We start from the raw sequence: 460,399 nt of genomic DNA, 5'->3' as shown, positions 1-460,399 counted from the left end.
CCATTGCCTGTAAGTTCTTTTACAGTGGCATCCAGTTCTTTTTGAAGTACATCCAGAATCACAACTGTTGCACCTTCTGAGGCCAATCTTTTGGCTACTCCTTTACCAATCCCTCTGGCTCCGCCAGCGACAATGGCTACCTGATTTTCAAATCTTTCCATGTAATATTAAACTTAAGATTTTCCTCGCTATATGCATAGCCACTTTGCACAGATAGCTTGAAAAGCATAAAAAAAACCCGAAACATTGTGCCTCGGGTTCTGAATACTTCGGGTTGCGAAGCTTTTTACTTTAAATCACTGAAATCAAAATCTTCCAGGAATTTCGTGGTGAACTTGCCTGACTTGAATTTAGGGTCGTCCATCAGTTTAATATGGAATGGAATGGTGGTTTTAATTCCCTCAATCACAAACTCCGACAAAGCCCTTTTCATTCTCGTAATCGCTTCTTCACGGCTTTGGGCTGACACAATGAGCTTGGCAATCATGGAGTCGTAGTTAGGTGGAATGGTATAGCCGGCATATACGTGGCTGTCCACTCTCACACCATGCCCGCCTGGGAGGTGAAGGTTTGTTATTTTACCCGGGCTCGGACGGAATCCGTTTCCTGGGTCTTCAGCGTTGATTCTACACTCCATTGAGTGAAGTTTCGGGAAGTAGTTTTTGCCGGAAATAGGTACGCCCGCAGCAACTTGAATCTGCTCTTTGATCAGGTCAAAATCTGTCACCTCTTCAGTAATTGGGTGCTCCACCTGAATCCTGGTATTCATTTCCATGAAGTAGAAATCTCCATGCTTGTCTACAAGAAACTCAATGGTGCCGGCTCCTTCGTAACCTATGGCCTCGGCACCAGCAATGGCCGCTGCACCCATTTTTTCTCTCAGCTCCTGAGATACAATAGGAGAAGGGGTTTCTTCTACCAGCTTTTGGTGGCGGCGCTGAATAGAGCAATCTCTCTCCGAAAGGTGGCAGGCTCTGCCTCTGCTGTCTCCAACGATTTGAATTTCTATGTGGCGTGGTTCTTCAACAAACTTTTCGAGGTAGAGGCCATCGTTCCCAAAGGCCGCTGCAGATTCCATTCTGGCATCATCCCAGGCTTTTTGAAATTCTGACTCTTGCTTCACCAGACGCATACCCCGGCCACCACCGCCGGCAGTAGCCTTCAAAAGCACCGGATAGCCTACTTCGGCGGCCAATTTTTTGCCCTGCGCCACCGAGTCTAATAGACCCTCAGATCCGGGGATAATGGGCACGCCAGCCTTTTTCATGGTGTCTTTGGCAGTGGCTTTGTCTCCCATTGAGTTGATCATCTCGGGACTGGCCCCAATGAATTTGATGCCATATTCCTGACAAATGCGTGAGAATTCAGCGTTTTCAGAAAGGAAACCATAGCCGGGGTGAATGGCATCGGCATTGGTGATTTCAGCCGCTGAAATCAGATTGGGCATTTTCAGGTACGACTTGGCACTTGGGGGAGGGCCTATGCAAACGGCCTCGTCAGCAAATCTAACGTGAAGGCTGTCTTTGTCGGCTGTGGAATAAACGGCCACCGTTTTAATACCCATCTCCCTGCAGGTTCTTATGATCCTCAGGGCGATTTCTCCTCTATTGGCTATTAATATCTTTTTGAACACAATAATTTGGGTTTATCCTGACAAATAAATATGACTTCAATATTCCTCAAATGCTGGCCTTAGGAGGGGTCAACAAGGAATAATGGCTGATCATATTCTACCGGACTGGCATTGTCCACCAATACCTTCACGATGGTTCCGGAAACTTCAGATTCGATTTCATTGAAGAGCTTCATGGCTTCAATGATACAAACAGGTTGCCCTGATTTTACTTTGTCACCAACCTTTACAAACACGTCTGTTTCAGGGTTAGGAGAGCGGTAGAAAGTACCGATCATCGGAGATTTGATTGTAATGTATTTGCTCTCATCGCTGCCAGATTTTGGTGCAGGTGCTGCCGGAGCCGCTGCTGCAGGTGCCGGAGCTGCCGCTACCGGAGCTGGAGCTGCTGCTACGTGTTCGACGATGCGTGGTGCGTCGCTATTGCGCTTTACTTTGATCTTGAACTCTTCTGTTTCGATATTAACTTCCTCAAGTCCGCTTTTGGAGATAAAATCGATCAGATCCTGAATTTCTTTCGCTTTCATAGGTTCGTTTTTATTGGGCCTCGACTGCTTTTCTGCCATGGCTAATAGATTTTGTTGGGTTAACCGATAACTAAATTAGTGGAATATTTTCGAAATACCTGCCGTACATGGAATAGCTACTATTTCACTCGTTCATAGTATTCGCCTGTTCTTGTATCGATTCTTATTCGTTCATCCTGATTGATAAACAAGGGTACTTTTATGGTGGCACCGGTTTCTATAGTTGCCGGTTTCAATGTGTTAGTGGCAGTGTCTCCTTTGAGCCCGGGCTCTGTATAAACAACAGTTACTTCTACGTGTGCAGGCAATTCGCAAGACAGCGGTGTTTCGGTTTCAGCATGTACCAGAATGTCGACACCTTGCCCATCCATCAGGAATTGTGGAGCACTGATCATCTCTTCCTGAAGAATTACCTGCTCAAAAGTAGAGCTGTCCATGAAGTTGTAGCCCAGGTCATCTTTATAAAGAAACTGATGAGGTCGGTTCTCCACTCTTGCAGTTGTAATTTTCACGCCCGAGTTGAAGGTGTTGTCAATCACTCTGCCGGTTTTGATGTTTTTGAGCTTGGTGCGGACAAAGGCAGGGCCCTTACCTGGTTTCACATGTTGAAACTCGGTAATGACATGAAGTTCGCCGTTATACTCAATACACAGACCGTTTTTAAAGTCAGCTGTAGTTGCCATAAAATATTGTCAATATTGATGTTGAAGCTATTATTTAGAATCGTAGGACCATTTAACATAAACTGATCCCCAGGTAAACCCACCACCAAAAGCGGCTAGCACCAGATTGTCCCCTTTTTTCAATTGTTTTTCGTAATCCCACAGGCACAGTGGAATGGTGCCGCTCGTAGTGTTGCCGTATTTTTGAATATTGAGCATCACCTTCTCTTCGCCAACGCCCATTCGCTTGGCGGTGGCATCTATTATACGTTTATTGGCCTGGTGAGGCACCAGCCAGTCGACGTTGTCTGACGTAAGGCTGTTTCTTTCCATAATTTCGGCAGCCACCTCGGCCATATTGGTCACTGCAAATTTATAGACGGTAGCACCTTCCTGGTACACGTAATGTTCGCCTGCAAGCACTGTTTCTGCCGTAGCAGGCTTCCGACTGCCACCGGCCTTCATGTGCAAAAACGGCTCTCCCGACCCGTCGGAGTGAAGAACAGCGTCAATGATGCCTGTGCCATCAGTTGTTGGCTCAAGCATCACTGCACCACCACCATCGCCAAAAATAATGCAGGTGGTTCTGTCGGAGTAGTCAATGATAGAGGACATTTTGTCGGCTCCTATCACGATCACCTTTTTGTATTTTCCCGTTTCGATAAACTGTGACCCTGTCGTGAGGGCAAAGAGAAACCCAGAGCAAGCGGCCTGAATATCGTAGCTGAAAGCATTTTTTATTCCCACCGCATTGCAAATGATGTTGGCCGTGGCGGGAAACAACATATCAGGAGTGGTAGTGGCACAGATCACCAAATCTACTTCTGAAGGGTCGGTGTTGGTCTTTTTCAGCAACCCCTTCACAGCCTCAATGCCTATTACGGAGGTTCCCTGATCTTCGCCTTTCAGGATATGCCTTTCTTTGATGCCGGTTCTGGAGGTGATCCACTCGTCTGTAGTTTCTACTATGGTTTCCAGCTCTTTATTGGTCAATATATAATCTGGAACGTATCCTTGAATCCCCGTTATTCCTGCCCGGACTTTGGTCATATTATTAGTTGTTTAATCTCCGAAGGCGACCTTTATTTTTTGGTAAAAATTGGTTTCCGCCATTCGGTATGCAAGTAAAATCATGTTTTTAATTGCCTCAGGGCTGGAGGCATCGTGGCCAACGACCACATTCCCATTAACTCCCAATATAGGACTTCCTCCAACGGCTTCGTAATTAAATCTTGTGAAAAAGTCATCGAGGAAATTACGTTTCTTCAGAAGATCGTAAAAAGCCTCAATCATTTTTGACACCACATTGCCAGTAAAGCCATCACAGACGATCACGTCAGCCTTGTTGTTGAAGAGGTCACTTCCTTCGATATTTCCAATAAAGTTCACTTTGGAACTACCACTGTATAGCTGGTAGGCCGCCTGGGTAAACAGCGTCCCCCTTCCTTCTTCTTTGCCAAGGTTCAATAGTGCTACTCTGGGGTTTTCAATGCCCATCATGTTCGCCGCATAAATTGAGCCCAGCTCGCCGAATTGGAGGAGAACGTCTTGCCGAACGTCGGTATTGGCTCCGGTGTCAAGCAGTAGTGCATAGCCACCGTCTTCCTTTGGTACAAGTCCAGCCAGGCTTGGCCGAATCACCCCTTCAATAGGCTTGACTGAAAAAAGGGCACCCATTTGCATGGCTCCGCTGTTGCCGGCCCCACAAAACGCCCTTACTTCTTTATTTTTCAGTAAATGAAACCCCTCTGCAATGCTTGAATGCTGTTTTTGAGCCAGGGCCTTGGTAGGATGCTCATCGATGCCAATAACTTCAGGAGCGTGGTGAAGCTCAAATAGTTGATGGGAGATTTGAAGTTTTTCGCATGACGCCTGAATAACGCTTTTATCGCCCAGAAGAACCAACGAATCGGCTTCAGTAAAGGACTTCAGGGCTTGGGCTGCTCCAATGACAACATGATCAGGGGCAAGATTGCCTCCCATTGCGTCAACAGCTATTTTCATGCACGATGTGTTGGTTTGGAACCAAAAGAGGAGTTAGCTTATGCCAACACCTCTTTTTCCATGATCACTTTGCCTTTGTAGTAAAGCTTACCTTCAAGCCAGAAGGCTCTGTGTGGCAGGTGAAATTCCCCTGTTGTAGGACATACCACGTAGCTTTTGGCTTCAGCTTTATAGTGAGTCCTTCTCTTATCACGTCTGGTGGTCGAATGTCTTCGTTTTGGATGTGCCATTTTTACTTCGTATTAACAATTAATTGTTTCTAAATTTTTTCAGCGCCTCCCAGCGTGGATCGACGTTCTCTTCTGTGTCGTCGTCTTGCTCCTGCTCGGCAGAGGTTTGATAAATCAACGATCCTTCAACCTCGTAGTCTTCGTCTTCTTCAGTCACCAATTCCGGATGAAGCTTTTTCATCGGAACGTCCACCGAAATGAACTCATATATATATTGGGCGACATTCAAATGCTGTGTTTCTCTCGGAATCACTACAATATCGTCGTCCAATTCAGCAAACTCATCTCCAAACTTAATGATCAACTCCTGCCTGATGTCCAACTCATAGTCGAACGGGCGAAGGCTTCTGTCACATATAAGCTCGACCGAACCTTCAACCTCGAATGACAAAGCCATCATTGTTTCAGATTTCAAAAGCTCAACATGAGCACTTCCCTTGCCTTTTTCAATCAATGACCCTTCGAATGCCTCAAACAATTGATTGTCAAAGCTGAAGTCAAATGAATGCTGGTCAAGAGAAAGCCCCTGAATCTCTATTTCAAACGGTTTTAAGGGACTTTTTGCCATCTCAAACTCACTCTGTATTCAATAAAGACCGCAAAGATATGAATAAAGCCGTAATTAATAAAACGACGTTCATGAATTAAATAGAAAATATCTCGCACCCACTTAGAACGGTTTCTGGCACCGATTTAGTTTTTACCAGCAACTATTTAAAAGCTGCCAGGCGTTCAGGTCATCAAAAATCAATCTTCTGTTTCTTCACCAGCGTTCACTCTCCGCTGCTTTACAATGTCTGCGGCCATGAAGATAGCTTCCCGCATCGATGATTCAGAGGCTTCATTTTTTCCCACGAGATTGTAGGCAGTGCCGTGGTCAGGAGAAGTGCGAACGGCAGGCAAACCTGCCGTGTAGTTAACGCCGGTTTCGAAGCACAGGGTCTTAAACGGGATCAACGCCTGGTCGTGGTACATGGCCAGCACGCCGTCATACTTTGCATGCATCAGAGTACCGAAAAATCCATCTGAAGGGAATGGGCCAAAAACAAGATTGCCCTTGTCTTTCCATTCTTTAAGCACCGGCGAGATCACGTCTCTTTCTTCGTTGCCGAGTAAGCCATTTTCTCCCGCATGAGGGTTGAGCCCTAGCACGGCTATCCTTGGCTTCTTGATGCCAAAGTCTTTTCTTAGGGTACTGTCAAGCACTGAAAGCTTCTTAAGGATGAGCTCCTTGCCCAGTGCTGAAACCACCGCTTTCAAAGGAATGTGCCCCGTAACCAGCCCAATTTTCATTTTGTCGCCAGCCATCAGCATCAGGTGATCCTTTACGCCAAAAGTTTCAGCCAGGTATTCGGTGTGCCCGGGAAATTTAAATTCTTCGCTTTGAATATTATTTTTAGAAATGGGCGCTGTCACTACAGCGTCGATCTTTCCGTCCTTCAAATCGGCCACTGCCGCCTTCAGGGAAAGAAACGCATACTTGCCTCCTGTCTCATTTTCTTCCCCCATTTTGATCTCTACGGTTTCCTCCCACAGGTTGTAAACATTTACTTTTCTATGAAAGAGCTGGCCCAGATCCTTAATTTGGTGGTAGTTGAAGTCGCTCAGGTCGAGCGCCTTTCTGTAATAGGACACAACTTTGGAAGAACCATAAATGACGGGCGTCATGAACTTCAAAATCCTGCTGTCTTCAAGGGCCTTTATGATGACTTCAGGACCAATCCCATTAATATCTCCAAGGGTGATGCCAACAACAGGTTTATTTTTCTTTGACTTATCCATCCGATTTATCCTACAAAATTTCAGTTATTTGGCCTGCGTTTGGGTTTTTCATTCAGGGATTGAGTAATGTGTAACCTTTCCACACAGGAGGCGCAAATTAAGGGATTTTACCTTCTTTAAAAAAATGGACAGAGTTAGACCCAAAAAGCATCTAGGGCAGCATTTTTTGAAAGATCAGAACATTGCCAGCAAAATTGCGGAGTCGTTAACTCTTCACGGCGACTACAAAACGGTACTGGAGGTGGGGCCCGGCACGGGCGTGCTCACACAGTTTCTGATTGATAAGAAGGAATTCCAATTATATGTGTCCGAAATAGACAAAGAGTCGGTGGCCTACCTTCAAAAGCACTTTGTTTCGCTGGAGGGTAGAATTATCGACGGCGACTTCCTGAAAATGGACTTGGAGGCTATTGCACCTGGCCCGTTAGCCGTCATCGGAAACTTCCCTTATAACATAAGCTCGCAAATCTTTTTTAAGGTGCTTGATAATCGCCAAAAGGTGCCCGAAGTGGTGGGCATGATTCAGAAAGAGGTGGCGGTGCGCATAGCCGAGAAGGAAGGTAGCCGGGACTATGGCATTCTCAGCGTGCTTCTGCAGGCATACTACGATATAGACCTTCTTTTTACTGTGCCTCCGGGTGTTTTTCATCCGCCGCCAAAAGTAAATTCGGCCGTTATCAGGCTGAAGAGAAACAAACGGGAGCGCTTGCCATGTGACGAAGATCTTTTTCGGAAAGTGGTGAAAACCGCCTTTCAAAAGCGACGCAAAACGTTGCGGAATGCACTTAAAGAACTAACTTTGCCGACTGAATTTGAAGTAAACCCCATCCTTCAGAAGCGGGCGGAACAATTGTCAGTTGAAGATTTCTTCGAACTTACTTTATCTCTGGAAAAAGCATGGAAGCAGTCATCCAATTCGAGCTAAGCAAAGAGTACCTCGAGAGGTTCCAGGGAGCGCTTGACGAGAAAGATGAGCAGTTCATCAGAACGTCGCTCGATGGCGTCAATCCAGCTGATATAACCCAACTCCTCTACGAATTCGACACCGAGGAGTCGAAATACGTTATCGACCTTCTGGAGAAGCAGATCAGCGCCCAGATCATCAACGACCTGGACGAGGACACCCGAACTGAGTTCCTTGGTGCATTCACGGTAACAGAAATCTCCTCCTTCCTCGATTTCCTCGACTCGGATGATTGTGTGGATATTTTGATGGAGCTATCGCTCCAGACCAGGGAAGAGGTCGTTGCGCTCATTCGTGACGAGCAAAAGGCAAGGCATATTCAGGAACTGCTCCACTACGACGAAGATGTAGCGGGCGGTTTGATGGCCAAAGAGCTTATCAAGTGCAATCTCAACTGGACCATTCGTCAGTGTATAGACGAGATCAGAAAGCAGGCCGAAACAGTTCAGAAAATTTATTCGGTGTACGTGGTAAACAACACCGGGAAACTGATAGGCAAGGTATCGCTTAAGAAAATCATTATAGCCGAAGACAGCGCCAAAATTGCGGACATCTACGACGACGATATAGTGTCTGTTGCCACCCACATGGATGAAGATGAGGTGGCGTCCATCATGCGGAAGTATGACCTGGAAGCTGTACCCGTTATCAATGCCAAAGGCAGGCTGGTAGGCCGAATCACCATTGACGACATTGTGGATGTGATGCAGGAGCAGGCCGAAGAGGAACGGCAGTTGATGGCTGGTATCTCCGACGACGTTGAGGAAGATGATAGTGTTTGGAAGCTTTCGAAGGCCCGGTTGCCATGGTTGATCATAGGAATGGTTGGTGGGTTGATGGGAGCCAGGTTTATAGGGCTTTTTGAAGGCGACATAGCACTGATTCCCGCCGTTGCTTTTTTCATTCCACTGATAACTGCCACCGGAGGCAATGTAGGCATACAGTCGTCATCCATTGTCGTTCAAAGTTTGGCAAACCCCAATGTTTTTGCAGAATCTATGGCCAGAAGGTTGGTGAAAGTACTCACGGTGGCCGTGCTCAATGGGCTTATTCTCGCATTGCTGGTTTTTGGGTCTGTCATTCTTCTCTACAAAGAAGAATTTTTAGCCATCACGGTGAGTATTGCCCTTTTCAGTGTGGTGCTGCTGGCTTCATTTATGGGCACAATCACGCCAATTATATTAGATAAGTTTGGCATTAACCCTGCACTCGCTTCTGGCCCCTTCATCACAACAGCAAACGATTTGCTTGGTTTAGGGGTTTACTTTACAGTGGCCAACTTGCTTTACGGAATATTTTAAGAAATATGTTGAAGTCTGTATTGATCGTAGATGAAATGCACCCTAGCATAGTTCCGCTTCTGGAAAACGAAGGGTACAAGGTGGACTATGAACCGCAAATATCTGCTGGTGAGGTGCTGGACAGGGTCGCTGATTATTCTGGCCTTGTTGTGCGTTCAAAGCTTGTGATCAATAAGCTTTTCCTCGAAAAGTGTGTGAAATTGGAGTTCATAGCCAGGGCAGGCGCCGGCATGGATCAGATCGATGTAAAAGCAGCAGAAAGTAAGGGGATTTACTTGCTTAATGCTCCGGAAGGCAATCAGGATGCGCTGGCAGAACACAGTATAGCCATGCTGCTGACACTGTTCAATAACTTGTTGGTGGGCGACGCTCAGATAAGAGGCAAAGTGTGGGACCGTGAGGGGAACCGGGGCTATGAGTTGAAAGGGAAGACAGTTGCCATTATTGGCTTTGGTCATATGGGCGACGCATTTGCGAGGAGATTGACCAGCTTTGGGTGCAAGGTCATTGCCTATGACAAATTCAAAAGGGGTTTTAGCAATATGCGTGTTGAAGAAGCATCCATGATGGAGGTGTATGTTGAAGCCGATATTGTTAGTTTGAATGTGCCTCTCACCGCTGAAACCAGGCAAATGGTCAACGCTGAATTTATTGAGAGGTTTCAGAAACCGATTTGGCTGTTGAACACTTCACGAGGCGAGGTGGTGGTTCTCAAAGATCTGTTGGGTGGTCTTAAGTCTGGTAAAATAAGAGGCGCAGCACTTGACGTGCTCGAGAATGAAAAGCTTCACTCTTTCACACCAGAGCAGGAAAACACATTCGGTGAGTTGACGCAGATGAAAAATGTACTTTTCTCACCTCATGTGGCAGGTTGGTCGTTCGAATCCTACGAGAGAATCAATCAGGTACTGGTTGAGAAGATCCGTAAATTGAAGCTCAAAGAAACCAAAACCCCAAGCACTTCGTTGTAAAGCATGATCTCTGGTTTGCAGGTTTAGGGGATAAATCTTTATATTTGCATGCTAGATCAATATATGTTTTAAGCTCCGACGGGGTTTGAATTAAAATCTTAATATATTTGATATCACAGACTTCAGCTATTGTGAATAAAGTTTACAATAGTTGTTAGTGACGTTTTAATCGATCATCAGTAAAAAATCATTAATTGTAACGGTCTCCAATAGGATTTACCTGGCGGGCCGTTCTTTTTTATTTAATAGCACACTGTATGTCTAATTTATCTTATTACACAGAGGAAGGACTCAAAAGACTCAAGGACGAGCTAAATGAGTTGAAAACGAAAGGAAGAGCTGATATGGCCCGCCAAATAGCTGAGGCCAGAGACAAAGGTGACCTGAGCGAAAATGCTGAGTATGATGCTGCAAAGGATGCTCAGGGCTTGTTGGAGTTGAAAATTTCGAAGCTTGAAGCGATTGTTGGCAATGGCCGGGTAATAGACGAAACCAAGCTGGATACTTCAAAAGTGGCTATTCTGTCTAAAGTGAAAATCAAGAACAAGAAAAATGGGGCGGTGATGACCTACATGCTTGTGGCGGAGGAAGAAGCGGATCTGAAAGCCAGCAAGATTTCGGTTAAGTCGCCGATCGGCAAAGGATTGCTGGGAAAGAAGCTTGGCGAAACAGCCATGGTAGAAGCGCCAGGCGGGAATATTGAATTCGAAATTGTTGATATTGCTATCTAACAATTCGCACGATGGCTTCTATTTTCACCAAAATCATCAATAGAGAAATTCCAGGTCATTTAGTGCTCGAAGACGAGCACTTTATTGCTTTTTTGGATATCAGCCCACTGGTAATGGGCCATACTTTGGTGGTACCTAAAAAAGAAGTGGACTACATTTTTGACAATGACGATGATACTTTGTCAAAGATGATGGTGTTTGCCAAGAAAGTAGCCAGGGCTATCGATAAGAGCATTCGCTGCAAAAGAGTAGGAGTGGCTGTTATTGGCCTTGAAGTACCCCACACCCATGTGCATCTGGTGCCGCTCAACAGCATGAGGGACATCAATTTTCTTGAGCCCAAATTGCACCCAACACAGGAAGAGTTGGCAGCTACAGCAACAAAAATCAAAGCTGCATTATAGGCTGATTCGCAGCTATGCTCCCTTTACCCTTCCAGGATTATCAGAGATAAAGGATTTCCAGCTTTTGTTTTTTGGCCCGGTGTCCCCACCCTGGAAATGGTGGCAAACTGCTACCGCCAGTGCGTCCGTAGCATCAAGCAGTTTAGGTGCTTCTTTGAAATTGAGAAGCGTCTGAAGCATCTTAGCTACTTGCTCCTTTGAGGCGTTTCCGTTTCCTGTAACCGACTGCTTTACCTTTTTGGGCGCATATTCAAAAATCGGAATTTCACGTGCCAGTGCTGCAGCCATGGCTACCCCCTGCGCTCTTCCCAGCTTAAGCATCGATTGGATGTTTTTGCCAAAAAATGGAGCCTCCAGTGCTACTTCATCGGGATGAAACTCCTCTAAAACTGAGGTGATCCTTTCAAAAATTTTCTTGAGCTTCAACTCATGGCCCGAATACTTGCTCAGGTGAATCACACCAAACTGTAACAACGTTAGTTTATTTCCCTGCACCATAATGACCCCATAGCCCATGATGCTGGTGCCTGGGTCAACCCCCAAAATGATTTTCTCTTTTACTGTCTTGTTCAAACCTGCTGTAGCTTTTGCAATAAGCTTATTTAAAATTTGGGTGATGCTACATAAATCCTCCCTAAATTCAAACCCGGATGTTGGCTATTGATATTTTAGGGATCATTGCTGCTGTGGGTGTTGTCATGTACAGCCTGTTCATAGCCTATTGCTGGAGCAAGTGGAAACATGTTCCTGCTGCCCCGGGTACAGTAGAGGGGCGTGGCTCTCTATCAGTATCAATTGTTATTGTGGCCAGAAACGAAGCAGCATCCATCTTGTCACTTCTGTGCGACATCAAAGCTCAAACTTATCCCGGCCATCTGATGGACGTGATTTTACTCAACGACCAGTCTGACGACGACACAGTAGAAAAGGCGGAGAGCTTTGCTGCGGACAATGGCATGGCACTTAGAATCATTCACCTCGAAGCCTCAGTTGGCGAAGGAAGTCGAAAAAAGCAGGCAATCAAGGCAGCAGCAGCGCTATCTGAGGCAGACGTGCTTGTGCTGACCGATGCCGATTGCAACGTGCAGCCAAATTGGGTAGCCTCTCATATTAACTACTACACACATTTTGAGGAAGCGAAGTTGGTCTTTGGTGCATTTTGCTTTAAAGGAAGAAACTGGACGTCAGCGCTCTTGAACCTGGAGGCAATGTCGCTTACGGGCGTTGCGGCCATCACTAACCTAATCCATAAACCAACTATGTGTAGTGGTGCCAACCTATCCTATAGGCGTGAGCTGATACAGGAACTCAATCCTTTTGACGACAACCAACAGATTGCTTCTGGCGATGACGAGTTTATGCTGCATGCCGTGAAGGGGAAATATCCGAATGGCGCTTTTTACAATAAAGATCAAGAATCGCTTGTTTCAACCGACAGGCCGGAATCGCTGGGAGCCCTCTACTACCAACGGAGGCGTTGGGCAGGCAAGTGGAAGGCCTACACTGTTCCGTGGCCTCGCCAACTGGCCGCTGCTGTGGTGGCGGGCAACCTGGGTTTCATCTGCCTTTTCAGCTTTTTCTTTATTTCAATGAATCCAGTCTGGCTGATGCCTATCGCTCTAAAATGGCTTGCGGAGTTTGCCTTCAGCCGAAAAATCAGCGAAAACTTCAACCAGGGTGGACTGGGGCAGTACTTTGTTCTCATGGAAATTATTTACCCATTTTATGCCGTATTTTTTGCTATAGCTTCTAATTTTGGAGAATATCACTGGAAGGGAAGGGTGTATCCATGAGTGACCTGGAGTTTGATGTATTGGACGAGTTGTATTTCGTAACGCACTTCAAAGAATTGAAGGACGCAACCAACTTGTCAGTGGAAAACCTTAAGTCTACCCTCACCGATTTGTACCGTAAGGGATGGTTGAAAGTTTATGAAAGTGTGGCTGCCGAAATATCGGATCAGCAAATCAACTTAGATCATAACTTTCAAAACTACTTTTACCTGGCCAGCAAGGAAGGCCTGCTCGCTCACAATGGGCGCTAATAGGAGTGAAAATGGAGTCCGTAGTTACGCAACAAGATCTCAAAGAGCTGGAGTTAAATTCTTTGCTCGAAATCACTCAGGCTATCAACAATAACCTGGCGGAAGCCTCTTTGTATAAAATCTACCATTTTACCCTTCTCGGAAACCTCAAAGTAAAGAAGCTTGCGTTGTATGTAATGGAGGACGAGTGGGACTGCAAGCTCAGTTTTGGTGTAGGCAATAAAAAGATTCCAAAGCTCCCGGCATGTTATCAGAACCTGCCCGAGGAAGTTGAGCTCGACTCGAGTGAACCATTTTGGTCGGAGTTTCACATGGCATTCCCTGTTCAGCACAAGGAAAAGCTGCTGGCGGTGGTTTTCCTCGGTAAGCAAGACGACGCCCAAACGGAGCAGGGGGTGTCTCACAACCTTACATTCATTAAGGCATTGACCAATATCATATTGGTGGCTATTGAAAATAAGAAACTGGCACGAAGACAACTGGAACAAGAGGCCTACAGAAAGGAACTCGAGATTGCCAGACAGGTTCAAACGTTTCTGTTCCCAAAAAACCTACCTCAGTTAGAGAAACTGCAAATTGAAGCCACTTATATTCCGCACAAAAATGTTGGCGGCGACTACTACGACTATGTGGAGCTGAGCAACGGGAAGTTTCTGTTATGTATCGCCGATGTGTCGGGAAAGGGCGTCCCAGCGGCATTGCTCATGTCAAACTTTCAGGCAGCGTTGAGAGTGATAGTCAGGAAGACCTACGATGTGCGGGAAATAGTGTATGAGCTGAACCGGCAGATCATGTTCAATAGCAATGGCGAAAATTTCATCACCTTTTTCATGACCATTTACGATCATGAGGCAGGGCAGATGAAATATGTAAATTGTGGGCACAACCCACCGATTCTTTTTACAGAAAGCGGCTTTCAGGCACTGGAAGAGGGCACTACGATATTAGGGATTTTTGAAGACCTGCCCTTTTTGAATGTGGGCACCGTTACCGGACTCAAGGACTTCAACTTTTTCTGCTATACCGACGGACTTACCGAGACTTTCAATGCGGAAGGCGAGGAATATGGCTCCGAAAGACTTATGGAGGCGCTTAGCGACATGACCAATAAGTCCCTGGCGGGTATCCACGAAACAGTGATCAAATCACTCGAAGATTTCAAAGGTGCAGAAAGCTACAGGGACGATATTACCATGCTTTCTTGTAAAGTCATAAGCTAGGCTTGGTTTGCTCTACTTCAGAAAAACTCCCGGTTGGCTAAAGAAGTTGTTCCCTCAGGCGACCTGGAATTTTCACGATACCGAAAAAAAGATATTCCTGACTTTTGACGATGGCCCAATTCCCGAGCTCACTCCCTGGGTGCTCGACACGTTGAAGGAATTTGGCGCCAGGGCTACTTTTTTTTATGTCGGCAATAATATCAAAAAACACCCGGAGCTGTTTAAGCGGGCTAGCGATGAAGGACACAGTATCGGTAATCACACCTTCAACCATCTGAAAGGATGGCGAACCTCTCATGAAGACTATATGGCCAATATAGCACTTTGTGAGTCAGCTATCCTTGAATGTGGAGGAGGAGGCCCCGCCGGGCTGTTCAGGCCGCCTTATGGGCAGCTGACCTTTTCGCTTGCAAAAAAGATATCGGCCAATTACCGCATTATCATGTGGGACTACTTAACTGGTGACTTCGATCAATCATTAAGCCCCGAAAAATGCCATATAGAAACAATAAAAGGAGCTAAATCTGGCTCTATTGTCATTTATCACGAAAACGTGAAAGCAGAAGCCCGAATCAAGTACTCGTTGCCGAAATTTCTTGATCATTTTTCTTCACTAGGTTATCAGTTCTGTGCCATTGAGTGAGATTGTCGGTTTGATTTTGATCTTTTTCGTTGGCAGTGTGCTGCTTACCGACATATTGCTGCTTTTCTTTCTAAAGGGTGATTCAAGCAAGGATATCGCCACTAGTTTGTTCGATGAAACGAATCTTCCCAGGGTATCCGTGCTGGTGGCGGCGAGAAACGAGGAGGCAACCTTATCAAGGTGCATCGAGAGCCTTTTGAATCAGCAGTATCCTGCTGATAAAATAGAAATACTCATCGGAAACGATGCCTCCACAGATAAAACCGAGGTGATTGCCCGCTCATTTGAAAAGGAGCGCTCTCAGCTAAAGGTCTTTAATATTGACCATGATATGGGCTCAGCCAGGGGCAAAGCAAATGTGCTGGCACAGCTGGCCAGAGCGGCGTCTGGTGAAATCTACCTAATTACAGATGCCGATATGTCGCTTCCACCTACATGGTGCAAGGCCATGGTAGCAGCTTTTGAAAAAGACACGGGCATGGTAACAGGCTACACGGCGATAAACGAAAACAGCCTTTTTGCCTCCTTTCAGGCCATCGATTGGGCTTATGCCATCGGTATGATGAAGGTCGTATCCGATTTGGGTATGCCCGTGACCGGGATGGGCAATAACATGGCTGTTCTAGCCAAGGCTTATCATCAAACAGGCGGCTATGAAAATATGCCTTTTTCAGTTACTGAAGACTTTCAGCTCACCAGGGCTATTTTATCCAGGGGCTATGGTTTCAAGCAGTTGATCAGCCCCGCCGTGACCGGCATTACTTTGCCTGCAGCTGGTATCAAGGGGCTTTTGCATCAACGAAAGAGGTGGATGAGCGGAGCTCTCCAACTCCCTGTGGCCATCGTGGCTGTTTTGGGTCTTCAGGCCATCTACTATCCACTGGCTGTTGTGTTGATCGTATTTTATCCATGGTCAATACTTTTGGTTGCCGCAAAGGGTGTTGTTCAATCATGGTTTGTTTGCAGAACCGTGCGCATGTCGGCACTGCCTGTAAAAATTGGTGCGATTGTTCTCTTCGAATTTTACTCGGCTATTATATCTTTGTCCACACTTTTGTTTTCCATTTTGCCTTCAGGAATAAAGTGGAAGGATAGACATTATTAGCCCCGACATTTGATGCAGTTTGTTGATACCCACGCCCATATATATTCAAGAAAATTTTCAGAAGACGTTCACGAGATGGTGGCCCGCTCATTTGAAGGCGGAGTGGAGAGAATCTACATGCCTAATATAGATAGTGAGTCCATCGATAGTATGCTGGCACTGGAAGATACTTATCCGGGTCGCTGCTTTTCAATGATGGGTGTGCACCCTTGCTCCATAAAGGAGGGGTTTGAAAATGAGTTGAAGATCGCCGAAGAGTGGCTGGGAAAGCGGAAGTTTGCCGCTATTGGCGAAATAGGTACCGATCTTTATTGGGATAAAACCCTCATCGACTACCAGAAGGAAGCTTTTACCATACAGTGTCAGTGGGCAAAAGAGTATGGCTTGCCAATAGTTATTCATTGTCGTGAATCGATTGATCTGACAATAGACCTGGTGGAGTCTCTTAAAGACGAGCGACTTAATGGAGTATTTCATTGCTTTACCGGAGGTGCAGATCAGGCCAAAAGGATATTGGAATTAGGATTTTTTTTAGGAATAGGAGGAGTAAGTACTTTTAAAAACGGCGGGCTTGATGCTGTTTTACCTGGGCTGGGTGCTGATGGGCTGGTTTTGGAGACAGACTCTCCTTATCTTGCACCCGTGCCGCATAGGGGCAAAAGAAACGAGCCTTCCTACATTCCAATTATTGCGCAGCGGGTTTCTGAACTTACCGGACTCTCCCTGGCTGAAGTGGCTGAAACAACCACAAGGAATGCAGATCAACTTTTCAGCTATCACCAATGAATTATAAGATTGTAAACATTGCCACTGCAAGTGGCCTTAACCCAAAAAGCAGTATCCTTATTATATATACCGGAGGCACGTTCGGTATGTCATATGATGAAACTGGATCTCTTGTTCCCTTTAACTTCGGCCTGGTAATTGATAAAATACCAGAGCTGAAGGCCCTTGACCTGAAAATTACGGTCATCTCATTTCCAGAGCCCACCGATTCCTCGAATATTAATATTTCACACTGGCAGGACATTGGCTATATCATCTACGAAAACTATTCTCAGTACGATGGCTTCGTAATACTTCATGGAACTGACACCATGGCTTATACAGCGTCTGCACTTAGTTATATGCTCGACGGGCTTAACAAGCCAGTTATCTTCACTGGTGCACAAATTCCCATCGGATCGACCAGGTCAGATGCCCGGGAGAACCTGATCACAGCGCTCGAGATAGCCTCTACGCTCGAAGAAGACAAGCCAATTATCTCTGAAGTTGCCATCTACTTTAATTTTTACCTGATGAGAGGTAACCGATCACAAAAATTAAGGAGTAGTCATTTTGCGGCATTCGAATCGGAAAACTACCCATATTTGGCTGAGTCGGGCGTTACTATCGAATACAACAAGTCCTCAATCATGGCTTTTCGGCCTGGCCTTAAACTCAAACTTCATAAGGGATTCGATAACAATGTCACCATCTTAAAGCTTTTTCCTGGCATCAGTGAGAGTGTGGTCAATAGTATATTGGGCACTCCCGGACTTCGGGGAGTTGTGCTGGAAACCTATGGGTCGGGTAATACAATGAACTACGACTGGTTCATAAAAAGCCTTCATTCCGCTGTTACAAGAGGGATTGTCATCTTTAATGTAAGCCAATGCATTGGAGGTAAAGTAATTCAGGGGCGATACGAATCAAGCAGAATTCTCGAGGAAATAGGGGTGCTCAGCGGTCAGGACATCACAACTGAAGCTGCCATCACCAAACTAATGTTTCTGCTGGCAAAAGAGAAGAATACCAAGGAAGTTAAAAAGAAGCTAATAGTGCCAATTGCAGGGGAAATGAGCTAGTTTTACGCTTATGTAAATTTAATATCAAAATTTGCATAAAGAGTTTTTTCTTGATTTATTTGTTGCTGCTAGACGCCAAAAATTGTACTTTGGAGAGGTGTCCGAGTGGTTGAAGGAGCACGCCTGGAAAGTGTGTATACCTCTAAAGGGTATCGAGGGTTCGAATCCCTCTCTCTCCGCAGAATTTATAAACGAGAATTCAAAACGAAAACAAACTATCTTTTACTAACTGTAACCAATTTACGATTTACTAAAATTTAAACTATGAAAAAGTTATTCGCTTCGCTGTTGCTAACAGGCGTTTTTGCATTCAGCCAATTCAATGCAGTTGCTCAGGATGAAGTTTCCTCAGACAGTACTGCCGTGGTTGACTCTGCTGCTGTGGAAGAGGTGGTTGCTGAGCCTGAGCCTGTCGCTCCAATGATGGAAGAAGTTGTCGATGAGCCCGAGCAATCATTTCACCAAATTGTTAAAGAGCAGTTCATCGCAGGTGGTTGGGAATTTATGGGTATCGTTCTTTTGTGTTTGATCTTCGGTTTGGCGGTTGCCATCGAGCGTATCATCACTTTGAACCTCGCTACCACCAACACCAAAAAGCTTCTTGCTAACGTTGAGAATGCGCTAGCTTCAGGAGGCGTTGAGGCAGCAAAAGAAGTTTGTAAAAATACTAAAGGCCCCGTTGCATCTATCTTTACTCAGGGACTAATGAGAATGTCAGAAGGCGTTGAAATGGTTGAGAAGTCAATCATTGCTTACGGTTCTGTTGAAATGGGTAAACTGGAAAGAGGAATGGTTTGGATATCTCTATTCATCTCTCTTGCTCCTATGCTTGGTTTCATGGGTACGGTAATTGGTATGATTGGTGCATTTGATGCAATTGCTGCAGCTGGTGACGTTTCTCCTGCTCTTGTGGCCGATGGTATCAAAATCGCCCTTTTGACAACGGTAGGTGGTCTTATCGTAGCTGTTATTCTTCAGTTGTTCTATAACTACCTTATTTCAAAGATCGATTCTCTTGTGAACTCAATGGAAGATGCCTCTATTACATTGGTAGACATCCTTGTAAAGCACAATCTTTCTAAGTAGTATTAACATCTAAAGACAGCAAAAATGGATTTTATTGATATAGCATTGATCGGCTCCTACATTCTGGTAGGAATAGCGCTACTAGCAGCGATCATATTGCCTTTGATCAACGCCTTGGACGATCTGTCTTCATTGGCCATGTCGGCCGTCGGTATTCTTATCTTGCTGGTTATTTTCGGTTTGGGATATGCAATTTCCGGCGATGAGGTAACAGCAGTGTATACAAAGTATAACGTCGACGCAGGATTGTCTAAATTGGTTGGAGGTTCTTTGATTATGATGTACCTGTTGACAGGTGTAGCTTTAGTTGGAATCGTGTATACGGAAATTTCAAAAATAGTTAAGTAGTATGGCAAGCAAGAAAAACAGACCTAGTACGGAGGTAAATGCCGGTTCTATGGCTGACATTGCTTTCCTTTTGCTCATTTTCTTTCTGGTAACTACCACGATGGCAAATGACAAAGGTATTGCGATGCTTTTGCCTCCGAAGCCGGATCCGAACCAGCCACCACCAGAGGTGAAGGAGAACGACAGGAATATCTTCAAGATACAAGCCAACTCGAAAGATTTGCTGCTTGTTGAAGATGAGCCACTCACTGATATTGAAGAGCTGAAGCCAATGATCAAGGAGTTTATCCTGAATTTTGGACGACCCTCGGAAGATGCCATGATGGTTTACAACGACCTTCCGGCGCCAATGAAAAGCTTTGTCAGCGCTTATGGACGGAGAAAGGATTCTTCTGACGGCCCTGATAAGGCTATAGTATCCTTCAAGGCCGATAGAGGTACGAGCTACGAACTTTACATCACTGTATTGGACGAAGTAAATGCCGCTTACAATGAGGTGTACGGTGAGAGAATAGGTAAAACTGCACAGGAGTTTCTTCAACTGGATCAGAAAGATCCGGAACAAAAGAAGCTGTATGATCAGGCTCGTTCAGGAATGCCCAGAGCGATTTCTATTGCGGAGCCTACTAAAATTGGAGGTTAATTATGGGAAAGTTTAAAAAGAGTTCCGGTACTTCTCAGGAGATACCTACAGCTGCTCTTCCTGATATCATCTTTATGCTGCTGTTCTTCTTCATGGTAACCACCGTGATGAGGGAAACAGAGCTATTGGTGAAACAGGAGTTGCCCAGGGCGACTCAGCTTTCAAAGATTGAACGTAAGTCTTTGGTGAGCTATATATACATCGGCCCCCCTAAGAACACTGCAACTTTTGGTACTGAGCCTAAAATTCAGGTGAATGATGTATTCATCACGCCAAAAGATGTTGTCCAGTTTGTGAATACAGAAAAGGATAAGCTTAGCGAAGTGGAAAGAGATCAGATTACAATGTCAATGAAGGTGGATATTGAAGCCAAAATGGGTATTGTAGCTGATGTGCAGCAGGAATTGAGAGAAGCAAATGCCAGAAAGGTGCTTTACAGCTCCCGTCAAGGCATGGATAATCTATAATCATAGTTGATAATCATATAAAAGTCTTTCCTTTGGGGAAGACTTTTTTTTTGCCATGAACCTAAACCTCAGGAATAATAAGGTCGTTAATGCCTGGTGCATGTACGACTGGTCTAATTCGGTCTACAACCTGGTAATCACCAGTACAATTTTCCCAGTTTACTATAGCAGCGTCACAAGAAACTTCTTTGGTGGTGAGCAGGTGCAGTTTTTGGAGCTGACAATCACCAACACTGTCCTTTATTCGTACTCGATTTCCTTCTCATTTTTGGCTATTGCGCTCTTTTCCCCTTTGCTGTCCGGCATCGCAGATTATGGTGGCATGAAGAAACTCTTTCTTCGCATCTTCACCTACATCGGAGCAGCGGCATGTATAACGCTTTATTTCTTTGATGGGAGCAACATAGAACTTGGTATTTTTGCTTCGATTGTCGCCAGTATTGGCTACTCGGGCAGCCTGGTTTTTTACAACGCCTTTTTGCCTGAAATCACCACTTCCGACAGGTATGATATCGTAAGCGCCAAGGGGTACGCTATGGGGTATGCCGGTAGCCTGTTGCTGCTTCTGTTTAACCTTATCTCCATTACTTTTCCTGATTGGTTTGGGTTTGCTAATGGGGGAGCAGCGTCACGATTTGCCTTTCTGCTGGTAGGCGTCTGGTGGTTGGGGTTTTCGCTTATTCCCTTTCACTATCTGCCAACAAATCCCTACAATCGGAAACCTGCCGGAAAGCTGCTGGCACATGGGTACAAGGAAGTGAGGAAGGTGTTTAGATCTCTAAAAGACTTACCTTCTATGCGACGTTACCTGAAGGCTTTCTTTTTCTATAACATGGGTGTGCAAACCGTCATGTTTTTGGCCGCAACTTTTGGTGACAAGGAGTTGAAACTACCGGGTGAAAAACTAATCCTTACAGTGCTGATCATACAAGTGGTAGCCGTGGCTGGGTCATATTTGTTCGCCTATGTATCAAAGGTAAAGGGGAACAAAATATCGTTGTCGATAATGGTTGTGATCTGGATTTTGGTTTGCCTTGGGGCATACTTTGTTACTTCCGCTATGCAATTCTATGTAGTAGCCACTGTGGTCGGGTTAGTGATGGGGGGTATACAGTCCCAATCCCGGTCGGCCTTTTCTAAGCTGATACCGGAAAACACCATTGACCACGCTTCGTACTTTAGCTTCTATGACGTAACGGAAAAGCTGTCAATTGTGATCGGTACATTTGCTTATGGGTTGATAGAGCAACTCACAGGAAGCATGCGAAACAGTACGCTGGCCCTTGCAACGTTTTTTATTTTGGGTCTCGTTTTCTTGAGACAAACTAATTTCAACGTTATCAGGCTTCCGAAAGCGGAAGAAGCTAGATGAGCAAGGAAACCAGGCCGCTTGTAATTGAAAAGGACGGACAGACGCTCATTTATGACCTTCTTAGACGGAAGTACCTCGTTTGGACGCCCGAAGAAGCGGTCAGGCAGCAGATGGTAAATTACCTGATAGCTGAACTCCACTACCCAAAAGGTTTGATGTCGATAGAAGCGGGGTTGCATTACAACAAAAGACAGAAGCGAACAGATCTTGTGGTGTATGACAACAACGGCAAGCCTCATATCCTGGTGGAGTGTAAAGCACCTGAAGTGAAGCTAAGTCGTGAAGCAATATTTCAAGTGTCGACTTATAACAAAGAGTTGGACGCCAACATTTTGGTGATCACCAATGGAAAAGAAATGATTTGTCTTCAAGTAGAAAGGGAAAAGAATAACCTTAAGACGCTTGATGATATTCCCCCTTATAAATAAAGAAGAGGTTGTCCGCCGGTGGAACAACCTCTTCTTCAATAACCTCTTCAGATCGATTTAATTCAGGAATGTGTTTACGTCAGTATAGTCCAAATTAAAGGCTTCTGACACTGCCTGGTATACCACTTTTCCGTTGATCACATTCAAGCCAAGCTTCAGTTCATTGTTTTCCTTACAGGCTGTTTTCCATCCTTTGCCGGCGAGTTGAATAGCATAGGGCAGTGTGGCATTGGTCAGCGCCAGTGTGGAAGTATAAGGAACGGCACCAGGCATATTGGCGACGCAATAGTGAATGACATCATCGATGATGAAAACCGGATCCTGGTGAGTAGTTGGCTTGGTGGTCTCGAAGCATCCACCCTGATCTACCGCCACATCCACCATCACAGTGCCTGGACGCATTTCCTTCAGCATATCTTTGGTGATGAGCTTTGGAGCCTTTGCGCCTGGAATAAGTACTGCACCTATGATAAGATCATGATCCTTGATGAGTTCACGGATGTTGTATTCATTGCTCATCAGGGTTTTTACATTGGCAGGCATTACATCGTCGAGGTAGCGAAGCCTTGGGAGGCTCAGATCAAGTATGATTACATCAGCACCGAGGCCAGCGGCCATTTTCGCTGCTTCAGTGCCCACGACGCCACCGCCGAGGATCATCACTTTTGCCGGGCGCACGCCAGGCACACCTCCCAGCAGAATGCCACGGCCCTTCATTGGTTTCTCCAGAAACTTGGCACCCTGTTGTATCGACATTCTGCCTGCTACTTCCGACATAGGGATCAGAAGAGGTAGTGTGCCATTGGCTTTTTCAACGGTCTCATAAGCAAGACAAACAGCTCCGCTCTTTATCATGGCGTGTGTAAGGGGCTCATATGAGGCAAAATGGAAATAGGTAAATAGTAATTGATCCTTCTTGATAAGCGAATACTCTGCTTCAATAGGCTCCTTTACTTTCATGATCATTTCAGCTTTCTGGTAGGTAGCTTCAATGGTCGGAAGTATGTTGGCGCCGGCCTCTTTGTAAGAATCATCGGTGAAACCGCTGCCTTCTCCTGCTGTAGATTGCACATGAACCTCATGCCCTCTCTTTAATAATTCAGCTACGCCAGCAGGGGTCAATGCAACCCTGTTTTCATTGTTTTTAATCTCCTTAGGAACCCCAATAATCATGATCGTATTGTTAGTTAATGTCGCTTTTTGGAAAGGCAACAAATATATGAACATGAATGCAATAATTGTTTTGAAACTCTTCGATTTTCGAAGTTGATAAAATCGTCCCCCTTTCATTGAATAATGCTAAAATTTCCCACCGATTGACCCCGGCAAACTATTCTTTGCCGGAAGGGCTGTTTCCAAAAATTTTATTCCTTAAAAACCATATTTTCCGTTGATTATCAGGTAGTTGTATTTTTTTCATGCGATTGGCAAAATTGAAAACGTGTAATTTTATGCTTATATTTGAAATACCTCTTTTGAGAGTCCGTTCATTGCAATCGACAACATTATCCTTTAAATCAGCATAATAGTGAGTGTAGTAAAGACTAAGAAAGAAATTAGCGTGCCTGTTGCCGAAATTCTCGACGACTACCTTTTGGTTTGCGAAAGCCGTGAAGCTAGTTTGATGGGAAGGAAGGAAGTTTTCATGGGCAAGGCGAAATTTGGCATTTTTGGGGATGGCAAAGAACTCGCTCAGGTAGCGATGGCCAAAGTATTCAAAAATGGCGATTTCAGGTCTGGTTACTATAGGGATCAAACATTTATGATGGCCATTGGTCAGCTCACGATCCAGCAATTTTTTGCTCAGCTTTATGCTCACACCGATCTTTCTGCCGACCCCTCTTCTGGCGGACGTCTGATGAACAGTCATTTTTCTACCCGGTACCTTAACGAAAAGGGAGAGTGGAAAACGCAGACCGACATGAAAAACTCCAGTTCGGATATTTCATGCACAGCGGGTCAAATGCCACGTCTGCTTGGCCTCGCTTACGCCTCTAAACTCTACAGAAACAACCCCGCACTTAAACATTTTGAGGACTTTTCTATTGACGGTAACGAAGTAGCCTGGGGCACTATCGGCAACGCATCTACATCGGAAGGACACTTCTTCGAAACAATCAACGCTGGTGGGGTGCTGCAGGTGCCTATGGTCATTTCTATTTGGGATGATGAATATGGAATTTCCGTGCCTGCGGAATATCATACTACCAAATCAGATATTTCTAAAGTTCTGGCTGGCTTCCAGCGCAATAACTCCGAGAAAGGGTATGAAATCATCGTGGTGAATGGCTGGGACTACGAGAAGCTGGTTCAGGCATACCGCCACGCAGGCAGGGTTGCCAGGGATGAACATGTTCCGGTGCTCGTTCACGTGAAAGAGATGACGCAGCCTCAGGGGCATTCGACTTCGGGATCGCAGGAAAGATACAAGTCGAAAGAAAGACTAGCATGGGAAGAGGAGTTCGACTGCATAAAAAAGTTTAGAGAGTGGATATTGGAAAATGAAATGGCCACTTTGGAGCACCTCGAAAGGCTGGAGGAAAATGCCAGGGAGAAGGCTAAGACCGATAAGAATGAGGCATGGAAGGCTTACGTAGCCAGTATCAAGGAAGACCTGAAGGGGGCATCTAATCTCCTGGCCAATGCCGCAGGCGTTAGTAAAAATGGAGCGAAAATCAGCGCTATCAACAAGGCACTGGAGAAAACGCTGAATCCATTGAAGATGGACGTGGTGAAGGCTGTTAAGCGCTCTTTGTACCTTATGCGAGGTGAGAAATACGAAGAGAGACAGCATCTTATTAACTGGCTGAAAATTAAGAATGCAGAACACCTTGAGCAGTACAGCAGCCATTTGTATAGCGAGTCGGAGCAAAGGGCGGTAAATGTGAAGGAGGTGGCCCCTGTTTACAACGACGACAGTGTTGTTGTTGACGGTAGAGAAGTACTTCAGGCTTTCTTTGATCATGCATTTAGCAGGGATCCGAGAATATTTGCGATAGGAGAAGATGTGGGGCAAATTGGTGACGTGAATCAGGGCTTTGCGGGGCTACAAGCGAAGCATGGCGAGATTCGTGTAACCGACACGGGAATACGGGAAAGCACCATCATAGGCCAAGGCATTGGCGCTGCCATGAGAGGGTTGAAGCCTATTGCTGAAGTGCAATATTTGGACTACCTGATATTCACATTGCAAACCCTGTCAGATGACCTGGCAACGCTTCAGTACAGAACAAAGGGAGGCCAGAAGGCTCCTGTGATTATTAGAACTCGAGGTCATCGACTGGAGGGTGTTTGGCATTCAGGTTCACCTATGAGTATGATCATGGGATCCCTCAGAGGCATCTATCTGCTTGTGCCGAGGAACATGACCAAAGCAGCTGGCTTCTATAACACTTTGCTGGCCTCCGATGACACAGCGATAGTGATCGAGTGCTTGAATGGGTACAGACTGAAGGAAAGACTTCCGGAAAACATAGATGATATAAAAACGCCGCTTGGGGTTCCTGAGGTGATAAGGGAAGGATCTGATGTGACCATCGTAACCTACGGCTCCATGTGCAGGATTGTGATGGAAGCAGCTGAGCTCCTTGAAGAATATGGCGTTTCCTGCGAGGTAGTTGATGTGCAGTCGTTAATGCCTTTTGACCTGCACCATTCGATTGTTGAGTCGTTGAAAAAGACTAATCGCATCATTTTTGCTGATGAAGATGTGCCGGGAGGGGCCTCTGCTTATATGATGCAAAAAGTGCTCGAGGAGCAGGGTGGGTACAAATACCTTGATTCCCAACCAGGTACGATTACCTCTGCCGAGCACAGGCCGGCCTATAGCTCAGACGGCGATTATTTCTCCAAACCCAATGTGGAGAATGTCTTTGACAAGGTGTATGAATTGATGGCGGAAGCCGACCCGGAAAAATACCCTGAGATATTTAATTGAGTGTAATATTGTCAAGCGTCAAATCTGGGCTTTCTATCACATTGCTGTCGTGAAGTGCACGATCCTTGATGTAGACTTTTAGTTTGAAGGTATCTTTCTTCAATACGATGCCGAATCCAGCAGATAGCATAGAATAGCGAAGCGTGCCAGATAGCGATTTTCCCAGGTTATCTGTGTCGAAGATTGGAAACCTGGCGTTGAAATTTGTGCCGCAACCGGTAGTTGAAAACACACTTGCCCAGTCGAGAAACTCATAGTTACCATTTACCTTTCTGTAGAAGTCCACATAAATATTGTTATTGTTGGGATTCTTCTGAATAAAGAAAGTGTCTATTTCTGTATTGGTGCCAGTATTATCAAGGTTGAATTTTATGACTTCATATTGTTCACAATTAAACGGTCGTCTCGTGTCTGTTTCTGAAAATAATTTCTCTTTCTCAAGAGGTCTAAATTGCCCCCCGGAAACCACCAAAGGAACACTATAGAAGGGGAGCTTATAGTCTGTTTCTCCGAAATAGACAAGTCTCCTATCGGCGTCGATAATGTAATTAAATGGATGGTATGGGTAGCTGTCTTCAGTGCTTCTCAGCCCAATGTCGCCGTCTCCATCTTCAAAATTGATATATAGAACAAGCGAATCTGAGCCAGCGGCCTGGTCAAAAAACTCAACCCTGTTGTAGGATATTTTTGGAATGATGGGGAGCTCGTCTGGTGGCTGGCATGCCCACGCCAAGCCCATCACTACCACACCCAGGATAAGACTTTTTAATAATCTATTCTTCATTTCCATCGCTTACTTACCTCATAAAATTATTAAAATTGGATCATCTTTCGCAATTTAAACACATGTCCGAGCTTCATAGTTTTAGAGACCGCCTTTTTAACCTGAATAATGATCATTTTACTGTCCTCGCTCTGGACATTTTTAAGTGGCAGGCCCAACACAATCCTGTCTACAAAAAGTATATTTCATACTTAGCTAAAGACCCAAAAAAAATCAGCCGGTTGGAAGACATTCCCTTTCTTCCGATCGAATTTTTCAAGAATCATGCTATAAAGACAGGTGAATGGGGTTCTTCCCTTATGTTTTCCAGTAGCGGCACCACTGGTTCTGTGCAAAGCTCCCATTACCTCGATGACCCTCTATTCTATAAGAAATTAACGAAGGAAATATTTGAGTCAATGTATGGAGCACTCTCAAATTTTCATATTGTTGCCTTGCTGCCGTCTTACCTTGAAAGAAGTGGATCCTCACTCATCTACATGATTGAGCACTTCATAAAGCTCACCGGCTCGAAGTTCTCAGGCTTCTTTTTGAGGGATGACAGTACCCTCTTGAGTGTGATAGAAAAGCTCAAACGGCAGGAGGGTAAAAAGCTGCTAATTGGAGTTACTTTCGCCCTAATTGATCTCTCCGAAAGGCATCAGCTTGACCTGAGTGACTTTATTGTAATGGAAACCGGAGGCATGAAGGGGAGGGGGAGGGAGCTGACAAGGGCTGAGTTACACACCTTGTTGAGAGAGCGATTAAATGTGGAGTGGATACATTCGGAGTATGGGATGACAGAGTTAATGTCGCAGGCCTATTCGGATGGAGGGGCTGGCTTCGTTTGCCCACGATCGATGAAGGTGATGGTTCGTGATATTAATGATCCGTTTTCGTATTTAAAGGAAAAAAGAGCAGGAGGTTTAAATATTATTGACCTTGGAAATATTCACTCTTGCTGCTTTATAGAAACAAAGGATTTGGGCCGAATAACTAACACGAAAGGGGATTTTGAAGTGCTTGGCAGGTTTGATAATTCGGATGTGAGGGGATGCAATTTGCTGATACAATAGCCATTACCTCCAGCTTCGGAACTCAAAGTGTTTTGATATATGTGTAGATATATATATCTTAGAGCTTCTAAGAACCTAAGTAAAGCCGTTTTGTTATGAAAATTAAATTACTGTTGTTTGCTGTAGCTGTTTTCATGCTTGGTGCTTGTACTCAGAAGACGTGTCCTACTTACGCTAAGTCGGACGTGCAGAAAGAAAAGCCTGCTCAAAGGCTTTAATTGGAAAGTACTCGACCTGGTTGGAAATTATTGAAAGAATATATGCGGTTCTTACTAAGTAAGTACCGCATATTTTTTTACATCCATTTCTGATATGGTGCTTGATGACATGATCATCAGCCGCTCCGTCACATTTCTTAGCTCCCTGATATTTCCCGTCCACTCAAATTGCTGAAGTTGCTTAATGGCGGCATCGTCTATTGGTTTTGGTGCCCAGCCGTATTCGGCCGAAATGTCTGCAATAAACCTATCAACGAGTAGTGGAATATCGTCTTTGCGGTCTTTTAGCGCAGGCACCTGAATGATGATTACGCTCAGCCGGTGATAGAGGTCTTCTCTAAACTGATTTTCAGCAATAGCCTTTTTTAAGTCCTTATTGGTAGCAGCCACTACTCTTACGTCTACCTTTACCTCCTTTTCGCCACCTACCCGGGTAATTCTATTTTCCTGTAAGGCACGTAGAACTTTGGCCTGGGCCGAAAGGCTCATGTCGCCAATTTCGTCAAGGAATAGTGTGCCTCCGATAGCCTGCTCAAACTTCCCAATCCGTTGCTTTACAGCGGAGGTGAAGGAGCCCTTCTCGTGGCCGAAAAGCTCACTCTCAATTAGTTCGGATGGAATGGCTGCGCAGTTTACCTCCACCATCGGGCCTGACGAGCGATTGCTTTTTTCGTGGATCCATTTGGCAACCAGCTCCTTGCCCGTACCATTCGGGCCTGTAATCAGCACTCTTGCATCAGTGGGGGCCACCTTTTCAATCATTGCTTTGACCTCCTCAATTTTCGGCGACTCGCCCACGATATCGTAAGTCTTGCTTATTTTCTTCTTCAGCACCCTGGTCTCATTCACCAGTTCCTTCCGATCCAGCGCATTTCTCAAAGTGACCAGCAGCCTGTTTAGATCCAGCGGTTTTTGAAGGAAGTCGAAAGCTCCTTTTTTGGTCGCTTCCACAGCGCTATCTATCGTGCCATGAGCTGAAATCATAATGAATGGTGCGTCAATTCCCTCCTCCATTGCCTTGTGAAGCAATTCAAGCCCATCCATTTTGGGCATCTTTATGTCGCAAAGCACGAGGTCGTACGATCCCTGTTTGAGCATTTCAAGGCCCTCTTCCCCATCTTTTGCTTCCTCAATTTTGAATTTTTCGTACTCAAGAATTTCCCGGAGGGTAGAGCGAATAGATTTCTCGTCGTCTACTATTAGAATTTTTGCCATAGGTTAATGAAAATAGGAAAATATGATCCTGTAAGCCGGGTTCTGTGTCTCCCGACAAGTCGGGAGACCCTTATCATTTATCTGGACCAGGCGTCACCGCCTGGTTCTATCAATCTACCCACCACAACGAGGCTGCCGAAGCAACCTGCAGGGACGAGCAGCCCCTGAATCATGGCATATTTGATCTTTCAATCCGTAAGGTTTACCGTGCCCCCAATGTCGCCATTGAAGCGGTGGGCTCTTACCCCACCTTTTCACCTTTTCCCCCAATGCAGAAGCATTACGGGTAGTTTATTTTCTGTTGCACTGTCTGTAGCACTGTCGTCGCCAACAATGCCCCTTCCTGTTAGGAAGTACGGCGCTCTGCATTGCCCGGACTTTCCTCCCCGCTCAGAATACTTTCTGAACAAGGCGATAAGGCGGATCACATTTTCCTAAATAGTTAAACTTATTTGATAACTAAAAGATGCTTCTTAGTTGACGTCTTTGCCAGTAATGGCAAGTTCCCACTCATCGGCTAGCTTAGCTGTTTCGAGTATCATTTCCTTCAATTTCTGCGGAGGTACTGTGTCGTCAAACAATGTGGTTTCCACCATTAGGAAATCGCCAAGTACCACAAACTTAGAATTGATAAGGTCAACGTTGTGCGCAAGCACTTTGGTATAATCAATTTTTTCGGCGGTACGACATACTCTGGACAGTATCTGAATGACACTCTTACCATACTTTTTGTTGTCAATTTTGCCACCACGCACCGATTGGAACCTACCGTGGGGAAGAGGAACGATCACAACTGATCGATTATCGTCATATTCTGAATATTGGCCGTTAATTTCAGAGGCAAGTTCCTCCATCAACTTTCTTACGTCCATAGTATTATGTTTTATTTTAGGCTTAAAAAATGCTAGTTAGTCTTTTAATTTGATAAGTGTAGCGCCATAGCCAAACCTTTGTTTCTGGGCATCCTGAAAGTACAAGATATTTTTCATTTTACTTAGCCTTTTGTGGATTTCTTCACGCAGAACACCGTTTCCTACACCATGAATAAACGTTATCTCGTCTCTGCCAGCTGCAATGGCCGAGTCCAGTTCTTTCTCAAAAATAGCCAGTTGGTAGGAGAGAGCCTGCGAGGTAGGCACCTCTTCTTTTTGCCCTGTTAATTTCTCCATGTGTAAATCTACCTCGTGCGAGCCTGGTTTTTGCTCTGTTTTCGGCGCTGGCGCTGCTTTGGCAGAAAGCATGCTGTTTTTTATCTCATCAGCATTAATTTTTGCAGGATTATCATCCAGTTGATAAACATATCCTTCCTTCGAGGTCATGGGAATCATACCCTTCTTATGCATGAAAGCTGCTGCTTTGAATGAGACAACCCTGCTCAGCATAGGCTTACTTTTGTAGATTCCTTTTTGGAAATACATGCAGGTAAATTGCATGTCCGACCAATTGTCAAAGTTTTGAGAAGACTTGGATGCTATTGCCTGGCTCGACTTTGCCTCCAGGTGACCGGCGTGTAATCCTAGTGTGGTGCCCTTCACCAGCTCATCTATCTTAAAAACCAGCTCGTAATCTGTGTTGTTGATCAGCCAGACTGTAAAAATATCTCCCTTTGGCTCGAAGCCAAGGTAAATTCCTTTTTCAGCAACCGCCTGAGTCTCCTTGACGAATGATTTTTGGCCGGAGGCGCTTTGCTGTGCGGCGTTGCCCCTTTTGAAGTGCTCTGCTTCCGTTTTACTTACCAAAACGACCTCACTCTTAAGTACGGGGAAGGAAAAGCCGTCTTCTATTTCTATTTCATAGGTGTTTTCGTTAATCACCCTGATAATAACTCCCTCTTCAGTTCCTCTCAGAAGCCTTACTTTGTCCCCTATGTTCATACAGTTACTTTAACGCCGCTTTGTAAGTTTCTATGGCTCTTTGTCTGGCAAATTTATGTTCAACAATCGGTTTTATGTAATTTTTGCTGTCATATTCCGGCACCCATTGGCGGATATATGATTTGTCCTTGTCAAACTTGTCTGTTTGCGACTCGGGGTTGAACACCCTGAAATACGGTTGAGCGTCGGTGCCTGTGCCCGCCGCCCATTGCCAGCCGCCATTGTTGGAGGCTAGTTCAAAGTCAAGTAGTTTCCTGGCAAACCAGGCCTCGCCCCACCGCCAGTCGATAAGCAAGTGCTTGGTAAGGAAGCTGGCGACTACCATGCGCACTCTGTTGTGCATGTAGCCGGTGGTGTTTAATTCCCTCATGCCCGCATCTACCATCGGGTAGCCGGTCATTCCCTCACACCATTTCTGAAATTGTTCCTCATCGTTTCTCCAGGGAATGAGGTCGTATTGAGGTTTGAAGGCGTTGGTAACAACATGAGGAAAATTGTACAAGATCATTTGATAGAATTCCCTCCATATAAGCTCATTTAGCCAGGTTTGATTAAGGGCGGCCGCTTTTTTCACAGCTGTCCGTACGCTGATAGTGCCATGCCGCAGATGAATGCCGAGGCGGGTCGTACCTTCAATGGCAGGGAAGTCCCTCTTTTTGTCATAGTTGGCAATAACAGACTCATCGAACGTCGACGGCGGAATGACAATAGAGCTCTTTGCAAAGCCCATGTCTTGCAACGCAGGTACAGGATATGGCTTGGTTTTGTGGAAATTTGATGACGAGGGTGTAACAGAAAACTCTTCCAACTGTAAGTTTTGCCACTTAGCCAGCCATTTGTTTTTGTAGGGGGTGAACACCTTATATACGCCGCTGGTGTCAGTTAGTATTTCTTCCTTTTCAAAAATCACCTGGTCTTTGAAAGAGTAGAAACCTATCCCTTTTTCCTTGAGTAGTGAGCGGACTGTGGCGTCCCTTTCGTTGGCATAAGGTTCGTAGTCCCGGTTGGTGTAGACCGCTTTGATGTCGAATTCTGCCGCCAGCTGCGAAAATGCTGCTTCGGGTGAAGCATACAGAATGCGTATCGAGCTTCCGTGGTCTTCTAGCTGCTTCTTCAGTCGCAACAAGGTGCTGTGAATGAACGAAACCCGGGCATCGGCCTTTTCTTCAAGTTTCGATAATATGTGCGGGTCAAAAATGAAGATCGGAAGAACTGGAGTCTCATCTTTCAGTGCGTAGAAAAGCCCTGCATTATCCGCAAAGCGAAGGTCTCGCCGGAACCAGAAAATATTGACAGCCGGATGCGTTGGCATAGGTTTTTCTTAACTAACTACGCAGTGGTCATTTAGTTATTAAAGCTCAGAAAAATTGAAGAAGGGGTGACCACTTGCATCGTCTTCCTCTTGCTTTATCTTATCCGAATTGAAGTTGAATGAGGTCTTTTTGTCTTCTTCCTGCTGGTCAGGTTCTTCTCTGTTTTTAACACGGACGTCCTGCATCAAGTCTTTGAAGTTGTTGAAGCTTCGGATGTACTGGAGGCTAAAGCCCGCTTTGGTATTGGTCTGGTTACTTATGTTTTGCGTGAGGCTGTTGACGCTGGTTCTGGAGTACATTTTGGCTCTCAATTTGCCGTCAGGTGTAAGCAGGTACTCAAGGGTCCAGTCGCCCATAATGGCTCCCAGTTCGTTGCGGGTGGTGGTGCTTGTAACGCCTCCATCTCTCGAAACCCGCAGTCGGCCATCCAAAAATGTGTAAGCGAGCCGAAGCTGGAACGTGTTGTAAGCATCGTTGTCAAGGCTGGCCAGATCGATGTCGATTTCAAGGTTCTCGTCCACCTGAGAAATCCAATAGCTGAGCTGGTTGGAGACAAATTCACTCACACTACTGCCGATGGAGTTGGTGCCGACGTTGAAGCTGTTGATGGGTGAGAAACGTCGCAGGATGATCAAACTGAACACCTGGCGTTTCATTTCCTGCTCATCTGTTTTTACTGTGTTTTTGAACCCCTGGATGGTAGTGCCCAAAGGATAACTATTGGCGCCGGCGGTCTCAGGGTAGCCTGTTATCTGAATGTCGAAGGCGATGTCTGGTGACATCAAATCCCCATTGAGCTTCATTTGTACGTTTGTGGGATACCGTCTCTTCAGCTCAGGTGTATTCAGGGTAGCGCTGTCGATATTGGTCAGAATTGGGGATAGCAATGCATTTTGCCGATAGCCCGCAGTAATGTCCATCTGGGCTTTGTAGGGATCACCCGACCAGGAGATACTACTTCCGCTCACGATCTCAAATTCCTTATTGATGATATTGTAAAGGGTGAAATTATATCCCCCTTCCTCGATTTCAAGATCACCAAACATATAGAAATCCCCGTTGGTGTCAATTTGCATGTTGAGCTTTCCATTGCCTCTGCCCCGTATGATGTCGCCGGATTTTATGTCGAAGATCAGCTCGCAATATGCGTCAGGCGTGATGTCAAGGTCGAAATCGAGTCGAATATTAGAAAACTTCTCTTCGTCAATATCCGATTCCTTATCGGCTACTTTGGTTGTGTCGCTAAAGTTCACGAATGAGATGAAGTCCTCAACCTGTACGTCGGAGCTTTCGTCAAGCGGAATGAAAATCCGTGTATTTCTATTTGTGGTAGCTTTGGCGCTAATATTGAGGTTGGATATGGCACCCAAAAAGTTGATTGAGCCAGTGGCATAGGCGGTGCCGTAGTACAGGGAATTGTCGGCAGCAGCCGTGTTAAGTACTTGAAAGTTATTCAACTGCCCTTCTAAGTCCAACACAAAGTCCCTAAATCCATCGTGGAAAATACCTCCATTCAATGAAGCACGATGATCCTGCTCGTCTCGGACGTCGAGGTTTCGGACACCTATTTCGTTATCATCAAAGAAGATATCTCCGTTGAAACTGTAGAAAGTGTTGAGGTACCTGACTCTTCCTGCTCCATTGCGCAGCGTCCCGGTGCCCCGGAGAATAGGGTAAGTTGGGCTGCCGGAAATTCTGAATTTTCCGCTGGCAGTGCCTTTAATGTCATTAAAGTTTTCGTCGATGAAGGGCTCAAGGATATTAATGTTGGCATTGTCGAAGTCGGCAGTGAAGTTGAGCGGGCTTATGCTGTCGAGTGGGGCATAGTAGCCATTGAGCCCAATGATATTTTTGCCTTCCCTTATTACGGTAAGCCTCGACAGTATTTGTTTGGAGGCATCGTTCCATGATGATTTACCGGTTAGGTTTCCGACTAAAAATCTATCGACAAAGAAGTTGTCAATTTTGAGGTCGCTTTCAACAATGGATCCCTCACCATAGTTAATCAGCGTGGCATGCCCGTTTACCACTCCGTCCAGAGGAACAGTTGTGAGCGGGTTGAGGTTAGACAGAGCAAAATTCGAGACCCGGCCTCGTAGCGGAATATTTGTGGAGTCGCTGATATAGCCAGTTAGTTCCACTTCCTGACTGCCCGCCGAAAGCTTCAAGTTTTCAAAGGCAATCGCTTCATCTGTGATAACAATCTGGTTGTTGTCTGAAAACTGCCACTTTCCCTCAAGCACTTGAAGGTCAGAAGGGTATACGGTGATAATTGTCCTGTCTGCAAGAAATTGAAGGTCCCCGTATACCCGGGCGTAGTTGGTGGTGTTGAGCTGCTCTACGTTGGTTTGAAAATCGATTTTGTTATTACTCCAAATCGCCTCCAGGTAGTTGTTTTGTGTAATATCTCTGTTATTAAGCAGCTGTCGCATCGACGATATGTAGAACATCGATAGCACGTCTGTGCTGTCTGCCGCTTTGCTGGTGTTGATATCTATTTCGTTTCCAATGAAGGAGAACTCCCTGAAGGTGAGTGTATCAATGGCAGTGTAAAATGAAGCAACTGAAGAGATGTTTTTGTTGAATCCGGCTTCAATTTGCGTCCCTTTAGCTATGTAAAAGTCTTTGACGAAAAGATCAGTCAGTGGGTTGATATCCCTGAGCGTTGCATTTACACGTATTTTGTACGGCGATACTTCTTTTGCGGGTTTGCTGGCATAGTAGCTTTCAATGTCGTCGCTATTATTCCTGAATGCCAACTCATATTCGTTAAATGTTTCCGATAAATCCGCAAATAGGGTTGTGTAATCAAAGTTACCCTCAGCGCTTAAACTCAAATGCTCTGACAGAATATTGAACGAACGCTGTGGTCCGCTCCTTTGTGATGTAGCGAGAATACTATCCGCCTTGAACTGTTTTCCGTCAACTTCAAGCATTAGGTTATGTATTGCCGCACTGCCCGTAATACTATCTATTTCAAGTCCCTGAAAATCAAGGTCGACTTGCCCCCTGAGAAATACATCGTTGGAAGTAAGCTGGAGAGGATATAGGAAGAGTGTGTCAAGTGATGCGTTCGCTTTGAATTTGTTGAGCTGGTTTCTGAAATCAAACGAACCCTCGACCTGAAGTTTTACGTTGGGGTCATCAATACTGAGCTTTCCCTCAAAAAAACTTGCGGCTAGTCGTGCATCTGTTTTGATATTCACGTAGTCGTAGCCCTTGAGTCCGAGCTTTTGTATGTTGCCTTTCAGGTAAAAATCAGCAGATGATGGTGTGAGGCCTTTGCCGGAGACACTTCCGGAAAAGCTTACTTTTTGGAGAAGTTCGGAGTCGCCTGCTAAAGTGCCCAGGTTTAGGTTTTTGACTGTAAGGGAGCCACTGTAAACTGCCTTTTCCGGTGTGCTAGGGAGCTTCAGGTTGACATCGGATTTAGCACTTCCCAGCCTTGAATCAAAACTCCCGTTGGCCACAAAGTCGGTAGGAAAACCAATGAACCTGCCATCGAACCTAATGAAACCGAGGCGATTCAGTATGTAATAGTCTTGCTGATTCATATACATGCCAAGGTCGTTGGCGAGTAGCGTCGATTTATCAAGTCGGAGGTCAATAAAGGTTTCCATAAAGTTGGGCAAGCCGTTGAAGCTTGCATTGCCAAAGAGCTGACTGTTTTCACCAAAATACAGGCTAAAGTTCTTCAAGCTAAAATTGGTAACTCCTCCGCTGAAGTCGCCTGATATGGAATAGGTATCATCGTACTTTTCGAGATAGGGCGAAAAGTGTCGCAGGTCCCGGTTACTTATTGTCGTGCTGTCAAAATGAGCTACTATGTTGACGCTGTCAACAAAATAGGTAAGGTTAGAGGGGTTGGAAAACTCAAACTTGACATAGTCCTGCAAGTGGCTGTGTTGCGTATGCAGGTCTAAGTCAGAGAGTTCCATAGTTTGGTAGGTAAGCAGAAAGTTTGTTTGGAGGCTGTTGACCTTCAGCTTTTTACTTCTCTCACCGGCAGCCAGCTTGTCTACCCTGAACTTGACAGTGTCCAGCCGTTGGTAGAAGTTGCTAAGGTCGCTGAATATGCTATCGATGGTAAACTGGTAGTAGTTGAAGCCTACCTCAATGCTGTCCTTTCGCATGTCGTTGAGGGAGAACCTGCTTTTCTCCAGTTTGATCCGGCTCACACTTATCGGACGTGGCAGCGAAGTTCGGGCAGTAGTGTCTTTGGGCCGTAATTGGCTGATGAGAAAGGAGATGTTGTCGAGTTGGTCGTCGGCGAACTTCACCAGCCGCACATCGGCTCCCGTTATTCGGGCGGCGTCAAAATGTAGCTGACTAGGACGTAATAAATCGAGAAGGCTAAAATCGACCAACAATCTATTTATGGTAATCATGCTGGTATCCTGGAGATCCTTTACTTCCAGGCTATCAAGGGTAATTTCATCAAACCAGTTGACATCCACTTTTGCAATGGTAACTTTGTGCCCTGTTTGTTCATAGAAGGATTTGGAGGCGTAGGAAACCAGCCATGTTTGAACAGCCGATGATTGCAGCGTGATAAACAAGCCAATCAGCAAAAGTAAAATGGTAAGTGAAAACCAGTAGAAGGCTTTCCCAATACCATAGAAAACGACAGATGTTTTAGTTTTATAGTTCAAATCAACTGTATGTCCCCGACCATCTTAGCGATCGAATCTTCGTGCGATGAGACTTCTGCCGCTGTGATCAGGAACGGTAAAATTCTTAATAATATTATTGCTACGCAATCTGTTCACCAACGATATGGTGGTGTAGTGCCAGAACTGGCCTCCAGAGCACACCAGAAGCATATTGTGCCCGTAGTAGATCAGGCTTTAAAAGAAGCAGGTATTGATAAACACCAACTTGACGCCGTTGCGTTCACGCAAGGACCTGGATTATTGGGTGCTTTGCTTGTGGGTAGCTCCTTTGCTAAAGCAATGGCCTGGGGGATGGGGGTGCCTCTGATAGCCGTTAATCATATGCAGGCTCATATCCTGGCGCATTTTATTGAAGACCCAAAACCGGTATTTCCGTTTCTGTGCCTTACAGTAAGCGGCGGGCACACGCAGATAGTGCTGGTGGAGTCACCCATGCGCATGCAGGTGATAGGCGAAACGCAGGACGATGCAGTAGGGGAGGCGTTTGACAAAGCGGCCAAAATGCTGGAGCTGCCCTATCCCGGTGGCCCGTTTATCGATAAGTTGGCGCAAAAAGGCAATCCGGAGGCCTTTCAATTTCCGCTCTCAGAAATGCAAGGCTTGAACTACTCCTTCAGTGGGATAAAAACGGCTATTCTCTACTTTCTGAGAGACCAAACAAAGACCGACCCGACATTCGTTGAAAACAATATCAACGACATTTGCGCCAGTATACAGCACACTTTGATCCACATGCTTTTGCAGAAACTCAAGAAGGCAGCAAAGCAAACAGGGATAAGGCAAATTGCCATTGCCGGAGGTGTGGCGGCCAACTCAGGACTTCGGCAAGCACTTGAAAATCAGCGTGCTGAGCTGGGCTGGGAAGTGTATATTCCCAAGTTTGAGTATTGTACCGACAACGCAGCCATGATTGCCATGACGGCCCATTTCAAATACCTTGAAAAGGACTTTTCATCCATGGATGTTGCCCCAATGCCTAGGATGAAATTTTAATTTTATGCTATTTTAGTTTTTAAAGAAATGCTCAGCTAAATATTGAATGGCAAAGGACGATAAGCGATTTTCAAACTCAGTAAACATCAAAAACAAGAAGGCTCGTTTTGAGTTTGAGTTTATTGATACGCTCGTAGCAGGCATTGTACTCAAGGGGACTGAGATCAAGTCCATTCGGGAAGGGAAAGCCAGCTTGCAGGAAGCGTATTGTTATTTCAATAGAGGCGAGATTTTTATCAAGGCGATGAATATTACCCCCTACGCCGAGGCCACCCATTTCAACCATGATCCTGTCAGGGAGCGAAAGCTCCTGATAAAAAAGAGGGACATCGAGAAGTGGCAATCAAAAATGGAAGAAAAGGGCCTTACCATAGTGCCGGTGAGGCTTTTTATGACGGACAAAGGACTAGCTAAAATGGAAATAGCCCTTGCAAAGGGTAAAAAAATTCATGACAAAAGAGAAAGTATCAAAGAGAGGGATAGCAAACGAGAGCTAGACCGACTTAGACTGTAAACCTTATGACTGAGACCGAAAAGGGAATTTGTAGATTATGCCTTGTGCCGGTTATGTGCGAACCTTCCTTTCACTCGCTTCAACTAAGCGAGCTTCTTTTTGGGGAGCACTATGAGGTTTTGGAAGCAAGTGATGACAAAAAGTGGATAAAGGTAAAAATCCATTTTGATGGAGTGGTCGGGTGGATTTTGAAGGTGCATTTCTACGGAATCACACAAGAGTATTTTGAGCAGATCAATCACTCTGACTACAAAGTTTGCACGGATTTGACAGCGAATATCTTTTTCAAGAAACACTACCTGAATATCCTTATAGGAAGTGTGCTGCCGATTTCCACTAATGAACTATTCAAAATAGAGGAGCAGTTGGCTTTCAACGGAAACTCGAAAAGTCTCGGTCAGCGTCGTGATTATGGTTTTCTCCGTGAAATCCTGCAGAAGTATATGTACTCCCCTTACAGAGCTGGTGCAAGGTCTCCTTATGGCATCGATGATATCGGACTTGTGCAGCAGGTATATCGCATGGTGGGCTATCCGGTACCAAGGAGTCTAAAGCAGCTTGCCGCCACGGGCGATCAGGTCGATTTGTGGAGCGAGTCTAAGCCTGGGGATTTGCTTGTTTGGAATGTTAAAGATGAAATAAAGGCAGGCATCAACATAGGAGAAGAACAGGCGGTGATAGTGACTGATTCGGTGAAGATTGTTAATATTGATGACAAGGGTCTAACCAGTGAAATGAGAGATGGGCAGCTAGTGGCTGTGAGGAGGATCCTCAAAATGTAGAAGAGGCATGAGCTTAAAAAGGAATGTACTAGTTCTTAATCAGGACTATTCTCCCTTGACTGTTTGTTCGGTGGAGAGAGCATTTCTTCTTGTCTTTTTGAATAAGGCTGAAATGATTTCGCCCGTGCCCAATGTTTATTTGCACACTGTGGACACTTCATATCAGGCCCCATCGGTCATCAAAGTATCCAGGTATATCAGTGTCCCCTACAAAGGGGTTATCCTGTCCCGCCAAAACGTTTTCCGGCGTGACAACCACGAATGCCAGTATTGCGGTACCAACCGGGACCTCACCCTTGATCACCTTGTTCCTCGCTCAAAAGGCGGAACCTCCAGCTGGAAAAACCTTGTTACTGCCTGCAAACATTGCAACGCCAAGAAAGGCGATTATTCTCCCGGTGAAGTCGGGATGAAACTTAGAAAAGAGCCTTTCAAGCCGTCTTACATCATGTTTTTAAAGACCTCCAATGGCAGTGTGTTCGACGAGTGGCGACCTTTTTTGCAACTCAAGTCGGAGGCGCTATAATCCTCCCCATTCCCCTCTTTACACCTTCCCAACGATCCAGCCGTCTTTTGTGGCTTGTCCTTTGTCACCTCCATTTTTGGGGCCCTGCTGCAGAAGACAAAGGCTTTTGCTGACCCGACAACTATGTCTCAAAGGCTGGCCAACGTGACCGGAAAAATAAATTCATGATTTTTTTTAAGTGAGCTGACCCGATTTCACTCCTTTTCCTGTAGTAGGGGGTGAAGGGAATTTGATCACATAAAAAGACCATGTAATATGAAAGTAAAACAGTTAGTCGGAATGCTCACCTGTTTGGTGATGTTAGTGTTTGCAATAAGTTGTGGGGACGATGAACCAGCACCCTCGAAGTTCAAGCTGGAAGCAGATATCGATTTTAGTCCGGAAAACCCGGCTGTGAATGAAGAAATTACCCTGGATGCAAGTGGTTCTGTGGATGCGGATGCGATTGGCTTCACTGCCGAGTGGACGCTGCTGTCGCAACCAGCCGGTAGCACAACCGAAATAACCAACGCCGATGCCATTATTGCTTCTTTGATCCCCGACGTGGAGGGAGACTACGAAGTGCAGTTGAAAATTTCGAATGCTGATGAAGGCGTAAGCGATACCAAGACGGTGACTATAAATGCTCTGGCACCTGGTTATGTGGAGCTTAGCGGGTTTATAGACAGCGACATGACCCTTGAAAACATCAATCTTGACCCTAATTTGATCGACTATCTTGTTACTGGCAATGTGTCTGTGCTTGCCGTGCTCACTGTGGAACCTGGGGTCGTTATTCATTTCCAGGAAGATAAAATGATGAAGATCGAGCAAGGTGGCACTTTGCTGGCAGCTGGCACTGAAACCGACTCCATCATTTTTACCACAGCTAACAAAGAGGCTGATCTGTTTTGGAAGGGGCTTTATATACAGTCAGCCAGTGCGCAGAACATACTTAAGTATGCCGAAGTTTCATACGCCGGCAACACAGCGATGGATTTTAACGGAGCTGACTATAAGGCTGGCGTAGGTGTAAATGGAGGAGGAAATATCAAGATTGAAAATAGCCTGTTTGCCAGCAATAAAGGATATGCAGTTTATCTCGACGACGATGGAGGGAAACTGAATACCTTTAAAGACAACCTCTTTGCTGACAATGAAAACGGCATGGCCGTGTGGGCTGAAACGGCAGCAAGTGTTGACAATACCACCACGTTTACTAACTCAACAAATGCTGATGTTGAAATTTTTTCCTCTTCAATTGCCGAAGCGACAGAAATAACATGGAAGGCATTGAGCAACGACGCCCGTTACACAGTTTCGGGAGATATCGATGTGAATGGAGTGCTTACTGTTGCTCCCGGGGCCAAATTTGGTTTGGATGAGGATGTGATGATCAGAGTAGACGGGGCGTTCATAGCTGCCGGCACAGCAGAGAGTCCGATTGAGTTCACAACCTCCGATGCAGCCTCCGCACTTCGCTGGAAAGGTATTTATGTGAACTCAGCCGATGGTAGAAACATACTCAACCACGTGACGCTATCCTATGCTGGAAATTCGGTCATGAATTTCTCAGGAGAAGACTTCTCCGCCGGTGTTGGTATTGAGCTCGGCGCAAAAATGGCTTTCAAAAACAGCACCTTCTCCAACAACAAAGGCTATGGCGTGTATGCCGACGATGCCGGTGGGCAGATTGGTGCTTTTGAAAACAACACACTTGCTTTAAATGACAGGGCGGTTGGCTTGCCAGCTGACCAGGCTGAAATGATAGACGGTGCTTCTGTTTTCACCGACAATACCAATGCTGATGTTGAAATTTTTGAGTCGGATTTTTCGGAATCCAAAACGTCAACATGGAAAAAACTCAGCGGAGGTGCTGCCTACAGACTGTCGGGCGACATGGATGTAAAGGGGAAGCTCACCATTGCCGCCGGAGCTATCGTGAACTTTGATGAAAATGTTTTGGTAAGGGTTTTTGGGTCGCTCACAGCCGTGGGAACTGCCACCGACCGCATTGTATTTACGACATCAAACCCTGGAGGCGAGCTCTACTGGAAGGGCATTTACATCAGCTCTGCCAGTAGCCTCAACAACTTTGATTTCACCGACTTTTCGTTCGCCGGTAATTCTCCTATCGATTTCTCAGGAGCCGATTTTGCAGCTGCCATTGGCGTGGATATCACCGGCAAGGTATCGGTTACCAACTCTACGTTTACCAACAATAAAGACTATGGAATCTACGCCGATGAGTCGGGCGGGCAGATAGGTAGTTTTGGAACCAACAGCTTTTCCGACAACAAAAGGGGGGTAGGTATACCAGCCGATGAAGTTGATGCCATGGATGGAGCAAGCACCTTCACCAACAACTCATTTGCCGACGTGGAAGTGTTTGGAAGCGACCTGGCCCAGGCCAAAGTGGTCACGTGGAAGTCGTTGATCACCGGCGCTTCTTACCGAATTACCGGAAATATCAGGGTGTACGGAAAAGTTACTGTGGAAGCAGGCGCTTCTTTCAAAATGGACGAAGACGTCCAGATTCTGGTTGACGGCGCATTTACGGCAAAAGGAACTTCCACTAACACGATCACTTTCACTTCGTCAAATATCGATGGTGGATTGCACTGGAAAGGATTTTATTTTTCGTCAACAGATGCCAGCAATGAGTTTGATTTTTGCAACATCGCTTACGGTGGAAACTCACCGCATGACTTTAATGGAGCCGATTTCCCTGCCAATATTGCCGTGAACTCAGACGGAAAGGTGACGGTAACGAACTCTACTATTTCCAACAGCAGTGGCTACGGCATCTATTCCAAAGGTGTAACCAATGACTTTGCCGGAGCCGCAGCCGGCAACACTTTTACTGGTAATGCCAGTGGAAATAATCAGGAATAGGTAAAAACCAATCGATAAACACAGGCAGTGAATTTCTTGTAAAGGCCCGATCCGATCCAAAAGGATCGGGTTTTTTATGCTTCCGCCCGTAGATTAAATACGGAATATTCTATTTATTCTTTATAGCTTTATACTTTGATAGCATTTATAGGCATCTAATTTATTATACCAAACGATGGGTGAAGCGGAGCTGGTGAAACTGATAGACAGGATCAATAAAGGTGACCAAAAAGCCCTTGATGAACTCTTTCCCGTTGTTTACGACGAGCTTCGGAAAAATGCCCACCATTTGAGGTTCAAGTTTCGGCAACAAGAAACCCTGAACACCACGGCACTTGTGCACGAAGCATATTTGAAACTCTCGAAAGCTGACCTTAGCAAGCTTCAAAGCAAAGAGCACTTTCACAATCTGGCGGCCAAAGCCATCCGGCAAATTTTGGTGAACGCTTGCCTGAAAAAGCAAACTGACAAGCGAGGAAATCAGCCCAATCATTTGAAAATTGATGACCTTGAAGAGCATATAAATTTTACTGAAGAGACAGGAACGGCCATCTTGAAAATACATGAAGCTTTGGAGGTGCTTGAGAAAAGAGAGCCTACCTACGGGAAAATTGTCGAGTGCCGTTTTTTTGCTGGCCTTTCTATTGACGAAACAGCAAAGATATTAGGCACAAGCCCGTCCACGGTTAAGCGATCATGGAATATGGCCAAAACGTGGCTGCATATGCAGCTTTCACCTTCAGCTGCCTAAATTGTAGTCTACGCTATGGAGCAATATTCCGAAGAGGAATGGATCGATTTTTTAACGAAGATGAACCTTTCTGTAGAGGTTTTGCCCGATTTACTTGGGCGTAGGAATGATGCTGAGGTATTTTTTGATGGGTTGCAAGATAATCTCACCAAACAGCTTTCCGATAGCCTCGAAATAAGGCTCCCAGTGGGTTATACCATTGGTAAGTACCAGGTGGTGGAAGAGGTGGGTGTGGGTGGCATGGCAGTGGTTTACAAAGCAAAAAGAGCTGACAACTTGTTTGATCAGCAAGTGGCTATAAAGGTGCTTTCGCCACTGCTCAACACTGACAAATACGAACAATACTTTAAAGCGGAACGGCAACTATTGGCTTCGCTGAATCACCCCAACATAGCAAGCATTTTTGACGGGGGGCTTACCGATGATCAGACTCCTTACCTGGTCATGGAGTATGTGGATGGCTTGCCTATTAATCAATACTGTAAACAGCATCGGTTAAGCATTTCCGATACGCTTAACCGCATTATGATTCCAGTGTGTCGTGCGGTGATTCATGCCCACAACGCCTTCATCCTTCATAGAGATATTAAACCTTCGAATGTTCTCATTACCGATGATGGACAGGTCAAACTGCTCGATTTTGGCATAGGCAAGCTCTTTGATGACCAGTTGGAGGATGATACTTCTTTTGGAGGCACCCTGAAATACGCATCTCCTGAGCAACTCTCGCACAAAGGGTTGTCCGTTCAGTCCGATGTCTATCAGTTGGGAGTGCTTTTGTATGAGTTGCTCACAGGACGCATGCCGTTTGACGGCGACGAGAGAGACAAGGTAATAGCAATGATACGTAGTGGGCAGTTTCAGGCCCCAATGACCTTGAACCCGGCCATTAAGACAGACCTGAACGCAATTATTATAAAGTGCATGGCTGTTGATGCAGGGCAGAGGTACCAGACAGTGACTGACTTGGTCGCTGATCTTCAAAATTACCTTGGCCAGTTCCCAGTGGCCGCCAGAGAGACGAGCTGGGGCTATTCCTCCCGCCTGTTTTTAAGGCGCAACACACTTGCCTCGGCACTTGTAGCAGTCATTGTGGTGGTGTCAATGGGCGCTGCTATCATTACTCAAATTCAGAAGCGAGCACTGGAAAGGGAGCAGCAAAAGGTGATGGCTTCCAACGAGTTTCTGACTAAGATATTCGAGGCAAATGACCCTGGGCTGGTGCAGGGAGAAGAGGTGACAGCCGTTGCCTTGCTCCGAAATAGCGAGAAGGAAATCAGTAACATCAGCGACCCTGAGATCAAAGCCTCAGCTCAGGTGCAGCTGGGTAGTTTATACAAAAGGCTGGGCTTGTGGAAGGAGTCAGGGCCTCTTTTCTTCGATGCACTCCAATATTATCAGGAACGAAATGGTAGTGCGCTTGAGCTTGGCAGGCTATACAATGAGATTTCTGGCTACTATCGGGATATGTCGGAGTACGACAAAGCTGATTCAACCATTCAGTTGGCGATCGGCCATCTTGAGCAGGAAAGAGATGGCTATCCACTGGCATTGGCAATATCTTACAAAGACCATGGGTATGTTCTATACCTGAAAGCCAAATATGAGCAAGGGGAGGGTGAAGTGAGAAAGGCAATTGCCCTCATTGAAGACGCCATAGCTTCAGGACACACCGAAGGAGGGGGGAGCCTGAAAAAGGAAATTCAACTGGGGTTTGCCTACAACTATCTCAGCAGCAACCTTCGGGAGCAGTCAAAGTATGAAGAAGCACTTGAGGCGAGTTTGGCGGCAGTTGAACTAGGTGAGAAATTCGAGGGTGAAGATGTTACCTTGAAGCTTATTGCTTTAAACAACCTCTCATTAGTATATAGCCGACTTCATGACTTTGAAAAACAGGTGCAGATACTCCGGGACTTGCTGGACGAGAACTTTCGAATTTATGGGCCTGATCATCCTAGTACGCTTAGTTCCTATGCGAATTTGGGCTCTGCCTACTACAAGCTGAAAGACTATGCGAAGTCAGACTCTTTGCAGCTTTTGGCGTATGAGGCCTACCTGGCTAAATTTGGCCCCTTTCACAATTATACAGTAAGCGTGTTGTACAACCTCGGAAATTCAAAATTTGGACAGCGGGACTTTGGGAATGCGCTGAGCTACTATGAAAAGGTGCTTGCGGCGGATGTCAATAATTTTGGCGACGAGCATCCTTACGTAGCAGGTGACTATGTGAGCATGGGAATGACTTGGCAGGCAATGCAGAAATTTGATGAGGCTGAGCGAAGTTACCAGAAGGCATTCAACATTTATCTCGACAAGCTGGGGGAGAAGAGCAGAAAAGTAATCGATGTTTATTCGAACTTTGGGGACTTGTATGGCGAGTTGAACGACATGGCAAAGGCCGAACTCAATTATGCAAAGGCCATTGAACTAAGTAAGGAAGTATTAGGGGAAGATCATCCGTACCATCAGAAGTTGAAAGATGAATGGGCTGCTATCCAGTCTAAGTAGTAGCAGCCAGATGTTTGCCGCCTTATAACTCTATTTTGAAAACTGTCTTTTTTCCAACCACCGATTCCACTCCCAGTGTGCCTCCGTGCATGTGAATGATTTGCCTCGACAGACTGAGGCCTATGCCAGACCCTGTAGGCTTAGTGGTGTAAAACGGAATGAAGATATTGTCGATGGCTTCCGGAATAATGCCAGGCCCATTGTCTTCCACTTCTATAACGGGGCGCAGCTGATTGTTCACATAACCCCTGACAGTGATCTTTGCATCAGTTTGGTCTTGTAATACCTCAATGGCATTTTTCACAAGGTTGATGAGTACCATTTCCAGCAGCTCGTCGTCCACAATGATGGTCATTTCATCGTCCTCAAGTTCTGTGGCGAGGGTCACTTCGCTTGCCTTTGTTTCTGCCAAATACAGGTTTTCGATCCTGGCCAGCAGTGTCGCTGCTTTTACAGGCTTCAGTGCCGGTTTTGGAATCTGGGTGAAGTCCCGGTAGGCATGGACAAACTTTTTCAGTGCGTGACTCCTGTTCTCTATTGCCTGAAGAGCCTCGTTAATGTCGCTAATTGTTTCCTTCGACATTTGCTCTTCATTGTCGGCATGGGTTTCCTCTTCAAACATCTCTTTTAGCGTGGACACCAAAGAAGAAATTGGCGTCACCGAATTCATGATTTCATGCCGGAGCACTTTGGTTAGGTTTTGCCAGGCCTCCAGCTCATTTTGTTGCAGCTCCGACCGGATATTTTGCAGGGAAACCAGTGTGAGCTCTCGTCCTCTTATTCTCAGCCGGGAGGTATGGATGGCAAGGTGAACAAGTTCATTTTTTCGGTAGAGGGTATTGCCTCCCGTCGGAATTGATCTTAACAGGGTGTAAAGCTCCGGGTCTGTGGCCGAAAGCTCATTTAGCTCTGCCAGGTTCTCAAGTGCAAGCAGCTTTTTTGCCATTTGATTGATAAGCCCCACTTCGCCGGTATCGTCGTAACTTAATATGCCCACCTGCACGTTCTTTACCAGAGTGTCCAGAAATTGAAGGTTTTCCTCATTTTCTTTTCTGGTGAGCCGGAAGGCATCGAGCACCTCTTTCATTGACTGATTCAGCTGTTTGAAAGATTTCCCGACCCTGTTGTCAGCATCAAAGCCAATGATGAAGTCGTCGTATTTGATGGCTTCAATAAAACGAGTCAGCTTGCGGTTGGTGCTTTCTACGTAGTGAAACAGGCTGAAGAGCGAGAAAACGCCAACAGAGAAGATAATGGTGGCACTCACGTATTTGCTGCTTTCCACCAGCCAAATAAAAGCCATTGTCAATAGGCCGATAAAAGCCACTCGCAGAAATATTTGAAACCGGAAGCTGTTAAAAATCATACTTCTCCATTCGTCGGTAAAGGGAGGAACGAGTAAGCCCCAGCTCCTGAGCAGCCTGAGTAATATTGCCATTGTGGCGTTTGAGCGCCTTGCGGATGAGAATCCGCTCCATCTCCTCTATGTTGTAGGCATCCAGGTTTACCGCTGCTTCGTCAGGCTCTTTGCCACCCTGGTTCAAAAAGAAGTCGTCGGCTTCGAGCACCATGCTGCGGCTCATGATCACGGCCCGCTCCACGGCATGCTCCAGCTCCCTCACGTTTCCCGGCCAGCTGTATTTTTGCATTCTCTTCAACACCGAGGGGCTTAGCGACCGGATGGGCTTGTTGTATTTTTTGGTAAACTGCCCCAGGTAATGCTCTGCCAGCAACGGAATGTCGTCTAGCCGCTCTCTCAGTGGAGGTATGTTAATTTCGATGGTGTTGATGCGGTACAGTAGGTCCTGGCGGAATTCGCTCTTTTTCACCATGTCGTACAGGTGCATGTTGGTGGCGCAAATGAGGCGAATGTCAATAGGCTTGGCTTTGTTGGAGCCAACTCTTGTTACCTGCCTCGACTGTAGCACGGACAACAGCTTGGCCTGAAGTGGCGTGGAAAGGTTGCCAATCTCATCCAGAAACAAAGTACCACCAGAGGCTGTTTCGAAGCGGCCTGCTCGGTCTTCTTTAGCATCAGTAAACGAACCTTTTGTATGCCCAAACAGCTCACTTTCAAAAAGTGTTTCGCTTACCGCCCCCAGGTCAACACTAAGAAATACTTCGGAAGCCCGTTTTGAATGGCGGTGAATGGCCCGAGCCACCAGCTCCTTGCCTGTGCCATTTTCGCCAAGGATCAGCACATTGGCATCTGTTCCCGCTACCATTTCTATGGTGTCGAACACCTTCATAATGGCATCGCTTCTGCCAATAATCTCCTGGTACTTAGTATCCAGGTCCTCGTTAATTTGTTTTTGTCTGTCTTTGAGTTTGTTCGTCTCCAGCCTCGACTCACGCAGCCTCATGCAGGACGAAACCGTGGCCAGCAACTTTTCGTTTTCCCAGGGCTTGAGTACAAAGTCGGTGGCGCCTTCCTTGATGGCTTTTACTGCTACTTCCACGTCGCCGTAGGCCGTAATCAATATCACAACGGCCGATGGGTCTATTTCGAGGATTTTGTCGAGCCAGAAAAAGCCCTCGTGTCCCGAGCTAACGTCTTTCGTGAAATTCATGTCCAGGAGAATGACATCGAAAGTTTCATTCATCAGAATATTGGGAAGCGACTCGGGGTTTTTCTCGGTCACCACCTCCAGGAAATGTCGCTTCAGAAATATTTTGGCGGCGCTCAACACGTCGGGGTTGTCGTCAACAATCAGAATTCTTCCTGCCTGGTTACTCTTTTTCATTTATACACAGCTTTTGCCCGCTCCATTTTAAACAATAATAATACCTTTTGTCAAGAGAAGTAAAACCAATCTCAATTGCTTGAATATCAATGCTTAAAGAAAGTGATGAAATACTGAAGTGAAAAACAGCTGTGCGTTGGCGGACGGTGGAGGTCGCTGATGCACGCCGACCATTCAAAGTGTTGCCAAAAGCCTTTCGATATATTTTTTTTCCGGCAGACTGGTTGTCAGCTCAATGGCCTGACGAAAGCAACTGGCTGCCAGAGTGGTATCGTCCATGGCCATATACATTTTTCCAAGGAGTGAAAAGTAGTATTGATTTTGCACAAGGCACCCTTTTGCATCAAGCTCCTGGAGCTTTTCGTAGGCAACGAGCGGCCCCTGGCTATAAAAAAGTGCAATAAGCCAATTCAGATAAACGGCAGCACCTGGGTCGCTTTGGCGAAGGTATTCGTACAGTTCGCAGATGCTTGCCCAATCTGTCTCCTCGAAAGAGGGAGCCTGCGCATGTTCGTAAGCGATGGCAGCTTCCACCTGGTATTTGCTGTAATTCTTTTCCTGAATAGATTCCCTGAAATACTGCTGCCCGAGGGCTATCATGTCCTGGTCCCAAAGGCGCCGATCCTGACTTTCTAAATCAATCAGCTTTTTTTCAACATCCTCCCTGGCTGGAAACCTCGCAGCATGGAGAAGAAATAATGAGAACAAGGCCAATGAGTCTGCCGTTTTCAGCTTTTCATTGTCTGTCACCAGTTTGATCAGCCTGATGGCTTCAAAGCACAGCTCTTCTCTGATAATAGAGTCGCTATCGGTCGAGGAGTAGCCTTCGTTGAAAAGCAGGTAGATGATTAGATGCACCTCATGCAGATTCTCTTTCACCTTCAAATAGTCAGGATCGGGAAATGACAGGTTCTTTTCACGGATAAGTTGCTTAGAACGTACTATCGACTTGGCAACCGCTTCTTCGGTCATCAACAGGCCACGGGCAATTTGTCTGACGGTTAAGCCGGCCACATGTCGCAGGACAAAAATGAGCTGATTTTTAGCAGAGAATGCGGGATGGCAGCAAACCACGATCATCCGCAGCTGACTGTCTTCAATTTCATTGTCGAGGAAAAGCGCCTCAAGCTTGATCTCTTCCCGTGTATTAAGAAAAGACTCCGCTGGCAGCGGCTCGAAACGCTTTTTTCGCAGAGCGTTGATCGCTTTGTTTTTACATACTTTGAAGAGCCAGTTCACTGGCTGATCAGGCACGCCTTTTTGTTCCCATTGCTTGATAGCCGACTCGAAAGCCTCCTGCACGATGTCTTCGGCCAGTTCAAGCTGCTGAAGCCCAAAGTAGCGTGCCAGGGAGGTCACCATCTTACCGTACCACTGGCGGTAAAGATGGCTGACCAGCTTTTGTGTTTCAAAATGATAGGGGGGCTGTTCCTGTTGCATCAAAAGTCCATGATGGGCCTTAGCTCCACGAGTCCTTCGTATTTGAAAATAGGGCAGGTTTTGGCAATGCTGATTGCCTCTTCCATGTCCTTTGCCAGGAACACAAAGAAGCCAGTGATAACCTCCTTCGATTCAATGAATGGCCCGTCTGTTTCTACTTTATTTTTGTAGATCATCGCACCAGAGCCTTCTAAAGGGTCGCTCATCACATGGCGGTTTTCTTTCTGAAGGCCGTCCTTCCACTTAACATATTCGGCAATGTCGGCCTCCATTTGCTCGGGGGTCATTTTGTTAACTGCAGAAAGGTCTTCTCTGATTAGAATCAAAAACTTTTTCATAGGGATAATTTAGAGGTTTTTGATATGTAGACAAGGTCGCTCTGCTGTTTTGGACAAAACAGAAAGAAAACTTGTTTCAACCAATGCGCTAGCCAGCCGACATAATGCCTGCAAGTTCTTTCAGGAATTTGGCAGCTACAAATGCAGTCATTTCGTTCACATCTCTTACAGGGTTGTATTCTACAATGTCGGCCGCTACGATATTCAGGTGCTTGAGGCGCTGGATGAAATCAACCACCTGCCTGGTAGTGGCACCGCCCGGTTCGTAGTGTGAGATGCCAGGAGCAAAGGCCGGGTCAAGCACGTCGATATCCAGGCTTAGGTACACAGGGCCACCAATATCGATGGTCATGTCTTCTGTCCATTTATTCATTGGAATGATGCTGACATTGAACCTTTCTGCTTGCTCTTTTTGGTGCTTGTTGAGCGTGCGGATGCCAACCTGTGTGAGGCTTTGCGCCAAGCCATTCTCCATGATTCTTGCGAATGGACAGGCGTGAGAAAATCGGTTGCCATCCAGCTCGTCGTACAAGTCAGAGTGGGCGTCGAGATGCAGTATGGAGAGCTTGGGGTAATGCGGCGCAACAGCTTGCAGGATGGGGTAGGTGACTGAGTGATCGCCTCCAAGGAAAATCCATTTTTCCGAAACAGTATAGATTTTCGAAATTTCCTTTTGCAAGGCATTGTAAGGAATGATCGGCAGGATGTCTCCGGCATCGTTCAACAAGTCCTTCACATTTTGACCAGCTTCATTGAAGTAGTTGGTTGAATCTGAATGCAGCGCTTTCCGAATGAGGGGAGGGGCTTGTGCCGGGCCTCGCATGAAGGATGAGTTGGCGTCGAAGGAGATGCCTAGTAGGTTGATAGGTTTCATTTGCATGGTTGCTAATCTCGCTGTTTTGTGGCCAATCTGGCATTTTTTACATTAGAGCTGCTTAGTATATTTACAAACTACCGGGAACAAATGATAGCAGTAGCCGAAAAATTCACTTACAGCAAATACCTCCAGTTGGATGATGACAGGCGTTATGAAATCATTGATGGAGAACTTTTTGATATATCGCCAGCGCCCACTCTAAAGCATCAGGCCATTTCAAGGAATTTGCAAAGGCTTATTATCGACTATGTCTATAGTAAGAAACTTGGGCATGTTTTTAACGCCCCATCTGATGTGAGGTTTGATGAGTACAACGTGGTACAGCCCGATTTGATCTTTGTCAGCCATGCCAACGAAGGGATTTTGACAGAAAGAAATATCAATGGGTCGCCCGATCTTCTCGTCGAAATACTATCACCTTCTACTTTTCACCACGACCAGGAAAGAAAAAAAGCACTTTATGAGAAGTTTGGGGTGAAAGAATTTTGGGTAGTAGATCCAGCCAATGAAGTGATTGATATTTTTGCATTGAATAATGGAAAGTACGAGTTACTGGCATTTGCTTCGCAAAAGGGAACGGTTGATTCATCGGTACTTAAGGGGTTTTCAGTAACGATAGAGCAAATCAGAGCGAAAGAATTTGATAAAAAATAGCAGGCCGCAGAGGCTACTGCGGCCTGATTCATGAAGTTATTCTTGCACTTTCATCCCATTTTCACAAAATACATACATCGCCTTTTGCATGAACCCGGCCAACCCGGTCGCAAACTTCTCGTAGGTTGCCTTAAATCGTTCGTCGGTTACGTACATGTCGGCCAGCCCTCTGTACCTTTCTTCAGTCACCTCATAGAATTGCCCGACGAATTGGTAGTGCTGATAAATGACCTGCTGCACCCTGCGGTCGTTAGGAGGCAAGTCCATCAGCGTTGCCATCAACCGGGATTGCTCCTCTGATTGCTGTTTCATATTGTTCCATTCGTCTTTTGATTTCTTACGAATAGCATTTTCCGATTGGTCGAGGGCTTCTTTGCCCCAACGATCCACTACTTCCTGGCGGTAGGTCGTCACCTGCTCTTCGGTGAAGCCCTCGTACATTTCTTTATCTGTTACCATTTTTTTTCTGTTTTTTATTTCATCAATTGTTTTCTCCAAAGTGCCTAATAACACCTTGTTTCTGGCAATCTGCTTATGAATTTCCGACTTTTGGAACTCCAGCGATTCCAGCAAGTCAAAATCCTTTTCGTCCATGATCTTTTTGATTTCCTTCAGGGCAAAGCCCAACTCACGGTAGAACAGGATCTGCTGCAGGCGTAACATTTCATGCCTTCCATAGTACCTGTACCCTGAATCAAGCCCTCGTTCTTCGGGAGTCAAAAGACCAATCTGGTCGTAATGGTGAAGTGTGCGCACACTTACCCCAGCCAGTTTTGCCAGCTTTTTTACTGTATAGCCTGCCATACATTTTCATTAATGATGATGCAAAGAAATGCTATGACGCAACGTTAGAGTCAAGTGTTTTTTAAATTTTTTTCAGCACGGATCAGGGATAAAAAAAGGAAATAGCACCGCCATTTCCTTTTTTCAATAAACTTGTTTGTTTATTTCACTGCTTGTAATCTCTCAGGAGTTTGGCCGTATTCTCAATAGCCCCCGGCTCCAGTCCGCCATGGCCCGGAATGACCATCTTTGGTTTGGGGAAACGTTTCTTCATTTTTTCGAGACTCACAGGCCAGGCGGTAACGTCTGCATCTCCCAGGTTGCCAAGGGAAGTGGTTGAGGCATCCTTCAAAAAACAGCCACCATACAGGAGTTTTTCTGAAGGGAAGTAAACTACCACGTTGTCGGGGCTGTGACCGGCTCCCGGATAGAAAACCTCAATTTTACCTCCTGCCAGAGTGATGGTGGTGTCGTTTTTAAAGAGGACGTCTGGTTTAGCAATACCATTTTCTACGGCCAGTTTGGCCGTTAGCGCCGAACTCACGGCTGGAATGCCTCTCTCTTTTAGGACATCAATACCGCCAATGCGGTCATCGTGGAAGTGCGTAATCACAAAGCTGGCTACTGGTTTTTTGATTTCACTGTCAATCCAGTCAAGTAGCTGCACGGTTTGGTCATTTCCCCAGGGAGTGTCAATGACCACCACGCTGTCTTTGCCCACAAAGATGACAGCGTTGGCACCCACTTTTCCTCCCTGATAAGCACCGTACGACTCGTAAATGTATATCGAGTTGCTGTGCTTTTTAACCTCAATCTGGAACTGTGCATGGGCAGTTCCGATACAAAACAATATTACAATGAAAGGAAGAAGTTTCCTGATCCCGGCAGCCAACCAATCTGTCATCATAAGTCTCAAATTAGCAATCCCTTAAAGCCCGTACTTGTCAATCAAATAGGTTAAAGCCGCCATGGTGGCAGCGCCTAACTCCAGCTCTCTCCGACTCACTTTGTCGAACGTATCAATCGCCGTATGGTGGTAGTCGAAGTAGCGTTGCGGGTCGGGGTAGAAGCCGATCATGGGCACACCTTGTGTTGCAAGTGGGCTGATGTCGGCTCCACCGCCTCCGGTGTCAAACTTGTAAATCTGATATGGCACGAACAATGGCGCCCAGCCTTTGATGCGCTCTACCTGCTTGTCTTCGGCAGTAAAAGTAAACCCAAGCGGTTTGAAACCACCACGATCCGATTCCATGGCAGCGATGTGTTTCTCTTTATTTTCGGCAGCCAATTCAGCGTATTTCCGTCCTCCCCTAAGGCCATTTTCCTCGTTCATGAACATAACCGCTCTCAGGGTTCTTTTTGGCTTGTAACCAATGGCCTTGAGAATCCGAAGCACCTCAATAGACTGCACACAGCCTGTTCCATCGTCGTGGGCTCCCTGCGCCAGGTCCCATGAGTCGAGGTGGCCACCAACAACAATGTATTCGTCTGCTTTGCTGCTGCCCTTAAGTTCGCCCACTACGTTGTGTGATAGCTTGTCGGGTAGCATCTGTGAATGCGTCTCAAAGTAGAACTCAAGCTCAGAGTCGTCCTTCAGCATCCTGCTCAGCCTGTCTGCATCGTTGGTGCTGATGGCAACCGCTGGCAGCTTGTAAAGATTTGGCGTGTAGTTGGTGCTGCCAGTGTGCGGGTGGTCGTCCAGTGCATTGGTGAGCGAGCGGACTACAACCCCAATGGCACCATACTTGGCAGCTTCAGATGGCCCGGCACCTCTTTGGTTGCCAGCGCCGCCATAGGCTTCAAAAGTTTCGATCAATGTCGGATCCATCCGGCGGTTGAAAAAGACGATTTTGCCTTTTACACCGGCTTCGCCAAGAGCGGCAAGCTCGTCAAAGTTTTGCACCTCAACTATTTTTCCGGCCACCCCATTAGGCCCGGAGCCCACCGAGTTGCCCAGCGCCACCACGTTTACCTCAACGGAACCCATTTTAGAGTTAACAATCTTGCCAATTTCTTTTTGGCCTCTTACCCAATGAGGAACCATCACCTCTTGCAGAAACACGTTATCAAACTCAAAGCTCTCCATGGTTTCTTTGCTCCAGTCTACTGCGGCGGCGGCTCCTGGTGAGCCTGCCAGCCTCGCTCCGATTTGCCCGGTAAGAAAGTCCAGCATCTGGTACGATTCGCCTCTTGCCAAAGCTTCATCATAGATTTTGCGGATCATTTCAACATCCTGGTCATCAGTTTTTACTTTTTGAGCAGATAAACTGCTGCATATCAGGTAGGGGAAAAGGAGGAGAGCAATGTGTTTCATGTTAAGTATTTCGGTTTCAGTATTTTTTGGATTAGTTCGATCAAGGAGGTGGCAAATTGGCAAGTGGTCGCAATATAGTGGTGAGCTTGAAAAAAATACAGACCAATACTGTAATTCATTGGCATGAAAGTAAACAAATAGGGTAGTCTTCGTCGTTAAGGTTAAAAACGATAGTGAAACCTTTGGGCAATTAAAAAGTACCCACTAAAGAATTAGTTGTGGATTTTCCAATCGTTAGAGGTATTATTGTATATTAAAATTTTCTAAAACCCCTTTTGTTCATGAGTGCAGTCATTCAAACCAGAGATGTTTCCAAAAAATATGTGATGGGTAGCGAAACTATCCACGCTCTTAAGTCCATCACCATCGACATCAACAGGGGTGAATATGTGGCTTTTATGGGGCCGTCAGGGTCGGGGAAATCTACTTTGATGAACATTGTAGGCTGTCTTGATACGCCTTCCGGAGGTCAATACATCCTCAATAACCATGACGTAAGCGACCTTACCGAAAATGAGCTGGCGGAAATCAGGAACAAGGAGATCGGGTTCGTTTTCCAGACTTTCAACCTGCTGCCAAGGCAGTCGTCTCTTGAGAACGTTGCACTTCCGCTTATTTATGCGGGAATGAATAGGGAGGACAGGGAAGAGCAAGCCATGGCAGCCCTTGCTGGTGTTGGACTTGCTGAAAGGGCTCGTCATAAGCCCAATGAGTTATCGGGTGGGCAGCGCCAGAGAGTTGCCATTGCGAGAGCGCTCGTTAACAACCCTTCGATTATCCTGGCGGATGAGCCGACTGGTAACCTCGACACGAAGACCTCTTACAGCATAATGGAGCTTTTTCAGGAGCTGCACGACAAAGGCAACACCATCATTATGGTGACACATGAAGAAGATATTGCAACGTATGCGCACCGGGTCATCAGGCTAAGGGACGGTTTGATTGAATCTGACACTGAAAATAAAAACATCACCCGCCATGTGTCAGAGCCGGTCTGATATTGGATGAAAATTTACACTAAAACAGGCGACAAGGGAACCACCTCTCTTCTTGGTGGCACGAGGGTGTCGAAGGCACATCTTCGCATAGAAACCTATGGCACTGTCGACGAACTCAATTCCTATATCGGATTACTGAGGGATCAAGAGGTAAACAAAGCCAGAATACCATTTTTTATAGAAATACAGGAGCAGCTTTTTACCATTGGCTCTCACCTGGCTATGGAGCCTGGAAGTACCAAATTCCCCATTCCGCAGGTTGATGAAACATTGACAAGCAGGCTGGAGGCCGCCATGGATGAAATGGATACCTTGCTGCCTCCGATGAAAAACTTCATTCTCCCAGGCGGCCATCCTTCGGTTTCGCATGGTCACATCGCTCGCTGTGTTTGCCGCAGGGCTGAACGCCTGGTGATTGGTCTGCAGGAGCAGGAGCCCGTCGAAGAAAGTATTGTCCAGTTTCTTAACCGCCTTTCCGACTATCTTTTTGTGCTGTGCCGCATGATGGCGCAGGAGCTAGGCGTGGAGGAAACCCCGTGGAAGCCCAGAAGTCCAAAATAGGCTTTTTTTGCACCTCTCCCAAAGGAAAAAGTTTGTACCGGGACAAACCTGGTGAAAATTTAGTATCTTCATTGGTCTCAACCCCCGATATTAAATTTTAGATGACGCTTAAGAAGCCTCTTCTGTTGTTTACTGCTTTATTTGGCCTTTTTTCGTCCACTCAGGCGCAGAAAGTAAGCATACAAGAAACGACCACAGGCATTGACTTTCTGATGGGCGGAAAGGAGGTGCTTACCTACCAAACTGCGATGCTCACCGTGCCGGAAGGTGTGAAGAAGGAGTTTCGCAAATCTGGCTTTATCCACCCGCTCAAGTCACCTTCTGGCGAGGTGCTTACCCGTATTCAACCACCAGACCATTACCATCATTTAGGTATTTGGGGTCCATGGACAAAGACAAAAGTCGAGGGCAGGGAAGTGGACTTCTGGAACCTGGGAGATGGAAAAGGCAGGGTCGATTTTGATCATGTGATATCTCAGGTGGCCAAAGGTAGCTATGCTGAGGTGGTTGTCCGTCAGAACCATACTGACCTGCTGGCACCGAACGGCCAACAGGTGGCCATTGAGGAGGATTTAGGCATCCGGGTGCAAAGCGCAGACAAAGGAAGGTACCTTGTCGACTACACAACAACCATTTCCACACCACTTTCAACGCCTATTATGTTGGAGGCCTACCGCTATGGAGGGGGTATAGGCTACCGTGCCACGGCGGCCTGGAATCAGGGTAACAGTACGATTCTTACGTCAGAAGGGTACGATAGAACCAACGCCGATGGAACAGGGGGGAAGTGGGTAATGGTGCACGGAGTTTCTGGAGCAAAGGAAGGAAAAAGCGGAATACTATTTCTTAGCTACCCTGAAAACAGGGCCCACCCCGAACCAATGCGGGTGTGGCCAGTGGATGCTAACGGAGGAAAGGAAAATGTTTACATAGAGTTTTGCCCCATCAGGTATGAGCCCTGGGAAATTGAGCCTGGAAAGAGATACACTTTGAAATATAGAATGGTGGTGTTTGACGGAACGCTTACAGCCCAAGAAGCGGAAGCTTACTGGAAAGCATTCACCAAATAATAATTAACTACTTACCCTTAGACTACTTATATACCTATGAAAAGAAGAGAATTTGTCCGAAACACAGCCATTGCTACCAGTGTGCTGGGTTTCCCCACCATAGTGCCCTCTTCCGTTTTTGGAAAAGATGCGCCGAGCAACAAAATCAATATTGGCCAGATTGGGTGTGGTCGCATTGCCCGTGGCCACGACATGCCAGGTACCTGGCAGCACGACGTGGCCCGGTTCGTGGCCGTCTCCGATTTGGACAGCAAGCGGATGAAGGAAGGAAAAGAGCATGTTGAAAAGTACTATACTGAGAAAATGGGCAAACCGTATGTCGATGTGAAACAGTACGGTGATTACAAGGAAATGCTGTTGAACAAAGACATTGATGCGGTCATCATCAGCACGCCCGACCATTGGCATTCTCAGCCTGCCATGGAGGCTGTGCTGGCCAAAAAGCACGTCTACCTGCAAAAGCCGACCTCCCTCACTATCAAAGAGGGACGGCAGCTGGCTGATCTTGTAAAGAAGTCGAATGTCACTTTCCAAATGGGAACGCAGCAGCGCTCTATGAAGCAGTTCAGGGTTGCGGCTGAGCTGGTGCGCAATGGCAGGATCGGAAAGATTCACACGGTACGGATTGGCCTTCCGGGCGATCCTGCAGGCCCTGAAGCGCCAGCGATGCCTGTGCCCAAGCAGCTGAACTACGATGCTTGGCTGGGCTCAACACCCGAGGTACCTTATACTGAGATTGGCGTGCACCCTGTTGAGGGCTACGACCGTCCGGGCTGGTTGCGTTGTGAGCAGTTCGGTGCAGGTATGATCACTGGCTGGGGGCAACATCACTACGATTCGGCTGCCTGGGGTATCGACACCGAATACACAGGACCAAGGTTCATTGAGGCCGTGGCCGAGTTTCCAAGATCCGGGCTTTGGAATGTGCATGGCGACTTCATGGTGAAGCAGGAATACGACAACGGCATCAACGTATTTACATCAGGTGGGTACCCGAATGGTATTCGCTACGAAGGAACTGATGGTTGGATTTGGGTATCGAGGGGCGACTATGTGGCTTCGGCCTCCGACCCGGTAGCTGCTGAGAACAGCGCTAAGGCATTAGATGCTTCTGACCCTAAGATTCTGCAATCTGTGATTGAGCCAGGGGAGATTCATTTGTATGAAAGCGAAGAGCACCATGGCAACTGGCTGGAGTGCATCAAGTCTGGCAAGGAGCCGATATCTCCTGTAGAAATGGGTCACAAGGCCTGTTCTGTGTGCTTGACAAGCCATATTGCCATGAAAATTGGCAGAAGGCTGGAGTGGGATTCCAAAACAGAGCGCTTTATCAACGACGACGAAGCAAATTCTTACTTAAGCAGGCCGCAAAGAGCGCCTTATGGAACCGATAACGTTAAAATGAAAGGATAAAAATTAAATGAAACTCAACCAACTATTTTCAGGGGCTCTCGCAGCCCTTTTTCTTGCAGGCTGCCAATCAGGAACGATGAAAGAGAGCACGGAAGAACCTACCGACGATGGTAAAATCAGGATTATGACGCTGGAACCTGGGCATTTTCATGCCGGGCTCATCCACAAGTCGATGTATCCGGTGGTGGACTCCACCATTTATGTGTTTGCGCCAGACGGCCCGGAGCTGACGGATTACCTTGCCCGAATCAACGGCTACAATACCCGGGCGGAAAACCCTACCGGGTGGAAAACAGAGGTGACCAAAGGCCCTGATTTCCTGCAAAAAATGATCGATCAGAAGCCGGGTAATGTGATGGTTGTGGCAGGTAAAAATGATCACAAAGTGGACTATGTGCTGAAGGCCATTGAAAACGACATAAACGTGTATGCCGACAAACCCCTGGTGGTGGACAAAGCTGGTTATGCTAAGCTTCTCAGGGCTTTTCAGGTGGCAGAACAAAAAGATCTGCTGCTGTATGATATCATGACCGAGAGATTTGAGATCACCACTATTTTGCAACGCCAGCTTTCTATGATGCCTGAGGTATTTGGTGAGCTGGAGGACGGCACGCCTGACAATCCGGCGATTACCAAAGAGAGTGTGCATCACTTCTTCAAATATGTGTCTGGCAAGCCTTTAGTGCGGCCCGACTGGTTTTTTGATGTGAAAGTAGAAGGCACAGGTATCGTGGACGTAACCACTCACCTGGTAGACCTGGTGCAATGGGAAACCTTCCCCGAACAAATGCTCGACACCACCGATGTCAACATGATGTCCGCAAAGCTTTGGCCTACCGTGCTGACCCTTGACGATTTTAAAGGCGTGACGGGCACTGAAGAGTTTCCTGCATTCCTTAGCGAGTATATCAAAGACGGCAAGCTGGAAGTGCTTAGCAACGGGGAGATGAATTACACCCTGAGAGGCAAACATGCGAAGGTGAGCGTGATCTGGAATTACAAGGCACCTGAGGGAGCAGCCGATACACATTATAGCATGATGCGGGGTACCAAAGCCAACCTGATGATTCGTCAGGGAGCGGAAGAGAACTACAGGGCGACTCTGTATGTGAAACTATTGGGTACCCAGGACGAGGCATTGGCCAAGGCGATCAACGAAACGCTACAGGCGAAATACCCAGGCATTGGGTTGACGAAGCAGGAGGGAGGAGAGTACATTGTCGACATCCCTGATTCTTACCACAACGGCCATGAAGCACACTTTGGTCAGGTAACCGAAAAGTTTTTGGAGTACTACCAGGCCGGATCCATGCCTGAGTGGGAAAAGGCCTTTATGAAGGTGAAGTACTTCACTAATATTAAGGCATTGGAAATGGCCACAGCTAAGTAATGTTGTAGCCTTGTGTAAAAATTTAGAGCCCGAAGGTGGTGCACACAGCGATAGCTGGTGGCACCACAGTCAGGCTTTTTGGTGATTAGCGCACTCCCTCATAGTCTTCCTCAGAGGACTCCGAAGCTTGAAATGATTGGGCGTGAGGCATGCTTTTAATCAAAAAAAGCCTATCTTAATCGGATGGAATGGACAGTACCCATAATAGTTGTCGTGCTCTTTGTGCTGAGCATCCCTGCCTATTGGAAAAAAGGGCAGTTGAAATAACGAATACTTTTTATAATAGTACCTAAGCTCCTCCAGATTTGCGACCTGATCGCCCTATCGCAGGAATTGTAATTCTGCCTTCGATATCCACTGATTGCGTCACAGTTACGATTCTCCCTCAGAGTCTTCCGGATAGGACTCTAAGAAGCTTGGATCAACAGACTTGCTTTAGAAGACTGGATTCAACGACCATTTAGTAGGCCTTTCACCTACCCATCCAGCCGCCATCTAATACCACAACAGTCCCGTTCATATAAGACGAGGCTTCGCTGGCCAAAAAGACCACCGGTCCTTTGAAGTCAGCCGGATTTCCCCACCTGTTTTGCGGAATACGTGCCAGTATAGATTTGCTGCGGTCGGCATCGTCCTGTAGTGCCTGGGTATTGTCGGTAGCGATGTATCCGGGGGCAATGGCATTCACGTTGATCCCCCTGGATGCCCACTCGTTGGACAACGCCATGGTCAGCTGACCAATCGCCCCCTTGCTTGCAGCGTAGCCGGGCACGGTGATACCTCCCTGAAAAGTGAGCAGAGAGGCCGTGAAGATGATTTTGCCGCTACCCCGACTGAGCATCGTTTTACCTATCTCCCTCGACATGATGAATTGCGCATTCAAATTGACCTCCATCACCTCATCCCAATACTCATCAGGATGTTCGGCAGCCGGCTTCCTTAGTATGGTGCCTGCATTGTTCACCAATATGTCGATGACAGCATGCTTCGCTTTCGCTTTCTCCAAAAAGGCGTACAACGATGGCCGATCAGAAAAATCACATTGGTAAGCCGTAAACGACCTGCCCAGTGCCTGAACCGATTTTTCTACCTCACTTCCAGTTAATTCGAGTGATGCCGATACACCGATAATATCTGCTCCAGCTTCTGCTAGTCCTTCTGCCATTGCCCTACCTATTCCTCTTTTGCAACCTGTGACCAGGGCAGTCTTGCCCTTCAGGCTAAATAGATCGAGTACCATAGGCTAGCGGATGGATCTTAGTGGATGGCCATCCATGTCTGTAAACGCTTTGTTTTCGCCAGCCATTGACCAGGTGAATGTATAATTTGAAGTGCCGGCACCCGCATGAATAGACCACTCGGGAGAGATCACTGCCTGCTTATTGCTCATGGCCAGGTGTCTTGTTTCCTGAGGTTCCCCCATAAAGTGCATCACAATCTGATCTTCAGGCAAGTCAAAATAGAAGTATACCTCCATTCTTCGGTTGTGCGTATGCGGAGGAAAGGTATTCCAAATGCTTCCTGGAGCCAAAATGGTGAGCCCCATCACCAGCTGACAGCTCAGTATACCTCCGTCGTGGATGTACTGATAAATCGTGCGTTCGTTGCAGTTCTCTTTCGAACCAAGCTTCACCTCATTGGCATCAGCGAAGGTCGCTTTTGTGGTTGGATACTCCCGGTGTGCGGGACATGAGTTCACATAGAACTCGGCAGGAGTGTCAACGGTATCGCTAGCAAACAACACTTCTTTTTTTCCTTTACCTACGTAAAGGCATTCTTTGTTGTTGAGTTCGAATGACTCACCATCTACGGTTACAGATCCCTTTGCTCCCACATTGATGATCCCGAGCTCCCGGCGTTCGAGGAAGAAATCTGCTTTCGTATGCTCTTTGTAGGCGGGGAGAGCAATTGCCTTGATTGTTGGCACTATGCCGATGATCATCATGCGGTCGTGAAGCGAATATACGCTCGTGGCCTGTCCTGTTTTCATTACCTCGGGTATCAGAAAACGCTCTCTAAGCGCCGAAGTAGTTAGCTGTTTAATGTCTTCAGGGTGTGAGCCAAATCGTAAGTCTGTCATTTTGTTAATTGAGCGTGAAAAAATTGTTCTGGTTAACTGTGAAAGATATAAAATTCAGGCATTCTTCGAAAGTGCTCTCCATCAGGACTTACCCTTCCCAACCAAACATAGTCAAATACCCATAGGTCTGAGGGTCGACATCTCCTAATTGCACCCTGCCCCAAATTTTTTGAAAAAACCAAAGATTCTTCCCGCTCGTTATACTATCCTTTAGAGATTAAATTTCTAATTTTACTTTTTCAATAATAGGTTGAGGCCATGATAGATACCCTTCAATTTCCGATCACGCAGGTGGCGAAGTCCAGAATCAAGGAGCTGGACATGGATAATGTTCAATTTGGTAAGAGCTACTCTGACCACATGTTTATGGCAGATTATGTCGATGGACAGTGGAAGGATCTGAGGATTGTGCCTTATGGCAACCTGTCAATGAGCCCCGCTAACACCACATTGCACTACGGCCAGTCTATTTTTGAGGGCATGAAGGCGTACAAAGCCGAGAACGGCGACGTACTTGTTTTCCGTCCGGAAAAAAACGCTGCCCGTCTGAACAAGAGCGCCGAGAGAATGTGCATTCCCGAAATTCCTGAGGAGATGTTTATGAGTGCGCTTACTGAGCTGCTGAAGCTGGACAGAGACTGGGTGCCTAACAAGGCTGGTACTTCGTTGTACATCCGTCCGTTTGTTTTCGGCAACGATCCATTTGTGGGCATCAGGTCGTCACTGACATATCAATTCATCATTTTCACCAGCCCGGCAGGCGCTTACTATTCCAGGCCCGTTAAGGTGAAGGTGGAGACAAAATATACCAGAGCTGCTCCCGGAGGCACCGGCAGCGCCAAAACTGCTGGCAACTATGCAGCGGCATTGTACCCAATGGTGCAGGGGCAAAAAGCTGGTTACGATCAGCTACTTTGGACCAATGCAGGCTCTCACGAATACTTTGAAGAGTCTGGCACCATGAATGTGTTCTTCCTGATTGACGGTGTGCTTTGCACAGCTCCGGCGGGAGAAACCATCCTTGATGGGGTGACCAGGGACAGTGTGATTACCCTGGCCAAAGAGTGGGGCTATCCTGTTGAAGAACGCAAAGTATATGTAAAAGAGCTCAAGCAGGCATTGCTCGATGGTAAGGTGAACGAAGCGTTTGGTGTAGGCACAGCTGCGACTATTGCCAAGATCAGCCACATCGGTTTTGAAGACGGCGACCTGGAATTGCCAGGTGAGGAGTCGAGAACGCTGTCGAACAGGCTTTTGAAAACACTTGATGATATCAAGTACGGCAGAATAGAAGACACACACGGCTGGATTTACAGAATCTGACGATCATAACATATCACAAAATCCATCCGCTTTTCGAAGGGATGGATTTTTTGTTGGTTAAGGTTGAAAGGTTGGCGAAAGTTGTTTAGGGGGCGCTAATCAAATCTAGAAAATCGTTTTAGGCTATTTGACTAAGGCAATTCGACGGTCAACCCCCTTAAATACCCTAACCCTAAAGGGCACAAGAAGGCTGTTAGAACCCCTTTAGGGAATTAAAGGGTACAAACCCTTAGCCAAATAGCCGTGAAGTTATTGGTTAAAAAAAATTATTTCGCCCTTTGAGTTGGAATGCGGAGTGAAGAACGGACTAGTAATTCCCGTACAAAGTAAACTTAATTGAAAAACAAATAACACCATGACAATAGAACAGTTGAAAGACGTGAAAGCCAGGGTAGCGGCTTTGAGGGGGTATCTTTGACTACGATAACCGCAAACGTGAAGTAGAAGACAATGAGGCGCTGACAGTGCTGCCGGGCTTTTGGGACAAACCCAGTGAAGCAGAAAAGCTGTTAAAAGAAATAAGGCTGCAGAAGGTGTGGACAAATGCCTATGAAGAAGTAAGCACTTCGCTGGAGGATCTTGAAACCATCTATGAATTCTACAATACCGACGAGGCTGAGATGGAGGACGTTGATGCGGAGTACAAAAAGGTATCTGCGCAGTTGGAAGAGGTGGAGCTGAAGAAAATGCTTAGCGGGGAAGAAGACCAGCTGAGTGCCATGCTGGAAATCAACCCGGGTGCTGGCGGAACAGAAAGTAACGACTGGGCGGAAATCCTCATGCGGATGTACATCATGTGGGGAGAGAAGCATGGTTACAAAGTGCGGCAGGTGGACTACACACCAGGCGATACGGCTGGTCTTAAGTCAGCCACGCTGGAGTTTGAAGGGCAGTTTGCTTATGGTTACCTGAAAGCCGAAACGGGTGTGCATCGCCTGGTGCGAATTTCGCCCTTCGATTCAGGTGGAAGGAGGCATACCTCTTTTGCCTCGATCTACGTGTATCCGGTAGCCGACGACAGCATAGAGATTGAAATCAACCCGGCCGATGTGGAACTGCATACGTCTAGATCAGGTGGTGCCGGAGGTCAGAATGTAAACAAGGTGGAAACCAAGGTGCAGCTGACCCACAAGCCAACGGGCATTGTGGTGGTGTGTCAGGTCGAGCGTTCGCAGTTGGCCAACCGAGAACTGGCCATGCAAATGCTGAAGTCGAGGCTGTATCAGATGGAGGTGGAGAAACGCAATGCCGTGCGTGACAAGGTGGAAGCCGGCAAGATGCGGGTCGACTTTGGCTCGCAAATCCGCAACTATGTGCTGCACCCTTACAAACTGATCAAGGATGCCCGCACCGGCGTGGAGCGCACCGATGTGCAGAATGTACTCGACGGCGATCTCGACGACTACATCAAAGCGTTTTTGATGGGGCAGGAGGCGTAGGTCGGGGGAGGGTAGTAGCCACCCTTACCGGTCATTGCGAGGCTGTGGACAATTTTTTCTTTAAGTGCGTTACTATCAGCCGTGGCAATCTACTTGTTTTGGATACGAATTCTAACAGACAGATTGCCACGCTCGTAAGGCTTCCCGTTCAATGAATTTGATTTATTTACTCGCTCGCAATTACCGTCCCAGAGGCAAGGTGGTTTCTGAAGTAGATTCGTTGTCCAGGCACCCGTGTTGAGACAACGTCGTCAAAACCCATGCAATTTTTTGAATAACCTTCCCGAAGGTTCTACCTTTACCCGTCGATTTTTTCTATGACCCAGCAAAAGATATACACATGGCAGTTTATGCTATTGTGTTTCAGTAGTCTCCTTTTCTTCAGCAGCTTCAACATGATCATCCCGGAGCTGCCAGCTTTCCTGACCTCCATTGGTGGTGGCGACTACAAGGGTCTCATTATTTCGGTTTTTACCCTCACAGCCGGCCTCAGCGGCCATTCAGTGGCAAGCTGGCCGATAAGGTCGGACGAGTACCTGTGATGGTATTTGGCGCTACGGTCAGCGGATTGGCGGCGCTGGTATATCCCCATGTCACTGTGGTGTGGGCCTTCCTATTGCTGCGTTTCTTTCATGGGTTTTCTACGGGTTTTAAACCTACTGGCACGGCAGCCTATGTAGGAGACATTGCGCCGCTGCTGAAGAGGGGAGAAGCCATGGGCATTTTTGGCCTCTTTGGAAGCATGGGGATGGCCATCGGGCCTGCCATAGGTTCCTACATCGCCTCAGCTGCTTCGCTGAACACCATGTTCTACACCTCTTCATTGATGGCGCTGTTGTCAGTGGTTATACTGGCTGGCATGAGAGAGACGCTGGTCAATAGAGAGAAATTTCGCCCCGATCATCTGAAAATCAACTGGGCTGATGTGTATGAACCAAGGGTGCTTTACCCCTCGGTTACCTTGCTGCTGACGATGCTGCCTTTCGGGGCTGTGCTTACCCTCGCACCCGACTTTAGCGACTATTTGGGAATGGGAAACCGAGGTCTATACTTCACGACTTTCACAATAGCTTCTCTGGGTATCAGGTTCATTGCGGGTAAGGCGTCGGACAAGTTCGGAAGGGTGGCTGTGCTGCGTTTCTCCATCTTCTTTCTTGTGGCGGCCATGATCACCACCGGATTTTCCACCAGTGTATGGCAGTTTTTGACAGGTGCTGTGCTGTTTGGCATCGGTACGGGCATGAACTCACCAACCATTTACGCCTGGACCATTGACCTCAGTGATGAACGCCACAGAGGCAGGGGCATTGCCACCATGTATATTGCCCTGGAAGTGGGCATAGGTTTGGGGGCACTGCTGGCAGGGTGGCTGTATGGCAACCATTTTTCGCATATGCCCTTTGTGTTCTCGTTTGTGGGCTTTGTTGCCTTTCTGGGTTGGGTTTTTGTGGAGCTCATCGGTAAGAAAAAAGACGTGATTCCCTCTCAACTGCGCCAGTAGATTTATTTACTTTGTTCCAAAACACAGACAATGAACACCCGAAACCTGATATCTGTCCTTTTCCTTCTTTCGATAGGTGTGCACCTGTGGGCGGTGGGCGTTGAAAACTCCGACCTGATCCATTGGTCCAAGCCTTTGTTGATGCCCTTGCTGGCCTTTTATTTTTGGTTGAGTAGCAAGGCGGTTGACAAGTCGGTGAGGGTAGGCATTCTGGCGGCGCTGGTTTTTAGCTGGCTGGGTGATTCATTGCTTATGTATCAGGAAAAGGCAGAAATGTATTTCCTGCTTGGTCTGGGCGCATTTCTAATAGCACAGATCATGTATGGATTCAATTTTGCTCAGCTTAAAAATCCTTCAAAGAAAAAGATGGAATGGCGGACAAAATTCAGTGTGGGCCTGCTTGTCATCTTTTACTTTTTCATGCTCTACACCCTCTGGAATTTCCTCGGCAACTTCAAGGTTCCCGTCATCCTTTACGGCGCTTGTTTGGTGGGCATGCTGCTGATGGCAGTGATCAGGAAAAACAGAACCAACGAAACAAGTTTCTCGCTTTTATTTTTTGGCGCCATCGCCTTTCTCGTGTCCGATTCTATGCTGGCGGTAAGTAAGTTTGTCGGGCCATTTCCCATGGCTGGGTTTTGGGTAATGGTAACGTATATTGCGGCACAAGCGCTGATTGTTCAGGGAGTATTGGCACACTATCACGGTGAGCCTAGTCCAGAGAAGAAACCTGCGCCGAAGGGGCGTCGATGAGGTACTCGTGCACGGCGTTCTCCACGGTTTTGAGCTCTTTTACCTTTTTCTTGTAGCCGGGAAGCTCAACATACAACCAATAAGGGCTATCACATATTTCGTTGGTCAGTGTCAGAGCGAGATCATCGTCAGGGCACTTGTTTTGATACGTGATGATTTTGCTGAAGTAGTTCCATTTGATCTGCCGCTGTTTCGACCAGTCCCGGTTCAGGTCTTGCACCCTTTTGGTATCTGTAGTCAGCGAGTCGACCAGGTAGGAAGCCACGTCTTCCGACAACTTGTACCTGATTTTCACTGCATAGCGGTCGATAAAGTAAGCCGTGATTTCATCTACGTTGGCTGGGCCAATTTTGATCCCCGGATTCTTTCTGGTATAGAAATGCAGCCTGCGAAAATGAAAACTGCCCAAATCTTTGTAGCCCGTAAGATCGATGACATCCCGATAGGCATTTAGGGCAAGGGCCGTCTTGCGATTGGCGACAGGAAGTGATGAGGCCGTACCATTTGCTGATGAACCAGTTTTATCAGTTGGGTCGATGGTAGATCGTTTTTGTCCGCAACTCAGCATGGCAGCTAAAATAAGGAAGGGGAGAAGTGGCCTCATCAGAACTAAGTTAGCTATTTATTGTCTCGGAATGCTCGTTTCTGTCAAAATAGTAGCCGCCAGTTGTAAGATTTATTGAAAATGAAATTGAATTAAGTCATTTTCAAAAGTTATTATTGCAGCCACGTTAACATGCCCCAAGGAATGGATAAAAAACCGGAGATTACTTATTCGCTAGGACGATTCGAACCCCAGGTATTCGTTAAGGTTTTTAGTCTGTTAATAGTTATTCTGGCAGGATTGTCGCTTCTGGCGAGTTACTTAATGGATCAGTCACTTGAAGGAATCATTGTCGGCCAGGGGCTCTATCGGTTTATTCTTCTTCCCTTTTTTCTTGCCGGTGGGATTGCTTACATCACCAGACATTCAACGCTGAAAGTTACGCATGTCACCAAGAGAAAGCTTGGCAAGCTGGTCACTGAAGCGATGCGAAAAGAAGGCTATGAGTTGAGAAAAGACAAAGACCAGGTGATGGTTTTCGATCCTGAGATCAGTGGGATTGTCTCACTGAATCAATGGATGGAGAATGTTACAGTTACCGTGAAGTTCAAAAACCACAACATGACCATTGTGGGCCCCAGGAGAATTATGAGGAATATGCACGACAGGGTGAAATTTGGACTTGATTTCAAGGAAGCCATGCGCCTGGAACCTGCTCAATAAAACTTAGCCACTTCCTCCAGCGGCTTTCTTGCCAGCTTAGGCACGTAAACCTCGTCGGCCGCATAACCCACAGGTAGTAACAAATAGGGCCTTTCATTGTCGGGCCTTTCGAGTATTTTCGACAAAAAATTCATTGGACTTGGTGTATGTGTCAGTGTCACCAATCCAGCCATGTGCACCGCTGAAATGAACATCCCGCAGGCAATCCCCACCGATTCATTTACGTAGTAGTTGTTGATCTTTTCGCCTTCTTCATCCTTGTCATACACTTTTTTGAAGACCACAACGATCCATGGAGCTGTTTCAAGAAAGGGTTTGTCCCAATTGGTGCCTATAGGTGCGAGATCCTTCAGCCAGCGTTCGCTCATGCGGCCATGGTAGCTCTCGTATTCTTCCTGTTCGGCTGCCTTTCTTATTTCCTTTTTGATCGCTGGGTTTGAAATGGCACAGAATGTCCAGGGTTGCTTATGTGCTCCGGAAGGTGCTGTAGAGGCGGTTTTTATGATATTTTCGATCACTGCCCGATCAACCGGCTTGTCGGAGAAATCTCTGACGGTTCGCCGCAAGTCCATGTCCTGATAGAAGTGCAGGCTCTTTTGCAAGGTGATTTCCGGGGTAAACGCCCTCGGATGATGGCGCACATGCTCGTATCCGTCTATAACTTTTATTGTCTCCTCAGTCATTGTTTTGGCCTTTATTAAAAAATGCAGCCTCTTGTCGGGCTTAAATTTTATACCTTCTCAAATCTAGACAACCAATTGTAAACCTCAGAATTGATGTTAAAAAAAATAGCAGCACCGTCCTTCCTATTGCTTTTCAGCTTCTTTACATCGCATGCTCAACAACTAACAGTTTCGGGGCTGCAGGATAAAGTAGAGGTATACCGTGACCCCTGGGGTATCAACCATATTTATGCTGAGAATGAGCACGACCTCTTTTTTACGCAGGGCTACATGGCTGCCAAAGATCGCCTTTTTCAGTTTGAGATTTGGCGAAGGCAGGCCACAGGTACGGTAGCTGAACTGCTGGGAGAGCGGGAAATCAAAAGAGACATAGGTACGAGGCTCTTCAAGTTTCGGGGAAACATGAAAGAGGAAATGAACCACTACCATGAAAGAGGGGAGGAAATAATTATCGCTTTTGTAGATGGTGTAAATACCTATATCGCCGAAGCTAATTCAGCTCCGGAGAAGCTGCCAGTTGAGTTTCAACTGTTGAAGACAAAACCGCAGCCATGGACGCCAGAAGTAGTTATTTCAAGACATCAGGGGCTGTTGGGTAATATTGGCAACGAGCTAAAAGCTGCCCGGGCCGTGGCGGCGATTGGAGCCGAAAAGTTTAAGGAAATAGAGTACTATCATCCGTTCGATTCCGATTTGAATATGGATCCGGTTATTGACCAGTCGCTGCTGACCGAAGATATCCTTGAGCTCTACAATGCTTATCGGAAATCTGTCAAATTTCAACCCTCAGATGTGCAAGCCAGCGCCAGGGAAGGCATGGGGAAGTACAGCGAGCTGGCAGCCAAATGGGAAGAGGACTTTACACTTGACAGGCAGGAACTCAGAAACGCCATTGGTAGTAACAATTGGGTGGTAAGTGGTGAGCGTACTCAGAGCGGATACCCCATGCTGGCCAACGACCCGCATCGTGGACTGGCTGCACCCTCACTCCGGTATTGGTCGCACCTGGTAGCGCCGGGCTGGAATGTGATAGGGGCTGGTGAGCCTGAGATTCCCGGCATTTCCATTGGCCACAATGAGTACGGCGCCTGGGGGCTCACAGTGTTTACCAACGACAGCGAAGATTTGTATGTGTATGATACAAATCCGGAAAACCCTAACCAGTACAAATACAACGATGTCTGGGAAGATATGAAAATCATTACCGAGACGATCAAAGTGAAAGACCGGCCCGACGTCACTGTTGAATTGAAATACACCCGCCATGGCCCTGTAGTGTTTGAAAAAGCAGAGAAGCATGTTGCTTATGCCGTCCGCTGTGGGTGGCAGGAGGTGGGCGGTGCGCCCTACCTGGCTAGTTTAAGGATGGATCAGGCCGAGACCTGGGAGGAGTTTCGGGAGGCTTGCAACTACAGCCATATCCCGGGAGAAAACATGATCTGGGCCGACCGGAAAGGAAACATCGGCTGGCAGGCTGTGGGCATAGCTCCCATTCGTAAAAACTTCAGCGGCATGGTGCCAGTGCCTGGCGACGGCCGCTACGAGTGGGGAGGCTACTTGCCGATCAAAGCCAAGCCTCACAGCTACAATCCGGTGGAAGGCTATGTGATTACCGCCAATGAGAACCTTACCAAAACCGATTATGAGTTTCCTGAGGTAATTACTTTTGACTGGGGTGATGGGTACAGGGGCGACAGGCTGAAGGAGATCATTGCTTCGGGTAGGGTGCTGAGCCTGGGGGACATGGCAGCCATGCAAACGGACTATCTGGCGCTTCCGGCAAGGGAAATTGTGCCTATGTTGAAAAATATGGCTATTGCTGATACAAAAATAAGTGCAGCGAGAGACAAACTGCTGGCCTGGGATTTTGTGCTCGACAAGAATTCCACTACGGCCACCATTTATGCAGCCTGGGAAAAAGAGATCAATGCGAGAATGAAGGATCTGATGATTCCTGCCGAGGCCAGGCCGCACATTTCAGGGCTTTCCATGTTTAAAGTCATCGGCTGGTTACAGGCACCGCCGCCGGTTTTTGGTAGCGATCCAATCAAAGGAAGAGATGACCTGCTGACTTCGTCGCTTGCTGCGGCCATTGCTCAACTTGAGCAAAAACTGGGAAGAGATCAACGTAAGTGGCAATATGGCCAGGAAAAGAACCATCATGTGATAATCAAACACCCCATGAGTGAGGCGGTGTCTGCTGACATGCGGAAAAAATTGGATGTTGGTCCCGCACCACGGGGAGGCTACCACCTAACGCCAGGTGTGACAGGGTCAGGCGACAATCAAACCCATGGTGCCACGTTTCGGATCATCATGGACACGCAAAATTGGGATCGCTCAATGGGTATCAACTCCCCCGGGCAGTCGGGAGATCCGGATAGCAAATATTATAAAAACCTCTTCGACCTTTGGGCGAATGACAAATACTTCCCCGTTTACTACTCAAAAGAGATGATCATGAAAGTGGCTGAAGAAAGCTACAAGATGAGCCCCAGGTAGAGCTATCTGCCCAGCTTGTACTCCAGCCCACTTTTTACGGTGGGCCATTCGGTATCAAGTATACTATAAACGGCGGTATCCCTCATGGTGCCGTTGGGCATGATATAATGGTTTCGGAAGATGCCATCGAGTTGAGCACCAAGCCGCTCGATGGCTGCCCTTGATGCTGTATTCATTCTGTGTGTTCGAAACTCTACCGCAATGCATTTCAGGTTTTCAAAAGCGTGTGTAAGGAGCAAATGCTTGCATTCCGTGTTAATCGCAGTGCGCTGAACAGACTTTGCATACCAGGTGGAACCTATTTCCAATCGATGTACGGCTTTCTCAATCCTCAGGAAGCGGGTAGCTCCAACTATCTTTTGATGTGCCTTGCTATAAATCACAAAAGGCAGGCAGGTTTGGCTGGCCTGCTCCTTAAAAGCTTTTTGCATCCAGGCTTCCATTGTTTCTGGTGAGGGTACCAGCGTGTACCAAAGCTTCCACAGTTCACCGTCTTCGGCAACGTCGCAAAGGCTGGCAAGGTGCTCTGGAAGCATGGGCTGAACGATTACATGTTCACCCTCTAAAGTTACCGGGAGCGGTGGGTATTCATAAGGGACTGAGTTCATCAATTCGTTAGCCTATATTAAAAAATAAAGCGAGCCAAATGTAAGCCTTTTGCCAATTTTCATAAAAGCTATTCATGCGAAAGATTGCTATGATATTTTTCCAGTCAACCGTTTCGGAGTTAATTGAAAGCGTTTCTGATCGTATGTGGTGTCTGAAAAATGTCGAAAAGCTATAAAATATTACAGCACTACCGGTGCCCCACTATAAATACATAAATTGCAGCGTATTTTCGAGCGATGCGGAGCCTGGTTATATTCTTTTGTTTGGTTGTTGTACTTTCTTTTGGGGCACAGGCCCGGGAAGCGGAGAGGGGTATTATTGACCTTAGGGCATTCGATTTTTCGCAGGGGAAAGCACAACTTGAGGGTGAGTGGGAGTTTTATTGGGAAAGATTGATAACGCCAGAGCAGTTCAAATACGCTGCTCCAGCGCCTGATTACTTCATGTTCCCCAAGCTCTGGAACGATTCAAAAACTGCTGGTGGCGTAGAACTGTCGAGTCAGGGCTTTGCCACCTACCGGGTCAAGTTGCTTCTGCCACAACAAACTCCGCCGTTGTCTATTGCCATAAGCCACTTCTACAGTGACTACGATCTGTATGTCGACGGTCAACTGCTGGGGGAAAATGGCGTGGTGGGCAACACCAAAGAAACTTCTGAGCCTCATTGGATTCCCAAAACACTGAGAATCCTGCCCAGCTCTGATACCCTGGAGTTAGTGCTCCATATCTCCAATTTTCATCATTCGAAAGGTGGAGCCCGGGAGTCTATTCTGTTGGGAGCCCGGGATAGAATTATGCACGACAGCCTGTTCAATATCAGCTACGACCTCTTGCTGTCGGGCTGCCTGATCATGGCTGGTCTTTTCTTCCTGGGACTTTATTTATTTGGGCAAAAGGAAAACTACATCATCGCTTTTGGCCTTTTTTGCCTGGTATTCAGCTACAGGTTTTTCGGCGCCGATAACTATGCGCTGCACATTCTGTATCCTGACATTCCCTGGACGGTAACCTTGCATTTTGAGTACCTGGCCCTGTTTTTAGCGCCCTCGCTTTTTGCCATCTACTCTTACACTCTTTTTCCAAAAGACGGCAGCCTTATTATTTTGGGTGGATTTGCAGGTCTCTCTGGCTTGCTGAGCCTGCTCACCCTTGTTTTGCCCAGCACCATTTTCACACTTTTTGTTGAGCCCTATCTATTCGTGATGGTCGCTGTAATTGCCTACGTTTCCTACGTGTATGCTGCTGCGGCCAGGTTTAATCGGGACGGAGCCAATTATGCTTTGGCTAGCACCATGGTGGTGCTGTTGGTGTTTATCTACAAAATATATGTTTACCTGGCACTGGAGCCAGAAAACAGACTCCTGACGTTCATTGGGTTTATTTCATTCTTTTTCTTCCAGTCATTGAACATGTTCTTCAGAGTGACCAGGTCTTTGAGGGTGGCCAAGGAAGAAGCGGAGGAGGCATCGAGAACCAAGTCTGATTTCCTCTCCATGATGTCGCATGAAATCAGAACGCCAATGAACGCAGTAATAGGCCTGACCAATTATATGATTGGCGACAAGCCAAAAAAAGAACACAAAGAGGCACTTAACACACTGAAATTTTCTGCTGAGAACCTGCTGGTGATCCTCAACGACATCCTCGATCTTAATAAAATTGAAGCCAACAGGATTGAGTTTGAGAAAATGCCTGTCAACATCAGGCAGCTGACATCCCGCTTGAAGCAGGTTTTTGAAAGGATAGCCGATGAGCGGGGGCTCTATATTAAGGTATCGGTTGACGAAACGATAACTCAGTCTATTGTCTGTGATTCGACACGAACAAGTCAAGTGTTGAGCAATTTGATCAGCAATGCCCTGAAATTCACCAAAGAAGGTGGTATTGAATTGATAGTGAATGAATTGGACAGAGATGAAGGCCATATAACGCTGCGGTTTGCAATAAAGGACACGGGCATAGGAATTTCTATGGCCGACCAGCAGAAAATATTTGACAGCTTCACTCAGGCAAGCACCTCAGTGACCAGAGAATATGGGGGCACCGGGCTCGGGCTAACAATTACCAGAAGGTTGCTTAACCTTCAGGGCGTGCAACTCGGTCTCAACAGCGAGAAAGGCAAGGGCTCTGAGTTTTACTTTATTCAGAGGTTCGAGACCGTGGATCATGCTGTAGAAGAGGATGAAGCGTTGGCGGATGGAGTTGAATCAGGGAATAAAGGAGCGAATATTCTTCTTGTTGAAGACAACAAAGTCAATGTGCTGGTAGCGCAGAAGTTTTTGAAAAAATGGGAATTTGGCATCGAAATAGCGGCCAATGGGGCTGAGGCTGTCGACAAAGTCAAGAACAAAAAGTATGATCTGATTTTGATGGACTTGCAAATGCCTGTCATGGATGGCTATGAAGCCTCCAGGCAAATAAGGGCGCTCGGGATTAATACGCCTATTATTGCCCTCACCGCTTCCACCATGATGGAAGACCGGGATAAGGTAAAGCGGTTCGGTATGAACGACCATATTATAAAACCGTTTGACCCGGAGGATTTGAAAAAGAAGGTGAACAAATACATCACGAACAGCGTCATAGACCAATAATTTTTTTTCACTCCATAGCTAACCATTTTGGTGAAAAACTGGTTATGGTGCTATGGAAAAAGAAGCTAAGGCTCCCAAAGCAAAAGCTGGAGCCAAAAAACCTCAAAGCGCCGACATCAGGGCCAAATACAAAGAGCACGTATTGGAAAATGGTGCAGCACCATCTTCCTTTTTTTTGTTTGCCAAGTCGCTTAAGCTGAAAGAAGAAGACTTGTATGAGTTTTACAATTCATTTGAGTCTATTGAAAAGGGTATCTGGCACGACTTTGTCAGCGCCACAATCCAGGCTATTGAATCAGAAAAAGTTTACGAAGAGTATTCTGTCAGGGAGAAACTTTTAGCGTTCTACTACACCCTGATTGAGGAGCTGAAGCGAAACAGGAGCTATATTCTGTGGCAGATGCAAGCTGTGAAGCACCCCACCACAACGCCTTATTTTCTCAAGGCTTTTAAATCCGAATTTCTTTCCTGGGCCAATAATCTTGTGATTGAAGGCAAGGATACTGACGAAATAGCGAACCGGCCTTTTATCAGCGACAGGTATGGCGAGGCCATGTGGGTACAGACCTTGTTTATTCTCAATTTTTGGCACAAAGATGAGAGCAAAGGCTTTGAAAAAACGGATGCTGCGATAGAAAAAGCCGTTAACCTGGCTTTTGACCTCATGGGGCGGGGAGCTGTGGATTCATTGCTAGACCTGGCCAAGTTTATTTATCAATCGAAGAAGGAAGCCTGATCAAAATGAAAGAACAATCCAGCATCCCCACATCAAAAGTAGAAAGAGCCTCGAAGTTTGTGCGAACGGGTGCCAAAGTGGGAGGCAACTATGTCAAGCATTACGCCAAGCGCTTCATTACGGGCGATGCTTCCCGTGAGGATCTTGATCAGGCCAACGCCGAAGATATTTATGGTTCGCTGAGCGAACTCAAAGGAAGTGCACTGAAAGTGGCTCAGATGCTGGCCATGGATAAGAATATCCTCCCGACGGCTTATCAAAACCAATTCTCCATGGCGCAGTACAGCGCTCCTCCGCTGTCTTATCCGCTGGTGGTGAAGACATTCAAAGAACAACTTGGGAAGTCGCCAACGGAGGCTTTTGAGTCGTTTACCAAAAGTGCTGTGAATGCAGCCTCTATAGGGCAGGTGCATAAGGGCACTATCGGCGACAAAGAATTTGCCGTAAAGGTGCAGTACCCTGGAGTGGCCGGCAGCGTAAGATCGGACTTGAAGCTCGTGAAGCCCTTTGCCCTCAGGCTCGTGAAGCTCAACGAGCAGGAGCTAGATCACTATATGGAAGAAGTAGAGGAGCGACTACTTGAAGAAACCGACTACAAGCTGGAATTGCTTCGCTCAAAGCAAATTTCGGAAGCCTGCGCCCACATACCCAACCTGACTTTCCCCAGGTATTACTCCGAGCTTTCATCGGAAAGGATTTTGACCATGGATTGGCTGCAGGGTTTGCACCTAAAGGAATTTTTGCAAGATAACCCTTCACAGGAGCTGCGAAACCAGATAGGTCAGGCGATGTGGGACTTCTACAACCATCAGGTGCATAACCTCCTGCAGGTGCATGCAGATCCTCATCCGGGTAATTTCCTTATGATGGAGAATGGTATGCTGGGGGTAATTGACTTTGGCTGTGTGAAAGTGATTCCAGAGGATTTTTATAAGACCTACTTTCAACTGATGAGGGAAGACTTGCTCTGGAAAGAAGAGGAGCTGGTGGCGGCATTTCACGACCTGTGTTTTTTGTATGAAGACGACCCGGCCGACTATAAAGTTCTTTACATCGATGTGTTCAAGCAAATGATGCAGCTATTGGGCGCTCCTTTTCATAAAGAGTCATTTGATTTTGCCAACGAAGAGTATTTTAAGAAGATCTTTGACCTGGGGGAAGGTATCTCTAAGCGCAAAGAGTTCAAGAACTCTAAGCATCCGAGGGGTTCCAGGCATGGGTTGTACATCAACCGCACTTATTTTGGACTCTACAACCTGCTCCATGACCTTGGAGCGGAGGTGAGAACGACGAAACCGGAGTGGTTGGAGGCGGCAGTTGCGTAGAAACGAACCCTATTTTGTCACATTCTGCGGGTGTTCGAGCTACGGCCTCACGCCATTTCTCACTTGGAGGAGATAATTTCTCTCATCTATTTTGCGGGTTGAAGGCACTTATTTTTGTCGGAATAATTATATAATATTCGATAGCCGACGTAACAGGTAAAGTATTACTTAATACTCCTATTTCTAACATTATTTCGCTAGTTCACCAAATAATGATATGTGTATATCGTTATTTTTTGCAATTCGAAATTTTATTTTGGAACTCATTACATTTTAGACTCTAAGGGAGGAGAAGTGTTTTATAGGGCCTCAGAATAATTTTTATTATAGTCACGGAATACTCCAAATTGAGTATTGACATGGCACGGCTCAGCCGTTACTTTTATAGAGTGATTTTTTTATAACCAACATACCACTTTATGAAAGCCCTTCTAACAACATTATTAATCGTCCTGACCTCATTTGCGGTCTTCTCGCAGAAGCTTCCTTTTCAGGGGCAGCTTATTGAAAACGGAACACCTGTGACAGGCTCCCGGGATTTCACATTTAATATTCCGGATGGACTTGGGGGATTCGTTTGGACAGAGACACAAACCGGCATCAATGTGCAAGACGGACTCTACTCTCTGGTATTGGGAGAAGTGACCCCCTTGCCCGCCGGGCTTTTTAGTGGTGTTGAGTCGAGAACGCTCGAGATCAATGTTAGCGGCACCGACCTGAGTCCTATTGAGATTTATCCAAGCCTTACCAAAATTGATGCTTTGAACTATTCAGCAAAGAATGGGGGTGACCTGATAGGTTTGGATATAAAGCAGGCGGCTGATGCCGACGTAACCGGCACTACGGTTGGGATGCAGGTGGAAGCTTCCGGCGCCGGTTCTGGAAGTGGCGATCAAATAGGTTTTTATTCTGAGGCCAATGGAGACAACAGGCTGTATAACACAGGTGTGTGGGCAAAGGCCCTGGGAACCGGCAATGGCCAGGCTGGAACTGAAAATTATGGGGTTTATGGTGAGGCCAGGAACAACACAAAGTCTAACGTAGGAACATCCGGTGTTGCTTATGGTGCCGCCGAGAAGAATGTTGGTATATATGGCACTGCATCTGGTGGTACAGAGAATTACGCCGGGTTGTTTGAAGGCGATGTGAAGATAAGCGGCAACTTGGTTATGGAAGGGAATTCGGCTGGTACCTCTACATTCACCAAGACTCAGGACAGCTCAGCTGGTGAAGAAATTACGGCACTGAAAGGAGAAGTAAGCGGAACAGGAGTTTGGGATGGGCAGGGTGCCGGAATTACAGAATACAGCGGAATATTAGGTATTGGTAGTGCTGCTGAGGGTGGAAACGCAGGTGTGAGAGGTATTGCCAATGTTTCAGCCAATTCCGCCAGCTTCCATTATGGCGTGTATGGTATCTCCAGGTCTACTGAGGCGAATAGTACTGCGGTAATCTATGGGTTAAGAGGTGAGGCACTTGGTCAATCAAGCTTTAGCGTTGGTGTTAGGGGAATTTCTAATAATTCAGCAGCTGGAGGCGCCAATTTTGGAGGTGATTTTTCCGCAAATGATAACCCGGGACAAAATGTCGGCTTACGAGGAAGAGCCCAGGGCGACGGAGCACAAACAAGCGAAAATATAGGTGTATCAGGTGTTTCTACGTCCAACAACTCTGCGAAAAATATTGGCGTGTATGGCACTGCTTCTAGCGCCTCGGGGGAAAACTGGGCAGGATTTTTTGAAGGAGATGTGAAGGTGACCGGCACACTTTCTGTTGATGGACAGGGGGGAAGCATTTCTGCCACAGGTATCAATCAGGACTACGGGAATTTTGGAGAAAAGGATTGGGAGACAGGTCTTCAGGGCTACCTTGACCTTCGTGGCGATGCCGAAGCAGGAAAAGACAATATCAGAATCGCTTTAGGAGTGGAAAAAGCAGGATCAGAAACAGTTGGCAGCTTTTCCCTATTTGGCCCCGTGTACAATGATGTGAATTGTCCTACTTGTCCAAGGAGCTTAGTTTCTGCTTATCTCTCAAACGACCCGGGCGGAAATACACCCACTGAATGGTCGGGCAATTTTCAGCTAAGCGGACAAGAGTCTCCTAACGTTATCATTGGTGGTCAAAACTACCAGGACAGCGATTTGGGACATATATCACTGTTCGGCAACAAGCCGGACGGAAACGGCTGGTTTTACAGCCATGCAGGCTTACAGGTCAATCAGGATGGGAGCCAGGAATGGGGCTCTTTGCGACTGGAGGCTAACGATGGAGTGAGCAACGTGGAAATAGGGGCCAAATCCTGGGAGGATCCCACGAATGGGGCGGGCAGACCTTACTTCCGCATGCGGGGTAATACGCCGGATCAGGACTTGGTATGGATGGAAGTAGCCGACGATGGGTTGGGCAATGAATTGGGTGCGGTCAGTTTTAACGGTACCGATGGAGCTAACCTTAGAATTGATGCCAATGGGCTGAGCGGCGACATTAAGAATATCTATATGAAAAGAGCCACCCTGCAAAGCCAATGGGGGAATGATGGTCAGGGTGCGTTGGAGCTAAGAGATGCGAATGATCAAACCCGTATCCAGGCTTCGGTAAATGATGATGGAGCGTCTACCTATTCAGGGCACATAAATTTAACCAATAGTGCCGACGGTGGCTTTGTTACCCTCGATGGGCAATGGGGAGTTCGATCTTCCTCGATGGTGGCCGTGTCCCAGGGCAGCAATCCAGGAAACAATTCAATTGAGATGGGTGACAATTCGGATGCTGGCTTCCTGAACATTAATAATACCAACAACGAAAATGAAATAACCCTTAATGGACTTGACGGAAGTATCAATGTTAGGGCTGGCATTGTTGGCATCTCAGTTGAGGACGACGGATTGGGTAATGACATCGGCGTATTGCACCTCAGAAGCTCCGATGGAAAAGACTTTAGAATGGATGCCAATGGCCTGGATGTAAGCATCCCCGGTATCAACGAATTATCTGTTGATAAAGACTACCTAAATGCTGGCATACATGTGCAGGTTGGGAATTATTTTGGATCTACAAATGAAGGTGCTAACCCCGCTACTGATGGAGCCTATATTGCCCAGGACGGCGGAATTCAGGCGAGATTATTAAATGTAAGGGAAGAGGTAAGTGGCTCTACGACAAGTGTTAATGGCACCTCACAGTTCAAATTAGGCTTTGCCGGCACTGAAAGTGACGAAGGTTACCTGGCAATCGATTATTTAGGTAATGAAAAGGTTAGGCTTGCGACAAGTACGAATTCCGGATACTTATTTTTGAAGGATAATACCAACACCAATACCATTTCGATGGACGGTTTAATGGGCACTATTCACGTTTCAAGTTCTGTCTACGCCGGTGGCGTTCAGCTTACTTCAGACCGAAGACTCAAGGAGAATATTTCTCCTTTACAAAACTCCCTCGCAAAAACCCTTAAACTCCGTGGAGTTTCCTATAACTGGCTAGACAAATCCAAATCGCAACGCCAACAAATCGGCGTGATCGCTCAGGAGGTAGAGGAAGTTTATCCGGAGTTTGTACACACCAACGAAGAGGGCATGAAGTCGGTGAATTACTCACAAATGGTGGCCGTGCTTATCGAAGCCATCAAAGAGCTGAATACTCAGATCGAAACACTGAAGACCGAGAATGTATCGCTAAAAACGGAGTTGGCGACAGCAAAGAATAACGAAAAAAGAATAACCGAGCTGGAAGCCAGCGTTAAATCGCTGGTGAACCTGCTACAGGCACCTTCTAAACCTTCGGATGAAAACAGCATCTCACTAGGGAAACAAGAGTAGTCATTCAACTACCTAATCCACTCAATCAAGTTGGACTTAAAAACTGAATGACTATGAAACGAAACTTAAGATATTATTTACTGCTGGCGTGCACTGTTCTCCTTTACGAGGGAGTACAGGCGCAGCTGGTGCAGACGAGCCAAACAACGTCGAATGGCGGTGGCAGTTCAACTGGCACAAATATCCAGCATTTTGGGGTAGCAGGCCAGTCTGTAGCGGGGGGTGCTTCGGGTGGTAACTATCAAATGAATATTGGCTTTATTCATACCATTGCCAATGACGCTTTTCCTCAGGCACCATCCGATTTCCTGGTATTGCCTTTGAGTGAAACTTCACTTCACATTAGCTGGATTGACAATGCTAACAATGAAACTCACTATGCACTGGAAAGATCAACTTCGGATGATTTCACGACTGATTTAGTAGGCATTCCTGTCGGTGCCAATGGCACTGAATACACTAATGCCGGCCTCACTCCAGACACCTACTACTTTTACAGGCTGAAAGCTGTGGGAGCCAGTGAGGAATCGGATTATGTGTATGATGGTGCTGCCACTTTCTCCGGCACGCTTGATGACCGGTGGGCCTGGGCAAGTAGCCTGAATTCACCTTCTTATGGACGCACCGTTGCCAACGACAACAATGGTAATACCTATGTTGGAGGGCGTGTTGATGCCGACTTGTTTGTCGGTGCTGAAAGCTGGGTTGTATCTGGAGGCAGCGACGGCTTTGTGATCAAATATGATGCGGACGGAAATATCGTGTGGGGCCGACAACTATTATCCAATAGTGGCGCATCAGTGGAAGAAGTAAAAGTTGATGCCAATGGCGTGTTGTACGTCAGTGGGTATTTTAGTGGACAGCTGACCATTCCCAACGGCCCGACTTTCAATTCACAAGGGAGCACTGACGGATTCCTACTGAAAATGGACACCAATGGGCAGTTGATATGGGCCAAGTCTTTAGGGGGCTCACTCAACGACCTCATCACCTCCCATGCCTTTGATGGAAGTGGTAATATCCATCTGCTCTACAGCTCTTCAAGCGTAAATGGCACGTTTGGAGGCAGTGCGCTCAACGCTGGTTTACACATAGTGACCATCTCACCGAACGGAAACTTTGTGAGGACCAGGCCTGTGTCTGCCGAATCAGGCGTTTCAGGCAACGACCTGGCTGTTGATGCGCAGGGCAATATATACGTTGTAGGTGGTTTTAGCGGCGCTCCCAGCATAGCCGGTGTTGGCTTGTCAGTCAGCGGCACAATCGACATTTACTACGCTAAGTTCAATAATTCTGGCGATCCTCTGTGGGTGAAGCAAGCATCAACACCTGAAAACGATATCGCCTATGCAGTCGCAGTAAATGGCAGCAATGTGTACGTTGGCGGCTTTTTCGATGGCAGTTCTCTGGTGGTTCCTACAATTAGCCCTGCCAGCAGTGCCGGTGGACGGGAAGGATTCCTGCTGGCTGCAAGCAGTGCCAACGGCGACACGCAGTGGATTCGCACAATGGGCGGAGCTGGAAGCGATGGCATTCTGGCGATGGCAACGGGCAGCTCAGGACAAATTGTCGTAAGCGGTTTTATGGGGATTGATCAAATGTTATTCCCGCCGTCGGCTGAGACATTGAGCAACGGTTTTGGATTCTTTGCTCACTACGATGCCTCTGGAGCAGTCCTTCGGGTAGACAAGGTAGAAGGTAAGTCTAATTATTTGGTGTCGAATCGTGCTGTTTCAGTTTTTGAGAACAATCTCTACGCCACCGGCCGCTTTTTGGGAGCTGCTGAATTTGGTCAGTTGACTACGTTGAATTCTGGTGGCTCGGCGGCTATGTTTGTGGGCAAGTACAAGTATCAGGAAATATGCGATACGCCTGTGTCGTTCACTGTTTCGAATGTTACGTCCACCACAGCTGACTTAAGCTGGAATATAGCTCAGTACCCTGCCGGAGATGCGCTCACTTATAAAATCCGTTACAAACCATTGGGTACGCTCACATGGGAAGAGGTAATTCAAGGGGAAACCACCCTTCAACTTACTGCACTTGAGCCTGGTGTGCAGTACCTTGTTCAGGTGAACATGACCTGTACTGGGTCTGAGGTGCTGACCTCGGCTTATACGGATGTGGAATCGTTCACCACATTGGGTGCACCTGCTTGTGAAGTGCCTGTCGTAGCGAGCGATGTGAGCATCAGTGATACGGAGCAGGACATTACATGGAATAATACGGGGGCTGTGACCTACGATGTTCGTTACAGGCTAAAAGGAACTACTATCTGGACAACCACTACAGGGCTTGTTTCTGCGAGTGCGAGTCTCACCGGCCTGCAGGCTGGTATGGTGTATCAGATACAGGTAAGAGGAGTTTGTGCGGCTGTTCAGACCCTGTATTCATCCGTATATGAGTTTACTACTTCGGGAGCTGTAAGTTGTCCGGTGCCAGCAGGTATGTCGGTTTCGGGTATCACTGCTTCGTCTGCTACAGTTTCCTGGACAGACCAATCGGCTGAGTCATACGAAATCAGGTACAAGCCCAACGGCACTGCTATCTGGACGACCACCGGCACAGCTGCAGCCAGCATAGATTTGACTGACCTGGAACCAGGTACTGACTATGTGTACATGCTCAAGGCTGTCTGCAATTCGAGTTCGGGGCTGAGTTCAGTCTACTCAACTGTCAATCAGTTTACTACCACGGGTGCACCAAGTTGTGTGACTCCGGTTGGGTTGAGCGCTACAGTGACTACCAATTCCGCTGATATAAGCTGGACCGCCAGCACAGGTGCCGTCGCCTACGACATTCGTTACCGTGTGCAGGGCACTACTGTTTGGAATTATGTACAGAGCCCAACAAACAGTAAGCAATTGACAGGGCTTAGCGGAGGCACTTCCTACCAGGTGCAGGCCAGATCGGTTTGTACCCTTGATGGTACGTTTGTGTCTGTTTATTCAACCACCTACATCTTCACCACCCAGGGAGCGGCTGCATGTACCACTCCTGCGGGTTTGGTAGCTACTCCAGGCACAACCGATGCGAGTTTGACGTGGGCGGCTCAGGGCGGCGCTTTCAGCTATCAGGTACGCTACAGGTTGGAGGGAACTACCACATGGAGCTATCAAACCACCGCAACCAATTCATTGAACGTCAGTTCACTGGTGAGCGGAATGCCCTATATGTGGACCGTAAGAACCATTTGCAATGCGGAGGGTACCCTTGCTTCGCCTTTTGCTTCCATGGCGTTCTTTGAAACTACGGGTGTAGTTTCGTGTGAAGTGCCAACAAACCTATTGGTGTCGGCAATCACTGACCAGTCGGCTAACCTTAGCTGGAGCGATGTCGGTGCGACATCCTACCAAATTCGCTACCGAATCGCAGGAACACCCATATGGACGATGGTTCCGGTGGTCAGTCCTTCCTACGTCCTCACCGGCCTTGAGTCAGGCATGCCTTATCAGGTGCAGGTCAAGGCAATTTGTGCCGTAGATGGAAGTGTTCAGAGCCTGTTTAGCTCATTGGTTTCATTCGAAACCTCTGGGACCGTCAGCTGTGAAATTCCTGTTAACCTTGCTGCTTCCAATATTACGTCCAGCTCGGCCACGGTTTCATGGACCACTGTGGCAGAAGCAGCAAGTGGCTACGGGTTGAGGTATCGGGTGAAAGGAACCAGTTTGTGGACGCTCGTTACAACCGGAACAAATATTTACAATCTTACAGGGCTCGAGCCAGGCATGCCTTATCAGTTCTCTGTGAAATCAAACTGTAGCACCAATCCTGTGTTGTCGTCGGTATACTCTGTCCCGGCAGAGTTCACCACCGATGGCTTACCAAGTTGCGATGTACCGTCCGGTTTTAACGTTAGTGCTGCTGATACAGACGCAGAGATAACCTGGGCTAACCTTGGCTCCTTGAGTTATGACGTCCGGTTCAGGGTGAGTGGCTCCACCATCTGGACAAACTTGAATGTTGGCACGAATGCGATCAGCCTCGGCTCGCTCCAAACGGGCACCAATTATCAATTCCAGGTGCGTTCTGTTTGTGCGGCCAATGGCTCACTGAAATCGTTGTACTCCGGTGTGGAATTTTTCACCACCACCGGCACAGTGTCATGTGAATCGCCAACTGGCCTCGCAGCGTCGGCCATCACCGACACGGGCGCTCAGGTTACCTGGACTGTTGCTGCGGGTGTAGATCAATATGACGTTCGTTATCGAGTAAAAGGTACTACCATTTGGACACAGGTGCTTGCAGGTACCGCTTCGGTAAGCCTGTCTGGCTTGTCGTCGGGTATGCCATACCAGGTAAGGGTGAGAACACTTTGTGCTCCGGATAACAGCCTGGTGTCCCCGTATTCCTCCATAATGGAGTTTAGTACTACTGGTGCCACGGCATGTGCGGTTCCAACCGGTTTAACGGTTGGCGTCACCGAGCAGACCACCGCCGATTTGTCGTGGGGGGCTGCCAGCGGGGCTCTGAGCTATGAAGTTTTGTACCGCAAGCAGGGCGACATTATCTGGACGGCGGCAACTTCAGCCACTGCATCGATAAGCCTCTCAGGACTGACTTCGCTGACCACCTACCAGTGGAAAGTGCGTACAATTTGCTCAGGTGATAATTCGTTGCGCAGCCAGTTCTCGTCAGTGTCTACTTTCCAAACCATTGCCGAGCCAGGAGCCAGGGTAGCTGAAGAAGATGATACTGAGATAGCCATGGGACTTGAAGAAGTTCTGGCAGCTTTTGAATTGGTGATTTATCCAAACCCATCACCTGATCAGGTGTTTTTCCGGCTTATACCACCGCAAAGTGACTACTTCTCTTTGTCGGTGTTTAACCTTGCCGGGCAGGAGGTACAACACTTGTTTGACGGGTGGCTCGAGGGAGAAGAGCAGGCTGAGTTTATCTGGCAGGGGAGGGATCGACCTTCTGGCATCTATGTCTTTAAGCTTTCGAATGGCAAAGGACTGGAAATTAGCAGGAGAATCATTCTGACCCACTAATCTAACCCAAACTACTACTACGATGAGTTCGATATACAAACCAACGATATGGAGTACTCTTGCCTTTTTGCTGCTGCTGGCTCCCTTTTTGGCTACTTCCGCAGGCAATGAGATTACCCTGGAAAGTTATGTAACCACCGACACGGATGGGGATGGGCTGACAGATGATGATGAGATCAATATATACAACACCGATCCTGAGCTTGCCGACACCGATGACGATGGGTTGAATGATGGGGATGAAGTAAATCTTTACGGCTCTGACCCAACTTTGAAGGACACAGATGATGATGGGCTGGAAGATGGCGAGGAAATAAATACTTACGGTTCTGATCCTACTCTATCAGATTCCGACGGCGATGGCCTGAATGATTTTGAGGAGGTGAACACTTATGGTACCGACCCGACACTTTCAGATTCTGACGATGATGGCCTCAGTGATTACGACGAAATCAATTCCTATGGCAGTGACCCTACCCTCAAAGACTCCGATGATGACGGCCTTGAAGATGGCGATGAAGTGAACGTGTATGGTTCCGACCCGACGCTGAAGGATTCTGACGATGACGGTCTGGAGGATGGCGATGAAGTAAATACATATGGCAGTGACCCGACGCTTACCGATTCAGATGGAGACGAAATTAGTGACTATGACGAAGTCATTACATACGGTACTGATCCCACGCTTTCGGATAGCGATAATGATGGGTTAAATGATTATGAGGAACTAATCACTTATAGCACCGACCCTTTGCTATCCGATACCGATGGTGACGGCCTCAGCGACGGTGATGAAGTGAATGTTTATGGTACTGACCCACTGGTAAAGGACACTGATGAGGACAGCCTTGAAGATGGAGAAGAAGTGAACGATTATGAGTCCGATCCGAACCTGGCCGACACCGACGACGATGGCTGCGACGACGGACAGGAAGTGGCGCAGAACAGCAATATTCTGGTTGCTGACTCAGATGTGGATGGTGATGGCTACAAGAAGTGCGACGGAGATTGTGACGACAGCGACGGCACTATCAATCCAGCTACAGTTTGGTATGCCGATACCGATGGTGACGGCTATGGCACAGATACAGACACAAAAACGCAGTGTACGCAGCCCACCGGTTATGTGCGGGTAAGTGGCGACTGTAACGATACTGATGCTAACATCAAACCAACCACCGTTTGGTACCAGGACAGCGATGGCGATGGCTACGGCAATTCAGCCGTTAGCCTTACACAATGTGCTGCCCCTGCCGGGTATGTGGCGAATGCTGACGACTGTGACGATACCAAAGAAACTATCAAACCAACAACTGTTTGGTATGCCGACGCCGACGGGGATGGTTATGGAGACGAAGGTGTGACGAAGACCCAATGTACTCAGCCAGCTGGATACATCTTAACAGTAGGTGATTGCGACGACAGTCAGGAAGCTATCAATCCGACGACTGTGTGGTATGCTGATGCCGATGGTGATGGGTTTGGATTGGAAACGGATAAAAAGACACAGTGCACAAAACCTGAGGGATATGTGCTCGTGACAGGCGATTGCGATGATGCCAAGGCGGATGTTAATCCCAATACAGTGTGGTACAAAGATGCCGATGGAGACGGATTTGGTGATGCGGCCACCACCTCAAAATCATGTAGTAAGCCGGAGGGGTTTGTGGCCGACGCCACAGACTGCAACGACACTGACAAGGACGTTTACCCAAGCGCTCCCGCTTTGCCTGATGGCAAGGACAACAACTGCGACGGATCAATTGATAAGTTATCCCAAACGATTACAATTGCTGCGATAGATAATAAGACATTTGGCGATGCTGCTTTCGAAGTAACCGCCACGTCCAGCGCCGGACTGGCCGTAGCGCTTTCGGTCACCGGACCCGCTACTATTTCGGAAAATGTGGTGACCATAACCGGGGCTGGCGAAATTATTATAGATGCAGTGCAGGCAGGGAATGATGGCTACACTGCGGCGGATGCGTCGGTCACTATACAAGTGGCAAAGGCCAGCCAAACGATTAGCTTTACAGCGCTGCAAGATGTGAACCTGGAGGGGGGCACCCTTACCCTTGAGGCTTCGTCGTCCAGTGGGCTGCCAATCACTTTTTCTGTCGAAGGTGCCGCAAGCCTTGAAGGGAATACCGTAACCCTGCTGGGTGCCGGTCCACTAACAATTTCCGCCAGTCAGCCTGGCAATGGCAATTACAACGCCGCCACCGCTGCTACCCAGTCGATCTGTGTTAACCCTGCCTTGCCAGTGATTACTGTCACTTCTAAAGGAAAAAACTTATCAACCACTTTGGTAACCGGCGCTACTTACACCTGGTTCAGAGATGGACAGGAATTGCCTACCGAAGGAAATAACCTTCCCAATGAGGACAGTGGCGTATTTAAGGTGATGGTGGATGTGGATGGATGTACCAGTACCTCGGCGGAAGTGAATGTGACGATAACAGGTATTAACGATTCTTATCTCAGCAATATCACCGTTTATCCAAATCCAGCAACGGAAAGAATTTCGCTGAAATCGCTAAATGAAGTGTTTCATGCCGACAAGTTGGTGCAAATATCGAATGTCTCGGGAAGCCTGGTGAAGGAATTACAGCTACGAGCTAATGAGAATTCAATTGAATTGGCCGAATTACCTGCCGGGGTCTACTATTTGCGGGTATTCGACAACAAAGTTCGAAAAGACTTTAGGTTTATTAAACAATAGATTTCTGCAACAACGCAAAGGCCCGGATTCGGGCCTTTTTTTTGGCTCTGGGATACGCCAAAATGCCCCCAATCAAACCAGCATCCCAAACAGCTCGGGCTTGTTGTTGAGCAGCTGGTAGTTGATGTTATAGGCCTTCATTCTATCGAGCAGGCTTTGGAAGTCGTTCCGATCCTTTAGCTCTATGCCGATCATGGCCGGGCCGTTTTCACGGGCCGTCTTTTTGGTGTACTCGAAAAGGATGATGTCATCATGCGGCCCCAACACATTCACAAGAAACTCCTTGAGGGCACCAGCCCGTTGTGGAAATTTGACGATAAAATAGTGCCTCAACCCTTCGTATAGCATTGACCGTTCTTTGATCTCTGCCATCCGGATGATATCGTTGTTGCCGCCACTGACTATGGCAACCACGGTTTTTCCTTTGATTTGATCAGCTACCAAGTCGAGTGCTGCCGTGGTTAATGCACCTGCTGGTTCCACAATGATGCCTTCGTTGTTGTAAAGCTCCAGCAAGGTAGTGCATACCTTACCTTCTGCTACCAGCACCACTTCGCTGAGCACTTCTTTGCAGATTTCCAGGTTAAGCTTACCCACGCTTTGCACAGCGGCGCCGTCCACAAACTTGTCGATCTGCTCCAATGTAACCACATGACCTGCTTCCAGCGACTTTTTCATGGCCGGGGCACCCAGGGGCTCCACTCCAATGATTTTTGTCTTGGGGCTCAATGATTTGAAATAGCTCCCAACACCTGCGGAGAGCCCGCCGCCGCCAATGGGAACGAGCAGGTAGTCGATGGGTTCGGAAATTTCGTCCAGTATTTCCACCGCCACTGTGCCCTGGCCTTCTATTACTTTCTCGTCATCAAAGGGAGGAACAAACGTGCCGCCAGCGGCTTCACAGTCTTTAACGGCCTGGGAATTGGCGTCGTCAAACGTGTCGCCGATCAAAATTACTTCAACGAACTCTTTTCCGAACATCCGTACCCTGTCGATCTTCTGACTGGTCGTGGGAGTGGGCATGTAAATCTTGCCATGAATCTTCTGGTGGAAGCACGCATAAGCAACGCCTTGTGCATGATTACCAGCGCTGGCACAGAAGATACCGTTGGCTCTTTGCTGATCCGACAGTGAAGCAATTTTGTTGAAGGCTCCTCTAATCTTATAAGAACGAACGATGTTAAGGTCTTCCCGCTTCAGGTAAATCCTGGCACCATATTTTTCAGAAAGCTGCTGATTGAATTGCAGCGGGGTGGGAGGGACAACGTCTTTGAGCGTGATTTTGGCCTGCAGGATTTTGTCTGCGGCAACGAGGGGAGATTGTGTGGAGGACATTGGGGGAGGTAAATGCATCAAGTAATCGGTAATCAGTAATCGGGGTCACCTGATTACTGATTACCATTTACTATTTACTGTTTCGGGCGGAGCTTGCGCACCTGAGCGCCTGCCTGCCACATTTCTGAATCGTGAAGTTCAGCTAGTTCTACTTCCAGTTTCGCACGGTAGTCTGGCTGACGGTTGGCCTCAATAGTAATGCGGGCTTCGTTGCCTGTTGCTACGCTTTCGTACAAATCGTCGAATACGGGAGCTACGGCGTCACGGAACCTGTTTTTCCAGTCAAGTGCACCACGTTGAGCAGTCGTTGAGCAGTTGGCGTACATCCAGTCCATACCGTTTTCGGCTACCAGCTTAATAAGTGACTCGGTCAGTTCTTCCACTGTCTCATTGAAAGATTCTGATGGTGAGTGTCCTTTTTTGCGAAGCAGCGTGTATTGTGCCTCCAAAATTCCAGCCAAAGCGCCCATAAGCGTGCCTCTTTCGCCGGTAAGGTCGGAGAATACTTCTTTTCTGAAATCAGTCTCGAACAGGTAGCCTGATCCTACGCCAATACCAAGGGCAATAGCGTTTTCTCTTGCTTTGCCAGATGCGTTCTGATGAACAGCAAAGCTGGAGTTCAAGCCTTTTCCTTCAAGGAAAAGACGGCGAAGGCTGGTGCCAGATCCTTTAGGTGCTACAAGGATCACGTCAATGTCGGCGTCAGGAACGATGCCAGTCTGCTCTTTGTAAGTGATGCCGAAGCCGTGAGAAAAATATAAAGTCTTGCCTTTTTTCAGATGCTTTTTCACTGTTGGCCAAAGCGCAATTTGTCCGGCATCAGATAGTAAGAACTGAAGGATGGTGCCTTTTTCGCAGGCCTCTTCCAATTCAAATAGTGTCTTGCCAGGTACCCAGCCGTCTTTCACCGCTTTGTCCCATGTTTTCGAATCTTTACGCTGGCCAACGATAACGTTGAAACCATTGTCTCTCAGGTTGAGTGCCTGTCCAGGACCTTGTACTCCATATCCCAGTACGGCTATGGTTTCGTTTTTAAGGACTTCTCTGGCTTTTTCTAAAGGAAATTCTTCTCTGGTTACTACTTCCTCTTCTACGCCTCCAAAGTTGATCTTTGCCATTTTCTTGTGTTTTCTTATTAAAATTAGGATTTACATTATGACCGCTATTGTAACAATAGGTTGGTTTTTATTTCTTCCAATTCCTTGATAAAGGTTTCGGTTTTTCTTTTGCTCATCGAGATAGCCACACGGCCCGACCTCACAAACTCCAGAACACCATAGGGTTCCAGCTTTTTGAACAGGTCAGACGTTTCGTCTTTGTGGCCCGTTTTTTCGAGCACAATATAGTCTTCTTCTATGACAAGTATTCGTGCTCCGTTGTCTCTGACCAGTTTTTCAATTTTGTTACCTCCCATGAAAATCTTGGTAGGTACTTTGTACAGGGCGATTTCCTGATAATGCACCTGATCTTCTTCGTACAGGAATGCGCCAAGCACATCTACCAGCTTTCTGATCTGCTTTACTACCTTCTCTGCCTGCTCCCTGGTGCTATGCACCACTATGGTGAAGCGGCTCACACCAGCTACCTCTGTCGTTGAGACGTTCAGGCTGCTGATATTGATTTTCCTGCGTGAAAATATGATGGTAATATGGTTCAGGAGTCCCGATTTGTCTTCTGTCAGGACTGACATGGTGAAGAGTCTTTCAGGATCCTGCCCTTTTTGTTCGTTATATAATGACTGTGACATAATACTGCTCTTTTACTCTAAACGAATGTTTGAAACTGAATCACCAGAAGGAACCATAGGGAACACGTTTTCTTCCTGCTCCACTACTACCTCCAGAAAGTACGGGCCGTCAGTGCTCAGCATTTTGTCGATAGCAGCTGAAAGGTCGCCTCTGTCTACTACCTTCTGACATGGAATGCCATAGCCTTCAGCAATCAGCTGAAAATTAGGGTTCACCATTTCAGTAGATGAGTACCGCTTGCCGTGAAACAACTGCTGCCACTGGCGTACCATGCCAAGGAAGTTGTTGTTGAGTACCACGATCTTCACGCCAATATTGTACTGGAAGATGGTGCCCAGTTCCTGGATGGTCATCTGGAAGCCCCCGTCACCAATCACGGCAATCACCGGCCTGTCTGGTTTGCCAAGCTTGGCGCCGATAGCGGCCGGAAGACAAAAGCCCATGGTGCCCAGTCCGCCAGACGTTACGTTGCTGTCGGTTTCATTGAAACCATAGTACCTGGTGGCGACCATTTGGTGCTGCCCAACGTCAGTAACCAAAATCGCCTTCCCCTGTGTCTTTTCGTTGAAAAGCCTGATTACTTCACCCATTTTCACTTCGCCGCTTGTTGGGTAAAGATCTTTTTGGATGACTTTTTCATGCTCCAACTTGTCGCATTCTTTGAATTCCGCAATCCAGCTTTTGTGCTCTGCCTTCTTGATCTTCGGAATCAATGATTTGATGGCCGCTTTTGCATCAGCATTGATGGCCACGGTGGTCTTCACATTTTTATCAATCTCTGAAGGATCGATTTCAATATGAATCACTTTGGCTTGCCGTGCATATTTTTTCAAGTCGCCTGTTACCCGGTCGTCGAACCGCATACCGACCGCAATCAGCACATCACACTCATTGGTTTTTATGTTGGGGCCATAATTGCCATGCATGCCCAGGTACCCGACGTACTGCGGATGATCCGTAGAAAGCGCCGAAAGTCCCAAAAGAGTTGATGCTGCCGGGATATCGCCTTTGATCAGGAATTCGCTAAGCGCTTCCTGTGCGTGTGAAATCAAAACGCCGTGGCCAACAAGGCAGAATGGCTTCTTCGCATTGTTGATGATTTCAGCGGCTTCTTCCACCTTGCTTTCATCCAATACAGGATACGGATGATAGCTGCGGATTTTGGTGCACTTTTCGTAAGAGAAGTCCACCATCGCAAACTGTGCATCTTTGGTGATATCGATCAACACAGGGCCGGGTCTGCCAGTGTTGGCAATATAAAATGCCCGGGCAATAGCCCCCGGTATTTCCTCGGCTTTGGTTACCTGATAATTCCATTTTGTTACAGGCATAGAAATGCCAATCACATCGGTTTCCTGAAAAGCATCAGTTCCCAGCAAATGAGAAGGAACCTGACCGGTGATACAGACCATAGGGGTTGAGTCAATCTGAGCATCGGCAATGCCGGTAATCAGATTGGTAGCTCCGGGCCCGGAAGTAGCGAAACAGACGCCCGTTCTGCCAGTGACCCTGGCATAACCCTGGGCGGCATGGGCAGCTCCCTGCTCATGGCGGGTCAGGTAATGGGTGAGCTTGTCTTGGTAGCCATACAAAGCATCGTAGATCGGCATAATGGCTCCTCCGGGATATCCGAAAATGGAGTCAACGCCCTCTTCGAGCAGGCACATAAGCAATGCTTCTGAACCTGATACTCTGATGGTCTTTTTGGGTTGCTTTTTTTCAACCGCTAATGTCGAGGTGTTCATACTACGTTCATTAAAGGTCTGTAACACAGCCTTGTGAGGCTGAGCTTACTGAGTTAATATATTTCTTCAATATTCCTTTCGTGGCTTTGTAAGCAGGTTTGACCCATGCTTTTCTTCTTGCTGCCAGTTCTTCGTCTGAAAGTTTCACTTCCAGTAGATTTTTCGTAGCGTCAATGCGGATAATGTCTCCGTTTTTGATCAGCGCCAAAGGCCCGCCTTCCTGCGATTCAGGGGTGATATGCCCCACCACGAATCCGTGTGACCCGCCTGAGAACCTCCCGTCGGTGATCAGCGCCACGTCTTTTCCCAGCCCGGCACCCATGACGGCACCTGTCGGCTTCAGCATCTCAGGCATGCCTGGTGCGCCTTTCGGTCCCGACTGACGAATAACGATTACCTCACCTTTTTTAACTTCTTTGCCAATACCGTCGATGGCAGCAAACTCATCTTCATAGATCCTTGCAGGCCCTTCGAACACTTCTCCCTCTTTGCCGGTGATTTTCGCCACAGCGCCTTCGGGTGCGAGGTTGCCATACAAAATCTGTAGGTGCCCGGTCTTTTTAATGGGTTTGTCAAAAGAATAGATTAAATCCTGTCCTGATTCAAGATCAGCAATCTCTTCCAGGTTCTCGGCTAGCGTCTTTCCAGTCACTGTCATACAGTCGCCGTGGAGGTAACCTTCTCTCAAAAGTATCTTCAACACACCTGGCACGCCGCCTATTTTGTGGAGGTCTTCCATCAGGTATTTTCCGCTTGGTTTCAGGTCGGCCAGGAAAGGTGTTTTATCGCTAATCCTCTGGAAGTCGTCAAGAGAAAGCTCCACATCTGCTGCTTTGGCCATGGCCAGGAGGTGAAGCACTGCATTCGTAGACCCGCCCAACACCATAACGGTGGTAATAGCATTTTCGAACGCCTTCTTTGTCATGATATCTGACGGAAGAATGTTCTTTTCCATCAGGTTACGAATAGCCGCACCCACTTTTTGAATCTCGTTTACCTTTGGATTGCCTTCGGCAGGGTTGGATGAACTATAAGGTAGGCTCATACCCATTGCCTCGATAGCAGATGCCATCGTGTTGGCTGTGTACATACCGCCACAGGCACCAGGGCCGGGAATAGAGTTTTGAATAATGCCTTTGTAGTCCACGTCCGACATGTTGCCGCCGAGGCGCTGACCATAAGCCTCAAATGCTGAGACGATGTTCAAGTCTTCGCCCTTCCATTTGCCGGGGCGAACCGAGCCTCCGTAGACCATGATGCTAGGTCTGTTCAATCGGGACATGCCCATAATGGCACCCGGCATATTTTTGTCGCAGCCTACCACCGCCACCAGGGCATCGTAAAACTGTGCCTGGCTAACTACCTCTATAGAATCTGCAATAACGTCCCGGGAGATCAGCGAGTACTTCATGCCAGTTGTTCCATTGGACATGCCGTCACTCACACCTATTGTATTGAAGATGAGCCCTACAAGGTCGGCTTCTTTTACGCTTTTCTTTACCTGGTGGGCCAGAATATTGAGGTGCATATTGCAGGGGTTGCCCTCAAAGCCAGTGCTCACGATACCCACCTGCGCTTTTTTCAAATCTTCCTCCGTAAGTCCAAGGGCGTAAAGCTGCGCCTGAGAGCCCGGCTGACTCGGATCCTGGGTGATTGTCTTGCTGTGTTTGTTTAATTCTTTTGACATGAGCTGAAACAATTAAAAAAGGGCCATTCTCTGTAATGAGAATGGCCCTTTTTGTGCTTAGTTTTAACGCTCCATTCTCACGACCGACATCCAACGATGACGATAATGACACGGACGTTAATGATAAGCGAGGATAACATAAATCTTTTCTTTCTGTTACTTGTGCCACAAACCTATGGCAGAAAATTTTATCTGGCAACAAAAAAGAAGAATTTTGTTTTTCGGCAACGGGCTTAGCCCATTGTTAGTTTGGTTTTTTTCACAATATATTTCAAAAAAAGAGATACTTAAAAGAATGAACATTATAAAATTTACATTTTCAGGAAGTTTTTTTGATAAATTATTAAAATTTAGCATTCTCATTGCCGTCATCGCTTTTATCACGTCGTGTGGTGCGGAAAGGAAGAAAAACGACAGAGACAGGTTCTTTCTGTTGGGCAATGAGGCACTGAAGGGGAACGATAATAAGGAGGCCATCCGGCTTTACACTGAAGCGCTGGCACTGGACAACGACTATGCCGATGCGTTCAATAACAGAGGCATTGCGCACATGAAAAGGGGAGACGCCGCTTCTGCCTTGCTCGACTTCAATCAGGCCATTCTCATTGATGCCGAAAACCTCTCCTATGTATGGAACAGGGCTGAGGCGTATGCCGGTGCCAACCGGTACGACAAGGCCATCAACGACATCACTGTAGTAAGAAAGGCCTTCCCCGATTCGGCCAGGGTTTATTTCTCGGAAGGCGTCATTCATTTTCAGTTCAAAGAGTACCAGCAGGCCGAAGCCGCCTTCACGGAATCGCTGATGAGGGACAACAGCAATGGTGAGGCCTACATAAATCGGGGCACAGTCAGGTATTATTTAAACAAGCTCGATTCGGCGCAATCGGATTTGGAACAAGGGCTCCTGTCTCATTCGGAGGAGGGCAATGCGTGGAACACCCTGGCGATGGTAGCGTCGGCGAAGGGCAACAACACCAAAGGCCTTGACCTGATTAATAAAGCTATTGACATATCTCCCAACGAGGCCTACTTTTTGAACAACAGGGGGTATGTCTATTTGCAGCTCGATAGTTTGGAAAAGGCGGTGGAGGATATTGATGCCAGCTTGCTGCGGGATCCACAGAACGCCTGGGCTTACCGGAACAAGGGGATATACTACTACAAGGCAGGCAACTTTGAGGAGGCCCTTCGGTTGCTGACACGGGCTGAGTCCATGGACAGCCAAATGGCTGAAGTTCACTTGTGGCTGGGAAAAGCTTATTTAGCTATGGGAGAAAAAGAAAAAGCTTGTAAGGCGCTAGGGGCAGCTGAGCAAACGGCCGAAGTACTAAAACTGGTAAATGAGAACTGTTAACTGAGGGAACTTTGACACACTCGAAGGATCTGCCTGTTTTTCTCCTGACTCCCTTTAGGGCCGGGGTGAATCAGGAGAAAAATCACACGTTACTTAACATATCATAGTAGAACTTATTACTCACAACCAATAACTATTTCTTCAACTTCCTCACCAGTTTATTCATGGCAATGAGGTGGCTGAATAATACCGCAGGCACAATGAAAACAGGCAGCCAGATGAACGGAAATTGAAGCAATCCAATATTGGGCTGGTCGAAGGAGAAGACCTGCGTAATGTACGGCGCCGACAGCACGCCCCTGATCACCACATTGAACAGGAGTCCTAAGGCTGCGAGGTTCCAAATAAAGATAACGAACCGGTGCCTGCCGACGGATGGGTTGAGGAAGTGAGCCACAAAAGGAGCGGTGATGCCTGACAGAATATCCCAGTTGCCACCTTCGAAGGTCATCATTTCAGGCACCAGCCCCTGCTTGTACAGCCACCAAAGCACGATCTCAACCGGAATTCGGATAATGTGCAGGTAGGTGAGGGTGAACAGCGGGATTCGAAAAAGAAAACGCCTGGAAACGCCAAAAGCCACCAGCCCAATGACGGTGACCAAAGGAGGCAGAACGCCAAAAATCATTCTGGGAGGCACTTCCTCGTAAGCCTGGAAAAAACCGGAGTAGGCGAGGTAGCCTGTGATCCCCAGCCAAACAGTTATGGTGAAGCCGGTCAGCCACTGCAGCCGTATTCTTTTGGAGTGGCGGCTAAACCCAATAGCAAAAAGGAGGAACAGAAAAAGGGAAAAAGTAGTTAGAAAAAATACGATATAAATCCTTAGCGGGAGGTCGGGGTCCATTTCATCGTTTGACGTTGACAAACGAATTTAGCAAATTCCTCGTAAAGCAAAATTCTATGATAGATTATCTTTGGGTATGTGGGAGTTGAATGAAGAGTTTCAGGCGAGGCTGTCGGACAGGCTGAAGGCCCCTTTGCCGGGTGTCGACGCACAAATTCGGATGTCGCCCACGCCTATCAATCAGGAGCGGTTTGCATTCAAAGAAAGGCCGGATGCGAAGGCGGGAGCCGTGCTGATCCTGTTTCATCCGGGAACGGGTGGTATTCACTTTCCCCTGATTCAGCGGCCTGAGTACCCCGGTGCCCATAGCGGTCAGGTGAGCTTTCCGGGCGGCAAGTACGAGAAAAGCGACAGAGACCTGCTGCATACCGCTTTGAGAGAAGCCGAAGAAGAAGTGGGAGCCAACCCGAGAGAAATTACAGTGCTGGGCACCATGTCCGAACTTTATATCCCCGCCAGCAACTTCAAAGTGCTGCCTGTCATTGGGATCAGTTTTTCAACGCCCCGGTTTGTGCCAGAGGAAAAAGAAGTAGCTCAAATATTATCAGCAGATGTAGGCAACTTGATGAAGCAGGAAATAGCAGTGAAGGACATGATAGTGGGCCCTAACATAAAAATAAGGTCGCCGTTCTTTACCGTTGAAGACAGGGTAGTGTGGGGAGCTACCGCCATGATGCTGGGTGAGTTGCTTCAAATTTTGGAGGATATAAGGTAATTGGGCATATTGGGAGTTGATTAAAAGGCTCCCATGGAAGAAACTACAGCACCTCTTATCACCAACGACGCAGTCGTATTCGGTATACTCATTGTGATACTGGCAGCCGTATTTGGTACGGCCTCCAGCAAGCACACCGGCTGGCAGAAGTTCTATTCCATTGTGCCTACCGTTCTCCTTTGTTATTTCATTCCATCCATACTCAATTCCATGGGCATCATATCGGGTGCTCACAGCAAGCTGTACTTCGTGGCTTCCCGTTACCTGCTTCCCGCTAGTTTAGTCTTGCTCACTGTGTCGGTAGACCTTAAAGAGATCATGAAGCTGGGGCCAAAGGCGTTGATAATGTTTTTTGCAGGTACAGTCGGTATTATGCTGGGCGGCCCACTGGCTATTTTGCTATTCTCGGTTGTTGCACCCGATGTGGTGACGGGCACACCCGGGCAGGAGGTGTGGAGGGGCATGACGGCCATAGCCGGTAGCTGGATTGGCGGTGGGGCTAACCAAACGGCCATGAGAGAAGTGTTTGGCGTGGGAGGGGAGATGTTTTCTACCATGGTGACTGTTGATATCCTGATCGGAAATTTGTGGCTGGCTTTCCTGCTGTACGGCACTGGAAGAGCTGAAAAGATCGACAAGTTTCTCAAGTCGGACACCTCAGCCATTGAAGAGGTGAAAAAGAAAATAGAGACTTACCGCCTCAGTATCATGCGGGTGCCCAACATGTCGGACACACTGATGATACTGGCGGTAGGTTTTGGGGTGACAGGCCTGTCTCACTTCGGCGCCGACATCATTGCGCCGTGGATAGGAGAGAACTTTCCTGGGCTGGAGGAATACAGCCTTACCTCGGGTTTTTTCTGGATAGTGGTGATTGCTACCACACTGGGCCTGCTGCTGTCCTTCACCAAGGCACGAAATCTTGAAGGAGCTGGTGCTTCCAGGCTTGGCAGCGTCTTTCTTTACATTCTGGTAGCCACTATTGGCATGGAAATGAACCTGCTGGCCATTTTCGAAAACCCGGGACTATTTCTTGTAGGTTTTGTCTGGATATTGTTCCACATCACCATCATGCTGGTGGTGGCCAAGTTGATCAAAGCGCCATTCTTCTTTGTGGCGGTAGGCAGCCAGGCCAATGTGGGTGGAGCGGCTTCAGCGCCTATTGTGGCTTCGGCTTTTAATCCCTCGCTGGCTCCAGTCGGTGTGCTACTGGCAGTGCTTGGCTATGCAGCAGGCACATATGGAGCTTACTTGTGTGGGCTGATGATGCAGGCGGTGGCGCCTTAGGTTTCACGCCGGTTTTTTTCACGCAAAGCAGCTAAGGGGCAAAAAACGGTTAGAGAGAAGTTACCCTGGAATCACGAATATCTTTTATGATTTGATCTGCGTCCCTGTTGTCTTCCCAGGCTCCAAATAGTGACCTTAAATCAATTTTTTCCACAGGCTTAGCCTCAATTGATTCTGTCAATTTAATGATGAGCCTCTTTTTGGATTCGTTGTCAAGACCTTTCAGACTATCGAAAATTTTATCGGTGGCAGACTTATCAGTTGTGAGCATATGACTGAGTTTACGTAAAGATAGGAAATAAGTGGTTTTTGTTTTTTAAAAAAGTATCGACAGCGACAATGCCAGGAGGAAGTAGGTTTTATTCTCACCCAAAGGCGCTAAGACGCAAAGGGAAGACACAATGTATTAGAGAGTAAGTCTTTGCGCCTCTGCGTCTTTGCGTGATATTTGTATGGAAATTATTTTTTGGAGGAGCTGTACCCTTTCTTATATCCTTCGTCAAAAGCTTTCTTGTGGTCGTCCCAGTCGTAGACTACTTCCAAAACAAACATGACCACAACGCCTATGCAGAAAAATAGAATATCTCTTTTGGTGATCTTCATAGATGAAAAATATAATGAGGAGACCTTATTTCATAGATTGAGTCGCCCGTTCTGGTTCACCAGCAAAGCCTCTTCGAAAACTTTCCCAGTCATAAGCAAGCACGATCAAAAACATAAAAAGCATTCCTAAAAGAAAAATTTTAATATCCCTGCCTGTTACTTTCATATATAGATAGATGGTTGAGTGTAATCAATTTTTTTTCCAAAAGTTGGTAAATTCAATAGGATAAGTGTGGTTCGGAGAGTCTATGGCCAGGTGGTTCTTGTTTGGGTACACATAATGGCTGGCCAAGCTTTGAGCAGGAGGAGTTTACAAAAACTTAGCTCTTTTATGAATATTTTTGCGTATTTAGACCGCCTTGCATCTTAGCAATTTTTTCAAACATCTCAATGAAGAAAAGGATAGAAGAGATACACAGAATAAATAGGGTTTATCGAGCTATATTGTGGAGGCAAACCTAGCAAGTTGGGTGCCCGATTGTTGAGCGTTATTATAAAAACTAAGAACCCATCACGACATCTTTATGGATAATGAAATTATAAAATACCTTTCAAGGTATATGATAGTTTCCAAAGAATTAGAGGATGCTATTAATGCAAGTGAATTTGTTAAAAGTTATAAGAAAGGGACGATTCTACTTGAGGAAGGTGAAATTGCAAATGAATGCTATTTTATTATCAAAGGGTGTATTAGGAGCTATTACGTAAATGACGGCAATGAAATAACGACAGATATTTTTACGGAAGATCAATCGGTTACGCCATCAGCTTATGGGAAAAAGATGCCTTCGGATTATTATGTAGAATGTGTTGAAGATACTGTTGCAGGTGTTGGTACACCTGAACTTGAAATTGATTTTTTTCAAAAGTTCCCTCAATTAGAGTCGTTGTCACGATCATTCGCTGATGTAATAATATCCAAACAACAAGACACTTTAGCAGAATTTAAAATGGCATCTCCAGAAGAACGATATTTGAAGATGCTTAAAAATAGACCAGATTTGTTGCAGAGGGTTCCACTGCATCAAATTGCCAGTTTTTTAGGCATTAAGCCGGAATCTCTAAGTAGAATCCGCAAACGAATAATTAATCAGTAATAATCCAACCCTTGCGTTACTTAACTTAAGTCAATGTGTAAGCTCCCCTGAAGTTCGACCATTTAAAAGTTGAGAAAAAATAATCAACTTTAAATGGTAGATATGAAAAAGTCACGATTCACAGAAACACAGATTGTAAGTGCGATTAGAGCGCACGAAGCAGGGCGTAAGGCCGAGGACATTTGCCGGGAAATGGGCGTCACCACAGCGAGCTTTTATAAATGGCGTCAACGTTATGGAGGCATGGAACCCAGTGATGTAAAGAAGATGAAGGATCTTCAGGAAGAGAATGCACGCTTGAAGCGCATGTTTGCTGACCTTAGCCTGGTGCATGAGGCTTTGAAAGATGCTGTTTCAAAAAAGCTCTGACGCTTGATGAAAAAGGCGTACTGGTTCAGTTCATGGTCGAAGCGCATGGAGTGAGTCGGCGTCAAGCGTGTAAAGCAGTGAGTATGCCGAGAAGCACATACAGCTATGTACCCAAATTTAGGGATGACGGTGCGGTGATAAGAGAGCTGGAAGAACTGGTGAACAAGCACCCTTCGATAGGTTTTTGGCAATCCTATTACAGGATCAGGAAGAAAGGCTATGTATGGAATCACAAGCGTGTTTACCGAGTCTATACCGGGCTGCATCTTAATATTCGCCGCAGGTATAAAAAGCGGATTCCAGCCAGGGTAAAACAAGCTTTGTATAGGCCAGAAGGTATCAATCAGGTTTGGTCTGTAGACTTCATGAATGATAGTTTATGGGATGGTCGAAGGTTCAGGCTTTTGAATGTGATGGATGACTATAACCGGGAAGTACTAGCACTGGAAGCCGACACATCACTTCCAGCATCCAGGGTAATCAGAGTGCTAGAATACCTGAAAGAGTTCCGGGGCCTACCTAAAATGATCAGAGTGGATAATGGCCCCGAGTTTATCTCCAATCAGTTGGATCAATGGTGTCGGGGTCATCAGATCAACCTTACCTTCATCCAGCCTGGTAAGCCTATGCAAAATGGCTATGTCGAGCGATGTAACGGCAGCATTAGGAAAGAGTTACTAAATGCCAACGTCTTCCATAACCTCACAGAGGTGAGATATAAGATTGAAGAATGGCTCGATGATTACAACCGATACCGCCCCCATGAGTCACTTGGGTATCGATCTCCTGTCGAGCTATTACAAACAATATGAATACTATTTTTCCTTTTCAGCCGATGATCATTACCAAGGTGAATGCGCACAGCCTGTCAAGACCGGTTGATGCCATTGAAAATAAACAAAAATCAACCGCCTGCTTGGTCTTGACTGGCTGCCAGCAGGCACCTATTTTTGATCAGCCGGTGAAACGGAAAAGTCAACTTTTGAGTGGTCCAATTTTAGGGGGAGCTTACAAATGAATTGAATTGTCTTAGCTCTTTATTTTTGCAAATAGAAATTTCGCATATAAAAATTTGAGCTATGATAATCAAAAGAATTTCAACGTCATTCTTAATTGCAATGATAGTTGTACCAGCATTTTGTCAAAACTCAGAACAATCATTAAGAGTTTCGCATAGAGATTCCGTTTCTGACTATAAATTCCGGGTAAGCACACCATGGTTAAGTTTTGTAAACTTTGGAGGAGAAAAAACCAATACTCATCACTATGAGCTTCATTTTAAAAATAACTTAGATTCTAAAAATATAATAGGTGTAAAGTTTGCCACTTGGCGATTATTTCAACCAATGGGTATTCTTTGGTGGGACGGGCTTTTGGAAAAAATAGAATCTCAAAGTGAGTTTTATCCTGGCTATTTACGAGAAACAGGCATCGGGGTTTCTTATCAGCGTATGTTGTGGAAGGGGCTATTTGCAACGGCTGAGATTTTACCACAATTAAAAACCTATTTGGATGAAAATAATAACAAAATTGGTAATGGATTCAAATTATATATGTCCTATCACCTCGGATATCATGTTACTTTGTTCAATGGAAGAATGTTTTTAGAACCGCAAATCCATTCTCAGTATTGGCCAATAGATACCAATACTCCCCAATCTTTTAAAGAGATTGATGATACATGGAATAATTACTTCCTGTTAGAGCCAAATTTGTATATCGGGGTAAAATTTTAAAAATCAAATCAAGTTTTTTTCTTGAAAGGAAAGAATGTCGAGTAGGTCGTTACTACTACTCTTAAGCGACTCACTTCATCAGCCCCGAAACAGGATGTCAGCTACTTTCAGGCCTTTCCACCGAAATCGGGCTGCTTCGAAATGCCAAATGTTTAATATACGCCAGTGTTAAGCTCCATTACGGATGCGCACTCACCCATTCCTCACCCCCCTCAAAAATCTCCTTTTTCCAGATGGGAACAGTTTGCTTCAGGGTGTCAATAATGAATTCGCAGGCCTGGAAGGAAGCCTTGCGGTGGGGGGTTGAAACGGCAATCACTACGGCTGCTTCGCCAATTTCCAAATGCCCTTTGCGATGCACCACCACTGCTTTGATCACGGGCCACTTGGCTTTGGCCTGGTCCACAATCTTCTGGATTTCCTTTTCAGCCATGGGGTCGTAGGCTTCGAAGTCGAGGGACAGCACCTGCTTTTCCTGGGTTTTGTTGCGCACCGTGCCAATGAATACGTTCACCGCACCGGCGCCTTCAGCCTGGGCTGCCTCAATGGCTTCGTTGATATTGATGGGTTGGTCTGTAAGTTTGATCATAGTTGAAGAAGTTGGGAGACGGGAGATAGAAGACGGGAGATAGAAGAAAGGAGGAGGAAGTTGGAAGACCGGAGACGGAAGTCAGAAGACGGAAGACCGAAGTAGCCGTTGCTTTCAAAATCTTCAAATCAACAAGTCCCCCAATCATCAGTTGCTCACCCTCCGCTTACCGGTGGCACGAGCACTATCGTATCAGCCGGGCTAAGTACTGCTTCCTTTTCTGCATACTCTTCATTCAGCGCTACCGCAAGGCTCGTTAGCTTTTGGAACGCCGGGTACTCTTTGTTGAGCAGGGCCAGCAAATCAGCTACCGTAGCTCCATCATTCATGTTCAGCATGGTCTTCCTGTCGCCAAGTATATCCTTCGCTATGCCAAATGCCTGAATCGTTAACTCCATACAGTAAAGTAAATCAATTTGCGCCCTCTTCTCAATACAACAACCAATTATGGGGAATAATCCCCTCTTTCCACCAAACAATTTCTAAATCAGCTTAAACTTTACCAACTTGAATTCGTGTTGTAACACTAACTATGCAGGGAAAACAGTTTTTTGATAATCACGGAAGGCCCATAGAGTATGTGCGGCTGGCTGTTACCGACAGGTGCAACCTGCGCTGCTTTTACTGTATGCCGGAAGAAGGCATCAGGTACCTGCCCAAAAAGGAGCTGCTCACCTACGAGGAAATGCTGCGTCTTGTAGGGATCATGGCTGGGTTTGGGGTGAAAAAGGTGAGGCTTACTGGTGGAGAACCTTTTGTGCGAAAAGACTTGATGTACTTTATTAAAAAGCTCAATGAAATTCCGGGCATAGAAGGCATTCATATCACTACAAACGGCGTTCTGACACTGCCTCATATAGAAGAGTTCAAGGCGGCGGGTATCAAGTCGGTTAATTTGAGCCTGGATACACTGGATCGTGAGCGCTTTCACTCCATTACCCGCCGGGACGAGCTACCAGCAGTGATGGAAACTTTTCATGCGCTGCTCGACCAGGGAATTGAAACTAAGATCAATTCCGTGGTGATGGACGGACAGAACACGGACGACATTGTGCCGCTGGCCATGCTGGCAAAGGCCCACAAAGTGGACGTGAGGTTTATAGAGGAAATGCCTTTCAATGGTGAGGGCTCACATTACCCGGTGCTGGTATGGACGCATGCGAAGATTCACCAGGAGCTGGTCAGGGCTTTCCCATCGCTCAGCCGAAGAGTAGACGAAGCCGCCTCAACGTCGGCAACGTATGGCATAGATGGGTTCAAAGGCTCTGTAGGGATCATTGCAGCTTTTACGAGGAGCTTTTGCGGCACCTGCAACCGAATCAGGATGACCGCTCAGGGCACGCTGAAAACCTGCCTTTACGATGACGGTGTGCTTGATTTGAGAGCTTTGCTAAGAAATGGCGCTAATGATGCCGAAATTAGCGCCGCATTGACGAAAGCATTTGGGGAAAGAGCCAAAGACGGGTTTGAGGCGGAGGCAAGAAGAGAGAAAGGACATGCCGTGTCGGAAAGCATGTCAACCATAGGTGGTTAAGCCGCCATTTTGGTGTTATTGCCTATTGTTCGTTGGGTAAGTTTTACCAAAGCTAGTTGGAAATAAAGGTTGGTTGTAGATTTTTTCAGGAAGAATTGAGTTGGGTGATGGTAAATAGATATATAGCTACAAGAATACATATTACTATTTTTTTGATGCTGCTGTGCTGCTCAATGATGGCACAGTCGATAAAGGTGGCGGTGGCCTCCAACCTTTTGCTACCAATGCAGGCCATTGAAAAGAAATTTGAAAGTAAATACCCCTACGAAGTGGAACTCATCCCCGGAGCTTCCGGCACTCTCACCTCGCAGATCATCAACGGCGCTCCTTACGAGATTTTTGTTTCGGCCGACGACAAATACATTGATGAGGTAATTGACAAAGACAAGGCGCATGGTGGGCCACAAATTATTTGCTTTGGTACTGTGTATCTGTGGGTGAAAAGCGGCATTGCCGGAGACGATCCGGAGGCTATTCTCAAACAGGAAAAGGTGAGGTCCATTGGCCTGGCACACCCAGACCTGGCGCCATACGGCAAGCTGTCCAGAGATTGGCTGGAAGTGAAGCAGCTGGGGGTGTTGGTGCATGATAAGATCGTGTATGGCACCAGTATCGGGCAGGTCAACCAGTACATTGCGGCCGGTTCTGTCGATGCGGCGTTTACGTCTAACTCTCTCAAGTTCAGTCAGAAGAAAGGCGAGGGCAAGTTTATTAAAATTGAGGAGATTTGGATGGATCCCATACCACAAACAATGCTCATTTTAAAGACTGACGGCCCGGGGCTTTTCGTTGCTACGCTTTTCAAGGATTTTCTTCTGGGCAAAGAATCCCGCCGGGTATTTCAAGATTTTGGTTACGAACTCCCTGTGGCAGAGTAACCATGGAGCAGTTCATGGCCCCCTTGTGGTTGAGCCTGAAATTGGCCGTGTTTACGACGCTAATCCTTGCGTTGGTCGGGGTCGTTTCCGGCTACGTGCTCCACATGTTTTCTTTCAGGGGAAAAAGCCTTATCAGGGCCATTGTTGCCCTTCCTTTGGTGTTGCCCCCAACGGTTTTGGGCTACTACCTGCTGGTGGCCATGCAGCCCGATAGCGTCGCTGGCGGCGTCTTTGAAAAACTGTTTGGCATTCGGATGGTGTTTTCGTTCTACGGCATTTTGCTTGGCAGCATTGTTTTTAGCCTTCCGTTCATGGTAAGCCCCATATTATCGGGGTTAGATGCACTGCCAAAGTCGTTAATGGAGGCGTCGTTTACCCTCGGGAAAACAAGGCTTCAGACCTTTTTTAAAGTGCTTGTCCCCAATATCAAATCGTCGTTGTTCGCAGCGTTCATCATGACCTTTGCCCATACTATTGGCGAATTTGGTGTGGTGCTGATGATTGGCGGGAACATACCCGGCCAAACGAGAGTAGCATCAATTGCTATCTTTCATGAAATGGAAGCAATGAACTACGATGTCGCCAACCAGTACGCCCTGGTGCTGCTGGTTTTTTCACTTGTCATCATTTTCCTTGTTCAGTGGCTTCAAAAGTGGATAGCACTATGGTAGAAGCAGCTTATTCACTGGATTGTACAAAGAAGTACGCCGACAGGGGCCGATCCTTTTCGCTGGAAGCGGAGCTGACACTCAGCAAGGGTTCTTTCACGGCACTGATGGGCCCGAGTGGTGCCGGCAAAACCACCCTGCTGCGGCTGCTGGCCGGTTTAGAAAAGCCAGATAGTGGGGTCATAAGAGCGTCGGAATCAGTCTGGTCATCGCCCTCAGCTTTTGTTGCTCCCCAACGCAGGCATATAGGTTACGTTTTTCAGGACTATGCGCTATTCCCTCACCTGAATGTGAAAGCGAACATCCAATACGGATTCAGGGAAGAAGCGGATAATGCCTGGTTGGAGCAACTGCTGACTGTTTTCAAAATACAAGACCTGGTCAACGACCGGCCCGCCTCACTCTCCGGTGGGCAACAACAGCGGGTGGCTTTGGCGAGGGCTTTGGCGGCAAAGCCAGCACTGCTGCTGCTCGATGAACCCATGGCGGCGCTCGACTTCAGCCTTCGGAACGAGATAAGGGGTGAGCTCAAGCAAATGCTTGGCCTGCTCAACACCACAGCGGTGATGGCCACGCACGACCTGTTGGAGGCGACCATTTTGGCCGATCATGTGGTGTGGTTGGAAGATGGGAAGGTACTGAGAGAAGGAGCGCCCAGAGAGGTGCTGAAAGCTGAGCTGCTCAGGTTAAAAGAACAAACCAGGGATATCTGATACTTTATCCGCCAATCGACACCGGTTTCGTTTTATTTCTGATTTCGTAAGGTTAACTTTCTGGTGTCATCTTACAAAAATCCGATCATGAACACCCGCCGCAGTTTCCTCAAAAAATCATTTCTAGGCAGTCAGGCACTGGTTTGGGGCGTGCCGGTTGTCTACGGCAGCGTGGTGCCGGAAAAGTACCCGTTTGTCGGCAAATGGCTGGCCGATCCGGAGATGCTTCCGGGTAAAAATCCCGGTTTGAAGGTGCTTGGCGAAAGACCCTGGAACATTGAAACGCCGCCACACCTGCTCGACGACAAGGTGACACCTGCCGATAAAATGTTTGTGCGTAACAATGGCCTGATGCCAGAGACTATCGACGTGGCTAACTGGTCGCTAACAATCAACGGAGAGTCTGCCAAAACGACGAAATCCTATTCTATTGCAGAGCTTAAAAGCAAATTTAAAACTTACACCTACCAGCTCACCATTGAGTGCGGCGGCAATGGCAGGGCGGAGTTCAACCCACCGGCCAAAGGCAATCAGTGGGAAGTTGGTGCGGTTTCGTGCGCCAAATGGACTGGCGTGAAGCTGAAAGACATTCTGATGGATGTGGGCATAAAAGACGATGCGGTGTATGTCGGCTACTACGGCAAGGATGTGCACCTGAGCAAAGACCCTGAAAAAGTAGTGATATCAAGAGGAGTGCCTATTAGCAAAGCGCTCGAAGACGAAACCCTGGTGGCCTGGGCGATGAATGGCGAGGATATTCCTTTGGCCAACGGACATCCTTTAAGACTTGTGGTGGGCGGATGGCCAGGCTCTACCTCCGGAAAGTGGTTGAGTACCATTTCCGTGAGAAACGTGGTGCATGATGGCGAGAAAATGGGCGGTGACAGCTATCGTGTTCCCTGCGAAGCCGTAGCACCCGGCGAGGTGGTGCCCGATGAAAACATGTGTATCATAGAGGGCATGCCTGTGAAGTCGATCATTACCTACCCGAAAACAGGCGCCTTGATCAAAGCGGGTCAAACGCTTCCTGTCCGTGGGCATGCCTGGGTGGGGGATAAGGATGTGAAAGAGGTACACGTATCGTCCGATTTTGGCGCTACCTGGCAGCCTGCCAGTCTGGAGCGACCTGCCAACCGACAGGCCTGGCAGCATTTTAGGGCTGAATTAAAGCTACCTGGCACGGGCTACTACGAAATATGGGCCAAGGCAACAGATAGTGACGGCAAGAGCCAGCCCATGGTGGTGCCCGGGTGGAACCCCAAAGGCTATCTGAATAATGCGTGCCATAGAATCGCCGTGAAAGTAAGATGATGGAGAAGAAAAACGATTTACTGGAGCTGCTTCAAAAAGCCACAGGTGCCTTAATAGGGATTTTAAGCCTGGCCTTAATACTTTCTCTGGGGGCTGCTTACTTGTTCTTTTTCTACAAGCCTTCGCCGAAGCCTGTACTTACCAAGCAGGAAACAGCAACACCTGTAGCTAAAGTTGAGGCCGTTGCTCCAAAGGCCGAAAACGGCACCATAGACGAAGAAACAGGCTTTATCATCGATGCGGGGTGGGAGCTGGCCAAAACCAACTGTACCAACTGCCACGCAGCCACCCTTGTGACGCAAAACAGGGCCACAAGAGAGGGATGGGAAGGGATGATACGCTGGATGCAGCGGACACAGAAATTATGGGACTTGGGCGAAAACGAGGCCGCCATTCTTGACTACCTGGCTAAAAACTATGCGCCTGAGAACAAAGGCAGAAGACCCAACCTGACAGACGTGGAATGGTATGAGCTCGAAGGGACTAAATAGCAGACTACAAAAGTTTCGGAGCGGAGGTTGCTATGCGACGTCAGAGGTGGTTGGAATGTGCACACATCCTTCTTCCCGCCGCTAAACTTTCGTAGTCTGGTCTATCAACTATGCATTCAGTGAGTGTTCAACGGAAATAGCAGCCGTCAATGACTTAGAGATGGGGCAGTTTTTTTCCGCATCCTTCACGCACTCCGCAAATTTTGAGTCGCTTATTCCTTTTACTTTTGCTTTGAGCTTCAGATGGGATTTGGTGATGGCTCCATCTTCCAGTGTTACCTGACAGGTGACGTCCAGCGTGTCTGGCACAAAACCTGCCTCGGTCAAACTGAAGCTCAGTTTCATAGCGAAGCAACCCGAATGAGCGGCAGCTATCAGCTCTTCCGGATTGGTGCCCACTCCCTCTTCAAACCTCGACGAAAAGGAGTACTGAGTTTTATTAAGTACCGTACTTTGTGTGGTCAGGTGTCCTTTGCCTTCTTTTCCACTTCCTTGCCAAACGGCTGTTGCTGATCTTTTCATATGAATGGGATTTTTTTGATTGAACAATGCTATTTGTGAGCTAAATCGATGATGAAATGCTCGCATCCAAGTTAGTATTTATTAACTTGACTAGTAACTAAGCCTCGTATTAAGTTAATGAGAAAGCATTTTTTATCGTCAGCGGGTGTGCTGCTTACTTTCTGGATGCTCTTTGCTGCGTGTACCAAAGAGCAGGAAACGATTTATAGCGTTCCCGACGAGTTGCAGTCTTTTGTTGACACGCTTGTGTCGGAAGCCGCCCAGCGTGGTGTTAAGCTTGACCTTTCGAACAACCTGATCATTGAATATGGCCTGAACACTGAGGGCATTTTGTGCGGCTCCTGTGTGTTTGTTGGCAAACAGCTGAAAATTGAGATCAATCAGGAGAACAAATGCTGGAGCGACAAGATTACACAGGAAGCATTGATGTTACACATGCTGGGCCACTGCGCTTTGCGAAGAATTGATCACGATAATGCCGTGCTACCCAACGGAGATGCAAAAAGTCTTATGAATGGTGAATTCATTGATCAATATGCATGCATTTTTGACCTCAGCGGCGAAAACAATTGCAACAATCTGTACAAGAGAGACTACTATTTGGATGAGCTATTTGACCCTGATACTCCAGCGCCAGATTGGGGGAAATAGTTGGGAATGAAAGGGGATCAATCTGAATTCCTGGGAGCTGAGTGTTTGGGGTGTGGTTAAATAAAAAAGCAAAACTGGTTCAATGCGTCTCGCCCGGCCGGGCTTCTCCAGTCGGACAGGCTTGGACCTTTTGCTTTTTTATGGATCCTCGGGGTATTACCATTAAAGGTTAGTCCCCCAGGTTTTGAGCCTGATCCCAATACGCCAGCCGCTACTTACGGATCATCACTTACTCGAACTGATAAACCCGCACATAGTCCACCTCCATCGTCGATGGAAAAATGTTGTCATCCACTCCTTGTAAACCTCCCCAATTGCCACCAACGGCGATGTTCAGCAAAAAGAAGAACGGCTTGTCAAACGGCCAGTTGTCCTGCGAGGGCACGGTGGGTTTGTTGAATGTCAGTTTTACGTTGTCGATATCGTCCAGATAGAATTTGACGTACCGCTCCGTCCAAAGAATGCCATAGTTGTGGAACTCTTCTTCTATGGTTTCCAGCTTCATGGGCCCGGTGGTAATTTGGGTTCCCTGCACATGGTTATTGGCCTTGCTGTGGATACTGAAATGAACCTCGTTGGGTGCATAGCTCACATATTCCATGATGTCAATTTCGCCGCAGTCGGGCCAGCCAACCTGGCTGATATTGTCGCCCAGCATCCAGATCGCAGGCCAAACGCCCTTGCCTTTCCATTCAGGTATTTTGGCCCTCACCTCCATGCGTCCGTAGGTGAACGTCTCCTTGCTCAGCATGCGTGACGATGTATAGTCGCCCACTTTCTGACCGGCTCCCACCTTTTTGGCGGTAATCTTCAGTAACCCGTCTGAGACAGAAGAGTTTGGGCCGCTGGTATAGTTTTGCCATTCATTGTTGCCCCAGCCATTGGCCCCGGTTTCGAACTTCCATTTCTCCGTGTCTACCGCTTCCCCGTCAAATTCGTCAGACCAGGCCAGTGTGGCTTCGTCCCAGTCGACTTCTGCTACTGGTTCACCCGGCTCAGGGGCCTCTGGTTTTTGCTGTTCATCTTTGCCTTGTTCCTTGCAGGAGAGCAGTAGGAAGAGCGCAAAAAATATGGATAGAGATATCTTCATGGCTTTGTATGGTTAGCTGAAAAGAATGGCTTTCGTCTGATATAAAATTAGGCAACTTTGCGGCAAAACTGACGTCAAATACAGCCTTTGTAAAACACCGTGGCCGGTTGCACCTCCAGCTTGTAGGTTTTCTCGTCCACCGACACATCGGGTGCGAACAATTTTTTTGCTTCCTCGAGGCTTTTGGCCTTGAACAAAATGATGCTTTTGTCGGCGATCTTTATACCGGCCGTAATCACTCCTGATTGTTTCAACCGGAACAGGAAAGCAGAATGATCCATAAAGTAGGGCTGCTCCGCCGGAGTTTTGCCAGCCTCCCATTTTTCACCGTTGGAATAAACAGCTGCAAATTCCAAAAGTGGCTCCGGGTCTGAGTTATTTTGTGCTAACAGACTTTGCGACAGCGCCAGGAATAGCATGGCAATGAGGAAGCTTGATGTTTTTGTCATACAGAGGGTTTTACAAACGGCGTTTTTTTTCGAATAGTTTTCAGTGGATCATTTTGTCAAATGTAGGAAATTTACCTTTTCAATCGTGCGTTGTTATTCACGTAAAGCTGCCCAAGTATAATTTGCCCGGTACTTTTACAGCATGCACTTTCACTTTACCTTCACGTTTCAAAAAAAATCAGGTTTTGCAGCGACACGTCTCCTTTTCTTTTTCAGCTCCTTATTACACACTCAACAATGTAACGCCTGCCACCAAATACATCTGGGTGGTGTGCCATGGTTATGCGCAACTGGCAGAGTTTTTTGTTCAAAAGTTCGATTTTTTGGATCCGGGCAAGCATTTTGTCATTGCACCGCAAGGGCTTAGTCGCCTGTATCTCGATCAAACCTATGGAAGGGTGGGGGCAAGCTGGATGACTAAGGAGGATAGGGAAACTGAGCTGGCCAATCAAAGGGCCTATTTCGATGCGGTCTTTGATCCAATTTTTGAAGACATCGACTTTGACCACTACAAGCTGATTTTGTTCGGCTTTTCGCAAGGCGTATCAGCTGTGGCCAGGCTGGCAGCTCACAAAAAATGGCCCTTTCACAAAATGGTGCTGTGGGCAGGTGGGTTCCCAAAAGAACTGACGCCGGCAGATTTCGAATTTGCGTCACCAAAGGCAGAGGTGATTGGCTGCATTGGTCGGCAAGATATTTATTATAGCGAGCAGCTGCTGGCTCAGGAAAAGGTAAGACTCAAAGAGCTATTCGGGAAGAACACCAGAAGCCTGGTGTTTGAGGGGAAACATGAAGTGAACAGAGAGGAACTGATGCGACTGGCATCGAAATTTTGAAGGGTGGATGCGTGAGGCACCCACCCCTGTATGCTTTATTGAAAGGCAAATCGCAGGGAGAGAGCAAATTCATCACCCCAAAATCCACTGTAACCGACAATATTGAAGCCTGGTTTCCAGTCCAAACTCAGGTTGACTGGTGAGCCGGGAATGGTATATTCCATTCCAAGAATAAGGTCTACACCAATTACGCTGTGATTGTCATTATCGTCAAACCACGGATTCTTATTGCCATCCCAAAAGCCGACATGGCCACCTGCGCCATAGTACCAGCGAAGGCCTGGCTCGTCAAAAGCAATGTCGTGTACTTCGTATAAACCTGTGATGTTTACACCACCCCAGCGGGATGAAACGAGACCTTCCAGGGCACCTTTTTGACTAAGGAAATGCTTGACTGTAAGACCGGCTGATAAACCAGCCCTGAGTCCCACGGCTGTTTTATAATCTGTGTTCTGTGCGTTGGCTGCCGAAGCAATAATTAAACTGGTTGTTACTAATAAAAACAGTTTTTTCATAAAATGACTTGTTGTTTTAGTTTGTTGTAACGTTAAAATATTCAATTAGTTATTCGATTAATTATATTTTACGTATCCATTTAGCTTTTGATGCTTCATTTGCCCAAATATCAGAGAAGCATCAATCTGAGTGCAAAAATGAAAACAGTTGTGCACAAAATCACTATTGTATTGCTAATTATCTTCGTTGCCTGCGGACGGTGCTACATACAGAAGTTAGGTTCCGGTAAAAGTGTTGCCAGCCAGCGAAAATTGGTTCTGTTGCATCAGGCTGTCAATGGCATTGCAAACCTCTTTCGAGGCTTCTTCCTGAACGAAATGTCCGGCGTCAAAAGTTCGGACTGTAGCCTGTGGCAGCGCCTCCTTCCATTTTTCCAGAAATGCAGGTTTTATAAATTGATCTTTTGTGCCCCAAAGGATCAAAGCGGGTTTACGCTCCCATTTATGTAGTTGGTTAAACTGCTCTTCGTACCAATCGGAAGACCCCAGAAGGGATTGTGCCAGCCGTAAAAGCCCCCACCGGGACGCCTTGTTGGGAAACGGTCTGGTATAGTGAAGATGTATAGCCTTTGTTAATTTCGATTTGTCGTGGAACGCTTTTTTCATCAGAATGGATGGGGAAAAATTGGTGTGCAGATAAATGAACTTACCCAGCCTGCTGTTCACCACCTTGTCTACCTTTTGCACATCGGGGTTATCGCTGGTTTTCCAGAGCCAGGTGTTTAGTATCACCAGGTTCCTCACCTTTTCGGGATGCGCCAGGGCAAAAGAAATACCGATAGGCCCGCCGAAGTCATGCACGACAAGGGTGATATTGGTGAGGCCAAGCTTTTCTACGAACAGGGCAAGGTTAGCTGAGTGGGCTTGAGGAGTGCCGTCAAATTTTTCTGGCTTGTCTGACAGCCCGAAACCAATATGATCTATGGCAATGCACCGGTACTTTGTACGCAGTGTTTTTATTTGCTCTCTATAAAGGAATGACCATGCAGGCGTGCCATGCACAAACAAAAGTACGTCGCCCTGACCTTCATCCACATAGTGCATTGTGCCAGAGGGAAGGTCGATGTAACGGTGTGAAAAGGGGTAGAGGCTTTCGTCAAGCCAAAGAGGAATTTGCTGCTTCATTGCTGTTTTGTTTTTTAGCAAAGGAATCGAGCAGCAAAGGAATGACTCTTGGTATATACCAAGATTTCAGATTTTCACCCGGGCCAGCAGCTTACTGAAGTTGGTGGCATTAATGCCGAGGTAGGAGGCCAGGTCTTTGTGGGGGATGAGGTTGAGTAATTTTGGACTTCGCTTTACGAAAGCTGTAAACCTTTCTTCAATATCAAAGGCCAGCAGCTCATGGTGGCGCTGGATCAGCCCTGCCAGCACAACTTCGGTTGCTTTTTGCATCATCCGCTCCAAATGGCGGTCTTCGCTTAGTAACACCTGAAGCTGATCGTAGGAAAGCCGGAGCAGTTTGCTGGGTGTGATGGTGTCCAGAAAATATTTTGAGGGAGTTTGTGTCAGAAACGACTCAGGGATACCCGAAAAAGAGGGGGCATAGGTGAATGCGATGACGTGCTCATTTCCATCCTTGATATAGTAAGATTTCTGGATGCCCTCCTGAACAAAATAGAGGTACTTCTCAACATGTCCTTCCCAGGTAATTACCTCTTTTCTTTTGAACTCCACGGGCTTCAGACAATCCTCCAGCTTTTGCATGCTCGATGCCGGCAGGTCATAGATGGATTTGAGGAATTTCTGCACCTCACTCATATTCAAAGCAAATTAGTCTTAAGAAAGAGGCTTTATGTCCTAACTTCGTTTTCGAAAAAGGATGACAGGTGTAAAAAGATTGAGTAAATGAAGATAACCGTAATCAGAGGCCTTTACAAATCGCTTCAGTTATTTGTTTTAATCGGGGCAATCAGCTGGTTAGCGGGTAGTGAGTTGCTGGCGCAAGGCATTTCTTTCTCCTATCTGGTGCCAAAAAACGGCTATGTGTCGGCTCCGGTGAGTCCGTTTTCCGTCAGAGGGCTGGGCTACTATTTTGGGCCTGTGGGCATTGAGACAGGCGGCTCCATTTATTCTATGTCAGGCTTAGCGATGGACAACCTACCGTTTGAGGCAGACAAGCCGCTGACAGGCCCGCACTTTTCTATGCTGGTGCCTGTGGAGCTCGCTTTCAAGATAGATACAAAAATTGTGACCTGGCGGATCAGAGGAGGAGCTGCTGGCATCTGGCACATCAACCCAAGGCTGAACGAAGGCAACTTCGACAGGGCGCTAAGAGATTATGAAGGCTGGGACGTTGCCAATACTGATGCTACAATTAAAACCAAGATTGGCCTGGGCTGGATAGCCGGCACGTCTTTTGAATGGCACATAGCCAAAGAATTTTCGGTGTCAACCGAGGTCAGCTATTTGTCCGTTGCGTCGGCTGCCACGCTCAACGGCGACTATATTGGCGGCGTGCAGGGGGGAAGCCTGGAAACCAAAGCCATCGATTTTCCTGATGCGAGAGTGAATCTTGAAGGGTTTGAAATTTCCCTCGGGGTTACTTTGAGAAGGTAGTTCAAATCGGCTTCCTATTTCTCTCCTGCCTAAAAAGCACCTTCCAGTCAAACTTCCATGCTTTTTCATGCTCATTTGTCTAATATTGTTGACGAAGGAGTACGATATACGATGAAGCGAATAAAATGGGTGATTTGGGCTGGTGCCATCATTTCTGTGGCCTGCCTGCTTGATGGATGTGTTGGAAATATTGATAAACCTGCGGCTACTTACAAAACTTATTGCGGTGGCTGCCACAACCTGCCGGACCCGGCACAACTAACCAAAGGTGTGTGGGAAAGGCTTGTACTTCCTGAGATGGGCGCAAGGTTGGGTGTAAAGATAGAGGGATATGACCCTTACCGAAGGGTAGACATGAATGAGAAAATGCTCCTACAGTCCAACAATGTCTACCCTGAAAAACCGATGATTTCTGACAGCGACTGGGAGGCGGTAACGAAGTACATTTTGGAAAATGCGCCGGATTCTATGCCGACTGACCTTGCCAGGGTTGAGCGAAGTAGCGTGCTGACCCAGTTTTCTCCCACTTTTGTCAAGACTGAGGACTTCAAGGGGTCTTTGGTAACGCATTTCAGACACTTTAACGACGAAAAGGGAGTGTATGGCGCTAATGCCAACGGGCAAATATGGAAGTGGGAGCCCGGCGACTCCGCAAGAATCGAAGAGACATTCAAAACCTCTGTTGTTTCGTTTAACAGGAGCATGGGACGGGAGTTCGTTGTTGAAATGGGACAGATGCACCCAACGGAGCAGTCGTTGGGAACGTTGTGGGAGGTAACGCCGGATCAGCCCCAAAGAAAGGTAGCTGAGTTTTTACAGCGGCCGGTGTTTAGCCTGGTCGAGGATTTTGATGGTGATGGCACCGACGAGATACTTGTCTGTGAGTTTGGCAACCTGATTGGCCAGCTGACTTTGATTTCCGACATAGACGGTCGGAGAGAAAAAACACAGTTGTTACCCTACGCCGGTTGCATTAAGGTAGAGGTGCACGACATGGACAACGATGGACTGAAGGACCTTGTGGTGCTTGTTTCGCAGGGCAATGAAGGCGCTTATATATTGTACCAGGGCAAAGGACTGACCTTCGCTGCTAGACAGATTCTGCGCCTCAATCCGCTTTACGGCTCCAGCGACCTTGAGCTTTTTGACTACGATGGCGATGGCGACATGGACATCGCCGTGGCTCATGGCGACAACGCCGACTACTCGCCCATTTTGAAGCCTTACCATGGCATGAGGCTCTTTCTCAATGATGGTAAGAATAACTTTGATGAGGCGTTCTTCTTCCCGGCCTACGGCGCCACTCAGGTCGAAGCTGTCGACTTTGATCAGGATGGCGACGTGGATTTTGCCATTTCCTGCTTCTTTCCCGATTTCGAGAACAACCCCAAAGAATCATTTATCTACCTTGAGAACACTTCTTCGGCCGACTTCAGCTTCCAACCACATACCCTGGCGAATGCTGACGACGGACGATGGATCGTGATGGAGTCCGGTGATATTGACCTCGATGGCGACACGGATCTTATTTTAGGCTCATTTACCTACTCCCCGGCGTTTACGCCTAAGTCGTTTATCGATAAATGGAATGCATCAACAACTGATGTGCTCTATCTTGAGAATAAATTAAAGTAAGCATACTAGCATTGAGGAATTCTTAACGGACGGAGAATAATTTGTGCATTTTTTAGCATATTGATCAGGCTAACCAATACCTGATCAATTGAAAATAAGTGGTAAGAGAATTGGCCTCATTATAGGTCTGCTCATTTTCTCTGCGTTAATCTTTTTACCAACGCCGGAGGGCCTTTCTCACCAGGCCATGAGGGCAGCGGCAGTAGCGCTGCTCATGACGTCACTCTGGGTTTCTGAAGCCATACCCATTGCAGCCACGGCGCTGCTTCCATTAGCCTTGTTTCCCCTGCTGGGCATTCTCGATGCTGAAACTACGGCCGCCAACTACGGTCACAACTATGTGCTGATGCTGCTGGCTGGCTTCATCATTTCCAAGGCCATTGAGGTCCATCATTTGCACCGACGCATTGCGCTTTCCATTATGAACCTGATAGGAAGTAGTCGCCGGATGCTGCTGCTTAGCTTTATGATGGCTTCAGCCCTGCTGTCGATGTGGATTGCGAACGTAGCTGTAGCGCTGCTTATGCTGCCCATTGCGATGGCCATTATCAGCAGGGAGAATGAAGCCTCGGGGCACAACAAAGACTTCGGAATTGCCCTGATGCTGGCCATCGCCTACGCCTGTAGTATTGGCGGAACGGGTACCCTTATTGGCACCCCGCCCAACATGGTCTTTGCGGGCATGGTTCAGAAGCTTTACCCGGATGCTCCTGAGATTCCATTCTTCCAGTGGATGCTACTGGGCGTGCCACTCATTGTCATCTTCCTTCCGCTGATTTGGTTTTACCTGGTCAGGTATTTTAAGATCGAAGGGAAGTTTGAAGGGGGTAAGGAGATTGTGGAAAAAGAGCTCAAAGGACTCGGCACGATGAAACCGGCTGAGAAGATGGTACTTGGGATATTCATTTTCACGGCACTCGCCTGGGTTTTCCGCAGGGATATTGTAGTTGATGACTTTGTGCTCCCAGGCTGGGCCAGCCTGCTGGGCGTGTCCGACTGGGTGCATGATTCTACGGTGGCGGTTTTTTCTTGCCTGCTCCTGTTCTTTTTGCCCGACAAAAGCGAGTCCGGGAAGAGACTGATTACCTGGAAGCAAGCCGAGGCCATTCCCTGGGGCACGGTGATGATAGTTGGTGGAGGCTATGCCATCGCTGAGAGCTTCGGAACCACTGGCCTGGCGGCGTGGCTGGGCACAGAGCTTCAGTTTATAGCCAACTGGTCGCCCCTACTGGTGCTGCTGAGTGTGATCACGCTGATGACTTTTCTGACGGAGATCAACTCCAATACGGCTACGGCCAATATCTTCCTGCCAGTGCTGGCTACCATGGCGGTGAGCAGCGGCACACATCCTTACATGCTGATGATCCCAGCCACCATTGCCTGCTCATTTGCCTTTATGCTGCCGTCGGGTACGGGCACCAACACGGTCATTTTTGGTAGTGAGCTGGTGACCATTCCGCAAATGGCCCGGGCCGGGTTTTGGCTGAACCTGATCAGTATTCTGTTGTTGACGATTGTTCTTTACCTGGTGGCTGTTCCAGTGTTTGATATGGGAGGGGCAGTGCCGGCTTGGGCGAAATAGAGTTGTTCGTGAGACACGGAACAACAAACCTCGTGAGATGCAAGGCCACAGCAAATGTCACGAGTGAAGAAGTGGCATGTGGAGACACAAGGCCACAACGACATTGAGTTATGAAGACAGAAAACCACACACGATTCGTAGCTTTTGTTATGGTTTCGTGTCTTCACAAACCATCGCAAAAGCGGTTTGTGGGAACGCTAAGTCTGAAGGCAGTGATTTTTGGTAGATAAAGATCCACGAGCGAAGAAGTGGCTTGTGGAGACACAAGGTCACAACAAATGTCACGAGTGAAGAAGTGGCATGTGGAGACACAAGGGCACGACAACAACAACAACAACAAGCGAAGCAATGCATGGTTGGGCGAATTTGAGAATATTATCCATTCTTTCTCGAGAGCAGGCTTACTCCAAACAGCACGATAGCAGTGCCTGCCCATTGCCAGAAGCCGATGATTTCGTGGAGGAATATCATGGACAGGATAATGGTGGAGATGGGGCCAATGTTTCCGGTAATGGCTACCTCGGACGAGCCTATGCGCTTGATGGCCTCCGATATCAGGAAGGAGGGAATCACCGTTGAGATGAGGGCAATCATCAATGCCAGGGTATAGATTTGCCAGGGGAAGTCAAGCAAGGCCAATTGCCCATTGGCGATGAGGTTGTGGAAGATGACAGCGATGCAAGCCACTATCATTGACAATGAGGTGAAGCGAACCGTACCAAACTTGGGGATCAACCTTCCGCTGCCAATCAGGTAAATGGCATAGGTAAGCGCACTCACAAAGATGAGACTGCCTCCAATCAGCGTTTCATGTACCCCACCTATTTTGATTTTGTCGAAAAAGGCAAGGAGCATGCCGGAGTAGGTAATGCCAATGGCCAGCACTTCCCACTTCGTTACTTTCTTTTTGGTGAAAATAGCAGACAATATCACCACCAGCGTTGGATAAATGAACAGGATAAGCCGCTCCATGCTGGCACTCACATATTCCAGCCCCCAGAAGTCGAAATAGCTGGCGATGTAGTAACCCATGATACCATACAGGACAATGCGCCATACGTCCTTACGGGTAATGACCATCGGTGCTTTCTTTCTATTGGTCCACCACAAAATGCCTGCGTAGAAAGGCAGGGCCATGAGCATTCGCAATGACATAAGGTCGATGGATGAAATATCGAACTGATAGGCCAGCTTAATGAACACAGCTTTGGCACTGAACATAGTAGAACCAAGAGCAGCAAGGCCTAGTGCTGCCCATTTTTCTTTTCCGGTTAAAGTAATGGCTTGCATAGGGGGATGAAGGTAGATGAAAAGTGGTTCTCAATAGCCTTTTTTGGCAACGGATGTTCATTTAATGAGATATATCTGTCCTGGCGCAGGTAATCAAATTTATCTGTTCTAAAGCAGATAAAGTGTATTATCTGTCTATAAGCAGATAATAACTAACCATTGGATGCGGAACTGCAATAACACCTCAATAGCTACTTTTGAGCAATCAGGTAGCTCATTCTGTTGTGGACACCCTCGCTTATCAAATTCAATCCGCTTTTCTCAATCATTGCGCTGACCATGTCGGAGGTTAGGCGGAGCTTGGTGTACGAACTCACTTGCTGCTGCCAAATATCGCCTTGTTTTTCGTGTAGCAGGTCAGTCACTCTCACTGTATTGTCGAAGTACTCAAGCAGGCACGTGTGTATTCTGTTACTATCACTTTTAACAGGGATGAACCGCTGCGTGTCTTCCAGTGCCTGGCTATAGTCACGAAAGGAATAGATAAGCTTTCCTTCTCTGGTCAGTAGATTCGATAGTGTGAGGGTAAGGGCTTCGAGCTGCTCGAAGCTTTCCAAATGACTGATGGTGTCGCCCATGCAAACGACAAGCTCTGGTTTGAGGGATCCGTGCCAGTATGTGTCAGTTATATCGGCTTCGATGGTCGAAATGTCCAGGTGGCCTTTGCGCTCCTCAAGCTCTTTGAGGAGCACAGCGCTGAAGTCGATAGCAGTGACGCTGAAGCCCAGTCTCGCCAGCGGTATTGCCTGAAGCCCGTGGCCGGCACCAAGGTCAATGGCCAGGCCGAACGATTCGGGAATGATGCCGTTTTTCTCAAAGAATGTTTGCTGCTCTGCCGCCTTCTGCTCGAAGTCGCCAACCATCCAGCTGTAAAAATGTGACAGGTGTTGGTCGTAGTGATTTTTCGTGTTCACAAGCAAGCAACACGTAGAAACCTGAGAGAATGTTCCGGCTTTTATTTCTTTGCAACGAAATTATAGTTTCCACTTCCCACCTCAAAAACAGCGTAGCCTTCTTCCATGCCTTTAAAATTGACGCTGGCAGAATTTTCGGCTTTTTCACCACCTTCGGTCACCACCTCTTTTTCACTCGCAGGAACATAGACGGTTGCAGTGCTTCCTACAGGAACGGTAATGTCCATATGAAAGTCATTTGGTAGGTTTTTCCAGGTAATTCCAGCTTGCCCATATATGGTGTTGTTGGAATAAGTGACAAAGTCAAGCTCATCAACCGGCTGTGGTCTGAAGATGATATGCTTATAGCCAGGGTTGGCAATATCGGTTTGCATACCAGCAAGGTTCTTGTAGAGCCAAACCAGCCCACCGCCAAACATCGGGTGGTTGAACGAACCATCTTCGCTCCAGTGCTCCCGGGTGGTGGTGGAGCCCAGCTCCAGCCAATGCCCAAAGCTGGGTTCGTCAGTTTTGTTCAATGCCTCATAGGCCAGGGCATTGAGACCATTGCTGGCCAACACCTCAAAGAAGAATCTTGTGCCGAAAATGCCTGTGTCGAGATGTCCGTCATCCGCTTTTATGTCTGCTATCAAGGCGGCTTTCACCTGCTCGTATTGCCCGGGTGGCACGCCCATTCTCAGTGCCAGGATATTGCCTCCACCCTTGCCGTAGCTTCCAGTTTCAGGGCTGTAGAATTTTTTCATAAAAGCCTGACGGGTCGTTTCTGCCAACGATTCATAGGCTTCGGCTTCTCCCTTTTTACCCAATTTTCGGGCGGTTTTCGACGCAATTTCAACACAGTGCCAGAAGTAGAAAGTGTGTACCATGTCATCAGGGATCAACTCACCGGGCGATACCCACTCACCGAGGTTGAACCACTTGAGGATTTCGCCAGAGCCATTTCTGCGCTGGGAGAACATGATGCCGTCCTGATCTACCCACGTTTGCATGTAGCGGATATAGCCTTGCATGCCATCGTAGTTGTCTTCCAGCATATCCAGCGCTCCATATTGCGTGTAAAACTCCCATGGCATGATGCAGATGGCTGCCCCCCAGGCCACACCACCGCCGCAACCTGGCTGCCAGGGCGCACCGTTAGGCACGTAACCCGTTTCGACGTTTTGAGCTTCATACATGTCCTGTATCCACTTGTAGTAGAAGTTCTTTGTGTCGAAGTTGTGCATGACCATGGAGCAGGCTACCTGGCCATCGCCGGTATATCCCGAGCGCTCCCGGTGCGGGCAGTCGCTGGCAATGCCACCGTGCATATTGTCAGTTTGGCTGCGACGCCAGATCTTGTTGATGTCATTGAATAGCTGATTGGAGGTTTCAAAAACCGCTGATTCTTCCACGTAGGTATTGACTGCTTCTGCTGTGAGGTGTTCTTTTTTTAACTCTCCCGGCCAGTTTTTGATTTCGATGCCACTGAACACAAACCAGTTGAACCTGGGTGCATAGGAGGTGGGGCCTTTTCCGTTAAAAATGTAGGTATTGTCGCCAGAGTAGAGGTTGCCATTGAATGAGATGTCGATCTGATGGCCTTCCGGCCCTTCTACATTATTGAATCGCACCCAGCCTGATATTTCGACCCCAAAGTCGACTTTGTAGTTGCCGTTTTCCAGCTTCTCTATGGAAACGGGCTCCAGTCTTTCGGTAACTTTATCGGGGTAAGCAGTGTGTGCCACCAGCTCACCCTCAGGCGCTTTTCTCTTTGCCACAGGCTCCCAGGAAGACTGGTCAAAGTCGGGAGTACTCCAGCCTGGTTGTTCTTTCCTGGCATCATATACTTCTCCGTAATACACCATATCCATGAGAATAGGGCTTTGTGAGGCTTTCCAGCTATCGTCGCTTACAATCACATCCTCGGTTCCGTCTTTGTACGTGATATGCACCTGGCCCAGGAAACGAGGTGAACCGTAGCCCTCCGTCCAGAACTTGGCAGGGTTGTAAAAGCCATTGCCCAACATGCTGCCGATGGCGTTCTTGCCTTGCGTCAAGTAATCTTTGACATCGTACGCCAGATACATCACTTTGTATCTTCTGAAATCGTCCTGCACGTTGATATAGGAGGTGTTCAGTCCGGGGCGCTTGCCGTAGTTAGTCTGGTTAGGCACCAGCACATCGTCGCCTACTTTTTTACCATTGGCATACAACTCAAAGTAGCCCAGGCCAGTCACATAGGCCACGGCCTTGTCAATCTCTTTTGTGATTTCAAACTCTTTGCGAAGCATGGGGGCGGGGCCAGCAAATTGCTTTGGTCTTCCATCAGGTCCCCCGCCAGGTTTTGGCAGCGCTTCTTCGCCCTGCCAGGGTGCGCCAATCCATTGCGCTTTCCAGTCGGACGCTTCCAGCAAACCCATTCTCCATTTACCTGGCTCGCTCCAGTCCGAAGGGTTTCCGTTTTTGTCCCACACCCGCACTTGCCACCAGCATTCTGTCCTGCTGGTGAGCTCCTTGCCCTGATACTCGACCCTATCCGATTGCTCAGAATCCACTTTCTTGCTATCCCAAAGGTCGGGCTTTTCAAGGCCTTCCTGGCTGCTTGCCACCCGCACTTGCCAGGCGGTTTGCTTTTGCCCTCTTTCGTTGTCAATGGCAGTGTTGATCCAGGCCAGGCGGGGGTGGGCCACGTCAACTACTGAGGGGTTTTCGAGGTACTCGCAGGTGAGGTCGACTGGAGATATTTTACCAGGTTCGTTGCCAGTCGTGGTGCAGCTCGCCAGAATAGCCAGCGAAAGTAGGAGTTGTAGTCTCATAGGTATTGGTTAAGCATTGATACTAAGGTAAATATGTGAACAGGCAAAGTCATTTCCATACTGTGGTGTCCTGTTAGTCGATCGTTTTGCTTCCCCACCAGTCGGCATTTGGCGACCAGCCGGGAGTAAGCATGTCTTTTCTCTGCTGTTCCAGCCTTGGCCAGAGGTTGTTTACAATGTCTTCGTGTCGCTGTAACGCCTTAGCAGGGTCGTATTCCGGGTCGGGCACAGGAAGCTTGGCATTGACCTCTTTCAGCCAGCCCAGCAATTGTTGGCTTAGCTGTTTTGTGATCTCATTTTCTTGTGAAGCCAGGTTGTTCCTTTCAGCCTCATCACTCTTTAGGTTGTAGAGTTCCTCTCTGCCATCCTCCCAGTAGTGGATGAGCTTCCAATCGCCAAGCCTGATCACAGAGGACGGTTCGCCTCCCTGATTGCCGTAGTGAGGGTAGTGCCAATAAAGAGGTCGCTCAGCGATTGATTTTCCTTCCAGCAGCGGCACGAGGCTCACACCGTCGATATGCTCGCTGGGTTTCAGTGGTATTTTGGCCAGCTCCAGCAGGGTAGGGTAGAAGTCGGTATTAATAACGGGTGTATTGCTTTTTGCTCCGTTGCTGTTCAGCCAGGGCACTTTGATGAAAAAGGGTTCTCTCGTTCCGCCTTCCCACTGGCAGCCTTTGCCACCCCGCAGCGGAAGATTGGAGGTAGAGAAATTGTCGCCCGATGAAACACCGCCGTTGTCGGAAGTGAATACGACTATAGTGTTTTCATCCAGTCCAAGTGATTTGAGTTTGTCGAGCACAATGCCAACGGCCTCATCCATGGTTTCGACGAGTCCGGCGTACACCGGATTGTCCTGCGTTACCCGAATAGGAAGCACGCTTTCCATTTCGAAGCCATTTTCGGCAAGCCCCATTTGTTCAGCTTTGGTGCGGTATTTTGCCCACTTTTCTTCGTTCGTCTGAATGGGGCCGTGAACGGCGTAGAAGGAAAGAAAAGCAAAGAACGTTGAGTCTTTGTGGCTTTCGATGAAACGGGCCGTTTCCTGTGCCAGGCGGATGGACAGGTTCTCGCCTTTAGGGCCATCCGAAATCTTCGGGTTTTCGTATGGCGAGAAGTAGCCACCCATCGGACTTCCTTTGTCCCAACCCGCCAAATTGATGTCGAAGCCATGATTTTCGGGATACGATCCCCTGTCGCCCAGGTGCCATTTGCCTGCAAAGAAGGTTTTGTACCCGTTTTCCTTTAAGGTTTCCGGCAGTGTCACGTATTCGTGGGGAAGGTAGTGTGTGTAGTCGGCAGGCAGTAGTTTGTCGAACCTGTTCAGCGACCTCCAGTCTTCGCCATATTTGGCTCCAATCCAGTCGGTGATGCCATGGCGTGCGGTAAACCGCCCCGAAATGATGCTGGCTCTCGACGGACTACAAACCCGGCTGGCAGCGTAGCCCTGTGTGAACACCATGCCACCATCTGCTATCTTGTCGATATTGGGTGTTTCGTAGAAGTTGCTTCCTGTGGCGCTGAGGTCTTTGTGGCCCAGGTCGTCGACCAGAATGAACAGGATATTGGGTTTCTTTACAGCTTTTTGTTCACAGCCAGCACACAGGATACAAAGCAAAAAGAAGGCGGTCAAATATTGTTTCATGTGTATAAATTTTGATTTTCAGCGGCCACATGGAATAGCCAGTAGCATTTCGGAAGTGATAGTCGACTGTTCTCCGACTTTATTCATTTCCGCTAGGTATGGCTCTCCTTATGGCTATTTCATCTTATTTTGATATGGGATTGCCCTGCTCGTCAAAATTATTCTTTAGATGCGCCTCAACAGCCGGAATGGTGGCCAGCAGAAGGACAACCAAAACGCCGCTGGACCAACCGACGTAGGCGGCGAACCCCATGCCTGTGGCGTAGAAAATGCCCTGAGCCAGGCAAGTGGCAAGACCAACTCCCACCATCAGGCTGGCGCTTAGTTTGTTAGCTGCGTGCCAAGCGGCGTCTGATTTCATCGACAGTGTGGTGCGGTAGCCGTACAGGTAATTGATGCTCTTAGGAGGGAATGCTTTGAAAAGAAAAGCGATAACAAGAAAGAAGGGGCCAAGAATAAAATGCATCCAAAACAGGTTCTCCATAGGTAGTGTTTTGCCAGTCAGTTTACAAAATTCCCTATAGACAAACCAACATTTCCAAAGGTTTAGAAGTAGGTTGGCCGCTGAATTTTATCAGCGATCATTTCCATGTGGTAGAGGTCGAAACCTTTGGCCCAAAAATCTTTTTCCACCCGATGAACATTGAAACCAAACTTGGCATAGAACTGATAGGACTGTTGCGACGTCCACACTTCCAGTCGCTTTACATGTTTTTTGCTTCTGATTTCGTCGAGTGAATGGTTGATCAGTTTGCGGCCCCAGCCTTTACCTTGTACTTCGGGGCGGAAAAAGTCCCAGGAAAGTCGGCCTACGCCAGGCAACGGATAATGATGGCCACCGGCGCCAATTATTTCTCCTTTTACTTCAATCACGTAATAACTCTCACCATGCTCTTTCAGGTAGTCAGTTAAATCGGCCTCTTCTTCGCTGGCAAAAAACTGAGGTACATTCAGCCTGAATACTTCCATTACTTTGGTGTAGTCGTCGGGTAGGTAGTTTCTTATCATCTAAAAAAATGTCTGCTGCTTTTGTTTAAACAATCGACTCCCTTTGTCCCATTAATTTACTGCAAAATGTGAGATAAAAAACATCATTGAATGTGTTTTCTTGACACACAACGGCTTTGCCTAAATCAGCTTGTTTCTTCTGAGGAAGTCCATAGCGGCCTTCAGGTCATTGAAGAGTTTATCGGCATGCTGCAGCCGGGGGTGTTCCCGCACATCGTGTTGCACGGCAAAGCAGGTGAGGCCGGCGTTTTTGGCTGAGAGAGCACCGTTTGGCGTGTCTTCAAACACGAGGTAGTCTGCCTTGGGAAAACCGAGGAAGTCGACACACTTCTGGTAGCTTTCCGGGTCGGGTTTGCTGATTTTTACATCGTCCCTGGTGATGGTGATTTTGAAATACTTAGCCAAATCCATTCGTTCCATCAGCAGATCGACGTCGGACCGGGGGCTGCCTGTGGCGAGGGCCATTGGGTAGCCTTTGTCGAAAAAGAAGTCTAGTGTTTCCCTGGCGTAAGGCATCATTTTGAAGGTGCCGGTTTTCATCCGCTCCAGAGCCAGGTTTTCTCTCTTCTCCAGTAAGGCCTGCTGGGAGATCGGAAGGGTATGTTTTTCGACCAGCATTTGTGCATTGACGGGAGTGGGTACACCGGCAAATACGTCGAGGTATTCTTCATAGCTGACGATGATATTGTACTCAGACAGGATTTCGTTCCAGATGTGAAAGTGAAAGGTTTCGGTGTCGAGAAGTGTACCGTCGAAATCGAAAATAATGGCTTTATATAGGGGCATGAAAGTTTTGTTGGTTGAATAGTGGCAAGGTAAAAAGAAATGTCAGTCTGGGCTTGTAGAAACATGGTCATGAAAACCGTCTTCGACAGGCTCAAACTGACATTTGATCCGAATTTATGTTATTCTTTAAAAGGAGAAAAGTTAATGGTGCTGGCTTTTTCTTTGTAGGCCTTCCATTCGGTGTTAAAGAAAGCATCAGCGTTGGCTACGCCTTCGTCGGTAGCCTTCTCTGCATGGGCAATTGCCCATTCCTGATTGGTGTTTAGACTATTGTAGGGATTGCCCACCTGGTACATGGCCATGAACAGACGACTGGAAGCTACGGTGGGGTCATCGTAAATACCCTGCACATCCTCTTTTGACTTCAGCCGCTCTTTTAGTTCAGTAATCTTCTTCTCCAGTTCGGCTCCTTGTTTCTTGAGTGCTTCCTTGCCTTCTATGGGGCTGTCTTCCATCGCTGCATTCACTTTGGCGATGGTGGCTTTGGCATCGTTGAGTTTATCCACCGCAGCTGTTGCCTTTTCCATGATGGCATTGACACGATCAAAGCGCTGACTCATTTGTGCCGCAGCCGACTGGTTGAATGTAAACCGTGGGTCGGCTTTTACCTCAACTTTCGTTGTAGCTTCTTTACCCGCATAAGTATACTTTACTGTGTAGGTGCCTGGCAATACGCTAAAGCCACTTGGCTCGGCGGCGCCTGCCTTTTGTTTGGCACTCTCTGGGCTGCGAACGCCTTTTTTGTCAAGTCCCCACACGATGCGTTGCAGACCGGGCTTTTCCACCACCTGAAACAGGTTGCGGATGACGGTGCCGCTGGCGTCTGATATTTGCAGTCTCACAGTGTCCGACTTGATGGTGGTGTCCTGCTTCGAGGTAGCTTTTACTGAGTAGGAGAGCAGTGCTCCGGGCTCCCTGTCATCACCTTTGAAAATAGCATCGCCATGGAAACGGGTGCCTGCCGCTTCTTTGTAGGCAAAAAGGTAGGCGTCAGGCGCAGGGTAAGCATACAGAGGCTGTGCAATCATCTGAGCGCCCTTGCTGGCCATTTCTCTCAATGGTCGGATGTCGTCCATTACCCAAAGTGCCCGCCCGAAAGTACCTATCACAAGATCATGCTCCCTTGGGTGAATCTTCAGGTCGTAAGTAGATACTGTTGGGTAATCGTTCGTCCATTTGGTGAAGTTTTGACCGGCGTCGATAGAAACGTAAAGGCCGAATTCTGTGCCCACGAATATGAGCTTTGGTTCGACGGGATCCTGCACCATGGAAAGCACATAGCCGTAAACCTTCTGCTCGTTGACCAGGTTGACCCATGTTTTACCGAAGTCTTTGGTTTGGTAGAGCATCGGTGCCCAGTTACCCCGGCGGTAGTCGTTCACTTCCACAAAGGCTTCCCCTGCATTGTAGGTGGAAGCATTGATTTGCGGTATCCAGGCACCTTTTGGCATGCCTTTGATGTTGGCTGAGAGATTTGTCCATGTTTTGCCGCCGTCTCTGGTTAGCTGCACATTGCCATCGTCGGTGCCAGCCCAGATGATGTTTTTGTCCAGCGGGCTTGGAGCAATGGCGAGAATGGTGCAGTGATTTTCAGCACCGGTAGCGTCAAAAGTAAGTCCGCCAGTTTCCAGCTTGGTCTTTTCCGGGTCGTTTGTGGTGAGGTCGCCGGAGATCAGGCTCCAGTTTTGTCCCCTGTCGGAGCTTTTGTGAATAAACTGGCTACCGTAGTAAATGGTATTGGCATCAAATGGATCCTGAGCAATGCCCGCATTCCAGTTGAAGCGAAGAAACACGTTGTCGGGGTGGTTGGGTTTGATGAACTGGCTGAAGCCGGTTTCAAAGTCGAGGTAAGAAAGGAAACCGCCCTGCGACATGCCATAGCCATAGCGCAGATCGCCTGGAACAGGCACCACGTCAAAACCATCACCAAAAGCGATTTCGTCCCAGTAACCATTGCGGATGCCACCGTTGTGCAGCGACTGGCTTGGGCCTCTCCAGCTACCGTTGTCCTGCATGCCACCCATCACGTTGTAGGGCGTAGCCATGTCCACATTCACATGGTAGAACTGGCCAACAGGCAGGTTTTCTACAAAGCGCCAGGTTTTGCCTCTGTCACGGGAGATGTAGGCACCGCCGTCGTTGCCGTCCAGCATTAGAGAGGCGTCGGTAGGCAGCACATAAAACATGTGGTGATCCACATGCACCTTGTCGCCACCAGCCAGTGTCTCGAAGGTTTTCCCGCCGTCGATACTCACTTTTACTATGCCGTAGACGTTGTACAATGTGTTCTCGTTCCTAGGGTCTACACGAAGGTCCCAGTAATAAAATGGCCTGTCGCCCACATCCTGGTCTTGCACTTTGCTCCATTTTTTGCCGCCATCTACCGACTTGTAAAGGGCGTTTTTCTTGGTTTCAACAAGTGCGTAAACCACGTCAGGGTTGGACGGAGCAATAGCGATAGCGGTTTTTCCTATTTCACCTTCAGGTAAGCCATCGTCGGAGGTTCTCTTTGCCCAGTTTTCACCGCCATCGACCGATACATAAATACCTGATCCTTCGCCGCCCGACTTGAAGAACCAAGGCCAGCGGCGGTATTCCCACATACCAGCGATCAACTTGTTGGGGTTGGTTGGATCAATTGTCAGATCGGCGATGCCTGTGCGGTTGTTCACAAACAATACTTTTTTCCATGTTTTGCCGCCGTCGGTGGTTTTGAACACACCTCTGTCGGGGCTATCGGCCCAGGCGTTGCCCTGTGCACCTACCCACACCGTGTTGGGGTCATCAGGATGCAGGAAAATGCGGTGGATCGTACGGGTATTTTCCAGCCCCATGTGCTGCCAGGTTTGGCCGGCATCGAGACTACGGTACACGCCATTGCCCATGCTTTGGCTGTTGCGGGGGTTGCCCTCGCCGGTTCCCACCCAAATGATGTCGGGCGATTTCTGATAGATGGCAATGGAGCCAATGGAAGCAGCTTTTTCTTTCTCGAAAATGGGTTTCCAGCTGGTGCCGCCGCCAGTTGACTTCCAAAGGCCACCCGATGCAGTGCCCAGGTAGATGATGTCGGGGTTGCTTTGCACCACGTCGGCGGCTGTAACCCGGCCGCTCATGCCTGCCGGGCCAATATTGCGTGGTTTGATGCCTTTGAGCAGCTCCATATCGAGCACCTGGCCCATGGAAAGGAAGCTCGTGAAAAGGAGCAAAAAAGCCATGCTCCACAGTCTGTTGGGTAAATGTTGCATTGTCCTGATTAGTTTTTTTGGGAAGCTACACAGCCGGTTAATTATATCAAACACATATGTAACCAGTGAGTTGAATTATCCTGCAAACAGGGGGATAGAAATGACATATGCTTTTTTGAAATTGAAGTTGGACGTTTTGAGGTATGCTACTACACCATTGAAGATAGCCCTGATCGTGGTATGATCCGGCATTGAGACCGTGTGTCTCGCCGCTTTGTGGGTTGCCCGGATCCGCCGTCAGGCTTAACCATTTCTACTATTAAACTAGAGACACTGTGGATGCCACTCCAAGACCTGCCTGTCCTGCGTTTTTTGTCGCACTTTTTTTGACCTTGCATGCCTGTACACCAAAGTTGGAAGCCGATCAGCCACCGATGCCGGATGACTATAAGGCTGTTTCTCTGCGATCAGAAGCTTATATGACAGCCATGCCAGAGCTTGTTGGCCAGGTAGTTGATGCTGCGGTGAAGTGGGCCGTTGACGGGCCTGAACCGGATGAGCCATGGCTACAGGGCGCTATGGTAGCCCACGACAAAGAACATCAAATTATCAGTGTTGATTTTGGAAATGGAGGTGCCTGGGCGGGGGATGTGTGGCGGAGTGGGTTACTGCTGATTACCTACACTGACCTGCGACTGGTTGATGAAGCGACGTACCGTATTTCTTTTGTTAATTTCAAAATAGATCATGTATTAGTAGAAGGCGATTTCTCACTCACCTACCGATCAAAGGGAGCGCTAACGGAAAGAAAATATGAAGTGAGGTGGGAGCAGGGAAGGTTTACCTGGCCTGATGGCACCTACGCCACCCGTCAATTGAACCAAATAAGAACCATTCGCCTTGCACACCTCCCAATGCACAACGAATACAGCTGGGAAGGCGTAGCCTCCGGCGTCAACCGACATGGCTATGAATATTCCAGTATAATAACAGAGCAGCTCAGCTTCAGGCTAACCTGCCTGGTGGTAGGCAAAGTTTTTCCTTCGTACGGAAAGGTCGAGAGTACCATGAAAGGAGTCAGCTTTATTGTTGACTACGGTGAAGGAGAATGTGATAACGATGTGAGGGTGACAATAAATGGGGAAATTTCGACAATGCAGCTCAGTAGTAATTTTTAACCTATTTCAATATTTTTTAGAATTTTTTCAATTCCACATTAAACCTTTTCCGCCCGGCCTCATCAAAGCAGCAAACAAACTTCTATTAGATATGAATTTGCTAAAGAGATTGATGATGATGACAATGGTGGGAGGAACCATGGTATGGTTGGCTTCCTGCAACAACGAAGAGGATGGTTTGAATGATGATGCTACTGCGTCGGCTTTCGAAGATGTCGCAGTAGACACTGAAGCATCAATGGATGTGGCTTTTGAGGATGTGGACAATGTGGTGGAAGCGGGTATTAGTTATGATGATGCTTCCGGCGGAAAAATTATGCGTGACGCTTTGATCGAATGTGCCGTGGTTACCCACGATCATGAGAATAATACCGTGACGATTGACTACGGAGATGGCTGCGAGGGAGATGGCCGAACCAGGCGAGGAAAAATTATTGTCACCTACAGCGATGAAAGATGGTTTAAACCAGGGGCTTCACGCAGTGTGACATTCGAAGATTTTTATATCGACAGCGTAAAAGTGGAAGGAGTTCGTACCATTACGAATATCACAGCAGATGAGTCAAGCGCTCCTCAATTCAGAACTGAGGTGGTAGGTGGAAAGCTTTCATGGAACGACGGCACCTTTGCAACTCGTGATTCTGAGCACACCCGCACCTGGTCGAGGGCAGAGAACCCGGCTCAGGACGAATCGTTTGTGGAGGGGTCTGCTGAAGGGGTCAACAGAGACGGTGAGAATTATAGCAGCACCATCACCGAACGGCTTGTCTTCAAAAGACGCTGCGGAGCCCAGGGCTATTTCTTCCCAGTATCCGGTGTGATCGAAACCGTTGCGCCAGGTGCAACTATTGTCATCGACTATGGCGATGGTGAGTGCGATAACCTGGCAGAAGTGACTATCAACGGAGAAACTCAGATAATAGAGCTGGATGTAAAGGCTAGAAAACATGTTGTAAGAAGAAGGTTGAGGGGATAGACGGGCTAGGTTGGAGTAAACCGGAAGGGACTGGTGCATAGCCAGTCCTTTTTTCGTATCATAGCATATAAACTACAATCAAGGTAAAAATTATCTGGCTCTTGTTTGAAGTATAAATTATAATAACTACGTTTAAGGTAAATATTAGAAACTATGGGAAAATATCAACTGGGCGAGTTTGAAGAAGTAGTCCTTTTGACGGTCGCTGTGCTGTACGGAGAAGCTTACGGGATAGCCATCATAGAAGAGATGGAAAAAAGGCTCGACAGAAAGGTGAGTATAGGTTCATTGCAAACCGTGCTTAGACGGTTAGAGAAGAAAGGTTTTCTGTCTTCAGAGTTTGGAGAGGCCACACAGGTAAGAGGAGGGAAACGAAAAAGGTATTTCACAGTGACCCAATATGGTCAAAAGGCCATGGAAGAGCTGAAGGAACAGCGGCTTGGGTTGTGGAATGCGATACCTGAGGTGGCGTTTAAATGATGAATAATAGGGATTTAAAAGAACGCATTTTTACCCCAGCCCTAAAGGGAGAATGCGTTCTTTTAAGTCCAAAATCATCTATGAATTTTCAACCTCCGCTCCCTTCAGGGTAGGGGCCAACGGAGGTTGAAAATTTGAAACAGAAAATATTTAAGAGAGTGCTTTATACAAATACCAAGGATAGGGTTCTGTAAAAAAAGTGCCATTTCACCCCAACCCTAAAGGGAGCTGGCACTTTTTACAGAAACGATAAACAGTCGAAGAATTACATAAATGGGAGAAACCAGAAACATGTTTTATAGTGCGTCTTCTGCGATTTTCAAAAATGCAAAGAAGCTTCGTGCTAATCAGACTTTAGCGGAAAAGTTGCTATGGGAAGAGCTTCGTGCCAACAAGCTGCTAGGACTTCGGTTTAAAAGGCAACACCCTATCGGCACTTTCGTTGCCGACTTTTATTCCCACCCTGTCAGGCTAGTAATTGAAATTGACGGAGGGTATCATGATTTGGATGAACACATGGAATACGACGCTGGACGGACAGAAGAAATAGAGCAATTTGGAGTCAAGGTTATCCGATTTACTAATGCAGAAGTTGAAGGTAATATTAAATCAGTGATCGAACAGATAAAGACTATTTGCACTGAAAGACAATTGAGATGAATAACCACCCACCTCGCCTCCCCCTCCGCTTCTTCCGGTGGTTCTGCCACCCGGACTACCTGGAGGATATTGAGGGAGATTTGGTGGAGAGGTTTGAGAAGAGAGCGAGAGAACAGGGAGTTTTCAAGGCTAAATGGATATTTGGCTGGGAGGTAGCCAGGCTTTTCCGTCCAGGCATAATTAAGCCGATAGAAGGGAGTAACCGTATGAATCAGATTGGGATACTAAAAAATTATTTCAAGGTAAGCTGGAGGAATATGCTTCGGCAAAAATTGTATGCAGGCATCAACATTGGCGGGCTCACCATTGGGTTACTCTGCTTCCTGATGATCTTCATCTTTGTAGAGCACGAGCTTTCTTACGATAAATTTTTTCCTAACGCCGACAATATCTACAGGATTTACCAGCGCCAGCCAACCAACAGTTCGTTAGGCACAGACCTTTATGGTGTAACTCCTGCTGCTTTACCCTTCACGATGATGCAGGAGTATCCCGAGGTTGAATATGCCACCTCAATGACCGATTATTCGGTGTTGTTGGAATTAGGTGGCGATAACAATTACCTGGAAAACTGTCTTTTGGTTGATGAACATTACTTCAACGTTTTTCAGCATGAGTTCATAAGTGGAAACCCTCAATCGGCTCTGAACAACGCTGAGAGTATCGTTCTGACAGAGTCGCTGGCAAATAAGCTCTTCGATGGTGAAGATGCCATGGGCAGGCCTATAACCTACTGGGGTCACAATGCCATTGTAACTGGTGTAGTAAAGGATTTACCGGCTAATGCCTCTATCAGGTTTTCGGTTTTGATCAGTTTGCATGCCAGTAGCTATTACCAGCAAGAGGTGAAAAAGGAAAAATGGAACGGCAATTCTTACCATACTTTTTTCTCGCTTGCACCTCATGCGAACCCAGAATTACTTCAGGAGAAGCTGACAAAGCTAGTAGAGGAACGGTGGCTACATAAAGCTACAATACCAGTAGAATACATTGTTCAACCACTTTCCAATCTTCATCTCGGGCCAAATATCAATGAAGAGTTGGCTGTAAAGGGCAATTCGACGCAACTGATGCTCTTCTCCGTAGTTTCGTTTCTGGTGCTCACACTCGCTTGCTTTAATTACGTGAACCTCGCCATAGCAAGGTCGGTCAACCGGGCAAAAGAGGTAGGATTAAGAAAGGTAATTGGTGCCAGGAAAGGCCAGCTTATATTTCAGTTTATATCAGAGTCCGTTATGATGGCTTTCTTGGCGCTGATATTCGCAGTGGTGCTGGCCGTATTTCTGACTCCCCTTTTTGGAAACATGGTAGAAAGGCCATTGGAACTTGTAGCCGTCGAAAATTGGTCGGTAATACCACTCATGATTAGTGCTGTTATATTTGTGGGCATTTTTTCCGGGAGCTACCCGGCATTGTTTGTGGCATCAATGAGGCCTGTGAAAGCCCTCAAAGGAAAAGCCGGTACGCCTAAAGGTGGAAAGCGCTTTCAAACAGCGATGATAGTAGGGCAATATGCAGTTTCTATTGCAATGATTATTTGCAGTGTGGTCATCTATAACCAGTTTCGGTTCATCGGCCAGAAAGATATGGGGTTTGAAAGAGAACACATTATAACATTTCGTGCGCCGGGCAACGACTTCAACAAAGTAATGCCCCTACTCAAGAGTGAGTTACTCCAAAGTACAGATTTTTTGGCTATCACTGGTTCTAACCACCTTCCTGACGACATTGGCTCAAGTACTTTTTTGTTTGATGACAGAACAGGGGGGCAGATTTATCGGTTGCGCACAGACTACGACTTTCTTGAGCTGTACGGGATAGAACTAGTGGCGGGGCGCAACTTTTCTCCAGACTATGCCATGGATACTGAGACCAACTATATTATTAATGAGACAGCAGCCAGTGCATTGGGATGGAGCCCGACCGAAGCCATTGGCAAGCAGTTCACCAACGAAGACGGAGGTACGAAAACGGTCATTGGCGTGGTGAGGGATTTTCATACACAATCGCTGCATTTACCGATTGCTCCGCTGATGATCAAGGTGAGCGATCAGGTTAACTACGTTTCTGTGAAAGTGAGGCCTGATAATCTCCAGGAGACTATTTCGGAGTTGGAAAAAGCGGTGAGCCAGCACACAGACTTCCCTTTTAGTTATCAGTTCTTTGACGACCATTTTGATCAACTGTACAAAGATGACAAGCGCCAGGGCAAGCTTTTTGGCCTTTTCACCATTCTGGCAATTTTAATATCCAGCCTCGGCCTTTTTGGACTGGCTGCTTTTAGCGCTGGTCAGCGGATGAAGGAAATTGGCATCAGGAAAGTGCTCGGCGCTTCCATAACGGACATTATGTCGAATTTCAGCCTCGGTTTTTTGGGTCTTGTGCTGACAGGCTTCCTGCTGGCAATCCCCATAGCCTGGTTTCTGGCCGACCAATGGTTGCAAAACTTCGCTTACAGAACAGGCCTCAGCTGGTGGGTGTTTGCTGCAACTGGCTTTGTAGCCATGTTGCTTGCATTTGCTACTGTCAGCACCCAGGTATTTAAGGCTGCTATGACCAACCCTGTCAATTGCCTTCGAGATGAATAACCACCCACCTCGCCTCCCCCTCCGCTTCTTCCGGTGGTTCTGCCATCCGGATTGTCAGGAAGATATTGAAGGTGACCTAACAGAGCGATTTGAGAAAAGGGTGGAGGAAAAAGGAGCATTTGCTGCTAAAGTCTTTTTTGCGCTGGAGGTTTTGAAACTATTAAGGCCTGACATTGTAAGGCCAATGGAAGGGGCACAACGACTAAACCATTATGGAATGCTGAAGAACCACATCAAGATTACGCTTAGGTACCTGAAAAGCCATAAGGCATTTACATTTATCAACCTTATAGGGCTGACCACCGGTATTTTGGTTTGCTTTTTTGCACTGCTGTTTGTGGAGTTTGAACTAAGTTATGATAAGTACCATGAAAATAGTGAGCAGATATACAGGCTGGTGACGGATGTGCAGACGCCGAACGGCCCCAGGCTTGAAAGTTCATCGCTCCCCATGGCGCCAGCAGTAGCGGCCAACTTTCCCGAGGTGGCAATTTACGCCAGGGTGTTTCTGGACTACATGATCGTGCAATCCGACCCGGAAACTTTCATGCGGGAAGACCTGGCTTATGCCGATGCATCTGTTTTTTCAGTATTCACACTGCCACTGGTAGCCAGTAATTCAGCAACGGTACTCGACGCACCTTACGACGCTGTGCTTTCGGAAACTGCCGCTACCAAGTACTTCGGCACCACCGACTGCCTTGGCAAACAGCTTACCCTTGATGGGAGTACGAATGTGTATGTGGTAGGTGTGATGAAAGATATGCCCTACAACTCCCATTTTCGGACTGAAATATTCCTTTCAATGAAGCTGCTAACAGAGGTTTGGAATCCGGGAATAAAAGACAACTGGAATGCTTTCGGTACCTACACCTATTTGCTCCTTCAAAGCAAGCCGGCCATTGCCAGCTTTAACGAGGAGCTTACCGATTTTGTGGCAGGTAAGGTTGATAGCGGACAGGCCACTTATCTCATGTCTGTTGAGCCTCTGACTGACCTGTATTTGCGTGCTGAGGCTCGGGGGTTCAGAACAGGATCATCTGTCACCGGCAGCATCAACAATGTTTATATTTTGGCGATAGTGGCGCTGCTGGTATTGTCTATCGCAGGCTTCAATTTTGTGAACCTGTCGACGGCACTTTCGCTCAACCGTGCCAAAGAAATCAGCGTGAGAAAAGTGTTGGGTGCTGCCAAACGCCAACTACTGTTTCAGTTTCTTGCAGATGCTGTTTTTCTTTCGCTAGTGGCATTTGCTTTTGCACTTGTGTTGTTTGTATTGCTTTCTCCCTTTTTCAACCAACTGGTGGGCAAGCCCATTAGTACTAATATCTTCAATCATATAGAGTTTGTCGGTAGCCTTTTGGCACTTGCCGTTGGTGTTGGATTACTTTCAGGCATTTACCCGGCATTTTTCCTATCTGGCTTCGACCCGGTCAGCGGGCTGAAAGGAAAGGTGAAGGTAGGTAGCCACGGACACTCAATCAGGAAGTCGCTGGTCGTTTCACAGTTCTTCTTTTCGGTGATGCTGATTGCGTCAACGCTGGGTGTTTACAGGCAGCTTCAGTTCATGCAAAATAAGGACCTTGGCTATTCAAGGGAACAGAAGCTGGTGCTTGATTTTTACATGGACAAAAACATTAAGGAAAATGAGAAGATGGTCAAGCAGGAAATACTGGCTATACCTGGTGTTACCGCCGTCAGTATGTCGTCGTGCGTGCCTGGAAGCACCTGTCGCAGATACAACTTTTTAGTGCCTGGGGCAGATGGTGCTATAACCAGTTTTGTTTCCGATCTGTACCGGATAGACTATGATTTTATCGACCAGTATGAGATGCAAATTGTGGCTGGCAGGGCTTTTCAGCAAGAGCTACAGTCAGATATTAGGAAAGCCATTGTTCTCAATGAGACTGCTGTGAGAACCCTTGGTTATGCCGATCCTGCGGAGGTGATCGGTAAGCCTTTTGACCAAAAAAACTGGTGGAAAGGGACGGTCATTGGGGTGGTAAAAGATTTCCATTTCAAATCACTGAAAGAGAAAATAGAACCTCTTGCGCTTCAGATAGATCCTTCAAGGTTCATGTTCCTTACCTTGGATGTTTCGGGCAGCAATATGCACGACATCGTCGATAAGCTGGAAGACAAGTGGGCCGACTTTGGTCCTAAGAGGCCCTTTAGCTATTCATTTGCTGACCAGGCTTATCAGCCTCAGTATCAGTCGGAGGATCGGTTTGGGAAACTTATCCTGATTTTTGCGTCCATCGCTTTACTGCTATCAGTACTTGGGTTGCTCGGTTTATCAGCATTGGACACCCAACAACGAGCCAAAGAAATTGGTATCAGGAAGATTCTGGGAGCTTCGCCAGCCAATTTACTGGGGCTGTTGTCAAAGGACTTTCTCCTTCTGGTGCTGATCGCTTCGGCCCTGGCTGTGCCGGTCACTTTCTTTGGGTTGAGCAGCTGGCTGGAAGGGTTCGCCTACCGGATCGATGTGGCCTGGTGGCTTTTTGCTATTGCTATCTCTGTAGTGGTGGTTTTGTCTATTGTGATAATCGCTAGTCAGGTGCTGAAAGCGGCACTTGCTAACCCTATCCATGCTTTGAGAGATGAATAAGCACCAACCACCCAAACTCCCCCTTCGTTTCTTTCGCTGGTTCTGCCATCCGTACTACCAGGAAGATATTGAGGGTGATTTGCTGGAGCGGTTTGAGAAGAGGGTGGAGGAGAAAGGGATAAAGAAAGCCAGGTGGCTTTTTGTATGGGAGGTTTTTCAATTACTAAAACCGGCACTTATGAAGCCAATAGGAGGGATGCAACAGATTTACAACGGAATGTTTTCTAACCATCTGAAACTAGCCTTTAGAGGCATGAAAAAGAACAAGGCTTTCTCCACCCTGAGCGTATTGGGGCTTGGACTGGGGCTTGCCTGCACTGTCGGTATTTTTTTGTGGGTTTCCAATGAGTTGAGCTTTGACAGGTTTCACGCTAAAGCTAATAGGATATTCCAGGTGGAGCTTATTCTTCGGCAGTATGAGAAAAGCGTGGTGACGCCTGGGCCGCTAGCTGAAGCGCTGAAGCAGGAATACCCAGAAGTGGCCAACGCCTCCCGATATACTTTCCGCAGTGAGCCGGAAGCTATTAAAACAGGAGAGAAACAACTCAATGGGAGAGGAGCAAAAACAGATGCTGCTTTTTTTAGCATGTTTGATTTCCCATTTGCATATGGTAATAGCTCAGGGTTTTCTGGCAATTCTGTGATTTTGACTCAAGCTCTGGCTGACAAATTATTCGACGGTGCTGAGGCCATCGGAGAGTTGGTGACGGTTGGAAACTCCGATACCTACCAGGTATCAGCGGTCTTAGCCGATCTGCCACAAAATTCGTCCTTTCAATTCGATTTTATCCTTCCGTTTGAGCAAGTCGCCAGTCAGGATGAGAGCAGGGCCTGGGGTGCCTGGTTTTGTGCCACTTTTATTGAGCTGGATGGCCAAGCCACTGCATCGTCCCTGCTTTCGAAATCAAACGGGCTCAAAACGCTCTACGACAAGATCGAAAAGCCGCATTGGTCAAGTGAGCTTATCGCACTACCCGATATCTACTTTAACGACAAGATGACTCCCTTTTTTCCCAGAAGCGGCGACATTCGGTATGTGTGGATATTTTCTGTTGCAGGCTTGCTGATTTTAATTCTTACCTGCGTCAACTATGTAAGCCTTACCACTTCCCGGTTTATCTCGCAATTTCGGCAAGCCGGGCTGGAAAGAATACTTGGTGCCGATAGGTGGCACATCATCCACCGGTATTTTGTGGAAGGCCTTTTGAATTTGATTCTCGGCAGCATTGCTGCAATCATGCTGTTGGTTTTGTTAGGCAACTATTTTGGTATACCAATGGCAATCGTTGGTTCCGTTGTCAGCCGGCAGGAAGTGATTGGTCTTATAATGGCTTTCATTCTAATCATACTCCTTATTATTTCAATTGTTCCGGCGCTAATGATCAGCTCGTCAAAGCCGCTGGTAATGATCAGGAAAAACATAAGTGAAGGCCGAGGTGGGTTTTCGGTGAGGAAGCCGCTTGTGGTGTTTCAATTCTGCGTTAGCATTGCCATGGTCACCGGCACACTGATCTTCCAAAATCAGATGACTTTTATTCGTGACAGGAATCCCGGCTACTCAAAGGAAAACCTGGTGACTGTAAAGATAGATGATCAAGCCAGAGACAACGTGGAAGCCTTTAAAAATGTATTGGATCAGTCTCTCGACATAACCGCTATGTCTCGTTCGACATTTGAATATATCTATTTTGATATGCAAATAGGCGACTGGGAGGGAAAAGAGGTGGAAGGCACCCTAACCGTCAGACCAATGAATGCTGACAGTGAGTTTGTTGAAGCATTTGAGATAGCAATGGCCGAAGGCAGATTTTATGAAAAGGGCCATGCTGATGAGCAGTCGATAGTAATCAACCAGGAGGCTGCCGACCAAATGGGGCTGATTTCGCCAACAGGTAAAACTGTGAGATTGCCAAGAGGGCAGGAGCTGACGATCATCGGCGTGGTCAAGAACTTCAATTACTGGGGCCTTACCAAAGCCATTGAACCTCTCTTCATTTTTAACGGAAACTCAGGCGACCTGTATATCAGGCTTACGGGTAATGACAACGGAAGGGCTTTGGCTTTTATTCACGAATCTTTTGAGCAACTGAACCCAAATAGCGTATTCAGCTATGAGTCTTTGACAGACAGGTACCAGGCGCAGCATGCCAGCCATGAGCGAACGGGCGAAATCTTCTCCGGCTTTGGCGCCATTGCGCTTATCATGTCATGTTTTGCGTTGCTGGCCATTATCACATTCACGATAGAGCAAAAGACAAAAGAAATTGGTATACGAAAGGTTCATGGAGCGTCGCCGGGGCATATTGTCAGGCTGCTGATGAAAGACTTTCTGCTCTACGTGTCTATAGCGTTTTTGGTGGCAGCCCCAATCACCTGGATTGGGATGGATAGTTGGCTTCAAATCTTTTCCTATCGTATCCAACTTTCATTCTGGCAGCTGCTTCCCGGTGGGTTTTTGGTGCTCATTATTGCCACCTTGACAATCATTTTTCAGACCATAAAAGCTGCGCTGGCCAATCCAATACATGCTTTGAGAGATGAGTAGGCACAACCCACCGAAACTACCCCTCCGTTTCTTCCGCTGGTTCTGCCATCCGGATTACCGGGAAGATATTGAAGGGGACTTACTGGAGCGATTTGACGCCAGGATTATTGACAATGGTTTGAGAAAAGCCAGGCGGCTTTTTGCTCTTGATGTGATCAAGCTTTTCAGACCAGCAATTATTAAACCCATAGGAGGGAGTTATCGCATGAATCAATTTGGGATGTTCAAAAACTATGTGAAGGTTGGCTGGCGCAGTATGCAGCGACAAAAGCTCTACACCGCCATTAATGTGGGCGGATTGGCACTTAGCCTCACCGCCTTTATTCTAATTTTTTTGTATGTCAGGCACGAACTGTCGTTTGACAGGTTTTATCCTGACTCAAAAAGAATATACCGGACTTATCAACAACAAACATTCAACCCTTTTATGGGTAGCGATTACTTTGCCGTAATGCCAGCTGGATTTGCTGAAACACTCATGAGTGATTTTCCGGAGGTGGAAGCGGCTACTTCGCTACAGGCACCAACCCGAATTATAACAATGGGAGAGGTTAGCTATCTGGAAAAGGGAATCTCTGCGGATCCTCAATTTTTTAAGGTGTTTGGCTTCAATTTTTTAAGAGGTGATGCGGAGAGCGCACTCTTGATTCCAGAAAGCATAGTGCTGACCGAGTCGCTGGCCCAAAAGCTTTTTGGAAGCGATGACGTTATGGGAACGTCGTTAACTTTGGATGGCCGAAAGGTTCAGGTGACCGCCATTATTCAGGATCCGCCTCTCAACTCCACGCTACAGTTTACGCATGTTTGGAGCCTTGAGGCAGATCAGTACTATCTGGACGATAAAGCAAAGGAAAAGTGGGAGGGAAATGCATTTTACTCTTTTCTGAAGGTGAAAGAAGGTGCCGATGCTGTTGGGTTACAGGCCAAGATGCCAGAGCTTCTGAAACAGCGATGGGCCTACGACGACTACCCGACTTATTTGATCCAGCCAATCACGGAATGGCATTTGCAAACGGCGGTCAATTTCGATCTTGGCCCCAGAGGAAATCCTGCGCAGCTGGCACTTTTTTCAATGATAGCTGCATTGATCCTGATACTTGCGTGCGTCAACTATATGAACCTGGCCATTACCCGATCTATTGGCAGAGCAAAGGAAGTGGGGTTGCGGAAGGTAATTGGCGCTCACAAATGGCAGCTGGTGATGCAATTCCTTGGTGAGTCGGTATTTGTTACTCTCGCTGCGTTGGCAGTGGCTGCACTATTGCTACCGGCCTCTTTGCCATACTTCGGGCAGATGGTCGACAGGACGCTGGTGTTCAACATGGGAGACTTTATTATGCTAGCCCCTGGTTTGTTGCTGTTGGTTATCATTGTAGGCATACTATCCGGCAGTTACCCGGCCTTGTTTATGTCGTCGCTTGCACCAGTAAAGGTGCTGAAAGGGAAAATGAATGCGTCTGCTTCTGGAATTCGCCTGCAAAAAGGTTTGATCATCGGGCAGTATGCTATTTCTGTTGCCATGATTATCTGTAGCCTTGTGGCTTATGCTCAGTTCAAGTTCATTAGCGAAAAGGAACTTGGATTTGAAAAAGAGCATGTTTTTACAATCCGGTCTTATGATGGTAATGTAAGAGACAGCTTTGAGGCCATAAAAGCAGAATGGCTGGCAAACCCGAAAGTGGTGGCCGTAACTATTTCTCAAAACCTTCCTACTAATGTAGAGCAGAGTAACGTGGTTAGCCTGAAGGAGGAAGGGAAAGAGACTGATTATGACCATACCATTTATCAGCTGAGAACCGACGAAAACTACCTCGAAGTATTCGGCATGGAGCTGATTGCAGGAAGGACGTTGTCACCTGAGTATGCTCTTGATCAATCCTCCAAAAATATTGTTGTGAACGAAGCGGCCTGCCGGGAGTTTGGGTGGTCTGTTGACGAAGCGGTGGGAAAGACCTTTACGTCTGGCTGGGAGGGTGACAAGATCATTGTGGGCGTGATCAAAGATTTTCACATGCATTCCATGCATATGACGATTGCGCCGCTACTGGTAGAACTGAAGGAGAATTTCCGCTACATTTCTGTAAAGGTTAAGCCAGGAGACCTTCCTGCAACCGTGGTTTCTCTGGAGGAAACATTTCGTAAATACTCTTCCCTCCCCTTCGACTACGAATTCCTGGACGATAATTTTGATAAACTTTATAAGGCAGATATTCGACAGGGCGAAATATTTGGCTTTTTTACCATTATAGCGCTTTTGGTAGCCTGCCTCGGTCTGTTTGGCCTTGCAGCTTTTAGTACTCAACAACGTGCCAAAGAGGTGGGCATACGTAAAGTTCTGGGAGCCAGTACGGCTCATATTGTTTCGCTGTTTGCTTTCAGGTTCATCAAGATGGTGGCAATCGGCTACCTGATAGCCTTACCGGTCGGTTGGTGGCTGGTGGATCAATGGCTGAACGAATTTGCTTATCGGGTGACCGTGCAATTGTGGATGCTCGCACTTCCCGGTCTGGCAGCGCTGGCAGTGGCCTTTATGACCATCAGCTCTCAGTCGGTAAAAGCAGCTTGGGCCAACCCGGTAGATGCTTTGAGAACCGAGTAAACTTACACCACCCGCCTTTATTAGGGTGGCTAGATCACTTTTTTTAGCGCATAGTCATCAAGTTTTCAGGCTTTACTCCCTTTAGGGCGGGGGTAAAAAAAGCCTGAAAATAGAGTGATACTGTTAAAAATAGCAGGCTATTAGAAACAAGCCGTTGGACGCATTGTGATCGGAGTGATCAACCCCGATTGATAAGCATCCTGTCCAAATAGGCAGGTTCCTGCATTTGAGGATTCTTGAAAAATGTGAGGAGGATGTGGCGGAGCAGGTCGGTGCCGAAGCTGACGACGTCAATTTTCTTTTTGGGATAAAAGCTGATCTTTCGCTCCTTGCCGTTGAGGTGACTGCTGCCTTTTAATATGCTGAGCTTGTATTTGTACAGGGCTTCCACCACCTTAAAAATATCGTTGGCCTCTTTTCGGGAGAACGGGGCTATTTGCAGCAAAGAGCCCAGCCGCATGGATAGTTTGTACACAGGATCACCATGCACTTCATCCAGCAGCAGTGCTTCCAGCGCTGTCAGTATGTCGATCATGCTCTCTGGCGACTGGTCGTTCAGGTAGATGCTGTTCAGCTTCTGCACACCCACTTCCAGGCTTTTTCGGCCACCTTTCGAGAGCGACTTGTAAATATCGGCTATGTCCTGAATGTCTTTTTCTTTGATTTTTGGTGGCGTCTGCTTCCACTTTTGGTTGAGGAAAGAGGCCGGAAAATCGTGCTGTTCGATAGGGAAGCAGGGCAGCAAATCGGCGGCCCATTGATCGGACCAACCCGCTGGACATACCAAAAGTTGGCCATAGCCGGTTTCTTCTCCAGTAACCACCCTGAGCGAACCCATGAGGTAGGCGAGGTGCTCGATAATGTCAGAGAAAGCGTTGGGGTCGTTGAGGAAGTCGTTTCTGGCCTCAAGCGAAGTATTGTCTACCACCCAGTCTTCAAAAACCAGCGCATGGGTGGCTGAGGCAAATACCTGCTGCAGCTTGGAGTTGAGATGCCTGCCAAAATAAGCCTTGCTCAGCTGACGTGCATCGTCGATTTGTCGCAGTGCAAGCCCCGGGCCCAGCTCCACCTCCCCAACCGGAAAGTGAAGAAACAAGATGGGTACCCACACATCTACTTTCAGTTCATTTTTCGACCAGGCACCATACCATGCTTGGAATACCGGCTCAAACGCTTTTTCATGGTACTCCAGCTTTCCATACACATGCGCATAATGATCGATGAGGTCAGCGATGAAAAAGTAGGTGTGGTAGTTTCTGGCCACTTCCTCTTCGGCGGTCAGGCCATAGAAGGTCACATAGTCCTTGTTGTTGAGCAGTCCTTGCTGCAAAGTCTTCCACGACTGTATATCGTTGTACCGGTTGCCTTTCAGAAAAAGGTTGCTGTACCTGATTTTGGCAACGGAAGAGTAGCTAAAGTCCGGCAGTCCGTTTTTTGACCACTGCAAAAATGGAAACTGCTCGTAGAAAGAGAACGGGTCAGCAATCTCCTCCTGTTCTACCCGCTCCTCCTGATAGCGGAGGATGGACAGCCCATCGTCGAGGGCCTTTTTTACCAGCTCTTTGATCTCTTTCTCACTCATGATCCCACACTCATTTCTTTTCGCATCGGCTCGTATTTTCTAATGCGTTCGAGCCAAATTTCTGCACATGATAAATTTAGGCTTGCCTGAAGACAAAACCAACGCAGACAGCGCTGATATTGAAATTTAATGAATTATTGATCGTCCGAAGATGTTTATTGAATACGGAATATCTAACTTTTCGCACTAATTTTTAGCCCATGATAAGAGAGCTGCTTTTGCCATTCGATTTTTCAGACAACTCTAAAACAGCGTTGCATTTCGCCATGTCACTTCAGCAGAAACTGAAGGCGCATATGAGCCTCATTCACACGCTGGAGGTACCCTATGATTTTGCTTCCCGACAGGAAGAAAACAAAAAGGCGATGGAAAAGCAGGCCAGAGCCCAGTTAAAAGCCCTCGTTGAAGAGCTTTATCAGACTACTACCTCTGCCGATGAGTTGAATCTCGACATGCATATTCTCGAGGGTGAGGTATCGGAAGGCATATTGAGAGCAACCAGGCAGTATGCTGCCGACCTGGTGCTCATGCCTACCATGGGTGCCAGTGGTCTTAAACGATTTTTCCTGGGTAGCCGTACAGCTGATGTGATACACAAGTCGGTCAAACCTGTACTGGTGATTCCGCCCAAAGCCGACTTTGGAAAGGTGAAGAACCTGGTTTTTGCCACCAGCCTGAAAGACAAGGATATCGCCTTGTTGGAAAGTGTGGACGACCTGGCAGGCAAGCTGGGGCTTGGTATTGTGATCGCACATATCAAGGAAGAAGAAACCAAAGACTTTGAGCTGAAATGGAGGGGCATGAAGGACTTTGCTGAGGAAAAGATCTTTCAGGCCGACGTAAGCTACTATTCAAGTAACTACGACGACTATTTTGAAGGCATTGAGCACTACCTGGGCAAAAACCCCGGCAGCCTGCTGGTGATGCGCAGAAGTGCCAGATCAACCATAAAGGACTTGTTCAGAAAGAGTCATACGGAAGATATGGCGTATCACGCCAATGTGCCGATGTTGGTGTTTTGAGTATGATTTTTTTCTCGCCACTTGTTCAGTTTTGGCCATTTATGAATACAGACGCTGGTTGAAGTAAAACTTCTGATGAGGTTTCCATGTGGGTTTTTCATTTTCCCCTCTGCGACTAATGACACTTGCCACAGATTTTTTAGTACACACGTAACGAGACATTTTAAAAATTGATTGAGACTTTTTAATCGTCTATTTTTGTTAACGATAGTGCTATCAGCTGCTAACAGATATGACAGTGGTGAAAGACCTATCACACATATTTCGGTTTGAGTGCCATAAAGTGCAACTTTACCTAAAAGAGAAAAGATCTGTTTTGATTCGTTACCGGATAATGATACACAAAGAGCTTATAGCTCGTAATGCTTATTGAATATGAAAGTATTGCTGGAAATAAAAGATGATAAATCTGCTTTCTTCATGGAGGTGCTCAAAAACTTCTCTTTCGTAAAGGCTACAACTCTTACTGAGTCTAAAGCTGAGTTTCTGCAGGAGTTTAAAGAAGCGATTGACGAGGTAAAACTGGCCAAGGAAGGTAAATTAAAGCTGCAATCTGCGAAAGATTTCCTCAATGAACTTGAAGATTGAGCTTACCTCTAAATTCAAACGCAAGGCCAAAGCTTTACTAAGAAAATACCCTTCCTTAAAGCAAGAGCTTCAAGATCTGATTTTTGCTTTGGAAGCTGATCCCACTCATGGGACTCCCATCAAGCATAACTGCTACAAAATACGGCTCTCTATAAAATCTAAAGGAAAAGGTAAATCTGGGGGTGCCAGAGTGATTACCCACCTTCATGTTACTGATACTACCGTCTATCTGATTTACATTTATGATAAATCTGAGCAGAACAATATCTCAGAAAAAGAGCTATTAGAGCTCATCAAAGCCCTGGATTGAGATAGCGACTTTGAGGAACCCATAATAGTGATGCGCACAAGCGCAAGGTCAACCATTAAGGATATGTTCAGAAAGAGTCATACGGAAGATATGGCGTATCACGCCGATGTGCCGATGCTGGTTTTCTAGCCGAACTGCTCAAAGAACAAGCGGGTGTAGTCAATAGTTGGAAGGAATTTGTAAATTCAGGGCTTACAGGACTACTATGCGCACCCTTGCAATTATTTTGATTTGTTTGAGCCTTGATGCATTCGGTCAGACTAAACAACTCCCTCTAAAAGTATCCGACAACCAGCGCTTTCTCGTCTATTCCGATGGCAGCCCTTTCTTCTACCTGGGCGATACCGCCTGGGAGCTTTTTCACAGGCTCAATCATGAAGATACCGAGTACTATCTGCAAAAAAGGAAAGAACAGGGGTACACGGTTATTCAGGCTGTGGCGCTGGCTGAAATAGATGGACTAAATACTCCGAATGCGCAGGGCAACAAGCCCCTGATTGACAACGACCCCACCAAACCCAATGAGGCTTACTTTAAAGATGTGGATTGGGTCATTCAAAAAGCGGCCGAAAAAGGGTTGTTCATTGGGCTGCTGCCTACCTGGGGCGACAAGCTATTCAAGAACAGCTGGGGCACGGGGCCAGAGATTTTTAACGAGAAGAATGCAGCGATTTATGGCGAGCATATTGGCAAGCGGTACAAAGACCAGTGGAATATCATTTGGATTCTGGGCGGTGACAGAAATCCGAGAAATGAAGCCGACGTGGCCGTTTGGAATGCCATGGCTGAAGGAGTGGCAAAAGGCCTGGGTGGAAACGACAAAGGCCTGATGACCTATCATCCACAGCCACACCAAAACGGCGGCTCATCTACCTGGTTTCACCGGGAGCAATGGCTCGATTTCAACATGCACCAAACAGGCCACTGCTACGAAAACAACCGCCACGAGAAAATCACCTGGGATTACAACCTGACGCCAACCAAACCAACGCTGGATGGCGAGCCCTTGTATGAAGAGCACCCCATCTGCTTCAACATCAAAGAGCACGGCGTGTCCAATGCCGACAACGTGCGCAAGCTGGCCTACTGGCAGGTGTTTGCCGGGGCGGCAGGGCACACCTATGGGTGCCATGCAGTGTGGCAGATGTACGAGGAAGGCCGGGAGCCAGTGAACGCTCCGCAACACACCTGGAAGGAGTCGCTGGAGCTAACGGGTGGCAGACAGATGGGGTATGTGCGAAAGCTGATGGAGTCGAGGCCCATGCTGGAGCGAATCCCTGACCAGTCGATGGTGCTGGGAGAGAACGACCCAATGGAAGGCTACTACATCAGCGCCAACCGGTCGTCGAAAGGCACCTTTGCTTTTGTTTACACGCCCTTTGGCAGAGTACTTAACCTAAATACCACCAGCCTCAAAGGGAATTTCCTTAATGTGAGCTGGTTCAATCCCCGCACCGGTGAAATGACCACCGCCGTAAGCATGGAAAAGCAACCCGAGATGGCTTTTATGCCACCCTCCAAAGGTGAAGGCATGGACTGGGTGCTGGTGCTGGATGCGATGGAGTAAGGTGAAATGTTGACTATCTTCTTTTCCATTGCGTAGACAACATCAGGAAGGCAAGTTTGCGGGGTCGGCAAAGAACGATGAGTGTCTACGTTAACGCAAAGAACTTTATTTCAAAGCAACGAAGCTGCAAAATGAGAATATTGGTAGCGGGTGCAAATGGCGCCACAGGAAAACAGCTGGTGAAGCAGCTGCTAAGCACCGGACAGGAAGTAATTGTGATCGTGCGTTCGGCTGACGGCTTAACGGGATTATGGGAGAGCGATCGCAATCTTACGGTTGTACAGGCTAGTCTACTTCACATGGATCAGGAGCGTTTGGCAGAATATGTACGAGGGTGCCAGGGTATTGTTTCGTGTCTAGGGCATCATCCGACCTTGAAGGGCATTTTTGGCGAACCCCGCAAACTTGTGACCGACGCCGTTACCATCCTCTGTTGTGCCATCAGGGCGAATGCACCTGACAGGCCCGTCAGATTTGTGTTGATGAATACAAGTGGCAACCGAAACAGAGACCTTAATGAGCCTGCATCATTTGGCCAAAGATTGGTCGTAGGGGCATTGAGGCTGCTGCTGCCCCCGCATTTGGATAACGAGGAAGCAGCAGACTACCTGCGGACACACGTTGGGCAGCACGACCAGTATATTGAATGGGTGGCTGTTCGCCCCGACAGTTTAATTGACCTTGACGAGGTTACCGAGTACGAAGTGTTTCCGTCACCCATAAGAAGCCCTGTTTTTGATGCAGGATCAACCAGTCGAGTGAATGTCGGGCATTTCATGGCCAGCCTTTTGACAGAAGATGAAGCCTGGCAAAGATGGAAGGGAAAGATGCCTGTTATATACAATAAGGAGCCCGCACGAAGAGAAAAATAATGGATTGGCAGACTAGTTACGGCAACTAAGCGGATAGATCGTCTTTGCTGCCTGGGTACACCTCCTGCATTGGTGGAGCGGTGGGGCAGTATTACCACTGCTCAATTAAATTTTTAGCCGCCGATGGTGGAAACTTTGAACTGCTTCCGTTGCACGCTTTAGCCTTTTTTCACATTGCATCATTTAGGTTTACTTACGTTGTAATTCGCCTGATAGTTGGCGTTGAACATTACTTTTGGTATATAGGTAATACTAAGTGACTGCGAGCCATTTTAGAGCATCTGGTAGAGAAAGTGCCACCGGCATGGGATTCCCATTTACTGTTCTCCTGAAAATGCTATATTAATATCAACCAATTAGTATTATGTCAATACCAAAAGAGTTTGAGAAATATGAGCAAATGGAAGTAGAGCAGCTGCCTGTTCCAAAACATAAGCTTCACACATGGACGCATTTTGCCGGTTTATATGCTGCTGAACACGTAGCCGCCACCGAATTTGTCATAGGTGCCACGTTCGTGGCCTTAGGAGCCAAAACCACCGATATTTTGTTAGGGCTACTCATTGGCAATGTGCTGGCGGTGTTAAGCTGGACCTTCATTACCTCTCCAATTGCTGTTGAAACCAGGCTCAGCTTGTATACCTATTTGAATAAAGTTGCGGGCGACTCGATGAGCAAGCTCTACAACTGGGCAAACGTTTTCATTTTTACGGTCATCTCGGCGGCAATGATTACAGTCTCCGCAACAGCAGTGAGGTTTGCATTTAACATTCCGGCGCAGCTCAACTGGTATCCGTCGAATTTTTGGTTTGTACTGATCGTTGTGCTGGTTGGAGCATTCGTTGTTTTCATCACTATTTATGGGTTCAATGCCGTGTCCGATTTCTCCGGAATTTGTGCCCCGTGGTTGTTCGTGATGTTCACATGCGGCGCAATGGTGTTATTGCCGGCCTTGTCGCTCTCCGTGCTTGGCACCACACTTCCGGCCAGTTGGCAGGAGTTTATCGACATAGGCGACCAATCCATCTGGACAGGCGTAAACAGCAACGGTGAACCTGGTATTGGTCTTTTGGAGGTCATTGGGTTTGCCTGGGCAGCCAATACGATCACCCATTTTGGTCTGATCGATATGGCACTCTTGCGATTTGCCAAAAAGAAAATTTATGGCCTGGCCACCAGCACAGGAATGATGTTTGGTCACTATGTGGCGTGGATAGCCGCTGGCATCATGGGTGCCGGAGCAGCCGTGATATTGGGGAAGTCACTTGTGGAGCTCGATCCGGGTGACGTTGCCTACTATGCACTGGGCTGGTCGGGGTTTGTCATTGTGATTGTGGCCGGCTGGACCACCGCCATTACCAACCTCTACAGAGCCGGGCTGGCAGCTCAGGCAATTTTTACAAAAATTTCGAGAAGAAGAACAACGCTGATCGTGGGAATGGTGACGGTGGCTGTTGCGTGTTTTCCATTTGTCTTTTCTCAAATTTTACCATTGCTGACTTACGCCGGACTGCTGGTGGTGCCTGTAGGCGCTATTGTATTTGCTGAGCACCAGATCTTTCCCCGTATCGGTTATACCCGTTACTGGTTGTCGTACCGCCAACTGGTTTTCAGCAAGCCTGCCGTTGCCTCGTGGCTCCTTGGTTTGATACTTGGCTTTGGCCTGAATATCGTGGATGTGATGCCATTTTATTACTTGTTTATACCAACCTGGATTTTCACCATTCTGTTATACACCTTGCTGGCGGGGCGTTCCGGAGCCAGGGAGCAGTATCCTGCAGAGGAGAAAAAAGAGTCCGAAGAGAATGACCAGATTGAACGGTATCAGGAGTGGAAGAAAAATCAGGAAGCAGTGCTCAATCCTGATCAGTCCTTTTTTACCAGGGTGTTAGACGGCGTGTCGATCTTCGCACTGGTTGTCACCATGGTTTTAGGGCTCACTGTATTGCTGGCCAGCCCGGATGAAAGCAGGTATATTGCCAACAGAGAAACGTTTTACAGTTTCGGATTCATTTGTACCATCATTTATTTTGTAATGGCCTACTGGGCCATGCAACGGAGAAAGAATATTGCTCAGATCGTTTAGTATGCAACTCAATCAAAAGAATTTACCAGCAGTAGGCAGATCCATTAAAGTACCCGCTTACGACCGGAATGAAATAAAGGCAGGCATCGTTCATGTGGGTGTAGGCGGATTTCACAGGGCCCATCAGGCGGTTGTCGTTCAGCAACTATTGGCAGCAGGCGGGCATAAGGAATGGGGGATATGTGGCATTGGTTTGCGGGAGGGAGACCGCAGAATCGCTGACATATTTGCCAGACAAGATTGCTTGTATACCCTGATCACCCGTTACCCAACGGGCGAAGTGGATAGTGAAGTGATGCAGCAGATGACAGACTTCCTGCTGGCACCTGATGATAAACAAGCTGTTGTAGATCGTATGGCCAACCCTGAAACAAAGATCGTTTCTCTTACCATCACCGAGGGGGGGTATAACCTGACAGCAGACGGTGAATTTGATTTGGGGCACCCCGATATTCAGCATGAGCTAAAGCATCCCAACGACCCCAAAACGATCTACGGGTACCTATCGGCTGCTCTCAGGAAACGAAAAGACAAACAGCAGACACCGTTTACTGTGATGAGTTGCGATAACATACAGCACAATGGGGATGTGACCAGAAAAATGCTGTTATCATTTCTGTCGGCGCAGGATGAGGGGTTGGCAGCCTGGGTAGGCGAAGAGGTGGCCTTTCCCAATAGCATGGTGGACAGGATTACGCCTGTGACTACAGGCGCCGAAATGGAATACCTGAAAGACCAGTTTGATCTGGAAGATGAATGGCCGGTGACTTGCGAGCCGTTCCTTCAGTGGATCATCGAAGACAATTTTTCTAATGGCCGACCTGATTTTGATAAAGTAGATGGTGTGCAATTTGTGCAAGATGTGACTCCCTACGAAAAAATGAAAATCCGTTTGCTGAATGCGGGACACTCAGTCCTTGGCATATGCGGTGCTTTGATGGGCATTCAAACTATCAATGCCTGCATGGAAAATGAGCAGCTGAGAACGGTGCTGAGAAAGTTCTGGGACGAGGAAGCTACGCCCATTCTAGATAAGGTGGAAGGCATTGATCTCGAGGCATACAAGGACAGTCTGCAGGTGAGATTTTCCAACCCCAATATCAGGGACAAGGTCAGTCGGATTTGCTCTGCGAGCTCTGCCAAGCTTCCTAAATTTCTCCTGCCCACTATTGAAGAAAACCTCAGCAAAGGTGGGTCTATTGATATGGCCACATGGCTGATAGCTGCGTGGTGTTACTACTCCGACAAACAAATTGACCAAAACGGACAATCACTGGAAATCATAGATGCCATGCAGGATCAGCTCAATCGGGCAGCCCAAAATACAACCGCCGATGCATTGAGCTTCTTAAGAGTCAGGGAAGTGTTTGGCAGCCTGATCGACAATGAAAACTTCACCAGTTTATATGCTACGACCGTTCGTCGTTTTTATGAGGAACCGGTGATATCTGTTCAACTGCAAAGATGGTGAGTGGAATTAACTGATGAACTATGCCGTTACAACTGCAGGAGAACGCATTTTTCTGGCTGGCCGTGGTGGGTCGTACGAAAAAGGCTTCGGCCTTGTTTGCAGATGTTATTGGAAATAAATAGTTGTTGAATTCGCTCCGATTGTACACAGCCTGTGTGCCTTTGTTTTCGTATTATTAGGTATGTCAGCCTATTCGGCAACTAAATTTATCCATTTTTCAACAACGCAGTCCCTGGCCCATTTACTACCTGGCAAACGACTGAAACGTAGCTATCTTTCAAGTCAAACATGGCCATTTAAATGTAGCTATGTTGAGCAGCAACTGTAAGCACGTTTTTGAATTGACCTTTTTATTGCGTCCAAGAAGCGGTTATGAACTACCCATAAAGGGCATGGTAACCAGGGAATTTCTATCTTTTCAGTAGGTGTATCGTTTGTGAATTGTGTTTTAAAAAATGGATAATTATGTATTGATAGTTTTATTTATCTATTTTAATAGATGGGTAAAATAAATGTTATAGTATATAACATTAGTAAATTCTTGCTTATATTCGGTCGTTGATGTTAAACTACTGAAGCAAGAAATAGGCTAGTTATTCATTTGGATCGACTCTTACGAAAAAGAAAATATCAATGATGCTTCTCGCAAACCATCCAACCATGAAACACACTGTAACAAAACTTCTGAGCTTAGTTATCTTTTTATGGATGATGGCCGGGTGCGGAGGCGACGATTCTGGTCGGCCGAACGGTTCGGGGGAAATTAGTTTTAGGCCTCAGTTTGCCAACGAGATGGGGAACGGAAGGACGTTAGATTTGAGTGATGCAGTCTCAATTTTGATCACCGTTAATCATAATGATGGCTCGCCAACTGAATATTCGACATCTGAAATAGCGCTGTATCAACTTAATGGAGAGTTTATAAGTCAAAAAATTTCACTTCCAGTTGGTGCGTACAGATTGACGGAGTTTTTGGTGCTTGATGAAGATAATAATATAATATATGTTGCGCCTGAGGAAGGCTCTCTTCAAGCGCAGAATGTAAGCGATCCGCTGCCGATTGAGTTTGTTATAAGTGTTGATGATATTTTGGATTTAGAAGTTGAGGTGTTGTCAACTGACAATTTAGGACTTGAAGACTTTGGGCTGGTTGGGTTTGACCTGTCAAAGGTGGATTTGTTCAGGTTCTACGTAAATGTTTCAGAAAAGGGTAAACTTGAGGAGCTTTTAAGCGCCGAACTAGTTGTAAATGCCGAATCTTACTCATTTCACCAAAACCTAGCGCCCATCGCAAATAATTCCGTGGTCATTAAGGAGGGGTTCTTGTCCTATACTATTTTAGTTACCAAGGATGGGTACCATGATTATTCCATCACCCTATCGAGAGAGGAGTTGAATCACTATGAATCAACTCCATTGACGGTTGAGTTGGAATTAGATTTGTGGCTACCCGGTGAGGATTATGTGGATCCACGTGATGGCGAAGTTTATAAAACAGTTCAAATTGGTGACCAGGTTTGGATGGCGGAAAACCTTAGGGCAATTACCTTCAATGATGGTGTAGCAATTAACAATGTAACAGATGATACTAGCTGGGAAAGCCTCACAACTGCCGCATATTCATGGTATGACAACTATGAGGAGTCAAATAAAACTCCTCATGGAGCATTGTACAACTGGTATACTGTCGAATCAGGCAAATTATGCCCGGTAGGGTGGCGTGTTCCAGCAGACGATGATTGGTTGGCCTTACGATCATATGTGGGTAGTGAGCTTGCGGGTAGAAAATTGAAGGATGATGGGACGGACTATTGGGGTGCCGATAATAATGGGACCAATGAAACCGGATTCGCAGCGGTTCCATCAGGGTCAAGAGAAAATGGAGTCTTTGGGGATTTCGGGCAATATGCCTATTTCTGGAGCACCTGGAGTGATCATCCAACGACAAGACATAGATGGGAGCTCAGAAAATCACAATCTATTTTCCCAGGCCCATTCAATATTAGCAGAGATGATGGTTACAGTGTAAGATGTATGCTTGATTAGTTGCAGGGTTTGTCGCAACTAACGGGATCATGACAAACCCCGTACTCCATATGTGAGCTTTTGTGAAAAAAGGCTTCAATCAGCAAATTTCGTGTTTTCGCCAAGTTGTTTGTGTACGACCCTGCCGTTCCTCTTATTTTATTGCAATAGGCAAATCATACACCCTTTTCCCACTTGCCTGATACACCGCATTGGCAATGGCTGCACCTGATGGAGGCATCGATACCTCACCGCCGCCTTCGGCCGGTTCGTCGGGTCTGTCGATGATGGCGACTTCTACTTCCGGAATGTCGGGAAACTTAAAAATAGGGTAGGTGTTCCAGTCGGTGCTGGTAATCTCTTTGTCGCTGAAGATCACTTCTTCCATGATCGTCCAGCTGGCGGCCTGGATCATGCCGCCTTCTATCTGGTTGGTGATGCCATCCAGGTTGATGACTTCACCCACATCTACAGCTGCCCACATTTTCTTTACCTGCACTTTTCCTGTGGTTGTATCCACTTTAACTTTTGCGGCCACAGCAGCATAGGCTGCGGTGTTTTTGTAGCGGCTAAAGGCATAGCCAATTCCTTGTCTATCCTCCACTGTTACCTGAGCGGTCATTTCCTTTAGTTTTTGAATCACTGCTATGGCTCGTTCGTCTTCCAAATGCGCTGTCCGAAAATCGAGGGGATCTTTGCCGACTTTTTCAGCCAGCTCGTCCATCAGGCACTCAATGGCAAAAATGTTGGTATAAGCCCCCAAGCTCCTCAGGGAAGATACCCGCAACGGCCCATCAAAGAAGTGCGCATTCACCTGCATATTGGGAATGGCGTAGTACGGATCGGCGTTGCGGTGGCCTCCACCCAGATATCCCCTTGACTTCATTTGAACGGGGTTGGTGATGTACCTGGCATCCAGCAAAGTGCCGGCATCACCATTCGGACGGCAACTATGGCTGTCTGTCCACACATCCGACTTCCAGCCGGTGATTTTGCCTTCCGCATTCAGGCTGGCTTCCACTTCCATGATCATGGCCGAGCCAAAGGGATCCCAGGAGTGCTCATCCGTTCTCGACCACTGCACCCTCACATGCTTTCCCGGTAGCTCCATGGCCAGCAGGGCTGCATCGGCAGCTGCATCATCGGCGGTGCTGTGTCCATAACATCCTGCGCCCGGTATGGCCACGATATGGATTTTATCTACTTCCAGGCCTAACATGGCTGCTATACCATTTCGCATGGGGTAAATGCCCTGGCTGTGCGACCAAATATGAAGTATCTGCCCGTCATACATAGCCACCCCACAGGCAGGGCCCATAGAGCCATGTTTGATATAGGGCTTGCGGTAGGTGGCTTTGATTGTTTGGGCGCTTTTGAGTGCTGAATCAATGTCCCCATCGTTCCGGATGTTTTTGGGCGCCTCCGCAATGGATCGGATATAGTTGTACAAGTCTTTTTGTGCTGGAAAGGAGGTAGTGTTGTTCCATTCCGTATGCTCCCTCAGGTATCGTTCCGCTTTTACGGCCTGATATTCCCGTTCGGTGATCACGCCAACAAAGCTGCCATTCACTACGGTCTTTATCACTCCCGGTACTGCTGCGGCAAGTCCTCTATCGTCTACTTTGACTAGTGCAGATTTATAGCCCGCCGGACGCAACACCCGGGCGTGCACCATGCCCGGAAAGCGCAAGTCTTGCACATAGACCTCTTCGCCCCGCACCATTTTTTCAATATCGGTGCGGGGGATGGCCTTGCCCACATACCGATGGTCAGTTTTGTTTTTGATTTTTACCGGGGTGGTGACCTCCATATCGATCTGAGCACCGTCCAATACTTCGGCAAAAGTCAGTGAGTCACCACTTTTTTTGGCTTTGATGGATCCGTTGAAAAGGATCAGGTCGTCAAATGAGGTCTTTAGTTTTTCTCCTGCCAGCTCCAGTAGTCTCTGTCTGGCTGTGGCTGCAGCGTAGCGCACCGACATGGCGCTGTTGGGCACCGAGCCGCTGCCGGCGGTATATCCTTCGTCGGGTGTCAGTCCTGTTTCTGCCAGGTGTACCTCTACCATGTCCAGTTCCATGTCCAGCTCCTCGGCGGCTACCTGCCGGATGGCGGTGCGGATGCCCTGGCCCAATTCCACTTTCCCCGATAGCACCCTGATGCGCCCATCTTCCAGCACTTGCAACCAGGCGTTCACGGTTTTTGCTCCCCGCATACTTCCCGGCAGGCCACCTTCGTAGTCCACCCGGGCAGCAATCACGGGGTCTGGCTCACCGATGCACGATGTGAGCAGGGGAAACCCCACGCTGATGTAGCCGATTTGCTGGAGGAATTTTCGTCTGGAGGCGCTGGTGGTTTCGATCATGGTCGCTGTGTTATAAAGTGTTTGCGGCACGTTTTACGGCTTTGATGATACGGGTATGTGTGCCGCAGCGACACAGGTTAAACTGCAATGCCTTTCTGATGACAGTATCATCGGGCTGAGGGTTTTTGTTCAGTAAATCCACCGCCGACATCACCATCCCATTCAGACAGTAGCCACACTGTGCGGCTTGTTCTTTCACAAAAGCCTCCTGCACCACGTGAAGCTTTCCATTATTATCTGCCAGTCCCTCCAATGTGGTGATTTCAGCATTGCCAATGGAGGAGACAGGCATCAGGCAGCTGGTGGTTGCTTTGCCATCCAGCAGCACCATACAGGCGCCACATTGCGAGAGACCACAGCCAAATTTAGGCCCGTTCAGCCCGAGGTCATCCCGAAGTACGTAGAGTAGGGGAGTGTCTGGTTCGGTATCGATGGTTTTCTGGGAACCATTAATATGGAGGGTGAATTGCGGCATTCTACATCTGGTTTGGATTCTAAGATAGGGAAATGAGGCCTTAATCCTGAAGGTGGCCGGAAAACATTCTGATTATCCATGTTAGCGCTACATTTGTCCCCGACAGAAATGCTCTAAAAGAGATTGTCAGAATGGGATACCCGGTAGGTAAAACCTACTGCGCTCATTTATCACTTGATGACTTGGAATCTATGGCACAAAGTATACTTTTATTCATCGACCTGCCTTCGCTTAGGCTACTTTAGCCGGGGGCTGGTAGCGAGGGACTGCATTAAACGGCCAAAAGCTAGCACAAACAATAATTGAACACCATTCCCAACATAGCATTTCAAAGCACAAAGGATGCAACGGATATAGAGTTTCTCAATTTATCCGAATTGTTTTCAAGAATTGATGATGCTCCAAATCACAACCCAAGGTTGCCGCACCGGCTCAATTTTTTTGCTTTGCTCATAGTAACCGGGGGAACAGGAAGTCATCAAGTCGATTTGAAGAAGTACCCATTGATGCAGGGGTCGGTCATCAAAATTGCCAAAGGCCAGGTACATGCTTTTCTGGAGGAATTGACCTATGATGGTGTTCTTGTGGCCTTTACCGAAGAGTTTGTGCTTAAGTATTTCTCAAGGTCTTCTGTCGATTTTATTACGCATTTGTACAACTACCACATTTCTGAGCCGCTGGTAGACAATTGCACATTTAATGATAGTTTCCTCAAGCAAATTCATCAGGAAACTACAAGCAACAACACCTACGCCCAAAAGGAAATCATTGCTAAAATAGTGGAGTTGTATCTGTTAAGATTGGAACGGTTGTCTCACGGCAGCCAGCCCCCAAGGCATAGCAAGAGCCATTATGCACTGTTTATCCAGTTCAAAAACTTGGTGGAAAGCAGAGAACTCAACTCCCGCAATGTTAAAGACTATGCGGAAAGCATGTCCATGTCAGCCAAGCATCTTAATAGTATCGTTCGTCAATTCACCTTAAACACAGCCAAGTCCTTTATTGACCAATATGTGATTTTGGAAATCAAGCGAACAATTATGAGCCGCCGGATTAGCCTAAAAGAGGTTGCTTATCAAATGGGCTTTGACGAAGTGACCAATTTCACCAAGTTCTTTAAGAAGCACACAGGTGTTTCACCTCGACAGTACAAGGCTTCACTTTAGTCAATAGGTTTCATATTTACCATTTTTAGTGATGGATATACCTTTTATCTAAGTAGAGGCAGGCTGACCTTTGCGTAAAAATGAACGATGAGTCAAATAGCCCATTGCCCCACCTGCGGCAGCCAGTCAAAAATCAAAGAAATAGATGGAGCCTTTTCCTATCAGGCAGTGCAGGATGCGCAAGCCTTCAAAAAAATAAGTCAGCTAAAACGGGCTATGGAGAAATTTAAAACAAAAGCAGAAAGACTGGAAAAGGAACTGGAAACATTAAAAATACAATGATGAAGATAGCAGTAACATCGGCCAGTGGCCAATTGGGGTCAGCCATCGTAAAGCAGCTGATAAAAGAAATTGGGAAAGAAAACGTAGTAGGTATTGCACGAACACCTGATAAGGCCAAGCACCTTGGCGTTGAAGTCCGAAAAGGAGATTACAACAATCGTCAGCAATTTGATGAGGCTTTGAAAGGCATCGATGTGGTTCTTCTGCTTTCTGGCATGGACGATCCTAAAAAAAGAATTCAACAGCATCAGAATGTCATTGAAGCAGCGAAAGTTAATGGTGTGAAAAAGATTGTTTATACCAGCATTGTGGGAGATGAGGCTAAAACGGCTTTTAGCCCGGTTGTTCAAAGCAATCGCCAAACCGAGGCTGATGTTCGGGAATCCGGGCTTCAATGGGTGATTGGTCGAAACGGTATATACATTGAGCCGGATCTGGAGTATTTAGACCGATACGTCGAAGCAGGAGAGATCAGGAATTGTGCGGGCGATGGAAAATGTGCCTATACGAGCAGAGAAGAGTTGGCTTATGCTTACGCTCAAATGATAATGAGCGATCAGCATAACGGCAAGACGTATAATTTGGTAGGCGAAGCCATTACCCAAACAGAGTTGGCAAATTTGATCAATCAGGTATACGGAACCCACCTCAAATACAATGCTGTATCAGTTGAAGACTATGCCAGGGAAAGAAAAGCAGAGTTGGGAGAATTTATTGGAACAATTATCACCGGGATCTACGAAGGGATTAAAAATGGTGCAAATGAGGTCACTTCTGATTTTGAAAAGGCTGCTGGAAGGCTTCATAAGTCGCCAAAGGAAATGACTGAGTCTTTTAAAAAAGCTAGCGAAGAAAAGAAATAGAGAGGACTGGCTTTTTTACTCAGTGAGACGTGTCAGAGACAGGCGGTGAGAGCCTGTAGCCAACGTGTTTTGTTCGTTACATCTGCTACCCGCCTTAGTTTTTTACGTTTTTATAATGCGTACAAAGCTGTAGTATTTCGGGTTGTAACAGGTATCAAGCGCCCGATGTTGCCGCTAAGCAAGCACAAAGAGAGACATTTTGAAAGGGTAGCTGCGCAGTTGCCTGGCACCATTTTGCTTCATTCTTAGGCCTTAAACTCGTAATTCCCCTGTAAGGCAGAAATGCTTATATTGTGAGTCAGGTAATAGCACTTATTGTTTTTTATTTTCACCTCCGTATTTCAGTCGACCGTTATGCAAAGGAAGTTTTGGACTGGTGACAAGCTACTAAGTGTCGCCGCTGTGTTGGTTAGTTTGCTGACTTTGGGCGTATTCGGCTACCAAACCAACCTCATTCGTCAGCAGCAGTACATGTCGGTGTATCCTCACCTTAGCTTTTCGAACAAGTTCAGCGGCTCGCTTCAGTACCAATATGTGCTTAAAAATGACGGAATCGGCCCTGCGATGATTGACTCTGTTCTAGTTGTCGGGCCTAATGGCAAAGATTATCTGGATCTGGTATACTACGTTGACGACGTTATCCCGCCAGAAGACTCTATTTGGTATCTACATTCAAATATATCTTCTGGAAAGCTAATCCCTCCCAATGTAGAGATTCCATTGATTCAATTGGTGAATCACGAATTGCTGGCAAAGTTAGGCATTAATGATGTTGCTACCTTGCCACAAAACGACGTGCAGGACGCCAAGCAGCTCTTCAGTATCCTCAATCACGATAGCCTCACTATACAAATAACCTACAAGTCGATTTATGGGGAAAAATGGCTAATAAAAAGCGGATCTGGTAGCCCGGTGAAGCTTGACTAACTCAGGTTGCCTGACGTCACCTGAAATTTCCAGTAGTCAACAATTGTTGGTCATTTATTTGAGTTTTTTATAGCTTTTCTCTTCACATTAAAACGATACCTGCTACACCCATGGACAGACGATATTTTATTAAAACAACCACTGCTGGCATCGCTGCCAGCGCCGCATTTTCAGCTATGCCGCTCATGGGCATTGCCAGGCAACAAGCTACTTACAAAGTCGCACTCATCGGCTCTGGCTGGTGGGGTATGAACATCCTGGGGGAGGCCATGGCTTCTGGCAGAAGCAAAGTGGTGGGCATGGCCGATGTAGACAAAAACCAGCTGATGCCTGCTATTGAAAAAGTGGAAAAGCTGACAGGCAATAAGCCGAAGCCTTATACAAACTATCGGGAAATGCTGCAGAAGGAAAAGCCGGAGATTGTGATTGTGGCCACGCCTGATCACTGGCATGCCCTGGCTGCGATTGACGCTTTGAAAAGCGGCGCCCATGTTTACTGCGAAAAACCTATTTGTCACACCATCAATGAAGGAAAAGCCATGGTGAAGGCTGCTGCCGCTTCAGGAAAAGTGGTGCAAATCGGGTTGCATCGCAGAGCATCACCACACAATATCTCAGCCAATGAGTTTTTGCGCTCGGGGAAGCTGGGGAAAATCGGCAGTGTGAAATGCTTTATCAACTATGGCGGCGGTCCGGGCAAGATTACACCCAATTCGGAAGCCCCGGAGGGTATGGACTGGGAGATGTATTGTGGGCCCGCTCAGTTGGTTCCGTTCAATAAGACAATCCACCCCAGAGGATTCCGTCAGCACCTTAACTTTGCCAATGGCACCATCAGCGACTGGGGTGTGCACTGGTTCGACCAGGTGCTGTGGTGGACAGAAGAAAAAGCACCAAAAAGGATTTATTCCAGTACTGCACGCCGCATCAGGGAAGACAGCACCGACGCTGCAGATACGCAGATAGCTGTGTACGACTTTGAGTCATTTACCTTGCACTGGGAAAACCGAAACTACGCCGGCAACCGCCAGGAGGGGCCAGATGTTGGCTGCTACTTCTATGGCACCGAAGGTGTGCTACACCTGGGATGGATTGATGGCTGGACGTTTTACCCTGTCAACAAGAACAAGGAGACGATCCATGTTGATCCGGTGCTGCATGAGCCTGACCAGCAAAACATCAAAGAGCTATGGACTGACTTCCTGAAAGTGATTGAGAGCAAAGGGCAGACGATCAACCCGATGATCAACGGGCAACTGGCGACCAATATCAGCTTGCTGGCAATGGTCTCTGCCAAGGCAGGCCGCAGTATCGAATGGGATGGCGACAAGCAGGAGGTGATCAACGATCCTGAAGCGAATAAGCTGCTGTCAAGGGAGTATCGGAAGGGCTATGAGTATCCTGTTTGAAAGTGAAAAATCAGTCGTTTTGCCCCAACCCTAAGCCGGGCGCCCCAAAAGGGAGCCAACTGATTTCCCGTCTTCGCACCCTTTAGGGCCGGGGTAAATGAAGACGGGAAATCAGGAAAGGCGCTACCTACTTCTTGATCACATCATAAATATCAGTCCTTCTGTCCTTCAGGTTACGTACTGAGCCAAAGTTGTGCAGCTCTTTCAGCAGGTCGAGGTCAACGTCGGCTACCAGAATCATCTCTGTGTTGGGTGTTGCTTCCGCCTTGATACCGTTGGTGGGGAAGGAGAAATCGCTGGGAGTGAACACAGCCGACTGTGCGAATTGGATGTCCATGTTCGACACCTTAGGGAGGTTGCCTACGCTGCCGGCAATAGCCACATAACATTCGTTTTCAATCGCCCTGGCCCGACAACAATAACGCACCCTGCCGTAGCCATTCTGGGTGTCGGTAAGGAAAGGAACGAACAGGATTTTCATCCCCTGAGCGGCCAGTATCCTCGAAAGCTCAGGAAACTCAGAATCGTAACAGATAAGGACACCAATAGGGCCGCAGTCGGTTTCAAAGACTTCTACTTTCTTACCACCGGTGAGGCCCCAGAACTTGGCCTCATCAGGTGTCACGTGTATTTTTTCGTAGCTATCGTATGTGCCATTTCTCCGACAAACAAAACCTTCATTAAAAAGCTTGTCGCCCCGCATGGAGGGCATGCTGCCTGTGATAATATTCACATTGTAGCTTATCGCTAACTGAATAAACCGGTCTCTGATTTCATCGGTATGCTCGGCAAGCTTTCTTATTGCAGCCGCTTCGCTGAGGTTGTTGTGTGCTGCCATCAGCGGGGCATTAAAGAACTCCGGGAAGAGGGCAAAATCACTTTTATACGCTGATGTGGCGTCCACAAAAAACTCTACTTGCTCAAAAAGGTCGTCGATATCTTTATAGAGCCTCATTTGCCACTGCACCAGGCCAAGTCTTACGATTGATTTGTCCAGGAGCTTCCTGGCACCTTTTTCGTAGTAAATATTGTCCCATTGCAGCAGAACTGCATAGTCTTTCGACTCTTTGTCGCCAGGCAAATAGTTGACCAGCACCTTTTTTACGTGGAAGTCGTTTGAGAGCTGGAAGGTCAGCGTCGGGTCGTAGATTTCCTTGAATTTGACCTTTTGGATGTATTCCTTGGGGCTCAAATCCTTTGCATACTCATGGTATTTGGGTATTCTTCCCCCAAAGATGATCGCTTTCAGGTTGAGGTCTTCGCAAAGCGACTTGCGGGCATCATAGAGCCTTCTCCCCAGCCGCAGCCCCCTGTATTCCGGCTTTATAAACAGATCAATACCATAAAGAACGTCACCCTTAGGGGTGTGGGTATTGAAAGTGTAATTGCCCGTTATTTCCTGATAGGTGTGCGAATCGCCGAAATGTTCATATGTCACAATAAGTGACAGTGCACATCCTGCCAGTTCATCATCAACAAAAATAGCGATCTGACCTTTTGGGAATATCCTTAGCAAGGTTTCAATATGCTGTTCACCCCAAAACGCACCCGGCCAGTTTGGGTAGGCGGCAATCATGGAGTCTTTCAGCCCCTGATAGTCAGATGATTTTAAAGCACGAAGTTCTACTTTTCCTATGTCTTCCATAAATAGACGAGCCTTAGTGGCCGGTAATATTAATTAATGTTTTGATGATAGCAACACCAGGGCTATGCGTCTTTGATGGCGCCCAATATTATTTCACAGGCTTCCTCAATCTGTGTGGTGTCTATGGTAAGAGGAGGGGCAATTCGCATGGCACTGTTGTTGAAAAGAAACCAGTCGGAAAGCACACCTCGTTCAAGGCAAAGATCGAGAATTGGTTTTAGTATATCAAAACTTTCAAACTGGACTGCCATCATTAGTCCCTTGTTTCTTATTTCAAGAATGGATGGGTGCTGCAGGAGTTTCTTAAAAAGGGCTGCTTTGTTTTCCGCTTCGCTGTAAAGCTTTTCTTCCAGAATTATTTCAAGGGTTGCCAACGAAGCTGCCGCTGAAACAGGGTGGCCCCCAAAAGTGGTGATATGTCCAAGCACGGGGTTGTCGGTAAGCACGTGCATGATCTTTTTGGAAGAAATGAAAGCGCCTATGGGCATGCCGCCGCCCATGCCTTTTGCCGCCACCACAATATCGGGCACAATGTCGTACTGCTCAAATGCCCAGAAGCTGCCGGTTCTGCCAAAGCCGCACTGAATTTCGTCTAGTATGAGAAGGGTGCCGGTTTCGGTGCATCGCTGCCTTAAGGCCTTGAAATACTCCCGGGTAGCGGATTTTACGCCAGCTTCGCCTTGCACGGTTTCTATAATGACGGCAGCTGTCTGACCGTCGATTGTGTCCAGGTCTGGGGTATGCCCAAAAGTGATGTGCTTAATGCCGGGAAGCAGTGGCCTGAACTTTTGTTTGAAGCCTTCGTCGCCGGTTACTGACAATGCGCCGTGGCTACTGCCATGGTAAGATGAGAAGCAGGAAACCAGATTGGGCTTGCCTGTGAAGCGCTTGGCGAGTTTGAGGGCGCCTTCCACTGCCTCGCTGCCGGAGTTAACCAAAAAGACATTGTCGAGCGGGGCGGGAAGGGTGTCAGCCAGGGCCTTGGCCAATTTTACCTGTGGGCTTTCAACAAACTCTCCGTAAACCATTACATGGAGGTATTTATCTACTTGCTCATTGATGGCGGCCACCACTTTTGGGTGGCGGTGCCCGATGTTGCTGACGCCAATGCCCGAGATCAGGTCAATGATTCTTTTTCCCTCCGGGGTGAAGAGATAGATGCCTTCGGCTTTTTCCACTTCGGTCATCAAAGGAAACTCTGAAGTTTGGGCGAGATGCTGCTGGAAGAGTTGTCTGTTGGAAAGCATGCGGCAAAGGTAGGGAGAAATGAGGCAATTCAACAGGGCTCCTCTCCGGCCAGGCAAAAAAGCGTCGGAGCCATCAACCGCCGGATTACTTGACCAAACCATTAGAAAAAACGTTTTCAGAGGTTTAATCCAACTGTGCCTGAGCGCTAAAGGCGGTGCCTACGCTGCTGATGATCGAGCCGCTGTTGTGGCAAGGCGTCGGTACGTCCAGATGGCTATTGCTCTGGAGCCGTCAGTTGCTGGATTACTGAGCCGAGTCATTGAAAAAAACGTTTTCAGAGGTTTACTCCAACCGTGGCTGACCGCTTGGGGCGGTGCCGACACTGTTGCACTGCATACAAAAAAAGAACCCCGACACTGCCGGGGTCCTTTCTAGTAAACTACTCTCTTTCCATCACTGGATCTTTAATTCTTTAATACTTTAACTTCCACTCGTCGGTTAAGCTGTCTCGAGTCTTCGGTGGCGTTGCTGGCTACTGGCTGGCTGCCTCCGTAGCCTTTTGCTTGCAATCTTCTTGCGTCAATGCCTCTCATGGTCAGGTAGTTTTTCACTACCTCCACACGTTCTTGCGATAGTTTGAAATTCTTACTCACATCACCCCAACTGTCTGTGTGGCCTGCCAATTCAATCACCATATTGGGATTCTCTCTCAGCAGTGTTTCCAGCATGGCCAGGTCAGTGCCCGACTCAGGTAACAATTCCGGGGTGGATTTGTTGAATAAAATATTGTTGAATGTGATCAGGTCGCCAAGCGCTATCGGATCCAGGTAAATATCCTTGTGGAGTTCAGAATAAGTGTCGAACGACTGCACGTCAATACCAATGTCTAGCGGCATATAGCCCTCTGCATAAGCCAGAATTCTGTATTTATTACCACGGCTTAGAATGGCTTTGTATTCCATCGTCTTACTATCCGGACTAGCCATGCCTTCTTTTACACCTTCAAAGTAGGTTTCAAAGACGATGTCCGCCATAATAGGTTCGTTGGTTTTGCTGTTGAAAACCTTTCCTCTTACCAACATTACCGGCTCCGGCTTCAATTCATTTTCCAGAGAAATAGAGTAGATGTCTCTTGCACCAACACTGCTCTCATCACTGGAAGTAAAGAATGCTTTGCTGCCATCAGCTGAGATGGAGTAGTAAGCGTCCCATTCCGGCGTGTTGATGTTAGAACCCATGTTTACTGGGGTGCTCCATTTGGTCCAGCTATCGTCCAGTCTTTTTGTGTAAAAGATGTCGCTGCCACCCATACCGCCATGCCCGTTGCTGGCGAAGTATAAAGTCTTGTTGTCAGGTGCAAGGAAGGGGCTGAACTCGGCTTTGTTGGTGTTGAGGATTTTTCCAAGATTTCTTGGCTTAGCATAGGTGTTGTTACCCTGCTTGATGCTCACATAAAGATCCTGATCGCCATACCCTCCATCTTTTGCCTGATAAGCCATGATCAATGCCTCTTCACTGGCGCTCATAAAGAAGTCAAGGTATTTTCCTTTAGGCTCAAAGTTGTTGATAACTACCGGCTCTGGTGCTTCCCAGCCAAAAGATGTTTTTCTAGAGATAGACACTCCCCGCTGGGTAGCACCCGCCTCGCTGTATGAATTCATCAGCAGGAGGGTGTTACCATCTGGGCTAACACTACATACACCATTCGCAAACCTGTCGTTTAAAGGTTCACCAATATTTTCAGCTTCTGTCCAGGCTCCGTTTTCAAAGTACGACACATAAATATCCTGATCGTCCGATTGGCCGCCAACATTTCCGTCGCTGTTTTGTCTGGCGAAGTAAAGGGTCTTTCCGTCAGCGGAGATGATTGGCTTAGCTTCAGGGAAAAGCGAGTTGACAGTTCCTCCAAGGTTTTCTTTGGCAGCCGTGAAAAAGATCTCGTCTTTGAAATTAAGTCTGCCGTATTTTTCCTGTAATGATTTTTTGATGTCTGAAACCGACGCTGTGTTAGATATACCTACAGCGTCTATTTGTGCCCATCCTTCTATTGACTCCGTGTCCACCACTATCTCAACTCTCTTCACAGCGTAGTAAGTCACAGGGATACTGATAAGCAGGGTGCGGAATCTTTCATCAACGTTGGCTGCCTCTTTATTATAAATTGGGTACTTGTTTCCAACTTCGTCCAAAAGAGCAATCTTGGTTACTCTACCTGGCATGTGGCTTTCTATTATTAACAGTTGCTGAACCGCCTGTGGCTTGTCGAACTCAAGCATTAATGAGCCAAATGCCTTCTCGTTTTTTAATCTGAATGCCTTTGGACTTAAAAAGCCAAGAGGAAAAGCATCAGGCTCTCCGGTGGCCGAGTGACCAGCATATTCTGCTTCGGCAAACTGGTTGTATTGATAGTCTACTGCCGATGCCCATTGTATTTGTTGGGCGACCGTTGTGGTGGCTGTGAAAAGAAGTAGAGCAAGCGTTGTAACTAAACGATTCATATAACTGAGAGATTTGATGTCTCAAAGGTATGTCACTCTTTAGCCCTAAAAGTTGACTTTAGGAAACCCTCCTTACTTGTGTCGGATGATCTTTGTCTTTGTCTTCACATGGCAGGTTCCTTACGTAAGAATTTGGAGATACTTGGAAGAAAAGAGACTATATGGAAGGCAAAGCCCCCATTAAATCGGGTTTGCATCTATGCGGAGGATGTAAGGTTAAGCTGGTCATGAAACGAAAAGGGCTCCAATTGGAGCCCTCTTTTGTTTCAAATAGTGAACGGAAAATTCAAAAAAGTTGATTTTATCCTTTATTTCTTACGCTTTCTGTCAATTGCCTTCAGCGCTGCTTTCACAATATGAGCAGCATTTAATCCATATTTTTCCATCAACTGCTCAGGTACACCACTTTCTCCAAAGCTATCCTTCACAGCAACAAATTCCTGAGGTAGCGGGTTGTGTGTTGCAAGGGTTTGGGCGATGCTGTCACCAAGGCCGCCGTTCATCTGATGCTCTTCAGCAGACACTGCGCAACCGGTTTTGGCCACCGAGTCAAGGATTGCTTTCTCATCGAGTGGTTTAATGGTGTGAATGTTAATGATTTCGGCACTAATACCCTTCTCTCTTAGTATTTCTTCTGCCAGAACAGCCTCCCAAACCAGGTGACCAGTAGCGAAAATGCTGACGTCGCTTCCTTCAACCAGCTTCAGCGCCTTCCCAATCACGAAAGGTAAGTCCTCTTTTATAAAGATTGGGACTTTCGGTCTTCCAAAGCGGAGGTACACAGGCCCTTCATATTTGGCAATAGCCACGGTAGCCTGTCTGGTTTGGTTGTAGTCGCAAGGATTGATAACTGTCATGCCTGGCAGCATCTTCATCATACCAATGTCTTCGAGGATCTGGTGCGTAGCACCGTCTTCTCCGAGGGTTACGCCTGCATGCGAGGCGCATATCTTCACGTTTTTTCCTGAATAGGCAATTGACTGACGAATCTGATCATAGACTCTTCCTGTAGAAAAGTTGGCGAAAGTACCGGTGAAAGGAATCTTGCCTCCTATAGTAAGGCCAGCAGCAATGCCCATCATATTGGCTTCGGCAATACCTACCTGAAAAAATCGTTCTGGAAACTCCTTAATAAAGGCATCCATTTTTAATGAGCCAATGAGGTCGGCGCAAAGAGCAACCACATTGGGATTTTGCTGGCCAGCCTCTAGCAAGCCTACTCCGAAGCCGGAGCGGGTGTCGTTTTTTCCGAGTATTTCAAATTTCGTCATCTACCGTATAGTTTGATGGTTTCTGTGGAACCAGTTCTTATGCTGAATTTCTTTATTTCTGTAAACTTACTGCCGTTTGCGCTTTGTGCACGAAACACAAATTTATACTCTCCGGGCTGAATAGCGCTAACAAATGAAGTGATATTTCCGGGAAAGTTACAAACCCACTCCTGCGACCCATCGGGGTTGATTTTGTAGAGACTCCCGATGCCCCGCACGCCCATAGTCAGGTTGAGAACCCCTGGCCCGGGAAGGGTAATGGAATTGTCCTGAGAAGGCTTTATAGTATAGCCCCTTATAAAGGTGCGGGGGAAGGTTTGCACTTCGATGTCGTAGGTGCCAGCCAGGTAAAGAAAGGGCTCGGTCAGTTTTTGGATGTTGAGGCTCTGCGTTTGACCAGGCAGGCGTACTGATGCCTGCACCGGATTGCCGTACTCTGAGGCGCCGGGCATTTGAAAGACTAAATTGCCCTGGGGAGTAGGGATGTCGATTATATTGTGGATGCCACCTACAAGCGCCACATTTCTTTTTACTACAGGGGGTACTGTATTGGCCACCACGTCATAAGTGAGCACCGCATCGAGGATTACAGAGTCGGGACGGCCCAGTTTGTCCCTGTAGTGCACGAAGTCGTAAACGGACTGCCGTGTCACTGTATTGATAAAGCTGACGTTCACATCTGTTACAATGGGCGCATTGTTTTCGTTGAGTAGCTCTACGCTCGCTGTGGTTTCCATCAGGGTTTGCCTCAGCACTTCGTTGAGCGACTTTTTGAACTTGGGCACGTCGGTAGCGTCGAAGTACTTACCCAGGCATTCAAAGTTTTTCTCATATTCCAATCCCAACCCCAGGCCGATAACGAAGGGCTTCAGAAAGATGTTCTTCGACTGCAGTGCTTTGGAGACGGCACACGGATCACCTTCGCAGCTTTCTATGCCGTCGGTAATGATAATGACTACATTTCTATAACCGTCAACTTTGGGGAAGTCATTGGCAGTTTGTTCCAGCGAATACGCAATGGGCGTGTTGCCCTGCGGTGTGAGCTGATAGAGCTTGGCCCGGATGTCCCGGTGGTTCTTTGCTGAAAAGCCCACTTCCAGCTTGGTATCTGTGCAGTTGTTGTAAGCCCGGGCATATTGGTGACCGTAGACTCTCAGCGCCAGCTCCACATTGGGGTTGACACTCAAGGAGTCGACAAGGTCTGATAGGAGCTTTGTAGCCACATCAATTCGCCGCACACTTCCCAGCTTGGCCAGCATACTTCCGGATGCGTCAAGTAAAAACAGGATGCGTGTTTTTTCCGGCGGCTTTTGCTTGTACACCTGAGCAAACACAGGAAAGCTGAAAAGACCGAGCAGTCCCGCAATAACGGTAGCTTTCCTGAGTAAGTTTTTCAAAATGATTTGGGTTTAGTAATCCCCTAAGGTCTCTTCGAGTTGCCCCAAAGCCTCTGCCAGTTGCTCGTCGTTGGGAGCAACACCATGCCATTTGTGGCTGCCCATCATAAAGTCAACACCAGCACCCATTTCAGTTTTCATCAGGTTCATGATGGGCTTTCCTTTGCCAGCCAGGCTTTTTGCTTTCTGAAGAGCAGCTAAAATGCCTGCCATGTCGTTGCCGTTCGACTCTATTACCTCCCATCCAAACGCCTCATACTTCGCACGAAGGTCACGGAGGTCGTTGATTTTGGCAGTGGGGCCGTCGATCTGCTGACCGTTCCAGTCGATGGTGGCGATCAGGTGATCCAGCTTGTGGTTGGGGGCATACATGGCTGCTTCCCATACCTGGCCTTCCTGCTGCTCGCCATCACCCATTAGCACATACACAAAGCTATCGTCTTTATTGAGCCTCTTTGCTTCAGCCGCACCAATAGCTACAGAAAGGCCCTGACCCAGTGAGCCCGAAGCAATTCTGATACCTGGCAGGTGCTCGTGTGTGGCAGGGTGCCCTTGAAGACGAGAGTTGATCTTACGGAAGGTGGCCAGCTCCTTCACAGGAAAATAACCGCTGTGGGCAAGCACGCTATAGAAAACAGGAGATATATGCCCGTTGGAAAGGAAAAACAAGTCTTCGCCTTTCGCATCCATGTTGAATTTTGGATCGTGGTTCATCTCATGGAAGTAGAGTGCTACGAAGAAATCGGTGCAGCCAAGAGAACCACCCGGGTGGCCTGACTGACATGAGTGTACCATACGAACAATGTCACGACGCACTTGCGACGCTATAGCTTTCAATTCTGCAACTGATTTCTTCTCTGCCATGGATGTTTGGTCTTAAAAATGATTACGGATTCAAAGGTAATGAATGTCAGAAAATATGGAGGGATAAAGTGGGGGAAAGTTCTTTAGCTCAAAAGCAAACTATGAACAGCCATTGGTATCGAGCTTTTGCTCTATTGCCCACTCGTAAGTTTATAGAAAACAAACCGACGGAAATTGGTCGGGCTTATAATCGTGTAGTTTAAATTGACGCCTTGCCTTATATTGATGGACGATATAATTTTTTAAGGATAGAAGGTCGTAATGGAGTACGTAGCAGCCCTCATATTTGCTCTTGCAATAGTATTCATAGTCGTGCAGGTTTTTAAAAACGTCTACGAAATTTTTGCTGCTACTTTCGATTTTTTTCTGGGAGATAAGGTCCATTGGTTTTTTATCAGGAAGCCTCTGGATGAAAAATACCTAAAAATTATTAAAGAAAAGTTTCCTTACCACCAGGCCCTGCCGAATGAGAAAAAAGTGTTGTTTGAGAAAAAAGTTCAATATTTTATCAAGTCGAAAGAGTTTATGCCCGGCCACGATATCGACCAGGTTACCGATGAGATGATAGCTTTGATAAGTGCCACAGCTGTCCAAATTACGTTCGGCTACCCCAGGGTTTATCTGGTACATTTTGACAGAATATATGTTTTTGGGGATGTTTATCAATCTAACGCTACAGGGCATTTACATCAAGGAGAGGTTCATACTAGCGGCTATATCGCCCTTTCCTGGAAAAGCTTCGTTTTCGGGCTCATGGATGAAAAGGATGGCAGAAACCTGGGACTGCACGAAATGGCTCATGCGCTAAGAGTGGAGGATTCAATAAGAAACAAGGAGTATAATTTCCTGGACTACGATTCTTTAGTGCAGTTTACTAAGGAGGGGAGGAGAGAAATTGAAGGAATGAAAACCGGAGATTTAACTTTTTTCAGGAAATACGGTGCCTCAAGTGACCAGGAGTTTTTTGCGGTTGCTGTTGAAAATTTCTTTGAACGTCCCGCCGAGCTTCATGAGCACAATCCAACTTTATACCGTCTGTTGTCCAGCATGCTGAGGCAGGATCCAATGGCCTGGAGTCGGCGCTATTGATGAAGTTCTGACCGATAGAAACACAATTATAACTCCAACCTGCTAGTTTTTATTTAATGAGGAACCACTCAAAACCATTCGCCGGCACTTCCACTTCCAACCTGATGCCATACTCCCTGTCGAGATCATAAGTCTTGGCCACTCCCTCCTTATCGCTCACAACTGCTTTTTGAGACAATCCCGTATAGTACAACGGCAAATAAATCTGTTTTGTCACGGGCGTATCAAGGGGGTTGTAAACCGACAGCAGCCCTTTCTCCTCACCGCCCGGGTTCACATTCAGCCAGTAATCGATATCACGCCCATCGGGCCGCCGCAGGTGAATAATGTCTCCCTCCAGTACACTGCGATGCGCTTTGTACCAGTCCACCCATCCTGTTACCATGGCTTTGGTTTCCTCCGTGTCATAGAGCCTGGGCCCACGGTAGCAGGCTTGTACGCCACCGCCAAGGTTGCTGGTGATCATGCCCTCGTAGTGATCGAGGTGCTCATTCAGCGGCTCGATGGTGGCAGCAGCTCCGCCACCATGGTATTCCGTCAGCGGCACAAACATCCAGCCCATCGACGACTGCTTGACCCACGAGCCGTCGTAAATGTTTTGCCGGGTATGGACGAGCTGTTGTGCACGGGGGAGGCTCCAGTTCACCTCCCGGTAGCCCATCCCCGATTTGTTAGACCCAGCCAGATAGTAGTAATCTGGCACATTCAAGTAAATGCCCTGGCTGCGGCACCATTGATAGAAGTCAGAAATCACCTGGTACTGGTTCCATTGCGAATCTTCGTGGCCACGATGGCCTGGGTGATCGTGAGAAGTGCAAACATCGCCAGGGTAGGAGCCGTCGTGCTCCAGTAATGTGAATCCGGTTTGCTGGTAGAAGTTGTAGAGTTTTTGGAAGTAGGCTTCTCCCCATTCGCTGCCAATGCAGGGGGAGTTGCCAAAGGTGGGTGTCATGCCTTCAGGCATGACCACATCCTGCCCGTTGCCGATTTTTCTGGAGGCGAGCAGAGAATAGCCGCCAATTTCGACTCCTTTACTTTTGGCATAGTCGGCATACTTTTTCATTTCGGCCAGGTATTCCGGGCTGTTGTTTTCAATGTCGAAACCGCTGCCGAAGGTCAGGATGACTATTTCAAACCCCACCTCGGCCGCCTGGTCAATAGCTACTTTTACCCGTTCCCAGTCAGCAAAGCGGGCGTGCATCATCAGTGGGTTTTCGGTCGTCCATGGCGCCAATGTTCGGTACATTTTACGCTGCGCCAGGCCTTTTCGCTCCCTGTCGTAACTGTCGAACGGCATAACGAAGGTGCGGAAAGAAGAGAAGCTCTTGCCTGGTGCAATTAGCTGACCTGGCCCTACTTCCGGAGTCACGGTCAACAGGCAAGGCGTCAGCTTGAGGTAGTTGACCTGAGTGTTGTACTCCGGATCTGGCCCCCAATGCACTACATGGTGATTGGCATCGTCAGCATCGAAGCTGGCAAAGGCCATGTCTGTTTCTACGTGAATATTAGGTGTGTGTGGCAGGTATTTCCGTGCCTCAACTGCAGAACCATCCTCCACGGCAGCAATGATTTCGCTGGTGAACCGATCCAGTGTAACGGCAGATTTGGATTGGTTGTCAATGGTGATCCATTTCGCCATCACGGGAATGCCGTCGTACAATTCGTAGTGCACCGATACTTTGATAGCCCGGTTGGCTTCTTTTGCGGCAGTGTTAGTGGCCGCCTGGTTGTAGTCGCCGTAAGCAGCAAAGTGGGTGACATGCAGTCTCACCAGCTCTCCTAAGTCATCTTTATTGTCTGTTGCCTGCCCTTTGGCATCCATCTTTCCAATTCGAACGCTTGTTGGTTTTCCCTTTTGCGGTGCCAGCTTCTCTACCAATCGCCACGTTTCGTTGGGCAGTTTGGCTTCACAATAGATACCCGACATATCCCATCTGATGCGCAAGCTGACTGCACCGCTGAACTCAGGGTTGACTCTTTCGCCAGCGGTCTTGGTTGCTTTCTCTCCATCCCAAACAGAGAATAGTGACCTTCCCTGGTCGTTGACGTGGCCGCCATGCGTCAGGGAAAATTTGATAGTGCGGTCAGGGTAAATCAGGGCCAGGCCTGGTGCCCAGTCGCCGCTTCGATCTGTTCCGGGGTCAATAGTTGCTTCCACCAGATGCACATCTCCTGTTAGGCCACGTTCTACAAAGACGCTGGTGTTCTGTGGTGTGTAAATCTCACCGACTTTTCCTTCGTTGATAAATGAGCTTCTGGGGTGAGCCTTCGAAACAGTTGTCTTCCATGCTGCATCCAGCGCTTTGAAATCAGTTGCCATCAATTGCTTTCTGCCATAGTCGCTGGGCAACGACTTTCCAGATTGTACCAGCTCATCAGGTAAAGGCATGCGGAAATCCATTCGGAGATGCACGCCTTTCGGAGGCCAGTCGAGGTTTGCCGCATGATGCCTGACCTGCTTCCACTCAAAAGGGGCTTTGGGTTCGCTTACCTCATAGCCTGTAAACTGCAAGGAAGACTGGTCGTTGGTCAGCTGGTCGATCCATTCTTTGCGCAGGTAGGCATAGTTGGGTTGCCCCTTAAGGCCACCTACAGCATAGGTAATGCCGTCGATGGTGATTTCAGCTTCGGGTTTTACGCCTCGCAGAAGGCTTTCGCCTGTCATCAGGTTGTCAAGACCCACTGTGGCTGCGTTGGGAGCCAGGCGAAAGGTTCGCCGGATGAGGCCGTTGGAAAGAGCAATTTCTTTCGGCGATTGCCCTTGATATACGTCTGCTTTAAAAGTTGAATCGTCCAGCAGCCAGTCGGTGAGTGGCTTGGGTGGTCTGGTTGGTTCGGCTCTCATCGGCGTTTGAGCTTCTGCCAAAAAGGAGTGTAGCGCTAATATGAAAGTTAGGACAATGCCTTTATCGAAATAGGTGCTTTTAAACATGCCAAGTGTAGTTTTCCCGTCGGGAATCTACACTTTTTTCTTTTTACAAAAGATCTTCCAGGTTGGATATGAAAACGATTCGCTCTTGTCCACCCATTCCCCCACCCAATTATATCCTTCGTTGCTGATGTCAGAAAAAGTCAGCCTATAGAAGCCTGGATTGCCCTGGGGCGATGGTTGCTCACTATACAAAATGATTTTATCTCCTTTTCTATTACCGTACCAGGCACGCAATGAGGGAGTGGCGACGGTGGAGTAGTAATGAACGTTCCATCTGGCACTGTCGGTGCTATACTGCCTGATGCTACCGGAATGAAGTCCGTCTGCTTTAGTAGTTTCGTCCTGCACAGCCATCCCATTCATGATATATTTAAACACCCAGGTCATCTGAACTGTGTCGGCCCAGGTATTTGGATCGATCCGGCTGACAGATTTGCAATCGCAGGAGCCAATCAATTCCTGGTAGTCCCCGATTTCCTTTGGAGCGTTGGGGTTCGGTAGCCCGAACGGATGATTGGAACTTGGCAGGTAGTGGTATTCCTGAGCATGCAGCTGGAATCCGGCAGCGAAACAGACAGTGAACAGCAATTTTAGTTTCATCTTTTTTCCCCAAGTCAAGCCAGAATTGCCCAGAGCTCCAAGGTGAATGCAGCCAACCCCCTTTTTTTTGCCGGGAACTTCGTGCCATTTAAAATGAACCAGGTTGATTATAAGAAACTTCCTCGCTACCCCACTCAATTGCAAAATTGATTTCTTATCCGGACTGAAAAAAAAATAGGACAATGACCATACACTTTGGGTGTTACGCTACAATCTGATCTTCCGCAAACGTTTTAGGTGCGATCAAAGTGATGTAAGATATCTACGGAATGAATAACTATTTCCAGATAAAGTAGAAGACAGGAGCATTTGATAGGAGCACTTTTAGCTGGGCAGAAATGCACATCAGCGATACCAATTCAATACATACATGAATTGCAGACATATTCTAAAGTGAAAATTAAGCTAAAGTCATCCGTGTACTATTGTTGCCCAGACAACTCGGCAGCACCTGAGTGATGCCGTTAGGTTTGCTGTATTATTATAAACACACACGAACTGGAAATTAAGGACTTGTAAATGAGTGTGTTAGGTTGTTACTCTCAGACTGTCTTTTTATGAAAAATTTTAAGCTATCGATTTTCTTTTTTCTCGTCATTTTGTTCTCGTCTTCGCTGTTTAGCCTGGCGCAGACTACTTCTTGGAAGGGCACAAGCAATGACAACTGGCGAACTGATGCTAACTGGACAAATGGGCAGCCCGATGCCAATACTCACGTTGTTATCGGAGATGCCAATTTTACGGGGTCATTTCAACCTACCCTTGAAAGGGGAAGAGGCAAGGGAGAGTGCAAATCTCTGACTGTCGGCAATGGCACTAAAGCCAGTACGTTTACAATTCTGGACGGACTTGACATATACGGCACGTTGTTAATTGGGGCCAACGGAACCGTTGATGACAGCGGAGGGAGGTTGACTCTTGAGGGGGATTGGCTTAACTCAGGTGCTTACAATGCAAGCGGATCAAATCGTAGAGTTTATTTTACTGGTACGAACCAGACGATTGGCGGTGCTACGGTAACCGATTTCGAAAGACTCTATATTAACGACGGAAGCTCAGTAACTCTCGCTCAAAATCTTAATATTTCTAATTTCATGGACCTCAGTGGGACTTTTGATCCTACTCCAGCCTTCAAAGTTACCGGAACCGGGAAAATTGACATAAAATCCGGTGGTGAACTGAAGGTAATGGCCGCCGTCATCACCACCAATTACGCCGCCACTATTGACATTGACGCTGGCACAAGTACGTCCGTTATTAACTATGCTTCAACCACCGTTAACCAATCGATAAGCAATAACATAAGCTACAGAATACTTCGGATCAGCGGAGGCATGACGAAGTCGCTTGTGGCCAACACTACAGTGATTTCGGATTTGCTGATTGCGGGTGGAACCCTCGATTTGGGAGATTTCACTGCGAATAGAAGCAACTCAGGCGGTAGCATTGTAATATCTGCAGGTTCGGCGCTCAAAATTGGAGGGACGAAGACTTTTCCAGCCAATTATTCTTCACACAGCATTGCCACCACAAGCACGGTCGAATACTATGGAGGCAATCAAAGTGTAGCCGCCGAAGCATATGGTAACCTTATTTTCAGCAGTGTGTCTGGCACCGTTACAAAGACAATGCCGGCAAATGCACTGACGATCGCAGGCAATTTGACTACGTCGGTGTCAGCGGGGACGCTAGCATTTACAGCTTTAAACATCATCACAGTGCGAGGCGATATTTCTTTGGGTTCTAATAGCACCTTCAATGGGTCAACATTTGCTCATACGTCAAGCGGCGACTGGACTAATAATGGGGTTTATAGTGGCTGCGGCGGTACATTTACCTTCACCAAGGCCGGAGCTGTTTTAAGTGGGTCAGGCACGAATAACTTTGGAAACCTGGTCATTGGCGGAAGTGGTACCACCTTGAATCAAAACACCAGCTTTTCTGCTTGCGGCAACTTTTCGACCAGTGTAGGCGGGTCTTTCAGGCATGTTGCCGGCGGAACCGGAAGTTTCACTATGACGGGTGCTTCTAAAACGATCTCAGGATCCAGCATTGTTTTCAATAATCTGAACATTAACGCCGGGGCAAGTATTTCCACCACGAGTTCTTTGACTATTGCGGGCGATTTAGTAGCCAATGGCACTTACACGGCCACTTCTGGAACCACTACATTTTCCGGTACTGGCAAATCCATCTCTGGAGCTGGAGCTATTCAGTTGGCGGCAACAGGTATAACTGGCTCGCTTACTACGGCGAGGGATCTTTCGTTGTCGTCGAACATAAATGTATCAGGCTCATTTACTGCCACCGCAGGCCTGGTAACACTCAATGGGACTTCCACATTGTCTGGCGTGGCCAATCTTTTCAATGTCCGGTTAACCAGTGCGGCTACACTGACTATGGGCTCTGGCTCAACGCTCGGGATAGCCGGGGCTGTCACACTGGATGCCGGGGGAACCTTTAACCCAACTGCAAATACGCCCAATACAGTGAGTTATAATGGAGCTGGCGCTCAGTCGATTGTTTTTACGACATACAACAACCTCACTTTTTCCGGAACTGGTACAAAGACTCCGCCAAGCGCATTAACCATTAATGGGAACTTAACTATAGGCGCTTCCACGATATTTTCTGCCGGTTCTTACACTCATTCTCTGGCTGGAAACTGGGTAAATAGTGGCACATTTACGATGGGCACCTCCACGATTCAATTGACGGGGTCTAACGACGTCAGCATCTCCGGGGCAACCATGTTTAATAACCTTACCATCAATAAGGGCTCAGCTAATAAAGTGACGCTTGCAAGCAGCGTAAGCGTAGCAACACTGGCTATGACCTCTGGGGGAATGCTCACAGGTGCTAACACAATAACAATTACGACAACACGGACCGGCAACGGCCTCATCACCGGACGCATCACAAGAACGCATGCTTATGCTACGTCTGTTAATTATGAATTTGAAGGGCCAAATACTTTCATCAACTTTTCATCCATTACAATTGTGCCTATCACTTCTATTACAATGGTGGTGGCTGCGAGCCCCAACCTCACATTTCCCGGAGCAGCTAGCATAAACAGAACATACGACATTTCTATGACAGGAGGCACGGTATATTCAGCTACAGTACGGTTCCACTATGAACAGGCTGAAATAAACGGGAATGTTGAAAGTGCTATGACCATATGGGAAGATGGAGGTACAGGGTCATGGACGGATCGGAGCAAAACAGGCAATGATGTTTCAGATAATTGGGTGGAGAAATCAGGTGTAACGGTATTGCCCTACAAGTGGACAATATCCGAAGGGCTGATCAAGTATAGCTGGGATGGTTCAGCTAGCACTTTGTGGTCAGATATCAATAACTGGACTCCAGCTATTGGCATACCTGGAATTGCAGATGTTGTATATTTTGGTGACCTGGCTTTTACAAATCAGCCTACCATTGCTACACTGGAGCAGGTGAAAAAAGTTTACTTCAATTCTACAACACCTACCACCCTCACGCTTTCTGGTGGTGGCTCACTGACCGTTCAGGGAAATATAGATGGTTTTTGGTCGTCCGACGCTGTACATACAATAAGTGTGGGCTCAAGGACCTTAACCACGTTTAGCGATATTGTGCTCAGTAATGGAACAACTAATAGGAGAATAGACTTAACAGCGAGCACAGGTACTATCAATGTCAATGGCTCGCTCACACAGGCTGGAGGTGCTAATATCACGTTTACTGATGCTGGCAGCCTTAACATAAGTGGAGATTTCAATTATGTAAATGGAGCTTTTACACCTAACGCTTCTACTATATTTTACAATGGTGTCGGGACTCAGTCGGTGGGAGGGGTTACGTATTATGATCTCAACATTGATAAAGCAGCCGGCACCACCATTATGAATTCCCCGGTCACGGTAAGTAATAACCTTACCCTCTCGAACGGTGGACAACTTGATGTTCAGACCACTTTGTCGGTGGCGGGAAACATCAATATTGGCAGTGGGACAATATTGAGTATTCCGACTACGAACACCATCAATGTGAGCGGCAATTGGGTTCAGGATGGGGTTTTCCAGCAAGGTGGCGGCACTATCGTATTCAATGGAACAGGTGCTCAAACGACGGATCCAACCACTTTTAACAATCTTACAGTTAATAAACCAGCAGGAACGCTTAGCGTATTAGGAGACCTTGTTATCAATGGCAACATCGATATACAGGCAGGCACAGTAGAAGTATCAACTTACGACGTCAGTCGAAGCACATTAGGCGGAAGTGCCAGTCTTGGTGCCGGAGCTGTAGCTCGTTTTGGTGGCAGTGGAATTCAGATCAACAACTTTGGGACGCTAACTGCTGACCCAACCAGCACAATAGAGTTCTACACGGCTTCATCTCGAATTATACCACCGATTGCCTATGGAAATCTGATTTTGTCCAATGGGGGTTCCAATCCAAAAATTATGGTCGGACCAACCACGGTCAGAGGAAAGCTTACAGTAAATTCAGGAAGCACCCTGGCTGCACCCGGAACCACCCTTACATTGGAAGGCGACTATGAGATGAATGGGACTTTCAATGCCAATGGTGGTGCTTTGATACTGGATGGAACGGGGAATATTGATGGAGATATCATCTACAATGACATGGTAGTAAATGGCGCCTATACGCTGACGAGTGGAAGCGCCACATTTACTGGTGATCTATCGGTTACGTCATCGGGAGATTTTGACGCAGGAGCAATAACTGTTATTTCTGAAGGTGATTTTACCAATTCGGGTGCCGTGAGCTCAAGCGGAACCGTTACTTTTGCTGGTAATCAGATACAAAATATCCGTCTGCTAAATGCGATTTCGTCGGCATCAACGGGGGTGGTCAACTTTAACGGAACCGTTTCACCGACTTTGAATTCTACATCAGCGCCGCAGTTTGCTACAGTAAATATTAATAATACGGCGCCAATTGTGGCGTCGCAACCCTGGTCGGTCTTTGTGGCCATGAATATTGCCTCTGGAGCTACGTGGGACGGCGGGCCACTGACACATACCTTCTACAGAAATTTCATCAATGCTGGTACGGTCATTAGCAGCGGCAGACTTGCATTCAAACCTTCCACAACCGGAACGGTTACCCTTGGGACAGGGTTTACCTCGGACAAAGAAGTGGAATTTGGAGGAGCAGGCGTCCTTACTCTTTCGGAGAGCAATCCGGCATTCACGTCTGTCATTATATCAAATACCAACGCTGCTGGAGTCACTCCTGCCACTGCATGGAGCATTTCTCAGGATTTGCTGATTGGTGTTGGTTCTCAGCTGAATGGTGGCGCATTTAGCCACACGCTGGCTGGTCGCTGGACCAACAATGGAACATTCAATGGTGAAACATCCACCATTACATTCAATAGTTCAGATGGTACTGACGGGATAAATGGGAATGGGATCAATAATTTTCACCATCTGGTTTTTAGCAGCGGCACAGTAATGGACATTGTTTCTGATTTTTCGGTGGGCGGTGACTTCACGAACAATGCTGCAACTTTGAGCCTTATAGATCAGGCTGTAGTATTTAGTGGAACCGGCTTGTCGGCGTTAGGGGGAACAACTGTGACAGCTTTTGATGATCTGGAAGTGAATAAAACAGGAAATAAGGTTCTATTGAACCTGGGAGGAACTGTGAGCGGCACGTTGATATTGACAGGCGGAGTACTTGACCTAAACGGGAATACCTTGTCAGTTACGAATTCCTCGCCAACTGCTATCGCCAGATCAAGCGGATATATTTTAAGCGAAAGCACTTCGTTTGGCAGTGTCCTTTCCTGGGCAATCGGCGCAGAACTTTCTCAGTTTACATTTCCATTTGGAACCTCAAATGGAAATTACATCCCCTTTGTTTTCGACCTTAACAGCGGAGATGCCGGAACAGTATCCATTGCCACTTATACAACAACTACAGGCAATTTGCCTTTGCCTCCGGGAGTAGCTCACGTCAGAGACAATGCTGGCTTTGATAATAGCGTGAGCACGGTTGATAGGTTTTTTCTGATTGACCTTTTGGGTGAATCAAGCCCCAATGTTGACGTCACGTTTAACGCCAGCGCTGCCGAAGTTGGGTCTATTGGCTCGTTGAGGGCGCAGCGCTGGAACGGCGCCAACTGGGATCAACCGTTGCCTGGGCAGACCGCAGGAGCAACGTCTGTGACTGTGCCAGGCGTAACTCAGTTTTCTCCGTGGGCGATATCGGGCGACAGCAGCCCGCTTCCAATTGAGCTAATAAGTTTTACCGCAGGCCAGGTTGGTGCCGGGGTGTCGATAAAGTGGGAAACGGCCTCCGAGACTAATAATGATTATTTTGAAATATTAAAGTCGAGGAACGGTGAAGAGTTTTTCGCCATACACAAGGTGAGCGGAGCAGGTAATTCTACTTCACGAAGGAATTATTCAGCTACAGACCGCTCGCCAACTACGGGAAAGAGCTACTATCAATTAAAGCAGGTTGATTTTGATGGAAAATCGACGCTAAGTGAAATTGTTATGGTAAACTCTGTAAGTAAAGAGCTTGCTTTCACTCTGTATCCTAATCCAGCCACTGAGTATTTGAATATTGTTCCAAGCACAGACTTTGATGAGCTGGTAAATGTTATTCTATATGATCAACTTGGAAACACAGTGTTGAACAAAAATGACCAGCAAATTCATGCTTTGAATGGACTGAGTCTTGACATTAGTGCGGCAATCCCAGGAGTCTACATATTGAAAGTTTTCTCGCAAAGCTTGTCGAAGTCCTTCAGGGTTTTGATTGAGTAGTATTTGATGGTGGGGCAGTGAGGATAGGATAATCGAGCAGGCAGTTTATCTGGCTCACCATTATTTGCCAATTCGCAAGACGCTAGGGGCTTACTAGTTGAATCAAGTCACTCTTGGTGAGGGACATAAGGAAGCTATTGCCTTCCTTCACCAGATCACCTGCCAGCTTTGCCTTGTTTTGCTGCAACTGTTGAATTTTCTCCTCTACCGTGTTCCGACAGATGAGGCGAATCGCAATCACCTTTTTGTCCTGCCCAATGCGGTAGCTGCGGTCGATGGCCTGGTTTTCGACTGCCGGGTTCCACCATGGATCACCAGGAACACATAGTCGGCTTCGGTGAGATTGAGGCCGGTGCCACCTGCTTTCAGGCTGATCAAAAACACCCTTGTATGTACGTCGTTCTGAAACTGGCTGACCACTTCCTCCCGGTTGGTCGTGCTGCCGGTAAGCATACTGTAGCCAATATGCTCTTTGGTAAGTTCTTTCCGGATCAGGTTTAGCATCGAAACGAACTGCGAGAACACCAGCACCTTATGATCGCCGGTGATGTTGCGGAGCTGTTCCATCAGGGTGTCAATTTTTGCCGAGCTGTCTCCATATTCTTTTTCCTCACCAAGCAGGAGTGGCGAGTTGCAAATCTGACGAAGCTGGGTAATGCCTCTGAGGGCGTACATGGGTGTCTTCAGCAACTGTTCATTGTTGGTCGATTCAATCAGGTCCCGGAGTTCTTTCTCACGGGCATCATAAATTTTTCGTTGCTCGGCTTCCATGTCGCAGTAGAGCACCATTTCTGTTTTTTCAGGTAGCTCTGTTGCCACTTCTTTCTTAGTCCGCCGGAGTATGAAAGGACTGATGCGTTGCTGCAAGTCCTGTGTGCTGTGCTTGTGCTGGAACTTGTCGATGGCCATGGCATAGGTGTTGCGAAAGTAGGTACGGGTGCCTAGCAAGCCCGGGCAGGCAAACGATAATTGGGCGTACAAATCGAAGCTGTGATTTTCCAGTGGGGTGCCCGTAAGAATGACCCTGTTTTTGGATTTCAGCATGCGGGCGGCCTTATTGCGCTGCGAAGCCAGGTTCTTGATGTTGTGCGACTCGTCGAGAAAGGCGTAGTGAAACTGGTACTTTCTCAGGTAGGTAATGTCATTGACGAGCGTATGGTAAGTGGTGATGACGAGGTCATAGTCTTTGAATTTGGGAATTGTCCGCAGCCGGTGAGGGCCATGGAACGAGACGGCTTTCAGGGTGGGGGCAAAGCGCTCGATTTCATTGTACCAGTTGTGGATCACAGAAGTGGGCGCCACCAAAATATGGGTAGAGGAGCCATGCTTTTCTTTCAAAGCCAGTATGAAAGCAATGATCTGGATGGTTTTTCCCAGCCCCATGTCGTCGGCCAGGCAACCGCCGAAGTTGAATTCATCGAGGACATTGAGCCACATCAAACCTTGAAGCTGATAGGGTCTTAATGTAGCTTTGAGAGCAGTTGAAGGCTTTGCCGGCGTAATCTTGCCAATGCTTGAGAGCTTCTGCCGGTAGCCGCTTACTTCCTGCTGGGTTTCTTCGTCCAGCATAAATCGTTCAAAAAGCTGATTAACAGATTCGAAGTTGATTTTTGGCACCTGCACCACGTCGTCGACAATGGTGCCTGCAGCAAAGTAGCTTTCGAACTTTTGCAGCCACTCTTCAGGCATCACCCCCAGTGTCCCGTCGTCCAGCGTTACGTATCGGTTTTGGTTCTTTACGGCCTTGTGGATTTGCTTGAGCGATGCTTTCTTTCTGCCAAACTTTGCTTCTATCCGGGCATTGAACCAATTGAGTCCGCTGCTCACCTGTATTGAGATGTTGACTGGTTCGGGGTTGACGTCGATCCCTTTTAGCTGGCTGAAGCCAAGCACTTCCAGCCCTTCCGCCTTCCATTCTTCGTAGGCCTTCAGAAACCAGCCGTCCTGTACAAACCTGGTTTTGTGCAGGTAAAAGTAGAGCAGCGGGTTGTCGACCTGCTCTTTGAAAAGCGGATGCTGCCGGATAAGGCGGGCAACAAAGGCTTCCTCCATGGCGGTGTCCCTCTCCAGAATCACCGGGTTTCCCTCCACGTCCTCAACGTAGATTTGCTTAGTGGTCAGCACTGGGATCTCGGTTTTTCCGTACCTCACTACCGGATCAATCACGATATAGTCGCCGAAGTCGGACAGGTAAATCAGACGACTCGCTTGACTTTTTTCATCTACCATCGCCCTGGCCGTTTCCATGTACTCATGTATTACTTCTACATGGTTTTCCATTTGCGACAGCACGTCTTTTTGAAACCGAACAAACGCTGCATGAGGCAGGCGCAGACCGTCTTCGTATTTCCTGAAGTACGACAGCACTTTTAAGGCATCGGCATTTTCCGCCATCAACCATTGCTGATCAATTGTGACGAACCTATCGAACCTGACGGCCAGCCTGCTTGTGGGAGTGAAAGCTCCTTCGACAAACACCTCGGGTCTTACATGATAGACATCGTTTTCCATGGAAATCCTGACCAGCACCCGGACATCGGCTTCTCTCAAAGTGATTTTGGACACCGACCGGGCACTTACCTTTTCAGAAACAGAAGCATCGTGCTGGTAAAAGGAGTAGTGGAGCGGATTGTTGACGATAGCCCTGATGGCCTCCAGGTCCGTGAGGGTGGGCTCATAAAATGCCTGAAAACGGGCAATCGCCGCATAAAATCTGAGCACCTCCGGATTTTGCGATTGCCACATGCTGTCAAGTGGATTGAGCACAGTGAGCGGATTTTTCAGCTCTCTGCTTTGAGTAAGGCCGCCACGCACCAGCTGGGCACTGAACAGGTTGTAGTACCTGTGAGAACCCAGCACAACGATGGTTTTGGAGCCGCTAGTTTCCCCGGTGCCCGACTGCTCCGCCGACAGGTACTTGTCGAGAGCAACCCCGCCGGGCCTGCTTTCCCCTTTGAAGTCTTCAAAGGGTTTGCTGCTCGTTGCAACCTTATTTTCGTCTGGCTTTTTTTCCATGTGCTCTTGGGCACACAATATGCCACATCAAGTTGAAAGATGATTAACCCTTTGGAAAAAGTTTTACCTGACCTCATTCACCTCCAGCACCACGCTTGTCCGGTTCAGGTTCACCAGCGGATTGAAGCCCAAATTGATCAGCATGTTTCATTTGTATTTCTTTTCCGGGCGATAGCGTCAGTTCATTTTTTTTGCAACGAAGGTGTGCGAGGCGTGCGATAATATCCCAGCATGAACCCAAAGGACTGGAATGTCTTATAAATGGCGGGCTGGCGATGTGTTTTTCTGATTTCTCCAACTTTCCGGAAATAAGATAGGGCTAGGAAATTTATGGAGGTAAGTCAAAGTACACCAGAATAAAGTCCCGATAGAAGAGGAGCTTGTTTATTTCTGTAGAACTGACTAATCAAAATTTGTAACAGGTCACACTGGCTGTTAGTTACTGCTTTCTCCAGGATGGCCCTACCTCCCTGCCCGGGGTGTCCGTTAGCTGCCGGCGTTCTCTACTTTCTACGTTTATTATCCAAATATTGTAATTGTTCTCCGATCCTGCAGTGTAAACCAGCCAGTCTCCGCTCGCCGACCAGTCGGGGGAATAGCATTCGATGCTGTCCTGCGTAATATTGGTCAGGTTGCTGCCATCAGCATTCATTGTGTAGAGGTCCCAAAGGCCGTCCGACAGACCATAGAATGCAATACTTGCTCCATCCGGGGAGAATTTTGCGCCTGAATCATACCCCTCTTTGTTGGTCAGCCTACGCACATTACTTCCATCTCTGTTCATAATGAAAATTTCTCCATTGGCTGCGTGGGTTGTATCCTTTTCATCTCTTAGCTGGCGGGTAAACAAAATCTGTTTTCCGTCAGTCGACCAACCTGGACTTTCTTCGTAGGTGTCGTTGTGCGTCAACCGACGCACGTTGGATCCGTCAATGTCCATCAGGTAGACATCACGACTTAGCGAGTCCCGGTCGCTCATAAATACGATTGTTTGCCCGTCGGGAGAAAGTGAGGGGAGAACATCGCTGGCGGGATGGGTGGTGAGCCTTTGAATATTTGTGCCATCCATATTCATCATATAGATCTCATTGTCACCCTCACGGTCGGAGTAGAAAAGAATTGATTTGCCATCGGGCGACCATCCTGCCGCATAGTCGGTAGCCTGGTTATTGGTTAGGTTGAGGAGGCTAGTGCCGTCGGATGCCATTGTATAGATTTCCGTATTGCCATCCCGGTTGCTTATAAAAGCAATTGGTTCCGGATCGGGAAGTGAAGAAATTTCAACTTTGTCTCTGCTCGACCTACCGCAAGCCAGGAGAAACAAGAGGAGGAGGATCCAATTCAACTTTTCCATAAGCGTCATTTTCAAAAACTTCGTGATACAAATATCAATTTAGGCCTCCGTTAGGCTTACTTGATACACTGTTCAAATTAGTTAAAATCGCCCAATGTATGGCCGGTGAGTTTCTTCAAAGGAGGCGATTACTTTCCGAAACCTGATATTTTAAGTCCAAACATTGGTTTTGACTAAACCACAAACCTCGCTTGCTTCACTCTCCTCCCTATCGCAGACAAAGAGTTAGTGGAGCATGGTAAAGTCCGGGTAGATTCGTGCCTTTTTAAATATTCCTTCTTACATTGCAACCAATTAGTTGCATAATTACACTCATATGAACGACAGAATCATAAAAACCCACCAATTCACTCACCCGATTGATGAAATATGGAAAGCCATTTCCCTGGCGGATGAAATTTCTGCCTGGTTTATCAAAGCAGAATTTCAGCCGGAGGTGGGGTATCAATATACCTTCACCCATGAGCAAACGATCATTACCGGCGAAGTACTCAAGGCTAATCCTGTGTATGAACTGGTATACACATGGATAGTTAGCGGCACTGATGTGGAAACGACCGTCAGCTGGAAGCTGGAAGAGAATCCTCAGGGTACACTACTTACTTTGGAGCACTACGGGATTAGCAAGTATCCGGGCGAAACAGCTATTTTTATGTTCGAAAACTTCAAAGGTGGCTGGAATACCTGTGTCACTAACCTGGATAAATACCTCTCAGAAAAGTAAATGTCACAAGACAGGATAAACAAAGTATTTAAAGCGGTAGCTGACCCCACCAGGAGGGAGATATTTCATGTGCTCATGGTTGCGAGTACCGCCATGTCGCTCACTCAAATCTCCGAACAGTTTGACATCAGCAGGCAGGGCGTAACCAAACACATTAAATTGCTGGAAGAAGCGGGGCTTATTAAAACTTCGGAGAGTGGGAGAGAGCGATTTTGTGAGGCCAACCCCACACCTTTGAAGGAAATCAAAAACTGGATGGCAGTCTACGACAAGTTCTGGGACGACAAGATAACAGCATTGGACAAGTATCTGAAGACAAAAAAGTGATTGTTAAAAAGTCAGCCCGGCCAGGTTTCATTACCGCCCGGGAGGAGATGCAACCCGACAGCCGGCAGACTTTTTAAACAATCAAATACCCAATTAGAAGGGCCTAAACTGTGCTGGTTCTATGCCTTTCAGCCGCAGGTACACTATCAGTTGTGACCTGTGATGGGTGAAATGATCCCTGATAAGCGTGCTGGTAGTAAAGTAGTCCTTTACAATGGGTTTGTCCACCGGGCCAAATGTGAAAGTCTGCTCATACAATGATGCATCTGCACGCTCGAAGAAAGCAATAGTTTGGTCAAATTGTTCTGCAAGTAAGGCTGAAAGCGCTGCTTTACCCGATTTTTCAGCGTATTTAGCTGCCTTTGCTCCGGCTTCCTGCCTCGATCCTTTTTGCTTGTCGATGAGGTAGTGATTGAGCAAAAAGTGGTTGGTGCTTATCATGTGTTGCACTTGTTCGCTGAAAGATCGAACCGAGTCGGCCGGTTTGTAGTCGAAGCCGTCTTCCGGCATCAACTCCACCATTTCCAATGTATAGGCCTTCATGCTCTTCATCACACTTGCCATGCTGGCATTAAAGTGCTGGGCCTGGCACCAGGCGGCGGCCGAGACCATCGTTGCAATTAGAATTCCTTTTTTCATTTCTCTTTTTTTAAATGTTAATTCCACTGACTGTCGCAAGCGGCGATAATGGTTGCCGGATTCTCCAGAAACGCTTGTTTTACCGCTGCATCGGAGAAGATATAAAGCTGGTCATTGTGTAAGGTGTAGACGGTAGGATCAGCAGGGGCTGCAAACCCGGTGCTGACTGCCTTTGTGCAATAACCACCAAACTGGGGAAGGTACTTCTCAGGATTGCCCTTGAACTCATTCATATTGGCTTGCGAAGAAAAATACCAGGTTACCTCATACGCTTCGGTGCTGTAGGCAGGCTCGCCTTTTTCAAGCGCACCTTTGAAATAGGTAGTTACATCGTAGCCTCCAAGGGCCACATTGTTCACCTGAAAAACAGGTTTATGCATGCCCAGCGAAATAGGCATGATGCGGTTATAGGCCATGAAGGTGAGCACAAGCACTACCAGGGTGCCGATGGTTATAAGAGCGATTGTCATGATCTTTTTCATGTGTATATAATTTGTTTCTCAGCGGCCACATGGAATAGCTTTTACCAATGAGAATGAATATTTAGCTTTTCGATCCACTTATTCATTTCCGTTGGGTATGGTATTCCTTATAGCTATTTCATATGTCTATTAGCTTGATTGAAGGGGATCCAAACCGATTATTTTGCGGGCATAGCCAATCTGGCCAAGGTGGTAAGCTTCATGGTACACAAAGAAGGATACAATGTCAGACACTGAAGGCTTGTCACTGGCAGGCCTGGCATCTAATTCCTCGTCTGAGAGGGAGGCGAGCTTTTTCGTGAGGGTGGCCGTGATGGCAGGAAGCAAGCCTGTTACCTTCTCTAAAGCGGGGTATTCCTGCTCATCGATCGCACTCCAGTAACGATTTCCAAAGGGATTCTCCGCCTTCACACCCAGCATATTAGTCAGCATAAAGCGGCAGTGAAGAATATGGCCCATGAGCCAGTTAATGTGGTTCGATTTGTCGGAAGGCCTGCACAGGGCTTGCTCTTCGGTCATGCCAAGGAGGGCGTTTTGATAAATTCCTTCCTGAAAGCGAAACATGCTGTTGTAGAGCTCCGCTTTTGTCGCCGTTTGTGTTTTGTGTTCAGTCATTTTACTAAGAGTTAGATTAAAAATGCAACTATATGGTTGCAAATATAAATGCAACTAATTAGTTGCGCAATAGTTTATCAAAGAATTTTTAATAACTTTATGTTACTAAAAAGTAACATAATGAGATAATTCATTTCAAATGACCTCAACACTCCTCGAAAAAGAAACCGAAATCTGGAAAGCCCTGGCCGACCCAGCCCGCAGGCGCCTGATGGATTTGGTGAGGGAGTCACCAAAGACAACGGGCGAACTAGTGGAAGAGTTTGAATCCATTGGCAGGTGTGCTGTGATGAAGCACCTTTCGGTTTTGGAAGACGCAAGACTTATCTTACCGAAGAAGCAGGGGAAGTTTCGCTGGAACTTTATCAACGCCATTCCCCTGCAGGAGATTTATGAACGCTGGGTGAAAAAGTACGAAGCACAGTGGGCTGCTAATTTGCTTCAGTTGCGTGAGCTGGCTGAATACAAAGAGCATATTGATGATTTAACTAACGACTTACTTATGAAGGAGCCAACCAAACCTGTCAATATCAGACTAGAAGTGCCGATTGATGCCAGCATTAACAACGTGTGGGAATGCCTGATCAAAGACATCGGACTCTGGTGGAGAAAGGACTTCTACACCAGCCCAAAAACAAAGGCGTTTATCCTTGAACCCAAAGTGGGAGGGAGGATGTACGAAGACTATGGCAATGATGAGGGGCTGCTTTGGTATACGGTGATTGTGCTCAACGCCCCCCATCACCTGGAACTACAGGGGCACCTCACTCCAGATTATGGAGGGCCAGCCATTACGTTTCTCAAGATTACCCTGAAGGAAGATGGCAGCAAGACCATGCTGACTTTGTCGGACACGCTGATGGGTGATGTATCAGCGAAAGCTAAGGGACAAATTACGGAAGGCTGGAAACTGCTTTTCGAGGAGGGATTCAAAACATATGTAGACAACAAGTCATGAAAAGTATTCTATTAAGCATCGCCTTATTTGCATGGGTGTCGGCTGCAAATGCACAAAATGAAGAACTATTGAGGGTTTTCAAAGACCATGTGGCGGCTTTCAACGAGGGTGACGTTGATCGGCTGACCGCAAATGTCACCGACGATTTTAAGTGGTTTTCACTCACCGCTGATACCCTTTTGCTCGAAGTGGAGGGAAAAGAGAATTTCAGGCAAAGTATGAAGTATTACTTTTCTGCAGGGAGAAAATCAGTCTCGACCATTGAACAATATGCGGTCGACGGCGAGCGGATCAGTTTCAGGGAAGTGGTCAGCCATCAAAACAAAGCAGGCGAAACAGTGTCCTCTTCTGCCATGGGCATCTATCAGATTCAGAATGGTAAGATTAGCCGGGCCTGGTATTTTATTGACTGAGGCGCACAGGGGTGTCGTCCAGGGGTTAGGTTGGGTTCAATTGTTTTGTCATCACTACCGTTTTATGATTCTTGTAATCCGCCACATCTATTCCCTTCCAACCGAGCCTTTTGTACAGAGACTCAGCCGTGAATGTGTGCAGGTATAATTGTTCGTACCCCAATTTGAGACTTTCGGCCTCGATGCGCTCCAGGAGCTGCCTGCCAAGCCCCTGATTTCTATAATCTACTGTGGTGTAAAGCAACGACACCCACGGCTTATAAATTTGCAGGCTGGGGTGTGCCTCAAGTAGCCCCACATGGTTGCTAAGGCCTCCCGTGGTTACGGGCTTGCCGTCAGCCAAAATGAGAAACTGAAACAGCATGTCGTTATTGCCGGGGTGCGTTGCAAGACGTTGCGTCGTTCTCGCAATCGGAATATCCCACTCGGCCAGGTACCAATTGGCGATTTGCTGTATCAACCCCTCGTCAGAGGCATGCACTTGAAGTATTTTTTCCTGACGCATTTTACTGTTCAATGAGCTTTTTTGCCCATCGCCGGTTAATTTGCGTCTTGCATCCTTACCCATTCAATGACTATGTTTTCAAGGTCTTGCTTGCGATTCATTATTTCATCGATAGTCGTAAACTTGGCCACCCGGCCTTCCTTGCCGTCACCTTCCAGCAGACCGGACTTGTCCTTGATAAATGCTCCTTTGTGAAACATAAGGCTTACATGCTTCTTAGCATTCATAAAGTAGGAGGCCATATTTCCTTTGTATAAGAATGTCGGGCTGTTCCACTTGATAGTTTCCTCTATACCAGGATGTGCGGAGAGAATGATTTCCCTTACTTTTTCGATTTCAGCCGTCATTGGATGGGCCAGTTTGGCCAGGTATTCGTCCACTTGTGAGTTTTTGTTCATAGCCTTCAAAGACTTGGTGCTATCCTAAATTTAGCGAAATAACCTTGTGGGCGAAAACGCCGCTCTAAAATGCGATACCAACGCTAAGATAGCCACCTTCGGGAGTTCCAATACCAGCTCTGAAAAGAAAATTGCCATCCGGTTTCTGGTACCGATAGCCAACATTGAGTGCACCCCAAAGCTTGGGATCATGACCGGGAGAAGCAACCGTAAAACCAATACCAGCTTCGGCGTGGTGATTCCCGGATCCAAATACCAGTGTTGGCATCGCTGCAATATAGTTCTGCCTTTCACTGTCAAATAAGCTTTGATATCTCCCGCCAATGAATCGAATGTAGGGCTTAATGTTTTCTTTTTTGTGCTTTAGCATTCGCTCGTAGGCGATGCTGAAAGAGGGAATGCCGGGAGATAAGTATACACCATTTCGCCGCTCGTCCGGGCCACCCTCTCTGTTGGCCATTGAAGGTAGCAGGGTAAAAAGTAGTGGAATTACTAACCACCTTTGCATGATTTTAGGTAGAGTTTTCATAGTCCAAAAAGTTGAAGAATTAAATACTGATATCATATGAACAAACCACAAGCCATATTTTACAGAATCCTTTACACTACGTTCCCTGGTCTTTGTTTGAATGATGCTCAAAGAGCAGGAAGGAATTTATTGACCCGCTAAAATGCAAGGCCGAAGCTTATGTAGGCACCTTCCGGAATACCGCCCCCAGCTCTGAATATCAACGCTTCGCCTGGCTTCTTGTAACGGTAACCCAAGTTGAGGGCAGCCCAAACTTCTGGCGAATTGGAAGGAGAAACCAATGTAAGTCCTACCCCTGTTTCGAGGTGATTGTTTCCCGTGCCAAATACCCAGGCTGGCATCACAGCCAGGTAACCGGTCCATTCCTGATTGATAAGGTCACCGAATTGTCCCGCAATTCCTCTCAAATAGAACCGTCGGTTCTCTTTTTTGTGCCCTAGCTGATGTTCGTAGCTAATGCTGAGTGAAGGAATACCGGCTGTTAGCAAAAGTCCATTGCGCACTTCATCGGGCTGATCCTGCCCAAAAGTCGACAAAGGGAGCACAGCTAAAGATGAAAGTAGTACCAACCACTTCCACTCAGGGTGAGACGATGTTTTCATAGTTTAAAAAAGTAGACATGAGAGTTTAAAAACTTCACATCTACAAAACTCAGGCCAAAAAATACTGATAGTCAGTTGGTTGTGGTTGTTATTCCAGCCCCCACATTTTGTTGGGGCTTTTGCCAAGTGTCAATTTTAACTCTCCCCCCTGTGAAAACACTTCGTGAGGGAAACTGAATTTTGTCCAGTCTTTGTCGTTCAGAGTAGCTTTTTGAATGTAGATGTTGTCCGGCGAGTTGTTTTCTGTACTGATCGTGAAAGTTTTGCCGGCATAGTATTTCGGATCAAGCTGGATTTCAACTTTATCGAATATTGGTGTGGTGATGTCGTAGGAAGAATTGACCGAAGCGCCGCCATCCATTTGGAACAACCCGATAGCCATGAGTACACCCAGGGCACCCATTTGTCCCTGGTCTTCGTCACCGTTGTATCCGCCATAAGGGCTGATATCTGAGAAGGTAATTTCCTTTACTTCACGCACCCACTTTTGAGAAAGCCAGGGCGCTCCGGCATGATTGAACAGGTGAGCCATTTGGCAGGAAGGCTGGTTTTCATAATCCACCCAGCTTTCGGCGTGCTTGCCATGGTCGGTGATGAATTTGTTGGGCTTTGCTTTAATAAAACAGCTGTCCACATATTGAGCATACTTGTCGGCCCCGCCGAACAACGCCGCCAGTCCTTTCAGGTCGTGGGGCACGTAGTTGGTGTAAATGGCAGAGTTGCTTTCTACAAAACCTAACGTGTTGAATCCTTCGCCGATGGGCGTAAAGTTGTCAATCCACGTTCCGTCAATGTTTTTGGGATGGATGAAGTGCGTCTCAGGATTCCAAAGGTTTTTGTAATTCTGAGAACGCTCATTGAAGAACTGGTAGTCTTTTGTTTTCCCCAAAGCGGTGGCCAGCTGGGCCAGGCACCAGTCCTGATAAGCATATTCCAGTGTCATGGAGGCACCGTCTTTGTGCCCGCCAGGGCCGGGGATGCCCTCGGGCACATAGCCTCGCTCTACGTAATAGTTCATGCCGCCGCCCTGCGGATTGTCACGATGCTCATAGCCAGCCCGGTCTCTGATGCCGCCTGGAAAAGCATTTTTGTAGAGGCCTTCGTAGGCTTTGGCTACGTCATAGTTTCGGATGCCTTTGTTGTAGGCAGTAGCGAAAAAAGAAACAGCCGGGTCGCCAATCATTACGTAGGTGTAGTTGCCTCCCGAGGGTCCTCGGGGGATCAGCCCACCGTGGCGGTACATCTCCACCATGCTGGCGCAAAACTCATTCATGATTTCTGGGTAGGCCATCGACCAGAGCACATTCAGTGTCCAGTGGCTGCCCCACCACGCATCGAAATTGTACTGGTTGTGTTTTGGCTTTCTGTTTTCATCCAGTGCTACCTGCCGAACGACTGGCTTCGGCCCAGTCATGTCGCAGTACTTGCCGTCTACGTCGCTCACAATGCGGCGACCGAGCAATGAGTGCCAAAGGTCGGTGTAGAATTTGATTTTATGCTTTTCGGTGCCGCCTTCTATATTGATTTTGCTGAGGTAGCCATTCCATTCACTTTTGGATGCTGACACCACTTGCTCAAAATTCCAGTGAGGGAGCTCGGTATCCATATTGAGCCGGGCCTGTGCCGTGCTGGTGTAGGAGATGGCGACTTTCATTTGTACCGTTTTCGACTGCTTCTTATCAAACCTGACATAGGCCCCCACTTCGTTGCCATGGATTTGCTCTACTTTTCCGGTCTTGAGTTTTCCTTTTTCCCACGCCCCAAAAGAAGAGATGGGCTGATCGAAACGAGCAACAAAGTAGACGTAGGTAGGCTTTGGGCGGCGGTGGGTGGGCGCCATGATGCTATAGCCCTCAATCTCCTTATCGCTTATTTTCACCACTTTGGCCGAGTCCATCGCACCGTGACCCAGGAAGGCTCCCACGTCGAAAATGATGTCCTTATTGACATTGGCCGGATAGGTGTATTTGTGAAAGCCCACCCGGGTAGTGGAGGTGAGCTCTGCTTTGATGCCGTAATCCTTCAAAAAGACGCTGTGATAGCCGGGTATAGCTTTTTCATCATCATGGCTAAAGGCCGACTTGTAAGCTTCCATGCCCAAATGTCCTTTGAATTCGCCGACGGTGGGCATTACCGGTATGCCCGACATTTGCCAGGCGTGGATGTGGGAGAAGCACCGCACATACAGACTGTCGTACAGGTAGCCGGAGTTCCAGCTTCCTTTTACCCAGGTGTCGGGGCTCAGGTTCACCATGCCAAAGGGCCGGGAGGCAGAAGAGAAGAAGAACCAGCGTGACTTGTGTGTGTCCACAAACGGATTGACATAGTCGATAGGCTCTTTTATGGACTGAGAAAAGGCTGGTGCAGCACAGGTGAAGAGCAGAGCGACCAGGGAGATTCTGAAAACGAGTTTAAGCACGCTGGGTAGGTTTTGATTTTAAAGAATCCCAATATCGGAAGTTCTGGTGAATAGAAGCAATCAATATTCTATGTTGATCACCGTATTAGACTACAAAAGTCTAGGAAACAGTAGAAAGAAGGTAGGCCCTTCGGACGTCCGTAGAAGGTAATAGACTGGCTATGCGGCGAAACTTTTGTAGTCTTTGCTCTATGGCGTCAAGTCTGATCTGTTTTGTTCCACCACCAATGCGTAGCGAAATAGCCAAAAATGGCGACGAAGCCAACTATTCCAAAACTCGTAGAAGTCAAGGTAGCCTTCATTTCGGCGCTTATGCCGCTGTACAATCCGGGAACAGACCAGGGAAAATATTGCCCCAGGCCCACGGCGCCGACAATCTGTGAAACGATGAGCATCAGCACCACCAACCCGATAGGAGCGAGGTAGCCTTTTCCCCAGATGCCCATGAAGGAGACCGGCGTGCCCAGCAACATCACCAGTATGGTCGTGGCAAAATAGGTGTTCAGGCCGGAGGTGATCACACGGATGTCGAAGTTGTCGAGGCCCAGCAAGGCGCCAACCACCAGCCCCAGCAAAAGGTTAGCCACCACAAGTGCCAGGCACCACATGGCATATACGACAAATTTTGCATTGATAATGCTGCTGCGGGAAGCAGGCAAGGCCAGCAGGTCTTTCGCTGTTTTGTCGGAATACTCCCTGCCAAATAGCCAGCTGGCAACGAACCCGAAAACTACCACACCGCCCACGCCCACCACCTGCGTGAGCAAACCAACGTAAGAGGGCCAGTCGGCAGAGAAGTTCATCAGCTTTGCTTTTTCACTCAAGGGAGAATCCCCCATATCACCTGCATGGCCAAGCAGGTAAAGCGACAGTCCACCCATGACCGGGCCGAGGGCAAAAGCTACAAAGGTGACCCATACGATGGTGGAGTGCCTGAGTTTTAAAAATTCTGGAGCAATAGCTCTCAATGAAGTCGTCATTTTACTTACTGTTGAATAATTCTTAAAAAATAGCTTTCGAGGTCTTCTTCGAAGGTGAATAGTTTGGTGAGGCCCACGTGTTCGGCTATCACCATTTCGGCAATGCGCTCAGGCTCGCTCATCCACTGGCGATCCATGATCTCTATCTCGCTGGCAGCGTTTGTCCTGAACGGAATTCCGTTTTTCTGGAGCAGGTCAGCTACCCGAACATTGTTGTGCGAATTCAGCACGAGCTTCCTGTCTATTTCCTGATGCAGCTGATTGGCTTCCAGTTCTTTAATCAGCGCACCCTGATGGATAATGCCGATGGTGTCGGCCACTTTGGCAATTTCGCTTAACAGGTGGCTCGAGATCAGCACGGTGGTGCCTTGTGCGCTCAGCTCCCGAAGCAGGTGACGGATTTCCACAATACCAGCCGGGTCGAGCCCATTCACAGGCTCGTCGAGGATGAGCAGCTCGGGGCTGTGCATAAGTGCCCGGGCCAGGCCGAGCCGCTGCAGGTTGCCCAGCGAAAGGTGGCTGGCCTGAACGTCTCTGTACTGGCCGAGCTTCAGTCGGGCAATGACTTTGTCCATTACTTCTTTGTCCTTCAGGCCATGGTACCTGTAAAAAATACTGAGGTTTTCCACCACCGACAAGTCCGGGTAGGCGCAGGTCGACTCAATCATGTAGCCCACTTTGTCCCACACCGATGCGTTGCCAGGTACTTTCTGACCAAAGAGGGCCACGCTGCCCTCCGTTGGATTGATCATGCCCAGGAGCATGCGCATGGTGGTGGTTTTTCCGGCTCCATTAAGGCCAAGGAATCCGTAGATCTTTCCCTGCGGAATCTGCAGAAACACCTGGTCGACCACAGTGGCACGTCCGTACCGCTTGGTCAGGTTGTTTGTTTCAACGATCATCATTTGTTCTTAAAACCGTTCTTTTGGATCTCTACAAACTGCTGAGCAACCGCAACCAGCTCCTCTTCGGGCAGGTTGTAGAGTTGTTTGTTGTTTTGGATGTTTTGACGGAAGTCCTGCTGATAGTGCAACTCCATGAACTCAAAAATGGAAAGCTGCGTCTGAAGCACGTGCCAAGCCAGTATTTTGCGATCAATGTCGTTTCGCAATTGCCCGTTTTCTACATACTGATCCACCAGCTGATACATAATATCCAGGGCTTTCTGCTTCCTGATCGCCTGAATATTGCCCAGCTCCTCAGTGTTTTTCTCCCGCAGCACATTGTACAAGAAGGCGCTGACCACCCCCTGCGTTTTGTCGAAGTGCACCTTGGCCCGGAAGTGCAGAATAATCAAGTCGAAAAAGTCCTTGGGCGGTTGTTTAATAAATCCCTTGTCGTTTGCCAGCCGTTGCTGTACGGCGTAGTCAAGCAGGTAGAAATATAGAGACTGCTTGCTTTCAAAGTAGCGATAGAAGCTGCCTTTGGCCAGGTCCAGCTTTTTGATGATGGTGGAAAGCGAGGCAGACTGGTAATCGTTGAAGGCAAATTCTTCGAGACAAACCCCGATGATTTCCTGCTGCCTTTGCTGTGTTAGGTTATTGAATGTTTTTAAAGCGACCATATAGTAGCGACTGTATGGTCGCTAACGGGATAGAGCTTTTTAGGTTTCGGAAACAATTAAAAAATAGAGGAGGAGGGAAAGGAGAGGGGTTTAGAAAATGCTCACGGCAATTTGCAGCACCAATCCAATAAAAAGCAGAATTGCCCAGGCGAGCAACTCACCTTTCAGAATCATAAGATAGCCTCTGAAGAATCGTTTGATCATTACTAAAAATAGATGAAATCGAGCAAAGTTCAAAAGATCAGGCTTGAAAGGGAGGCTCTGACTACAACTGTACTGCCCATTTTCAGACGTTGATGGCTGCGCCGTGATTGGCAGTTTGGTGACTCGATTATGGAGCTTTTTCACTCATTAAATCTTCAAAAAAGTCTGTTGTTAGCTTAGAATCCATCGGTATCGAATTGTTGATCCTTAAGTACTGCTTTTCATCAAGATTATCGTACATGCTAACCCAAAATTTCTTCCGCCTATTTGTCATGCCGATAAGAGAGTTCTCAGTGTTAGAATCAACATAGTTGAAAAACCTTGCTGTCCCGTTTCTAGCGTATCCATATACCTCCTGGCCTTTAAAATGTTCGGCTAGCCACATAACCAAAAAGTTAAAGCCATAAAAACTTGAGCTGGGCAAATGAATAATTGAAAATGAAGTACGACTATCGATGGTGTAGTTTTCGATGTTTACTTCTGGGTATGTCTCCCTGGCTTCAACAAGTTGCTCTCTTATTGAATTAATATCGAGTGAGTTGACCAGAATAAACTTTTCGAACCCGACAAAGTTTATAGGTTGCCGAGATATGGTTTTGTAGTCTTTCGTTGAAATTTTGGAGCCTACTTTCGGAAGAACCTTTAAGCCTAATATGTCATCAAGAATTAACAGCAGTAGCCAGAATGGAGTCAGTATTAATATGAGCAGATCCCATGCTCGTTCAAATGGAAATATTATGAACCCCCAAACCAGTTTGACAAAATCCTTTGGATATTTTATGAGAGCAGCAACAAATGCAATTACTCCTAATAAGAATAGTGTTGAAAATATTAGTTCTAAGTTCTCCAAATCTGATTTGTGCTATATCTCGCCTCGTCTGAGTGGGCGAGTTTATTCAGCACCGCTTCCACTACATCTGAGCCATGCTTTGCCCGCCGTAGCTTTAGCAAAGGTAGGCCGATGATAAATTTAACTTTAGTGGCGGAGATTCCAAGCCAGCTACCGTCTGTTTACCACTGGGGGTCCCAGTCGTTATCGGCTCTTGTTAGCTTTCTTTTCATTCAACCAGGGCATCGATTTTTTCCCTCATTTCGAATACCTTGTTCCTTGTCCGAATTAGGCCGGTCAAGAACGAAAAAAGCCCGAATAGTATAAAATAAATGGCAGTATGTCCGTCGGGCATGTAGCTGGGGTCATACCACCAACTGACGTAAATAAATATGAACACCGCTAACCAAATAATTGGGAAGACGAAGAACCAGTCTCCGAATCCGATCTGACCTTTTACCCAAATTTTTCCGTTGTTGTCGGCTAAATTTCCGATAAACCTTGGGTAATTAAGTTGAAATGAATGTCCGAACTTCCTCCTCAGTTCTTTGCTAAAGTATATTGTCAGTTTGCCATTGGTCAGCTGGTAAGTCAGGTCAGAACCTAGGCTTTGATATTCATCGTATCCCTTGTAGAACGGTTTGAGACGAATTCGGTCGAACTTTGATGCAAGTAGGTCTCTTATTTCTACCAATGATCTACCCGTTTCGACATCCACCTGGGAGTCTGAACCTAGAAAGTATCGATTTAATCGCATTGCCGATTAGTAATGAAAGCTATTGCTTGCCTATAGCGAGTGGAGTTGATTTATGTGCTTCGCTTCCCGCTCGCACTTAGCCACGGCCATGTTAAAATTATACTTTGTGGCGGAGATTCCAAACCAACCTAGCCATATGAATTGCTAAAGCCCACATTCATTCTTAGCCGTGTTAGGAACATTTAAACATTGTTAAATTGCGTAATTTTTGAGTCTAGAGCGTCGAATTGTTCGACATAAGTCGCCAAGTCCATGTCAATCCATTTGAGCATTTCAAAGACTTCGTCTCGGATATGTTTAGCACCGTCAAAATCGACTATGTTGCCGGTGAAGCAGATAGGTTCGTTGTGATAAACTCGATTTCTAAATTCTCTAATACGATTCAATTTCTGAGAAATGTGGCTCCGATTGATGCTGTTTGGCTTGTTTGAGAAACAGTGGATAACGGCCCCACCAATAAGTCGATAATGGTGGGGCTCAAATAGGGAAGTCCAAAACCCGAAAGACTGTTCGGCTATTACTTTTCCTGATGATATTGTTCCTCCTTTTCTTCTTATGGTCCGTTCGGCTTTGGTAATTGAGTTTTTAAGGTAGAATTGTGATGGAGTAAGAGAATTATCACTCATAAATCCATGTTTTTCAGAAATTACCCAGTTTGGGTTGGCGAAATGAGAAGAGATTTGATTATTTATAGAATTGCGAAGAAAAATCTCAAAAAGATTTAGGATTGGGTAGAAAGCCTGGCTTACTCTGAGATTGATTTTATAAAGCCGTTGCGCTTTGGTTTTGGAATTGCCTACAGCAGCCAAGAACCGCTGCATGCGTGGCTGTGATGTGAAATACTCAAGTTTGCTGTAATCCAAATTTCGAGAGCTTTAGTAACAAAATACAATAATACGACGTATATTTGTATTGTAATGCTTGATCAAGCCTCTTCCTTTGGAACGTAATCAAGTTTAAGATAAGAGCCTCTGAGAAGTCAGGGGCTTTCTTATGTCACTCAATTGAAGCTAATTAAACCGTTGTGTTAGGAGTATTTTTAAATAACCTCGCTGACTTTACAAACATGCGTTACTGACAAAGTTTGCTGATCAACAGTTAAAAGGTAGTGTTCAACAAAATGTAACTTTTGATAAACTTGGATGTAGATGTAGAATTGTCCGCCTAGTTCCAATCTGGAATGCACAATGATTTGAGGTTGTGAAGAGTTAAATCGAGGCTTTTTAGCCATTATTGGAGATTTGTCTGCGTTGACCGAAACACTTGGGCCTGGGGTCTCCTGGTTCATTGCCGTGACAAATTCTCTGTCAAAGTCCTGGCATCCATAAAAAACTCTATAGTAGCCATCGGTTCGGGTAACATCGCTAAACCTTACTATTCGTTGGTCTGGAAAATCCTGTTCTAGTAGATTAGTTAGAAAGTAGTCCACAGCGACCTGCTCTGGAGTCTTGTCATCCATTGATGAGAGAAAAACAGCCACGAAAAGATAAATCGTCTTGATCCACATAGTAGGTTACGTTGCGAAAGTTGCTCCTAACATCCGAGTGTAGACCTGGTTCATATACTCCTCATACCTCTCCCTCAAGTTACTACCAATTTCCGAAATATGCTTTTAGAACGCTCAATGGATTCACCCCTTAATCGCTATTGTTCCGTTTCTGTACAGATCCAATGCGCTGTTGAGCAACGCTTCAATAGTTTCCACTGGCAGGTCTTCGTTGGGGCTCACTCTGAATACCTTCATACGGGAGCGCTCTCCGGCTTCTAACTTTGGATGGTCGAGGTACTTTCCCTCAACGAAGAGGATATAAGGCTCTTCCGTTTTTTTATCTGTCCACAGGTAACAAAACATCTTTTTCCTGAAGCAGAAGCAGGGCATGCCCCACTTCTGCGTTTCAGTTAGGTTGGTGTCCTGAGCAAGGATGATACTGCGCAGTGCCAGCAGGCAGCTCTTATTGGGTTCTTCCTTGTTCAGGTAGTAGTTGTCAATTTCTCGCATTCTACGTCGGGTTACTTTACGGCCACTAAAAAGTCAACTTCTGCATTCGCCGGGTTTTGTGCTTTTTCGCCAAACACCTCGAAGTCAGCCGAAAATGCCCTGTCCAAATCCATCGCCCATATTTTTGTCCACTCCGACACGATCAAGCCTTTTGTCAAATCGCCTTTGGCGGTGATTTTAACGTAGCTGCCTCCTTCAAAAGTTCTGCCTACCATTCCATCCGGAATTGTCTCCAGACTTTCCACCCTACACCCAAGAATGGCCGTATATGGCGCCATATGGTCGCCTTCGTAGTCGGTGTAAAGTGAGTAAATGGTGCCATCCACTTTGCCTGGGATAGCATTTAGAAGTCCTTCTGAAAGGAACCTGCCCCACAAGTCAGCAATGTCTTTGCCTCCCCGTCCATTTTCATTGGTTGTTCTCACCGAGATTCCAATCATCTTAAAAGGGTCAATTTTTACTTTTTGCATCGTTTAAATATTTTGATTTGCAACAAAGTTAGATGGCCCTTATGCCAAGGGTATGTCAGGGGTGGTTGACCATTTTTTCCGACATAGTTCAAAATATTGTTCCAGGGTAATTTTGTGTGGTTCAAATCGGCTGTCCTGCAGTAGCAAGCTTTGAATGCGGTCGAGCCTAAAGGCCCTGAAGTCTTTTTTTAGCCGGCAAAAGGCAATGAGAATCCAGTTGCCCTGGGTGGTATACAGGGCGAAGGGCTCAATTTTTCGCTGACTTTGTTGATTTTCTAACGACAGGTAATTGATCTCTACAACCTGGTAGCTCGAAATAGCAGACTGGAGGTGAATAAGATGGTTGCTTGTCTTTTCATTTTCGCTGTTGTCCCGCACCTGCAATCGATCGGAGAGGAGCTCTGTCTTCGTTTTCAGCCCAAACTTGAGGATTGCCTTTATTTTGGTCGCCGCACTTTCGTAGTGCTCCACCAGCGACCGGTCCTTGTTCGCCCGAATCAATTTTTCGGCGATGACTATGGCGCTTGCTTCCTCTTCGGTAAACATGACCGGCGGTAGCTTGAAGCCCTCCATGATAGAGTAACCTTTGCCTTCCTGAGTAACAATGGGTATGCCTGATTGCTCAAGGGTTCGAATGTCCCGATAGACAGTTCTTATGCTCACCTGGTGCTTCTTTGCAATGTCCGTTGCAGTCACCAGTGGTTTCGACTGTAGCTGGGTGAGAATGGCCGTCAGCCTCGCAAGTCTGGGTTTGTCATCTGCCATTTTATTCCTCCTGTCTGTGGCTCACGCTTTCCTGTCAGGTAAGCCAGATCATCGGTTTGTATTAAAGGTCATCTTTTAGGGCTCGCATTCCTACAAAAAAATGGGACGCTTGTCTCTCCCGAGGCAGGCGTCCCAAAAAAAGAGCTGCTCGCTTCTATCAGGAAGCTATTTTCACATCCTTTTCTAATAATTCCACATCTATAATTTCCTTGCTAATCATAAATGTCAACATACCTCTTACCGTCTCTTCAAGTGTAGGGTCGAGTACTCCATGAGGCGATCTGACTTTTGCTTCACAATACGACTCGTTGCTGTAGCGCTTGAACTCCATGGAAGAGATATTATTGACAGACCTTACCAGGAAGTCGAGCAGTGGAAACAGGAGGTCTTCCTTCCCGCATTTGCCCACAATTTCAGGCACAAACTTTGGCAGCTCAAACCCTTTGAACTCCCTGCCCGTCAGCTTGGTGATGATGTCGGTAATGTCTTTCATGCGTGCATATTCGTCACGTGTCACATGGAAGGTTTTGTTGACCGAATCGGGGAGGCCGGAGATGGCTACGACGTTGTTGGCCACGATGTCCACCGGGGTAAAGCTAACCTGGTTGAACGAATTGACCGTGATGCCGTGGTTGATCATGAAGGCAATCAGCCGGATGGAAATGTCGAAGTTGTTTCCACCGCCATACACCGAAGGGGTGATGAGCGCAGGCCTGAAAACTCGTGCCTGGAGCCCCTGCTTCATGGCGTCGAACACGATTTGCTCCGACACCCATTTCGTCTGGCTGTAACCAAAGTCGAGCAGATCCAGCGAATTGCAGGTATCAGTTTCAAAAAGCGTGTCTTTCACAGCCCAACCAAAAATGAAGGTGGTGGACACGTGATTGAGAGTCTTGGGGTTGCCATCCAGGGCCAGCCTGATTATTTCGTTAGTGCCATACACGTTGGTGTCCCACATTTTGTCATAGTTGAACAGGTAGTTCACAAGGGCACCATTGTTGTAAATGGTATGCGTGTTGGTCGCCAGATAGTCCCAGGTTTTCTTATCCAGTCCAAGCTGAGGCTTGCCCAGGTCGCCGCATACGGCCACCACTCTTTTCTCGAACTCCGCCAGGTATTCACATTCCGGAACATTGGAAAGGTCGAAGGCCTCTTTCAGTCGGGCCAGTCCCTTCTTTTCGTCATCAGCCCTTACAAGCACATATATGGTGTCGGTGGTTTGCTGTAGCAAGCTTTTCAGAATAAACGGCCCCAGGAAGCCTGTGCCACCTGTCAGCAGGATCTTGCCACTTTTCAGGTGGGCTGGGTCGTACTGAGGGGTTTTTGGCTTAAACGACAGCTTGGTATCCTGCAGCATTCGCTTCTGTTCAAAGGCATTGTGCTCTTTCTGAAGCTTCAGGATCGTCTTCTTTAAACGATTGATGGCGAGAATGGATGAGGTGCTGAATTGTTCCATCAAATCGAAGAATTCAGAAACACTTATTTCCTGCAGCAGGCGGGCATCGATTTCCGAGGCCAGCTGGGCCGCTCCACTGTCTTTAATGAGCTCCTTCACGTCGTGAATAAGCACCACCAGATCGAGAGAGTCGAGCACATGCACCAAAGAGTAGGTTTCGGTGCCGGTGAACCCATACTTTTTCAAAATCTCGTCAAATTGTGTGTTCGTCAACCGGGCTCTTGGGGCATCTGTGTTTTGCTCGACCAGGTTATGGTTTTCAATGACCTCCAATTCACCATTCGCCCAAAGCTGTTTGGTCTTCTGGCGCATGATTTTGCCTGAGGTGGTCTTTGGAATACTTTTGGTGTTAGTGAAGGTGATTTGCGAAGGGATAATGTTTAGCCGCTCACGGATCTGGTCGGCAATTTTCTTGTGGTCAGGGATTTCATTTTTACGTTTGAGCCCAGCCACAATCACGAGCTTTTCCTCGCCGTTTTCTTCGTTGGCAAATGCCGCCACATAACCCTCTCTAATATTGCTGCTCGATTCTTCAACAATTTGCTCAATGTCCTGCGGGTAGTAATTGGCCCCACGGATAATGATCATGTCCTTGGCTCTGCCGCAGATGTAGAGCTCCTGCTCATGCAAAAATCCCAGGTCGCCAGTTCTCAAAAAGGTGTGCGTGGCGCTGCCGTTTTCACTTGCTATTCGGGCTTCAAAGCATTCTTTGTTCAGCTCAGGTTTTCCCCAGTATCCAAGCCCCTTGCTGGGGCCTGCCAGCCACACTTCACCCACCTTGTTTTCGCCAAGGTCAATACATGAATTGGGGTCCACTATCCTCACAATCTGGTCTCTGAGGGGCTTGCCGCAGCTCATGATTTGCGTGACCTCACCTGCCTGTCCGTTCTCGAATTTCAGCTCATGATTAATGAGTGAGTTGGTAAGCACCGACACTGACTTGCCGCCCCACTGCGAAACTGCCAGTGTGTTTTCGGCGAGGCCATAGGCTGCGCCCAGTGCCGTTTCCTTCAGCCCACATGCGCTGAATTTTTCAAGAAACTTATAGAAAGTGCCTGCCCTGACTGGTTCTGCTGCCGTCATCAGGTTTGTCAGTGAGCTAAGGTCCAGCAAGGCGAATACTTCATCCGACACTCTGCCCGGCTGAAGCAGGTAGTCGTAGGCAAAGTTGGGTGCCGAGGAGTGTGTAGCCTTGTATTTTGAAATGGTTTCGAGCCAAAGCACCGGCTTTCTGATGAAATCAAGCGTGGAGAAGCCAATAGAGGTGCCCCCTTTCATGATGATGAACAGGTGATAGCCAATCAGCCCCATGTCGTGGTATTGTGGCAGCCAGGTAACAGTTACCGGGGGTTCCGACAACACGTTCTCTGCATTGTTCTCAAGGTTTTCGTGCGAAATCATCACCCCCTTTGGATCGGTGGTAGAGCCGGAGGTGTACTGAAGAAAGAGAAACGACGACTGCCGCTCGTAGTTGGTCGCACTGGTTTCGTGTGTAAATTCAGAGGTATTGATCCAGGGCAGCTTGGTGAGTTTGGTTTTCTCCACAATGTTGTTTCGATCCATGTTCAGCTTGAGCGACCAATAGTATTCTCCATTGGTGAGGACGGCCACGGCGCCACAATCTTTGGCGATATGCTCCATTTTGTAGTAGGCCGACTGGAAACCTGATGAAGTAGGAGGGTAGGTAGGCACGGGAACCAATCCCAGGCGAACGCAAGCAACAAACGAGACAATCATTTCAATGCCCGCAGGATAGGTAATCAATATCCTGTCGTCTTTTTTGAATTTGTAATTCTCGGCAAGATTGGATGCCACAATTCTTACGGCTTTTTCAAACTCTTCGTAGGTGTATTTTTCAACTGATTTTCCATTGATATCCAGAAACTCAAAAAGCAGTTTATCGGGAGTTTTCTGGACCCAATGGTTCAACTTATCGGAAAGGGTAGGCATAGATCAAGCGGTTTTTGGGATGATTATATGTTAGATAGAAATAGGTTGTTGGGTATGAATATAAAAAATTGACTTAATAATGAGCTTCCGGTCGAAAAAAAGATGGATGATGCGTCTGTCAAGCCTGGTTACTTTGCAGCCAGGCTGAGGTTTTGCAGGTGCCCATAGTGCTCCCTGATGGCATCAAATATCGTTTTATTCTGTTTGTAATATACACCGTGTTTTTCTGCTATAGGTTGAATCAGCTTTGTAAGCTCACGGTAGTGCGTATGGCATACACGGGGAGCCAAATGATGGGCCACGTGCATGTGCAGTCCGCCATAAAACCAATTGCCAACCGTGCTATTCAGCGAATGGTCGGACGTGGTGGCAAACACATGATAGATGAAATGATCATACTCATCTCTGTCCAGAGGAAATTCATTCAGCCGCAATGGGTGCTCTACCTGAATGATGGTGGCACCAATCACACCAATCACCAATTGCCAGGCCACAAAAGAGACGATGATCAGCGCTGCCGGCACACCTATAAAATAGATTGGCAGCAGTAGCACATAGCCGATATAGGCCAGCTTAAAAACAAAGAGCTTGACATATTCGATGCGGGGATGCTTCTTTCCTTTCAGGCCATTGAGGAAAGGGAAGAAAAAGCATTCGAAATCTTTGATAAAAATGTAATCAAGGGAGAAGAAACTGTAGACCACAAACAGGTAAAAATGCTGAAACCTGTGGATGAGTTTATGCTCATGATGTGGTGTGTACCGCAGTAGCCCACGAGCAACAAGCCCGTCATCTTCGCCTTTAATATTGATGAAATTATGGTGCTGTTGGTTATGAAGTTGCCGCCACATGTATGAGTTGATGCCACATAGGTCGAAGGTGTAGCGAAGAAGTTTTCTTATCCGTCCGTTTTCGAAAATAGACAAATGATTGGCATCGTGGGCAATATTCAGCAGGATGAACAAGTGCGAAAACAGATGAAAGCCGTAGAGCAGCACGAACATCGAAGGCGAGGTGCTAAAAGAGTAAAGCAATACTAAACTTCCCACCCACCAAACGGCAGCGATTGCCAGCTTGGCTTTCATTTGACCATTGGCATACCTTGAAATGCCATTTTTCTCAAAATACTGGTCAATGGCTTCGTACAATTCCTTTTTAAAGGCGGTTGAAATCATGGTAGCATAAAAAGTAAAAGACAGGGCGTAAAGAATTGCCTGGCACAATATAGGCTAACAGTTAGAGTTTTTCAACTACGGATTTAAATGGCTAGTGCACAACAATTTCTATAGGTAAAAGGTATGCCCTATATTTCAGTGGCGAGAATCTTTTTAGAGGTGATGCACTGATGTAAGCCTAAAGCGATTTTGCCTAGTATTCCATATCGTATTGGCATACTTTGGAACTGGCAAGCCCAATTAATATGAACAAAAAAGCCCTGACTTTCCAGCCAGGGCTTCTTGCTTTAGCTTGAGAAGAGACTAGGTAGCAACAGCCACTTTAGTTTCAGCCATTTTTTCGAGATAGATCCTCGATACCACTAAAAGGGCTAAAAATATTACCGGGCCTGCCACTACTGAACCCGGGTCACCACTTGCAGTGTGGGCAATAGCTGCTGAAATGAAGGTAATACCAAAACCGGCGTAGGCCCATTCTTTCACCCTGTGGGGAAATTGTGGAACCAACAGCACGGTGGCACCCACTAGTTTAGCCACGCCTAACTCCATGCGGAAGTAGCCTGGAAAACCCAGATGAGTAAAACCTTCTGCCACTTCCGGGTTCATGAAATACATCAGGCCGCTCATCACCATCATCACACTTACAATGCCAGTGGCAATCCAGTATATCACTTTGTCTTTTTTCATTTTGATTGTTTTAAATGTGTACTATTTGTTTGACAATGCAAACTTATCTACATTTGATATACAATATATAGCACTATACTTTTGTATAGCACTAACCTTTGGTATAGTAAAGCAAAGTGACATGGAAAAACCTGAAGTATTCGAGCCCGTTGAACACCAACTAAACACGGAATCCTGCACCAGGGCACTACTTCCGGTGCGGGATGCCCTGGAAGTATTAAGCGGTAAATGGAAGCTACAGATTATTATCTCACTTTCCTTCGGAACCAAAAGGTTTAGGGAAATGGGGCGAGAAGTGACCGGTATCACCGACAAAATGCTATCGAAGGAGCTGAGGGACCTGGAAGAGAATTTATTAGTCAAACGGACAGTCAAGGATTCTTTTCCACCTTCTGTTGAGTATAATTTAACTGAGCACGGGCGAACCTTGCAAAAAGTAATTGGCGAGTTGCGAGAGTGGGGAGTGATGCACCGGGAAAAGGTGATGGGGGAATAGAAGGCATTGTCGCTTCCTAAGTTCTTTAAGTGAGAAAGCCCATTGTTTCTAACCGCTACATCATTCTGCGATAGACAAACGTGATATTGATGAAATCTTCGTTGATTTTCTGCTTCATTTCTTTGACGTTGTGTGCTGGTTGCTCCGAGCCACCTTATTCTCGCCAGGATATAGAAAAACTAAATGGGCTACCTGTGGGCAATGGTATCACCTTGCACCCGACTGAAAAATGGATGCTGATTTCCCGCCCTTCTGAGTTTGCCAATGAGGCGAATGGCAAACCATTCTACAAAATCTATTTTCTCGAACTTGGTGAGGAGGGATGGGGAGAGCCACAAACTGTTTCTTTTGAAAGCCGGTTCAACGACTATCATCCCGTTATCTCGCCCGATGGCAAGTGGGTCTATTTCAATTCAGACCGCCCGCCTCCAGGCGAAGTTCTGCCTGCCGAACACATGAACATATGGAGGGTAGCTATTCTCTCCAAAGCATTTTCAACGCCGGAATACCTGACGGACATCAATACTGATCATCACGAATCTTATCCCTCCGTTACCAGCGATGGGGTGCTTTATTTTAATTCCGACCGGCCAGGGGGCAAAGGATCCATGGACATTTACCGGGCGTCGCCTTTCGGTAATGGCTTTTCGGCACCCGAATTGGTTGCGGCGCTGAATACGGCAGATAGCGAAAACGATTTGACCATCGACCCCCTTGGACGCTTCATAGTTTTTAATCGGTACCTGTTCGAGACAAAAGAAGTTGACCTCTTCATTAGCAACAACCAGTGCGGCTCATGGACGGCACCTGTGCTATTGGGAAAGATTAACCGGGCGGGCGTTTGGGAGCTAACTCCCACTTTGTCGCCCGGTGGCACTTATTTGCTGATAGAGGTAGACGGAAAAATTCATGTGTCTTTGATGGATGATGTTTTAGAATAGCAAAGCTAAAAGGATCGAAGACAGGAGGTTAGCTTCGGCCTTCCGCCTTCGAACTCCCGTCTCCCCACTTCCTCATCCCTTCTCGTTGCAATTAAACATCCAGTTGATACCATATCTGTCGGTGCAGCTACCATAGTATGCGCCCCAAAACATGTTCTGTAGTTCCATGGTTACTTCTCCACCGGCCGACAAAGCGTCGTACAGCCGTTTGGTTTCCGCTCTGGTGTTGGGCTCCAGGTTGATATGCATGTTGTTACCTGGCTTCACCTTCATGCCCATCGACTCCGGTGCATCGGTGGCCATCAGGATATGACCGCCCAGTATCTCCAGTTCGATATGTAAAATCAGCTTTTTGTCGGCCTCAGTCATTGGCGGAGCGCCTTCCATCGGAGGTATCTCGCCGAAACGCTGGATGCCACCTTTGAATTCGGTGCCGAATACAGATTTGTAAAAAAGGAATGCCTCTTCGGTGTTTCCCGCAAAATTGAGATAAGTACTTACTCTTGACATATTTGTGTTTTTTAATTGAGTCATCAAATTGATCCTCGTTTCGAGGTATGCCGCCATCCGATCCATGTTTTGTCGTGCCCCCTCGAACGCCCCGTGTTTATCAATAACGTAATCCAGGTCGGCTTTGGACTGGAATATGCTGCGCATGGTCAGGAGTGTTTTACCCTCCTTTTCTTCGAAGGTCACGGTGACATGAAAGTTGCCTGGCGCATCATCGCTCCCGTTGCCGTGTTCATACACTAGCTTTTCCGGAACGACTACCTCTTTGAAAACGATAAGATTGGGGTAGTCAGTCCCGTTTGGGCCGTGCATGGTGAGCCGAAATTTGCCACCGGGCTTGACGTTCATTTCATGAACAGTGTTGGTGAAGCCTGTAGGCCCCCACCATTGGGCGATGTGCTCCGGTTCTGTCCAAACCTTGAAAACGAGTGTACGGGGAGCATCTATAAGCCTGCTGGCAATTACTTCCCTGTCCGTTCTTTCTACATGCGTGGTGTTCATGTGATATTGTTTAGATGTGAAGATGTCGTTTGATGGGTTGCCTGGCATGCACACTTCAGCCAGTCTCATCGTTACATTCCCGCTCTTAGGAGTAGCCGCTATTGTTTATCCACTATATAATTCAGTTCTGTTACCCCGGAAGTAAATTGCCTGGTAGTCAGTAATTTTAATGTTGTTTTGCCTTTGATCCCCTCAAACAGGGGAATGCCCTGGCCTAGAATAATGGGGTTCACAAAGAGCCAATAGCCATCAATTAAGTTCAGTTGCATGAGTGAATGTGTGGCTGTCGGGCTGCCAAAAAGCAGGATATCTTCATCACCACCCTGGCGGGATTGCTTTATTTCATTTATGCGTTCCGAAAGGTTGTCGCTGATAATTGTTGTGTTGGTCAAACCCGCACCTTTTATTGTTTTTGACAGAACAACTTTGTGAACCTGGCTATACCACTTTGAATGCTCAATGTCATGTTTGGTTGCAGTTGGCTTGTCTGCTGCGGTAGGCCAGTAGCTTTCCATCATCTCATAAGTTGCCCGACCGTACAATGCAGTGTCACCCTTGCTTATCCGTTTACCGACGTGGTCAAAAATTTCCTGATCAATTTTAATCCAGTTCATTTCCCCGTTCGGCCCAGCCGCAAAACCGTCAAGCGATACGTGCATAAATGAAATTACTTTTCTCATATGGTTTACTTTTTATTGTTGCCCTTCTGACAGGCATATCCTAAAATGCAATTATGCTTTTGCCTTGAAATGATCGGAGAGCACGGCTTCCAGCCGATCAAAATTCTCCTCGTTGGAAGGCTCGATTACCTTCCGGGATCTTTTACATTCTTCTGCAGATTTGAAAACCATTCTGAAAGTGATCAGGGTGCCTTCGCTCTGGCTGTCAAAAGTGGCAATTACCTGGAAGGCGTGCACAGGCTCCACATGGTCAAACACAAGCCGTTTGTTGGGCACGATTTCCACAAAGACACATTTATTGTCAAAACTTGCCCCCTGGGGGCTATGCATGGTGAATTGCCATGTGCCGCCAGGGTTTAGTTCGAAGGTGTGGAAGGTGTTCGTAAACCCTTTTGGCCCCCACCAACGTGCCAGCAGGTCGGGATTGCTCCATGCCTTGTACACCTCAGCCTGAGCGTAGTTCACTCTTCTGGTGGAAGTAATTTCACGATCTTTGCTCATCGCTTTTGTCTTTTGCTTGTAATTCTTTGATATATTTTTCCATCGCATCCAGCCTTTCTTCCCATTCCTTTTTGTAGCGACTTACCCAATCCGATACTTCATGAAGCGGTTTTAGCTGCGCTTTGCAATAGCGCTCCCGTCCTTGCTGCTCCATCATCACCAGACCACATTCTTCCAGTATTTTCATGTGCTTCGAAATAGCCGGTCTGCTCATGTCAAAGTTCTCAGCCACTGCATTCACGTTCATCCGCTTATAGGCAATCAGGTTAATGATCTCCCTGCGGGTGGGATCGGCAATGGCCTGGAATACGTCTCGTCTCATCATGCTCCTCTTTTAGTAACCGTTCAGTTACAAATATAAATAGTAACCGATCAGTTACGCAATAAGTTGTACGATTTTTTTTTGCACGTCGCTGGTTGTGTAAGATGCAAGCTCTGGAATGCTTACAGTACCACAGAAACATGGTTTTATCGCTATACTGTTGGGATTAATATTTCAAGTGACCAGAATTTATGGCAAAATTCCATTGGATTTTGGGTTACCTTTTATAAGTTTGTCGTATTGATTTAGTACAAAATTTTATTTAATTAATTATAAATTTATCTCACCAGCTATGAGAGCATTAAAAAGTAGAACCATTTTCTTATTCAGTCTTTTATCGATTTTTATGATCACATCACTGGGGGCATGCACAGCCAGTCGCCCCAGTAGTGCCTGGCATGATGTGGGCCATGCCCGTGACCTCGGTAAAAAGAAAGGTACCCATTCAAAACGAATGCAGAGAAGGCCGGCAAATCACCGGTAAAGGAAGGACAGGAGTGTTGTTGTTCAAATTGAAGATATAAGACTCTTCTTCTCAGATTTGCCAGTTACTTGTTTTGCTCAAAGCTTTCTTTCAGCACCTCTTTCAGCAGGTTAATCGCCATGGTGATGGACTGTAGTGATGCCGTTTCTTCGGACGTATGGTAGCCTGTGGTGGGAATCTGAATTGTGGCCCCGCTGATGAGTCCGTCGGTGCCTTCAATGATGCGGCCCAGCTCGGTTCGTCCAAGCGACAGCGGCTTTTTACCATCGACCAACCTTTGCTCATTGTGGTGCTCAATGAAGATGTCCTTATACACCGTTTTTATGCCCAGCTTTTCGCTGGCTGCTGCTATTTCAGCGACCATTTTTTCGTCGAAGTCGGCAGTGGCGTCTTTGTGTCTGAGAATGATTTCGCTGTCAGAGGCTTCTTTTTCGTCTTCTCCGAAGGGGCTGGTGTCGAGCACAATGAGCTTTTTAGTGGCTTGCTCCACTCTGTAAAACCAATCGGCCAGGTAACGCCAGCTGCGGCCTGCTTCTTCCTGGGCTGTGAAGAAGGCCGTACCCTGGTAGCCTTGCGAAAATAGGTATACGACCACAGCCACCATCAGTACATTGTCGAGTTGTGCAGAGACTCGGCCATCGTGGATGGTGATGCGATCGGAGTAGGCAATAGGCACGCCGGGAGTTACATGCTCCAACCCGTTGATTTCGATGATCAGGTTTTTTCGCTTCTCACTAATATAGGAGTGGTGGGTAGTGCCCTGCCCCAGGTAGGTGCCCGACCACGGCTCGTAGGCATGCACTTGTTGACCTTCAAAACGGTCGGCAATTTTTTCCAGCGTTTGCTCCGACACAGAGTTGCCATTGAGTTCGCTTCGGTTCTGGGTAACAAAGGCTGCATACTGAAACTCATTGGGGCCGGTGCAGATCAGGCCATGTCGGTCGACATGGGCAGAGAGGTAGTTGCTTGTCGGCTTGCTGCCCTCTGCCACCAGCAAGCCCTGATAGAGGCTGATTTTAATCCCCATTTCTTCCAGTTCCCGGCGGATCAAGCGAAAGAAGGGTTCTTCATAGCCTACTACCGAGGGTTGCCGAACCAGCAACTTAAGGTAGTCGAGAAATGTGGTGAGAGAGGCGGTTGATGGCTCCACGGTATTGTAGTTGAGAATAAGTGAGAACTGGCAACGAAACTAAGGAAAAGCCAGGGAAACTGGAAGGGGATCATATCCGTCAAAGACGTTATCGTCTGGTAAATGAGATATTTGGTGTAGTGGTTCCTTTTATTTCGGGGTCCCTGAAGTTGTAGAACGGGCTTTTTTTGAGCCGTGTCGCTTCAACGTTAAAGGCTTTCTCATCTTGCAAAAAGCGCTGGCGGTTGGGTTTGCCAGCGAATCTATTCACGCCGACGGGCATAAGAAGGCGATTATTCATGAAAAGTTATTATTGTCGGTTTATTTTACGATTTAGTTCTATGATTAAACAAAATTGTTTATAAAGTACAGATAATCAATGACATATATGTATTTCATTAATGTAACCGATGTAGCAATATTGTCTTGTGTTGGACTGTTCATAACGTAGATGGCGCCAGATTGAGATGTAACTTTTCAGGCCAAATTCAACAAAAGTTGAAATTTTTTGATTATTTGGAGTCGATCTTTACTCTCGTTTTTAACAATCCCCTTTCTTCTTTTCAGGCGTTGATAAATTCATCGTCGCTGAATGAGGATGTGGCTTATGTAACTCTCAGGGCAATTATTGGGGCGTTTCGTTCAAAATTAAAATTCCGCAATCAGGGACGGGTTATCCGGTATTTTGATGCACATAATGGATAATGTAGTGTTTGTATGTCATGTGTAATGACTTACGCAAAATCGACATTTTGTGGGGCGTTACAATCCGTAGCTTTATTCAACAGTTTAATTATAACCAAGAGCACAATAACTTAAAATTTATCACCATGAGAGCTTATAAGAGCAGATCCAAGAGCAGAGTAGTTTTTTTACTCAGTATTTTAGCGATTTTTGTTATCAGTTCACTTTCTTCTTGTATGGCCCACAGGGGGAGTGGTTCATGGGATGACATAGGGCATGCCCGGTCGTTTAGCCACAAAAAGGTGCACCATGACCACCACAGTTCAAGCAAACAGACCACTAAAAATAATAAGAGTTAATATAAAATATTGAGTATGCTGCCCATGTTCACAACATGGGCTTTTTTTTGCTCCAATTGCCTGGGTTTTGCAGACATACCGGTCATCCACCGACTATCTGAAGCCATTCTTTAATGATCCGTACTAGTTCAGCTTTCTTTGAAGAAACTTCTTCAGCATTTTTGATGTATACAATTCGCCGATCTTTCCAGTCGCCTTCGAGGATGTCGGACTTGATGGTGACGATGGCCGGGTGATGAAAAATAAGCCTGATGGTTTTTTTGTCGTGCAGGTTAAAAGTGACAAAATCTTCTTTGTAGTAGTAGCTGGGTGCATTCCACTTAATGCGCTCAGAAAGAGGGCCGACACTCTTGATAATTGTGCGAAGGGTTTCCACTTCAGCTTTCAATGGATGATCCAGCGCCTCCATATAGGCAGCTACTTGTTCAGCCTCGGAAAGTTTGGCCACGTTTTACTGAGGGTTTGTTTCAAAGCCAATCATCCACTGAATGCCAAACTTGTCTGTCACCATTCCGAAATAACTTCCCCAGAAGGTGGTTGCCATTGGCATGGATACTTTGCCTCCGCCAGAGAGTGCAGTAAATAATTTATCGGCCTCAGTCTTGTTTTCTGTGTCGAGATAGATGTGGAAATTATTGCCCGACATTTCACCGAAATTCTCCGGTATGTCGCAGCCCATCAGGCGGCTGGTTTTGCTTATCGGCAGGGCGATGTGCATCAGTCTTTTGCTGTGTTCTGCTCCTTTCGGGGCTTCGGAAGGCATGTCGCTGTATTTCATTTGGCTGGTAAAGTCGCCCCCAAAAACGGTTCTGTAAAATTCGAAGGCTTCAGCACAGTTGCCGTTAAAGTTGAGGTAGGTGTCTGCGGATTTCATAAAGTGGTGGTTTTAGTATAGAGGGTGCTGTAATGATTGGTTGACAGATTTCTTATGTCTTTTGAAGGCTCGGGTTCACCTCAGCTGGTTGTAACTCATCGTTCAAAACTTCAGCGAAGCAACCCTGACTTAATGTCAGATGAATAACGGCGCAGGTGTTTACCTGACTGCTGTGACTCACCACTCTGAGGATGCGGTCGCAGTCGTCAAGGTCAAAATTTGCACTACAGCCAGGGAACGCACGGTGGATCGCTTCCAGCAGCCTGAAGGCCTGAACGTGATTATCGACAGTAGTTTTGAACACTTCTACCATCTACATTTCTTCTAGGATAGACAAAATATTACCGGCCGGATCCTTGAACCAGGCGATGGCAGGACCACGATCATTTCTGCAAATACCTTTTTTATCAGTCTTGATAGGGGCATCATACTGCTCAAATGCAATTCCTTTGCTTGTCAGCCAGTCAACTGTAGCCTCTACGTCCTTCACAGGAAAGTTGAGCACGGTGAAGGTGGCAGGTTCATGGTTGGGTTTTGGGTAAATAATTACTTTGCCGCCACCATTAAATTCAAGCTGGAGCAAACCCATTGATAGTTCTTCTACCTGTAGCCCAAGCTTTTCTGAGTAAAAGTCTTTTGCCTTCGAAAGGTCGCTTACCGAAAAACCAGTGAATGCTTTTGAATCTTTCAACATATCATAGTGGGTTAGAAATACACCAAATGATTTTTCTATTAATAAGTTAGCAAACTATCGCCCGGATTACAGCTTTGGCTGCTTTTTATATTAGCCGGGCAAGTCGTCTTTCAATCTCAGCATGCACACTAATTCATCGTCGTCTTTGTACCATTCTACAGCCCAATGCTCGGGGTCAAGCCCTTCTATTTTCATTAACTCACTAAAAACGCCAGGGAGAGCACTCAGTTTCGAATGCCAGTCAGTGACTGTGATGGCAGCGTAGTTGCCTTTCCGAATGACATATTCTTCGTAACCTAGTTGCTTACCCTCCTCAGGGAACTTTTCAATGGCTGCGGCCATGTAGATGACATCATTTCCTTTCATTCTGGAAAGTCCGTAAAAAGGCCGACTGAATCCGCCTTCAACTCTTTCTACAATGGCATCAAATGCGTCTCCAACGCCGTTGGGAAAGGCGTTCACCTGATGTCCAAAAACCTTTATGTCATGCGGGATGTGAATAATCTCCATTACACTTATGTCTTGCTACCTTACAAAGGTAGCGAGAATGCCACAGGAGCTGAGGGTGTAAAAGCGGCATTGTGAAGGGTTGATTGCGCCACACGAAAACACCATTTATCTGTCCACCATCCTTAGTGCCCAGCAGCCATCATCATCTCTTTCTGCACGATCTCTACATCTTCTTCCGTGGTGCGCCAGTTCACCAGAGCAGCCCTGATGCCTTTTCGCCCATTGAAAAAAGTAGGTGTCATGAACACCTTGCCGCCTTCGTTGAGCCTGTCGAGGAAGGCTTGTACCTGGATTGAATCACCACCTTTCAAGGTAAAGCAAACAGTATTGAGCCTCACCGGCGCCAGAAGCTCAAAATAATCGCTTTGGTTGATGAATTCTCCTAGCTGTATGGCCTGGGCGATATTGCGTTCCACTATTTCACGATAGCCATCCTTTCCGTAGGCCTTTAGCGTAAACCATGCTGGTAGCGCTTTGAATCGCCTCGAATTTTCTGGCAGGAAGTTGAGAAAGTTGAAGTTTTCCAACGGGTCGCCAAGGTAGGGTGCATTGGAGTTTTGGTAAGTTTCTACCTGAAGCAGCTTGTGTTTTTCTTTCACAAAAAAGAAAGCACTTTCGTAAGGCACGTTTAACCACTTGTGGCCATCAATGGTGATACTGTCGGCTTGTTCCCAACCTGCAAGCAGATGAGCGTAAGCGGGGGAAATGGCCGCAAATCCTCCAAAAGCGGCATCGACGTGCCACCAGAAGTTGTACTTTTCTTTGAGGTCGGCGATGGCCTGAGCGTCATCGTAGTCGACTGTGTTGACTGTGCCGCCGCTGGAGATCAGGATAAATGGTTCGCCGTTGAGCGATTGGATTTTCTCTTCCAGTGCTGCCATGTCAATGGCCTCCCTCGTGGCGTCAATCGTGTTCACGATTTGGATATTGCTGCTTCCAAGGCCGAGCATCGACAGCGCTTTGATGGAAGAGGAGTGGGGCACTGCTGACAAAATGGGGAAGATAGAAGGAACGCCTTTTTTGGCAATATCTATTCCTTTTTGCTTGCCAACCCACTGGCGTGCCACACCCAGGCAGGTGAAATTCGACATGGTGGCACCGGTAACAAATCCCCCAAGGAAATCGTCAGGAAGGCCGAAGAGCTCTTTGAGCATGTCGATGGTTTCGAACTCGATGATGCCGGAGAGGTCGCCATGGCCTTTGACGGTTTGGGTATTCTGATCGAAAATGGTAGCCAGCATGTCGCCCATAATTGCAGCAGGCGTGGTGCCACCTGTTACAAAGCCCCAGTAACGTGGGCCAGCAGAGGCCACCATGAGGTCTTTGAAGCGTTTCCTGAACTCGCTTAGAGCGTCACTTCCGCCAGCTCCGTCAGTTGGCAGGGGAGCAAAGTCGGTAGTTACTTTGGCTGCTGATGTGGGAGCGGCGTTGATGTTTTGAAGATATGAGAGTCCTTCTTCCAGTGTCTGGGTGAGTAATTGCCTGGTATTGTCCAGGTCGTACTGTAGCCGTTGGTTCATGGATCTGCTTCGGATTAAAAAATGGACTTAACCGGGATTAAAAATGTAGTGAAACGACAATCTTTCCCATCAGGTTGCTGTCTGAGACGGATTTTTCGTCACCAGACAGAAAAAAGCAAGCGGTTCAGGCCGAAATATGGAAGACGGTGTGCTGCTCATGGGTCGGCTAATTCCCTTTTGAACTGTTGACCCAACCCAAAAAAATCTGCAACTATCTGTCGTAAGACAGCACCTGAGTGGTTTTTTGAATTGTCTTAATGATGATATACCACGCCACGCTGGCAGCGAAGCCATACATCCAGTATACATTTCCCAGTGAAAATTCCTTGTTGGCCACCGATGCTCCGATCACTTCGAAGGCAAAGACAACCAGGAACATATTTAAAATGCCGGCCTTTTCCTGGCGGATAATTTTCCTCCAGCTAAAGGTGTATTTGGGTTTGATCCACTTGCTAAAGGCGGGGATGAAGGCAGGCGTTTTTGCAGCCCAGTCGACGTATTCTTTCCCGTATTTATCGATCAAAAACATCTCCTCTGCATACATGATTCTTTCATAATACACCCAGTACATAAAGACGAAGGCGACAATGAACCAGGGCTCCTGCGTGAAGCCTGCGATGCCCAGCCACATGAAAAAGTTTCCTACATACAATGGGTGGCGTACTGTGGCGTACAGTCCGGTTGAATTCACAGAGTCTGCTACTTGCCCCACGGTGGTATTGCGACCAGAGGTGTTGTCGGCAGAGTAGCCAATGGCCACCATGCGAATCGCCAAACCCAGTACACACACCAGAAAACAGCCTAGCTTGAACAGGTCATCTTGTTGTGAATCGGTAATGGTGCCATTCAATACATTTTGTACATACACATAAATACCGACCACGATGATGACCAGCGGCAGGTAACTTCTGTGTTTGAACAGGAAGTCACCCTGGGTTCTAAGCTCTTCTTTTAATGCCATTGTGTTGTTTTCGCCATTTGGAGTCACGAAGGTACGGAAATGTAATTATTTTGCGGTCTTAGTTTGGTGAATGTATCGGAGACCACATCTATTTGCCCCGCTCCTTTAAAAACTTATCCTCACACTTTCTTTCCCATCGGAGCTCCCGAAACTTACTGCTTTCAGTCTTGGTCTTTTCGCCGACTCATTTTTTGGAACGACAATGATATCCCCAGACGCAGTGAAGAACTTTTCTGCACTACCAAACAGCTCGTCCTTCTTTCTCCCAGCCGATTGCAGTCCAATACCTTTCAGAAAATAGGAAACTCTTTCGCTGCCCTTTATGTAGATGGCTGTGATACGGTCTGACTCATTTTTATGAGTAGTGATTTCCCCCGGATCGTTCATGGTTCCGTGGTAGGCAATAAAAAAGAAATGTGCTAACTCAGGCTCCTGCGGAAACGTTATATAGTCCCAGCTTCTCCCTTTTGAGGTTTCAAAAGCTATTTTCAAGCCAGAGAGCATCTGTTCCATCTCCTCAGTTCGAACCCCGGATACAGCCAGGTATACGCCGCCTTCTCCCGCTTGTAAAAGTGTCTGGTAGTCCCTCGCCATGCGGTCGGTGGGCTCGCCTCTGACAGACATCAGTTCGAGAGATGTTTTATTCCCAAACTTTACATGTGCGTTGATAAGCCCGTTGGCGTGCAATCGGCCCTGCTTGACAGTGAACCCAAGCTGAGTATATCGGCTGGTAGCCTGATCGAGGTCGGCAACAACAGTGACCACATGGTCGATTTTGATTCCCTGGGAATCAGCTTCCCAGTGGCAAGTAAACAGAACTACCAATGCAATCAGTGCTCCTTTTGTGGTTCTCATGCCATTAAAACTTTACCATGATGCCCTGCATTACACTACACTATTGTTTGCCGCCGGACGCCCTGCTGTTGCCTTCAGCTTTGGCGGGAGCCGCCCAAAAGCCCTCTGAAACAGCACGACTTTTGGCCGTGTTTTCTCCGTACAACATCGCATTGAACAGTGTGCGGTAAGTGCCCATGGGTTGCCCACGCCATTGGGGTTGGAAGCCGAACAGGATCACATGGCCTTGCCCATGCTGAACGTCGAGCGCCGCTGCGTAGCCATTCAGGTATTTAGTGCCTAGCAGAAACCCGGAGCGAAGGGGAGAGCCCTTCTCCTGGTATTTGGCAAGTGCCTCTCCTTTGAAGCCCTCCAAAGTCGTAAAAACAGGGCTTCTATTGACAAAAACACTGGCATGATCGGGCATCCCGGCCATTACCGGATGTGCAGTGTTCGCTGCCACTTCCATGATGGAGCCTCCGGTGAAGAAATCCTTTCTGTTCACACCTTTCACAATATTTTTAACAGGTAAGTAGAGCGATTCAATAGCGAAATCGCTGCTTTGATTCATGCAGACGAGCGTGCCACCTGCCTTGACAAAGTCATCGAGGTTGCGGATACCTGTTTCACCCAGCCCACCCTCGTAGCGGGGAGGCACTTGTCCTTTTTTGTAACCATTTTCGATGGTGCCATTCCTTTCTGAAGCCATCACTATCACATCGAACCTATCTTTTAAGTTACTGGCCGCAAAGTCTGAATTTCGGATGACAGTATAAGGCAGTCCAAAATTATCAAGCAGCCAGCGGGTCCAGCCCATGTCCATGCTGGCCGTCCAGGGTTCGTAAATGGCGATGCGGGGTTGAATCCTTACGCCCGATGAGCTACCGGTTCTGGCGATGTTCACAGCAAAGTCGTCCACCCATCTTTTGGTGAGTGTCTCTGAGGCACCTTTCACAACATATTTTTGATTGGCGTACTCAACGGTGAGTCCCTGTTTCCAGGCTTCGCCAAGTACTCGAAAGGTGTTGTTCTCCTTGGGGTCAAGCAATAGCGTGGTGCCGCTTCCTTTCAGGGAACCAGGGAGAGGAAGAATGCCTGCAGCTACTTCGTTGGTATTGAAACCTATTCCCGGGGCAAAATCAATTTTGCTATTGTCGTCGCTGGCGGCTGTTTTCCAGTCGACTTTGGTTCCTTTTACTTCCCTGAGGCTGGCTCTTATGTCTTCAGAAAGAGGGCTGGCAGCCGCAATGATATTCAGCTCAAACTGGAGGGGCAACGACCAGCCGGCAGCGTCGTAGGGCTGCTCCAGCGGGCCATCGGGAAATTCCCGAAGGTCGGGGTATACCTGCACGTCGAGAACCTGGCGGGCCAGTTCGGCAAATTCCTGGTCCATGGGAATTACCCAGGTGCCTTTGGGATAAGCTTGCCCGTCAAAAGTAATGGCCTTGTCTAGTTGCGAGATTTTGATGCCGTTAAAGGCCAGGCGCTTCAGTAGCTCTACCGGACGGGCGGGGTCACGCTGCTGCTGAGGAATGAAATAAGCGTATGGAGGCTCATTGCGGTACTTTTCAATCGTGTTTTGCGCCGACTGATACTTATTGAAAAGAACTGTTTCGCTGTACTTGGAGGCATAGTCTAATACCGCAATAGAGGCTGTTTGCATGTATTGGATGGCGTCGCTTATGCGCCACCAGCCACCCGGCCACGGACTGGAGTAAAGCGATTCGATGCGAAGATCGCTTCTGTCTTTGGGGAAGTCGTTGATGGTATAGAAATAGGGAGTGGCGTACCGGTAAAGGGCTGTTTCCGTCCAGAAGGAAGGAATGTTTTGCAGCACCGGCATGTAGTCGATATAGCCGGGGTACCAGGCGTCGAAGCCCTGCCCCATGTGCACCGCACCTTTCAGACCTTCGGTTTCCAGCTCCTGAGCCATGGCCATGCCAATCATGTTGACTTCACGGGCAACCAGAGGCGGCGTTTGCGAAGCAATAGGCTCAGCAAATGGGGGCAGCCAGATTCGGGTAGGGAAGGGCGACGACTGGTGATGTACATGGATGATGTTGGGCTCCCATTCTCTCCATGTACGGCCCACGACTCTCGACTCAATCATATTGACCATGTAGGCGTCCCGGTTATTGTCGTGGCCCACATACTTTTGATAAAGCCAGGGCACCGGGGCGACTTCGTAAGGTGTGCCCACGTTCTCTTCGTACCAATTGGCAATAATGTCCTGACCGTCGGGATTGAGCGAAGGCCAGAGCAAAATGATGACATCGTCGAGAATTCTGGCAATTCTCTCGTCTGACTCCGCTGTGCTGATGAGCTGGTGCGCCAGCGAAATAGTGTGCTGGGCTCCGGCCACCTCCGAGGCATGCAGGCCCCCGTCGATGTGGACGATGGGCTTGCCTTCTTTGGCCAGTTGTTTGGCTTCCTCCCTCGTCATGCCATCAGGATGTGCCAGCCGCTGCGCAATGGCCTTGTACTTTCCAATGTTTTTGATGTTATCAGCCGATGAAATCAGGGCGAAAAACCATGGTCTTCCTTCGGAGGTTTCGCCCACATGCACCATTTGGATCCTGTCGCTGGCGACGTCGAGTTTGTTAAAGTATTCCAATGATTGCTCGTAGGTGGCCAGATGGAAGTCAGCACCCACTTTAAAACCCAGTGTTTCTTCGGGGGCTGGGATTTGCGCCAGCAGCAATGATGAGAAAGATATTTGGAAAGCAACAGCCAGAAGAGTCGCCTTCTTGGTTACCTGAGGGAGTACGGTATTGGTCATGGTTGGTAGTATTAGCCTGAAACGACCGAATATAAGGAAATGAATGAATCTAGCTGAGGAGTTTTATACGGGCGAATGGTTTGCCCTGCGAGGCAAAGCTGATGAAGGATAGGATTCACTTGAATCTATGCGAGCCCACCGTAATTCTTTCAAACTTTTTGCAGAACTTGGTGCATGGGCCTTAGTGTTTTCGAATGGCTTCAAAAGCCTTTGTATCAGTTGTTGTTTTTTGTACCACTCACCCTTATCGTTCTGGTACTTGTGAGGCCGGTAAAAGCAGACAATGCGTGGATGGCCGCCGGTATCGTGTATGGATGCTTCATTGTAGTCAATACCGTTTTGGTTGGCTTTGCGGATAGGCCATGGTACTACTTTTTGATATCCTTGGGCTTCAGTGTTGTGTATCTTATTGCGATGGGTGTTTTAATCCCCGGACTTATCAAAATCATGAAAATGGAAGAGTCGGGAGAAAGTGCCATGATCTTCCTGCTCATCATTTATCATCCACTGGCCCTTATGCTGCTGATGTTTTTGAAGTGGGCTTATTTTAAAATGGTTTGAAGGAACCTATGCTCTTCTAACATATTGGAAGTCGCCCGGCTTTACCGGGCGACTCTCATGCCTACTCAAAAAAAGGAATTCCCTTTGTGGCATACTTCTTCATGCCTTCTTCGTTGATTTCTACGCCAATGCCGGGCTTGTTGGAAACTGAAATAAATCCGTTTTCAACCATTTCCCCATCGAATGTCACAATTTCTTTGAACATGGGATCCTTGTGGAAATAGATCTGCCATTCCAGGATCATGAAGTTGGGCACCGAAGCGCATACATGAGCCGAAGCCATGGCACCCAGGTAAGAGGCCACCATGTGCGGAGCGAAGGGCACATAATACAAATTGGCCAGGTTGGCGATGCGTTGCGCTTCACCCAGTCCACCGGCTTTTTGCAAGTCGGGCATAATGATGTCAACGGCACCTATTTCCAGCATGCGCCTGAAGCCGTAAGCGAGGTAAACGTTTTCCCCGGCACAAATTGGTGTGCTGGTAGAGTCCGTAATGGCCTTGTAGGCTTCCACATTTTCCGCCGCAATGGGCTCTTCCAGCCACATCATGTGAATAGGCTCCAGCAGTTTGGCTACTTGCTGGCCAGTCACTGCATCGTAGCGCCCGTGCATATCGGCACAGATGTCGATGTTGGGCCCCACAGCCTCTCTGGTTGCCGCCATTTGGTCGTACATTCTCTGTAGTTCTGCGGGGCTGGCTGTCCAGTTATAGCGGTCGTATTTATTGGGGTCGTTGGCCTGGTCGAGGTCAAATTTGACTGCAGTGAAGCCCATATCGACGGCCTCCTTGGCACTGGCGGCAAAATCTTCCGGCGTTGGGAGCCTCGACTGGTACAAAGCGGTGTCCATATACACCCGCACGCTGTCACGGAATTTGCCTCCCAGCAGCTGGTAAACTGGCACACCAAGGGCCTTGCCAGCCAGGTCCCAAAGGGCAGTTTCTACTGCCGATAGCACGGCCACAAACATACCCGACTGGGCACCTTCAAAGAAGCCTGACTTGCGAATGTCTTCAAAGAGGCGGTGCACATTCAACGGACTTTTACCTTTAATGCGTTCCCCCATCATTTTCACCAGGTGGTAGGTGCCTGGCACGGCGTCAACACCTTCGCCGCATCCCCAGATGCCCTGATTGGTGTGGATTTTCACGAACAGGCTGTGGCCGTTGCGGATATAACCGCATTTGATCTCGGTGATTTTGAGGTCGGAAGGCATGCCGTGTTTCGGTGCTTTATGGATGGCTTCTTCGTAGCCCTGGCCGTAAGTAGATAGGGCGGTTAAGCCGAGAGCACTGGTGCCCAGGGCTGATTTGGTGAGGAAGGAGCGGCGTGAATGGGTGTTTGACATAGTTGGTGTAGTTTTTAGTAGTGTTTGCCCTCAAGCCGGGCGGGCTCTTACCGCTTCTGCGGACTGTTTTCCTATAGATGAAAAGTAAGCAAAAATCATAGAAAAATTAACGCTCCAGGCCTTGACGCTCATCCGCTCGCCAATTTTTCGCCCAACCCTCCCTTATTGACAAGTCTCGCATCGATAATTCTGTTGCCGTCTAACCTTGCAGCCTTTCAAGGGAGGTTAATCTACCAGGTTCTGGTTTTCAACAATTCCTGGATTTGTTCTTTTGGAACGGGTAGTTCGTCTATATGCTCATTGAGCCATTGCGAAAAGTCCTTTTCTATTTCGTCAGACCAGCGGGTGTCGATTTGCCCTGCTGTATATTTTTGCTCCCGAAGGCGCTGGTGACCAAACATGTCCCTCAGTCTTACTATTTCGCTTACCTTCACCACTTGTTCAGCCAGGTGAGGCGGGATAAAGAGCACGCCACCGTCTCTGCCAAGCACCACGTCGCCCGGCATCACCGTGGCCATGCCAATGCGGGTGGGTTGGTTGATGCCAACCAAAGTAGTGTTAAGTGCTCCGTCCGGGTTGTTTAAATGGTGAGAGGGGTGATAGGTACGGAAAAAGGAGGTGAACCCGCCAATTTCCTTCAGACCATTGATGTCCCGGATGGCCCCGTCGTACACGATGCCGTTGCCTGACTTGGTGAAGATAGAATTGCCAAGGTTGTCGCCAATTGTAGGGCCGTCCACATGCGCACCAAACTGATCGACCACATACACATCGCCTTTTACCAGCATATCGACAGGCCAGGAGTTTTGCGACTTGATCCGGCCATCCTTTTCATGGCCTTTTTTGTCAAGCACCCGATGAATGTCAGGGCGGCCGGGCATAAACGTGGCGGTTAAGGCCCTGCCCACCAGTACACTATCGGGGTTGATGGTCACCCAGCCGTCGGCATACTGGTATTTGTAGTTCTCATTTCTAAGCACTGCCCAGGCCTCTTCGAGGGTGACCAGTTTCATCCGTTTCAGAAGTGCATCGGGCACCTTGGGGCGACCGTCGTCAAAGCGCTCACCTTTCCATTCGGGCGTAAGAAAGATCAGGTCTGCCTTGGAAATCTGCTGAGCGGAGGCCGTTATCGTTGCAAGCAGGCACAAACATAGCCATAGCTGTCGTTTGAAAGTTGTGTTCATTTTTAAGTAGGTAGAGTGTCCATTAATGATAATGAAAAATTTGAACACAACCTACGAGGAATTGATAGCTGGTTAGCGGGTGGCAAATGAATTGAAAGAACTGCACGGTTACTTCTCGCATGCCTTTTTCATTGCTTCCAACCAGGCCATCATGCCCTTTTCCAGGGTTTTGTTGAAAGAACCCTTCAGCAAACTGGCCAATAATCCTTCCATACTCTCTTTCACGGTTACTTTCGTCGCCGGGCCGACAGCTTCCAGCTCCCAGTTGTGAATGGCGGAGATCCCCATCACTTTGCCCGTCCAACCGAGTTCTCTTTCCCGGTTAACGGTGTGGAGTGTCGAATGAATTTTTGTCCCGCCAGTTTTCCAATCGAAGGATGTGCCAGGTGCCAGTGGCCCGGTCATTGCTGCAAATGATACTTCAGGGTTCCAGGCAGGCCAGCTGCTGATCGATGTAAGAAGCTTCCATACCTGGTGGCCGGCGAGTTGATGATGATTTCTTTGCGACATTTTACCGGAGCCTTTTCGTTGATGCTTTTCATTACTATGTTGTTTTAGAGTACCTGACAAAGGTCAGGGCTAAACCAACACGTGCGCTTGATCTATATCAAGAAGTCAGTCGACCGACTTTTTTCTCAACCGGCTCAGGGTCTCGGGGGTCATGCCCAGCATAGAGGCCAGGTATTGGAGCGGCACGAGGTTGAAAAGCTCTTTGTTGAAATGGAAGAGCTGCTGATAGCGTTCTTCGGCGGTCATAGAGAGGTGGGCAACCACCCGATCCTCCAGTACGGTGAAACATTTGGCAATGAAAAGCTTTTCAAGCTCCGTCCACCGGGGGATAAACTTGCCAAGCTCACGATACTTTGCCTTGTCGATCACATACATTTCAGTATCAACCAGTGCCTGCATATTCCAGCGGGCCGTTTTGTCAAAAAGGAAGCTAGCCAGGTCCACAGCGAAATAGCCTTTCGTAGAGATCCATTTGGTCACCTCCTTTTCCCCGGTGTCAAAGTATTCTCTAAGAATGCCCGATTGCACAAAACCCATTCGGTCGGAATAGCGCCCGGCATGGAGGTAGTAGTCCCCCTTTTTCAATGTGATCGGCGTGAACCACTCACTTATTTTGGCGGCGTCTTCGATGGTGACACCAAAAAAAGACTGGATATACTTTTCAAGTTCCGTCATGATAAATGATCGCCGGGTTTTGAAGTGTTGTTTGTTGCAGACCGATCAGTAGCCCAGTTTATCGTGAAAGCTCCATATGAATGATTGGATAGGGCTTTCCGGTGCCATCAAGTCTTGAGCGTCCGACAGCTTTGAAACCAAAGTACTCGTAGAAGCTTTGGGCTTTGGGATTCTGTTCGTTCACATCCACCTTGGTTGCATCCAATTTGTCAATCGAATACCTGATTAGCCTTCGTCCAATGCCACGGTTCATATAATGTGGGTGGACAAACATCATTTCTATTTTTCCTTTGGCGACCCCCAGAAAGCCTACGATTTTATTGTCTTCGTTGCGGGCGCAAAAAAGTTTGACCTGGTCAAGGTAGCTATTTAGTATCAGGGGTTTGAAAAACTGGATATCTTCCTCGGTCAAAAATGTATGGCTTACCCTTACGGAAGCTTCCCACAGCGCAACGATGTTGGCGTATTCACTTTTATGGACGATGTCGATGTAGTATGGCATATCCTTGTGTTAAGGCTGTTTTATAAAATTTACTTGTACCCATTCCCCTTCGTATGAATCATTTTTCTGAGTTTCCCCGGCAGTGCTCCTGCCATTTTCAATGTACTTTGCGAGCAAAGCCTTTAACTCAGCCACCTTTTCTGGCTGCACTGCTTCCAGGTTACGCTTTTCTCCCGGATCACTGTCTAAGTGATAGAGTTGTATGGCAGGAAGTCCGGCCACAGCCACCGAATCTTGCGGTTTTGGATCACTCCATCCACCAGAGTCCGGGCATAAAATAAGTTTCCACGGGCCCCGACGAATAGCAAAGCTGCCGTTCATGGAGTGATGAACAGTGCCTTCCCTCAATGGTTCCGATGAAACTGCCTGTTTGAAAATTGGTAACAGGCTGTAGCTGTCTTCTCCTTCATTTGGTGCCAGCTTGTGCCCTGCGATGTCGGCACAGGTAGCCATCAGGTCTGTCAGGCAGATGGTTTGGCTGGAAACGCTGCCCGGCTGAATAACACCCGGCCATTTAGCGATAAATGGAATGCGGTGGCCCCCTTCAAAGATATCGGCTTTGTAGCCCCGAAAAGGCCCGCTTGGGTAATGACCTTTCGATTCGAGCAGCTCAGCGTTGGCGTAGGGAGCAAAGCCATTGTCGCTGGTGAAGATGACCAACGTATTTCCCTCAATACCCGCCGTCTTTATGGTTTGGAGCAACTTGCCTACATGGTCGTCAATCATCATCACAAAGTCGCCATACGGGTTCAAACCGCTCTTTTCCTGCCATTCTTTTGTAGGTAAAATGGGCGTATGTGGTGATGGCAATGCCAGGTATAAGAAAAACGGTTTGTCAGAAAGCGCACGGTCTTCGATCAATTCCATGGCTTTGTTGAAATACTTAGGGGTGACCTCTTCGTGAACGAAGTCGGAGCCGGTAGGGCCTTCCCTCCACCACGAATACTCTCCCGTATTCACCGTTGTGGTGTCGGGAACGGCTGTTACCATGCCGTTTTCTACATACACATAGGGCGACATGTCGAGCGATGCGGGATGCCCAAATGAAAAGTCAAAGCCACGTTCTTTGGGTGAGTTTTTTATTGGCTTAGTGTAATCGATATTCGCAAAATCAACCGACCAGTCATTTGTATCGGCCTGGTTGTCTTTGAGGCCCCAATTCCAACCAAGATGCCACTTACCGACAAAGGCGGTATAGTAGCCATTTTTTTGCAGCATGGGGCCTACCGTGCTTCTGTCGTTTGGTATCAAAGGTTTTGAGTTGCCAACCAGCACGCCCTGCTTCATTTTTGTTCGCCAGCTATATCTGCCAGTGAGGATGCCGTACCTCGTGGGTGTGCAAACGCCAGACCCCGAGTGGGCGTCGGTGAACATCATGCCCTCACCGGCCAGCTTATCAATATGAGGTGTGGGAATTTTACTTTGCTCATTAAACGCCGTCACGTCTCCATATCCCATGTCATCTGCCAGAATATAGATGATATTAGGCTTTTTTGATTCTTTGACCGGCTCCTCACAACCTGCCAGGGTCAGGAGTAATGCCATGCCGACGAGACTTATGCTGAGGGGCTTGTTCATTAGGCTTGGTAAATAGTTTGGTGCATTAATATAGTCGAATTCAATCAAATTCTAGTCATCAGTGTTTACCAGGCACGGGTTTTGACCTCAGTCTTCTGTTTGAGAACCATTTTACCCTGCCTATTTGATGCATTGATCTTTCGAATCGCTAATCCTTTTTCGTAGCATTAGGTAAAATATTTAGCCCCTACAGTTATGAAACCACACGCAAAACAACTCCTTTCTGCAGCTTTTCTGTTCACTTTATCATTTGCTTCATTTTCCCAGACCCGGGAGCAGGGGCCATGGTGGCCACATCCGATCTGGGGCGCTGGCGATCAGGCTGGCGGCTCCAACTGGATTACCCCTGAAAAGGTGTTACAAGCGATGACGATGGTGAAGACAGGAAAGGTGTATGAACTGGGCCAGCCCTATGAAAACGAGATGAGCATTCCTGACAATCGCAGTTACAATCTGCTTATTCCTTCATTTCCGACGTATGGTCCAGAGGGGAGAAACGGGCAGGTGTTCAACGACGAATATATTGCCGGGTCGCTCGGTCAGGTAGGCACGCAGTTTGATGGCCCCGGCCATGTAGGCCAGCAGGTGAAAATGGCCGACGGCACGACCACAGAGGTTTTCTACAACGGCTATAGTACGGCAGACATGAAGAACCCGTTTGGATTGCAGAAGCTGGGTGTTGAGAATGTGAAGCCAATTGTAACCAGAGGTGTGCTTGTTGATATTGCCGGGCTGAAAGGAGTTCCCACACTGGCCGAAGGGTATGAAGTTTCCCTGGCTGAAGTAAAAGCTGCCTTGAAACGCCAGGGCATTACGGAAGAGTCTATAACGCCGGGCGATGCTTTGCTCTTCAACTTTGGATGGTGGAGACATTGGCCCACTGAGTTTGCCATGAGTGGCAAGCGACCTTTTGTGAGTCGTGAGGTGGTTGACTGGATCATCACAAAGAAGCCATGTATGGTAGGGTCGGATGCAATCATGGATGGCGACATTTTCAATGCCCATATAGAACTGACCATGAAAAATGGCATTTTCAACCTTGAGTGGATGACTTTCGAGAGTTTGCAGGAGGACAAAGCCTATGAGTTTCTTTTTGTATTTACCCCTATTCGGTTCAAAGGGGCAACCGGCTCACCCGGGAGGCCTATTGCCATCAGGTGAGCTGGTTGTGTTCGCCAACTAGTAAGTCCTCATCTTCAAACTGGCTGGCAGCTTTACCTGGACCTCAGTGGCTGTTTTGGTTAACAGCCCGGTCTTTTTGTCTCTTTTGAACACAACGATGTTGTTGCCAAACTGATTAGCGACAAGTAAAAAGTTGCCTGAGGGATCTATCACGAAGCTGCGGGGGTGGTCGCCGTAAGTAGGCTCATGACCAACCAGTGACAGTTGGCCGCTCTTTTGGTCGATGGAGAAAATAGCAATGGTGTTCTCTTCGCTTACCCTGTTCGACACATAAAGGAACTTGCCGTCGGGAGAGGTATGCAGATCCGCTCCACCGTAGATGTCAAACTTCTCTGTGTAGGTAGACTCCCTGCCAATTGGGGTCAACTTTCCTTTGCTATAGGTGTAGCTTGAGACAGTGCCGCTTAGTTCTTCCACGCAGTAGGCAAACTTTCCATTGGGGTGGAACTCCAGGTGCCTGGGGCCGCTGCCTGGCGTTGTGGTGACAGTAAGCTCGCTGCTAAAAGTGGAAGGCTTTCCGCTGCTTTTGTCAAATGCATAGGCACGGATCTTGTCTGACCCCAGATCCGGCACAAACAAGAAATCGCCAGACGGATCAAAAACAGCCGCATGGGTATGCGCTTCATCCTGCCTTCCAGGAATGGTGCTCTTGCCTTCAATGTCGAAATGTTGAGCCGCCGGATTCAGGCTGCCATCGTTGTTTCGCTCAAAGACGGAAACGCCCCCATCTGTGTAGTTGGCACTGGCCACAAACCGGCCCGCAGGATGCACCATGGCATAGGCTGGGTTTCGCCCTTCAACTGATTGCTTGTTGAGAAATGAAAGCTGCCCGCTGGCGGCGTTGAAACCATAGGCCGAAACATTGCCCGGTGTTTCGAGCTGTGTTTCGGTGCAGGCATACACAAATTTGCCATCAGGAGCCAAAGTAAGAAACGATGCGTTGACGAGGTTTTCCATCTTACTGACCTCCTTTAAAGAACAGGTTTCGTTGTCAAATTCAAACACATACATGCCTGTGCCGGGCACCTTTTCAGTGTAGCAGCCGACGAAAAGATAAGTTTTGTTCATTTTTTGGCTGACAGAAGGTTGGGAAAAGAACACAATGGATAGCAGTAAGAGGCTCAGGTAATTCATTATTGTCCGATTTTTAAATATTTCATCACGGCTTCATCGTCCTTTAGGGCACCGGAAGGGCGTGGTGTTTTGTCTGTGAAAACTTTAAGATCATCTGCTGGCAAAATGGTGACAAAACTCTCATTGTAGCCATCCTCATAAGGAAGGTTGGCATAGTTAAGACCAAGGTGTTCGGCAAAGAAATTGTAGGCGACGATCCTCTTGGAAACGCCGTAGTCATGCTTTTCTGCAGCAAAATGTACGTTGTTAACCAAGTGCGCTGTGCCGTATGCTTTGTACACACTTTGCACGTAAGGAAACTCTACCAAAGATGTGTTCTTCGTCCAGTCGGCGCCATCCGATACCATGAGCATGGGTCGGGGAGCGCACAAAGCAGCTACCTCGACATTGTTGGTTTGAAAGGTGGCCGTTTTGTGAACGGGCATGCCGCTCTCACAAACGCAGCCGCCAAAGAAATGGGCCGACACCTGCACCACGGGCACGGCCACTTTTATCCTGTCGTCGATAGCCGTGAGCATGAAGGTCTGCGTGCCGCCGCCTGATGCACCGGTCATTCCAATCCTGGATGCATCCACGTCGGGCCGGGAAAGAAGGTAATCAAGCACTCGTTTGCTGTTCCAGGTTTGCAAGGTCATGGCAATGGGCATTTTATGTGTTACCTGGGTGCTTTCAGAATACCCTACCATGTCGTACATAAACACAATGGCGCCCATTCTGGCAAGGGCGGCGCACCTTCGTTGGACAGGAATTGAAAATCTCGCATCAGGAAAATGACCATGGGCGCTCAGAATGGCGGGGTACTTGTCTGCCTTTTGGACAGGGCGATAGAGGTTGCCTGTTATATAAAAGCCAGGAAAGCTTTGTATGGCAATATTCTCCACGATGTAGCCGTCCATTTCCCGGGTATTGGTGATAACGGTTTTGAAGCCATCTTTTGGAACAGGCATCTTTTCCAGCTGTAGCCCGTCGATGATGTTTTTTCTGATCTGCGTGGCTCTCTTTTCCCAGGAAGCCTTGTCGGTCCATTGAGAGGCAAAATCTGCCATCTTGACTTTGGCTTCATCTTCTGTCCAGTAGTGGCCCTGGCAGAGCATGGACTCTTGCGCTATAGCTGCTCCGGCGATGGATAAACCGACGAATAGCAGTAGTAATGCTTTGGTGGTGTTGTGCATGGTAAAAGTAGGTGATGTCAACTACCGAAGATAGATAATAATTGAAACACAACCTGTCCCGGGAATCGTTTTGTTTCAGGCAATTCCTTGAACGGCTATTTGAAAAACATGAAAGAATTTGGGTGACGCTGAATTAATATATGTGAAGACCAATAGACAAAGAATCAGAAGCCTGGCCATGTTAGTAGGTTGAGTGAAAGATAACGAAAAGTACGGAGCGATATTTGATTGAGAACAGCGAGGGCCCTTAGGGTCGGCCCTTTAGGCAAACTTGGCTTTTAGTTGTACTTTGATACCCTTACCATACTTAAAACCAAGAAGATGCACTGCAAGCAAAGTCCGGGTATTACTCTACTGTTTTTGATAGTCTTGTCCACAAGTGCCTTTGGGCAGAGGGGAAAGAAGGACTTCCAAAGTGAGATCAACCAAAAAACGACCAGCATTGAGCCGAAGGTCATATCATGGTATGAGGATATTCATCAAAATCCGGAGCTCAGCAACCGGGAATTTCGAACTGCGATGCTTGCGGCCAAACACCTGGAAAGACTCGACATCGAAGTCACAACCGGCATAGCCCACACAGGCGTGGTTGGTATACTGAAAGGTGGGCTACCAGGGCCTGTCATAGCCATCAGAGCCGATATGGACGCCTTGCCGGTGGTGGAGGAGGTGGATCTGCCGTTTGCTTCGAAAGTGCGCACAACCTACAACGACCAGGAGGTGGGCGTGATGCACGCCTGCGGCCACGATGCTCATGTTGCCTGCCTCATGGGTGCGGCGGAGGTGCTGGCCGGCATGCGCAAGCAGCTGAGAGGTACAATCCTTTTCATTTTTCAACCAGCCGAAGAGGGAGCTCCGGCAGGAGAGGAGGGCGGCGCTGAGCTGATGATGCAGGAAGGTATTTTTAAAGACCTGCAGCCGGAAGCGGTCTTTGCGCTCCATACCGACGGACGGTTCGATGCCGGCACCCTGGGCGTACGCCCCTATGGCATGTGCGCCGGGGCTGATCAATTGGAGATTATTGTAAAGGGTAAGCAGTCGCATGGTGCGTTCCCCTGGCTGGGTAACGACCCCATCGTTGTAGCTTCGCAGATTGTGATTGGCCTGCAGGTGATTCCCAGCCGCCAGCTCGACATGACAAAGGCTTTGTCGCTTGTGACCATTGGAAGCATTCAAGGCGGGGTGAGAGGCAATATCATACCCAACGAAGTGCGCATGCTGGGTACTATCCGCACGTTTGATACTGAGATTCGGGAAGACTTCCACCGACGAATCCGTCAAACAGCCCAGAGCATTGCAGAGGGTTCCGGGGCCACTGCGGAGGTTATCATTTCTGGCAGTAATCCTGTGACTTTCAACGACCCTGAACTACTGACAAAAATGACGCCCACACTTTTGAAAGTAACCGGAGAAGGCAACCTGATCACGCCGTCCGTGGAAATGGGAGCGGAGGATTTCCCCTTTCTGACACAAAACGCTAAGGGCTTGTACTTTTATCTGGGGGTACGCACACCGGGAAAAGAGATCGAGTCTCAGCATTCACCTACCTACTATGTAGACGAGTCTTCTCTACAACTGGGAGTAAGAGCCCTCAGCAGTTTGGCGGTTGACTATTTGAATGGGAAGTAACGGAGGCAAATGCCAGGGTCTGGCTCAACCCTTCTCCTTAATCGGTCTGTAAATCCAAAGCTTTCCCTTGGCCAGGTTGTTCAGGTTGAGGTTGCTAACACCTACTTTTTTACCCCACTGGCCCGTGTTCTGGTGAGCGATCTCATAATTCAGCGGGCCGTTTACCTTATACACTACAGCGGTGTGCTGCCCCATGGTTTCTTTGTAGGTGGTGTTGCCGTCTTTCCAGGCGAGTTCTACATTTTCAAACTGGATCAGGTCACCTGGTAGCACCTCCTCTTTCTTGTAATTCAACTCACGACCGTAGATGGTCACGGTTTTCATGCTGCTGCGGTCGAAGTAGGCACCGGAGTAGGCCAGCGCACCTGCCGCCAAATCCCAGCATTCACCCCTGTCCACCTTTTTGCCCATCACAGAGTCGAGGTAGGTGATAATTTTAGCATTAAGCTCTGGCAGCTCTGCTTTGAAAGTGAAGGAACTAAGCAGAAGGAGTAGGGCTAGCTTTTTCATAGTTGGTTTGTTTTTAGATGCTCTGTGAAAGATACGCAAAAAGTAGAATTCTGGTTCGGAGCAATGGCAAGAAAAACGATTTGTGCCAAAGTCGCACTGCCCAAAGCCGATGACGCCTTTCGATAGATTCGATGTTGCAGAGAAGGCTTCCCCACTTTCAATACAATCAAAAAACTCGTAGCTTGGCCCTGTGTAGAAGTGACAATAGCCTGACTGATGAGTTTTACCTGTACCTTAGCTATTATTTTAAGGCCTTATGATCAGGCGACTCAACCAACCAACCACCTATCGCTGGACATTTGCTATTGTAGCCCTGTGGCCCCTTTTGTTTGGGGGTAATTTGCAGGCACAAAAGAAAATTACCATCGACACTCGCTTCAATACCGGCTCTTCCAACAGGGAGGAGATCAAGGTGTTTGACAATGCCGAGGAATCGGAACAAGCGCTGGAGTGGATAATTACCCAAGCGGCACTCACACCAAACTTTACCAGCAAAGCAGCCGACGTTAGCCGTGCCGAAGCTGTGCTGGCAGGCTCCGATCGCTACATTTTTTACAACCAAAGCTGGCTCGGCAATATTCATTCAACCAACAAAACCGACTGGTCAAAAGTAATGGCTATTGCCCACGAAATGGGCCATCACCTCAATGGACACACGCTATTGGGAACCGGAAGCTACCATGCCATTGAGCTGGAAGCTGACAAGTTCTCGGGCGCTGTTTTGTATAAAATGGGGGCGTCCCGTCAGGAAGCAGAGGAGGCGATGGAAGCATTCGCACGAAATTATATCAGCGAGAAGTACCCCCCCAAAGCAGATCGACTGGAGGCGGTTTCCCAGGGCTGGCTGGAAGCAAGAACCAAAGAAAATTCAACGCCGGAGAAAAGCGAGTCGGCGGGCACTCCGGAGCTGACCATCCAAAGTAAGATCGTCAATGTTTTTGAGCCTAACCGTGAGGGTTCTCACGTAGGCAATATCGGAAAGGGCTCGAGCATAGATTTTTCATTTCAGGCCGAAGGCTTATACGGCGGCGACCTCTTGATTTGGGTAGAACGAAAGAAAAACGGGAAATACGAAAGGCTCAGGGATCAAAATCAGATTTTTGGCGACGATGCTGGAGATGTCTTTTTTGTGAAGGAATACATTGAGCCGGTGTACGCAGGCAAAACTTATGAAGTGAGCTACTCCCTTCCTTTTAAGGAACTTCACCTTTCAAACGGAACCCATGAATTAAGAATCAATGCTAAATATTGTAAAGGCTTTAAGTGCATTGACTTTCCTTACGGATATTTCACGCTGGTTGTTAAGAATGAGAAGTGGGGCAAATGGTACAAAGAATTAATCGTTGAACAGGAGGAGGTTGCTGCTAAATAGTTGGATAGATGTCTTTATTCAGTTATTTGAAAGTGCTTTACAGAAAACCCAACTGACACCCCCTTCCATCCCGCAAGCGTCCGCTGGGCCGGGGCCGGGGTCAGGCTTGTGGGTGTCGAAATGTCTGCGCCTCGCCGCTACAATAGACGGAAGTCTTTAGTGCAAAGCGAGACGCTTAAATTTTTACGGTCCAAGCGGGACGCTTGAACCAGGAGCGAACGACTGCAAGGCAAACGCATTTAGTAAAAGCTTATGGTAAAAACCCTCCAAGGGTTTGCTTCTGGCTAACCCCTCTCTGGATAAATGGTAGCTTGCTGCCGTGGAAAGGATAAACCCCTGGAGGGTTGAGGATAAATGCATTTGCTGTGAGGGCGCTTGAACCAGGAGGGGACGACTGCAACGCACACGTATTTAGTAAAGGCTTATGGTAAAAACCCTCCAAGGGTTTGCTTCTGGCTAACCCCTCTCTGGATAAATGGTAGCTTGCTGCCATGGAAGGGATAAACCCTTGGAGGGTTGAGGGTAAATGCATTTGCTGTGAGGACGCTTGAACCAGAACGGAAGCGTCACTTCCCCTTCGCAAAATAATCGTCCACCGTCTTTGCCAGGTCAGCCGACAGCACATTGGCGGCCACAATTTTCCCCTTGCTGTCGACGAGGTAGTAGGTGGGCAACACCTCAATCGCATACTTTTTGTAAAGGTCGTAGTCGTCGGCGTCGTACACATGCAGCCACGGCACGTTGAACTTGGCCATCGACTTTTCCCATTTGTCGGCCGACTTGTCGTAGCTCACACCCACAATCTGCAGCTGCTCACGGCTGTACTTGCTGTAAAGCGGATTGAGGATGGTTTCGATGGTGTGCAGGCAGGGTTTGCACCACCCCGCCCAGAAGTCGAGCAGGATAAGGTCACCTTTGATGCTCGAAAGCTCCAGCATGCTGCCATCGGCGGCTACCTGCTGAAAGCCCGGAGCCAGGTCACCCACTTTGGGTTTGGTTTGGGCCTGCGAGTGGCCAGCTAAAAATAGGAGGGCTATTGCCAGTAAAATCCTCATTGTTGACAGTTTAGTTGGAAAAATAGACGAGCAAAGATGGCAAAGGTTGCCTATTTTACCTAGTGAGGCAATGTCGCCGGAACTATGTTAGTCTATTTTGGATGGTTTGTTTCGTTAATTTGCCCCCTGTATAGTTGTCTTGACTTACACGCATCAAAATCCCCCGTTTATGATTCGTCATACCGTTGTTCTAAGGTTAAAGTATCCCAAGGGCTCGCCTGAAGAGAAGGAATTCCTCACCGCTGCGGCTAAACTATCATCCCTGCCAGGTGTTCACAAGTTTGAGTCGTTGCGCCAAACAGGCAAGAAGAACGACTTTGACTATGGGCTGTCGATGGAGTTTGATAACATGGAGGCATACGAAGGCTACAACCAGCACCCTGACCACATCAGGTTTGTGCAAACCTACTGGGCAAAGTATGTAGAGAAGTTTCTGGAGATCGACTACGAGCCGATGTAGCCAGCGCCTGCTTCCCCAGGTGCTCACCACGCTCGTGATGCTGTGCGACTATGTGATTTGATTTCAGCCTGACTGAGCTACAGTGCTTCTAGAGATAGCTCAGCCACCAGTCTTTTCTTTCCCGCTTTACTTTGGCCATGAGCTTGCAAAGGGGATAGAGCATCACTAGCACGAGCAGCCACACCACATAAACGCCCGTGAGATTGGTGCCATAGCCTGTTGGGTAATGAAAGAAAATAGTTAAAAACTGCGAGGCATCGAAGCCCTGATACATACCGTAGAAGATGCTGAGCACATGGATAAGGGCGAAGTGCAACACGTAAAAGAAGAAGGGCACTCTGCCAAACATCACCAGGGTGTCGTGAAGCCACCCCTTAAAATTCTCAGCGTAGCCTCCCAGAATCGCCATTGGGCCCAGGGTGGCCAGGGTAAAGAGCAGGCTTGGCGGATACTTTGTCAGGTTCATAAAATCTAAGACTGTGGCCCTCCAGCCCAGCGCTTGACTTTCCCACGGATTGGGGTCGCCATAGGCATCCACAAAGCGCAGCACAACAAAGCAGCCAATCATGATAAGCCCAGCCTTGATCAGATAGGCTTTGCGCTCAGCGCCAGGTTTGCCGAAAATGGTTGACGTACCATAGCCCAGTAGCATTATTCCCACCCAGGGGATCAGTGGATAGACGAAAATGAAAGATAGAGGCCCGGCCACAAACGCCGACTGCCTGTACAGTCCTACCCAGAAGGCATCAATTGCTCCTCCAGACGGCCACACATTGTCAAGCAGCTGATGCCCGACCAGCAGCACCAAACCCAGCACCAGGCATTTGCGCACTCCCAAAAATTGAGCCCCGGCCAGCAGCACCATGCTGGCTCCTATGGCCCAGATGACCTGAAGCACCACTACAAGGCCAGGGAGGCCAAAAATGCCCGGGCTAAGGAAGGAGACGATGGAGTTGATGACAAATACTTCGACAAAGATGAGCCAGAGTCCCCGCTTGAGCAGAAAGCTGCCGAGTTCGCCTTTTGATTTGCGGCTGCTCATTAAGCCTACGGACGTGCCGGCAAGGAATACAAACACAGGAGCACAGAAATGGGTAACCCAGCGTGTCAGGTACAATGCAAGGGGGACGTCAGGTTGGGCCATGGGATCCTGGATGCCTCCGGTGAGGAAAAAATCACGGACATGGTCGATGGCCATGATGACGATGACCAGGCCTCGCAGAAAGTCGATGCTTGTGAGCCTGTATGATCGTTTGTCTGCGACAGGGTTACTCATGCCAACTGGTCTAAATGGAGATGGTTGCAGCAAAGTCCCTAACAATATACTACATTTTTCGAATGAGGGCTATTTGTGAGGGACCCCGGTTTCCACGGATATTTGATTGAGGCGCACAACTACATGCTGTCTCATGCCCCAACCTTGGCTACATCAACCAGCAGGCAGGTTGTTGTATCTCCTCACGAGGGCATTCAGCTCTTTCACGGTTTTGCTGAAAGGCTCGGCGCCTTTTTTCACCACGTGGTAGGCTGCAATATGCTCGCACAACTCGTAGTAGGCCGTTATTGCTTCCAGGCGCTTGGTGCGCAGTGCGTCGGGCGACGGCGCAGGGGCTTCGCCGGTGCGGGTCTGATACTGCTCGTCAAAGGCGTCGTTGTCGGCCTCCATGGCCTTGGCCCAGTCTTCCAGCTTCAGGGCTGTTACGGCCACTTTCAATGCAGGCTTGGTTTCCCAGTCTCTCAGTATGCTCCTGATAGAGGCTGTTTCGCCAGCGTAGTTTTCCCGGGCAATGGCCTCTCCGCCGTAGTCTTCCAAGTGCTTGTGCAGCTTTTCGGCGTGACGAACGGTGCTCTCATCAAAATGGTAGGTGAGGGCGTTCACGTAGGTAATGATGCCGGTAATGGCTCTGTCACGGCGCATATCGAGCATCGCCAGCTTTTCGGCCATCTTAAACCCCTCCCTGGCTTGAAACATCTCATCCGCCTGGCCCATGATTGCCCGTAGTTTTTCCTCCTGCTTCTGCACTTTCAGGGTGGCCGGATCATTTTTGGCTGCTATGTCCAGCACTTCATTCATGAACTTCGAAAAATCGCTGTTGGGCAGCGAGTTGATGTGAACTTTGTCAATCATAGGTAGTCGAAACTATAGCTGATCGATAAATATACACAATGACTTCTTATTTGCCGAAAGGGGGGGTGACGATGGGGTAAAACTCACCCAACCGCCAAAGCCTCCATCCCACGCCGTCATCGAAACGTAGCGGAGCGGAGTGAGAGATCTCCCCGACCTGGCAGAGTTTTAGAACTGCTTACTGCCATTACCTGGGGGATGCCGTTCCGGCGTCAGGTTCCACGTCGGCTCGCTCCTTCGTCGCAATCGGCCACGCCTACACGTTGTTCCGGCGGTCAAGTATGACGTTGGTGTGGGGAGGGCGGATGTGCTCATGCCGTGCCTCAACTATGCCGCCTTACCACCAAAGCCCCGATAACACGCCGTCATCTCGCAGCGCAGCGGAGAGATCCCCGAGACCTGGCAGTGTTTTTCAGAACACCTCCTGCCACCATCACGGGGATGCCGTTCCAAGTCGGCTCGCTCGTCCCTTCGACAAGCTCAGGGTGACTCGCAATCGGCATGACGCTGGTGTGGTGGCGGTGGATGTCCTCAGCCTACACTTATTCGCCAACTATCAGTTCGCTTGGATTATCCGCCACAAGAGTTAATTTTATCATCGGCGTGCCCGCCCGAACGACGTTCAGTCGGGCGGGGCTAACTGATAATGAAAAAGCAGCTGCATAAAACTCCCACACTGACGGGCCAGGTGTTGACGGTAAGTGGGCATGACGATTCGACGGATCCGAATAATGAACAATAGCAACCTCATAGCAATCCAGGCCAAGTTGCGGCTTAAGACTACCGACGAGGGTGGGCGCCAATCAGGCATCAAGACTGGCTATCGACCAAACCATGTTTTCGAGTATGATGGTGATGGAAAACTTTTATCGACATACATTGGAGAAATTTCTTTCGAAAAGGATTGGATACAACTGGGAGCCGAAGAAATAGTGACTGTTAAGTTTCTTTCCGGGCAATCAATTGAAAAGTATTTGAACACTGGAACGAAATGGTGGATTCACGAGGGGCTAAAAGTCGTCGGAGAAGCCGAGATTCTAAGGGTTTAACCACTCCTTTGGTGCAAACGGCGACTTGTGTAGATAAAACCGACACGCCCCGCTAGTCCGAGCAGCTAGGCCCGCCAATAGCATTGAATGCTGGTGCGAGACCGTGTCTCGTATCATTAACGGTGTTCAGGCCTACCACAACTATGCCGCCTTCCCGCCAAAGCCCCGATAACATGCCGTCATCGCAGTGAAAAGGAGCCGACGTGGAACGGGATCTCCATGACCTACAGCCGAGCTTATAATGCTCACTGCCATTACCTGGGGGATATCTCACCCTTCGGGATTCGATATGACGTTGGTGTGGAGAGGGTAGCACTTCTCCAGCCACCACCGCCCACCATCTACCCCATGTCGACTTTCACCTCAACAAATTGTAAATTCACAGCAAGCCAACCAGGCATGGTGTAACCTAACCCCCAATGATCATGAGCCGAAAACTGAACATTCTCCTCCTGTTGCTGAGCCTGCACTGCGTTGGCTACTCCCAGCCAGCAGGCGTAACGGCAACGCAGGAAGTATACAAGCGTATTGATTCCACGGCGCTTACTGTGGACATATTTACTCCGGCCGGGGCAAGTTCGTCTCCCCGGCAGGCCATCGTTTTTTTCCACGGCGGAGGCTGGGCCTTTGGTCATCCGAAGGAATTTCATGGGGCTTGCCGCAGGTATGCCGAAAAAGGCTTTGTGACTTTCTCTTTTGAGTACCGGCTGTCGGTCAATGCCGACGAAAGTTGGCCAAATCCAAAGATTACCCCGGTGGAGTGCGTCAAAGATGCCCGGTCGGCGGTGAGGTGGGTGAGGGAAAATGCGAAACGGCTCAACATCAACCCCGATATGATCGCCGTGGGCGGGCAATCGGTAGGAGGGCAGCTCACCCTCATGACTGCCCTGGGCGACACCATCAACGAGGCCAACGATAACCTGGCCATCAGTCCCCGGCCTACCGTCATGCTGCTCTATTCGTCCACGGTGAACACCATGGAAGCCTGGTGCGACCTTATGCTGGGCGAAAAGCGCCACATGATCTGGGCCATTTCGCCCCGGCACAACATCAGGCCTGGCATGCCTCCCGCCATCGAGTTCCACGGGCTCGACGATACCACGGTCAACTTCTGGACGGTCAATATGTTTAAGCGGGAGACGGAAGCACAGGACAACGAATTTGAGGTGGTGACCTACAAGGGCAGGAAGCATTACCTGGGGCTGGACAATGAAAAGTATTCGACGCTATTCGATGAGGAAATTATGGAGCGAACCGACCAGTTTTTGGCGAAGCATGGATTTGTGGTGCGGTGAGTTGGGGGGAATAGCACGTGCTCAGGCCTGGCTTCACGCATGCCGCCTAACAGCTAAAGCTTCCATAACACGCCGTCACTTCGCAGCGTAGCGGAGAAGTCCCCCAGACTTACGGCCCAGCTCGTCATACCTACTGCCATTACCTGGGGGATGCCGTTCCGGCGTCGGGTTCCACGTCGGCTCGCTCGTCCCTCGCAATTGGCATGACGTTGGTCTGGAGAGGGTGGCTGTGCTCATGCTTCGCCTCAAGCATTTTGCCTTATCACCAAAGCCTCCATAACACGCCGTCATCTCGCAGTGAAACGGAGCCGACGTGGAACGGGATCCCCAAGACCCACAGCCGAGCTTGTTATGCCTTCTGCAACTATCAAGGGGATCCCTCGCTCGTTCCTCGCAATCGGGATGACGATGGTGTGGTGGCGGCGGAGGTTGTGCAAGCGAGGGATGGCATCCTTCACACCCCCTTTCCGCATTTAGCCCCTCTCATTGTCGTGTTTACACTGCTGGAATGATGTGCTTCCTACGGATATTTGTTCTATCAACAAACGAAATTCCCTCAGAGTCTCTCGCAGAGGACTCTGAGAAATAGCATTGGAGCCTCTCAAAGGGGACGCTGAGGAATAGCGCTGACTCAGAGTCCCTTGACAGGAGACTCTGAGGGAAAAAGATTCGTATCATCAACAAACTCAAACAGCATGAGAAAAATAGTCGTATTGTCAATGATCACACTGGATGGCGTAATGCAGGGGCCCGGCGCACCTGGGGAAGACCCATCGGGCGGTTTCAAACATGGTGGCTGGGTGGCACCTTACGACGACGAGGTTTATGACGAGGTCGTGAAAAAGGAGCTGCAACCCGCCGACTACCTGCTGGGCCGGAAAACCTACGAGATATGGGCTGCCTACTGGCCTCACCACGGAGAGTTTTGGCCGGGCATTAACGAGGGCATGAAGTATGTGCTTTCGAAGCGCCTCAGCCAGTCGGACCCCATGGTGGCCGGGTGGAAAAACTCTGAGGTGGTCAAAGGCGTGGCCGACATCAAAAAGATAAAAGAGGGCGACGGTCGTGACATCCACGTATGGGGCAGCAGTGAGCTGGTGCAGCTGCTGCTTGCGCATGACCTTGTCGACGAACTCCGGCTCAAAATCCATCCACTGATTCTTGGCAAAGGGAAAAGATTGTTTGACAGTGGATCGATGCCTGCGGCATTTACGCTGACAGAAAGTATTGTCACACCCACCGGGGTGATCATCGCTGCTTTCAAGCGGGCCGGGAAAATAGGCACGGGTACCGTTGGCGAACGGTATGAGTTAAAAGATTCAACTGAAGGGTAAGCTTAGAGGTACGGGCAGCGGATTTGCTGGGGCTGGCTTTCAGGAAAGAGGCACAAAGAACCGCAAGGACGTCTATTAAAAACGGCTTGCAGTTCTTAGCCAGTGCAAAGTCACGACAGGGATAATTCCTCCTGATAGGGCTTTAGAAATTTAATATTCAGGCGATATTTATAAGGTTGATGAGCCGTTACCTTTATCGTATTGAGTATAATTACGACCTGGCTGTAGATAAACAAAGCTATCAGAATGGGGTAAATTCCAAAAAGAACCAAAGGAATGGCATATAGGGAAATGCTGAGTTGGTAGTTGATAACATCAACGGCATGTTTTCTAATGTCCTTTACCTCATCCCGTTTCAGAATCCAAAGCACAATCGGCGGGGCAATCAGTATCAATAAACCACTCAAATGTATAAGAGGCAGCCATTTGCTGGTGTCGTCTTTAGTCGCTTCGCCAAAGGAAGGTTCATTCATTGCCAGGGTTTCATATTCCACCCCCAAAGCTCCTGCAATTGATTGGAGCGTGTATGCACGTGGGTCAACTTCACCGCTTTCGATCCGCTGTATTGTCCTGACGCTGATGTCAGTCAATGAAGCCAGGTCTTCCTGGGTAATGCCCTTTTTCAGCCTTAGTTCTTTTATTAATTGTCCGGTTCTCATGAGTTTTTTTATTTCAAATTTGTGGGGTTTTAGGGCAACAGTGCCACTACAATTACCCGTCATTCACACGACAATTGTGATAATATACCTCATTTTAAGCTAATCTGCATATCAAGTGCTTTCGTTAGGGCTTCAGGCCTTCAGGTGGGGCTGCTGAAAAGCTAAGCTCCCCCAAAGAGCAGTTATTTCACACCCTGGATTCAATAGGACGTGTGTAGGGTGGTTGCAGTCCCGGCCACTTTGTGTATTTTTAGTCAATGAAGATAAGCTGTTTTACTTTTTTGAATTTGCGCAGGCTCACATGCAGGCCGCTCGTTGGCGCTCATTAATGTAACCTACAATGAAATTGAAATGTACTTTTTGCCTGGTAGCACTGCTTAAGTTTTACGGTGTTGCTCACGCACAACCAATCAACAATGAATTTTTTGCAAAAGAGCCTACTCCACTCACTTATGCACAGCAGTATTTGTTGCATTCAAAGATTCTGAATGAGGATAGAAAGGTCAATATTTTCCTTCCCGAGAGCTTTTATGAGGTATCGGCACAGCACACCTATCCCGTGCTTCTGCTCCTTGAAGATGAGTTTTTCCTGATGGTTTCGGGGGTGGTAAAGCATTTAAGCGCTGTGGAAAGAATGCCGGAAACCATAGTGGTGAGCCTCGTAGATGGCCCGCACATACCCAAGTTTTATACCAACGGCAGCGATTTTTGGCCAATGGATTGGAAACAACTTCCTTTTGGAGAAAACCCGGATTCATTTACTGCCTACTTAAGGAAAGAGCTTTTGCCTTATTTGAAAAGCAACTTCAGGGCAAACGATTTCAACCTGATCATGGGGCTGTCTGTGACATCGATGTATGCCTTGCACACTTTTGCCAAAGAACCAGATTTGTTTGATGCTCACATTGCCATTGCCGCTGGCGATGTACTTGGTATGGGATATAATGATGGCGAAAGCCTTATCGACGTCATTGTGAATGACTTTAATAGTGCGCCAAACAGGAAAGGCTACCTGTATGTAACATCTGCCGATTCGGATGGCAATGGCGATTCACCGATGATTAAAGCTAACCTGGAAGAATTGGAAAGGCGGCTGTCTCCTTACCGCACTGCTGATTTTCAATTTGTCTCAAAATCATTTGAAAACGAAGGGCATTACGATGTTGCGTTGCCTGCTTTGGAGGAAGCACTGGGCATGATATATCCTAAAGATAAATGGTTCGCAAAGTATCACGAGATGATCGAGGCACCGGGAAATGCGATGGCCAATATAGATGGCTATTTTCAGCGTCTTTCGGCGGAATATGGGTTTGATATATTGCCTAGGGCAGAGAGGTGGAACAGCGGGAACAGCTTAAGCAGAGTAGGGCCAAGGTTACTTCGGGATGGGAGAATTTTGGAATCGATAGAAGTGATTGAGCGATGGGTGGAGTATCGACCAAAATCGGCAGAGGCCTTAAGCGAACTGGCAAAGGCATACGAGGCAAATAATCAGCTTGACAAGGCCATTTCAGCATTGGGCAAGGCGCTTCAAATATCGTCAGCATTGGAAATGGAAGAATCAAGCGAGTACCAAACCCAGCTCGATCAATTGAAAGAAAAAACCAGGGACAAGAAAAACCAGAGATAAAGAACGATGTTGGTAATGGACAGCCGAGCTCATAATACTACCTGCCATTATCATGGAGATATCGTTCCGGGGGCGGGTTCCACCGGCACTGGCGAGTGATGCAATCGCTCATCTCGCAGACCCTCGTTGCAAACGATGGTCATGTAAGGGAAAAGCCGCTTCAGTCTTTAGCAACCAAGCTATCCACCTCCCAGTACTTCTCCTTCATCAGGCTCAGGGCAAATCCTGCTGCGGCTGCGCTAAACACAGAATAGTCGAGCGGGCCTTTGATGCCGGTAGAGAGCGCCATCGACAGGCCAAACGCCAGCAGGAGGTAGCCACTTAGTTTGGCGAACAGCTCTGTTTTGAAGCCAATCAAAAGAAAAAGAGCAAACACGACCTCGGCCGCAGTGGCAATGCCAGCCAGCGTCGGCACAATGGACGCAGGAGCCCAGGGATTGATGACCCCGGTATAGGCCACGAAGCTGTCCCAGTTTCCCCAAGCAGAAACGTCGGGGCTCCAGAGGCCGAAGCGGTCGGCCACGGCCGATAAAAACCCGGCAGCAAGGGCCAGGCGAAGGAAGAGTTTGATGACGTTGTTATTCATATGTTGTGCTACGGGTGTTGGCGGGTAAAGATAAGGCACGAACATATAAGGTTCAGTCACAACTCCTCAAAAGTCAGTTTAGTAAAGGCTTTAATGAGTCTGCCTCTCAACCCGCTCGACAAAGTCGATGACCGTAGAACAAAATAGTTGGTTTTCTTCGATCATAGGAGAGTGAGCTGATTCTTCAAAATGAACAATTGTTTTGAGCGATTCGGCCGTTCCAAGCGCATCGTAGGCATCCTGCGCCATTTGATAAGGGATGGCTCCATCGTGCCTTCCCCAGCATATGAGTGAAGGTATTGTGATTTTTGCCATGAATGGTGTGAGGTCGGTGGATACGATCTCCTGCTCTAATTGTTGATCTGAAAATTTCCCATTGAGGAGGATGTCGAAACCATTCGGACTTCCAAAAAGGAAGTCGCTGAGTCCATAATAGCTGTAATCACTTTTATAAAAATAGGCATGTGCGGCTGGCAGGTAGGTTGTGTAATGCTTGCTTGAATAAGTCAAAGGGCCGTTGGATTGGTCATACCAATGAAGCGCTTCTTTCCAAAATTGAGTGTCTACCCCTTTTTCAATTTCGGCCATGGCGTAGTCCATTACCCATTTCTTTGAAAGATCGGCGGATTGTACTTTGTTGTGCGCTCCGTCCACTTCTATCCACCCTTTGGCTTCTGCCGGATATTGAATAAGGTAGGCGGTGCCGAGCAGTCCTCCCCAGCTATGCCCCATAAGGTAAATGGTGGGGTGATCGTAGAGGTGATTGATCAATGTGACTACTTTATGGGTATCTCTGACCATCGCTTGAACCGTCATGGAAGCTGGTTGTGCGTTCCCTTGTGCACTGCCGGCAGCTCGCTGGTCCCAGTACACCATCGCAAACTTTTTCTCAAGTTTCTGAAAATGCTCCCGCCATACAAAAGCGCCATTGCCAGGTCCTCCGTGAAGAAAAAGGATGAAGATTCGGGAAGACGTATTACCGGCGACGGTAAGAGGCATGTCTGCCCCGTCGCTTTGCAAAAAGAAGTGATCCTCTTTGCTACAGCTTGTCAGCAAAACAAAAATGATAGAAATGACTAAAGCTTTTTTCATATCGATACAGAAAATTATTTGGGATTCAGGGGAATAAATGTGCCGGCCTCAAATGTCGGATTGGGTAACCACATGGTGTTGTGTGGATATTGCAGAAAGGCGCCGACCTTTAAATAGTACCCGGAAAGCAGGTGGTTGCCAGGAACAGGTTCCTTGCCGAACTCCAGTGCAGTTAATGGCATGTATTGATAGTTTCCGGCGAGGAATTTCTTTCTTATGCTCAGGTCATCCCCGACCTCGTAGGTTGCACGGGTAAGGAATGTACGCAAGAGCCCCGGACCAGCTTGTAGTTTCCAGTAGAAACGATTTTCACAACGTAATGCATAGCCCAGTTGCACGTTGGTGAATAGCCCCGTGTGGTTGCCGGGATGGGTATACATGCCCAGCGCCACACTGATTGAAAACCGGTGGTGAAGACTACTTTTTTTTCCTTCGAAAAATGGATCAAAGTCTGAATGAAAAGCTTCCTTTGATGCAGAAATGCCGGGGCGGGAGATCTGTTTCCCGAAATACCCCAACTGCAAAAATTGGTGGTCGGCGGAAGCCTGCCCCATGACTTGGCCGAACCCACCAGCAGCACTTGCCAGCAGGCTCAGGAAGAGTTTGCTTCTACACAAGCGCCGGATGATAGCTACTTTGGTGGAGTGCCAAACAGCGCAGACGGAGTGAAGAAAGTTGGTTTTCATAACCATTAGGCGTTTAGATAGATCAAAAAAAAGCCACCCAATCGGGCAGCTCTTTCCTTTGTTAAGCTTAGGGAAATTAAACTTTCTTATAGGTAGTCACCCTGGTGCACCCGGTAGCGCCATCTACTTCGGTAAGAGTGAAGCTCTTGGTGGCGGTGTTCAATGCGAAGTCGCCATTGCTGCATACCGTGCCATTGCTGCGGCACACTTCCAGATTGTCGCCCATCAGCAGGTAGGTGCCGTTGTCGTTGGTCACACCTCCATTAACGAGGGTTTTCATCTGGTACGAGTTGTCGGCTTTCATGGTAATGGTGAGGCAGTTGGCATCGTCGCAGGTGAAAGTGCTGGTGCCGTTGCCGCCATTGGTGCAGCCCGATATGTCGGTTTTTACGAGTGTCCACGTGCCTACCAGCGGGCTGCTGGCGTCGCCATCATCGTCTTTGCATCCGGTAAAAAATAGGGTGGCTGCTGCAGCCAGCGTAAAAAGTGATGTTCTTATTCTGTTCATTGCTTTAAAAAATTTGTGTTAGTCATCGATTCGTTCGTCTGTTCTTCTGGCCGTTGAAAGGGTGCCAGCCTGTTACAGGTCGTTGGGTGCGATGGGCGACGGCACTACATTCTTCACCGGCCGGGTCGACTGCAGGTAGGCAAATATTGCTTCCAGCTCTTCATCGCTCAGGTGCCGGTAGTTGGGCCAGGGCATGGGAGGCAGCAGCATGCGCCCGTTTTCCAGCCCCTTGTATTTTCCTTGAGTCATCGCCCGCTTGAACTGCTCCAGCGACCAGCTACCAATGCCGGTTGCATCAGAAGTTAGATTACCCGCAAAAGATACACCCCAGGGACCTACTGCATTGGTGTTGTGCATACCAAAAAGCACCCAGTTGCTTAGCTCACTTTTGTCCACTCGTGGCAACGGCATATCTGACGGGTGGCCGCTGAGCAGCCTTTCAGGATCAGGTACGGGCCCCTGCTCGGTAAACACTTTTGGCGAATGGCAGTCGTTGCAGCCCATGATGTCGACCAGGTGAGCGCCCTTAAGGACTACCTCTTCCCGGGAAATAGGCACGACAGCCGAGGTTTCCTCCTCTTTTGGTTGGGCTGTGGAACAGCCCTGATGGATAGCAACCACGCCTGAGACCAGACATAGCGCTGCTGATAGAAATTTGTGTTTCATTTTGAGTAATTGATTAATAAAAGATGTTGGTTCTACTAAAGCCTCCCGCTGTTCAACCCCGGCACGATATACTGGAAGCCCAGCACCGGATTGAAGTTGCGTTTCAGGTAAGGGTTGCCTTCAAGCCACCCCGCCGTTTTGCCTGTTACGTCAAGTGTAAGCGCCAGGCGGTCGGCCACAGCGTAGGCCACGCCCCATTTGATGGCACCACCCCAGCTGGCTTTGCTGCCGAAGAAACTGTTGGGTTGCTTCCAGATCTTCACTGTGCACGACATGCTCAGCCCTTGTAGCGCATCGATGGGCCGCTGGTAAACGCCCGCCTCCACGCCGTAGTAGGCATGTTTGTAGTTGGCGAAGCGGTTCACGCCCAAAAAGTAGCCGTCGCCTTTGTAGGTGAAGGGCATATTGAGGGAGATGCTGTTGCCAAAGTGGGTAGGAGAGTATTGAACAAAGGGAAGAATTGTCAGCTCCTCATTGATCCGGATCCGATTGACCAGTATGATGGCCGGATTTAAAAAATTGAGGAGCGACAATCGTTTCTGCTTCACCAGGTATTTCTGCGCTTCTTCCGACAGGTCGTGGAAGCCAATGCGGCGGTTTTCGCCCTCGCCATTGGGGAAGTCGTCACGGTCGTAGTACGACGCATTGGGGTTAAACATGTCGTAGGCCCATGCGGTGAGGTCGGCACCGGCAAAGTCACGCTGTGTAGCCTCTTTGTGTTCAAACTTAGGCGCTATCACCTTTACTGAGTCGGAATGGGTGCTGGTGGCAAAGCGGAAGTAGTTCCACACATAGTGGGCGTTGTAGAGGTACAGGGGAGCTTTGTAGAAGCTGCGCTCATTGTAGAAGTCGTTCATCACGCTGGTTTTGGTAAGCTGCGTTTCGTATTGCACACCCGCCGTGTAGGCGTAGAGCAGGGCGTTGTTGTCGGTAGCCTTCAGGTTGGCGAGGTCTTCGTCCGACGGGCCATACACGGTGCCGTCCCAGCGGTGAAAAATCCAGTTACCGTTTTTGCTGGCAACCCCGTTAGCACCCAGCACAGAGCGGTGGTATTCTTCGTGTCCCCATACGCCCAGCGGCAGGGGCAGCTCACTGCCGTACTTGCTGAAAAGCAGACCAGTGGCATAGCTGAAGCTTGTCTGCGTCCATTTTTTATCGAACAGGGCATTGCTGGCGGCATCGATACCCCAGAAGCTCACGTCATATATATCGGCGCTCCACTGAAGGGCCTGGTGCATGGAAGGGTAGCGGTGCGGAAGTTGGGTGTTTTGCGGCACGTCGAGCAGCGGCACCGAAAGCGAGAGCTTTGTTTGTGCCTGAGCCGCTGTTCCCCAGCCGAGGAGCATCAGCCCCATGAGTAAATTCTTTTTCATAATGGTTTTGAGTTTTTTGACTGGCTGATATACGGAGGGAGTTGAAAGCTGATCGTCCGAATTGGTCAATTCGGACGCATAAAGATGAGAAACCTCAAATAGCAAGCACCAAAACTCAAATTCAAAGCGGCTAAACTCTAAACCCAGGTCACTTACACACTGCGAAAATCAAGGTTGACTTATGAAGGCAGGAAGGTTGATGTTTCTGTTATAGCCTGATTGAAGCTTATTTGTTATTTGCAGCTTTGGCTTTGGAATCTCCTCCTTGTTGCTTATTTGATCTTTGTTTTTTGAGCATTGGAATTTCCCCTTTTTTGCTTATTTGCTATTTGCAGCTTGAGCTTTGGAGTTTTCTCTTTGGTGCTCATTTGTTATTTGCAGCTTGAACTTTGGAATTTCCTCCCTGGTGCTTATTTGATCTTTGTTTTTTGAACATTGGAATTTCCCCGTTGGTATTCCGACGGCGTCATCCCATAGTGTTTCTTAAACACTGCATTGAAGGTAGCCTTGGAATTGAAGCCTGCGTTGGAGGCGATGCCCAGCAGCGTGAGGTTTTGGTCTTCCTGGCTTTCAAGCTTGTCGGTAAACTCTTTCAGCCGGTACTCATTCACAAAGTCGTAGAAGTTTTTGCCAAACACCAGGTTGATAGCTTCCGACACGTACTGCTTGTTCGACTTCACCTTTGCGCACAAGTCGAGCAGTGTGAGGCCCGCCGTTCGGTAAAGCTTTTCCTCTTCCATCAGCTTTTTAATGTCCTCAGCCAGCTGCCGGTGCTGTTCTGTAACCGGCCTGGCAGCCTCCTGGGCCGACTGGACTTCCGATACTTCTGCAAAGCCTCCTTCTTCAGTTTCTGACTGAAAAATCGCAGGCTGCCTGATGAGCTTATAGGCCGACCAGTAGATCAGAAAAATGACACCCAGGAAATGATAGGGGTAAATGCTGCCAACCACGGGGAGGTTGTACTTTCTGGCATAAAACACCGCCACACCTACGCACACAATGGCGAGATTGATCCAAAGAAAATTACCCAGCCACAGGAGCCTGGTTTCCTCAGAGGCGGCATAGTTCAGGATTTTTTTTCTGTAAAGGTTATAGAACCAAAGCGAGGCAGAGAAAAACGTGACATGGAGCACGTTGACCAGCTGGTTGATCAGCCCAAAGTCGTCCTTCACGGAAAGGGCGAAGTCCGCAATATAGGCCTGCTTCTCGTTTGCCGACTGGAGATAGAAGGGCATGTGATAGACCGCCAGTAGCACAAAGGGGACAAAGTAAAGCCATTCCACAAGCGAGGACTTTAGCGAATACCTGGTGATTCGCCGCACGAAAATGAGAATGATAGGGCCGTAAAGTGACGGAACCAACCAGGTGACGTGCAATAGGTGCGGAAATTGCATGAAGAACTCCTGCCTGTCGTTGGTAACAAGAAACAAGTGGATGGCCAGAAACAACAGCAGAAAACCGAAGAGTCGGGAGCCTCTGATGGCAGAATGAAAGAATAGGTAGGTGGCCAGGAGAATAGCCTGGATGCAGCCTGCAAAAAGTAAAATTTGAAGCAGCCCTATATTCATTGTTCAAAAGTGAACCGCAAATATAGCAGAGTGAAGCAAAACACGTAAGGAAGGAAAATTCAGGAAACTAGTGATGAGATTGAGAAGCTGTGAAGCAGCTAGCTTTCGCTTAGCCTCTGCAGGTGAGCAGCCAGTGGTTTCCAAACTTATCGGTGAGTCCTCCAAACCAGGCGCCCCAAAAGGTCTTTCCAACCGGGTGAGTGGCTTGGCCTTTATGGGACAGTTTCTTAAAGTAGTGCTGAAGCTCCTTTTTGCTGTTGCAGTCTATCAGAATAGATACGGCATTTCCCCGACTCAGGCCGTCTTCACCCACCATGTCGGTGGCCATTAGCACCAGGTTATCTTTCGAGAGCGTGGCCTGCAGGATGAACTCCCTCATTGGTTGTGGGAACTGAGCAGAAGCGGATGACGCCGCCACAGTCTCAAGCTGAAGTTCCCCACCCAGGCAGTCACGGTAGAAGCTCATCGCCTCCCTGCAGTTTCCGTTGAAGGTCAAATATGTAATCAAATGGGCCATTTGTCAGCATTTGTCAACCATACAAAAGTAGCTTTGGGAGCATCGCTTACCGGGGTGTGAAAACGGCAGTTTGGAGGGTTGATTGCGTCACAAGTAATTCCTACTTTTATCAGGTCAAATTTCATCCCAATGAAGAGTATTTCAATCCTTGTTCCTAACTCGGCAGTGATGGAAGCGGTGGCCGATCCCCGCTATATGTTCACCGCCGCCAACCAGTTTTTACAGGCCGTTGGCAAGGCGCCACTTTTTGAAGTGCAACTGGTGGGTGCTACAAAGGACGTGAAGCTGCACGATGGCGCTTTCTCTGTCCATACCGACAAGCTGATGAAGGATGTTGACAAAACTGACCTGATTGTGATCCCCGCTCTGTTTGGCGACATGAAACAGGCGGTGGAAGTCAACAAAGAAGCTATTCCATGGCTTGTGAATAAATACAATGAGGGCACAGAAATAGCCTCGCTTTGTGTGGGGGCCTTCCTGCTGGCGTCCACCGGCTTGCTGGAAGGCAAACGCTGCTCTACCCACTGGGCATTTGCCAACGAGTTTCGGGAGACGTTTCCCGATGTGGAGCTGGTAGATGGTAGTATTATTACCGAAGAGCACCGGCTCTATTCGAGCGGTGGCGCCAATTCCTATTGGAACCTGCTGCTCTACCTGCTGGAAAAATACACAGATCGGGACACAGCCATTCTCGCTGCCAAATACTTTGCCATCGACATCGACAGAGAAAGCCAGTCGGCTTTTATGATGTTCAATGGGCAGAAGGATCACAACGACCCGGAAGTGAAGAAGGCCCAGGACTTTATCGAGGACAATTCAGCTGAGCGCATCACCGTCGATCAGCTGGTGGATATGTTCGCCGTCAGCCGCCGGAGCTTCGAGCGCCGGTTCAAGAAGGCTACCAACAACACCATTGTGGAGTACATACAACGGGTGAAAGTAGAGGCCGCCAAGCGGAGCTTTGAAAAGAGCCGCAAAAACATCAACGAGGTGATGTATGACGTGGGGTATACCGATACAAAGGCATTCAGAACAGTATTCAAGCGAATCACGGGACTTACGCCCATTGAGTACAGGAACAAGTACTATAAGGAGCCGGTGTTGGTTTAGCCCACCTACGCCAGAGGCTTCGGCGGGCGAAGAAGTCGGGAGACCGGAGACGGAAGATAACCAGGCGTCGGTACGGCTGGCAGGTCTGGGCGATGGAGCCGTCAGCGGCCGGGTAGAGGCCAAGGTGAAACCAGCAGCAAGCTGGGAGCATTGAGCAAGCTCTGTTCAAAACTACACCGCCCTTTCACGGCTTTGACGAATGCGAGCCCTGAAAGGGCGTAATAAACCCAGGATGGTGGTGAAGCCACATCCTGATGAAGGAGAAAAAAGCCAGCTGCCGGGAGCGGAGGAGGTTAGGGAGTGAAGAAACACTTTGCTTAGCGTCTTCGTGCCTTCGTGGCCATATTGAAGAAGCGACCCACCTGCGCCAAAAGCTTCGGCTGGCAAGGGAACCAGGCGTCGGTACGGTAGCGGAGCCGGAGCGATGGCAACCGTCAGCCGCCGGGTATGGGGAACGTGGGTAAAGCCCATGGTGAAACCAGCGGCAAGCTGCGAGCATTGAGCAAGCTCTGTTCAAAACCATACCGCCCATTCAGGGCTTTGATGTATGCGAGCCCTGAAAGGGCGTAATAAACCCAGGATGGTGGTGAAGCCGCATCCTGATGAAGGAGGCAACCGTCAGCCGCCGGAAGAGGAAGAGATTAGGGAGTGAAGAAACACTTTGCTTAGCGTCTTCGAGCCTTCGTGGCCATATCGAAGAGCGAAGCGACCACCTGCGCCAAAAGCTTAGGCGGGCAAGGGAATCAGGCGTCGGTACGGTAGCGGAGCCGGAGCGATGGCAACCGTCAGCCACCGGGTAGGGAGAAAAAGATGGTGAAGGCCATGGTGAAACCAGCGGCAAGCTGGGAGCATTGAGCAAGCTCTGCTCAAAACTATACCGCCCATTCAGGGCTTTGATGTATGCGAGCCATGAAAGGGCGTAATAAACCCAGGATGGTGGTGAAGCCGCATCCTGATGAAGGAGGCAACCGTCAGCCGCCGGAGGAGGAAGAGATTAGGGAGTGAAGAAACACTTTGCTTAGCGTCTTCGTGCCTTCGTGGCATATCTAAAAGAATGCAAACCCGTTCACCGGAGTTACTTCGCACCTACCTTGTACACGGTGGCATACAATCGGGCGTCAGTGGTATGTGCTGCCGAATGTTTTTCAAGCTCTTCGACAAGAGGAGAGTGAGGATCTTTAGCCCTGTACCTTTCAGAAAAATAATCGTAAAAGCTTCCTGCCGATAACAGCAAATGAGCCAGGTTCTCAGCACTGACACCCAACTGGTAGTCGCTGACAAAAGAGTCTGTTTCCCTCAGCCCATTCATTGCAAGACCCGAAAAGCTAGCCCTGTGATCATAGTCAGCTGCTTCCACAGGCAGATCAAACCCAAAGGGTAGCTGTTGAAAGAGTACCTCAAAGTCGTAGGCAATAACGATGGCGTTTGGCAGGCACACCCTCACCACCTCATTGAGCATCCTCTGCGACTTGGCGTAGAACAACGACCCCGCAAAGGTGACCAGGTCGAAACTGCTATCAGCGAAGGGTAAATTGATGCTATCAAAATGCACGTAGGATACTTTAGAATGCCCAATAGCCTGTTCCAGCATCTCCTTGCCTGGCTCAGCCCCGGTTATCTTTTCGCAGAAGTCGGCCAGGGCGACACTCGACTGCCCGGTGCCGCTCCCGATGTCAAGCCCATTGCCATAAACTGTCCCTGGCTTCAGGCACTTTGCAAGGATCACTTGATGCAGGGGTGGGCGGTAGGCGTTGTAGTAATGGGCGATGTTGGCGTTGTAGTCTTCAGTCATTTTGATTGCTACTACATGTTACTTGATGAGGCCAAGCGCAACCTCCATCTCAAGGCCCTTTTCATCCATCAAATCTTCTATTGTATAACTCACTTCGTGGTCTGGCAGCAGCCCCCTGTTGCTGGTCTTTTGGCTGGAAGAGGGCGGGAAGCCTAAATGATATCTCGGAATACCAATTCTAATGTCTGAATTTGGAAGAACGATGCTTTGAGTCGAGCCTGCAGCAAACCCTTCGTGCCGGGTGCCAGTTTCTTCACCAATGACTACTGCTTTTCCATACTCTTTCAGGTACCTGGCAACTTCCGCTCCGGCAGAGTAGGTTCGCCCATTCACCAGTGCATAGATATTTCCTTTGAAGGCAAGCTTATCGATTTTTGGTAATGAATAATCCTTCTTTTTGCCTTTCCACGATTCTGTAGTTTTGAAAAGTCCCTTCCCCGCTTCTTTCATAATAAAGGGAATCAGGTCGTCTGCAAATTCATTTCTGCCACCAGTATTGTCCCTGAGATCGATGATCAGGTTGGAAACTTGGGCAGTTTGTAATTGGCCAAATATTTCCTTGTACAGCTTACTTGCTTCCAGGTCATACTTCTCCACGAGCGACCGGCTAAAGTCCTTTAGCTTTAGCACTGCCAGGCTTTCCTTTATCTCCCATTCATAGACCTGTCTTATATCAGGTTCTTCTTCTGGCGCAGCGGGCTTCCGCCGCTGGTAGTTGGTCATCCATCCTTCTCTGGTCAGCGCCTCAATGGTTACAGTGCTGCGTTGTCCTTGCCTTTTATACTCGATAGCAAAGGTTTCGGGCTGCTCCACATAGAGGTAGTACATCCAGGGGAAGCCCATGGTTAGGCTTTTCAGCTGATAAGTTTCTATGTGACCGTCGGAGGGGATGTAGGGCAACATGCTGGCAATGACATCGGCTGAGGCCCTTCCATTGATCGACAGTATCTCATCTCCTCTTTGGAGCTCTTCGCTGTTGGCGCTGTTGATCCAAACAAACATGCGGTCGCCAATAACTTTGACAGACAGTGGCATGTACTTGTAGGTGTTGTCCACAAATCCTTTGTGTGCTACATCGGCCCAGTCGCCGAGGTTAAAGTGCCCTTCGTTTGCCAGAGACACGATTTTGGAAACCGAACTGAAATAAGCCAGGACAGAAATGTCGTTTTCTACGGCACGTACAATGGCATCTGCTTTTTCTTTAAAGTCGGGGTTGTACCTATAAAGCGCCGGTACAAATTCTTCGATACTTCCGATAAGATATTGCAAGTCTTCTTTCACCTGACCATTAGTGTATGTCTGGGCGACGCTGGCTGAGGTCAGTAATGTCAGCATGAACACGATCAATGTTTTTTGCATGTATGGTTTGTTTAAAGTGAACAATCTGGAGGCTATCAAATGCCGCAGTTTGTCACCACTGCCAAAAGCTTGACGATGTATACAATAGGTTAGACAGAGGAACAAGTTCTTCGGTTACAACCATTAATAGGATAGTTGAATAAACAACTTATTTGTCAAAAGTTGCTAGTTTCACATCACTAGTTCCTGGCATTACCTTCAATAGCATGCAATCAACCAAACAAAAGCTCCATCGGATCATATTCGGAGTGGACACACCCGCAGGCAAGGGTTTCGACATAGCACTCCTCATCCTCATTGTGGCCAGCATCACCATACTTATGCTGGAGAGTGTAAGTGAAATCAATCGGGAGTGGGCCGCATTCTTCTACAAACTTGATTGGATCATCACAGGACTGTTTACCATTGAGTACGGCCTTCGGCTATGGACCTCAGACAAGAAGACCGCCTATGTCTTTAGCTTTTTTGGCATGATCGATTTGCTCTCCATTCTGCCTACCTACCTCAGCATCTTTTTCGTGGGAAGTCATGCCCTTGCTATTATAAGGGTGCTTAGGCTGCTGCGGGTATTCAGGGTGCTTAAGCTGGTGCAGTTTATGGGAGAGGCCAGCAAGCTTGGCCAGGCAGTGAGATCGAGCTCGAAGAAGATCATCGTTTTTCTGTTCTTCGTCATTATTGTGAGCGTTTTCGTGGGCACGCTGATGTATGTCATTGAAGGGCGGGAGCATGGTTTCACCAGCATTCCCCGAAGTATCTACTGGGCCATTGTTACGCTCTCGACCGTTGGTTATGGCGATATCGCCCCTCAAACCACCCTGGGGCAGTTTCTGGCGACTATATTGATGGTAACTGGCTACGGGCTTATAGCAGTACCTACAGGGCTGGTAACTGTAGAGCTAGCCAAGGGAAGCACAAACGCCCTCAATCCTTCCGGAGATACCAGCAGGCAGTGCAGGCATTGTGGCAATACTGACCACATGAAGAAAGCCAAATACTGCTGCGATTGCGGAGAGGCACTACAGTAGCAATTATTAGCTACACAAGCAGTTCTCCGTTCCTGTCGGTAGTCAGCACCTCGCTCATATAGTCGAGCCAGGGCCTGATGGTTTTGAATGTCTGGCTCACGCTTTTATGGAAATCGCTGGCAAGGACTTCGTCGTCGGTGAAGCTATGCCGGAAAACAAATGACTTGTGTCTGAGTAGTTCAATGGCTGGGTGGTCGACCGTGTAGCCTCTTGGCGCTGTGGCCACGGTGTTTCCCTGCATGTCGCCGTAGGTGCTCTTTATGGCTTTTGATCGCAGAATCTTCTGCCAGTCTTCATAGCTGTCCTCTATGTCGAAGCGAATGCGTTTAAGGTCTTCAGGGTTGGGGTTGAAGAATCCGCAGGCCAGGAAGTTGTTACCCGGTTTGAGGTTAAGATAGTAGCCTCCCCGCCGCTCTCTGGTAGCCCGCCTGAACGACATCGCAAAGCGGGCGTTGTAGGGCGACTTGTCTTTACTGAACCTCACGTCGTTGTAAATCCGGAACAGCGCTTTCTTTCCTGACGGCGTTTCTATCAGGTCATGCTTGTTCATTTCAGCCAACAGCGCATCGGCAAAGCCCACCATATTGTCGAGTGATGCCTGATACTGGTCTTTGTGCCGGGCAAACCAGTCCCGGTTGTTATTGACAGCGAGGTCGGTGAGAAACTGGAAGGTAGATGGTTGGATGGAAGATGGGTTCATAGTGGTTTAAAGAATTTGAAAACAGGCTGTTACTCGGAATAGTTCTCGATTTGTTCTAGTCTGGTGCTCCGGCTTCGCCAGGTGGTTTATTTCACGCCAAGACGTAAGGCGCAAAGAATCTCCACACCAGCCTTTGCGAGCTTTGCGCCTTAGCGTGACACCCATTTTGGCGAAGCCAAAAAGAGACAGTCCCTGCGTGACCCTACCTTTCCAGCACCACCGTCTTCCCCTCCTTCGCCGACCGAATAGCGGCGTCCAGTATCTCTACCACTACCATGTTGTTTTCTAGCGACGAAAGCCTGCCCTGCACCGTTTCGTTGAGCTTGGTCTCGCCTCTGATGACAGCCGTAAAAAAGTCAAACGGATCATTGAAAGGCGTTTTCATCGGCTCCAGCATCATGGGTTGTTCTGGCTCTGATTGTTTAACCCGCAGACTCATGCGGGTGCCATCCACTGTTTTGATGTAGGCGTTGGTGCCGTACACCTCCATGTCTTTGCGACTAAAAGTCCAGTTCCACGATGCCTGAATGACGCCCTGGGTGCCGGGGTACTTCACCAGTATGGTGGCCTCGTCATCCACTTTGGGGTAGATATCGGGCTTGTTGGTTTGAGTGACGGCGGTTACCGACAGCGGTCTTTCGTTGCTCATCAGGTGGGTGAGGAGGTTGGCGCCGTAGCAGCCAAAGTCGATCAGCGCACCGGCGCCGTTGAGTTTAGGGTCAGTGAGCCAGTCGAGGAACTCCTTGCCAACGCCAATTTCCTTTGGGCCCTGGTGGCCGTCGTTTACCATCACTTTACGCAGGGTGCCCAGGTCTCCTGCTGCTGCTTTGGTGAGGGTTTCCTGCGTGGTAGCATACCAGGTGGTTTCGTAGTTAGTCACCAGAAAAATCTTGTGTTTGTCGGCCAGCGCTTTCATCCGCTTGGCATGGTCGTAGCTCATGGCCAACGGCTTTTCCACCATCACATGGATGCCTTTGGGAGCGCATTTCTCCACCACTTCCATGTGGCCGTAAATGTCGTTGAAGGCAGTGACTGCCTCGGGCTTGGTGTTGGCAAGCATTTCGTCCAGGCTAGGGTACACCAGCGACATGGAGAAGCCATATTGCTTCGAAAGCTTTTCTGCCAGCACCTTGTTGGGCTCGGCAATGCCAACGATTTCCACATCGCCCGCTTTGGACTTATTAAGCACCCAACCTACATGGCCATGGATGAGACCGGCCACGCCGATTTTTAATGGTTTTTTGGCTGGTTGGGAGAACGTAGCTATCGATGAAAGTAAAAAAAAGACAATGAGCAGTATTTTCATTTGCTGGATGTTTAGGTGTCCAGCAAAATAAGAACTTATCAGGAGAAACCGGCGATTATCTACGGTCAGACGCTTTCGAACTTTCTCCTTATCTAAGGAACAATAAGGTTACCCCAAAACTTCCCCGGCGTATTCCATCGTCTTCAAGTCGTCAATCACCCGGCCAGAGTCGTAGTTTTTGTTTAACTTAAAGAACCATCGAGTTTGTAACACATTTGCTGCTTGTGTATCCGAGTTATAAAAAGCCTAAATGAAAAATCCATTATCAAATGATCATCCAGAGGATATTGACGCTGTATTGGTAGAAAAATCTCTGCTGGGAGAAAAAGAGGCACTGAATAAGTTAATCGTAAGGCACCAGCCCTTTATATATAATGTAGCCTGGAAATACACCAACAACCAGGAAGAGGCTAAAGACTTAACGCAGGAAGTGCTGATCAAGGTGATCACAAAATTATCTTCTTTTGAGGGAAAAAGCTCGTTTAAAACATGGGTTTATAGAATTGTAGTCAACCAGTTTTTACAAACCAAGCGGAGGCCGATGGAAGACAGATGGGAAAGCTTTGATGCCTTTGCCGGTGAATTGAATTCAATACCAAGCCCTGAATTATTGCCAGAGGAAGAAATTGAGCAAGAATTGCGAACCAGAACAGCCCGCACCCGGTGTATGTCGGGAATGCTGATGTGCCTTACCAGGGAACAACGCTTAATTTATCTATTGGGTGATGTATTCAATATAGACCACAACATTGGTGCAGAAATTTTTGAGATCAGCAAAGAAAATTATCGAGTTAAGCTCTCCCGAACCCGTAAAGAATTCCACTCTTTTATGAACCAACAATGTGGTTTAGTCAACAAAGTCAACCCTTGCCGCTGTTCGAAAAAGGCAAAGGCAATGGAAGCTGCTGGCAAAATGAAAACAGACGAAAAATTGTTTGATCCCAAATACACCTCTACCATTGCCACTTACGCTGAAAAGGTGGCCGACGAAGTAGCAGACGTATTTGATAAAAAGTACATCGAGTTTTTTCAGGACCACCCCACCAAAGAGGATTTCGATGCCGACATTGTGGTCAATGAGATTATCAAGGCCAGTAACTTGCACAGATATTTTGGCTAGGGAATGCTAAGGTTCTGTAACACCTTGTTTCATTTTGTATCTAAGTATTAAAACGGAGCCTAAACTCCAGTATTTGGTTTTAATAATAGTTACATCGTGAAAGAAAAGCTTATGTATATTCTAGTAATCATCTCAGCAGTTGTCATTGGTTTGTATTTTGTTCTTGACAAGAGAATACACGTGCAAAAGGAATTAGGAGTCAATAAAAAAGTGGAAGAGGTTTGGGAGGTAATGGGAAATCAGTTTGCCCGGGTGCACTTATGGTCGACCAATTTCAAAGATTCAAAACCTGGTGGAAGCTCGAAATTCCCCGGATTGGATTATTCTGCAAGAATTACGGTAACAGACCGGGGAGAGACTATACAGGAATTAGATGCGTTTGATACTGCCGAACATTCTCTGGCCTATCATATTTCCAAAGGTGCACCAGGCATTGCAAAACAGGCAAGTGCCATTTGGTCTCTAAATAGCGATGAAGCCGATAAAACGATAGTTGTGTTAGAATTTAATATGGAGACGAAAGGCTTCCTCGGGTTTCTGATGACGCCTTTGATCAAGATGGGTATGGGCAAATCCGCAGCAGAAATAGCCGGGGACTTAAAATACTATGTGGAAAACGGTACTCCACACCCTCGAAAAGTGAAAAGCCAATAGAGCTGCGAACCAGGGAAACCGGGTTCTTAGCACGAAGCTTTGGCAGTCTACAGAAGTGGATTTACGCCAAAATCTGCTCAGCATCCTCCTTTGACTTCACATCGTCGATCACCCGCTCAATCCTACCTTTTTCGTCGATGATGAAGGTGGTGCGCAGTACGCCCATGTATTTTTTGCCATACATCTGCTTTTCGGTCCAGAGACCGTAGCTTTCAATGATCCTGTTGTCGGGGTTCAGGTGATAGTTGGAATAGGGAAGTGCACAGTGTTGAGCAAGGTGGCATTATATACCATCAGTTCTCGATATGAACACTACGAAAGTTAGCATGAAATCGTAAATTAGCTGAATGGCAAAAGGAACCGTGTTACTGGATTTCAATGTTGATGACTTGACCAATTCTATACGCAACACAGTTTCTGGTGACAGTTTTCCAACCATTGTAACAAACCTCACAAAAACGGATTTAAAGAATGTGACAAAGAAGCAGGGTTGGAATTTTGATTGGCGAGCAGAGCTGAAAAACGACAGACTGGAGGTTTATAAGTTAACTATTACAAACAACCCGGGTATCGTGCAGGGGATAATCAGTGTTAGCCTGGAACCTGACCATATCTTTATGAAGTTATTGGAGGGTGCACCGTTTAATGTCGGAAAAAATAAGTTGTATGAAGGCGTTGCGGGTAATCTGGTTGCGTATGCTTGTAAACTTTCATTTATGAACGGATATGAGGGCTTTGTGGCATTTTCTGCTAAAACCAATTTAATACAGCACTATGAAAGGACTCTTGGAGCCTATCATTTTGGCGGGCACAAGATGATTATTCCGACAGAGTCATCCAGAAAATTGGTTGAACGTTATTTTAAAGAATAGAGAAATGGGATATATAAAAGAGCCAGAGGGAGTCGATTTTATTATTAAAAGTGACCCACTCACTGACGAAGACAGAAAGAGGATTAGCAAGTTCATCTCAGCTTACAAGGAGAAGAGTGAGCAAGGCAAAGCTAAAAAGACGAGTAAAAAAAAGAAAAAAGACGGAACACAACACGTCATCTGAAGTGATTTCTGGTTGACGGGAAGTTCTAATATTGGCTGTTGATAAAAGGAGGCACTTTCAGAGACTACAAAAGTTTAGGTGGCACACCGGGAGTCGGCTAACCAGCAATCGCCCTATAGCACAGTCCCAGGCTTTCATCAAACTTTTTGTAGTCTTTCAAAGTGTTTCTACCCCAAAATCTGCTCCGCATGCTCCTTTGACTTCACATCGTCGATCACCCGCTTAATCACGCCTTTTTCGTCGATGATGAAGGTGGTGCGCAGTACGCCCATGTAGGTACGTCCAAAAGTGGTTTTTTCTGCCCACAGACCGTAGCTTTCTATGATTTTGTTGTCGGTGTCGGCCAGCAGAGTGAAGGGCAGACTGAATTTCTTAATGAAGTTGGTGTGCTTCTTGGCCGAGTCGGGGCTTACGCCCAGCACCTCGTAGCCTTTGGCTTTCAGGGTAGCATAGTTGTCCCTGAGATTGCAGGCTTCAACCGTGCAGGTAGGCGTATTGTCCTGCGGGTAGAAGTAGAGCACTACCTTTTTGCCCTGGAAGTCGGAGAGGTTTACTGTTTTTCCGTTTTGGTCGCTTACCTCGAAGTCTGGAGCTTTGTCGCCTGCTTTTAATGCCATTGGTTGTCAGAGTTTTGTTTTGTACACAGTTTCGTTACCGGCGTTATCTATCACTACCACAACAAACTCTCCGTCGAAAGGTTTGCTTGCATCGAGTTTTTCTGTCCACAATAGTTTTTTCTTGTATTCGTAGTTCAGCAACACCCATTCGCCATCAATGGTACCCTTCCAGCTTTTGATGCCCGACAGGTCATCCTCAATGATCAGACGGCACTCACTTTTGTTGATCACTGCTGGCTTGATGGTAGGGGGGACAGAGTCGGTAGCGACTGTCCAGGTGCCCAAAGAAGTGGTGAGAAAGCTAATGCCGTCTTTGTCCCAGGCGCCGCCCACGTAGCCAAGGTTGCCTTTGGCGCTGTAGGAGTACACGGCCGACTTTTCTTTGTCGTAAAGCTCCATAAGCTTGAGCGTCACTTTCGCCGAGCGCCGAAGCGGATCCAGCACATTGTCGATAGCAAACACTTCTCTGCCGTTTTCTATTTTCTTGTCCTTTACTGCCAGGTAGAGTGTGTCAAACAGACTGTACCGGTTAAAGGCCACGTCCATGTCCTTATCAAAATAGCTGTATTCGTGATGTGGAGATACCATAGCCTTAAAGTCATATTTTTGCATGGTGCCACACAAATCGACTGAGTCGGGCAGGCCATTTCTCAAATCCCAGAGGTAGAAGTCGTTGGCACCCACGTGGTAGACCGGCGGTAGTTCATACGCCTGTCCTGAAGAGTACAACAGAACGTTCTGGCGAGCCACACCATTGGGGTTCATTAGCTCCATCACATTGCCGGTTATTTCATAACCCTCCCGCCTCAGCTTACTGAGACTTTTGATGGTGGCATTGCTTCGTTTCCCTTTGTCGCTGAGCGTTGTCTTAAAATACGAGTAGTTGTTGTAGCTATCCCAGGTGCGTATTTCAAGCTTGTGATCGATGGAGTCCTTGATCTTCAGCATGCCCTGCCAGTCTTTGGCTTCGTACACCTTCAGCCAGTTGCCGTCGTCTACCCACAGCTTGGTGAACTTTTGCCCGCTGGTCAAATACTCGCCGTAGTTCATGTGCACCGCCACATTGCGCATTTCGTCAAAGCTCAACTTGGTGATGCTTTGGCTGAACATCTTCTTGTCGTCGAGCATCACCTCAATGCATGGGATGCCGTTTTTGCTCCAGGTGCCGTCGAAGCGGTCGTAGGCATATATTTCCACGCCAATGGTTCCTTCAAATGTCAGTGGTGTGTGCATGACAAAACTGTCCCCTTCTTTGGTGACATCAAACTCAAACCTACCGAACTGCCCATTGATTCTCGACTTGATGTCCATGGTGGTAAAGGCCACCTTTCTGATCAAAGGAGGTGCTTCATCAATGAGCTCTTTGAAGTGAAAGCGCATGGGGTCAAGAATCTTCTGCTCCTGGTCCCGTATTTCAAAATGGAGATGGGGCCCCGAACTGCCTCCGGTATTGCCTGAGGCGGCAAACACTTCGCCTTTCTTGTAGCTGAATTGGTTGCGTGCCGGAAAAAGCTCTACGTCGAAACTTTCTTTGGCATACTGCTGTGCCCGCACCCATTCGGCCAGGGGCTTGCTAAACGACTTCAGGTGGCCATATACCGTGGTCAGCCCGTTGGGGTGGGTAAGGTACAGGGCATTGCCGTAGCCGCCAGTGCTGATCTTCACACGGCTGATATAGCCATCGGCAGGCGCATACACTGGCAAGCCTTCTATGCCACTGGTGCGTATGTCAATTCCAGCGTGAAAATGGGTGCCCCTGATTTCACCCATGGTGCCAGCCAGGTAGTTGCGATCTCCCGGCCTGATAGGAAACATCAGGTAGGCAGTGTCATATCCGTATTGGGCTATGGCCGTGTTTGCTGTTAGTAAAAGTAGAAGTGCTAGTTTATTTAACTTCAAAATCGAGTAGTACGTCACTTTCCAGGTATCCTTTCAGGTGATCTCCTATTTTGACAGGCCCAACTCCTTTCGGCGTTCCTGTGAAAATAATATCTCCTTTTTTAAGTGTAATGAATTTTGAAATGTAGGCTATAATAGCTTCTATAGAGTTGATCATCAGACCGGTATTCCCAATCTGAACTGGTTGACCATTGAGTTCCAGTTTGAAATTAATGTTCTTCAAATCCGCAAACTTTTCCTTCGGAACAAATTTGGAAATCGGAGCTGACCCATTGAATCCCTTGGCAAGCGCCCATGGTAACCCTTTGGCTTTGGCTTTCTGCTGCAAATCCCGTGCCGTGAAGTCGATGCCCAGGCCTATGGCATCATAGTAAGTAGAGGCAAATTTCTCCTCAACACTTTTTCCTTCTTTGCATATTCTTATGATGATCTCCAGCTCGTGGTGGATCTCCTTTGTGTAGTCAGGGAAATAGAACGGCTTGTTGTTCAGCAACAGCGCAGTGTCAGGTTTGGTGAAAATAACCGGCTCATCGGGGGTCTCGTTGTTGAGTTCTTTGATGTGCTCTACGTAGTTGCGACCGATACAAAGGATTTTCATAGTAGTGATGTTTGGTGCCAAAATATCTGATAGTCAGCGATTCCGCAACCTATCTTTGATCTGCGTGACTATTATTTGAGCAAAGGGCGATAATTTTCGAAAATTCCATTCGTTTTCAGTCAGATTCCGTTAAAGCTAAAAGTAACTCACCTAACACGCACACCGATTGGTATGTAAGCCGAGGGAACGTGCGAAAAAATCATTTCTATAGTATTATTTTTGCCAAATGAAGTTGTTTTGGAGCATTCCAAATCCGACTGGTTTTTGCGGTGTCGAAAGACTGGGGAATCTACTTTGGCAAGAAGCTTGTTAGCTTTCACAATAAATTAAAAACAAATGAAGAGGATAATAGCATTGTTAGGCATTGGTGCCACGTTGATTGTTTATAGCTGCTCAACGGTGGCGATCACAGGGAGGAAGCAGCTTGCGCTGGTGCCTGATTCAGAGCTCAACTCCATGAGTTTTACACAGTACGACCAGGTGCTCAGCGAATCCAAACTGTCCACCAACACGGCCCAGGTGAATCAGGTAAAGTCTGTTGGGTTGAAGATTCAAAAGGCAGTGGAGTCATACATGGCCACCAATGGCCTCAGCGATCAGTTGAAGGGCTACAAATGGGAATTCAACCTGATTCAGGACGATGAAACGGTGAACGCCTGGTGTATGCCTGGCGGGAAAGTTGCTTTCTACACGGCCATTATGCCAATATGCAAAACAGACGAAGGTGTAGCCGTGGTGATGGGGCACGAGATTGCTCATGCCATTGCCCGCCATGGCAATGAGCGGATGACGCAGGGCTTGATCCAGCAGTTTGGTGGTTTGGCACTGTCTTATGCGGTGAAAGATAAGCCGGCGGAAGCGCAGCAGCTGTTTATGACAGCCTATGGTGCAGGCACTACTGTTGGAGCAATGTTGCCATTCTCCCGCCTTCAGGAGTCGGAGGCCGACAAGATGGGCCTGATTTTCATGGCCATGGCCGGGTACAACCCCAACGAAGCACCAGCTTTCTGGGAAAGAATGGCTGCCAACAGCGGCGGCGGGGCACCTCCGGAGTTTTTGTCTACTCACCCTTCCCACAGCACCCGAATTGCCGATCTGAAAGCACAGATACCTGAGGCGATGAAGTATTATAAGAAGTAGGAAGAATTAAAGAGAGCAATGCGCTACAATTAAAGAGGTTACTATCTGCGGTACCGCAAATAGTAACCTCTTTAATTATGCCTCAGCAATTACTCATACCTCAAGGCATCCACCGGATTAGTCCGTGCTGCCCTGATCGAGTGGAAGCCGACCGTTACAATAGCGATCACCAGGGCCAGCAGCATAGCTGCCAGCGGCACCAGCACACTGATGTCGACATGAAAGGCAAAGTCGGTCAGCCACTGATCCATCAGGTACCAGGCAAGGGGAGAGCCGATGACTGCAGCTATGACAACGAGGATGGCAAAATCTCTCACTGTGAGAGTGATAATGGAGGAAGTGGAGGCACCCAGCACCTTCCTTACACCAATCTCCTTAGTCCGCTGCTGAATGGCAAAAGCTGCCAAACCAAAAAGTCCCAGACAGGAAATGAATATCGACAGCCAGGCGAAACCTTGAAACAGCTGGCCGGTGCGCTCTTCATTTTCATAGAATTCCGCCCAGTCAACGTCGAGGAAGCGATATTCGAACGGGTAGGCTGGGGCGTATGTAGTATAAATGCTGTTCAGAGCATCAATGGCAGCGGTGTACTGTTGTGGCTTGGCCCGCACGATGATATAGCTGTACCAGTCTTTTTCGAACATCATGAACATAGGCCTGATGACAGAGTGAGACGAGCTGTAGTTATAGTCCTTCACTACCCCAATGATGTGTCCTTTTCTTTCTCCCCAAACGGTGATGGGCTGATCTACAGCTTCCAAAGGCTCAAAGCCCATTTTGCGAGCTGCCGATTCATTGATAATGATATTGGCCGTGTCGGTGGCCATGGTTTTGTCAAAGGTGCGACCACCGACAAGGGTCAGTCCCATGGTTTCAATGTAAGAACCGTCGATGGCAAAGTTGCTGAACAGAATGCGCTCTTGTGGATCTTTGCCGGGCCAGTCGAGCCCCCAGGTGGAGTTGCCAATAGAAAGGGGTGAAAAGCTGCTTTCACTAACCGAAAGAATGGAAGGATCTTTTAAAAGTTGATCTTGTATCAGGTCATACTTTTCCGCCATGTTCTCCTGCATTTCCATATAAATGATCCCTTCCTTGTTGAAGCCGGTGTCCTGATTTTGAACATACCAAAGTTGCTGATACACTACCACGGTGCAGAAGATCATGATGATGGAGAGCACAAACTGCGTGGTGACCAGCACCTTCCTGAACCTCACAGCGGCCTTGCCACTCTTCAACTGGCCTTTCAGTACTTTGGCTGGTTCAAAACGGGCAATGTAAAACGCTGGGTAGCTGCCGCCCACAAAGCCGGTGAAAAGGATGGTGCCGGCAAAAAGTAAGACGGTCGGTGTGTTGAATTCAAAAACAAGGCTCTTGTCGGAGATCTCATTGAAGAGCGGCATCAGCACAATGACAAGCACTGCCGCTGCTAGTCCGCCCAGCGCTGAAAACACAATAGACTCGGTAAGGAATTGGTATATGAGGTGTTTCCTAAAGGCCCCGACTACCTTTCGCAACGCTACTTCCTTGCTTCGCTTTACCGCCAGGGCAGTAGAGAGGTTCATAAAGTTGATGCAGGCAATGAGCAAAAGAAAAACGGCGATGATGGCAAAAATCTTCACATACCGGATGCGGCCGCCGTCTTGCACACCGTTCTCAAAGCTGCCATACAAGTGCATTTTGGTGGCGGGGTACAGAAACAGCTCGATGGAGTTGTTCTCGTTTTTTTCGTCGAGCAGCCTGTTTATTTTGGTAGAGTAAGCTTCCCAGTCCTGTCCGCTTTGAAGCTGCACAAACGTGGAGACGTTGTTGTTGCCCCATTGGTCGAGCCATTGCTTGTTTTCATCCATGAACTTGTCAAAGTTGAGGAGGTAAGCAAACCCACCAAAGTCACTGTTTTTTGGCCAGTCTTCCACCACTGCCGTCACTTGCAGGTTGTCCTTATTGTTGAAGCGGAAAGTTTGACCAATTGCCGGCGAATTCCCGAAATACTTTTTGGCCATTGTTTCGGTAAGAACTACCGAGCTTTTATCTCTAAAGGCAGTGGCAGCCGAGCCCTCGATGAACTTGAAGGTGAACATCTCCAAGAAATCGGCATCCACATAGCGCCCCGACTCGTAGTAGGACGCTTCTTCGATATTGAATAGGTTTTCGGTTGGCCAGGTAAGCCTGGAGCCATATTTAACCTCCGGGTAGGTGGCTTTGAGATAGGGTGACAGGGGCCCAGGCGTTGAGGAGGTTGTTCCAATTCTATCTGAATAGTGTTGGTTTTCCATTACCCTGAAAATGGAAGACAGGTTTTCGTGGGAGCTGTTGTAGCTCAGCTCGTCGTTGACCCACATCAGAATGAGGATGCTGGAGGCAATGCCCAACGAGAGACCGAAAATGTTGATGGTGCTATAGATTTTGTTGCGCTTGATGGTTCGGAGCGCCACGAGGAAGTAGTTTTTGAGCATGGCCTTGGGGTTCTTTTAGCCTAGAGTACCTCGCTGGAGCTGAAAGGTTGCAGAGATAGCCTCTGTTTTTTCTTTGTAGCGGGCCAAAGGTTATTGAGAGATAGAACATTTAGGCTTATTTTTAGCTGCAAATACACCGGTATGAAGGAAACCCAAATTGAAGTGTCGGGAGTGGTGAAGCACTTCAAAGATGTGAGAGCTGTCAACGGCATCGATCTCACCATTTACAAGGGTGAGTTTGTGGCCTTGCTTGGCCCGAATGGTGCTGGAAAGACGACACTTGTGGAGATGATCGAAGGCATTCAAAAGCCCGACTCCGGGGAAATCAAACTCAAGGGTATGACCTGGGCTGAGCATGCCAGGCAACTGCACCAAATCATTGGGTTGTCGTTGCAGGAGACCCGCTTCATAGAAAAGCTGCGAGTGAGAGAAACGCTGGAGCTGTTTGCCAGCTTTTATGGCTTGGGCAGCGAAAGAGTAGAGGAGGTGCTGGAATTGGTGAACCTTACCGAAAAGCAGAAGGCTTTCACTGACAAACTTTCAGGAGGGCAGCGGCAGCGAATGGCATTGGGCATCTCGCTATTAAATGAACCGGAGATTTTGCTTTTGGATGAACCCACCACTGGCCTTGACCCGAATGCCAGAAGAGAACTTTGGGACATCCTTTTGAACCTCAGAAAAAGAAAGGGCACCACGCTGATCCTCACCACGCACTACATGGAGGAAGCAGCCTATTTGTGCGACAGAATTGTGATCATGGACCAGGGGAGTATATTGGCTGAAGGCACTTTGAAACAGCTGCTCTCAAAGCACGTGAAAGGGGAAGTTATTGATTTTAGCATTGACAGGCCATTGGAAAAAGAAGCGTTGCCGGGACAGCAGGCCATTTTAAACTACACTTTCGACAAGGATACACTGAGCGGTGAACTTTTGGTTACCGACATAGTGAAGTTCCTGCCAGACTTTCTTCTGTATGTGCAGAAGGAGAAAATCCGGATCGATTCGCTGGAATGCCGGAAGTTAACACTTGACGATTTATTCACTTCCATGACTGGCCGTCACATTAATCAATAGAGAGATGAAGCATCCGATTATACTTCTGATACTGACCAATTTCAGAGAGTTTCTGCGGCAGCCTGGTGCCGTTTTTTGGGCGGTGTTTTTTCCGGTGCTGATGGCCGGAGGACTTGGGATGGCATTCACTCAAAAAGGAGAACTGAATCAAAAGATCGCCTTTGTTGGGAATGAGCAAACTGAAGAAAAGAGTTGGACGAAGAAAGTGGGCAACGAAACCACGGGCTTTACCAATTATGAGTTTCTGAATGTGGGGTTTGATGAAGGGGTGGTGTTGCTGAAAAGAGGAACGGTCGATTTGATTGTGAAAAAGGAAGGGGAGAAGTACATGTATCATTTTGATCCGCTTAATCCCGAAGCGCAGTTGGCCTATATCAACCTCACGGCAGTGCTGAACGGAAACGAAACACTATCAAATGGAGAGGACGTGGTGCCTTTAAAGGAGATAGGAAGCAGGTATATTGACTTTCTGGTGCCCGGGCTTATGGCCATGGGAGTGATGATGTCATGCATGTGGGGTATCAGTTATGGCTTGATCGAGAAAAGGTCAAAAATGCTGCTGAGACGCATGGTAGCCACACCGATGAAGAAGACACACTTTATGGCGGCGCTGCTAGCAGCACGCACGGTCATGAGTGCTATTGAGGCGTCGATATTGGTGGTCTTTTCCTGGCTTTTTTTCGACATCCATATTGAGGGAAGCTTTTCGGCGCTGGTCGTGCTCTACCTGTCGGGTACCCTGGCATTTGCTGGCATCGCCATTCTCACCGCCTCCCGAACCGACAATACCTATGTGGGCAATGGTATTCTTAACGCTGTAGTGATGCCAATGACGATACTATCTGGTGTTTTCTTCAGCTACCATGGCTTTCCTGACTGGGCAGTGAGCATTATCCGCCTGTTTCCGCTGACCATTTTTGCCGACACAGCCCGGGCCATCTTTATTGAAGGGGCGGGGTGGAGCCAGGTTGTGTTGCCTGTCGGTGTGCTCGCCGGGCTTGGGCTGGTGTGCATGTCAGTCGGCATGAAAGTGTTTAAATGGTATTAGGTAGCCCGACTTCTTTTGTCAGGCTACCTCCAAGGGGGGAAACTGGGGTATCAATCTCCAACCTTATCCAAAGTCATTTCAAAAAACTGAAACCATGAAGTTCCCATATTGATTTCCCCCTTCTCATACCATTGGCCCTTGTCGTTAATGGAAATAATGTATCTCATATTTTCAGCGGGGTACCAGTAAAATTCCTCTCCGATTAATTCGCCTTTGAACTCACCTTTCCGTCCCGTGGATAGATAGGAGTAAAACGAGTAGTTGTTTTCACCTTTGTTGAATGTGACAATCGCCAATGCATTGTGGATGGCTTTGCCGCCGGAAAAACCTTTTCCTTCAATCAGAATGGCTGTACTGTCGAGTTTGAATTTGATGTCTTCCACCTGATCAAACTCCCTTCTGACCCTGTCTTGTCCGTACATCCATCCTTTGCCCTCCCACTGTCCGGTGATAAAGCCAAGCTTCGTAACCTCGGCTTTAGCTAAAGCATCTGTTTCAGGTGCCTGCGCCCAACCTATGACGGGAACAAGTAATATGACGAGTATTAAATGAGTGATAGTTTTCATGGTTATAAATAAGTTTATTTTATAAACTAAGTTGATAAAAAAATTATGGGAGGTACTTCTTCAAAGCCGTAACATAAGCTTCGAAAGCTTTAATACCTGTTTTGGTAATCTTACAAGTCGTTAAGGGTCTTTTGCCTTTGAAAGACTTGGAGATGCTGATGTATCCGGCCTGCTCCAATTTGTCGAGCTGCACACTGAGGTTGCCGGCAGTTGCCTGTGTCTTTTCCTTGATGAAGGTAAACTCGGCGTCCTCCAGGCTTATCAGCAGCGACATCACCGCCAAACGCAACTGCGAATGCAATAGGGGATCTAATGGCTCAAAATTATCCACGTTCGGCTCTTTTTAGTAAGTATCCGGGAATCAGGTAACCCAATATGATAGCAACTCCTGAAAGTGGGTACTGCTGTATTTCGGGCAAATTAAAGGAAATTAAGGCGGCTATCCATAAAACAAAACTCCCCGCTACAATTGGTGTGAACTTTAACAAGCTTCCAGTGATGAACATGCCCATTCCAGCGATGAGTAGGATAACACCATTGTGGTTGAAATTAATGGTGTGCATCATAGCGAGGCAGATCACCATGCTGATTCCAGCTGCCATCCACACCCTGCCATAAACCCGATCAATGTGCCCAACAGCACCCTTTTGTCCCATCTTCATTCCCATAACGGCGGAAATAATGGCTGCTGGGAAGGTAATGAGCCAAATCATTTGTGGGGCGTCGAAGCCAAAATAATCGAGGGCATAGTGGCCAAAGTTGGCAAAGGCAATGGTCCAGCCCCAGAGAAGTATCTGATTGCTCCCGCCTTTAGCCACGTTGTGTTTCGCTTGCGTAATCATCTCCGTGATTAGTGACAAGCTTTCCTGGTGTGTGAGTTCGTCTTTCATATAAGTGTTTTTGTAAGCTTATACGAATGTAGAGTAAATTAGTTTATATTATAAACTAATTTATCACTTTTTTATGCAAACACGCACTGAAACAGGTTTCGGCAGGATGCCGGTTAGGGTTTTGAAAGTGTCGGCCTGAGTGATTGCAGCTAATTAGAAGAAGGCAAGAGCATCTTGCCGGCAAAAAGGATCACGTTGCTGTGCTTTTCTCTGATAAAAAAAGCAAAAGGCCGGTCGACACGGAAGATTCTCGGGTGAGGAGTGGAGTTTGACGACAACTCCACTATTTCAACGATGGTGGCGGCCGCTGCTTCCGAGCCTTTTTCATTTACCTCTATAAATGATTGATGCAGTACACGGCTGATAGCCAGGGCCAGTTTCTCCTCAAACAGATTGGAAAAGTCGGCCTTTTCGGAAAAAGCGATACCCATACCCATGTCGGAGAGTGTCTCTTTAAGCTCCTCTTTGAATTGTAGTTTAAATCTTGGCAGGTAGAGCTCTGCTGTAATGGTGTCTGCATTGTCGAGGTAGTCGGCAAACGTTGCGCCGTCAAATGTTTCAATTATTTGGTTAATACTCCTGCTCCCGGCTTGCATGAAAATGGTCATGCTGTACTGTCCATTACCATAAGGGATATCTATCATGGTTAATTCTTCACCGTAGTGATAGTTAATCCTGGCACCTTTAGAAAACATCATGTCGACGTCCGTTTCACCGGTCGGCGCATAGAAAGTGGCCTTCGTAGTTTTAGAGTTATCGAACTTATACTGCCAGTCGGCTTTGAAATAAATGGCATTGATGAGATACATAACAGCGTCATCTGGGATACGATCCAGCATGTCCCGAATCTTGCCGTTGGTTTTGTCTTCAATCCAACCGTTGATGTCGCCTACTGTGGACGGTGCTCTGAAATCGGCAGATATTACGTCGGCGTTGTAATAGTCGAGCAAAATCTCCTTAAAAGCACTTTTGATGGTGTAGTCCTTTGTATACCAGTTGCTGTTGGCTATTTCGAGAGCCACTTTTTTGTCTACATGGAGCAGAAAACCCTGCAAGCCTTTGTAAGCCTCGTTCATGTCATCATCTGCCACGTCAGCATTGCCGATCACTTGCTTGATGGCTGATTTTGTGTCGCCTTCCGCACCGTTGGTAGTCATAGAAAGAGCAGCGCTGATGCTAAAAGGGGAGATGAAGATATTGTCGCTCTGATGTTCCTTGTTGATTTGGGAAAAAATAGTGAAAGAGAAATTGTTCGAGGCCGATGCCACCTGTTCTTCCGGCACCGACAGCGTTCGAAGGTTAGGGATATTACTAACGGGTTCTTCGGTCGAACAGCCGCTGATGAGGGTAGTAACAAGCAGGCTCACCCAGGTAAGCCTGTGGATGCTGGCCAGTAGGTGTTTCATAACAAAAGGATTAAGCTTTGGACTATAAGACCCTTCCCTGTGAATAATGGTTGGTGATGTAGAATTGAAGAGGAAAAAAATTGGCGCAGGCGGAACCGTATTGAAGGAAGGTTAATGAACCAGTACTTCTTCTTCAGCTTCTGTTACTTCCACAACGCCACGGTCGTTGATTTCACGTAACGCCACTTTTTTGGTCTCGTTGATCAGGATGGGGTCGTATTTGGCAGCAACACGGATGTAATTCTCGGTGAAGCCGTGCATCATGCCTTCTTCAATGTCTTCCTCAAAAAGCACGGTGAACTGTCCACCCAGGTTTTCTTCGTAGAAGTTACGGCGCTTCTTTTCAGAAAGAGAGCGAAGCATTTTGGAGCGTTTGTTACGGTCTTTCATGGGCACAACACCGTCCATTTCAATGGCATCGGTGTTAGCTCTTTCGGAATAGGTGAACACGTGCAGGTAGGAGATATCCAGCTCGTTCAGGAACTGATACGTTTCGAGAAAGTCTTCTTCCGTTTCGCCAGGGAAGCCCACGATAACATCTACTCCGATGCAGCAATGAGGCATTAGTTTTTTGATGATAGCTACCCGTTCGGCATAAAGCTCCCGAAGATAGCGGCGGTTCATGCGTTGCAAAATCTTGTTGGAGCCCGACTGCAGAGGGATATGGAAGTGGGGCACAAATCTTTTGGATTTTGCGACAAAGCTGATGATGTCTTTGGTAAGCAAATTGGGCTCGATGGACGAAATACGGAAACGATCAATACCGTCCACCTCATCCAATGCTTTGACTAAATCCAGAAACTTCTCCACCCTGCGTCCATCCTGAATGCCAAAGTCACCAATGTTGACACCTGTGAGCACCACTTCCTTCACGTCGGTAGCAGCTATTTCCTGTGCTGCCGCTACTATGTTCTGTATACTGTCGCTGCGGCTTTTGCCACGGGCCAGCGGAATGGTGCAAAAGGCGCAGCCGTAGTTGCAGCCGTCCTGCACTTTGAGGAAAGTACGGGTGCGGTCTCCATAGGAATAAGAGTGATTGAACCGCTTTGCTTCTTTGATTTCAGAAGCGAACACCTGCGGCTTCTCCTTCTTTTGGAACCCATCGAGGTAATCGATCAGCTGGAATTTTTCAGCAGCACCCAATACAGCATCCACCCCGGGAATTTCCGATATTTCCACCGGCTTCAGCTGTGCATAGCAACCAACGATGGTTACGTACGAATCCGGAGAAATCTTCTTGGCCTCCTGCACCACTTTGCGACATTTCTTATCGGCGTTTTCCGTCACCGAGCAGGTATTGATCACAAAAATGTCTGGAGAATCAGAGAAATCTACCTTCTGATAGCCACGGTTTTCGAACATCCGTGCAATCGTTGAGGTCTCGGAATAGTTGAGCTTACAGCCTAAGGTATAGAATGCCACCTTTTTCATTGGAATGCAAAGGTAAGGAGATTAGACCGAAATCCTTATGGACACCTGAAAGATAATAGCCAGACCTGCCTGCATTTGTGTTATTGTGTGAAGAAGGTGGCTGTTTGCAAGGTGATAAGAATCAGAAATTGAAGTGATTAAAGTTTTTAATTGAGATAATTCGATTGGCTAGCTTGACAAAGTACCAATTCTCACGCATAAACTATTCACTCATGAAAAACATACTCATTCCCACCGATTTTTCACCCAGCGCAAACAATGCGTTGAGGGTGGCCGCACTCATAGCCAGGCAGGCCAAAGCAGAGATACATTTGCTTCACTCAGTAAGAACCAACATCGACTGGGCGCATTTGCCAATAGAAAAAAGGGCGTCGTATCCGGAGACACTGGCCAATATAGAAAAGGCAGAAAGTCTACTGGAGAAAGAGTCGTGGAAGCCGTTACTCAAAGGACTGAAGATTCACACTCACCTTGTCACCGGAAACACTTATGAACAAATAGTTCACTTTGCCAACAAGAAAGTGAAGTCAGATCTTGTGGTGATGGGCTCGCATGGGCCGGACGAGCCGAAGGAGTTGTTTATTGGCTCCAACGCACAAAAGACAATGAGAATGGCACAATGCCCTGTTCTCACGATCAAGAAAAATTTCAAAGGGAAGACTTTCAAAAAAATACTGTTTGCCTCAGATTTTGCGGAAAACGTCAATGCTTCCTTTGAGAAGATTTTGGACGTGGCCAAAGCGGTGAAGGCAAAAATCGAAATGGTCTTTATCAACACGCCGACAGACTTCAAGAATGACGACACTATCAATCAGATAATGGACAAATTTATAGCGAAGTATCCCGGGGTGAAATTCAGTAAGGCTGTTTACAATCATCAGTTGCCCGACAGAGGAATTCTCAACTACAGCCTTACTTCTAAGCCGGACATGATTTCATTAGTCACTCACGGCAACAGGCATATTCCACACTATCTGCTCGGCGTAACGGAAACGCTCGTTTATCATTCCAATTTTCCGGTGTTGAGTATGAATATAAAGTAGCCTGGTTGGTTTCTTTGAATGGCCAGCTCTTCCATATGCAGATATTGGAAGGACTGGCTTTTTTTTATGTTTCATAAAAATCGGCTTGGCTTCATTGGGCACAAAAAAATTGTTTACTCCACTACTTATTTGAATCAAAGGCGTTTCTGCTTAGTTTGAATCAGTAATTGTAAACTGAAAGTCAATTAATGAAACCATCAATTCGACGCTTGCTTGAAGGAAATGAATTGTATTTCAAAGGCAAGACAAGAAAAGACCCCGAGTTTTTTCTTCGTACTTCTCAAGGCCAGCAACCCAAATTTGGAAGAAGGCTTGCTGACAGGCCGTTTTACTTAGCCAAACCTGACGTACTATGATAGTATATGAATCCAACCGCTTCTGGGTAAAAGATATGGCTAACCTGACAAGAAGCTATACCATGAAGAAAATCATTTTTGGTGTGTTGCTGATAGGATCCTATACTGGCCTGGTGTGTTTTGTGTACGAGTTTTACGGTCTGGTATCAAATTTACATTCTGGCATCTACTCTCTGCTGGGTGTTATTTTAAGCATACTCCTTGTGTTCCGAACCAACACCGCCTACGACAGGTGGTGGGAGGGGCGCAAGCAGTGGGGTGCGCTGGTGAACAACTGCCGCAACTATGCCATCATGGTGGAAAGCCTGCTGCCGGCCAATGACAAAGACACCCGGAGATTCTTTGCAAAGCATATCGCAAACTTTTGCATAGCACTCAGGGATCATCTGCGTGACGGCGTTAAAACAGACGCTTTGCTGCTCTTGTCAGATGAAGAGATTTCGGAGCTTACCCCAAAAAAGCACAAACCCAACCACATTTCTTTGTGGCTTTACAAAAAAATGACAGCGCTTCAGAAGGCTGGTGTTTTATCGGAGGCCGATGCCATCAATATGAAAATCCACCACAACTCGTTGCTGGACATATTGGGTGCCTGCGAAAGAATACGAAAAACACCCATTCCATTTTCGTATGCCGTGCATATCAAGTTATTTATCACTGTTTACGGCATCATGCTTCCTTTTGGGATGATTGCCGACTTTGGCTATCATACAATAGGACTTGTGATGGTGATTTTCTTTGCATTGCTTGGCCTTGAGCTAATGGCGGAGGAGGTGGAGGAGCCTTTTGGTGTCGACTGCAACGACCTTCCTACTGGTGACATAGCCCATAACATCAAGAACAATGTTTTCGAAATTTTGATGGAAGAACGCCCTGTGCAGGAAGAAGCAAAAAGGGAATTGTACGAGAAAATACATTGATCAGTCTTCGTAGAACTCAATAGGAAGATCATCCGGATCACTGAAAAACGTAAACCTTTTGCCGGTGTGTGGATCAACCCGAAGATCTTCACAAAAAACGCCTTTGGACTCCAGGTGACTTTTCGCAGACTCGATATTGCTGACCTTGAGAGCCAGATGCCTTAAACCGCAAGCCTCAGGTCTTGAAGGTCTCGGGGGCGTATTGGGAAAAGAGAAAAGCTCTATTTGATAAAGCCCATCAATCTTTAAATCCAGCTTCCACGAATCCCGCTCTTCTCTGTAAACCTCTCTAAGCGTTTCAAACCCCAGAATTTCGGTATAGAATCTCTTCGAGGCCGGGTAGTCGGAGCAGATAATGGCAATGTGGTGAACTCCGGAAACAAAGAAGGGTGAATCTTTTTGCATAAAGCAAAGATTCACCCTCCTGAAGTATAAGTCAACTTTGTCGTTGCTTTATTTTTTCTTTGTAAAAATCTGAATTACGCCGTTAGCTCCCCGCATGCCATACATCTGTTGTCCTTCAGCCCCCTTGATAACATTCACAGTTTTGATGTCATTCACATCAACAGCACTCACAGCGTCGGCATAGCTGTTACCTATGGCGGTATTGTTGATAACATACAAGGGGCTATTATTTCCTCCAACAGAAGACATACCCCTCACCATCACATTTACACTGCTGCCTCGCTGGTCAATTTGCAAGCCTGGAATTCTGCGCAGGTAGTCCACCAGTTGCATGCTGTTATTGTTCAGCGACGAGACACTGCCGGCTTTAGTGTCAGACGAGTCGTCCATTTTGATAGATATTGTATCGCTGTCATCACTTCTTTCTGTGGTGGAGGCCTTTTTGTTGGCAGCACAAGACGAGAGAAGCACGATCGCTATAGATGTGACGATAAGGCGGTTGAAAGTAAAAAATGTTTTCATAGGTATGATATGTTTAATGATAGTAAGCTATTTTCAATGAAATTACGAAAATTGGCTGTCATTGAGCGTGCAAAGACAATTTTTGACAACTTAAAAGCCAAGCCCGTGTAAAATGATGAGTAATGTGGGCTGCTTGTTATTACTTTTGAAAGAAATCTTTTAAAAACGGTAGATCAATTTGAAACTAATAAAAGTGAAACATCTGTATCTGGCTTTTCTCTTACTCCCCGGGGCAATCCTTGTCGCTCAGCCGGCGCAGCAAGCGGTCGAACAAAATGTTTTTGTGATAGATGCTGAAACCAATAGGCCGATAGAAGGAGCAGTAGTGAGCTTCCAATCCGGACAGGCAATAGCCGGTGAAAATGGAATGGTTACTTTGTCAGCAGAATTGCCAGTTGAAGCACTGCTTTCACATGTGAGCTATATTTCTACCAAAGTAATCATCAGCAAGTCCGTCCAAACGGTGTATATGCAGCCTTTGGAAAAGATGCTGCAAGCTGTGGAAGTAACAGGCTTTGATTTTGAAAGGGAGTTAATCGATCAGGCGGCACCTGTAGCTTATCTGCAACCAGCCGATTTGGCGAAGTTCAACGAAACATCACTTGTGCCCTCCATGAATATGCTACCGGGTGTTAGAATGGAGGAGCGTGCACCCTCAAGCTACCGGATTTCGATCAGAGGCAGTTCCATCAGGTCGCCATTCGGTGTCAGAAATGTGAAGGTGTACTGGAACGATTTGCCTTTTACAGAGGCCAACGGAACCACACCATTGAACATACTAGACTTGTCGAACACAGACCGGGTAGAGGTGTTGAAGGGGCCCTCGGGAAGTGTGTATGGCGCAGGCACAGGCGGAACACTTTTACTGAGCAGTGCTAACCCCAGAGACATCAAGGGCAATGGCATGGTCTGGCAAAGCATGGCTGGCAGCTACGGCTTATGGAAACACCAGTTCTCCGGAACCGTTCGCCGTGACAAGAGCCTGATAGAAGTAAAAGGTGTTTCCCTAAAGTCGGATGGATACCGGGAGCAGTCCTTTACCGACAGAAAAGTGGCACAGGTGTCGGCGCATTTGTTCCCATCGGCCAACCACACTGTTTCTGTTCATTCATTTTTCAGCGACCTCAACTACGGCATCCCAGGGGGGCTTACGCTGGACCAACTCAACGAAGACCGGCGCCAGGCCAGGCCAGGCAGTGTAGATAGGAATGCATCGATTGACCAGAAGTCGGTGTATGTGGGCGTGGTGAATGATATTGTTATCTCCGACAATTTTGAGAATAAAACAAGTCTGCTTTACTCCTATGTCGATTTCCAGAACCCATTCAATCTTGACTATAAAAGGGAATTTAACTCAGGACTGGGTGGCAGGACAAAATTTGTTTGGCACAAAAGTGCAGGCGAAGCCCAGGCCCACCTGTCGTTTGGAGGAGAGTGGCAGCAGGGGTGGAGCAACGCTTACAACTTTGGCAACGTGATGGGCAAGGCCGACACACTCCGTTTTCACGACGACCTGCTGATCAAGCAATACTTTGCCTTTGCGCAGCTGGACGTAGACCTGCCAGGCGAGTGGGTGGTTACCGGCGGATTAAGCAGAAACTACCAGGTATTTGATATCGATAGAGATCAGTCGAAAGTTGGGCCGGTATTTACCTACAACAACTCGTTTGCCCCTATTTGGGTGCCCAGGCTCGCAGTGCTTAAGAAACTATCCGATCGCCAGTCCATCTACGCTTCTTTGAGTAACGGTTTTTCGCCGCCGACGATCGACGAGGTTCGAACGAACGAAGGGAGCATCAATAAAAACCTGACAGCGGAAAAAGGCACTAATTATGAACTGGGGTATAGGGCATCGATTATCGGTGACAGATGGTTTGTGGATGCCACTGCTTTCTATTTCAAGCTCAAAGGAACAATTGTAACCCGCACCAATCAGGATGGTGTGGTGCTGTTTGACAATGCTGGTAATACCAACCAAAAAGGAATAGAGCTGAAAGTAAACGGAGTTTTGTCAGAGAACCCAACGGCATTTGTAGCTTCTTCTAAGCTCCAGGTCGCCTACACTGGGTATCACTTTCGGTTTGAAGATTATCAGAAAGGTGACGATGACTTTTCAGGCAACAAGCTGACGGGTGTGGCGCCAAATACAATTGCCACAGTATTGGATATTGCTTTTAAGGGTAACTTCTATTCGAATTTGAGCTGGTTCTGGAGCGATAAAATACCGTTGAGGGACGATAACACCGTATATGCTGATGCTTATAGTAACGTGACTTGCCGATTGGGTTGGAAGAACCAACTTGCTTCAGGTAAATGGGGCTTGGAACTGTTTGCTGGCGTAGATAACCTGCTCGATCAGAAATTTAGCTGGGGCAACGACCTGAATGCGTTTGGAGGCAGGAACTATCAGCCAGCACCAGCGAGGAACTACTATGGAGGATTAAAAATTCGTTTGTAGGCAAAAAGAAAAAGGTGGAATCGACGATTGAATTGTCAATTCCACCCCTTTTGGTTTTTAAAATCGGTTCTTCCTATAAGAAAGAGAATCCCAACGCTACCACCCACATGCTTTGACGCTGGTCGGTGTTGTAGCCGCCAACAGCATCGCCAAGTTTGCTGAGGCTGCCTTCATATTTTACATCAAGTATAAGAGGGCCAAGATCAAGACCAGCACCTGCCTGAAAACCAACGGTGGCGTTGCTGTAGTTATTTTTCACATCAGTCGTGATGTCACCTACTTTTGATTCAGCTTTTAGCAGGTAGCTAAACGACGGGCCAACGTTTACACGAACAATTTTGGCAAACTTCTTTCCAAACATGATTGGAACATCCAATTTTTTAAAGGAAAGCTCTCTGGTTTCGTCCAAAGATGCAGAAACGTCTTTCACATGTATTTCGCCACCTGTTGCAGAAAACAGCAGTTCTGGCTGTAAGTAAAAACCTGCTATACCCAGACGGGCAAATGCGCCACCCTGGAAGCCGATTTTGGCATCGCCGCTTTCAAATTGGGCACCCAATGATGCTCCGGTCGACTCTTTGTCCACTTTTATGGACGATGAAGTAAGCCCAATTCTTGGCCCAATCTTAATGTCTTGCGCATTGGCAGACGCCGCCATGGCAACAATAGCTAGTAGGAAAAGTGTCTTTTTGATCATTTTCGTAAAATTTTAGTCCTGAATGCAAATAACGACAAAAGTGGCTGCATTATTAGAAGCTGGTAAAAAAAACAGACTTGCTTAATTTATCGGGAGGATAAGGTCAATTTAGTGGGTTTATGGCTTTAACAAATTACCTGATTCCTTGCGCATACCGCCTTTAGCATCCACTTTTGTGGTGGCTATGAAGAGCATCACCCCTCAAATGCAGCAAAGGTTGGTCGAGCGTAAGACCAAAGGCAATCTACGTGCTCTGCCAGCCATCCACTTGCCGCACGATTTCACATCAAACGATTACCTTGGCCTGGCCAGGTCAGAAGCGCTTGGGCAAATGATAGCCAACAGGCTTGGAGAGCTGGGAGCTCCAGCTCATGGGGGCACTGGTTCAAGATTACTTTCCGGCAACAGCGACTTTGCTATGACGTTGGAACAAAAACTGGCTGGCATTTTTAATGGTGAAGCAGCACTGGTTTTTGGGTCTGGCTATCAGGCCAACCTTTGCCTGATTTCTTCGGTAGCACAAAAAGGAGACACTATTATCTACGATCAGCTTTCACACGTTTGCCTTAAGGAAGGTGCCTGGTTGAGCAAAGCCCAGACTTTTGCCTTTCTGCACAACGACCTGGATGACCTTGAACGAAGACTGAAAACTGCTGAAGGCAATAAGTTTGTGGTGGTAGAATCTGTGTATTCTATGGATGGAGATGTTGCCCCCCTGAAGGAGATAGCGGCGCTTTGTAAAAGATATGAAGCAAGGTTGATCATAGATGAAGCGCATGGTACCGGAGTTTTTGGAGAAGGAGGCAATGGTTCGGTTTGCTCTCTAGGCCTGGAACACGATTTCTTTGCCAGGGTTTACACGTTCGGGAAAGCCATGGGTGTTCATGGCGCAGCGGTAGTGGGTAGCCAGGAACTGATCGATTATCTGGTGAATTTTGGTCGGCCATTTATTTATACTACGGCGATGCCTTTGCATAGTCTGGTAGCGATTGAGCAGGCGTTTAATTACCTGTCGAAGAACCAGCATCTGCAAGCCGAACTTAGACAAAGGATAGCATTGTTTTTAAGCCAGTTTCCTGATGGGATTGACATGAAGAGAATACAGAGCAATACAGCCATTCAACCTATTGTTGTGCCGGGCAATGAAAGGGCAAAAGCTATGGCAAAAGCTTTACAGAGCAAAGGATTTGATGTTCGCCCGATTTTAGCCCCAACAGTGAGAGAGGGAGAGGAGAGGCTGCGAATTTGCCTGCATACCTATAACACAGAAGAAGAAATAAATGCACTATGTCAGATTTTAAGCCAGCCATTCTAAGCAGGTATTTTGTGACGGCTATTGGTACCGATAGCGGGAAGACGCTGGTCAGCGCCATTGTTTGTGAAGCGCTTCGTGCCGACTACTGGAAGCCAATTCAGGCCGGACTTCCCAGGGACACTGATACGGTAAAGTCGCTGGTGAGCAACGAGAAAACGCAATTTCACCCGGAGGCATACCTGCTGAACACGCCAGCTTCTCCCCATGCGGCAGCGAAGGCCGATGGTGTTGAAATAAGCATGACGATGATCAAGTTGCCGCAAACCAACAATTGTCTGATCATTGAAGGGGCGGGCGGTTTGCTCGTGCCGCTCAATGATTATGATTTCGTCTCCGACCTGATCATAGAATTCAAGGCAGAGGTCATCCTTGTCGCCAATCTTTATTTGGGAAGCATCAATCACACCTTGTTGTCTGCCGAATACCTGAAGGCTCACAAGGTACCTGTAGCTGGTATTATCTTCAACGGCCCTTCCAATCCTGAAAGTGAGCAAATCATTACGGCAAAAACAGGATGGCCTGTGCTGCTTCATATCCATCAGGAGGAGAAAATAGACAAGGAAACGGTGAAGAAATACGCAGCGCAATTGAACAAGAACTGGAAATGAGTAAATCACTCCAAGAAATAGACAAAGCCCTTATTTGGCACCCCTTCACACCCCTGGAGGGAAGCATTGCACCACTTGTAGTTAGGAAAGGGGAGGGCGCCTACCTCTACACCGAAGATGGGCGGAAAATCCTCGATGCTGTGTCGTCGTGGTGGGTAAACATTCACGGCCATGCGCAGCCAGACATCGCCCGGGCTATTGCCGACCAGGCCATGAAGTTGGAACAGGTGATCTTTGCAGGCTTTACGCATGAGCCGGCGGTTCGGGTGGCGGAAAGTCTTTTGGCTCTGCTACCGGATAAATTTTCTAAGGTTTTTTATTCCGACGATGGCAGCACGTCGGTGGAAGTGGCTATTAAGCTGGCACTTCAATATTGGCACAACCTGGGCACGCCTAAGAAGCGACTGATCGCCATAGAAGGCGCTTACCATGGAGACACTTTTGGAGCCATGGCAGTGGGAGACAGAGGAGGGTTTACAGCCCCGTTTGGCTCTCTGCTGTTTGATGTCGATTTTATTCCGTTTCCTACGGAGCAGAATAAGTTTCAGGTGTTTGAACGCCTGAATGAGCTTACCGCTACGGGCGAGGTCGCCGCCTTTATTTTTGAACCGCTGGTGCAGGGGGCTGGAGGAATGAATATGTACTCACCAGCCATTTTGGATGAACTGATGTCCATTGCTCAGCGCAACAAAGTGACTTGCATTGCAGATGAAGTAATGACCGGCTTTGGGCGAACAGGAACCATATTCGCTACAGATCAAACTAGGCACAAGCCCGACCTGATGTGCATGTCGAAAGGTATTACTGGCGGCTTTCTGCCGCTGGGAGTCACTGCTGTGGCTGACTTTATTGTTGAGGCCTTTGCAACGGCTGACCTTTCGAAAACCTTCTTTCATGGTCATTCTTTTACAGCCAACCCTTTGGCTTGTGCTGCCGCCATTGCCAGCATGAAGCTATTGCTCGACGAATCGTGCCTGCGGCAGCGTCAGATGATTGAAAAAAGCCATCGGACTTTTGCCAAAAAGATCAGCAATGATACGAGGGTGAAAAATGTGAGAGTTACCGGTACAATTCTGGCACTGGACATCAATACAGGTGATACGTCTTATTTCAATGACATACGCACCAAGGTGATGCCCTTTTTTCTGGAAAGAAACATTTTGCTCAGGCCGCTGGGGAATGTGATATATGTGTTGCCGCCTTACGTGGTAAATGAAGAAGAGTTGGCAACGGTATATGGCGCTGTTATTGAGTTCCTGGATGCTTTTGTTGCTTAGCTAAATCGCCCTCCGGCTTTTCAACTCCAAATACTTATTCACAACATCTGCTGTCAGGCTTTGTGGGGTGGTGTAGAGGTTCAGAATGCCGTGCTGGCGAAGCAACTGGAGTATGGCAAATTTTTCGTTGAGCATGTTTTGAGCGATGGCCTGATGGTACACCTCCCGCAGGTCACCCGCCCCTTTGGTAATCAATCCGTCGAGTTCTGTGTTTCTGAAAATGATGACCAGCACGAGGTGTTTGCGATTGAGCAGCTTCAGGTATTTTAACTGGCGCTCAAGTGAATACAACGATTCAAAGTTGGTGTACAACAACAGTAGGCTCCTCGAGGTAATCTTGGCTGTTATCTGGGCATAGAGCATCCCGAAGTTGTGCTCAGTGAAGGCTGTCTTTTCGTGGTAGAGGCTTTCCATCAGCACATACATCTGTTTGGTGCCTTTTTGTGCAGGCACGATGGTGTCGGGTTTGTGCTGAAAAGTGACAAGCCCGGCCCGGTCACCTTTTTTAAGCGCAATATCGCTGATGGCCAACGATGCGTTGATGGCGTAGTCGAGCAGTGTCATTCCTTCAAAAGGCATTTTCATTGGTCTGCTCTTATCAATCACATTGTAAATAGGTTGTGACTTTTCGTCGATGTAGTGATTGATCATCAGGTGGCCTCTTCTGGCGCTTGCCTGCCAGTTGAGGTGGCGTGGGTCGTCGCCGGGTGTGTATTCCTTGATATGATCAAACTCCATGCTATGGCCAATCTTCCGAAGCTTTCGCTGGCCTTCTATTGACTGTTGCTGAGAAAAGGCGATCAGTTCGTATTTGCGAAGGTGCAGAAAGGACGGATACACTTTTACCGTTTGTTCCTGCGCCGCTTTGAAGCGCTTGTTGACCAAGGCAATTTTAGTGATAACCAGCAGGTTGGCGTGGCCGAAGTTGTATTCGCCTCTTGTCGTAGGTCGAACGGAGTAAGACGCCAGCCGTGTTTCACCTCTGGCGACAGTCAGAACAATGGCCAGGTTCCTCATCTGAAATTGAGGAGGCAGCTCGTCCAGCACCTCAACGTCCAGGCCGAATGAGTACCTGTTAGTTATTCTCAAGACCACAGCATTGTCATCGCCATTCGAGAACCGCTCCGGTAATTCTCTTTCGCAGCTCACCTCGCCCCCCGTGATAAACAACAAGAGCAAATCGGCAGCCAGCAATGCCATAAAGGCAAAGAAAGTCAGCTTAACCGGGATGAGAAGCACTGGAAAGAAATAGCTGGCCGCAAACCCAATGGTGAGGGCAGTGGCGCTGTAGTAGAACCGGTTGGTAACGAATAGCTTCATCTTACTTGGGCACAGTGACCTGCTCAATAATCTGCTGACAAACTTCTGTGGTGGTGAGCCCTTGCATTTCAGCTTCAGGATTGAGGATGATCCGATGGTCAACCACTGGCTTGAACAGGTACTGAATGTCTTCCGGCGTCACGAAATCACGGCCCTGCATAGCAGCGTAGGCCTTTGACGAACGCAGCAGGTCGATAGACGCTCTCGGCGACGCACCAAGATACAGGGAAGGATGGCTTCTCGTTTTGCCTACCAGGTGGGCAATGTATTCCACCAGCGAGTCTTTGGTCAATATCTGCCTCAGGTTTTCCCTTATTTCTATTACTTCCTTGCGGTTAATCACTGGTTCAATAAAGCTGAGCTGCTTGAAGCCAAAATTGCCATTGACCAGGTGTAGCACCTGAAACTCTTCTTCCAGCTTTGGATAATCGACCTTTATTTTGAAAATGAATCGATCCAGCTGCGCTTCCGGCAGGCGGTAGGTTCCTTCCTGCTCAATGGGGTTTTGGGTAGCCAGCACCATAAAAAGAGGATCCAGCGGATAGGTGGTGCCGTCGTTGGTCACCTGCTTTTCTTCCATTACCTCGAAAAGGGAGGCTTGCGTTTTAGCTGGTGCCCTGTTGATCTCGTCAATCAGCACAAGGTTCGAAAAGATAGGTCCTTTTTTGTAGTCAAACTCAGCTTTTTTGGGATTGAAAATAGAGGTGCCCAGCACATCTGCCGGCATCAGGTCGGGAGTGAACTGAATGCGCTTGAACTCGGCGTCAATCATTCGGGCCGTCAGTCTTGCGGTGAGCGTTTTGGCTACACCAGGCACGCCCTCAATCAGCACATGGCCTTCTGCCAGCAGCGCCACCAGAATCAGGTCGAGCATTTTGTCCTGGCCCACCAGCGCTTTCCTGGCTTCGGTTTTTATTTTATCTACTTTCTCATTGAGAAGTTTCAGATCAATTCTGTTTTCAAATTCACTCATGCTATTTCTATGTCAACTTCTGATTCCTTTTTTAACATTTTTCAACTCACTATCCTGTTGAGCTTTTCAGCCAGCAACACCAGGTCGTTGCCTTTTATCTGTTCCTTTTGCCTGATGGCGACCACGACCGCCAGCGTAGCGTTAATCTCTTCAATAGGTACCTCGCTTCGCACCGACAGCATATGGTTAAAATGTTCAGTCGGCTCAAAGGTCAAGTAGTATTTTTCCTTTACCCGGTGTATGAAGTGCCGGATCATTTTTTCTGCCAGGTTTTTGTGATTGCCTTCCTGAAAGTACAGATTGCCCAGTGTTTTCACGTAAGTCAAAGTAGTGTTTTCTGGCGGTGTCATCACTGGAATGGCTCGTTGCCTCCTTCGTGTTTCGATAATCAGAAAGACCAGTAACGCTGCCAAAGCCAGGTATAGCGCCCATTTCAGTGCTTCTTGCGAAAGGATATAACGCAACGGGGTTTGAACTTCCGGTCGGCCCAGCTGGTAGAAGTAGCTGAGCTGGGTGCGTTGCTCAGGGAGGAGGTTCAATATGCCGGCCGCAAACCGGTAGTTGTCCTGATAGAGCAACCCGAAATTGGTGAAGATCAGTGGTGAACTACACAAAATCAATTCGCCATCACCAACTGCTTTTTTTATGACCAGGGGCTGGTCGGTTTCATCGGTTACAATGATTTCCCATTTGTCGGCGTCAACTTCCTCAAACACGGCCTGTATCATCTGCCTGGGGTAGCTTGCTGAAGAGGAGTTTATCCTGCTGATTAATTGAATCTGATCTTCTCCGAATATCTCCTCGTTAACGAAGCTGTAGTTGAACGCCACCTTCAGGCCCAATGAATCGAGCCATAATTGGGGAAATTGATGGGCTGCTAAAAAAACGGAGCTACCTGCATGGAGCATCTCATTGATGCTTTCCTCGTCGGTTGGGCTTAGTTCCATTTCATGAGCCAAAACGAGAACATTTTCTTTGTCTGTGAAAAGCTGCGTGAAGTTATAGTAGCTGGTTTCAAGTTCGGGAAAAATGTCCGGCAGCCTTTCTATGAGCACAAAACCTCCGAATGGATTCTTATCGTCTTCATGGAAGGTAACCGCCCAGTCGAGGGGCTTGGGCGCTGTATATTGCACGATGACATAGCCAACAAAAAGTCCTAGAAAAACCCAAAGAAAGATTTTGTCCTTTTTGTTCATGCCTTTTTCTTTTCCAGGTCAGCCACTGTCGCTTTGCACAGTTGAACGTCGGTTTCGTCCGGCTCAAACTCTCCATACCATGTATACTCAAACACCTGCTTGAGCTGGATAAACTTTGATTTTTGGTCTCCACTCAACTCACTGGCATAGTCGGCGCCAGTTTTCCAGGAGCGAATCTTCAGCAGGTTTTGATCACTTAGGTTTGTCAGGCCTTTCATATACAAATAGCGAATGGCCATTTTAAGGTCGCCGGCTTCCATTGCTTCATTGATGAGCTTGTTGTAATCAACCTGCTGGCTGCCGCCATACACGGTAAAGGCTGAACTGCCAGCCTCATTCGATTTAGAAAAAACAGAGCCGTATTGCATTTTAATGATCAAATAGGCTGCTCCCACAACCACAGCCACAAGAAAAAGTAACCAGAGGACCTGGCCTATATTTTGTCCGTTGGGCCCACCAAACAACCTTCCGATCAGGCTAAATATCCAAAGCCATAATTGATCCCAAAGTGAAATTCCCTCCGGCCTGAGACTGACGTAGTCAAAAGCTGGGTCGGCTTTGTAAGCTTCCATGGCTGCCTGGTCAAAGGCTCTCCCTGCCGCCAGCCACCTGGCTTCGGCGTACAAGGCACTACAGCATACAATGCAGCTGGATGTGAAAGCAAACGCAGTCTTATTGAATATTTTCAAAGTCCTGAATTTTGTTGATCAAGCCAGGGGCGCTGTTTCGCTCTGCCAAATTGAAGTACTGAAAGCCAAGGGCGATCAGTGGGATAGAGTAGGAGAGGTAGCCACCCACACCCAGGATCACCATGCTAATGGCCATATACCAACTTGAGAAGATATTGGTGAAGGCGCTAGGGTCGGTGTTGATTTTGTCTACCACACCTACTAGTTCAAACATGTATACAGCATAAAATGGCACGGAGAAAATCATCGAGACCACATAGGAAATCATTACCGAAATGAAAAGCAGCCCGAAAGTGCTCCACCACTTGTCCTTGATAAGGGTAAATGCTCTTCTGTAGGCTTCCACCGGGCTTACTTTCTCGAAATAGAGAATAGGAATGGCCAGCGACAGGACGACCCCGAAATAGAGCGCTGGAAGAAAGAAGAAGAAGACTGAAATGAAAAGAGTAATGCCCACGAGGATGGTCAGTAAAAAGGTGGAGGCAAACCTGCTCAAGGCATTGCGAAGCACGTCCATGGCGCTAAACTCCGACGCTTCTTTTTGGCTGTAGAGCTCCATGAAGGCATAGGTTGTAAGCGACAACATAATGCTGGCAAAAATGGACACCAGGAACATGACGAAGTAATTGGTGAAAAGTGTGGGGAGGTCATCCAGTATAGCCGGATTCCCCGGGTTGGCGGACATGCCCATGAAAAACCCCATAAACTGTTTCATCACTATGCCCATGATGAGGGCAGTGGGGCCAGCAACGAAAAGCAATGTTGTAAAAAGCTTTTTGAAGTTTGCTCTTATGAATTCGATGGTCGCATTCAGCTTCTGACCGAAGTCACGCATTTTGTACAACTCAATTTTTGGTGTGGTCATGAGGGTTGGTTTTTAGAGGCAAATAGAAAAAGTAGAATAGAATGAGCAGCAGCGACAAGCTGATGATCAAAAGCTTCAGGTAAAGTGGCCATTCGGTATGTCGGGTAACAAACGACTCGATAAATCCGGCTACTATGAAGAAAGGAAGCAGGCCAAGCACAACCTTGATGGCTTGCTTCGCTCCTCGCTGGAACGAGTACAGCCGGGGGTAGGTGCCGGGAAACAAGAAGCCATTGCCGAGGACAATACCTGCCGCCCCAGCTACGATGATGGACCAGATTTCAATAGTGCCGTGAAGCCAGATGGTTAGGATGGTATCGTCGAAGAGGCCTTCTTTGAAGAATAGGTAATGAAAGGCACCGAGCATTACACCATTTTGGAACAGCACCCAGCCAGCCCCAACACTAAAGAAAAGGCCCAGCGCAAAAGCCACAAATGACACCCGGATATTGTTGGAGGTAATAGCCATGAACATATGGTTACCATCCATAGAACCATACACGCCCATGGGGTCGCCTTCTTTGATATTGTTCAATGTCATGTCCACATAGGCATCTCCCATGATCAGGCGTATGAAGGTTTCGTCGTTGGCAGAAGACAATGCGCCAATCGACGCTCCGGCAGCAGTAATGAGGAAGGCAATAAGGATATATTTGTACGACCTTCGAATTTCCAATGGCACCTCATATGCCCAGAATTTACGGAACCGCCCTTTCTCTTCTTTCTTGTTTTTGTATACCGTTGTATGCACCTTCAGCGCCAGGGAGTTCAGATAGGTGAAAAGCTTGGTGTTTGGATAGTTGGCTTTGGCAAAGGCCAGGTCTTCGGTAAGATGGATATAGATGAGCGAAAGTTCGTCGGAAGAAAGTGTGCCAGTATTTGTCAGTTTCGACTCAAATTCATTCCATTTAGCCTGATTATTTTTTACAAATATTGACTGCTTCATTATCTTCCGCCCAAATATGCGTTAACATAATCACTAGAAGGGAAATGCCCAAATTTGTCACCAGTCAGAATATAGAAATTGACCTTGAGCTAGCCAGCCTTGGCGAAAGAATCCTCGCATTCCTGATTGACATGTTTGTGATTTTTGTATTCATCGTGCTGTGCTTTTGGATCATTTCCACAGGCTTTGACCGACCGGAGTTCTACTTCATTCCATGGGTATTGGTCATGTTTTATTCCCTGCTTTTCGAGTCTCTTTTTCAGGGGCAGAGTATTGGTAAAAAAGCCATGAACATCAAAGTGGTGAAGGCCGACGGCAGCCCTGCCGGAATAGTGAATTATATCCTCAGGTGGGTGCTCCGGCTCGTCGACATCTACTTTATGAGTGGAGGTGTTGCCGTGATCACCATTATTGCGACTCAAAACGGGCAACGGCTGGGCGATTTGGCTGCCGGCACAGTGGTGATCAGACTGCAAAAGCAGGTTTCTAATGCTGACCTTGTCACTAAAGTGGATGAAAACCATCAGGTGACGTTTCCAACTGCCAGGGTGCTGAATGACAGCCAGATTGAAGTCATCAGAAATGCTTTGAACCTGCGGAAGGAGGGACTCAACGATCAGGCAGTGATGCTGGTGTCACAAAAAATCAAAGACCTGTTATCAATAGAAACCCCGATGCCAGACGTGAAGTTTTTGTATACCGTAATTGCCGACTACGAGTACATGGCGGCCAAGGAGATGTAGGAATCAAAAGTAAAGAGGTTACTATCTGCGGGAGCGCAGATAGTAACCTCTTTACTTTAGCTGGACAATTTTGGGAGCATCGACTTCGAAGTGACATTGGATCGCTTCACGAATGTTGGCCTTTAGTTGATCCATGTCATTGCCATCGGTAAAGATGGAGTGATCCAGGGCCTTCGCCTCAAATCCTCCTTCATGTGATTCTTCAACAATGAAAATAATTTCGTTCATAACATATTTTTGTATAAAGGTAACGATTTCGCCAGAATTCTAGTTTCTCAGAGATATCAGAGTTTCGGTTTGACCTGTTACTTATATGTTTGAGTTGAAGTACCGCCTGGAATTTCTTGACTTAGCAAACTCACCCTTCCGAATGTGCTTGAACCAGTAATATATTTCGCCAAACAAGCCTCCAACTACAATGAGCAGTATCCACTGGAACTTGCCCTCCCGGTTGAGTTCCTGATTTTTTGTTACATGGACGATGTAAAGGACGGAAGCAATCAAGGCCATGATTAAGCCCGAAAAAAGTGCATCAAAACCCCAGTAAGAATCATACCGAACCCCAAAAAACCTCAAAATAATAAGTGCCAAATGGCACATCGGAAAAATGAGATAAATAAAAGAGGGGATTCTGTTCATGGTTGTCGAAAATCAGTATTGTGCACTTAATTTAATTAACCAAATCGAATATATCACCTTCCTTGGATATACTAAACCCACTATTTTTTACATTTTCTTGTTCTTTGTTGCTCCAAATCAACGGATTGGTATGATTGAAATGAATGAAATGCACCTTGCTTCTTTCGCCTTCGGGCAAGTCTTCAAATAGCGCCATCGACTCTTCCACAAAAGGGTGGGGCACCTCGCTCATGTCTCGGTCGATTTCTCCGTTTCGAAAAAAGGTGGCATCCAGAAAGGCCACGTCGGCAGATGCTACCAACTCTCTGATGCTTCTGTCCCACTTGCTCCATTTATCAATATCAGGAATGAAGATGATGCTTTTATTGGCGCTGGCAATTTTGTAGCCAACCGTTTCTGAAAACTCGTCTCTGTGTGGAACAACAAAAGGGGTAATGGAAACATCAGGGGAAAGCCGGATTGTCGAATCGGCGGCGAGCTTTCGCAGACTGATATTTTCGAGCGCTACTAGCTGACTCCAGGGGCCGTTCTCTGTCAAGTAAGACCGCATCACGGGCATGCCGTAAACAGGTACATTGGCAGCACCCATGATTTCTCTGCCCAGCTCCAGCAATCCGGTATAATGACCTACGTGCGCATGGGTGAGAAAAATGCCATCGGGAACGCTTTTGTTCAGTCCGGCCTTCTCATTCAAATCGTGCCATTGGCTTTTGAAGTCAGGGGTGGCTTCGATCATCCAGACCTTGCCGACCGCTTGGTCGACGATGCCAAGACTGACTACCCGCTGGGCCTCATGCTCTCCGTTGTAGTATCGCAGGCAGCATTGCTTGGTGCAACCTGCCTGAGGATAGCCTGCGTCCTGCGCTACGCCGAGAACGATGACATACTGATCTGGCAACTCATTGACGGTTTGTTCAATTGAGTTCCTGGTGCATGAAGAGATGATTATGCTGATCAGCAGAACGAGCGCTGCTTTGAAAACTTTCGGGCGTATCATGCTTCAATCTAGTGAAACATTCTAAATGTAGGGTTGATCGTTCAGCAATGAAACCTCCCTTCCATCACATTCCCTTTCAAAGGCTCATAGGGCGTCGGTATCTTATTGCATCAATCAAACCGAAAGCCATGTTTAAAAAGTTGCTCCTCATTACCATGCTTGCCGCCGCCGCCCAATTCACCCAGGCACAGAAGGAAGACCCTAAAAACCCCAATTGGGCGAAGTATCACACCACTGCTGATGCTTACTACTTGCTCCAGGAGTGGGCCAAAGCCTATCCGAACCTGACCAAACTCTATTCTATAGGCGAGACGCTCATGGGCACCCAGCTGATGGTGCTGGAAATTACTAACAAAAGCACAGGTGCCGCAGAGGACAAGCCAGCCTATTACTACGACGGCAACATCCATGCTGGAGAGCTAACGGGTGCTGAAGTAGCACTGCACTATACCTGGCTGCTGCTGAGCAACTACGGTAAGGATCCACGCATTACCAACCTCATCGATACCCGCACTATCTACATCCGCCCCAAGTTCAATCCGGACGGTGCTGATATTGCCCTGACGACTCCCCAGGCGCTGCGCAGCACACCCAGACCCTACGACCAGGACGGCGACGGCCTGCTCGACGAAGACCCGGGCAACGACCTGAACAATGACAATCTCATCACCGATATGCGGGTGAAGAACCCCACTGGCAAGTGGAAAATCAGTACCGAAGATCCCCGCATCATGGTGGAAAGAGAGCCCAACGACCTAAGTGGCGATTTTTACGACATGTACGAAGAAGGCATTGATGATGACAAAGACGGACTGTACAACGAAGACGGCATAGGTGGCATTGATATGAACCGTAACTTCCCCCGCAACTGGGGCCTGGAGTCGGAGCAAAAAGGAGCAGGACCTTATCCGCTTTCGGAGCCTGAGACCAGAGCCACCATCGAGTTTCTGAGCTCGCACCGCAACATCACGGGCATTTTCCATGGGCACACAGCGGCCGGGTTTCTTTACCGATTGCCTTCCACTACCAATTGGGACAGCTTCAACATGGCCGACCAACGCCTCATCCTTGAGCTCTCGGACAAGTATGCAACCACTACCAGCCAGAAGGTAGTGCCCAGCTATAGCAACCCACGGCTGCACCGCCACGGCACCCTGATCAGCTGGGGCTATTGGGATTATGGTGTGGTAGGCTTTGTGCCCGAATTTTGGGGAGCCTTCCAGGCCGATGCCAACAAAGACGGCCGGGTGTCTGATCTCGAAAGAATGCAATGGAACGATGCCGAACTGGGTGGCAAGGGCTTTGTGAACTGGCAGGCTTACGATCACCCGCAACTGGGTAAGGTGGAAATAGGGGGCTGGGACTATAAGTTTACCCGCCAGAATCCACCCACCAAATACCTGAAGGGCGAAATAGAAAAGTATGTGGAATGGATGCTATGGCTGGCAGAAACCAGTCCTAAGATTGCCGTTTCCCAGCCCAAAGTAGAAGTGCTGGAAAAAGGTAAGCTGGTGAAAGTGAGCCTTACTGTAGAAAACGACGGCTATTTGCCGACAAATATCACGGAAAGAGCCATAGAGCTCGAGATAACCAAACCAGTAAGGGCGATTGTGGAATTAAGTGGCGCTGAGCTGGTCAGTGGTAAAATGCGCACTGACTTGGGTAACCTGCCGGGCCGCAGAGACGGTGAAAGCGTGGAACGTACCAAAACAGTGGAGTATGTATTCAAAGTCACGGGCGGTTCACCCAAAGCCACCATCACCATCGATTCTGAAAAAGGAGGGAAGGTGAGTAAAGAAATCAGTCTCAAGTAAACTAAAAGAGCTCCCTGATACCAGCGAGCTCTTCGTTTATTTTCTTAAGCACCTAAATAGTACGATTAGTGTCAAACTGTTCCAAATAATCCGCCACCTTCCTCACAAACATGCCGCCCAGTGCACCATCTACCACCCGGTGGTCGTAGCTGTGGCTGAGGAACATCATGTGGCGGATGCCGATAAAGTCGCCCTGCGGGGTTTCTATAACTGCCGGCTTTTTGCGAACGGCACCAACGGCCATAATAGCGACCTGAGGCTGCATAATAATAGGAGTGCCCATCACGTTTCCGAATGACCCCACGTTGGATATGGTATAAGTACCACCAGATAGTTCATCTGGCTTCAGGCTATTGGTGCGGGCACGTTCAGCAAGGTCGTTCACTGCATGGGTAATGCCCAGCAGGCTAAGCTTATCTGCATTTTTGATCACGGGCACAATGAGGTTACCCGAAGGCAGTGCCACGGCCATACCGATGTGCACCCCCTGGTGCCTGACAATCTTTGTGCCATCCACTGAGATATTGATCATAGGGAAGTCCTTAATGGCCTTCACAATGGCTTCAATGAAAATGGGGGTATAGGTAAGGGCCGCCTTTTCCTTTTCCTGAAAAGAGCGCTTCCATTTATTTCTCCAGTTCACCACGTTGGTTACGTCAGCTTCCACAAACGAGGTTACGTGGGCGCTGATCTGCCTGCTGGCCAGCATGCGCTCAGCAATCATTTTGCGCATGCGATCCATTTCGATGATCTCATCATCGCCGCTGTAGGTGATTTTTACAGGTTCGGCCACTTTAGGAGCAGCACCTTTTGCTCTGGTTTGAATGTAAGCGAGGATATCATTTTTGGTTACACGGCCTTCTTTGCCTGTGCCGGGAATGCCCTCCAGTTCTGACGTGCTGATTTTTTCCTCTTTGGCAATGCTCATCACGAGGGGAGAGTAGAACCTGTCGGAGCTTGGCTTTACCAATGGGGCGTGGCTCACTGCTGCTACGGCTGTTTCGACCATTTCGGAAGCGAGCGCCACAGCGTCCTTGCCATTTCCTGAGATGTCAGCAGCATGTCCGTTTTCGCTGCTTCCTTCAATTTCTATAATCGCAATGGCTTTGCCCACCTGCACTACTTCACCCTCTTTGGCCAAAATCTCTTTCAACACACCAGCATGGGTGGCGGGCACCTCCGTATCCACTTTATCAGTAGCCACTTCCAGCACCGACTCATCCTGTTCAATGGTCTCTCCTGGCTTTTTCAACCATGAAAGGATCGTGCCTTCCATTATACTTTCACCCATTTTGGGCATCACCATTTCAACTACTGCCATGTCACTAAGTATTTCGTATCCTTTTGGGTAATAGGTTATTTGTATTGTTGTTTATTGCTTTTCAAAATATTCTTCTAATTCATCGCCTCTTTTAAGACTAAAACCTAAGAATCGTTTGTTTGCAAAATAGCGCTTACGGCCTCTAAGTTAACATTTTAATGGGAATGATGTATAATTTTTCCTTGCAGTGTCGTAAGCTTTACCAAACCGGGCAGAGAGAACACTTATTTAGAAATCGCCTCCATTTCCATCAGCGATGTCCTTAAAAGATTCAGTGAGTGCAACGCACTGGCGTGGATGTTGATTTGCCTGTCGGTGGTCAGCTGTAGTTTTCTCGCAAAAGTCCGCCCCTCAAAAGCGCAGGCAATCCACACGGTACCGACAGGCTTGTCAGGAGTGCCTCCGTCAGGGCCGGCAATGCCCGAGGTAGCCAGCCCAATATCTGTTTTCAATCTTTTTCTAACTCCCTCCGCCATTTGTCGCACAGTTTCTTCGCTCACAGCGCCCACAGTGTCTAGTGTTTCCTGTTTCACACCCAGCTCATCGGTTTTGACCCGGTTGTCGTAGGAGATAATGCTGCCCATATAATAGGCAGAACTGCCTGGGATGCTCGTGATTTCATGGGCCAGGTAACCACCTGTGCAGCTTTCGGCGGTAGACACGGTTAACTTGCGCTCCAGCAGCAGCTTGCCGATGGCTGATTCAATGGTTTCCTGGTCGTAGCCGTATACAAACTTCTGGATGTCTGGCATCACCCGGTCTATTTCAGCTTGCACTTCTTTTGCCAGAGTCTCCAGGTTGGGGCCGGCACCCGTCAGCCGCAGTTTCACTTCCCCGGGACTGGGAAGGTAGGCCAATTTGATATGAGGAGGCAGGCTGGTCTCCCACCATTCAATTTTGTCCGACAACCATGATTCACCAATGCCAATGGTGCGGATCATTTTGTGGTAGATTACTGGCAGAGTGTATTTTTCTCTTAGCCTGGGGATCACCTGTTCGCTGATCAGCACTTTCATTTCATAAGGCACGCCTGGCAGCGATACAAAGGTTTTGTTGCCTTTTTCGAACCACATGCCCGGAGCCGTACCCATGCGATTGGTCAGTTTTGTGCTTCCCTTCGGCAACCACGCCTGCTGGCGGTTGGTGTCTGTCATTTGGAAGCCTCGCTTTTCGAAGAGAGCAGTGATCTCTGCGAGGGCTTCTTCATGTAATGCCAGTTCCATACCGAAGTACCTGGCCAATAATGGTTTAGTCAGGTCGTCCTTGGTAGGGCCCAGGCCGCCTGTGATGATGATGATGTCTGCTCTTTTTTCTGCTTCCGCAAAGGCGGTCATCATTTCGTTTTCCACGTCGCCCACGGTGGTTTTACGAATCACTTTGATGCCACGCTCCGAGAGCTGCTGCCCGATCCAGGTGGAGTTGGTGTCGTGGATTTGTCCATAGAGGATTTCATCGCCTATGCTGAGTATTTCTGCGTTGATATGCATGGATGGGATGTTGTTCGTTATTCTGGCGAAAGTTAACAGATCGCTGTGTTATCAAGCTGGCTTCGGCTACATTAAATTCCTGCCAAATTTGTAACATCGTTTTTTAGCTATAAAGATATAAAGTGGTTTTATTTGAAAAAGTTTAAAACAGCTACGTAATGAGATTTTTATCTGCAACAATATTGGCTTTTGGCATGCTGGCAATTTCGGCCTGCTCGGTTCAGCAAATACAGAAAACAGTTGACGGCTACCTGAAAGACGCCAAGCCAACCACCGAGGAGGTGGTATCGGGCTTGAAAGAGGCGCTGGAAAAAGGGATTACCAACGGAGCCAAAAAAGCCTCTGCTGTCGATGGCTACTACAAAAACCCTCAGATCAAGATTCCTTTTCCCCCTGACGTGCAAAAAGTGGAGACAAAGCTCCGTCAGCTGGGCATGGATAAGCAGGTGGATCAGTTCATTGAAACGCTCAACAGGGGAGCTGAAGAAGCGGCCAAGCAGGCAGCGCCAATTTTTGTGAGTGCGATTAAGCAAATGACAATCAATGATGCCTGGAATATCCTTAAAGGAGACAAAGACGCCGCCACTCAATACTTGCAGAAAACAACGACCAGTCAACTTGAGGACAAATTTAAGCCAGTCATTCAAAAGGCGTTGGACAAGGTGAATGCGACTAAATACTACGGCGACCTGGTGAATACTTACAACAAGGTTCCTTTTGTGGACAAGGTGAATCCTGACCTGAACGACTACGCAACCACGTTGGCTATTGATGGTCTGTTCAAGCTGGTGGCTCAGGAAGAAGCCAATATTCGCAACAACCCCGGCGCCCGAACTTCCGAACTATTAAAGAAGGTGTTCAAGGAGCAGGATAATTGAGCAGATAACCGCCTCATAACTGACCTGGGTTATGTGGACATTTGCTGACGCTAAGGTCACTGGAGAATGCGATTCTAAAGCTAGGTTTTATACTAACGCTGAACCAAAAAATAGTAATAGCTTTCAGTCCGTCCTGTTTGCGTTTGACAAAGCCGAAGGCTTCATCTCTGCGGTACTCCTTTACTCTGCGGTGGAGTACTCTGTTGAGTTTTTTCCTGCAAAAAGGTTGAATGAAGTTACCTAAAGATTTTATGTGGTGGCAGTCAATCAAGCTGCTTTATACCATCCCAATTTCTTAGCAATAGCCGTGCTGCCCCAAATCAGCAAAAACATCTCCAAAGCCCTTTTGATCAGTAGCACAGTGTCATTGCCTTTCAACCCTACAGCCCTGATCAGTTGATCAAGGAGAATGCTGCTCCCCACCAATACCGCAATGGCCAGCACTACTCTTAAAACCCGGATCGGCCACTTACCTTCATCAGAAGGGAATCCCTGCAAGCCAATGAGGAGGAAAGCAATATTAAGCCCCAGGAATTGAGCAGCTATGCTGTTGCCCAGGAAAATGAAAACGATAGGAAGCAAAATGCAGGAGGATATGAAAATGAGGGTAGGCATATTCATTTGCAGTCGCAGCCTGCTGAGGGAGAGATAGGCCGAAAGTTTATTCTTTTTGATCAGGAAAAACCATGCCAGCCAAACGGTGATGCCACCGAGAACGAGCCCACCCAGCACATCGGCCAGGAAGTGCCTGCCGAGGTACATGCGTGAAAATGGCATCAACGCAATGATAATGATGGCCGCCACCCTCACCCAGGTTCGGTTAAACAATAATCCAATGCCACCCCAGTAAGCCACCGAGCCACTTACATGACCTGATGGAAAGCCATAAGAATCGAGCTTGTTCTCTCTGTAGTATTCGATGGCTTCCGGTGCAGGCAAGCTAAAAAAAGATTGCCCGCCTTTTCTGACGAAGGGAGAAACGGCGTTGAACTCATCGACAAGGTGCTTGAGCGATGAATCAACATTTTCGGGGCGGGGCAGGGCAAAGAAGTCCTTTAAAAGTGCCCCCGCAAACCCTGTCCAGATAAGCATGTGTGTAGCAAGGAAGGCCCTTTTCATATGGACGCCAAAAATGAGCACAATGGCCACGGCAATGAAGGCGGAGTTGTACCCGAGCCTGGTGGTAGCGTCCATAAGCCAGTAAATGGCCGGGCTGTCAAAACTTTGGAGGAAATGGTTTGGCTCGGTTTGAAACATCAGCTGTTTTTTTGCCGAAACTACAGGATTACTCTGTCAGACAAAAAGACAATTTGACCGATTCTATGAATTTTTATTCAGAAAACATGACATAAATACCTGAAAAATGCGTTGGTACATTGATTGATTAGTGATGTGGGAATTTAGGATATATGAAAATGAAGTTATCTGACTCTTTGGTAAAAAACATGGTTGTGACGGCCGATTTGCTGAACACAATCAATGGCGGTATGAGTCTTCCTTCCACAAAAATGCGGAAGCTGGAAGATTGCTACGAATTGGATGTGGTTGCTCCGGGACTCTCGGTGGAAAACCTCAAAATTGAAATTCACAACAGGCACTTGAGTGTGTTCCATTACCTGAACTATAAGGCGCCCAACCACACGAATGAACAGGAGGGAGCGCCAAATATTGTACATTTGATGCCTATCCCATTCGACGTGGAGCTGGATAGCATCACTGCCTTGTATGAAGGAAAGCACTTGAAAGTCATCATGCCTTTTAATGAACTGGCTGAGGGATATTTCAGGAGCATAGATATAGATACTGTGTAAAAGAGAATAACTATTAAGCATAGTTTTGATTAGTCCTTTTTGAAGACCCTGCGAGCGTTTGCCCGTGGGGTCTTGTGTTTTAACGGTATTGTATTCCATTTTTCTACTCCTATTTTTGCTGCTCATCTTTACGTTTCAGCGGAGGCAAATGCTTGGAGTTTTTGTAGTGATTTATCTGTTGTTGACTGTGGCTATTGGTATAGCCGCTTCCAGGTACATCAAAACATCCACAGACTTCATGCTGGCGGGTCGAAAGCTGCCCATGTTTCTCTCTGCCTCAGCGCTGTTTGCTCTTTGGTTTGGCTCTGAGACTATTTTTGGTGCATCCTCCGAATTTGTGAAGCATGGCGTGCTGGGTGTGATCGAAGATCCGTTCGGAGGCGTGCTTTGCCTCGTTTTATTTGCCCTCATCTTTGTCAAACCGTTATACAGGTTAAACTTGCTGACGCTCGGCGACTTGTACCGCAACCATTACGGAAAAAGCGTGGAGTTGATTGCCAGCTTTTGCATGCTGCTTACTTTCTTTGGTTACATCGCTGCCCAGCTGGTGGCGCTTGGCATACTCATTCAGATCATCTCAGGCCTGCCCACCATTTACGGCATCCTGATCAGTGCTAGTGTGGTGACGATTTATACACTGATGGGAGGGATGTGGGCTATTACTATTACTGATTTCATGCAAAGCATTATCATTGTCGTCGGTTTGGTGATTGTGGCGGTTACTATTGTTAATAAAGCTGGCGGAATGGCACCAGTATTGGATGGTGCGCCGGAGGGTTTCTTTTCGTTTGTACCTACCGACGGAGACCCGATGACCTGGATTCATTATCTGGCGGCTTGGCTCACGCTGGGCCTCGGTTCGCTCGCTTCTCAGGATATTTTTCAGCGGGCCAACTCTGCCGAAAGTGAGAAAACGGCCGTTCGGTCTACGTTGCTGGGAGCTGGTATGTACGGCTTGATTGCTATTCTCCCGCTGTTCATTGGCGTGGCAGGTAAGGTGCTTTATCCGGAATTGATTGATGGAGACACCCAACAGGTGTTGCCCTCCATGGTAATGGCACACACCAACTTGTGGGTACAGGTGATGTTTTTCGGGGCGCTGTTGTCGGCGATCTTCAGCACATGTAGTGGGGCTGTGCTGGCACCTGCCAGTATATTATCGGAGAATATCATTCGTCCGTTGGTGGATCAAAACATGTCCGACAAGCGCTTTTTAGTTATTTTGAGGGTTTCTGTGGTTGGTATGGCAGCTTTGGCTGCCTGGTTGGCTGCTTTCCGAACCAATATTTATGAGCTGGTGTCGGAGTCGTCTATTTTGGGCTTGGTTACACTGTTTGTGCCAATGGTAACAGCACTGTTTTGGAAAAAGTCGTCCCAGGGCGGGGCGATATTGTCGATGGTGGTTGGGCTAATCAGCTGGTTTCTGAGCGAACATGTATTTCATTTCGAGTTTCCGGCTATGTTTATTGGGTTTGGTGCCAGTGCTTTGGGAATGGTGGTGGGGACTTTTTTGTTTCCCAGGGATAGATGATTTCCAATCTTTATGACAGACTAAATGTGATACTCACTGGATTAGGCTCTAGTTAATTTCTGGCCTAAATTGGTTGAATGACCTCCAGTATTTGTCTTTGTAAATTACATAGTCAAAATTCAATCTGCCTCTAAAATCATATTGAAATCTATCCAGAACCGTCGAAGGCAGTCTAAAATCTTTGCAGGCCATGTAAACTTCTCTTGAGCCATCTGCGGTTTGTCTACCAATATTCAAATACCCTGCTGAGTCTTTTAATTCAAGCATTAGCTGATCTTCAAACGTATTCATTAGATCGTAAATTTGTTTGTCAGGCATTCCGTTTTCATTACCTTTATATATAATCTCTACCTTTACAACCCAAGGGTGAGATGCTTTGCTATCCCAGCTAAGTAAAGCAGAATTTATAATAGCTATTAGAGGTTTCCCGTTACTTAATGTTGCCTCAAGCGAGTTATAGGTATCACTAACAGTATCATATCTCGTTCCTTCATATTTTTCTACAAATTCTTTTTCTCTCCAAACAAGGTAATCTTTAAGTTTCTCTATAGGGATTAACTCCTTATTAGCATTTTCTGTACCTACAATCTGCATATTATCGATGGCAGTCAACGAGTTGAGTTCACCTAAATAATTATCCATGAAGATGTACACCCCATTTGTAATTGGCTCCTTCAATGCTTCTTGGTAGTCCGAATGGACAACCGTAATGTCGACTTCATCGGGATATTCAGAACGTTCATTCGAATAGAAGAATAAATTCTCCTTATTAAATTTCAGGTCACCCATGCTGATGTAAACGTCATTAATATTCAGTGCAGGTTTCAATGCAGTGAATTTCCAGTTATCAAGTACGGGGGCGCCGCTCACCAATTCTTCAACAAAGACAATGTTTTTACAAACCCCGTCAGCTGTTAATATCAATTCCGCAGTGTTATCATCACACATTCCAACCAGGAACCAGTACCCATCCCTTAGTTGATTGAGTTGCGTAGATAATTTATTAAACACATCTCGCTCAATATTGCCCTGGCTCTTTATGACTTTGAAGAAATCTTTTTCATTATTCTGAAACCAACTCCAAAAATCCTTATTCGACTTGATCGGTGTTCCCTTCGCTCTTAGTAAATTTCTAAATAATCCCATTTTTTCTCTTTGACATGGCAAATAACTCCAATAATATCCTGACGTTTCTGCTGCTTCAGGTCGCAAAAGCCTCGCTATTCTTCATAATCCCTATCATGAAGATCAGCCGCCTGACCAACTGATTCACTGCCTACTCCTTACTACTTACATTCTCCTCACTATTTCCCTCCCTGCACTCCAACAACTCCACCGTCAATTGTTCGTTCACCTCCTTTTCCTGCAGCATCATTTCCTGGTATTTGTTGGCCATTAGCGAGTTAAGCTCAGCTTTGGAAGCCTGCATTTTGGCATAGATGCCCAGGAGAATCAGGGCTGCCGATAACACGACAATGATAATCAACGGAATATTTTTCATGAGAAAGTCCTTTGACGGCAAGTTACTTGTTTTTGCTTTGGCAATCTTCCAGAGCCTTTCTTGCTTGACCTGCGGCTTCTGCCGCAAGTGCATTTTGTCGTATGGCTTCTTCTGCGTTTTCCTCAGCTAGTTTTCTTTGCATTTCAGCCTCTTGTTGCGCTGCTACGGCGATTTGTGCCTGTTGCTCAGCGATAGTAGCTTGCTTGGTTGCCTCGGATGCCAGGATGAAGGCGTAGAGAAGCATAAAAACGATACAAAGGCTTTGAACGCCTATTAGAATTTTTGCCCAGAGTTTCATGTTTTTATGGGTTTGGTTGGTCGTATTATTTACTTTTTTCGCATGCCTCAAGCGTCTGCATAGCGAGTGCAGCTTGTTGTTCGGCCATCATTCGTTGTTGTTCGGCCTCGGCTTGAGCACTCATCGCTATTTCAGTTTGCTTTTCAGCTTCCAGTTCAGCCCGAACCAGCAGGGCCTCTTGCTCCCTCAATAAGTTCAGGAACGTGGATGCTTCATTCGCTTTGAGAGAGGAGTAAATAGCAAAAAAGATAATGATCAGCACTTGGATGCCGATAGTGATTTTAGTCCAGAGTTTCATGGTCGACATGGGTTGCTTTTAGTTCTTCTTCTGACAAGTATCAAGCTGCTTTTTGTATTCATTAGCCAGGGCCGCCTGCCTAACAGCTTCGGCGCTGGCCTCAACTGCCCGCTCAGCCTGGATAAGGGCTTCTTCCTGAGATTGACCTGCAATCGTTCGTTGCTTTTCGGCTATTAGTGTTTGTTGCTCAGCCTCACGTTTACTGGCCTCGGCAATAGCCTGGGACTTTTGAACTTCCGCCCTCAATGAGTCATTGGCCACCATGAGCTTCTTTACTTCATCCTTACAGGAATATACTTTTGGCGAAGCATAAGAGACAAGCACCACGAACAGACCACCTCCAATAAAAAATAGAAAATTTTTCATGCTTAAATATAGAATTTTAATTTGAAAATGGCCCTTTCGGCGCAATTAGGCTCCCTTATTGAAAATAGCCATCGCACCTAAGTGAATATTGGCTCTCACGGATCGTACTACCACTTTTCAGCTCGCCACTCTCTTTTGATATTGCAGAAGACGCTTATTTCGATCCTCGGTCTTCAAACTGCTTTCCCGATTCCTGAACCTGCCACTTCTCACTTTGATGCGCTTGACTCATCATTCTCAAGCTTTCGCACCTCTCAATCTGCCACTTCCAATTTCCTCCCGACTTTCCCATCCAAAAACTAGTTTAAACTAACCCCCCGTATTATTTTTGCGGATGGCTGAAATGATTCTGATCCTTGACTTCGGATCTCAATACACACAACTCATCGCTCGCCGGGTTCGGGAGCTCAATGTTTACTGCGAAATACACCCCTACAACCACCTTCCTGAGTGGAGCGACGACATCAAAGGCGTCATTCTTTCTGGCAGCCCCTGCTCGGTAAGAGATGAGGGTTCGCCTGACATAGATATCGACTTTTATTCTTCTAAAGTGCCTCTGCTGGGCGTTTGCTACGGTGCGCAGCTTATGGCAAAAAAGAGTGGAGGCAATGTTCTGCCCTCAGAAATCAGAGAATATGGCCGGGCCAAACTCAGCAAAGTGGATTCGCACCACGACCTGCTCAAAGAAATCACGCTTAACTCGCAAGTGTGGATGTCGCATGCCGACACCATCGCCAGTATTTCTGATCAATACGAAATAATTGCCAGTACGCCTTCAGTGAACGTGGCGGCATTCAAGTTGAAGAATGAGCCAGTTTACGGTATTCAGTTTCACCCCGAAGTAACGCATACCACCGAGGGCAAAACGCTGCTTCGCAATTTTGTTGTGCACATTTGCGGTTGTAGTCAGGACTGGACACCAGACATCTTCGTCGAAACCACAGTGGCTGAATTGAAAGCCAAACTGGGCAACGATAAGGTGGTCATGGGGCTTTCTGGCGGTGTGGACTCCTCAGTGGCTGCCATGCTGATCCACAAAGCCATTGGTAAGAACCTACATTGTATCTTCGTTGATAACGGACTGCTTCGAAAGAACGAATTCATTAGCGTGCTTGAGTCTTACAAGCACATGGGCTTGAATGTGAAGGGTGTGGACGCTTCACAACGTTTTTATGCAGCGCTTAAAGGACTGACGGAACCTGAGCAAAAGCGGAAGGCGATTGGCCGGGCGTTTATTGAGGTGTTTGACGAAGAGGCACACAAAATTCAGGACGTGAAGTGGCTTGGTCAGGGTACCATTTATCCCGATGTGATCGAATCCGTTTCGGTGAAAGGGCCTTCTGCCACCATCAAGTCGCACCACAATGTGGGTGGTTTGCCTGACAAAATGAAAATGAAGGTGGTGGAGCCGCTCAATACCTTGTTCAAAGATGAGGTGAGGAACGTGGGCCGGACGCTGGAGATTGATCCTAATATTTTAGGTCGCCATCCTTTTCCCGGCCCTGGTTTGGGAATCAGGATTTTGAGTGAGATCACCGCTGAGAAGGTCAGGGTGCTGCAGGAAGTTGATCATATCTTTGTACAGGGCCTGAAAGACCATGGTTTGTACGACCAGGTGTGGCAGGCTGGCGCTATGCTTACGCCGATTCAGGCAGTAGGTGTGATGGGCGACGAAAGAACTTATGAAAATGTAGTAGCTTTAAGAGCAGTAACTAGTGTCGACGGCATGACAGCCGATTTTTGTCACCTGCCTTATGAATTCCTGGGAGAAATATCGAGTGAAATTATCAATAAAGTAAAGGGGGTCAACAGAGTGGTGTACGACATCAGCTCTAAACCACCTGCAACCATTGAATGGGAATAATCAACATGCGATATCCAGCTATTCTTAGAAGCCTGAGCGTTATTTGTTTGCTTTTTTGGGCAGCTTCTACGCAAGCCCAGGACCACCAAACTAATTTTACCTTCGGCAAAGAGCTCTTCCGGGAGGGGCGCTACGAGTTGGCCATGCAGTCCTTTAAGAAGGTGATGATGCCTGCTCCTGACAACCCGTACGCTCCCTATGCTGCCTTTTACAATGCACTGTCGGCATACAAGCTAGGTCAGTCGGAGAACAGCCGCAACCTGTTCCTTGAGCTTACACAACGATTCCCGAACTGGGAAAAGCTGGACGAAGCCTACTACTGGGTGGCTACCGGGTACTTTGAGCAAAATCAGCCTGCGGCTGCACTTGATTATTTGAAGAGGGTGAAAAGCCCTTCTATGTCCGGCGAAATCAATCTGCTCAAGACGAAATACATTTCTAAAATTGACAGCCTGAACCAGCTAAAGGCATTGTATGAGATCTACAACCGGGATACCGTAGTAGCTTCCTGGTTGGCAAGAAATATCATGAGCGATCCGGGCAATACGCTTGACCAGGCCATGGTGAGGGAAATAGTGGAGAAGTTCGATCTGCCCGTAGAATCTTTCGGCCTGGTTGACCTAAGCAAGTCTGTTAAAAAGAGCGAGTACCACGTGGCAGTAATGCTGCCTTTTATGTTCTCCTCACTGGATGAAAGCAAAGCTAACCCAAGGGCCGACTTTGTCACCGAACTCTATACAGGCATTCTTCTGGCTGCAGAAAAGCTTAATGCTGAGAACAAGAAGGTGATTATCCATGCCTATGATACCAGAAGGAGCGGAGCAGTAACAACCAAACTTCTGCAAAAAGCGGAGCTGAAGCGGATGGATTTGATCATCGGGCCGCTGTACCCTGAGCCAAGTAAGCTGGTGTCAGATTTTTCTTTTGCCAATAAGATCAATATGATCAACCCGGTGTCGGCCAATCCGGACGTGATGGCAGGCAATCCTTTTTCGTTTTTGCTCCGACCAACCTACCTGACACAGTCTTTAAAGGCTGCGGAATATGCCAAAGAGAAGTTTCAGAAGAATAAGAATGCGTTGGTGTTTTATGAGTATAAACCCAACGACAACAGAGACTCTTTAGCGGCTGTTCTGTATGCCGACCGATTGAGGGAAAGTGATTTCAATGTGCTTAAAGTGAAGTCGCTAAGGTCAAATGAAGCCCACTACCTGATTGACACATTGAGCTTCAAAAAAGAGGTGGAAATCAAGAGGAAAGAGCGCCTGGATTCAATGCTACTGAAACCAGAGAAATACATTGTGAAGTCGAAGCAGAAGACGTTTGGCAAGGATTCTCTGGTTTACTATGAGGAAGTGTGGAGCATCAAAAGAGATAGTATCGGTCATATCATGATTGTATCGTCTAATCCTCTTTTCGCTACCAACACCATCAGCGCAATAGAAATCCGCCCTGATAAAATACCCGTGATTGGTAGGGAGGACTGGCTGGATATTCCTCAGGTGAATTATGACCAGGTGGAAAGGATCAATGCGGTATTTATATCACCTGTTTTCATAGACAAGAGCCGGGCAACCTACCAGTCGTTTAGCGGAAACTATATGAGAAAATACAAAGCACCTCCATCGGTGTATGCTTCGTTGGGTTACGAAATGACGATGGTTTTTGGAGGCTTGATGCATGCCAATGGCAACTATTTTCAGGCAGGCCTGCCAGAGGGTGACATAGTCGAAGGGGTATTTACATCTGGTTTCGAATATGGATTCCACAACGATAATCAAGTGGTGACTTTTCTGAAGTTAGAGAATAACCAATTAGTGAAGGAAGTTAAGTAGCAGTATGACGTTGAACAGATCTAGCAGTGCGGCGCTCTTTGACAGAGCACAAAAGGTAATTCCAGGTGGCGTAAATTCTCCGGTGAGGGCATTTAAAGCAGTAGGGGGCAACCCGTTGTTTATCAAGTCAGCCAGGGGAGCCTATCTTTTTGATGAGGATGGTAACAAGTACATAGAAATGATCAACTCATGGGGGCCAATGATTTTAGGCCATGCCAATGAGATGATTGAAGAGGCCGTAAGAAATGCCATCGGTAAATCATTTTCATTTGGAGCGCCTACGAAAGCTGAGGTGGAAATTGCGGAGCTGATTTCACATATGGTGCCTTCCATTGAGAAGGTGCGAATGGTTAACTCGGGTACGGAAGCCACCATGTCTGCCGTTAGGGTGGCTCGTGGGTTTACGGGGAGAGACAAAATCATCAAGTTTGAAGGTTGCTACCATGGCCATGGCGATTCGTTTTTGATTGCGGCAGGAAGTGGTGCGGTAACCATGGGAACGCCCGACAGCCCGGGCGTAACTGAAGGAACTGCCAAAGATACGTTAACGGCACCTTTCAATGATTTAGCGGCTGTGGAAATGCTAGCTGCGAAGAATAAAGGGACTATTGCGGCCATTATTTTAGAACCCGTAGTTGGCAATATGGGCTGCGTACTGCCAGCACAGGGGTTTCTGGAAGGGCTGCGTAAGCTTTGCGATCAGGAAGGCATCCTCTTGATATTCGATGAAGTGATGACCGGCTTCCGACTGGCAAAGGGCGGGGCACAGGAAATATTCGGCATCACTCCCGATCTCACCACCATGGGTAAAATTATCGGTGGTGGCATGCCTGTTGGTGCCTATGGCGGTCGTGCTGAAATCATGAACTATGTGAGCCCGGCCGGACCGGTTTACCAGGCGGGCACTTTGTCGGGTAACCCTATTGCCATGGCAGCCGGCAAGGCGATGCTTACCTATCTGAACGAGCACCCGGAGACTTACACTTACCTGAACAAGATTACGCAGCGAATTGTCGACGGCTTCAAGCACAACCTGGAGTCACTTGGTTTGCTGCATACCATCAATCATGTCGGGAGTATGTTCAGTTTGTTTTTCACCAACTCTGATGTGGTAAACTTCGACTCTGCCAAGACCAGCGACACGGTTATGTTTGGCAAGTACTTTCAGAAGATGCTTGAGAAAGGGATCTATCTTGCGCCCTCGCAGTATGAAACGCTGTTTATTTCAACTGCCATTACTGAAGAGCTAGCCGACAAGATTATTGCCGCCAACAAAGAGGCCTTGAAAGAAATCCATTCGTGAGAGATTTGGTGCCCACAGCGTAGCTGGTAGCACCAAATCCCTATTTCATTCCTTTGCCCGAACATTCAGCTGCTGTACTTTTGGTGTCTTTTCAGGAGACATAGTGAAGAAAACTTCTGCACTCCCGTTTTCGCCTGTGAGGGTAAAAACACCCCTGAGCTGGTTGATGGCTTTCATTTCTCCCACTTTAGTAACATTACCTATGGGTGCCAGGGCCTGACTGTATTCTTTGATGCGTCTGTCTCTGGAAAAATCCAGGAAGAAATTTTCCGCAAAAAGCGCTTCTTCAATACCTGCTTCGTTGGTCTGTAACCAACTGGCCACTTTTGTCTGGGCTGCCAGGAGAATATCAGAAGCTGGCAATATCCTGGGCTGAAGACCGGCTTTTTTGAATATGAGGTTGGCGACCTCATTGTTGATTGCGCCAGCGCCTGCATAGGTGCGGTTGGCGAAGGAAATGATGCCGAGGTCGTATTCAGGATAAAAACGATAGTCACTGCCGAAACCGGGCAGTCCACCGCTGTGCCAGATGTACACCACGCCGTTGCAGTCTTTTCTGGCGCTCAACCCATAGCCGTACCCACTAATCATAGGGCAAGGATTTCCAACTGCATCCCTGGCATCTGCCATTAGGCTTGGGTCTTTGGGTTTGTGCATGTTTCTTAGAGAGCTTCGCTTTACCGGGCCATATTCTTCATCATTCTTTGGGGGATAGGCAGAAAGGTGATAAGCCACATACTTGCTGAAGTCGTCCAGGGAGGTGATGAGCCCGCCCATGCAGCCAAAGGCTCCGTCGTGCAGTAAAGGCTCCGGCTTCCATTGTTCGTCTTCCCAGCGATAGCCCAGCGCCAGCAGGTCTTCAGGCAAGCCCTCGAATTCCCAGTAGGTGTTGTTCATGCCTAGTGGTTTAAAAATATTCTCGTTGATAAACTCTTGATAGGGCTGCCCTGATACATTGCTGATGATTTGCCCCAGGATAGCAAAGCCGGTGTTACTGTACTCATAGCCAAAGGAGGGGATGTTGGAGAAGCTCAGGCCCTCTGCCACCAAAGCTTGCAATTCTTCTGGTGTGTCTTCCAGCTGTCGGTCTCCCCAGGGGTTATCCTCCGGAAAGCCCGCTGTCATTGTGAGCAGATTTTCGATAGTGATGGGTGTGGCATCATTAGTGAGGTATACCAGGTTCTTCATTTCCGGCATATATGTGGCCGCCTCGTCGTTTAGTTTGAGCTTTCCCATTTCCACCAGTTTCATAATAGCCATGGCAGTAAAACTTTTACTCATCGAGGCTATTTTGAACAGAGACTTGTTTGACACTGGCACTTTGTTGTCGGTATTAACAATGCCATAGGAGCTCGACCAAACTAATTTCCCTTCCATAACGATGCCATATACCATGCCGGGGTAGTGATTGTCTTTGGCGGTTTGCTGAAGCAAAGCTTCAATTTCCGGCCCCAGGGCAACTACTTTTTGCACCCTGTCAGTTTCTGTAAACGCCGCCGCCTTGAATGTGGGATTAAAACTAACAATCCTTGACTGGCTGGCTTCCTGATCAACCGGAGGTGATGCCGTTTCGCAGGAAGCCATAAAAAGAAGACAAGCGAAGAAAACAGATAGTTTCATAGAAGATTGGTTTAGGTTGGAGACAATTTAACCTAAACCGTGGAGGTTTTTGAAAGGGAAGGGCTAAAAAAGCAAAAACGAAATCACCAACTCTGCCATGATTCCGATAAAAAGAAACCAGGAATAGATCCAGCCGAGAAGAATGAACTTTGTGATGGTTTTGAACCAGCCCTGACCATAGACTCGTTTCAGAGAGTAATAGGCATACGTTGTAACGAGTGTGAAGCCCAGCCCACCAGCCCAATCACCAAGGCTGCTCTCTCCATCACTTAACATTATCACAATAAGAGACAGGCCATAAACGATATAAGCGAAGCTATGCAGATGAATGGCATGCATGATATGATTGACATACAGGATATTGCGCCGGATATAAAGCAGTTTGAGGATCAGGGCAAATATAGGCAGCATGATAAACATGAGTATGGGCAGGTTCTTTGTAACCAACTCAACCAATGTCTGCTTATCAGCCCTGTTCACACGAATTACCTGTCGGGCAATAAACTGCTGAGTAGTGGTGGTGCCGTCCAGATTCAAGCTGTCGTAAAGCATCTCGTCTGTCAGCTTCCTGTCATCTTTCAGGCGATTATAGGTGTTCCAGTTTTCGGCACTTATTCCGAAAAAACTGCCCTCTGTTTCACCATCAGTATCAACCTTTATCGGATCGAACGATTTTTCTGTCCCCAGAAATTTGATGGCCTCCCTGGTGTTTGAGTCAAGCTCTTCCTCGTTTAGCTGGGCAAGTTCAGCTTTCAGGCTATCCATCACGTGCAGGCTGTCGGTGCCGGTTAGCAAGGTGGGGCCAAAAGAGAAATTTAGGTTCGGGTTTGCTGCTTCCTGCTGGGCCATCTTTGTCTCGATGTCCCGTGTTATCTTTTTGCCCACCATGTTGAGGACAAAGAAGTAGAAAAGGCTGATGACAAGATAAAGCCTAACCGGGTTCGCAAAGGAGGCTCTTTTCCCTTCGTTAAACCGCAGGGTAAGCCAGCCAGGTTTAAAGAAAAAAGGAATCAGGGAGTTGGTGAACCGGCTATCAAAGGAAAAGGCATTATTGAAAAAGTCGTACAACAATTGACCAAATGAGATATTGGTATTGGTGTTTTCCTGTCCGCAGGACGGGCAGTAGTTGTATATCTCACTATTGAGCGGATAGCCGCAGTTCAAACAGGCGTTTTGCTTACGTCTGCGTCTCATGTTGGTTGGGTTAGTCCATGCCTAAAATAGGGACTGGGCGTTTAACCTGCAAATGCCATAGGCCCCGCCATTGGCTTGCAAAGGTTAAACATTATAATGTTTCATTGCTTTCTCCACATCCTCTGGCGCATCTATTCCCAGTGTTTCCAGTTCGGTTTCTACCACCTTTATTTTGTAGCCGTTTTCCAGCCAGCGCAACTGTTCCAGCGACTCGGCTTTTTCGAGAGGGGAGGGCTGCAGGTGGGTGATGGCCGTAAGGGCATCGACCCGGTAGGCATAAATACCAATGTGCTTGTAAAAAGTGAATTGTGACAACCGGTCTTGGTTACTAACTCCCCGCAAGTGCGGAATGCACGATCTGCTGAAAAGCAGTGCCTCCATTTTTCTGTTAAACACCACCTTAACAATATTAGGAGAATCGAGAACGGCTGGATCAGTTATTCTTTTGATAAGGGTACCGAGCTGCACCTTTCCATTCAGAATACCTGCCAATGTATCAATCTGTTGCGGATTGATAAAAGGCTCGTCCCCTTGTATGTTGATCACATACTCAAAGTCACCTTCAGTTAGTTGCAACGCTTCCAGGCATCTTTCAGTGCCGTTGGTATGATTAGTCGAGGTCATAACCACCTCAAGGCCCAGGTTTTGCAGGTGGAGCAAAATTCTTTCATCGTCCGTGGCCACTACTACCCGGCTCAACAGCTTCGCTTTGCAGGCTTGCTCATACACCCTTTGGATCATCGACTTACCGGCCAGGTCAATCAAAGGCTTGCCTGGAAACCGGGTGGAAGCATAACGGGCTGGGATTACACCGAGGATGTTAAGCATAGAGCAGGTTTTTTAAGCTATCGATAAAACTATTCAACCTCTTTAACTTTCAGTGAAGTTCCTTCGTCGGATATAACAACAATCCTGGCGCCCTTGTCGATGTAGTTGCCCCGGGTAAAAGCGTCGAATACATCGCCGTCAATCAATACCTTGCCGCTGGGTCTTAATATGGTGTGGGCCTCACCGGTCTTGCCTACCATCGGCTCTTTCATAAAGCTGGAGGTGTAGCCAGCACTTCTGTCCATGCTGGTTCCCAGGGCCACTCTGTTGAATACTTTCGACTGACTGAGCCGGGCTCCACCAAAAAACATGAGGACAATACTTCCCATGATGCCTATAATGGCTGTGACGGAAGCAATAAGGAGGCTGTCTAATTCAACGAAAGAGAAATCTAGGTTGTCGTTGTTGACCATTACCAAAATTAGGGCACCCAGGGTGAAGATAATACCAGCCACACCTGCTACCCCGAAGCCGGGTATGACGAAGATTTCGGCTGCAATCAGCAGCACACCTATGAAAAACATAATAATTTCCCAGTTTTCCGCCAGACCATTGAGGTAGTAGGGCACAAAATAGAGCGTAGCCGCAATAATGGCTGCTATAATCGGAAATCCAACGCCAGGGGTTTGTAGCTCGAAATAGATACCACCGATAATGATCAGTATGAGGATGCCTGAAATAAAGGGGTTGAGAAACAGGGCGATGATCTTATCAGTAGCATTCAGTTTGAAATCGATGAGTTCGTAATCGGTTACTCCCGAGCGTTCCATAATTTCATCAATGCTGCTAACCTGGGCTTCGCAGTAGCCATTTTTTATGGCCTCGCTGGTTGAAAATGTAAGCACCTTGCCTGCCTGCGTGATGCTATCAAACTCCAGCGTTTCGTCTACCATGGCCTCAGCTATCCGTGGGTCACGGCCGTTGGCTTCAGCGGTAGACCGCATGATGGAGCGCATGTAGCTTTGGTACTTATCGGGGGCGGCGGCACCATCCGAAGTCACAACCGTTGCCGCACCAATGCTGGCGGCTTTGGCCATATAGATACTGTCGCAGGCAATAGAAATCAATGCGCCGGCAGAAGCCGCATCTTTATTGATGTAAACGTAAACGGGCTTCTCGAAATCAAGCACCCTTGTCCTGATCTCATCAGCATCGTTAAGTGCACCTCCGTAGGTGTCCATTTCAATCACCACATAGTCAACTGAGTCTTCGGTGGCCTGATTGAGCGCAAGCTCCATCAGCCGGTTGGTGCGTGGGTCAATTTCTGCAGCCAATAGCACTCTTAATACCTTGGTTTGCTTTTGTTGGGCAAGCCCCAAAAAAGGCAAAGCCATCAGGAGGATAAATACGCTTTTTTTGTTCATCAATTTCAATAGGTTCATATTACCTATAGTTTTACGTAAAGTTAATCAAATAGAAGTGTCGGAACGCTTATCACCCATTTTTATCCATGATTTTGAACAGCCCATCTGGCAAATGGCGCTTGAACCGGAAAAAGGATTGCTGGCCCTGGAGCTGCGTGACCTGAAGGAGGCGTCTGTGAGCTTTTCTTTGCTGGATCTTCATACACAAACTCTGGTGTTTGATCGTTATGCATTCGAGGAAGAATGGTGGATGAGTATTGTAACGATAAAAGACAACCTGTTGTTGATAAAACAGTACCATGATAGCCAGCAACCGGAGAAGCAGGGACTTTTAGCGATCAATATAGAATCTATGGAGGTGCAATGGTGGCTGCAAAATTTTCAACTGCTGCAATTAAATAGCCTGTCAGTGTCTGGTAAACAGCACGGAGAAAGTGAAAGTATTGTGAAGCACTACGAAATTAATTCCGGGCAGGAACTTGCGACCGATTTGGTTGATAATGCCAATGTGCAGGAGCAATCGATAAAAGCCAAGTACCCAACGCACTACGATAGTGAGTCACCACATTTGGAAACTATTAAGTCGTTCATTACCAATTACTTCAATGTGAAATCGGTTGGTGCTTGTGACTACCTGGAAGTAGAAGGCCTGATCGTTATTTCATGGTTTTATTCAGAGGGAAGCTCTTATGCAAATGTGCTATCCGTGATTGATTCTGAAGGGAATATCGTGATCGAAGAAAAAATTGGCACTGGATTGGATGCATTTGCGGCTGATACTTTCTTTGTACTGAAGAATAGATTGATATTTGTGTCAAACAAAACGCAACTTATTGTTTATGAATTATTTGAGGGTGCTTAAGGCTGTCTTTTTATTGACCATGATCACCAACCTCTCATTTGGAGCGGAGATGGACTCCGTGCGCCTGGAAAAAAGAGAGGGTAAGCAGTTTGTTATTCATAGGGTTGGGCAGGGAGAAACGCTATACGCTATTTCGAGACGATACCAATCGAGCGTGGAAGAAATTTCCAAAACCAACAACCTTAGCGGCAATAGTGTAGCTATAGGCCAGGAAATCGCTATCCCCTGGAAGGGAGACGTCCCGAAAAGTATGAACCAAAACTCAGCTTCGGGGCAGCTTTATCACACGGTCGAAGCAGGCCAGACGCTGTATGCTATTTCGAGGCAATATGATGTGAGTGTGGATGAAATAAAGCGACTGAATAACCTGACAAGCAACGAGCTAAGTACCGGACAGCAGCTGGTGGTAAGGAAAGGCCAAAAGCCGGTGGAGCAGACAACCCCTATTAAACCAGAACCAATTGCCACCAAAAACCCTCAGCTGGCCTATCATACAGTAGCACCTTCCGAAACACTCTTTAGTATTTCGCAGAAATACGATGTGTCTGTAGACGATATCAAAGAATGGAACGACCTCAAGGGCAACAGCCTGTCGGTGGGGCAGGAGCTGGCCATTGGAAAACCAGTAGCTGTTAAGGCGCCAGTAGTAGTTGCAGAAGAAACACCGGCGAGAGAGAAGAAAAAGGAACTGGTGGCAAGTGAGGCCAGCAATGGTTCGCTGAAGCAAATCAACAAGCAAGGCTACACCAGAGATACGGCCTCGGTGGCTGGCTATGAAAAAGTGGTAGAAGAGGGTTTTGCCATGGTGATTGAAAACTCGCCTGAAACGAGGAAGTTTCTGGCGCTGCACCGCACTGCGCCCATCGGTGCCATTCTGGAAGTGAAGAACAGGATGAATGGCAGATCGATTTATGTCCGTGTGGTAGGCAAGCTTCCTGACACCGGAGCGAACAACAAGGTGCTAATCAGGCTTTCAGAAAAAGCTTTTCAAAGGCTTGAATCAGTTGACCCGAAAGTGCCTGTTGAAGTATCATACGTGCCATAACACACGGGGCAACGGATGATCAACCACGAACTTAAAACGCTACTCGATCAAAAGGTGGATGAGTACAACCGCCCGTTTTTCATAGAAAAGGATCCGGTTTGCATTCCCCATAGCTTCACCACCAAGCAGGACATTGAGATCACGGGATTCTTTGCCGCCACTTTGGCTTGGGGACAGCGGGTCACTATCATCAACAAGTGCAGGGAGCTATTTGCCCTGATGGATAATGCACCCCATCAATTCATCATGCATCACAGCGACGACGACCTGAAGACCTTGCTAAAGTTCAAGCACCGCACGTTCAACACAACCGATTTGCTTTACTTTATTCAGTTCTTTCGTGAACACTATACCACCCACGATAGCCTTGAGAGTGCGTTCTCAAATTCCATTAAGCCTGGTGATGAGACGGTTGAAAATGGGTTGACCGGTTTTCATGATTTGTTCTTCAGCCTTCCCGACTTTCCACAGCGCACCAGGAAACACATTGCTACGCCAAAAAGGAAAAGCGCCTGCAAGCGCATCAACATGTTTCTGCGCTGGATGGTAAGAAAGGATGACAGGGGTGTCGATTTTGGCTTATGGGAAACCATCAACCCTTCGCAGCTTGTTTGTCCGTGCGACTTGCACGTGGACAGGGTGGCCAGAAGCTTTGGGTTGATCACCCGTAAACAAACCGATTGGCAAACAGCCTTGGAGCTCACTCATAACCTGCGGCAAATGGATCCCAACGATCCAGTCAAATACGATTTTGCTCTGTTTGGGATGGGAGTGATTGAGCATGCGTAAGCTCTTTAATGCACAACCCGTCCCAAATTGCATCACTACAGGGGGCTGAACTCAGAAAATATGCCGTTAAACTCTTCTATGTTCACAGGTATTTCATAGTCACAAGCTTCCTGAAATTCCTTCCACATCTCCTGCACAACCGGATTGGAATGGGCGGCTTGTATGGCCTCAGGCGACTTCCAACCAAAGATCTCAACAACAGTTCCGTCTTTTGATTTCATAGTCACCGGGAGCCTGTCACTCACCAGGCCTTCTCTCTTCAAAGCGGGCACATGGTTTTTCACCAGCTTTTCAAGAACTTTGTCCTTGCCAGGCTTAGGTCGATAGCAAACTACCACTATTCTTTCCATAATTTCAGCATTGGTTTATGCCAAATTAGGGAATTGGTGGCGGTAAACCTTGCGGAAGATCAAGTTGATTCGGGTGCTAGGCTGCTTGCATTTGCCGCTTCACCTTCTCCTTCACAATCTTGTTCATCACGCTCATCATCAGAATTGTAACAAGCATAGTGCCGCTAACCACGTAGCCAAGCAAGTCGTATCGCTCAAGTGGCCCTGCTGGTGTTTGTATGACGATAATGCCAGCCAGTGCAGAGGCAAAACCTCCGGATATTTGCTGAATAGAAGAATTTACTCCCATGAAAGCGCCACGCTCCTTTGGCTCAGGAACGGCGGTCATCAAAGCGGAAGCGGAGATCATCCTTGCCGTAATGCCTATAAAAATGACGATGTTGATGATGATCACAACCCAAAGAGGGGTAATGCCAAGGTTGCAATAGATCAGGATCGTAGCAATCCCTATGAAAGTACCAATGGTGAATATTTTGTACTTGCCATAAAGGTCGCTCAGCTTCCCGGCCAGTGGCCCTACCATGATGGTGCTGATGCCTGTAAGCATGTATACCAACGGAAGCTGCTCGAGTGTGATACCCAGATTGTTAACGCCAAATGTACTACCAAACGGCATGAGCATAAAACCTCCAGTCGCTAGCAGTGCTGTTGCGCCGAATGCTTTCAGGTAGATGGGCTGGGAAACCGTTTTATAAAGTTTTTTGAATGGGTTCCCAGGTGTTTGGAGCTTCAAATGCTCATCAATAGGTTTCATGAAAAAGATGATGACAGTGGCCGTGCCAACCGCTAAACCTACAATCAGGATGAATGGTGAGTGCCAACCCCAAAGGTTGGCTACATACAGGCCTACTGGCAGTCCGAGCACCTGGCTGCTGGCAAATGCCATTTGCACAAAACCCATCACACGCCCTCTTACTTCTAGCTTGAAAAGATCGGTGATGATGGCAAAAACCACCGAGCCAAGCACGCCGCCGAAGATGCCCGTGACTATTCTTGCCGCCAAAAGGAAATGGTAGTTGGGTGCAACGCCGCAGAGCAACGTACCAATAGTGAAGCCGGAGTAAAAGAAAAGCAGCAACTTCTTTCTGTCGAACTTGTCAGCAAAGCCAGCGGCCAGCAAACCTGAGATCCCGGCACTGATAGCATAGGCCGACACCACAAGCCCAAACTGAGAGGTGGTGATATCAAGCTCTACAAGCAGCATGGCTCCCAATGGAGACAATACCATAAAGTCAAGGATGACGGTAAATTGAATAATTGCCAGTATGGCAATGATAAAGGTCTCGTATCGGGTAAATACCTTTTTTCTGGGAGATGAGTCTTTTGTCATTCAATATTGGAGTTTAATCAGTCGGGCAGCTCCTCGCAAAAATACCCGGCTGTTTGGATCATGGTTATTACTTCTGTTGGATGGAGTTCATCCGAAGCAATCCTTAGCACATTGTCTACATCCATTTGATCCACATTCCACTCCATGACTCTACTGTCCGATTCCAGTAAAGGTGAAACCTTGTTCACATCTTTTTTGTAGCGGATGTTGGTTTTAAAAACAAGAACCTCGTTGGTAACGGTAGAATTCATAGCAAAAAATTAGTCCTCTGAATGGTAGACGATTGTACCTAAGAATTACTTTAAATTGTTTTCTTTTTATGGTTTAAGCGCTTTTAACACCAAAGCCAGCGCCATCTCAAGTTTTGATTCATCGAGAAGAAATGGGCCTCTGTTGCCCAATCCTTTTCCGGCGAGGTGAAATTTAATGAGCTGGTAGAGGGGAGCAAATGCAACCGACCAATACACTTCAGCTGGCAACGGAATCACTTCTTTTCGGGCGACGGCATTGGCCATGAAATGCCCCATGAGTCTCGGGAACACCTTGTCCTGACCAAAAAATGCTTCGTAAGGCGGAGAATGCTTCACTTGCTCCAGAAACTGCCCACTCATTGGGTTTTCCAGCCAGTAACGGCACCTGTTCTTCCACTGAATGCTCAGGCCTTCTTCGAAATGCATCTCAGGGTCAAACCCGTCGAAGGTGGCTTCAATCATTTTCGTGCCTTCCTCCTTACAAAGTTGCAGGATGAGGTCGTCCCTGTCTTTGAAATAGATGTAGATCGTGGCAGGTGATACGCCGGCCGCTTTGGCCAGTTTTTGCATACTTAAGCCCTCAAAGCCCTGCTTAGCGATCATTTCAAGGGCCTTTTCACGTATCAACTTTTCTTTGGCTTCGTCCCTGATTCTCATATGTTGCAAATATAAATGAATGTTCATTCATTTAATATACTCATTGAAATAAATATTCTTGTGACGACAAAATTATCGGGCATTTCCAAGTACATTTGGTTCACTATTTTGATAATATGAAGACCATTCTTCGGGTTACTTCAGTAGTTGTCTTTCTTTTTTTCTTCTTGCAGGTTATAATATTCCCTGTATTCCTCAGTCATTCTTATTATGCAAGCCGAAGTGCGGGGGAGCACTATAAGGTAGCGGTGGATTATAATTTTGTGGCTTACTCTACAAGCCAGCATGCCATTCAAAAATCCTCATTTCCCCTGGGAACGTGGTCAAAGGAAGATGAAGCGGCGAAGGTTTCTCTCGACGGGTACTTTACTGCATTGTTTCAAGTAGAGGCCTCACGTGTCTACGTCGATAAGGGTGTCTTTATTTCCTCACTGACCAAGGCACCATAGCTCAGTAGCCGGAGTTGCGTGCCCGCTACTCCAGTCCCCGCCTGTCAGTTTTCTTACCTACGCTGCATTTGCAGTGCTAAACAATCATATCATGGTTTTAAATTTCACGTTGCTGATCATTGGCTTCGTTGTGCTGATCAAGGGTGCCGACTATCTTGTTAATGGCGCTTCGTCTCTTGCCAGGGGCTTTAAAATTTCAAATCTGGTTATCGGTCTTACGGTTGTAGCGTTCGGCACTTCGACTCCTGAGTTGACCGTCAATCTTTTCTCCTCTGTGAGGGGCATGAATGATGCCATTTACGGTAATATTATCGGGAGCAATTTGTTTAATCTGTTATTCATTTTGGGGATAGCGGGGCTCATTTACCCGCTTTCTGTTCAACGGACAACGGTCAGATACGAAATCCCATTTTCCCTGTTCTGCGCACTCATCCTTTATTTTCTGGTAAATGACGAAATGTTTTTTGGCTCCCGTGAGAATAGTTTGAGCCGGGTGGAGGCGTTAGTTCTATTGCTTTTGTTTGGCCTTTTTATGTTTTACATTCTCAAAACAGCCAAACTTGAGCAAGATGTTGAAGGCGAAAAAACGGAAACAAAAACATTGTCGACATGGCTGTCGGTGGTTTATGTAGTCTCAGGCATTGTGGCGCTTGTGCTAGGAGGGAAATTGGTGACAGACAGTGCCGTCTATATTGCCCGGGCATTTTCAATGAGCGAAAAGTTGATAGGCCTTACAGTGCTCGCAGCAGGCACCTCTTTGCCGGAATTGGCGACGTCAGCCATGGCCGCTTACCGCCGAAATACCGACATCGCTATTGGGAATGTGGTTGGCTCAAATATTTTTAACATCATTTTTATTTTGGGAATCAACGGAACTGTCAGGCCGGTACCTTACAATACCACTATGAATGCCGATATGTTTGTTTTGATGCTTGGAACGGTGGCTCTCCTTTTGGCCATGTTCACTTTCAAAAGGAACAAACTGGATAGGGTTGAAGCGGCGATCTTTCTGGCAGCCTATGTCCTTTACTCAGTTTACCTTTTCTGGAGAAACTAATTGATTATTAAGATTGGCAGATGCGACCCTCCATTAGCGCTGGTGCAGGAATATTGGCCGGAAGGTCGCTCTGCTATCTTATTTTTGAACTGATTGATCCTCTTTTTTTACTCTTGTAGGGAAATGTTGTCCTTTTTTGACGCAGTTTACTTCGATACGAGCCAGTTCCATGGGCAGGATTACCAGAATAAAATGCTTATGCGATCGGGCAAGTAGCTCCTAAGCACCAATCAGGTGATCTCTGTACACCAGATACATGTTATAAAAGACGAAAAACATCAGCAGTATAAGGGCTTCCCAGCGATCCAGGATTTTCTTCTCGCCGGTGAACATGGCAATAAACAGAATGACAGTGCCCGCCATAAACGTGATCATGTCCACATTGAAAATGGTCGGATACGGAATTGGGTTGATCATAGAACTGATAGACAGCACAAAAAACATATTGAAGATGTTCGACCCAACAATGTTACCGACAGCCAGGTCACTTTTCTTTTGAGTAGCTGCCACCACTGAGGTGGCCAGCTCCGGCAGCGATGTCCCCGCAGCCATAATGGTGAGGCCAATCAGCTGCTCGCTCACCTGAAGGTACCTGGCGATGTCTATGGCGTTGCTTACAACCAGCTTTCCGCCAATGGTCAGGCCAATAAGCCCCAAAATCATAAAAAGTATAGTCTTTGGCATTGCAATGACCTTGATCGGTTCATCACCTGATGAATCCTGACCTTTCTTCATCGAGAAAAAGACATAGACCAGAAATAGCAGGAAAAAGACAAACAAAATGACTCCTTCGACCACACTGATGATATTCTGGTCTCCCATGTTCAAGAGCACATCATTGGCAAAAAACAAGATGAGTAAACCCCCAAATAGAGAGTAGGGTATTTCTTTGAAAACGGTGCTTTTTTGCACCGAGAGGGGATAGACTACACCGGCTATGCCCAGAATGAAAAAAGTGTTGAAGATGTTGCTGCCAACTACGTTGCCCAACACCACATCCGTATGGCCCTCGTAAGAAGCGACTCCGTTGACTACCATTTCTGGAGCAGAGGTGCCAAATGCGACAATGGTGAGTCCGATAGCCAACTCAGGAACATTGTATCTCTTGGCTAGCGATGAGGCACCCGTTACCAGTAAATCAGCTCCTTTTATTAAAACAAAAAATCCGACAATGAGGAGAAAAAAACTCAGTATCATAGTTAGGGTCGATCAGTAAGCTTAGAAATATCAATTTTTCAAAAGCAATGAAAAATAAACATTCTTTCTCTTTTCTCTCTTTTATGTAAAGAGAAAATCAGCGATACCCGAAAATATAATTTGCTAGGCTGGAATCAAAATATCGTCCAGGCGTTCGTCGTCAATAGGTTTTACAATATAGTCCGTCACGCCATACATGCTTCTTGCCCGGTCAATGTCTGAATCCTGTATTGAACTTGATACGATGTAAAGAAGAATTTTCTTATTAACAAGAGGCCGAAGTCGGGCATATTCGTTTAAAAAATCCCAGCCATCCATAATGGGCATATTCAGGTCAAGGAAGATAACGTCTGGCAAAGGGCCGCCGGTCTTCACTACCTCGCCCAAATGCATGATGGCGTCCTTCCCGTTCTTGAAAGTATTTACCTCGGCAGAAAGTTTACGCTTCAGGATTTTCTTTTTGACGGCGTATTGATAGATGTCGTCATCGTCAACAACGTAGATAATCTCTATTCTGCGGTTCATGATGTAAAGCTAGAGGCCATAGGACAATTTTTGGTAAGACATTCTCTGTTCCCATCCATAGCTTTTTCAAGAATACGACCGGGATACTGGAGCCATCTCCATCGGTCATGTACAATCTTAAGGAATTAGGGTTTTGTGTGCGGTTTATTTCGACGACCACCGCTATTTTGTAGAGGAAAAAATGAGAGTTGCGCCTTTACACCATTTTGACCTAAATAATGTGCTAGAAAATCAATGATTAATTATAGAGGGCCAGTTTTTCTCTGCTGTTGTAAAGAATGTGTCCTCGTCTTTGTTCCAAAGAGTGAGCGTATTGGTGAAAAGCCTGTTGTAGAAAAGTAACAGCTTGCCCTGGTAGATTTTGTAGGTGAGTGGATCTACCTCTACCTTTTCGCCGGAAGTGCCCAGGGCATAGGCGCACCACCCGCCATACGACGGTTCATAAGCCGCTGGTGAATTAACGAACTCAGAGCGGTTGCTAGCTGAGCTAAACCAATACGTAACCCCTTTGTAGGTATACGACCATTTCGCTTCGCCTTTTTTTGGTTCTGGACTTTTGAAGTAGCTCACCGGGTCATAGCCGGATAGGGCAACACCATTTCTAGTCAGGTTGAAATTGTTTTTCCTTTGAGTTGCATCTTGAGCTACACCGATTTGAAAAACAAACAGAAGGAGAGTGAATATAAAGAGCTTCATGTTTTTTTATATACAAGCTCGAACGTGGCTGCTCTTCCCGGGTTTGTGTTCGGTTCGCTAATCTGATTGCTTGGTCATTCGGGAGACAGTTTTACCCGGCGATTTCGACAGTGAAGCCAAATGTTTCCGTTGCACCAGAGGCCAGGCTGCGAATGCCCTCCTTTTTTTCTAAAGCCTGATTGTGATTGACACTGTCAGCAATGCCGTTCCATGGCTCAAGGCAAACGAATTGAGATGTTCCTGACTTAGACCAGATGCCAAAGTAAGGGGCATCGAAATAGAAATTTAAGAACGGGGCCTCTCCGGCTTTTGCCAGTGACAATTTTTTTGAGGCAAGCCCCTTAAATACAAGCGCATCTTTGTCGAAGAGTGAGTCACTGATGGCCAGCCTGTTTTGCTCAAGGGAAAGGGGCTCGGTTTTGCCAGAAAGCAGTCCACCGTCGATTAGGTGTACAGCCACTGCCTCTTCTTTTTCAAAAATGATTTCGTAGTCCGACCTGTTGGCTTTGGGATGAACAGGAATACGAAATGCAGGATGGGCACCAACGGAATAGAGGAGGGGATCAGTGCCTGGGTTTTTTACAGCGTAGGAAATTCGGAGCGAGTTTCCTGAGAGCTCATACGTTACTGACAATGAAAAGTCGAAGGGATACACCAGCTTAAGCTTGTCATTTGACGTCAGCCCGAAAACCAGCTTTGATGTGGTTGATTCTAGCAAAGTAAACGGCTGGTCTCTTGCAAAGCCATGCTGTGGTAAGTGATATGTTTTCCCTTTGTACTCATAGCTGTCGCCTTTGAGCTTGCCCACTATGGGAAACAAAATAGGGCCGTGCCTGCCCCAGTCGGCTGGGTTAGCCTGCCAGACGTACTCTACACCACTGCTAACCCCTTTGATGCTACAGAGTTCTGCACCAAGTGTTTTAACACCAACAATGAGGTCTGACGAAGTAAGGCTATGATCCATTGGTTCAGGCTTTCCAGTTGGCGGGGTCAGTTCTCCAAGCTCCGAGCGATGCCACATGGGAGGCGTTGATATAGCCATTGTCGCTGGCTACTTTAATCAGCGACTCATAGTCGCACAGGCAAGCCAGGTTTACCTCGGCCCTGACGAAGTTTTGTTCGGCCTGAGGGAATCCGTAGGTAAATATAGCTGCCATCCCCAGCACTTGCGCTTTGGCTCCTCTAAGGGCGTCTACGGCTTTCAGGGAGCTGCCGCCAGTCGAGACTAGGTCCTCGACGACAACTACTTTCTGGCCAGTCTCTATCCTTCCCTCAATGAGATTTTCCATGCCATGGTCTTTCGGCTTGGAGCGCACATAGCAAAAGGGCAAATCAAGGCTGTCAGCCAAAAGTGCTCCCTGGGGAATGCCTGCTGTGGCCACTCCTGCAATGCCCTCAACACCAGGAAATTCCTTCCTGATAAGACTGACTAACTGTTCTTTCATGAAACTTCTTGTTTCAGGGTAAGATAGTGTCATCCTATTGTCGCAGTAAATAGGCGACTTCCAACCAGAAGCCCAGGTGAACGGCTTGTCGGGGCTAAGCTTTACTGCCCCAATGCTGAGCAAGTGTTTGGCGGTTGCGGCGGCAACGGAAGGGTCTGCAATTTTAATGTTCATGCTTCAAAAGTAACCATACTCGATAAAATTGCCATTTCTGGTCTAAGTTAAATATTGACCCTTGTAGGAATTAGTTGAAAGGCGCCTTGCAGTGGAAATTCAATGTGTCCTGGTTCGTATATTTTTTTAATGAATTCGTAGAAAAAACTTTTTCATATTGGAGAGAATTTACATTATTGGCCCTCCTAAGATCGCAACATGAAGATTTTCATCAACGATATTCCTGTCTCCATAAAAAAGCTCGATGAAGTGCAAAACTTTGAGCAATACAACCATATCGTTGACGGAAAGCGAGGTGGCATTGATACTAAAAAGTTGCAGGACGATGTGCTTGTTATCAATGCTTCGAAAGAAGATATAGATAAGCTTCTTCAGTTGATGACAAAAAAGAAGTTGAAAGACCTTGACGCAGTTACATTTGCAGTGAGCAAGCGCAAGGCGACCATCAATCACCTGAAGGAAAAGTTCAATATTGTTGAGGCTGCGGGTGGCGTGGTGGAGAAGGGAGATCAGATTTTGCTGATTCACCGACTTGGCAAATGGGACTTCCCAAAAGGAAAACTGGAGAAGAAGGAAACGCCGGAAATGGCAGCCGTGAGGGAGGTGGAGGAAGAGTGCAGGGTGAAGGTGCTTTTGGGCGAGAAGATTTGCGCTACCTACCACACCTATATCATGAACGAGAAGTACATCTTGAAAAAGACCCACTGGTACCGTATGGATCTCATAGATGATAGTCAAATGACTCCGCAAAAAGAGGAAAACATTGATGAGCTTAGGTGGATGGAAATAAGAGACGTAAGGGCCTCACTTTACAACTCCTACCGATCAATCAGGCACGTGGCCCGGGAATTTTATAAAGTGAAAAGAGAAGCTTATAACTCGTAGGGCAGAAAGGCCTTTACATCGCCACCATACTTATGTACTTCCCTGATAATGGTGGAACTAATGGGGGCGTACTTGGGGGAAGTAATCAAAAACATGGTTTCTATTTCGTCGTTCAGGTACCTGTTTACCTGCGAAATACTGTTCTCATATTCAAAGTCCGTCGTATTTCGGAGTCCTCTGAGTAGTACTTTAGCGCCCAGCCTTTTGGCGAGGTCTGCAGTCAGCTCGTCGTAGGTCACTATTTTTACCTGCGGATACTTCACAAAGGCGCTTTCTATCTTGCTGAGCATAGTCTCAAGCGGGAAATACCTTTTTTTCTGACTGTTGTGGCCAATGGCGATAATTACTTCGTCAAATAGTTTCAGGCTCCTAACCACAATGTCAAAATGCCCCAGGGTGAAGGGGTCGAATGAACCAGGAAAGACAGCGGTTTTATTTGGCATACAAAAAGTCTCTGGCTAAAAGTTAGCCAAGATTAGTCGCAAAGAAAAATATTGAACACATCGAAGCCTTTGTGATCGGGAATCTCGTCAAACACAAAGCTGAAAGAGAGATAGGAAGGACGGCTTCCAAACGAAATGTCACGGATATACTTTTTGAGCTCCTGAATATGCGGAGACTGTGGGGTTAAGCCACCCCAGAATAGCACTTTACTTTTCTTTTGCGACAGCTTCATTTCCTTAAACACAAGCATGATGTATTTAAGATAGTCAGCACTTTTTCGTACGGCAAACTGGTTGTAATAGTGTAGCTTTTTGTCAGAAGTGATTACCACGTGAAGGATGCCTTTGTCGACCAGGCAAAACATTGACTTTTCTCCTGAGTGGTCGTTGTATTTCAGAATGCCCTCAATGAATGCGCTTCCCTGGTGGACAACAATCACTTCTTTTTGATTGTACAACTCCCTGACCCAGTCTATCAGCTTCTTGTCGGCAGAGAACACGTTAACAGCATCGGTGCCAATGTGCTTATAGAAGTATACTTCTTCGTATCTGGGATTGAACGGGGTATTAAACGACAGATAGTCGACAAGCCCTTCCTTTGAGAATACCGGCTGAGGTACCAGCGCAAACTTATGGCTTTTGATCGAGAGCTTGATGGTGCTCCAAAAGCCCGCCATGAGCAGGTGATGATTCTCAAAAAGATCTTGAACGACTTGAAGACGGGCATTGACCGTCTTCACGTTTTCAAAGGCAAAGTCTTCATAAAGAAGACATCGATTGTCTCTGTTGTCGATTACACAAAACTGGAAATCACGGATGCCAACCTGAAGATACAAGCCATAGTGATGAAGGTCATCGACTTCAAACTTGGCGTCTTTGACCTTTTTTAAAAGCTTGTAGTTGGCTACGAGAGTCTCCAAAGGCAATTATTCCCAGTTTCCCGATGTGGTGATATTTGTTCTCGAACCGAAACGAAGCGGTTTGCGGTTAGTGATCTCGTTGGATTCTTTTCTGGCCGGATCAACCGGAGCAATGTCTCTTACTTCCACTACATCAACCATCACACCTGCTTTGTCAATCTTATCAGCCCACATATCGAACCTTTTACCGTCTGTTCCGGGGATAAGAGGAAGCGTGGCAAGGTCGAAATTAGGAAACTTGCTTGGGCTAAAAATAGAGTCTTTCACCAAAACTGTTCCTATTGTGTCAATTTCAACATAAATACTGTCAGCACCATAGTCAAGTGGAATAATGATCTCCGTTTTGTTTGTGATGTAAAAGCTACCTGTATCCACGAATGCAAGTAATTCATCCCAATTGCCAGAGTATTTTCCGTTTACTTTCTGGAAAGCTACCTGAGCCTCACGGATCATCTTAAGCTTGTTAATAACTCTCGCCTCAGTTTTGGCAATTCTTTCAGTGGTATCAATGTCAGTTTTGATGCTGCTGAAAAGATAATATCCTAAAGCTAGAGCAATAACTAGAATTACAATGGATAGAATTTTGGTGGTATTCATCTTTTGACTATTTGAGTGCTTAAGTTATTAGTTTACGAAACTATATGATTTTAATAGAAAACGCTATTTTATTAATTCTTTTCAAATTTAAAAAATCCTGTTTTACGAAGTAGGTCTTCCTTGCTGTGAACACCCTTTAAGATGTGATGGAGACTTTCCGGCGCAAAATCGTTCAGCTCCTTCAAAGATACAAAACGAACCTCATCTATTATTTGCTGGGAATCAGACATTTCAGGATCAACGCCTCTGCTCAGGTCTCCGCCTGTGGGCCGAACTTCGAAGAATAGTTCTATTGTTTGCAGGGGCGGGCCCACATATTCATAGACAAAAAGAAATCTAACAACTTCTATATAAAGGCCGGTTTCTTCTTTGAATTCCCGAATGAGGTTGGATTCGAGATTGGTGCCGTATTGCACGCCACCACCAGGTGGCGCCCACAGAAATCCGGCTGAAGTAAGGCCCAGGTGCTTGATCAACAGCAGCTTGTCTTCCCTGAAGCAAATGCCGCACACCCTCGTTCTTACTTCGTGCCCATACAGGCGCTCTACCTCCTGGCTAACATCCATCTTCAAATTTAGGGAAAATTCCATCACCCACCTGCCGGGTTTTGTATACACAATTCATTTCAATGTTTGATTTGAGCGGGCTATTGAAGAAATTCGACGTTTACAGATAACCACCTTCTCATTTTGCCCTTACCCTCCGAAGTACTCGAACGCCGTTTTCCGTTTGCACCCACAAACGGGCAGAGGGCTTTTATGGGCCTCCTGGATGAGCTGCTGAACGATGAAAAGCCGGGCCCGCAGATTCTGCTGCTGAGAGGCTATGCCGGAACAGGCAAGACGACCCTGGTTAGCCAGTTGGTAAATGTGCTACCACTTTTCAATCGGAAATATTCTCTGCTTGCACCTACCGGCCGGGCCGCAAAAGTGATGAGCGGCTATGCTAAACGCTCGGCATTCACGATCCACAAAGTGATTTACAAACAAACCTCGGAGCCGGGCAGCCAAAACCTGAAATTCAGCCGACAGAAAAACTATCAAAAAGATACCATCTTCATCGTGGATGAAGCATCCATGCTCTCCAACGAAAGCGACTTTGGGCAAAATGGGCTGCTGGCGGATCTCATGGAGTATGTTTTTGAAAAGGAGACGAACAGGCTTATTTTGGTAGGTGACGTGGCGCAGCTCCCGCCAGTCGGCCAAATTGAGTCACCGGCCATGAGTAGCGCTTACCTGCGCAGTCAATTTCATGTGGATGTGAAGGAAGTGGAACTCACTGAAGTGCTTCGCCAAGAAAAGGCGTCCGGTATTTTGGAAAACGCCACCGCTCTTCGGGAGCTGATAAAGGCTGAGAATTACACTCCCAGGTTCATAACCAGGCCGTTCAAAGACATCTTCCGGATGACCTCCGAGAAACTGGAGGAGGGGTTGAGGTATGCATATGACAAGTTCGGCCAGGAAAATACTATCATCATTTGTCGATCAAATAAGTCAGCAGTGATGTACAATCAATACATCAGGCGCCAAATCCACTTTATGGAAGACGAGATCAATGCGGGCGACATACTTCTTGCCACCAGAAACAATTATTTCTATTTCCCCGAGGATGCTCCGGGAGGATTTTTGGCCAATGGCGACTTTGTTGAAATCATGAAAATCATCAGTTTTCAGGAGGCGTATGGCTTTAGGTTTGCCGACCTCGAGCTACGAATGATCGACTATGATGCAGGCAAGTTTGAGGCGAAGGTTTTGCTGGAGTCGTTGCATGCGCCAACGCCCTCCATTGGCCCGGAGGATCATAAAAAGTTGTATGAGGAGGTGCTGAAGGACTATGAGGACCTGGCCAATAAAAAGGAAAGGGCAGAGGCTTTAAAGAAGGATCCGTTTCTGAATGCGCTTCAGGTTAAGTTTGCCTACGCTCTTACTTGTCACAAGTCGCAGGGCGGCCAATGGCAAGCAGTGTTCGTCGATCAGGGATACGTAAAAGACGATATGATAAATCAGGATTTTGTCAGGTGGTTGTATACGGCTGTCACACGGGCCACCGATGAGGTTTTTCTTGTTAACTTTGACGCTAAATTTTTTGGTGGCTAAGGAGCCTAAACCTATTTGAGGTTCCTTATGTGTGTTATTATAGTATCTTTTCGGTATATTAGTTAGCAATCAACCTGGGCCATTGTGTGAAAATTGACAACAAAGTCAGCCAAACTCAGCTGAGAAATATCTTGCCCTGGTGGACGTGGGCGGCTCCTCTTATTTTCTTTTTTGCTGCCAGCTATCTGTCGTCGATATACAGAATTTCTTCTACGGCTGCTCTGATTTACCTCCCAACTGCAATAGGAATAATACTTGTCAACTGGTGGGGGCCGGTTAGGGTGCTTCCCATGGTGTACGTCAATGCGGTCATTTGCGGGTACCTGTGGGGCGTGGATCCCTGGTATTTCCGTCCCTTGTTTGCGCTGCCCGAAACATCGTTTGTCTTCCTTTCATGGTACCTTTTTTCTGTAAAGAATCATGGGAAGTATTGGATACCGGATACGCACAACCTAAACCTGTTTTTGTTGTGGGGGATAATTATTCCCCTGTTCATTTCCTTCCTTTTTCTGAAGGTGCTATTCTTTTGGTTGTTCCAAGTGCCGATTGTGATGTTTTCCAGCACTGCTGTACTTGGCTGGCTGAGGGAGTTTATGTGTAATTTTGGACTAAGCCTTCCAATCCTATATTTTCTAACACCTGTAATGGGGCGGCGTGGCCTGCTCGCTATTCATTTTGATTTCAACGACTACAGCCCTAAAATCCCTGGTAAGGATAGACTTCTGGTAATTGCTATCTACTTTTTAATCTTCATGATGTCATTTTTTGTCGGACTGGATCAATACTGGTTTGTGTATGGTGTTTTTTCACTTTGGTTTGCTTTGCGTTTTGGGTTTGGAATGGCAGTCCTCACCAACTCTTTCATCTTTATACTTGCCTATATTATCCCTGTCATCAGGGAGATAGAGGCGATGGGGGAGTACACGATTGATCCTGTTTTGATCAATATTTACCTCGGCACCAGCCTGCTCTATGTGTTTTCGGCGATAACAGGCAGGGTGATCGATGACATAAATTTCGCCAGGGAGCAAATCACCGATCAGGTGATTCGGCTGGAAAGGGCCAACAGTGAACTAAAGACAACCAACAAGGAGCTGGACCACTTTGTTTACAGTGTTTCTCATGATCTCACGGCACCTCTTAAATCGATAAAAGGGCTGGTTAGCCTCAGTACACTCACTCAGGACCAGGCGGAGCATAGAACTTATTTCAATAAGATTGAGGACAGCGTCAGGAAACTAGAACAATTTATTGTGGAGGTGCTCGATTTCTCGCATGTCAAGCGAGTGGAGGCAGACTACCAGCGCATAGATATGCAGGAACTGATTGCCGATATCATTGAAGACGTTCGCTATATGGATGGATTCGATGCTGTTGAGATTGACTTCTCGTCACTTACTGTGGGTGAGATCATCAATGATAAAACAAGCGTTCGGGTGATTTTGGCCAACCTGATTGGCAATGCCATTGCGTATAGAAAGAAAAATGAGAACCATTCGGCCAAAATTACTATCACCTCCCGAAAGAAAGGCAGCGAGGTATCTATCATGGTGAGTGACAACGGTGAGGGAATAAAGCCAGAGATACTAAAAAGAATTTTTGAGATGTTTTATCGAGGCACTACCAGCTCTAAAGGATCGGGACTTGGGCTTTATATCGCCAGCGAAGCTGCACAAAAGATCAAAGGGAAGATTACTGTCGAATCTGAGTTTGGTATGGGTTCTGTTTTCACACTTCACCTGCGAACCGTTCATAAGTAGTTAACCTTTTGAAGTTTTCTCTTTTTGTTAACTTACCTGGCAGGTTAGACCAACTCGCAACACCTAATATTTGAGAACATGGAAAAGTCGAGGAGACAGTTTATAAAGGGCACTGCCTCGCTGGCAGCGCTCTCCGGCCTGGGAAACAGTTACGCATTTGGTGAGGGCATCAGGCGGGATCCACAAGTGAAAGATGAGCTACAAATTTGCATGTCATATTTCTACGGTATGCAACCGCAAAAATTGGCTTTGCAACGCCAAATGGGTGTGGATGGAGCGGTTTGCTCCGTAAGTCCCAGTATGGCTGGGGTGCCAGGCAAAAAACCGTGGGACTATGAGACTATCCAGGGGCTGAAGGATGTATTCGCCAAAGAGGGATTGGTACTCCGGGTATTGGAAGGGCCGCCAACACTTGAAAAAACCAAGTTGGGCCTGCCTGGGAGAGACGAGGAGCTTGACAATTTTATTACGTTCTTAAAAAGCAGCTCCAAAGCGGGCATCGACACTGTGTGTTACAACTGGATGCCTGTCATTAGCTGGCACCGCAGCCAGGTCGACAAGAGGGGCCGAGGGGATGCTTTTGTTACTGCGTTTAACTACGAAGACGTAAAAGACCAGCCTCTCACCGAGTACGGCGAAATTTCGGCGGAGAAAATGTGGAGTAACCTCGACTATTTCCTGAAGGCAATTATGCCGGAAGCGGAAAAAGCTGGTATTAAAATGGCCATGCACCCTGATGACCCGCCAATACCCAACATCCGGGGTATTGCGAGGATCATGACCTCAGTGGAGGCCTTCAAACGTATGCTTGATATGCATTCAAGCCCAAGCAACGGGCTCACTTTCTGCCAGGGCACCTTTGCCACTATGGGGGAAGATATTCCGTCGGCCATCAGGTATTTTGGCAAAAGAGATCGCATCTACTTTGTGCACTTCCGTGACATCATTGGCGACAAATGGAAGTTTGAAGAAAGCTTTCACGACAATGGCAAAACAGATATGTATGAAGCCATGAAGGCCTACTATGATGTCGGCTTCAAAGGGCCTATCAGGCCGGATCATGTGCCGACGATGGAAGGAGAGGAAAACAATCATCCCGGGTATGGCATTCTTGGCAACCTTTATGCTATAGGGTATATGCGGGGCCTAATGGAGGCTGTGTCGAAGAGCAGCTAAGTTTCTTTGCTCTGAGAAATTTATTTACTTTTGTTAATGTAGGTGGATAAAAACGCTTCTCTGGCATTAGAAATGGAACTATTGGTTACCTACATCGTTGTTTGTGTATTAAAATTGAGTTTTACAAAATATAATTGAATATGAGAAAGTTTGCTTGGTTAGTAGTTTTTATGCTGGTATCGGCAGTAGCTGTACAAGCTCAGGATGCGGCTACAGAAAAGAAGGGCCCTGAAATTAAGTTTGAAGAGTCTACTCACGATTTTGGCGACATTACGCAAGGCGATAAGGTGGAATATGTATTTGCCTTTGCAAATAAGGGCACTGAGCCTCTGATTCTGTCGAGAGTGCTGACAACGTGCGGGTGCACAGCCCCTAGCTGGCCAAAAGAGCCAATCGCTCCGGGAGAAAAAGGTGAAGTGAAGGTGTCGTTCAACAGCGCTGGGAAAATGGGTATGCAAAACAAGGTGATCACCATTATTTCTAACGCTACCAATAGCAGCGAAAGGATCAGCATTACCACAAACGTTTTGCCTAAGAAAGAAGCAGGGGAGTAAAGAAGAGATTCCTTTTTGAAAGGCAGAGGCCAGCGCAAGTAAATTGGGCTGGCCTCTTTTTTATGTTATTCGCTTCTGAGGGAGTTTACCGGGTTGGCACGGGCAGCCCGCCATGTTTGAAAGCTCATGGTGAGCCAGGCCACTACCAACGATAGCAAGCCCGCAATGAAAATGGTCACCAGGCTGAGGTCGGTACGGTAAGCAAAGTTGTCGAGCCATTTGCCAACAGCAAAGTAGGCTGTAGGCGCCGCTATGACAAAGGAAATGCCAATCAGCTTCACAAACTCCCAGGAGAGCAGCCCCATAATGCTGGAAACACTGGCGCCAAGCACCTTGCGTACGCCAATTTCTTTGTTGCGTTGTTCTGCCGTGAAAGCTGCAAGCCCAAACAGCCCAAGGCAGGCAATAAACACAGCCAGCGAAGCAAACACCATAAAGATGGAGCCTATACGCATTTCCGACTTGTGCACTTCCTCAAACTGCTGGTCGATGAAGTTGTAGCTGAAAGGCTGCCCTGGGCCAAACTGCTCCCAGGTGCTCTTCAGGCTGGCGATGGTTTGATCAATATTGTCGCCAGCCACTTTGAAAGTGATATTTCCCCGGCTGCTGGCCAGCTTCATCATCAATGGATAAATGCTCTCCCTAAGTGACGCATAGTGGAAGTCGCCCATAACGCCAATGATTTTGTAAGAAACAATGTCATCGTCGTCGCCATGGGTAGAAATCAATTCTCCGATCGGGTTTTCAAGGCCAAACTGTTTGACAAATGCCTCATTGACTACAATAGCAGAAGAGTCACTCGGAAACTCCCTTGAGAAGTTTCGCCCAACCTTTATTTCAATCCCAAATGTGGGCACGTAGTCCTGATCCACACGCCAATCACTGACTATGTGGGATTCATTTTGAGGGTTTTTCCCTTTGAAGTAGAGGTTGTTGTTGTTGTTTCCATTAACAGGCAGAAAGCCGCTGAGTGTGCCGCTAACGACAGCTGAATTTCGCAGTGCTTCAGTTTTGAAGGCGTTGAGGTTGTCTTTCAAAAGCCAGGGATCGTTGATAATGATCAGGTGATCTTTCTGATAGCCCAGCTTTTTGTTTCGTATGAAATTCAATTGATCATAAATAACCATAGTGCCCACTATCATAATAATGGATAGTGTGAACTGGAAGACAACAAGAATGCTACGGATGGCCCCACTCTTCATGCCGAGGTTGAGCTTGCCTTTAAGCACCTCTACAGGTTTGAAGCCAGAGAGGTAGAAGGCCGGGTAGCTACCAGCCAATAAGCCTACGGCAACGATCAACCCTAAGATGGTGATAATAAATCCTGGTGTAAGCAAGGCACTGATGGCTAATTGCTTTTCGGCCAGTGTATTGAACGAGGGCAGGAGCAGAAAGCATAACCCGTAGGCCAGCATAAATGAAAAGAAGCTCAGGATAAGTGCCTCTGCCAGAAACTGGCGGACGATGAGGGGTCGCTGGGCGCCCAACACTTTTCGAACGCCAACCTCTTTGGCCCGGTTTGCAGAGCGTGCCGTTGACAGGTTCATGAAATTGATGCAGGCAATCAGCAAAATGAAGAAGGCGATGACCGAAAACAGGTAGACATACGTAACGTCACTGTTTGCTTCAAACTCGCCGAGCTTGCTGGAGTTGAGGTGAATGTCCTTTACCGGGTATAAGGCATAGCCCAATTGTCCGCCCGTTTCGTGAAACTCTTCCATGCTCTGCCCCATGAACTTTTGAATTTCAGGCCCAATGTATTTGACGATCATGTCGGGGAATTTTGCTTCAAGGGCAGAAGCAGTGTTCTCAGGTTTAATTTTGAGGTAAGTGACAAAATTGAAGCCCATCCACTGCGTATTGAAAGCTTCGCTTGTACTGGTAATTGAGAATAGCACGTCGGCATGAAAGTGCTGATTACTGGGCATTTCTTTGTACACAGCTGTAACCTCAAAGTTGTCCCAGCCCTGCACTTCTATGGTTTTGCCAACCGCAGGCTCATCACCAAAATATTTTTTTGCTATCGACTCGCTTATAGCTGCCTTTTTTGGGGCGGCCAGTGCTGTTGCTGGATCTCCTTCAACCAGGGGAAGCTGAAAAAACTCAAAGAAGTTTGAGTCAGCCAGCAGTATTTTCTCCTCATTGAAGATTTGCATCTGGCCCTGGGGCTTGATCATTTCATTGCCTCTTTCCCGCATCCTGACTGCCGATTCCACCTCCGGGTAGTCGTTCATGAGAGCTTGCGCCGCAGGTACGCTCGAAAGGGAAGTGATGAAAGTGTTGCCGCCAATAGTGCCCGTGAAATCGAGTCGGTAGAGCCTTTCAATGGCTGGTAGGTGCTTGTCGTAGCTCAGCTCATCTTTCACGTAGAGTGTGATCATCAGAAAACATGTGATGCCAATAGAGAGCCCAAGAATGTTGATGAAGGAGTAGAATTTGTGCTTCAGAATGCTTCTGAAGGTGACATTAAAAAAGTTTTTAAGCATAGTAAGTTAGTTTTGACCTCGCTGGTTAGATGCGCCAAGCAGTCTTCAGGTTGCGTTGAAGTGGTGATTCTTTTTAAATGATATGAGGTGGGTTTTGTGTAGTCGGGCCCAGGGTAGCAATGCCGCATAGAGCAAGGCCCAGCCTCCAGTTCTACTTGTTTTTGCCTTTAGTGAATAAATAACAAGCGAGATTGCTTTCAAAAATCATATTGCATGATATTCCCTTCTTATTATCAAAAAAGCTGAAGAAGTTGTATTTTTTGGATTAATCCACGGATCACCACAAACCTCTGGCAGCTGGAATGGGCGAATTGGAAGACTTAAGGAAGCAATTGGAGAGAGAAGTTGCTTTGCGGAAGCAAGCTGAGGCTGTGCTTGTGTCGAGAACCAAGGAACTTGATAGTGCCAACAAAGAGCTGATAGCACTAAACGAGAGCCTGGAGGTGAAGATAGAGGAGAGAACCAAACAGGCAGAGGAAAGTGAGCTGAGGTATCGGCAAATTATTGATTCTGCCAGCGACTTTATCTACGAAACAACAGGAAAAGGTATCATCACGCTGGTGAACCCGGTAGCGGTCAAAAGTTTGGGGTTCAGCGACAAATCCGAAATTATTGGGAGAAAATTTGTCGATTTTGTACCTGACAAATTCAAGAAACAGGTACTGTTTTTCTACCAGCAGCAAAGAATTGAGAAGGAGAAACGCAGTTTCAGTGTGGTGCCAGTTGCCGGCGTCAATGGCCAATGGATTTGGATAGAACAAAATGTACAGTATTTCTACAATCCTTCCGGCAAGCTTCTCAAGGTAAGCGCCGTAGGAAGGGATGTCACGAAGCGAATAGACTCGGAGCAGGAATTGCTGAAGGCAAGTTTAAGGCTCACTTCGCTAATCGGTAGCCTCAATGCGGGCATTTTGGTGGAAGATGAGCACCGCAAAATTGTGTTGGTGAATGAGAAATTTTGTTCCATTTTCAATATTTCTGCTCAGCCCGATGATCTGATTGGTGCCGACTACAGTGATTCTGCAGAAGAGACTAAACATTTGTTTGCCAATCCCGCTGCTTTTACCAAGCGCATAGAACAACTGCTGAACAAGCAGCAGCCTGTGAGCCGGGAAGAGCTGCTGATGAATGACGGCACTGTACTACTCCGTGACTACATCCCGATTTTTGAAGGCGAAACCTACCTGGGCCATCTGTGGCACTATTTGGATATTACAGAAGATAAAAACCAGGAAAAGCGACTAAAGCTGAGCGAAGAAAAGTACAGGGGGCTTATTGAAAACATGGAGCTGGGCCTCCTTGAAGTAGACAGAGATGGGCGAATAATAAAAGCGTACCAGAGATTCTGCGAAATGACTGGCTATACCACTGCGGAGCTCGTCGGGAAAAAAGCCAACGACCTGCTTGTACCTCCTGAATCCTTGGCGGTTATCGAAAAGCAAGACGCAGAAAGGCTTGAGGGCAAGGGCAATATTTACGAGATAGAAATACTGAATAAAAGTGGTGAGAGAATATGGGTGCTGATTAGCGGAGCTCCTTTCTATGATGAAAAGGGAGTTATTCAGGGATCACTGGGCATTCACTACGACATCACTGACAGGAAGAGACTGGAGGAAGAGCTTCGGATCGCCCGCAACAAAGCCGAAAAGGCCATGCTGGCAGAAAAACAGTTTTTGGCTAACATGAGCCACGAGATCCGCAATCCAATCAATGCGATCGTTGGGATGTCGAACCTGCTGGGAGACACGGCATTGGATCAGCGGCAAAGCGACTACCTTAAAACAATCAAATTTTCGACAGAGATACTGCTCGGATTGATATCCGGTATCCTTGACCTGTCTAAAATAGAAGCGGGGCTGTATGAGCTGGCCGAGGAGCCCGTTAACATCCGGGACGTGGCAGAATCGGTCATGAAGACCTTTGAGGTGAAGGCGGGCAAGGGCGATATCAATTTTTTCACCGACATATCGCCTGGTGTTCCCGAGACTCTTTTGGCCGACCCTACCGCCCTGAATCAGATTTTCATCAATCTGGTGGGTAATGCTGCCAAGTTCACTGAAAAAGGCTTCATCGTTATCGCTGCTAAGGTGCTGGAGAAAATAGGGGACTCGGTTAAAGTGGAATTTTCTGTGTGGGACACAGGCATTGGCATATCGGCCGACAAGCAAGCGATGGTTTTTGAGTCATTTAAACAGGCCGACAAGGAAACCAAGCTTAAGTATGGTGGCACCGGCCTTGGCCTTTCAATAGTGAAACACCTGGTGGAAATGATGGGTGGCACCATACAACTCGAAAGTGAAGAAGGTCAGGGAACCACTTTTCGGGTGACTCTTGATTTAAGGTTGGGCGAAGCCGAGCTAGCCGAGGAACCAAGCCATGATAGTAGTTCTCCTCCCGACCTTAGCAGGGTGCTGATAGTGGAAGACAATGAAATGAATCAGCAATACCTTTCGGGGTTGTTTTTTAAATGGGAAATTACCTGTGATATAGCTAATAATGGGGTTGAAGCACTCGAATTCGTTGAAAATTATGTTTATAATTATATTTTAATGGATATTCGGATGCCTAAAATGGATGGTTATGAAACAACCATACGGATTAGGAGCATGGAAAATAATCCAAATTGCACAGTTCCGATTATTGCGTTGACTGCTTCAGCTTTGGTAGATGAGCGCAACAGAGCCCTCGAAGTAGGCATGAACTACCATTTGACTAAACCGTTTACTCCTGAGCAATTGCTCAAGGCCCTAAAGGATCAGAAAATGCAGGAGAAAGAGAAAAAATCGGCTGATTTTGAGTTTTCAGCTTCTTTGGATAGAGAGCATCTTTACATGATGTATGAGGATGATGTAGAAAGGGCTTCTATCATTTTTCAGATTTTTGTTGATGGCATTGCCAGCGAGATTGAGCTTTTGAAACAGCTGGAAAAAGAAGGAAACGAAGCGGAATTCATTCGGAAGGTGCACAAAATATCTCCCAACTTTGCTATGGTGGGACTTACCAAAGTCTCAGAGCTCCTTGTTGAAATAGAAACCGAGGGAAAAGCATCAGGAATGACTGATTTACTCAAACAGAAGTTCGCAAAATTTATTGGGGATATTGATCCTAAGTTGCAAATTGTAGAGAATGAGTTGGCCAGGATCAAAAATCACTTAATACAATGAGGTGTCTGATAGTTGACGATGATGAGATGGCGAGAAAATCGCTGGAGATGATGTGCGACAAAATTGAAGACCTCACCGTGGTGGGCATGTGTGAGAATGGGCTGGAGGCACTCAATTTTTTGAACAAAGAAGAAGTAGACTTGATCCTGCTTGATATTGAAATGCCTGAACTTAACGGCATGGAGCTGGTTCGAATGAAGCCTGACATTCCGCAGGTGATTTTCACCACCACCCTCAAAGAGTACGCCCTTGAAGCATTTGAATACAAGGTGACCGATTACCTTCATAAGCCCATTGTTTTGAGCAGGCTTTTAAAAGCCATTGATAAGGCACGAGAGGTGCACGGTAAAAAGACATCCAAAGAGATTAACGAACTCTACGTAAAAGTAGATGGGAGGCATGTAAGGCTTAGCCTGGATGACATATTGTATATCGAATCTATTGGCGACTACGTCGTTTTTCACACCGAGAAAAAAGAAAAATTCATCGTCCATTCCACTTTAAAAAACATTGATGCTAAAATAGACAACAGCAAGTTTTTGAAAGTGCACAGGTCTTACATAGTGAACCTCTCCAAGATTGTGGATATTGAGGAAACTAACCTGGTGATTAAAGACAAAGTAATACCTATCAGCAGGGCACATAAGCCCGTTTTGATGAACCATATCAAAACTCTCTGATTCCCTCTTCCACCGATTCAATCCAAAAATCGACAGTTCGTCCCCAACTATCGAATACTTAGGCCCCAAGCACTGGTCACCCGCTAATTTGGTGGAAAAGATCAGAAATGGAAATCCTAATTGTAATCAGTATTGTTGCGCTAAGCATTCTTTTCTACAGCTACCTGGGCTATGGCATTGTGCTGTTCGCCCTGGTGCAGATTAAGAGATTTTTTGCGCCTAGAAAGCCGGTCGAGATGACGGAATGGCCTGAAGTTACAATGCTCGTAGCCGCCTACAATGAGCAGGATTGCGTAGAGGATAAAATCAGGAATTCACTGAGCCTTAGCTACCCGTCAGATAAGATCAAGTTTCTTTTTGTCACTGACGGCAGTACAGATAAAACCAACGAAATCATTACGAAATACCCAGCCATTACCCTGGAGCACAGACCAGAACGGAAAGGTAAACTTGCGGCTGTGGAGCGGGTAATGAAGTCGATTACTTCTCCGATTACCATTTTCACCGATGCCAATACCCTGCTTAACAATGAAGCGATCACCAACATGGTTCGCCATTTTGCTGATCCGTCGGTGGGTGCCGTGGCTGGAGAGAAAAGGATCGAGCAAACCAATGCCGACGATGCTTCAGCCGCCGGTGAAGGTATCTACTGGAAATATGAATCGAAGCTTAAACAATGGGACTCAGAGCTGCACTCAGTGGTGGGCGCAGCCGGCGAGCTTTTTGCCGTGAGAACTTCCCTTTATGAGCCAGTGCCTGCCGATACCCTGATCGAAGATTTTGTACTCACAATGGGAATAGCCGCTAAAGGGCATCGGGTAGTATATGAGGCACAGTCATATGCCCTTGAAACGGCTTCCCTTTCTATTACCGAAGAAATCAAGCGGAAGGTGAGAATTGCCGCCGGCGGACTTCAGGCAGTAGGGCGCATGAGCGGACTGCTTAATCCTTTCCCCAACCCTGTATTGACCTTTCAGTATGTGTCGCATCGGGCACTTCGCTGGACACTCGCTCCGCTGATGTTGCCGCTTCTTCTCGTCACCAGCTTTATGCTGGCTCTTCAGGGCTACTTGCCAGGCACGATTCTCTTCGTTGCCCAGATAGCATTTTATGTAATGGCGGCCGTGGGTTACATACTTGAAAAGCGAAAAACAAGGCTGAAGATTCTGTACATCCCCTTGTACTTCACCATCATGAACGTTTCTGTTTTCCGGGGCCTATGGCGACTAATAAATGGTAAGCAGTCGGCCGTGTGGGAAAAAGCGCAAAGAAAATTAGCAGTATAAGTATGGTATCGATCATCACAGTTAATTATAACAATACTAAAGTCACCCTGGAACTGCTTCGGAGCATTGAAAAGCTGGGGATGAAAGACATTCAGATGGTGGTGGTAGACAATGGGTCCCGGGAGAACCCGGGCCCGTTGTTGAAGGCTCAGCATCCGTGGATCACGTTTGTAAGAAGCGACATCAACCTCGGCTTTGCCGGTGGCAACAACCTCGGCATCAGAAAAGCAAAAGGAGACTACTTCTTTTTCATCAATAACGACACTGAATTCAAGGCCGATATTTTGCCCAGGCTGGTGTCGCTGATGCAGAGTCACCCGGCCATTGGTGTGCTGTGCCCACTGCTTTATTATTTCGATAGGCCGGATGTAATGCAGTATGCAGGCTTCACTCCATTCAACAAAGTGACCTGCCGCAACGAATGCCTGACAGCAACGGCAGCAGCAGATGACGAAGGACTGAGCTACACAAGCTTTCCACATGGGGCGGCTATGATGATTCCTAAGAGAGTAGTGGAAGCAGTGGGCATGATGCCAGAAACATACTTTCTCTACTATGAAGAGCACGACTGGGCTGAGATGATCAAGAAACATGGATTTAAGATCGCTGTTGACACCCAATCGATGCTGTTTCACAAGGAGTCGCAAACCGTAGGCCCAATCAGTGAGCTGAAAAGCTATTTTATGAGCAGAAATAGGATCTTGTTCATGCGTCGTAATTCAAGGTCTTTCTACCTGACTTTGTTTTGGATCTACTTTCTTTTGGTGGCCACACCAAAAAGCCTGGTTTCCTATGCTTTGAAGAATCAGTGGGGCAATATCAAGGCTCATTTAGCAGGTATTGGCTGGAATTTTCAGTCGCCTATCTACTCCCAAAAAATCGGTTACAAGTTTAATAATCTAAGATACTCATGAGCTCACGATTCAATGTGCCCAGCTGGGTGAGAAAACATAATTTAAGCGATGGTGACTGGAAGAAGGCTTCGGCCGCTCAGCTGGATGCCATCAAGCACGGACTTTCAAAGTTCAACAGCAAAGACCCGATAGTTTCGGTGGTGATACCAGTGTGGAATGAGGAGAAAAACTTGCTAAGAACACTTTCTTCCTTTTCGGCCATGGAGCTGAAATACCCAACTGAATTGATCATCGTTAACAATAACTCGACTGACAGCACTCAGGCATTACTGGACAGGCTGGGAGTGAGGTCGTTACTTGAAACGAAACAAGGCATCGCTCATGCCAGGCTGGCCGGACTGAGAGCGTCTAAAGGCAAGTATCAGCTTTGTGGGGATGGCGATTCGTTGTACCCTCCGCACTGGGTCGAGACCCTGGTAAAGCCACTCATGGACAATGAGAAAATCACCTGTGTGTATGCCAACTACAGCTTCTTACCCTTTGGAAAGGCCGGTCGTATCCAGCTTGGTTTCTATGAACTATTGGCAGAGATTCTTTTCGAATACAGACGCATCAGGCGAGAGTTTTTGAATGTGCGTGGTGCCAACTTTGGGTTCCGCATAGAGCAGGGGCTGGCTGTAAAAGGCTTCGAAATGCCTGTGACACGGGTTTTTGACAACGATGAGTCGAGTGCCAACTTCGTTGTTTTTGGAGAAGATGGCCGGATGGGGCGGAAGCTTGGAGAGATTGGAAAGCTGAAGCTGGTGCGCAACAACAAAGCCAGGATGTGGACCAGCTCAAGAAGGCTGCTGAAGGATGGCACACTGTTCAATGCGTTTATCAAAAGAATTCAGAAAGAGTCAGGAAAGCTAATTGAATACGCTTTCGGGCCAAAAAAATTAAAGCATACTACCGATGATTTCGTCACCAAATCGTAAGATGATGAGAAAGGCAATAATCACTTTTGGGGTGGGCTATGGCTTTGAGCATATCAAACACTTTGTTTTGAGCTGCAAAAAGTTCATACCAAACACGGATATTTACATGTTTGCGGGCAAAAACATCCCTCAACTTGAGGCAGACTGCAGCCATATTCAAGGTGTTCATTTTATTCCCTTCAAGGAGAATTTTACAGGCAAGGTAATAGCCAAGGTACTCAGCAAAATGCCCTCGCTGCAGCAAAAATATGCCCAGTACCTGTCAGCAAAATGGGAACGGGATCCGCTAAGAAGAGCGAGAATTGAGGCATTAACCTCTCCGCTGACACAGTTTATGGTCAAAAGATTTTTCCTGATCAAGCAGCTCTTGTCGCAGCTTCCTCATGAGCAAGTGATGATTGCCGATGTGCGGGATATCATTTTCCAATACGATCCATTTGCAACCCTCCAAAGCGATGCGATAGTGACAGGTATTGAACCAGTGGCCAACAGCGAAAGTGAGATGAACGAGAAGTGGATCAGGAGGACATACTCTGATGCTATTTTCGAGCAAATGGCCGATAAAAATGTGGCTTGTGCTGGGGTAACCTATGGCTCTCGCCGGGCCATCAATCAGTATATTGAAGAAATGCTGGAGGAAACCTACGAGAACCTTCCGAAGATCATTGATATGCTTGGTGCCGATCAGGCCATTCATATTCGCTTGTTTTACTATCGCCTGCGTGGGCTTACCAGACACATGGAAGCCAACGGATCAGGATCGATCGCTACTCTTCACTTTTCGGATTTAACAGAATTTTCGGTATCTAATGGAAGAATTGAGAACCTTACCGGACAACCGCTGGCCGTGGTACATCAGTACGATCGTCACCCGGATTTAGCGGTGGAACTTCGGAAAGGCCTGGAGGCGAAACAGCCGGTTAACCAAATGGCATCCTGATGACCAGACTCGCAAATACTAATATACTGGTGCTTTCCCTTCCCCGGCACGACGAAAGATATACGTCGACCACCTGGCAGATTTCCAGTGAGTTAGCATTGGACAATAATGTGATCCTGGTCGATCATCCTTTTACATTTACTGAGTTGCTTAAGGGGTTCCACAAACCGGAAGTTCGGAAACGGATTTTGGCATATTTTAAAACGCCTGTGATTGAGAAGGAGGGAGTGAAGGTGCTCCTTCCTCCCTTTGTTTGGCCCATTAACTTTCTCCCCAGGGGGATTATCTACAATTTATTCTCTGGCCTGAACCACCGCATGGTGGCCAGGAGGATCAACCGGTTTTTAAAGCAAAGCCACATTGAATCGCTGGTGTACATCAACTCCTTCGACTTCTATTTCCCTGGCCTTGGAAGAAAGCTGGCTATAAAACCTGCACTGAGTGTCTATCACTGCATTGACCCAATGGTGAAGCCATTTACGCTGCGCCATGGCCCTTATCTCGAGCAAATCGCCGTGGAACAGTCGGACATGGTGATTTCAACAGCGCCAGCCCTTCAAAAGAAGTTTACCGACCAGGGAATTGAGAACAGTTACCTGGTACCTAACGCAGCCAATTATAAGCTTTTCAACAAAGCACTGGCCATCAAAGGAGCGTATCACAAAAGCCTTACTGGAATAGAGGGCAAGGTGATGGGCTACCTGGGGAACATAGAGCGGAGAACGGACTTTGATTTGTTGCGTGATGCGCTTGAGGTATTGAGCGACTGGCATCTTGTGCTGGCAGGCCCCGTAGAGCCGGGATATGTACCAGAAAAGATTTTTGATCACCCAAGGATACACTTTACAGGTTCATGCAACCACGAGGAGGCACCTTCGGTGATGGCTCGGTTTGACGTGGCCATTATTCCATTCAAATGTGACGAAGTAAGCCAGGGAATTTACCCGCTGAAGCTTTTTGAGTACCTCGCAGCAGGCAAGCCGGTCGTAAGCACCAACTTTAACCCTGAAGTGCTGAACAGCCTCGGTGACGTGGTTGAGATTGGTTTGACACCGGAAGACTTTGCGGACAAAGTGTTGAAAGCCTATGCTTCCGATGACGAAGATAAACAAAAGGATAGAGCACTTGTCGCATCAAAAAACACATGGACACATCGGGCAAAGCAGTTTGGGGCGCTTATCAGGTTTGCTCTCGAAAAACAACCAAAAGGAAATGTCTCTCAAAGAAAAGATCAAAAGCAGCCCGAAGCTTAAGCAGCTGGTTCTTCAGCTGATTTTCCAACGCAAGCCTTACAGTGCCAGGGTGCGATGGTATATCTGGCTATGGCTGATCTTTCCCCGCTATTTTAAAAGAGGCATCAGCTGGGGCTCCCGCCTCGACCTGGTTCCTTTCAACAAGTTCAGCATGGGTAAGTACTCCCGTATCGAAAAAGGAGTGCTGATCAACAACGGCATGGGCGACGTCATCATTGGCGACGAGGTTCACACCGGCCTTGGCTGTGTGATCATTGGCCCGGTAACGCTTCACAAGCATGTAGGGCTTTCACAATACGTTAGAATACTCGGCATGCATCATGGCATCGACCCTGACCTGCCACACCATCACCAGCCGTCCCAGAAAGCCCCCGTGATTTTGGAAGAAGATGCATTTGTTGGTACAGGCACTGTGATTATGGGTAAAAAGAACGGAGAACCGCTGGTGCTCGGCAAATATTGTCGTATTGGTGCCAATTCAGTGGTCATGACGGATATTCCGCCTTATTCAGTAGCCGTTGGCAACCCGGCGAAGGTGGTCAGGGTATGGGATTTTGAAAAGAAGGAGTGGGTGAAGCCGAGCTAGAAAGAAGGCTGTCTTTGTCTTACAACCCCGTCGCTTTTTCCATTGCCTCAGTGTACCGGTTACCCACGATTTCAATCTGAGTCGAAGCTGCTTCCATTTCCTTCAACTCGTCAGCTGTTAGCTTAATAGCGGCGGCGCCAATGTTTTCCGTCAAGCGGTGGATTTTGGTGGTGCCGGGAATCGGCACGATCCATGGTTTTTGTGCCAGTACCCAGGCCAGGGCAATTTGGGCTTTGGTGGCATTTTTTCTTTCGGCAAACACTGCAATCATGTCCAGAAGTGCTTTGTTAGCCGTTCGTGCTTCTCCGGCGTACCTTGGCAGCATACTTCGAATATCGCCTTCGCCAAACTTCGTGTTTTCATCAATTTTGCCCGTCAGGAAGCCCTTGCCCAATGGACTGAACGCCACAAGCCCAATCCCTAATTCTTCAATGGTGGGAATGATTTCCTTTTCATGCTGCCTTGTCCAGAGTGAGTACTCGCTTTGCAAGGCCGTTACAGGCTGTACAGCATGCGCTTTCCTGATCGTGGTGGCTCCGGCTTCTGAGAGGCCGAAGTGTTTCGCCTTTCCCTCCCGGATAAGGTCTTTTACGGTTCCTGCTACATCTTCAATGGGCACATTGGGGTCTACCCTGTGCTGGTAAAGTAAATCTACTGAGTCTACTCGCAGTCGCTTGAGTGATGCTTCAACCACCTTCCTTATATTTTCCGGGCGGCTATTGACACCAGCCATCTTTCCGTCGACGATATTGAAGCCAAACTTGGTGGCAATAATTACCTTGTTCCTAAAAGGTTGTAGAGCTTCCCCTACAAGACTTTCATTTGTGTAGGGCCCGTATACCTCCGCAGTATCAAAGAAAGTGACACCCTGCTCTACAGCAGACCGAATTACTTTGATCATTTCGCTTTTCTCGCCGGCTGGACCAAGACCAAAACTCATACCCATGCAGCCAAGGCCAAGGGCAGATACTTCCAAACCGTTTTTTCCGAGGGTGCGTGTTGGCAAAGTATTACTCATGATTGTTTGCGTTTATTACGTTTAACAAATCAAAGGTAGGGTTATGGTGCCCGTTTGAGTAATGAAAAACAAACAAAGAATTACGAAGATCAAACACACATTAACGGGCATCAACAAAATGAAGCAGGTGCTTGAAAGGTTAATTGTCGGGAGCCGTTTTATGACCCCGCTATTGGTGAACCAAAAATGCCAACTGCTATTTCAGCCCATAGGAGAATAAGGCCCATCAGAATGCTAAAAATGAGCACCGTCCGCTTTCCTACTTTTTTAACTCTTCTCATCACAAACTCAACCAAAAAACCTGTAACAATCAACAGGATAGCTGCAATAACAAAATCAAAGGGACCCCATTTGACTTCATCAGTGAATTGCATAGCTACCAGCGGACCGATGAGTAAAAGTGTTACTGTAAGCACAATTCCAATGACTCTTTTGTTTAGTGAAGCCATACGATCTAAGTTTAATTATTACTGAAATTAAAAGTACTTTTAAATACAAAGTAAAACAAGGCAGCGGAATATTGCAAGCACCATTTTTTTTTCGCCGCTCTACCAGCCTCCTGTCTTACGTTTGTTGAAATCTTTTTTGTCAGACCATGCTGCCTGAAAGCATCGTGGAGTGATTGGTGTCTGTTTGAAAACTCAGATTTTCGACCTCGACAACTCCTCCAGGGCCGGTGCAAATGGCTGATCGTACAGCCGTTTGCCGGTGGCCTGGTAAAGCGCATTGGCCAATGCAGCGAAAACAGGGGGGTAGGCCGGTTCTCCCATGCCGGTTGGGTCAATGTCATTCTTGACAAAATGCACGTCGATGACTTTGGGTGCTTCTTTTGCACGAATCATCCGGTATTTGTCGAAGTTGGTCTTTTCGGGCACGCCGTCTACAAAGGTAAAGGCACCGAACATCGCCGTGCCGACGCCATCCACCGTGGCACCCTCCGCCAGGTTAGTGGCTGCATCAGGATTTACGACTATGCCACAGTCGATGGCACAGGTAACTTTTTCTACCCGGGCATTGCCGTTCTCAAACACCAGGTCTAACACATTGGCGGCGTAGCTGTTGTGGCAGAAGTAAGCAGAAACACCCCTGTGCACGCCCGCTTTCTTCTCACCCCAGTTCGATTTTTCTTTTGCCAGTTGGAGTACACCGGCGTAGCGCTCAGCATCATAGTCATTGTTGTCGCCGACCGGGGTGTTCTTTGCTCGTTCCAACAGCTCCAGCCGGAAATCGATGGGGTCTTTCCCTGCTGCTTCGGCTACTTCGTCGAGGAAGGATTGCTCTGCCGCAGCGATAAAGTTGGAGCGGGGTGCCCGGAAGGATCCGGTGGTGATGTTGGAGTCAAGCACCCAGTCTTCTGCCAGGTAATTGTCGACAGCACCAGCCGGAAAGCGGTTGGCATAGATGCAGCTTTCCGGAATGCCACCACCGTTAACATGGAAGCCGATCAGGTTGTTCTCAGCATCCAGGGCGGCCCGGTAGGTCGCCTGGTAGGTGGGGCGGTAGATGCCTGAGGTCATGTCATCTTCCCGGCTGTAGACCAGCTTCACAGGCGCTTTCACCTTATCGGAGATCACGGCGGCTTCTACCAGCCAGTGGGCGTAAGACCGGCGGCCAAACCCGCCGCCAAGCCGGGTCATTTGGATATCTATTTTTTCAAGCGGAATACCCAGGCGTGCAGAAACGGTTTTTTCGGTGAATTCTGGTTTCTGTAGTGGCCCAACCAAAGTGGCTCCGTCCGCAGTTACCTCAGCAAAGAAGTTCATGGGTTCCATGCAGTTGTGCGCCAGAAAGGGGGCTGTGTAGGTGCGCTCGATCACTTTGGTTGCGTTCTTAAAGGCTTTTTCAGGATCGCCGTCTTTGCGGAGCACTTTCACCGTTTTGCCGGTTTTTTTGGCCATTTGCTCCCTGTGGCCAGCACTGTTTTCGAGCCCAGCAGGAAACAGCCTGGTACCATTGTCTCTCGTTTCGGAATAATCGGAGAAAGGCTCCCATTCCACTTTGAGGGCCTTTCTGGCATTCATCACCTCCCAGGTAGACTTGCCTACTACGGCCACCAGTTCTGTAAAGGCGCAGGTGTCAAAAAACTGACGTTGGTAGTCGTCCTGCATGTTTTTGATGGGAAACACGTCGACGATGCCGGGCATAGCCCTGGCAGCACTATCATCCACTGATTTTAGTTTCAAACCAAATGCCGGTGGGTGAACCACCATGGCGATGAGCATGCCTTCCTTTTTGTGGTCGATGCCAAACAATGGCTGGCCGGTCACTATCTTTTTTGCATCCACATTTTTGCGGGAGGTGCCAATGATCTTAAAGTCTTTTTGCGCCTTGAGCGCCACTTCTTCAGGAACGGGAATCGACACTGCCGCAGCAGCCATCTCGCCGTAGCCAGCCTGTTTTCCGCTGGCTTTGTGGTAAATTACACCAGCCTCAGTGGTGATTTCTCCTGACGGAACTCCCCAGGCTTTGGCAGCAGCTTCTTTTAGCACGTACCTGGCCGTTGCTCCGGCCATGCGAAGGCTTTTCCAGCCCTGGCGAATGGCCTGGCTGCCACCTATAAATTGCCGGGTGTATTTCTCTGTATCCAGCGGTGCTTGTTCCACGACTACATTCTTCCAGTCCACATCCAGCTCATCTGCCACTATCATTGGGAAAGCTGTTTTGATATTTTGACCTCCCTCCGGGTTGGGCGACATGATGGTAATCATGCCATTGTTAGCAATTTTGATAAAGCCATTGAGGTCGAACCATTCGTCGGGGAGGCTGAGCGCCTGTTCCGGCGAAGGCTTGCATCCTGCCAGCCAGCTAAAGCTAAGCATGAGGCCGCCACCTGCTAGTGCAGAGGTTTTTAAGAAGGAACGCCTGTTGAGAGAGGTCTTTATAGTAGCCATTTGATGGGTCGTTAGAACAGCCTTTAAGATACCCAATAATGGCCGGATTGGCAATCTTTTGTTGGTGGAGGGATGATGCGCTCAAAGCGTATTTTCCGACATTCTGGTTGCAAACGAAGGAGATGGGGATTTCTCGGTAACCCTGTTGCAAACCAGGGAGGTCGGGTGAAATTAATAAATCGTTCCTGAGATACGAATCGGGGCGTTGGGGTTTACTTAAACCGATACCCTACCATTATTTTCCCCATTACAAAGTTGTCATCTTTAAAAATGATGACACCGTCTACTCCAAGTCTGAAGTTGAGCCCGCCAGGAAAAATTTTCGAAAAGCCAACCGGAACAAGCATTACTGGAGAGCCATATCCGTTGTAGTCGTACCCGCCAAGCAGACCAACATAAGGGAAAAGGCTTCTGTTTTTATCGGGCTTATGAAAATAGTAGTTGATTCCGGTGGCCGCCCATGTGATTCCTGCATGTATTTCATAGTTTATCCTTGGAGTGATAAAATGATCGAACGTTCCGTAAAGGTTTCCATATTCATTATCAGGTGACACCATAAAGCCGCCGGATAACGAAGAAGGCCTTGAAATCCTTATGTCGGTAGTATCACTAAATGTTCTCAAATAGCCGTTTTGATAGTTAATTTGGTCTACGTCTCTCTTTCTTAATTTTAGATTTGACTGGCTGGCATATTGGGAATTTCCGAGGTAAATGAAACTAACACCTTCCTTGAGTATGTAGGCTCTGATGGTTTGACCGTCCACCGTTGTAATAGTGTCTTGTGCATGCAAGAGGGGAAGACTCAATAACACCAGGGTTGACAGTAAGGTTAGTCTTTTCATAGCTGGTTGGTTGCGAGGTGTTTAAAAATGGAAAAGTGTCGGATTGTGAATTCATTTTATTTTCACTGCACCTTTTCCAGTAGTGATATTTTGTAGTTATACAATGTATTGATAATTCAAAGCATAAAATGTGCCAGATTAACCTTTTCTGAGACGTATTTTCACTTATTTTTCCACTACAAAAAAAGGCTCCGAAGTTCACACCCCGAAGCCTTCTTTTACCGAGCTAATCAATATTATATCCTTGACCTCGACACATCCATTTCCTTCATGAAGGGCTGGTTGTAGAATCGCTTGCCGGTGGCTTTGTGCATGGCGTTGGCCACGGCGGCGAAGGTAGGAGGGAACAAGGGTTCTCCCAGGCCGGTCGGATCGATATCGTTTTTCACGAAATGCACTTCCACATGCCGTGGTGATTCCTTCTGGCGGATCATGCGGTACTGATGGAAGTTGTTCTTCTGCGGCACACCATCAACAAAATCCATTTCACCGAACAGCGCATTGCCTATACCATCCACAATGGCACCTTCACCCATATTGGCAGCAGCGTCGGGGTTCACTACAATGCCACAATCCACAGCAGCGTATACGTTTTTGAAGACGGGCGCATTGTTTTCTATCACCACGTCGATGACCTCGGCCACATACGAATTGTGGCAGAAGTAAGCTGACACGCCCCGATTCACACCAGACTTGGGTTCGTCCCACTTGGATTTCTCCCTTACCAGCTTCAGCACACCCGCATAGCGGTCGGCTTCGTAGTCGTTTCTTTCGCCTACCGGGTTGGTTTTGGCCCGCTCCAGCAGCTCCAGTCGGAAGTCGATGGGATCTTTGCCTGCCAGCTCCGCCAGCTCGTCGATAAACGACTGCTCGGCTCCCGCAATAAAGTTGGAACGAGGCGCACGGAAAGCCCCGATGGTAACATTGGATTCTACTGACCAGCCTTCGGCGAGATAGTTGTCTACAGCTCCGGCGGGGAACCGGTTGGCATGCACCGGACTCTCAGGTACTCCACCCCCGTTCACGTGGAAGGCAATCAGGTTATTGTTTTCGTCGAGGCCTGCACGATAGGTGGCGCTGTACGTAGGGCGATAGATGCCGTAGGTCATATCGTCCTCACGGTTGTACTGCAATTTTACAGGTGCTCCTACCTTCTGAGAGATAACAGCGGCTTCCACCATGTGGTGTCCGTAGGCCCTTTGTCCAAAGCCACCACCCATTCGAGCGAGGTTGATCTGCACCTTTTCTTTGTCCAGTCCCAGTCGGGCGGAAATCGTATTTCTGATCAATTCGGGCGCCTGGATAGGCCCATACAAGGTAGCTCCGTCTGCCCTCACGTCAGCGAAGCAGTTCATCGGCTCCATACAGTTGTGTGCCAGATAGGGGGCCGTGTAAGTACGCTCCAACACTTTGGCAGCTTTTTTAAATGCCCCTTCAGGGTCGCCGTCTTTTCTGAGGAGGTTCACTTTCCCTTTGGCCATGGCTTCCATGGCGGCTTTGTGTCCTTCTGTGCTTTCGACACCGCCGGGTACTTTCACCGTCATTTTGTTACCTCCAAACCCTGCCATTGAAAATGAACTGTCAGCGGTTATTTCCCATTCGACCTTGATGGCCTTTTTGGCTTGCATCACTTCCCAGGTAGAATTTCCCACGATAGCAACGAGGTTAGAAAAAGAGTTTACATCGAAGAAATTCCTGTCGTAGTCTTCTTTCACGGGTTCGAACACAAAGACGTCTTTGATGCCAGGCATGCCCTTCACCGATGACTCATCCAGTGATTTCACTTTCATACCGAAAGCAGGCGGGTGAACCACCATGGCCACCAGCGCATTGGCGGGATAATGGTCCATGGCAAACAAAGGCTTGCCAGTGACAATGTTTTTGCCGTCCACATTTTTCTGCGAAACACCGATCAGGTTGAAGTCCTTGATATCTTTCAGTTTCACCTCTTCAGGCACCTCCAACGTAGCTGCGAGAGAAGCCATTTCGCCATAACCGGCCTTCTTGCCACTCGCCTTGTGTTCAAGGGTGCCCGCTCCGGCGGTGATCTCTTCTGCTGGCACGCTCCAGGTTTGTGCGGCTGCTTTGATCAGCATTTCACGGGCAGTAGCGCCTGCCATGCGTAGGGGCTTCCATCCCTGACGGATACCCTGGCTGCCTCCGGTAAACTGTCGATCGAAACGCTCTGGATATAAGTTGGCTTGCTCCACGATCACGTTTTTCCAATCTACCCCGAGTTCGTCGGCGAGTATCATGGGCATGGACGTCTTCACATTGGAGCCAAATTCTGGGTTTGGCGACATGAGTGTAACCACTCCGTTGTCACCAATTTTGATGTAGCTGTTGAGCTCAAACCATTCTTTGGGTAGCTCCATTACTTCGGCTTCGGTAGTCGGTTTGCAACCGGCCAGCCAGCTGAAGCTCAGCATCATGCCTCCGCCAGCGAGGGCAGAAACCTTCATGAATGAGCGTCTGTCTATTTTTTTTGCAATGAGTGTCATAGTCGGATGAGTTGAATGGGGTTAAGCGTTTGCGGCGGCTGTTTTTACTGCTGCTTTGATTCTCAGGTAAGTACCACAACGGCAGATATTGCCATTCATCGCTGCTTCGATTTCATCGTCACTTGGGTTGGGATTGCTGGCGAGCAGCGCTGAGGCCGTCATGATTTGCCCTGCCTGGCAGTAGCCGCACTGAGGCACATCGTGTTCCAACCAGGCTTTTTGCACAGGATGATCGCCCTCTTCTGATAATCCTTCTATAGTGGTGATGGCCTTGTCGGCGACCGCAGATACGGGCATTTGACAGGAACGGATCGCCGTGCCATCGAGATGAATGGTGCAGGCACCGCACTGGGCAATGCCGCAGCCAAATTTAGTACCTACCAGGTTCAGGTGATCCCTCAGCACCCAAAGCATAGGGGTGGCGGGGTCAACATCTACCTGCTGCTTCTTTCCATTTACGCTTAAATTGAATACTGCCATGATTTTATAGTTTTTTACAATATCGGGTTTTCTAGTTCTTTAAAGTTACGAAATCCAAACAATTCAATACAACCTTCAAACAATATAACACTTTGATAATCAGTAGATATTTACCCGGTGCTGCTTGCGCCAAATTATACTGATTGGGTCTGCTGTGTTGCCAGAGGGGATCAACGGTCCCCCGGTGTCAGCAATTTGGTAAACGATAGCGAGCCCAATTTCCAGGAGCCGTTTTGCTTCACATACACCTCAGTCACCATGAAGGGGTTGGTCACTTCATTGCCTCCTACCACGGCTATCAGGGTGATCCTGTTAAGCAGGATAGCGGTATTGTCGATGATCTTCACGGATACCTCATGAATATCGGCTTGCTTGTACCAAATGCCGCCACTTTTGATGATGTTAAGCTCCTGCTCCGTTCCCCAGCTTCCACCCATATGAACGAAAACTGCCTTTTCATCAAACAGGGTTGCCAGCTTGTCCGCATTTTTGTCGGCCATCCATTGCCATTTGTCTTTCGACAGGTCAATGACTTCCTGTTCGGCAGGAGTGTTTTGAGCCAAGGAGCATTGCGCACCTATTAGAAGCATTATCAGTCCAAGAAATGTCTTTTTCATATTATTGATAAGTAAGATTTTACGTTCCAGCCAATATACCTATGCCTCTTACTTTTCTATTTCATGGGTATCCCGCACGCTGCTGAAGGTCAGGTCGAGGAGTTTCCAGTCGCTTCCTTGTTTTTGAAAGATTTCGGTCACGGTAAATTCAGTCGATACCTCGTTGGTTCGCACCACGGCATCAAGCGTAATTCTGCTCCACACGATAGCCGTGTTACCAAAAACCTCCACTGCAACATCGTGCACCGTGGCCTTCTTGTACCAAATACTTCCCGTTTCAATGATCTCCAGCTCCCTTGCCTTCTTCCAGCTTCCGCTCATATGGACAAATTTTGCCCTGTCGTCGAAAAGCACCGCCAGCTTATCCACGTTTTTGTCGGCCATCCACTGCCATTTCAATTGTGAAAGCTCCTTGAGTTCCTTTTCAGTTGCAGCATTTTGCGCAAGGGAGATTTGTGCTGTAAATAGGGTGATAAACAGGGCAATAATTAATCTTTTCATTTTTGTTATATTTTATGTTAATGAACGAATGGCTGTTTTTGCAGGGCAAAACAGTTGCTGCTAGTTGTGAAGCTTGCCACTGGTTTTTGCGGGCCATTTTATGTGTATAAAATTTGATTTTCAGCGGCCACATCGGTCCGCCGAAGCGGGAATAGCCCAAACCCTTTGAGAATGAAAATCACTTGTCTGAATGCCTTCATTCATTTCGCTGGGTATGGCTCTCCTTATGGCTATTTCACCGATACTAATTTGGCGCTAAAATTCGATAGAAATGAAGGAAATCAATAGGCTGCACTAATCACTCACCGAGCCGACTATTTTTATCTACGACTGAACAGTGGTGCTTCCGAAATAAGCCGCAGTCTCTCATTCAGGCTTTACTGTTATTTGGATAGGAAGCTTGAAGGGCGGCTTAGATAGAAAAGGCCCTGGATAAATCCACGGCCTTTAATCATACTTCACTTAAACTACAATTTGAAATCTTCCAAATTGCATACTGCCGGGGCAGTGCTTTTAGTATTTTTCAGTCCTACTTGTGCCAGCTAATCTTCATAGATGTTTTGTGCCCTGGCTTTCTCGCTGCGTTTGCGACACTAATAGAGTATAAAAAACCGACCCTGTGTCGGGAAATCAACCAGTGGAGTCATCTTCTCACCGAGCTAGCTGGTTTTCTCTACGACAGAAAATAATCTTTCTGTCGCAACCGATGGCCTGCGTTTGTTCCTTTTGTTGTGCAAACAATGCTTTCCGTAGATTGAATTTGTTACTTCGATGATAGTTGGTATTTCAAATGACTTAAAACCCTACATTTCGAAAATGAAAAGTCGAGTATTGCCCCGTGGAGCCGTTTATGCGCTGCATATTCTTTTTTGGGTGTGCTACGGAGCCATTCTGTTTGCCTCACTAAGCAACTGGGAGCACTCCCAGACTCAAATATGGATCACGGTCATTTCCGACGTGCTGACCTCGTCGGCGATAGTATATATTAATTTCTATTGGTTGCTGCCAAAGTTGTACCGCAAAGGGAAGTACACTCAATACATCGTGGCTTCCGTTTCACTGGTGGTTTCACTGGTCTTTCTTAGGGTTAATGTCCTTCCGCTGAGTCACAGATCTATTTCGTACACTTACTTTATCCGCTCAGTTCCAGCCATCGGGTTTCACCTGATCACTACTGTGGTCTGGTTTTTTGATAACCTGATATCGGCAAGCAGAAGGGAGATCGAACTTAAAAATAGTCAGCTGGATTCGGAGCTTAAGTTTCTGAAACTTCAGCTCAGCCCGCATTTTCTGTTCAACACGCTCAATAATATTTATTCGATGGCCTATTTCAGCGACAAGAACACCGCTCCGGCCATTCTGAAGTTGTCGGAAATGATGCGCCATATGATCTACGAGGACCAGGGGAAGTTCATTCCACTTTCACGGGAAATCAAATTCATGGAGAACTTTATAGAGCTTTGGCGATTGAAGCTGGATGAAAAGCCTACCATCATTTTTAAGCATACGGGTGTGCAGGAGCGGCATCAGATTGCCCATTTGATTTTTTTGGTATTCCTCGAAAATGCATTCAAACATGGCAATACCATGAATGGAACCATTGATATCAGTCTGGATATAAAGGAGGGGGATGTCCTCCATTTTTGTGTCAGGAACGATACGATTACCGGAAACAAAACATTGGACGAAAAAAGTGGGGTTGGGCTCACGAATGTGAGAAAAAGGCTTGGCCTGATTTACCCGGAAAAGCATAAGCTGACTTTACTTGAGGAACCTGCCTCATTTACTGTAAACCTAACTATTGACCTGCAATGAAGTACCGCTGCCTGATTGCTGATGATGAGCCGCCAGCAAGAAAACTACTGTCGGACTATGTTTCAAAGGTTAGAAACCTTGAGCTCTCCGGTGTGTGCAGCAACGGGGTGGAGGTAGTGAAGTTTCTTAAAGAAAACACCGTCGACATTCTGCTGCTCGACATTCGTATGCCTTTGATGACAGGCATGGATATTCTGAACGACCTGCCTGAGAGGCCATTGACGATTCTGGTCACAGCCTATGAAGAGTATGCCCTGAAGGGGTATGAATTGGATGTGATTGACTACCTGATGAAGCCAGTGTCGTTCGAACGATTTCAAAAAGCCATCGACAAGGCCATTGAGTACCTGAACGTTCAGGTGACTGCGGATGACAACAGCGAGAAACCGGACTACTTCTTCATCAAAACCGATACCCGAATTGTAAAATTCATGTTTGCAGAGGTAAGCGCTGTAGAAGCGCAAAGGGAGTATATAAAAATCATTGCCGGTGCCAGAAAGGTAATGTCTTTGGTGTCTCTGACAAGCATCGCCAATGTGTTACCCCCCGACTTCGTGCGCATTCATCGCTCTTACATTATTAACATGCGCCATATCGATGAAGTGCAGTCAAACGAAGTAGTGATAGGGAAAGAAATTTACCCCATTAGCCGGAATTACAGGGAAACATTCTTTGAAAAGCTTGGTAACAGGAAGCTGCTGTAGAATGTGGGTGATTGAATTTTTGAATGCGTAAAGCCATTTGTGATGTAAATACGCTGCTCGCTGCTAATAATGCCAATGTTTGTGCTTATTCGGCAGGTGGCAAACAATACGTGGCATCGTTGGTCGGCGGAACGAAGGAAAACCCTTCAGGATCCATTATGATGTTTGCGTTGCCGTAGGTGGAATGTCTCTTACAGCAGCCCGCAATAAGTTTACGCAGGTGTTCAAACAGCATGTGGGGGTGACTCCACAGGAGTATAGAGCCTCAGCGAATTGAATTTCGATAATTTATGAAATTCAAACCTTTCTGAATTTCAGCGGACTAGTTCCTGTATGCTTCTTGAAAAAGTTGTTGAAGTGCGTAACTTCTTTAAATCCCAAAGCAAAAGCGATTTCCGACACACTCCAGTTACTGTGGCGCAGCAGCACCATCGCTTCCTGTAGCAGCCGGTCGGCAATGACTTGTGAAGTGGTTTTCTGCGTGGTTTCTTTCACTGCCCGATTGAGGTGGTTCACATGCACGTTGAGCTGATCGGCAAATTCGGAGGCGGTACGCAGGCTAATCGACAGGTGAGAATCGTCGATAGGGAACTGGCGCTCCAGCAGCTCAGTGAACAACATCGAGATTCTGTTGGAAGCATTGAGCGGTTGTGCATCTATTTGCGAGGTGGGTTGAAGCTTCAATGCAAAGTGCAGCAGCTCGAAGATCAGGTTTCTTATCGCATCGTATTTGTACTTATAGTCGGAGTTGAACTCACTGCGGATTCGTTCAAACACACCGCTGACCTGCTCAGCCTGTTCATCTGTTAGCTCAAAAATGTGGTCGCTGTTGGGTTGAAACACCTCATAATGCGCAAATTGACCAAACTGAGTAAAGAAGGTGGGATTGAAAATGCAATATACCCCACCGCCTACCCGATCGAGGTGTTCCCATTTATAAGGGATTTTCGGGTTGGAGAATGACAAAGCCTGCTGTTTCACCTCTACTACTTTGTCGGCGTAGTGTACACGACTGCCCCCTCTCACCAGCATGATTTTATAGAAATCACGCCTGCGGTAGGGGATAGCAGTAGCTTTGCCTTCCACGAAAGGCTCCAGGTCAAACATATTGAAGTGACCTATCTCCTTCCGAATGTTTTCAGGCAGCCACTCAAACTTCCGTTTGTAAAACTCCTCGAGACTTTCAATGTTGTTCATTGTTCTTTCCATTACAAAATTCGAACATTTAGTGGCATGCGGAGGTTAATCCTTTTCGCTATACTCTTTTCCAAACGAATATACCAGGCTCATGTTCCATATAAAGTCCTTACCAGCCAGCTCGGTGTCGATCGATCTGCTCATGATCGATTGAAGTGACAAGGGGAAATTGTTTAGCGCCAGACTGAAGGTGGAGCTGGCATAGTAGCCCCGTTTGTCGTCCATTTGCAGGTAATAGAGCTGCGGACTGGCACCGAACAAAAGGTTAGGCCCAAGCCTTACTTCTGAGAAACTGGCCTGAGTAGCAAAGAAATAGGTATTCTGAGTTCCCTCAGGCTGAAAGCCGTGTGCCTGCAAATAGTATAGCCCGACAGTAACTTTCTTATTGATGGTGTATCGTGGCACAATTTCGCCTGCGGCAAACTGTCGGCTGATCATAAGGGTAGTAGGCACCCCGTTTACCGGATAATCGTCAAACTGGAAGGTGAATGCCGGATGTGCTCCCACATGCAGCTTGAATTTGTCGCCGGTAATTATTTTGTATCTCCACCAAAAGATGAACGACCATGGTCTGCCTGTCATGGCAAACCTGAGCTGTGGTTCAAAGCTTAATCGCTTTTTTCCCACATTCATGTCAAAAATGAAGGCCGGCTTACCCAGGGAGAATGCCGGAAGGAGGGAAATGCCGTTGTTGGTGGCGGTTACGGCGCCGCTCAAATGGCCTACGCTATTTGTGCTGTCGGCCTCCTGTGCATAGGCCATCCGAGTTGAAACAACGAGGAGTATGATAACAAAGGCGACGGTGAAAGTCCGCAGATCAAAATACTCGATCCCTGAGGTTTTCTTGAGGAAGATAGAATGCATTGGCAGGATAGGTGTGTTGGTAATTGTCTGATGCAAAGGTACCTAAAAGCCGGAACGCTGGATAATGTAAATCAAAGCAATAGTTACGAGAATCAAATAACAAGGTGGCAAGTGACTCCTGCCTGGGAGACCGATCATTATATTGTTGCCCAATGCTCCCTCGTTAGCCGATACACCTTGCAGTGGCTGTTGTCGAAGGTTCTTTCCTCTACAAACCGAAAGCCGAGGCGCTCATAAAAGCGAATGGCATCGACATTGGTGGCCAGCGGGTCAATCAGAATGGCCGTTACCTCCGGAGCACTAAAACAGCGGTTGATAGCCTGCCTCATCATGTCGGTGCCATAACCTTTTCCCAAATCGGTTTGCTCCCCGATCCAGATGTCAATGGCCCGAAGGTTGGGTTGCGCATCGCCCCAATAGTGTGATTCTTCCTTCTCAGGATCGATGATTTGAATAAAACCTATGGGCCTGCCGTCCAGTTCGGCAATAAGCTGCTCCCGCCAGGAAGGCGTTTTCTTCAGCTCGCTTGCCCATCCCCATTCATCGTCGGGGTCGGAGGCTATTACATGTGGTTGTTCATCCCAGTGCAGCAGGAGCGGGAGGTCGTGTATTGTGGCTATCCTTAGTTTTATATGGCCTCTCTGGGTCATTTGGCAATAAATTTTCCTATGTTTTCTACTGACAGTCGGCACGTCTTGTTTGAAAAAGGCCTCCCACAAGAGCATCCGGGGTTAATCGTGTGCGACAATACTGGAAGTCAGGGAGGAACCCCTCTACCTGAAAGAGATTTTGTTGATAAAAAATACCCGTCTGTAATAACCTGCTTCCTGGCTGCGGAGGTTTTCGATGTCACGGACGCCATAAGTAAAAAAGGTCATACCATACCATCTCGAAAGGTTCCCCGGCTGATTTCTGCCACCCCAGGCTTCATCGCCTTCGACGCTCAACGAAATGTCGTTGAATGTTTTACCCTCGATAATTTTATCCTCCTTCAATATTTTTGAACGGATCGTGTTCTCAAAAGCATACACAAGCACAGTCTCGTCACCAGACGTGGCTACATTCACCACGTCCTCAAGATTGGAGTTGTCCACGTCGTTGATCTCAAAAGAGCCATCCCAAAGTAGTTTTCCTGATTGATCGAACGTAATCACTACCGAATGGGTGTATTTGAACGAACTGAAGGCAGGGCTGTACTGATGACCAGCAAGCCCTGGCGTGGGAACACTGGCACTATAATTAGCAAGTGCGTAGCTAGGATAGCCTGTATTGTAGTAGACTTCTCCAAACAGTGTATAGTAGTCGCCATTTTGAATGATATCGTGCAAATTTAGGCGGTAGTGGAACTTCATTTCCTGACCGTTTGCTTTTTTGAGATCAATTTTCTTTTTCATCCGCCGTTCTTTGCTCGCCGACAAATAAGAAAAAAAATGATCCAACTCTCCATAGTCTATATATTGGATACTTTGTTGGCTGCTGTTGCCAAGCCTTGCGATGTAGATACCGCTCGAGTAGGTGAGTCTTTTGTGCGCATATGTTCCTGCCACAAACTGCCGATCCAGCTTTAGGTTAGTTGGTGCGCCGTTGAGCAGACTCTTCGACTCATCTGGCTCCAGGTGAATATTTCGCATCATATCACCACCTTCCGAAAAGGACCTTACAGAGACAGTTGTTCGCAAATCAGGCATTCTTTCCTTCATCGTTACAGTGAAAACCCTTAAGCGGTCGTCAGTAGTAATCCGCAGAATCTCTCCATATTCGTCGTAGAATCCGGGAATGATCTGCGGCCGTTTATCGACAAGGTTGTACCTGAAGATAAAAGCCTTGTAGTCGGTTTGTACGCCGAGAAGTACGGTGTTACCCAACACGTGAAGTTCCGTAGGTACAACGGGAATTACGGTATTGATATAGAACCGTGAGGTGTCGCCCCGTTGAAGATTCACCCTTAGGAGTACCAACTCCTCTTGCTTGTAGTCTTCCTGCCTGATAAGATAGTTGACAAAGCCGGGTGAGTAGTCGTAACCTATGATCCGGGTGCCAAATGGCAGGTACATGTCTCTTTGCCAAACCGTGGACAGCGCAGTGTCGAGCCGTATGAATTCCCATAGATAGCCCTCTTTCTCTTTGTTTTCTGTTTTGTGGCAAAGTGAGATACCTTCTTCCTGGCATCCTGTAACGATGTAGTCCTGGTAGTTGCCATTTTCAATTTCAAATTCAACTCGCCCAGGCTGTGTAATCAGTTCGCTGACTTGCTTTTCTTTTTTCGGGTGAAAAAGCTGTGCCATAGTGCCGCTGAGCGGGAGCAAGCAAAAAATAACGAGCGTTGCCAGTTTATTCATGTGTATAAAATTTGTTTTTCAGCGGCCACCGGTTCGCCGGAGCGATGGAATAGCTCAAATCCGTTTGAGAATGAAAATCACTTGCTCTACGACCTTATTCATTTCCGCTGGGTATGGTACCCCTTATGGCTATTTCATCTGCTGAGGTCTTTTGTTAGCCGGTTAAAGAGACTGAACAATACAATAAGTTCACTCAAAATGTGATAAAAGTCAAGCTTTGTTTCGAGGCTTTTGAACGTGTGGGTAGCTCGAATTGACTCGGAGCCCTGGTTTGTAATCTTTAGGCCTTCACGCACCCGTTGCCAACAGTACCCAGTGGGCAAGAGCTTGCCTACCCCAAAAGCTCCAGCACAGTTTGCCAAACTTCGTCGCTGACGGGTATCCCATCTTTGAGGTTGCTGGCCCTGTTTTGCAAGACCCTTTCCCCCGGGTAGAAGGTGCTGTCGCCCGGCTGCATAGGTTCCACGTTGTGCGTGTAGTCGATGATTTCATTGAGGAGTTTTTCCTGCAGACTTTTGTCATTGAATACTTCAGGGTAGATGCACAGAAATACCTGTGAAATGCCAGTTTCATACTCCCTCAAGCTTACCCTGTAGGTGGAATCTCCTGCCGACAGCAGTGTGGCCAGCATGTCAAGGATCATCGACATCGCAGATCCCTTCCAGTAGCCGATGGGCAACCCACGTTCCTTTGCCAGGATTTTTTCAGGGTCGTTCGATAGCTCGTCGTCGTCGTCCCAGCCTCCGGGAAAAGGTAGCTTTTCGCCTTTGAGTTTGTAGTCGTTGATTTTGCCAAAAGCAAACTGAGACAAGGCCATGTCCAGCACCACGTGCCCCTGCTGCCTTGGTATGGACACAACGAAGGGATTGTTACCTGTTCGGCTGTCTCTACCGCCCCAGGGAGGCATGTTGGGCTGCGTATTGGTAAAAAGGATAGAAATGCAACCGGCTTCCGCAGCCTGCCAGCCGTAGGTGCCACCTCGCATCCAGTGATTGGTGTTGCGCAACGCTACCAGCCCCATGCCATGCAGTTTGGCCAGCTCAATGGCCCGGTTAGTGCACTTTGTCGCATTAATGACGCCGGAGCCAAAGTGGCCATCCCACCGTTCGATGCTGCCAAAGGTTTCTGCTTTTTCGGCTTCGGCATCTACTTTCACCAGCCCTTTTTCTATATAGTTGATGAAAAGGGGCACCCGGTTGATGCCATGAGAGTTGACACCGGATAGCGTGCTTTCCGTATGCACCTTCGCCAGGATCAGTGCTTTTTGTTTCGAAAATTGGTATTTGATGAACAACTGGTAGAGCACTTCCTGCATTTGCCCTGATGGTATGCGCATAGCTTTTTCTGACTTTTGTTAGCGGTGATTCCAGGGCTTTGAGACATCCGAAAACCCTGAGAAAACCCTGAGATTGTAGCCCCCAAGATACAATTCCCGGCCTCTTTAAGTAAAATATGGTAGCGACAAAAAGACTTTTGTCGCTATCTTCCCCCCTTCAAAATAATACTAATCAAATTAACCCATAATGAAGAGATTACTATCACTCATGCTGGCAGCTGTGCTCGCCATAGGCTTAGGCACCGCCAACGCTCAGAAATCCAAGAAAAAGAACAAGGACAAGGACACAGAAAAGGTAACGCCCGCCAAAAAGGACGATGACAAAGACAAGGGCCCGAAGCCTTATGCAAAGTTCATCGACAGCACTTTTACCACAAGTAAAGGTTTGATGACGGTGCATCAGAAGAAAGACAAGTATTACTTCGAAATTCCTGAGGCGCTTTTCGGCAAGGAGCTGATGGCGATTACCCGCTACACAAAGACTGCCGCCGGCGGCGATGTGTTTGGTGGTGAAGAGGTAAACGAGCAAGTAGTAAGGTGGGAAAAAGGCCCCGACGACAACATCCTGCTGCGTTCCATTACCTATGTGATGATGAGCCCCGACAGCCTGAGTCCCATGTTTCGTGCCGTGGACAACTCCAATGCAGCGCCTATCATTGGCGCATTCAAAATAGAAGCGCTGAAGAAAGATTCTGTCTATTTAATTGATGTTACCTCGACTTTTGATGGCGACAACCAGGCCTTTTCGGTTGACCCGAGAACGAAGCAGGAATACAATATCTCCAGCATCAAAAAGGAAGCATCGTTCATTGAAAGAATATCGACTTACCCGACCAATACAGAAATTCGCACGATAAAGACCTTCGGCGTCAATCCACCCAAGCGGGAGTCGGGGCCGTCGACAGGGCCACGCACCACCTATTTCCCGGCTTCGGTAGGGGTGGGAGTGGTCACGCTTGAGTTGAACACCTCGTTTGTACTGCTGCCTTCCAACCCTATGCGGAAGCGACCATTCGATTACAGGGTGGGTTATTTCTACAACCAGTACTCGCTGTTTGAAGAAGAGTCGCAAAAAGCCGATGAGGATATTTTCGCAGTTCGCTGGAGACTGGAACCAAAAAATGCTGAGGATGCCGCCAGGCAAAAGAAAGGTGAGTTGATAGAACCAAAAAAGCCCATTGTTTACTACATCGACCCTGCCACGCCGGAGAAATGGCGTCCATTCCTTAAACAAGGCGTCGACGACTGGAATATTGCTTTTGAGGCTGCCGGGTGGAAAAATGCTATCAGGGGAGAATACTGGCCTGAGGACGATACCACGATGAGTCTTGAGGATGCCAGGTACTCTGTGATTAGGTATTTTGCTGCCGATATCCAGAATGCTTATGGCCCCAATGTGCACGACCCAAGGACGGGTGAGATCTTAGAAAGTCATATCGGGTGGTATCACAACGTGATGCGCCTGCTACGCAACTGGTACATGATACAGGCAGCGGCAGTCGACCCAAAGGCACGTTCCAAAGAGTTTTCCGATGAGCTGATGGGCCAATTGGTTCGTTTTGTGTCATCGCACGAGGTGGGACATACGCTGGGTCTTCGCCACAACATGGGGGCCAGCTCAGCCACGCCGGTGGAGAAGCTGAGAGACAAAGACTGGGTGGCGCAAAACGGCCATACCTCTTCTATCATGGACTACGCCCGGTTCAACTATGTGGCGCAGCCTGGTGATGGCGTTACGGATTTGTTCCCAAGAATAGGCGACTACGATGTTTGGGCGATCAAGTGGGGTTATAGCTACTTCGGCGACGATGTAACAGAGGAGCAGGCAAAAGCCACCCTGAATGCGTGGACGAAGGAAGCCTACAAAAACCGCAGGCTTTGGTTTGGAACCGAAATAAGCCCTTATGACCCCCGCTACCAAACAGAAGACCTTGGCGACAATGCCATGAAGGCCTCGGACTACGGCATTCAAAACCTGAAAAGGCTGATGCCGTCGCTTATTGAGTGGAGCGCTGAGGATGGAGAAGCTTACAAGGAGCTGGAAGAAATCTATAGAAACGTACTTAGCCAGTACCGCCGCTACATGGGCCATGTGATCAAGAACGTTGGTGGTATTTACGATTCGCCGAAAACCTACGACATGGAAGGCCCAGTGTACGAAGTGGTGCCAAAGGCGCTGCAAAAAGACGCCATCAACTTCCTGAGCAAACAACTGTTTACTACGCCCACCTGGCTGATGGATCAGTCGGTGCTGAACAAAATCAAACCGGAGTCTGGTGTGGAGTCTGTGTCGGCGCTGCAGGAGTACGGCGTTACCAGGCTGCTGGAAGGCGACCGGCTGGTGCGGTTGATTGAAACCAGTGCTCAAAGCCCCAATAACTATTCCGTGAATGACCTGTTCACCGATCTGTCTGCCAGCATTTTGTCTGAGGTTCGTTCCCGCAGCAGCATCACAGTGAGTCGCCGCAACTTGCAGAAGATCTATGTGGACGAGCTGATCAAGCTGCTGGAGCCGGGTGATGTGAATGTTCGCTCTATCCCCAACGGTGCTGGCTATGCTTTCGATACCCGCAAGGTTGATCTCGGGCAGACCGACGTACCGTCGTTGGCGAGAGGGCATTTGGAGAGGATCAAAGGATGGCTAAGCTCAGCTGCCACCGGTTCAGCGGATCAGGTAAGCAAATACCACATGGCTGACTTGAGAAAACGCATTGAGCAGGCGCTGGATCCGAGGTAAGGAATACGAGAGTAAATAAGAGAAACCGTTCTGATCCGTGATATACGGGCTTGGGCGGTTTTTTTGCTTAGATAGATATTTCAGGGTAATACAGCTGTAGTAAAATGACACTAACCTTCCAATTTGTTTTAAATTGACCCTAGACTCAAACTAAAGAGAGTTAACTATGGAAATCAAAAAAGCAGGGTCGCAGGCGAGCAGCAAGGGGTCAGCAGACTGGTTTACCGGCGAAGTTCGTGTTGATCCGTTGTTTCAAGCTGTAGAACCGGCACGAGTTGCTGGAGCCAGCGTTACTTTTGAGCCCGGTGCCCGCACCGCCTGGCATACTCATCCATTGGGACAAACGTTGATCATTACTTTCGGCTGCGGTTGGGTGCAGAAGGAGGGAGGTCCGGTGGAAGAAGTTCGGCCTGGTGATGTCGTCTGGTTTGCCCCCGGCGAAAAGCACTGGCATGGGGCTACCGCCACCACGGCGATGGCACACATAGCAGTACATGAGCAACTGAATGGCAAAGCAGTCGACTGGATGGAGAAGGTAACAGAAGAGCAATATCAACGATAATGGGGAGGGGTCTCTCCGAAAAGTTTTTTATCGGGTCACAAACCCTTCGATAGGGCTTCGGAGTTGCAAATTCCGAAGGGCGGTTATGCTGTTCGATATAACGCTGGATTTGAATACATCATTATTCCGACTTCGGCTTTCCCGCTAAGCGGTGCTATTCGGAACATGTCGAGGAGTGAGTTGTGGGTTTTAATGAACACTTTTAAGTAGCTCAGTGACATCCAATATCTCTAAAACTCCAAAAATAACGCCACACAAGCCAATGACAACGAGAAGCCTGGGTAAAAACTCGAGCATAATCGTTGAATCGATTTCAACATTGCCAAGATCGTCTGGGTCATAAATAATATCCACTTTGCCACCTTCAGCCCTTTTGGGCTTGAAGCCAACGCTCAATTGCTGCGTGATCCACTCTTGCTTGTCCGTCAAGAATTTCACGATAGGATAATACACGCCACCCTGCCTGGTAGACTCAAAGTGGTTACCCACTATAGTTGCTTCAGCCTTTTTTCCGTTGTTCAACAGGTAGTGCACCTTCTGCAAACAGACGGCTCCTCCCGCCAAAACAGCGAATGAAACAACGAGGATAATGATTTCAATTAACACAAGGCTGATTTTCCGGAGTAGTTATTGTAGTCAATATACTGCTGGATTTAAGATTAACCATTGCCAGAACTTTATACTCGCTGAGTAAGAGGTCGAAGAGTGATGTAATCTTTTTTAGCTTACCCCATTCCTTTGTATACACTGTATGAATAACAAGTTCCAGAATTTGTAATGGCGTCATAAAGTTGCTCATAGTAGTTAATGTCTACAGTTCTCCAACTTAGCCAACCAGCATCGTCCGTAAGATCGTCGTAGTTATAAATCACACATACAGTCTCATTATTCTCAGATTTAATTAAAGCAAAATCATTTCTTAAATAGCTGCTTGAGCCTTGTGGATCGTATTTCAATATTGAAAGGTTTGCTAATACTTTTTCTTTATCTTCTTCTTTTATATTCTTGAACAAGTTTGAAAAATTTCCTTTTTCGTTTTCAATAAATATTCTTTTGTTCACCTCCTTTTGAAAGATAAGTTTAACCTTATCTTGATTAATTAGTAGTTGAATATAATGTTCGCTGCAAACTGCAAATGTTTTTCCAAGATCATATACTTGGCTGAAGCTATCGAAATCTTCAAAAAGAATTTTGCGGGTTAAGAGGTTGCGATTTAAATGTGGAAACTTGCTCAGAAAATTATCAATTAGCTTTGGTGTGCTCTCGAATTGTAATTCTGCGTCCACGATTGATCGTATGTTTTTTCGATCAGTAGAGAGGATTTTGCTCCTCAAGTCGTTTAGATATAAGTTATATTCCCAAATAGTAATCTCGCTATGTCGCCAAACAGTTTCAGTTACGATATCCTCCTTCTTATAAACAGTATTTTGCCATCTCACTTCTTCAATCCCTAACAGTGTTTTTTTTGTACTGCTCCACCCCCAAATGAGCCAAACATCAATTGCTCTCAACATTTTGTTACTGGATAGCGACAAGTTAAAATTCTTTTTTAACTCACTTTTTTTTGACAACATTCTAGCAATGTTTCGCCCGTACCCAACTCTAACGATATTCCAGCGAAGGTTTAGTTCAGCACCGAATTGAATGGAATCGACATCGGAGACCTCAAATTTACTTTCCTTGCTGACGTCGGAGGAATTACTGATTAATAATCTTTCCTGGCGATCAAATAGAGCAACTCTAGCGTTTGGTTCCGCTGCATGATTTAAAGAGTTGATAAGACGATTTATTTTCTTGTTAAAAAAGACTCTGATTGCTAGAAACAAGATTACAGTGCTAAGTCCGGCAAGTACAGCCGAATCTGTGTATATGGAACCAAGCACCGGAAAGTATATACCCAAAAAAGAATGCCTTTTGGGCACGTCGATAAAGAGATCAAGGCATAGCGTATAGGGAATGCCTTCACTTTGGAAATTATAAAAAAAAGTTCGTATTAGGTTAGTCTTATTCTTTGCGTCGATGTCAGAATAGGCATAAGTCAAGCCGAAGTCAGAATTTTCAGTAACAAATGATCTTGCTGTATTGCTATCTTTGGCAGATGCTTTAAACCACTCTCTCGAAACGATCTTCTGGCCTCCTAAATCTTCATTTAGGCTAGCGTTTTCTCCAGGATAAATATACAAAAACAATGAGTTTCTATTTGCAAGGTAAATTCTATGAGCTACCAAATTCGAAAAGAATTATCTCCAATTTTTGAAAATATCATTCTTGAATAGCTATTCAGATCACATATTGTATTGTCTTTCACCCATCTAGTTAATACTCTATGGAGCTTACTTGCTATGTCAATGTCTTGTGGTTTCAGGCTGTCAATATTTACTACGGATCCGACCTCATAGTTAATATAGGAACTGCCTTTTCGGTTAGGATGCTGCCATATGCCACATTTCTCAGCCAACGGCGGAGATGCCTCAAAGCTTTCTTGATGCTTTGATCTATCACGTTTGATCTCATTGTGAATATCCTTGAAGAATTTTGGCATTTGAGTCTTAAATAGGTCATCCACTTCTTGAAATCCCTTCTCTTCAAGTGAACCGACGTACCAACTGTCAGAAATTATCCTCGACCTTTCGATCAGCTTTTCAAGCAATATCAAAAACACCGAGTATGCTACTATAAAAAGGAATGAGTAGACTACGATTCTGCAGAAGGAAACAATCGCATTCATAATTTATCAATATTAGAATTCTATTTTTTTGGAACGAAACCCAGAAAAAAGGCTAACGATTTAGAAATATAGATAAAATAGCAATTGCGTGAAATACCTTGTGTATCATGCGTTGTTCACATAAACGATATTTTATTTGTCCTGTCCCGGCGGCACCTACACACCGTACGAGATCAATTGTCTCCATTTAAAAGAAGAGTGAGTCTTACCCTGCGTGAAATCACAGGAACCAGCCATTAGTTAACGCAGTGGTTCAAGTTATGTGACAACGGCCTTTGATTTAGTAACTAATCCACCACGACTATCATGTGAGCATTACGTTGACCGTGACGTTCAAAGAGATTTTGACTACAGTAAATAGATTTGTTAAGTTATCCACAACTCGATCTTATCAACAGTCGCATCCTTCGGTATGTGTCGAAGAGATGTACAACTTTTGTAAAGAAGAATCGTATCCCGTGAATATTTAAAAGACTTTCTTAATATTACATCGGCAAAACCGAATCTAATATTCCCTTTACCCGTAAACCATTGTCATTAAATAGCCACAAGGAATACCATACCCGAACGAAAGGAATAATGCCCTAAACCAATCGAAATATCATTCGGAGACGGTACTGGCTATTCCATGTGACCATTGAAAACCGATTTATACACATGAAAGGAACTTCCATAGGAGAATTTGAAGAGCTCTGCCTGCTGGCGGTAGGGGTGTTGTACCCTGAGGCCTATGGGCTTTCTATCAAAGATGAAATAGAAAACCGTACAGGCCGGTCAGCCACCATCAGCACCGTGCACTCCACGCTCATCAGGCTGGAAGAGAAAGGTTTCCTGCAATCTGAAATGGGCGGAGCCACTGAGGAAAGAGGAGGGCGTACCAAGAGACTTTTCGAATTAACAGCGTATGGCAAAAACGTAATCAACGAGGCTCGGGAGTTGAGAAATGGGATGTGGCAGGATATTCCGAGGGTGATTTGGGAGGGGAAGTAGAAAACAGTATGTAGTAATCGGTAAATAGTAAGAGAGTGAAGGGACGGCCCGCCTACGCTAAAGCTTCGGCGGGCAAGGAAGACGGGAGATAGCTGCGCAGGCGTCGGTACGGCAGGGATGGCATGTGTGAGGGGAGCCGTCAGCCGCCGGGTTGATAGAAGTAGAAGTTGAGAGTGGGGGGAATGGTAGGCAGTAAGAGGGTGAACAGATGGAAGTTTGAAGACAGAAGTCCGAAGACGGGAGACAGAAGTGAAGGGAGGGAGAGTGCCCGACTACGCTAAAGCTTCGGCGGGCAAGGAAGACGGGAGATAGTAGCGCAGGCGTCGGTACGGCTGGGATGACAAGTGGGCAGGCAGCTGTCAGCCGCCGGGTTGATAGAAGAAGAAGTTGAGAGTGGTAAGTAAGTTAGGAGACGGGAGACCTAAGTGAGGAGACGGAAGTTTGAAGACGGGAGAGGGAAGTGAAGTCTACGCCAGAGGCTTCGGCGGACGACCCGCCTACGCTAAAGCTTCGGCGGGTGAGGAATATTGTGCATCCTTGGTGGCTTCGTGCCTTTGTGGCGATGAAGACCCACCTTGAGGAGTTGGAAATAGTGAAGGCAAGGAGACGATAACGGCAACCATCCGGCGTCTGACGGCTCTTTCAGGGTGGCTAGTTGGCCGTGCCGACACCTAACGAACCTGGTCCACCTTTACGGGGTAGCCGATCCGATACCTGATTTCAAGTCCTGAGGGGGCGCAATAAAAGAAGGATGGCGGTGAAGCCCCATCCTTGAGAAGTGTGAAGCCCGGCGTGAAGACACAGCCGGGAACAAAGAGTTGGAAATAGTGAAGGCAAGGAGACGATAACGGTAACACCCGGTGTCTGACGGCTTTTTCAAGGTGGCTAGCTGGCCGTGCCGACACCTAACGAACCTGGTGTCGACCGCCTTGTACGGGGTAGCCGATCCGTTACCTGATTTCAAGTCCTGAGCCGGGCACCCCTGAGGGGGCGCAATAAAAGAAGGATGGCGGTGAAGCCCATCCTTGAGATGCGTAAAAGCCCGGCATGAAGACAAAGCCGGGAACAAAATTGGTTACAAGAGAAAGTCGGACTGTCGGACAGTCAGAGAGTCTCTAACGCAGTAAAGTAAACGAGACTGAAGACTTTGCGCCTTAGTGCTTCCCCCTCACGGGGATTTGCGAGACAAAAAAATGAGCCTGCGGGAAAATATAAAACATGAAACAACAACAACCACCTCAATGGATCAATCGCCTGCTCGACTGGTATTGCAGTGGGGAATACGCCAACGAGATCCGTGGCGATTTGCTTGAGCTGTTCGACCGCTGGGTGGAGGACAAGGGACTTTGGAAGGCACGCTGGCTTTATGTGGCCAATGGACTAATGTTCCTGAGGATGTACAACGCACGAATAAGGAAAACTCAAATAAAGACTAATCAAACGACTATGATCGCCCATTACCTCAAAATCGCTGGCCGCAACATGGCCAGGCAGAAGCTGTATACCATGGCCAATATTGTCGGATTGTCTGTCGGTATCGCCGTCAGCCTCATGATCTTCCTGCATGTAGACAAGGAACTGAGCTACGAAAAGGCTTTTCCAAAACATGACAATATCTACCGCCTGGCCGCCACCACCTGGGCCAAGTCGTCGCCCACGCAGGGGGAAGCTTTTAAAGCCTATATGCCGGAGGTGAAGGAGTTTTGCCGCTTTGCAGACTTTGGTGGGGAGCTTACTGTGCTCAATGTGGGCGAAGACTTCTTTGACGTCGAGCATGTGTACCTGGCCGATCAATCAGCCATCGAGATGTTTGACTATCAGTTTGTAAACGGCACTGCGGAAGGCGCCCTCACCCGGCCTGGTACCACTCTTCTTACCGAGTCGCTGGCGAAAAAGGTGTTTGGAACAGACAATCCGATAGGCCAAACCATCGAACTGAATGAGAGCGATAAGTTTGAAGTGACCGGCGTGATCAAAGACCTGCCAACCAACTCTCATATTAAAGCCGAGCTACTGGTTTCCATGCCCACTTTTATGAAATGGGTAGATGCCGATTGGTACAGCAACAAAGGCTGGATGGTTATGTACACCTATGTGCTGTTCGACAACCAGCAGCAAGCCGAAAGCGCCATGACCAAAATGCTCGACTTTCAAATCGACTACAGGCAAATTACAGAAGAAGGAATGGCAGAGGTAAAGGCGGAAAATTTCTTCTATGAGCTTATGCCGTTGACCGACATCCACCTGGAGTCAAACAAGATTCAGGAGATGGGCCCTAACTCCAGCGCTACTTATATCTATATTTTCATCACGCTGGCAGTGTTCATTACTATCATCGCCTGCGTTAACTTTGTCAATATCTTCGTCACCATCTCCATGCGCCGCATCAAGGAGATAGGCATGCGCAAGGTGATGGGTGCCAAACGGGGACAGCTATTGCAGCAGTTTCTTGGCGAGAGCATGCTTACGTCGGCGCTGTCGGCGCTCGTAGCTTTGGTGCTTTGCGCCATTGCTATGCCGTTTTACAATTCCCTGGCGGGCTCAGGCATTGAGGCCGTGCAACTGCTGGAGCTGAAATACCTGGCCTTTGTGGCGGGCATTGTGTTGCTGATTGGCCTGCTGGCGGGGGCGTATCCTGCGCTGGTTGTATCGGGTTTTACGGCAACCAAAGCCCTTTCCGCCAAGCGGGATGCCCGCACCAGTGGTGTATCAGGTTTCCGCAAAGGGCTCGTGGTGTTTCAGTTTGTGCTGTCGCTGTTCATTATCATCAGCACCGTGGCAGTGACCGAGCAAATGAACTTTGTGCGTGACAAAGACCTGGGTTTCTCTGCCAGTCATGTGGTGGCAGTGAAAACTTACGGCAAAATGAAAGAGCAGCTGGTGGAAAACAGGGAGAGCCTGTTTGCCCGGCTGAAGCAAAACCCAGCGATTGAGGACGTGAGCCTGTCTTCGAACCTGATGGGCGATCAACTGAGTGTGGAGGGGTTCCGTCTGGCCTCCATGGATCCGGATGCTGACTACCCCTCGGTCAATGTGCTGCGGGTAGATGAGGGCTTTCTCAGCACGCTGGATATTGAGCTGCTGTCGGGGCGTACGTTTCAGCCGAAAGCTGACACAGGAGGTGTTTACATCATCAACAAAAAACTGGCCGACCTGTGGGGGATAGAAAACCCCGTGGGAGAGATGGCCGAGCAGATGACAAGGAATGAGCGAGGGCCGATTATCGGCATGATCGACGATATTCATTACTACTCCCTGCACAGGGAGGTGGAGCCGCTGGTGATTGAGTACAAACCATGGTGGACAGGCTATATGCTGGTGGAAATCGACGCAGAGAATGTACCGCAAACGGTCGCTTACCTCGAAAACTTTGTGCAGGAGGTAGCCCCAGCCAGCATTTTCCATTATCGCTTTCTCGACGACCGCATCGATGCACTCTACAAAGAGGAGTACAGCATGTTTAAGATTTTCAGAGTATTTTCTGTGCTGGCGATTATGATTTCCTGCATTGGTCTGCTTGGGCTGGCAGCGATTGAGGTGCAGCGTCGCACCAAAGAGATCGGCATCCGCAAGGTGCTGGGGGCCAGCAACCAGGGCATCCTGGGGCTGCTGAGTCGGCAGTTTGTGGTGATGGTGGGTATTGCTATTGCCCTGACCGTACCCCTAAGCATCTATGCTGTAGGAGAGTGGCTGGCCAACTTCGAGTATCATATTAGGCCTGGTGTGCTGACCTATCTTCTGCCATCCCTGTTTTTTATCATGCTGGCGTTTGCGATGGTGGGCTTACAAGCATTCAGGGCGGCAACGGCTAATCCGTCGGATAGTTTGCGGTATGAGTGACCCACCTACGCTAAAGCTCCGGTGGACAAGGAAGTGGGAGAGCGGGAGAGTTAGGAGTGCGAAAGTGAATTGAGTTGGACAATCGGACAGTCAGACAATCAGATACTACCTGTAGTTGGGCGTGTCCAAAAGTCTTATTTTTTTGGGGAAGCCACCCAGTCCTTCGATTTAAACACTGCCCAAATGGCCATGGAGTGCCCGTGTCCAAGTTCATAGTTCTGTTTCAACCAGTTAACCAAATCAGTGGCCTTCATATCAGGCGACAGCAATCCGTCATCCTCCAGCTCTTTCTTAAAATCTTCGGGGCTCTTGCCTGTTTTGGTTTTGATATTGTCGATATAAGCTTGAAATGACATATTATTAGTTTTTCTTATTCTTTTGAATCTTTTGCAGCATTTCTATATCTGCCTGATCCTGTGGACGTCCGGTATTAAGTTTCGACAAGATGAGGTGGTTGAGGTGCAGAAACGGAATCGTTATGTTGTCGAGGTTAGCTAACACTTTTTCTCTATTAGCTGTCTCGTAATCGACAAGGTTGATTTTGGTAAGAAAATCAATCCGTTCTGGTACGTCACCAATCTTAAAGAAAACTGTCTGAGCGAAATCTAATTGGGCGAGTTCCTCCAGAGAGTCCTCTTCTATACCGTACGATCTGAGTGCCTTTAGCAGCTTGGCTTTATTGGTATTGTCGGGCTTCAGCCAAATGTCAATATCACCAGTAGTTCTCGCATATCCGTGAAAAATGACCGAATAGCCTCCAATAATAATAAAATCTACCTCAGCATCTGTCAGGCACTCAAGTAGCTTCTGGTGAGACTCTACAAAGAGGTTCATTCGCCCCTTATAATTTCAATGCTGGTGGCACGCCCTCTTTTCAAAAGCTGCTCCCTTGTTACTCCGTGCGCTCTTAGGGTAAGGTCAACTGTGCTTTTGATGCGTTGATAGGCAGAGGTGGCAGCCATATCCTGAATGTCGGATGCGTTCATTTGCTCGAATGAATCGAGGATGGTGATTCGGTTTTTCTTTTGAGTAGGGGTTGGCATTTGTTCTTTTAGAGATATTTGTCTTTCTGATTGCGGCTATTGATCATGATCTCAAATAACCCTGCTGATCTCTTTGTAATGCAATTTAAGGTTTTGAATGGATGTTTGGTTAAAACGATAGGTTAATTATAGATCCGCTGAGGTATGAGTAGCCCGGCGTGAGGATAAATCCAGGGACAATCCCGCCTACGCTAATGCTTAGTCGGACGACCCACCTTCGCTAAAGCTTCGGCGGACCAGAAAAATTGTGTGCATCCTTGGTGTCTTCGTGCCTTAGTGGCGATGAAGTCACATTGTTTAGGAGTTGGCAATGGTGAAGATAAAACGGATTCGGTAAAAAGCGGATCAAGCGGAAAATCTGGGAAATTACACTTTAAGCCCAAAATTCCGAGTAGTCATAAAAAAGCAAAAGGTCCAAGCCTATCCCGGCCGGGCGAGACGCATTGAACCAGTTTTGCTTTTTTATTTAGCCACAAACAAAACATTCAATCCCCAGAAATACAGATTGATCCTAAAAAGCCGGTGTCTGACGGCTCTTTCAGGGTGGCTAGTTGGCCGTGCCGACACCTGCGTTTCAATCCCTGATCCAAACCAAATTTACCGGTGTGCGGCTTTCTTTGGTGGCCAGGTCTTTGAACCCACTCATCATTTTCATAGGCCCGTCGATGGTGAAGGTGTCTTCCAGCAATGAAGGGAAATGGCTTGGATTGGTGCGGTAGGTGTAGGTTACATGAGTTGAAAGCTCACCATTTCTGGAGAAGCTCCATTCCCGTTCAGGTACGTTTACCCGGGTCATGGAAGTGGGTGCCTTTTCCTCAGGCGACGACCGGAGGTTCACTGTCACAGTTTTAAAGTCAGGCGTGTGCTCGAAAGTCGCCAGTGTCACCATGTCCCGGTTGGGAATTGGCCATGGCAAATCGATCACCTGATAAAAGACAAGAGATTTTTCGTGGTGATACTTTATAAGCTCGCTGCTCTTCATACCATCCATGAAATCGGTGTGGAATTCATTATTGTACAGGATGTTGACGCATGTTTTGACGCTGGCCGGTACCGTGAAAACGGCCATGAAATTCCTCAGTGTGTCGCATTTTTGGTCTGATTCATAGAGCGTAATGCCATTAAGTTCCTCCAGCACAGTCCAATGAGGCTGGGAATGGCAGGTAAAACCGATAAGAAAAAGTGTTGTAACCAGGCTATAAAAAAAATATCTAAGCATTATATGTCAGTATTGTATCTCAGCATTGCAGCATCAAGATACAAAATTCAAAATAAAAAAGGCACGCTCAAAATGAGGTGCCTTTTCCCTAAACCTACTCTAAAACCACTCAAAACATTTTCTTGTGTACTTTATTGGCATTCCAAAACTTTGGATAAAACCTGATCAGATCCCACCACCAGATGAAAGTCAGGGCCAATCCCTGAAACATCAGCTTCGGTCTTTTCAGGTACTTAAACCTTGTTTTGAAGTAATACCATTGTGTCTTTACCATTACCTCCCAGTAGATGATTTGCCAGGGTGAGGTGCCTCTGTTTTTCCGGTAGCTTTCCGGGTCCTTGTAGAACAGGCGGAACTCACTCTCCATGATCTTCATCCTTTTGGAAACCTTCGTAAAGGTGTCCATGCGGGGTGGGTGATATACAAGCATATCAGCGCAGAATCCAATCTCTCCGTTTTTCTGTATTCTCCAGGCCAGGTCGGCGTCTTCGTTGTGCGGAAAAGGAAATTCCGTGTCGAATCCGCCAATGGCGTCCAGAGCACTCTTCAGGTAGGCAGCGTTACAGGTAGGAACGCTTTTGTTGCCCTGAGTATTATCTATCTGGTGTGTTAGAGGCGTAATTTTGTCTTTGTCAGTAAAAGTGCTTCCCTGCAAACCCACTATGTTGCTATTCTTAAATTGAGCATCAATCGTACATAGCCAGTTTTGTGAAGGAATGCAGTCGTCGTCCGTGAAGGCGATTATTCTTCCTTTTGCATACTGAATCCCTAGATTTCTTGCCGCAGCCGGCCCCTGGTTTTGTTGGTTGAAGAACCTTAGGCCAATGGTGCCAAAAACAGAGTATTCTTCAAGCAATTCAACCGTTCCGTCGGAGGAGCCATCGTTGATCACAATTACCTCGTAAGACAGATGGCAGAAGTCCTGGCGGCTAAGTGCATCCAGTGTTTCTTTTAGAGAATCCTTTCTGTTATAGGTCGCAATTATTACCGAAATATCCATAGCTAAATTCTTTTATGTCTTAGAGTGAGGGCGGCGTATCCCGCAGTCGCTGTTAGCTTCTTCATTTGATCACCTCCGTCGCTTTTAATGGAGTTTCTGACTTTTTCAGTAGCCCCAGCACTTTTCCGGTACTTCTCACGTAGATACCCGGAATTTTTGCAAATGTGGAAACGATGCTGATGTCAGCCTCTTTTTTGAGTATTGTGCCAATCCAGATAAATCCCCCCAGCTCAGTAATGGCCATAGAAAGCGGGGCTCCCATCAGGCCCATGTTGCGCATGAGAAGGTAGCCAATGCCGATATTCAATATGCTGTTAACCAGCACAATGCGGAAGGCCATCTGAGGTTTTCCCATGGCAGTCACCATGCTGCCAAAGGCTGCGCCAAAAGGCGTTATGATGGTAGCCAGCAGAAGGTAAATGGCTAGTATGGACCAGGATTGTCTGTATTCTGGGCCACTCAACAATTCCAGAATAAAAGGCGATAAGAAAACGCCCGTCAGTGCAAATGGAATGGTGAAGGCCAGAAGCTGGGCAATAGAATCTTCGAACGTATGTTTGGCTGCTTTCAGGTCGCCTTTGTTCACATGCATTACCAGGCTGGGGAAAAGGATAGACTGGAAGGCGTTGTTAGGCAAAAGGGCGATTTGTGAAAAACGTTGTGATACCCCAAGGAAAGCCGTTTGCTGCAGGCTAAGGAGCGCACTGGAGTAAAACAAGCTGATTCTTGATGATACCGCTGAAGTGGCTTCTCTCAGCATGGCAAAAAAGCCAAAATGGCGGATCAGCTTCAGGTTTTCTTTTGCCGTGGTCGACTTGATGATTTGCTTGTAGGGAAGGAAGAAGGAAGCGAAAATGCCACCTGCTATGCTTCCGGCTCCCATAGTGGGCACCAGGTAAATGACTTCCGCTTTGTTCAGGTAGAGCAGAACGAACAAAACGATAATGGTGCAAAGGTTAAGTAGATTAGTAATAAATATCTCTTTGATCTGCAATTGGCTTCTCAGGAAAAAAACCTGCCAGCGAAACCATGCATTCGGAACGGCATATAGTGGGTAGAAAAGCATAAACTTCCCCAGCGTAGTACTCAGGAAAAAGCTTATCGCCACAATAATGAGGCTGGTGACGAGTTCGAAAGAAAGCATCACGGTCAGGTTGGTCTTTAGCGAGCTATGGGCTGAGCTACCAGTAATGCCAGCGGTGCTTTTCACCATGGCCGACTGAATGAGGGCATCTCTGAGGCTGCCTGCCATGGCAAATATGGCGATGAACAGGAACCATGCTCCTGTGTCTTCGGTACTATACATCCGGGTGATGGCTGCGACCAGGCCTATGCCCAGGGCGAACTCAATCCCGTTGTTTAGTAGTGACCATATTTTGTTTCTAAATGAAATCATTAGCAAGTAAGCCTTTCATTGAATTATGATTCAAATTTAGCTTGCTCGGCTTGCTCTTTCTGGTCAAAATCGATGGATCGAAACATAATGGCGGCAAATAGCCAGAAAAGCACGCTCATTGGGAAAACGCCTACGACCTCCTGCCCCCATTCTACGACGAGTAGCGGGGCTATGGCGCAGATCATACCGGAAACAATCGCTTTGTAGCGTTTATTCTTCATTTTCCAGAAAAGGAAGGTGCCTTTTACAAGAATATTGTAGTACACATTGAGAAAGAAAAGCAAGCCTATCCAACCCAGCTCTACCGCCACACGGATCAAACCTGAGTCAGGGGGGAAGTTGGCCAGAAAGGTGCCGGGAGAGAAGCGCTGCCCCCAAACGCCTGTGGAGCCCAGGCCGCCGCCAATGGGGTGCTTGAGGATCCAAGGGAAAATGATAGCCTTGTTGCGGGCACGGGTTTGGTAGGAGGCGTCCTCTGATGCCTTAAAGGTGCTTTGTATACGCTGGATGTGGTAGTTGTTAGTTGGCATTACGGCCACCGTCACCATCAGTGCACCGGCAAAGATTACTGAGTAGTAGAGCTTCTTGTTTCTTGAGAGCACCACCCACGCAAAGTAGAATATGGGAATGATGACATAGGCAGACCTGGTGCCGGAGTATACCATGCCCATCAGGGTGGCAACGAAGGTGGCCAAAAGAAAGAGCCTGGTGAATGTGCCTTTAAAGGCTGTGAGCAAAGCCACGCAAAGCATGGAAATAAAGGCCATTAATATCCCGAACTGAGCCGGGGATCCAATACTCCCAATCGCCCTCCAGCGCCCGTAGTTGAAAACGAGGTGCATGACGTCATGCCTTACTACGTAATTGTATTCCCAGCTAAAGTAGCCAAAGTTGGCCTGCCAGATTCCCCAGCTAGCCGAAAACAGCGAAAGCCCAAGGATGACAAACAGTAGCCTGTACATCTTTTTGGGCGTGGTGAGCATGTCGTACGTGAGGAAGAAGAGCATCAGGTAGCCAACTGCAGGCCTTATCACAAAGAACCAGGCCTGCCGGGATGCGGCCATGGGATTGAACAGTTCGAAGACATTCATGCCGGCCCACAACAATATGGAAATACTGACTGGACTTGAAAAGGTACTCCAATCCATGTTGTATGTGCTTCGGTAGAGCACGCCCACCAGCATGGTTACGATCACCACATCGAGCAAAATACCCATGGGAATTCCTTCAAAGAGCCTGTTGGGGATGCTGACAAAAAAGGCCAGCCCGAGCATGATATAGATGCCTATTTCTGTTTTCCAAAGGGCCGATACGCCCACTGGCAGTGCGACTACCATCACAATGATGCCCAGTGCAACGATGATGCCTTTCGCCACCATCAGCTTGGCAATAACGGGCACGAGACAAAGCCAGAATACCCACTGCATCCATGAAGGAATACCTCCCTCACCCCGGATGAACCGGCCAAGAATAGTTCCTGAAGATGGAGAGAGGTTTTTCATTTATCTGGCATGAGATGCCTCCTGAAAGGCAACTTCTTAAAGTTTGTGAGTTGTGTGGATAAACTTACCCTGGTTTTCCTTTTTCACACTTTTTGCGGCATTGAAAAGGTTGTTGAAAGCCAGTTTTGGTAGCTGAAATCCATGCTTCAATGCAGACCCCAATGTTTTCTGGCTAATGAGGAACAAAGCCACCGCCAGTCCAAGAATGCCTGCGGATGCGGTAAACAATGGCAGGTATAGAGGCCAGCTTCCGAAATAGGCATACCATGCGATTTCTAAAGCCGCTGCCATTGGAGTGATGACCACCTGGATAGACCTCGGTGGCCTCCAGAGTGTGATAATATAATCAAAAGCTGCCATTCTTCTGTAGGTGAATGCGGCTTTCAGTAGCGTTTTGCCATGATAAAGTGCATTGTAGTACTGCTCGCCAAACCATCTCAGGCGCTGTGGGTTGTGTGCTTCAAGGGCCGAAGTCTTTTCCTCGTAGAGCTCGCTGCTGGGCCAGTAGATGGTACGCACATCTCGTTTGTGACTCAGCAGCTGTACCATGAAATTCTTATCGAAACCAGGAGCCCTGGGGTCCAGGCTGTTGATAGCCTCTGAAAACAGCTCTGCTTCAATTAATGCACCGCTGCCACTGATTTCGATCATCAGCCCCATATTTTGTTTCGCCTTGCGGAACATGGTGTCGTTAAGCGCTTCCGTGGTGTTGTCGAAGAAAGCCACTGAGTTGTTTACCGCCAAAGACGATCGCTTGCCCTGTATGATGTCGTAGCTATCGTAAATTGATTCAGGAATATTGTTGAAATAATCTTTGTCGAGCAGGTTGTCTTTGTCCACGAGCATAAGAAATTCAGGGCACCAGGTACCTTTGTTGCATTCACGCTGAATGGTGTGGGTAATGTGTCGCAGTGCATGCTGATAGGAATTGCCTCCCAGGTGTCCGAAGCTCTTTTCCTCGACAAAAAAACCTTTTGATTTCACAAAATCGGCGTATTCGCTGTCAGCTTCCTGGAGCAATACATAAACGTGGATGTTCTTTCTTGCCTTGATTGCTTTTTCAATGGAGTTAAGTACTTCCTTGAAAATGGGGCCGGGCTTGTAGGCCGGTAGCACAAGCAGCAGGTGTGGGTTGGTCGGGTTTTTATTTTCCCCCATTGCCTTGGGGTTGGCATATCCCAATACGATGAGCCCCAGCCAGTAAAGGCTATAAAAGAGCAGGAAGAAGGCGATTGGGTACATTATAAACTGCATAGCTGTCATTATTTCTAAAAGTCTCTTGTTATCAATTTCTTGGTGATCCTCCTGATGAAGGTTCTTTTCTTGGGTATTTCACCCAGGTAGTCTTCCATGTTCTCAACATCTACTTTGTTGAGCAACGTACCCAGGAATTGCAGCCTGGACTCCAATAGCATTTTCTCTACTCGCTGATCCACTTTGGTCATAATGCGATTAGAACCAAATATGTAGAGCACATGTTTGGAGAGTTCCATCCAGAAGCCTGCCTCAGCGCTGATGTTGATAGGGGAGGTGATCAGCACGACGAGGTCGTTTTCGGTTTTCATCTTATCTAGCGACTCTACAATTTTGGTTCTGTTTTTTATCAAACCATTGTTCTCCACTAAGGGCTTGAAATCAATGAGAGACTCATAGGTGTTTTCGTTCATCCAGTCGGCGTCAACAAAGGCCACCTTTTTCCCAGAGCCTTCCAGCAGCGATTGAAGTTCCAATGCGATGTAGTGCTTGCCTTCACCTGCCTGGCTGGAGGTTAGCATCAGTATGCCCTCATCGTCGAAACACTTGCTCATGATCAACTGCAACAACTGAAGTATTTGTTGCTGATGAATGAGCTGAAGTGCTTTGGCTAGTTTTTTGTCTTTTTCCTTGTCAGTTATTTTTGGCAAGGCGCCAATGACTGGTAATGATGAACTCCTCTCAAATTTCTCGACGCTGATGATGGACGCATCAAGCAGCTGAATGATGATGAACACGGCTGCCATTAGCACGAAAACTGCGATGCCACCGGCTGCTACTATTACAGGCCTTTTTGAAGGCTCCGGCTTAGTGGGAAGATACGGAGGGTCAATTACCTCAATCATGTTCTCACCAGAGCTCGACTCCATGGTTTGGGTCAGGTTGAGCTTGTTAAGAAGTACCAGATAAACATTTTGCGCTGTGCTTATCTCCTGCTCCAATGCCACTATGGTGGACTCGAAGGGAGCGAATTTTTTTGAATAACCTGTGACCCTTTGAATTTCGTTTTCAATGATGCTCAACACGTCGGCGTTGATTTCTGTGTCCAGGTCATAATTGAGGTACTTGCTGGCCAGCTCCAGCTGTATCCTGCTTGGGTCGTAGGGGCTCTTGCCGGTCAGCTCGATGAGTTTTGCATTAATGGCTTTTCTTGTGGTTTCCACATTGTTTTTCACCTGCGCCAGGGCTGCGGCATTGTTCTCTTCCAGACTGGTCGTAAGCACCTCACGGTTGAGCCTCTTCAGATCTTCCTTTAGCTGCACAATTTCGGCGTTGGTAGTCAGGTCAAGGGACAGAGCGTTACCTGCGGCCACAGTGCTCAGTACTTCTGACTTACCTTTTGCTGAGGAGCTCACCTTGGCCATCAGGTTGGCCCGGGTGCCTTCCAGCTGCACCAAATACACCACAATAGCCTTGGTATGCTCGCCAAGGTTGATGATGCTGTTTTCTACTTTGAAGTTTTCCAGCTTTTTGATTTTTGCATCCAGGTCCGCTTTCGCCTGCCTTACCAATCCTTCAATCAGGTCTTTATGACTCTTGATTTTGTTTTTGGCAATCTCACGGTTTTCATCGATCAGGGCTTCAATAAACAGATTAGCTATTATTTGTGTCTTTTCAGGGATATGCTCTGACAGCTCAAACTTCATGAAGTTACTGTCCATGATGCGGTACGACATCACAATATCCTTCAGTCTTTCAATCTGTAGCTGATGGAAGTCAAGGTAGCTGGCTATGAGCGTGTCAGGAAACTGCTTCGGCCGAAGCTGCTCGTTGTTATGCTCGATTTCATCGAGGCGTTTCAGTACTTCCTCTTTGTTAGCAACAAGGTTTTCATTCCCAACGGAAAAAATGTTGCCATCTTCGAGACCTTTTCTTACTGCTTTGATCCTTACCCTTTCTATAGGCTTTTTAGATTTTAGCAGCTCCACAATGTTTTGGAATACCGTGTGGATCTGGTATTGCTTCATGTCCTCATCCGTAAGGCTGGTGCTTTTGCTTTCCTGCAGGTTGAGGTAGAGTTTCGCTTCTGTTTTGTAAGTCTTTTGGCCATTGGCCGTCATGTAGATGATCAACGCCATAGTTAGCCCAGGCACAAGCACAAGCTTAAGCCAGTGCTTCATTAATGTTCTGAGTATTGCTATTAGTTGGTCCATGGTTTTATTGTTCCGAAGTGGCAGACGGAGCTTCAGTATCTGAGATCATGATCGAAATTTGTCTTCTGATTTTCCTGACAGAGAGTTCGGCTTTCAGCACAGCCTCCTGCGTCAGGTTCATTCCGTTTTGTGTTAGCAGCACTTCTTCCATGCCTGCTTCGCCTTTTCTGAAACGTTCGGTGACCAGCGTTACCTGCTCGCTTTGCGTTTGATTGGCAGCCATTCTTAGCTGTGCAATCCCAAGCGCCTCCAGATAAGTATAGAATATGTCCACCACCTGTGTGCGGACTGCCTTGCGTTGATTTTTCAGCGAATTCTCGGCTCTCACAATATTGTACTCTGCTTCTCTGATATAACTGCGGCGGTTGATGAATTTTTCAGGATCGATGCCCAGGGTAATACCCAGGTTGGGGAGCACGCCAGCTGTTGTCACCGACTGGTTTTGACCGTCCAGGGAAGTGCTAAGTGAAAAGAAGTTGATGCCCATTCTGAAGGTAGAGAGCCACTTGTTTTTCTCCTGCTTCACATTTTCGTACTGCTGGGCAAGCTCGGCGTCGAAGCTTTTCAAGTAGTAGGAATTGACAAGTGCCAGCTCGACCAGACTGTCGATGGCAGCTTCATTGGAAAGAAGCACCTCAACCAGCTCGATTTCCTTCGCAACGTCTATCTCCTGCTGGGCGAAGACCGCCAGAGGTGAGAGTAAACATATAAAGATGAATAAGCGCATAACTAGTTTATTTGATAGTACAAATCTATTGCAGCGCACTCCCTGTTCGGGATTTATTAGATGTTTGGAGGGGGTAAGCCGGTTAATGACAGAATCCGGCGATAATTGGATTTACAGGCAAGCAAGGGCGCAGGCGTAGAAAAATGTGGGAGTGTTCGTCAGACAGGGTTTGCTGGTGGACAAAAAGAGAAAGGGAAACCAACAGTTTCCCTTTCACACCATAAACCATGAATATATAAAATGAATCTTTACTTCTTTTTGTAAAGCTTATTGGTGTTTCTATAGCCAGGCTTGTCCACGTACCAGTCCATATAGCTGAAACCACTACTCCTGGCCCACTGGTCGAGGTTGATGTATGACTCCCTCACATCTCCTCCTTCCACGGGGTAGTCGAATGCAACTGGAAGATTCATCGCCCATGGCAACTCCTCTTTCGATCTATAGTAGATGCCCTTCGATGGATCTGAATTGTCATTCTCCGTACCAAAGTAGCTGAAGTCTGCAAGGTCAGTTGGCGCATATCCGGGCATGTGTATTTCACGTCCCCGTTCCTGGTTGATGAAAAGAAATGGATTGTATGGCGCTGAACCCAACTCAGCAAAGGTCACAGGTCTTGTAAAGGTGACCAGATTTCGGATGGTGTCGGGAGCCACAAAGCTGTTGGCTTGTATGGTATTGATAATACCCGAGGTTGGAAAACCTCCATGAACCTTGTCTGATACAATAATTGTGGCTTTCGATTGGCCCTGTTCGGTGCCATTGGCACTTAGCGTAACAACTGAGCCATGAAGTTCGCTGCCGGTTACGCTTGCAACCAGGCTGGAAGCTATTTTGGTCGAAAACCCAAACCCATTCTGATAGCTTGCTCCAATGGCTTTTATAACGAATTCTGATTTCAGGTTAGTGATTTTATTGTTGGCGTTGGCGAATTGGGTGAACCGATAGTCTACTACGAAATCGTTGAAGTCATAGTCGCCATAGCCAGGCCACCTGTCTTCAAAAGTAAAGGTGCCGTATGCCTCCGATGAAGGGTAGTCGTATTTATAGGCATACGCCGGGTCATCAGGAAACTCGTCGTAAACATTGCTGACACCATCTCCGTCATCGTCACCTGGCTTATCAATTGGCTTAACGTTTTTCGTGCTAATGGCCGTAATGGGGTTGGAGGTGATATAGAAAACTGCGTCATTAAAATCATCATCGCTTCCCGATGCTCTATTCAAGTCTTCGAATCCAATAACAAAAAGTCCGTTCTCTTCGTCATACAGTGTCACGGTGTGTTGCTTAACCGAGGCGTCTGCCTCTGGGTTCAGGTGGTTGTGGGAATAATAGCGTTGCGCATCTCCTCTCACAGTGGCATTGGAAGAGTTGAATCCGTTGGCTATCAAAACAAAGCCTATAGAAGTGCCAGGCTCAAACGTGCCAAGTAGTATTTTGTCGCCGGATTTCAAGCCACCCCCCGACCCTGAAAGTGAAGCATTGGGGAAGCCAATATAAAGGGTTGCAATATCGTCTGTGGTTGCCGGAGGGTTGCCGGTGGGGTAGGTATAAAACCCGAGCGTATTAAGGTAGCCAGCACCCTCGGTAACGAAGGTCATCCAAACATCGGCCCGCTGCTCGATGTTGAGGTTGGTTTCCGTTCCCTCAGCCAGGTAGGCCGGGTGAAAGGATGGTACCGGCTCTCTCTCGGGCAAGGAGGCGTTGATAAACTCAAGGAGCTGAGAGCTTATGTTGTCTCTTTGCAATAGATAGTTTGGTTTGCCGTCGGACCTGTATGAACCAAGAGTAACTAAATTGGCTGCGGCTATTCTCCCACCAGAATTGTCCACCGCCACTCCGTCCTGCACACTTTGGTCAGGCACCAGCTCATCGGATAAATAGTCAAAGTCATGCTCAAATCCGGCAACGGTCACCTGCCCGTTAAAACGATCGACGGGAATCACCAGAAAGTCAGGAAGACCAAGGTAAGACAGTTCCATAACTACGTCCGTAAAGGTGTTGGGCATGCTGTACTCAGTTTCAAAATTGCCAGTCTGGTCGGTGAAGCCCTTCATGATGATCACGCCATTGTCGAGAGGTGACTTGTCCCAGAGCGTAATTTTAACTCCTTTGTGCGGAGTGCCTGCCTCATCTGTCAGTTTGATGCGAATAGCTTTTGTTGTTACATTCGAAAAGTCCAGGTCGTAGGAATTTGCCTGTTGGTTGCCTGGGCCACCGTCAAACTCTTTGATACAACCAGTCAACAGGATTGCACCAAACAGAAAGGTGATCACGTCGATACTTCTAATTTTCATAGCTTTAATTTTCAAAAGGGTATTTATACGTTCTCGTGCTGGAAGGCTGCAAGAGGCGTTTTTACTAAAATTTTGATGTCCATCCACAGAGAATAGTTTTCGGCATACTCTATGTCCAGGCGTTTGCGGCTGTCTTCCGACGTGGCTTTTTTGCCTCTTTCGGTCACCTGCCATAGCCCTGTGATGCCTGCTGGTGCCATAAAGCGCTTCGACCAGTCGTCAGAGGTAAGTTTCTCAGCTTCATACAAGGGAAGGGGACGGTTGCCAACGATTGACATATGCCCCAGCAGTACATTGAAAAGCTGCGGCAATTCGTCTATGCTTGAGTTGCGGATAATTTTGCCAACCCGGGTAATTCTGGGGTCGTTGTTGATTTTAACAAACGAGTTTTTCTCTTCTTTTTGCTTGAAGGCAGCGAACTTCGGCTCTTCCACCCAGTAGTCGTCACCAATCAAAACGTTCTCGTCGTCAAAGGCGATACTTTGATCAACACCGTCGATTTTTGTAGTAGGATCCTCTACAGCTTTATCGTCCTGGGCGTAGTGATTCAAGTGCTTCATGTTTTCCAGCAGCTTGTCAGCATCGGGCCTCATGGAGCGGAACTTGTAAAAGGGGAATATTTTGTAGCCTGTGCCTACTCTGGGCGATTGATAGACAATCGGTCCTTTGGATTCCAGCTTGATGAGAATGGCCACCAGAATAAGAATGGGGCTGATCATAAGAATGATCATCGAAGACACGATGATGTCAAATAGCCGCTTAGATAGTGGCATTTTGAAAGTGGTGACATTTTTCTTTTCAGCTTTTTTTTCTGAAGTGAAATGTATCAGGGTCTTGACAATCCCTACGAAGGTTTCTTTATTTTTCGAATACTGAACTACATCCACGATAAATGGAGGTAGCTGCATGGCTGCCGGGATAGCGATGTTGTCGAAGTCGACAAGCACCACTTTCTTGTAGCAATTTTTTTCGGTTTGCTCCTTCACGAGGTCTTTCAACTGCTGTTGAATATCCGGCTCCGCCTCTATAAAGACGAGGTGGTGAGCCTGCGTGTCCTCAATGGATCGGTGCCACGACACAGAGACTCCATTAGCGGTAAGCTCCTCGGTAACGGGTAAAAGTCTATTTCCTATAGCTGCAATTTTCATCGGTTAGGCTGTTTGTTGAACCTGATGGGAGGCAAGAATACCCTCGATTTTCACCTGTAGTTCTACTGGGTTGAAAGGTTTGGTAATAAAGTCGGAAGCACCGGCCTTGAGGCAGTTGATTCGGTTATTACTGTTGCCCTTGCCGGAAAGGATAACCACCGGAAGATGTTTGTACACAGCCGAAGACTTGAGATAAACCAAAAGCTCCAACCCGTTCATGCCGTCCAGGTCAAAATCAGCAAGTATCAGGTGGGGTGTTCTTGTCTTGTCGTGTAAAACTTCGAGCGCTTCCTCTCCGCTACTCACCACTTCCGCTTCAAATGAGCTTCCGAGAATGTGCTTAAGAAAGCTCCGCATCATTTCGTTGTCGTCAATAATCAAAAGTTTACTTTTCATGGTTTTGTCGTTTTATGGATGATCAAATGTAATTGGAGATGGCCCCAGGCAGGGGAACCTTTAGACGATTGGTAGCCTTTTATCGATATTTGGGGGGTAATGAAATGATGTTTAGAAATGAATATTGGCCTTTCAAAATAGAATTTATCGCCTCAATTGACCGATAAGTTGCTATGTATGTGTTAGTAATGTTATATTTCGGCGTTTTTCGTTATTGAACGATGTTTTATAGTTTCACCAACTAGGGATGTAGGCAACTGAGAAGGCCGGATTGCTCCGAACAGTGGTTTTTTTAGCTCAAAACCAGCTAGTTTGGCGGGGTTTCACTTAGCATAGAAGTGATTGCCTGGTAGCCGGCAGCTTTATCTTATTGTATTATTTGTGTAATTGACTTGGAACAATCACAAAATGAGTGATTGTTCAACAAGACCCTTAGTTCGACACCATGCCTCGATTGTTTCTGTTTTTTGTACTAATAGCCACGTATTTTACTGCCTCTGCTCAAAACGTGGATAGAATGCTTCGTGATGCGGAAAAGATTTTTTATGATGAAAATTTCGTTTTGGCCCGAGAAAAATACAAAGAGATACTGGAGATAGATCCCAAACAAACCAAAGCAAAGTACCACTATCTCATTAGTCACTTCCTTACCGATGGCAGAGGCAAGCCGATAGATGAATTATTAGAATTGGACGATATTCAGGGGAAAAAAGACAAGTTCTTTTCATACTGGCTGGGCAGAATTTACTTTGGAAACTATGATGCCCAGCATGCCATTAAGCATTTCCAGATTTTTTTGGATCTGAGAGCAAAGAAGAGTGAGGAGATAGTAGATGAGACCAAGCGTTTCTTTACTGATGCGGAATGGCTCCTGAAATACCTGAGAAATCCTGATGACTTCGAGATTAGGCTCGTTCCCGGTGTCAACTCTGAGCAAAACGACCTTTCTCCTGTATTTTTTAGTGGTAACGATGAGTTACTGTTTTTTTCCTCACGCTCCAGCGAAGGCAAAGAAGAGGTATACAGGGTGTATCATACTAAGTTTGGCGAGTCTACTTGGGAAAAGCCGACACAAATTCCGTTGCTGGGAGACTTTGAGTATGAAAATGCCAACCTGGAAGTGGTGAATGAAGACGGAAAGCTGTTTGTTTTTGACAGAAAAAAGGGAGGACGCCTCTTTTATAGTGAGCAAAAAAACGGTCAGTGGACAGTCCCAGCTGAGTTTGACGCCATGCTGTCTAACGCCCACGTTCATTCTCATTTTTTTATTAACCCCAAAGAGAACCGGGTAATATTTGCTTCCAACGATGGAAAGAAAGGCAAGGATTTTGACCTTTTTGAGTCACGAAAAGACCCGGCAACAGCGAAATGGAGTGAGCCGGCATTATTGCCTGGAAGCGTAAACTCCACTTTTAATGAGCTTAGCCCTTATTTGAGTACCGACGGAAACACCCTGTATTTCAGCTCAGACCGGATTGGGTTTGTTGGAGGATACGATGTGTTTAGTTCAACATTTGACGAAGCCACGAAGACGTGGGGAGCACCAGTGAATATGGGGTTTCCCATTAACTCCCCCGATAATGAGTTGAACTTTAAAATGAAAGTGGATGGTGAGGAAGGTTATTTTTCATCGGATCGCATACACGGTATGGGAGCTTTCGATATCTATTACTTCTGGGCCATTGAGAAGGTCAACATAAAGGGTGTGATCACTGATGCGGCCACAGGTATGCCGTGCGTCGATTGCCAGATCAAATTCCACCCTTCGAGCTATTACGATGAGTCGTTCACAAGTTTTACGGGCGAGTCTGGCACCTATGGGAATGAGATCATTGCTGACGAGATTTTCGTGGTTGAGATTTTCGATGTCGACGAAAACATGATTTATAACAATAGCCTGCAGGTCAAGGCGTCGGGTGGTTTGGCAACCACACTCACGAGGAACTTTGTCATCGGGGGAGAGCAAACGGAGGAGATGTTTACATTGACTAATATTGATGTAAAAAAAGCTGAGCAGGCCGATACAGACTACCTCATCGCCAGTAAGGAAAAGGCAGTTGCTGCGCTGACCAGTGAAGGGGGCGCTGGAAACTCAGGTAGTGGAAGCACAGGAACAAGCGCTACCGCCGCCGCTGGTAGTAATAGCCAGACTCATAGCCACAAATACAAAGAAGCTATCCGCAAGCTGGTAAGACCAAATGTATATTTTGAAAATACCAAAGTCTATTTCTCTTCTGACTACCAGCCGCTGTTGGATGAGGTTCTGTCTTTAATGCGAAAAGATGAAAGTCTCGTAATTGAAGTGGCTGGTCACACTGATGATTTTGGCGGAGAGAAGATCAATATGGTTATTTCGCAGAACAGGGCGGAGTCTATCAAGAAGCATCTTGTAGGAAGGGGCATTGCTGCCAACCGGATCGTGGCCAAGGGATATGGGGAAACTAAGCCTATGGCCAGTAACGACCAGGAACTGGAGGGACGGGAGCTCAATAGAAGAGTAGAGTTTCTGGTGATAGCAGAAGGTAACTAGTCTGGGCACGCTGAAAAGCTAAAGAGGCTGTCTCAAAAGTCCCTAAGCTGATGTAATTGTCACATTGAGACCTAACATTTTTGGCAAACCGCACCAATTGAGATGACGTGATTCGAAATGTTAAAAGAATGTATCAGACTGAGCTTATAGAAAAATGTGTCAGGTTGAGCCTGTCGAAACCCACATTTTTCTGCAAGCTTAATAACACGTCATCTGTAGCACGTCGAAATGCTTATTAGGACTAATAACAAGGTTTCGACACCGACGTGGAACGAGCTCAACCTGACATTCAGTTAGGACTTTTGAGGCAGCCTCTTTTTATGATGATTTCGGCGCTTATTTAACCCAAGAGGAAAAGAAAGATCAAAGGAAACAAGAGCCCAATGGCGGCCAGTTTCCAACCTCTTTTTCTAAAACTTTTGTCGCCTTTCACAATGAACATCCCTGTGAAAGCGATCACAAGCATGGCCACCCCGAATATGTCTGAGTAGTAGATCCAGAAGTCGCTCGTGTCAACATGGAGCTTGGTCATTTGACCGAGAAGCGGTGTGGTCATGTATTTTTCCAGCTTCCCCTTGCCCGTGCTCACGTCCATTGTCACATCCTGAGTGCCATAAGATATTCTCAGCGTATTTCCGTCCATGCTGTACCTGCGAAGCTGGTCATCGATGGACTGACTTTCGGTGAACGATTTGATGAACTCGTCGTTCACAGCGCCGGCACTTGTCGGTGTCATACTTATTTCTTGCGACGTATACTTTACCCGACTTGGGTGCCAAACTCTTCGGTGGTTAAGGAAAATGCCTGAAAAAGAGAAGGCAATGATGAGCCCAATGTAGAAATAGGCGATGTCCCTGTGGGTGTTTCGTGCGGTTAACTTCATATCAGTTCGCTTTTGGGGGTGAAATTATACATTTCACCTAAGAAAGTTTTATAAAATCGACGTTCACTTACTTTTTATGGAAGCCCTACTTTAATAGAGATGTTGGTGCGAAAGTGCTACTTGCCAATCAACTTGTCAACGGAGTATTTACCACCTCCCATGATCAGGAGAGAGACGAAAATGACCAAAAACAGCAGCGGCTTTTCTTTGGTGCCAAAGGGGTCGGCAGCGTGAGCCACAAATCCGGCGGTTGACATCGTTACAATGAGAGGGATAGCAGCCAGGCGTGTGGCGGCGCCCAGCATGATGAGGATGGCACACAGAAATTCAGCAAACACGGCGAGCGACAAAGAGATGGTTGGCCCAAGGCCCATGAAGTCCATGAAGCGGATTTCCCCGCCTGAAAAAAGGCGTTGGAACTTACCGAAGCCATGCGTTAACATAAATGCACCCGAAAACAGCCTGAGAACGAGGAGGCCAAGTGATACATAGTTTTCATTGATCGAGCTGGAGAAAAGTTTTTTCATAGAAGAAAATTTAATGAGATTGATAATAGCATTAAAGTGTAAACCAGTAGTTGAGCTTAAATACAATAGCCTTGCTTTTGGTCACCAGGAACGGGTCAGCAAAGTAGTTATCGGTGTAAACCAAATAGAAATCCGACATTGGCTTGTATCTCCACTGAAGCCTGCTGTTGATGTTGAAGTTGTTTCTCTGGGTGTTGTACTGGAAGAAAGTTATCCAGAAAAGGCTATTGGAGAAATTGATTTCTGATCGCTGGCTAAATAGGCTAATGCTTGCGTTGCCGTAGCCTTCAGCAAAGTCTAACTCATTTTGCTCAAAGCCTAATGAAAAATTGCCCCAGGGCTGAACTCTGTAAATGATTTCAGCTTGATAGCTTTGGATTTCGCCATTGTAGAACCCACCGACAGCCGTCTCCGCAGAAAAAGCCAGTTTCTTTCTTTCGTCGGATTTGTAAGCGACCCCCATTTGGCTAAACTTGTAGGTTGCCGGAGGCAGAGGGGTGGCGTCGATGAAGGCCGTGGAAAATAGCAGCCTTACGTCGTTGTTATTGACCCCGATCTCAACCCCGGAGGTATTTTGAAACCTTAATTCATACCCCAATTCAGTCACCCGCTCGTTAAGCGACCAGTCCGGGTTCCAGTCGACTACGTTGCTGGCTGAAATCTCGTGAGAGTTGATTTTCCCTCCATTGGTTGGCCGAATGGTGTAGCTGCCTTGACTATATATATGTTCAAACCCCATTCTGATAACAGTGTCCCGTAGCGCATCATAATTCTCCAGCCTTGGAATGAAGCCCATGTCGGCATAAAAATCCGTTGGAACAGAAATATAGTCAGCAAATAGCGACCAATGCCTGTCGTCGTACCCGGCTGTATAGTGCTGGGAGTATGAAACACCTGCGCCCGGTTTTTCTGATACGCTAACAAGCCCCGTGCCGGTTAACGAACCTGATATGTTGGAATAATCGAACCCAAGGCCACCGTTCCTGCCATAGTTGGTTTTATCAGTGCCACCACCATCAGTAAAACTCTGCCGGTTATGAAAGTAGCCTTTCACAAGCGACCGGCCGAAGACTCGCTGATTGACTGCAACGGCGGTGTAATTTTGCGCCTCAGTATCCTCTGTTGCTCTGGTTTGAATATTCATGACACCCACTCGCATGCGCTGCGTGAGGTTACCACTAAGCCTGGCACCAGCAAGAATGGGGATGGGCCGAGCGTTTTCGTCGAGCCCTATCCGGCGGGAAAAGAAAGGACGGTTGGGGCCACCTCCGAAACCTGTAAACAAGTCAGCATTTTCCAGAAAAAAGGTTCGCCTTTCGGGATAATTGAGGCTAAACCTCGTCAGGTTGGTTTGTTGTACGTCTACCTCAATCTGAGAGAAATCCGGCAACACCGTGAGATCCAGGTTGAGGGAGGAGGTAACACCAATTTTGGCGTCAAGTCCCCCCGCCAGGTCAGTTGAGGTGACGGGCGTTTCTTCCTCCCTGTTATTGTTGATCCCTCCGGTGATGAAAGGGATCACCGATATATTGGTTTTTACGGGATCGGGTGCTTTGTCCCATACCATCAGTCCCGTATAGCCCAAATCATAACCATCGAAGTTGACTGGGATATTGGTCCAGGCATGGTATTGGTTGGCCTTCAGGTCGTTGCGGATGAAGTTAATGCCCCACTCACCGCTGTTGGCTTCAAATCGAAGTGTTTTGAACGGGATGGCCATTTCCACAATCCAGCGGTCCTCGTGCCGGGTTACTTCTGAGAACCATTTGTTGTCCCAGCTAAAGTTGAGGTTGTTGGAACTGGCGGCCAGCAGGTCTTCAGCCTGCACATTCATGGGGCTTACGCCAAAAAAGAAGCCATTGGTTTTTTTATTGACAGGGTCTATCACTACGGCAATGCCATCGCCATCAAAGTACCTGATGTCCCTTTTGAGTGTTTGCACAACGTAGTAACTGGTGTCGTAGCACACCGCACTTATATAAAGGAATTTTTCGTCGTAAGTAGCCCGCATTTCTGTTTGCCGGGGCGCCTGCTGGTCGTCTCTGGGGAACTTCATCCAGAAGTCTGTCGCCACATCGGCAGTCTGCCAGCTGCTTTCGTTAAGCTCGCCGTCGAGAACGATAGGGTCTTTGGCTCGTTCAATACGGAGCTGATACTTTGATTGAAATGCGGTGTTTTTCTTTTCGTTGGCTTCCTGGCAGGTGGCGTCCAGAAAAAATAGATGTCCAAAAATGAACGTAAGTACGGTTTTGCGCATAAATCCGGTAGGTCGCTTGTAGGGTGTTGGTCGTCTAGTTCGCAAAGAAAGACGTTCGAAGGTAACAGTCAACCAAAGACTTGCTGGGCGGAGTGTAAAATAATGTCACCGGGCAAAAAAAGCTACTTTTTCAGCAGTGGTCTTTTTTTGCTTTCAGGCGATTTTATTGGGTTTCATATCATTCAAACCCAGTTGTCTATTTTCAGGGAAGTGACTCTGGAAAACTCTTTCACATTATTTGTTACAAGTGTCTGATCTAGGCTGAGTGCGTGAGCTGCTATCAGTGTATCAAGGGGGCCGATAGGTGTCCCTTTGTTTTCGAGGTCTGCTCTTATTTTGCCGTAAGATATTGCGGCATCGTTGTCAAACGGAAGGATTTCCAATGGAATAAGAAATTGAGCAAGTGCAAGCTTATTTTTCTCGGGTAATGCGCTTTTCATTACGCCGTAATTCAGTTCAGATAGGGTTATTGAAGAAATCCCAATTTTGCCCAAAGGAATAGACCGAAATCGCTCAAAAACATGAGGAGGCTTTTGCTTGATAATATAGATGCAAATATTCGTATCGAGAATAAACATCAATCAAACGATTCCCTTTTCTGTTGGTCAGATTGCTCTCTCTCTGTCATGAAGTCGTCAGAAAACTCATTCACGCTATCAATCAAACTCTTCCATGGGTCGTGGAATGGGATAATATACAACACATTGCCAACCTTTTTGAGGTAAGCCTTATTGTCATTAATCTTTAGGTTCTCCGGTATCCCAATCAGCTGAGTGCCTGAAGAATCTTTTATGTCGATTGTTTCAAAACTCATGACCCTATTTTCTACTAATGTACAAAATTAAAGAAAAAGTATAGTAAGGCGGTTTGGCCTGCTTTTCATTATAACAAAAAAAGGCCACCTTTTCAGGTAGCCTCTCTATTTTTATTTCTCAGTAGCTGATTAAGCTAGCTGAGCTTGAATTTTCTGGTTCAATACTGATTTTGGAACTGCACCAATTTGCTTGTCAACCACCTGGCCATTTTTGAAAACCAAAAGGGTGGGGATGCTGCGGATGCCAAACTTAGCGGGCACCTGTGGATTCATGTCCACGTCCATTTTGGCGATAACGGCTTTGCCTTCAAAATCACCAGCCAGCTCCTCAACTATTGGCCCGATCATTTTACAAGGCCCACACCATTCTGCCCAAAAGTCAACCAGAACGGGTTTGTCTGAGCTAATGATCTCCTCGAAATTAGCATCAGTTACTTCTATTGCTTTACCCATTGTATGTATAATTTTTGTAATTGCTGAATACCTTACACAAATATAGATCAATAAGTTCTACATCCCCTTCAAAAAATCTCAATATGTATGCTTGAAGACAAAGCGAGGGTTTGAGATTGTGGGTTGCCGATTGAGTGAACCAGCAACCTAAAACCTTCAAATCAGCAATTCCTTAAGTCATCACTTCATATTCGAGATCACCAACGGCGTCTAGCTGCTTGATCAATTCGCCCTTGGGCTCTACTTGCAGCTTTCGGGAGAATAGTTCCAGCGAAATGTTTTCCGAGGGGTCTTGCACCACCACCTTCAGCGGGCAGGAACCGGCATGGTCTATTGCCATCTGGTGCAGTTCGTCAATCATCTGTTCGGTGAGATTATTAACATCCAGCTTCAGGATAAGTCCCTTGGCCATTTTGTCTCTGATGTCATTCAGCAACTGAATTTCGCTGATTTTAAACTCAAGTTCCCCCACACGAAATTTGGATGGTTGCATAAAACCTTCGACAAACAGGTACCAACCCACCATGTAGAACTGCTTGAACTTGACATAGGTGTCAGAAAACATGAAGAACTCGTACGAGTCGGAATAGTCTTCCAAGGTCAGAACACCGAATGGATTGCCTTTTTTGGTTGTGCGGTGGTTAATACCACTTACAATGCCGCCAAGTCTGATAATACCACCGTTGGCGAGACTCTCGTCATTCTTGAGGTCAGTTAGCGTGGTGTTGCAGAAGTGTTTCATTTCAAAGCTGAACTGATCGAGCGGGTGACCTGATATATATAGCCCCACCACTTCTTTTTCTATGTTTAGTTTCCTGATGTCGCCAAAGGGTTCGATATCGGGTATTCGGGGTTTTGGCACTTCTACCTGCCCCGAGCCGCCGAAAAGTGACACCTGATCGCTGGCTGCCTCTTGCTGAAGCCGCTGCGAATACTTGGTAATAAGCTCTACCAGTGTCGACTCGCCGTCTGCAGCTTCGAGGTACTGCCTGCGGTGGTACTCTTCGAAGCAGTCGAAAGCGCCGGACATGGCCAGGCATTCAAAGGTTTTCTTATTAAAGCCGTTTTTTACCACCCGTACACCAAAATCCCAAATGTCCTGAAAGGGCCCGTTTTTCTCTCTTTCTTCTATGATAGACTGAACTGCGGCTTCCCCAGCCCCTTTAATCGCACCCAGACCGAAGCGAATTTCACCCTTTTTGTTTACGGCAAAGTTCACCCTCGACTCATTCACGTGAGGCCCCAACACGGGAAGCCCCAGGTTGCGGCACTCTTCCATGAAGAACGACACCTTCTCGATGCTGCTCTGGTTGTGGGTAAGCACCGCCGACATATATTCTGCGGGGTAGTTCGCCTTCAGGTAGGCCGTGTGGTAGGCCACCACTGAGTAGCAGGTGGAGTGCGATTTATTGAAAGCATACTGGGCAAAAGCTTCCCAGTCTTTCCAGATTTTGTCTAGTTTGTCTTTAGGATGGCCTTTTTTGGTGGCGCCTTCTACAAACTTGCCTTTCATTTTGTCCAGCACTTCCCGCTGCTTCTTACCCATAGCCTTCCGCAGCACGTCGGCCTCGCCTTTGGTAAAGCCAGCCAGCTTCTGCGACAGGAGCATCACCTGTTCCTGGTACACCGTGATGCCGTAAGTTTCCTTCAGGTTGTCCTCCATTTCGGGGAGGTCGTAGGCAATCACTTCTTTTCCCAACTTTCGGGCAATAAAGTTGGGGATGTATTCGAGCGGCCCTGGTCGGTACAGGGCGTTCATGGCGATAAGGTCTTCCAGCCTATCGGGCTTCAGGTTGCGCAGGTGCTTCTGCATGCCTGGCGATTCAAACTGAAAAGTACCATTAGTTTGGCCTTTTTGATACAACTCGAATGTCTTGGCATCATCCAGCGGAATTTCGTCGGGGTCGATGGTAATGCCATGTCGCAGCCTGATGTTCTCAATCGCCGTTTTGATAATGCTGAGCGTTTTCAGGCCCAAAAAGTCCATTTTCAGCATGCCCGCACTTTCCACCACGCTGTTGTCGAACTGGGTCACCAGCAGGTCAGAATCCTTAGCGGTGGACACCGGCACGTGGTTGGTGAGGTCGTCGGGCGTGATGATGATGCCACAGGCGTGGATACCAGTGTTCCGCACTGTCCCTTCGATAACAGCCGCTTTTTGCAGCACCTGGGCCTTCAGGTCTTTGCCATTTTTAAAGGCCATCAGTTCAGGCACTTCCCGGAATGCCTGGGTAAGTGAGGTGCCAGGTCGCTCAGGCACTAGCTTGGCCAGAATATCCGCATCCGAAAGCGGCAGCTCCATCACCCTGGCGCTGTCTCTGATCGACGACTTGGCGGCCATGGTGCCGTAAGTGATGATTTGCGCCACCTGGTTTTTGCCATATTTGTTCACCACCCATTCGATGATCTTGCCCCGGCCTTCATCGTCGAAGTCAATATCAATATCGGGGAGTGATACCCTGTCCGGATTCAGGAATCTCTCAAACAGTAAATCGTACTTGATGGGATCCACGTTTGTAATACCGATGCAGTAGGCTACTGCTGAACCCGCTGCCGATCCACGACCAGGGCCAACCGAAACACCCATTTTGCGGGCCTCAGAGGTAAAATCCTGCACGATAAGAAAGTAGCCAGGGTAGCCTGTTTTTTTGATCGTTTCCAGCTCGAAGTCGAGTCTTTCCTGGATTTCAGGGGTGATTTCATTGTAGCGTCTTTTTGCACCTTCCATGGTGAGGTGCCGCAGGTAGTCGTCTTCTGTTTCAAAACCTTCAGGGATAGGGAAGGCGGGGAGGAGCACATTCCTGTCCAGTTTGTAGCTCTCGATTTTTTCCAGCAACCCGCCGATGTTTTCGATGGCTTCCGGCACATCGGCGAACAGCTTTTTCATTTCCTCTTCGGACTTGAAATAGAACTGGTCGTTGGGAAAACCAAAGCGATTGCCTCTGCCAGCTCCCTTGGGCGTTGACTGAACCTGTCCGTCTTTTACGCATAGAAGGATATCATGGGCGTCGGCATCAGCCTTTTCTGTGTAGAAGACATCGTTGGCCGCAATTACCCTGGTGTTGTATTTTGCTGCCAGCCCCAGAAGCACATCATTCACGTGGTTTTCTTCAGGCAGGCCATGGCGGATGAGTTCCACATAAAAGTCGTCGCCAAAAACCTCTACCCACCACTTGAAAAGTTCTTCACCCTGGCTCTCGCCCTGGTTCAGGATGGTGTTGGGAATCTCGCTGCTTAGGTTACCGCTCAGTGCAATCACGTTCTTGCTGTATTGCTTGATCAGCTCTTTGTCGATACGGGGATAAAGGCCATAAAGCCCTTCCATATACCCCAATGACGACAGCTTGATCAGGTTGTGATAGCCATCTTTGTTTTTGGCCAGCAACACTTGTTGGGTCATCCTATCCGGATTGTCTTTGGTGAACTTTCTGGTTTTTCGATCTTCAGAGACATAAAACTCACACCCAACAATGGGTTTGATCCCCTGTGCATGGGCTTCTCTTACAAATTTGAAGGCGCCAAACATGTTGCCAAGGTCGGTGAGGGCCACCGCTGGCATGTCATATTCTTTGGCTTTGCTCACCAGTTTTTTGATATCGGCGGTGGCGGGGAGAATAGAAAACTGTGAGTGGACATGAAGGTGACAGAAGGGGCCTTTGATGTCAACAGCAACAGCTTTTTCGGGTGTCTTACCCTTGTCTTCTTTTTGAGCGAAGTTGGCTGCTTCTAGTTTGGGTTCTTCATAAACAATAGAGGCAGGATCAGAGCCATCAAGGGGCTTGATCACCTTTTCTGTGATCAGTCCGAAGAAACATTTGGTGGTGGCTGCCACGTCGTAAGCAGCATCGTGCGCCTCATCGAAGCCAACGCCGAAAAGCTTTTTGTGCAACTCGGTGAGTGTGGGCCACTTGAACTTGCCGCCCCTTCCGCCAGGGATGGCACAGTATTCGGTAGACTCATTCTTGGTATCGATGCTCTTGAGCGATGTCAGTGGGCTTTCGATCTCTTTGCGGAGATACTCACAGCCCATGATATTGATATCGAACTCAATATTGTGGCCTACTACTACTTCGCACCTGGCCAGGTCTTCGTTGAACTGCTGAAGAACATCTTCCAAAGGGAGGCCTTCTTCCAGTGCTCTTTTAGTAGAAATGCCATGTATTTTCTCAGCATTGAAAGGGATTTCGAACCCTTCTGGCTTCACAATCAGGTTGTTGTTTGAAACCAGCTTTCCGGAGGCATCGTGCAGTTGCCATGCAATTTGCACCACCCTGGGCCAGTTGTCGAAATCCGTTAACGGCGCATTATAGTTTTGGGGTAAACCGGTGGTTTCGGTGTCAAATATGAGGTACATAAAGCTTCGGGAAAGTCAATGAGAACAACGACGGTGAAAGTAGAAAAATTCCGCAAACAGTTATCCACAATTTTTGACTAATAGATTAGTTATATTGTCGAGGATAGTTCCTTAAAAATGGAATTTATGTTATTATCACAAGTATTTTTAGACTAACTTTTACGCTAATAATTAATCGAAACCAAATTACACTTCAACCGCATGTTTAAACTGAAAGCTAAACTTCTTCTCATTCTATGTATTTGCGTCTTGTTTTCTTTTTTAACCCCACCAGCTTCTGTTAGTGATCTGATAGAGAAACTGGAGGCTTACCTGGCGTACTACACACCAGAAAAAGTGTATGTCCATCACGACAAGCCTTACTATTCGGCTGGGGACACCATTTGGTTTGCCACCTACCTCACCCACGGTATTTCGCACATGGCATCGGCCCCAAGCAAGCTGGTGTACGTTGAGGTGGTTAGCACCGATGGTTCCGTTGTGGCCAAAAGAGATATTTTTATTAGTGAGGGTAGTGGTAGTGGCGATATTGCCTTGCCAGACACACTGGCATCCGACACCTATGAACTAAGGGCCTATACTAGTTTTATGCGAAACTTTGACCATGACTTCTTTTTCCGCAAAGAACTTCGAATTGAAAATACACAGTCACCGTCGTTTGACGAGGCTGATGTCTCCGGTTCGACTGCACAAATGAGAAGTGAGGAAATGATGAACCTTTCTGATCTCGTCAGACTACAGTTTTTCCCGGAGGGAGGGGACCTTGTGGAGGGGCTGTGGAGCACAGTTGGCTTCAAAGCTACCGGCCCCGATGGTAAGGGCGTGGACATTGAGGGGGAAGTATCCGATAACACGGGCAAGAAGATCGCTGACATCAAAACCAGCAGGTTTGGCATGGGGAAGTTCCTGATGCAGCCCGTGGCAGGTGAAAGTTATAAGGTTACATTTAAATTTGGCATGGAAAAGATGCAAGTTCCTTTACCGACGGCCAAGCCATCAGGTTATGTGATGACGATGACCAACGTGTCGCCAAAGTATGTAACACTGAAGGTAGAAGGAGCTGGTGGTGAAAGCACGGACGGAGGAGCCGTTGTAGGCCATGTAAGAGGAGTGGTGTTTTTAACGCTGCCAGCAAGCGATGGACAGCCTTTACAAGGGTTGATACCCAAGGAAAATTTGCCCGAGGGTGTTGCGCAGTTTACTTTTTTTGACAAAAAGGGCCAACCGCAGGCAGAAAGGATCGTCTACATCGATCAACCCGATAAGAGACCGGTTGCCAGGGTGGACGGGCTTCAGGCGACATACAAAAAAAGGTCAAAAGTTGACCTTGCCATAATGATGGCGGAAGCAGATGCAGCGAGTACATCTCACTTGTCGGTGGCCGTAGTGGATAAATCGAAAGTGCAATTTGATCCTCATTCAGATGATATTGTGAGCTACCTGCTAATGACCTCCGATATCAAGGGCGATATCGAAAACCCGGGTTACTATTTTGACGAGGACAACAAAGACAGGGTGCCAGCACTGGACAATTTGATGTTAACACAGGGGTGGAGACGCTTCACCTGGAAGGACATAATGGAGGACAAAAAGCCGGACATCAATCACCTGGTGGAGCCGGGCTTCAGTATTGCGGGTAGAGTGACAGATTTCTTTTTCCCTTCAAAGCCGGTGAAATCGAAGGTGACAATTACCGGCACAGAAGCTGACGGTGACTTGTGGTCAGCTGAAACAGAGGCAGATGATGACGGTTATTTTCTATTCACGGCGCTGGATATCGACGACACGGCACGAGTAGTTATTCAAACGCCCAACGAGAAGAAGATGAGTAAAAAGGGTGGCAAGAAAGATTTTGTTGAAGGGGGCAATGTAAACCTCGCAACCAAAATAGTTGTCAATGAGACGAAATCGCCGGAAATAAAATATGGTGAAATGGCGGTGGAGGAATTGGTTAGCAGTAAAGCAATAGCCGCCTACCTTGAGGAGGCCAGAAAGGTGAGGGAAGTTGAAGCGGCATTTGCAAAGCAAGACGTAGTAATTTTGGATGAGATGCAAGTGGAAGGAGAGAGAGTGAGGACTGGCGAAAGATTTAATAAGCCAGGAATGACATACAAGAGGCCCACGAGAAGAGTTGACGTGGATTCTATAAGTAGAACCACTCAGTTTCTCAGCATTTTCGAAGTGTTTATAGGACGTACGCCTGGCGTTCGGGTAGTCGGGTCTTACCCTAATTATGACCTGATTATTAGAGGTTCTTCTAGTTTGCAGGGAGGAAGTATTAATCCCCTATATGTGTTGAATGGAAGTATCGTGGATGCAAGTTTCATCAATACCATTCCGGTTGATCGGGTTGATTTCGTAGACGTATTGACCGGCACGGGGGCTACCATGTACGGCTCAATGGGGGCTGGTGGAGTTGTTGCTGTTTACTTGAAAGATGGCAGTGAAGTCGACGAGTCTTTCGTGCCTAAGGGGTCGCTGGGAATGATACATCCTGGTTTTTATCACGCCCGGGAATTCTACACACCTGACTACAGCACTAAGAAGGAGTCGCATGTAAGAACGGATATACGCCCCACACTCTACTGGAAAGGTGGCTTGAAAACAGCGGAAGGGGTTCCAGCTAAGCTGGAGTTTTATACATCGGATGTGGCTTCCACTTTTGAAGTGAGGGTAGAAGGAATAACGGAAGATGGTCGACCGTTTGTTAAAAAGGAGGAGTTTGTGGTGAATTAGATACTCACCATCACAAGCTTCTTTGTCTCGAAAAACTCTTCTTTAAAGAAGTCGCTGAGGTCGTGCACGTGGTATGGGTAATCTATTTCTGACAGTTCTTCTTCCAGGTCGCCACCTTTCAGGTAAAGAATGCCGTTTGGAATGTTGTGCTTAGGTGTTTTATTTATCTTCCCTTTTACCCAATCAGTAAATGGCTTTAAGCGAGTAACTGCCCGGCTTACAACGAAATCCCATTCGCCTTTCTGCTCTTCTGCTCTGCCATGAATAGCCGTTACGTTTTGGATGCCTGCCCCTTTGCACACCTCTTTTACCACCAGTATCTTTTTGCCAATCGAGTCGACAAGTGCGAATTCGGCCTCAGGAAAGAGAATAGCGAGGGGGATGCCAGGAAAGCCACCACCAGTACCGACGTCTAATATCTTTGTTCCGGGTTGAAATGAGATAAGCTTGGCAATTGCCAGAGAGTGCAACACGTGGTGGAGGTAGAGCTGCTCAATGTCTTTTCGTGAAACCACATTGATTTTCGAGTTCCAATCTTCGTAAAGAGGGTAAAGGGCACTAAACTGCTTCTTTTGTGTGGCAGTTAAATTGGGAAAATAACGAAAGATAAGGTCTTGATTCAAAGTCTTGATTGTTTTAAGTCTGTCAGAGGACAGACCAGGGGGATTGAGGAAGCGGTCATTCATTTCCATGGCCTGTCCCCTGACAGGTCATCAAAGCGGAATTATCTATTGTCCTCAGATATGGTCCTTTTTCTCCTTTACTAGATCATACATCAGCTCCCGTGCCCTGTGTAGTTGCGCTTTCACGGTGCCCAGCGGCGCATCAAGCTCCACGGCTATTTCTTCATAACTTAGCTCGTCGAAATAGCGCAGGCGCACCAGCTTCTGGTACTTGGCAGGCAGCTTGTTCACAAACATCTGCACAATCTCTATCTTCTGTGTTTTGATGGTTTCCTCTGCCGGGTTCAGGTTTTCATCCTGCACATCTATATTCACTGAGTCGCCACTTTCGTCTGTAAAGGACGTGTTAAGGCTATAGGTATCCAGTTTCTTCTTCCTGATAAAGTCAATGGCATTATTGGTGGCTATGCGAAACAGCCAGGTGCTGAATGTGTAGTCTTTCTTGAACTTGTGCAGGTTCCGAAACGCCTTGGCAAATGCCTCAATAGTCAGGTCTTCGGCATCGTCAATGTTCCTCACCATTTTGAGGATCATGTGATAAACGGGCTTCTTGTATAGCTGCATCAAATCTGCATAGGCATTCTCCTCTCCGTCAACAGTGGCTTTGTCGATCAGCTTGAAGTCCCGCAATGCTTTGTCAGAAAATTGTTTGTTTACGTCCATGTAACCCGTTTAGCAAATGTAGCCCTGCCACCAACCAGAAGCAGGTATACTCCATAAAATAAATCAATTACTGGTAGCGCCCAGTAAGAAAAACGATGTCCGGTTAGCCGATGGAAGTAACTTAACAAGCCCAAGGTCAATACTTCCCTGCCCAAAAAAACTCCCAAAGCCCAGTAGGGTTGGGTATTTGAAAGGGCTAAAATAAGCAAAGTCACCCAAAATCCTATCTGGGAAAACGACCAGAGGCCTAAATTAATTTTGTCACCCGCATTATATCTTTTTCCCACCGAAAGGTGCCTTAGCTTTTGTACCCAGTAGGAGCCGAACGACCTTTTAGGATGAGAGTAAACCAGGGCTTGAGGGTTCACGATGGCAATAGTGTTTTTTGAATTGGCGTGGGCATTTACGTACAAATCATCGTCTCCTCCGGTCACTTTCAAATGCGCATTAAAGCCTTTGTTGTCGAGAAAGAACGACTTTCGGTAAGCCAGGTTGCGCCCAACGCCCATAAAAGCTCCACCCACACCAGCTGAGCCGAGGTAGTTGATGCCCGTGATAGTGGTTTCCCACTGAATGAAATTATTAAGAAAACCCTTTTCAGTGTAGTACGGGGAATACCCCAGCACGAACTGAATTTTTTCTGAGCTGAACCCTTTAGCCATTTCAGCCACCCACTGGTCAGAAGCAGGACGACAGTCGGCGTCGGTGAGCAGCACAATGTCGTTGGCCGCTGCTTTTATCCCCAGTGTCAGGCCGTACTTCTTGCCGTTGACATGGTTAGGTGAGCTGTCCACCCTAACCATTTTTAGCTTTGGAGTGCTGCCCTTTAGCCCCAGCAAGTAGTCGTAGGTGCCATCATTGCTGCGGTCGTCCACAATGATCACCTCAAAATTGGGGTAGTCCTGCGCCAAAAGGAGGGGAATGAGTTCTTTGAGGTTTTCTTCTTCGTCGTGAGCACAAACAATCACGGATACGCCCACTTCAGTTTTGCCGAGCTTTTTCCGCCGCTTATTGACTTTGCTTAAGCCAATCCACCACTTGAATTGAAAGAAGAGATGAATAAAAAGAAAAAAACCACCCAAGACTGGTACCAGATACTCCATGTAGAATGCTCAAGTTTTCAAAAGCACCAAAGATAGGTTTTTTAGCCAATTAGATGATCGAATTGAAGGGCTAAATATGAAACGATGATTTGGACTGGTGGTGCACAGAAAAAAAAGGAGCGACATGTGCCGCTCCTTTTCAAACTCCAACAACGAACTATCAATTATTCAGCAATTAGTTACCTCTTGTGCTTAGCTGGCGAGCCGTTTCGGTTGTCGCCGGCTTCACAGTTTGAAGGCCTCTTCTGTAACCAGTACTTTCAGTTTTGCTTCCTGCGCTAGCCACTCTGCTGTCGCTGGCCTGCCCACGGTACTTATCATTTGAGCTGCCATGCCCGGTATTTTGGTTATTGTCACGGCGCCCGTCTTTGTCGTAGCTCTTTCCGTTCTGACTATCACGGTACTGATTATTATCACGATGGTCGTTATCATACTTGCCATTTTTGTGGCCTTTCTGATGGTTATTGTTGCCATAATGGTGGTCGTTATGGTGATACTTATCGTGATGATCTTTGCCATGGCCGTATCCTTTGTTATAGTAATGATACTTATTGGCGACCACTACCGGTCTTGGACGGTAGTACCTCTGGTAGTGATTGGCGTGGAATCCACAGTAGCTGTCACAAATGTGATGTGCAAAGTGGGAGTTCACGATGTGCACCGAGTTCAGGATTCTACCGTAGTGGTCTATATTCACTGACAAGAAGGTGCCTCTGTTTTCAAGGATAATTTCGAAGTCAATGAAACCTCTGTAAGGTACCTGGCGAACATGGACCACATCGTAGCCGTAGTAAGAGCGATTTATTTTGTACATCACTGCCTGCGGCACATTCCAGCTCAGCTGGTCGCCGTAGCTGCTATAATAGAAGGCAAATGAAGGTTGTGAAACAGCTTCTGTAGTACTAACCAGTACCAGCAAGCTCAAACTCAGAATTAATGTAGAAGTTTTCATGACCGTAATTGTTTGGTTCTGTTGTGATATATGCAAATGGCGGGCCAAAAACGTAAGTAATTATATGTCAATTAGTTAATGCCTTTTTTGGCGAGTGTAGAGAATGGCAAGGAGCTAGCGTTCCTCCAGATTATGTTGACTTGAGGGGGCCTGATTAGGAAAAGACCGGGAGTATTTCTCATTTTACCCCGAGTTTTTTGGAGTACATCGAAGTTTTTTGAGCGTTCGATGGATGGGCTATTTCTTCGTGCAAAGAATTAATCACAAAAAACACAAAAGGATGAAAGCTAAATCGATTATTGGAATGCTTGCCCTGGTAATGGCGGCGTCCTCATGCACCGTTCAGTCGTTGCACCCCTTGTACGATGAAAAAACTATGATCTATGAGCCCTTTTTGGAGGGAGAATGGATAGATGATGATGGCAATAGCTGGGTAATTAAAAGAGCACAGGGGCCGGATGCCAGTCAACTGAAGAAGGAGTTGGTAAATCCTAAGGCCTACCAAATAACCTACTATGGAGATTCGGTAGAAACTTACCTGGATGCCTATATGGTGAAACTGGACGAGACGTATTTTATTGATCTGTTTCCAGCAGAGAACTATGACAAAGAAATAGGAAACGACATACTCCTGGGGAATTTACTTCCTGTCCATACCTTTTCAAAGGTGGAAACGCAGGATGACAGTTTGTACGTCTATCAGTTTGACAGCGAATGGCTGAACGATCTGATAAAAAATAACCAGATCAGAATTTCGCATGAAGTAGTAAAAGCTCATGGGGCCGACAGGGTGGTGTTGACGGCGTCAACGAATGAGCTTCAAAAGTTTGTGGCGAAATACCACAATGACCCCAAAGCTTTCAGCGAGCCTGATAAGTTTTTCAGAAAGCGTCGGTAGATGATGAAAAGTAGTAAGCAGTTGTTCAAAAAGACAGTATCCAACAGGCTGGTGCAGCACCTGGCCTTTTGGGTGCTGTCCTTTTATGTGTTGCTTCGGATTTTTTCTACCGACAGCGAGATTCGTGATATCGACTACATCTACGACGGGTTGTTTCATTTTACGCTGATCATACCCGTTTACCTCAATCTCCTTGTTCTGATCCCGAAACTGCTGGACAGGGGCAGGTACTTTCTTTATATCGGCCTTGCAAGCCTTTCCATTCTGATTTTCAGCCAGCTTAATATATGGTTCTTCGATTATTTGGTCGACTTCCTGCTGCCCGGCTACTATTTCATCAGCTACTATGAGCTGCCTGACATTGTTCAGTTTTTTCTCGTTTACATGGGTGTGAGCACTTTGTTGAAGCTGTCGAAGGGATGGTTTCAGCTTGCCGAGGCGAGGACCAAACTAGCGGAGACCCGACAAGAAAAACTGGATGCAGAGTTGGAGGCACTTAAGTCGCAGGTCAACCCACATTTCCTATTCAACAGCCTCAACAATCTTTATGGTCTTTCGCTGAAAGGAGATAAGAAAACACCAGCCTCCATTCTCAAACTATCGGAGGTTTTACGCTATATGATTTATGAGGCAAAAGATGAAAAGGTGCCGCTTGAAAAGGAGATTTCTTTTATTGAAAATTATATCAATCTACAGCGGCTGCGGTCCGATCACCATGCCAGCATATCTTTTGAAATAGTTGGTGAGGCAAGAGAACTGCAAATTGCGCCATTGTTGTTTATTCCATTTGTTGAAAACAGTTTCAAGCATGGTGTAAAAGGTGAGACAGGCGATTCCTATGTTGATGTGAAAATGGAAGTTGGGAGCGATTTTATCAATTTCACCTGCCGGAATAATGTGGGGAGCATCGACGATGTGGAGCAGAGAAAATACGGAGGCATAGGGCTGGAAAATGTAAAAAAGCGACTGAAATTGATATATGAAGACCGTTATACCCTGGAGCTGGATGAAGGGAAAGAAGAGTACAAAGTAAACCTAACAATAGAACTACGATGAAACTCAGGTGCCTTATTGTGGATGATGAACCGCTGTCGCAAGAGGTAATTGAAGGCTATGTGAACGATGCGTCTCAGTTGGAGTTGGTGGCTAAGTGCAGCAATGCGCTGGAGGCCGCTGAGTTGATCAGGAGTCAGTCCGTCGACCTGATTTTTCTTGATATCAACATGCCCAAGTTGTCGGGCATCAGCCTGGTGAAGTCGTTGGCCAAACCACCAGCCATTGTGTTCATCACTGCCTATCCTGAGTTTGCAGTGGAAGGATTTGAGGTGGAAGCAGTCGATTATCTACTGAAACCGTGCTCTTTCGAGCGGTTCCTGAAGGCAGTTAGCAAAGTTGAACACTATTTACAGGCCTCAGGGAGAATGCAGGAAGCGGACTATTTTGTAGTCAAAGCTGATAAAAAGCTGCACAAAATAGCGCTGGAGGATATTCTTTATTTTAAGTCGATTGGTGATTATGTGAAGGTATACACCCGTGACAAAGTATTGATCACCAACGAGACCTTAAGAAACATTGAAGAAGGACTACCACAAAACAAATTCATCAGGTTACATAAATCCTTTATCGTTTCTCTGCAAGCGATTCAGTACCTGGAAGGCAATCAGGTAAAGGTGGGAGAGGAGATGTTGCCAGTGGGGCTGACTTATAAGGATAAATTGATGGAGAGGTTGGGAGGGTGAGGTTAAAGCAAGCTGCCTGCTTCGTTGTCGACCATTATATATGCCTGCGGAGTCACATGCACAATGCTGGCAGGCAGAGTTTCGATTGGTTGCGAGGCGGCTACTTTAGCTATAATGCCCGCTTTTTTTTCTCCATTCGCCATAATAATGGGCAGCTTGGCTTCCTGAAAATGCTTCAATCCCATGGTGATGCCAGTGGAGAGTTTCGTTTCTCCAGGAAAGTATTTTTGTCCCACCGAAATGGTTTCCTCTGCCAGTTGGCTAATGTGGGCAAAAGTGTCGAAGGTCGTGCCCGGCTCATTCATGCCAATGTGGCCATTGAGGCCTATTCCTACCAGCATCACATCCAAGCCTCCGTGTTGGTGAATCAGCTCATTCACCTCATCACATTGCGCCTGCACGTTGGGTTGGGTGCCGTCAAAAAAAACAATTTGCTTTTCGGGAATGTTCAGTGGCTCAAACAGGTCTTCATCCATCATTTGCCGGCAAGAGCCTTTGGTGGAACCGTTCATGCCGTTCCACTCGTCGAGCCCAATGAAAGTCCAGTTAGAGACGTCTAATATACCAGCTTTCACATCTTTTACCAGGCATTTGAATACGCCAATCGGCGTATGGCCGGAGGCCAGGCAGACGAGAGGATTGGGTTTGTCTTTTACGCTTTCAATGATGAGGTCAGCGGTCTTGCGGGAGAGCTCTTCGTAGGTGGCGTAGGTTTGGATGGTCATGCTCAGTGTCAAAGATACGTTTCGTGAAGATAAGCTGACGATTGCCAATTATTACGCTATTTTTGCACCTGTTTTTAAAAAGGAATGCAATTTAAACTTCAAGCCACAGATAAAGGATCGAAAGCAAGGGCCGGACACCTAAGCACAGGGCACGGTGAGATTCAGACCCCCATCTTCATGCCGGTAGGCACAGCGGGCTCCGTAAAGGGCGTGCACCAGCGGGAGTTGAAGGAGGACATCAAGGCCCAGATCATCCTTGGCAATACCTATCATCTTTATCTCAGGCCAGGTCTGGATATTTTAAAACCTGCCGGTGGGCTCCATGGCTTCAATGGCTGGACGGGCCCGATCCTTACCGATAGCGGAGGGTATCAGGTTTATTCACTGGCCGATCAACGCAAAATCACAGAAGAAGGCGTTAAGTTTAAATCGCACATCGACGGCTCAAATCATCTTTTCACTCCTGAAAATGTCATGGACATACAGCGCACCATTGGCGCTGACATTATCATGGCTTTTGACGAGTGCCCTCCGTTTCCCTGCGAGCTGGACTATGCGAAAAAGTCGATGGAGATGACACACCGCTGGCTGGACAGGTGTATCAACCACCTGAAAACAACAGAACCGCTTTACGGGCACGAGCAGGCGCTGTTTCCCATAGTTCAAGGCAGTGTGGATAAAGAGCTCCGTACGATTTCAGCAGAGTACATCGCTTCCAGAGGCATGGATGGCAATGCCATTGGTGGGCTGTCGGTGGGGGAGCCTGCCGAGTTTATGTACGAAATGACAGACCTTGTTTGTAATATACTACCTGCCGACAAACCCCGTTATCTGATGGGAGTAGGCACGCCAGCCAACATTCTGGAGTGCATCGCTTTGGGAGTTGATATGTTCGACTGCGTGATGCCTACCAGAAACGCCAGAAACGGCATGCTGTTTACTTCTGAGGGGATTATTAATATTAAGAATGAGAAATGGAAGGATGATTTTTCGCCTATTGATGCAACGGTTGGTGGATATGCCAGCACTTTCTATTCCCGGGCATATCTGCGTCACCTCATCATGAGCAAGGAAATGTTGGGAGCGCAAATAGCTACTGTTCACAATCTTACTTTTTATCTTTGGTTGGTTAATACCGCAAGGGAAAAAATCATTGACGGTACTTTTACCAGCTGGAAAGATGTTATGGTGAAGAAGGTAAGCCACCGCTTGTAGTGAAATGAAGCTGATCGACAAATACATTCTCAAGAAATTCCTGGTCACATTCTTCTTTGTGATGGTAATGCTTGTGTCTGTCATCTGCGTAATCGACTTCACTGAAAAGAATGATAAGTTCATTAAGAATGGTCTGGATGCGCTCATTATTTTCAAATACTACCTCACTGTTTTTCCTTTTTTCGCCAGCTTAATCACCCCCATCACTGTCTTCATAGCCACGGTGTTCATTACCGCCAATATGGCCGCCCGAACAGAAATAATTGCTATTCTGGCCAGCGGCATCAGCTTCAAACGCATGCTTGTGCCCTATGCTATAGGCGCTGTTCTTGTTGCCATACTCACTTTCTTTTTCAACGGCTATATTATTCCCAATGCCAATAAATTCAGGATTGGATTCGAGGTGGCCTATGTGAAAAAGGCTTTTTATTTTGTTGAAAGGGATATTCACATGAAGGTAGGAGATGACACCTACCTGTACCTGCAGAGCTATAATAACAGCTCGGACGTGGCCTACAAAGTAACGCTGGAGAAGATAGAGGGGGATCAGATGAAAGCCAAACTGGTAGCCAACCGAATGGACTGGGACTCCACAACTCATAAGTGGAAGGTAATTAACTGGCAGCTTCGGGAGATTGATGGTTTTGAGGAGAAAATAACGGCTGGCACTCAACTTGACACGACTTTAAGTCTGTCGCCGGCTGACTTTGCAAACAACTACGGCCGCCAGGAAACGATGAACATGAATGAGTTGGAGGAGCACATTCAGCTACAAACAGCCAGGGGAGCCGAAGACGTAGTGATTTATAAGATTGAGAAGTACATTCGCTATATGCAGCCGTTCGCTGTCATCATCCTCACTTTTATAGGAGTGATTGTTTCGGCACGCAAGTCGAGAGGAGGCACAGGCTATCTCATCGCTTTGGGCTTTGCGCTGGCCTTTCTTTACATCATTTTTTACACTTTTTCACGGGCAGTGGCCGAGGCTGGATCGATGGATCCTATTCTGGCAGTGTGGCTGCCTAATATCGTGTTTGGTACTATCGGCGGGCTCATGTATTTCACACTTCCCCGATGACGAGCCAGTACACCAAAGACTATTTGCAGCTTCATTTCATTGTTTTCTTGTGGGGCTTCACCGCCATACTGGGAATGCTTGTCAGCATGCCGTCGGTGGAGCTGGTTTTTTACCGCACATTCATTTCAGCAATCGCACTGGGCGTCATGCTGTTAGTCGGAAAAAAAAGCTTCACTATCGGCACCCGGGACATAGTTAAAACACTGGCGACGGGCGTTATTATCGGCGTGCACTGGATTCTTTTCTTTGCTGCCGCCCGGCTTTCCAATATCTCTGTTTGCCTGGCTGGAATTGCCACCATTTCGCTGTGGACTAGCCTTTTGGAACCCCTTATGACCAAAAAGCGTGTGAAGGGCTTTGAAGTTGTGCTGGGGCTGATGGCGATAGTGGGCATCGTTATTATTTTCAATGTGGAGTTCAAGTATGCCTGGGGCCTTTTCGTTGCCATTGTCTCGGCATTCCTCGCCGCTGTTTTCACTGTCATCAATTCTCAGTTTACACAAAGGCATTACCATTTTACTGTGACGTTTTATGAGATGATTGGAGCCGCAGTAAGCATTGGTTTGTTCTTCCCGATCTATGGAGCTTACTTTTCTGACGGCGTTCAACTTGGGCTGCGGGGGTATGACTTGCTTTGGCTGATCATATTGGCGCTCGCCTGCACGGTGTATGCCTATTCCGAGTCGGTGAAGCTGATGAAGAGGATCCCAGCTTTTGCCGTCAATTTGGCGGTCAACCTGGAACCTATTTACGGCATCATTCTGGCATTATTGATTTTCGGAGAGCAGGAGAAAATGAAACCGGGATTTTATATCGGGACGTTGATTATTTTGTCTTCAGTGTTGATTTATCCCTGGATCAACAAGTACTATCAAAGAAAGGCGCTGGAGACGGATGTGCTGAGGTGATCAGAGCATAGTTGCCCAGCTATTCATTTCATTTGCCAGTTTCAGCTTTGGCTTTCCTTCGAAAATCCCATACATCGTTGAGCCAGATCCCGTCATGCTTGCATACACCGCCCCGTCGGCATAAAGCTTTTCCTTTATTTCCCCCAGAGAGGGGTGGTTGGGGAAAACAGATTGCTCAAAGTCATTTATCAGCATATCCTTCCATGAGGAGACAGGCACGGACAGGATTTCAGTAATGGTTTTTTGCTGATCGTTGGGCTTTACACCGGCGTAGGCTTCACGGGTGCCAATGTGAATGCCAGGAAACACCAGCAGGAGATAATTCCCCTTTAAGTTGACAGGAAAGCTACTGAGCTCGGTACCTCTTCGGGAAGCAATTGCCGCTTCATTTTTTACAAAGAAAGGGCAGTCACTACCCAGCTGAGCTGCGTAGTCTTCCAGCTGAGTGTTGCTCAGTCCCAGTCCGAACTTTTTATTGAGCATCACCAGCATAAAAGCGCCGTCGGCGGAGCCGCCGCCAAGGCCAGCGCCCATGGGAATGGCTTTGTGGAGGTGTATGCTGATGGGAGGGAGTTGGAAATCCTTTTGAAGTAACTGATAGGCTTTCAGGCAAAGATTGTCGTCGCTGCTACCTGGAATTGGCAAACCAGACGATGTAAATGACTGTGACTTAGCTTCAACTATTTCTAACACATCCTGCAGCGGAATGGGCAGGAAGAGGCTGGAAATGTCGTGATAGCCATCAGACCTCTTGCGAAGGATCTGAAGTCCCAGGTTAATTTTGGCATTGGGGAAGGTGATCACTGATACTCTGCTATCTTAAGGTAGGTTCCAACTTACTTTCAAAGGAGTCAATTTCGCAATATTAAGGTGTTAAAACGGAGATGCCTGCTTTCGCAGGCATGACGTTCCGTATACACAATGCTATTTCAATTACTTATTGAACATTTCAATCACCTCTTCAGAGATACCAGTGCTGGAGTATCCACCATCATGGTAGAGGTTCTGCATCGTTACCATGCGGGTAAGGTCTGAGAAAAGCGAGATGCAATAGTCGGCACATGCGCCCGCTGGAGCGTTGCCCAATGGCGACTGCTTGTCAGCAAAGTCATAGAAGCTCTGGAAACCATCGATACCTGACCCGGCTGTCGTTTTTGTAGGTGACTGAGAGATCGTATTCACCCTCACGTTCTTCGCTTTGCCCAGTCTGTATCCGTATCCTCTGGCAATGGATTCCAGCACAGCTTTGGCGTCGGCCATATCGGTGTAAAAAGGATAGGTGCGCTGTGCAGCTATGTAGGACAAGCCAACAATAGACGCCCACTCGTTCAGTGCGTCCTGCTTCTCAGCCACGTGCATCATTTTATGAAAGGAAAGAGCAGAAATATCAATAGACTTCTGGAACCAGTCGTAGTTCAACTCACCGTACGACTTCCCTTTGCGGATGTTTGGAGACATACCGATAGAGTGCAGCACAAAGTCAATTTTTCCACCCAATATCTCTGTCGACTTACTGAAAAGGTTTTCCAGTTCTTCCACAGATGTGGCATCGGCAGGAATGATTTCAGCATTGCAGGCCTTGGCCAGGTCGTTTATTTTGCCCATTCTCATGGCAATTGGTGCATTCGTTAGTGTGAAAGTTGCACCTTCGGCGTGGGCTTTTTCAGCCACGTGCCAGGCAATGGAGTTCTCATCCAATGCGCCAGAAATGATTCCTCTTTTTCCTTTTAATAGATTATAAGCCATAGTTCTTGTTTTAAGCGAATGTAATATGGGCAAAAATAGAAAAATTTAACTCAATCCTGTTGTAGCAGTTCCCGTGCATTCTGTAGCGCAGACGCAGTAGGGGAGGCACCGGCAATCATCTTGGCGATTTCATTCACCCTCTCTTCCTCTGCGAGCAGTTTTACTTTACTCACAGCCTTGTCGCTGCTATTGTCTTTGTAAACAAAATAATGGGCATCGCCTTTGGCTGCAAACTGGGGCAGGTGACTAATAGAAATTACCTGGTGCTTCATGGCCATGGTTTTCATCATCCCTACCATCTTGTTGGCGATCTCACCGGATATACCCGTGTCAATCTCGTCGAAGATGATGGTAGGTAAAGCTGTTTTGTCTGTGAGGATGTATTTGATAGCAAACATGAGCCGTGAAAATTCACCTCCAGAGGCTACGTCCTTGAGTTCCCTTGGCGTAATGCCCTTGTTGGCGCTGAAAAGGAAGCCAATTTCATCCACCCCTGACTCTGTTGGAGCCACCACCTTGTGGCTGACCTCGAAAGATCCCAAAGGCATGCCGAGCTCTCTTACTATCTCTACTACTGCCTTCGAGAAACTGGCAAAAGCAGTCTTTCTATGCTCGCTCAATTTAGTCGCCGCCAACGCCAATTCCTTTTCCGCTTCATCAAGCTCGTTTTTGGCATCCGTCAGTGTGTCGTCCATGTTTTGGACAAGTCTCACCTTGGCTTCAAGGTTTTGCTGAATGACGAGTAGCTCTTCAATAGAGGCCACTCTGTGCTTCTGCTGGAGCTGGTTGATCAAATCAACCCGCTCTTTTGTCAATTGTATTCTCTCAGGATCGTACTCAATCTGATCGTCTTCTTTTTTTATTTCCTCGCCAATGTCCTGTAGCTCAATAACAGCGCTTTCCAGCCGCTCTCTGAGGGCATTGATTTTTCCTGAGAACTTACCAGCAGCAGAGAGGGCATGCATCACCTGCGCCAGTTGGCTTTCAATAGAGAATTCTGCCTCGCTAAGCAACTGCAGGCTTTCATTGAGCCTTAGCTTAATTTCTTCGGCGTGCTCCAAAGTGGCGAGCTCATCTTCCAATTGTTGCTGCTCGTCTGCTTTCAGGGCTGCCTTTTCAAGCTCGGTGTAAAGGAACAAGTTGTACTCCGCTTCCTTTTGCAACTCAGTGCTTTCAGTCACTAATTGGTCGTAAGCTTTCTTTTTCTTCCTGAAGCTTTTGAAAAAGCCAACGTAGCTATCTATCAACGGCTGGCTGCCGGCATAGGCGTCAATCACGCCCAGCTGAAACTTATTGGAGGCCAGCAATAACGTGTCGTGCTGCGAATGGATATCCATCAAATGATCGCCCAGCGACTTGAGCACATCCAGCGTAACCGGTGTGTCGTTCACAAAGGCTCTCGATTTACCTGACGGGCTAATTTCCCTTCGGATCAGTGTTACTGCTTCATAATCAAGCTCGTTCTCCTCAAAAAGCGGGGCCAACTTATAGGCAGAAACATCAAAAGAGCCTTCTACTACGCACTTCTCATTTTCGTTGTAGAGCGACTTCGTATCTGCCCGGTTGCCCAGCAGCAAGCCAACAGCACCCAGCATAATGGACTTACCTGCGCCAGTTTCACCTGTAATCATGTTCAGCCTGGACGATGGTGTCATCTCCAGGTGTTCAATGAGTGCATAGTTTTTAATGAGCAGGTGTTTTAACATAGTTGCCGGTTACTTCCCGAAGTCCTAAGGTTAAGGAAGTCAAAAATATAAGTTTAAATGTTTTGAATGCCGAGATGGTAGGAGAATTCTTTAAAAGAATCGCTCATTTCAAGCCCTTAATTCTTGATGATTGCCTGAAGTTTGTCGTTTTCTCCCGGGTCGAGTTTGGTCAGGATGTCGTAGGCTTGCTGGCGAACTGATCTATCTCCCTGTGAATAGATATTTACCAGCTCATCCAGTTTGGCATCCATGAAAGCGATGGGGTAAATGCTGTTCGGCCTTACGGCTTTTACTTGTTGGATTTTTTTTAGTGTCTCGAGCATCGCCACCCGGGACTCGTTTGGCTTTTCCTGAAACAGGTCGAGACCTTTCAAGTGGTAGTCGTATGCTGCTTCACGCAGGGGGATCATGGCAGCGTTCATCAGGTTTTCTGTGAGCCAATATCGGTTCCTGTTGTTTCCAAACTGATCCCAACCAACAGCACCCGACTGCTGGGCATTGTTAACAATCAAAAAGGCCTTTTCAAAATAAGGAGTGCCTCCCATTTTTGAGTATGTGTCGTAGTCCATGCCCAGGATGATGTAGGCATAGTAGGCCAGCATCGATGTGATATTGCTGGTGAAGGCATTTTCATTGAACTGCAGCGGCTGCGATTCAGTGTAGTCAAACTGCCAGTCCCTGTCAGCAAAGTTGAAAACAAGCGATTCATACCCCGAATTATACACAGGCCGGGCCGACAGCACCTGAACAGCCGCCTTGAAGTTGCCAACGGAGGGCATTTCCTCCATGTTGATGATGATGTTGCAGTTGATCCGCTCTTCTTGCTTGTAAACGTCGTTGGTCCATTTACGGGTGTTGAAGAATTGGGTAAATGCCTGCTCCATATCAGAAAAAATACGGCGCTCTGTGGTTTGCACCTGCTGGGCGTTCACGGTCACTTTGCAGTTGAGCTCCTGGGCATTGGCACTCACTGTTGCACACAAAGCGAATGCTATTGCCAGGCTATAAGCCCATTTTTTTGCAAACCACGTCAACAATGTCATTGGCCACTTCCTGTTTAGATTTAAGGTCAAATGTGCTGCTTCCATCATGGTCTAAGATAGTAATCTTATTTGTATCGTGGGCAAATCCCGCTCCCTGGTCTTTCAACGAATTAAGAACGATGAGATTGAAGTTTTTCTTGTGCAGTTTATCCTTTGCATAGGCTATTTCGTTGGTCGTCTCCAATGCAAATCCGACGGTAAATTGCTTTTTCTTCTTTTTACCGAGTGTGGCGGCAATGTCTGGGTTCTTTACCAGGTGCAACGTGAGCGTGTTGTCGCTCTTCTTAATTTTTTCCTGTGCAGGTGTATCGGGGCGGTAGTCGGCCACTGCGGCAGCAAACACGGCGATGTCAACATCGTCAAACTTTGCCACGCAGGCTGTCAGCATTTCCTCGGCTGAACGAACTTTCGTCACATGAATGGCCGCATGAGTCGTAGAAAGCGTAGAGGGGCCGCTTACTAGTTGCACAGTAGCTCCCTGACTGGCAAATCGCTCAGCCAATGCGAATCCCATTTTGCCGGTTGAATGGTTTCCAATGAAACGAACGGGATCGATGGCTTCATGTGTTGGGCCAGCCGTGATGAGCACCTTTTTTCCTGCCAGGCGCTGCGCTTTGGTGAAATGCTCTTCGAGGTGATGCACAATGTGCTCGGGTTCCGCCATTCTGCCTACTCCGCTCAGGCCACTGGCGAGCTCCCCATCTTCGGCGTTGATAAGCTTATTGCCGTAAGAGAGCAGCGAGTCGATATTGGCGGTGGTGGATGGGTGCCTGTACATGTCGAGATCCATGGCAGGGGCAAAGAACACAGGGCAGCGGGCAGAGAGATAAGTGGCCAGCAGCAGGTTATCGCAAATGCCATTGGCCATTTTTGCCAGCGTATTGGCACTTGCTGGCGCTATTACCATGGCGTCGGCCCATAGGCCAAGCTCTACATGGTTGTTCCAGGTACCGTCGGTAGAGTGAAAGAAGTCAGAGTAAACTGGCTTTTTGGAAAGCGTGGAAAGCGTAAGGGGAGTGATGAAATTTTTGGCGTCGGCTGTGAGAAGTACCTGCACCTCTGTGCCTTGTTTAACGAGTAAACGGGTAAGAAGAGCCGATTTATAAGCGGCAATGCTGCCACAAACACCCAGAAGGATTTTTTTACCTTGAAGCATGTTAATGTAATTGAAAAACTATGAAGCGGCCAAATTCATAACCAAAGGTCACTTTCAGCCGCTTCACTTTCAAATTAACGCTTTTCAGGTTATTCGAAATGAATTTGGTTGAAGGAAAAGCTAATTAAGCTGTTTCCTCTTCTTCGTTTCTTCTGAAATAAAGCTTTCCTTCGAGGAATTCGTCCGTTGCCACGATGGTTGGCTTAGGCATTTTCTCGTAGAACTTAGAGATTTCGATCTGCTCTCTGTTCTCGAAAATTTCCTCCAGGTTGTCTACTGTAGAAGCGAATTCGGCTAGCTTGTTGCTAAGCTCCTCTTTCATTTCTGCAGAAAGTTGTCTGGCTCTCTTGCCAACTATTACTACAGACTCATAAATATTGCCTGTAGGCTTAGCCAGTTGTGCATTATCACGAGTGATAATCGATGCCTGCGAATTTGTTTTGTTAACTGCCATATCTTAGTTACTTGAAATACTTGATAATTCACGTACCTGCTCCAGGCTGATTGTGTACATGTCCTGGGCCTGACGTACAAATTTACCCTCTGTAAACTTGTCTATAAATTTCTGATAATAAACAATTGTTTCTCTGTATCGTTCCTCCTGCTTGCTCGGGATACTTTGCTGAGCATATTCGAACTGACATTTAATACGAAGAAACGACCCCTCTTCATTAAACTCAGAATCAGGAAAATCTACTTCAAAGTTATTGAATGCAACCACCGCTGCTTTGTACCTCCTTAGTTGGTAGTACAGGCGTGCATTGTCGAAAGCCTTCTTCTCTAATTTCAACTGAAGGTCATCTATGATCTGCTGCGATTTATCTTTGTATTCGCTGTACGGATACTTGTTGATGAACGTTTGCATAGAGGCAATAGCCTCATAGGTGCTGCTTTGGTCAAGGTCGGTTACCGGCGACTCAAGGTACAGCGAGTAGGCATTCATATACTGCGCTTCCATGGCATGCTCACTCCTGGCGTAGGTGGTGGCAAAGGTTTTGAAGTAGTGGGAGCTTAATATGTATTGCTTCTGATAATAGTAGGAATACGCATAGTAGTATTCCGCCAACTCAGCTTCTTTGGTTCCTTTAATGATAGGAATGATATCTTCAAAAAGCACATTGGCTTTGTAGTATTCCTCCTCCTCGTAATATTTCATGGCAGCATCATATTTCCTTTTCCAGTCAGTGCTCTTCTGGATTTTTCGAAATTCGCTGCAAGAAACCGTGATGAAACCTATAGAAAGGTATAAAAGCGTTACTAAAAGCCGGGTTTTGAACATAAGCTCGCAAAATTAAGTGATGGTCAGCTAATTACCAATCTATTGTTGGCTGTTTTCTTTCTTTTTGACACCAGATGTGCCGTTAAGGTTGGGTTTTTTTGTTGGAACGGCCGTTTTAGAGGGTAGGGTGCCGCTTGCTTTATTTGGTGAACCTCCCGCCGCACCTTTGGCAGCACCGGAAGTTGCACTCAATCCACTTTTTTGGACAGGTTTTGAAAGAGAAGGTTTCTTGATCGGATTGCCCAAACTATCGGTTGCGACTTCTTCCGGAGGAACAGGGCTAAGCACCTGCTGGAGTGTTGGCCGCTCACTTGCCCGCCAGGCAAACCCACCCAGCTTTGTGAGTTCAGGCGTGATCTCGTGAGGAGGGTAAAAAGTGGCCTCCGGTTTCATATAGAACGAAATATTGTTCAGCTCATTTCCTTTGAACCGCATGGTGATGTTACTGCACAATATCCGGTTCATGCCCATCAGCAAACTGTCGCCATCGCTCAGCACAAAGTATATGCTCTCTCCGTTGCCGTTTACATCCACTCTCTTGATAGCATTATCGGCAAAGTAAGCCCTCATGTTCCTGCCCTTTACCTGGTTAAACTGCTTGAGGGTGTCTTGCGAGACAATGAATGCATCTTTTTGCATGTACATTTCGTCAACCACGTTGTTTTTCAAATACAAACTGATCGTGTCAGACTCTATTTGGTTTTTGAAATTCCACAACACCGGATCGAAATAATAAGTGATAACAGAATCGGCAATAAAGTAGGCAAGCGAATCAGCTTTCCCCTGCAAATTAGACCTGAACATTCTCACATGGTTGTAAGCCAGTATTCTCTTCAGGGAGTCAACATTATCTTCTATAGAAATAAGTGTGTCAGCAGCCAGGTAAAAGGTGTCCGCCTGCATCATTTTTTTCATGACTGGGTTGCCGAATACTTTTGATAATCCTTTGTTTCTCCAGTAAACTCCCTTTTCGCCAGTGATGATGACATCATTGTTTTTTGCTGTCATTTTCACATTACCAGTGGCCGTGTAGTACTTGTTGATGTCGTCAAAAAACAGCTCGTCTCCCTCCAGAATATAGTCTCTGGTGTCTATTTGTCCTTTGATAAATGAAGACTGCTCGGGAATGGTTTTGAACTCACCACCTTTCGAATACAGCATGGTGCTGTCGGAGGTGATGATTTCCGTACGCCCATCGGTGATGGCAATTTTGGTAATGGTATTGTACCTCAGTGTGTCGGAATGTAATGTGTACTCCGGGCTTAACAGCTCGACCTTGCCGTAGAAAGTGGCCCGGTCTTCAAAGCCATAGAAATAGCCCCGGCGGCTTGAAAGTGTGTTATTCAAATCTACCAGCTTACCATTATTAAAGTAGTTGGCCACTCGGGTGTCCAGTTCGTAGTCCAGAAAGTCGGTGTAAAGCCTGTTCTCGCCGCTGGTATACACCACATTTTCCCGCATCTGCGCCTTTCTGGTGTTACCGTCGTAAAAGAGCTTGTTGCCGGTAATGGTCACTGTATCGTTGTCAACAATTCTTACGTGCCCAAAAGCCTCCATGGAGTTGCCGGATTTTAGCATCACCGCTGAGTCGCAGTAGATGATGGTGTTTTTCTGTGAGAAGGTCACATTTTCCCACAGCTTTTCATAAGAGCCAGCTTTGTCTCTCACCACCATGCCATGCTCTGCCTTGTACTTAAGCTTCTCCTTGCGCTGCGCCTGGGCGAGATGCGAGATACCCAGCAGGAAGAGAAGGGGTATGAGTATTTGAAAAGAGAATTGCCTCATTGTTTTTGTTAGTCCGTGGCAAAAATAGAGAAAGAACCTTTACTTGCGTAAAGTTCCTCTAGCTGCTTAAACGGCAGGGCCATCAAATGCGGTATGGATATCGAAAAAAAACTCCATGAATTAAGAATTTTTATCGGGAAGCATGGTCTTTTTGGTGCAAAGGAAAAGATTTTGCTGGCGATCAGTGGAGGAGTAGATTCGGTGGTGATGGGGAGGTTAATGGTGGCGCTTGGACAGCCTTTCGGTGTTGTGCACTGCAACTTTAAGTTGAGAGGCGAAGCTTCCGATGGCGACGAGGCCTTTGTAAAGCAATTGGCCAATGAATGGAAGGTGCAATTTTTTTCGACCTCTTTTGATACCATAGCTTTTGCAGAGGAAAACGGCCTGTCGATTCAAATGGCGGCCAGGGAGCTTAGGTACGGATATTTTTCAACACTAAGTGCGCAACAAGGTAATGCCAAAATTGCCACGGCACACCACGTCAATGATGCGCTGGAAACCATTTTGCTCAACCTCACACATGGGACTGGTTTTCGGGGGCTTTCTGGTATCACACCGGCCAGGGACCATTTTGTAAGGCCTATGCTGGCATTTACGGGCGAAGAAATAAGAGAAATAGCCGGTGCACTGGCCCTGAAGTGGAGAGAGGATGCCTCGAATGCCAAAGATGACTACGAGCGAAACAAGCTGCGACACCGTGTAGTGCCGGTGTTGGAAGAACTAAATCCTTCTCTCGGGGCTACTCTGAAGGACACGCTGGTCAGGCTTTGGACCACTGACGCTGCCATCAAGGGTGGACTTGAAGTCTGGCAGGCCAGCCATGTGGTGGAAAAGGAAGGTTACACCGAAGTAGCACTGAAGGGAGCCGGAGAGCATTTGATGTTTTACCTCTATGAGTACCTGAAGGCTAAAACCTCGCTGCCCTACAAGTCTTTCAAGCAATTGGAAGCGAGTATTGGAGAAGGCACTTCCGGCAAACTTTTTTTCACCGATACCCATCAGATCAACCTGGACCGGGGTCGGCTTATCATAAGCAGGACAGGTGAGGACGAAGGTGAAGAGCCGATCTTTGTTGACGCAAATGACAAGGAGGTGGTATTTCAGTTCGGAAAGCTTAGCTGCCAAACGTTGGCAATGCCAGTCGCCATTGATCGGTCGGAGGGTGTAGCTTTGCTGGATGCCGACTGCCTGCGGTTTCCTCTGGAGCTTCGGCGCTGGAGAGAAGGAGACAGCTTTGTGCCACTGGGTATGAGCGGCCAAAAAAAGATCAGCGATTTTATGATTGATGCCAAAATTCCAGTAAACTTGAAAAGCAGGGTATATGTCCTGTTGTCCGGCGGCGAAGTGGTCTGGGTGGTTGGCAAAAGAATTGATGACCGATGTAAGATTACTGCTGCCACAAGCAGGGTGTACAAACTAAGTGTATGTTAAAGAGCATATTGAATCCATTTAGAAAGTCTTATAACTCAGAGGAACTCAACCTTTTTGGCTTTTTACAAAAAGTGAGGCTGTTCGAAAGATTGAGCTATGAGGAGATGGCCTTGTTTGTGCCTTACCTGTACCTGAGGCAGTATAAAAATGAGGAAGCTGTTTTTTTTAGGGGAGACCCCAGCCATGCCCTTTACATCATTAAGAGTGGGGAGATAGCGCTGAACATCGACGTGAAGGATAAATTCGAGGAGCTGTCACGGATCTATCCAGGAGATGCGTTTGGAGACAATACTGTGATTGAAAATGCCACCAGAATTTTCACCTCCGTTGTAGTGAGCGACAATGCCGAACTTTATGTGATTCCGCAAGTAAACTTATTGCAGATCATGAATGATAACACGGTGATCAGGGCTAAGGTGATGACCTCATTTGCTGAGATTTACAATGCCTATTCTGCTAACCTTGTGAAGTCTTACCGAAATCACTTCGGCTTTTTTGACCTGAGCCTGGCCTACAAAAGGCGCTAAATATTTGCCGCACATATTTGTTGGCTACCGGGCAGGTCAATTAGTCAAAAGCTTGTTCGAATAATAGCTTGTATTTTATAGCTTTGTCCCGATTATTAAATGGTTCAACTCCTAAAAAAATAGACATATGAAAATTACCGTTGTTGGCGCTGGAAACGTGGGGGCCAGTGTAGCTGAATACGCAGCCATGAAAGAACTGGCTGACGAAATTGTGATCCTCGATATCAAGGAAGGCTTTGCAGAAGGCAAGGCAATGGATCTCAACCAATGTGCAACCCTCAATGGATTCAACTCGAGAATCATTGGTACTACTGGTGACTATAGCAAAACAGCCGGATCGAAAGTAGTAGTGATCACGTCAGGTATCCCAAGAAAGCCAGGCATGACCCGTGAAGAGTTGATCGGCACCAACGCTGGCATTGTTAAGTCAGTAACTGAAAATGTACTCAAGCACTCTCCAGAGGCTATCATTGTGGTGATCAGCAACCCTATGGATACGATGACCTATCTTGCTGTTAAAACAAGCGGTATACCTAAGAATCGCATCATTGGTATGGGTGGTACGTTGGACAGTGCCCGTTTCCGTTACAGGTTGGCTGAAGCGCTTAACTGCAATGCTAATGACGTGCAGGGTGTTGTAGTTGGCGGACATGGCGATACCACCATGATTCCTTTGACTCGCCTGGCCACTTATAATTCAACTCCTGTATCCAACTATCTGTCGGCAGAGAAGCTTGAAGAAGTGTCGAAAGCTACGATGGTGGGTGGTGCCACATTGACTGGCCTACTGGGTACTTCGGCATGGTACGCTCCGGGAGCCTCGGGAGCAGCTGTGATCGAGGCCATTGTGCGTGACCAGAAAAAATTAATGAGCGCTTCCGTGTATCTGGATGGCGAATATGGTCAAAAAGATATCTGCGTAGGTGTGCCTGTGATCATTGGCAAAAACGGATGGGAGAAAGTAGTTGACTTCAAGCTCAACGCTGAAGAAAAGACCAAGTTTGAGGCCAGCGCAGCAGCTGTTCGCAATATGAACAATGCTTTGGAGCTATAAGGAGTCAAAAAGCTCATATAAAAAGGCACCGGAGAATTATCTCTGGTGCCTTTTTTATGACCATTCTGGTCTCCAATAGTTTAAATCGCCTTCAGCGCACCTTCGTAATCTGGCTCCTGACCGATTTCTGGCACAAGTTCAGTATGGGCTACCCTGCCTGTTTCGTCTATCACCACGACAGCTCTTGCGTCGAGCCCCTGGAACCGGCCGTCGATTATTTCTACTCCATAGGCTTTGCCGAAAGCGTTGCCGTCTCTGAAGTTAGACAGCGTGATGACGTTGTCCAGCCCCTCAGCGCCACAAAACCTCTTGGCGGCAAATGGCAAGTCTTTGCTAATACACAAAACGACTGTATTGTCGAATGATGATGCTTCTTTGTTGAACTTTCTGATCGAGGTGGCACAAACCCTGGTATCTACGCTGGGGAAGATATTAAGGATCACTTTCTTTCCTTTGAAGTCAGACAAAGATGCCTCCGACATATCTGCTTTTACCAATTTAAAATTTGGTGCTGAAGACCCTACTACAGGAAGTTCGCCAATAGTGGTGCATGGATTTCCACCCAATGTAATTCTAGCCATTTGAATATTTTGTTAACGGTTTATGTGAATAACTAAATAATGAATGCTTTGTTAGAATACCGAGACGAAGCAGGAATAATTCCCCTTGTTAAGTAATAATCTAAGGGGAGGTGAGGATCAACAATACGATCAGATCGATGGGATATGTACGCTTAATTTAGAACAGTATGGATTCTTAACCTGCCACTCTTCAAGCAATATTTCCTTCATTGTACAAGGCGGCTTTCTCAGGTTATTTTCTTTCTATATTAAAGAAAAAAAACGAATGAGGAGACTTACTACTTTTTTATCCCTTGTGGCTCTGGGCGTGTCGATGACAGGCGCCTTTGCGCAAGACAAAGCCATTATGGGCTTCAAAGATCCGGCTTCTGAGCTGGAACTGGAGAAAAAATTTGATCAGCAATTGAAGGCTGAAAACCTCGATCAGTGGTTAAAACGCATGTCATCGAGGCCTCACCACGTGGGGTCGCCCTTTGATAAGGACAATGCCGATTTTATGGCTGCGATGTTTAAATCGTGGGGCTACGATGCTGAGGTGGTGAGCTACGATGTGCTGTTCCCCACCCCCAGGGTGAGGCTACTGGAAATGACTGGGCCTACTCGTTTCAAAGCGGGGCTTGTGGAGCCAGCGCTGAAAGAAGATGCCACTTCCGGGCAGACTAAGGAGCAATTGCCAGTGTACAATGCCTACTCTGCCGACGGCGATGTGACTGCCGAGCTGGTCTATGTCAACTACGGCGTGCCAGCCGATTACGAAGAGCTTGAGAAAGCCGGTATAGATGTAAAGGGCAAGATTGTGATAGCCAAATACTATGGCTCATGGAGGGGCATCAAACCGAAGCTGGCGGCCGAAAAAGGAGCTATTGGCTGTATCATCTATTCTGACCCGGCTGACGATGGCTATGTTCAAGGCGATGTGTACCCTGAAGGGCCTTACAGAAGCGAGCATGGTGCTCAGCGTGGTTCAGTCATGGATATGCCGCTGTACCCAGGAGACCCTTTGACGCCAGGAGTCGGTGCAACGAAAGACGCAAAAAGGCTCGATATCAAGACGGCGCCTACATTGACTAAAATTCCCGTGATTCCGATCTCATATGGTGATGCAAAGCCGCTGCTGGATGCCCTGGGAGGCCCTGTAGCGCCGGCTTCCTGGAGAGGTGGCCTGCCAATCACGTATCACATAGGTCCGGGCCCGGCAAAGGTTCACCTGAAACTTGAATTCAACTGGGATATCAAGCCGGCCTACAATGTAATTGCCAAAATGAAGGGCAGCGAATTTCCCGATCAGTGGGTGATTCGTGGCAACCACCACGATGCGTGGGTAAATGGTGCTGCCGACCCAGTCAGTGGTATGGTGGCGTTGATGGAAGAGGCCAGGGCTGTTGCTGAGCTGACCAAAACAGGATGGAAACCCAAAAGAACGCTGGTTTATTGCGGCTGGGATGCCGAAGAACCGGGCTTAATCGGTTCAACTGAATGGGCTGAAGATCATGCTGCAGAGCTGAAGGAAAAGGCGGTTGCCTATATCAATACAGACGGTAATGGGAGAGGGTTCCTCTTTGCGGGTGGTTCTCATACGCTCGAAGAGCTGGTAGGAGAGGTGGCCGCTTCTGTCACCGACCCGCAAAAGGGAGTGACGCTGGCAGAGAGAAGAAAGGCATTTGACATTGTGAACTCAGGCAACCCTGACCACAAAGGGTTTCAAATAAGCGCATTAGGATCAGGCTCCGACTTCACGCCGTTTATTCAGCATTTAGGCATTGCGTCACTCAACGTTGGCTTTGGCGGTGAAAGCGGCGGCGGAGAATATCATTCTATTTACGATTCGTATGACCACTATTCGAGGTTCCAGGACCCCGGGATGGTGTACGGTGTAGTGCTGGCGCAAGTTTGCGGCCGCTTGACCATGAGGCTTGCCAATGCTGATATTCTTCCTTTTGAGTTCGATCATTTCTACAGCACCGTCGCTACCTATGCCGATGAGGTGATGAAGCTGCCCGAGCAAATGAGGGAGAAAGCAGACAAAATTAACGGTATGCTGAAGGCAAATTATTACGACCTGGCCGCCGATCCCAAACAGCCTAACTACAAGCCTCTGCCACCTAAAGAAGTGCCTTACCTTAACTTCAGCCCCCTGCAAACCTCACTTGCAACACTGAAAGAAAAGGCCGCTACTGTGGAAGGCTTGCTCAAAGCGGGAAGCATAGCACCTGCCAATTGGGCAAAAGTTAATGAGTTACTCTATCGCTCGGAGAGAACATTAATTGATGAGAGCGGACTGCCCAGAAGAGATTGGTTTAAGCACGAGATTTATGCGCCAGGTTTTTACACAGGATATGGCGTAAAAACGCTTCCTGGTGTGAGAGAAGCTATAGAGCAAGAGGAGTGGGCAGAAGCTCAGGAAGAGATAATCACTTTGGCTGCAACGCTTGACAAGTTCAACAGCCATCTCGATAAGATCATTGCGGCTGCAAAGTAATTGCCCCCCGGCAGCATCCTCGCCATAGGATGCTGCCGGATTAATGTGGGAAACCACAATTTTTGAAATATTATTTGGCTAGCTCCGTGAAATCTCCCTAAAGATTTCAATCTTTAAGAATTTACTACCAACCCTAGTCAGTATGAGACACCTTTTCTACAGGTCCATTGTTATCTCTGTTCTTTTTATTGGCATTGTTAGCTACTTCTGGCCCCCTATGTTGTGGGCTTTCATTGTGATTGGTCCTCTGATTTTTGTGGGACTCATGAATCGGATTCAGAAGAGCCACACCATTCTTCGCAACTTTCCTATCCTGGGGTATTTTCGCTACTTGTTTGAGCTTATCTCTCCTGAAATTCAGCAGTATTTCATTGAGAAGTCAACTGATGGAAAGCCATTTAGCCGCAATCACCGTGCGCTGGTGTATCGCAGGGCCAAAAATGTTAACGCCACCCATCCATTTGGTACTCAGCTGAACATCAACGATGAGAACTACGAAGGCATCAGGCACTCGATATATGCCACAGAGCCTGTGAAGGAATTTCCGAGGGTAGATATTGGAAGCAAATTTTGCAAACAACCCTATAGTGCTTCGGTGCTCAATATCTCAGCGATGAGCTTCGGGTCGCTGAGCAAGAACGCCATCCTTGCTCTGAACAAGGGCGCTAAAAAGGGCAACTTCTATCACAATACAGGAGAGGGTGGTCTTTCTCACTATCACCTTGAGGGCGGAGGCGACATCACCTGGCAGATAGGAACAGGGTACTTTGGTTGTCGCACACACGATGGAGACTTTGACCCGGACGAATTCAAGAAGAAGGCTGCTACTCCTCAGGTGAAAATGATCGAGATCAAGCTTTCGCAAGGTGCCAAGCCTGGGCATGGTGGAGTGTTGCCCGGATCAAAGAATACCGAGGAGATTGCAAAGATCAGAGGAGTGAAGCCGCACACCACTATTATTTCACCCCCTAGCCATAAGAAATTTAGCAATGCCAAAGGACTGGTTCATTTTATTGCTGAGCTACGGGAGCTTTCAGGCGGAAAACCTATTGGCTTCAAGCTTTGCGTGGGCCGGACTGAAGAGTTCATTGAACTATGCAAGGAAATGAAGGAAGAAGGTGTTTGGCCCGATTTCATCACCGTTGATGGTGCAGAAGGCGGGACGGGAGCAGCTCCGCTTGAGTTCTCCGACTCAGTGGGCATTCCGCTTGAGCCTGCACTGATATTTGTGCACAGCACATTGAAAAAGTTCGGGCTGAGAGAAGAGGTCAGGGTGATTGCCAGCGGCAAGGTGCTGACAGCTTTTTCGATTCTGCGGATGAAAGCGCTTGGAGCAGATATCTGCAATTCTGCCAGGGCGTTTATGTTCAGCATCGGTTGCATTCAGGCGCTGCGTTGTAATACGAACGATTGCCCCACCGGAGTGGCCACCCAGGATGGGGAGTTGGTGAAAGGCCTTGTGGTGAGCGACAAAGCTGAAAGAGTCTATAATTTTCATCACAATACAATTGAGGCGGTACTCGAATTGTTAGGGGCCTGCGGCTGCAAGCACACTGAGGAAATCAACATTAGCATGTTTGTGAAAGGTGACGAAATGGTGGCCCTTACTAACCGCTACTTCCCGGATTCAGTGTTGAACAGGGTTGACGAGTAAGGAAGAGGATGAAAGCTACAACTTAGCCACCTTCAGAGCTACCAGCTGAGTAGGCGTGCCGTTGCCCTTGTTCCCGAAGTTGTTGTCCGAAACCAGCAACAAGTATTGGCCATCGGGGGTGAATGTAGCGCCCTCAATATTGTTCACTTTGTAAGGTTGGCCACCCAGCTTCAGATCCTGGGTGAAGGAGAATATTTTTTCAGGCACCAGCACCGGATCTCCTGACTGCGGACAGTCGGAGTCGTTGTTGTTGGACGGCTCGATCAACGTAATCTTGTAAATATTTACCTCATTTCGATCCTCTGCTTTCAGGTAGTCCCGCTCTATCACCAGCAATTCATAGTCGCTTAGGGCCACCAAAGAGCTAATGCCATTTCCCTTGGTATCCCATTGCATTCGATACCAGTATGTTTTGGTGCTATGATCTCCCAGTGAGTACTCAAGAATTGGCAAGATACTCCTGCAGCCACTCGTTGGCAGTGCCCTTTCCATAGCAAGAAAAAGCTTCTTGTGATCGGGGCTGATGGTAAGCCCCTCAAAGCCGCTATTGTCGTACATTTCCCCATAGTATTTGGCAGGCAGGTCTTTGATGTTTTGGAGTTTTCCTGAAGCGTCGGTTTGCCAAACAAGCGTCTTTTCCACATTGTCAATATCCCTCTCGTCGGATACAAACATCCTGGATCCCGCCAGCGCCATTCCTTCACCACGAATTTGGCTTTCCGCCAGATAGTGTAAGTCTTTGTAAACGATGCGCTGGCCTTTTATAGGGTCAATGGTAAATGTGTAGTACCGGGCTGGAAGGCCATCGGACAGTAGATAGTAGTCACTTTCGTGCCCCGAATAGGTAATAGCAGAAATGCCTCCGAAGGGCTTTTCCTGGCCTTCAAAAACACCCGATGTATCGAACGGAATTTCAATAAAGAATGAGCGTTGAGTATCGAAAGATATTTGTGCTTGCGCCCATTTCGGGATAATAAAACAAAGAATAAAGAAAGCTATGGAGCCTATGCGCCGACGGGTTAATTTCATCGCTCCAATTTATATATATCGATATCGATTATTCCAATTTTTTACGAAATTCTTCCAGCGCATGGGTGTTGCCAATCACGGTAATTACGTCGCCCAACAATAACTGTGTGTCCCCATGCGGAATGAAAATCTCATTGTTTCGACGGAACATCACCAGAGACCCCGAGGGAGGGAAGGCTATTCTTTTTACTTTTTCTCGGTCGTGTTCCGAATTGCTCATAAGGATCTCTTCCACCCTGTACAACCCAAAACTTTCCGAAAAGGCTTCGTATGAGTCCGGCCTCATGATCAGGTTCTCCACATGGCTGGCAAGCGTGTCTTCAATGTTCACCAGCTTCACTCCCGAAGTCTCACCGAAGAGTGGCGAGTGCTTGTCCTTTGTAAGCGTAATGACTTTTTTGTGATTTAGTTCTTGCTCCAGATACAAAGCCAGGTTTTTGTTCATGGCAAATGAATCGGTTAAAACAACAACCTGGTCGGTGGGTCTTATCTTCAGCTTGCGCAGGTAATAGGTGTCCAGATTAGGTACATAGGCTGCCTGAATTCCTTTTTCCTTTAAGGTATCTACATCTTCTGCGGTTGTTACCACTGTAAAGAGGTTCAGTCCATGCAGTTTCAAGCGCTCGGCCAGCAGAAGACTTGCCTTGCTGCCGCCAAACAAATACAAATTGAAATTGACTTCGCCCTCGCTGTGCAGCAACTTATAGAGCATTGGTGCCAACACGGATGCAAGGATAGAAGCGGCTACTATGCCTGAGTTTGTAGATTGGCTGATTACGCCAAGCGAGAGCCCTATTTGAGCAGTGGCTATGCTCAGCCCCATTCTCGATGACAACAGCAGACCACCTGAAAGTGCCTTTTTCCACCCAAATATTTTTGCCATGGCAAAGGCTGGCAACACCTGAGTGATAAAGAAGCCGGCCAAAATGGACAAGGTTAATGGGATTGACCTTTGAAACTCGCTAAGGGCAGATATGTCGAGATTGACACCCACCATCACAAAGAAAATGGGAATAAAAAACCCATAGCTCATGCCGTCAAGCTTAAACATGAGGGCGGATCGCTGCTTGTTCAAAAACATTGAGAGGAGAGAGCCTGCAAAGAAGGCGCCCAATACCAGTTCTGTTTTGATAAGGTAGGCCACCACCACAAATGACAGCAGCAGGGCAACGGTACCACGAATTCTGATTTGGGAAGCGGCGTGTTCAAGGGTGTAAAGCAATTTTTGAAAGGTGCGTATTCCAATCAGCCATCTTCCGGCTTTGTAAGCAACGAAGAAAACCACAAAGATGACCAAGAAAAGAAGGAGCTCAGATTCAAACCCATTCTTCAAAATTCCTGAATAAATTGAAATCAGAATAATGCTCATGATGGTGGCAATGGCCCCGACCATCAAGATGATTTTTCCAAATTTTCGACTGAGCTCGCCGTCGGCTTTAATAATAGGGACAATAACGCTTAGTGCTACTGTAGGAAGAAGCAGGGAGAAGAAAACGATGTCGGTGCCGAAGAAAAAATGCAGAAGCCAGGAAAATGGTACGGCGAACAAGAGCGATCCCGTGTAGATGGTGATGGCCAGCAACATTGAATTGCTCACCAAATCGATTTTTCTAATTTTTTTTGGGAGCGAACGGTAGATTTCTCCAAGGTCGATTTCGAGCCCGGAAAGAAATATCAGGAATAGAAAGCCCGAGTAAGCAAGAAACCGCATGTAGGGAGTTTCTTCAATCCAGTCAAGCACGTAGGGGCCAATGATAACGCCCACAATGATCTCAACAATGACCGCCGGGATTTTGGTCACCCGCCCCCAGGTCAATGCCATTGGCACCAGCCAGGCTACTACCATGATTATAAACAGGGGAAGGTAATTAATGCTGTTTTCCATAATGAAGGTTGACTTTTGGGTTAGGTCGACCCCCAATATAACAACCACAGACTGTAATCAGAATTATCCCGGCCCGAAATCGGCGGCAGGGTTGGTGGTGGCATACGAATATGCTTTTTTCTTCAGGCGTCCCAATAGGGAGCCTTTTCGCTTTTATGACACCAGGAAGATTAAGCGTTTTATGAAGTTATTAGAGATGCGCTGCATAAAAATGCTCATTGCTGTTGCTTTTATTTGGTCAGTGACCAGCACAATAAAGTGTTTCATTTCAGGTCAGTTTCTGCTACTTTTCTTTTTGGTGCAATAAATCAACTCTGCATGTCAAATCCTTTGTGGGTGCTTACCGTCCTTGTCGTCAACATACTGATCAGTGAATGGCTTGAAAACCATACTTTCCTCAAACACCTGGGTACCACGCTGCTTGTTATTATCCTTACTGCAGTTGTGGCTAATTTGGGAATCATTCCGTCCGCTACTGAATCGTCGGTTGTTTACGAAGGTATTTTCACCTTTATCGCCCCACTTTCTGTGTTCTTTTTGCTACTGGATGTAAGATTGGTTGATTTGAAAAAGGCTGGCCTGCCCATGCTCAGCATGTTTCTTCTGGGGGCTGTTGGCACAAGCCTGGGAGCGCTGATGGCCATTTGGATCGTGAACGGGCCGTTGGTTTTTGGAGAGCATTATAAGGCGCTTGCGGGCATGATGACCGGCACTTATATAGGGGGAAGCCTCAATTTCAATGCGATTGCTTTGCATTATGGAGTAATGAAAGAGGGTGGTTTATATGCAGGAACTGTTGCAGTTGACAATATCCTTACTGCGACATGGATGGTGGCTACCTTGCTTTTACCACGCCTGCTTGGAAGAATATGGAAGAGGGTGGGCACCCGTGCCTCGGTCAGAGACATTGAAGAGAAACTACCTGAAGAAAGGGAAATGGTTTCTATCTGGTCTTTGGCGGTACTAATGGCATTGGGTGGCGGAACTTTGCTGCTTGCTGACTGGCTGACTACGGCGTTGAATGAGGCCTATGGATGGAATTTTCCCTCCATTCTGATAGTAACAACTATAGCTCTTTTGCTGGCACAGTTCAAAGTTATCAGAGAATTGCAGGGCAGTCGTCTGCTTGGCCTGTTCACAGTGTATTTGTTTTTGGCTGTTATTGGGGCTTTTTGTGAGTTGGCCGCCCTCAAAGGAATAGGTGAGCTGGCGATTTACATTGGTCTTTTTACGTTGATTATTGTGACAGTGCATGGTCTGGTTATTTTTGGTGTAGGTGGTGGACTGCTTCGGCAGGATTGGAATGTCGTGGCCATTGCCTCTCAGGCTAATGTAGGAGGGCCTTCTTCAGCAATGGCACTTGCCAAAAGTTTGAACAGAGAAGACCTGCTTTTGCCTTCGATTGTCATTGGATCTCTCGGAACCGGCTTGGGAACCTATGTTGGCTTTCTGGTAGCCGAGGTGCTGCTATAATGGGCTTGCGCTAGTTCCTGAGAGGCAGATTGTAGTCAGGAGAGAGCTTCTTTTTGGCTTCCGTCACATTTATGTAGCGTTCAAGTCCTTTCATCGAAAGTACACTAAAGGCGTTGTCTGAAAAGTATTGAAGGTATTCTTTAAAGAGTGTCGGCGGCGTATCTACCCAGGGGTGTTCTATGTCCGGCACGCCATGAATGGTCAGCACTACAATTTTCCCATCTTTGGCCTGAGCAAGCGCCTGCATGATCTCTTCTTTATTTGTGCTGTCTGTGGCCCAGCTGGGAACCAGCAAGGGGTGATCCTTCAGCGGGTCGTATGGCCGGCCACCGCCAGCACGGGCAAAGGCATAGCCCTGTTCGTCAAGTGTGTTAACGACCAACGGACTGAGGCTGTAGCCCGGATAGGCAAAGTTAGCTGGTTTGGCTATTTTCAGGGAATCACACTTGGCTTCAATATAGATAAGCTCTTGAATCAATTGAGGTTTGGTGAGGCTGGCCACTTTGGCATGCGACCGGGTGTGGCTGGCGATCTCAAAACCCATGTAGTCGAGCTCTCTGATCTGCCTCCAGTTCATATAAAGTGAGCTGTCGCTGTAGTTGGGGGGAAATTCGCAGACGAAAAAAGTAGCATCAAAGCCGTATTGCTGAAGCAGGGGAGCCACTACCGAATACTGGCTTGCCGGGGCATCATCAAACGTCAGCACCACTGTTTTGTCAGGTATGGCTAGCCTGAGTATCTGGGCCCGAGCCATCATGCAGCAAAAAATAGTAATTATTGTCACTGAAAGTCTTAGCATAAATTCGGTTTGAAACTTTACCTTCTAAGGTAACAAATAATGGGTTTGGGTGGCCACGTCAAGTTTTTAAAACCGCAGAGGAATGGAATTTACAATAAGGTTGTTTATGCGAAATACGGGCTGATAAGAATCCGGCTTTGCATTGACTCTGGTCATAAAAATAATAGCCGGGACGCCCGATAATTGTGATATAAGAGGTCAATTATACCACCACAAACATGGCGTTTATAGACTATTATCAATTGCTTGGGGTCGATAAAGGAGCGAGTGAAAAGGAAATAAAAAATGCCTATCGCAAGCTGGCCAGGAAATACCATCCTGACATTAACCCCAATGACAAAGAGGCGGAACGGAAGTTCAAGGAGGTGAATGAAGCGAACGAGGTGCTGAGTAATCCGGAGAACCGTAAGAAATACGATGCTTATGGCAAGGATTGGAAGCATGCGGAAGAGTTTGACAAGGCGAAAGCGCAACAGCAGCAGCAGAGGAGAGGAAGTACTTACCAGCAGGCTGCGGGAGGTTTTGGCGGTGAGGATTATTCCGACTTTTTCGAATCTATGTTCGGGGGTGGTGCTGGTAGGGCAGGCGGGCGCAGTGTGAAATTCAAAGGACAAGACTATCACGCTGAGTTACATTTGCGGTTAAGCGATGTGTTCAATACGCAGAAGCAGACATTGACCGTTAATGGCAAGAAAATAAGACTGACAATCCCCGCTGGCGTTAAAGACGGGCAGGTGATCAAGATCAAAGGTCATGGCGGTGATGGAATGAATGGTGGGCCAAAAGGCGACCTCTACATCACCTTTGCTATTACCAACGATACCAAATTCAAACTTGATGGTGACAACCTCTACTCCACAGTGGACCTCGATTTGTACACAGCGATGCTGGGCGGGGAAATCACCATTGATACGTTCGATGGAAAAGTGAAATTGAAGGTGCAGCCAGAAACCCAAAACGGATCGAAGGTGAAACTGAAAGGAAAGGGCTTTCCTGTCTACAAAAAAGAGGGAGCGTTTGGCGACTTGTATGTGACTTATCAGATTTCCATACCTACGAACCTGACTAGCAAAGAGAAGGAATTGTTGGGCGAACTTGCTAAATTGAGAAAACCATGAAAACCGATACCCACATACCAATAGAAACGCTTTGCGAGCACTATAAAGTGGAGACTACCTTCTTTATTAACCTGGGAGAAATTGGCTTGATTGAGATAGTGACGCTTGAGCAAACGCAGTACATTCATGAAGATCAGATGAATGCCGTCGAAAAGATGATCCGCATGCATCATGAGCTGGATGTCAACATAGAGGGCATTGACATCGTATTCAATTTGCTGAACAAGATTGAGGCGCTACAGACTGAACTCAGCCAGGTAAGGAGTCGACTGAAGCTGTATGAAGACTAGCTAGTCTGGCAAGGCAAAAGCGACGTACCTGTCTCCGGAACGACTTCTCAGCTTGCCACCACCGCAGGCAATCACCAGGTATTGCTTTCCATTTACTGAGTAAGTGGATGGCGAAGCATAGCCTGCCGCCAGAAGAGTGGTTTCCCAAACGAGTTCACCAGTCAGTTTATCAAACGCCCGAAATTTCTGATCAGGAGTGGCGGCGATGAAAATAAGGTCGCCGGTAACCAGCGGCCCGCCGTAGTTGTCGGTGCCTGTTGGTGGAATTCCCTGCTTACTTAGTGTAGGGAATTCACCCAATGGCACTTGCCATTTCCTTTTACCAGAGGCAAGATCAATTGCTGTCAATGTACCCCAGGGTGGCGTGTTCACAGGGTAGCCGTCCTCCGAGTACCACCGGTTATAGCCAGTATGTTTGTAAGGCGAAGTGCGGGAGTCGGTTGAGGCTGTCAGGGTCACATCGCCAATGCCCATGATGTAGTCGGCAATGGCTTTCTTTTCAGCGCTGCTCAATTGAGTAAAAGCAGGCATCATTCCACGGCCTCGCTCTATGATGCTGTATGCTTCATCGGCAGTTCTTCGCTTGTTAAAATCTTTGAGCGACGGATAGGCACCACTATGGTCGCCAGTCATGTCGTTGCCATGGCAGGAGCCACAATGAATTTGATACAAGATGCTGGAGGAGGTCAATACCTGCTGCCGGGGTGCGTTGGTAAGCGAAGAGTATACCGGTACTTCCTTGGCAGGCACATACATTACGCCTTCAGGATCAACCGCCGCACCACCCCACTGACCGCCTCCGTCAGTGCCGGGGAAGAAGATGGTTCGTTGTTCAGTCAGGGGGATATAGGCCTGCCCTGTTTTTGCTTCGCCGAGTTGCCGGAGAATCTCCTCCCGGTCAGGGGCATCGGTTCGCACATCAGCCGACGTGAATGACTGTCTGGTAAAGGGTTCGGGCAGCCTGGGGAAGGGCTGCGTAGGGCTCACTTGCTCACCTGGCATACCAGCTGTAAGCATAGCTCTTTCTTCTATCGGGAACACCGGCTCCCCTGTGAGGCGATTGAAGACGAAAACATAGCCCTGCTTGGTAATTTGCGCAACAGCAGGTATTTGTTCACCGTCCTTTTCCAGTGTGATCAGGTTGGGTGGAGCGGGGAGGTCTCTGTCCCAAATGTCATGGTGCATGGTCTGAAAATGCCAGATGCGCTCACCTGTTCTTGCATTGAGGGCGAGGAGACAATTGGCAAAGAGATTGTCGCCTGCCCGGTCGCCGCCATAAAAATCAAATGCAGCCGAACCTGTGGGGACGTACACTATTTCATTTTCCCTATCGATGGCCATGCCCATCCAGGAGTTGGCACCACCTGTATTTTGCCTGGCGTTAGGTGGCCAGGTATCGCTGCCAAATTCACCGTTTTCCGGAATCGTTTTGAAAGTCCAGGTCAGCTCACCGGTGTGAACGTCAAAAGCCCGCACGTCGCCTAGCAAGGCTGCAGAGTTTTCCTGCACACGGGCACCAGTAATCAACAGATTTTCGAAGATGACGCCGGGTGTGTTGTACACGACGTAATCGTCGGCAGTTGGGCGCTCCAGGCCTTGCTTCAGGTCGATTTTTCCGTTGTCTCCAAAGGAAGAAATCGGCTTTCCCGTGTTTGCGTCGAGGCAGTAGAGCAAGTGCCCGTAGCCAAAGAAAATCCTTTTTCCAGTTTCATCCGACTGATAGGTAACGCCCCGGCTTGTCATGGAGAAGGTTTTGTCTGTAAAACTGGTCTTCCACAGTTCCTTTCCAGTGGCCGCATCAAGCGCAAAAGCCTGCGATCCCGCCGAAACGCCGTAGAGTATGCCATCGATGATGATGGGGTTGCACTGAATCTGCGTTTGATTTTTGGTGGTGTCAGCGCCACCTGAGCTGTATTCCCATGCCTTTTCCAGGCGACTGACGTTTGCTTTGTTGAATTGGGTTAGATCAGAGTAGTGATTCCGATCGGGGCCACCGTTATATTCGGGCCAGTTGGTTTCACTTGATGAACATCCAAAACACAGAAGCAAGGCGAGTAGATAAGCTATCCGGCATAAGGAGAGTTCCGTGGTGCTTTTATTCATAAAGAGAAAGATACAAAGGAGTCGGAAAAGTTGGAATCCTTTTGTGTCAAGCATGGCAACATAAGCTAACTGGATTTATGAGAGTCATGAAACTTTAGCTTCTATGTCACTTTGTATGGGCGATTATTTTGGTCACTAAGTCGACAAGCTCTTTCTGATCTTCTAATATGCTTTCGGGGATGGAGTAGTAAGGCATTTTGCTGTGTTGGCTAGCTCCGGCTTTGACAAGGGTGTTTTTAAGTGCTTCGTTCACTTTCACAAAACACTGGCCTTTGGAGTCAACAATGCCAAACATGGCGGATTCATGAAATATACCATGGCCGCCAAACATTTTCTTAACGGTGATCCCTTCAATGGAGAATAATTTCTCTACCAGCCATTCTGCAGAACTAGCTGATTCCTTTGTTATTTTATCTCCTTTGACGCCCATTGAGTGTGAGGTTGGTTGTATACCTAAAGATACGAAATTGAATGGGATGGTCTAATCCGCTCACTGCGTGTGCATATTTAGTAGCCATACAGGCTTTCCTGGCAATAGGCAGGTCAAAATTTTTGTAGCAAAGAGAGTTTCTGGAGCCGTTCGTCGCAACTATGGACGATAACAGGAGAAAGACTGTCCGGACTACTTTCTACAAAATGATTGTCTGGTTCAGCTAGTAGAACTCTTTCGCCTCTACTTCCAGTGTTTCCGCATCAACTATCAATAGTCCCTCACAGTCAGAATCCAATTGTCTCACAAGTTTTCCTTTGCTATCCCAAATGGCCGACCCGCCAGCTCCAACGAAGTCATCGCTTGGCCCCACCGAATTGGCCATTAGTGCAGTCATGCCATACTTTGTAGCTATCTCAGCTAAGGTCTTGTGGGCCATTTCCACTCCTTTGGCAGATTTAGCTACGCTAGCCAGATAAACGGTTCCGCCATTTTTGGCTGCGGTGGCTGCATGCTCAGGCACTGATATTTCGTAGCAAATGGCCAGCTCAATGCCGGTTCCTTTGATTCTCGTGCTGTCGTTTTCGCCACTAACGAAAAATGGCTCTTCATCGGCATGCAGGTATTTTTTGGAATAGGTTTGCCTGGGTGCGTGGGGGTGGAAAATAACCATTGTGATGTTGATTCCGCCTTCTTTTATCATTGGAATGCCCAGACCAATGATAATCTCGTGTTGATCAGCCATATGCTGGAAAGCGCTAAGCCTGGGATCACCCGGACTCATTGCGAGTTCTTTTGCCAGGTGCGGCTCATAGCCGGTAATCGACAACTCAGGAAAAACGAGGACGTTTCCTTTTTCCTCAACAGCCAAATGGATCAGCTTCTTGTGTTGCGCAATATTGGCCGCAATGTCACCTTTTAATGGTCGGGTTTGCGCTACACAAATCCTCATTTCTCATCTGGTTTTTTTGATAACACGCAGGTAAAGTTGTTCTACTTTCTCTCTCGCCCAAGGTGTCTTTCTTAAAAATGCCAGGCTGGATTTAATAGAAGGATCGTAGTTAAAACAGCGAATATTGATTTTTTTACCCAGTTCCTCCCAGCCAAGCTTAGCCACCAGTTCTTCCAGAATAGCATCCAACCTTACCCCATGGAGTGGGTTGTTTTGCTGTTCTGAATTGGAGAGTTTTGTCACCCTTCCAGCCAGACCACCTTTTCTTGGATCTTTACTTATCATCTGTTTTTTACCTGGTTTTCGATTCTATGCGGTGATAAAGTTAATGATTCCTTGCCATTGACAATCCACATTCACAGGTGCCTCACTAATTACCAGGCTGGAAAGGAATGTCAAGTCATGCCTATACAATCGTGGGAGCATGGTCAAATTAACCAATTTAGGAGGTCGGTAGTATACATTCTGCTGTCCCAGGGGCTGGTATTTTCTTCGAGGGGCTATTTCGGTTGATGAAAGCTTCAGTAAGGCAGACAGCTAAATAGTTGCTGTGTGACAAACCCTTGTTCAAAAGATAAATTTATACCTCTAGTTTTGATATATCATATATCTATGTATTATTGTGCTATGTATTCAAAAGAGCTATTGAAAGGCACCATTGACATGATCATTTTGAGGCTACTCAGCGAGCATGGCAGAATGTACGGTTACGAAATTTGTCAAAAGGTAAAGGAATTAACCGGCGGTAAAATTCTATTGAAAGACGGTTCACTGTATCCGGCCCTTCACAAAATGCTTGTCGACGGCACGGTGACTACGGAAGAAGTGAGCATAGGGAAGCGGGTCAGAAAGTATTACACGCTCACCCAAAAAGGAAATGAAGCCAAGAAGGAAAAGGTATCGCAGTTGATGGACTTTTTGAAGACTATTGAGAGCATCATGTTTGAACCAGAGAGTAAACCGGCCAGCGCATGATTACCGATGACCAAATAGACTTTATTACGAATAAAGTGAAGGAAAGTAGCATTTCCAGCAAAGAAGTGCAGGATGATCTTATCGACCATTTTTATTGCCTCATAGAAGAAGACATGGGTGAGGGGATGTCATTTGAGGTTGCCTATCAAAAGGCGTTTCAGCAAACCACACCGAATGGTTTTGATGAAATACAGGAGGAGGTATTCTTTGTTCTCAATTTTAATAAAATCACTAATATGAAACGAATTACTTATCTAACCGGATTCATTTCCACATTGGGACTTACATTGTCCGTCGTGTTCAAATCGTTGCATTTGCCGGGTGCTTCTATTTTGCTGTTCGGCAGTATTATAGTTACCGCATTTTTGTTTGCGCCTCTCCTTTTAGTAAGCCATTTGAAGAGTAACGGGACTTATTCGCCGTCTGAAAGAATAAAATGGATAGTAGGCGCTGCGGGCTTTATGATGCTTGCACTTGGCAGCATTCTCAATATGCTTCATTTAGAAGGTTCAGGGGCGGTGCTAATTAGCGGAGGCTTTCTTTTTGGATTCGGCTTCCTGCCTTTTCTTTTTTACACATTGTATAAGCGATCCATTGAGGCCGTCTAGCAAAAAAAATAGACTTGCTGCTGAAACGAAGATGATAATATATTATAAAGCGCTCTATCGTCACACACTGTGTTATTTTTCTAAAACTTATAACTATAACCCACTCTCACCACCTGGGTTTCGTAGTAGTCAGTAGCTATATACTTAAATCCATCGCCCTGAATCTCCCGCTTGACTCTCATGGTGTTCAGCAGGTCGGTAGCATTGGCATATAGTTCGCCTCTTCCTTGCTGCATGGACTTCTTTATGCCCAAATCCAGCGAAAAGCGGGTGCCGATGGTTCCCTGCGGGATAATGTCAGGGGCCAGGTAAGTGCCGCTCAGCTGAATATCCACTTGCTTTGCCAGGTGAAAGACGCTATTGAGCTTTACGTTACCAGAAAGGATTTCCTGCCGGGCAGCTGTGAACACATTCACTTCAGGATAGAGGTTGGTTACCGTAAAGGCTTCGATGATATTTTGGTAACCATTTACACTAAAGTTGATTGTAGCCCATTTGTCAAGGCTTTGCGAAAGAAGGATTTCAAAGCCGGTATTGTAGCTTTTGCCAGCATTTTGGAAAATGTTGTAGATAAGTACGCTGCCCGGCACAATGCTTCCAATGCGGGTGATGGTGGCATCCATCTGCTTATGGTAAACAGATGAGTACAAATAGCCCGTATTCCAGCTGCCCTTGTGGCCTAGCTCGTAGTTGGTGGTAAACTGTGGCCGAAGCCCCGGGTTACCCACTTTGATGATTTCAGCGTCGTCGTATTTGGGGAAGATCCTGATGTCGACCTCGTTGGGCCTGTCTACCCGGCGATTAAAGAATACCGACAGTTTGTTGTTCTCGTTGAGCTTGTAGGCCAGGCGCACGTTGGGAAAGGGCTGGGTGTAGTTGTAACCGCTTGTTTTGTACGTGGGGTGATCCGGGTTCACCTTGTAGTCAATCTTCACATGCTCCACCCGCACGCCAGCTTCCACCTCATACTTTTCATTTTCGAAGACGTAGTTGCCATACACGGCGGGAATTAGCTCGCCGTAATTGGCCCAGCCGCCAGCCGCTGAGTCGATAGGGGAGTTCAACCCCGGAAAGAACTGCATGTTGGTAGGGATCGTCCGCCTGCGAAACTTAAGACCTGTTTCAAAGCGGCCGTATTGCAGGGGCTGCACGTAGTCGAGGTTGAAATCGGCCACATGCTCATCAGAAATGAGTTTGAACGCATCTCTTCCGGTAGACTCAGGCAAGATATTATCGAAGAAGTACTGCTCGTTTTCCCGGTGGTAGGTGTAGTTGAAGCCGATATTGAGCAAGCGACCAGGCTGCTTGTATTTGTGCTGATAGGCTGCCGTAGCCATCACTGTAGTTTTAAGCTCATCTTCCAAAAACTGCCATAGTCTGTAACGATTGCTGAGGTCTCCCTCGAAGAAAGGCTCATCGCCCCGATCAAGGATTTTTTCGCTGCTTAAAAACCCAGAGAAGGTGAGGCTGTTGGCATCGTCGATACTCCAGTCCATGCCGGTTTTGCCTGAGAAAAGGTTGGTGTCTCTGTTGCGTTTCGTTTGATTGTAAATCACCGTTCCGTCGTCGTAGGTCCTGGTGACAAACTCGTTTTTATTGAGTGTATGGGTATATAAGTTATCGGCCTGCAGAAAGGTATTGACCTTATTCTTCTTGTAATTAAGTGAGATGGAAGGATTGATCTTTGGCGTGGCCTGGTATTGCGGCCGAATGGTGGGCAGGTTCTCGTTTTTGACCCAAAGTGCCCCCAGGCCTGAAGAAACGCCAACCTTTCCGTTGAAGCCTTCCTGCTTGTCTTTTTTATAAATGATGTTGATAATGCCTGCATTGCCATTGGCGTCGTACTTGGAGGAGGGATTGTTGATGATTTCGATTTTCTCGATGGCCGATGCTGGCAAGTTATCCAGTCCCGATTGTGAGCCGAAACCCGTCAGTGCCGTTTGTTTTCCATCAATCAGCACTGCCACCCGGTCATTGCCTCTCAAAAGTACTTTTCCATCCTGCACAGTTACTCCCGGCAGGTTTTGCATGGCCTGAAGCACGGAGCCACCGGCCTGGCTAACGTTGTCGGCTACAGTGAATGTTTTTTTGTCGAGCGATTCACTAACGGCATCTTGCTGACCGGTGACAACCACTTCGCTTAACGTTTCTACGTCCTCCTCCAAAGTGATGGGCGCTACCTCTAAAAACTTGCTTAAGCTACCCACAAACAGTGGTTGTTTTAGGGGTTTAAAGCCAACATAAGAGGCTTCCAATACATATTTTCCTGGTTTCACACCGGTAAGCACGAATAGCCCTTCGTCGTTGGTGATCGTGCCTGACACAAACGCACTGTCTGTCTCAGTTTTCAGCACGACGCTAACATAAGCCAGTGCCGATTGTGATTTGTTGTCTTTTATTGATCCTGATACTGTGATTGTACCGTTTTGGGCTGAGAGCACCATTGGTATCAACAATGAAATACTAAGGACAAGGTTTTTAATGTGCTTCATTTTACTAGGAGACTTTTTATCGGTTGATTTCATCAAGGTGTCAGGAATTTCCGATCACCTTTGAGGCAAAGTTGCCAGTCGAATTTGTAGAAATTCTGAATTTCAAAATGTGGCTGAAAAGACATGGAGCCCTTCTTTAAAATCATAGCGAATATCCCAACTGTATCGTTGACAAATTTCTTTCACAATAGAAAGCCCCAGACCACTGGTGGGATTTTCCGGAGAGGCATTTCCAAACCGTTGGAAAAGGCGCTCCTCCTTTAACGGCTTGCCGCCAGAATTCGAGATCGTTAATACACCACCGGTAAGTACTATGGCGACAGTTCCCCCAGACACATTGTGGCGAATGGCGTTGACCAGCAAGTTGGTGAGCACTATTTCCACTAGGTACTTGTTCCCGTTCACCATTGTGTAACGATCAATCTTCAGGCTGATGGTGATATCCTTTGCTTCTGCCTGGTCAGCTAACAAGCCGGTGGTTTCATTGAGCAACTCTCCCAAATCTATGGGGTGACTTTCGTCAAACTGCTGATTTTCCAGTTTGGCCAACAGTAGTAGATTTTTGTTGATCCTGGAAACCCGGGAGAGGGGAGAGTTAAGCGAAGAAATTTTCTCGTATTGTGCCTCAGAAAGGGTGTTGTCCTGAAGCAGTATATCGAGTTTTGACTTTAGTACTGCCAGCGGTGTTTGAAGTTCATGCGAGGCGTTTTCCGAAAACTCCTTTTGACGGAGATAAACTGACGCATTGTTATGAATCAATTGCTTCATCACTGTCTGCAGTTCTTCAAACTCCTCGATATCAGTTTTTTCAAAAATAACTTCTGTTTGTTTATTCAAGTCGAAGTTTCGCAACTTGTCAAGCGTTTTTCTAAATGGGAGCCAAACCTGTCCGGAGATTCTTCTATTCAGTAGAATAAAGCCAAGTATAAGAAAGCCAAAGAACAGGAAAGTGATCAATGCAATGGCAAGCAATGTTTCGTCAACTTCTTCCACATTGGTTTCTATCGTCAGCTTGTATGGCCTTCCATAGATGTTGAGGTAAGTTTGTAAGCCTCTGAACCTGTCTATTTCGCCATCTTCTGAATAAATATTGAGCTTCGAGACTGTGTAGATACTGTCTTCCCTGGCTTCACCAGGCTGAGCGGCAGAGATGGTAGTGCCTGGCTGAACGCTGTTCCACACTTTGAGGGTTTGCGCAAGTGTTTGTTCGTCGATGTCAATATTGTTTAACCCCTGCTCCATTCTGGTTCTGACTATTTCATTGTGCTCATCGAGCTCATTGAGCCAGATATAATCCACCACCAGGTAATAGGCGGGAATGCTGCACGCCAGAATGAACAGGGCGTACAAGGTGAATATTTTGAGGGGTTTGTCCAGCAGCTTGCTCATCCTTCCCATTTGTAGCCAGTTCCGTATACTGTTTTCAGGTGGTTATCGCAATGTACCTCATTGAGTTTCTTTTTCAGGTTTTTGATGTGAGCGTAGACAAAATCATGATTATCGAGCATGTCGGCCAGGTCGCCGGAAAGATGTTCTGCCAAGGCACTTTTGGAGATCACACGATTTTTATTGCCTACAAAAAAAAGTAGAAGGTCAAACTCCTTTTTCGTTAGGTTAATAGCTTGGTTGCCCGCTTTCACAGTTTTGCCGAGGAGGTCAATTTCCAGCTCATTTTGTCTTACCGTATTGCTGTTACCAAACTGCTTTCTCCTGATAATCGAGTACACTCGTGCAGAAAGCTCTGACAGATAGAACGGTTTGGCCAGGTAGTCGTCGGCACCTAATTGCAGGCCTTTCACTTTGTCGTCGATGGCATTTTTGGCGGAGATAATAATCACGCCCTCCTGCTTGTTCTGTTTTTTCAGCGACTCCAGTATCTCCAGGCCGCTTCCACCGGGCAGCATTAGATCCAGCAGGATGCAGTCGTAGCTAAAGCTTTCTATTTTATCCATTGCCTGATCGAAAGTGGCCGCATGCTCACACAGGTAGCTTTCCCCCGACAGATAGTCAGCGATGTTTTGTGCCAGTTCTTGCTCGTCTTCAATGATCAGGATTTTCATTGCCGCAAAGTAACCATTGAATTCTGAATAAATCTTGAAGGAGTGCTTTCGCCATGGCTTCCAAAATTTTTCCCATGCTGATACTCAATTCAAAATTTCTACAGAATCGTGATGCTACTTTGAGCCCTAACTTGTAAACCTCATAAAATTAAATGTATGAAAAAGCTAGAAACATTTTCGGTAATGATACTTGCTCTCGTAATGGCATCGTGCGAGGCTAACGATAAGCAACCGTCTGCCGCAGTAAAAGCTGCTTTTGAAAAGAAATTTGCTTCAGCTACTGACGTAGAGTGGGAAATGGAAACCGACACTGAGTGGGAAGCCGAGTTCGAACTTGACGGAAATGACTATTCAGCCAACTTCAGTGCGGAAGGAGTGTGGATGGAGACAGAACATGAAATAGAAGAGGCCGAGGTGCCTGCTGCGGTGAAAAATGCTATTGACTCCGCTTTTGCAGGGTATATGATAGAAGCGATAGAAATGACGGAAAGTCCTACAGGCACCGCTTATGAATTTGTGTTGGAGAAAGGCTTGTCAGATATGGAAGTAGTGATTTCCCCGGCAGGTAAAGTTCTAAAAACTGAGACAATCAAAGAGGGAGATGTGGATGATGACGGAGAATAAGTGAACGACAGGTCAACTCCCGGAAAAACCAACTGCTCAATGGAAAAGCTAAACAAAGTGGCGGGTATTACCCTGCTTTTTGGGTCATGAAAATTTTGGCCACGACACTTGGAGAGACGCAGGGCGACCTTCTGTCGACGACGCTCAATATCAAAGCATTCATCTCGGCTTACCAGTAGTGCAAATCACTATCTATTTAAGGCAGCATTTTCAGATCCTTCAGAATCTGCCGGGTAATCGTCTTCCTACAGCTTCCGAAATTTGGGTTAATAGCTTTCCTGTCTTTTATCAACCGAGTGGCAAAAAAGTAGACGTTGTCTTCTTTTTCGACATAACCTACCCACCAGCCAGTGTCTTTTCCCCCATCACGGGTCCAGCCGGTTTTGGCCCGCAAGGTGTAGCCTTCGTTTTGTTCTTCTATCATCATCTCTTTCAAGATTTTAAAAGAGCGCTTAGAGAAGGGGAGGGTCTCTTCGTACACGCCAATCAGGATTTCTATTTGATTGGCTGGCGATATGGCAAACGAACCAAAGTTCCAGAAGTCGGGGTCGTTGATGGAAACATCGGCATTGCCATAGTGGCTGGCTTTTAGAAAGTGCTCATAGCGTTCTTTGCCGATTTCCTTTGCCATTTCCACATAGGCCCATCCGGCAGAAAGCCGAAAGGCATCTTTCATGGTGATGTCGTGGTAAATGTCAGGCCGGTAGCCATATTTCACCGCGTCGGTGGTTCCGGGCCATTTTACCAAATGGTTTTCATCTTTTGCCACACCTGTTTCCAGCGCTATCAGGGTGTTGATGATTTTGAAAGTGGAGGCCGGCAAAGTGGGCTTATGGCTATCGTTAATATCGCTGGAAATCCATTTTTTGGCATTGTAATCAAAGAGAGTAATACTGCCGTCGATATGGCAATCCTTAAAAGGCTTTGTAAGAGACTCTTGTGCTGTCAAACTGTGAAATAAAAGAATAGCACCTGCCAAAAAAGTAGTTTTCATTGTGAGTTTTTTTATCGGAATGACCCTGGTTGGTGTAGATTGGTGGGTAGATACCTTGAATTATTTGAGATTTTTTTCGGAGCGTATTTTGAAGATGTTGATGGCTACCAACGAAGTCAGCACGGCCAGGTTGGCTGTCAGTAAATATTTCGAAATGGGCACCTCCATTTCCTGTGTAAACCTTTTGACGTAGGTTCCCATAAACAAGGCTGTGACCAGCACAAAGCCGGAGATAATAATTTGGTAGCGACTTCTTGTAAGTTCTTTTTTGTTCCATAAAAAGAACGGAGAGAGGGTCAGGACAATGTAGGCAACAGCACCTGGTAAATTTTTGAACTCACGCAGCTCCATGCCTCTTGCTTCGAAGTTCATGGCAAGAAAGTAGAAATGGATAAGGTGGTTGAGGGCCAGCAGAAAAAGTAGGCTGACAAATAATTGCCGGCGCTGCTCTTCTGCATAAATGTGCTTCAAACCTTTGATGCCCGTCCAGCAAAGGATACCTGCAAAAAGCAAAAATGAAACCCTGGCAGAATACCTTGCTGCAAGCTGGAAGTAGATGCCTGGCTCTCGTGATACACCGCCCGACCACACGTAAATAGCATACTCGCAAAGAACTACCAGAAGGGAAAACCCTATCGTTTTCTTCATCATGGGTATGAGGTGAGAAGGGGTGGAGTTGTCATTTTAGCTTGCTCAGTCATTCATTACCTCGCAACGGATGGCAAAATCGTAGTTTCCACCCATGATCCACCTTCCCATGCTCACAGGTCTTACCCGCACTCTTTCATCGTGGTTGTTGCCCCTCAGGGCTATCATGGGATTCTGAAGGTTGGCCTCTACCCATTCGTAGGAAATATAGAACGGTTCGTCCACCACCAGCGGCTCCTTGAAATCATAGTTGAGCCAACCCTCCTTCAGATCCGACTCCAGAATGATCGATCGGGTAAGCAGTGAGTGACCCGGTTCATTGGCATTTCGGTCGATAGTATAAACGTTCAGGCGCAGTTTGAACGAGCCGTTTCTTTTATTGCGCACATAGATGGAGGCCGATTGAAGTAACGAAGGCTTCGAAACACTCATTTTCCGTGATACTTCGGCACCAGCGCCGATGCCTCCAACGAAACCAAACCTTTTACCAGAAACCCGATTCACTCCGAGTGTTTTAATGTCAGAAGGATCATTTTCAATCACTATCTCTCTCAAATTAATAACATCCTCCCTGAGCCGAATAATTAAAGGTGACGTGTTAAGTAGCTCCCGCAGGGGATGTGCCACTCTTTTATAGCCAACAATTGAAAACACAATCGAGTCGCCCGGACCGATTTCCCCGATGTTCAGCGAAAAGACGCCTTTTGCGTCCGATACGGTGCCAATGTTTTTGTCAAAGACGCCAATATTAACGTAGGAGATTGGGTTTTTGGAGGCTTCATCCACTACTACTCCCGTAAGCTCAGTTTTAGCAAAAAGCCAAAGCGGGCAGCCCAAAGCAAAAAGTATGAGTGTTGTGCGCAATGTATGAGAAATTTAAGCAGGTAATTCGCTACAAATAACGCACATTACTTTTGAAAAGTGCCCATTGAACACTGACAATCACCAAAGGATAGTTGTTGTGCAGCTTCTAGCGAAAGGTTGTCCAGCTTCTTTGCTCAATCCTGCTCCTATGGTCGGCGATGAAATTTTCCCATTCGGTGTCTCCCACTTCACTGGCTATTCGGAGCGCCCTGCTAGAAGCATCCAATGCTTCTTCATATTTCCCGTTTTGATAAAGGAACCATGAATACTTGTCCCAGGTGGCGAAGTCCGTATCGATTTCATAGTTCCAGCGAACATTCATGAGATGGTACTTGTTGTCGGCAGGCATTAGGTGGAATGTGATCGCCAACGCCATACATATCGCAGGGAATACTGACGCTTTCCAGGTTTTGGTTCTTACGATGGTCATAAAGCCTACAATAGAGGCAACCACTGCAACTGTCAATACAACAGGCACAAATGGGTAGAACTTGATTGTAAACAGCAGCAAAGCCAGCCAGAAAGTGGCAGCAAGGTTGGCCCATCCGTTCGTACCACTTCCTTTTTTGATGATGGCAACCAGGCAGGTCACGAGCAGTATTAAAAGTCCTGCCAGCATGACCACCGCATTGTAGTGAATGTGAAAGAACTTGATAAAGAAGCCGATAAAGAAAATGATGGAGCCGACATTTAGGAGATTTTTCATCGGAGTTAGTTGGTGAATAGGGGATCAAAATAGTGATTTAAATCATCAGAAACTCATAAAAAGCGGAGCGAATTACTCAAGCAGCGAACAGCTGCTATTGATGACTACCCCGGATCAATCGGCCTGAAAATATGTTGGTAGGTTCCTGCCCATTGTATACCGCAGCGCCAGATACAAGCACCATTTTCAACCCAGTCGCCCGCTGCGAGCTTTTGCCGTAGGTGGCGTGATCGATAAATGCATCCGGGTCGAAGAGTGTAAGGTCAGCATAGAAACCTTCCCTGATAACGCCAATGCTGTCTAAATCTAAGTTTTCAGCTGCTTGTGCAGTCATTTTATGAATTTTCATTTCTATTGGTTCGCTCGTTTCCATATTGAAGTATCGTGGGAAGGCGCCCCAGCCCCTGGGGTGGCCTGTTGTTCCGCCGTCAGAACAAATATTGGCATAGGGCCACCGGGTGATTGCTTTGATGTCTTCGATATCCATGGCCTTTGCAATAATACTTGCTCCGGTTTCCAATGACATCTGCACAAGGGCCAGGTAAGTGGTGACCGGGTCTTCGTTGCGAAGGCGTGCAATGCTATCAAGCGTAAGACCCTCGTAAGCTTTGTTGGATTCAAACCGGCCAATGATCATACCTTCCGGCGACGTCAGCTCAGTCAAGGCAAATTCTGCGGTGGCCCTGTTCTCAAAATCACGGTCGGGAAACAGCACTGTGATGGTCGACTGCCAGTACTCGTATGGATAAACATCGGCAGTTACGTCTATACCTACGGCCCTGGCGCTGTCGAGGATCGCCAGAAATGTCGGCGCCTGACCCCAGAAACTTCTCAGACCTATCTTAAAGTGTGAGATTTGGACCGGCATGTTGGCCTCCCTTCCAACCGTCAAAATTTCCTGAATGCTTCTTTTCAAAAACACATCCTCACTTCTCATGTGGCTGATGTACCGGCCGCCATATTGTGAAGCTACTTTGGCAAGTTCCAAAACTTCTTCGGCGCTTGAATAGATGCCTGGGTCATATTCCAGGCCGGTTGACAGCCCCAGCGCACCCGCTTCCATCTCTTTTGTTACCAATAGCTTCATTCGGTCGATTTCCTCCCTGGTGGCTTTTCGCTGAAAGTCGCTTCCGAGCACAGCCCGTCTCACCGTATTGTGACCTACATAAGAACCCACATTAGGAGAGATAGGACTTAATCGCAGTGAATCGAAATAAGCTTCCAACGAAGTGAATGAGCTCCCGTCTTGCCCCACGATAATTGTTGTGATTCCCTGGCTGATGGCTGCGTCAACGCTTCTTGGTGAGTTGCCACTGTGGTGACTGTGGGTGTCGATAAAACCTGGACTGAGCACCAGTCCGGTGCCATCAATGACCGAGTCTGTTTGCAAGGGGGCCAAATCACCGACGGCGGCAATGAGCTTGCCTTCAATGCGAACCGATCCAATATACCCTTTGCTGCCAGTGCCGTCGACGATGGTAGCATTCCGGATAAGGAGGGTGCTGGATTGAGGTGAACCGCATTGGCTTAGCAATAGCGTGAGTGCAGTGACTACCGAGAGATAGAATGACTTACCGACAAAGAGCCTGGAGTATTGCATATATTTTTTCAGATGAAGGAATCGAAGATAGCAAAATGAAAAACCGATATCTTTAAGGCTCCCTAAATGTTGAGCAGATTATTTCTAAGAGGCGGCTAAAAGCAGGTGTGGTATAGGCTGTTATTTTTTTGACTACAGACCATCGTAGATATCCGAATAGTCTTCCACCAAATGAATTGTCACGTCCAGGTTCTCCATTAAGTTTTTCACAGAAGGGCTGGGCGAACCCTTCGTGACATACCAAACGTCCATGGCGTATTTGAGCTTGATCGAATACCTTTTTCTTTCAATTAGCAGCCACCTTAGAAACACCTCATCGGGTTCGTAGCCAAAGCCAAAAATGATGAGCGGGCTGTGGAACCAGATATGGAGCCAGGTCTGCTCGCCTTGCCACGATTTTGACAGAAGTGTTTCTTTATAAAGCCTGCGCCGTCCTTTGGTGATGAGGCTTCTTGCCCGCTGAACGCTTCCCATGTAGTCGCCAAGCCCGAGCCTGATGCTGTCCCGGTAGTTCACATCGCCATGAATCTTCCATATGCCAAAGCCTTGTGCAGGGTTTTTAAGTTTCTCAAAGCCATAGTAGGTTTTCCAGGGGTAAAAACGGGTGAATCCGTCAGAATCAGTGTGAAATGGTCTGGCGCCGACTGATTTTTCAAATGCCGTATCAAAGTTTGTTGTCAGCACAGGTGTGTTTGTTGACCTGGCAAATTCCATGATTTTTCTATGGACACTCAGGTCATCGCTGTTTGTCAATTGCAATTCAGCTTTCACTCTATTTTTCACTTTAACCACATCATTTGCGTATATCTCAATCAGATCATATGCTTCGGTATTAGTCAGTCCTGTCAGGTCGAAAGGAATAGGTTTTGGGGAAGCTGCTTTCAGCAAGTCCTTCCAGGATGGCATAATGCCACTTCGCAGGTTAGGGCCGTTCCCAATAAGAAAAGCGGCGTCTTTGTATTTGCTTCTGATGGATGCAATGGCATTCATGCGAGGAATAGGTGATGCTTTTTTGGAGAAGGCATTATAAAAATCAAGCTGAATCAGGCTGTTTTCAAATTGTTGCCAGACACTCTCGCTGCTCAAAAGAGCTCAGTCTGTCCATTATATCAATGGCGACTATTTCTTTACAAATTTCGTCATAAGGCTGGAATTCTCAATTTCTATATACAAGAGATAAACTCCGTTTTTTAGATGACGGATTTCAATCCTTTCAAGACTCTCGAAGGTTCGATCCATTAGCACTTTTCCATTTAGGTCGGTCAGCCTTAACCTTCCAGGTTTATCTATTTTTTCAAGGAGATGGAGGTCATTCTCTGCCGGGTTAGGATATATAGACATTTCCTTCTGGCCGATCGTCGGTATTCCTAACACGGCGGCGACCGCCAGTAGTTGATCAACGTTTTCCGCAGGAAGGTAGTTACTGTCTCCAAATTGACTAGCTGTGATGGTTGACAGACCGGAAGATTCAATTAACAGTGTGCTTCCGTTTATAATAGCGACAGTCTCATTGCTGGAAGAATAGGAAATAGGCAATCCAGAGTCTGTAGATGCCTGTAGTTCAAGGTCACTTGTATTTGTCGTAAGATTTGCTGGCAAAGGCTCAAAAGTGATTTTCTGATGCGCTTTTTCTATAGTCAGCTTGCCCGATATGTATTCGAAATCATAATCGGTGTCTTCACCACCTTTAGGAGTTAACACATAGTCACCCGAATTAGAAGAAATTTTTGCCAGAGTAATGACCGTCGGTAAAGCGTCAATAACAGATTGATCATCTGAGTTCTTAAACCCTTTGTATAGTATGGAAAACGCTGGATTTTCTTGTTTATAACCTCGGGTTGCATCCTCAGCCGTTGCGGACAGTATCGCCTTATTGACCGTCAAGGTACCCGGCACGTTGGAGATGGTGTAATTGTCATCACTTCCGGTAGAAAGGGATATTGGGTATTCGCCTGCCGCACTTGTGCTTGTGGCGGTTGTTGATGGGGAAGGTGCTGTCGTCAATGCTGTTTTGTCATCCTCATTCTTAAACCCTGAGTAAATTACCTCCAGTGTTGGATTTTCCTCTCCATAGGTTTTTACTTTATCGACGGCAGTTGCAGTCAGGTTAGTCTGGGTTATGGTCAAAGTTCCATCAGACGTGTTGATATCGTAATTATCATCGTTTCCAGCACTTACGGTGATGGGGTAGGAGCCCACGTTGCTGGCAGTACTGGCTTCTGTAGTGGCAGTTGGAGCGGTAGCCAGCACACTGAGATCTTCTCCATTAACAAACCCAGTAACCTCGACGGATAAGGTAGGGTTGGGCTCTCCATATTCACGGCTTTGGTTGGGGGCTGAAGCTGAAAGTGTGGCCTTATTGACCGTCAAGGTACCCGGCACGTTGGAGATGGTGTAATTGTCATCACTTCCGGTAGAAAGGGATATTGGGTATTCGCCTGCCGCACTTGTGCTTGTGGCGGTTGTTGATGGGGAAGGTGCTGTCGTCAATGCTGTTTTGTCATCCTCATTCTTAAACCCTGAGTAAATTACCTCCAGTGTTGGATTTTCCTCTCCATAGGTTTTTACTTTATCGACGGCAGTTGCAGTCAGGTTAGTCTGGGTTATGGTCAAAGTTCCATCAGACGTGTTGATATCGTAATTATCATCGTTTCCAGCACTTACGGTGATGGGGTAGGAGCCCACGTTGCTGGCAGTACTGGCTTCTGTAGTGGCAGTTGGAGCGGTAGCCAGCACACTGAGATCTTCTCCATTAACAAACCCAGTAACCTCGACGGATAAGGTAGGGTTGGGCTCTCCATATTCACGGCTTTGGTTGGGGGCTGAAGCTGAAAGTGTGGCCTTATTGACCGTCAAGGTACCCGGCACGTTGGAGATGGTGTAATTGTCATCACTTCCGGTAGAAAGGGATATTGGGTATTCGCCTGCCGCACTTGTGCTTGTGGCGGTTGTTGATGGGGAAGGTGCTGTCGTCAATGCTGTTTTGTCATCCTCATTCTTAAACCCTGAGTAAATTACCTCCAGTGTTGGATTTTCCTCTCCATAGGTTTTTACTTTATCGACGGCAGTTGCAGTCAGGTTAGTCTGGGTTATGGTCAAAGTTCCATCAGACGTGTTGATATCGTAATTATCATCGTTTCCAGCACTTACGGTGATGGGGTAGGAGCCCACGTTGCTGGCAGTACTGGCTTCTGTAGTGGCAGTTGGAGCGGTAGCCAGCACACTGAGATCTTCTCCATTAACAAACCCAGTAACCTCGACGGATAAGGTAGGGTTGGGCTCTCCATATTCACGGCTTTGGTTGGGGGCTGAAGCTGAAAGTGTGGCCTTATTGACCGTCAAGGTACCCGGCACGTTGGAGATGGTGTAATTGTCATCACTTCCGGTAGAAAGGGATATTGGGTATTCGCCTGCCGCACTTGCGCTTGTGGCGGTTGTTGATGGGGAAGGTGCTGTCGTCAATGCTGTTTTGTCATCCTCATTCTTAAACCCTGAGTAAATTACCTCCAGTGTTGGATTTTCCTCTCCATAGGTTTTTACTTTATCGACGGCAGTTGCAGTCAGGTTAGTCTGGGTTATGGTCAAAGTTCCATCAGACGTGTTGATACCGTAATTATCATCGTTTCCAGCACTTACGGTGATGGGGTAGGAGCCCACGTTGCTGGCAGTACTGGCTTCTGTAGTGGCAGTTGGAGCGGTAGCCAGCACACTGAGATCTTCTCCATTAACAAACCCAGTAACCTCGACGGATAAGGTAGGGTTGGGCTCTCCATATTCACGGCTTTGGTTGGGGGCTGAAGCTGAAAGTGTGGCCTTATTGACCGTCAATGTACCCGGCACGTTGGAGATGGTGTAATTGTCATCACTTCCGTTAGAGAGTGAGATTGGGTATTCGCCTGCCGCACTTGTGCTTGTGGCGGTTGTTGATGGGGAAGGTGCTGTCGTCAATGCTGTTTTGTCATCCTCATTCTTAAACCCTGAGTAAATTACCTCCAGTGTTGGATTTTCCTCTCCATAGGTTTTTACTTTATCGACGGCAGTTGCAGTCAGGTTAGCCTGGGTTATGGTCAAAGTTCCATCTGATGTGTTGATTTCGTAATTATCATCGCTTCCAGCACTTACGGTGATGGGGTAGGAGCCCACGTTGCTGTCAGTACTGGCTTCTGTAGTGGCAGTTGGAACGGCAGCCAGCACACTGAGATCTTCTCCATTAACAAACCCGGTAACTTCGACCGATAAGGTAGGGTTGGGCTCTCCATACTCACGGCTTTGGTTGGGGGCTGAAGCTGAAAGTGTGGCTTTTGCTATAGATAGCACTTGAGAGAGTGAGGCCGCCGCAAAGGTTTCTGTAGCTTCAAGGAGGGCCGTAATGGTTACTTCGCCGGCGGCATGGATTGTGGCAGTATTCCCTGAAACATCTAGAGTTCCTTCATCCGAAGAGGTAAAGGCAATTGCCCCCGAAGAGTTGGTGGAGTTGGCCGATAATGTGAAGTCTGCATCTCCATAAGTTTTGGGAGAAATTGTGGTTAAAGAAAAGTCTGGTGCAATTGCTGAGGAAACGATCCCTGCCAGCCCCCAGCTAGGCTGATTAAATGCCGAACTGAAAGAACCACCTGCGAATACTGTTGTTCCACTTATTGCGATAGTTCTAACGATATCACTTATTCCTGGGTTCCATGTTGAAGCAAAGCCATCACTAAGTTTTAGCGCCGCTATTTTATTTCTGTCTTGACCACCGATCTCGGTAAATGTACCTCCGGCATAAATACTTGTTCCGTCTAAGGCCAAACTGTAAACACCGCTATTTGCGCCAGGATCCCACTTGGTTGCCACGCCGTCGCTTAGATTCAGGGCGCCGACATAGCTTCTCGTCTGACTGGCTATTGTTGTAAATGTGCCTCCAATATACAAAATAGGCCCATTTCGTTGTAGACTGTAAACAGCCCCATTCGTACCAGGATTCCAGCTTGTCACTAGCCCGTCGCTCAAACTGATGGCGGCTAAGCGACTTCTTGATTGCCCTCCAATGTTTGTAAAGCCGCCACCGACATAAGCAGTTGTACCATCAATTACCATGCTTGTCACGAAGTTATTACTGTTTGGGTCCCAGGAAGTTGCTTGGCCGGTTGCCAAACTTAATGCTGCGATATTGTTTCGTAGCTGACCACCGATGCTTGAAAAAGAGCCACCAGTGTACATGGTTATTCCATCAGTCAATAGCATAGATACTGTGCCATTGCAATCAGGATTCCATCCTAAAGCCTGACCGCTGGTGACATCTATTGCCGCAATTCTGTTTCTTGGTTGGCCTCCAATACTAGTGAACCCCCCGCCTGCATACAAACTTGTGCCTTCTAAGGCAAGAGCGAACACTATGCTGTTTGCATTTGGGTTCCAATCTGTTAGCTGCCCATCGCTAATAGTTAGCGCAGCAATGTGATTTCGTGATTGGCCGCCAATGGCTTGAAAGTCGCCTCCTACATATACTCCAGCATCCCCAATAGCCAAGCAACTTACTGACGCATTTGCATTGGGGTTCCACTCTACAGCCAGTCCATCGCTCGCATTCAGAGCTGCAATATAATTTCGTGGTTCGGCTCCAATATTTGTGAAATTTCCCCCGGCATAAACCAATGTGCCATCGATTGCCAGACTTCTTACTGTTGCATTTGCATCGGGGTTCCAGGCGGTAGCCAGTCCATTGCTGGTGCTTAGCGCTGCAATACGATTCCTGAATTGACCTCCAATACTGGTGAAATCTCCCCCTGTGTATACTGTTGACCCACTTATTGCGATAGTCCTGACCGATGAATTTGCGTTGGGATTCCAAGCTGTAGCCAACCCATTGCCAGCATTCAAAGCCGTAATGTAGTTTCTGGATTGGCCACCAATACTAGTAAAACTCCCACCCGCATAAACAATAGTTCCCCCCAATGCCAAACTGTATACCGTGGCACTAGCATTTGGATTCCAGGATGTAGCTAACCCGTTGGCAGTGTTAAGCGCCGCTATCCGATTTCTTGATTGACCGCCAACATTGGTGAAACTTCCTCCAGCGTAGACTCTAGTTCCATCTAAAGCTAAAGTATATACGGTGCCGTTCGCATTCGGATTCCAGCTTGTTTCAAGGCCGTTATCTAAGTCGATGGCTGCCAGATGGTTCCTCAATTCACCCCCTACGCTAGTAAATGTCCCTCCTGCAAACACATTCGTTTCGTCTGCCGCCAAACTATGCACTGCATTATTCATAATGGGATTCCAGCTATTCGCTAGACCATCGCTTGTGCTAACAGCCGCAGCATGGTGTCTCGACTGTCCACCAATAATTGTGAAATTGCCTCCGACGTACAGGGTTGTGCCTGACAGATATAGAGCGTTTACTGAGCCGTTTGGGTCAGGATTCCAACTTGTCGACAAGCCGTTGTTGATGCCGCCAACATTAAGTGCTGCCAACCGGTTTCTGCTCGCTCCTCCAATAAAGGTGAAAGCGCCACCTACATACACTTTTGTGCCACTTATAGCCAAACTCCACACCGAACTGTTTGCACTAGGGTTCCAGCTGTTCGCCAGTCCATCACTGGCATTCAGTGCGGCAATTTTAGCTCTGGATTGCCCACCAATGTTGGAAAAATAGCCTCCTACATATATGGTGGATCCGTCAGTCGCCAGACAGTTTACAA

General features: G+C 47.3%; 418 protein-coding genes, 1 tRNA gene and 1 other RNA gene (2 of these 420 only partly in view). 174 read left to right on the top strand and 246 right to left on the bottom strand.

The features are described 5' to 3' along the window. The 9 genes from ACMVP2_RS02360 to pdxA all read right to left on the bottom strand — a co-directional run. Positions 1 to 161: the start of an SDR family NAD(P)-dependent oxidoreductase gene (locus ACMVP2_RS02360; RefSeq protein ID WP_416866557.1), read on the bottom strand. It extends 592 nt beyond the left edge of the window; only the first 161 of its 753 coding nucleotides appear in the window; the start codon lies at positions 159 to 161; the stop codon falls past the left edge of the window. Positions 162 to 286: 125 nt separating this feature from the next. Next, positions 287 to 1,633, bottom strand: a complete 1,347-nt coding sequence (gene accC, locus ACMVP2_RS02355; protein ID WP_339786365.1) for an acetyl-CoA carboxylase biotin carboxylase subunit — start codon at positions 1,631 to 1,633, stop codon at positions 287 to 289. A gap of 59 nt (positions 1,634 to 1,692) precedes the next feature. Beyond that, positions 1,693 to 2,160: an acetyl-CoA carboxylase biotin carboxyl carrier protein gene (gene accB / locus ACMVP2_RS02350; RefSeq protein WP_339786368.1), complete on the bottom strand. Its 468-nt coding sequence runs from the start codon at positions 2,158 to 2,160 to the stop codon at positions 1,693 to 1,695. 119 nt (positions 2,161 to 2,279) lie between these two features. Further along, positions 2,280 to 2,843: an elongation factor P gene (efp, locus tag ACMVP2_RS02345; protein WP_317487432.1), complete on the bottom strand. Its 564-nt coding sequence runs from the start codon at positions 2,841 to 2,843 to the stop codon at positions 2,280 to 2,282. A gap of 30 nt (positions 2,844 to 2,873) precedes the next feature. Then, positions 2,874 to 3,872 carry a beta-ketoacyl-ACP synthase III gene (locus ACMVP2_RS02340; RefSeq protein ID WP_317487431.1) on the bottom strand — a complete coding sequence of 333 codons (999 nt, stop codon included), beginning with the start codon at positions 3,870 to 3,872 and terminating at the stop codon, positions 2,874 to 2,876. Positions 3,873 to 3,884: 12 nt separating this feature from the next. Then, positions 3,885 to 4,826, bottom strand: coding sequence for a phosphate acyltransferase (locus ACMVP2_RS02335; protein ID WP_416866556.1), 942 nt, complete (start codon positions 4,824 to 4,826; stop codon positions 3,885 to 3,887). A 38-nt stretch (positions 4,827 to 4,864) separates the two neighbouring features. After that, positions 4,865 to 5,056 carry a 50S ribosomal protein L32 gene (gene rpmF, locus ACMVP2_RS02330; protein WP_339786380.1) on the bottom strand — a complete coding sequence of 64 codons (192 nt, stop codon included), beginning with the start codon at positions 5,054 to 5,056 and terminating at the stop codon, positions 4,865 to 4,867. 19 nt (positions 5,057 to 5,075) lie between these two features. Then, positions 5,076 to 5,624 carry a YceD family protein gene (locus ACMVP2_RS02325; RefSeq protein WP_416866555.1) on the bottom strand — a complete coding sequence of 183 codons (549 nt, stop codon included), beginning with the start codon at positions 5,622 to 5,624 and terminating at the stop codon, positions 5,076 to 5,078. A 179-nt stretch (positions 5,625 to 5,803) separates the two neighbouring features. Further along, complete coding sequence (gene pdxA / locus ACMVP2_RS02320; RefSeq protein ID WP_339786386.1) at positions 5,804 to 6,838, bottom strand: 4-hydroxythreonine-4-phosphate dehydrogenase PdxA; 1,035 nt, start codon at positions 6,836 to 6,838, stop codon at positions 5,804 to 5,806. A gap of 124 nt (positions 6,839 to 6,962) precedes the next feature. Here pdxA and rsmA point away from each other — a divergent pair, with 124 nt between their 5' ends. The 5 genes from rsmA to ACMVP2_RS02295 all read left to right on the top strand — a co-directional run bounded on the left by rsmA (position 6,963) and on the right by ACMVP2_RS02295 (position 11,209). Further along, a complete protein-coding gene (gene rsmA / locus ACMVP2_RS02315) occupies positions 6,963 to 7,763 on the top strand; it encodes a 16S rRNA (adenine(1518)-N(6)/adenine(1519)-N(6))-dimethyltransferase RsmA (protein WP_416866554.1) in 801 nt (266 codons plus the stop codon). Beyond that, the gene (gene mgtE / locus ACMVP2_RS02310; RefSeq protein WP_416866553.1) at positions 7,736 to 9,103 is read left to right on the top strand and encodes a magnesium transporter; all 1,368 of its coding nucleotides are present in this window, start codon (positions 7,736 to 7,738) and stop codon (positions 9,101 to 9,103) included. Before rsmA ends, mgtE begins: the two co-directional genes overlap by 28 nt. Before the next feature lie 5 nt (positions 9,104 to 9,108). Further along, positions 9,109 to 10,074, top strand: a complete 966-nt coding sequence (locus ACMVP2_RS02305) for an NAD(P)-dependent oxidoreductase (RefSeq protein ID WP_416866552.1) — start codon at positions 9,109 to 9,111, stop codon at positions 10,072 to 10,074. Between the two features lie 257 nt (positions 10,075 to 10,331). Continuing rightward, positions 10,332 to 10,805 (top strand): transcription elongation factor GreA, encoded by a 474-nt coding sequence (gene greA / locus ACMVP2_RS02300; RefSeq protein ID WP_151998344.1) that lies wholly within the window; start codon positions 10,332 to 10,334, stop codon positions 10,803 to 10,805. 11 nt (positions 10,806 to 10,816) lie between these two features. After that, positions 10,817 to 11,209, top strand: coding sequence for an HIT family protein (locus tag ACMVP2_RS02295; RefSeq protein WP_416866551.1), 393 nt, complete (start codon positions 10,817 to 10,819; stop codon positions 11,207 to 11,209). Positions 11,210 to 11,221: 12 nt separating this feature from the next. On the opposite strand, the gene ruvC is transcribed toward ACMVP2_RS02295, so the two are convergent. Next, on the bottom strand, positions 11,222 to 11,782 hold the full coding sequence (gene ruvC / locus ACMVP2_RS02290; protein WP_416866550.1) for a crossover junction endodeoxyribonuclease RuvC: 561 nt from the start codon (positions 11,780 to 11,782) through the stop codon (positions 11,222 to 11,224). A 77-nt stretch (positions 11,783 to 11,859) separates the two neighbouring features. Between ruvC and ACMVP2_RS02285 the strand changes: the two genes are divergently transcribed. The 14 genes from ACMVP2_RS02285 (at position 11,860) to ACMVP2_RS02220 (ending at position 22,412) form a co-directional block, all read left to right on the top strand. After that, positions 11,860 to 13,002: a glycosyltransferase gene (locus ACMVP2_RS02285; RefSeq protein WP_416866549.1), complete on the top strand. Its 1,143-nt coding sequence runs from the start codon at positions 11,860 to 11,862 to the stop codon at positions 13,000 to 13,002. Then, a complete protein-coding gene (locus ACMVP2_RS02280) occupies positions 12,999 to 13,253 on the top strand; it encodes a transporter (protein WP_339786408.1) in 255 nt (84 codons plus the stop codon). The genes ACMVP2_RS02285 and ACMVP2_RS02280 overlap by 4 nt, the downstream gene beginning before the upstream one ends. An 11-nt stretch (positions 13,254 to 13,264) precedes the next feature. Further along, complete coding sequence (locus tag ACMVP2_RS02275; RefSeq protein ID WP_339786411.1) at positions 13,265 to 14,473, top strand: PP2C family protein-serine/threonine phosphatase; 1,209 nt, start codon at positions 13,265 to 13,267, stop codon at positions 14,471 to 14,473. Positions 14,474 to 14,480: 7 nt separating this feature from the next. Beyond that, entirely contained in the window at positions 14,481 to 15,116 is a 636-nt protein-coding gene (locus tag ACMVP2_RS02270) for a polysaccharide deacetylase family protein (protein ID WP_416866548.1), read from the top strand. Beyond that, positions 15,109 to 16,221 (top strand): glycosyltransferase, encoded by a 1,113-nt coding sequence (locus ACMVP2_RS02265; RefSeq protein WP_416866547.1) that lies wholly within the window; start codon positions 15,109 to 15,111, stop codon positions 16,219 to 16,221. The genes ACMVP2_RS02270 and ACMVP2_RS02265 overlap by 8 nt, the downstream gene beginning before the upstream one ends. 12 nt (positions 16,222 to 16,233) lie before the next feature. Next, complete coding sequence (locus ACMVP2_RS02260; RefSeq protein ID WP_416866546.1) at positions 16,234 to 17,007, top strand: TatD family hydrolase; 774 nt, start codon at positions 16,234 to 16,236, stop codon at positions 17,005 to 17,007. Beyond that, positions 17,004 to 18,068, top strand: a complete 1,065-nt coding sequence (locus ACMVP2_RS02255) for an asparaginase (RefSeq protein ID WP_151998353.1) — start codon at positions 17,004 to 17,006, stop codon at positions 18,066 to 18,068. Before ACMVP2_RS02260 ends, ACMVP2_RS02255 begins: the two co-directional genes overlap by 4 nt. 91 nt (positions 18,069 to 18,159) lie before the next feature. Then, positions 18,160 to 18,247: transfer RNA gene (locus ACMVP2_RS02250), tRNA-Ser, on the top strand. Positions 18,248 to 18,332: 85 nt separating this feature from the next. After that, positions 18,333 to 19,154: a MotA/TolQ/ExbB proton channel family protein gene (locus ACMVP2_RS02245; protein WP_317487415.1), complete on the top strand. Its 822-nt coding sequence runs from the start codon at positions 18,333 to 18,335 to the stop codon at positions 19,152 to 19,154. Between the two features lie 24 nt (positions 19,155 to 19,178). Beyond that, positions 19,179 to 19,502: a hypothetical protein gene (locus ACMVP2_RS02240; RefSeq protein ID WP_151998355.1), complete on the top strand. Its 324-nt coding sequence runs from the start codon at positions 19,179 to 19,181 to the stop codon at positions 19,500 to 19,502. 1 nt (position 19,503) lies between these two features. After that, positions 19,504 to 20,145, top strand: coding sequence for a biopolymer transporter ExbD (locus ACMVP2_RS02235; RefSeq protein ID WP_317487413.1), 642 nt, complete (start codon positions 19,504 to 19,506; stop codon positions 20,143 to 20,145). 2 nt (positions 20,146 to 20,147) lie between these two features. After that, on the top strand, positions 20,148 to 20,612 hold the full coding sequence (locus tag ACMVP2_RS02230; protein ID WP_317487412.1) for a biopolymer transporter ExbD: 465 nt from the start codon (positions 20,148 to 20,150) through the stop codon (positions 20,610 to 20,612). 55 nt (positions 20,613 to 20,667) lie between these two features. Next, positions 20,668 to 21,984, top strand: coding sequence for an MFS transporter (locus ACMVP2_RS02225; protein WP_416866545.1), 1,317 nt, complete (start codon positions 20,668 to 20,670; stop codon positions 21,982 to 21,984). After that, the gene (locus ACMVP2_RS02220) at positions 21,981 to 22,412 is read left to right on the top strand and encodes a type I restriction enzyme HsdR N-terminal domain-containing protein (protein ID WP_416866544.1); all 432 of its coding nucleotides are present in this window, start codon (positions 21,981 to 21,983) and stop codon (positions 22,410 to 22,412) included. Before ACMVP2_RS02225 ends, ACMVP2_RS02220 begins: the two co-directional genes overlap by 4 nt. Before the next feature lie 57 nt (positions 22,413 to 22,469). Here ACMVP2_RS02220 and ald read toward each other — a convergent pair whose 3' ends face one another. After that, a complete protein-coding gene (gene ald, locus ACMVP2_RS02215) occupies positions 22,470 to 23,585 on the bottom strand; it encodes an alanine dehydrogenase (protein WP_416868187.1) in 1,116 nt (371 codons plus the stop codon). Positions 23,586 to 23,940: 355 nt separating this feature from the next. Here ald and ACMVP2_RS02210 point away from each other — a divergent pair, with 355 nt between their 5' ends. Continuing rightward, positions 23,941 to 26,349: an alpha-ketoacid dehydrogenase subunit alpha/beta gene (locus ACMVP2_RS02210; RefSeq protein ID WP_339786437.1), complete on the top strand. Its 2,409-nt coding sequence runs from the start codon at positions 23,941 to 23,943 to the stop codon at positions 26,347 to 26,349. Here the strand turns inward: ACMVP2_RS02210 and ACMVP2_RS02205 are convergent. Further along, positions 26,342 to 27,133 (bottom strand): hypothetical protein, encoded by a 792-nt coding sequence (locus ACMVP2_RS02205; RefSeq protein WP_416866543.1) that lies wholly within the window; start codon positions 27,131 to 27,133, stop codon positions 26,342 to 26,344. The two genes, ACMVP2_RS02210 and ACMVP2_RS02205, sit on opposite strands and share 8 nt — an antisense overlap. Before the next feature lie 62 nt (positions 27,134 to 27,195). On the opposite strand from ACMVP2_RS02205, the gene ACMVP2_RS02200 reads away from it, so the two are divergent. Together ACMVP2_RS02200 and ACMVP2_RS02195 are read left to right on the top strand one after the other, a co-directional pair. Further along, the gene (locus ACMVP2_RS02200; protein WP_416866542.1) at positions 27,196 to 28,188 is read left to right on the top strand and encodes an acyl transferase; all 993 of its coding nucleotides are present in this window, start codon (positions 27,196 to 27,198) and stop codon (positions 28,186 to 28,188) included. Positions 28,189 to 28,283: 95 nt separating this feature from the next. Next, positions 28,284 to 28,406 carry a hypothetical protein gene (locus ACMVP2_RS02195; RefSeq protein WP_255471521.1) on the top strand — a complete coding sequence of 41 codons (123 nt, stop codon included), beginning with the start codon at positions 28,284 to 28,286 and terminating at the stop codon, positions 28,404 to 28,406. A gap of 54 nt (positions 28,407 to 28,460) precedes the next feature. Here ACMVP2_RS02195 and ACMVP2_RS02190 read toward each other — a convergent pair whose 3' ends face one another. The 6 genes from ACMVP2_RS02190 to ACMVP2_RS02165 all read right to left on the bottom strand — a co-directional run bounded on the left by ACMVP2_RS02190 (position 28,461) and on the right by ACMVP2_RS02165 (position 37,460). Then, positions 28,461 to 29,621 carry a sigma-54-dependent transcriptional regulator gene (locus tag ACMVP2_RS02190; protein ID WP_416866541.1) on the bottom strand — a complete coding sequence of 387 codons (1,161 nt, stop codon included), beginning with the start codon at positions 29,619 to 29,621 and terminating at the stop codon, positions 28,461 to 28,463. Positions 29,622 to 29,636: 15 nt separating this feature from the next. Further along, positions 29,637 to 30,052: RNase P RNA component class A (rnpB, locus tag ACMVP2_RS02185), an RNA gene on the bottom strand. Between the two features lie 42 nt (positions 30,053 to 30,094). Beyond that, a complete protein-coding gene (locus ACMVP2_RS02180) occupies positions 30,095 to 30,493 on the bottom strand; it encodes a hypothetical protein (RefSeq protein WP_416866540.1) in 399 nt (132 codons plus the stop codon). A gap of 36 nt (positions 30,494 to 30,529) precedes the next feature. Then, a complete protein-coding gene (locus ACMVP2_RS02175; RefSeq protein ID WP_416866539.1) occupies positions 30,530 to 31,495 on the bottom strand; it encodes a Smr/MutS family protein in 966 nt (321 codons plus the stop codon). Between the two features lie 4 nt (positions 31,496 to 31,499). Further along, a complete protein-coding gene (locus ACMVP2_RS02170) occupies positions 31,500 to 32,807 on the bottom strand; it encodes a deoxyribodipyrimidine photo-lyase (RefSeq protein ID WP_339786453.1) in 1,308 nt (435 codons plus the stop codon). A gap of 39 nt (positions 32,808 to 32,846) precedes the next feature. Further along, positions 32,847 to 37,460 (bottom strand): translocation/assembly module TamB domain-containing protein, encoded by a 4,614-nt coding sequence (locus ACMVP2_RS02165; RefSeq protein ID WP_416866538.1) that lies wholly within the window; start codon positions 37,458 to 37,460, stop codon positions 32,847 to 32,849. A 9-nt stretch (positions 37,461 to 37,469) separates the two neighbouring features. On the opposite strand from ACMVP2_RS02165, the gene tsaD reads away from it, so the two are divergent. From tsaD to ACMVP2_RS02130, 7 genes are all read left to right on the top strand, one after another. Next, the gene (tsaD, locus tag ACMVP2_RS02160; RefSeq protein ID WP_416866537.1) at positions 37,470 to 38,474 is read left to right on the top strand and encodes a tRNA (adenosine(37)-N6)-threonylcarbamoyltransferase complex transferase subunit TsaD; all 1,005 of its coding nucleotides are present in this window, start codon (positions 37,470 to 37,472) and stop codon (positions 38,472 to 38,474) included. 46 nt (positions 38,475 to 38,520) lie between these two features. Then, positions 38,521 to 38,988 (top strand): SsrA-binding protein SmpB, encoded by a 468-nt coding sequence (gene smpB, locus ACMVP2_RS02155; RefSeq protein WP_317487401.1) that lies wholly within the window; start codon positions 38,521 to 38,523, stop codon positions 38,986 to 38,988. A 5-nt stretch (positions 38,989 to 38,993) separates the two neighbouring features. Beyond that, positions 38,994 to 39,770, top strand: coding sequence for an NlpC/P60 family protein (locus ACMVP2_RS02150; RefSeq protein WP_416866536.1), 777 nt, complete (start codon positions 38,994 to 38,996; stop codon positions 39,768 to 39,770). 7 nt (positions 39,771 to 39,777) lie between these two features. Beyond that, on the top strand, positions 39,778 to 40,296 hold the full coding sequence (locus ACMVP2_RS02145) for an HNH endonuclease (RefSeq protein WP_339786464.1): 519 nt from the start codon (positions 39,778 to 39,780) through the stop codon (positions 40,294 to 40,296). A 255-nt stretch (positions 40,297 to 40,551) separates the two neighbouring features. Further along, positions 40,552 to 43,170, top strand: a complete 2,619-nt coding sequence (locus ACMVP2_RS02140; RefSeq protein ID WP_416866535.1) for a right-handed parallel beta-helix repeat-containing protein — start codon at positions 40,552 to 40,554, stop codon at positions 43,168 to 43,170. Between the two features lie 175 nt (positions 43,171 to 43,345). Beyond that, on the top strand, positions 43,346 to 43,921 hold the full coding sequence (locus ACMVP2_RS02135; protein ID WP_416866534.1) for an ECF-type sigma factor: 576 nt from the start codon (positions 43,346 to 43,348) through the stop codon (positions 43,919 to 43,921). Positions 43,922 to 43,936: 15 nt separating this feature from the next. Continuing rightward, positions 43,937 to 46,429 carry a protein kinase domain-containing protein gene (locus ACMVP2_RS02130; RefSeq protein WP_416866533.1) on the top strand — a complete coding sequence of 831 codons (2,493 nt, stop codon included), beginning with the start codon at positions 43,937 to 43,939 and terminating at the stop codon, positions 46,427 to 46,429. A 22-nt stretch (positions 46,430 to 46,451) separates the two neighbouring features. Here the strand turns inward: ACMVP2_RS02130 and ACMVP2_RS02125 are convergent, their stop codons facing one another. The 5 genes from ACMVP2_RS02125 to speB form a co-directional block, all read right to left on the bottom strand. Continuing rightward, positions 46,452 to 47,867: a sensor histidine kinase gene (locus tag ACMVP2_RS02125; RefSeq protein ID WP_416866532.1), complete on the bottom strand. Its 1,416-nt coding sequence runs from the start codon at positions 47,865 to 47,867 to the stop codon at positions 46,452 to 46,454. Next, the gene (locus ACMVP2_RS02120; RefSeq protein WP_416866531.1) at positions 47,785 to 49,173 is read right to left on the bottom strand and encodes a sigma-54-dependent transcriptional regulator; all 1,389 of its coding nucleotides are present in this window, start codon (positions 49,171 to 49,173) and stop codon (positions 47,785 to 47,787) included. The genes ACMVP2_RS02125 and ACMVP2_RS02120 overlap by 83 nt, the downstream gene beginning before the upstream one ends. 174 nt (positions 49,174 to 49,347) lie before the next feature. Beyond that, positions 49,348 to 50,613: an RNA polymerase sigma factor gene (locus ACMVP2_RS02115; protein ID WP_416866530.1), complete on the bottom strand. Its 1,266-nt coding sequence runs from the start codon at positions 50,611 to 50,613 to the stop codon at positions 49,348 to 49,350. Continuing rightward, positions 50,613 to 50,951, bottom strand: coding sequence for a YciI family protein (locus tag ACMVP2_RS02110; protein ID WP_416866529.1), 339 nt, complete (start codon positions 50,949 to 50,951; stop codon positions 50,613 to 50,615). Before ACMVP2_RS02110 ends, ACMVP2_RS02115 begins: the two co-directional genes overlap by 1 nt. Before the next feature lie 88 nt (positions 50,952 to 51,039). After that, a complete protein-coding gene (gene speB / locus ACMVP2_RS02105) occupies positions 51,040 to 51,825 on the bottom strand; it encodes an agmatinase (RefSeq protein WP_416866528.1) in 786 nt (261 codons plus the stop codon). A 90-nt stretch (positions 51,826 to 51,915) separates the two neighbouring features. Between speB and ACMVP2_RS02100 the strand changes: the two genes are divergently transcribed. Continuing rightward, positions 51,916 to 52,482: a Uma2 family endonuclease gene (locus tag ACMVP2_RS02100; RefSeq protein WP_416866527.1), complete on the top strand. Its 567-nt coding sequence runs from the start codon at positions 51,916 to 51,918 to the stop codon at positions 52,480 to 52,482. 36 nt (positions 52,483 to 52,518) lie between these two features. Here ACMVP2_RS02100 and ACMVP2_RS02095 read toward each other — a convergent pair whose 3' ends face one another. The 3 genes from ACMVP2_RS02095 to ACMVP2_RS02085 all read right to left on the bottom strand — a co-directional run bounded on the left by ACMVP2_RS02095 (position 52,519) and on the right by ACMVP2_RS02085 (position 55,579). Further along, positions 52,519 to 53,286 (bottom strand): MerR family transcriptional regulator, encoded by a 768-nt coding sequence (locus tag ACMVP2_RS02095; RefSeq protein ID WP_416866526.1) that lies wholly within the window; start codon positions 53,284 to 53,286, stop codon positions 52,519 to 52,521. A gap of 145 nt (positions 53,287 to 53,431) precedes the next feature. Further along, positions 53,432 to 54,172, bottom strand: a complete 741-nt coding sequence (gene bla / locus ACMVP2_RS02090; protein WP_339786494.1) for a subclass B1 metallo-beta-lactamase — start codon at positions 54,170 to 54,172, stop codon at positions 53,432 to 53,434. Between the two features lie 21 nt (positions 54,173 to 54,193). Continuing rightward, on the bottom strand, positions 54,194 to 55,579 hold the full coding sequence (locus ACMVP2_RS02085; protein ID WP_416866525.1) for a M20/M25/M40 family metallo-hydrolase: 1,386 nt from the start codon (positions 55,577 to 55,579) through the stop codon (positions 54,194 to 54,196). Positions 55,580 to 55,860: 281 nt separating this feature from the next. On the opposite strand from ACMVP2_RS02085, the gene ACMVP2_RS02080 reads away from it, so the two are divergent. The 5 genes from ACMVP2_RS02080 to ACMVP2_RS02060 all read left to right on the top strand — a co-directional run bounded on the left by ACMVP2_RS02080 (position 55,861) and on the right by ACMVP2_RS02060 (position 61,011). Then, positions 55,861 to 56,577: an ABC transporter ATP-binding protein gene (locus tag ACMVP2_RS02080; RefSeq protein WP_317487383.1), complete on the top strand. Its 717-nt coding sequence runs from the start codon at positions 55,861 to 55,863 to the stop codon at positions 56,575 to 56,577. Positions 56,578 to 56,583: 6 nt separating this feature from the next. Further along, positions 56,584 to 57,138, top strand: coding sequence for a cob(I)yrinic acid a,c-diamide adenosyltransferase (locus ACMVP2_RS02075; protein WP_339786501.1), 555 nt, complete (start codon positions 56,584 to 56,586; stop codon positions 57,136 to 57,138). Between the two features lie 101 nt (positions 57,139 to 57,239). Beyond that, positions 57,240 to 58,208, top strand: coding sequence for a PmoA family protein (locus ACMVP2_RS02070; RefSeq protein WP_416866524.1), 969 nt, complete (start codon positions 57,240 to 57,242; stop codon positions 58,206 to 58,208). Between the two features lie 36 nt (positions 58,209 to 58,244). Then, positions 58,245 to 59,621 carry a Gfo/Idh/MocA family protein gene (locus ACMVP2_RS02065; protein ID WP_416866523.1) on the top strand — a complete coding sequence of 459 codons (1,377 nt, stop codon included), beginning with the start codon at positions 58,245 to 58,247 and terminating at the stop codon, positions 59,619 to 59,621. A gap of 7 nt (positions 59,622 to 59,628) precedes the next feature. Then, on the top strand, positions 59,629 to 61,011 hold the full coding sequence (locus tag ACMVP2_RS02060) for a putative oxidoreductase C-terminal domain-containing protein (protein WP_416866522.1): 1,383 nt from the start codon (positions 59,629 to 59,631) through the stop codon (positions 61,009 to 61,011). A 472-nt stretch (positions 61,012 to 61,483) separates the two neighbouring features. Here ACMVP2_RS02060 and ACMVP2_RS02055 read toward each other — a convergent pair whose 3' ends face one another. Both ACMVP2_RS02055 and kduI read right to left on the bottom strand, forming a co-directional pair. After that, on the bottom strand, positions 61,484 to 62,251 hold the full coding sequence (locus tag ACMVP2_RS02055) for an SDR family NAD(P)-dependent oxidoreductase (RefSeq protein ID WP_416866521.1): 768 nt from the start codon (positions 62,249 to 62,251) through the stop codon (positions 61,484 to 61,486). A 3-nt stretch (positions 62,252 to 62,254) separates the two neighbouring features. Next, positions 62,255 to 63,091 carry a 5-dehydro-4-deoxy-D-glucuronate isomerase gene (kduI, locus tag ACMVP2_RS02050; RefSeq protein WP_416866520.1) on the bottom strand — a complete coding sequence of 279 codons (837 nt, stop codon included), beginning with the start codon at positions 63,089 to 63,091 and terminating at the stop codon, positions 62,255 to 62,257. Between the two features lie 258 nt (positions 63,092 to 63,349). On the opposite strand from kduI, the gene ACMVP2_RS02045 reads away from it, so the two are divergent. From ACMVP2_RS02045 to ACMVP2_RS02025, 5 genes are all read left to right on the top strand, one after another. Continuing rightward, positions 63,350 to 64,414 carry a branched-chain amino acid aminotransferase gene (locus ACMVP2_RS02045; protein ID WP_416866519.1) on the top strand — a complete coding sequence of 355 codons (1,065 nt, stop codon included), beginning with the start codon at positions 63,350 to 63,352 and terminating at the stop codon, positions 64,412 to 64,414. Between the two features lie 355 nt (positions 64,415 to 64,769). Beyond that, positions 64,770 to 65,853 (top strand): peptide chain release factor 2 gene (prfB, locus tag ACMVP2_RS02040; protein WP_416866518.1). Its coding sequence is split into 2 segments (ribosomal slippage): positions 64,770 to 64,829 and positions 64,831 to 65,853, totalling 1,083 coding nucleotides; the frame shifts between segments, so codons are not numbered across the junction. 317 nt (positions 65,854 to 66,170) lie between these two features. Continuing rightward, entirely contained in the window at positions 66,171 to 66,395 is a 225-nt protein-coding gene (locus ACMVP2_RS02035) for a hypothetical protein (protein WP_416866517.1), read from the top strand. Then, positions 66,395 to 67,354, top strand: a complete 960-nt coding sequence (locus ACMVP2_RS02030) for an MFS transporter (protein ID WP_416868234.1) — start codon at positions 66,395 to 66,397, stop codon at positions 67,352 to 67,354. The genes ACMVP2_RS02035 and ACMVP2_RS02030 overlap by 1 nt, the downstream gene beginning before the upstream one ends. 30 nt (positions 67,355 to 67,384) lie before the next feature. After that, positions 67,385 to 68,107: a lysoplasmalogenase gene (locus tag ACMVP2_RS02025; protein WP_416866516.1), complete on the top strand. Its 723-nt coding sequence runs from the start codon at positions 67,385 to 67,387 to the stop codon at positions 68,105 to 68,107. On the opposite strand, the gene ACMVP2_RS02020 is transcribed toward ACMVP2_RS02025, so the two are convergent. Then, on the bottom strand, positions 68,067 to 68,711 hold the full coding sequence (locus tag ACMVP2_RS02020; RefSeq protein WP_416866515.1) for a hypothetical protein: 645 nt from the start codon (positions 68,709 to 68,711) through the stop codon (positions 68,067 to 68,069). The two genes, ACMVP2_RS02025 and ACMVP2_RS02020, sit on opposite strands and share 41 nt — an antisense overlap. Before the next feature lie 144 nt (positions 68,712 to 68,855). Between ACMVP2_RS02020 and ACMVP2_RS02015 the strand changes: the two genes are divergently transcribed. Further along, positions 68,856 to 69,374, top strand: coding sequence for a hypothetical protein (locus ACMVP2_RS02015; RefSeq protein ID WP_317487368.1), 519 nt, complete (start codon positions 68,856 to 68,858; stop codon positions 69,372 to 69,374). On the opposite strand, the gene ACMVP2_RS02010 is transcribed toward ACMVP2_RS02015, so the two are convergent. Next, complete coding sequence (locus tag ACMVP2_RS02010) at positions 69,368 to 70,057, bottom strand: nitroreductase family protein (protein ID WP_416866514.1); 690 nt, start codon at positions 70,055 to 70,057, stop codon at positions 69,368 to 69,370. The genes ACMVP2_RS02015 and ACMVP2_RS02010 overlap by 7 nt on opposite strands. Before the next feature lie 93 nt (positions 70,058 to 70,150). Here ACMVP2_RS02010 and ACMVP2_RS02005 point away from each other — a divergent pair, with 93 nt between their 5' ends. Then, positions 70,151 to 72,559, top strand: coding sequence for a penicillin acylase family protein (locus ACMVP2_RS02005; RefSeq protein WP_416866513.1), 2,409 nt, complete (start codon positions 70,151 to 70,153; stop codon positions 72,557 to 72,559). 2 nt (positions 72,560 to 72,561) lie between these two features. Here ACMVP2_RS02005 and ACMVP2_RS02000 read toward each other — a convergent pair whose 3' ends face one another. Further along, positions 72,562 to 73,167, bottom strand: a complete 606-nt coding sequence (locus ACMVP2_RS02000; protein WP_416866512.1) for a GNAT family N-acetyltransferase — start codon at positions 73,165 to 73,167, stop codon at positions 72,562 to 72,564. 264 nt (positions 73,168 to 73,431) lie between these two features. Between ACMVP2_RS02000 and ACMVP2_RS01995 the strand changes: the two genes are divergently transcribed. The 6 genes from ACMVP2_RS01995 to ACMVP2_RS01970 all read left to right on the top strand — a co-directional run bounded on the left by ACMVP2_RS01995 (position 73,432) and on the right by ACMVP2_RS01970 (position 89,360). After that, complete coding sequence (locus tag ACMVP2_RS01995; protein WP_416866511.1) at positions 73,432 to 75,762, top strand: response regulator; 2,331 nt, start codon at positions 73,432 to 73,434, stop codon at positions 75,760 to 75,762. Positions 75,763 to 75,814: 52 nt separating this feature from the next. After that, entirely contained in the window at positions 75,815 to 76,498 is a 684-nt protein-coding gene (locus ACMVP2_RS01990; RefSeq protein ID WP_339791532.1) for a TetR family transcriptional regulator C-terminal domain-containing protein, read from the top strand. Positions 76,499 to 76,503: 5 nt separating this feature from the next. Further along, complete coding sequence (locus ACMVP2_RS01985) at positions 76,504 to 77,823, top strand: ABC1 kinase family protein (RefSeq protein ID WP_416866510.1); 1,320 nt, start codon at positions 76,504 to 76,506, stop codon at positions 77,821 to 77,823. Between the two features lie 419 nt (positions 77,824 to 78,242). After that, positions 78,243 to 81,644, top strand: a complete 3,402-nt coding sequence (locus tag ACMVP2_RS01980; protein WP_416866509.1) for a tail fiber domain-containing protein — start codon at positions 78,243 to 78,245, stop codon at positions 81,642 to 81,644. Between the two features lie 53 nt (positions 81,645 to 81,697). Beyond that, positions 81,698 to 86,638: a fibronectin type III domain-containing protein gene (locus tag ACMVP2_RS01975; protein WP_416866508.1), complete on the top strand. Its 4,941-nt coding sequence runs from the start codon at positions 81,698 to 81,700 to the stop codon at positions 86,636 to 86,638. Positions 86,639 to 86,660: 22 nt separating this feature from the next. Then, positions 86,661 to 89,360, top strand: a complete 2,700-nt coding sequence (locus ACMVP2_RS01970) for a T9SS type A sorting domain-containing protein (RefSeq protein ID WP_416866507.1) — start codon at positions 86,661 to 86,663, stop codon at positions 89,358 to 89,360. Between the two features lie 72 nt (positions 89,361 to 89,432). Here ACMVP2_RS01970 and ilvA read toward each other — a convergent pair whose 3' ends face one another. The 5 genes from ilvA to ilvD form a co-directional block, all read right to left on the bottom strand. Then, positions 89,433 to 90,695 (bottom strand): threonine ammonia-lyase, encoded by a 1,263-nt coding sequence (ilvA, locus tag ACMVP2_RS01965; protein ID WP_416866506.1) that lies wholly within the window; start codon positions 90,693 to 90,695, stop codon positions 89,433 to 89,435. A gap of 74 nt (positions 90,696 to 90,769) precedes the next feature. Further along, positions 90,770 to 91,813, bottom strand: coding sequence for a ketol-acid reductoisomerase (gene ilvC / locus ACMVP2_RS01960; RefSeq protein ID WP_151998406.1), 1,044 nt, complete (start codon positions 91,811 to 91,813; stop codon positions 90,770 to 90,772). Positions 91,814 to 91,857: 44 nt separating this feature from the next. After that, positions 91,858 to 92,442 (bottom strand): acetolactate synthase small subunit, encoded by a 585-nt coding sequence (gene ilvN, locus ACMVP2_RS01955; RefSeq protein ID WP_416866505.1) that lies wholly within the window; start codon positions 92,440 to 92,442, stop codon positions 91,858 to 91,860. A 12-nt stretch (positions 92,443 to 92,454) separates the two neighbouring features. Further along, the gene (gene ilvB, locus ACMVP2_RS01950) at positions 92,455 to 94,188 is read right to left on the bottom strand and encodes a biosynthetic-type acetolactate synthase large subunit (protein WP_416866504.1); all 1,734 of its coding nucleotides are present in this window, start codon (positions 94,186 to 94,188) and stop codon (positions 92,455 to 92,457) included. Positions 94,189 to 94,198: 10 nt separating this feature from the next. Continuing rightward, on the bottom strand, positions 94,199 to 95,875 hold the full coding sequence (gene ilvD, locus ACMVP2_RS01945) for a dihydroxy-acid dehydratase (protein ID WP_416866503.1): 1,677 nt from the start codon (positions 95,873 to 95,875) through the stop codon (positions 94,199 to 94,201). A 295-nt stretch (positions 95,876 to 96,170) separates the two neighbouring features. Between ilvD and ACMVP2_RS01940 the strand changes: the two genes are divergently transcribed. Next, entirely contained in the window at positions 96,171 to 97,232 is a 1,062-nt protein-coding gene (locus tag ACMVP2_RS01940; RefSeq protein ID WP_416866502.1) for a tetratricopeptide repeat protein, read from the top strand. Positions 97,233 to 97,365: 133 nt separating this feature from the next. Here the strand turns inward: ACMVP2_RS01940 and ACMVP2_RS01935 are convergent, their stop codons facing one another. Further along, entirely contained in the window at positions 97,366 to 98,076 is a 711-nt protein-coding gene (locus tag ACMVP2_RS01935; protein ID WP_416866501.1) for a hypothetical protein, read from the bottom strand. 76 nt (positions 98,077 to 98,152) lie between these two features. Between ACMVP2_RS01935 and ACMVP2_RS01930 the strand changes: the two genes are divergently transcribed. Next, complete coding sequence (locus tag ACMVP2_RS01930) at positions 98,153 to 98,791, top strand: NUDIX hydrolase (protein WP_416866500.1); 639 nt, start codon at positions 98,153 to 98,155, stop codon at positions 98,789 to 98,791. Positions 98,792 to 98,824: 33 nt separating this feature from the next. Further along, a complete protein-coding gene (locus tag ACMVP2_RS01925) occupies positions 98,825 to 100,078 on the top strand; it encodes a DUF819 domain-containing protein (protein WP_339791551.1) in 1,254 nt (417 codons plus the stop codon). Between the two features lie 49 nt (positions 100,079 to 100,127). Here ACMVP2_RS01925 and ACMVP2_RS01920 read toward each other — a convergent pair whose 3' ends face one another. The 3 genes from ACMVP2_RS01920 to ACMVP2_RS01910 all read right to left on the bottom strand — a co-directional run bounded on the left by ACMVP2_RS01920 (position 100,128) and on the right by ACMVP2_RS01910 (position 100,847). Continuing rightward, the gene (locus tag ACMVP2_RS01920; protein WP_416866499.1) at positions 100,128 to 100,349 is read right to left on the bottom strand and encodes a hypothetical protein; all 222 of its coding nucleotides are present in this window, start codon (positions 100,347 to 100,349) and stop codon (positions 100,128 to 100,130) included. Between the two features lie 188 nt (positions 100,350 to 100,537). After that, positions 100,538 to 100,681 (bottom strand): hypothetical protein, encoded by a 144-nt coding sequence (locus ACMVP2_RS01915; RefSeq protein ID WP_416866498.1) that lies wholly within the window; start codon positions 100,679 to 100,681, stop codon positions 100,538 to 100,540. A gap of 25 nt (positions 100,682 to 100,706) precedes the next feature. Continuing rightward, positions 100,707 to 100,847 carry a hypothetical protein gene (locus tag ACMVP2_RS01910; protein ID WP_416866497.1) on the bottom strand — a complete coding sequence of 47 codons (141 nt, stop codon included), beginning with the start codon at positions 100,845 to 100,847 and terminating at the stop codon, positions 100,707 to 100,709. Positions 100,848 to 101,205: 358 nt separating this feature from the next. Between ACMVP2_RS01910 and ACMVP2_RS01905 the strand changes: the two genes are divergently transcribed. From ACMVP2_RS01905 to ACMVP2_RS01890, 4 genes are all read left to right on the top strand, one after another. Then, on the top strand, positions 101,206 to 101,778 hold the full coding sequence (locus tag ACMVP2_RS01905; protein ID WP_416866496.1) for a Crp/Fnr family transcriptional regulator: 573 nt from the start codon (positions 101,206 to 101,208) through the stop codon (positions 101,776 to 101,778). A gap of 102 nt (positions 101,779 to 101,880) precedes the next feature. Then, positions 101,881 to 102,959 (top strand): IS3 family transposase gene (locus tag ACMVP2_RS01900; RefSeq protein ID WP_416864116.1). Its coding sequence is split into 2 segments (ribosomal slippage): positions 101,881 to 102,133 and positions 102,133 to 102,959, totalling 1,080 coding nucleotides; the frame shifts between segments, so codons are not numbered across the junction. Further along, positions 102,956 to 103,165: a hypothetical protein gene (locus ACMVP2_RS01895; protein WP_416866495.1), complete on the top strand. Its 210-nt coding sequence runs from the start codon at positions 102,956 to 102,958 to the stop codon at positions 103,163 to 103,165. The genes ACMVP2_RS01900 and ACMVP2_RS01895 overlap by 4 nt, the downstream gene beginning before the upstream one ends. A gap of 61 nt (positions 103,166 to 103,226) precedes the next feature. Then, positions 103,227 to 103,883, top strand: a complete 657-nt coding sequence (locus ACMVP2_RS01890) for a hypothetical protein (protein WP_416866494.1) — start codon at positions 103,227 to 103,229, stop codon at positions 103,881 to 103,883. Positions 103,884 to 104,061: 178 nt separating this feature from the next. Here ACMVP2_RS01890 and ACMVP2_RS01885 read toward each other — a convergent pair whose 3' ends face one another. Further along, positions 104,062 to 104,472: a molybdenum cofactor biosynthesis protein MoaE gene (locus tag ACMVP2_RS01885; RefSeq protein WP_151999191.1), complete on the bottom strand. Its 411-nt coding sequence runs from the start codon at positions 104,470 to 104,472 to the stop codon at positions 104,062 to 104,064. A 155-nt stretch (positions 104,473 to 104,627) separates the two neighbouring features. Continuing rightward, complete coding sequence (locus tag ACMVP2_RS01880; RefSeq protein ID WP_416866493.1) at positions 104,628 to 104,870, bottom strand: MoaD/ThiS family protein; 243 nt, start codon at positions 104,868 to 104,870, stop codon at positions 104,628 to 104,630. Positions 104,871 to 105,004: 134 nt separating this feature from the next. Between ACMVP2_RS01880 and moaA the strand changes: the two genes are divergently transcribed. The 6 genes from moaA (at position 105,005) to ACMVP2_RS01850 (ending at position 110,067) form a co-directional block, all read left to right on the top strand. Beyond that, positions 105,005 to 106,006 carry a GTP 3',8-cyclase MoaA gene (moaA, locus tag ACMVP2_RS01875; protein ID WP_416866492.1) on the top strand — a complete coding sequence of 334 codons (1,002 nt, stop codon included), beginning with the start codon at positions 105,005 to 105,007 and terminating at the stop codon, positions 106,004 to 106,006. A gap of 107 nt (positions 106,007 to 106,113) precedes the next feature. Then, positions 106,114 to 106,884: a molybdate ABC transporter substrate-binding protein gene (modA, locus tag ACMVP2_RS01870; RefSeq protein WP_416866491.1), complete on the top strand. Its 771-nt coding sequence runs from the start codon at positions 106,114 to 106,116 to the stop codon at positions 106,882 to 106,884. 2 nt (positions 106,885 to 106,886) lie between these two features. Then, the gene (gene modB / locus ACMVP2_RS01865) at positions 106,887 to 107,555 is read left to right on the top strand and encodes a molybdate ABC transporter permease subunit (RefSeq protein ID WP_416866490.1); all 669 of its coding nucleotides are present in this window, start codon (positions 106,887 to 106,889) and stop codon (positions 107,553 to 107,555) included. Further along, positions 107,549 to 108,265, top strand: coding sequence for an ABC transporter ATP-binding protein (locus ACMVP2_RS01860; protein WP_416866489.1), 717 nt, complete (start codon positions 107,549 to 107,551; stop codon positions 108,263 to 108,265). Before modB ends, ACMVP2_RS01860 begins: the two co-directional genes overlap by 7 nt. Before the next feature lie 87 nt (positions 108,266 to 108,352). After that, on the top strand, positions 108,353 to 109,576 hold the full coding sequence (locus tag ACMVP2_RS01855) for a sulfite oxidase (protein ID WP_416866488.1): 1,224 nt from the start codon (positions 108,353 to 108,355) through the stop codon (positions 109,574 to 109,576). Beyond that, positions 109,573 to 110,067 (top strand): cytochrome C, encoded by a 495-nt coding sequence (locus ACMVP2_RS01850; protein ID WP_416866487.1) that lies wholly within the window; start codon positions 109,573 to 109,575, stop codon positions 110,065 to 110,067. Before ACMVP2_RS01855 ends, ACMVP2_RS01850 begins: the two co-directional genes overlap by 4 nt. Before the next feature lie 108 nt (positions 110,068 to 110,175). On the opposite strand, the gene ACMVP2_RS01845 is transcribed toward ACMVP2_RS01850, so the two are convergent. Further along, positions 110,176 to 110,589, bottom strand: coding sequence for an OsmC family protein (locus ACMVP2_RS01845; RefSeq protein WP_416866486.1), 414 nt, complete (start codon positions 110,587 to 110,589; stop codon positions 110,176 to 110,178). Positions 110,590 to 110,706: 117 nt separating this feature from the next. Here ACMVP2_RS01845 and ACMVP2_RS01840 point away from each other — a divergent pair, with 117 nt between their 5' ends. Then, positions 110,707 to 111,240 (top strand): hypothetical protein, encoded by a 534-nt coding sequence (locus tag ACMVP2_RS01840; protein ID WP_416866485.1) that lies wholly within the window; start codon positions 110,707 to 110,709, stop codon positions 111,238 to 111,240. Between the two features lie 229 nt (positions 111,241 to 111,469). Here the strand turns inward: ACMVP2_RS01840 and ACMVP2_RS01835 are convergent, their stop codons facing one another. Together ACMVP2_RS01835 and ACMVP2_RS01830 are read right to left on the bottom strand one after the other, a co-directional pair. Next, entirely contained in the window at positions 111,470 to 112,330 is an 861-nt protein-coding gene (locus ACMVP2_RS01835) for a glycoside hydrolase family 16 protein (RefSeq protein ID WP_339791573.1), read from the bottom strand. A 74-nt stretch (positions 112,331 to 112,404) separates the two neighbouring features. Then, complete coding sequence (locus ACMVP2_RS01830) at positions 112,405 to 112,779, bottom strand: hypothetical protein (RefSeq protein WP_416866484.1); 375 nt, start codon at positions 112,777 to 112,779, stop codon at positions 112,405 to 112,407. Positions 112,780 to 112,964: 185 nt separating this feature from the next. Between ACMVP2_RS01830 and ACMVP2_RS01825 the strand changes: the two genes are divergently transcribed. Then, positions 112,965 to 113,615, top strand: a complete 651-nt coding sequence (locus ACMVP2_RS01825; RefSeq protein WP_339791577.1) for an alpha/beta hydrolase — start codon at positions 112,965 to 112,967, stop codon at positions 113,613 to 113,615. A 35-nt stretch (positions 113,616 to 113,650) separates the two neighbouring features. Here the strand turns inward: ACMVP2_RS01825 and ACMVP2_RS01820 are convergent, their stop codons facing one another. From ACMVP2_RS01820 to ACMVP2_RS01810, 3 genes are all read right to left on the bottom strand, one after another. Then, positions 113,651 to 114,130 carry a hypothetical protein gene (locus ACMVP2_RS01820; RefSeq protein WP_151999204.1) on the bottom strand — a complete coding sequence of 160 codons (480 nt, stop codon included), beginning with the start codon at positions 114,128 to 114,130 and terminating at the stop codon, positions 113,651 to 113,653. Positions 114,131 to 114,346: 216 nt separating this feature from the next. Continuing rightward, positions 114,347 to 115,255, bottom strand: coding sequence for an alpha/beta fold hydrolase (locus ACMVP2_RS01815; RefSeq protein ID WP_416866483.1), 909 nt, complete (start codon positions 115,253 to 115,255; stop codon positions 114,347 to 114,349). A gap of 66 nt (positions 115,256 to 115,321) precedes the next feature. Then, positions 115,322 to 115,891 (bottom strand): Crp/Fnr family transcriptional regulator, encoded by a 570-nt coding sequence (locus tag ACMVP2_RS01810; protein WP_416866482.1) that lies wholly within the window; start codon positions 115,889 to 115,891, stop codon positions 115,322 to 115,324. 87 nt (positions 115,892 to 115,978) lie between these two features. Between ACMVP2_RS01810 and ACMVP2_RS01805 the strand changes: the two genes are divergently transcribed. The 3 genes from ACMVP2_RS01805 to ACMVP2_RS01795 all read left to right on the top strand — a co-directional run bounded on the left by ACMVP2_RS01805 (position 115,979) and on the right by ACMVP2_RS01795 (position 119,906). After that, entirely contained in the window at positions 115,979 to 116,689 is a 711-nt protein-coding gene (locus tag ACMVP2_RS01805) for a hypothetical protein (RefSeq protein WP_416866481.1), read from the top strand. Positions 116,690 to 116,800: 111 nt separating this feature from the next. Next, a complete protein-coding gene (locus ACMVP2_RS01800; protein WP_416866480.1) occupies positions 116,801 to 118,324 on the top strand; it encodes an FG-GAP repeat domain-containing protein in 1,524 nt (507 codons plus the stop codon). Positions 118,325 to 118,412: 88 nt separating this feature from the next. Next, complete coding sequence (locus ACMVP2_RS01795) at positions 118,413 to 119,906, top strand: SLC13 family permease (RefSeq protein WP_416866479.1); 1,494 nt, start codon at positions 118,413 to 118,415, stop codon at positions 119,904 to 119,906. A 375-nt stretch (positions 119,907 to 120,281) separates the two neighbouring features. Here ACMVP2_RS01795 and ACMVP2_RS01790 read toward each other — a convergent pair whose 3' ends face one another. The 8 genes from ACMVP2_RS01790 to ACMVP2_RS01755 all read right to left on the bottom strand — a co-directional run bounded on the left by ACMVP2_RS01790 (position 120,282) and on the right by ACMVP2_RS01755 (position 131,586). After that, positions 120,282 to 121,196, bottom strand: a complete 915-nt coding sequence (locus tag ACMVP2_RS01790) for a DMT family transporter (protein ID WP_416866478.1) — start codon at positions 121,194 to 121,196, stop codon at positions 120,282 to 120,284. Positions 121,197 to 121,387: 191 nt separating this feature from the next. Further along, complete coding sequence (locus ACMVP2_RS01785; protein ID WP_416866477.1) at positions 121,388 to 122,110, bottom strand: class I SAM-dependent methyltransferase; 723 nt, start codon at positions 122,108 to 122,110, stop codon at positions 121,388 to 121,390. Between the two features lie 41 nt (positions 122,111 to 122,151). Further along, a complete protein-coding gene (locus ACMVP2_RS01780; RefSeq protein WP_416866476.1) occupies positions 122,152 to 124,905 on the bottom strand; it encodes a family 78 glycoside hydrolase catalytic domain in 2,754 nt (917 codons plus the stop codon). A 73-nt stretch (positions 124,906 to 124,978) separates the two neighbouring features. After that, positions 124,979 to 126,547 (bottom strand): sulfatase, encoded by a 1,569-nt coding sequence (locus ACMVP2_RS01775; protein ID WP_416866475.1) that lies wholly within the window; start codon positions 126,545 to 126,547, stop codon positions 124,979 to 124,981. A gap of 124 nt (positions 126,548 to 126,671) precedes the next feature. Continuing rightward, complete coding sequence (locus tag ACMVP2_RS01770) at positions 126,672 to 127,031, bottom strand: SdpI family protein (protein ID WP_339791214.1); 360 nt, start codon at positions 127,029 to 127,031, stop codon at positions 126,672 to 126,674. A gap of 62 nt (positions 127,032 to 127,093) precedes the next feature. Beyond that, a complete protein-coding gene (locus ACMVP2_RS01765) occupies positions 127,094 to 127,555 on the bottom strand; it encodes a GNAT family N-acetyltransferase (protein WP_339791212.1) in 462 nt (153 codons plus the stop codon). A 120-nt stretch (positions 127,556 to 127,675) separates the two neighbouring features. Beyond that, positions 127,676 to 128,341 carry an HAD family hydrolase gene (locus ACMVP2_RS01760; protein WP_416866474.1) on the bottom strand — a complete coding sequence of 222 codons (666 nt, stop codon included), beginning with the start codon at positions 128,339 to 128,341 and terminating at the stop codon, positions 127,676 to 127,678. 119 nt (positions 128,342 to 128,460) lie between these two features. Continuing rightward, on the bottom strand, positions 128,461 to 131,586 hold the full coding sequence (locus ACMVP2_RS01755) for a WD40/YVTN/BNR-like repeat-containing protein (RefSeq protein ID WP_416866473.1): 3,126 nt from the start codon (positions 131,584 to 131,586) through the stop codon (positions 128,461 to 128,463). Positions 131,587 to 131,861: 275 nt separating this feature from the next. Between ACMVP2_RS01755 and ACMVP2_RS01750 the strand changes: the two genes are divergently transcribed. From ACMVP2_RS01750 to ACMVP2_RS01715, 8 genes are all read left to right on the top strand, one after another. Next, a complete protein-coding gene (locus ACMVP2_RS01750) occupies positions 131,862 to 132,704 on the top strand; it encodes a hypothetical protein (protein ID WP_416866472.1) in 843 nt (280 codons plus the stop codon). Positions 132,705 to 132,795: 91 nt separating this feature from the next. Continuing rightward, positions 132,796 to 133,680, top strand: a complete 885-nt coding sequence (locus ACMVP2_RS01745) for a hypothetical protein (RefSeq protein ID WP_416866471.1) — start codon at positions 132,796 to 132,798, stop codon at positions 133,678 to 133,680. Positions 133,681 to 133,833: 153 nt separating this feature from the next. After that, complete coding sequence (locus tag ACMVP2_RS01740) at positions 133,834 to 134,160, top strand: PadR family transcriptional regulator (RefSeq protein ID WP_416866470.1); 327 nt, start codon at positions 133,834 to 133,836, stop codon at positions 134,158 to 134,160. A 273-nt stretch (positions 134,161 to 134,433) separates the two neighbouring features. Next, the gene (locus ACMVP2_RS01735) at positions 134,434 to 134,820 is read left to right on the top strand and encodes an endonuclease domain-containing protein (protein ID WP_416866469.1); all 387 of its coding nucleotides are present in this window, start codon (positions 134,434 to 134,436) and stop codon (positions 134,818 to 134,820) included. Next, a complete protein-coding gene (locus ACMVP2_RS01730; protein ID WP_416866468.1) occupies positions 134,817 to 137,408 on the top strand; it encodes an ABC transporter permease in 2,592 nt (863 codons plus the stop codon). The genes ACMVP2_RS01735 and ACMVP2_RS01730 overlap by 4 nt, the downstream gene beginning before the upstream one ends. Continuing rightward, positions 137,401 to 140,019, top strand: a complete 2,619-nt coding sequence (locus ACMVP2_RS01725; protein WP_416866467.1) for an FtsX-like permease family protein — start codon at positions 137,401 to 137,403, stop codon at positions 140,017 to 140,019. Before ACMVP2_RS01730 ends, ACMVP2_RS01725 begins: the two co-directional genes overlap by 8 nt. Beyond that, positions 140,012 to 142,564, top strand: a complete 2,553-nt coding sequence (locus ACMVP2_RS01720; RefSeq protein WP_416866466.1) for an ABC transporter permease — start codon at positions 140,012 to 140,014, stop codon at positions 142,562 to 142,564. The genes ACMVP2_RS01725 and ACMVP2_RS01720 overlap by 8 nt, the downstream gene beginning before the upstream one ends. Further along, positions 142,557 to 145,163: an ABC transporter permease gene (locus tag ACMVP2_RS01715; protein WP_416866465.1), complete on the top strand. Its 2,607-nt coding sequence runs from the start codon at positions 142,557 to 142,559 to the stop codon at positions 145,161 to 145,163. The genes ACMVP2_RS01720 and ACMVP2_RS01715 overlap by 8 nt, the downstream gene beginning before the upstream one ends. A gap of 178 nt (positions 145,164 to 145,341) precedes the next feature. Here ACMVP2_RS01715 and ACMVP2_RS01710 read toward each other — a convergent pair whose 3' ends face one another. Then, entirely contained in the window at positions 145,342 to 146,745 is a 1,404-nt protein-coding gene (locus ACMVP2_RS01710; protein WP_416866464.1) for a hypothetical protein, read from the bottom strand. Positions 146,746 to 146,945: 200 nt separating this feature from the next. Here ACMVP2_RS01710 and ACMVP2_RS01705 point away from each other — a divergent pair, with 200 nt between their 5' ends. The 8 genes from ACMVP2_RS01705 to ACMVP2_RS01670 all read left to right on the top strand — a co-directional run bounded on the left by ACMVP2_RS01705 (position 146,946) and on the right by ACMVP2_RS01670 (position 156,707). Further along, positions 146,946 to 147,767, top strand: a complete 822-nt coding sequence (locus tag ACMVP2_RS01705) for a universal stress protein (protein WP_416866463.1) — start codon at positions 146,946 to 146,948, stop codon at positions 147,765 to 147,767. Between the two features lie 375 nt (positions 147,768 to 148,142). Beyond that, positions 148,143 to 148,355, top strand: coding sequence for a hypothetical protein (locus ACMVP2_RS01700; RefSeq protein WP_339791186.1), 213 nt, complete (start codon positions 148,143 to 148,145; stop codon positions 148,353 to 148,355). After that, positions 148,339 to 148,665 (top strand): type II toxin-antitoxin system RelE/ParE family toxin, encoded by a 327-nt coding sequence (locus ACMVP2_RS01695; RefSeq protein WP_416866462.1) that lies wholly within the window; start codon positions 148,339 to 148,341, stop codon positions 148,663 to 148,665. The genes ACMVP2_RS01700 and ACMVP2_RS01695 overlap by 17 nt, the downstream gene beginning before the upstream one ends. Before the next feature lie 205 nt (positions 148,666 to 148,870). Beyond that, positions 148,871 to 150,232 (top strand): glycoside hydrolase family 140 protein, encoded by a 1,362-nt coding sequence (locus ACMVP2_RS01690; protein ID WP_416866461.1) that lies wholly within the window; start codon positions 148,871 to 148,873, stop codon positions 150,230 to 150,232. A 131-nt stretch (positions 150,233 to 150,363) separates the two neighbouring features. Next, positions 150,364 to 151,104: an NAD(P)-dependent oxidoreductase gene (locus ACMVP2_RS01685; protein WP_416866460.1), complete on the top strand. Its 741-nt coding sequence runs from the start codon at positions 150,364 to 150,366 to the stop codon at positions 151,102 to 151,104. Positions 151,105 to 151,468: 364 nt separating this feature from the next. Further along, complete coding sequence (locus ACMVP2_RS01680; RefSeq protein WP_416866459.1) at positions 151,469 to 153,190, top strand: purine-cytosine permease family protein; 1,722 nt, start codon at positions 151,469 to 151,471, stop codon at positions 153,188 to 153,190. Between the two features lies 1 nt (position 153,191). Further along, positions 153,192 to 154,661 (top strand): mannitol dehydrogenase family protein, encoded by a 1,470-nt coding sequence (locus ACMVP2_RS01675; RefSeq protein WP_416866458.1) that lies wholly within the window; start codon positions 153,192 to 153,194, stop codon positions 154,659 to 154,661. 660 nt (positions 154,662 to 155,321) lie between these two features. Further along, positions 155,322 to 156,707: a fibrobacter succinogenes major paralogous domain-containing protein gene (locus ACMVP2_RS01670; protein ID WP_416866457.1), complete on the top strand. Its 1,386-nt coding sequence runs from the start codon at positions 155,322 to 155,324 to the stop codon at positions 156,705 to 156,707. A gap of 133 nt (positions 156,708 to 156,840) precedes the next feature. Here the strand turns inward: ACMVP2_RS01670 and ACMVP2_RS01665 are convergent, their stop codons facing one another. Together ACMVP2_RS01665 and ACMVP2_RS01660 are read right to left on the bottom strand one after the other, a co-directional pair. After that, a complete protein-coding gene (locus ACMVP2_RS01665) occupies positions 156,841 to 159,048 on the bottom strand; it encodes a molybdopterin cofactor-binding domain-containing protein (protein ID WP_416866456.1) in 2,208 nt (735 codons plus the stop codon). Between the two features lie 10 nt (positions 159,049 to 159,058). Then, positions 159,059 to 159,523 carry a (2Fe-2S)-binding protein gene (locus ACMVP2_RS01660; RefSeq protein ID WP_416866455.1) on the bottom strand — a complete coding sequence of 155 codons (465 nt, stop codon included), beginning with the start codon at positions 159,521 to 159,523 and terminating at the stop codon, positions 159,059 to 159,061. 302 nt (positions 159,524 to 159,825) lie between these two features. On the opposite strand from ACMVP2_RS01660, the gene ACMVP2_RS01655 reads away from it, so the two are divergent. The 5 genes from ACMVP2_RS01655 to ACMVP2_RS01635 all read left to right on the top strand — a co-directional run bounded on the left by ACMVP2_RS01655 (position 159,826) and on the right by ACMVP2_RS01635 (position 164,170). Further along, positions 159,826 to 160,689, top strand: coding sequence for a helix-turn-helix domain-containing protein (locus ACMVP2_RS01655; protein WP_416866454.1), 864 nt, complete (start codon positions 159,826 to 159,828; stop codon positions 160,687 to 160,689). A gap of 87 nt (positions 160,690 to 160,776) precedes the next feature. Beyond that, positions 160,777 to 160,971 (top strand): hypothetical protein, encoded by a 195-nt coding sequence (locus ACMVP2_RS01650; RefSeq protein WP_416866453.1) that lies wholly within the window; start codon positions 160,777 to 160,779, stop codon positions 160,969 to 160,971. Further along, on the top strand, positions 160,968 to 161,834 hold the full coding sequence (locus ACMVP2_RS01645) for an SDR family oxidoreductase (RefSeq protein ID WP_416866452.1): 867 nt from the start codon (positions 160,968 to 160,970) through the stop codon (positions 161,832 to 161,834). Before ACMVP2_RS01650 ends, ACMVP2_RS01645 begins: the two co-directional genes overlap by 4 nt. A gap of 354 nt (positions 161,835 to 162,188) precedes the next feature. Beyond that, on the top strand, positions 162,189 to 162,761 hold the full coding sequence (locus ACMVP2_RS01640) for a hypothetical protein (RefSeq protein WP_416866451.1): 573 nt from the start codon (positions 162,189 to 162,191) through the stop codon (positions 162,759 to 162,761). 110 nt (positions 162,762 to 162,871) lie between these two features. Further along, on the top strand, positions 162,872 to 164,170 hold the full coding sequence (locus ACMVP2_RS01635; protein ID WP_416866450.1) for a Gfo/Idh/MocA family protein: 1,299 nt from the start codon (positions 162,872 to 162,874) through the stop codon (positions 164,168 to 164,170). 127 nt (positions 164,171 to 164,297) lie between these two features. Here ACMVP2_RS01635 and ACMVP2_RS01630 read toward each other — a convergent pair whose 3' ends face one another. The 6 genes from ACMVP2_RS01630 to ACMVP2_RS01605 form a co-directional block, all read right to left on the bottom strand. Then, on the bottom strand, positions 164,298 to 165,815 hold the full coding sequence (locus tag ACMVP2_RS01630; RefSeq protein ID WP_416866449.1) for a GNAT family N-acetyltransferase: 1,518 nt from the start codon (positions 165,813 to 165,815) through the stop codon (positions 164,298 to 164,300). A 62-nt stretch (positions 165,816 to 165,877) separates the two neighbouring features. Further along, on the bottom strand, positions 165,878 to 167,062 hold the full coding sequence (locus ACMVP2_RS01625; protein ID WP_416868233.1) for an aspartate aminotransferase family protein: 1,185 nt from the start codon (positions 167,060 to 167,062) through the stop codon (positions 165,878 to 165,880). A 405-nt stretch (positions 167,063 to 167,467) separates the two neighbouring features. Beyond that, entirely contained in the window at positions 167,468 to 169,501 is a 2,034-nt protein-coding gene (locus ACMVP2_RS01620) for an OmpA family protein (protein ID WP_416866448.1), read from the bottom strand. 308 nt (positions 169,502 to 169,809) lie between these two features. After that, entirely contained in the window at positions 169,810 to 170,772 is a 963-nt protein-coding gene (locus ACMVP2_RS01615) for a transketolase family protein (RefSeq protein WP_339791157.1), read from the bottom strand. Next, complete coding sequence (locus ACMVP2_RS01610; RefSeq protein WP_416866447.1) at positions 170,769 to 172,169, bottom strand: vWA domain-containing protein; 1,401 nt, start codon at positions 172,167 to 172,169, stop codon at positions 170,769 to 170,771. The genes ACMVP2_RS01615 and ACMVP2_RS01610 overlap by 4 nt, the downstream gene beginning before the upstream one ends. 12 nt (positions 172,170 to 172,181) lie before the next feature. Next, positions 172,182 to 173,033, bottom strand: a complete 852-nt coding sequence (locus ACMVP2_RS01605; RefSeq protein WP_416866446.1) for a transketolase — start codon at positions 173,031 to 173,033, stop codon at positions 172,182 to 172,184. Positions 173,034 to 173,294: 261 nt separating this feature from the next. On the opposite strand from ACMVP2_RS01605, the gene ACMVP2_RS01600 reads away from it, so the two are divergent. Next, complete coding sequence (locus ACMVP2_RS01600; protein WP_416866445.1) at positions 173,295 to 174,122, top strand: zinc-dependent peptidase; 828 nt, start codon at positions 173,295 to 173,297, stop codon at positions 174,120 to 174,122. 49 nt (positions 174,123 to 174,171) lie between these two features. Here ACMVP2_RS01600 and ACMVP2_RS01595 read toward each other — a convergent pair whose 3' ends face one another. Then, on the bottom strand, positions 174,172 to 177,054 hold the full coding sequence (locus ACMVP2_RS01595) for a hypothetical protein (protein ID WP_416866444.1): 2,883 nt from the start codon (positions 177,052 to 177,054) through the stop codon (positions 174,172 to 174,174). Between the two features lie 27 nt (positions 177,055 to 177,081). Then, complete coding sequence (locus ACMVP2_RS01590) at positions 177,082 to 177,654, bottom strand: hypothetical protein (protein WP_416866443.1); 573 nt, start codon at positions 177,652 to 177,654, stop codon at positions 177,082 to 177,084. Positions 177,655 to 178,211: 557 nt separating this feature from the next. Between ACMVP2_RS01590 and ACMVP2_RS01585 the strand changes: the two genes are divergently transcribed. Continuing rightward, on the top strand, positions 178,212 to 184,448 hold the full coding sequence (locus ACMVP2_RS01585) for a T9SS type A sorting domain-containing protein (protein ID WP_416866442.1): 6,237 nt from the start codon (positions 178,212 to 178,214) through the stop codon (positions 184,446 to 184,448). An 82-nt stretch (positions 184,449 to 184,530) separates the two neighbouring features. Here the strand turns inward: ACMVP2_RS01585 and ACMVP2_RS01580 are convergent, their stop codons facing one another. From ACMVP2_RS01580 to ACMVP2_RS01570, 3 genes are all read right to left on the bottom strand, one after another. After that, positions 184,531 to 184,689 (bottom strand): hypothetical protein, encoded by a 159-nt coding sequence (locus tag ACMVP2_RS01580; RefSeq protein WP_416866441.1) that lies wholly within the window; start codon positions 184,687 to 184,689, stop codon positions 184,531 to 184,533. Beyond that, the gene (locus ACMVP2_RS01575) at positions 184,686 to 187,463 is read right to left on the bottom strand and encodes a DEAD/DEAH box helicase (protein WP_416866440.1); all 2,778 of its coding nucleotides are present in this window, start codon (positions 187,461 to 187,463) and stop codon (positions 184,686 to 184,688) included. The genes ACMVP2_RS01580 and ACMVP2_RS01575 overlap by 4 nt, the downstream gene beginning before the upstream one ends. Before the next feature lie 439 nt (positions 187,464 to 187,902). Then, positions 187,903 to 188,817, bottom strand: coding sequence for a TolB family protein (locus tag ACMVP2_RS01570; protein WP_416866439.1), 915 nt, complete (start codon positions 188,815 to 188,817; stop codon positions 187,903 to 187,905). 316 nt (positions 188,818 to 189,133) lie between these two features. Here ACMVP2_RS01570 and ACMVP2_RS01565 point away from each other — a divergent pair, with 316 nt between their 5' ends. Both ACMVP2_RS01565 and ACMVP2_RS01560 read left to right on the top strand, forming a co-directional pair. Then, positions 189,134 to 189,541, top strand: a complete 408-nt coding sequence (locus tag ACMVP2_RS01565) for an SRPBCC family protein (RefSeq protein ID WP_416866438.1) — start codon at positions 189,134 to 189,136, stop codon at positions 189,539 to 189,541. Next, positions 189,542 to 189,868 carry an ArsR/SmtB family transcription factor gene (locus tag ACMVP2_RS01560; protein WP_416866437.1) on the top strand — a complete coding sequence of 109 codons (327 nt, stop codon included), beginning with the start codon at positions 189,542 to 189,544 and terminating at the stop codon, positions 189,866 to 189,868. It begins immediately after the preceding gene. Positions 189,869 to 189,961: 93 nt separating this feature from the next. Here ACMVP2_RS01560 and ACMVP2_RS01555 read toward each other — a convergent pair whose 3' ends face one another. The 3 genes from ACMVP2_RS01555 to ACMVP2_RS01545 all read right to left on the bottom strand — a co-directional run bounded on the left by ACMVP2_RS01555 (position 189,962) and on the right by ACMVP2_RS01545 (position 191,604). Further along, positions 189,962 to 190,507, bottom strand: a complete 546-nt coding sequence (locus ACMVP2_RS01555; protein ID WP_339794339.1) for a DinB family protein — start codon at positions 190,505 to 190,507, stop codon at positions 189,962 to 189,964. A 17-nt stretch (positions 190,508 to 190,524) separates the two neighbouring features. Then, positions 190,525 to 190,989 (bottom strand): YHS domain-containing (seleno)protein, encoded by a 465-nt coding sequence (locus ACMVP2_RS01550; protein WP_416866436.1) that lies wholly within the window; start codon positions 190,987 to 190,989, stop codon positions 190,525 to 190,527. 129 nt (positions 190,990 to 191,118) lie between these two features. After that, positions 191,119 to 191,604, bottom strand: a complete 486-nt coding sequence (locus ACMVP2_RS01545; protein WP_416866435.1) for a DinB family protein — start codon at positions 191,602 to 191,604, stop codon at positions 191,119 to 191,121. Positions 191,605 to 191,743: 139 nt separating this feature from the next. Here ACMVP2_RS01545 and ACMVP2_RS01540 point away from each other — a divergent pair, with 139 nt between their 5' ends. Together ACMVP2_RS01540 and ACMVP2_RS01535 are read left to right on the top strand one after the other, a co-directional pair. Next, positions 191,744 to 192,562 (top strand): ArsR/SmtB family transcription factor, encoded by an 819-nt coding sequence (locus ACMVP2_RS01540; protein ID WP_339794333.1) that lies wholly within the window; start codon positions 191,744 to 191,746, stop codon positions 192,560 to 192,562. Then, complete coding sequence (locus ACMVP2_RS01535) at positions 192,559 to 192,975, top strand: nuclear transport factor 2 family protein (RefSeq protein ID WP_339794331.1); 417 nt, start codon at positions 192,559 to 192,561, stop codon at positions 192,973 to 192,975. The genes ACMVP2_RS01540 and ACMVP2_RS01535 overlap by 4 nt, the downstream gene beginning before the upstream one ends. A gap of 25 nt (positions 192,976 to 193,000) precedes the next feature. Here the strand turns inward: ACMVP2_RS01535 and ACMVP2_RS01530 are convergent, their stop codons facing one another. The 18 genes from ACMVP2_RS01530 to ACMVP2_RS01445 all read right to left on the bottom strand — a co-directional run bounded on the left by ACMVP2_RS01530 (position 193,001) and on the right by ACMVP2_RS01445 (position 210,264). Further along, positions 193,001 to 193,543: a GNAT family N-acetyltransferase gene (locus tag ACMVP2_RS01530; RefSeq protein ID WP_416866434.1), complete on the bottom strand. Its 543-nt coding sequence runs from the start codon at positions 193,541 to 193,543 to the stop codon at positions 193,001 to 193,003. Further along, positions 193,516 to 193,878 (bottom strand): DUF1801 domain-containing protein, encoded by a 363-nt coding sequence (locus ACMVP2_RS01525; RefSeq protein ID WP_339794327.1) that lies wholly within the window; start codon positions 193,876 to 193,878, stop codon positions 193,516 to 193,518. The genes ACMVP2_RS01530 and ACMVP2_RS01525 overlap by 28 nt, the downstream gene beginning before the upstream one ends. A gap of 64 nt (positions 193,879 to 193,942) precedes the next feature. After that, positions 193,943 to 194,407 (bottom strand): hypothetical protein, encoded by a 465-nt coding sequence (locus tag ACMVP2_RS01520; protein WP_416866433.1) that lies wholly within the window; start codon positions 194,405 to 194,407, stop codon positions 193,943 to 193,945. Between the two features lie 137 nt (positions 194,408 to 194,544). Continuing rightward, positions 194,545 to 195,009: a hypothetical protein gene (locus ACMVP2_RS01515; protein WP_416866432.1), complete on the bottom strand. Its 465-nt coding sequence runs from the start codon at positions 195,007 to 195,009 to the stop codon at positions 194,545 to 194,547. Positions 195,010 to 195,097: 88 nt separating this feature from the next. Further along, positions 195,098 to 197,428 (bottom strand): GH92 family glycosyl hydrolase, encoded by a 2,331-nt coding sequence (locus ACMVP2_RS01510; RefSeq protein ID WP_416866431.1) that lies wholly within the window; start codon positions 197,426 to 197,428, stop codon positions 195,098 to 195,100. Positions 197,429 to 197,625: 197 nt separating this feature from the next. Next, positions 197,626 to 198,408: an ABC transporter permease gene (locus ACMVP2_RS01505; protein WP_416866430.1), complete on the bottom strand. Its 783-nt coding sequence runs from the start codon at positions 198,406 to 198,408 to the stop codon at positions 197,626 to 197,628. Between the two features lie 5 nt (positions 198,409 to 198,413). Then, positions 198,414 to 199,313 carry an ABC transporter ATP-binding protein gene (locus ACMVP2_RS01500; protein WP_416866429.1) on the bottom strand — a complete coding sequence of 300 codons (900 nt, stop codon included), beginning with the start codon at positions 199,311 to 199,313 and terminating at the stop codon, positions 198,414 to 198,416. After that, a complete protein-coding gene (locus tag ACMVP2_RS01495; RefSeq protein WP_416866428.1) occupies positions 199,310 to 199,972 on the bottom strand; it encodes a TetR/AcrR family transcriptional regulator in 663 nt (220 codons plus the stop codon). Before ACMVP2_RS01495 ends, ACMVP2_RS01500 begins: the two co-directional genes overlap by 4 nt. Before the next feature lie 331 nt (positions 199,973 to 200,303). Next, positions 200,304 to 201,026 (bottom strand): hypothetical protein, encoded by a 723-nt coding sequence (locus ACMVP2_RS01490; RefSeq protein ID WP_416866427.1) that lies wholly within the window; start codon positions 201,024 to 201,026, stop codon positions 200,304 to 200,306. 208 nt (positions 201,027 to 201,234) lie between these two features. Next, positions 201,235 to 201,762 carry a hypothetical protein gene (locus tag ACMVP2_RS01485; protein WP_416866426.1) on the bottom strand — a complete coding sequence of 176 codons (528 nt, stop codon included), beginning with the start codon at positions 201,760 to 201,762 and terminating at the stop codon, positions 201,235 to 201,237. A 182-nt stretch (positions 201,763 to 201,944) separates the two neighbouring features. Then, complete coding sequence (locus ACMVP2_RS01480) at positions 201,945 to 202,625, bottom strand: hypothetical protein (RefSeq protein ID WP_416866425.1); 681 nt, start codon at positions 202,623 to 202,625, stop codon at positions 201,945 to 201,947. A 176-nt stretch (positions 202,626 to 202,801) separates the two neighbouring features. Then, on the bottom strand, positions 202,802 to 203,269 hold the full coding sequence (locus tag ACMVP2_RS01475; protein ID WP_416866424.1) for a hypothetical protein: 468 nt from the start codon (positions 203,267 to 203,269) through the stop codon (positions 202,802 to 202,804). Between the two features lie 123 nt (positions 203,270 to 203,392). Continuing rightward, positions 203,393 to 203,761, bottom strand: a complete 369-nt coding sequence (locus tag ACMVP2_RS01470) for a DUF1801 domain-containing protein (protein ID WP_416866423.1) — start codon at positions 203,759 to 203,761, stop codon at positions 203,393 to 203,395. An 11-nt stretch (positions 203,762 to 203,772) separates the two neighbouring features. Then, positions 203,773 to 204,231 carry a GyrI-like domain-containing protein gene (locus ACMVP2_RS01465; RefSeq protein ID WP_416866422.1) on the bottom strand — a complete coding sequence of 153 codons (459 nt, stop codon included), beginning with the start codon at positions 204,229 to 204,231 and terminating at the stop codon, positions 203,773 to 203,775. Positions 204,232 to 204,270: 39 nt separating this feature from the next. Beyond that, positions 204,271 to 204,996 (bottom strand): helix-turn-helix transcriptional regulator, encoded by a 726-nt coding sequence (locus ACMVP2_RS01460; RefSeq protein WP_416866421.1) that lies wholly within the window; start codon positions 204,994 to 204,996, stop codon positions 204,271 to 204,273. A 157-nt stretch (positions 204,997 to 205,153) separates the two neighbouring features. Further along, entirely contained in the window at positions 205,154 to 208,402 is a 3,249-nt protein-coding gene (locus ACMVP2_RS01455) for a thioester reductase domain-containing protein (RefSeq protein WP_416866420.1), read from the bottom strand. 128 nt (positions 208,403 to 208,530) lie between these two features. Continuing rightward, positions 208,531 to 209,625, bottom strand: a complete 1,095-nt coding sequence (locus ACMVP2_RS01450; protein WP_416866419.1) for a fatty acid desaturase family protein — start codon at positions 209,623 to 209,625, stop codon at positions 208,531 to 208,533. A gap of 255 nt (positions 209,626 to 209,880) precedes the next feature. Next, positions 209,881 to 210,264, bottom strand: a complete 384-nt coding sequence (locus ACMVP2_RS01445) for a DoxX family protein (protein WP_416866418.1) — start codon at positions 210,262 to 210,264, stop codon at positions 209,881 to 209,883. 121 nt (positions 210,265 to 210,385) lie between these two features. On the opposite strand from ACMVP2_RS01445, the gene ACMVP2_RS01440 reads away from it, so the two are divergent. Both ACMVP2_RS01440 and ACMVP2_RS01435 read left to right on the top strand, forming a co-directional pair. Next, positions 210,386 to 210,760: a winged helix-turn-helix transcriptional regulator gene (locus ACMVP2_RS01440; protein ID WP_416866417.1), complete on the top strand. Its 375-nt coding sequence runs from the start codon at positions 210,386 to 210,388 to the stop codon at positions 210,758 to 210,760. Between the two features lie 89 nt (positions 210,761 to 210,849). After that, entirely contained in the window at positions 210,850 to 211,701 is an 852-nt protein-coding gene (locus ACMVP2_RS01435; protein WP_416866416.1) for a TolB family protein, read from the top strand. Positions 211,702 to 211,773: 72 nt separating this feature from the next. On the opposite strand, the gene ACMVP2_RS01430 is transcribed toward ACMVP2_RS01435, so the two are convergent. The 15 genes from ACMVP2_RS01430 to ACMVP2_RS01360 all read right to left on the bottom strand — a co-directional run bounded on the left by ACMVP2_RS01430 (position 211,774) and on the right by ACMVP2_RS01360 (position 225,043). Then, positions 211,774 to 212,712 (bottom strand): SRPBCC domain-containing protein, encoded by a 939-nt coding sequence (locus tag ACMVP2_RS01430; protein WP_416866415.1) that lies wholly within the window; start codon positions 212,710 to 212,712, stop codon positions 211,774 to 211,776. Positions 212,713 to 212,810: 98 nt separating this feature from the next. Then, entirely contained in the window at positions 212,811 to 213,392 is a 582-nt protein-coding gene (locus ACMVP2_RS01425) for a dihydrofolate reductase family protein (protein WP_416866414.1), read from the bottom strand. A gap of 51 nt (positions 213,393 to 213,443) precedes the next feature. Then, entirely contained in the window at positions 213,444 to 213,893 is a 450-nt protein-coding gene (locus ACMVP2_RS01420) for an SRPBCC family protein (protein WP_416866413.1), read from the bottom strand. Continuing rightward, positions 213,877 to 214,218 (bottom strand): ArsR/SmtB family transcription factor, encoded by a 342-nt coding sequence (locus ACMVP2_RS01415; protein ID WP_416866412.1) that lies wholly within the window; start codon positions 214,216 to 214,218, stop codon positions 213,877 to 213,879. The genes ACMVP2_RS01420 and ACMVP2_RS01415 overlap by 17 nt, the downstream gene beginning before the upstream one ends. Positions 214,219 to 214,763: 545 nt before the next feature. Beyond that, entirely contained in the window at positions 214,764 to 215,849 is a 1,086-nt protein-coding gene (locus ACMVP2_RS01410; protein WP_416866411.1) for a hypothetical protein, read from the bottom strand. A gap of 88 nt (positions 215,850 to 215,937) precedes the next feature. Continuing rightward, positions 215,938 to 216,129 (bottom strand): hypothetical protein, encoded by a 192-nt coding sequence (locus ACMVP2_RS01405; protein ID WP_416866410.1) that lies wholly within the window; start codon positions 216,127 to 216,129, stop codon positions 215,938 to 215,940. A gap of 824 nt (positions 216,130 to 216,953) precedes the next feature. Then, entirely contained in the window at positions 216,954 to 217,319 is a 366-nt protein-coding gene (locus tag ACMVP2_RS01400; protein ID WP_416866409.1) for a DUF1801 domain-containing protein, read from the bottom strand. Between the two features lie 3 nt (positions 217,320 to 217,322). Continuing rightward, positions 217,323 to 217,745, bottom strand: a complete 423-nt coding sequence (locus ACMVP2_RS01395; RefSeq protein WP_416866408.1) for a VOC family protein — start codon at positions 217,743 to 217,745, stop codon at positions 217,323 to 217,325. A gap of 52 nt (positions 217,746 to 217,797) precedes the next feature. Continuing rightward, positions 217,798 to 218,058: a hypothetical protein gene (locus tag ACMVP2_RS01390; protein ID WP_416866407.1), complete on the bottom strand. Its 261-nt coding sequence runs from the start codon at positions 218,056 to 218,058 to the stop codon at positions 217,798 to 217,800. Beyond that, positions 218,059 to 218,439: a VOC family protein gene (locus ACMVP2_RS01385; RefSeq protein ID WP_416866406.1), complete on the bottom strand. Its 381-nt coding sequence runs from the start codon at positions 218,437 to 218,439 to the stop codon at positions 218,059 to 218,061. A gap of 90 nt (positions 218,440 to 218,529) precedes the next feature. Continuing rightward, the gene (locus tag ACMVP2_RS01380) at positions 218,530 to 218,949 is read right to left on the bottom strand and encodes a hypothetical protein (protein WP_416866405.1); all 420 of its coding nucleotides are present in this window, start codon (positions 218,947 to 218,949) and stop codon (positions 218,530 to 218,532) included. A gap of 122 nt (positions 218,950 to 219,071) precedes the next feature. Continuing rightward, a complete protein-coding gene (locus tag ACMVP2_RS01375) occupies positions 219,072 to 220,469 on the bottom strand; it encodes a pyridoxal phosphate-dependent decarboxylase family protein (protein WP_416866404.1) in 1,398 nt (465 codons plus the stop codon). Positions 220,470 to 220,680: 211 nt separating this feature from the next. Further along, positions 220,681 to 221,430, bottom strand: coding sequence for a methyltransferase family protein (locus ACMVP2_RS01370; RefSeq protein WP_416866403.1), 750 nt, complete (start codon positions 221,428 to 221,430; stop codon positions 220,681 to 220,683). Between the two features lie 105 nt (positions 221,431 to 221,535). After that, positions 221,536 to 222,285, bottom strand: a complete 750-nt coding sequence (locus tag ACMVP2_RS01365) for a VOC family protein (RefSeq protein WP_416866402.1) — start codon at positions 222,283 to 222,285, stop codon at positions 221,536 to 221,538. 40 nt (positions 222,286 to 222,325) lie between these two features. Further along, positions 222,326 to 225,043, bottom strand: coding sequence for a M14 family zinc carboxypeptidase (locus ACMVP2_RS01360; RefSeq protein WP_416866401.1), 2,718 nt, complete (start codon positions 225,041 to 225,043; stop codon positions 222,326 to 222,328). Positions 225,044 to 225,217: 174 nt separating this feature from the next. Here ACMVP2_RS01360 and ACMVP2_RS01355 point away from each other — a divergent pair, with 174 nt between their 5' ends. Then, positions 225,218 to 225,604 carry a hypothetical protein gene (locus ACMVP2_RS01355; RefSeq protein ID WP_416866400.1) on the top strand — a complete coding sequence of 129 codons (387 nt, stop codon included), beginning with the start codon at positions 225,218 to 225,220 and terminating at the stop codon, positions 225,602 to 225,604. Between the two features lie 61 nt (positions 225,605 to 225,665). Here ACMVP2_RS01355 and ACMVP2_RS01350 read toward each other — a convergent pair whose 3' ends face one another. The 6 genes from ACMVP2_RS01350 to ACMVP2_RS01325 all read right to left on the bottom strand — a co-directional run bounded on the left by ACMVP2_RS01350 (position 225,666) and on the right by ACMVP2_RS01325 (position 231,401). Beyond that, positions 225,666 to 226,952 carry a mandelate racemase/muconate lactonizing enzyme family protein gene (locus ACMVP2_RS01350; protein WP_416866399.1) on the bottom strand — a complete coding sequence of 429 codons (1,287 nt, stop codon included), beginning with the start codon at positions 226,950 to 226,952 and terminating at the stop codon, positions 225,666 to 225,668. Positions 226,953 to 227,182: 230 nt separating this feature from the next. After that, positions 227,183 to 228,136, bottom strand: coding sequence for an RraA family protein (locus ACMVP2_RS01345; RefSeq protein WP_416866398.1), 954 nt, complete (start codon positions 228,134 to 228,136; stop codon positions 227,183 to 227,185). 108 nt (positions 228,137 to 228,244) lie between these two features. Further along, on the bottom strand, positions 228,245 to 228,646 hold the full coding sequence (locus ACMVP2_RS01340; protein ID WP_416866397.1) for an SRPBCC family protein: 402 nt from the start codon (positions 228,644 to 228,646) through the stop codon (positions 228,245 to 228,247). Positions 228,647 to 228,751: 105 nt separating this feature from the next. After that, positions 228,752 to 229,321, bottom strand: a complete 570-nt coding sequence (locus ACMVP2_RS01335) for a Crp/Fnr family transcriptional regulator (protein WP_416866396.1) — start codon at positions 229,319 to 229,321, stop codon at positions 228,752 to 228,754. Positions 229,322 to 229,379: 58 nt separating this feature from the next. Beyond that, the gene (locus ACMVP2_RS01330) at positions 229,380 to 229,823 is read right to left on the bottom strand and encodes a GNAT family N-acetyltransferase (RefSeq protein ID WP_152001092.1); all 444 of its coding nucleotides are present in this window, start codon (positions 229,821 to 229,823) and stop codon (positions 229,380 to 229,382) included. A 9-nt stretch (positions 229,824 to 229,832) separates the two neighbouring features. Beyond that, the gene (locus tag ACMVP2_RS01325) at positions 229,833 to 231,401 is read right to left on the bottom strand and encodes a sulfatase family protein (RefSeq protein WP_416866395.1); all 1,569 of its coding nucleotides are present in this window, start codon (positions 231,399 to 231,401) and stop codon (positions 229,833 to 229,835) included. Between the two features lie 195 nt (positions 231,402 to 231,596). Between ACMVP2_RS01325 and ACMVP2_RS01320 the strand changes: the two genes are divergently transcribed. Then, positions 231,597 to 232,562, top strand: a complete 966-nt coding sequence (locus ACMVP2_RS01320) for a cyclase family protein (protein ID WP_416866394.1) — start codon at positions 231,597 to 231,599, stop codon at positions 232,560 to 232,562. An 18-nt stretch (positions 232,563 to 232,580) separates the two neighbouring features. Here ACMVP2_RS01320 and ACMVP2_RS01315 read toward each other — a convergent pair whose 3' ends face one another. Continuing rightward, positions 232,581 to 233,651 (bottom strand): lactonase family protein, encoded by a 1,071-nt coding sequence (locus tag ACMVP2_RS01315; protein ID WP_416866393.1) that lies wholly within the window; start codon positions 233,649 to 233,651, stop codon positions 232,581 to 232,583. Between the two features lie 65 nt (positions 233,652 to 233,716). Beyond that, positions 233,717 to 234,889: an alpha/beta hydrolase family protein gene (locus tag ACMVP2_RS01310; RefSeq protein WP_416866392.1), complete on the bottom strand. Its 1,173-nt coding sequence runs from the start codon at positions 234,887 to 234,889 to the stop codon at positions 233,717 to 233,719. A gap of 321 nt (positions 234,890 to 235,210) precedes the next feature. On the opposite strand from ACMVP2_RS01310, the gene ACMVP2_RS01305 reads away from it, so the two are divergent. Continuing rightward, positions 235,211 to 236,518 (top strand): amidohydrolase, encoded by a 1,308-nt coding sequence (locus ACMVP2_RS01305; RefSeq protein WP_416866391.1) that lies wholly within the window; start codon positions 235,211 to 235,213, stop codon positions 236,516 to 236,518. A 24-nt stretch (positions 236,519 to 236,542) separates the two neighbouring features. On the opposite strand, the gene ACMVP2_RS01300 is transcribed toward ACMVP2_RS01305, so the two are convergent. Beyond that, positions 236,543 to 237,028, bottom strand: a complete 486-nt coding sequence (locus ACMVP2_RS01300; protein WP_317487242.1) for a hypothetical protein — start codon at positions 237,026 to 237,028, stop codon at positions 236,543 to 236,545. A 256-nt stretch (positions 237,029 to 237,284) separates the two neighbouring features. Between ACMVP2_RS01300 and ACMVP2_RS01295 the strand changes: the two genes are divergently transcribed. After that, positions 237,285 to 238,400, top strand: a complete 1,116-nt coding sequence (locus ACMVP2_RS01295) for a hypothetical protein (RefSeq protein WP_416866390.1) — start codon at positions 237,285 to 237,287, stop codon at positions 238,398 to 238,400. Positions 238,401 to 238,966: 566 nt separating this feature from the next. Here ACMVP2_RS01295 and ACMVP2_RS01290 read toward each other — a convergent pair. Continuing rightward, positions 238,967 to 239,455, bottom strand: a complete 489-nt coding sequence (locus ACMVP2_RS01290) for a TlpA family protein disulfide reductase (RefSeq protein ID WP_416866389.1) — start codon at positions 239,453 to 239,455, stop codon at positions 238,967 to 238,969. Between the two features lie 169 nt (positions 239,456 to 239,624). Here ACMVP2_RS01290 and ACMVP2_RS01285 point away from each other — a divergent pair, with 169 nt between their 5' ends. Continuing rightward, the gene (locus ACMVP2_RS01285) at positions 239,625 to 239,915 is read left to right on the top strand and encodes a Dabb family protein (protein ID WP_416866388.1); all 291 of its coding nucleotides are present in this window, start codon (positions 239,625 to 239,627) and stop codon (positions 239,913 to 239,915) included. An 88-nt stretch (positions 239,916 to 240,003) separates the two neighbouring features. On the opposite strand, the gene ACMVP2_RS01280 is transcribed toward ACMVP2_RS01285, so the two are convergent. Together ACMVP2_RS01280 and ACMVP2_RS01275 are read right to left on the bottom strand one after the other, a co-directional pair. Next, positions 240,004 to 241,191: a DUF1624 domain-containing protein gene (locus tag ACMVP2_RS01280; RefSeq protein ID WP_416866387.1), complete on the bottom strand. Its 1,188-nt coding sequence runs from the start codon at positions 241,189 to 241,191 to the stop codon at positions 240,004 to 240,006. 153 nt (positions 241,192 to 241,344) lie between these two features. Beyond that, positions 241,345 to 242,043, bottom strand: a complete 699-nt coding sequence (locus ACMVP2_RS01275; protein ID WP_416866386.1) for a DUF6261 family protein — start codon at positions 242,041 to 242,043, stop codon at positions 241,345 to 241,347. Positions 242,044 to 242,774: 731 nt separating this feature from the next. On the opposite strand from ACMVP2_RS01275, the gene ACMVP2_RS01270 reads away from it, so the two are divergent. The 3 genes from ACMVP2_RS01270 (at position 242,775) to ACMVP2_RS01260 (ending at position 245,721) form a co-directional block, all read left to right on the top strand. Continuing rightward, positions 242,775 to 243,092, top strand: a complete 318-nt coding sequence (locus ACMVP2_RS01270; protein ID WP_416866385.1) for a hypothetical protein — start codon at positions 242,775 to 242,777, stop codon at positions 243,090 to 243,092. Positions 243,093 to 243,517: 425 nt separating this feature from the next. Next, the gene (locus ACMVP2_RS01265) at positions 243,518 to 244,387 is read left to right on the top strand and encodes an alpha/beta hydrolase (protein ID WP_416866384.1); all 870 of its coding nucleotides are present in this window, start codon (positions 243,518 to 243,520) and stop codon (positions 244,385 to 244,387) included. A gap of 695 nt (positions 244,388 to 245,082) precedes the next feature. Further along, positions 245,083 to 245,721 (top strand): dihydrofolate reductase family protein, encoded by a 639-nt coding sequence (locus ACMVP2_RS01260; RefSeq protein ID WP_416866383.1) that lies wholly within the window; start codon positions 245,083 to 245,085, stop codon positions 245,719 to 245,721. Positions 245,722 to 245,831: 110 nt separating this feature from the next. Here the strand turns inward: ACMVP2_RS01260 and ACMVP2_RS01255 are convergent, their stop codons facing one another. After that, on the bottom strand, positions 245,832 to 246,380 hold the full coding sequence (locus tag ACMVP2_RS01255) for a DUF4870 domain-containing protein (RefSeq protein WP_416866382.1): 549 nt from the start codon (positions 246,378 to 246,380) through the stop codon (positions 245,832 to 245,834). 340 nt (positions 246,381 to 246,720) lie between these two features. On the opposite strand from ACMVP2_RS01255, the gene ACMVP2_RS01250 reads away from it, so the two are divergent. Further along, positions 246,721 to 248,010: an alpha/beta hydrolase-fold protein gene (locus ACMVP2_RS01250; RefSeq protein ID WP_416866381.1), complete on the top strand. Its 1,290-nt coding sequence runs from the start codon at positions 246,721 to 246,723 to the stop codon at positions 248,008 to 248,010. Positions 248,011 to 248,170: 160 nt separating this feature from the next. Here the strand turns inward: ACMVP2_RS01250 and ACMVP2_RS01245 are convergent, their stop codons facing one another. From ACMVP2_RS01245 to ACMVP2_RS01210, 8 genes are all read right to left on the bottom strand, one after another. Continuing rightward, positions 248,171 to 248,596 carry a DoxX family protein gene (locus ACMVP2_RS01245; RefSeq protein WP_416866380.1) on the bottom strand — a complete coding sequence of 142 codons (426 nt, stop codon included), beginning with the start codon at positions 248,594 to 248,596 and terminating at the stop codon, positions 248,171 to 248,173. A gap of 90 nt (positions 248,597 to 248,686) precedes the next feature. Beyond that, the gene (locus ACMVP2_RS01240) at positions 248,687 to 249,688 is read right to left on the bottom strand and encodes an alpha/beta fold hydrolase (RefSeq protein WP_416866379.1); all 1,002 of its coding nucleotides are present in this window, start codon (positions 249,686 to 249,688) and stop codon (positions 248,687 to 248,689) included. A 14-nt stretch (positions 249,689 to 249,702) separates the two neighbouring features. Next, positions 249,703 to 250,374: a hypothetical protein gene (locus ACMVP2_RS01235; RefSeq protein ID WP_416866378.1), complete on the bottom strand. Its 672-nt coding sequence runs from the start codon at positions 250,372 to 250,374 to the stop codon at positions 249,703 to 249,705. Positions 250,375 to 250,450: 76 nt separating this feature from the next. Then, entirely contained in the window at positions 250,451 to 250,882 is a 432-nt protein-coding gene (locus ACMVP2_RS01230; protein WP_416866377.1) for a hypothetical protein, read from the bottom strand. A gap of 72 nt (positions 250,883 to 250,954) precedes the next feature. Then, entirely contained in the window at positions 250,955 to 251,548 is a 594-nt protein-coding gene (locus ACMVP2_RS01225) for a diheme cytochrome c-553 (protein WP_416866376.1), read from the bottom strand. Positions 251,549 to 251,583: 35 nt separating this feature from the next. Further along, complete coding sequence (locus ACMVP2_RS01220; protein WP_416866375.1) at positions 251,584 to 252,921, bottom strand: hypothetical protein; 1,338 nt, start codon at positions 252,919 to 252,921, stop codon at positions 251,584 to 251,586. 410 nt (positions 252,922 to 253,331) lie between these two features. Then, entirely contained in the window at positions 253,332 to 254,489 is a 1,158-nt protein-coding gene (locus ACMVP2_RS01215) for a helix-turn-helix domain-containing protein (RefSeq protein WP_339794047.1), read from the bottom strand. 109 nt (positions 254,490 to 254,598) lie between these two features. Further along, entirely contained in the window at positions 254,599 to 255,006 is a 408-nt protein-coding gene (locus tag ACMVP2_RS01210) for a VOC family protein (RefSeq protein ID WP_339794049.1), read from the bottom strand. Between the two features lie 129 nt (positions 255,007 to 255,135). Between ACMVP2_RS01210 and ACMVP2_RS01205 the strand changes: the two genes are divergently transcribed. The 3 genes from ACMVP2_RS01205 to ACMVP2_RS01195 all read left to right on the top strand — a co-directional run bounded on the left by ACMVP2_RS01205 (position 255,136) and on the right by ACMVP2_RS01195 (position 256,916). Next, positions 255,136 to 256,116 (top strand): GlxA family transcriptional regulator, encoded by a 981-nt coding sequence (locus ACMVP2_RS01205; RefSeq protein ID WP_152001186.1) that lies wholly within the window; start codon positions 255,136 to 255,138, stop codon positions 256,114 to 256,116. Between the two features lie 254 nt (positions 256,117 to 256,370). Further along, positions 256,371 to 256,580: a hypothetical protein gene (locus tag ACMVP2_RS01200; RefSeq protein ID WP_416866374.1), complete on the top strand. Its 210-nt coding sequence runs from the start codon at positions 256,371 to 256,373 to the stop codon at positions 256,578 to 256,580. A gap of 138 nt (positions 256,581 to 256,718) precedes the next feature. Further along, a complete protein-coding gene (locus ACMVP2_RS01195) occupies positions 256,719 to 256,916 on the top strand; it encodes a hypothetical protein (RefSeq protein ID WP_416866373.1) in 198 nt (65 codons plus the stop codon). A gap of 275 nt (positions 256,917 to 257,191) precedes the next feature. On the opposite strand, the gene ACMVP2_RS01190 is transcribed toward ACMVP2_RS01195, so the two are convergent. Together ACMVP2_RS01190 and ACMVP2_RS01185 are read right to left on the bottom strand one after the other, a co-directional pair. After that, positions 257,192 to 257,908 (bottom strand): class I SAM-dependent methyltransferase, encoded by a 717-nt coding sequence (locus ACMVP2_RS01190; protein WP_416866372.1) that lies wholly within the window; start codon positions 257,906 to 257,908, stop codon positions 257,192 to 257,194. Positions 257,909 to 257,926: 18 nt separating this feature from the next. Continuing rightward, on the bottom strand, positions 257,927 to 259,267 hold the full coding sequence (locus ACMVP2_RS01185) for a S41 family peptidase (protein ID WP_416866371.1): 1,341 nt from the start codon (positions 259,265 to 259,267) through the stop codon (positions 257,927 to 257,929). A gap of 206 nt (positions 259,268 to 259,473) precedes the next feature. On the opposite strand from ACMVP2_RS01185, the gene ACMVP2_RS01180 reads away from it, so the two are divergent. After that, positions 259,474 to 260,292 carry an ion transporter gene (locus tag ACMVP2_RS01180; protein ID WP_416866370.1) on the top strand — a complete coding sequence of 273 codons (819 nt, stop codon included), beginning with the start codon at positions 259,474 to 259,476 and terminating at the stop codon, positions 260,290 to 260,292. A 10-nt stretch (positions 260,293 to 260,302) separates the two neighbouring features. Here the strand turns inward: ACMVP2_RS01180 and ACMVP2_RS01175 are convergent, their stop codons facing one another. Together ACMVP2_RS01175 and ACMVP2_RS01170 are read right to left on the bottom strand one after the other, a co-directional pair. Next, entirely contained in the window at positions 260,303 to 260,992 is a 690-nt protein-coding gene (locus tag ACMVP2_RS01175) for a DUF2461 domain-containing protein (protein WP_416866369.1), read from the bottom strand. A 202-nt stretch (positions 260,993 to 261,194) separates the two neighbouring features. Beyond that, positions 261,195 to 262,298 (bottom strand): Gfo/Idh/MocA family protein, encoded by a 1,104-nt coding sequence (locus ACMVP2_RS01170; RefSeq protein WP_416866368.1) that lies wholly within the window; start codon positions 262,296 to 262,298, stop codon positions 261,195 to 261,197. Between the two features lie 250 nt (positions 262,299 to 262,548). Here ACMVP2_RS01170 and ACMVP2_RS01165 point away from each other — a divergent pair, with 250 nt between their 5' ends. Beyond that, the gene (locus ACMVP2_RS01165; RefSeq protein ID WP_416866367.1) at positions 262,549 to 263,418 is read left to right on the top strand and encodes an RNA polymerase sigma factor; all 870 of its coding nucleotides are present in this window, start codon (positions 262,549 to 262,551) and stop codon (positions 263,416 to 263,418) included. Positions 263,419 to 263,529: 111 nt separating this feature from the next. Beyond that, entirely contained in the window at positions 263,530 to 264,072 is a 543-nt protein-coding gene (locus ACMVP2_RS01160) for an SRPBCC family protein (RefSeq protein ID WP_416866366.1), read from the top strand. A 61-nt stretch (positions 264,073 to 264,133) separates the two neighbouring features. Here the strand turns inward: ACMVP2_RS01160 and ACMVP2_RS01155 are convergent, their stop codons facing one another. After that, positions 264,134 to 264,256 (bottom strand): hypothetical protein, encoded by a 123-nt coding sequence (locus ACMVP2_RS01155; protein WP_416866365.1) that lies wholly within the window; start codon positions 264,254 to 264,256, stop codon positions 264,134 to 264,136. 163 nt (positions 264,257 to 264,419) lie between these two features. Here ACMVP2_RS01155 and ACMVP2_RS01150 point away from each other — a divergent pair, with 163 nt between their 5' ends. Further along, positions 264,420 to 264,944 carry a hypothetical protein gene (locus ACMVP2_RS01150; protein WP_416866364.1) on the top strand — a complete coding sequence of 175 codons (525 nt, stop codon included), beginning with the start codon at positions 264,420 to 264,422 and terminating at the stop codon, positions 264,942 to 264,944. Positions 264,945 to 264,948: 4 nt separating this feature from the next. Next, on the top strand, positions 264,949 to 265,128 hold the full coding sequence (locus ACMVP2_RS01145) for a hypothetical protein (protein WP_416866363.1): 180 nt from the start codon (positions 264,949 to 264,951) through the stop codon (positions 265,126 to 265,128). Positions 265,129 to 265,295: 167 nt separating this feature from the next. On the opposite strand, the gene bcp is transcribed toward ACMVP2_RS01145, so the two are convergent. Genes bcp through ACMVP2_RS01130 form a run of 3 tightly spaced genes read right to left on the bottom strand, consistent with a single transcriptional unit; the run spans position 265,296 to position 268,242 of the window. After that, complete coding sequence (gene bcp / locus ACMVP2_RS01140) at positions 265,296 to 265,745, bottom strand: thioredoxin-dependent thiol peroxidase (protein WP_416866362.1); 450 nt, start codon at positions 265,743 to 265,745, stop codon at positions 265,296 to 265,298. A gap of 6 nt (positions 265,746 to 265,751) precedes the next feature. After that, positions 265,752 to 267,644: a M23 family metallopeptidase gene (locus ACMVP2_RS01135; RefSeq protein ID WP_416866361.1), complete on the bottom strand. Its 1,893-nt coding sequence runs from the start codon at positions 267,642 to 267,644 to the stop codon at positions 265,752 to 265,754. Further along, the gene (locus ACMVP2_RS01130; protein ID WP_416866360.1) at positions 267,631 to 268,242 is read right to left on the bottom strand and encodes a fumarylacetoacetate hydrolase family protein; all 612 of its coding nucleotides are present in this window, start codon (positions 268,240 to 268,242) and stop codon (positions 267,631 to 267,633) included. The genes ACMVP2_RS01135 and ACMVP2_RS01130 overlap by 14 nt, the downstream gene beginning before the upstream one ends. Before the next feature lie 336 nt (positions 268,243 to 268,578). Between ACMVP2_RS01130 and ACMVP2_RS01125 the strand changes: the two genes are divergently transcribed. Continuing rightward, positions 268,579 to 269,382, top strand: a complete 804-nt coding sequence (locus tag ACMVP2_RS01125) for a M48 family metallopeptidase (protein ID WP_416866359.1) — start codon at positions 268,579 to 268,581, stop codon at positions 269,380 to 269,382. Positions 269,383 to 269,471: 89 nt separating this feature from the next. Here the strand turns inward: ACMVP2_RS01125 and ACMVP2_RS01120 are convergent, their stop codons facing one another. Further along, positions 269,472 to 271,835, bottom strand: coding sequence for an ABC transporter permease (locus ACMVP2_RS01120; protein ID WP_416866358.1), 2,364 nt, complete (start codon positions 271,833 to 271,835; stop codon positions 269,472 to 269,474). Positions 271,836 to 271,976: 141 nt separating this feature from the next. Between ACMVP2_RS01120 and ACMVP2_RS01115 the strand changes: the two genes are divergently transcribed. Together ACMVP2_RS01115 and ACMVP2_RS01110 are read left to right on the top strand one after the other, a co-directional pair. Next, a complete protein-coding gene (locus ACMVP2_RS01115; protein WP_339794880.1) occupies positions 271,977 to 272,909 on the top strand; it encodes an ABC transporter ATP-binding protein in 933 nt (310 codons plus the stop codon). A gap of 4 nt (positions 272,910 to 272,913) precedes the next feature. Further along, positions 272,914 to 273,957, top strand: coding sequence for an ABC transporter permease (locus ACMVP2_RS01110; RefSeq protein WP_416866357.1), 1,044 nt, complete (start codon positions 272,914 to 272,916; stop codon positions 273,955 to 273,957). Positions 273,958 to 274,007: 50 nt separating this feature from the next. On the opposite strand, the gene ACMVP2_RS01105 is transcribed toward ACMVP2_RS01110, so the two are convergent. The 5 genes from ACMVP2_RS01105 to mtaB form a co-directional block, all read right to left on the bottom strand. Then, complete coding sequence (locus tag ACMVP2_RS01105) at positions 274,008 to 274,523, bottom strand: hypothetical protein (protein ID WP_416866356.1); 516 nt, start codon at positions 274,521 to 274,523, stop codon at positions 274,008 to 274,010. Positions 274,524 to 274,566: 43 nt separating this feature from the next. Further along, positions 274,567 to 274,854, bottom strand: a complete 288-nt coding sequence (locus ACMVP2_RS01100; protein ID WP_416866355.1) for a winged helix-turn-helix domain-containing protein — start codon at positions 274,852 to 274,854, stop codon at positions 274,567 to 274,569. Continuing rightward, positions 274,847 to 275,413 (bottom strand): hypothetical protein, encoded by a 567-nt coding sequence (locus ACMVP2_RS01095; protein WP_416866354.1) that lies wholly within the window; start codon positions 275,411 to 275,413, stop codon positions 274,847 to 274,849. Before ACMVP2_RS01095 ends, ACMVP2_RS01100 begins: the two co-directional genes overlap by 8 nt. A gap of 149 nt (positions 275,414 to 275,562) precedes the next feature. Next, the gene (locus ACMVP2_RS01090; RefSeq protein ID WP_416866353.1) at positions 275,563 to 276,819 is read right to left on the bottom strand and encodes a serpin family protein; all 1,257 of its coding nucleotides are present in this window, start codon (positions 276,817 to 276,819) and stop codon (positions 275,563 to 275,565) included. A 111-nt stretch (positions 276,820 to 276,930) separates the two neighbouring features. Continuing rightward, complete coding sequence (gene mtaB, locus ACMVP2_RS01085; protein ID WP_416866352.1) at positions 276,931 to 278,250, bottom strand: tRNA (N(6)-L-threonylcarbamoyladenosine(37)-C(2))-methylthiotransferase MtaB; 1,320 nt, start codon at positions 278,248 to 278,250, stop codon at positions 276,931 to 276,933. 212 nt (positions 278,251 to 278,462) lie between these two features. Here mtaB and ACMVP2_RS01080 point away from each other — a divergent pair, with 212 nt between their 5' ends. Beyond that, positions 278,463 to 279,293 carry a universal stress protein gene (locus tag ACMVP2_RS01080; protein WP_416866351.1) on the top strand — a complete coding sequence of 277 codons (831 nt, stop codon included), beginning with the start codon at positions 278,463 to 278,465 and terminating at the stop codon, positions 279,291 to 279,293. Positions 279,294 to 279,645: 352 nt separating this feature from the next. Next, the gene (locus ACMVP2_RS01075; protein WP_416866350.1) at positions 279,646 to 280,569 is read left to right on the top strand and encodes a bestrophin family protein; all 924 of its coding nucleotides are present in this window, start codon (positions 279,646 to 279,648) and stop codon (positions 280,567 to 280,569) included. On the opposite strand, the gene ACMVP2_RS01070 is transcribed toward ACMVP2_RS01075, so the two are convergent. Together ACMVP2_RS01070 and ACMVP2_RS01065 are read right to left on the bottom strand one after the other, a co-directional pair. Continuing rightward, complete coding sequence (locus ACMVP2_RS01070) at positions 280,570 to 280,974, bottom strand: VOC family protein (RefSeq protein WP_416866349.1); 405 nt, start codon at positions 280,972 to 280,974, stop codon at positions 280,570 to 280,572. It lies immediately after the preceding gene. A 48-nt stretch (positions 280,975 to 281,022) separates the two neighbouring features. After that, complete coding sequence (locus ACMVP2_RS01065; RefSeq protein WP_416866348.1) at positions 281,023 to 281,496, bottom strand: TonB-dependent receptor plug domain-containing protein; 474 nt, start codon at positions 281,494 to 281,496, stop codon at positions 281,023 to 281,025. Between the two features lie 178 nt (positions 281,497 to 281,674). Here ACMVP2_RS01065 and ACMVP2_RS01060 point away from each other — a divergent pair, with 178 nt between their 5' ends. Beyond that, positions 281,675 to 283,954 (top strand): TonB-dependent receptor, encoded by a 2,280-nt coding sequence (locus tag ACMVP2_RS01060; RefSeq protein ID WP_416866347.1) that lies wholly within the window; start codon positions 281,675 to 281,677, stop codon positions 283,952 to 283,954. 73 nt (positions 283,955 to 284,027) lie between these two features. On the opposite strand, the gene ACMVP2_RS01055 is transcribed toward ACMVP2_RS01060, so the two are convergent. Further along, positions 284,028 to 284,651, bottom strand: a complete 624-nt coding sequence (locus ACMVP2_RS01055; protein WP_317487202.1) for a porin family protein — start codon at positions 284,649 to 284,651, stop codon at positions 284,028 to 284,030. A 184-nt stretch (positions 284,652 to 284,835) separates the two neighbouring features. On the opposite strand from ACMVP2_RS01055, the gene ACMVP2_RS01050 reads away from it, so the two are divergent. Genes ACMVP2_RS01050 through ACMVP2_RS01040 form a run of 3 tightly spaced genes read left to right on the top strand, consistent with a single transcriptional unit; the run spans position 284,836 to position 287,851 of the window. Beyond that, positions 284,836 to 285,966, top strand: a complete 1,131-nt coding sequence (locus ACMVP2_RS01050; protein WP_416866346.1) for an aminotransferase class I/II-fold pyridoxal phosphate-dependent enzyme — start codon at positions 284,836 to 284,838, stop codon at positions 285,964 to 285,966. After that, positions 285,939 to 286,574 carry a dethiobiotin synthase gene (gene bioD, locus ACMVP2_RS01045; protein ID WP_416866345.1) on the top strand — a complete coding sequence of 212 codons (636 nt, stop codon included), beginning with the start codon at positions 285,939 to 285,941 and terminating at the stop codon, positions 286,572 to 286,574. Before ACMVP2_RS01050 ends, bioD begins: the two co-directional genes overlap by 28 nt. Further along, positions 286,571 to 287,851, top strand: a complete 1,281-nt coding sequence (locus tag ACMVP2_RS01040; RefSeq protein ID WP_416866344.1) for an adenosylmethionine--8-amino-7-oxononanoate transaminase — start codon at positions 286,571 to 286,573, stop codon at positions 287,849 to 287,851. The genes bioD and ACMVP2_RS01040 overlap by 4 nt, the downstream gene beginning before the upstream one ends. On the opposite strand, the gene ACMVP2_RS01035 is transcribed toward ACMVP2_RS01040, so the two are convergent. From ACMVP2_RS01035 to ACMVP2_RS01010, 6 genes are read right to left on the bottom strand one after another with little or no spacing between them, the layout of a single operon-like run. Further along, complete coding sequence (locus ACMVP2_RS01035) at positions 287,852 to 289,171, bottom strand: DUF58 domain-containing protein (protein WP_416866343.1); 1,320 nt, start codon at positions 289,169 to 289,171, stop codon at positions 287,852 to 287,854. Between the two features lies 1 nt (position 289,172). Then, positions 289,173 to 290,144: an AAA family ATPase gene (locus ACMVP2_RS01030; protein WP_416866342.1), complete on the bottom strand. Its 972-nt coding sequence runs from the start codon at positions 290,142 to 290,144 to the stop codon at positions 289,173 to 289,175. Positions 290,145 to 290,185: 41 nt separating this feature from the next. Next, positions 290,186 to 291,340 (bottom strand): DUF4350 domain-containing protein, encoded by a 1,155-nt coding sequence (locus ACMVP2_RS01025; protein ID WP_416866341.1) that lies wholly within the window; start codon positions 291,338 to 291,340, stop codon positions 290,186 to 290,188. Next, positions 291,337 to 292,029 (bottom strand): hypothetical protein, encoded by a 693-nt coding sequence (locus tag ACMVP2_RS01020; protein ID WP_339794161.1) that lies wholly within the window; start codon positions 292,027 to 292,029, stop codon positions 291,337 to 291,339. The genes ACMVP2_RS01025 and ACMVP2_RS01020 overlap by 4 nt, the downstream gene beginning before the upstream one ends. Beyond that, positions 292,013 to 292,894, bottom strand: coding sequence for a hypothetical protein (locus tag ACMVP2_RS01015; RefSeq protein ID WP_339794163.1), 882 nt, complete (start codon positions 292,892 to 292,894; stop codon positions 292,013 to 292,015). The genes ACMVP2_RS01020 and ACMVP2_RS01015 overlap by 17 nt, the downstream gene beginning before the upstream one ends. Then, a complete protein-coding gene (locus ACMVP2_RS01010; RefSeq protein ID WP_416866340.1) occupies positions 292,875 to 293,840 on the bottom strand; it encodes a stage II sporulation protein M in 966 nt (321 codons plus the stop codon). The genes ACMVP2_RS01015 and ACMVP2_RS01010 overlap by 20 nt, the downstream gene beginning before the upstream one ends. 44 nt (positions 293,841 to 293,884) lie before the next feature. Here ACMVP2_RS01010 and ACMVP2_RS01005 point away from each other — a divergent pair, with 44 nt between their 5' ends. Next, entirely contained in the window at positions 293,885 to 294,583 is a 699-nt protein-coding gene (locus ACMVP2_RS01005; protein ID WP_416866339.1) for an RDD family protein, read from the top strand. A gap of 51 nt (positions 294,584 to 294,634) precedes the next feature. Here the strand turns inward: ACMVP2_RS01005 and ACMVP2_RS01000 are convergent, their stop codons facing one another. The 3 genes from ACMVP2_RS01000 to ACMVP2_RS00990 all read right to left on the bottom strand — a co-directional run bounded on the left by ACMVP2_RS01000 (position 294,635) and on the right by ACMVP2_RS00990 (position 296,219). Continuing rightward, positions 294,635 to 294,811: a 2-oxoisovalerate dehydrogenase gene (locus ACMVP2_RS01000; protein ID WP_339794167.1), complete on the bottom strand. Its 177-nt coding sequence runs from the start codon at positions 294,809 to 294,811 to the stop codon at positions 294,635 to 294,637. A gap of 81 nt (positions 294,812 to 294,892) precedes the next feature. Next, entirely contained in the window at positions 294,893 to 295,222 is a 330-nt protein-coding gene (locus ACMVP2_RS00995; protein WP_416868236.1) for a hypothetical protein, read from the bottom strand. Between the two features lie 31 nt (positions 295,223 to 295,253). Further along, complete coding sequence (locus ACMVP2_RS00990; protein ID WP_416866338.1) at positions 295,254 to 296,219, bottom strand: MBL fold metallo-hydrolase; 966 nt, start codon at positions 296,217 to 296,219, stop codon at positions 295,254 to 295,256. Between the two features lie 128 nt (positions 296,220 to 296,347). On the opposite strand from ACMVP2_RS00990, the gene ACMVP2_RS00985 reads away from it, so the two are divergent. Beyond that, positions 296,348 to 298,033: a M14 family metallopeptidase gene (locus ACMVP2_RS00985; RefSeq protein ID WP_416866337.1), complete on the top strand. Its 1,686-nt coding sequence runs from the start codon at positions 296,348 to 296,350 to the stop codon at positions 298,031 to 298,033. Positions 298,034 to 298,085: 52 nt separating this feature from the next. On the opposite strand, the gene ACMVP2_RS00980 is transcribed toward ACMVP2_RS00985, so the two are convergent. Together ACMVP2_RS00980 and ACMVP2_RS00975 are read right to left on the bottom strand one after the other, a co-directional pair. Beyond that, positions 298,086 to 299,354: a dihydrolipoamide acetyltransferase family protein gene (locus ACMVP2_RS00980; RefSeq protein WP_416866336.1), complete on the bottom strand. Its 1,269-nt coding sequence runs from the start codon at positions 299,352 to 299,354 to the stop codon at positions 298,086 to 298,088. Between the two features lie 224 nt (positions 299,355 to 299,578). After that, positions 299,579 to 300,841, bottom strand: coding sequence for a competence/damage-inducible protein A (locus ACMVP2_RS00975; protein ID WP_416866335.1), 1,263 nt, complete (start codon positions 300,839 to 300,841; stop codon positions 299,579 to 299,581). 158 nt (positions 300,842 to 300,999) lie between these two features. Between ACMVP2_RS00975 and ACMVP2_RS00970 the strand changes: the two genes are divergently transcribed. Beyond that, complete coding sequence (locus tag ACMVP2_RS00970) at positions 301,000 to 301,719, top strand: DUF4197 domain-containing protein (RefSeq protein ID WP_416866334.1); 720 nt, start codon at positions 301,000 to 301,002, stop codon at positions 301,717 to 301,719. Between the two features lie 267 nt (positions 301,720 to 301,986). Here ACMVP2_RS00970 and ACMVP2_RS00965 read toward each other — a convergent pair whose 3' ends face one another. After that, entirely contained in the window at positions 301,987 to 302,979 is a 993-nt protein-coding gene (locus tag ACMVP2_RS00965) for a phosphatase PAP2 family protein (protein WP_416868232.1), read from the bottom strand. 149 nt (positions 302,980 to 303,128) lie between these two features. On the opposite strand from ACMVP2_RS00965, the gene ACMVP2_RS00960 reads away from it, so the two are divergent. Both ACMVP2_RS00960 and ACMVP2_RS00955 read left to right on the top strand, forming a co-directional pair. Then, complete coding sequence (locus ACMVP2_RS00960) at positions 303,129 to 303,530, top strand: Hsp20/alpha crystallin family protein (protein WP_317487180.1); 402 nt, start codon at positions 303,129 to 303,131, stop codon at positions 303,528 to 303,530. Positions 303,531 to 303,678: 148 nt separating this feature from the next. Continuing rightward, positions 303,679 to 305,061, top strand: a complete 1,383-nt coding sequence (locus tag ACMVP2_RS00955; RefSeq protein WP_416866333.1) for a sodium:solute symporter family protein — start codon at positions 303,679 to 303,681, stop codon at positions 305,059 to 305,061. Positions 305,062 to 305,109: 48 nt separating this feature from the next. Here the strand turns inward: ACMVP2_RS00955 and ACMVP2_RS00950 are convergent, their stop codons facing one another. From ACMVP2_RS00950 to ACMVP2_RS00930, 5 genes are all read right to left on the bottom strand, one after another. Next, positions 305,110 to 306,207, bottom strand: coding sequence for a DUF695 domain-containing protein (locus ACMVP2_RS00950; RefSeq protein ID WP_416866332.1), 1,098 nt, complete (start codon positions 306,205 to 306,207; stop codon positions 305,110 to 305,112). A 130-nt stretch (positions 306,208 to 306,337) separates the two neighbouring features. Then, the gene (locus tag ACMVP2_RS00945; protein WP_416866331.1) at positions 306,338 to 306,562 is read right to left on the bottom strand and encodes a hypothetical protein; all 225 of its coding nucleotides are present in this window, start codon (positions 306,560 to 306,562) and stop codon (positions 306,338 to 306,340) included. 22 nt (positions 306,563 to 306,584) lie between these two features. Further along, a complete protein-coding gene (locus ACMVP2_RS00940) occupies positions 306,585 to 306,860 on the bottom strand; it encodes a hypothetical protein (RefSeq protein ID WP_416866330.1) in 276 nt (91 codons plus the stop codon). Between the two features lie 25 nt (positions 306,861 to 306,885). Next, positions 306,886 to 307,167 carry a hypothetical protein gene (locus ACMVP2_RS00935; RefSeq protein ID WP_416866329.1) on the bottom strand — a complete coding sequence of 94 codons (282 nt, stop codon included), beginning with the start codon at positions 307,165 to 307,167 and terminating at the stop codon, positions 306,886 to 306,888. A gap of 9 nt (positions 307,168 to 307,176) precedes the next feature. Continuing rightward, entirely contained in the window at positions 307,177 to 307,524 is a 348-nt protein-coding gene (locus tag ACMVP2_RS00930) for a hypothetical protein (RefSeq protein WP_416866328.1), read from the bottom strand. Positions 307,525 to 307,858: 334 nt separating this feature from the next. On the opposite strand from ACMVP2_RS00930, the gene guaA reads away from it, so the two are divergent. Genes guaA through hemL form a run of 3 tightly spaced genes read left to right on the top strand, consistent with a single transcriptional unit; the run spans position 307,859 to position 312,526 of the window. Continuing rightward, positions 307,859 to 309,388 carry a glutamine-hydrolyzing GMP synthase gene (gene guaA / locus ACMVP2_RS00925; protein ID WP_416866327.1) on the top strand — a complete coding sequence of 510 codons (1,530 nt, stop codon included), beginning with the start codon at positions 307,859 to 307,861 and terminating at the stop codon, positions 309,386 to 309,388. Further along, positions 309,379 to 311,223, top strand: a complete 1,845-nt coding sequence (locus ACMVP2_RS00920) for a hypothetical protein (RefSeq protein WP_416866326.1) — start codon at positions 309,379 to 309,381, stop codon at positions 311,221 to 311,223. Before guaA ends, ACMVP2_RS00920 begins: the two co-directional genes overlap by 10 nt. 4 nt (positions 311,224 to 311,227) lie before the next feature. Next, a complete protein-coding gene (gene hemL, locus ACMVP2_RS00915) occupies positions 311,228 to 312,526 on the top strand; it encodes a glutamate-1-semialdehyde 2,1-aminomutase (protein WP_416866325.1) in 1,299 nt (432 codons plus the stop codon). A gap of 45 nt (positions 312,527 to 312,571) precedes the next feature. Here the strand turns inward: hemL and ACMVP2_RS00910 are convergent, their stop codons facing one another. The 4 genes from ACMVP2_RS00910 to ACMVP2_RS00895 form a co-directional block, all read right to left on the bottom strand. Then, positions 312,572 to 314,146 (bottom strand): serine hydrolase domain-containing protein, encoded by a 1,575-nt coding sequence (locus ACMVP2_RS00910; RefSeq protein WP_416866324.1) that lies wholly within the window; start codon positions 314,144 to 314,146, stop codon positions 312,572 to 312,574. A gap of 63 nt (positions 314,147 to 314,209) precedes the next feature. Then, a complete protein-coding gene (locus ACMVP2_RS00905; protein ID WP_416866323.1) occupies positions 314,210 to 315,340 on the bottom strand; it encodes a DUF3667 domain-containing protein in 1,131 nt (376 codons plus the stop codon). 84 nt (positions 315,341 to 315,424) lie between these two features. Beyond that, positions 315,425 to 316,168, bottom strand: a complete 744-nt coding sequence (gene kdsB / locus ACMVP2_RS00900; protein WP_416866322.1) for a 3-deoxy-manno-octulosonate cytidylyltransferase — start codon at positions 316,166 to 316,168, stop codon at positions 315,425 to 315,427. A gap of 29 nt (positions 316,169 to 316,197) precedes the next feature. Continuing rightward, positions 316,198 to 317,550: an NfeD family protein gene (locus tag ACMVP2_RS00895; protein ID WP_416866321.1), complete on the bottom strand. Its 1,353-nt coding sequence runs from the start codon at positions 317,548 to 317,550 to the stop codon at positions 316,198 to 316,200. Between the two features lie 37 nt (positions 317,551 to 317,587). On the opposite strand from ACMVP2_RS00895, the gene ACMVP2_RS00890 reads away from it, so the two are divergent. Genes ACMVP2_RS00890 through ACMVP2_RS00880 form a run of 3 tightly spaced genes read left to right on the top strand, consistent with a single transcriptional unit; the run spans position 317,588 to position 320,228 of the window. Then, entirely contained in the window at positions 317,588 to 318,394 is an 807-nt protein-coding gene (locus ACMVP2_RS00890; protein WP_416866320.1) for a DUF4905 domain-containing protein, read from the top strand. Next, the gene (locus tag ACMVP2_RS00885; protein ID WP_416866319.1) at positions 318,372 to 319,439 is read left to right on the top strand and encodes a LysM peptidoglycan-binding domain-containing protein; all 1,068 of its coding nucleotides are present in this window, start codon (positions 318,372 to 318,374) and stop codon (positions 319,437 to 319,439) included. Before ACMVP2_RS00890 ends, ACMVP2_RS00885 begins: the two co-directional genes overlap by 23 nt. Positions 319,440 to 319,454: 15 nt before the next feature. Continuing rightward, positions 319,455 to 320,228: a TIGR02757 family protein gene (locus tag ACMVP2_RS00880; protein ID WP_416866318.1), complete on the top strand. Its 774-nt coding sequence runs from the start codon at positions 319,455 to 319,457 to the stop codon at positions 320,226 to 320,228. Between the two features lie 35 nt (positions 320,229 to 320,263). On the opposite strand, the gene ACMVP2_RS00875 is transcribed toward ACMVP2_RS00880, so the two are convergent. From ACMVP2_RS00875 to ACMVP2_RS00860, 4 genes are all read right to left on the bottom strand, one after another. Then, positions 320,264 to 320,578, bottom strand: a complete 315-nt coding sequence (locus tag ACMVP2_RS00875) for a hypothetical protein (protein ID WP_416866317.1) — start codon at positions 320,576 to 320,578, stop codon at positions 320,264 to 320,266. Positions 320,579 to 320,654: 76 nt separating this feature from the next. Beyond that, the gene (locus ACMVP2_RS00870) at positions 320,655 to 321,908 is read right to left on the bottom strand and encodes an MFS transporter (RefSeq protein WP_416866316.1); all 1,254 of its coding nucleotides are present in this window, start codon (positions 321,906 to 321,908) and stop codon (positions 320,655 to 320,657) included. Between the two features lie 17 nt (positions 321,909 to 321,925). Beyond that, on the bottom strand, positions 321,926 to 322,159 hold the full coding sequence (locus tag ACMVP2_RS00865; protein ID WP_339791790.1) for a hypothetical protein: 234 nt from the start codon (positions 322,157 to 322,159) through the stop codon (positions 321,926 to 321,928). 66 nt (positions 322,160 to 322,225) lie between these two features. Beyond that, complete coding sequence (locus tag ACMVP2_RS00860) at positions 322,226 to 322,816, bottom strand: TetR/AcrR family transcriptional regulator (protein WP_416866315.1); 591 nt, start codon at positions 322,814 to 322,816, stop codon at positions 322,226 to 322,228. Positions 322,817 to 322,932: 116 nt separating this feature from the next. Here ACMVP2_RS00860 and ACMVP2_RS00855 point away from each other — a divergent pair, with 116 nt between their 5' ends. Further along, positions 322,933 to 323,265: a hypothetical protein gene (locus tag ACMVP2_RS00855; protein ID WP_416866314.1), complete on the top strand. Its 333-nt coding sequence runs from the start codon at positions 322,933 to 322,935 to the stop codon at positions 323,263 to 323,265. A 91-nt stretch (positions 323,266 to 323,356) separates the two neighbouring features. Continuing rightward, positions 323,357 to 324,322 (top strand): calcium/sodium antiporter, encoded by a 966-nt coding sequence (locus ACMVP2_RS00850; protein ID WP_416866313.1) that lies wholly within the window; start codon positions 323,357 to 323,359, stop codon positions 324,320 to 324,322. A 219-nt stretch (positions 324,323 to 324,541) separates the two neighbouring features. On the opposite strand, the gene ACMVP2_RS00845 is transcribed toward ACMVP2_RS00850, so the two are convergent. The 5 genes from ACMVP2_RS00845 to pyrE all read right to left on the bottom strand — a co-directional run bounded on the left by ACMVP2_RS00845 (position 324,542) and on the right by pyrE (position 328,359). Beyond that, the gene (locus tag ACMVP2_RS00845; RefSeq protein WP_317487157.1) at positions 324,542 to 325,519 is read right to left on the bottom strand and encodes a calcium/sodium antiporter; all 978 of its coding nucleotides are present in this window, start codon (positions 325,517 to 325,519) and stop codon (positions 324,542 to 324,544) included. Positions 325,520 to 325,642: 123 nt separating this feature from the next. Next, positions 325,643 to 326,044 carry a response regulator gene (locus ACMVP2_RS00840; RefSeq protein WP_339791799.1) on the bottom strand — a complete coding sequence of 134 codons (402 nt, stop codon included), beginning with the start codon at positions 326,042 to 326,044 and terminating at the stop codon, positions 325,643 to 325,645. Between the two features lie 231 nt (positions 326,045 to 326,275). Next, positions 326,276 to 326,740, bottom strand: coding sequence for a YHS domain-containing (seleno)protein (locus ACMVP2_RS00835; RefSeq protein ID WP_339791801.1), 465 nt, complete (start codon positions 326,738 to 326,740; stop codon positions 326,276 to 326,278). A 91-nt stretch (positions 326,741 to 326,831) separates the two neighbouring features. Continuing rightward, complete coding sequence (locus ACMVP2_RS00830) at positions 326,832 to 327,704, bottom strand: aldose 1-epimerase family protein (protein WP_416866312.1); 873 nt, start codon at positions 327,702 to 327,704, stop codon at positions 326,832 to 326,834. Between the two features lie 4 nt (positions 327,705 to 327,708). After that, positions 327,709 to 328,359 (bottom strand): orotate phosphoribosyltransferase, encoded by a 651-nt coding sequence (pyrE, locus tag ACMVP2_RS00825; protein WP_416866311.1) that lies wholly within the window; start codon positions 328,357 to 328,359, stop codon positions 327,709 to 327,711. A gap of 198 nt (positions 328,360 to 328,557) precedes the next feature. Between pyrE and ACMVP2_RS00820 the strand changes: the two genes are divergently transcribed. Then, positions 328,558 to 329,244: an NUDIX hydrolase gene (locus ACMVP2_RS00820; RefSeq protein WP_317487152.1), complete on the top strand. Its 687-nt coding sequence runs from the start codon at positions 328,558 to 328,560 to the stop codon at positions 329,242 to 329,244. Here ACMVP2_RS00820 and coaD read toward each other — a convergent pair. From coaD to ACMVP2_RS00800, 4 genes are all read right to left on the bottom strand, one after another. Beyond that, a complete protein-coding gene (coaD, locus tag ACMVP2_RS00815) occupies positions 329,232 to 329,687 on the bottom strand; it encodes a pantetheine-phosphate adenylyltransferase (protein ID WP_152001001.1) in 456 nt (151 codons plus the stop codon). The genes ACMVP2_RS00820 and coaD overlap by 13 nt on opposite strands. Before the next feature lie 32 nt (positions 329,688 to 329,719). Further along, the gene (locus ACMVP2_RS00810) at positions 329,720 to 330,607 is read right to left on the bottom strand and encodes a DUF3822 family protein (RefSeq protein ID WP_416866310.1); all 888 of its coding nucleotides are present in this window, start codon (positions 330,605 to 330,607) and stop codon (positions 329,720 to 329,722) included. A 6-nt stretch (positions 330,608 to 330,613) separates the two neighbouring features. Next, positions 330,614 to 331,204 (bottom strand): hypothetical protein, encoded by a 591-nt coding sequence (locus ACMVP2_RS00805; protein WP_152001003.1) that lies wholly within the window; start codon positions 331,202 to 331,204, stop codon positions 330,614 to 330,616. A gap of 71 nt (positions 331,205 to 331,275) precedes the next feature. After that, entirely contained in the window at positions 331,276 to 331,794 is a 519-nt protein-coding gene (locus ACMVP2_RS00800; protein WP_416866309.1) for an NUDIX domain-containing protein, read from the bottom strand. A gap of 168 nt (positions 331,795 to 331,962) precedes the next feature. On the opposite strand from ACMVP2_RS00800, the gene ACMVP2_RS00795 reads away from it, so the two are divergent. From ACMVP2_RS00795 to ACMVP2_RS00780, 4 genes are all read left to right on the top strand, one after another. Beyond that, positions 331,963 to 333,300: an ATP-dependent DNA helicase gene (locus tag ACMVP2_RS00795; RefSeq protein WP_339791814.1), complete on the top strand. Its 1,338-nt coding sequence runs from the start codon at positions 331,963 to 331,965 to the stop codon at positions 333,298 to 333,300. 86 nt (positions 333,301 to 333,386) lie between these two features. Then, positions 333,387 to 335,060, top strand: coding sequence for a sensor histidine kinase (locus tag ACMVP2_RS00790; protein WP_339791816.1), 1,674 nt, complete (start codon positions 333,387 to 333,389; stop codon positions 335,058 to 335,060). Positions 335,061 to 335,138: 78 nt separating this feature from the next. Continuing rightward, positions 335,139 to 336,236, top strand: a complete 1,098-nt coding sequence (locus ACMVP2_RS00785) for a mannonate dehydratase (protein WP_416866308.1) — start codon at positions 335,139 to 335,141, stop codon at positions 336,234 to 336,236. A 140-nt stretch (positions 336,237 to 336,376) separates the two neighbouring features. Continuing rightward, entirely contained in the window at positions 336,377 to 336,790 is a 414-nt protein-coding gene (locus ACMVP2_RS00780; protein WP_339791818.1) for a DUF1573 domain-containing protein, read from the top strand. A gap of 65 nt (positions 336,791 to 336,855) precedes the next feature. On the opposite strand, the gene ACMVP2_RS00775 is transcribed toward ACMVP2_RS00780, so the two are convergent. Beyond that, a complete protein-coding gene (locus ACMVP2_RS00775; protein ID WP_416866307.1) occupies positions 336,856 to 339,276 on the bottom strand; it encodes an ABC transporter permease in 2,421 nt (806 codons plus the stop codon). A gap of 302 nt (positions 339,277 to 339,578) precedes the next feature. On the opposite strand from ACMVP2_RS00775, the gene ACMVP2_RS00770 reads away from it, so the two are divergent. The 8 genes from ACMVP2_RS00770 to ACMVP2_RS00735 all read left to right on the top strand — a co-directional run bounded on the left by ACMVP2_RS00770 (position 339,579) and on the right by ACMVP2_RS00735 (position 349,016). Further along, on the top strand, positions 339,579 to 342,440 hold the full coding sequence (locus ACMVP2_RS00770) for a PAS domain S-box protein (RefSeq protein WP_416866306.1): 2,862 nt from the start codon (positions 339,579 to 339,581) through the stop codon (positions 342,438 to 342,440). Next, entirely contained in the window at positions 342,437 to 343,120 is a 684-nt protein-coding gene (locus ACMVP2_RS00765) for a LytTR family DNA-binding domain-containing protein (RefSeq protein WP_339791822.1), read from the top strand. The genes ACMVP2_RS00770 and ACMVP2_RS00765 overlap by 4 nt, the downstream gene beginning before the upstream one ends. 107 nt (positions 343,121 to 343,227) lie before the next feature. Further along, positions 343,228 to 344,406, top strand: a complete 1,179-nt coding sequence (locus ACMVP2_RS00760; protein WP_339791823.1) for a glycosyltransferase family 2 protein — start codon at positions 343,228 to 343,230, stop codon at positions 344,404 to 344,406. Between the two features lie 2 nt (positions 344,407 to 344,408). Beyond that, positions 344,409 to 345,320: a glycosyltransferase family 2 protein gene (locus ACMVP2_RS00755; RefSeq protein WP_416866305.1), complete on the top strand. Its 912-nt coding sequence runs from the start codon at positions 344,409 to 344,411 to the stop codon at positions 345,318 to 345,320. Next, positions 345,317 to 346,237: a glycosyltransferase family 2 protein gene (locus tag ACMVP2_RS00750; protein ID WP_416866304.1), complete on the top strand. Its 921-nt coding sequence runs from the start codon at positions 345,317 to 345,319 to the stop codon at positions 346,235 to 346,237. The genes ACMVP2_RS00755 and ACMVP2_RS00750 overlap by 4 nt, the downstream gene beginning before the upstream one ends. Position 346,238: 1 nt before the next feature. Then, positions 346,239 to 347,177, top strand: a complete 939-nt coding sequence (locus tag ACMVP2_RS00745; RefSeq protein WP_416866303.1) for a hypothetical protein — start codon at positions 346,239 to 346,241, stop codon at positions 347,175 to 347,177. Further along, entirely contained in the window at positions 347,177 to 348,430 is a 1,254-nt protein-coding gene (locus ACMVP2_RS00740) for a glycosyltransferase (RefSeq protein WP_416866302.1), read from the top strand. The genes ACMVP2_RS00745 and ACMVP2_RS00740 overlap by 1 nt, the downstream gene beginning before the upstream one ends. Further along, positions 348,390 to 349,016: an acyltransferase gene (locus ACMVP2_RS00735; RefSeq protein ID WP_339791832.1), complete on the top strand. Its 627-nt coding sequence runs from the start codon at positions 348,390 to 348,392 to the stop codon at positions 349,014 to 349,016. The genes ACMVP2_RS00740 and ACMVP2_RS00735 overlap by 41 nt, the downstream gene beginning before the upstream one ends. A gap of 19 nt (positions 349,017 to 349,035) precedes the next feature. On the opposite strand, the gene ACMVP2_RS00730 is transcribed toward ACMVP2_RS00735, so the two are convergent. The 8 genes from ACMVP2_RS00730 to ACMVP2_RS00695 form a co-directional block, all read right to left on the bottom strand. Next, on the bottom strand, positions 349,036 to 350,022 hold the full coding sequence (locus tag ACMVP2_RS00730; protein ID WP_416868231.1) for an aldo/keto reductase: 987 nt from the start codon (positions 350,020 to 350,022) through the stop codon (positions 349,036 to 349,038). Between the two features lie 170 nt (positions 350,023 to 350,192). Next, positions 350,193 to 350,483 carry a hypothetical protein gene (locus ACMVP2_RS00725; protein ID WP_416866301.1) on the bottom strand — a complete coding sequence of 97 codons (291 nt, stop codon included), beginning with the start codon at positions 350,481 to 350,483 and terminating at the stop codon, positions 350,193 to 350,195. Between the two features lie 192 nt (positions 350,484 to 350,675). Next, positions 350,676 to 352,925 (bottom strand): molybdopterin cofactor-binding domain-containing protein, encoded by a 2,250-nt coding sequence (locus tag ACMVP2_RS00720; RefSeq protein ID WP_416866300.1) that lies wholly within the window; start codon positions 352,923 to 352,925, stop codon positions 350,676 to 350,678. Between the two features lie 212 nt (positions 352,926 to 353,137). Then, positions 353,138 to 353,767 (bottom strand): hypothetical protein, encoded by a 630-nt coding sequence (locus ACMVP2_RS00715; RefSeq protein ID WP_416866299.1) that lies wholly within the window; start codon positions 353,765 to 353,767, stop codon positions 353,138 to 353,140. 236 nt (positions 353,768 to 354,003) lie between these two features. After that, positions 354,004 to 356,268, bottom strand: a complete 2,265-nt coding sequence (locus ACMVP2_RS00710; protein ID WP_416866298.1) for a molybdopterin cofactor-binding domain-containing protein — start codon at positions 356,266 to 356,268, stop codon at positions 354,004 to 354,006. A gap of 21 nt (positions 356,269 to 356,289) precedes the next feature. Next, on the bottom strand, positions 356,290 to 356,748 hold the full coding sequence (locus tag ACMVP2_RS00705) for a (2Fe-2S)-binding protein (RefSeq protein WP_151997541.1): 459 nt from the start codon (positions 356,746 to 356,748) through the stop codon (positions 356,290 to 356,292). A gap of 170 nt (positions 356,749 to 356,918) precedes the next feature. Further along, complete coding sequence (locus tag ACMVP2_RS00700; RefSeq protein WP_416866297.1) at positions 356,919 to 357,365, bottom strand: nuclear transport factor 2 family protein; 447 nt, start codon at positions 357,363 to 357,365, stop codon at positions 356,919 to 356,921. A gap of 48 nt (positions 357,366 to 357,413) precedes the next feature. Further along, entirely contained in the window at positions 357,414 to 357,866 is a 453-nt protein-coding gene (locus ACMVP2_RS00695) for a nuclear transport factor 2 family protein (protein ID WP_416866296.1), read from the bottom strand. An 816-nt stretch (positions 357,867 to 358,682) separates the two neighbouring features. On the opposite strand from ACMVP2_RS00695, the gene ACMVP2_RS00690 reads away from it, so the two are divergent. Genes ACMVP2_RS00690 through ACMVP2_RS00680 form a run of 3 tightly spaced genes read left to right on the top strand, consistent with a single transcriptional unit; the run spans position 358,683 to position 360,564 of the window. Continuing rightward, complete coding sequence (locus ACMVP2_RS00690; protein ID WP_416866295.1) at positions 358,683 to 359,681, top strand: sensor histidine kinase; 999 nt, start codon at positions 358,683 to 358,685, stop codon at positions 359,679 to 359,681. Further along, positions 359,678 to 360,385, top strand: a complete 708-nt coding sequence (locus tag ACMVP2_RS00685; RefSeq protein ID WP_416866294.1) for a LytR/AlgR family response regulator transcription factor — start codon at positions 359,678 to 359,680, stop codon at positions 360,383 to 360,385. Before ACMVP2_RS00690 ends, ACMVP2_RS00685 begins: the two co-directional genes overlap by 4 nt. A gap of 23 nt (positions 360,386 to 360,408) precedes the next feature. Continuing rightward, on the top strand, positions 360,409 to 360,564 hold the full coding sequence (locus ACMVP2_RS00680; RefSeq protein WP_416866293.1) for a hypothetical protein: 156 nt from the start codon (positions 360,409 to 360,411) through the stop codon (positions 360,562 to 360,564). Between the two features lie 118 nt (positions 360,565 to 360,682). Here ACMVP2_RS00680 and ACMVP2_RS00675 read toward each other — a convergent pair whose 3' ends face one another. The 5 genes from ACMVP2_RS00675 to yiaK all read right to left on the bottom strand — a co-directional run bounded on the left by ACMVP2_RS00675 (position 360,683) and on the right by yiaK (position 366,121). After that, entirely contained in the window at positions 360,683 to 361,594 is a 912-nt protein-coding gene (locus ACMVP2_RS00675; RefSeq protein ID WP_416866292.1) for a helix-turn-helix domain-containing protein, read from the bottom strand. Between the two features lie 33 nt (positions 361,595 to 361,627). Next, the gene (locus ACMVP2_RS00670) at positions 361,628 to 362,446 is read right to left on the bottom strand and encodes a hypothetical protein (RefSeq protein WP_416866291.1); all 819 of its coding nucleotides are present in this window, start codon (positions 362,444 to 362,446) and stop codon (positions 361,628 to 361,630) included. Between the two features lie 137 nt (positions 362,447 to 362,583). After that, complete coding sequence (locus tag ACMVP2_RS00665; RefSeq protein ID WP_416866290.1) at positions 362,584 to 363,096, bottom strand: GNAT family N-acetyltransferase; 513 nt, start codon at positions 363,094 to 363,096, stop codon at positions 362,584 to 362,586. Positions 363,097 to 363,219: 123 nt separating this feature from the next. Continuing rightward, positions 363,220 to 364,785: a hypothetical protein gene (locus ACMVP2_RS00660; RefSeq protein WP_416866289.1), complete on the bottom strand. Its 1,566-nt coding sequence runs from the start codon at positions 364,783 to 364,785 to the stop codon at positions 363,220 to 363,222. 331 nt (positions 364,786 to 365,116) lie between these two features. Next, positions 365,117 to 366,121: a 3-dehydro-L-gulonate 2-dehydrogenase gene (gene yiaK, locus ACMVP2_RS00655; protein WP_416866288.1), complete on the bottom strand. Its 1,005-nt coding sequence runs from the start codon at positions 366,119 to 366,121 to the stop codon at positions 365,117 to 365,119. A gap of 187 nt (positions 366,122 to 366,308) precedes the next feature. Here yiaK and ACMVP2_RS00650 point away from each other — a divergent pair, with 187 nt between their 5' ends. Together ACMVP2_RS00650 and ACMVP2_RS00645 are read left to right on the top strand one after the other, a co-directional pair. Further along, on the top strand, positions 366,309 to 368,858 hold the full coding sequence (locus ACMVP2_RS00650; protein ID WP_416866287.1) for a zinc-dependent metalloprotease: 2,550 nt from the start codon (positions 366,309 to 366,311) through the stop codon (positions 368,856 to 368,858). A 166-nt stretch (positions 368,859 to 369,024) separates the two neighbouring features. Next, positions 369,025 to 369,420 carry a cupin domain-containing protein gene (locus ACMVP2_RS00645; protein WP_416866286.1) on the top strand — a complete coding sequence of 132 codons (396 nt, stop codon included), beginning with the start codon at positions 369,025 to 369,027 and terminating at the stop codon, positions 369,418 to 369,420. Positions 369,421 to 369,609: 189 nt separating this feature from the next. On the opposite strand, the gene ACMVP2_RS00640 is transcribed toward ACMVP2_RS00645, so the two are convergent. From ACMVP2_RS00640 to ACMVP2_RS00630, 3 genes are all read right to left on the bottom strand, one after another. Further along, on the bottom strand, positions 369,610 to 370,026 hold the full coding sequence (locus ACMVP2_RS00640; RefSeq protein ID WP_416866285.1) for a DUF3592 domain-containing protein: 417 nt from the start codon (positions 370,024 to 370,026) through the stop codon (positions 369,610 to 369,612). A gap of 119 nt (positions 370,027 to 370,145) precedes the next feature. Continuing rightward, positions 370,146 to 371,603: a hypothetical protein gene (locus ACMVP2_RS00635; RefSeq protein WP_416866284.1), complete on the bottom strand. Its 1,458-nt coding sequence runs from the start codon at positions 371,601 to 371,603 to the stop codon at positions 370,146 to 370,148. Positions 371,604 to 371,641: 38 nt separating this feature from the next. Then, a complete protein-coding gene (locus tag ACMVP2_RS00630) occupies positions 371,642 to 372,148 on the bottom strand; it encodes a hypothetical protein (RefSeq protein ID WP_416866283.1) in 507 nt (168 codons plus the stop codon). Between the two features lie 657 nt (positions 372,149 to 372,805). Here ACMVP2_RS00630 and ACMVP2_RS00625 point away from each other — a divergent pair. Both ACMVP2_RS00625 and ACMVP2_RS00620 read left to right on the top strand, forming a co-directional pair. Continuing rightward, a complete protein-coding gene (locus ACMVP2_RS00625; protein WP_416866282.1) occupies positions 372,806 to 373,138 on the top strand; it encodes a PadR family transcriptional regulator in 333 nt (110 codons plus the stop codon). A gap of 1,218 nt (positions 373,139 to 374,356) precedes the next feature. Then, positions 374,357 to 376,978 (top strand): ABC transporter permease, encoded by a 2,622-nt coding sequence (locus ACMVP2_RS00620; protein ID WP_416866281.1) that lies wholly within the window; start codon positions 374,357 to 374,359, stop codon positions 376,976 to 376,978. A gap of 134 nt (positions 376,979 to 377,112) precedes the next feature. Here the strand turns inward: ACMVP2_RS00620 and ACMVP2_RS00615 are convergent, their stop codons facing one another. The 13 genes from ACMVP2_RS00615 to ACMVP2_RS00555 all read right to left on the bottom strand — a co-directional run bounded on the left by ACMVP2_RS00615 (position 377,113) and on the right by ACMVP2_RS00555 (position 391,110). Next, a complete protein-coding gene (locus ACMVP2_RS00615; RefSeq protein WP_416866280.1) occupies positions 377,113 to 377,334 on the bottom strand; it encodes a DUF4287 domain-containing protein in 222 nt (73 codons plus the stop codon). Between the two features lie 4 nt (positions 377,335 to 377,338). Beyond that, on the bottom strand, positions 377,339 to 377,812 hold the full coding sequence (locus tag ACMVP2_RS00610) for a nucleotidyltransferase (RefSeq protein ID WP_416866279.1): 474 nt from the start codon (positions 377,810 to 377,812) through the stop codon (positions 377,339 to 377,341). Next, the gene (locus tag ACMVP2_RS00605) at positions 377,809 to 378,021 is read right to left on the bottom strand and encodes a hypothetical protein (protein ID WP_339793488.1); all 213 of its coding nucleotides are present in this window, start codon (positions 378,019 to 378,021) and stop codon (positions 377,809 to 377,811) included. The genes ACMVP2_RS00610 and ACMVP2_RS00605 overlap by 4 nt, the downstream gene beginning before the upstream one ends. Before the next feature lie 574 nt (positions 378,022 to 378,595). Beyond that, complete coding sequence (locus ACMVP2_RS00600; RefSeq protein ID WP_416866278.1) at positions 378,596 to 379,240, bottom strand: hypothetical protein; 645 nt, start codon at positions 379,238 to 379,240, stop codon at positions 378,596 to 378,598. A gap of 109 nt (positions 379,241 to 379,349) precedes the next feature. Beyond that, positions 379,350 to 380,240 carry a glycosyltransferase family 2 protein gene (locus tag ACMVP2_RS00595; protein WP_416866277.1) on the bottom strand — a complete coding sequence of 297 codons (891 nt, stop codon included), beginning with the start codon at positions 380,238 to 380,240 and terminating at the stop codon, positions 379,350 to 379,352. Between the two features lie 61 nt (positions 380,241 to 380,301). Continuing rightward, positions 380,302 to 381,636: a lipopolysaccharide biosynthesis protein gene (locus tag ACMVP2_RS00590; protein ID WP_416866276.1), complete on the bottom strand. Its 1,335-nt coding sequence runs from the start codon at positions 381,634 to 381,636 to the stop codon at positions 380,302 to 380,304. 23 nt (positions 381,637 to 381,659) lie between these two features. Beyond that, positions 381,660 to 383,138: an O-antigen ligase family protein gene (locus ACMVP2_RS00585; RefSeq protein ID WP_416866275.1), complete on the bottom strand. Its 1,479-nt coding sequence runs from the start codon at positions 383,136 to 383,138 to the stop codon at positions 381,660 to 381,662. Positions 383,139 to 383,174: 36 nt separating this feature from the next. Beyond that, positions 383,175 to 384,392 (bottom strand): glycosyltransferase, encoded by a 1,218-nt coding sequence (locus ACMVP2_RS00580; protein WP_416866274.1) that lies wholly within the window; start codon positions 384,390 to 384,392, stop codon positions 383,175 to 383,177. Positions 384,393 to 384,406: 14 nt separating this feature from the next. Then, on the bottom strand, positions 384,407 to 386,545 hold the full coding sequence (locus tag ACMVP2_RS00575; protein WP_416866273.1) for a hypothetical protein: 2,139 nt from the start codon (positions 386,543 to 386,545) through the stop codon (positions 384,407 to 384,409). 4 nt (positions 386,546 to 386,549) lie between these two features. Then, positions 386,550 to 387,272 carry a TolC family protein gene (locus tag ACMVP2_RS00570; RefSeq protein WP_416866272.1) on the bottom strand — a complete coding sequence of 241 codons (723 nt, stop codon included), beginning with the start codon at positions 387,270 to 387,272 and terminating at the stop codon, positions 386,550 to 386,552. 248 nt (positions 387,273 to 387,520) lie between these two features. Further along, complete coding sequence (locus tag ACMVP2_RS00565) at positions 387,521 to 389,566, bottom strand: LruC domain-containing protein (protein ID WP_416866271.1); 2,046 nt, start codon at positions 389,564 to 389,566, stop codon at positions 387,521 to 387,523. Between the two features lie 23 nt (positions 389,567 to 389,589). Continuing rightward, entirely contained in the window at positions 389,590 to 390,714 is a 1,125-nt protein-coding gene (locus tag ACMVP2_RS00560; RefSeq protein ID WP_416866270.1) for a sugar transferase, read from the bottom strand. A gap of 3 nt (positions 390,715 to 390,717) precedes the next feature. Continuing rightward, positions 390,718 to 391,110 (bottom strand): response regulator, encoded by a 393-nt coding sequence (locus tag ACMVP2_RS00555; RefSeq protein ID WP_416866269.1) that lies wholly within the window; start codon positions 391,108 to 391,110, stop codon positions 390,718 to 390,720. 517 nt (positions 391,111 to 391,627) lie between these two features. On the opposite strand from ACMVP2_RS00555, the gene ACMVP2_RS00550 reads away from it, so the two are divergent. Further along, positions 391,628 to 393,640 carry an OmpA family protein gene (locus tag ACMVP2_RS00550; RefSeq protein ID WP_416866268.1) on the top strand — a complete coding sequence of 671 codons (2,013 nt, stop codon included), beginning with the start codon at positions 391,628 to 391,630 and terminating at the stop codon, positions 393,638 to 393,640. Between the two features lie 340 nt (positions 393,641 to 393,980). Here ACMVP2_RS00550 and ACMVP2_RS00545 read toward each other — a convergent pair whose 3' ends face one another. The 7 genes from ACMVP2_RS00545 to dnaE form a co-directional block, all read right to left on the bottom strand. Further along, positions 393,981 to 394,523 carry a PepSY-associated TM helix domain-containing protein gene (locus ACMVP2_RS00545; protein WP_416866267.1) on the bottom strand — a complete coding sequence of 181 codons (543 nt, stop codon included), beginning with the start codon at positions 394,521 to 394,523 and terminating at the stop codon, positions 393,981 to 393,983. A 116-nt stretch (positions 394,524 to 394,639) separates the two neighbouring features. Beyond that, positions 394,640 to 395,050 carry a DoxX family protein gene (locus ACMVP2_RS00540; protein WP_416866266.1) on the bottom strand — a complete coding sequence of 137 codons (411 nt, stop codon included), beginning with the start codon at positions 395,048 to 395,050 and terminating at the stop codon, positions 394,640 to 394,642. 31 nt (positions 395,051 to 395,081) lie between these two features. After that, the gene (locus ACMVP2_RS00535; RefSeq protein ID WP_339793170.1) at positions 395,082 to 397,307 is read right to left on the bottom strand and encodes a DUF5916 domain-containing protein; all 2,226 of its coding nucleotides are present in this window, start codon (positions 397,305 to 397,307) and stop codon (positions 395,082 to 395,084) included. Between the two features lie 182 nt (positions 397,308 to 397,489). After that, positions 397,490 to 397,885, bottom strand: a complete 396-nt coding sequence (gene vapC / locus ACMVP2_RS00530; RefSeq protein WP_339793171.1) for a type II toxin-antitoxin system tRNA(fMet)-specific endonuclease VapC — start codon at positions 397,883 to 397,885, stop codon at positions 397,490 to 397,492. Then, positions 397,885 to 398,121, bottom strand: coding sequence for an AbrB/MazE/SpoVT family DNA-binding domain-containing protein (locus tag ACMVP2_RS00525; protein WP_339793172.1), 237 nt, complete (start codon positions 398,119 to 398,121; stop codon positions 397,885 to 397,887). Before ACMVP2_RS00525 ends, vapC begins: the two co-directional genes overlap by 1 nt. 129 nt (positions 398,122 to 398,250) lie before the next feature. Next, entirely contained in the window at positions 398,251 to 398,574 is a 324-nt protein-coding gene (trxA, locus tag ACMVP2_RS00520) for a thioredoxin (RefSeq protein ID WP_151997507.1), read from the bottom strand. A 172-nt stretch (positions 398,575 to 398,746) separates the two neighbouring features. After that, entirely contained in the window at positions 398,747 to 402,928 is a 4,182-nt protein-coding gene (gene dnaE / locus ACMVP2_RS00515) for a DNA polymerase III subunit alpha (RefSeq protein WP_416866265.1), read from the bottom strand. Positions 402,929 to 403,129: 201 nt separating this feature from the next. Between dnaE and ACMVP2_RS00510 the strand changes: the two genes are divergently transcribed. After that, positions 403,130 to 405,664 (top strand): TonB-dependent receptor plug domain-containing protein, encoded by a 2,535-nt coding sequence (locus ACMVP2_RS00510; protein ID WP_416866264.1) that lies wholly within the window; start codon positions 403,130 to 403,132, stop codon positions 405,662 to 405,664. On the opposite strand, the gene rsmG is transcribed toward ACMVP2_RS00510, so the two are convergent. The 4 genes from rsmG to ACMVP2_RS00490 form a co-directional block, all read right to left on the bottom strand. Further along, a complete protein-coding gene (gene rsmG / locus ACMVP2_RS00505) occupies positions 405,661 to 406,287 on the bottom strand; it encodes a 16S rRNA (guanine(527)-N(7))-methyltransferase RsmG (protein WP_416866263.1) in 627 nt (208 codons plus the stop codon). The two genes, ACMVP2_RS00510 and rsmG, sit on opposite strands and share 4 nt — an antisense overlap. 114 nt (positions 406,288 to 406,401) lie before the next feature. Further along, positions 406,402 to 407,010 carry an RNA polymerase sigma factor gene (locus ACMVP2_RS00500; protein ID WP_317487084.1) on the bottom strand — a complete coding sequence of 203 codons (609 nt, stop codon included), beginning with the start codon at positions 407,008 to 407,010 and terminating at the stop codon, positions 406,402 to 406,404. Further along, on the bottom strand, positions 407,001 to 408,113 hold the full coding sequence (locus ACMVP2_RS00495) for a glycosyltransferase (protein WP_416866262.1): 1,113 nt from the start codon (positions 408,111 to 408,113) through the stop codon (positions 407,001 to 407,003). The genes ACMVP2_RS00500 and ACMVP2_RS00495 overlap by 10 nt, the downstream gene beginning before the upstream one ends. Positions 408,114 to 408,288: 175 nt before the next feature. After that, complete coding sequence (locus ACMVP2_RS00490) at positions 408,289 to 409,065, bottom strand: hypothetical protein (RefSeq protein ID WP_416866261.1); 777 nt, start codon at positions 409,063 to 409,065, stop codon at positions 408,289 to 408,291. A gap of 280 nt (positions 409,066 to 409,345) precedes the next feature. On the opposite strand from ACMVP2_RS00490, the gene ACMVP2_RS00485 reads away from it, so the two are divergent. Genes ACMVP2_RS00485 through ACMVP2_RS00475 form a run of 3 tightly spaced genes read left to right on the top strand, consistent with a single transcriptional unit; the run spans position 409,346 to position 411,702 of the window. Continuing rightward, positions 409,346 to 409,963, top strand: coding sequence for a hypothetical protein (locus tag ACMVP2_RS00485; RefSeq protein ID WP_339795278.1), 618 nt, complete (start codon positions 409,346 to 409,348; stop codon positions 409,961 to 409,963). Next, positions 409,964 to 411,019, top strand: a complete 1,056-nt coding sequence (locus tag ACMVP2_RS00480; protein WP_416866260.1) for a sensor histidine kinase — start codon at positions 409,964 to 409,966, stop codon at positions 411,017 to 411,019. Next, positions 411,016 to 411,702: a LytR/AlgR family response regulator transcription factor gene (locus ACMVP2_RS00475; RefSeq protein WP_416866259.1), complete on the top strand. Its 687-nt coding sequence runs from the start codon at positions 411,016 to 411,018 to the stop codon at positions 411,700 to 411,702. The genes ACMVP2_RS00480 and ACMVP2_RS00475 overlap by 4 nt, the downstream gene beginning before the upstream one ends. 2 nt (positions 411,703 to 411,704) lie before the next feature. Here the strand turns inward: ACMVP2_RS00475 and ACMVP2_RS00470 are convergent, their stop codons facing one another. After that, complete coding sequence (locus ACMVP2_RS00470; RefSeq protein WP_416866258.1) at positions 411,705 to 412,439, bottom strand: glucosamine-6-phosphate deaminase; 735 nt, start codon at positions 412,437 to 412,439, stop codon at positions 411,705 to 411,707. Positions 412,440 to 412,511: 72 nt separating this feature from the next. On the opposite strand from ACMVP2_RS00470, the gene tgt reads away from it, so the two are divergent. The 3 genes from tgt to ACMVP2_RS00455 are packed head-to-tail and all read left to right on the top strand — an operon-like array spanning position 412,512 to position 415,628. Next, on the top strand, positions 412,512 to 413,642 hold the full coding sequence (gene tgt / locus ACMVP2_RS00465; protein ID WP_416866257.1) for a tRNA guanosine(34) transglycosylase Tgt: 1,131 nt from the start codon (positions 412,512 to 412,514) through the stop codon (positions 413,640 to 413,642). 4 nt (positions 413,643 to 413,646) lie between these two features. Beyond that, complete coding sequence (locus ACMVP2_RS00460) at positions 413,647 to 414,720, top strand: LptF/LptG family permease (RefSeq protein ID WP_416866256.1); 1,074 nt, start codon at positions 413,647 to 413,649, stop codon at positions 414,718 to 414,720. Continuing rightward, the gene (locus tag ACMVP2_RS00455) at positions 414,717 to 415,628 is read left to right on the top strand and encodes a DMT family transporter (protein WP_416866255.1); all 912 of its coding nucleotides are present in this window, start codon (positions 414,717 to 414,719) and stop codon (positions 415,626 to 415,628) included. The genes ACMVP2_RS00460 and ACMVP2_RS00455 overlap by 4 nt, the downstream gene beginning before the upstream one ends. Here the strand turns inward: ACMVP2_RS00455 and ispE are convergent, their stop codons facing one another. From ispE to ACMVP2_RS00415, 8 genes are all read right to left on the bottom strand, one after another. Further along, positions 415,629 to 416,432: a 4-(cytidine 5'-diphospho)-2-C-methyl-D-erythritol kinase gene (gene ispE / locus ACMVP2_RS00450; RefSeq protein ID WP_416866254.1), complete on the bottom strand. Its 804-nt coding sequence runs from the start codon at positions 416,430 to 416,432 to the stop codon at positions 415,629 to 415,631. It abuts the gene before it with no gap. A 129-nt stretch (positions 416,433 to 416,561) separates the two neighbouring features. Continuing rightward, positions 416,562 to 417,374: an enoyl-ACP reductase FabI gene (locus ACMVP2_RS00445; protein ID WP_151997489.1), complete on the bottom strand. Its 813-nt coding sequence runs from the start codon at positions 417,372 to 417,374 to the stop codon at positions 416,562 to 416,564. 50 nt (positions 417,375 to 417,424) lie between these two features. Further along, positions 417,425 to 419,080, bottom strand: coding sequence for a DNA repair protein RecN (recN, locus tag ACMVP2_RS00440; RefSeq protein ID WP_416866253.1), 1,656 nt, complete (start codon positions 419,078 to 419,080; stop codon positions 417,425 to 417,427). A 116-nt stretch (positions 419,081 to 419,196) separates the two neighbouring features. Next, entirely contained in the window at positions 419,197 to 420,123 is a 927-nt protein-coding gene (locus tag ACMVP2_RS00435; RefSeq protein WP_416866252.1) for a DUF4835 family protein, read from the bottom strand. Continuing rightward, the gene (gene coaBC, locus ACMVP2_RS00430; protein ID WP_416866251.1) at positions 420,083 to 421,279 is read right to left on the bottom strand and encodes a bifunctional phosphopantothenoylcysteine decarboxylase/phosphopantothenate--cysteine ligase CoaBC; all 1,197 of its coding nucleotides are present in this window, start codon (positions 421,277 to 421,279) and stop codon (positions 420,083 to 420,085) included. The genes ACMVP2_RS00435 and coaBC overlap by 41 nt, the downstream gene beginning before the upstream one ends. Positions 421,280 to 421,403: 124 nt before the next feature. Next, positions 421,404 to 421,733, bottom strand: coding sequence for a DNA-directed RNA polymerase subunit omega (locus tag ACMVP2_RS00425; RefSeq protein WP_151997485.1), 330 nt, complete (start codon positions 421,731 to 421,733; stop codon positions 421,404 to 421,406). Between the two features lie 3 nt (positions 421,734 to 421,736). Further along, positions 421,737 to 422,558: an outer membrane protein assembly factor BamD gene (locus ACMVP2_RS00420; RefSeq protein ID WP_317487066.1), complete on the bottom strand. Its 822-nt coding sequence runs from the start codon at positions 422,556 to 422,558 to the stop codon at positions 421,737 to 421,739. 39 nt (positions 422,559 to 422,597) lie between these two features. Next, on the bottom strand, positions 422,598 to 424,343 hold the full coding sequence (locus tag ACMVP2_RS00415; protein WP_416866250.1) for an OstA-like protein: 1,746 nt from the start codon (positions 424,341 to 424,343) through the stop codon (positions 422,598 to 422,600). Between the two features lie 93 nt (positions 424,344 to 424,436). Between ACMVP2_RS00415 and tilS the strand changes: the two genes are divergently transcribed. The 3 genes from tilS to mdh all read left to right on the top strand — a co-directional run bounded on the left by tilS (position 424,437) and on the right by mdh (position 427,355). Next, a complete protein-coding gene (gene tilS, locus ACMVP2_RS00410; protein WP_416866249.1) occupies positions 424,437 to 425,774 on the top strand; it encodes a tRNA lysidine(34) synthetase TilS in 1,338 nt (445 codons plus the stop codon). After that, positions 425,768 to 426,301: a cyclic nucleotide-binding domain-containing protein gene (locus ACMVP2_RS00405; protein ID WP_317487063.1), complete on the top strand. Its 534-nt coding sequence runs from the start codon at positions 425,768 to 425,770 to the stop codon at positions 426,299 to 426,301. The genes tilS and ACMVP2_RS00405 overlap by 7 nt, the downstream gene beginning before the upstream one ends. A gap of 127 nt (positions 426,302 to 426,428) precedes the next feature. Further along, positions 426,429 to 427,355 (top strand): malate dehydrogenase, encoded by a 927-nt coding sequence (gene mdh / locus ACMVP2_RS00400; RefSeq protein ID WP_317487062.1) that lies wholly within the window; start codon positions 426,429 to 426,431, stop codon positions 427,353 to 427,355. Between the two features lie 80 nt (positions 427,356 to 427,435). On the opposite strand, the gene tpx is transcribed toward mdh, so the two are convergent. Further along, entirely contained in the window at positions 427,436 to 427,936 is a 501-nt protein-coding gene (gene tpx / locus ACMVP2_RS00395; protein ID WP_339795420.1) for a thiol peroxidase, read from the bottom strand. 265 nt (positions 427,937 to 428,201) lie between these two features. Between tpx and ACMVP2_RS00390 the strand changes: the two genes are divergently transcribed. Both ACMVP2_RS00390 and ACMVP2_RS00385 read left to right on the top strand, forming a co-directional pair. Further along, a complete protein-coding gene (locus ACMVP2_RS00390; protein WP_416866248.1) occupies positions 428,202 to 430,415 on the top strand; it encodes a M28 family metallopeptidase in 2,214 nt (737 codons plus the stop codon). 142 nt (positions 430,416 to 430,557) lie between these two features. Beyond that, on the top strand, positions 430,558 to 432,069 hold the full coding sequence (locus ACMVP2_RS00385; protein WP_339795314.1) for an FMN-binding glutamate synthase family protein: 1,512 nt from the start codon (positions 430,558 to 430,560) through the stop codon (positions 432,067 to 432,069). A gap of 15 nt (positions 432,070 to 432,084) precedes the next feature. On the opposite strand, the gene ACMVP2_RS00380 is transcribed toward ACMVP2_RS00385, so the two are convergent. Beyond that, positions 432,085 to 433,098 carry an esterase-like activity of phytase family protein gene (locus ACMVP2_RS00380; RefSeq protein WP_416866247.1) on the bottom strand — a complete coding sequence of 338 codons (1,014 nt, stop codon included), beginning with the start codon at positions 433,096 to 433,098 and terminating at the stop codon, positions 432,085 to 432,087. A 28-nt stretch (positions 433,099 to 433,126) separates the two neighbouring features. Further along, entirely contained in the window at positions 433,127 to 434,983 is a 1,857-nt protein-coding gene (locus ACMVP2_RS00375) for a cation:proton antiporter (protein ID WP_416866246.1), read from the bottom strand. 318 nt (positions 434,984 to 435,301) lie between these two features. Here ACMVP2_RS00375 and ACMVP2_RS00370 point away from each other — a divergent pair, with 318 nt between their 5' ends. Continuing rightward, positions 435,302 to 436,456: a DUF819 domain-containing protein gene (locus ACMVP2_RS00370; protein WP_339793739.1), complete on the top strand. Its 1,155-nt coding sequence runs from the start codon at positions 435,302 to 435,304 to the stop codon at positions 436,454 to 436,456. A gap of 10 nt (positions 436,457 to 436,466) precedes the next feature. Here the strand turns inward: ACMVP2_RS00370 and ACMVP2_RS00365 are convergent, their stop codons facing one another. Beyond that, complete coding sequence (locus ACMVP2_RS00365) at positions 436,467 to 437,255, bottom strand: polysaccharide deacetylase family protein (protein ID WP_416866245.1); 789 nt, start codon at positions 437,253 to 437,255, stop codon at positions 436,467 to 436,469. A gap of 218 nt (positions 437,256 to 437,473) precedes the next feature. Between ACMVP2_RS00365 and ACMVP2_RS00360 the strand changes: the two genes are divergently transcribed. Both ACMVP2_RS00360 and ACMVP2_RS00355 read left to right on the top strand, forming a co-directional pair. Continuing rightward, positions 437,474 to 438,373: a DnaJ C-terminal domain-containing protein gene (locus ACMVP2_RS00360; RefSeq protein WP_416866244.1), complete on the top strand. Its 900-nt coding sequence runs from the start codon at positions 437,474 to 437,476 to the stop codon at positions 438,371 to 438,373. Beyond that, entirely contained in the window at positions 438,370 to 438,663 is a 294-nt protein-coding gene (locus ACMVP2_RS00355) for a chaperone modulator CbpM (protein WP_339793733.1), read from the top strand. The genes ACMVP2_RS00360 and ACMVP2_RS00355 overlap by 4 nt, the downstream gene beginning before the upstream one ends. Here ACMVP2_RS00355 and ACMVP2_RS00350 read toward each other — a convergent pair whose 3' ends face one another. The 4 genes from ACMVP2_RS00350 to ACMVP2_RS00335 form a co-directional block, all read right to left on the bottom strand. Then, positions 438,664 to 440,766, bottom strand: coding sequence for a pyrroloquinoline quinone-dependent dehydrogenase (locus tag ACMVP2_RS00350; protein WP_416866243.1), 2,103 nt, complete (start codon positions 440,764 to 440,766; stop codon positions 438,664 to 438,666). It abuts the gene before it with no gap. Positions 440,767 to 440,872: 106 nt separating this feature from the next. Continuing rightward, on the bottom strand, positions 440,873 to 441,196 hold the full coding sequence (locus ACMVP2_RS00345) for a TfoX/Sxy family protein (protein ID WP_339793729.1): 324 nt from the start codon (positions 441,194 to 441,196) through the stop codon (positions 440,873 to 440,875). Positions 441,197 to 441,419: 223 nt separating this feature from the next. Further along, positions 441,420 to 442,148, bottom strand: coding sequence for a carbon-nitrogen hydrolase family protein (locus tag ACMVP2_RS00340; protein ID WP_339793727.1), 729 nt, complete (start codon positions 442,146 to 442,148; stop codon positions 441,420 to 441,422). A gap of 3 nt (positions 442,149 to 442,151) precedes the next feature. Continuing rightward, positions 442,152 to 442,433 carry a VF530 family protein gene (locus ACMVP2_RS00335; RefSeq protein WP_339793725.1) on the bottom strand — a complete coding sequence of 94 codons (282 nt, stop codon included), beginning with the start codon at positions 442,431 to 442,433 and terminating at the stop codon, positions 442,152 to 442,154. Positions 442,434 to 442,760: 327 nt separating this feature from the next. On the opposite strand from ACMVP2_RS00335, the gene ACMVP2_RS00330 reads away from it, so the two are divergent. Both ACMVP2_RS00330 and ACMVP2_RS00325 read left to right on the top strand, forming a co-directional pair. Continuing rightward, positions 442,761 to 443,123, top strand: coding sequence for a PadR family transcriptional regulator (locus ACMVP2_RS00330; protein ID WP_416866242.1), 363 nt, complete (start codon positions 442,761 to 442,763; stop codon positions 443,121 to 443,123). Then, the gene (locus ACMVP2_RS00325) at positions 443,120 to 443,731 is read left to right on the top strand and encodes a hypothetical protein (protein ID WP_416866241.1); all 612 of its coding nucleotides are present in this window, start codon (positions 443,120 to 443,122) and stop codon (positions 443,729 to 443,731) included. The genes ACMVP2_RS00330 and ACMVP2_RS00325 overlap by 4 nt, the downstream gene beginning before the upstream one ends. 80 nt (positions 443,732 to 443,811) lie before the next feature. Here ACMVP2_RS00325 and ACMVP2_RS00320 read toward each other — a convergent pair whose 3' ends face one another. From ACMVP2_RS00320 to ACMVP2_RS00310, 3 genes are all read right to left on the bottom strand, one after another. Then, positions 443,812 to 446,223: a TonB-dependent receptor domain-containing protein gene (locus tag ACMVP2_RS00320; protein ID WP_416866240.1), complete on the bottom strand. Its 2,412-nt coding sequence runs from the start codon at positions 446,221 to 446,223 to the stop codon at positions 443,812 to 443,814. 102 nt (positions 446,224 to 446,325) lie between these two features. Beyond that, positions 446,326 to 447,612 carry a sensor histidine kinase gene (locus ACMVP2_RS00315; RefSeq protein ID WP_416866239.1) on the bottom strand — a complete coding sequence of 429 codons (1,287 nt, stop codon included), beginning with the start codon at positions 447,610 to 447,612 and terminating at the stop codon, positions 446,326 to 446,328. After that, the gene (locus ACMVP2_RS00310; RefSeq protein WP_416866238.1) at positions 447,609 to 448,283 is read right to left on the bottom strand and encodes a response regulator transcription factor; all 675 of its coding nucleotides are present in this window, start codon (positions 448,281 to 448,283) and stop codon (positions 447,609 to 447,611) included. The genes ACMVP2_RS00315 and ACMVP2_RS00310 overlap by 4 nt, the downstream gene beginning before the upstream one ends. 156 nt (positions 448,284 to 448,439) lie before the next feature. On the opposite strand from ACMVP2_RS00310, the gene ACMVP2_RS00305 reads away from it, so the two are divergent. Both ACMVP2_RS00305 and ACMVP2_RS00300 read left to right on the top strand, forming a co-directional pair. Then, positions 448,440 to 448,907, top strand: coding sequence for a PepSY-like domain-containing protein (locus ACMVP2_RS00305; protein WP_416866237.1), 468 nt, complete (start codon positions 448,440 to 448,442; stop codon positions 448,905 to 448,907). A gap of 86 nt (positions 448,908 to 448,993) precedes the next feature. Next, positions 448,994 to 449,086 (top strand): hypothetical protein, encoded by a 93-nt coding sequence (locus tag ACMVP2_RS00300; protein ID WP_416866236.1) that lies wholly within the window; start codon positions 448,994 to 448,996, stop codon positions 449,084 to 449,086. A gap of 17 nt (positions 449,087 to 449,103) precedes the next feature. Here ACMVP2_RS00300 and ACMVP2_RS00295 read toward each other — a convergent pair whose 3' ends face one another. The 7 genes from ACMVP2_RS00295 to ACMVP2_RS00265 all read right to left on the bottom strand — a co-directional run. Continuing rightward, the gene (locus ACMVP2_RS00295) at positions 449,104 to 449,901 is read right to left on the bottom strand and encodes a penicillin-binding transpeptidase domain-containing protein (protein WP_416866235.1); all 798 of its coding nucleotides are present in this window, start codon (positions 449,899 to 449,901) and stop codon (positions 449,104 to 449,106) included. Between the two features lie 60 nt (positions 449,902 to 449,961). Further along, entirely contained in the window at positions 449,962 to 450,552 is a 591-nt protein-coding gene (locus ACMVP2_RS00290; RefSeq protein ID WP_416866234.1) for a hypothetical protein, read from the bottom strand. 42 nt (positions 450,553 to 450,594) lie between these two features. Further along, positions 450,595 to 451,413, bottom strand: a complete 819-nt coding sequence (locus ACMVP2_RS00285) for a carboxypeptidase-like regulatory domain-containing protein (RefSeq protein ID WP_339793703.1) — start codon at positions 451,411 to 451,413, stop codon at positions 450,595 to 450,597. Between the two features lie 106 nt (positions 451,414 to 451,519). Beyond that, the gene (locus ACMVP2_RS00280) at positions 451,520 to 452,119 is read right to left on the bottom strand and encodes a hypothetical protein (RefSeq protein WP_416866233.1); all 600 of its coding nucleotides are present in this window, start codon (positions 452,117 to 452,119) and stop codon (positions 451,520 to 451,522) included. 94 nt (positions 452,120 to 452,213) lie between these two features. Then, positions 452,214 to 453,719 (bottom strand): N-acyl-D-amino-acid deacylase family protein, encoded by a 1,506-nt coding sequence (locus ACMVP2_RS00275; RefSeq protein WP_416866232.1) that lies wholly within the window; start codon positions 453,717 to 453,719, stop codon positions 452,214 to 452,216. Between the two features lie 132 nt (positions 453,720 to 453,851). Further along, on the bottom strand, positions 453,852 to 454,709 hold the full coding sequence (locus tag ACMVP2_RS00270) for an SIR2 family protein (protein WP_416866231.1): 858 nt from the start codon (positions 454,707 to 454,709) through the stop codon (positions 453,852 to 453,854). 129 nt (positions 454,710 to 454,838) lie between these two features. Then, positions 454,839 to 460,399 carry the 3' portion of an MBG domain-containing protein gene (locus tag ACMVP2_RS00265; RefSeq protein WP_416866230.1) on the bottom strand. The gene runs 874 nt beyond the window's last position, so only the last 5,561 of its 6,435 coding nucleotides appear in the window; its start codon lies off the right edge, out of view; its stop codon occupies positions 454,839 to 454,841.

The organism is Imperialibacter sp., assembly GCF_048007035.1.
GTDB lineage: Bacteria > Bacteroidota > Bacteroidia > Cytophagales > Cyclobacteriaceae > Imperialibacter.
This window is presented reverse-complemented; position numbering and strand designations above follow the sequence as displayed.

Excerpts from the sequence above, each read along its gene's own strand:
- ACMVP2_RS02125 (WP_416866532.1), bottom strand. The coding sequence starts at position 47,867 with ATGGCAATATTACTCAGGCTGCTCAGGAGCTGGGGCTTACTCGTTCCT.
- ACMVP2_RS00850 (WP_416866313.1), top strand. The coding sequence starts at position 323,357 with ATGGTTTTAAATTTCACGTTGCTGATCATTGGCTTCGTTGTGCTGATC.
- ACMVP2_RS02285 (WP_416866549.1), top strand. The coding sequence starts at position 11,860 with ATGTTGGCTATTGATATTTTAGGGATCATTGCTGCTGTGGGTGTTGTC.
- ACMVP2_RS00960 (WP_317487180.1), top strand. The coding sequence starts at position 303,129 with ATGAAAATGAAGTTATCTGACTCTTTGGTAAAAAACATGGTTGTGACG.
- ACMVP2_RS01010 (WP_416866340.1), bottom strand. The coding sequence starts at position 293,840 with ATGAAGCAGTCAATATTTGTAAAAAATAATCAGGCTAAATGGAATGAA.
- ACMVP2_RS01500 (WP_416866429.1), bottom strand. The coding sequence starts at position 199,313 with ATGATGATCGTTGAAACAAACAACCTGACCAAGCGGTACGGACGTGCC.
- ACMVP2_RS01845 (WP_416866486.1), bottom strand. The coding sequence starts at position 110,589 with ATGAAAAGATCAGCAACAGCCGTTTGGCAAGGAAGTGGAAAAGAAGGC.
- ACMVP2_RS00610 (WP_416866279.1), bottom strand. The coding sequence starts at position 377,812 with ATGAACCTCTTTGTAGAGTCTCACCAGAAGCTACTTGAGTGCCTGACA.
- ACMVP2_RS00800 (WP_416866309.1), bottom strand. The coding sequence starts at position 331,794 with ATGGAATTTTCCCTAAATTTGAAGATGGATGTTAGCCAGGAGGTAGAG.
- ACMVP2_RS00415 (WP_416866250.1), bottom strand. The coding sequence starts at position 424,343 with ATGAGGCAATTCTCTTTTCAAATACTCATACCCCTTCTCTTCCTGCTG.
- pdxA (WP_339786386.1), bottom strand. The coding sequence starts at position 6,838 with ATGGATAAGTCAAAGAAAAATAAACCTGTTGTTGGCATCACCCTTGGA.
- ACMVP2_RS01455 (WP_416866420.1), bottom strand. The coding sequence starts at position 208,402 with ATGCCTACCCTTTCCGATAAGTTGAACCATTGGGTCCAGAAAACTCCC.
- ACMVP2_RS01210 (WP_339794049.1), bottom strand. The coding sequence starts at position 255,006 with ATGGCCCATTTGATTACATATTTGACCTTCAACGGAAACTGCAGGGAG.
- ACMVP2_RS00485 (WP_339795278.1), top strand. The coding sequence starts at position 409,346 with ATGAAAGCTAAATCGATTATTGGAATGCTTGCCCTGGTAATGGCGGCG.
- kdsB (WP_416866322.1), bottom strand. The coding sequence starts at position 316,168 with ATGCTTAACATCCTCGGTGTAATCCCAGCCCGTTATGCTTCCACCCGG.
- ACMVP2_RS00845 (WP_317487157.1), bottom strand. The coding sequence starts at position 325,519 with ATGATACTGAGTTTTTTTCTCCTCATTGTCGGATTTTTTGTTTTAATA.
- ACMVP2_RS00665 (WP_416866290.1), bottom strand. The coding sequence starts at position 363,096 with ATGACCCAGAGAGGCCATATAAAACTAAGGATAGCCACAATACACGAC.
- ACMVP2_RS00755 (WP_416866305.1), top strand. The coding sequence starts at position 344,409 with ATGGTATCGATCATCACAGTTAATTATAACAATACTAAAGTCACCCTG.
- ACMVP2_RS01070 (WP_416866349.1), bottom strand. The coding sequence starts at position 280,974 with ATGCAAAAAGATTCACCCTTCTTTGTTTCCGGAGTTCACCACATTGCC.
- ACMVP2_RS01160 (WP_416866366.1), top strand. The coding sequence starts at position 263,530 with ATGTATATTCTAGTAATCATCTCAGCAGTTGTCATTGGTTTGTATTTT.
- mgtE (WP_416866553.1), top strand. The coding sequence starts at position 7,736 with ATGGAAGCAGTCATCCAATTCGAGCTAAGCAAAGAGTACCTCGAGAGG.
- ACMVP2_RS02280 (WP_339786408.1), top strand. The coding sequence starts at position 12,999 with ATGAGTGACCTGGAGTTTGATGTATTGGACGAGTTGTATTTCGTAACG.
- ACMVP2_RS01910 (WP_416866497.1), bottom strand. The coding sequence starts at position 100,847 with ATGAAAGTAACAGGCAGGGATATTAAAATTTTTCTTTTAGGAATGCTT.
- ACMVP2_RS01675 (WP_416866458.1), top strand. The coding sequence starts at position 153,192 with ATGCAACTCAATCAAAAGAATTTACCAGCAGTAGGCAGATCCATTAAA.
- ACMVP2_RS00335 (WP_339793725.1), bottom strand. The coding sequence starts at position 442,433 with ATGATAAGTAAAGATCCAAGAAAAGGTGGTCTGGCTGGAAGGGTGACA.
- ACMVP2_RS00995 (WP_416868236.1), bottom strand. The coding sequence starts at position 295,222 with ATGAACAGAATCCCCTCTTTTATTTATCTCATTTTTCCGATGTGCCAT.
- ACMVP2_RS01680 (WP_416866459.1), top strand. The coding sequence starts at position 151,469 with ATGTCAATACCAAAAGAGTTTGAGAAATATGAGCAAATGGAAGTAGAG.
- ACMVP2_RS01295 (WP_416866390.1), top strand. The coding sequence starts at position 237,285 with ATGATCAGGCGACTCAACCAACCAACCACCTATCGCTGGACATTTGCT.
- ACMVP2_RS00685 (WP_416866294.1), top strand. The coding sequence starts at position 359,678 with ATGAAGTACCGCTGCCTGATTGCTGATGATGAGCCGCCAGCAAGAAAA.
- ACMVP2_RS00970 (WP_416866334.1), top strand. The coding sequence starts at position 301,000 with ATGAGATTTTTATCTGCAACAATATTGGCTTTTGGCATGCTGGCAATT.
- ACMVP2_RS01885 (WP_151999191.1), bottom strand. The coding sequence starts at position 104,472 with ATGATCAAACTTACAGACCAACCCATCAATATCAACGAAGCCATTGAG.
- ACMVP2_RS01915 (WP_416866498.1), bottom strand. The coding sequence starts at position 100,681 with ATGAAGATCACCAAAAGAGATATTCTATTTTTCTGCATAGGCGTTGTG.
- ACMVP2_RS01335 (WP_416866396.1), bottom strand. The coding sequence starts at position 229,321 with ATGACGGAACTTGAAAAGTATATCCAGTCTTTTTTTGGTGTCACCATC.
- ACMVP2_RS01205 (WP_152001186.1), top strand. The coding sequence starts at position 255,136 with ATGAAGAGTATTTCAATCCTTGTTCCTAACTCGGCAGTGATGGAAGCG.
- ACMVP2_RS00570 (WP_416866272.1), bottom strand. The coding sequence starts at position 387,272 with ATGCGCTTATTCATCTTTATATGTTTACTCTCACCTCTGGCGGTCTTC.
- ACMVP2_RS01855 (WP_416866488.1), top strand. The coding sequence starts at position 108,353 with ATGAACACCCGCCGCAGTTTCCTCAAAAAATCATTTCTAGGCAGTCAG.
- ACMVP2_RS01155 (WP_416866365.1), bottom strand. The coding sequence starts at position 264,256 with ATGTATGGCAAAAAATACATGGGCGTACTGCGCACCACCTTCATCATC.
- ACMVP2_RS00550 (WP_416866268.1), top strand. The coding sequence starts at position 391,628 with ATGCTTCGTGATGCGGAAAAGATTTTTTATGATGAAAATTTCGTTTTG.
- rsmA (WP_416866554.1), top strand. The coding sequence starts at position 6,963 with ATGGACAGAGTTAGACCCAAAAAGCATCTAGGGCAGCATTTTTTGAAA.
- ACMVP2_RS00390 (WP_416866248.1), top strand. The coding sequence starts at position 428,202 with ATGAGGAGACTTACTACTTTTTTATCCCTTGTGGCTCTGGGCGTGTCG.
- ACMVP2_RS01935 (WP_416866501.1), bottom strand. The coding sequence starts at position 98,076 with ATGGACCCCGACCTCCCGCTAAGGATTTATATCGTATTTTTTCTAACT.
- ACMVP2_RS02275 (WP_339786411.1), top strand. The coding sequence starts at position 13,265 with ATGGAGTCCGTAGTTACGCAACAAGATCTCAAAGAGCTGGAGTTAAAT.
- ACMVP2_RS02175 (WP_416866539.1), bottom strand. The coding sequence starts at position 31,495 with ATGAACATAGGGGACAAAGTAAGGCTTCTGAGAGGAACTGAAGAGGGA.
- ACMVP2_RS00680 (WP_416866293.1), top strand. The coding sequence starts at position 360,409 with ATGCGTAAAGCCATTTGTGATGTAAATACGCTGCTCGCTGCTAATAAT.
- ACMVP2_RS02130 (WP_416866533.1), top strand. The coding sequence starts at position 43,937 with ATGGAGCAATATTCCGAAGAGGAATGGATCGATTTTTTAACGAAGATG.
- ilvD (WP_416866503.1), bottom strand. The coding sequence starts at position 95,875 with ATGTCAAAAGAATTAAACAAACACAGCAAGACAATCACCCAGGATCCG.
- ACMVP2_RS00375 (WP_416866246.1), bottom strand. The coding sequence starts at position 434,983 with ATGGAAAACAGCATTAATTACCTTCCCCTGTTTATAATCATGGTAGTA.
- ACMVP2_RS01615 (WP_339791157.1), bottom strand. The coding sequence starts at position 170,772 with ATGACGAAATTTGAAATACTCGGAAAAAACGACACCCGCTCCGGCTTC.
- ACMVP2_RS00955 (WP_416866333.1), top strand. The coding sequence starts at position 303,679 with ATGCTTGGAGTTTTTGTAGTGATTTATCTGTTGTTGACTGTGGCTATT.
- ACMVP2_RS01895 (WP_416866495.1), top strand. The coding sequence starts at position 102,956 with ATGAATACTATTTTTCCTTTTCAGCCGATGATCATTACCAAGGTGAAT.
- ACMVP2_RS01320 (WP_416866394.1), top strand. The coding sequence starts at position 231,597 with ATGAAACCACACGCAAAACAACTCCTTTCTGCAGCTTTTCTGTTCACT.
- ACMVP2_RS00645 (WP_416866286.1), top strand. The coding sequence starts at position 369,025 with ATGGAAATCAAAAAAGCAGGGTCGCAGGCGAGCAGCAAGGGGTCAGCA.
- ACMVP2_RS01890 (WP_416866494.1), top strand. The coding sequence starts at position 103,227 with ATGATAATCAAAAGAATTTCAACGTCATTCTTAATTGCAATGATAGTT.
- ACMVP2_RS00605 (WP_339793488.1), bottom strand. The coding sequence starts at position 378,021 with ATGCCAACCCCTACTCAAAAGAAAAACCGAATCACCATCCTCGATTCA.
- ACMVP2_RS02015 (WP_317487368.1), top strand. The coding sequence starts at position 68,856 with ATGGATAAAAAACCGGAGATTACTTATTCGCTAGGACGATTCGAACCC.
- mdh (WP_317487062.1), top strand. The coding sequence starts at position 426,429 with ATGAAAATTACCGTTGTTGGCGCTGGAAACGTGGGGGCCAGTGTAGCT.
- pyrE (WP_416866311.1), bottom strand. The coding sequence starts at position 328,359 with ATGAACATTAAAATTGCAGACCCTTCCGTTGCCGCCGCAACCGCCAAA.
- ACMVP2_RS01800 (WP_416866480.1), top strand. The coding sequence starts at position 116,801 with ATGAAGCGAATAAAATGGGTGATTTGGGCTGGTGCCATCATTTCTGTG.
- ACMVP2_RS01560 (WP_416866437.1), top strand. The coding sequence starts at position 189,542 with ATGTCACAAGACAGGATAAACAAAGTATTTAAAGCGGTAGCTGACCCC.
- moaA (WP_416866492.1), top strand. The coding sequence starts at position 105,005 with ATGCAGGGAAAACAGTTTTTTGATAATCACGGAAGGCCCATAGAGTAT.
- ACMVP2_RS00315 (WP_416866239.1), bottom strand. The coding sequence starts at position 447,612 with ATGAGCAAGCTGCTGGACAAACCCCTCAAAATATTCACCTTGTACGCC.
- ACMVP2_RS02070 (WP_416866524.1), top strand. The coding sequence starts at position 57,240 with ATGACGCTTAAGAAGCCTCTTCTGTTGTTTACTGCTTTATTTGGCCTT.
- ACMVP2_RS01565 (WP_416866438.1), top strand. The coding sequence starts at position 189,134 with ATGAACGACAGAATCATAAAAACCCACCAATTCACTCACCCGATTGAT.
- ACMVP2_RS00590 (WP_416866276.1), bottom strand. The coding sequence starts at position 381,636 with ATGATTTCATTTAGAAACAAAATATGGTCACTACTAAACAACGGGATT.
- ACMVP2_RS01835 (WP_339791573.1), bottom strand. The coding sequence starts at position 112,330 with ATGAAGATATCTCTATCCATATTTTTTGCGCTCTTCCTACTGCTCTCC.
- ACMVP2_RS01805 (WP_416866481.1), top strand. The coding sequence starts at position 115,979 with ATGAAGATAACCGTAATCAGAGGCCTTTACAAATCGCTTCAGTTATTT.
- ACMVP2_RS00935 (WP_416866329.1), bottom strand. The coding sequence starts at position 307,167 with ATGTCGACCATGAAACTCTGGACTAAAATCACTATCGGCATCCAAGTG.
- ACMVP2_RS01730 (WP_416866468.1), top strand. The coding sequence starts at position 134,817 with ATGAATAACCACCCACCTCGCCTCCCCCTCCGCTTCTTCCGGTGGTTC.
- ACMVP2_RS01310 (WP_416866392.1), bottom strand. The coding sequence starts at position 234,889 with ATGCACAACACCACCAAAGCATTACTACTGCTATTCGTCGGTTTATCC.
- ACMVP2_RS01370 (WP_416866403.1), bottom strand. The coding sequence starts at position 221,430 with ATGGCATTAAAAGAAGAGCTTAGAACCCAGGGTGACTTCCTGTTCAAA.
- ACMVP2_RS00445 (WP_151997489.1), bottom strand. The coding sequence starts at position 417,374 with ATGGCTTATAATCTATTAAAAGGAAAAAGAGGAATCATTTCTGGCGCA.
- ACMVP2_RS02180 (WP_416866540.1), bottom strand. The coding sequence starts at position 30,493 with ATGGACGTAAGAAAGTTGATGGAGGAACTTGCCTCTGAAATTAACGGC.
- ACMVP2_RS02065 (WP_416866523.1), top strand. The coding sequence starts at position 58,245 with ATGAAAAGAAGAGAATTTGTCCGAAACACAGCCATTGCTACCAGTGTG.
- ACMVP2_RS01290 (WP_416866389.1), bottom strand. The coding sequence starts at position 239,455 with ATGAGGATTTTACTGGCAATAGCCCTCCTATTTTTAGCTGGCCACTCG.
- ACMVP2_RS00535 (WP_339793170.1), bottom strand. The coding sequence starts at position 397,307 with ATGCGCAAAACCGTACTTACGTTCATTTTTGGACATCTATTTTTTCTG.
- ACMVP2_RS00425 (WP_151997485.1), bottom strand. The coding sequence starts at position 421,733 with ATGGCAGTTAACAAAACAAATTCGCAGGCATCGATTATCACTCGTGAT.
- ACMVP2_RS01550 (WP_416866436.1), bottom strand. The coding sequence starts at position 190,989 with ATGAAAAAGATCATGACAATCGCTCTTATAACCATCGGCACCCTGGTA.
- ACMVP2_RS01595 (WP_416866444.1), bottom strand. The coding sequence starts at position 177,054 with ATGTTTAAAAGCACCTATTTCGATAAAGGCATTGTCCTAACTTTCATA.
- ACMVP2_RS00275 (WP_416866232.1), bottom strand. The coding sequence starts at position 453,719 with ATGCAATACTCCAGGCTCTTTGTCGGTAAGTCATTCTATCTCTCGGTA.
- ACMVP2_RS01790 (WP_416866478.1), bottom strand. The coding sequence starts at position 121,196 with ATGCAAGCCATTACTTTAACCGGAAAAGAAAAATGGGCAGCACTAGGC.
- ACMVP2_RS01230 (WP_416866377.1), bottom strand. The coding sequence starts at position 250,882 with ATGAACAGAATAAGAACATCACTTTTTACGCTGGCTGCAGCAGCCACC.
- ACMVP2_RS01365 (WP_416866402.1), bottom strand. The coding sequence starts at position 222,285 with ATGAGAACCACAAAAGGAGCACTGATTGCATTGGTAGTTCTGTTTACT.
- ACMVP2_RS00950 (WP_416866332.1), bottom strand. The coding sequence starts at position 306,207 with ATGGGATTATTTAGAAATTTACTAAGAGCGAAGGGAACACCGATCAAG.
- ACMVP2_RS00835 (WP_339791801.1), bottom strand. The coding sequence starts at position 326,740 with ATGAAGCTCTTTATATTCACTCTCCTTCTGTTTGTTTTTCAAATCGGT.
- ACMVP2_RS02295 (WP_416866551.1), top strand. The coding sequence starts at position 10,817 with ATGGCTTCTATTTTCACCAAAATCATCAATAGAGAAATTCCAGGTCAT.
- ACMVP2_RS00340 (WP_339793727.1), bottom strand. The coding sequence starts at position 442,148 with ATGAGGATTTGTGTAGCGCAAACCCGACCATTAAAAGGTGACATTGCG.
- ACMVP2_RS00595 (WP_416866277.1), bottom strand. The coding sequence starts at position 380,240 with ATGGATATTTCGGTAATAATTGCGACCTATAACAGAAAGGATTCTCTA.
- greA (WP_151998344.1), top strand. The coding sequence starts at position 10,332 with ATGTCTAATTTATCTTATTACACAGAGGAAGGACTCAAAAGACTCAAG.
- modA (WP_416866491.1), top strand. The coding sequence starts at position 106,114 with ATGGTAAATAGATATATAGCTACAAGAATACATATTACTATTTTTTTG.
- ACMVP2_RS01520 (WP_416866433.1), bottom strand. The coding sequence starts at position 194,407 with ATGAAAACTCTACCTAAAATCATGCAAAGGTGGTTAGTAATTCCACTA.
- ACMVP2_RS01250 (WP_416866381.1), top strand. The coding sequence starts at position 246,721 with ATGAAATTGAAATGTACTTTTTGCCTGGTAGCACTGCTTAAGTTTTAC.
- ACMVP2_RS01065 (WP_416866348.1), bottom strand. The coding sequence starts at position 281,496 with ATGAAAACATTTTTTACTTTCAACCGCCTTATCGTCACATCTATAGCG.
- ACMVP2_RS01635 (WP_416866450.1), top strand. The coding sequence starts at position 162,872 with ATGGACAGACGATATTTTATTAAAACAACCACTGCTGGCATCGCTGCC.
- ACMVP2_RS01125 (WP_416866359.1), top strand. The coding sequence starts at position 268,579 with ATGAAGAGGATAATAGCATTGTTAGGCATTGGTGCCACGTTGATTGTT.
- ACMVP2_RS01690 (WP_416866461.1), top strand. The coding sequence starts at position 148,871 with ATGCGCACCCTTGCAATTATTTTGATTTGTTTGAGCCTTGATGCATTC.
- trxA (WP_151997507.1), bottom strand. The coding sequence starts at position 398,574 with ATGGGTAAAGCAATAGAAGTAACTGATGCTAATTTCGAGGAGATCATT.
- ACMVP2_RS01260 (WP_416866383.1), top strand. The coding sequence starts at position 245,083 with ATGAGAAAAATAGTCGTATTGTCAATGATCACACTGGATGGCGTAATG.
- ACMVP2_RS00460 (WP_416866256.1), top strand. The coding sequence starts at position 413,647 with ATGAAGCTGATCGACAAATACATTCTCAAGAAATTCCTGGTCACATTC.
- recN (WP_416866253.1), bottom strand. The coding sequence starts at position 419,080 with ATGTTAAAACACCTGCTCATTAAAAACTATGCACTCATTGAACACCTG.
- ACMVP2_RS00980 (WP_416866336.1), bottom strand. The coding sequence starts at position 299,354 with ATGGCAGTAGTTGAAATGGTGATGCCCAAAATGGGTGAAAGTATAATG.
- ACMVP2_RS01485 (WP_416866426.1), bottom strand. The coding sequence starts at position 201,762 with ATGCGATTAAATCGATACTTTCTAGGTTCAGACTCCCAGGTGGATGTC.
- ACMVP2_RS02220 (WP_416866544.1), top strand. The coding sequence starts at position 21,981 with ATGAGCAAGGAAACCAGGCCGCTTGTAATTGAAAAGGACGGACAGACG.
- ACMVP2_RS00510 (WP_416866264.1), top strand. The coding sequence starts at position 403,130 with ATGTTTAAACTGAAAGCTAAACTTCTTCTCATTCTATGTATTTGCGTC.
- ACMVP2_RS01650 (WP_416866453.1), top strand. The coding sequence starts at position 160,777 with ATGAGTCAAATAGCCCATTGCCCCACCTGCGGCAGCCAGTCAAAAATC.
- ACMVP2_RS00860 (WP_416866315.1), bottom strand. The coding sequence starts at position 322,816 with ATGAGAATCAGGGACGAAGCCAAAGAAAAGTTGATACGTGAAAAGGCC.
- ACMVP2_RS00855 (WP_416866314.1), top strand. The coding sequence starts at position 322,933 with ATGAAGACCATTCTTCGGGTTACTTCAGTAGTTGTCTTTCTTTTTTTC.
- ACMVP2_RS01815 (WP_416866483.1), bottom strand. The coding sequence starts at position 115,255 with ATGAAGCAGCAAATTCCTCTTTGGCTTGACGAAAGCCTCTACCCCTTT.
- ACMVP2_RS01760 (WP_416866474.1), bottom strand. The coding sequence starts at position 128,341 with ATGCCCCTATATAAAGCCATTATTTTCGATTTCGACGGTACACTTCTC.
- ACMVP2_RS00320 (WP_416866240.1), bottom strand. The coding sequence starts at position 446,223 with ATGAAGCACATTAAAAACCTTGTCCTTAGTATTTCATTGTTGATACCA.
- ACMVP2_RS00310 (WP_416866238.1), bottom strand. The coding sequence starts at position 448,283 with ATGAAAATCCTGATCATTGAAGACGAGCAAGAACTGGCACAAAACATC.
- ACMVP2_RS00880 (WP_416866318.1), top strand. The coding sequence starts at position 319,455 with ATGATCAACCACGAACTTAAAACGCTACTCGATCAAAAGGTGGATGAG.
- ACMVP2_RS00920 (WP_416866326.1), top strand. The coding sequence starts at position 309,379 with ATGGGAATAATCAACATGCGATATCCAGCTATTCTTAGAAGCCTGAGC.
- ACMVP2_RS00600 (WP_416866278.1), bottom strand. The coding sequence starts at position 379,240 with ATGCTTAGATATTTTTTTTATAGCCTGGTTACAACACTTTTTCTTATC.
- ACMVP2_RS00705 (WP_151997541.1), bottom strand. The coding sequence starts at position 356,748 with ATGGCAGTATTCAATTTAAGCGTAAATGGAAAGAAGCAGCAGGTAGAT.
- ACMVP2_RS01925 (WP_339791551.1), top strand. The coding sequence starts at position 98,825 with ATGGAAGAAACTACAGCACCTCTTATCACCAACGACGCAGTCGTATTC.
- ACMVP2_RS00905 (WP_416866323.1), bottom strand. The coding sequence starts at position 315,340 with ATGAGACGCAGACGTAAGCAAAACGCCTGTTTGAACTGCGGCTATCCG.
- ACMVP2_RS01110 (WP_416866357.1), top strand. The coding sequence starts at position 272,914 with ATGAAGCATCCGATTATACTTCTGATACTGACCAATTTCAGAGAGTTT.
- ACMVP2_RS01235 (WP_416866378.1), bottom strand. The coding sequence starts at position 250,374 with ATGAAAACCAACTTTCTTCACTCCGTCTGCGCTGTTTGGCACTCCACC.
- ACMVP2_RS01535 (WP_339794331.1), top strand. The coding sequence starts at position 192,559 with ATGAAAAGTATTCTATTAAGCATCGCCTTATTTGCATGGGTGTCGGCT.
- ACMVP2_RS01095 (WP_416866354.1), bottom strand. The coding sequence starts at position 275,413 with ATGAAAGACGAACTCACACACCAGGAAAGCTTGTCACTAATCACGGAG.
- ACMVP2_RS00750 (WP_416866304.1), top strand. The coding sequence starts at position 345,317 with ATGAGCTCACGATTCAATGTGCCCAGCTGGGTGAGAAAACATAATTTA.
- ACMVP2_RS00420 (WP_317487066.1), bottom strand. The coding sequence starts at position 422,558 with ATGTTCAAAACCCGGCTTTTAGTAACGCTTTTATACCTTTCTATAGGT.
- ACMVP2_RS00305 (WP_416866237.1), top strand. The coding sequence starts at position 448,440 with ATGAAAAAGCTAGAAACATTTTCGGTAATGATACTTGCTCTCGTAATG.
- ACMVP2_RS00565 (WP_416866271.1), bottom strand. The coding sequence starts at position 389,566 with ATGAAAATTAGAAGTATCGACGTGATCACCTTTCTGTTTGGTGCAATC.
- ACMVP2_RS02240 (WP_151998355.1), top strand. The coding sequence starts at position 19,179 with ATGGATTTTATTGATATAGCATTGATCGGCTCCTACATTCTGGTAGGA.
- ACMVP2_RS01255 (WP_416866382.1), bottom strand. The coding sequence starts at position 246,380 with ATGAGAACCGGACAATTAATAAAAGAACTAAGGCTGAAAAAGGGCATT.
- modB (WP_416866490.1), top strand. The coding sequence starts at position 106,887 with ATGGAGCAGTTCATGGCCCCCTTGTGGTTGAGCCTGAAATTGGCCGTG.
- ACMVP2_RS01165 (WP_416866367.1), top strand. The coding sequence starts at position 262,549 with ATGAAAAATCCATTATCAAATGATCATCCAGAGGATATTGACGCTGTA.
- ACMVP2_RS02340 (WP_317487431.1), bottom strand. The coding sequence starts at position 3,872 with ATGACCAAAGTCCGGGCAGGAATAACGGGGATTCAAGGATACGTTCCA.
- ACMVP2_RS01720 (WP_416866466.1), top strand. The coding sequence starts at position 140,012 with ATGAATAAGCACCAACCACCCAAACTCCCCCTTCGTTTCTTTCGCTGG.
- ACMVP2_RS01710 (WP_416866464.1), bottom strand. The coding sequence starts at position 146,745 with ATGAGTGAGAAAGAGATCAAAGAGCTGGTAAAAAAGGCCCTCGACGAT.
- ACMVP2_RS01540 (WP_339794333.1), top strand. The coding sequence starts at position 191,744 with ATGACCTCAACACTCCTCGAAAAAGAAACCGAAATCTGGAAAGCCCTG.
- ACMVP2_RS01745 (WP_416866471.1), top strand. The coding sequence starts at position 132,796 with ATGAATTTGCTAAAGAGATTGATGATGATGACAATGGTGGGAGGAACC.
- ACMVP2_RS00865 (WP_339791790.1), bottom strand. The coding sequence starts at position 322,159 with ATGAATTCTACCGTTACCAACGAGGTTCTTGTTTTTAAAACCAACATC.
- ACMVP2_RS00690 (WP_416866295.1), top strand. The coding sequence starts at position 358,683 with ATGAAAAGTCGAGTATTGCCCCGTGGAGCCGTTTATGCGCTGCATATT.
- ald (WP_416868187.1), bottom strand. The coding sequence starts at position 23,585 with ATGATTATTGGGGTTCCTAAGGAGATTAAAAACAATGAAAACAGGGTT.
- ACMVP2_RS00805 (WP_152001003.1), bottom strand. The coding sequence starts at position 331,204 with ATGAATACCACCAAAATTCTATCCATTGTAATTCTAGTTATTGCTCTA.
- ACMVP2_RS01850 (WP_416866487.1), top strand. The coding sequence starts at position 109,573 with ATGATGGAGAAGAAAAACGATTTACTGGAGCTGCTTCAAAAAGCCACA.
- ACMVP2_RS02005 (WP_416866513.1), top strand. The coding sequence starts at position 70,151 with ATGTTAAAAAAAATAGCAGCACCGTCCTTCCTATTGCTTTTCAGCTTC.
- ACMVP2_RS00615 (WP_416866280.1), bottom strand. The coding sequence starts at position 377,334 with ATGTCATTTCAAGCTTATATCGACAATATCAAAACCAAAACAGGCAAG.
- ACMVP2_RS00930 (WP_416866328.1), bottom strand. The coding sequence starts at position 307,524 with ATGAAAAATTTTCTATTTTTTATTGGAGGTGGTCTGTTCGTGGTGCTT.
- vapC (WP_339793171.1), bottom strand. The coding sequence starts at position 397,885 with ATGTTTATTCTCGATACGAATATTTGCATCTATATTATCAAGCAAAAG.
- ACMVP2_RS00495 (WP_416866262.1), bottom strand. The coding sequence starts at position 408,113 with ATGGAGTATCTGGTACCAGTCTTGGGTGGTTTTTTTCTTTTTATTCAT.
- ACMVP2_RS00630 (WP_416866283.1), bottom strand. The coding sequence starts at position 372,148 with ATGAATGCGATTGTTTCCTTCTGCAGAATCGTAGTCTACTCATTCCTT.
- ACMVP2_RS01465 (WP_416866422.1), bottom strand. The coding sequence starts at position 204,231 with ATGCAAAAAGTAAAAATTGACCCTTTTAAGATGATTGGAATCTCGGTG.
- ACMVP2_RS00700 (WP_416866297.1), bottom strand. The coding sequence starts at position 357,365 with ATGAAAAAGACATTTCTTGGACTGATAATGCTTCTAATAGGTGCGCAA.
- ACMVP2_RS01670 (WP_416866457.1), top strand. The coding sequence starts at position 155,322 with ATGAAACACACTGTAACAAAACTTCTGAGCTTAGTTATCTTTTTATGG.
- yiaK (WP_416866288.1), bottom strand. The coding sequence starts at position 366,121 with ATGCGCATACCATCAGGGCAAATGCAGGAAGTGCTCTACCAGTTGTTC.
- ACMVP2_RS01775 (WP_416866475.1), bottom strand. The coding sequence starts at position 126,547 with ATGAAACAATATTTGACCGCCTTCTTTTTGCTTTGTATCCTGTGTGCT.
- ACMVP2_RS00280 (WP_416866233.1), bottom strand. The coding sequence starts at position 452,119 with ATGAAAAATCTCCTAAATGTCGGCTCCATCATTTTCTTTATCGGCTTC.
- ACMVP2_RS00295 (WP_416866235.1), bottom strand. The coding sequence starts at position 449,901 with ATGAAAACTACTTTTTTGGCAGGTGCTATTCTTTTATTTCACAGTTTG.
- efp (WP_317487432.1), bottom strand. The coding sequence starts at position 2,843 with ATGGCAACTACAGCTGACTTTAAAAACGGTCTGTGTATTGAGTATAAC.
- ACMVP2_RS01575 (WP_416866440.1), bottom strand. The coding sequence starts at position 187,463 with ATGGAAAAAAAGCCAGACGAAAATAAGGTTGCAACGAGCAGCAAACCC.
- ACMVP2_RS01225 (WP_416866376.1), bottom strand. The coding sequence starts at position 251,548 with ATGAAACACAAATTTCTATCAGCAGCGCTATGTCTGGTCTCAGGCGTG.
- ACMVP2_RS02030 (WP_416868234.1), top strand. The coding sequence starts at position 66,395 with ATGGTATTTGGCGCTACGGTCAGCGGATTGGCGGCGCTGGTATATCCC.
- ACMVP2_RS00780 (WP_339791818.1), top strand. The coding sequence starts at position 336,377 with ATGAGAAAGTTTGCTTGGTTAGTAGTTTTTATGCTGGTATCGGCAGTA.
- ACMVP2_RS01765 (WP_339791212.1), bottom strand. The coding sequence starts at position 127,555 with ATGATAAGAAACTACCTACCCGACGACTACACCAAAGTAATGGAAGTA.
- ACMVP2_RS00765 (WP_339791822.1), top strand. The coding sequence starts at position 342,437 with ATGAGGTGTCTGATAGTTGACGATGATGAGATGGCGAGAAAATCGCTG.
- ACMVP2_RS01030 (WP_416866342.1), bottom strand. The coding sequence starts at position 290,144 with ATGAGTGAATTTGAAAACAGAATTGATCTGAAACTTCTCAATGAGAAA.
- ACMVP2_RS02115 (WP_416866530.1), bottom strand. The coding sequence starts at position 50,613 with ATGCAACAGGAACAGCCCCCCTATCATTTTGAAACACAAAAGCTGGTC.
- ACMVP2_RS01990 (WP_339791532.1), top strand. The coding sequence starts at position 75,815 with ATGGAAAAAGAAGCTAAGGCTCCCAAAGCAAAAGCTGGAGCCAAAAAA.
- ACMVP2_RS01330 (WP_152001092.1), bottom strand. The coding sequence starts at position 229,823 with ATGCCATACTACATCGACATCGTCCATAAAAGTGAATACGCCAACATC.
- ilvA (WP_416866506.1), bottom strand. The coding sequence starts at position 90,695 with ATGTCCTCCACACAATCTCCCCTCGTTGCCGCAGACAAAATCCTGCAG.
- ilvB (WP_416866504.1), bottom strand. The coding sequence starts at position 94,188 with ATGAACACCTCGACATTAGCGGTTGAAAAAAAGCAACCCAAAAAGACC.
- ACMVP2_RS01715 (WP_416866465.1), top strand. The coding sequence starts at position 142,557 with ATGAGTAGGCACAACCCACCGAAACTACCCCTCCGTTTCTTCCGCTGG.
- ACMVP2_RS02190 (WP_416866541.1), bottom strand. The coding sequence starts at position 29,621 with ATGGCAAAAATTCTAATAGTAGACGACGAGAAATCTATTCGCTCTACC.
- ACMVP2_RS00710 (WP_416866298.1), bottom strand. The coding sequence starts at position 356,268 with ATGACACTCATTGCAAAAAAAATAGACAGACGCTCATTCATGAAGGTT.
- bioD (WP_416866345.1), top strand. The coding sequence starts at position 285,939 with ATGTCAGATTTTAAGCCAGCCATTCTAAGCAGGTATTTTGTGACGGCT.
- ACMVP2_RS01630 (WP_416866449.1), bottom strand. The coding sequence starts at position 165,815 with ATGGAAGACATAGGAAAAGTAGAACTTCGTGCTTTAAAATCATCTGAC.
- ACMVP2_RS01470 (WP_416866423.1), bottom strand. The coding sequence starts at position 203,761 with ATGCGAGAAATTGACAACTACTACCTGAACAAGGAAGAACCCAATAAG.
- ACMVP2_RS00560 (WP_416866270.1), bottom strand. The coding sequence starts at position 390,714 with ATGAAAATTGCAGCTATAGGAAATAGACTTTTACCCGTTACCGAGGAG.
- ACMVP2_RS02195 (WP_255471521.1), top strand. The coding sequence starts at position 28,284 with ATGAAAATTAAATTACTGTTGTTTGCTGTAGCTGTTTTCATGCTTGGT.
- ACMVP2_RS00975 (WP_416866335.1), bottom strand. The coding sequence starts at position 300,841 with ATGCATATCAACGCAGAAATACTCAGCATAGGCGATGAAATCCTCTAT.
- ACMVP2_RS01420 (WP_416866413.1), bottom strand. The coding sequence starts at position 213,893 with ATGAGCAAAGATCGTGAAATTACTTCCACCAGAAGAGTGAACTACGCT.
- ACMVP2_RS00715 (WP_416866299.1), bottom strand. The coding sequence starts at position 353,767 with ATGAAAAGACTAACCTTACTGTCAACCCTGGTGTTATTGAGTCTTCCC.
- ACMVP2_RS01820 (WP_151999204.1), bottom strand. The coding sequence starts at position 114,130 with ATGAAAAAACTGTTTTTATTAGTAACAACCAGTTTAATTATTGCTTCG.
- ACMVP2_RS01545 (WP_416866435.1), bottom strand. The coding sequence starts at position 191,604 with ATGACTGAACACAAAACACAAACGGCGACAAAAGCGGAGCTCTACAAC.
- ACMVP2_RS01755 (WP_416866473.1), bottom strand. The coding sequence starts at position 131,586 with ATGCAACATTTACCCAACAGACTGTGGAGCATGGCTTTTTTGCTCCTT.
- ACMVP2_RS00575 (WP_416866273.1), bottom strand. The coding sequence starts at position 386,545 with ATGGACCAACTAATAGCAATACTCAGAACATTAATGAAGCACTGGCTT.
- tgt (WP_416866257.1), top strand. The coding sequence starts at position 412,512 with ATGCAATTTAAACTTCAAGCCACAGATAAAGGATCGAAAGCAAGGGCC.
- ACMVP2_RS02255 (WP_151998353.1), top strand. The coding sequence starts at position 17,004 with ATGAATTATAAGATTGTAAACATTGCCACTGCAAGTGGCCTTAACCCA.
- ACMVP2_RS01620 (WP_416866448.1), bottom strand. The coding sequence starts at position 169,501 with ATGAATCGTTTAGTTACAACGCTTGCTCTACTTCTTTTCACAGCCACC.
- ACMVP2_RS00365 (WP_416866245.1), bottom strand. The coding sequence starts at position 437,255 with ATGCTAAGACTTTCAGTGACAATAATTACTATTTTTTGCTGCATGATG.
- ACMVP2_RS01605 (WP_416866446.1), bottom strand. The coding sequence starts at position 173,033 with ATGGCAGAGAAGAAATCAGTTGCAGAATTGAAAGCTATAGCGTCGCAA.
- ACMVP2_RS01215 (WP_339794047.1), bottom strand. The coding sequence starts at position 254,489 with ATGAATATAGGGCTGCTTCAAATTTTACTTTTTGCAGGCTGCATCCAG.
- ACMVP2_RS01035 (WP_416866343.1), bottom strand. The coding sequence starts at position 289,171 with ATGAAGCTATTCGTTACCAACCGGTTCTACTACAGCGCCACTGCCCTC.
- hemL (WP_416866325.1), top strand. The coding sequence starts at position 311,228 with ATGACGTTGAACAGATCTAGCAGTGCGGCGCTCTTTGACAGAGCACAA.
- ACMVP2_RS01780 (WP_416866476.1), bottom strand. The coding sequence starts at position 124,905 with ATGAGACTACAACTCCTACTTTCGCTGGCTATTCTGGCGAGCTGCACC.
- ACMVP2_RS00725 (WP_416866301.1), bottom strand. The coding sequence starts at position 350,483 with ATGGCTTCACTAAACAAAAGAGTCATTGGAATTGTGCTTACAGTAACA.
- ACMVP2_RS02205 (WP_416866543.1), bottom strand. The coding sequence starts at position 27,133 with ATGAAGAATAGATTATTAAAAAGTCTTATCCTGGGTGTGGTAGTGATG.
- dnaE (WP_416866265.1), bottom strand. The coding sequence starts at position 402,928 with ATGTACCTCATATTTGACACCGAAACCACCGGTTTACCCCAAAACTAT.
- ACMVP2_RS01380 (WP_416866405.1), bottom strand. The coding sequence starts at position 218,949 with ATGGAGATTATTCACATCCCGCATGACATAAAGGTTTTTGGACATCAG.
- ACMVP2_RS00785 (WP_416866308.1), top strand. The coding sequence starts at position 335,139 with ATGGAAAAGTCGAGGAGACAGTTTATAAAGGGCACTGCCTCGCTGGCA.
- ACMVP2_RS02085 (WP_416866525.1), bottom strand. The coding sequence starts at position 55,579 with ATGAAACACATTGCTCTCCTCCTTTTCCCCTACCTGATATGCAGCAGT.
- ACMVP2_RS01315 (WP_416866393.1), bottom strand. The coding sequence starts at position 233,651 with ATGAACAAAACTTATCTTTTCGTCGGCTGCTACACTGAAAAGGTGCCC.
- ACMVP2_RS01345 (WP_416866398.1), bottom strand. The coding sequence starts at position 228,136 with ATGAACACAACTTTCAAACGACAGCTATGGCTATGTTTGTGCCTGCTT.
- ACMVP2_RS02305 (WP_416866552.1), top strand. The coding sequence starts at position 9,109 with ATGTTGAAGTCTGTATTGATCGTAGATGAAATGCACCCTAGCATAGTT.
- ACMVP2_RS00370 (WP_339793739.1), top strand. The coding sequence starts at position 435,302 with ATGTCAAATCCTTTGTGGGTGCTTACCGTCCTTGTCGTCAACATACTG.
- ACMVP2_RS01425 (WP_416866414.1), bottom strand. The coding sequence starts at position 213,392 with ATGAGAAAAGTAATTTCATTTATGCACGTATCGCTTGACGGTTTTGCG.
- ACMVP2_RS01555 (WP_339794339.1), bottom strand. The coding sequence starts at position 190,507 with ATGAAAAAAGGAATTCTAATTGCAACGATGGTCTCGGCCGCCGCCTGG.
- ACMVP2_RS01505 (WP_416866430.1), bottom strand. The coding sequence starts at position 198,408 with ATGACGACTTCATTGAGAGCTATTGCTCCAGAATTTTTAAAACTCAGG.
- ACMVP2_RS01435 (WP_416866416.1), top strand. The coding sequence starts at position 210,850 with ATGAAATCTTCGTTGATTTTCTGCTTCATTTCTTTGACGTTGTGTGCT.
- ACMVP2_RS01645 (WP_416866452.1), top strand. The coding sequence starts at position 160,968 with ATGATGAAGATAGCAGTAACATCGGCCAGTGGCCAATTGGGGTCAGCC.
- ACMVP2_RS01120 (WP_416866358.1), bottom strand. The coding sequence starts at position 271,835 with ATGCTCAAAAACTACTTCCTCGTGGCGCTCCGAACCATCAAGCGCAAC.
- ACMVP2_RS00985 (WP_416866337.1), top strand. The coding sequence starts at position 296,348 with ATGTTTAAAAAGTTGCTCCTCATTACCATGCTTGCCGCCGCCGCCCAA.
- ACMVP2_RS01025 (WP_416866341.1), bottom strand. The coding sequence starts at position 291,340 with ATGAACAAAAAGGACAAAATCTTTCTTTGGGTTTTTCTAGGACTTTTT.
- ACMVP2_RS00300 (WP_416866236.1), top strand. The coding sequence starts at position 448,994 with ATGAAAATTTTGGCCACGACACTTGGAGAGACGCAGGGCGACCTTCTG.
- ACMVP2_RS00380 (WP_416866247.1), bottom strand. The coding sequence starts at position 433,098 with ATGAAATTAACCCGTCGGCGCATAGGCTCCATAGCTTTCTTTATTCTT.
- ACMVP2_RS01360 (WP_416866401.1), bottom strand. The coding sequence starts at position 225,043 with ATGACCAATACCGTACTCCCTCAGGTAACCAAGAAGGCGACTCTTCTG.
- ACMVP2_RS01660 (WP_416866455.1), bottom strand. The coding sequence starts at position 159,523 with ATGCCGCAATTCACCCTCCATATTAATGGTTCCCAGAAAACCATCGAT.
- guaA (WP_416866327.1), top strand. The coding sequence starts at position 307,859 with ATGGCTGAAATGATTCTGATCCTTGACTTCGGATCTCAATACACACAA.
- ACMVP2_RS00480 (WP_416866260.1), top strand. The coding sequence starts at position 409,964 with ATGATGAAAAGTAGTAAGCAGTTGTTCAAAAAGACAGTATCCAACAGG.
- ACMVP2_RS02010 (WP_416866514.1), bottom strand. The coding sequence starts at position 70,057 with ATGACTGAGGAGACAATAAAAGTTATAGACGGATACGAGCATGTGCGC.
- ACMVP2_RS01705 (WP_416866463.1), top strand. The coding sequence starts at position 146,946 with ATGATAAGAGAGCTGCTTTTGCCATTCGATTTTTCAGACAACTCTAAA.
- ACMVP2_RS01170 (WP_416866368.1), bottom strand. The coding sequence starts at position 262,298 with ATGAAAATACTGCTCATTGTCTTTTTTTTACTTTCATCGATAGCTACG.
- ACMVP2_RS00620 (WP_416866281.1), top strand. The coding sequence starts at position 374,357 with ATGAAACAACAACAACCACCTCAATGGATCAATCGCCTGCTCGACTGG.
- ACMVP2_RS01840 (WP_416866485.1), top strand. The coding sequence starts at position 110,707 with ATGAGAAAGCATTTTTTATCGTCAGCGGGTGTGCTGCTTACTTTCTGG.
- ACMVP2_RS01090 (WP_416866353.1), bottom strand. The coding sequence starts at position 276,819 with ATGAAACACCTACTGGCCAGCATCCACAGGCTTACCTGGGTGAGCCTG.
- ACMVP2_RS01245 (WP_416866380.1), bottom strand. The coding sequence starts at position 248,596 with ATGAATAACAACGTCATCAAACTCTTCCTTCGCCTGGCCCTTGCTGCC.
- ACMVP2_RS01150 (WP_416866364.1), top strand. The coding sequence starts at position 264,420 with ATGGCAAAAGGAACCGTGTTACTGGATTTCAATGTTGATGACTTGACC.
- ACMVP2_RS01735 (WP_416866469.1), top strand. The coding sequence starts at position 134,434 with ATGGGAGAAACCAGAAACATGTTTTATAGTGCGTCTTCTGCGATTTTC.
- ACMVP2_RS01300 (WP_317487242.1), bottom strand. The coding sequence starts at position 237,028 with ATGAAAAAGCTAGCCCTACTCCTTCTGCTTAGTTCCTTCACTTTCAAA.
- ACMVP2_RS01130 (WP_416866360.1), bottom strand. The coding sequence starts at position 268,242 with ATGAAAATCCTTTGTATCGGTCGCAACTACGTAGAGCACATCAAAGAA.
- ACMVP2_RS01830 (WP_416866484.1), bottom strand. The coding sequence starts at position 112,779 with ATGACAAAAACATCAAGCTTCCTCATTGCCATGCTATTCCTGGCGCTG.
- ACMVP2_RS02170 (WP_339786453.1), bottom strand. The coding sequence starts at position 32,807 with ATGCCAACGCATCCGGCTGTCAATATTTTCTGGTTCCGGCGAGACCTT.
- ACMVP2_RS01600 (WP_416866445.1), top strand. The coding sequence starts at position 173,295 with ATGGAGTACGTAGCAGCCCTCATATTTGCTCTTGCAATAGTATTCATA.
- ACMVP2_RS01940 (WP_416866502.1), top strand. The coding sequence starts at position 96,171 with ATGAACATTATAAAATTTACATTTTCAGGAAGTTTTTTTGATAAATTA.
- bcp (WP_416866362.1), bottom strand. The coding sequence starts at position 265,745 with ATGGCATTAAAAGCAGGCGACAAAGCTCCAGACTTCGAGGTAAGCGAC.
- ACMVP2_RS01200 (WP_416866374.1), top strand. The coding sequence starts at position 256,371 with ATGAAGGAGAAAAAAGCCAGCTGCCGGGAGCGGAGGAGGTTAGGGAGT.
- ACMVP2_RS01770 (WP_339791214.1), bottom strand. The coding sequence starts at position 127,031 with ATGGAGAACCTGTTTTGGATGCATTTTATTCTTGGCCCCTTCTTTCTT.
- ACMVP2_RS01015 (WP_339794163.1), bottom strand. The coding sequence starts at position 292,894 with ATGACCACACCAAAAATTGAGTTGTACAAAATGCGTGACTTCGGTCAG.
- ACMVP2_RS01280 (WP_416866387.1), bottom strand. The coding sequence starts at position 241,191 with ATGAGTAACCCTGTCGCAGACAAACGATCATACAGGCTCACAAGCATC.
- ACMVP2_RS00490 (WP_416866261.1), bottom strand. The coding sequence starts at position 409,065 with ATGAAAACTTCTACATTAATTCTGAGTTTGAGCTTGCTGGTACTGGTT.
- ACMVP2_RS01305 (WP_416866391.1), top strand. The coding sequence starts at position 235,211 with ATGCACTGCAAGCAAAGTCCGGGTATTACTCTACTGTTTTTGATAGTC.
- ACMVP2_RS00885 (WP_416866319.1), top strand. The coding sequence starts at position 318,372 with ATGAATTATTTGAGGGTGCTTAAGGCTGTCTTTTTATTGACCATGATC.
- ACMVP2_RS01240 (WP_416866379.1), bottom strand. The coding sequence starts at position 249,688 with ATGAAAAAAGCTTTAGTCATTTCTATCATTTTTGTTTTGCTGACAAGC.
- ACMVP2_RS00360 (WP_416866244.1), top strand. The coding sequence starts at position 437,474 with ATGGCGTTTATAGACTATTATCAATTGCTTGGGGTCGATAAAGGAGCG.
- coaBC (WP_416866251.1), bottom strand. The coding sequence starts at position 421,279 with ATGCTTCAAGGTAAAAAAATCCTTCTGGGTGTTTGTGGCAGCATTGCC.
- ACMVP2_RS00875 (WP_416866317.1), bottom strand. The coding sequence starts at position 320,578 with ATGGAAAGAATAGTGGTAGTTTGCTATCGACCTAAGCCTGGCAAGGAC.
- ACMVP2_RS00695 (WP_416866296.1), bottom strand. The coding sequence starts at position 357,866 with ATGAAAAGATTAATTATTGCCCTGTTTATCACCCTATTTACAGCACAA.
- ACMVP2_RS00670 (WP_416866291.1), bottom strand. The coding sequence starts at position 362,446 with ATGCATTCTATCTTCCTCAAGAAAACCTCAGGGATCGAGTATTTTGAT.
- ACMVP2_RS01325 (WP_416866395.1), bottom strand. The coding sequence starts at position 231,401 with ATGAACAAGCCCCTCAGCATAAGTCTCGTCGGCATGGCATTACTCCTG.
- ACMVP2_RS00435 (WP_416866252.1), bottom strand. The coding sequence starts at position 420,123 with ATGACATTGTTGACGTGGTTTGCAAAAAAATGGGCTTATAGCCTGGCA.
- ACMVP2_RS00910 (WP_416866324.1), bottom strand. The coding sequence starts at position 314,146 with ATGAAACTATCTGTTTTCTTCGCTTGTCTTCTTTTTATGGCTTCCTGC.
- ACMVP2_RS01970 (WP_416866507.1), top strand. The coding sequence starts at position 86,661 with ATGAGTTCGATATACAAACCAACGATATGGAGTACTCTTGCCTTTTTG.
- ACMVP2_RS02335 (WP_416866556.1), bottom strand. The coding sequence starts at position 4,826 with ATGAAAATAGCTGTTGACGCAATGGGAGGCAATCTTGCCCCTGATCAT.
- tilS (WP_416866249.1), top strand. The coding sequence starts at position 424,437 with ATGGATATCGAAAAAAAACTCCATGAATTAAGAATTTTTATCGGGAAG.
- ACMVP2_RS00580 (WP_416866274.1), bottom strand. The coding sequence starts at position 384,392 with ATGCAGTTTATAATGTACCCAATCGCCTTCTTCCTGCTCTTTTATAGC.
- ACMVP2_RS01190 (WP_416866372.1), bottom strand. The coding sequence starts at position 257,908 with ATGACTGAAGACTACAACGCCAACATCGCCCATTACTACAACGCCTAC.
- ACMVP2_RS00990 (WP_416866338.1), bottom strand. The coding sequence starts at position 296,219 with ATGATACGCCCGAAAGTTTTCAAAGCAGCGCTCGTTCTGCTGATCAGC.
- ACMVP2_RS01270 (WP_416866385.1), top strand. The coding sequence starts at position 242,775 with ATGAACAATAGCAACCTCATAGCAATCCAGGCCAAGTTGCGGCTTAAG.
- ACMVP2_RS01810 (WP_416866482.1), bottom strand. The coding sequence starts at position 115,891 with ATGAGTGAGGTGCAGAAATTCCTCAAATCCATCTATGACCTGCCGGCA.
- ACMVP2_RS01625 (WP_416868233.1), bottom strand. The coding sequence starts at position 167,062 with ATGCTTTCCAACAGACAACTCTTCCAGCAGCATCTCGCCCAAACTTCA.
- bla (WP_339786494.1), bottom strand. The coding sequence starts at position 54,172 with ATGATGACAGATTGGTTGGCTGCCGGGATCAGGAAACTTCTTCCTTTC.
- ACMVP2_RS02060 (WP_416866522.1), top strand. The coding sequence starts at position 59,629 with ATGAAACTCAACCAACTATTTTCAGGGGCTCTCGCAGCCCTTTTTCTT.
- ACMVP2_RS01440 (WP_416866417.1), top strand. The coding sequence starts at position 210,386 with ATGGAAAAACCTGAAGTATTCGAGCCCGTTGAACACCAACTAAACACG.
- ACMVP2_RS00325 (WP_416866241.1), top strand. The coding sequence starts at position 443,120 with ATGATTACCGATGACCAAATAGACTTTATTACGAATAAAGTGAAGGAA.
- ACMVP2_RS01415 (WP_416866412.1), bottom strand. The coding sequence starts at position 214,218 with ATGATGAGACGAGACGTATTCCAGGCCATTGCCGATCCCACCCGCAGG.
- ACMVP2_RS01695 (WP_416866462.1), top strand. The coding sequence starts at position 148,339 with ATGAACTTGAAGATTGAGCTTACCTCTAAATTCAAACGCAAGGCCAAA.
- ACMVP2_RS02230 (WP_317487412.1), top strand. The coding sequence starts at position 20,148 with ATGGGAAAGTTTAAAAAGAGTTCCGGTACTTCTCAGGAGATACCTACA.
- ACMVP2_RS01375 (WP_416866404.1), bottom strand. The coding sequence starts at position 220,469 with ATGAACCAACGGCTACAGTACGACCTGGACAATACCAGGCAATTACTC.
- ACMVP2_RS01390 (WP_416866407.1), bottom strand. The coding sequence starts at position 218,058 with ATGGTAGAAGTGTTCAAAACTACTGTCGATAATCACGTTCAGGCCTTC.
- ACMVP2_RS01515 (WP_416866432.1), bottom strand. The coding sequence starts at position 195,009 with ATGAAAACATCGTCTCACCCTGAGTGGAAGTGGTTGGTACTACTTTCA.
- ACMVP2_RS00775 (WP_416866307.1), bottom strand. The coding sequence starts at position 339,276 with ATGCTTAAAAACTTTTTTAATGTCACCTTCAGAAGCATTCTGAAGCAC.
- ACMVP2_RS00735 (WP_339791832.1), top strand. The coding sequence starts at position 348,390 with ATGTCTCTCAAAGAAAAGATCAAAAGCAGCCCGAAGCTTAAGCAGCTG.
- ACMVP2_RS00820 (WP_317487152.1), top strand. The coding sequence starts at position 328,558 with ATGAAGATTTTCATCAACGATATTCCTGTCTCCATAAAAAAGCTCGAT.
- ACMVP2_RS01105 (WP_416866356.1), bottom strand. The coding sequence starts at position 274,523 with ATGAAAACTATCACTCATTTAATACTCGTCATATTACTTGTTCCCGTC.
- ACMVP2_RS02135 (WP_416866534.1), top strand. The coding sequence starts at position 43,346 with ATGGGTGAAGCGGAGCTGGTGAAACTGATAGACAGGATCAATAAAGGT.
- ACMVP2_RS01080 (WP_416866351.1), top strand. The coding sequence starts at position 278,463 with ATGAAAAACATACTCATTCCCACCGATTTTTCACCCAGCGCAAACAAT.
- accB (WP_339786368.1), bottom strand. The coding sequence starts at position 2,160 with ATGAAAGCGAAAGAAATTCAGGATCTGATCGATTTTATCTCCAAAAGC.
- ACMVP2_RS00940 (WP_416866330.1), bottom strand. The coding sequence starts at position 306,860 with ATGAAACTCTGGGCAAAAATTCTAATAGGCGTTCAAAGCCTTTGTATC.
- ACMVP2_RS01040 (WP_416866344.1), top strand. The coding sequence starts at position 286,571 with ATGAGTAAATCACTCCAAGAAATAGACAAAGCCCTTATTTGGCACCCC.
- tsaD (WP_416866537.1), top strand. The coding sequence starts at position 37,470 with ATGTCCCCGACCATCTTAGCGATCGAATCTTCGTGCGATGAGACTTCT.
- ACMVP2_RS00500 (WP_317487084.1), bottom strand. The coding sequence starts at position 407,010 with ATGGACGTAAACAAACAATTTTCTGACAAAGCATTGCGGGACTTCAAG.
- ACMVP2_RS02140 (WP_416866535.1), top strand. The coding sequence starts at position 40,552 with ATGAAAGTAAAACAGTTAGTCGGAATGCTCACCTGTTTGGTGATGTTA.
- ACMVP2_RS01495 (WP_416866428.1), bottom strand. The coding sequence starts at position 199,972 with ATGGTCGCTTTAAAAACATTCAATAACCTAACACAGCAAAGGCAGCAG.
- ACMVP2_RS02000 (WP_416866512.1), bottom strand. The coding sequence starts at position 73,167 with ATGAACTCAGTCCCTTATGAATACCCACCGCTCCCGGTAACTTTAGAG.
- ACMVP2_RS01880 (WP_416866493.1), bottom strand. The coding sequence starts at position 104,870 with ATGGAGTTAACGATTCAGGCATTTGGCATAGCGAAGGATATACTTGGC.
- ACMVP2_RS00555 (WP_416866269.1), bottom strand. The coding sequence starts at position 391,110 with ATGAAAAGTAAACTTTTGATTATTGACGACAACGAAATGATGCGGAGC.
- ACMVP2_RS00540 (WP_416866266.1), bottom strand. The coding sequence starts at position 395,050 with ATGAAAAAACTTTTCTCCAGCTCGATCAATGAAAACTATGTATCACTT.
- ACMVP2_RS02145 (WP_339786464.1), top strand. The coding sequence starts at position 39,778 with ATGAGCTTAAAAAGGAATGTACTAGTTCTTAATCAGGACTATTCTCCC.
- ACMVP2_RS01905 (WP_416866496.1), top strand. The coding sequence starts at position 101,206 with ATGGATAATGAAATTATAAAATACCTTTCAAGGTATATGATAGTTTCC.
- ACMVP2_RS00545 (WP_416866267.1), bottom strand. The coding sequence starts at position 394,523 with ATGAAGTTAACCGCACGAAACACCCACAGGGACATCGCCTATTTCTAC.
- ACMVP2_RS01920 (WP_416866499.1), bottom strand. The coding sequence starts at position 100,349 with ATGCTCACAACTGATAAGTCTGCCACCGATAAAATTTTCGATAGTCTG.
- ACMVP2_RS01445 (WP_416866418.1), bottom strand. The coding sequence starts at position 210,264 with ATGAAAAAAGACAAAGTGATATACTGGATTGCCACTGGCATTGTAAGT.
- ACMVP2_RS00525 (WP_339793172.1), bottom strand. The coding sequence starts at position 398,121 with ATGAGTTTTGAAACAATCGACATAAAAGATTCTTCAGGCACTCAGCTG.
- coaD (WP_152001001.1), bottom strand. The coding sequence starts at position 329,687 with ATGCCAAATAAAACCGCTGTCTTTCCTGGTTCATTCGACCCCTTCACC.
- ACMVP2_RS01115 (WP_339794880.1), top strand. The coding sequence starts at position 271,977 with ATGAAGGAAACCCAAATTGAAGTGTCGGGAGTGGTGAAGCACTTCAAA.
- speB (WP_416866528.1), bottom strand. The coding sequence starts at position 51,825 with ATGAAACCTATCAACCTACTAGGCATCTCCTTCGACGCCAACTCATCC.
- ACMVP2_RS02110 (WP_416866529.1), bottom strand. The coding sequence starts at position 50,951 with ATGAAAAAGTTTTTGATTCTAATCAGAGAAGACCTTTCTGCAGTTAAC.
- ACMVP2_RS01525 (WP_339794327.1), bottom strand. The coding sequence starts at position 193,878 with ATGAACAAAAACTCACAAGTGGACGAATACCTGGCCAAACTGGCCCAT.
- ACMVP2_RS02100 (WP_416866527.1), top strand. The coding sequence starts at position 51,916 with ATGATAGCAGTAGCCGAAAAATTCACTTACAGCAAATACCTCCAGTTG.
- ACMVP2_RS00270 (WP_416866231.1), bottom strand. The coding sequence starts at position 454,709 with ATGAATGCCATTGCATCCATCAGAAGCAAATACAAAGACGCCGCTTTT.
- ACMVP2_RS02325 (WP_416866555.1), bottom strand. The coding sequence starts at position 5,624 with ATGGCAAAAAGTCCCTTAAAACCGTTTGAAATAGAGATTCAGGGGCTT.
- ACMVP2_RS00660 (WP_416866289.1), bottom strand. The coding sequence starts at position 364,785 with ATGAATAAACTGGCAACGCTCGTTATTTTTTGCTTGCTCCCGCTCAGC.
- ACMVP2_RS01265 (WP_416866384.1), top strand. The coding sequence starts at position 243,518 with ATGAGCCGAAAACTGAACATTCTCCTCCTGTTGCTGAGCCTGCACTGC.
- ACMVP2_RS01700 (WP_339791186.1), top strand. The coding sequence starts at position 148,143 with ATGAAAGTATTGCTGGAAATAAAAGATGATAAATCTGCTTTCTTCATG.
- kduI (WP_416866520.1), bottom strand. The coding sequence starts at position 63,091 with ATGACAGACTTACGATTTGGCTCACACCCTGAAGACATTAAACAGCTA.
- ACMVP2_RS00650 (WP_416866287.1), top strand. The coding sequence starts at position 366,309 with ATGAAGAGATTACTATCACTCATGCTGGCAGCTGTGCTCGCCATAGGC.
- ACMVP2_RS00330 (WP_416866242.1), top strand. The coding sequence starts at position 442,761 with ATGTATTATTGTGCTATGTATTCAAAAGAGCTATTGAAAGGCACCATT.
- ACMVP2_RS00345 (WP_339793729.1), bottom strand. The coding sequence starts at position 441,196 with ATGGGCGTCAAAGGAGATAAAATAACAAAGGAATCAGCTAGTTCTGCA.
- ACMVP2_RS01430 (WP_416866415.1), bottom strand. The coding sequence starts at position 212,712 with ATGAACACCACGCATGTAGAAAGAACGGACAGGGAAGTAATTGCCAGC.
- ACMVP2_RS00795 (WP_339791814.1), top strand. The coding sequence starts at position 331,963 with ATGGGCCTCCTGGATGAGCTGCTGAACGATGAAAAGCCGGGCCCGCAG.
- ACMVP2_RS01195 (WP_416866373.1), top strand. The coding sequence starts at position 256,719 with ATGAAGGAGGCAACCGTCAGCCGCCGGAAGAGGAAGAGATTAGGGAGT.
- ACMVP2_RS01395 (WP_416866408.1), bottom strand. The coding sequence starts at position 217,745 with ATGAAATCCGCAGACACCTACCTCAACTTTAACGGCAACTGTGCTGAA.
- ACMVP2_RS01355 (WP_416866400.1), top strand. The coding sequence starts at position 225,218 with ATGGGCCTTAGTGTTTTCGAATGGCTTCAAAAGCCTTTGTATCAGTTG.
- ACMVP2_RS00405 (WP_317487063.1), top strand. The coding sequence starts at position 425,768 with ATGTTAAAGAGCATATTGAATCCATTTAGAAAGTCTTATAACTCAGAG.
- ACMVP2_RS00355 (WP_339793733.1), top strand. The coding sequence starts at position 438,370 with ATGAAAACCGATACCCACATACCAATAGAAACGCTTTGCGAGCACTAT.
- ACMVP2_RS01725 (WP_416866467.1), top strand. The coding sequence starts at position 137,401 with ATGAATAACCACCCACCTCGCCTCCCCCTCCGCTTCTTCCGGTGGTTC.
- ACMVP2_RS01275 (WP_416866386.1), bottom strand. The coding sequence starts at position 242,043 with ATGATTGACAAAGTTCACATCAACTCGCTGCCCAACAGCGATTTTTCG.
- ACMVP2_RS01980 (WP_416866509.1), top strand. The coding sequence starts at position 78,243 with ATGAAAGCCCTTCTAACAACATTATTAATCGTCCTGACCTCATTTGCG.
- ACMVP2_RS00475 (WP_416866259.1), top strand. The coding sequence starts at position 411,016 with ATGAAACTCAGGTGCCTTATTGTGGATGATGAACCGCTGTCGCAAGAG.
- ACMVP2_RS01405 (WP_416866410.1), bottom strand. The coding sequence starts at position 216,129 with ATGAATAATCGCCTTCTTATGCCCGTCGGCGTGAATAGATTCGCTGGC.
- ACMVP2_RS01055 (WP_317487202.1), bottom strand. The coding sequence starts at position 284,651 with ATGATCAAAAAGACACTTTTCCTACTAGCTATTGTTGCCATGGCGGCG.
- smpB (WP_317487401.1), top strand. The coding sequence starts at position 38,521 with ATGGCAAAGGACGATAAGCGATTTTCAAACTCAGTAAACATCAAAAAC.
- ACMVP2_RS01585 (WP_416866442.1), top strand. The coding sequence starts at position 178,212 with ATGAAAAATTTTAAGCTATCGATTTTCTTTTTTCTCGTCATTTTGTTC.
- ACMVP2_RS02045 (WP_416866519.1), top strand. The coding sequence starts at position 63,350 with ATGATAGATACCCTTCAATTTCCGATCACGCAGGTGGCGAAGTCCAGA.
- rpmF (WP_339786380.1), bottom strand. The coding sequence starts at position 5,056 with ATGGCACATCCAAAACGAAGACATTCGACCACCAGACGTGATAAGAGA.
- mtaB (WP_416866352.1), bottom strand. The coding sequence starts at position 278,250 with ATGAAAAAGGTGGCATTCTATACCTTAGGCTGTAAGCTCAACTATTCC.
- ACMVP2_RS01985 (WP_416866510.1), top strand. The coding sequence starts at position 76,504 with ATGAAAGAACAATCCAGCATCCCCACATCAAAAGTAGAAAGAGCCTCG.
- ACMVP2_RS02025 (WP_416866516.1), top strand. The coding sequence starts at position 67,385 with ATGAACACCCGAAACCTGATATCTGTCCTTTTCCTTCTTTCGATAGGT.
- ACMVP2_RS01460 (WP_416866421.1), bottom strand. The coding sequence starts at position 204,996 with ATGGCAGATGACAAACCCAGACTTGCGAGGCTGACGGCCATTCTCACC.
- ACMVP2_RS01385 (WP_416866406.1), bottom strand. The coding sequence starts at position 218,439 with ATGTTGAAAGATTCAAAAGCATTCACTGGTTTTTCGGTAAGCGACCTT.
- ACMVP2_RS01665 (WP_416866456.1), bottom strand. The coding sequence starts at position 159,048 with ATGATCGAAACCACCAGCGCCTCCAGACGAAAATTCCTCCAGCAAATC.
- ACMVP2_RS00585 (WP_416866275.1), bottom strand. The coding sequence starts at position 383,138 with ATGAAAAACCTCTCTCCATCTTCAGGAACTATTCTTGGCCGGTTCATC.
- ACMVP2_RS01175 (WP_416866369.1), bottom strand. The coding sequence starts at position 260,992 with ATGAACCCATCTTCCATCCAACCATCTACCTTCCAGTTTCTCACCGAC.
- ACMVP2_RS02080 (WP_317487383.1), top strand. The coding sequence starts at position 55,861 with ATGAGTGCAGTCATTCAAACCAGAGATGTTTCCAAAAAATATGTGATG.
- ACMVP2_RS02260 (WP_416866546.1), top strand. The coding sequence starts at position 16,234 with ATGCAGTTTGTTGATACCCACGCCCATATATATTCAAGAAAATTTTCA.
- ACMVP2_RS01530 (WP_416866434.1), bottom strand. The coding sequence starts at position 193,543 with ATGGGTAAGGATGCAAGACGCAAATTAACCGGCGATGGGCAAAAAAGC.
- ACMVP2_RS00870 (WP_416866316.1), bottom strand. The coding sequence starts at position 321,908 with ATGACAAAAGACTCATCTCCCAGAAAAAAGGTATTTACCCGATACGAG.
- ACMVP2_RS01005 (WP_416866339.1), top strand. The coding sequence starts at position 293,885 with ATGCCCAAATTTGTCACCAGTCAGAATATAGAAATTGACCTTGAGCTA.
- ACMVP2_RS01475 (WP_416866424.1), bottom strand. The coding sequence starts at position 203,269 with ATGTGGATCAAGACGATTTATCTTTTCGTGGCTGTTTTTCTCTCATCA.
- ACMVP2_RS01930 (WP_416866500.1), top strand. The coding sequence starts at position 98,153 with ATGTGGGAGTTGAATGAAGAGTTTCAGGCGAGGCTGTCGGACAGGCTG.
- ACMVP2_RS02150 (WP_416866536.1), top strand. The coding sequence starts at position 38,994 with ATGACTGAGACCGAAAAGGGAATTTGTAGATTATGCCTTGTGCCGGTT.
- ACMVP2_RS01220 (WP_416866375.1), bottom strand. The coding sequence starts at position 252,921 with ATGAAAAAGAATTTACTCATGGGGCTGATGCTCCTCGGCTGGGGAACA.
- ACMVP2_RS02245 (WP_317487415.1), top strand. The coding sequence starts at position 18,333 with ATGAAAAAGTTATTCGCTTCGCTGTTGCTAACAGGCGTTTTTGCATTC.
- ACMVP2_RS01740 (WP_416866470.1), top strand. The coding sequence starts at position 133,834 with ATGGGAAAATATCAACTGGGCGAGTTTGAAGAAGTAGTCCTTTTGACG.
- ACMVP2_RS02035 (WP_416866517.1), top strand. The coding sequence starts at position 66,171 with ATGACCCAGCAAAAGATATACACATGGCAGTTTATGCTATTGTGTTTC.
- ACMVP2_RS00770 (WP_416866306.1), top strand. The coding sequence starts at position 339,579 with ATGGGCGAATTGGAAGACTTAAGGAAGCAATTGGAGAGAGAAGTTGCT.
- ACMVP2_RS00350 (WP_416866243.1), bottom strand. The coding sequence starts at position 440,766 with ATGAATAAAAGCACCACGGAACTCTCCTTATGCCGGATAGCTTATCTA.
- ACMVP2_RS02225 (WP_416866545.1), top strand. The coding sequence starts at position 20,668 with ATGAACCTAAACCTCAGGAATAATAAGGTCGTTAATGCCTGGTGCATG.
- ACMVP2_RS01185 (WP_416866371.1), bottom strand. The coding sequence starts at position 259,267 with ATGCAAAAAACATTGATCGTGTTCATGCTGACATTACTGACCTCAGCC.
- ACMVP2_RS00760 (WP_339791823.1), top strand. The coding sequence starts at position 343,228 with ATGGAAATCCTAATTGTAATCAGTATTGTTGCGCTAAGCATTCTTTTC.
- ACMVP2_RS00945 (WP_416866331.1), bottom strand. The coding sequence starts at position 306,562 with ATGAAAAATATTCCGTTGATTATCATTGTCGTGTTATCGGCAGCCCTG.
- ACMVP2_RS00840 (WP_339791799.1), bottom strand. The coding sequence starts at position 326,044 with ATGAACCGCAGAATAGAGATTATCTACGTTGTTGACGATGACGACATC.
- ACMVP2_RS01340 (WP_416866397.1), bottom strand. The coding sequence starts at position 228,646 with ATGTCGCAAAGAAATCATCATCAACTCGCCGGCCACCAGGTATGGAAG.
- ACMVP2_RS01860 (WP_416866489.1), top strand. The coding sequence starts at position 107,549 with ATGGTAGAAGCAGCTTATTCACTGGATTGTACAAAGAAGTACGCCGAC.
- ACMVP2_RS00720 (WP_416866300.1), bottom strand. The coding sequence starts at position 352,925 with ATGGCTACTATAAAGACCTCTCTCAACAGGCGTTCCTTCTTAAAAACC.
- ACMVP2_RS00625 (WP_416866282.1), top strand. The coding sequence starts at position 372,806 with ATGAAAGGAACTTCCATAGGAGAATTTGAAGAGCTCTGCCTGCTGGCG.
- ACMVP2_RS00740 (WP_416866302.1), top strand. The coding sequence starts at position 347,177 with ATGACCAGACTCGCAAATACTAATATACTGGTGCTTTCCCTTCCCCGG.
- ACMVP2_RS02120 (WP_416866531.1), bottom strand. The coding sequence starts at position 49,173 with ATGAAAAAGAGTAACCAGGCAGGAAGAATTCTGATTGTTGACGACAAC.
- ACMVP2_RS01350 (WP_416866399.1), bottom strand. The coding sequence starts at position 226,952 with ATGTCAAACACCCATTCACGCCGCTCCTTCCTCACCAAATCAGCCCTG.
- tpx (WP_339795420.1), bottom strand. The coding sequence starts at position 427,936 with ATGGCTAGAATTACATTGGGTGGAAATCCATGCACCACTATTGGCGAA.
- ACMVP2_RS01050 (WP_416866346.1), top strand. The coding sequence starts at position 284,836 with ATGAAGAGCATCACCCCTCAAATGCAGCAAAGGTTGGTCGAGCGTAAG.
- ACMVP2_RS01685 (WP_416866460.1), top strand. The coding sequence starts at position 150,364 with ATGAGAATATTGGTAGCGGGTGCAAATGGCGCCACAGGAAAACAGCTG.
- ilvN (WP_416866505.1), bottom strand. The coding sequence starts at position 92,442 with ATGTCACAGTCATTATATAACGAACAAAAAGGGCAGGATCCTGAAAGA.
- ACMVP2_RS02200 (WP_416866542.1), top strand. The coding sequence starts at position 27,196 with ATGTCCGAGCTTCATAGTTTTAGAGACCGCCTTTTTAACCTGAATAAT.
- ACMVP2_RS02095 (WP_416866526.1), bottom strand. The coding sequence starts at position 53,286 with ATGGCAGGCTATACAGTAAAAAAGCTGGCAAAACTGGCTGGGGTAAGT.
- ACMVP2_RS01000 (WP_339794167.1), bottom strand. The coding sequence starts at position 294,811 with ATGAACGAAATTATTTTCATTGTTGAAGAATCACATGAAGGAGGATTT.
- ACMVP2_RS02020 (WP_416866515.1), bottom strand. The coding sequence starts at position 68,711 with ATGAGGCCACTTCTCCCCTTCCTTATTTTAGCTGCCATGCTGAGTTGC.
- ACMVP2_RS02055 (WP_416866521.1), bottom strand. The coding sequence starts at position 62,251 with ATGGTACTCGATCTATTTAGCCTGAAGGGCAAGACTGCCCTGGTCACA.
- ACMVP2_RS00455 (WP_416866255.1), top strand. The coding sequence starts at position 414,717 with ATGACGAGCCAGTACACCAAAGACTATTTGCAGCTTCATTTCATTGTT.
- ACMVP2_RS01180 (WP_416866370.1), top strand. The coding sequence starts at position 259,474 with ATGCAATCAACCAAACAAAAGCTCCATCGGATCATATTCGGAGTGGAC.
- ACMVP2_RS01975 (WP_416866508.1), top strand. The coding sequence starts at position 81,698 with ATGAAACGAAACTTAAGATATTATTTACTGCTGGCGTGCACTGTTCTC.
- ACMVP2_RS01590 (WP_416866443.1), bottom strand. The coding sequence starts at position 177,654 with ATGAAACTAAAATTGCTGTTCACTGTCTGTTTCGCTGCCGGATTCCAG.
- ACMVP2_RS00385 (WP_339795314.1), top strand. The coding sequence starts at position 430,558 with ATGAGACACCTTTTCTACAGGTCCATTGTTATCTCTGTTCTTTTTATT.
- ACMVP2_RS00895 (WP_416866321.1), bottom strand. The coding sequence starts at position 317,550 with ATGAACCTATTGAAATTGATGAACAAAAAAAGCGTATTTATCCTCCTG.
- ACMVP2_RS02235 (WP_317487413.1), top strand. The coding sequence starts at position 19,504 with ATGGCAAGCAAGAAAAACAGACCTAGTACGGAGGTAAATGCCGGTTCT.
- ACMVP2_RS00745 (WP_416866303.1), top strand. The coding sequence starts at position 346,239 with ATGATGAGAAAGGCAATAATCACTTTTGGGGTGGGCTATGGCTTTGAG.
- ACMVP2_RS00675 (WP_416866292.1), bottom strand. The coding sequence starts at position 361,594 with ATGGAAAGAACAATGAACAACATTGAAAGTCTCGAGGAGTTTTACAAA.
- ACMVP2_RS01285 (WP_416866388.1), top strand. The coding sequence starts at position 239,625 with ATGATTCGTCATACCGTTGTTCTAAGGTTAAAGTATCCCAAGGGCTCG.
- ACMVP2_RS00290 (WP_416866234.1), bottom strand. The coding sequence starts at position 450,552 with ATGATGAAGAAAACGATAGGGTTTTCCCTTCTGGTAGTTCTTTGCGAG.
- ACMVP2_RS01570 (WP_416866439.1), bottom strand. The coding sequence starts at position 188,817 with ATGGAAAAGTTGAATTGGATCCTCCTCCTCTTGTTTCTCCTGGCTTGC.
- ACMVP2_RS01145 (WP_416866363.1), top strand. The coding sequence starts at position 264,949 with ATGGGATATATAAAAGAGCCAGAGGGAGTCGATTTTATTATTAAAAGT.
- ACMVP2_RS02075 (WP_339786501.1), top strand. The coding sequence starts at position 56,584 with ATGAAAATTTACACTAAAACAGGCGACAAGGGAACCACCTCTCTTCTT.
- ilvC (WP_151998406.1), bottom strand. The coding sequence starts at position 91,813 with ATGGCAAAGATCAACTTTGGAGGCGTAGAAGAGGAAGTAGTAACCAGA.
- ACMVP2_RS01075 (WP_416866350.1), top strand. The coding sequence starts at position 279,646 with ATGATAGTATATGAATCCAACCGCTTCTGGGTAAAAGATATGGCTAAC.
- ACMVP2_RS01640 (WP_416866451.1), top strand. The coding sequence starts at position 162,189 with ATGCAAAGGAAGTTTTGGACTGGTGACAAGCTACTAAGTGTCGCCGCT.
- ACMVP2_RS00830 (WP_416866312.1), bottom strand. The coding sequence starts at position 327,704 with ATGGATCATAGCCTTACTTCGTCAGACCTCATTGTTGGTGTTAAAACA.